The organism is Intrasporangium calvum DSM 43043, from assembly GCF_000184685.1.
Classification (GTDB): domain Bacteria; phylum Actinomycetota; class Actinomycetes; order Actinomycetales; family Dermatophilaceae; genus Intrasporangium; species Intrasporangium calvum.
On sequence record NC_014830.1, the window covers coordinates 2,172,221 to 2,628,952 of the forward strand.

Genomic DNA, 456,732 nt, shown 5'->3' on the forward strand with positions numbered 1-456,732 from the left:
CCCGTGCTGGAACTTTGTCACCAGGACGACGAGGAGGACGATGCCGGACATCGTCGCACCGACCGCGTTGATGACCCGGGACCGCTGCATGCGACGCCGAGCCGCACCGTCACGCTCGAGGCGCAGGTGCCGGGTCCAGTGGCGCACCATGCCCGTCTGGCTCACGGTGAACGACACGAAGACCCCGACGATGTACAGCTGCAGGAGCGCGTTGACGTTCGCGCGGAACGCGAAGACGAGGAAGGCGGCGCCCGCGGAGAGGATGAGGATGCCGTTGGAGAACGCGAGCCGGTCCCCCCGGGTGTGCAGCTGGCGCGGGAGGTATCCGTCCTTGGCCAGGATCGACCCGAGGACCGGGAAGCCGTTGAACGCGGTGTTCGCCGCGAGGAAGAGGATCAGCCCGGTGACGATGGACACGAAGACGACGCCCACCGGGAAGTCCGAGAAGACCGCCTCGGACAGCTGACCGATCGCCGTCAGCTGGTGGTACTCCTCCCCCACCGGCCGACCGTCGCGCACGAGCTGCGTCGCTGGGTCCTCGGCGATCTTGACCCCGGTCCACTGGCTCAGGGTGACGATCGAGACCATCATGGTGATGGACAGGGTGCCCATGAGCAGCAGCGTCGTGGCGGCGTTGCGGCTCTTCGGCGGGCGGAAGGCCGGCACCCCGTTGGAGATCGCCTCGACGCCGGTCAGCGCGGCACATCCGGACGAGAAGGCGCGCAGGAGGAGGAAGGCCGCCGCGATCCCGGTGACCCCGTCCACCCCGCCTTCCGGCAGGAGGGTCAGGTCGGCGCTCTGCGCGGACGACAGCGTCCCGGTGAAGTGCTGGTAGAAGCCGTAGGCCGCCATGCCGAGGATGCCCACCATGAACAGGTACGTCGGGATGGCGAACGCCGTCCCGGACTCACGGACGCCGCGCAGGTTGATCGCGGTGAGGAAGGCGATCATCACGACCCCGAAGACGACCTCGTTGCCCCGGACGAAGGGCAGGACCGTCCCGGCGTTCTGCACGCCGGAGGACACGGACACGGCGACCGTGAGGACGTAGTCGACAAGCAGGGCGCTCGCCACGGTGAGGCCGGCCTTGGGCCCGAGGTTGACGTTGGCGACCTCGTAGTCGCCGCCCCCGGAGGGGTAGGCGTGGACGTTTTGCCGGTAGGAGGCCACGACGATGGCCATGACGGCGATGACGGCGAGAGTCACCTGCCAGCTGTGCGTCACGGCGAAGGCGCCGCCGGCAAGGCCGAGCATGAGCATGATCTCGTCCGGGGCGTACGCGACGGACGACAGGGCGTCACTCGCGAAGACGGGCAGCGCGATGCGCTTGGGGAGCAGCGTGTCCCCGAGCTTGTCGCTGCGCATCGCGCGGCCGATGAGGACGCGCTTGAGGAGCGAACCGGTTCCTGGCACGGAGGACACTGTATGCCGCCCGACACTCCCGTGCGGCCAGCTCCGCAGCGGCAGGCGGGCTGCGTGTGGCTGGGTGTACCGTCGCGAGCGTGCACTTCGTCATCATGGGCTGCGGCCGAGTGGGCTCGACCCTGGCCCGAATGCTGAGCTCCCACGGCCACGACGTCGCGATCATCGACGCAGACGCCTCCGCGTTCCGGCGGCTCGGCACCTCGTTCGAGGGGCAGACCGTCACGGGGATGGGGTTCGACCGGGACACCCTCATCGCAGCCGGGATCAAGGGGGCCTACGCCTTCGCTGCGGTGAGTAGCGGCGACAACTCCAACATCCTCGCGGCGCGGGTCGCCCGCGAGACCTTCGGGGTGGAGCACGTCGCGGCGCGCATCTACGACCCGCAGCGGGCGGCCGTCTACCAGCGGCTCGGCATCCCCACGGTGGCGACGGTCAAGTGGACCGCCGACCAGATGATCCAGCGGCTGCTCCCTTCCGGGGCCATGCCCGAGCTGACCGACCCGAGCGGCAAGATCGTCATCGCCGAGGTCCCCCTGGCCGAGCAGTGGATCGGCCACCCCCTCGCGGACGTCGAGGCCCGGACCGGCGCCCGCGTGGCGTATGTGACCCGCCTCGGCCAGGGCGAGCTGCCGCGCCCCGACATGGTCGTCCAGCAGGGCGACCTCGTCCACCTGGCCCTGATGCGCGACGACCTCGCCCGGGTCGAGCGCCTCTGTGACCTCCCCCCGATGGTCCACTGACGACCGTCCCCTCCGTCGGGCACCACCGGTCGGAGGAGTTCGCTGAGCATCCGCTGCCCTCGAGCACCCGACCGACGTAGGTTGGTGCAGAGACCCGTCCACAGGAGAGAACAGATGCGCGTCGTCATCGCAGGAGCAGGTAGCGTCGGCCGTTCGATCGCCCGTGAGCTGCTGGCCAACGGCCACCAGATCCTGCTCATCGACAAGGACGCCGACGACGTCCAGGCGTCGCGGGTGCCCGAGGCCTCCTGGCTGCTGGCCGACGCCTGCGAGCTGAGCGCGCTCGAGGAGGCTCGGCTCGAGGACTCCGACGTCGTCGTGGCAGCGACGGGGGACGACAAGGCCAACCTCGTCCTGTCCCTGCTCGCCAAGACCGAGTTCGGCGTGCCGCGCACCGTGGCCCGGGTCAACAACCCCAAGAACGAGTGGATGTTCGACGAGTCCTGGGGCGTCGACGTCGCGGTGTCGACCCCACGCCTGATGACCGCTCTGATCGAGGAGGCCGTGAGCATCGGCGACCTCGTGCGCATCTTCGAGTTCCAGCAGGGGCGGGCGTCGATGGTGGAGATCACGCTCCCCGAGGGCAGCCCCTTCGCCGGTCAACGGGTGGGTGACATCGCCTGGCCGACCGACACGGTCCTCGTGGCGATCATCCGCGACGAGCGCCCCATCGCTCCGACCCGGGATGACGCGATGGAGGTCGGCGATGAGCTGCTCTTCATCACCACGGCGGAGCAGGAGCGACAGCTGCAGCAGCTCGTGGCTCCCGGCTCGCGGCCGAGAGACGTCACGGCGGACCGGTGACCCCAGCCCTCGTTCAGCGCCGCGGGCTCGGGCGGCCGCCGGTCCGAGTCGGGTCGATCGGGGTGTGTCCGCGCACGAGGATGGCGCCCATGGCGGTCACGGCGAGGATGTAGGCCGGCCAGCCGAGCACCACCTTGGCCACGCCGAGCGCGGCGACCTGCTCCGCCAGGTAGAGCGGGACCATGATGGCGAGCCGGACGACGTTGAGCGCGATGAGCACCCAGGCGAGGCGAAGGGCCACGGTGACGATGCCCGGGTGCTTGTGCCACCAGGTCGGGTCCTCCGCGAAGGCCTCCGGCTCGGCCACGGCGACGATGAAGCCGAAGAGGGGCCACCGGAACAGGTTGGTCACGAGCAGCACCACCAGGAGGCCGGCGTTCTGGAGCATCCCCGGCAGGAAGGCGTCCTCCGCCTGGCCGGAGCGCAGGGCGAAGAACGCGGAGATCCCGACGCCGACGGCCGCGTAGGCAATGAACCGCGGGTCCTGGCGCTGCAGGAGTCGCACGACGAGGAGCACCACGACACAGGCGCCGGCCGCGAGCAGAGACTGCTTGAGATCTCGGAGCGCCACCCAGGTGATGGCGAAGACGAGAGTCGGCACCGCGGACTCGAGCGCGCCTCGCCACCCGCCGATCGCCTCGGACAGCTTGTCGCGCAGCAGCTCCTCAACGGTCACATAGTGGCGCAGGTCCACCTCGGACCGTGCGACACCGGTGTCCGTCGACGCATCGTCCACGTGCTCAGCCATGCGGTCCCCTCGATGTGCCGATGACCTCGTAGGCCGGGTTGAAGATGGTCCGGGTGCCGCGCTGGACGGTGACCCGGCCGGTGGCGCGCAGATGCGCTCCGGCGGAGATGCCCGGGATGCTCCGACGACCCAACCAGACCAGGTGCAGGGCGTCGGCTCCGTCCCACAGCTCGAGGTCGAGGGTGGGCACGTCGGCGTGGGGTCGCAGCGCGATGATGCGCACCTCGCCCTCGACGGTGACGCGCTGCCTGGGGCGGGCCCGGGCGATGGGGACGACACCGGGCTCGGCGGGCTCGGCGGGCTCGCGGTCCGCCTCGACCCGTTCCGGGCCGGTCTCGTCCCGCCGGCGTCGCAGGCCGAACCGACGCAGGCGGCTTCCGGCTGGTGAGGTCATGGTCGGGACCGGCGAGGACGGCTGGGGGCCGTCACCGCACCTCGGTGATCTCGGGGCCGCGTTCGAACGGCTTGAGGTCGGCCACCGTCCCGGGCCCGGCGGGTGCCTGCACCTCGTTCTCGGCGGTCTCCGCCTTGGACTCGGGCAGCCGCAGTGGAAGCAGCTCCCGCGGGGGACGCGCCTCATCGCCGCGGTCGATGACCGCGGTCCGGATGACGTCGTGGACGGCGGCGGCCGCCGCTCCGTCGATGGCGGCTCGGCCGCTGACGACTGCGCGCAGGAACCAGCGCGGCCCGTCGAAGCCGACGAAACGGGCCGGCATGAAGACCGTCCGCCCGTCAGCGCCCTGCTGCGGCATGCGGGTGAGCAGCTCCTCGCCGAACTCTCCGGTGCGGACCTCGGCGGTCCCGCCCGCGTCGGTGATGCTCTTGGCGATCTCGTTGCGGATGTCGATCCACACCCCTTCCGTCCGGGGTGCGGCGAAGGCCTGGAGCTGGACCGCGGACTCCCCCAGGACCGCGGTGACCCCCGTGATCTGCTGCTCGCGCTCGTTCACCTCGAGCCGCAGCTCGAGGCCCGGCTGGCCCTTGACCCAGATTGCGCCGAGGTTGAGGTACTCGCTGTCGTCGGAGATGGCGGACCGGTCGAGCGGACCCGTCGTCCCGTCGACCGCCACCGGGCTCTCGAGGGCCACGTCGCCGTCGCCGTCGTGATCCTCGGGAACGCCGTCGTCGAAGGAGTCGTCGGCGGCGCTCGTCTCGAGCGCCTCGTCCGGGCCGTATCCGTCACCCGGTCCGGCGTTGGCCGTCTTGCGGCGGCTGAAGAGTCCCACGTGAATCCGTCCTTCTGTCACAGCTGTCGGCGGGCCGTGCGGCCGCTGGTCGGCCGCCCGCTGCTCGCGAGACGAGCCGGGTGCGGCGACCGACGACGTGAGCCACGGATCGGCCCCGATGAATCTTGTCAGGTCCGGTCAGTCGACCGGGGGTGGGACTGGCCCGAAACCTCCGGTCGACCCGTGTCCAGTGTCCCCCCGGACCGTGTCATCGAGCGAATCGACGGCGACGAACGAGGCGCGCGCCACCGCTTGCACGATGAGCTGGGCGATCCGGTCCCCCCGGTGGACCTCGAAGGCGTCGGTCCGGTCGAGGTTGACCAGGTTGACGAGGATCTCCCCCCGGTAGCCCTCGTCGATGGTGCCGGGGGCGTTGACGATGGAGATGCCGTGGCGGGCCGCCAACCCGGACCGTGGATGGACGAAGCCGGCGTGGCCGGGCGGCAGTGCGATGGCCACGCCGGTCGGGACGAGGACCCGCTCCCCCGGTGCGATCGTCACGTCGACCCGGGACACGAGGTCGGCGCCGGCGTCGCCGGGATGGGCGTAGCCCGGCAAGGGCACTTCGGGGTCGAGCCGGCGAACGGCGACGACGGGGCCGGGCGGGGCGTCACCGTCGCCGGAGGGCGGCAGGCAAGCACAAGGGTCGGTCACGTGGACCGACCCTATCTGCTCGAGCTGCCAGTGGCCCCGCGTCAGGCGGCACACTCCGTGCAGATCATCATGCCGTTCGTCTCCTTGGCGAGCTGGCTGCGGTGGTGGACGAGGAAGCAGCGCGAACACGTGAACTCGTCGGCCTGCTTCGGCAGGACCCGGACGGAGAGCTCCTCGCCGGACAGGTCCGCGCCCGGGAGCTCGAAGCCCTCGGCCTGCTCGGTCTCGTCGACGTCCACGCTGGACGAGCTCTTGTCCACGCGACGCGACTTGAGCTCCTCGATGGAGTCCTCGCTCAGGTCGTCGTCGGTCTTTCGTGGCGCGTCGTAGTCAGTTGCCATCTGTGCCCTCTCACTGCTGCTCATGCTCCGCCCCAGTGCCGGAGACCCACCCGCATGTCGTGACGCGAGAACGTCCCTGCGCTCCCACTTGTTCCCGCTTCGTCGGTATCGACGTGAACGCTGCCAAAACATGCCGCGTGCGCGGATTGTGCCTCATCCGGGGGCCGCTGTCACTTCGTTTCGCGAAGAGGCATGCCGGGCCCGCCGAAACCCGGCCCACACCTACCGTTTCCGGACGAATCCTTCACCGTCTCTTTGCCCAACGTGTACCTGGACCGGTGCAGGCTGGTGGCCCGACGTCGCGGTAGGGTCTGCGGACCCGACCGACCTTCCACCGGCCAGGAGGTGCCCATGACCGAATTCGTGGACCAGATCCGCGTCCGGGTGCTCGATGCACTCGATGACCTCGCCCACGCCCGTGCTGCGGGCGACGACTACCGCATCCAGATCCACACCGGGGAGCTGGAGTCCTTCGCGCGTCTGGCCGCCGCCAACGACCTCCGGGTCCCCGAGCTCGAGCCGTTCCGGGCCGCCTGACCCAGGCGCAACCCACCCCGAAGGGGCCGTATGCCGCTGAGCCAGCTCAGCGGCATACGGCCCCTCAGTGCGTGGCGGGGTCGAAGAGCGCCCTGACGGGCTCGACGAGCGCGGGGCCGGCGGCGACGGTGAGCGCCTTGCCCGGCGGGCCCGCGCGGCCGACGACCACGCCGCCGGCCTCCTCGACGATGACCCAGCCCGCCGCGAGGTCCCACGCGTTGATCCCTGACTCGGCATACGCGTCGACCGAGCCCTCCGCGACCCGGACGAGGTCGAGCGCGGCGCTGCCGATCCGACGGATGTCGCGCACCCGGGGCAGGACGGCGCGCAGCACCTCTGCCTGCCGAGCGCGCACCTCCGGGTCGTAGCCGAAGCCGGTCGCGAGGAGCGCACGGCCGAGGCGGTCCTGCGTCGACACGCTGAGCCGCCGACCCTCGGCACCGGGGGCCGACTCGCGGCTGGTCCACGCGCCCCCTCCCCGGCGGGCATGGTGCACCACGGAGAGGGACGGGTCAGCGACCGCTCCCGCGACCGGGCGCCACTGCCCCTCGCTCCGGGCGTCCCCGGTGACGACGGCCACCGACACCGCGTAAGCCGGGATGTCGTAGAGGTAGTTCACCGTGCCGTCGATCGGGTCGATGACCCACGTCAGCCCGGAGGTACCCGTGACGTCGACGCCCTCCTCACCCAGGATGCCGTCCTCCGGCCGCGCCTCCCGGATCAGCCGGTGGAGCAGCTCCTCGGAGCGCTGGTCCATGACCGTGACGATGTCCGTGTCCGTGCTCTTCGTCGCGGCCACCCCGACGTGCCGGGGTCGCTCGTCGCGGATGAGCCGACCGGAGGCCAGCGCCAGCTCGACACAGAGCCGCTCCAGCTCCTCGAGGCGGGCGGTCGAGAGCTCACCGGCGTCGAACCTGTCGGGGGCCACAGCGTCAGTCCTCGCCGCAGAGGGCCGGCTTGGGGGCGCGGAGGTTGGGACAGCATCCCGAGGCACAGACCGAGGGCATCCGGCCCTCGAAGTCGGGGACCTGCTCACCGCGCGCCTCCGCCGCTCGCTCCGCGACCGCGTCGACGAGATCGGCGACGAAGGCCGGGTCGGTGCCGGGTGTCGCCGCGCGGACGAAGCGCAGGCCCAGCTCGCGCGCGGTGGCTGCAGCCTCGGTGTCGAGGTCGTAGGCGACCTCCATGTGGTCGGAGACGAACCCGATCGGGGCCGCGACGACGGCGCTGCGCCCCTCCGCGGCCAGCTCCCGCAGGCGGTCGTTGACGTCCGGCTCGAGCCAGGGCTGCTGGGGCGGCCCCGAGCGGGAGCAGAACACCAGCTCCCCCACGAGGCTGCGTCCGAGCGCCGCGTTGGCCTCCTCGGTGAGGGCCGAGGCGAGGGCGAGGTGCTGGCGCTGGTAGAGGTGACCGTCGCCGTCCCCCGGACCCGACGTCTCGTCCATTGCTGCCGGCACCGAGTGGGTGACGAAGAGCAGGGCCACCTCCTCGTCCGGCGTCCCGTCGAGCGTGCGCAGGGCCTCGACGAGCCGGCCGGCGTTCGCGCTCTGAAAGCCCGGACGGGGCGCGTAGGGGGCGATCTTGTCGACCCTGACCTCGCGACCCTCGTCCCGCAGCTCGTCGACGGCCGCGGCGAGGTCCTCGCGGTACTGGCGGCACGAGGAGTACGACGAGTAGGCGCTCGTCGTCACCGCGACCAGTCGGCGCAGGCCCGCGTCATGGGCCTCACGGAGCGTGTCCGCGAGGAAGGGAGCACTGTTGCGGTTGCCCCAGATGACCGGCACGGACTCGCCGCGGGAGTCGAGCTCGGTGCGAAGGGCGGCGATGAGCGCGCGGTTCTGGTCGTTGATCGGGCTCCGGCCCCCGAAGAGGAAGTAGTGCTGGCCGACCTGCTCCAGCCGCTCGTCGGGGATCCCGCGCCCCGCCGTCACCCGGCGGAGGAACGGCACCACCTCCTCCGGTGCCTCTGGGCCGCCGAAGCTGAGCAGGAGGATGGCGTCATATGGCTGCATACCTGATCACTTTCCTGTGGGTTTGCCCGTGGTGCGAAGTGGTTTCGGGGCGTTGAGGTCGAGCCGGACCGCGATGATCCGCAGGCCGAAGACGATCATGACGGCACCCCAGAGAACCCAGTCGCTGAGGGCACCGAGCTCGCCGGCCACGACGACGATGACCGCCCCGATCGCCGCGGGCACCGCGTAGAGCTCGCGGCGCAGCACCTCGGGAACCTGGCCGGCCAGGAGGTCGCGGATGACGCCGCCGCCCACCGCCGTCGTCACGCCGATGAGGACGGACGCGACGGGGGTGACGCCGAAGGACACCGCCTTGAGGCTGCCGGAGACCGCGAAGGCCGCCAGCCCCATCGCGTCGAGAGCGCGCACCAACCTCGAGATGCGCTCGACGCCGGGGTGGTAGACGAAGGTGACCAGGCCGCCGAGCGCGGCGGGGGTGAGCAGCCGCCAGTCGCTGATCCCGACCGGCGGGACATCCCCGATGAGCACGTCGCGGAGGATCCCGCCGCCCAGCGCGGCGGCGACAGCCAGGACGAGGACGCCGAAGAGGTCGAAACCCTTCTTCACTGCGACCAGCCCGCCGGACAGTGCGAACACGAAGACGCCCACGAGGTCGAGGGCGAGCTGGGCGGCGTGGAACGACGGGGTCGGCATGGCAAGGCAAACGCTACCCGCGCGGCGTGGTCGCTTTGGACGCATGCGCAGCAGTGGCATGCTCGACACGCAGGCGGCCGGACGACCTCCGGCCGACGACCGACCGGGAGACCCCACGCATGCAGGACCTCAGGCTCATCGGCGTCCATGAGGACGGAGTCCACCTGCTGCTCGCCGACGACGAGGGAAACCGCTTTCGGATCCCCCTTGACGACTCGCTGCGGGCCGCCGTCCGACGGGACCGCCCGAGGCTCGGGCAGCTGCAGCTGGAGATCGAGGGTGGGCTGCGACCCAAGGACGTCCAGGGGATGATCCGGGCCGGCCTGACAGCCGAGGAGGTCGCCGAGCGGGCCGGGTGGACCGTCGAGAAGGTCCACCGCTACGAGGTGCCCATCCTCGCCGAGCGGGTGCACGTCGCCGGCCTCGCCAGACAGGTGCGCCTGCGTGGCCGAGCGGCGCCGGGCGGCGCCTCGACCCTGGGTGCCCGGGTCGCCGAGAGGCTCCGGTCGCGAGAGCTCGACCCCGATGCCACCCGCTGGGACTCGCGCCGCACCGAGCGGGGCGTCTGGACCGTCGTGGTCCTCTTCAACGCGGGGGGCCGCCAGCGAGAGGCGGCCTGGGACTTCGACCCGCTTTCCCGCACGGTCATCGCCCGCGACGACGAGGCCCGGTGGCTGAGCGAGGATGAGGACACCCAGGGCCCCGGCCCGATCCCCGCGCCCCACCTCGCCGCTCTGGCGGGGTCCCGGCACGTCTACGACGTCGAGGCCGAGGGCGGCATCTCACCGCGTCCACGGGGCACCTCCCCCAGGTCGGCGGAGCCGGTCGACCTGATGGAGGCCATCCGCGAACGCAGCGCCCAGCGGGTCCGGCACCGCAAGGGCCGTGGCGCCGACGTGCCCGGCATCGATGCCGCACCGGAGGACGCGCTCCCGATCGAAGACCTCGCCCGCCCCCCTTCCGCCGACGACCTTCCGCCGCCGGCGCACGGACACCCGGCCGATGACCCCCGAGCGGTGCGGGCGACGGCGGTGCAAGAGTCGCAGTCAGAGTCGCAGTCAGGGTCGCAGCCGGACGTGGAACCGGCGGCGGGCGCGGTCTCGAGGCCGGCGAACCGGCGTCGTCGCCGGACCGCGGAACGCCACCCCGGCGACTCAGGGCCCGAGGCCGCCGAGGGAGACGCCCGCACGGGACGCAGCCCCTCCCCCGAGCGCCGCAAGCCATCCGCCGCAGACCGGGCGGCCGAGACTCAGCCGCTGCCCCAGTCCGACCGCCCCGTGCGGGCCCCGAAGCCGTCTCCCGACGAGGACACTCACGCGGGGGCCCCTGCACGACGGACCGCCGAGGAGGAGCCGGGACGGACCCGCCAGCGGTCCCTCCACGAGGTCCCGGAAGTGCGTGCGGTCCACGAGGTCAACGACGACCTCGAGCCGGCTGACCGGCACCCTGACGAGCACCCTGATGACCCACCGGCCGACGAGGTGACCGAGTCGCAGCACCAGCGGACAGCCGTGGCTTCGCAGCCACGGCGGCCCTCGACCCGCAAGTCGGGTCGCCCGAGCGTCCCCAGCTGGGACGACATCATGTTCGGCCGCAAAGGAGACTGACGCACCGGCCCGGTCGGGCTGCTCTCGCCGGTCGGCTAGTCAGACTGGGTGATGGGCCGCGGGGGGAGCGCACAGACGTCCAGGTCGAACGGCAGCACCTCCGGCGAGAGGGCGGCAGACCGAGCCGCCTGAGCGGTCATGCGGCGCATGTAGTGACGGCGACAGAGCACCTCGTACTCGACCGCTCCCTGACGGCCGGACTGGGTGTCACCGACGACGACCTGCTCGCCCTCGACGACCATGGCCCCGTCGACGACCCGAGCGTTCGTGGTCCCCCGACGGCCACACCAGCACAGCGCCTCGACCTGGAGGGCCTGGACGCGGTCCGCGAGCTCCAGCAGACGCTTGCTCCCAGGAAAGAGCTCGGTGCGGAAGTCTGCAGTGATCCCGAAGGCGAAGACGTCGATGTCCATCTCGTCCACGACTCGGGCCAGCTGCTCGACCTGGGCAGCGGAGTAGAACTGCGCCTCGTCGCACACGAGGTAGTCGACGCGGCGTCCGGCCGTGGCGCACTGGACGACCGCGTCCCAGAGGTCGAGGTCGTCCGAGACCTCCAGCGCCCGTCTCGAGAGGCCGAGCCGGGACGAGAGGACGTTGCTGCCGGCGCGGTCCATCTTCGTGAAGATGAGCCCGACCCGACCACGCGCCGAGTGGTTGTGGTCCATCTGGAGCGCGAGAGTGGACTTGCCGCAGTCCATGGTGCCGGAGAAGAAGACGAGCTCAGCCACGAACGCCCACCCTAGACGCCCCGAGGCGGCACGACGATCACCGGCACGGCCAGCTCCGCGTCGGTCGTGGAGCCGTGCAGGCCGAGGAGCCGGACGATTTCGGCTCGCATCAGCCCGCTGTGGACGACGGCGGAGGAGCCGTCCATGACCGCGACGACATCTCCGATCCGGCCCGTGACCCGGCTCTCCACGGGGCCGAACCACCCTTCCTCGACCATCCGTTCGCGCGTCATGATGCTGGCTCGGTCACCGACGCGGTCGCGCCACGTCTGCGCGACGTCCCCGGCGGCGCCGTCGAGGGTGTAGAGCTGGAGGCAGCGCGGCTCGCCGCCGAGGTGTCGGACCCCGGCCATGAGGTCGGGCTCGTTCACCAGGTCGATGCGGTTCTCGTGGGGGATGTCGACCATCCCGTGGTCGGCGGTGATGACGACCAGGGTGTCGTCGGGGACGCGTCGGGCCAGGGAGGAGAGGGCCCGGTCGACGGACTCGACCTCCTCACCCCATTGCCAGGACTGCGACCCGTGGACGTGCCCCACCTTGTCGACGTCCCCCCAGTACAGGTAGACGAGGCCCCGCGGCGTCGCGCGGACTGCGGCGACCGTGGCGTCCACCCGCTCGTCGAGGGTGCGCCCCGGGGCGAAGCCGGCCCCGCGGAGGGCAGCGGTGGTGAGCCCCGATCCCTCGAAGTAGTGCGGCCCCACCATGGTGACCTCGACCCCGGCGTTGACCGCGGCCTCGAAGACGGTCTCGTGAGGCTGCCAGAGCCGCGGGTCCGGGCCGTCCTCCCAGGAGAGCTCGTTGACGAGACGATCCGCGTCCGGGTCGAGCACCTGCATGCCGACGAGACCGTGCGCACCCGGGGGCAGCCCCGTGCCGAAGCTGCCCATGGAGGTCGCCGTGGTGGTGGGAAAACCACATGGCACACGGTGAGCCGTGGCCAGGTGCCGGCGCAGGAAGGGCGCGTGCCCGCTGCGTTGTCGCAGCAGGTCGTGGCCGAGGCCGTCGACGAGGACGACGACGACGCGGCGCGCTTCCGGAAGGCCGAAGACGTCCGCTCCGGCATGTCTCCGGACGCCGAGACGGTCGGCGACCGACGGGAGGACCGACGCGAGCGTCCCCTGCGACCAGTCGAGGGGGGCCCGCGGGTGGGACTCGGGCGGCTCTGCCACTCTGCCGCCTGTCGCGTCCGGGGACTCGTCGGGCGACGGCAACCCGGTCGACGCGGCGCTCACGCCCCGACGGCCCCGCCGATGGTGCGGGACAGGTGGCGGGCGAAGCCCAGCGCATGGGCGACCGCAGCCTCACCGTCGGCCGCCGCGCTGATCCGGAGCGAGATGTCGTCCGAGGCGACGGTCCCCTCGAAGCCGTGGTCTGCCGTGCAGTCCGGGTCGCCGCACTGCGCGGGGAGCAGGTCGAGGCGGCTCACGGCGCCCCACCCGAGCGTCAGGGTGATGTCCCTGGCGGGACTGGCCTGCACGAACGACTCGGGGGCGGTCACGACATGGGTCACCATGACGCCGCGAACCGCGTCGAGCGGCACCGTCTCGGTCGTGGCCGTGGCCGTGGGCGGCGCGCCCGGCTCGGCGTGGTCGTCGGCGTGCGCGATGACGAGCCGACGCCCGGTGACGACGAGGACCGTCACGTGGCGACGCACCGTGTCCTGGTCGAAGGTGGTCTCCTGGTGGACCAGGTGGGACACGACCTCCTCACCTGCCAGCGCCGACTCGACGACGTCGCAGACGAGCTCCGGGTAGTAGCCGGCTCGGGTGATCGCCGCCGTCAGGTCCTCTGGGAGGGCCCGCTCGGCATCCTGGGTAACGCGTCGCATGGGTCACATCCTCCCACCCGCGGCGACCGCTCCCGCCACGTCGTCCCCGTCCCCTCTTCGTCCCCTCTTCGTCGCCGGTACGTCCCAGTAGTCGGCGACCGGGCACCTTGGCCTCACGTGAGGCTGCGGCGCCCGGTGTCCTTGCGCACGAGGGCAGGGCTGATGACGACCTCGGCGCCCAGGACGTCCACTCCCCCGGTCCAGGCGTTCACCGGGTTGAGCTCGATCGACGCGAGCTCGGCCAGGTCGTCCTTGAGCACGGACAACCGGGCGATGAGGTCGGCAAGGGCCGCTCGGTGCACCGGCGCGGCCCCCCGGTGCCCGGAGAGCAGCGGCGCTGCCCGGACACCGTTGATGAGGTCGGTCACGTCGACATCCGTGAGCGGCGGGATCCGATGGGCGATGTCGCCGAGCAGGTCGGTGGGGGGTCCGGCCACGGAGAAGCTGATGACGGGACCGAAGAGCGGGTCCTCCGTCGCCTTGAGGACGCAGGAGACGCCGGGAACCGCCATTCGCTGGACCACGAAGCGGTCGGCACCGAGCGGCCGGAGCCGCTCGGTGAGGGACGCGTGGGCGTCGCGGAGAGCGTCCCCATCGCCGAGGTCGGCCCGCACGCCCGCGAGACCCGGCTGGTGGCGCACCACGGGGGACGTCGACTTGAGGATCACCGGATAGCTGAGCACCTCCGCTGCCGCGACCGCCTCGTCGACGCTCGAGACCTCGATCGCGGGCCAGGGCCGGATCCCGTAGGTGTTGAGCAGCTCGGCGACCTCCTCCCGCGTCAGAGGACGTCCCTCTGGGCTCGCGGCCAGCCAGGAGTCGAGCAGCTCGGTGGCGCGGGCGCGGTCGATCCCCACCGGCGCCACGGGCAGACCCCGGTCGCGAGCCCGCCACTGGGCATAGCTGGTCACGGAGCGCAGGGCGCGGATCCCGTCCTCAGGCATCGCGTACGACGGAACCGAGCGGTCCTCGCCCTCAGAGGTGGTGTACCGGAGGCCACCGTCGACGCCGCGCATGCCGAGGAAGGTGGCCACACACGGCTTGTCGTACTTGGCGACGACGTTGCGCACGGCGAGCGACACCTGCTCGTCCGGGGTGACCAGTGGCGGGATGAAGGCGACGACCACGCTGTCGACCTTGGGGTTGTTGAAGGCGGCGTCGAGGGCCTCGGCGAACTCCTCGGCCGAAGCCTGCGGGAGCAGGGAGACCGGTCCGTGGGTCACGCGCAGGCCCCAGCTCTCGGCCGCGGAGGCGCTCAGCGAGCCGAGGGCGTCAGAGTTGCCGACGATGGCGATCCGCTCGCCCGTCGGGAGCGGCTGGTGCAAGGTCAGCTGCGCCACGTCGAAGAGCTGGTGGACGTTCTCCACGCGGATCACCCCAGCCTGGCGGAGCAGAGCGTCGAAGGCCTGCGGCGGGACGTTGGGGGTCCGGGTCCGGTGCCCCGGAGGGACGGCATACTGCGAGACGCCTGACGACACGACGATCACGGGCTTGACGGAAGCGAGGTGTCGGGCGATCCGCGAGAACTTGCGCGGGTTGCCCATCGACTCCAGGTAGAGCCCCACCGTGGTCGTGTCCTGGTCGTCGATCCAGTACTGCATGAGGTCGTTGCCGGACACGTCGATCCGGTTGCCGGCCGAGGCGAAGATCGAGATGCCCAGGCCACGGCGGGCAGCGGAGGCAAGCACCGCGATGCCGAGCGCGCCGCTCTGGGCGAAGAGGCCGAGCCGGCCCTCCGCCGGGATCACCGAGGCCAGGGTGGCGTTGAGCCGGACCCCGCGCTGGTTGTTGATCAGTCCGAAGCTGTTGGGGCCGACGACCCGCATGCCGGCGCTCCGGGCGCTGGTGCGGAGCCGTTCCTGTAGCCGCGCCCCCTCCTCATCGGCCTCGGCGAAACCCGACGAGAGGACGAGCAGGGCCTTGACCCCGGCCCGGCCGCACTCCTCCACGACCTCGACCGAGTCCACGGCCGGGACGACGACCACCGCGAGGTCGACCGGTCCGGGTGCGTCGGCGATCGTCGGGTAGGCCTGCAGCCCCTGGATCTCCGCCGCCTCTCGGTGGATCGGGTAGAGCTCCCCCTCGAACCCCGCGCCGATGAGGTTGCGCAGGACCAGGGCCCCGGTCGACTCCGCCCGACGGCTCGCGCCGATGATCGCCACCTTCTCCGGGAAGAGGATCGTGCGCATGCTCCTGGACTCGGCCCGGTGCTCTCTGGAGAGCTGGACCGCCTTGGACTGCTCGGTCGGCAAGATGTCGAACGAGAGACCCACCACGCCGTCCTCGATGTGGCTCGAGACCTCGTAGCCCGCGTCCTTGAAGACCATCAGCATCTTGCGGTTCTGCGGGAGCACCTCGGCCCGGAACCGCGTGATGCCCACGTCGGGGGCGATCGCGGCGAGGTGCTCGAGCAGGACCGAGCCGATGCCCTTGCCCTGCATGTGGTCGGAGATGTTGAACGCCACCTCGGCGCTGGCCGCGTCGATCCGGTCGAACCGGCCGACGCCGATGATCTCGCCGTTGAGGATGGCGACGAGGGCGACCCGGTCGTGGTAGTCCACGTGGGTGAAGCGGTGGACGTCACGGTCGCTCAGCTCCCGCAACGGGGCGAAGAACCGGAAGTAGATCGACTCGTCGGACTGGCGGTTGTGGAACTGGCGCAGGCGGTCGGCGTCCGCCGGCTCGATCGGCCGCACGTGGCACACGGTCCCGTCCCGCAGGACGACATCCGCCTCCCACTCGATCGGCGGCTTCGGCCAGGCCTCAGGCTCGACAGCGCCGCCCTGGGCGCCGGGGCCAACCACCTGCGACGCCGCCGGCATCTCGCTGCCTCCCACCATGGGCCCATCGTTTCACGAGCGGGCCCCTCACGTCGCCGACCGACCCACCCACGGCGCGCTCCCGCCGCCGCCGAGCCGTCTGGTGCGAGGCTGGCGCCATGGAGTTCTCCGACGTGGTGCGTCGTCGCCGCATGGTCCGGCGCTACGACCCCGACCGACCCGTGCCCCGCGAGACCGTGGAGCGCTGCCTCCAGCACGCCGTGCGCGCCCCGAGCGCCGGCTTCAGCCAGGGCTGGGACTTTCTCGTCCTGAGCGAGGAGGCGGAGCGGGACCTGTTCTGGAGGACCACGACGAGTCCGGAGGCTCCGAGCGACACCTGGCTCAGCGGCATACGGCAGGCGCCGGTGCTCATCCTCTGCCTCTCCGACAAGGAGGCCTACCTCGACCGCTACGCCGCACCCGACAAGGGCTGGACCGACCGCGACGAGTCGCGGTGGCCGGTCCCCTACTGGGACATCGACACCGGGATGGCGGCGCTGCTCATGCTGCTCACCGCGGTCGACGAAGGGCTCGGCGGCCTCTTCTTCGGCGTCCCCCCGAGCCACCACGAGGCCGTGAAGACGGCCTTCGGCATCCCCGCCGCCCGGCGCGTCGTCGGCGTCGTGTCGATCGGCCACTCGCTCCCCGGGCCCCGGAGCCCCAGCCTCAGGCGGACGCGACGGACGGCCGCGGACGTCGCCCACTGGGGGCGCTTCGGGCACCGGCACCCCGAGTGCGACGCCTGAGCGACCGCGGTTCCGGCCGCCCCGGCGTGGCAGGTCCCGCGCCCGCGACCCGGTGCGCGAAGATGGGGTGTTCGCCCCCCGCAGCAAGGAGCCCCACCCGGCATGGCCCGACGTACCGCCACCACGCCTCCCCCTGAGGACTTCGAGGAGAAGATCGTCGGGATCGACGTCGAGGAGGAGATGCAGAACGCCTTCCTCGAGTACTCCTACAGCGTCATCTACTCGCGCGCCCTGCCCGACGCGCGCGACGGCCTGAAGCCGGTCCAGCGCCGGATCCTCTACGGCGCCAACGAGCTCGGCGTGCGCCCGGACCGCGGCCACGTGAAGAGCCAGCGCATCGTCGGCGAGGTGATGGGCAAGTACCACCCGCACGGCGACACCGCCATCTACGACGCGCTCGTCCGCATGGCCCAGCCCTTCACCCTGCGCCTGCCCCTGATCGACGGGCACGGCAACTTCGGCTCGCTCGACGACGGCCCCGCCGCCGCCCGCTACACCGAGGCGCGCCTCGCGGAGTCCGCGCTGCTCATGGTCTCCGGCCTGGACGAGAACACCGTCGACTTCGTGCCGAACTACGACGACACCCAGTACCAGCCCGAGGTGCTGCCGGCCGCGTTCCCCAACCTGCTCGTCAACGGCGCCTCGGGCATCGCCGTCGGCATGGCCACCAACATGGCGCCCCACAACCTCATCGAGGTCATCGGCGCGGCCCGCCACCTGATCGCCAACCCGTCCTGCTCCCTCGACGAGCTGATGAAGTTCGTCCCGGGGCCCGACCTTCCCGGCGGCGGCCGGATCGTCGGCCTCGAGGGCATCCGGGACGCCTACCTGACCGGGCGGGGCAGCTTCCGCACCCGGGCCACCGCCCGGATCGAGAACATCACCCCTCGCCGCAAGGGCATCGTCGTCACCGAGCTGCCCTACCTCGTCGGCCCCGAGAAGGTCATCGAGAAGATCCGCGACCTGGTCCAGAGCAAGAAGCTGCAGGGCATCAGCGACCTCAAGGACCTGTCCGACCGCGGGCACGGGCTGCGCCTCGTCATCGAGGTCAAGAACGGCTTCAACCCGGACGCGGTGCTCGAGCAGCTCTACCGCCTGACGCCGATGGAGGAGAACTTCGGCATCAACAACGTGGCCCTCGTCGAGGGCCAGCCGCGGACCCTGGGCCTCAAGCAGCTGCTGCAGGTCTACGTCGACTTCCGCACCGACGTGGTCCGGCGCCGGACCGAGCACCGCCTCGCCAAGCGCGAGGAACGCCTCCACCTCGTCGAGGGCCTGCTCATCGCCATCGTCGACATCGACGAGGTCATCCAGGTCATCCGCTCGAGCGACGACGCCGCCACGGCCAAGACGCGGCTCATGGACGTCTTCGACCTCTCCGACCCGCAGGCGACCTACATCCTCGACCTCCAGCTCCGGCGCCTCACGCGGTTCTCGCGGATCGAGCTCGAGTCCGAGAAGTCCGAGCTCGAGCGGCAGATCGAGGAGCTCCGCGCCCTGCTCGAGAGCGACAGGCTGCTCCTCAAGCTCGTGTCCACCGAGCTGGCGGAGGTCGCGAAGAAGCACGGCACGCCCCGCCGCACGGTGCTCCTCGAGAGCTCCGGACAGGCCCGCCCCACGACGACGGCGACGCCGCTCGAGATCACGGACGACCCCTGCTGGGTCCTGCTGTCCTCGACGGGCCTGCTCGCCCGCACGGTGGGCCCGGAGCCGGTCACGGCCGAAGGGTCACGGTCCAGGCACGACGCCCTCGTGGGGGCGGTGCGCACGACGGCGCGGGGCGAGCTCGGCCTCGTCACGACGTCCGGACGGATGGTGCGGCTCTCTGCGCTCGAGCTGCCCACCCTCCCCCCGACGAACGGCGCGCCGAGTCTGGGCGGCGGTGCCCCGCTGGCCGCCTACGTCGACCTGGCCAAGGACGAGGAGCCGCTCACCATCGTGCCGATCGGTGCCGAGGCCCCCGTGGTCGCCCTCGGCACCGCGTCCGGTGTCGTCAAGCGCGTCTCCCCGGACACCCCCAAGGGGACCGACTGGTCCCTCATCAGCCTCAAGGACGGGGACCGGGTGGTCGGTGCCGCCGTGGCCGACCGAGACGACCTCGATCTCGTGTTCATCACGAGCGACGCGCAACTGCTCCGCTTTGCCGCGAAGACCGTTCGCCCGCAGGGTCGGTCCGCGGGGGGCATGGCCGGCGTGAAGCTGGCCGCCGGCGCGAGCGCCGTCTTCTTCGGGGTCGTCGACCCGAGCTCGGACGGCGTGGTCGTGACCTCGGCCGGCTCGTCCGGGGCTCTGCCCGGCACGGAGGCCGGCACGCTCAAGGTGACGCCCTACTCCGAGTATCCGCCGAAGGGTCGGGCCACCGGTGGGGTCCGCTGCCACCGCTTCCTCAAGGGCGAGGACACGCTGGTCGTCGCGTTCGCGGGCAACACCCCGGTCCGCGCCTCCGCGGCCAACGGCGTGGCCATTGAGCTTCCGCCGGCAACCGGGCGGCGGGACGGCTCCGGCACTCCGACGACGTCCGTCATCGCGGCGGTCGTCGCCCCGCCACCGGCCCCATGACCGGCCCCATGACCGGCCCCGTGACAGGCCCCATGACCGGCCCCGTGAGCGCTGCAGCGCCCGGCGCGGTCCCCGAGGGGGCGGATGACCTCGGCCGCCACCCGGCCACCGCCGGCCACGCGCAGCCGGCGGCAGACGCGTGCTCGGTGCTGTGGGACGGTGACGGCACGAGCGCGTTCGGGACGAGCGCGAGAGCCGCCTTCTTCGTCGTCCTCGAGCAGTCCGGGCCCTGGGGCCGGGTGGCCGCCGTCGAGTCACACCTGGACCCGGCCCTCGGCGCGGAGCTCGACGGTCGCTGCTCAGGGGCCGGCGGACGGTTCATGCTCATCCGCCGCCCCGGCGGTCACCCGGACCGGGACGGTCCGCACCGCGCCCTGGTCGCCCACGCGGGCCACCGTGGTGACGAGGCCTGGCTGCTGTCCGCCGAGCTGGACCACCCCGGTGACCTGCTCTCGCTCGACTGGACCGCCCTCGCCAGTGGCCGTCAGCGTCTCGTGCGGGCGTCCCTGCCCGGGGCCGAGGAGGCGCCGCCCCAGCTGCTCATCTGCACCAACGGCCGACGGGACGTCTGCTGCGCGGTCCGCGGGCGGCCGCTCGCGGCCGCAGCGGCCGCCCTCTCCCGGGACGCGGCGGAGCGCGTGTGGGAGGTGTCGCACACCGGCGGTCACCGGTTCGCCCCCACCGCGGTGCTCCTGCCGTGGGGGCAGGGCTTCGCCCGCCTCGACGAGACGTCAGCCGCGTGGGTGCTGGGAGCCAGCGGCAGCGGTCACATCCCGCAAGAGCTGCTCGGTGCAGCTCATGACCGGGGCCGCGCGCCGTTGACCCCTGCGGCACAGTGCGCCGAGTCCCACGTCCGGGCCCTGGCGGGTGAGACGCGGCTCGGTGCCCTGTGGGCCCGCCCGCCCGCGCCCGGCGACGAGACGGCCATCGAGGTCGAGCACGAGGACGGCCGCCGCTGGCGGGTGCAGGTGCAGCGACGTCCGCTCGGGGTGACCCGGCCGGAGTCGTGTGGCAAGTCGCCGGTCGACGTGTTCGAGTACGTCGCGGCCGTGGTCGCCGGACCAGACCACCCAGCCACCGACTGACCTCGCCGTATGCCGCTGAGCCGGCTCAGCGGCATACGGCCGGCTGACGCTGGTGTGCGGTTGGGCGGGGCGGCACCGAAGGTGCGCGTCAGGCGTCGATCCGCTCGCGGTCGACCTCCGCAGCGGACTCGATGATGAAGTCCTTGCGCGGTGCCACCTCGTTGCCCATGAGCAGCTCGAAGGTCCCCTCGGCCGCCTCGAAGTCCCGCATGGTGACCCGCCGCAGGGTGCGGTGCCGCGGGTCCATCGTCGTGTCCGCGAGCTGGTCGGCGTTCATCTCGCCGAGGCCCTTGTACCGCTGCATCGGCTGCTTGATCTTCTTGCCGGTCTTCTCCAGGCGGGCGACCGTGCGACGCATCTCGATCTCGTTGTACGTGTAGATGAGCTCGTTCTTCTTCGCGCCGGCGTTGACCACCTCGATGCGGTGCAGCGGGGGCATCGCGGCGTAGACGCGGCCGGCCTCCACGAGCGGACGCATGTACCTGAAGAAGAGGGTCAGCAGCAGGGTGCGGATGTGAGCGCCGTCGACGTCGGCGTCGGTCATGATGATGACCTTGCCGTATCGGGCGGCCGCGAGGTCGAAGCTGCGTCCCGAGCCGGCGCCGATGACCTGGATGATCGAAGCACACTCGGCGTTCTTGAGCATGTCCGACACCGAGGCCTTCTGGACGTTGAGGATCTTTCCGCGGATCGGCAGCAGCGCCTGGAACTCCGAGTTGCGCGCCTCCTTGGCGGTGCCCATCGCCGAGTCGCCCTCGACGATGAACAGCTCCGACCGGTCGACGTCGTTGGTGCGGCAGTCCCGGAGCTTGGTCGGCAGGGTCGAGCTCTCCAAGGCGTTCTTGCGGCGCTGCGTCTCCTTGTGCAGCCGCGCGCTGATCCGCGACTTCATCTCGGAGACGACCTTCTCGAGCAGCAGCGCGGCCTGCGCCTTGTCGCCGCGCTTGGTCGAGGTCAGCCTCGCCGTCAGCTCGGTCTCGACGACCCTGGCGACGATGGCGCGCACGGCGTTGGTGCCCAGGACCTCCTTGGTCTGTCCCTCGAACTGGGGCTCGGCCAGGCGGACCGTGACGACCGCAGTCATGCCTGCGAGGACGTCGTCCTTGTCGGGCTTGTCGTTGCCGACCTTGAGCCGCCGGCCGTTGATCTCCAGCTGGCGCCGGAACACCTTGAGCAGCGCCTGCTCGAACCCGGCGACGTGGGTGCCCCCCTTGGGCGTGGTGATGATGTTGACGAACGACTGCATCCGCGCGTCGTAGCCCTGCCCCCAGCGGAGCGCGACGTCGACGACGCACTCGCGCTCCAGCTCGGTCGGGCTCATGTGCCCCTCGTTGTCGAGGATCGGCACCGTCTCCTTGAACGTCCCCGACCCCTGCAGGCGCCACACGTCGGTCACCGGCGGGTCAGGGGCGAGGAACTCGACGAACTCGGTGATCCCACCGTCGTGGTGGAAGACCTCCTCGACCGGCCCGTCAGCCGCCGGCGTGCCGGGGAGGCGCCGCTCGTCCCGGATCACCAGGCGTAGGCCGGGGACGAGGAACGAGGTCTGGCGGGCCCTCCCGACGAGGGCGTCGTAGTCGAGGACCGACCCCTTGAGGAAGATGTGGGGGTCGGGCCAGAACCGCACCCGGGAACCGGTGACGCCGCGCTTCGTCTTGCCGATGACCGGCACCGCGCTGCGCTTCTCGTACGGCTCGAAGGGCGAGTCCGGGGAGTGCCCGGAGCCCGAGTCGGTGAAGATGCCGGGCTCGCCGCGGCGGAAGCTCATCCCGTAGGTCCTGCCGTCTCGGTCCACCTCGACGTCGAGGCGGGCCGAGAGTGCGTTGACGACGGACGCGCCGACGCCGTGGAGGCCGCCGGTGGCCGCGTAGGAGGTCCCGCCGAACTTGCCGCCGGCGTGGAGCTTGGTGAAGACGAGCTCCACCCCGGAGAGCCCGGTGCGGGGCTCCATGTCGACCGGGATCCCGCGCCCGTTGTCCCGGACCTCGATGGAGCCGTCGCGGGCCAGGATGACGTCGATGTGGTCGCACACGCCGGCCAGCGCCTCGTCGACGGCGTTGTCGATGATCTCCCACAGGCAGTGCATGAGGCCGCGCTGGTCCGTCGAGCCGATGTACATGCCGGGGCGCTTGCGCACGGCTTCGAGTCCCTCGAGGACCTGAAGGTGGCGAGCGGTGTAGTCACCGTTGCCGTTGGGGGCGGGGCGGGAGGCGGAGGCCAAGGCGGTCGATCACTCTCTTCGTGGGTCCGGCGGGCAACGGAAGCCTAACGACCCTGCCGGGCCCGTGCCGGGAGGCTCGCGGCAGGTGGCTGAATGGGTACGTGACGCGTAACGATCCGGACATGACGCAGGTCTCAGGCGCCTTGCCTCCGGGGCGGGAAGGAATCCGCGTGATTCACTGTTGGAACGTCCACGACGCACGACGAGAGGGTGATGGAGCCCCGGCGGGGCAACGAGATCCTTTGGTCGAGCGTCTTGGTATATGACAGGGTTCAGTCTCGGCTGAGCCCACAGAGGGTGGAGAGAAGGCGAGCACGATGAACACAGCACTGGCACCCGAACTGACCGCGTCCGACCGCTGCGACCGCTGCGGCGCCCAGGCCTACATCCGCGCTCGTCTCGTCACCGGCGGAGAGCTGCTCTTCTGCGCCCACCACGGTCGACAGCACCTCCCCGCCCTGATGGATCAGGCGGTCGACATCCGGGACGAGAGTGACCGGCTGTCCGAGGTGCCCAGGTCTGCCCCGGTTGACGAGCACTGACCAGGCGCTGGGACGCGGCTGATCGACGCTCCGTCATGACCCCGCCGTGATCACCGGGACCAACGTCCTGGTCCTGCTCATCATGCTGGTGGGCACCGTCGGGGTCGTCGTTCCAGTCCTGCCTGGGCTGCTCCTCGTCTGGGGAGCGACCTTGCTCTGGGCCGTCACCATGCAGTCCACGGCGGGGTGGCTGACCTTAGCCGTCGCCACCGCGATCTATGCCGCCGGACTGGTCTCCCAGTACGTCGTGCCCGGCCGCCGGATGCGCGCCACGGGAGTGGACGCCAGGATCATCGCGATCGCTCTCGTCGCGGGCGTCATCGGGCTGTTCGTCATCCCGGTTCTCGGTGCGCCGCTCGGATTCGTCGGGACGGTGTACGTGCTCGAGCGCGCCACCCTCCGCAGCCATCAGCGCGCGTGGGACGCCACCCGTCACGCGGTGAGTGCGGTGGCGCTGAACGTGGGGATCGAGCTCCTCACGGCCGTTCTCATCATCGCCACGTGGGGGGTCGGCGTCCTCGTGACCCGACCGTGAGCGCTGCGGCCAGCCCGGAACTCACGACCCGCCTCGTCCGTGACCTCACATCTGGTCGTGACGCCGCTTGTCCCATCGCTGCTCGAGCCGCTCCATGAAGGTGCCCGACTTGCCGCCGGGCGCGCCACCCGTGGCCTTCTTCCTGGGTTTCACCCCACCGTCCTCGCCGACGGAACCGAGCGGTTGCTTTGCCGGCGTGATCGCCCAGACGATCCCGGCGACCATGGCTGCGAAGCCGACGGCGCCGAGCCAGATGTTCGAGATCATGGCCGCGAAGATGATCAACGCCAAACCGACGACGCCCGCTGCAACACCTACGACGATTCGTCCCCGACCGAGCGCGCCCGACTTCGTCTTCTCGATCCGCGACGCGAATCGCGGGTCCTCGGCGTAGAGGGCCTCCTCCATCTGCTGGAGCAGTGCCTCCTCGTGTTCCGAGAGTGCCACGTGGCACCTCCCTGTCCTGCAGTGTTGTCGACTCGGCCGTCCTGCGACTGTCCGTCGCAGGAGGTTCTCCCCTTCAGGATAAGTGTCGTTTACCCTCCTGTGAACCCGAACGAACCTAGGTCGCCGTGGGTTCCGGGTTTCGACCCGGTCGGCGCCCCGGCGCGGCGGGCAGTCGAGGGCTCAGGGCCGGGGCTGCTGCCGTGCCCGAGTCGGGAATCAGGCTGGCGGGGCGGACGGCTCCGGCCCCGAACCGTGCGCTGGCCCGGTCGACGGCCCGGTCCGCGTCCCGCCAGCCGTGCTCCGGCTCGTCGAGCGCGGACTGGATGGGCGCCGCAGTGGCCGGCACGAGTCCCTCGAGCCGCACGCCCACCAGCCGGATCCGAGCCCGCTGGAGGGCGAGCCGATCGAACAGCTCGACGGCAGTGGCGAAGATCTCACGGGAGACGTCCGTATGGTGGCGCAGCGTCTTGGCCCTCGTGATGGTCGTGAAGTCGGAGAACCGCACCTTGATCGAGATGGTGCGTCCGGCCATCCCCGCGGAGCGAGCCCGCGCCGCGGTGCGGTCTGCGAGCCTGAGGAGCTCCCGATGGATGCGAACCGGGTCGTCGATGTCGTGGGCGAAGGTCTCGTCCGCACCGATCGACTTCTCCCGGCGCTCGGGGACCACGCTGCGCGGATCACGCCCCCAGGCGAGGTCGTGCAGGTTGCGGCCCGCGACGTCCCCGAGGGCGCGCTGCAGGGTCTCGACGGGCGTGTGGGCCAGGTCCGCGACCGTGCGCAGCCCGAGCCGGTGCAGGTGCTCCTCCGTCTTGTCACCGACGCCCCAGATGGCGCCGACCGGGAGCTGATGGATGAAGGAGACGGTCTCGGCGCGTGGGACGACGATCAGACCGTCCGGCTTGGCGAGCGCCGAGGCGAGCTTGGCGACGAACTTGGTCGAGGCGACGCCGACCGAGCAGGTGATTCCCTGTTCGTCGGCGATCGTGTCGCGCAACCGCTCCGCGATGAGGGTGGGAGGTCCCAGTCGTCGCACGGCTCCGGCGACGTCGAGGAAGGCCTCGTCGAGGGAGAGTGGCTCGACGTGCTCCGTGACCGCGGCGAACGTCGCCATGACCGCCTCGGAGATGGCGGCGTACCGCCGGTGGTCGGGGACGATGACGACGGCCTGCGGGCAGAGCCGACGGGCCCGCGCCATCGGCATGGCCGACGCCACCCCGAAGGCTCTGGCTTCATACGTCGCGGAGAGGACCACCGACCTGCCCCCGGCACCGCCGATGATGACCGGCTTGCCGCGCAGATCGGGTCTGGAGATCAGCGAGGCGGACGCGTAGAAGGCGTCCATGTCGACGTGCAGGATGGTGCAGCCCGTGTCGTCGGGCGGCCCTTCCTCGGTCCGGGTCGGCGCAGTGAACTGGCGACGGCTCATCTCCGGTCCACCATCGGGACAGCGCCGGGGGCCCGTCGAACCGCGGGGGACTCAGTCGCGGCGCGCGATGAGGTGGAGACCATTTCCGAGGGTCCGGAGGAACTCGCGTCCGGGACCGGCCACGAGGATCTCGTCGAGCTCGGCCAGTGCCACACGGTCCGACTCGGAGTCGATGAGGGACGCGGGGACGAGGTGTCCGAGGATGTTCGTCCCGCGGACCTGGACGACGCGGAGGCCGGCGCCGGTGAGCAGCTCCTCGAGCCGGTCGAGGTCGAAGCGCCGGGGCAGGGGGTCGGTCCGACCCCAGCGGCCGTCGGGGTCGAGCAGGGCGGCGCGGGCCTGGGCGAACTCGCCTGCGACCGCCTTGGCGAGGACCACCGCGAGGCGCCCTGCGACGAGGAGCGACAGGGTGCCGTCGGGGCGAAGGATGTCGGAGATGGCGCGCAGCGTGGCCGCCGGGTCGTCGACGAACTCGAGGGCGCCGTGGCAGCAGACGAGGTCGAAGCGGCGTCCGGACAGCACGCTGTCCAGCGTGTCGCCATCTCCTTGGATCGCGGTGAGGTTGTCATGGATACCGGCCTCACGGACCCGGCGTGCGAGGGCGGCGAGGGCATCCGGGCTGGGGTCGACGACGGTGACCTGGTGGCCGTCCTCTGCGAGAGGGACGGCGACCCCGCCCGTGCCGCCCCCGAGATCGAGCACGTCGAGCTGGCGCCCGAGGATGCGGGCCTCCTCGTCGGCGTGGGTGCGCACGGAGGAGACGACGGCGGACAGGCGGGCACCGACGCGGTGCTGCGGATGCTGCTCGTCTGGCACGACGTCCTCCGGGGCTGGCGGCAGGGTTCTGGCAGGTTCACCCTAGTGCCCCGCACTTCCCGGACTCGCGTGCCACAGCTTGCGTGGCGGCCCCTGCGGGATGTCCGAGGGCACGAGCGAGGCCGCGCTGCGGGACTCCCGGACGTCGCCCCCGGCAGGACGGATGTCGGCGTAGGGCGACTGCTTGAACCCGGAGGCGTGCACGAGCACCCGACGCCCGGCTGGGGTCTCTCCGACCCCGAGGTGCCGGTCCTGGCCGCCGTCTCCCGCATTCTCCGGGAGCGGTTCCGCCCGCTCCCGGGCGACCCGGTCAGCGGTTTCGAGGGCATCGCGTACGGCGGCGATTCCGCCCGCGGTCCAGGCGTCCTGCAGGCCGCTCAGCTCCCAGGCGCCGGTGGCCCGGATCGACAGCCCCTTGGGTCCGGTACGGCGCACGAGGCCCCGGCAGAGGAGCAGCCAGGAATGGAAGACCGTCGATGCATAGGGCCCCTGGACGTCCTCGAAGAAGGTGAGGTCGACGGGACCGGTCGCGTCATCGAGGGTGAGGAAGACGACGCGGCGCCCGGACCGGATGGGCGGAGTCTGCGTCGCCACCTTGACCCCCGCCACCCAGACCTCACGACCGCTCCGCCCGGACAGCAACTCGTCCGCGCGGGCCACCCCGAGGGCATCGAGCATCGGGCGGTAGAAGTCGACGACGTGACCGCTGGCATCGAGGCCGAGCACCTCGAGCTCGGCGCGAACCCGCTCGGGCCCGGTCATCTCCGGCAACCCGCTCGTCGCAGTGAGCCGGGGGGTGTCCCCGAGGTCGAGGGCGAGCTGCACCGGAACCTGTGAGGGCACCGGGGCGGGCGCCCGGGACTGCGCTGCGGCAAGGGCCCGGATGTCCCCCGACTCGGACACCGCGGTGGTCCGCCCGCGATGCGACGCGGTGGTGGTGCCCAGACCGGTCGGGGCGCGCCGGCCCACGGCCCGAGCGGACCCGCGCGTCCGACGCTGGGAGGCCGACCAGCGGTCCAGCTCGGCGACGTGGAGCAGCAGGTCGCGCCGCGTCACCCGCCCGCGCCGCCCCAGCCCGCTGCGCGACCCCGCGGCAGCGCGCTGGCGGGGACCACGGGACGCGGGTCCGTCCGACCCGGCGGAAGGCCTTCCGGCCGGCTCGCGGGAGCCGCTCCCGACGGAGCTGCCGTGGGTCGGGTCCTGACCCAGTCCACCGGGCACGAGCCCGCCCGTGACGATGTCGTGGAGGGAGTCGAAGGCCCCGGCGAGGACGAGCCGCTCCGCCGTCGGCCGGGACACGCGGGCGCGTTGCCAGAAGTCGGAGAGGCTGGCGTAGGGCTGTGCTGCGACGATGCCGGCGATCTCCAGGTCGGAGATGCCGCGCACGTCGGCGAGGGAGAGTCGGATGGCCTCGTCGCCGTCCTCGGTGCGCTCGAAGCGGTACTCCCCTGTCGAGACGTTGACGTCGAGGCCGAGGATCGTGATGCCGAAGGCCCGGGCGTCATCGAGGATGAGCCGCTTCGGGTACATGCCCGGGTCATGGGTGAGCACCCCTGCGAGGAACGCGGCCGGGTGGTGGGTCTTCAGCCAGGCGGACTGGTACGTCGGCAGGGCGAAGGCTGCCGCGTGGGCCTTGCAGAACCCGAAGGAGGCGAAGGCCTTGAGGACGTCCCAGATCCGGTCGACGTCCTCGCGGGAGTAGCCCCGGGCGAGGGCGGCCGGCCGCCACCACTTCTCGACCTTCTCCTGCCCCTGCGGGGACCCGAGCGCCCGGCGCACCTCGTCGGCCTCGGCCAAGGTCACGCCGGTCGTCTCGGCGACGAGCTTGAGCACCTGCTCGTGGAAGACGACGACCCCCTCGGTCTCCTGCAGGGCGGGCACGAGCGTGGGATGGAGGTAGGTCGGCTCCTTCCATCCCTGTCTCGCGTTGAGGAAGGGGACGATCATGTCGCTCTTGACCGGACCGGGCCGGAAGAGGGAGATGTCGATGATGATGTCCTCGAAGGTCTGCGGCCCGAACTTGCCGATGAGCTCTCGTTGCCCCGGGCTCTCGATCTGGAAGCATCCGAGCGTCCGGGTCGACCGGATCAGCTCGAAGGTCTCCGCGTCGTCGAAGGGCACACTGGCCTCGTCATCGAGGTCGACCTTGGTCCCGTCGACCCGCTCCACCTCCGCCACCGCCTGGGCCATCGCCGACTGCATCCGGATGCCGAGGATGTCGAGCTTGAGCAGGCCCAGCGCCTCGACGTCGTCCTTGTCGAACTGGCTCATCGGAAAGCCGAGCCAGCTCGCCTCGACGGGCGTCCGGTCGAGCAGGCCGGAGTCGGAGAGCACCACCCCGCACGGGTGCAGGGCGATGTGGCGCGGGAGCCCGTCGAGGCGCTCGACGATGTCGTACATCAGCTGGAGGCGGGGCACGTCGAGCCCGCTCGCGCGCAGCTCGGGCAGCTCGGCGATGGCGTTGCGGACGTTGCGGGCGGCGATGTGCGGGAACGCCTTGGCCATGGCGTCGATCTCCTGGGGCGGCAGGCCGAGCGCCGCCCCGGCGTCGCGGATCGCGTGCCGCACGCGGTAGGTGTCCATCATCGAGACGCAGGTGACGCGTTCACCCCCGAAGTGGCCGAGGACCCGTTCGTAGATCTCGGTGCGCCGGGCGGACTCGACGTCGATGTCGATGTCGGGCAGCTCCGCCCGGAGCGGTGAGCAGAACCGCTCCATGAGCAGGCCGTGCCGCATCGGCTCCACCCCGGAGATGCCGAGCAGGTAGTTGACGACCGAGCCCGCCCCCGAACCGCGCGCCGCGACCCGGACCCCCATCTCGCGGATGAGGTCGCAGACCTGCGCCACGGTGAGGAAGTACGTCGCGTACCCGAGCGTCTCGATGACCTGCAGCTCGTCCTCGAGCCGCGCACTGACCGCCGCGAGCTCGCTGGTCCCGTGGTCGGGATAGCGCGTCGCGATCGACTCGCGGCACCGCCGCGCCAGCACCGCCTGCGGGCTGACTCCGTCGCGGATGCCGAGCACACCCGGCTCGGGAAGGTGGACCGAACCGATGCCCAGGTCGGCGCGTGGGTCCTGGATGCACTCGGTGGCCAGGGCCGTCGTCCGGGCCACGAGCTCGGCAGCCAGCTGCCGGACCAGGGGACCCCCGCCCACGAGACCCGGGCCGGAGACCTGCACCACGTCACGGGCGAGGGCGTGCATGACCGGCGTGGGTGAGAGGTGCCCCGCTGTCGTGACCCGGTCGAGATGACGCTCGTCCAGCGCGACCAGGCGGCGCGCCGCGTCGAGGACGTCGACGATCGCGGCATCCTGCGGGTCGGCGTGCCGGACCGCCGCGGTGATCACCGTGGGGACCCCGACCTCCCCGGCGAGCGCGAGCATCCGGCCGGCCTGCCCGAGGCTGCCGGGGAGGTCCTCGGGACCGCCGTGGCAGACGATCTCGACGACGAGGCCGTCCCGGGGCAGCAGGTCACGCCACTGCTCGAGCAGCGCGCGGGCGAGGGAGTGTTTCTTGGCGAGCACCGCCCGGCCGACGTCCGAGTCCGGCCCGAGGAGCACCACGAGCCGGGAGGGCGCCGACCGGGTCCTCCCGGACCTCACGAGCTTGACGGCCCTCCCGGGCCTGACGGACTTCCCGGACCTGGCCGGCTCCACGGACTCGGCAACCCTCTCCCTGGGCGTCCCCTCGTCTCCTGCCGTATGCCGCTGGGCTCGCTTCCCGGGTCCCGGGTCCTCGGGAGCGGGGTTGGCGTGCTCGGCGAGCAGTCGCGCGGTCGTCACCGGATTGCCGCGTTCGCCGCTCAGGTGAGTGTCGGTGACGAAGCGGCAGAGCGCAGCCCATCCCACACCCGGCGGGAGACCGGTCCGGCTGCCCCGGGCGAGGACGGTGACCCGAGGGAGGCGTGGGTCGACGAGGGCACCCCCTCGGACGGGGGTGCGCGTGCTGCGTGCCACCGCACCCGTCGCCCCCGGGTAGCGGCGCGGCTCGATCGGGTCCGGTCCGAGGGCGAGGTCGACCCCGAGGATCGGGGCGACATCGTGGGCCAGGCACGCCGTGACGAACTTGACCGCACCGTAGAGGCCGTCACGGTCGGTGAGCGCGAGCGCCGGCTGGCCGAACGCCGCAGCCCGTTCGACGAGCTGCTCCGGCTTGGCCGTGCCATATCGCATCGAGTAGCCCGATGCGACGTGCAGGTGGACGAAGCTGTCGGTCATCAGTCGAGCCGGTCCCCCGGCGCGGGTGTGGACGATGGCGCAGCCCAACCGGAGGAGGCCCCGCCCAAAGGAACCTGGGTCTGCGCTGCCGAGGTGGAGACGAGCAGTGGGGTCGTCAGCTCCGGGAGAGGAATGGTGAGCGGGACCCCGAGAAGGTCCTGGGCGATCTCGAGGAACATCTCGGCCTGGCGGAGCAGGTCGTCGGCCTCTCGAGCGGGGATCCGTCCCCCGCGGTCGATGACCGAGCGATGAGTCGAGCAGGCCGCAAAGAAGGCCGCCCACTCGGCGAGCTCGGGCGCGACGCCGGGCAGGACCTGCCAGACGCTGCGGGGCCGCGACCGGGCCGAGGGGGTGGTCCGCGCCGCCACGATCGCGGCTGCCGCGCGAAGCGCCCCGAGATGGGCGTCCCGGTAGCGCTCGGAGGCGTCGGCCGTGCGGCACGCATCCTCCAAGGTGCACCGGGCCCGCTCGAGCAGGTCGAGCACCGCCACCGAGATGGGCGGCCGGCGAAACGGTGACGAATCGCGGTCCGGCCGGCCCCATGAGGGTGAACGTGAGGTCGAACCTGAACCTGTGGAGGGACTGGTCTGCGTTGATGCGATGGTCATCGGCGGAGCTCCTTGTCAGTCGGCCTGGGTCCGTTGGCCTGGACAGTTGGCATGCGGCCAGTTGGCTCGGGCAGCCGCACTCGTCAGTGGGACTGGTCAGTCGGCGACCCGGACGAGAGACCACCGGTCCCCCGGCGCCGACTCGTCATGGGCAAGGTCGTAGACCCCCGGCGCGAACGACGAGCCGGGACTCGCCTCGACACGCCAGACCCGCTGCTCTCTCGCCGCTGCGGCGATCGAGCTGCCCGGCCCGACGTCGGCCTCCTCCGCGTCGAGCGCGTCCCGCCACCAGGCCCGTCGCTCCCGCCACTGCGAGAGGACGTCACGCACGACATAGAGTCGGCCACGCCAGATGAAGGCCTCCGGACGCTCCGGCTCCCCTACCCTGACCTCCACGGGATCACTGAACCTGCGCACCACGACACGTCTCCTTTCGGGACACACGTCGAGGCGGGAGAACCCGACCCAGACGACCGCTGCTCCACCGCGGACCGCCCGAACACCCTGCCGACGACTTGAACCTTGTTGTGGACCTCTGCTGAACGGTGGAGTCGAGAGAGCGAGCGGCTCACGCGCTCGGACTCGCCCACCGTATCGAACACCTGTTCGATTGAGTCAGCCTAACCCGCACCACTGACAGCTGCAACCAGTCCGGGGCTGGGACGCTGGCGCTACGGTGACCCCATGTCCGACCGGAGCCGAGAGTCCGACGCCGCGACGCGCGCGTCCACGGTCCTCGACCACCCCGCCGTGGCGCGGGTGCGCCAAGCCCTCTCCGATGCGGGCGTCCAGGCCGACATCGTCGTCCTCGACGGTGCGGCCCGCACCGCGGCCCAGGCTGCCGAAGCGCTCGGCACCTCAGTCTCCGCCATCGCCAACTCCCTCGTCTTCGTCGCGACGACGACCGACCATGTGACCGTCCCGCTCCTGGTCCTGACCTCGGGCGGTCACCGCGTCGACACGGACCATCTGGCCGTCACTCTCGGCTATGCGCGCATCGCCAAAGCGGATGCGGAGTTCGTCCGGGCAGCAACGGGATTCGCGATCGGCGGGGTTGCCCCAGTCGCGCACGCAGGTGCTGTGACGACGATGGTCGACGCCTCCCTGGCCGAGCACGAGGTCGTCTGGGCGGCCGCCGGGCATCCGCACACCGTGTTCCCGACGACGCACGACGAGCTCGTCCGGGTCACCGGCGGGCGCTCCGTCACCGTGCGCTGAGGCGGGGAAGCCACGTCCATCGGACGACAACGGCCCATCGGAGCCAGCCCAGCGGCATACTGCCTGAATCGGGCCAGCTGAGTATGCGTGCTCAGGCACTACGAACGACGGTCCGACAGAGTGACAGCGCGGGCCGGCCCGCGAACGGAGGGTTGCAGGGGTGCCGTCCGCTCGCGGATCGGCCCGTGCCGTATGCCGCTGGGCCCGGCGGGTGCCCCGCCGCGGACTCGGGGTGGCTCAGAGGTTGCCGTAGACCTCGAGCGTCGCCGACGACCGGTTCATCGTGATGAAGTGGATGCCGGGCGCACCCTCGTCGAGCATCCGACGCGCCGCCTCCGTGGCGATCGCCAGACCTTCGCGACGCACCGCCTCGGCGTCGTCACGGTGGCGCTCGAGCCGGTCGATGACGGCCTGCGGCATGGGCTGCCCCGCCAGCTCGGCCATCCGGACCACCTGGCGCGCGTTGGTGATCGGCATGAGGCCGGGGACCACCGGGAGCTGAGACCCGCGACGCGCGAGCTCGTCGCGAAGTCTCAGGTAGTTGTCGACGTCGAAGACCATCTGGGTGATGGCGAACTCCGCGCCCTCCCGCTCCTTGCGCAGCAGCGTCTCGACGTCGTCCTCGACGCTCCGGGACTCGGGGTGCCCGTCGGGGAAGGCCGCGACCCCGACGGTGAAGTCACCGAGCCCCTTGATGAGCCCCACGAGCTCGTCCGCATGGTTGAGCCCCTGCGGGTGGGCGACCCACGGCTGACCGAGCCCGCCCTGCGGGTCGCCACGCAGCGCGAGGATGTTGCGGACGCCCGCCGCGGCGTAGTGGCCGACGACCTGGCGCAGCTCCCCGACCGAGTGCCCGACACAGGTCAGGTGCGCCATCGGCGTCAGCGAGGTCTCCTCGAGCACCCGCTGGGTGAGGCGGACGGTGCGGTCACGGGTGCTGCCGCCGGCTCCGTAGGTGATCGAGATGAAGCTCGGCGACACCTTCTCGAGGCTCCGGATGGCACCCCAGAGCTGCTCGGCGGCCGCGTCGTCCTTCGGTGGGAAGAACTCGAAGCTGAAGGTCGGCGTGTCCGCCTTGACCATCGCTGCGAGAGACCGCGTGAAGCGCTCTGCGCGGGTCATCGAGGAAGCCGTGCCGTGTGCCATGCCGCCACCATAGATCGGAGCGTGTCCACGGCGCCGACCCGTGCCACGGGTCGGGCGTCCACCCGCGTAGGCTGACGGCGACGTGCGGGGCAGTCCGCACGCCCAATGATGGAGGAGCGTGCGTGACCAGCCGTACCGACCGCGACGCCCTGCGCCGCCGGGTCCAGCAGGCGATCGACGCGCACATCCAGGGCTCGCGCGCCGCGCTGGCCGAGATCGGCGACGACATCGCCCCGCTCGTGGACTCGGTCTCGCGCCTGCTGAGCGGCGGCAAGGGCCTGCGGGCGAGCTTCCTCTACTGGGGCTACCGGGCCGCCGGCGCCGCTGACTCCGACGCGCTCGTCCGGCTCTCCGCCAGCATGGAGTTCTTCCAGGCCGCCGCCCTGCTGCACGACGACGTGATGGACCGCAGCGACACCCGCCGCGGCATGCCCTCGGCGCACCGCGCGGTCGCCGACCTGCACCGGTCCCGCGGGTGGGCCGGTGACGACGCACGCTTCGGCGAGGGAGCCGCCATCCTCGCGGGCGACCTCTGCCTCACCTGGTGTGACGAGCTGTTCTCCACCTGCGGGCTCCCGGCCGAGGACCTGGCCCGCGGCCGCGGCGCCTTCGACCTCATGCGCACGCAGCTGATGGGCGGCCAGTTCCTCGACCTGCTCGAGTCCGCACGCGGCTGGGACGGGCTGGACCTCGAGGCGCGGATCGCCTCGGCGCGCAACGTCATCCGCTACAAGAGCGCGAAGTACACCATCGAGCACCCGCTGCTCATCGGCGCCCGCGTCGGCGGCGCCCCCGAGGCGGCCCTCGGTGACCTGTCCGCCTACGGCCTCGCCCTCGGCGAGGCGTTCCAGCTGCGCGACGACCTCCTCGGTGTCTACGGGGACCCCGAGGCGACCGGCAAGCCCGCCGGAGACGACCTCCGAGAGGGCAAGCGGACGGTGCTCGTCGCGCTGGCTCTCGACCTGGCGGGGGACGCGGACCGCGACGTGGTTGAGTCCCTGCTGGGCCGGGAGGACCTCGACGAGGCCGGCGTCCACCGGCTTCGGGGCATCTTCGCCGACTCCGGGGCCGTCGAGCAGGTGGAGCGGATGATCCAACGACGCGTCGCTGAGGCCCACGAGGCCCTGGATCGGGCTCGGCAGCAGACCGCCGGCCCGCAGGCCCTGGACGGCGACGCGCTCGCGGTGCTCGACGACCTCGTCGACGCCTCGACCGCCCGCCAGGCCTGAGCCCGAGCGCCGTGTCCGGCGCTCCTAGAAGGCGAGCTCCTGGGCCCGGCGCCGGACCTCGGTCTTGTGGCCCGCGAGCAGGGCGTCGATGGGAGCTCCCTCGACCGGCAGGGTGGGGTCAGGCGTGTAGAGCCACTCGATGCTCTCGTCGTCGGTCAGTCCGCCGTCGGCCAGCACCGTGAAGGTCCCCTTGAGCTCCGGGCGGGGCCCGGCGTCGTCGAGGAACTTCGCCGGGACCGCGACGACTCGGCGGTCCCCCACGCGAGCCGCCAGCACCTCTCGGTCGGCGATCATCTGACGGACCCGGGACAAGGGCACGCCCAGTCGCTCCGCGGCGTCGGGGACGGTGATCCACTCCCCCACGAGCACCTCCAGCTGCGGTCGGTCGTCGGACCGGCCGGCCGGCGAGTCGTCGTCGATGTCGTCGGACCCGGAGGAGGCAGCGCGTGCGTCAGTCACGGGGTCGAGTCTGCCACCAGCGGGGCCGAGCGCTGCACCTGACCGCGCTCCCCCTATCTGGCCAGTGGCGGAGTGGCCGGTGCGAACGCCGTGGAACGAATTACACCGATGTCATTTTTACTTTAGGTCTCAACCATGCGGTAGCGTCACATCGGTCCCACCAGAAACACCAGACCCACTGGTCCGCTTCACCCCTTCGCTCTGCCCAATCGCCCTCCGCTTCAGCCCTCGCACGGCCACCCCTTCCGGCCGCCCTCCACACTCGGGCCAAGGAAAGGACAGCATGCTCACCGCCGACGTCGCACAGCTCGCCCCACCCGCCCACATTGTCTTCGCCGAGCAGGCGGCCCGTCCTTGGCGTGCGATCACCGTCCGCCCGGGAGACACGATCTGGGACCTGGCGATGGCGCACCGGACCACGCCGGGGGCCCTGGTCTCGAAGAACCGGCTCGTGGGGGGAGGCTCGGTGATCCACCCGGGCCAGCGGCTGCTCGTCCCGGCTGCCCCGAGTGCCGGATCCGCGTCGCGGACCGGTTCGAGCCGATCCAGCGCGCCGGCCACGGCCACTCGGAGCAGCGGCCGCTTCCACGTCGTCCGCCCGGGAGACACGCTGAGCGGCATCGCCGCAGCGAACCGCACCTCGGTGACCAAGCTGCTGTCCGCCAACCGGCTCGCCGACCCGCGGATGATCCACCCAGGGCAGCGGATCGCGCTGCCGGGCCGAGCGGCCCCCGTGGCCCCGAAGTCGTCGAGCAAACCAGCCCCGACGAGCGAGAACACCTTCGCGGGCTACACCTACTCGGACGCCACCGTCGCGGCCGCGAAGAAGAACCGGACGACCCTCACCAAGGCGTCCGTCCCGAGCCGGAGCGAGACCGCCTCGATGATCCGGCGCACCGCGGTCCGCCACGGGGTCGATCCCCGGCTCGCGCTGGCGATCGCGTGGCAGGAGTCCGGCTGGAACCAGCGGGCGGTCTCGGTGGCCAACGCCATCGGCACCATGCAGGTCATCCCGTCGTCGGGCGAATGGGCCTCGCAGCTCGCGGGGCGCCGACTCGACCTGCTCGACACGCAGGACAACATCACCGCCGGAGTCGTCATCATCCGCGCCCTGCGCGTCAGCTCGGGCTCGGTCAAGGAGGCCATCGCGGGGTACTACCAGGGGCTGCACTCGGTCCGCACCCAAGGGATGTTCGCGGACACCAAGCAGTACGTGGCTGCGGTCCTGGCCCACGCACAGCGGATGTGACCCGCCCACCCGGCACGGATCGGGCCTCCCCGGGTTCACCGCACTCACACCGTAAACTTCCTGCGTGACGTCCAGCGTGGCGGATGCACTCGTCGGTCGGGAGATCGACGGGCGCTACCGCATCCTCTCCCATCTCGCCGACGGTGGCATGGCCTCCGTCTACGTGGCGATGGACGCACGGCTGGACCGAGAGGTCGCCCTCAAGATCATGCGGCCCGGGCTCGCGACCGACGCCGTCTTCGTCGAGCGGTTCCGCAGCGAGGCTCGAGCGGCAGCCCGCCTCAGCCACCCCAACGTCGTCGCGGTCTACGACCAGGGCGAGGACGACGGGGACGTGTTCCTCGCCATGGAGCTGGTGCACGGCAAGACCCTCCGGGACGTCATCCACGAGGAGGCGCCGCTGACGGCCCGTGAAGCCCTCGCGATCCTTGAGCCCGTGCTCGCCGCGCTCCGGGCCGCCCACGCCGCCGGACTCGTGCACCGGGACGTCAAGCCCGAGAACGTCATCGTCCGACACGACGGCGAGGTCAAGGTCGCCGACTTCGGCCTCGCCCGGGCCGTGGCGAGCGAGGCGACGGCCAACCAGACCGGGGTGCTGCTCGGGACGGTCTCGTACCTCTCGCCGGAGCAGGTCGAGGGCGGCGCCGCCACCGCGCGTAGCGACGTCTACGCTGCCGGCCTGCTCCTCTTCGAGATGCTGACCGGCCGCAAGGCGGTCACCGGCGACAGCCCGATCCAGATCGCCTACCGCCACGTGCACGGCGGCGTCCCACGTCCGTCCTCGATCATCTCGGCGGTCTCAGCAGACCTCGACGAGCTCGTGGCGCAGGCCACCGCGCTCGACCCGGGCGACCGCTTCCCGTCCGCCGCCGAGTTCCTCGCCACGATGCGACTGGTCAGACGGCACCTCACCGAGGGCGAGCTCGACCGCAGCCCGGTCACCGCGCCGCTGACCTTCGACGAGGCAGTCCACCCTGCGACGAACCGCCAGGCCGCTGCCCGCGCGCCGATGCGCGAGACCACCGCCGCGTTGCCCCTGGTGGTGGGCCCGGGCCCGCAGGGGCGTCCGGGCTGGACGCCACGCCCAGCCCGGGCACGCCGGCGTCGCTGGCCCTGGCTCCTTGCCGCCCTGCTCCTTGCCGTGGCCGGTGCCGGCGGATGGTGGTTCACGGCCGGACCGGGCGGGACCACGGTCGTGCCCCAGGCCGTGACGCACACCCTCGACGAGGCCGCAGCCACATTCAAGACCGCGGCTCTCCGCTACGAGTCCAGCGAAGCATTCTCCGAGACCGTCTCGAAGGGCACGGTCATCTCGAGCCAGCCGGCAGCCGGCACGGAGGTCGCCAAGCATTCCCTCGTCCTGCTCGTCGTCTCCAAGGGACCCGAGCGCTACCAGGTGCCGCGACTCGTCAACACCAAGGCCGCAGCGCTTCGCGACGCACTCGCACCGCTGACCCTCAAGAGCAGGTCCACTGAGGACTGGAGCGAGACGGTCCCGAAGGGCGCGGTCATCTCCCAGAAGCCCGCCGCCGGCACCCCGGTCAAGCGCGGGGCCGTCGTCGAGGTGGTCGTCTCGCGCGGCCGACGCCCGATCACCGTCCCCGACGTGCGTGGCCTCCCCCTCGACGAGGCGAAGGCCAAGCTCACCGCCGCCGGGCTCGACGTGGCCCGCGGCGACGACGTCAACCACGACACCGTCCCGACCGGCCACGTCGTCTCGCAGAAGCCGACGAAAGGCACCCTCTTCCGCGGCGACGAGGTCACGCTCGTCATCTCCAAGGGCCCGGTCATGGTCCCGGTGCCGAACGTCGTCGGCAAACCCGTCCAGGAGGCCGAGGCCACGTTGAAGGAGCTCGGGTTCACGATCGAGATCCGCCGTCCCCTCGGCACCTTCTTCGAGCTGGTGCGCGACCAGAGCGTCCCCGCCGACCAGCCCGCTCCGAAGGGCAGCACGATCATCCTCACCGTGGTCTGACCGGCCCGTGCACCCTGCCGCTCGGTCGCGCCTCGCCACGTTCCTGCTCATCGCGCTCACTGCGGTGTGGGGCTCCACCTTCTTCCTCATCCGCGACCTCGTCGAGCACGTGCCGCCGGTCGACTTCCTCGCGGTGCGATTCGGCATCGCCGCGGTCATCATGGTCGTCGTCTTCTGGCGGCCGCTGCGGGCCCTGCGCCGGCGGGAGCTGGGCATCGGCACCGTCCTCGGGCTGCTCTACGGCCTCGCGCAGATCCTCCAGACCCAGGGCTTGGCGACGACACCGGCGTCGGTGTCCGGGTTCATCACCGGCACGTACGTCGTCCTCACCCCCCTCATCACCGCGGTCGTCCTGCGCGAGCGGGTGTCGGGGACGACCTGGGCAGCCGTCTCCCTCGCCACGGCCGGCCTGGCCCTGCTCTCGCTCCGTGGCTTCTCGGTGGGGGTCGGCGAGGCCATCACCCTGCTCGCCGCCGCCCTCTACGCGCTGCACATCGTCGGGCTCGGCCGGCACAGCTCCCACGAGATCGCGACCGGGCTGTCCGTCGTGCAGATGGTCGTCATCGCGGTCCTCTGCACGGTCGGGGCCGTCCCCGGTGGCATCGTGCTGCCGGCCACCGCGGGACAGTGGGCCTCCGTGCTCTACATGGTCGTCTTCGCGAGCATCCTCGCCCTCTGGATGCAGACCTGGGCACAGGCCCACCTGCCCGCGACCCGCGCCGCCATCATCATGACGATGGAGCCGGTCTTTGCTGCGTTCTTCGCCGTGTGGCTCGGCGGTGAGTCGTTGACGGGCCGGATGCTGCTCGGTGGAGGGCTCGTGCTGGCCGCCATGTTCGCCGTCGAGCTGCTCGCTCGCCGGCACCCGGGGGAGCTCCCCGTCGAGACCCTCCACCACGAGGTCTGAGACCGCACCCGCAGCGAAGGTTCCGGACGCCGCCGAGCCGGCTCAGCGGCATACGTCCTCCCCGACGCAACGCACCCGCCTGCCGCGCGACCGTGCCGCCTTCAGGAGACCCGAACGATGGCTGAACGGGGGTGTTTCAGGCTGGGTCGGAGTCCGAGCGGCGCTCGGACAGCAGCGCCGTGAGGACGTCGATCGCGTGGTCGGTCGCTGCGTCGTCGACCTCGAGGTGCCACACGAGCCGCACCGCTCCCGGGCCGACGGCATAGGTCCGGACGCCGCGCGCCAGCGCCGCGGCGACGAAGTCAGGAGCCGGCCAGCCGGCCGCCGCGACGTCGACGATGACGATGTTGGTCTCGACGGTCGACAGGTCGACGGCGCCCGGGGCCGCCGCCCCCATCGCCTCAGCCGCCCGTCGGGCCCGCGCGTGGTCGAGCGCCAGCCGGTCGACGTGGTGGTCGAGTGCCCACAGACCAGCCGCCGCGAGAATGCCGACCTGCCGCATCCCCCCACCGAACCGTTTGCGCCAGACCCGCGCCTCGGCCATCGCGTCGCTGGAGCCGACCAGGACACTGCCGACGGGCGCGCCCAGCCCCTTGCTCAGACAGACCGAGACCGTGTCGAACTCGCGGCCATAGGCGTCCAACGGCACCCCGGTGGCGACGTGGGCGTTCCAGAGCCGGGCACCGTCCAGATGCATCGCGACGCCACGCTCGCGGGTCAGCTCCCGGGCCCGCTGGATCTCGTCGAGCGACTGGATCGTGCCCCCGCCGAAGTTGTGGGTGTTCTCGACGATGACGAGCGCCGTGCACACCTGGTAGGGGCCGACCCCGGTGATCATCAGCTCGGCAGCGTCAGCCGCACGGAAGCGACCGCGCTGCGAGACCCAGGTGCGCGACGAGATGCCCGAGAGGATCGCCGCGGCCCCGAGCTCGGCGCGGAGCACGTGGGCCAGCGAGTCACCCACCAGCTCCTCGCCCGGCTTGACGTGCAGACGGACCCCCAGCTGGTTGGCCATCGAGCCCGTCGGCGTGAACAGTCCGGCCTCGTGCCCGAGCAGCCCGGCGACGCGCTCCTCGAGCTCACGGACCGTCGGGTCCTCACCGAAGACGTCGTCGCCGACCACCGCAGTCGCCATCGCCTCCCGCATCGCCACCCCGGGACGGGTGACGGTGTCGCTCAGCAGGTCCGCGCGGATGGCGGCCGACGCCACGTCAGGCCTGACCGAGCATCTCGGCAACGAGGAAGGCGAGCTCGAGCGACTGCTGGTGGTTGAGGCGGGGGTCGCAGACCGACTCGTAGCGCTTCTCGAGGTCGGAGTCGATGATCTTCTCCGCGCCGCCCAGGCACTCGGTCACGTCGTTGCCCGTGAGCTCGACGTGGATGCCACCGGGCACCGTCCCCAGGGAGCGGTGCACCTCGAAGAAGCCGCGCACCTCCTCGACGATGTCCTCGAAGTCCCTGGTCTTGTAGCCGGTCGAGGACTCGAACGTGTTGCCGTGCATCGGGTCGCAGATCCACGTCACCCGCGCACCCGACGTCGTCACCTTGTCGACCAGCGCCGGGAGCACGTCGCGGATGGTGCCGGCGCCCATCCGCGTGATGAACGTGAGGCGGCCCGGGGTCCGGTCGGGATCGACCAGGTCGATCATCCGCAGGACCTCGTCGATGTCGGCCTTGGGACCGAGCTTGACGCCGATCGGGTTGCTGATCCGCGAGACGAAGTCGATGTGCGCACCGTCGAGCTGGCGGGTCCGCTCGCCGACCCACACGAAGTGCCCGGACGTGTCGTAGAGCCGGCCGCTGCGGGAGTCGACTCGGGTCAACGGCCGCTCGTAGTCGAGCACGAGCGCCTCGTGGGCGGCGTAGAACTCCACGGTGCGCATCGCCTCGAAGTCGGCCCCGCAGGCAGCCATGAAGCGCATCGCCTTGTCGATGTCGTGGGCGATCTTCTCGTACCGGGAGTTGGCGGAGTTGGCGACGAAGCCGCGGTTCCACTCGTGCACGTAGCGCAGGTCGGCGTAGCCGCCGGTGGTGAAGGCGCGGACGAGGTTGAGGGTCGCCGCGCTCGCGTTGTAGGCGCGGACGAGTCGCTGCGGGTCCGGCTGGCGGGCCGTCTCGTGGAACGCGAAGTCGTTGACGATGTCTCCGCGGAACGCCGGGAGCGTGACGCCCTCGCGCGTCTCGACGGACGAGGAACGCGGCTTGGCGTACTGGCCGGCCATCCGGCCCACCTTGACGACCGGCACGCTGGCGCCGTAGGTGAGGACCGCGGCCATCTGGAGGATCGTCTTGATCCGGTCGCGGATGTTGTCCGCCGTCGCCGACGCGAAGGTCTCGGCGCAGTCCCCGCCCTGGAGGACGAACGCCTCCCCCACGGACGCCGCGGCCATCCGCTGGGTCAGCTGGTCGCACTCGCCCGCGAAGACGAGCGGTGGATAGGACGCGAGGGTGTCGACCACCTCGGACAGGGCAGCAGTATCGGGCCAGGTCGGCTGCTGGGCGGCCTCGAGCTCGGTCGCGGCCGCGTTGAGCGCAGCCAGTGCCTCGGCTCCCGCTGCAGGGCCTGCGAAGCCGCGGCCGGCCGCGGTGTCGGTGGTCATGGTCACCCATTCAGCGTAGACGCCGTGGAGGGGTGCTCCCGCCCGGGTCCGCATCCCGAACCTGCGCGCCGGGCCCGATCAGCTGCCGTATGCCGCTGGGCCGGCTTCGTGGGACGACGCTCACCTCGTGCTCGGGTGGCCTCCACCCCCGTCAGGCGGGCCCCGCCGGGTCGATCCCCCGCTCGTAGGCGAACCGAGCCAGCTCGACCCGGTTGTTCAGGTGCAGCTTGCCGAAGATGTTCTGGACGTGGTTCTGGACGGTGCGATGCGACAGGAAGAGCGCCGCGGCGATCTCCTTGTATCCCATGCCGGTCGCGACGTACTTGAGGATCTCGGTCTCCCGGTCGGTCAGCTCGGGTACCGCGCGACGTGAGGCGCTGTCGGCGGCTTCGGAGCGCACGCGGCGGAACTCCCCGAGCACCAGACCCGCGAGACGTGCGGTGAAGACCGGCTCGCCGGCCGCCGTGGAACGCACGGCCGCGAGGAACTCCTCGCGCCCGGCGGACTTGACGAGGTACCCGAGTGCGCCGGCCTTGACTGCCTCGAGGACGTCCTTGGAGTCGCCGCTCGCCGAGAGGATGAGGATACGGGTGCGAGGGCGCCCCGGGCGGGAGCCCTGCGCCAGCCTGGCGCAGACCTCGGCACCGGTGAGGCCGGGCAGGTGGAGGTCGAGGACGAGGACATCCGGCTCGGTCGCCCTGGTGCGGTTGACCGCGCCATGGCCGTCGTCAGCGGTGGCCACCACGTCGAACCCTGCTTCGACGAGGTCGCGGGCGACGGCGTCACGCCACATCGGATGGTCATCGGCGACGACGACCCGGATCGGACCCTGGTCCTCGGTCCTGGCGGCAGTGAGGTCCTCGCTCATCGGCGCCCGGCCGACGGGATGCGCAGCTCTACGGTGGTGCCCCCGGTGGGCCCGGTGCGGACCGTGGCGCTGCCACCGAGATCCTCGAGCCGGCTGGTGATGCTCGACGCCACACCGAGTCGCCCTTCTTCGCGGGCCTCTTCGAGACGGCCGGGCGCCAGCCCGCGTCCCGAGTCCCGGATCGTCACGGCGACCTCGGAGCCGTCCTCGTCGAGGAGCACCCAGGCCTCTGCGCCCGGTCCGGCGTGCTTGCGGACGTTGTCGAGGGCCGCCTCGACCGCAGCGACGACCTCGTGGCCGACCCGCCTTGGCAGGAGGACCGGCTCGGCGGGAGCGACGAGGTGGGCGGCGTCGTGCTGAACGTGACGGAGGAGGGAGCGCAGGTCGACGTCGCCGGTCAGCGCGTGGCTCACCGCATCAACACCTGCGTGGCTGACGAGGGCGCGGAGGATCCGTTCCTGTTCCGCGGCCATCGCCCCCAGGGCTGCGGCCTCCCCACCGAGGTCCTCCCCGCGCCGGTGGATGAAGGCCAGGGTCTGGAGCACCCCGTCGTGCACGGTCCGGGCGAGGCGGTCGCGCTCCGCGCGGGCCGCGTCGCGGTGCATGGCCTCGGCGAGGGCGACGTGGCTCGCGCGGGCCAGGTCGACGCAGTAGCCGAGACAGCCCCCGAGCAGCAGCCCGAAGACGGAGTTGGTCACCGTGTTGCCGGTCGGGGTGATGACCTCGACGAACGAGGCCGCAGCGACGACGCCGGCGGCGAGGACACCGCCCCGCCAGCCACGCAGGATGGCCCACCCGACGATCGCGGCCGAGGGCCAGATCGACGGGATCGTCTTGGCGCCGGCCGTGATGACCCAGTCATGGTCCACGAGGCGGGTCGCGAGGATGGCCGCGCAGCCGAGGGCGAGCTCGACGGCGTACGCCCGCTCGGAGCGCCTCGGCCGGACGGTCTGGGCGAGGGTCCAGGCGGTGAGCACCCCGAGGACGACCACCGCGAGGGCCGGCTCAGCGACCCCGTCACGCCGGAGCCAGACCGAGTGAGCGGCGTAGACCAGGGCGAGCACGCGGAACATGTCGACGGCCCGCCAGAGCCCGCGGACGACGGCATGCTCGTCAGCCGGCGCATCGTCTCCCGATGGCGCTCCTGCGGCCGGATCGCGGTTGCGGGTCCGAAGGAGCGAGTCGATCCGAACGGTCCGCATGGTCGTCAGGACGCGACGCCCGTGGCGCCGTTCGAGTCGTCGGAGTCGGGGGCGGAGCTCGAGTCCGAGCCCGCGGAGAGGGGCGGGGCCGTGGCCTCGTCACCCCCATCGCCCGGGTCGCCCTCCGACAGCGAACCGGCGGGCATCGCCGCTTCCTGGATCTCGCGTGCCTTGGCCCGGGCGGCGGCGACGAGGCGGTCCTTCATCGAGGTCGCGTACATGTCGACGTACTCCTGCCCGGACAGCAGCATCAGCTCGTACATGATCTCGTCGGTGATGGAGCGCAGGACGAAGCGGTCGTCCTCCATCCCCTCGTAGCGCGAGAAGTCCAGCGGCTTGCCGACTCGCAGGCCGATCCGCATGATGTGCGGCGCGAGCTTGCCCGGGGGCTGTGCCTTGTCGGTGTCGATCATCGCCACCGGGATGACCGGAGCGCCGGACTCCAGGGCCATCCTCGCGACGCCCGTCCGCCCCCGGTAGAGCCGCCCGTCCGGCGAGCGAGTCCCTTCGGGGTAGATGCCGAGCATCTCGCCGCGCCGCAGGACCCGGAGGCCGGAGTTGAGCGCGGCACTGCTCGCCTTGCCCCCTGAGCGGTCGACGGGCAGCTGGCCGACTCCCTTGAAGAAGGCCTTGGTCAACCAGCCCTTGAGGCCATTGCCGGTGAAGTAGTCACTCTTCGCGAGGAAGGTGACCCGACGCTTGACCATGAGCGGGAGGAAGATCGAGTCGGAGAAGGACAGATGGTTCGAGGCGAGGATGACTGCACCCTCCTCGGGCAGGTGCTCCTCTCCCTCCACCCACGGGCGGAAGAGCAGCTTGAGGATCGGCCCGAGGACGATCGTCTTCAGCACCCAGTAGAACAAGCCCCACCACCTCCCACGTCTGCCCGCGAGCAGCCTACGACACTCGCGCCCGCCCGGTAGGCCGTGCGAGGATCTGTGTCGTGAAGGACCGGGACCTCGAGGCGGAGTTCGAGCGCATCGTCGCGGGTTGGGAGACCGAGGCCCCGGATCCGCAGGGATCGAGCGTGCCCCCTTCGCCCCCGCCCGACCCCTCGGCCGGGGCGGAGTCAGCACCGGGCGAGGCCTCGGGCCCGGCCGGCACCCCGACCCCGGCCGAGGGTCGGTTCAAGGACACCGGGCTGAACCTGCCGATCGCCCCGGCCACCGGGCACGTCTGGCGCGGTTCCGAGCCGCCGAGGGAGGACGTCGACGAGCTGCTCGACGCGGGCGCGGTGGATGACGACCATTTCGTCCCGCCGACCGAGACGGACCTGCCCACCGCGGAGGAGGACCCGATGTTCTGGGCCATCGTCGGCGGTCTCGGCGGCGGCACGCTGCTGCTGCTCTACATCCTCTTCTTCGACCGCGGCGGCAGCGGGTGGTGGATCGTCACCGCGGTGACGATGATCGTCGTCGGTTTCGTCCTGCTCGTGCTGCGGGGCGGGACGGAGCGAGACCCGTTCGACGACGGCACGCGCGTCTGAGCCGTCGGGTCACCCGGCCGTATGCCGCTGGGCCCGGTCCCGCTCCAAGGGTCGTCGGCGCACGGTTGAGCGTCCGGCGCATGGTTGAGCGTCCGTGGACAGCAGCCGCTCCCCCACGGTCAGGTCTGGTCGGGCAGCACGTCGACCCAGACCGGCCGGTGGTCCGACGCGGCGGCGAGGTCGGCCGCGTCCAGCTCGTCGAGCTCGGCGGCGGCCGGCTCCACGGTCGCGAGGTCGGCGCTCGCGAAGATGACGTCGAGCGCCGCCCGCGGCCGGTCCGAGGGGAAGGTGGGCCAGCCGCCGGAAGCGAGCGAGAAGTGCGCGGCGAACCGCGTGTGGGCCCTCCCGTCGACCCCTTCGTTGAGGTCACCCGCGAGCACGGTCCGCGGGAGCGGCTCCGAGAGGATCAGGTCGGCGTGCCGCACCCGCTCCTCCGCACGCAGGCTGAGGTGCACGCTGATGACGGTCACCGGCGGCTGGCCCGGCAGCGACACCCGCGCGGAGGCCAGACCGCGCGACCGGTCGGGGAGCCGGACCGGCAGACGCCGTGCACCCGTCGCGTGGACCCGGGCCTTGAGCGCGGTGAGGATTGCCGTGCCGCCGGTGCCGAGACGGCCCCCCGACCAGTAGAGCCCGCACTCGCGTGCGAAGGACGGTAGGCGAAGCTCCGTCGTCAGCCTGCGGGGGACCTCCTGCAGGCAGAGGACGTCGGGGCGCACCGCGCGGACGACCCTGGCCGCAGCGGCTCGGTCGGCGGTGAGGTCCTGCACGTTGTAGCTCATGACGCGCAGCGCGTCGTGCGGCCGCGCGCCGGTCATCGCCCGGACCGGGCGAGCTCGGCCGCGCCGATCAGACCTGCGTCGGCACCGAGCTCGGCTCGGACGATTCGGGCCTCGGGACGATAGCCCCGTCCGGGGAGCTGTCGCTTGAAGGCCTCTCGGGCCGGCCCCAGCAGCAGCTCCCCCGCAGCGCTGACGCCGCCGCCGACGACGAACAGACCGGGGTCGAGAGCCGCCGCGAGGTTGGCCATGCCGACGCCGAGCCAGTCACCGATCTCGGCGATCAGCTCTCGCGCGGTCGGGTCCCCGTCCCGAGCGGCCTCGGTGATGAGGGGCCCGGTGAGTGCCGCGACGTCGGAGCCGAGGCGAGCCACGAGGTCAGCCACCACGGGCGACCCCGCGCCGATCATGGCTCGCGCCTCGCGGACCAGGGCGTTGCCGCTCGCATACTGCTCCCAGCAACCCCGGTTGCCGCACTCACACCGCGCCCCGCCGGGGACCACCTGCATGTGCCCGAACTCGCCGGCGACCCCGTGCCGGCCGCGCCGGACCTGGCCGTCGATGATCAGCGCGCCGCCGATACCGGTGCCGAGAGTGATGACGACGGCGTGCGACTCCCCCCGTGCGGCCCCGAACACCCGCTCGGCCCAGGCGGCCGCGTTGGCATCGTTGTCGACGGTCACCGGCCACGGGAGGCGCCCGGCAAGCTGGCTCCGCAGCGGTTCCTGACGCCACGACAGGTGCGGTGCGAACAGGACGGTCCCCCGGTCCTCCGCAACGAAGCCGGCGGCCCCGATGCCGACCGCGACCACATCGGCCGGCTCGACCGAGGCGAGCAGCTCCTCGATGCACGCGACGATGGTGTCCTCGACGACGGCGGGCGACGTCGACCGGTGCGGGGTGTCACGCCGGGCGCGGTGGGTGATGCTGCCGTGCTCGTCGACGACGCCGCCCGCGACCTTGGTGCCGCCGATGTCGATGCCGATGGCCAGGTTCCGGCTCATCGGGAGTCCGCACCGTGCGTCGACGCACCGCCGCCCTCACCCTGCCGCTCGCCGTCACGCTCGCCGTCACGCTCGCCGGTGCGCTCACGCTGGGACTGCGCGAGGTCGCGCAGTGCGGTGGCGGCGAGATCGACGATCTCGGCGACGCGCTCCACGGTGTCGGGGCTGACCTGTTGGACGAACGCGATCAGCTGGCAGACCGGGCACAGGCGGCAGGCAGCCGGCGTGGTGCCGCCGCACGTGCACTCGGCGGCCGGGCCCTCCCCGTCCCCGGGCGCGGACGGGGCGGGACCGGGCGACAGACCACCCCAGCCACGCGACGCCAGCAGGTCGGCGAGGAGGGCGGCCTCATCGGCGACCGACCCCGTCGCTCGCTCGTGGTCTCCGTGTCGAGTGTCAGTCACGCCTCATGCCTCGGCGCGTTTCTTGAGCTCCTTGAGCGCCGTGTCAACGATGACCTTCTCCGCCTTCCGCTTCAGCAGCCCGATCATCGGCACCTTGACGTCCACGGTGAGCCGGTAGGTGACCTTGGTCGCGGCTCCGGCCTGCTCGAGCGTGTACGAGCCGTTCATCGCCTTGAGGACGGAGGCCCGGACGAGCGTCCAGGACAGCACACCCGTGCCGTCCTCGTCGATGTCCCATTCGTAGTCGAGGACGTACGTGTCCTTGATGGCGCCCGCGTCCAGGGTGAACTCCACCTGGTCCGCCCAGCCGTCGCCCTCCTCGGCCAGGATCGCGACCTGCTTCACCTCGCCGGCCCACTCGGGGTAGGCCTCGAAGTCCGCGATGACGTCGAGAACCTCGCCGGGCGATGCATCGATGACGATGGAGGACTCCGTGCGTTCGGCCATGCGCCGAAGGCTATCGCGTCGGTGCTCCGCCGCACGTCGCGACGACGTTGGCAGGGCGGCCGGTGCGGCCGCCCCCACCCACTGACCACCCGGGCGGCGGCCGGGGTGGAAGATGGGGTCAGCACGCCCGGACCGGTTCGGGACGGGACGTGGGGTCCAGCGATGTGTTCCACGTCGCGCCCGTACGGCACCCCACTGCCGTTACCGGCCGGTATCGTTCCCGCACCATCCGCCCACCGAGGAGTCACCGTGGAGGAGTCACCGTGAAGGACAAGGACGTCGCCGCAGTCGTGCCGACGACGACGGAGGGAACGCTGGCCGAGCTTCCTCGCCGCAACGCCAAGAGAGCACCGACGGACGCAGCGTTCTCGAAGAAGGGCGCTGACGGCCAGTGGACCCATGTCACCTGGGGTGAGTTCGCGGCCGAGGTGACCGCGCTCGCGAAGGGCCTCATCGCCGCCGGCGTCGACCAGGGTGACCGGATCGGCCTGATGTGCCGGACCCGCTACGAGTGGACCCTCGTCGACTTCGCGGCATGGTCCGCGGGCGCGGTCGTCGTCCCCATCTACGAGACGTCGTCTCCCGAGCAGGTCGAATGGATCCTCTCCGACTCGGGAGCCAAGCTCGTCGTCGTCGAGTCCCCGACGCATCGGGACACCGTGGAGCAGGTCCGGGACCGTGTCTCCACCCTGGGCGACGTGTACACCGTTGACGAGGGAGACCTCGACCGGCTCACGGCCCTGGGTCGCGACGTCCCGGACGACGCTCTCGCCGAGGCGCAGTCAGGTCTCGACCGGACGTCGGTCGCCACCATCATCTACACCTCCGGCACGACCGGTCGCCCCAAGGGCGTCCAGCTGACCCACGGGAACTTCCTCGACCTGGTCGAGAACGCCATCGAGAAGCTCGGCGCCGCCGTGCTTGCCCCCGGGTCCTCGACCCTGCTCTTCCTCCCCCTCGCCCACGTCTTCGCCCGCTTCATCGAGGTGCTGTGTGTCGCGTCTTCGGTGCGCATGGGCCACACCGCGGACGCGAAGGCGGTCGTGGAGGACTTCGGCACCTTCAGACCGACGTTCATCCTCGCCGTCCCGCGCGTCTTCGAGCGAGTCTTCAACGCCGCGGAGGCGAAGGCGGCGGCCGGCGGCAAGGACAAGATCTTCCATCGCGCCGCGACCGTGGCGATCGCCCACAGCGAAGCGCTCGACCACGGTGGCCCCGGGCTCAGTCTCCGACTCCAGCACGCCCTCTTCGACAAGCTCGTCTACAGCAAGCTGCGGGCGGCCATGGGCGGGCAGGTGCGCTACGCCGTCTCCGGCGGTGGCCCCCTGGGCACCCGGCTGGGCCACTTCTTCCGCGGCATCGGCATCAACATCCTCGAGGGGTACGGCCTGACCGAGACCACCGCCCCGGTGGCGGTGAACGTCCCCGACAAGGTGAAGATCGGGACCGTCGGTCCACCGCTGCCGGGCACCTCCATCCGGATCGCCGACGACGGGGAGATCCTCGTCAGGGGCGTCGGAGTGTTCAACGCCTACCACGACAACGAGCAGGCGACCTCAGAGGCCATCCGGGACGGCTGGTTCCACACGGGTGACCTGGGTGACCTCGACGAGGACGGCTACCTGCGCATCACCGGCCGCAAGAAGGAGATCCTCGTGACCTCCGGCGGCAAGAACGTCGCACCCGCCGTCCTCGAGGACCGGCTCCGGGCGCACCCGCTGGTCTCGCAGTGCATCGTCGTCGGTGACCAGAAGCCCTTCATCGCCGCCATGGTCACCCTCGATCCTGAGATGTGGCCCTTGTGGGCGGCCTCGCACGGCCTCGAGAACGTCTCCATCGAGGAGGCGCGGAGCCACCCGAAGGTCCTCGAGGTGATCCAGCACGCCGTCGACCGGGCGAACGAGGCAGTGAGCAAGGCGGAGTCGATCCGCAAGTTCGTCGTCCTCTCGGGAGACTTCACCGAGGCGAACGGCTACCTCACGCCGTCGCTCAAGATGAAGCGGAACATCGTGATGAAGGACTTCGCGACCGAGGTGGAGAAGCTCTACTCCTGACGCGGGGTCCTGACCGCTGACGTCGACGACAGCGCGACCTCCAGCGTGCCGACCATCGCGTGAGACGATCGTGAGGGCGGGGCTCATCCGGGCCCGGCCCTCACGACGTCCCGTCCGCGAGACGGTTGAGGCGGGAGCGCCAGGCGGTCAGCACGTCGTCCGAGTCGGTGTGCAGGAGGGTCCTCAGATAGTGGCCGGTGACCGCGTCGACGTCCGACCCGACGGGGGTGGAGACCGACGGCCCCGCATTGACGGCCCGGAAGAGGCGGACGAGCCCGTCCGTCCCGTGGCCTTCGGCGATGGTCCGCACGAGCAGGAGCGACAGACCATAGGCAACGGCACGATCCTCAGGGCCTGCCTCGAAGTCCCTCGAGCTGGGCACATCCATTGGCACACCAGCGCCCTGAACTCGCTCAATCGTCGTCCGGACCAGGTCCTTCTCCTCGAGGGGCAGTCCGCGGTAGGCGACGAACTCGGCCAGACCTTCGGACAGCCAGAGCGGGGGTTGCCGCACCGACGAGCGACGCGTCGTCACATGGGTGAGCTCATGCGCCATCACCACCTCCCGGCCGGCTCCGGAGAGGGAGAACCAGGCGGTCGGCACGATGACGACCCGGTCGGCCCCGGCCGGACGGTGCCCGTCGATCGGGCCGTCGGTCACCGCGGCGATGCCCTCCAGGTCCCCCTCGGCCCGTCCCAGCACCTGCGCTGCCACGGCGTCCGTGCCCGGCGCGAGCCAGACGGCCGGCTCGGCCGAACCGAGGACCTCCGAGACCCGTCGGGCCGCCCGGGTGGCTCGACGAGCCAGCTCGTCCGCGACTCCTTCAGCTCCCGACGCGAGGACGAGCGCGTTCGCGGAGCGCCGGACGACGAGCCCGGGCAGATCCCATGGTTGCGGACGATCGGACGGATGGGAGCCGATGATGCGAGCGGTGTCCGCGACACGGTCGGCGTCTGCCCTGAACGTGAGGTCGACCGAGAAGGCACGCGGTGACTCGTCGAAACCCCGCAGCCGGTAGTCGAGCGTCGCACGCATCGTCCAGGTGACCGTGCCGCCGTCAGCTCGTGGGGAAGGCGCGACCACCTCCTCGACCGAACCCAGCCTGACGTTCCCCACGCCCATCGCCTGCATGCGGCGGAAGATCGCCTCCTGCCCGGCGCGCACCGCAGGGCCGGCCAGGCCGGCCGTCCAGGCCCGCTCGGCTCCGGCCGAGATACCCGCGACCCTCGCGCGGACCATGCTCTCGGCCACCGTCCTCCGCGCCGCTGCCCGCTCACCGGCGAGCACTGCTGCGGCAGAGGTGGGCACCGCGAGCCCGACGGTCGTGCGGGACGAAAGGCGGGGGGCCGACCCGACCGCTGACCCACAGGCGCTGGGGAGGGTCAGTGCGACCACGCCCGCCAGGGCGGCGACGTGCCAGCGTCCCATGAGGTCATCGTGGCACGGGTGGCCACGCTCAGACGGCAGCCCGGCCCAGCCGGAGCGGAGTCGGTCCCTCCGTCGGGACCGCACGTGCGGTGTTCGCGGTCTCGTGCGTGACCAGGCCCGCAGCGATCAACACGGACACCGCCCGCCGCTCGGCTCGGTCGAGCGGTAAGCCGGTCTCGGACTCCGGCGCTCCTACCGGGATGGCCGTCAGCGCCGTCACCATGCAGTCAGCGCAGTGGACGTCCCGGACGGGGCAGGTCTGGCAGTCGATGAGCATCATCGGCTCCACCCTTCTTCGTCGTTGCGAACTGTCGAGAGAGACGGTAGAGGCGACCACCGACAGCCACGACGGCCACCGACGACACCGAACCCGAGCCGCCGAACCAGACCCACCGCCTGCGTCGGGCTCTCGCAGCCGGCCCACCACCCGTCGCGCCTCCGAAGCAGTGTCAGCCCAGCGGCATACGGTCGACCCATGCAGGCGATCCAGGCGACGTTCGACGACCTCGGCACCCGGCTCGCCGACGTCACCTTCGTCGTCGTGGACCTCGAGTCGACCGGCGGGAGCCCGGCGCAGTGCGGCATCACCGAGATCGGCGCGGTCAAGGTTCGTGGTGGCGACGTCATCGGCGAGTTCCAGACCTTGGTCAACCCCGCCGAGCCGATCCCGGCCTTCATCTCGGTGCTGACCGGGATCACCGATGCAATGGTGGCCGACTCCCCGCGGATCGAGTCGGCCTTCCCCGCGTTCCTCGAGTTCGCTGCCGGCAGCGTCCTGGTGGCCCACAACGCGGGCTTCGACATCAGCTTCCTCAAGGCGGCCGCGGTGCGCACCGGCACACCGTGGCCCGGTTTCGACGTGCTCGACACCCTCACTCTGGCGCGTCAGCTGGTCACCCGGGACGAGGTGCCGAACCACAAGCTCTCGTCCCTCGCGCGGGTCTTCGCCTCCCCCACGACCCCCGACCACCGGGCACTGCACGACGCGCGAGCCACGGTCGACGTGCTCCACGGCCTGATCGAGCGGGTGGGCAACCTCGGCGTCCACACCCTCGAGGAGCTGGCCAGCTACACCTCCCGCGTCTCGCCCGCGCAGCGCCGGAAGCGCTTCCTCGCCGACGCACTCCCCCACGCCCCTGGCGTCTACCTCTTCAAGGACGGAGACGGACGCGTCCTCTATGTCGGCACCAGCCGTGACATCCGCTCCCGCGTCCGCAGCTACTTCACGGCCGCGGAGCAACGCAGCCGGATGGCCGACATGGTCCGTCTGGCCCACGCCGTGACACCGGTCGTCTGCCAGACGCCCCTCGAGGCGCAGGTGCGCGAGCTGCGACTCATTGACGAGCACCAGCCCAGGTTCAACCGCAGGTCCAAGAACGCTCGGCGCCAGCTCTGGGTCAAACTGACCAGCGAGCGCTTCCCCCGGCTGTCCATCGTGCGGCAGGTGCGCGACGAAGGTGGCCACCACATCGGGCCCTTCCGCTCGCGCGTCACCGCCCAAGCCGCCGTGGACGCGGTGCACGAGATCGTCCCCCTCCGCCAGTGCACCCAGCGCATCACCGGCACGGAGTCAGCCTGCGCGCTGGCTGAGCTGGGACGATGCGGTTCGCCGTGCACCGGCGCCCAGTCGCGGGACGACTACGCACGTGTTGTCGCCGACTGTGCGGCGCTCTTCTCCGGCGATGCGCGCGGCGGAGGCGACAAGCTGCGCTCGCGCCTCGCGGAGCTCGCGGCCCAGGAGCGCTTCGAGGACGCTGCGCGCGTCCGGGACCGCTTCCTCCACCTCGTCCGGGGGGCCGCTCGGTCCCAGCGCCTCACCCCGTTGATGCAGGCCCGAGAGCTGGTGGCTGCCCGGCGGGGCGAGAGCGACGGCTGGGAGATCGTCTGCATCCGGCAAGGTCGACTTGCCGGCACCGTCGTCAGCCCGCGTGGTGGTGACCCCATGGTCCACGTGCGCGTCCTCCAGGCGACCGCGGAGGTGGTCCCCACCCCGGAGCCGGGCGCGACGGCCGCGCTCATCGAGGAGACCGAGATCCTGCTCCGTTGGCTCGAGTCTCCGGGGGTGCGCATCGTCGAGCTGGACGGCTCGTGGACCTGCCCGGTCGGAGGGGCCGGCGCGCTGCGTCGGGAGCTCGAGCCGGCCGTTGCCGCCGCCCATGAGGTGGTCGGCTTCGACCGCGACGCAGGTGACGCAGGTCGTGACTTCCCGCGGAGGGCGGCCCGGGACCGCCACCGCCGGGCGGGATAGGGTTGGGGCCGTGATCACCGCCATCGTCCTGATCAACTGTGAGGTCAACCGCATTCCCGAGGCTGCGGAGGAGATCGCCGAGATCCCCGGCGTGTCCGAGGTCTACTCCGTGACCGGCGACGCCGACCTCATCGCCATGGTCCGGGTCCGGGCCCACGAAGAGCTCGCTGACGTCATCGCCGACCGGCTGAGCAAGGTCAAGGGAGTTCTGGGCACGGCGACGCACATCGCCTTCCGCACGTACTCGTCGCATGATCTCGAGGCGGCTTTCAGCCTGGGGCTCGACGGCGAGTAGCCCGAGCCGTTTCCGCTGTCCCCTCAGGCCCGGCTGGCCTCGACCCACCTGTCGATGACGCGGGTCGCCGCGCCCGAGTCGATGGCCAGGGCAGCCCGGTCGATCCCCGCCCGGAGGTCCCGGTCGAACGATGCCTGGTCCTCCCCCGAGTCGGGCTGGGTGATCGCGAGCGCAATGCCGGCGTTCAGCAGGACCGCGTCACGCACCGCGCCACGCGCGCCGGCGAAGACCTCCCGGACCACGGCTGCGTTGTGCACGGCATCGCCACCCCGCAGGTCCTCGGTCGGGTGCAGCTCCAGACCCATCCGAGTCGGGTCGACCATGCGGTGCCCGATCTCGCCGTCACGCACCCACCAGACCGTGGTCGTCGTGGAGACGGTCACCTCGTCGAGACCGTCGTCGCCACGAAAGACAGCCGCGTCCTTTCCGCGGCTGGCGAAGACCCCGGCGAGCAGCGGTGCCATGGCAGCGTCGGCACAGCCAATCGCGGCATAGGTGGGCTGTGCCGGGTTGGTCAGCGGGCCGAGGAAGTTGAAGGCGCTGCCGACACCCAGCTCACGTCGAGGCACGGCCGTGTGCCGGAACGAGGGGTGGAAGGTCTGCGCGAAGCAGAACGTGATGCCCGCTTCGTGGACGATCTCGACGACCCGCTCCGGCGGGAGCGAGAGGTCGATTCCCAGGGCCTCGAGGACGTCGGCGGACCCGGAGGATGACGACGCCGCCCGGTTGCCGTGCTTGACGATGCGGATGCCTGCCGCGGCGGCGACGATCGACGACATGGTCGAGATGTTGACCGTGTGGGCCCGGTCCCCGCCTGTGCCGACGATGTCGAGGCTGGGCCCCTCCACCTCGATCCGGTGGGCCCGGGACAGCATGACCTCCGCGAGGCCATGCATCTCCGCGACGCTCTCACCCTTGGCCCGCAGGCCGATGAGGAACCCCGCGATCTGAGCGGGGGTCGCCGCGCCGTCCATGATCTGCCCCATGGCCCACTCGACCGTGTCCCGGTCGAGGTCACGGCCGCCGATGAGATCGGTGTAGATCGAGGGCCAGGAGATTGCGTCGACCTGCGTCATCGATCGAAGGGCTCAGGAGGCGGTGGGCACGCCGGAGCGTGCGAGGAGCGCGACCGCGGAGGTCAGGGCAATGGGGTCGAGCGGGTGTGGAACGGCGAGGTCCGCCATCGACCAGGCTGCGAGCCAGGAGTCCTGGGGGCGTCCGGTCAGGACGATGATGGGAGGGCAGTTGAAGATCTCGTTCTTGAGCTGGCGAGCCAGGCCCATCCCGCCGACCTTCGCCGCTTCCCCGTCGAGCACGAGCATGTCGAAGTGGTCCCCTTCGACGGCGCTGATGACCGCCGCAGCGGTGGCGCACTCGAACCAGCGCACCACCTCGACGTCCTTCGCGGGGCGACGACCGACCGCCGCACGAACCGTGTCACGGGTGGTGACGTCGTCGCTGTAGAGCAGCACGCTCACCTGGTGCCGGGGCGCCGCGTCGGCGCGCCCTCCGGTGGTGTCGGTGGCGATCTCGTTCGAGGCGGTCATGCTGCCGATGCTACCGGTCCGCACCCCCGGCCCTGCAGCGCCCTCCCACGTCCGATCGACCACGCGGTCGGGGCCCCGCCAGGTCCCGGCAGCGGGCGTTGACGTGCGCGTTGCGTGGGCGCTGACGTGGGCGCACGTCACGAAATCATCAGGACCTGACCGAAAACCGGGGGTGGCTGGCACACACATCGCCAATTGTGGGAATAATGACCGACGTGGCGACAGCATCAGCAGTACCTTCCAGCGCAATAGCGACAGCCGGCCATGGCCCGGCGACCCGTCCCAACATGGTTGCCGTCGGCACCATCGTGTGGCTCTCCAGTGAGCTCATGTTCTTCGCGGGCCTGTTCGCGGTGTACTTCCAGCTCCGATCGGTCCGTGGCGACCTCTGGGCAGAGCAGGTCGAGAAGCTCAACCTCCCCTTCGCGACGGTCAACTGCCTCGTTCTCGTCGTCTCGTCGGTCTGGTGTCAGCTGGGGGTCTGGAAGGCCGAGCGCGGTCAGAAGGCACGCACCGGCTCCCTCCTCGACCTGCGGAACTGGGGCATGCGGGAGTGGTACGTCCTCACCTACCTCTTCGGCTCCTTCTTCATCGCCGGCCAGGTCATGGAGTACGCCGAGCTGGTGCACGAGAACGTGACCCTCAGCTCCGACGCCTACGGTTCCGTGTTCTACATGGCGACCGGCTTCCACGGGCTCCACGTCACCGGCGGCCTCCTGGCCTTCCTGCTCATCATCGGGCGCACCTTCACGACCCGTCGCTACACGCACGCCAACGCCACGGGTGCCGTCGTCACGTCGTACTACTGGCACTTCGTCGACGTCGTCTGGATCGCGCTGTTCGCGACCATCTACATCCTCCGATGACGGCCACCGCGCCGCGCCACGCTCGCCCGACCCGCTCCACCCGCACCGCCCCGACGGACGACAGGACCTCACAGTGAACGCCTTGGCCGCACGCCGACGACACCCCGCCGCGATCGCGCTGCTCATCCTCGTCGGCCTGCTCATCACCGGTGGCGCCTACTCTTTCATCGCCCCCAAGGACGCCAACGCCTCCGCGGCCGTCGCGACAGCCTCCGTCGACGAGGGGCAGAAGCTGTTCCTCGGCAACTGCGCCTCGTGCCATGGCACGAATGCCCAGGGCACGGCCTCCGGGCCGTCGCTGGTGGGCGTGGGTGCGGCAGCAGTCGACTTCCAGGTAGGCACCGGCCGGATGCCGATGGCCAAGCCGGCCGTGCAGGCGCCTCGCAGCGAGGTGAAGTTCGACGAGGACGAGATCGCCTCCCTCGCCGCGTACGTCGCGTCCCTGGGCCCCGGTCCGGCCGTTCCGGACGAGAAGTCGACCACCGTTCTCCAGCCCGGCACCGAGGAGGACAACCGGGCGATCGCCGAGGGCGGCGAGATCTTCCGCGTCAACTGCGCGATGTGCCACAACTTCGCCGGCGCCGGAGGAGCCCTCACCCGGGGCAAGTACGCTCCCGCACTCGAGGGCGTCCAGCCGAAGCACATCTACGAGGCAATGGTCACCGGCCCGCAGTCGATGCCGGTCTTCAGCGACACCAACCTCGACGCCGCCGCCAAGCAGAAGGTCATCTCCTACCTCAAGGCACAGGAGGAGGCGACGAACGTCGGTGGGCTCACGCTGGGCAACCTCGGGCCGGTCTCGGAGGGACTCTTCGCCTGGGTCTTCATGCTCGGCATCCTCATCGGTGCCGCCGTCTGGCTCGGCAAGAAGGCCGCATGAGCCGCGGCCCCCGGCACCGCCACCCCAACATCGTCCGGACCATGAGCGACAGGACATCAACCCGATGAACGACAACCAGACCACCGCGGCACCGGTCGAGGGCCACGCGCTCGTGCCTGCCTCTGGTGACGGTCAGGTCCTGCCGGCGTCGCTGGCAGCCGGACCGGACACGTTCGAGGACCCTGGCCTGCCCCCCCACATCCACCGAGCCGCCGACATCGACCCCGCCGCCGCAAAGCGGGCAGAGCGGCAGGTGGCGACGATGTTCGGCATCTCGATGCTCGGCGCGCTGATCTTCGTGGTCGCCTACTTCGCGATCCGTGACGAGGCGACCTTCTTCCTGCCCGGCGTCGGCAAGACCAGCACGCAGAACGTCGTCCTGGGGCTGTCGCTCGGGGTCTCCATCCTCTTCATCGGTCTCGGTGCCGTGCACTGGGCCAAGACCCTGATGTCCGACGAGGAGGTCGTCGAGGAGCGCCACGCCCAGGCCTCTAGCCCCGAGGCTCGCGCCGGCGCGGTGACCGTCGTCAGCGATGGGGTGGAGTCGACGGGGCTGACCCGGCGTCCCGTGCTCAAGTACTCCTTGGGTGGTGCGCTCGGGTTGTTCGCCCTGCCGCTCGGTCTGCAGATCGCAGGGTCGCTCGGGCCGGTCACGGTCGGCGAGCTCAAGGAGACCCTCTGGGACCCCGAGAACAACGGCGGCAAGCCGATTCGTCTGATGCGCGACCCCGAGATGACCCCGATCAAGCTCGCGGACGTGACCAACGGCTCGGTCTTCCACGTCATGCCGGAGACCCTGCAGCACTCCATCGACGAGCGGAAGCACGTCCTCGAAGGCAAGGCGAAGGCGGCGGTCATCCTGATCCGTCTCGACCCCAACGACATCAAGGTGCAGAAGGCTCGCGACTGGGGCGTCGACGGGGTCGTCGCCTACTCGAAGATCTGCACCCACGTCGGATGTGCCGTCGGCCTGTACGAGCAGCAGACCCACCACCTGCTCTGCCCCTGCCACCAGTCCACCTTCGACCTGACCGAGGACTGCAAGGTCATCTTCGGCCCGGCCAAGCGTGCGCTGCCGCAACTCAAGATCACCGTGGACGACGAGGGGTACCTCGTTGCGCCCGAAGGCTTCGCCGAAGCCGTCGGACCGAGCTTCTGGGAGCGTAAGCGATGAGCGCCACCTACCAGCCACGTCACGCCTCGGAGCTGCGCGACGGCGACCGAGCCGCCGAGCATCGCCAGGCCGACCAGAAGCCCCTTGGTGGCATCGCCGGGTGGGTCGACGACCGGACCGGTGCGGCCAAGGGCACCAGCTACCTGCTCAAGAAGGTCTTCCCCGACCACTGGTCGTTCATGCTCGGCGAGATCGCGATGTACTCGATGATCGTCTGCCTGCTCACCGGGGTCTTCCTCACCTTCTGGTTCGTCCCGAGTGCGTCCCAGGTCGTCTACGACGGGTCCTACGTTCCGCTCCAGGGCATCGTCGTCTCCGACGCCTACCGGTCCACCCTGGCGATCTCCTTCGACATCCGCGGTGGCCTGCTCATCCGCCAGATCCACCACTGGGCGGCCCTGATCTTCGTCGTTGCGGTGTTCGTGCACATGGCCCGCGTGTTCTTCACCGGCGCGTTCCGCAAGCCGCGCGAGATCAACTGGGTCTTCGGCACGATCCTGTCCCTCTTGGCCGCCATCGAGGGCTTCGCCGGCTACTCGCTCCCGGACGACCTCCTGTCGGGCACCGGCATCCGGGCGATGAACGGGTTCGTCCAGTCGGCGCCGGTCATCGGCTCGTACCTCTCCTACTTCATCTTCGGCGGCGCCTTCCCGGGTGAGTCGATCATCCCGCGCCTCTACTCCGTCCACGTCCTGCTCATCCCGGCGATCCTCGTCGCGTTGTTCACCGCGCACATCCTGCTCGTCTTCGTGCACAAGCACACGCAGTACCCCGGACCCGGCCGGACCAACAACAACGTCGTCGGCTACCCGTTCATGCCGGTCTACATCGCCAAGGCGGGCGGGTTCTTCTTCATCGTCTTCGGTGTCATCGCGTTGGTGTCCGCCGTCGTGACGATCAACCCGATCTGGGCCTACGGCCCGTACGACCCCTCCCCCGTCACCGCGGGATCGCAACCTGACTGGTACATGGGCTTCGCCGACGGAGCCCTGCGCCTCGTCCCCGGCTGGCTCGAGTTCGAGTCGTGGGGCGGGTTCACCTGGAGCATGAACATCTTCCCGTTCTCGCTCATCCTCCTGCCCGCCATGTGGACGCTCATTGGTGTGTACCCCTTCGTCGAGAAGTGGGTGACCGGTGACAACCGCGAGCACCACCTGCTCGACCGTCCGCGAAACGCCCCGACGCGCACCGCCATCGGTGTGGCCGGCATCGTGATGTACGCAGTGCTGATGTTCGCCGCGGGCAACGACCTCATGGCGATCAAGCTGCACCTGTCCATCAACGACATCACCAACGCCCTGCGCCTGCTCTTCTTCATCGGCCCACCGATTGCCTTCTGGATCACCAAGCGCATCTGCCTGAGCCTCCAGCGCGCCGACCGGCAGAAAGTGCTGCACGGTCGCGAGACCGGCACGATCTGGCGCCACGCCGATGGTCGTTTCGAAGAGATCCACGCCCCGCTCACCCCGATGGAGCGCTGGCCGCTCGTGCAGCACGAGGTGGCCGAGCCGTTCGAGCTCACCCATGAGGTGGACGCGAACGGAGTCGCACGCCCGGCCGCCCGCAAGGACCGCCTCCGCGCGAAGTTCTCGCACTTCTACTTCCGCGATCGGGTCCCGACCGTCACCCCCTCCGAGCTCGAGGCGGCCCACCACGCCCCCGAGGCGATCGAGGCCCACGGGAAGGCCTACGAGGAGGCGCGTGAGCCGGAGGCCATCGAGCCGGCCGGACGCCCCTGAGAAAGCGCTCTGGCCGGCCCTGAGCCGGCGCACCGACGAGAGAGGCCCCATCGCGAGTCCGCGGTGGGGCCCTCTCGCGTTTCTGAGCAGAGCCACATGCGAGACTCCCAAGGTGCAGCACCTGAGTGACACCGAGTTCGAGGCCGCCGTGGCGGAGGCCCTCGACGGCATCCCTGCCGAGCTGGCTCGGGCGATGGACAACGTCGTCGTGCTCGTCGAGCAGGAGCCGCCCGAGGACGATCCCGACCTGCTGGGGGTCTACGACGGCACCCCGCTCACCGAGCGGGACGGTTGGTGGGCTGCCGGAGCCCTGCCGGACCGGATCACCATCTTCCAGGGCCCGCTCGAGCGCATGTGCCGCTCCGTCGACGAGCTGCGCGACGAGATCGCGATCACCGTCGTCCACGAGGTCGCGCACCATTTCGGGATCGACGACCGCCATCTCCATGAGCTCGGGTGGGGCTGAGCGAGGCGATCCGGCCCTACCGGAGCCCTGTGTCGAGCCCGCTGACGCGGACGGCACCGCAGGGCACGACAGAGCCGCACGGAGGTCCTCCAGAGCTCAAGCCTGGCGTGAGACCAGTGGCCACTCGCCCTTTACCTGACGGGCCAGCGGGGTTACGGTCGAAGAGCAGTCAATACCGATCGGACGGAGGTGCTATCCGATGTTCTCTCCCAGACGATCGCACTGCGAGCCCGAAGGGCCGTGACCACCTCGGTACTCGGTGAGGGGGAGGACGGACGTCCTCCCCCTCACCCATGCCCGACCGTCGGGGTGACGCACGCGTCAGCGAGACGGCTCAGATGGAGTACCTGCCGGAGAACGACTCGAAGACCCACAGCACCGTGGCGACCACGGCGAAGAGCGCACCGATGATGAACAGCCACCACCCGATCGCCAGGCCGGCGAACATGATCGCGCCCGCACCGGCGAGCCAGAGCGGCGTCCAGGAGCTGGCGACGAAGTAGCCGTAGTTGCCTTCCGCCTCCTCGATCTCTCCGCTGGCGTTGTCCTCCGGCCGCAGCGGGAGCTTCTTCCCGGTCATCCAGAAGTAGAAGCCGGTGAGGAGGAACAACCCCGCGGTGAGTGAGAGGGCGACGACCCCGATCGGCTCCTTCCAGCCCGACCAGAACCCGTAGACCAGGGTGACCGGGACGAAGAACGCGAGCAGGTAGAAGAACAGCTTGGTCTCGACGCGCATCGGTCAGTCTTCCTTCGGCTCGCGGGTCGTCGAACGCTCGGCAACAGTCTCGTCGAGGTCCGCCGGCCCCATCACCTGGACGAGCGTCCCGCGGTCGGGCACCGGCCGGGTCCCGGGCGCCGCCTCCGGGTGGTGCAGGTCGAAGGCCGGTCGCTCGGACCGGATCCGGGGCAGCGACGTGAAGTTGTGGCGTGGCGGCGGGCAGGAGGTCGCCCACTCCAGCGATGCGCCATAGCCCCACGGGTCGTCGACCCCGACGAGCGGAGCCTTCTTCCAGGTGCGCCACACGTTGTAGATGAACGGGATCATCGAGGCGCCGAGGAGCAGGGCGCCGATGCTGGAGACGATGTTGCCGGTCTGGAAGTTCTCTTCCGGCAGGTAGTCGGCGTAGCGGCGGGCCATGCCCTCGACGCCGAGCCAGTGCTGGATGAGGAACGTCGTGTGGAAGCCGACGAACAGCATCCAGAAGTGGATCTTGCCGAGCTTCTCGTCGAGCATCCGGCCGGTGAGCTTGGGCCACCAGAAGTAGAAGCCCGCGAACATCGCGAACACCACCGTGCCGAACACCGTGTAGTGGAAGTGCGCGACGACGAAGTAGCTGTCGGACAGGTGGAAGTCGAGGGCCGGGCTGGCCAGGATGACGCCGGTCAGGCCACCGAAGAGGAAGGTGACGAGGAAGCCCATGGCCCAGAGCATGGGCGTGTCCATGGAGACCTTCCCGCCCCACATCGTGCCGATCCAGTTGAAGAACTTCACCCCGGTCGGAACCGCGATGAGCATGGTCATCACCGCGAAGAAGGGCAGCAGCACCTGCCCGGTCACGTACATGTGGTGGGCCCACACCGCGGTAGAGAGGGCAGCGATGGAGATCGTCGCGAAGACCAGCGTCTTGTAGCCGAAGATCGGCTTGCGGGAGAAGACGGGGATGACCTCGCTGATGATGCCGAAGAACGGCAGCGCGATGACATACACCTCGGGGTGGCCGAAGAACCAGAACAGGTGCTGCCAGAGCATGGCACCGCCGTTCTCCGGGTCGAAGATGTGCATTCCGAAGCGTCGGTCACCGCCGAGCGCGAAGAGCGCCGCAGCCAGGATCGGGAAGATGATGAGGACGAGGATCGAGGTGATGAGGACGGTCCAGGTGAAGACCGGCATCCGGAACATCGTCATGCCGGGGGCGCGCATGCACACGATCGTCGTGATGAAGTTGACGGCGCCCAGGATCGTGCCGAACCCGGCGAACGCGAGGCCGAAGACCCAGAGGTCGCCACCCAGTCCGGGGCTGTAGCTCTCCGTCGACAGCGGCGTGTAGGCGAACCAGCCGAAGGAGGCTGCGCCCTGCGGAGTCAGGAAGCCGGCAGCGGCGATGAGGCCACCGAAGAGGTACGTCCAGTAGGCGAACATGTTGAGTCGCGGGAAGGCGACGTCCGGCGCACCGATCTGCAGCGGCATGAGCGCGTTGGCGAAGCCGGCGAAGAGCGGGGTCGCGAAGAGCAGCAGCATGATCGTGCCGTGCATGGTGAACAGCTGGTTGAACTGTTCCTTGTTGTCGACCACCTGCAGCCCCGGAGCCACGAGCTCGGCCCGGATGAGCAGCGCGAGGATGCCGCCGACCAGGAACCACAGGAACGAGGTGATGAAGTAGAGGTTGCCGATGACCTTGTGGTCGGTCGTCGTCACCCACTTGACGAAGGTGCGTCCCTTGATCTCGGAACGCGGCGTGACTGGTGCGCCGGTCGGCACGGAGCCCGTGGTGGCGCTGCGGTCTGCGGTCGTGGTCATCAGTTGCTCCCGGTACGAGCAGGTTCGGGGATCAGCTCGGCGTCTCCCTTGACGAGGTCCTCACGGCTGGCGTCGACGGGGAGCTGGCCGGTCTGGCCGAGCTCCGCGAGTCGGGCCATCTGCTGGTCGTACTCCTCCTGGGAGACCACCTTGACCATGAAGAGCATCTCGGAGTGGTAGGCGCCGCAGAGCTCCGCGCACTTGCCCTGGAACTCTCCGGTCTGGGTGGGCACGATCTGGAGGCGGTTGGTCTTGCCCGGGATCATGTCGAGCTTGGTCATGAAGGCGGGCACCCAGAAGCTGTGGATGACGTCGCGGGAGTTGAGCACGAACTGGACCCGTTGGTTCACCGGCAGGTAGAGGACGGGCATCTGCTCGCGGGTCCCCTCCTCGCCGGTCAGCTGGGTGTGCACGCCCGTCTCGTAGACGTCGGAGTCGACGTAGTTGAAGTCCCAGCTCCACTGCTTGCCCACGACACTGATGGTCACGTCCGGGGTCTTGCTGTTGTCCGTGAGCGCCGCCTCGTCGCGGGCCGTGTAGTAGAAGAACACGGCGACCATGAAGACGGGGATGATGGTGTAGAGCAGCTCGACGGGGACGTTGTAGCGCAGCTGCACGGGCAGGGTGTCGTCGCCCTTGCGGCGGCGGAAACGCACGGCGGCGTAGAGCATGAGGCCCCACGTGATCATGCCGACGGCGAGCACGGCGATCCAGCTGCCGACCCACAGGTCCGTGACTCGCTCGCCGCTGTCGGAGATCGCCTGGGGCATGAAGCCGTTGGAAACCTGCCCCTGGCAGCCGGCCAGCGCCACGGCGCTCACCGTCGCCAGACCCGCGAGGCGCAGGCCCCTGCGTCGGCCGGACGACGCCGGCGTCGCGGTCCTCACCGGGGTGTCTTCGTGCTCAGGCACCAGGTGCACCTTTCCTTCCGTCTCCACACCATACAAAGCAAAAAGGGCATCGCCCAGAGAACACGGGCGTGCTCAATGCCGAACCCTACCGCCACAGGGCTCCAGATGTCCGCGTGGGTCCGGATAACGTTGTGGCGTGGCGAACCAGTCTCCGAGGGCTCCCGTGCGGCGGCGTCTGCTCGACGCGGCGGCAGGTCCGCTGCACCCGGTGGCGCGCGAGACGCTGAGCGCCGCCCTCGAGGCGGGTTGGGCGGACCCCGCGCGCCTCCATGCCGAGGGCCGCCGGGCCGCTGCGCTGCTGGCCCGCGCGCGGGAGGTCCTGGCTGAGGGGCTGGGCGTCAGACCCGCGGAGGTGAGCTTCCTCCCGAGCGGTCCCACCGCGCTGGTGCGGGCGGTCGACGGCGTGCTGTATGCCGCTGAGCGCCGTGGCGCTCGGACCGTGGCCTCCGCGGTGGAGCACTCCGCGATCCTCGTCCCGGGTCGGGCGCGGGCGGCCCGTTCCGGGGCCGCGGACCGCTTCGCCGAGGTGCGCGTCACCCCCAGAGGGGCCGTCGACCTCGGCGCCTGGGCGGAGGCCCTCGCCGTGCCGGGAACGGTGGCGGCAGCCCTCCAGGCCGCGAACGGCGAGGTCGGGACGCGACAGCCGCTGGAGGAAGCGTGGGCGCTGACCGAGCCCAGCGGCATACCCCTCGTGGTGGACGCGACGGCGTCCCTGGGTCGCGATGCGACACCGGTTGCGTGGGACGTCCTGGTGGGGGACGCCCGGTCGTGGGGAGGCCCCCCGCTCGGCGTCCTCGTCGTCCGGGAGGGGACCCGCTGGCACTGGCCCGGCGCCTGGCCGGACGTCGAGCACGGACGGACCGACGTGACGCCCTGGGTCCCCCTCGCGCTGGCCGCTGCGGAGGCCTGGCAGCAGACCGCCGCCTCGCGGCCGGCCGACGCCGCCGCGGCTCGGGACCTGGTCGAACGGATCCGCGCGGCGGCTTCCGCCGTCCCCGACACCGAGGTCGTGGGTGACTCCGTCGACCGGCTCCCCCACGTCGTCACGTTCTCGAGTCTCTACGTCGACGGTGAGGCGCTCGTCGGCGCCTTCGACCGGCAGGGCCTCGCCGTGGCGAGCGGCTCGGCCTGCACCTCCAGCACGCTCGAGCCGAGCCATGTCCTGGCTGCCATGGGCACACTGACGCACGGCAACGTGCGGGTGACCCTGCCGCTCGGAGCGGTGAGCCCGGGCCGCGAGGAGGACGTCGAGGTCCTCTGCACCATTCTCGGACCCACGGTCCGGGAGGTCCGCGGCGAGCTGGGCGTGGCCGGGCTGTGACTCCCGAGCACGTCGTCGACGCCCGGGGCAAGCGCTGCCCGCTTCCCGTGATCGAGCTCGCCCGCTACGTCGCGGACCACCCCGGCGCCGGCACGGTGGTCCTGCTGGCCACCGACCCGGCGGCGGCCCACGACGTCCCCGCGTGGTGCCGGATGCGCGGTCACCGCTTCGTGGGCCAGCGGCCCGCTGGCGACCACACGGAGCTCGTCGTCGAGCTCGTGGCCCGGCCGGCTGACCCCTGACCTCCTCGCCGGGTCAGGCCCACGGTGCCGGCAGCGGGGCCTCCAGGGCCACCGCGAGGAGCCGGCGGTACTCGTCCCTCGGCACCTCGGTCACTCCCAGCGTGGCCAAGTGGTCGGTCTGCCACTGCACGTCGATGAGGCGACGCGGGTCGCCGTCCTGCGCGAGGAGCTCGTGGAGGCCGACGAGGGCGACCTTCGACGCGTCACGCACCGCGTGGAACATCGACTCTCCGGCGAAGAGCCCACCGATGGCGACCCCGTACAGCCCACCGACGAGCTGTCCGGCCTGCCAGGTCTCGATGGAGTGCGCCCACCCCGCCTCATGGAGGTGGACGTAGGCCTCGACGATCCGGGGCGTGATCCAGCGACCGGACCGCCTCGGGTCCCCACACGCGAGGACGACCTGCTCGAAGGCGGTGTCGACCCGGATCTCGAACTTCGCCCGCGACTTGCGCAGCGACCGGGTGACCCTGAGGTCGCCCATCCGCAGGATTCCGCGCGGGTCCGGAGACCACCAGCCAATCGGCTCCGCGCCGTGTTCGCCGATCCCCATGGGGAAGACACCGATCGTGTAGGCCGCGTACAGCGTGGCGACGTCGAGGTCGGCGCCGACGCCGATGAGGTCCTCCTCCGGTGGCAGTCGGTCGAGGTCGAAGTCCCACGGGGTGGAGGGCGGCGGAGACGTGGGCACGGACCGGCCCCGGTCAGCTGGCGGCGGCTCGACGGCACGGACCCATGGGTCAGGGCCGCTCGCACTCGATGTGGGGACCGACCTCGTCCGCGGACTCGTCCCCGTAGGCCTCGGCGAGCCGCTCGAGGAAGTCGGCCTTTCGCACGGAGTACTCCTGCGTCCCGACCGTCTCGATGACGTAGGTCGCGAGCATCGAGCCGAGCTCTGCGCACCGGCGCACCGGAAGGTCGGCCGCGAGGCCGGTCAGGAACCCGGCCCGGAAGGCGTCACCGACACCGGTGGGGTCGGCCTTGCGGACCTCGCGGGCTGCCCCGACGTGGACCGGCTCCTCGCCGCGGACCCGGACGGTCACCCCGTCCTTGCCCTGGGTCTTGACCTGGACGCGCACCCGGTCGGCGAGGTCGTCCTCGCTCCAGCCGGTCTTCTGGCAGGCGATCGCGGCCTCGTACTCGTTGGTGAACAGGTACTCGGCTCCGTCGATGAGGCCGGCGATCCCGTCGCCGTCGAGGAACGCGAGCTGCTGCGAGGGGTCGGCGGCGAAGGGGATGCCCCGCGAGCGGCACTCCTCGGAGTGGCGCTGCATCGCGATCGGGTCGTTGGCCCCGATGACGACGAGGTCGAGGCCGCCGACGCGGTCGGCGACCGGCGCGAGCTCGATGTCGCGCGCCTCGGTCATGGCGCCGGCGTAGAACGTCGCGATCTGAGCCATGTCCTGGTCCGTCGTGCAGATGAACCGCGCCGTGTGGTGGGACTCGGAGTAGTGCACGGAGTGGCAGTCGACCCCGTGTCGCTCGAGCCAGGAGCGGTAGTCGGTGAAGTCCTCCCCCACCGCGCCGACGAGGATCGGCCGTTGGCCGAGCGACGCCATCCCGAAGGCGATGTTGGCTGCCACACCACCGCGCCGGACCTGCAGGTCCTGCGTGAGGAAGGACAGGGAGATCTTGTCCAGCTGCTCGACCACGAGCGAGTCGGCGAAGAGCCCCTCGAAGGTCATCAGGTGGTCGGTGGCGATGGAACCGGTGATCGCGATCTGCACAGCGAAAACCTAGCCTGTCGGCGCCGGGACGACGCCATGGCCGTTCCCCTGCACCGCCCGCTCGAGGTGGGCGACACAGTGGGTCGGCCGGACGAGGGGCTCGAGGCTCGCGACCCGGAGCGGAGCGCCGGTCGCCTCGAGCAGGCCCTCCATGAGCCCGCGGTGGACGGCGCACACGACGTCGAGGTGCTGGGTGGCCACCTCGAGAAAGGGGCACGAGGTGACGTCGATCCGGATCCGGTCGGGGTCCTCGCGCGACGGAAGCGACGTGAACCCCATTCCCGACAGCGTGTCGACGACGAGGCCGGCGGCCGCGAGGTCGGAGCCGACGTGGCGTCGACCGGCGCCGGCGGCCCTGCCGAAGGCCCGCCCGGCCCGCGCTGCCGTTCCCCCGGGGTCGGGGGCGGAGGTCCCGAGCTGGGCGGCGAGGATCTCCGCGAGCAGCCGGTAGCTGCGGCGCGACCCGCCAGGCGCAGGCCCGGCGACGTAGTGCGTGCGCGGACGACCGGGCACCGTGCGGTCCTCGCGTTCCCGGGACACGACACCGGCCACGCACAACGCCTCGAGGTGGAACCTCGCGGTGTTCGGGTGAGTGCCGAGCCGGCCCGCCAGCTCGGCTGCGGTCGCGGGCCCGCCAAGCTCCCGGAGGGCGGCCAGCACGCGTGCCCGGGAGGGTCCGAACCCGGGCTGCTCCACGGCTCCGTCAGGCGGCGGGATGCTCACGCGCTCGATCGTCCCACGTCCCGAGGCCGCGGCTCTTCAGCTGCGCCCCCAGCCAGTCGACCGCCTCGACGCCCACGATCGTCTGGCCGCCGGCGAGCACGGTGGGCACGGTGCCGCCGAGCTCGCGCCATTGGGAGCGCCAGTCGCGCACCAGGTGCCACGCGTCGCTCGAGATGGGCCCGCCGGTGACGTCGCAGGCCAGGCCCCAGCGCCACACCGGCTCAGAGCTCGATGCGCTGCCCCTCAGGTCTGCGGCAAGGAGCGACCGCAGGACCCGAGGGTCGTCGAGGTCGACACCCTCGTCCCAGAAGGCCTCGAACAGCCGTTCCCGCACGACTCGAGCCACTCCGCTCGCGTACGCCTCGGCGTAGGCGGACGTCGCCGCGCCCGTGAACGGCACGTGGCCGTTGGTGCTGTGGGGCAGCGACTCGCCCGGTTGGAGGTGCTGCCTGACCAGCTGGACCTCCCGGTGCAGGTCCTCGAGGCGGCTGCGGTGGGCCGCTGGGTCCAGATGACGCCACCGCTCGTGCGCGACGGTCCTCCAGTCGACGGACACCACGGCCTCGGCCAGCAGCACGCAACGTCGCCAGGCGAGGTGGCTCCAGGGACAGGTGAAGTCGCCCCACACGGTGAACCCGGAGACCGGGGTGTCCGCTGAACCCTCGCGGTTCGTGCCCATTCCCTCTTCTCCTCTCGGTCGTCCCGACCTACAGTGTGTTTTTACAACTTCTTTGTGAAAACCTCAAGGGGTGACCTCATGACCTACGTGATCGGCAGTCCGTGCATCGACGTCAAGGACCGGGCCTGCGTGGAGGAGTGTCCCGTCGACTGCATCTACGAAGGGCAGCGGTCGCTCTACATCCACCCCGACGAGTGCGTCGACTGCGGCGCCTGCGAGCCGGTCTGCCCGGTCGAGGCGATCTTCTACGAGGACGACCTGCCCCCCGACCTGGAGCCCTACCTGCAGGACAACGCCGACTTCTTCGAGGAGACCATGGCGGGGCAGGCCGAGCCCCTCGGGTCGCCGGGAGGAGCCGCGGCCGTCGGGACGCTCCCGTTCGACACCCCGCTCGTCACCGCGTTCCCCCCACGCGCCACCGCGTCGCCGGACTGAGCCCGAGGCCGGGGCGTCGGACGCTCGCGGGACTACTCCCCGGTACCCCTGTCGGACCGCCCCGCGCCGGCATAGCGTGGGCGACATGGTCACCCCGAGCCTGCGCCACCCGACCGAGCTGCTCGAGTTCCCGTCGCCGCGGGACGGGTTCGACACGGGCAGCGTCGGCGAGCTGGCCGAGGACTGCCGGGACATCCACGTGCCCGAGTTCGCCCCGCTCCCGTCCGAGCACCCGCACGTCGACATCGACGTCCCGGACCGCGCGGCCGCGCTGGTGCACGGCCTCGACGACTACGGGTTCTGACACCGAGGAGACGGCCGCCCAGGGGTGGCGACAGCGGCAGCCAGCCCGGCGGCATACGCCGGGAACGACGAAGGGCCCCACCTCGCGGTGGGGCCCTTCGTGACGTGACTCAGCTGAAGGAGTCGCCGCAGGCGCAGCTGCTGCCCGCGTTGGGGTTGTCGATCGTGAAGCCCTGCTTCTCGATCGTGTCGGCGAAGTCGATCGTCGCGCCCTCGAGGTAGGGCGAGCTCATCCGGTCGACGACGACCTCGACGCCGTCGTAGTCGCGGACCAGGTCACCGTCGAGCGTGCGCTCGTCGAAGTAGAGCTGGTAGATCAGACCCGAGCAGCCGCCGGGCTGGACGCCCACCCGAAGGCGGAGGTCGTCGCGGCCCTCCTGCTCGAGCAGGCTCTTGACCTTCGAAGCGGCCACGTCGGTGAGGATGACACCGTGGGCGGGAGCCTCTGTCTGGGCCAGGTCGGCCTCAGTGGCGGAAGCGTTCGTCTCGACACTCATGTGCAGTCCTTCACGTCATGGAGCATGGGTCTCGAGTGACAACCCAAGCGGAGTCTGAAGTGTTCCCGATGTCCCAAGGATACGCCGCCCGGGCCGACAGACCCGCATCCACTGTTCCCATCGTGGACGGACGAGGGTCTCGGGTGCCGCTGGGTTCGGGTCAGGAGCCGGCCGGGGACCACGTCTGCGCCACCCGGGCGACGCGCGCGGCAAGCGTCTCCGACGGGTTCGCCAAGGCGTCCTCGAGCTGCTCCGGCCGCTCCACGACGGGGTAGACACCGGCCAGCCCGGCAGCCATGGCGTCCCTGCGGCCGAGCTCCGACCGGCCTGGGACGGCGACGACCGGGACGCCCCCGCGGGCGGCAGCGTCGGCCACGCCGACGACGACCTTGCCGTGGAGCGACTGCCAGTCGAGGGACCCCTCCCCGGTGACGACGAGGTCGGCCTGCGCGACGTGACGCTCGAAGCCGACCGCCTCGAGGACGGCCTCGATGCCCGAGACCCGCCGCGCACCGAGCAGGTGCAGCGCATAGCCGAGGCCCCCCGCCGCCCCGGCGCCGGGCTCTCGCTCCGGCCGGATGGCGGCGCCGGTCAACAGGTCCTTCGCCGGCGGCCGGACCCGGGACACCATGCTCGCGAAATGCCCCAGCGCGCTTTCGAGGGCCTGGGCCTGCTCCTCGGACGCGCCCTTCTGCGGGCCGAAGACGGCGCTCGCCCCCTTGAGGCCGAGCAGCGGCGAGTCGACGTCACTGGCGATGACCAGGTCGACCCCGCGGAAGCGGGCGCGCGCCTCGTCGAGACCGGCGAGGTCGTCCGCAGTCGTGCCCGACAGCGCGAGGCCACCGGCCCCGAGCCGCTCCCGGGAGCCGACACCGAGCGCCGCCAGCAGGCCGGCACCGGCGTCGTTGGTGCCCGAGCCGCCCAGGCCCACGACGATGCGACGAGCGCCGAGGTCGAGGGCGGCGCCCACGAGCTCCCCCACTCCGAAGGTCGTCGTCCGGGTCGGGTCCCGTTCCTCGGCGGCGAGCAGGTGCAGCCCGGCGGCTTGCGCGCACTCGATGTAGGCCACGTCGCCGACCAGCAGCAGGGTGGCGGGGGTCGGACGCCCGAGGGGGTCCGAGACGACGAGGGCGTGCACCGCACCGTCGAGGTCGGCGGCCAGGACCTCGACGAACCCGGGCCCGCCGTCCGAGAGCGGCACGAGCTCGACGCTGTCGTGCGGTGCGGCGCGGAGCCAGCCGTCGGCCATGGCGGCGGCCGCCTGCCCGGCGGTCAGGGTTCCGGTGAAGCAGTCGGGAGCGATGAGGACGTACACGGCGGCATCCTCCCACCGATCGAGAGAGCAGTTCGTCCCAGCCCGCGACACACCCGTTTCTCGGGTGTTCGGCCCGGATGCCGGCGACACGTGCAGACGGCAAGCGGGTGTGTCGCCAAGGAAGGGCGGGAGGAGGACGTGGGCTGGTGGGCACCAGGCGGGCTCAGCGGCATACCCTTTGGGCATGACGACGGACACGGCGCCCGCCTCCGCACCCTTGCCCCTGCTCGTCCTCGGACAGGGCACCGACCTGCGCACCGAGCGCGGCGTGGAGTGTCCGGGCGACCTGCCGGCGCCCTCCGACCCCGACCTCGTCGAGCGCGCCCGCGCGGCCAAGGCCGCTCTCGGCGACCGGGTCTTCGTCCTCGGCCACCACTACCAGCGGAGCGAGGTCATCCAGTTCGCCGACGTCACCGGCGACTCCTTCAAGCTCGCGCGCGAGGCCGCCGCCCGGCCCGACGCGCCCTACATCGTCTTCTGCGGCGTCCACTTCATGGCCGAGTCGGCCGACATCCTCACGAGCGACGAACAGACCGTCATCCTCCCCGACCTCGCCGCCGGCTGCTCCATGGCCGACATGGCCGCGATCGCCCAGGTCGAGGACGCCTGGGAGCAGCTCGAGGCCGCGGGCATCGCCCAGCGGACGATCCCGGTCACCTACATGAACTCCTCCGCCGCGATCAAGGCGTTCACCGGCCGGCACGGCGGCACCGTCTGCACGAGCTCCAACGCCCGCACCGCGCTCGAGTGGGCCTTCGACGAGGTCGGCGGGGTGGTGGGCGAGGGCAAGGTGCTCTTCCTGCCCGACCAGCACCTCGGGCGCAACACGGCAGTCCGCGAGCTGGGACTCTCGCTCGACGACTGCGTCGTGTGGGACCCGCACCGCCCCAACGGCGGCCTGACCCCGGAGCAGCTCGCCGGCGCGCGGATGATCCTCTGGCGGGGGCACTGCTCGGTGCACGGCCGGTTCACCGTCGACGCGGTCGAGACCGCCCGCCGCGAGATCCCCGGAGTCAAGGTCATCGTCCACCCTGAGTGCCAGTACGAGGTCGTGCAGCTCGCTGACGAGGTTGGCTCGACGGAGAAGATCATCCAGACCATCGCGGCCGCACCCGACGGCACCGCCTGGGTCGTCGGTACCGAGCTCAACCTCGTCAAGCGCCTCGCCGAGCAGTTCCCGGGCCAGCGGATCGCCTTCCTCGAGAAGAACGTCTGCTACTGCTCGACGATGAACCGCATCGACCTGCCGCACCTCGTCTGGGCTCTCGAGTCGCTCGTCGACCGCCGTGTCGTCAACCCGATCACCGTGGACCCGCAGGTCGCGGCGGATGCCCGGATCGCGCTCGACCGGATGCTCGCGCTGCCCGGCACGACCCACAAGGACTGAACGGGTGGCATCGGGGGCGCGACGACAGGACCGGGTCGCCGTGATCTCGGACGTGCACGGCAACGTCACGGCGCTCGAGGCCGTGCTGGCCGACATCGAGGCCCGGGGCATCACGCGGGTCCTCAACCTCGGCGACGTCGTCGGCAAGGGCCCACGCGGCTCGGAGGCCGTCAAGCTGAGCCGCGAGACCTGCGAGGTGACGGTCCGCGGCAACTGGGACACCTTCATCTCCCGGAATGCGGTGCAGCCGTTCGCGGGCGGCCAGTTCGCGCGTGACGAGCTGAGCGACGAGGACGTCCGCTGGCTGGCTGCGCTGCCCAACGCGCACGAGCTCGTCATGAGTGGCCAGCGGATCCGGCTCTTCCACGCCTCGCAGACGAGCGAGTTCGTCCGGGTCCGGGTGCGGCACACGCGCGAGGAGTTCCTCGGGATGTTCACGAACACCGACTTCACGGGCGACTTCCGGGCTGGCCCGTCGCCGGCCGGCACGACGCCGGACGTCGTCGGCTACGGCGACATCCACAGCACCTTCCTCGAAGCCGACGAGGGGCTGACCCTCTTCAACGCCGGAGCCGTCGGAAACCACCTCGACGCACCGACCGCGCCCTACGTGCTCCTCGAGGGGAAGCTCGGCTCCCTCGAGCCAGAGGGATTCTCGATCAGCTTCGTGAGGGTGCCGTACGACATCGAAGCGGAGATCGCGGTGGCTCGCGACGTCGGCATGCCGGACGTGGAGGCCTACGCCCTCGAGCTGCGCGAGGGCATCTACCGCGGGAACGGCACCCCGTCCTCCTGAGCCGACCAGCGCGATGCCGTATGCCGCTGAGCCGGCTCCCAGCGCGCAGCCGGCTCAGCTGACCTCCCGCCCCCCAGGCGAACGCCGCGGTCAGGCGCGGGCGGCGCCCACCCGGGCGAGGAAGATCGCCTCGGCCTCGCAGACCCGGGCGAACTCCTCGAGGTGGAGCGACTCGTTGGCGCCGTGTGCGCGGGTGTCGGGGTCCTCCACGCCCGTGACGATGATCGCCGCCTCGGGGAAGCGCGCCGCGAAGTCGGAGATGAAGGGGATCGAGCCGCCCACCCCCATGTCGACCGGCTCGACCCCCCAGGCGTCCCTGAAGGACGCCCGGGCCTGGTCGTGGAGCGGGCCGTTGGCGTCGGCGGCGAAGCCGGAACCGTGCTCCTCGAGCTCGACGGTGACCTTCGCGCCCCACGGCGCCTGGTCGAGCAGGTGCTGCTCGAGCAGCTCGAAGGCGGCGAGCGGGTCCTGGGTCGGTGCCAACCGCATCGACACCTTGGCGGCGGCCCGCGCTGCGAGGGTGTTCGAGGCCTTTGCCACCGAGGTGACGTCCATTCCGATCGTCGTGATGGACGGCTTGTTCCACAGGCGGCTGAGGATCGAGCCCGTGCCGATGAGCTCGACACCGTCGAGCAGCCCGGACTCGGCGCGGAACCGGGCCTCGTCGTAGTCGAGGTCGGCCGCCTCACCGACCTCCAGGCCCTGGACGGCGACGTCGCCCTCGTCGTCGTGGAGCGTGGCCAGCAGCTTGATCAGGGCGGTCAGGGCGTCGGGCGCCGCGCCGCCGAACATGCCCGAGTGCACCGAGTGGTCGAGCGTCTCGACGCGCACCACGACGCGGATGCCGCCGCGCAACGTGGTCGTGAGGGCCGGGGTGCCGACGGCCCAGTTGCCCGAGTCGGCAATGACGATGGCGTCGGCGGCGAGCCGGTCGCCGTGCCGCTCGAGGATCGTGCGCAGGGAGGGCGAACCCGACTCCTCCTCGCCCTCGACGAAGACGGTGACGCCGACGGGCAGGTTGCCGCGGTGGGCCCGGAGCGCCGCGATGTGGGCCAGGACCCCGGCCTTGTCGTCCGCGGCGCCGCGCCCGTAGAGACGGCCGTCGCGCTCGGTCGGCTCGAACGGGGCGCTGTCCCAGTCTGCGTCGTCCCCCGGCGGCTGGACGTCGTGGTGGGCGTAGAGCGTCACCGTCGGAGCGCCCTCGGGACCGTCGATGTGGCCGATGACAGCCGGACGCCCACCTTCCGTGACCACCTCGACCTCGAGCCCCTCGGCTCGCAGCAGCTCCGCGACGGCTTCGGCGCTGCGGGCCACCTCGGCCTGGTCGAAGCTGGCCGCCGAGACGCTCGGGATGCGCACGAGCGCCTCGAGGTCCGCCCGGAGCTGCGGCATGAGCGTCGCGACCCGGTCGCGCACGGCTTGGATCTGGTCTGCAGTGAGCACGTCGTCAGTCACGGTCCGACCCTATCGACCCCATCAGAGATCACGGCGGCCGGTCGTACCCGCCCGAGCCTGTTTCAATGTGGGGGTGCGCCTGACCCGCGATGCCGTGCGGCGGGCTCTCGACGCGGTCCCGCGTGAGGGCTTCCTCCCGGCGTCCGCCCGGACCGCTGCCGGTCGGGACGCCCCCATCCCGATCGGGCACGGACAGACCAACTCCCAGCCCCGGACGGTCGAGACGATGCTGCGGCTCCTCGACGTCCAGCCCGGGCAGCGGGTCCTCGACGTGGGGTCGGGCTCGGGGTGGACCACCGCTCTCCTCGCCCACCTCACCGGCCCGGACGGATGGGTCCGGGGCGTCGAGCTCGTCCCCGAGCTCGCCCAGTGGGGCGCGGAGAACCTCGCCGCGACCAGCCTGACCTGGGCTTCCATCTCACCCGTCGTCGACGACGTCCTCGGCGATCCCGAGCACGGGCCCTACGACCGGATCCTCGTCTCCGCCAACGCGCGTTCACTGCCGGACGAGCTCGTCGAGCAGCTGGCCGACGGCGGGCGCATGGTCATCCCCGTGAACAGCCGGATGGTCGTGGTCGAGCGCCGGGGAGGCGAGGCCCGCACCAGCGAGCACGGGGCCTACCGCTTCGTCCCGCTGCGCTGAGGCGGGGAGAGGCTGGACGGAGCACGCCCGCCGAGCACCTAGAGTTGTCCTCGTGTTCGGACGCAAGAAGACCGTGAACGAAGCGCTCACCCCGCAGGACGCGTCGCCGCGCCCCGGCGCGAAGAACCGGCCGACGCCGAAGCGGCGCGACCAGGAGGCCGCCAACAAGCGTCCGCTCATCATCACCGACCGCAAGGCCGCCCGGTCCAAGGACAAGGTGGCCCGCCGAGAGGCGATGGCCAAGCAACGGGCCGGCATGCTCTCCGGTGACGACCGCTACCTCCCGGTGCGCGACAAGGGCCCGCGTCGCCGCTTCATCCGCGACTCCGTGGACGCGCGCTGGAACATCGGCGAGTTCATCCTGCCGGTCATGCTCCTCGTCCTGCTCATCAGCTTCGTCGGTTCCGACTGGGCGACCATGCTCGTCTTCGTCCTCGTCTACGGGCTCATATTGGTGGCGATCATCGATGCGGTGATCATGTGGCTGCGCACGAAGAAGAAGGTCGTCGCGAAGTTCGGGCAGGCCGAGAAGGGTGACGCGTTCTACGCGGTCATGCGGGCCTTCCAGATGCGCCGCACCCGGATGCCGAAGCCGGCGGTCGACCGCGGGCAGCATCCCTCCTGAGTCCTGCCCACGAGGTCCTCGTATGCCGCTGGGCTGGCTCCTCGCCGACCTGACCTGAGATCGACGCCGGCTGCCGTCGTCTCTCGAGGGCGTCGTCTCGCCAGCCCTCCTCCTCAGACCTCCGCGTCGGTCCTGCCAGCACCAGAGCCGCGGTCACGCGACCGGTCGACGAGGTCCGCGAACCCGAGCGGCATCCGCGTCACGGCGTAGGTCGCGAAGTACAGCTTCACCACCGTGCCGTCCGGGTGCCGGACGACCTCGAGCACCTCGCCCCGCTCGCGCCCGGCGACGGCGCGGAAGCGGTCCGGGGCCTCCGCCGCGAACCGGGTCTCCGACAACGTGTCGTCCGTGAGGCGCGACCACAGCTCGCCGTCGCGGACGAAGAAGATGAGGGGCGACCCCTCGGACCACCACTGGCCCAGCAGCTCGGCAAGGTCCGGCCGGGGTGGCTCCGGCGACCAGACGGGCTCGATCGACGGTTCCACGTCGATGACGGCCTCGATGAGGTCAGCGGCGAGCGCGAGCGGCTCGGCACCCGAGGTGACGTTGGCGAAGACGACCGCGCCGACCTGCTCCCGCCGCCGGACCCGGAGCCCGGTGAGGTAGCCGGGCATGGCGCCGCCGTGCCCGACGAACACCCGGTCTCCGCGCCGGGCCATCCCGAAGCCCAGGCCGTAGGCGCCGGTCCAGCCGTCGACGTCGGTCATGATGAGCGGTCGGCACATCTCCTCGACCGTCTCGGGGCGCACGACGCGGTCATCGGGGTCGGCGAGGTAGGCGGCATACGCCGCCAGGTCCGCGACCGTGGACCAGAGTCCTCCGAGCGGCGCGGTGGCATTGAGGCTGAAGAGGGGCTCCTCCTTGGCGCTGCCCGCGTAGGGGTCGATCTGGTAGCCCCTCGCCCGGTCCTCCGCAGGTGTGAGGCCCGTCCTCGTCATTCCGAGGGGCTCGAGGATCCGCTCGCGGACGACCTGCTCCCACGGCCGGCCGGTGACCCGCTCCACCACCTGCCCGAGCAGGCCGTACGCGAGGTTCGAGTAGTGGAAGGCGTGGTGCGCCGGAAGAACCTGCTCGGCCACCTCGGCTCCGGCGAGGAACGCCTCGCGCTCAGGTGCGCTCAGGCTCTCCCAGATGTTCCCGATCGGCTCGCGCTGCAGCCCCGACGCGTGCGCCATCATCTGACGCAGCCGGACCGTGGCGTGCTTGGTGCCCGGCAGGTGGTCGGCGAGCGTGTCATCGAGCGTGAGGAGTCCCTCGTCCCGGAGGGCCATGACCGCCAGGGCGGTGAACGTCTTGGTCACCGAGCCGATGAGGAACGGTGTCGAGTCGCCGGCCGGCACCGCGGCATGGTCGCCGTCGCCGAGAACAGCCGACCCGACATGGCCGGACCAGACGAGCCGCCCCTCGCGGACCACCCCTGCGCTCACGACCGGCGAGCGCCAGCGCCGCTGCGCCGCGCTGACCCGGGTGATCAGGTCGCGCTGGAGCGAAGGCGACAGCGAGGAGCCGGCTGGAGACCCCGCGGCGCCGGCCGGGGTCCGGCGCACGTCCTGCTGGGTCACTCGGGCCCTCGGAGACTCATCGGCCCGTACACGACGGCTTCACCGTGGCGCAGCGTCACCGACTCCACCCCGGCCGCGAGCAGGTCACGCCAGGACTCGCCGAGGTAGTTCTCCGCGTCGCTCTGCGTCGGAAAGCCGCGGGTGGCGAGGGCCGGGTCCGCCATCGTCTCGCCGTGGGAATCGAAGTACAGCCACGTCCAGTCCGAGCTCATCCCGTCACCCTAGACGGTCCAACGCAGCGATCGCGGGGGGCTTTGGGCGCACGAACGATCTCGTGACGATGCCGTCCTGCCGCGAGGACCGACTGTCGCCAAGGTCACCCCTGACCCGGTCCGCGCCGTTTGACGCGCATCGGCTCCGTCTGCCACAGTTCGACTTACCGATGGGCAATGGGGCAAGCCGGTGAGACTCCGGCGCTGACCCGCAACCGTGACCCCGGCCGCCGACGACCTCGGCACCGGGACCAGCCGGAAAACCCGTGTCCATCCGGCTCCCCATCAGTCTGTCGTGGAAAGCGGACCGGAGACACCAGGCCAAAGGACACACCTCCGACCTCGGTGCCCCACCGCAAGGAGGTCAACGTGTCCTTTGCCCATCGCGTCCCCGTGCGGGTCGCCCTCGCCGCGCTGCTCGCTGCAGCCATCAGCATCCTCTCGCTCGCCCCCGCCCACGCTGCCGCCTACCGGTTCTGGGGCTTCTACCAGCTGGCCGACGGGAAGTGGGCCTTCGCCCAGAAGGGTCCCGACCAGATCGTCCCCGAGGACGGCTCGGTCGACGGCTGGCGCTTCGCCGTCGCAGACATGAACGACACCCGCTTCCCACGGGCCACTCTGACGTTCGACCAGGTCTGTGGCTCGACGGCGGCCGAGACCGGCAAGAAGCGCGTCGGCCTCGTCATCGACTTCGGTCGTCCGGCCGATGCCGCGGACGGCGCCACTCCCCCGGAGCCGCAGGCGATCTGCGCCGTCGTCGACTCGACGGCGACGAGCACTGACGTCCTGGCCGCCGCCGGGGACCTCCGCGTCGAGAACGGTCTCGTGTGCGCGGTCGCGGGCTACCCGGCCACGGACTGTGGCGGCGAGGTGAAGGAGCTGAGCGCCGAGGCGAAGGCGGCCGACACCCCCGTCCAGATCTCGGCCCCGTCCACTGCACCGACCACGTCTGCCGCCCCCTCGGCCGCGGCGACCGCAGCCAGCGCACCCGCGGTGGAGACGTCGAGCGGAACGAGCACAGCGGCATACGTCATCGCTGCCCTGGCCCTGTTGGCGCTGCTCATCTTCGTCGTCGCGCGGTCGCGCGCCGCCAACCGCCGGGACGCCTGAGCGCCTCCCGCATGAGCGCCCGTGAGCGGCTCCAGCACCCTGCAGCCTGGTGGCTGTGGGGGCTGGGGCTCGCGACGGCTGCGTCACGGACGACCAACCCGGTCGTCCTCCTCCTCGTCATCGGCGTCTGCGTCTTGATGGTGGTCGAGCGGCGCGACCCCTCGACCCCCAACCCGCTCGTCGCCTTCCTCGTCATCGGGGCAGCGGTCGTGACCTTCCGCGTCCTCATGACCGTCGTGCTCGGCAACGGGATCCGAGGGGAGACCGTGCTGGTCACGCTGCCGCGGATCCCGCTGCCGGAGTGGGCGGCGAGCATCCGGATCGGTGGTCCGGTCTCCCTGGAGAGTCTCCTCTTCGCCGCCTACGACGCCCTCCGGCTCGCGGCCATCCTCGCGTGCATCGGCGCAGCCAACGCCCTCGCGAGCCCCCGCCGGCTCCTGCGCTACCTTCCCGCGACCCTCTACGACGTCGGCACCGCCGTCGTCGTCGGCCTGACGTTCGCACCGCAGCTGCTCGCAGACGCGCGCACGGTCCGCTCCGCCCGGGCCCTGCGGGGGCACGACGGTCGGGGCCTCCGCGAGCTGGCCCGGCTCACCGTCCCCGTCCTCGAGACCGCCTTCGAGCGGTCGCTGGGCCTCGCCGCGTCCATGGAGTCACGGGGCTACGGCCGCGCGGTCCGCACGACGCCCGGCGGGCGACGCGCTGCCTCCGCCCTCGCCCTCTTCGGCGCGCTCGGGGTCCTCGCGGGCCTCTACGGCCTCCTCGACAGCTCCGTCGGCGGGGCCCTCGGGCTCCCGCTCCTGCTCGTCGGTCTGCTCGTGGCCGGCGCGAGCCTCGTCGTGGGCGCGTCCCGGGACGGCCGGTCAGGGCACCGCCGCGACCGTTGGACGTCGACCGAGTCCCTCACGGTCGCCTGCGGGGCGGTGGCGGGGGGCGTCCTGGTCGCGGCGGCAGCGGGCGCCTGGGCGGGCATCGTCCCGACTCAGCGCGCCGAGCCGCCTGCGGTCCCCCTCCTCGCCGTGCTGGCCGTGCTCGTCGCGGCGCTCCCGGCGTGGTTCACGCCCCGACCTCGGAGGGTCGCATGATCACGTTCGACCACGTGACCGTCCACTATGCCGACGCCCCCGCCCCGAGCCTGCGCGACGTGACGCTGCGCATCCCTGAAGGTGAGCTCGTGCTCGTCGTCGGCCCCACCGGCAGCGGCAAGTCGACCCTGCTGCGCACCATCAACGGCCTGGTCCCCCACTTCAGCGGGGGCACCCTCACCGGCAGCGTCGTCGTCGAGGGCCACCCCACCTCCACGCACCGGCCCCGCGACCTGGCGACCGTCGTCGGACTCGTCGAGCAGAACCCCGCCTCGACGTTCGTCACCGACGTCGTCGAGGACGAGATCGCCTATGGCATGGAGACGATGGGCCTCGACCCCGCGACGATCCGTCGGCGGGTCGAGGAGACGCTCGACCTCTTCGGACTGACCTCCCTGCGCAACCGTCCGCTGACGGCGCTCTCCGGCGGGCAGCAGCAGCGGGCCGCCATCGCCGCCGTCTTCGCCGCCGGACCCCGCATCCTCGTGCTGGACGAGCCGACCTCGGCGCTCGACCCCGTCGCCGCCGAGGAGGTTCTCGCCTCGTTGCACCGCATCGTGCACGACCTGGGCGTGACCGTCGTCCTCGCCGAGCACCGCCTCGAGCGGGTCGTCCACCACGCCGACCGCGTCATCCTCATCGACGAGGGGCGCACCTCCGACCTGCTCGACCCGGCGGTGGCGATGGCCGACTCACCGATCCACCCACCGCTCGTGGCGCTGTCCCGGCTGGCCGAGTGGTCACCCACTCCCCTCTCGATCCGGGACGCCCGACGCCGCGCGGGCGGCCTCCGCGAGCGGCTCGCCGAGCTGGCCCCGCTGGGCGCACTGGGCGCACTGAGCGCACCGACCAGGCCGGGCTCGGACACGGTTCGGACGACCCGAGCCCGGATCCTCCGCGGGGGCCGGCCCGTCATCGACGACCTCACCCTCTCCCTCGCCTCCGGGACCGTGACCGCCCTCATGGGACGCAACGGCGCAGGCAAGTCGACCCTGCTGGGAGCCTTGGCCGGACAGCTGCCCCTCGCCCGCGGGTCCGCCCGGATCGGCACCGAGAGCGGCTGGACGGACCCTGCCGCCCTGCCGGCCCGGCGCCGCGTCGCCCTCGTGGGGCTCGTGCCCCAGCAGCCGGAGCTGCTGCTCTATGCAGAGTCCGTGGCCACCGAGTGCGCCGCCGCCGATGACGACTTCGGGGTCGAGCCCGGGACGACCCGCAGGATCCTCGACCGGATCTCTGGTGGGCTCGACCCGGACCGGCACCCACGTGACCTTTCCGAGGGCCAGCGACTCGAGCTCGCACTGGCCGTCATCCTCGCCGGCTCCCCGAAGGTCCTGCTCCTCGACGAGCCGACGCGAGGACTCGACTACGGGGCCAAGCAACGACTCAGCGCCGCCCTCCGTGAGCTCGCCGCGGCCGGGACGACGGTGCTGCTCGCCACCCATGACGTCGAGCTCGCGGCCGAGGTCGCCGACCGGGTGGTGATCCTCGCCGACGGGGAGGTCGTCACCGACGGTGGGGTCCGGGAGGTGCTCTCCTCCTCCCCCGCCTTCGCCCCGCAGGTGACCAAGGTGCTCCTGCCCCAGACCTGGCTCACCGTGGATGAGGTGGCGGCGGCGTTGGGACGGTCGGCATGACCGTCATTCCGTTCGGTCGACCGGCGGCGGCCGCCCTGACGCTCGTGGCCGGCATCGGCGTCATCGCCTTCGTCTGGCCGTTCTTCGCCTCCCCGGAGTTCGTGCGCAGCCACGGGAACGACACTCCGTGGCTCTTCGCGGGGATCCTCGCCCTCCTGACGTTGGTGGCCCTGGCCGAGGTCACCGCAGGGCGGCTCGACGCGAAGACGATCGCCGTGCTCGGGGTCACCGCGGCCGCCGGCGGCGCGATGCGGGTCCTCAGCGCCGGCACGGCGGGCCTCGAGCCGATGTTCTTCGTCGTCATCGTCGCGGGTCGGGTCCTCGGCCCGGGAGTCGGCTTCGTGTCCGGCGCCCTCGCCCTGCTGACGGGCGCCCTGCTCACGGGAGGCGTCGGACCGTGGCTGCCGTTCCAGATGATCTGCGCCGGCGGGGTCGGGCTGGGCGCGGGCCTCCTCCGCGGCCGGCCCGGTGCCCGCTCCGAGCGCTGGGTCCTGTCCGGGTACGCGTTGCTCACCGGCCTCGTCTACGGGCTCTTCATGAACCTGTGGTTCTGGCCCTTCCTCGGGGCCAACGCCCCGACCGGCATGGGCTTCGTGCCCGGGGCGTCGGTGGCCGACAACCTCGGTCACTACGGCGTGTTCTACCTCGCGACGTCGCTCGGGTGGGACCTTCCGCGTGGCGTCCTCAACGCCGTGCTCGTGGTCGTCGCCGGACCGGCCCTGCTCCGGGTCTTCCGCCGTGCGGCCCGCCGCGCTGCGTTCGGCTCGCCGGTCATCTTCGACGCACCCTCCCCCAGCACGATGCGATCCGCGCCGCCCGACGTCCGGCCCGGCGAGCCCGGCAGCGCGCCGACCCGACCCGACCCCACACGCCGATGACGACGAGAGCCGCGACCACCACCTTGGTCACCGGACCCGTGCGCAGCGGGAAGAGCCGACACGCCGAGGACCTCGTCGCCCTCCATCAGGACGTCCTGTACGTCGCGACCGGCCGTCCGTCGGATCAGGACGACTCCGCCTGGGCCGAACGGGTGCGCGCCCACCAGCGGCGTCGTCCCGACAGCTGGCGCACCCTCGAGACGGTCGACCTCGACGCCGCATTGGCTGGCGCGTCGGGTCCGGTGCTGATCGACTGCCTCGGCACGTGGCTGACGGGACAGGTGGACCTCGTGGGCTGGGAGGACCTGGACCGGGCCGCGCAGCACGTGCGCGAACGCTCGGTGTCCCTCGTGGAGTCGCTCTGCCGCGCGAGCCATCCCGTCGTGGTCGTCACCAACGAGGTCGGCTGGTCCCTCGTTCCCACGACCCCGTCCGGCCGGCTCTTCCAGGACGAGCTCGGCAGGCTCAACGCCCGCGTGGCAGAGGTCGCGACTGCGGTCCACCTCGTCGTCGCGGGGCGCGTCCTCGATCTCTCGGGGGCCCCGGTCGTTCCCGAGTCGCTCCCCCCACCGACGCTCGATGCGTGACTCCTGGCGGCTCAGCGCCGGGACGTTCCTCGTGCTGCCGGTCGAGCCGCCCACCCGGGTCGACCGCGTCGTGGCCGAGGGCGCCATGGTCCTCGCACCCGTCACCGCCCTCCCCGCCGGCATGGTGTGGACCGTCCTCGCCGTCGGTGCCCAGAAGGAGCTCCTCTCCCCGCTCGTCGCGGCCGTCCTCGCGCTGGTCACCACCGCGCTGCTCAGCCGGGCCATGCACCTCGACGGCCTCGCCGACCTCGCCGACGGCCTCACGTCCGGGCCGGACCGGTCGCGTGCCCTCGAGGTGATGAAGAAGGGCGACACGGGCCCCGCCGGGGCAGCCGCCCTCGTGCTCGTGCTCCTCCTCCAAGCGGCTGCGCTGGGGGCACTCCTCGGCTCGCCCGCCGGGGCGGCGCTCGCCGTCATCGCCGTCGTCTCGAGCCGGCTCGCCCCGGCGGTGGCCTGCCGTCGGGGGGTTCCGGCCGCGCGGCCCGGAGGGCTCGGGGCCGCCGTCGCCGGAACGGTCCGACCGTTCAGCCTCCTGGCCGCGGTCGTCGGGGTCGTGCTGGCAGGTGCCGTCACGCTCGCGGCCCTAGAGGCCGGGCCGTATGCCGCTGGGTTCGTCGTCGGGGCGGCCCTCCTCAGCGCGTGGCTCGTGACGCACCACGCGGTCCGACGGCTCGGGGGTGTCACCGGTGACGTGATCGGCGCGGCGATCGAGGTCTCCCTCGCGGTGGCCCTCGTCGCAGCGCACGTCGCGCTCGGAGTGCCCGGCGGGCTCTGAGCGGGACGGCGCGTTGCGTCGGGGTTGGTCAGGACTCCCGGACCTGCACCTCGACGAACGGCGGCTTCACGACCCTGGCCTCCACCGCCCGGCCCCGGACGTCGATCTCCACGGTGTCGCCCTCGGCGACGTCGGGGTGCAGCAGCGCGAGCGCGATGCCCTGCTTCAGGGTCGGTGAGAAGGTCCCGGACGTGACCTCGCCGACCTGGGTGCCGTGCACGGAGACGGCACAGTGCGATCTCGGGATACCGCGCCCGGTGACGAGCAACCCCCGGCTCAGCCGAGGCGGGTTCGCCTTCTCCGCGAGCAGCGCGTCCTTGCCCCAGAAGGTCTCCTTCTTCCAGCCGACCGCCCAGCCGGCCCGCGCCTGGACCGGGCTGATCTCCAGGGACAGGTCCTGCCCGTGGAGCGGGTAGCCCATCTCGGTCCGCAGCGTGTCTCGGGCCCCGAGCCCGCACGGCTTCCCTTCGAACGGGGCCATGGCCTCCACGATGGCGTCCCACAGGGCCGGCGCATCATCCCAGCGCGGGACCAGCTCGTACCCGCGCTCGCCCGTGTAGCCCGTGCGGCACACGATGACAGGCGTGCCCCGCCAGTCGGCCTCGACGAACGACATGTAGTCGTGACCCGTGGGCAAGCCGAGCGCGTCGAGGACCTCGTCGCTCCTCGTACCCTGGACGGCGATGACGCCGTACGCGTCGTGGAGGTTGGTGACCTCGATGCCGGCCGGCGCAGCGGCCTTGAGGCGGCGCACGACCTCGGAGGTGTTGGCGGCGTTGGGGATGAGGAAGACATCCTCTTCGGACCTGAGGTAGACGATGAGGTCGTCGACCACACCTCCGGACTCGTCACAGCAGAGCGTGTACTGCGCCTGACCGGTGCTGATCCGGCGGATGTCGTTGGTGAAGCAGGAGTTGACGAACTCCGCCGCACCCGGTCCCTGCACCGAGGCCTTGCCCAGGTGGCTGACGTCGAAGACCCCGACACGTTCGCGGACCGCCGTGTGCTCGGCGACCACTCCCCCGCCCGGGTACTCGATCGGCATGTCCCAGCCGCCGAAGTCGGCCAGCTTGGCGCCGAGTGCGACGTGACGGTCGTGCAGGGGTGAGGTCAGCGGGGAGGTCGTCCCCGACATCGTTGTCGTCATGCGGTCAACTTAGCGCGGCCCCCGCAGCCTTATCATCGTCGCCACATGCGTCGACCGGCCGGCAACCGGTGCGGTCGACACCAGGGCAGTCGCCCACACCTCGACAAGGAGTCCCTCGTGGCCAACCTCACCCTCTCCACCCGCGCCGCCGCTGAGGCGCCGGGTGACGCACTCGTCCTGGGCATCGTCCAGGGGGCAGACGGAGCGAACCTCGCTCCGGGCCACGGGCTGCCGCGGAAGACGGTGACCCACCTCGAGTCGGTGATCGCAGACCTCGACCTGACCGGCAAGGCCGGGGAGGTGACCGCGGTCGCCGCGGTGCCCGGCGTCACGGCCCGGGTCGTCGTCCTCGCGGGGATCGGTGAGCTCAGTGGGCGGACGGACGGGGACTCGCTCGAGGACGTGCGCCGCGGCTTCGGGGCTGCGACCAGGTCGCTGAACAAGAAGAAGAAGGTCGTCGTCAGCGTCCCCGGAACGTCCGCGGCGCTGGTCGCCGCGACCGCCGAGGGAGCGGCCCTCGGTGCCTACACCGTCTCGAAGGCGGGGTCACCGAGCACCGAGGGCGTCACGGCCATCGCCCTCGCGGGGCCCACCGACGCGGCAGCCCGCAGGGCCGTGAAACGGGCCGCGGTGCTGGCCCAGTCCGTCGGCTACACCCGGGACCTGGTGAACCTGCCCCCGAACCTGCTCTACCCGGCGACATTCGTCGACTCCCTGGCCGAGCGGGTCAAGGGCAGCAAGGTGAAGCTGAAGACCTACGACATGAGGCAGCTGCGAGCCGGGGGGTTCGGCGGCACCGTCGGGGTGGGCCAGGGCTCGGCCAACGAGCCGCGGATCGCCGTGCTCACCTATGCCCCGGCTCGACCGAAGGCATCGATCGCCCTCGTCGGCAAGGGCATCACGTTCGACTCGGGTGGCCTCTGCATCAAGCCCGCTGCGGGCATGGTGACGATGAAGAGCGACATGGCGGGCGCAGCCGCGGTCGCTGCCGCCGTCCTCGCCGTCGCCGAGCTCGGCCTCCCCGTGGCCGTGACCGGCTACCTCGGGCTCGCCGAGAACATGCCGAGCTCGACCGCTCAGCGCCCCAGCGACGTCGTGACGATGCGGGGAGGCAAGACGGTCGAGATCCTCAACACCGACGCCGAGGGGCGGATGGTGCTCGGCGACTGCATCGCGCTCGCGAGCGAGTCGAACCCTGACGCGATCGTCGACATCGCCACCCTGACCGGCGCACAGGTCGTGGCGCTGGCGAACACGGCCGCGGTGATGGGCAACGACGAGGCCCTCCGAAGCCGCGTGCTGGAGGCCGCCGACGCCGCCGGAGAGGCGATGTGGCCGATGCCGCTGCCGAAGGAGCTGCGGCCGGCGCTCGACTCGATCAACGCGGACCTGGCCCACAAGGGCGGCGTCGAGGGCGGAATGCTCACCGCCGGGATCTTCCTCGGCGAGTTCGTCGGCGAAGGCATCCCGTGGAGCCACGTCGACATCGCCGGTCCGTCCTTCAACGACAAGGCGCCCGCTGGCTACCTGCAGAAGGGCGGCACGGGCTTCGGGGTTCGGACCCTCGTCTCGCTCGTCGAGAGCTACGCCTGACGAGTCGAGTGTGCACGTGCTGCCCCTGAACGCTCACTCCGCGCTGTCAGGATCGTGGCAGCACGTGCACACTCGACTCTGCGCACTCGACGCGTCGCCCGTCTCGCCCCTCGAGGTCAGCTACCGGCCTTGCGGCGGAACATCTGCTGAGCCTTGGCGGGCCCGTGGGCTCCGTGCACCTTCGACCGGTCCTGGTCGTCCTCGGAGACGTCCTTGCCCCCGTGCGCCTGCTTCTTGTCGAGCGCCTGGCGGAACTTGGCCTTCATCTCCTCACTGGGGCCGGTGGTGGAACCTTCTTGTTTGGACATCTGTGCTACCTCCTGCACCGGCGCGGACCTGACGTTCCCCACACTCTCAGCCCAGCGGCATACGGGCTAGTCCTTTGCGCGACCCGGCCGGGCGAGCCGGGGTCACGAGTCACCGCGACGCTGCCGGCTGTTCCACTCCCGCATGCGGTTCGGGTAGCCGGTGTGGTTGACGTCGTAGACGGGGACGCCGAGCCGCTGGGCGAGCTCGAAGGCGTCGTTGCGCTGCCCGACGGCGCGCCGGGTCCACTCGCCGTCCCAGGCGATGAGGACCACGGTGGTGGGCGTGACGCTGGTGGCCGGTTCGACGTAGGCCTCGACGCCGAGCCGCGCCTCGACGAAGCCGCGAAAGTGCGCCTCGACCGCCTTGCGGTCGATGTCCATCAGCGGGCCGTCGGACCGACCGAGCACGGGCGTGTCCTTGGAGCGACGGCGGCGGGAGAACCAAGCCATGCCCGCACCCTACGACGCGAGCGAGGCCCGACCGGCACGACCGGCCAGCGTGACCTGCCTGTGACGTCGCTCTCGATCAATGACAAGATGCTTCTTGCGTCACCCAACCCGTGACGCCCGTGCTTGACCCACCCGTCATCGAGCCGTGAAGGAGCACCAGCACATGTCGGCTGAAGCCGCAGACGACTACGACGTCGTCATCCTCGGTGGGGGGTCCGGCGGCTACGCCTGCGCCCTCCGGTCGGCGCAGCTGGGGCTCAAGGTCGCCCTGGTCGAGAAGGGCAAGCTCGGTGGAACCTGCCTCCACCGAGGGTGCATCCCCACCAAGGCGCTGCTCCACGCGGCCGAGGTCGCCGACGTCGCGCGCGATGGCGCCCGGTTCGGTGTCAAGTCGACGTTCGAGTCGGTCGACATGGCGGCCGTCCACAGCTACAAGGACGGCGTCGTCAGCCGGCTCCACAAGGGCCTGCAGGGCTTGGTGAGCTCCGCTCAGGTCGACTACGTCGAGGGCGCCGGCGCCCTGGACGGCCCCCACACCGTCGTCGTCGGCGACCGTCGCCTCACCGGCAGGAACGTCGTCCTCGCCACCGGCAGCCACGCGAGGTCGTTGCCGGGGCTCGAGATCGGCGGCCGGATCATGACCTCCGACCAGGCCCTGGTCCTCGACCACGTCCCAGCCCGGGTCGTCGTGCTCGGCGGCGGCGTCATCGGTGTCGAGTTCGCCTCCGTGTTCAAGAGCTTCGGCGCCGAGGTGACGATCGTCGAGGCCCTGCCCCACCTCGTCCCCGCGGAGGACGAGGCGATCAGCAAGCAGCTCGAGCGGTCCTTCCGCAAGCGGAAGATCGTTTTCAAGACCGGCGCCCGGTTCGCCGGCGCCACCCAGGCCGACGACGTCGTCACCGTCTCGCTCGAGTCCGGCGAGACGCTGAGCGCGGACCTCCTGCTCGTCGCGGTCGGTCGCGGCCCCGTGACCGAAGGTCTGGGATACGAGGCGGCCGGCGTGACGGTCGAGCGCGGTTTCGTGCCGACGGACGAGCGGCTCCGCACCAACGTCGCCGGGGTCTATGCCGTCGGTGACATCGTCCCGGGGCTGCAGCTGGCCCACCGTGGATTCGCGCAGGGCATCTTCGTCGCCGAGGAGATCGCCGGCCTCTCCCCCGCCGTCATCAAGGAGTCCGGCATCCCTCGGGTCACGTACTGCGATCCGGAGGTGGCGTCCGTGGGTCTGACCGAGGCCCAGGCACGTGAGTCCTTCGAGGAGGTGGAGACCTACGAGTACAACCTCGGCGGCAACGGGAAGTCCCAGATCTTGGGCACTCAGGGGTTCATCAAGCTGGTTCGGCGCAAGGATGGACCCGTGGTGGGTGTTCACATGATCGGGGCCCGGGTGGGTGAGCAGATCGGCGAGGCCCAGTTGATCGTCAACTGGGAGGCGCACCCTGAGGACGTCGCCGGCCTCGTCCACGCCCACCCCACGCAGAACGAGGCGCTCGGGGAGGCCCACCTGGCCCTGTCCGGCAAGCCCTTGCACGCGCACGCTTGAGCCAGAAACTGGGAAGAGGAGAGAACACGTCATGTCAGAACGCGTGACCATGCCGGCCCTGGGTGAGTCAGTCACCGAAGGGACCGTCACCCGCTGGCTGAAGAACGTCGGCGATCGCGTCGAGGTGGACGAGCCCCTGCTCGAGGTCTCGACGGACAAGGTCGACACCGAGATCCCCTCTCCCGTCGCCGGGACCCTCCAGGAGATCCTCGTCCAGGAGGACGACACCGTCCCGGTCGGGGCCGACCTCGCCGTGATCGGCGAAGGCGCCGCAGCCGCCGACGAGCCTGCACCGGCCGCCGAGCAGCCCGCCGAGGCGAAGCAGCCCGCAGCCGAGGAGGCGCCAGCAGCGACCGCCGCGCCCGCACCCGAGGCCCCCAGTACCGAGCAGGAGCCGCAACCGGCCACGAGCGAGCCCGAGGCCGAGCAGGCCCAGCAGCCGCAGGCCGCGGCCTCGCCGGCCGGAGGTGGCGAGGGCCAGACCGTGACGATGCCTGCCCTGGGCGAGTCGGTCACCGAAGGAACCGTCACCCGGTGGCTCAAGGCCGAGGGCGACGACGTGGCCGTCGACGAGCCCCTCCTCGAGGTCTCGACCGACAAGGTCGACACCGAGATCCCCTCTCCGATCGCCGGCACCCTGACGAAGATCCTTGTCGGCGAGGATGAGACCGTTCCGGTCGGGGGCGACCTCGCCATCATCGGCGGATCCGCGCCGGCTGAGGCTGAGGCCCCTGCCGCACCGGCCGAGCCCGAGGCCCCTGCCGCACCGGCCGAGGCTGAGGCCCCTGCCGCACCGGCCGAGGCGCCAGCTGCACCCGCCCAGCCCGAGGCACCAGCCCAGCCGGAGGCACCAGCAGCACCCGAGGCACCGGCCGAGGCGCCAGCTGCACCTGCCACGCCCGCAGCCGCGACGAGCGACTCCTCGGATGCGGCTGCCTACGTGACCCCCCTGGTGCGCAAGCTCGCTGCCCAGAACGGGATCGACCTGTCGACGCTCAAGGGAACCGGAGTGGGTGGCCGGATTCGCAAGCAGGACGTCCTCGACGCGGCGCAGGCCGCGCAGGCCGCTCAGGCCGCGCAGGAGCCGGCCGCGCCGGAGGCACCGGCTCCCGCTCCCGCCGCGGCCGAAGCCCCGGCGGCAGCACCCGCGGCGGCTGCGGCCGTGTCGCCGAAGCGCGGCACCCGAGAGAAGATGACGCGACTGCGGAAGATCATCGCGACGCGCATGGTCGAGTCGCTCCAGGTCTCCGCCCAGCTCACGACCGTCGTCGAGGTGGACCTCACCAAGGTCGCGCGGATCCGGGACCGGGTGAAGAAGGACTTCGAGGCCCGCGAGGGCACGAAGCTCAGCTTCCTGCCCTTCCTCGCCCTGGCTGCGACCGAGGCGCTCAAGGCCCACCCGATGGTCAACGCGAGCGTCGAGGGCGACGAGGTGGTCTACCACGGGACCGAGAACCTCTCGATCGCCGTGGACACCGACAAGGGCCTCATGGTCCCGGTCGTCAAGAACGTGGGCGATCTCAACATCGCCGGACTGGCCCGCGCCATCGCCGACCTGGCCGACCGGACCCGCAACAACAAGGTCACTCCCGACGACCTGTCCGGTGGCACGTTCACGATCACCAACACCGGCAGCCGCGGCGCGCTCTTCGACACGCCGATCATCAACCAGCCGCAGGTGGCCATCCTCGGCACCGGCACGATCGTCAAGCGACCCGTCGTCGTCACCGACGCTGATGGCGGCGAGACGATCGCGATCCGCTCGATGATGTATCTCGCGCTGTCCTACGACCACCGGATCGTGGACGGCGCCGATGCGGCCCGCTTCCTCGGCACGATGAAGGCGCGGCTCGAAGAGGGCCACTTCGAGGCCTGAGGAGCCCCACACCATGCCGAAGCGCGTCGCCGTCACCGGGGCTTCCGGTCTGATCGGCGGCGCGCTTCGGCGTCATCTCCTCGCTCGCGGGGACGAGGTGGTCCGGCTGGTGCGCCGCCGGGCCGGCGCTCCGGACGAGGTGGCTTGGGACCCGGCGCGGAGACGACTCCCGCCCGACGCCCTGGCCGACGTCGACGCCGTGGTCAACCTGGCGGGTGCCGGCGTGGGCGACCGCCGCTGGAGCGACGACTACAAGCGGACCATCCTGGCCTCGCGGGTGGATGCCACGACAACGGTTGCGCAGGCCATTGCCGGGGAGCACGAGCGCTCTGGTCGCGCCGTCAGGCTGGTCAACGCCTCGGCCGTGGGCTACTACGGGGATCGCGGGGACGAGGTCCTCACCGAGAGCAGCGGCCCGGGGCGCGACTTCCTCGCCTCCGTGGTCGTGCACTGGGAGCAGGCCACTGAGGCGGTGGGCCCCGCAGTGCCTGTCGCCGTGATCCGGACGGGCCTCGTCATGGCGCCGGACGGCGGCGCCTTCGAGCGGCTCCTCACGCTGGCCCGCCTCGGCCTGGGCGGACCTCTCGGCAGCGGCCGGGAGTGGTGGCCGTGGGTGACCCTCAACGACACGGTCCGCGCCGTGACCCACCTGATCGACCACCCCGAGCTGAGCGGCCCCTTCAACCTCGCTTCACCGGGAGAGGCCAGGCAACGCGACATTGCCGCGGCGTTCGGCCGCGCCCTGCACCGGCCCGCTCTCCTGCCCGCGCCCAGGCTGGCCCTCCGGGCGGTGGTCGGTGAGTTCGCGGACAGCATCCTCGCGAGCCAGCGGGTGCACCCGGTCCGGCTCACCGACAGCGGCTTCGACTTCGAGCACGCCGATCTCGATGCAGCCGTCAGGTGGACCCTGCGACGCTGATGTGCTCGATCCGCCACCCGTCCGGGCCCCGGCGGAGGTCGAAGTCGAGGACGTCCCCGCTTGCGGCCGGCCGGAGTCGGCGCGCTCCGGACCGGTTGACGACGGCGTAGTCCGACCAGCCCACTCGGGCCCGCACCGTCGCGCGCTCCCGGTCCCCGCGCACCCAGGTGGCGCTGCCCACGGAGAGTCGGAGGTCGGCGTAGCGGTCGCCGCTGGCCAGCAGGGTCTCGACGAGATGGACGTCGGACGCGTGCGATGCCGAACCTGCCCGGTGCACGCCGGCGAGGCCATCGACATCGCGGTCCATGAGTGCTCGCGCGCGGCGGTCCGACAGCCACTGCAGCAGCTCGGCGGTCCGGCGTTCGGGGGCGGCGACGTCGTGCTGCAGCTGGCCCGGGTGGCGGCGGGCAACCCCGTCGGTCGACCGCCCGGTGGTCCTCCCCACGATAGGAGTCGACGCCTCTGGTCGGACCGGCGCGGTGACGGCGGCCGCCGAGTCCGGGGCGTCCTGCCCTCGCGAGGCCTCAGCTGCGGGCGAGCCACCGAGCAGGAGCCAGCCCCCGACCGCCAGGACCACGGCGCCGAGGGCCGCACCGACGACGATGAGTCGCCGTGGGGCCCACGGGCGCTGCGCCGGCTCCGGTGCCTCGAGGGCAGCATCGGCCCGCAGCCGGTGGGTCAGAGCCGAGGCGTCGTCTGCGCCCACGACGACCTCGACCGGCTCGGCCCCCACCGCCGCGTAGAACACCCCAGCCAGGTGCGCCGCCGAGGGCCGCGCCGTGGGGTCGGGGTCGATGGACGCGGCGATCACCTCGGTGAGCTCGGGACCCACATGGCTGGTGATGGTGGCGGGGTCGAGACGCTGGACCGTGTCCGGAGCGCCGTTGCCGGTGAGGCAGAACCACGCCAGCGCCCCGAGGGAGAAGATGTCGCTCGCGCTGGTGGGAGGGCCCCCCTCCCGGACCTCCGGAGCGACGAAACCTTCCGTCCCCCAGACCGGCCCGACATGGCCGACGACGTGCGAGGCTCCCAGGTCGAGCAGGAGCGGTCGCCCCGCTGCGGTGAGCATGACGTTCCCGGGCGAGACGTCACCGTGGAGGCCCCCCGCGGCGTGCAGCGCGGCGACGGCCTGGCAGAGCGGCGTCAGGATGGTCACCGCCTCCCCCGGCCGCAGCTGCCCGCGGGTCCGGACCATCGTCCGCAGCGACGCGCCGGTGACCAGGTCGAAGACCAGGGCGGTGCGCCCGTCGGCGAGGGGCACGACCTCACGAAGGGGGACGAGGTGCGGGTGCCGGACCGCCGAGAGCACGTGGCGCTCGACCGCCCCGGCGTGGCCACCGGGGTCCGCACCGGGGCGCGGAACCTTCACCGCCACCGGTTCGCCCGCCTGGTCGACGCCGGACCAGACCAGGCTGGAGGCCCCCTCGCCGATGATCCGGTCCAGTAGGTGCCCGGGGACGTCGGGCGGGCTCGAGTCGACGGCGCTCACGGTCTCATCGTCACAGGATCCGGAGCAGCCCGGCGGCCGTCATCCACAGGCAGATCGGACCGTATGCCGCTGGGCTCGCTGGCGTGGGTCCGCGGCGCTGGGTGCCGGGTCAGCTCCCGGGCGCCTCCCCGGGCGTGAGCACCTCGACCACCTGACGGGCCTGCTGGCTGGCCCGCGCTGCGTCGATGACGGCGAGGACGTGCACGGCGTCACGCGGGTCCACCGGCATCCCGGACTGCGGGTCGCCGGAGGTGAGGGCCGCGGCGACCGCACGGTAGAACGCCGCCTGGTCCGACGCCCCGACCACCGGCCCCCGCTCGCGCTGGTCCCCCCGGACGATCCACCCGACGGCCTCCCCGTCGCTCTCGAAGTCGGCGAAGGCGCTCACCTCGTCGAACTGCCGCCCGATGACATAGGCGCCGGTCGAGCCCATGAGCCGCGCGCGCGGACCGGGCGCTCCGTTGACCGACGTCGCCATGATGTGGCCGACCACTCCTGACGTGTGACGGCACGCCAGGAAGACGTCGTCCTCGGCCACCACCGTCCGGGAGAAGAGCTCGGCGTACACCGACTCGACCTCACCGTGCAGGATGACGGCCTGGTCCAGCAGGTGCGAGCCGAGGTCGAGGAGCAGCCCCGCCCCCTGCTCGGCGGTCTGGGTCTCCCTCCAGCGGTGCTTGGGCTCTGGCCGCCACCGGTCCCACCGGTACTCGGCCCGCCGGATGTCTCCCACGAGGCCCTGGTCCCGCACCGCGAGGAGTGCTGCCAGCTCGGGGTCGTAGCGCCGGTTCTGGAATACCGTGAGCGGAACACCGCGGTGAGCGGCCAGGTCGACGATGCGGCCCGCCTCCGAGGAGCTGGCGGCAAGGGGCTTGTCCACGACGAGCGCCACGCCGGCCTCGATGACCTGCTCGGCCTGCTCGGCGTGCAGCCCGGTCGGCGTCGTCAGGACCACGAGGTCGAGCTCCACGGCAGCCAGCATCGCCGCCAGGTCCGGGACGACCTGCGCCCCCGGCAGCTCCGCCTCGACCTGCGCCACCCGTTCGGCGTTCGAGGTCGACACGGCGGCGACAGCGAGCCCGGCACCCGCGAGCGCCGGGGCATGGAACTCGCGACCGCCCACGCCGTACCCGGCCAGGCCGACGCGGAGGGGACGGTTCTCGGGCAGCGAGCTCAGCGGCATACGGCCCAGCGTAGGCGGACGGCGACAGGGCACCCGGGCGACCCGGCGTACCCTGACCGCATGCGTTTCGTGCACCTCGGCCTGGCCCCCGACTTCGTCGACTACGAGCAGGCGTGGGAGATCCAGCGTCAGACGCACGCCAAGGTCGTCGCGGGTGAGGAGCCCGACACCGTCTACCTGCTGGAGCACGCGCCGGTCTACACGGCCGGCAAGCGGACCGAGCCGCAGGAGCGGCCCAAGGACGGCACGCCCGTCGTCGACGTCGACCGCGGCGGCAAGATCACCTGGCACGGCCCGGGTCAGATCACCGGCTATCCCATCGTGCGTCTGCCTGCCCCGATCGACGTCGTCGGCTACGTCCGCGCGCTCGAGGAGATGATGATCCGGGTCTGTGCCGACTTCGGCGTCGAGGCGGGCCGGGTCGAGGGCGAGAGCGGCACGTGGATCGCCGCCGACGACCGCGGGCCCCGACGCAAGATCGGCGCGATCGGCATCCGGGTGAGCCGACAGGTGGCGATGCACGGCTTCGCGTTCAACTGCAACCCCGACCTGTCGTGGGGCGAGGTCATCATCCCGTGCGGCATCGTCGGCGCCGGCGTGACGTCGCTGTCCGTCGAGGTGGGTCGCGATGTCCCGGTGCCGGAGGTCCTCCCGCACGTCGAGCAGCACCTCGGCGAGATCATCCCCGCGCTCCAGCCGAACCGGCGCGTCCTCGCCTGACCGCGGAGACCCCGAGCCACTAGGGTGAGCTGACCGCGCGGACGTCACCGCACGGCCGGGAACGTGATCAGGGGGTTTCATGGACGTCGCTGTCCAGACGGTGAACCTGCGTAAGAGCTACCTCGGCCGGGGAGGGCGCCGCGTCGCCGTCCAGGGCCTGACGATGACCGTTCCCGCCGGCGGCGTGCACGGCTTCCTCGGACCGAACGGGTCGGGCAAGACGACCACGATCCGGATGCTGCTCGGACTGATCCGGCCGGACTCCGGCACCGCGCAGGTCTTCGGCCGCAGCGTCCCGAAGGAGCTGCCCGCCGTCATCGACCGGGTCGGCGCCATCGTGGAGTCACCCAAGTTCTTTCCCGCCTTCACGGGCCGTCAGAACCTCCGGCTCCTCGCCGACGCCATCGGCACTCCGCGCCACCGGATCGACGAGGTCCTCGAGACCACCCACCTGGGCGACCGCGGCCGGGACCGTTATGCCGGTTACTCCCTCGGCATGAAGCAGCGCCTCGCCATCGCCGCGACCCTGCTCAAGGACCCTGAGCTGCTCATCTTCGACGAGCCGACCAACGGCCTCGACCCTGCCGGCATCCGCGAGGTGCGCGACACGATGCGCAGCCTCGGCGAGAGCGGCCGGACCGTTCTCGTCAGCTCGCACATCCTCGCCGAGATGGAGCAGGTGGCCGACACGGTGACGATCATCGGCCACGGCCGAACCCTGGCCGAGGGCGCCGTCGCCGACATCCTCGGCGGCGCGGGGGCACCCCAGGTCCGGGTGACCGTGTCATCCCCGGCCCAGGCTGAGGACGTGCTCACGACGGCGGGCCTGCGGGTCAGCCGCGACGACACCCATCTCGTCGTGTCGGGTGCCGACGACCCGGCGGAGATCACCCGCCTGCTCGCCGGTCACGCCCTCTACGTCAGCGAGCTGACGCCGATCAGGCCCGACCTCGAGTCGGCCTTCCTGCTCCTGACCTCCGACGAGGGCCTCGGCTCGGACGCCGACCGACAAGCCGGCGGACTCGCGGCGGGAGGCGCCGCATGAGCCACACCCTCATCACCCCGCAGTCAGACTCGAAGTCGCACGTCCGGCCCAAGGGGACCTCGTTCGTCGGCCTTGTCGGCGTCGAGCTGCGCCGCCTCTGGTGGCGCCGACTCACCAAGGCCGTGCTCGTGGCCCTGGTGGCCATCACCGGGCTGATGGTCTACAACGCCTACAACGCGAGCAACCCCGAGACCCTGGCCCAGCGCCTCGACGAGTACCAACGCGTGGTCGCCGACATGGAGCAGCAGAAGAAGGAGATCGAGGCGAACCAGCCGACGATGATCGCCGAGTGCCGGGCCGCCGAGGCGGCCGAGCGCGAGCGGACCGGGGAGTCGTCGATCGACTTCGGGTGCGACCAGATCGGGGTGTTCCAGACCCCGACGATGGAGGAGATGGGGATCACGCTGCCCGTCGCCGATGCGATCACCGCTGAGCTCGCCCCCTATGCGGCCTTCGTGTACGCCTTCCTCGTGCTCCTGCTCATGGGCAGCTTCGTGGCCGCGGAGTTCTCGACCGGGGCGCTCGGCAACTGGCTCACCTTCAAACCCCAGCGAGTCCGGGTCGCGCTGAGCAAGCTGGCCGCAGCCGGGGTGGGCACCGCGCTGCTGGCCGCGCTCGGCCTCGCCCTGCTGGTCCTCGGGGCCCGGATGGTCGCCACGGTCAACCGCCCCGGAGCCGACCTGAAGCTGCCGGCCCCGCCACCGCTGGAGGACTCGCTGCCCGAGCTGCTCCTGCGCGTCGTCGCGGTGGCGGTGGGGGCGGCCCTGTTCGGAGCCGCACTGGCGCTGCTCGTGCGGCACACCGCCGGGTTGGTCGGGATGCTCCTCGGCTACCTCGTCGTCGTGGAGTTCATCGCCGTCAACGCCCTCTTCGGCGGGCGGCTGAACCCATGGGCCATCACCCCGAACATCCAGGCCTTCCTCAACAAGGGCTACACCTACATGGCGGAGGCCTGCTCCGGCGTCGGCGGGCAGCTCTCGTGCACCTACCGCGAACAGGCGGTCAGCTACACGCACGGCTGGGTCTACCTGCTCGTCCTCGTGCTCGCCACCGCCACGGCAGCGGTGCTCGTGTTCCGGCGGCGCGACGTCACCTGAGCCCGGGGGACGAGTTTCGGCTGGGGGGAGGGCGCGGCGTAGGCTGCTGTGAGCCCGGGCACCCCGGGCATCCGTGCCCCCAGTGAAGGAGCCGCCGTGACTGTCGCACCTGACGGTCGTCGCCTGCTGCGCGTCGAGGCGCGCAACGCCGAGACCCCCATCGAGCGCAAGCCGTCGTGGATCCGCACGACCGCCAAGATGGGGCCGGAGTTCACGTCGATGCACTCGATGGTCAAGAGCGAGGGCCTGCACACGGTGTGCCAGGAGGCCGCGTGCCCCAACATCTTCGAGTGCTGGGAGGACCGCGAGGCGACGTTCCTCATCGGGGGCGACGTCTGCACCCGCCGGTGTGACTTCTGCGACATCGCCACGGGTCGGCCGCAGGCGCTCGACCTCGACGAGCCGCGGCGGGTGGCGGAGTCGGTCCGCCAGATGGGCCTGCGGTACTCGACGGTCACCGGCGTGGCCCGCGACGACCAGCCGGACGGCGCTGCATCCCTCTACGCGGAGACGATCCGCCAGATCCACCTGCTCAACCCCAACACCGGCGTCGAGATCCTGCCGCCGGACTTCGGGGCCAAGCCGGAGCTCGTCGGCCAGGTGTTCGACGCCCGTCCGGAGGTCTTCGCGCACAACCTCGAGACGGTGCCGCGCATCTTCAAGCGGATCCGTCCGGCGTTCACCTACGAGAAGTCCCTCACGGTGCTCACCATGGCCCGCGAGGCCGGCCTGGTCACGAAGTCGAACCTCATCCTCGGAATGGGTGAGACCGACTCCGAGATCGAGTCTGCGATCCGTGACCTGCACGACGCCGGTTGCGACATCCTCACGATCACCCAGTACCTCCGTCCCTCGAAGCTGCACCACCCGATCGACCGCTGGGTCAAGCCCGAGGAGTTCGTCCACTGGTCCGACGTGGCAACGGACCTCGGCTTCAAGGGCGTCATGGCCGGTCCGCTGGTCCGCTCGTCCTACCGCGCGGGGCGCCTCTGGGCGACGGCGATGCGCAAGTGGGGCCGGCCCATCCCCGAGCACCTGTCGCACCTGGCCGAGGCCGCCGAGTCCCCTGCGCGCCAGGAAGCGGCGTCATTGGTGGCTCGGGCCGGCAGCGCCGTATCCTGATCCGCATGGCACGCAACAAGGACGGCGACGCACAGGCGCCCAAAGAGAAGAAGCAGGGACGCCTGTCCCAGATCCTCGACGTCTACCGGATCACGAAGCGGCAGGACCCCCTCGTCGGGTGGTACATGCTGCTCGCCTTCCTGGTGACCTTCGGCGCCATCTTCGTCATCGGCCTGCTGCTCAACCTCGGCGTGGTCTTGGTCTGGATCTTCGCCATCTTCGGCGTCATGACCGGCATCCTCGTGGCGACCATCGTCATGAGCCGGCGGGCGGAGGCCGCCGCCTACCGTCAGATCGAGGGCCAGACGGGCGCTGCGGGCGCAGCGCTGACGTCGATCCGCCGTGGGTGGTACACCGACCGCGAGCCGGTCGCCGCGGACGTGGCCCGGCCGGGCGACTTCACCTCGGCCGCCGTGGTCTACCGGGCGCTCGGCCGGCCCGGTGTCGTGCTCATCGGCGAGGGGCCGACCGGACGCGTCCAGAAGCTGCTCGTCGCCGAGAAGAAACGGGTCGAGCGGGTGGCGCCCGGAGTTCCCGTCATCCTCATGCGGGTCGGTGCGGGCGAGGACGAGGTCCCGATCCGCAAGCTCGCCAACAAGGTCCAGCGACTCAAGCCGTCGATCACGAAGGACGAGATGGCCGTCGTCAACAAGCGTCTCAAGGCGCTGGGCGGGATGAAGGCGCCCCTGCCCAAGGGCATCGACCCCACCCGCGCCCGCATGGACCGCAAGGCCCTCCGCGGCAAGTGAGCCACCCGCACCGGGAAAGGTGCTCCCTGCCCGAGGTCAGCGGACGCGGACGATGACGGTGTTGGGCACCTTGTCGTGCAGGCCCCGCCCGTCCCGGTCCCAGATCACCGCAGGGATCGCCAGGCACAGCAGGACCGTCCGAACCAACGCCTGGGCCGGGGTCGCTCGACCTCCGGCGACGCTACGGACCTGAAGGCCCATGATCCGGTGGCCGATCGTCGTCCCGATCGTGCCCACCAGCAGGACGTTCATCACCGCGAAGATGCCCAGGACGATGAAGCTCTGCGTCCCGGTCGCGGCGTGCTCCGAGAACGGGAGCGGCACCTGGAACAGGCCATGGGCGATCAGGAGCGCGACGACCCAGTCGATGACGAGCCCGACGAACCGGCGGCCGAACCGGGCGACGGAGCCCGGGCCGTGCTGGGCGAGCCCCAGCCGCTGACCGGGCCACTCTCCCGTGCCTTGCGTCCTGGAGCTGGGCCCCTCGAGCCACGAGCCGACGTCCTTGCGGTCCACCACGACGCCAGCCTAACGACCCGTGCGGAACCCAGCCCAGCGGCATCCGACCGCCAGTCGGAGCGGTGGGGGGCGCCCCAGGGGGCCCTGTCCCCCGGGCTGGTGCGTTAACACGCGGGAAACATCGAGGTCATGGACGGGAAATCGGGCACCGCTACTGTCATCCTCGACAGCACGGGGCCGTCGCTCGATCATCACTGCGCCTTGAACTCATCACGTCGCGGATGACCGGCGTGGCGACCTCGCCCCACATCAGGAGGTTGGATGTTCAGCTCAGCTGACGAGGTCCTCGCGTACATCAAGGACGAGGACGTCAAGTTCGTCGACATTCGGTTCTGCGATCTGCCCGGTGTCATGCAGCACTTCAACGTGCCGGCTGAGTCGGTCGATGAGGACTTCTTCACCGTCGGCCAGATGTTCGACGGGTCGTCGATCCGTGGCTTCCAGGCGATCCACGAGTCGGACATGAAGCTCGTCCCGGACCCGGCCACGGCCTTCATCGACCCCTACCGCGCCGAGAAGACGCTCGTCATGAACTTCTCGATCCTCGACCCCTTCACGGACGAGCGCTACAGCCGCGACCCACGCAACATCGCCGTCAAGGCCGAGGAGTACCTCAAGTCGACCGGCATCGCCGACACCGCCTTCTTCGGTGCGGAGGCCGAGTTCTACGTCTTCGACGACGTCCGCTTCGAGACGAAGGCCAACGCCGGCTACTACTACCTCGACTCGATCGAGGCGGCGTGGAACAGCGGGCGTGAGGAGGAGGGCGGCAACAAGGGCTACAAGACCCGGTTCAAGGGCGGCTACTTCCCCGTCTCCCCCGTCGACCACTTCGCCGACCTGCGCGACCAGATGTGCCTCGAGATGAAAGCGGTCGGCCTGAACGTCGAGCGCAGCCACCACGAGGTGGGCACGGCCGGCCAGATGGAGATCAACTACCGCTTCAACACGCTCCTTCACTCGGGCGACGACCTGATGAAGTTCAAGTACGTCATCAAGAACTCCGCTTGGCGGCAGGGCCACACGGCGACGTTCATGCCCAAGCCGATCTTCGGCGACAACGGCTCCGGGATGCACACCCACCAGTCGCTCTGGAAGGACGGCGAACCCCTCTTCTACGACGAGCGCGGCTACGGCGGCCTGTCGGACCTCGCGCGCTGGTACATCGGTGGCCTGCTCAAGCACGCCCCCTCGCTGCTCGCGTTCACCAACCCGACGATCAACAGCTACCACCGGCTGGTCCCGGGCTACGAGGCGCCGGTCAACCTGGTCTACTCGGCGCGGAACCGCTCGGCCTGCGTCCGGATCCCCGTCACGGGCACGTCCCCCAAGGCCAAGCGCATCGAGTTCCGCGTGCCCGACCCGTCGGCCAACCCCTACCTGTGCTTCGCGGCCCAGCTGATGGCCGGCCTCGACGGGATCAAGAACCGCATCGAGCCGCCCGAGCCGATCGACAAGGACCTCTACGAGCTGCCCCCGGAGGAGCACGCGGCGATCGAGCAGGTCCCGGGCTCGCTGCCCGAGGTCCTGAACGCCCTCGAAGCCGACCACGACTACCTCCTCGAAGGCGGCGTCTTCACGGAGGACCTCATCGAGGCGTGGATCGAGTACAAGCGCAAGAACGAGATCGACCCGATCCGCTTCCGGCCGCACCCGCACGAGTTTGAGATGTACTACGACCTCTGACGGCCAGGCACCCGGCCAAAACCCATAGCTCAACGGCCCGCACTCACGTCTCCGACGTGGGCGCGGGCCGTTGAGCGAGGTCGTATGCCGCTGAGCTGGGAGCCCTTGGTAGGCTCCCGTCAGTGCCGAGCTCCCTCCGCAATCCCGTTTTCGACGAGCTCTTCGACGCTGCAGTTCCCCACGTGCTGAGTGGAACCCATCACCGGGACGCACCTCCGGTCGACGGCGGGCGGTGGCCCGTCACCGTCGTGGCGCGCCCACCGAGCCCGGTCCGGGACGTCCTCGAGGAGCTGATGCGGGACGGGCTCACCGCGGCGGGGGGCGGGCACTTCGTGACGGGTCGCGCGGACTCCGTCCACCTGACGGTCCGCGCGTTGGAGCCGTACCGCGAGGCTGCCTCTCCCACGGACGAGATCGTGCCGCGGTGGCGGGCCGCCATCGAGCGGGCCGGTGCTGCGACTGCTCCCCTGGGGTTCACCGTCACGGGACTGACGTTGAGCCGCGTCGGGGTGATGGCCCAGGTCGAGCCACGGGACGCCGCGGCCTGGCAGTTCATGGACCGGTTGCGCGCTGAGCTCGGTGACCTGTCGTGGTTCGAGGACCAAGGGATCGGGCGGCGCACCATCTGGTACGCCACCCTGATCCACTTCGCCGCAGACCTGGCCGACCCAGCCGGCCTCGTCGACTGGGTCAGCGCCCGGCGGACCCTCGACCCGATCGACTTCGCCGTCGGCGAAGTGGAGCTCGTCCGGTCCCGTTACGTCACCGGGGGTGGGCCGGGCCGTGCGGGCGACCGGCTGATGCGCCCCGAGAGCTGGTTCACTGTTCCTTTCGGCGGCTGACGCCCCACACTGGCTCGACCGCACGGACGACGAGGGGGAGGAGCCGCTCTGCGTCCTCGCGGACCCGTCCGGCCACCCGTTCTGCATCCTCGTCGCGTGAGACCGTGCCCCGGCCCGAGCGCGGCTCAGGGCGCGAGCGCGAGCCCGCTCAGCGGCATACGGCCACGTGGGCTCAGGCAGCCCGGGAGGGACGCGAGGGCGCATAGGCCTGCTCGACCGTCGCGCTCACGCGTTGGTGGGGCCACCTCAGCCCGAGCGCTCCGATGAGGCCGAGGCACACCGCTGCGCAGATCGTGACGCCGAGATGGGGGTTCTTGGTGTACTGGCCCACCCAGCCGGCGGCCAGGTAGCTCGCGCCCGCGGCGAGGACGGAGATGGACCCGGCGAGACTGAAGATCCGTCCCCTCATCTCCGGGGCGGTCGCCAGCGCGAACGTTGCCTGCAGCGGGATCATGAACGCCTGGAGCAGGCCGCTGGCGAAGAAGATGGCGACGAGCACCGGGAGCGGTGGCTTCAGTGCTGTGGCCAGGAGCGGCACCGGCATGGCAAGGGCCAGCGGCACGATGGAGGAGTTCTGTCGGTGCACGTCGAGCCGGCCGATCACGACGATGCCGACGACCGCTCCGACGATGGGAGTGGCCATGAGCACGCCGCCCCAGCCGTTGTCGCCGGCGATGGGGATCGCGAGCGCCTCCGGTGCGGCGATGCCCAGGCTGGCCACGGCGCTCAGGGCGATCAGCCGCGCGAGGACGGGGTGGCGGGCGAGGTCGCCGGCGGCGTCACCGAGATCACGGATGAACCCTCGAACGCCCTTGCCTCGGTCGCCCCGCACCGGCCTCAGCTGCACGACGACGAGAATGACGACAGCGGCCACGAGGAAGGTGCCGAGGTCGATGAGCAGGCCGACCTGGGGCCCGACGAGCGCCACGAGCCCGCCTCCCAGAGCCAGACCGAGCGCCTGGTTCACCTGCTCCGACATGGCGCTGAGCGCCACAGCGCGGGCATAGAGAGGCCGGTCGTGCTCGAACAGGTCGGTGACCAGGACGAGGTTCGACGCGCTCGCGGCGCCCCCGATGAGCTCGAGCACGAAGAGCGAGGCGAAGAGCCACCCAAGCGGCGCGGCGGTCGTCACGAGCCAGAGGAGGGCCAGCACACTGACTGCGCGCGCCGCGTGGCTGGCAACGAGCACGTGCTTGTAGCGGAAGCGGTCGACGACCGGGCCGAGCAGGCTGCGACCCAGGAAGGTGGGTACGAAGCTGATCGCGAGCGTCGTCGCCGTTGCCAACGGGGATCTCGTCTGCTCGAAGACGACGGCCGCGATGGTGACGCGAGCGACGTAGTCGCCCCACATCGACAGGGCGTTGGCCAGGAAGACCGGCAGGTATCTCGGGACTCGCAGGAGGTCCGCGTAAGAGACGACGCGGCCTGGAGCACCCCTGCGCTGGTTCACGGCACGACGCTACCCCGAGGCGGGGAGTCGTAAAAGTTGAAACCGGCCGCCTGGCGTGCCCGGCGGGCCACTCGGCGCCACAGCTCGAGCAGCCCTGCCCCGTCGCCGGCCGGCCGGCCGATGATCCGGCCCATCCCGTCGGCGTCGCGCAGGTCCACCGGCACACTCTCCACGGGCCGGCCTCTCCAGAGCACTCCGGCGTTTCTCAGACGGACTCCGAGGAACCACGCCTCGCGCAGCGACGATGCGTCAGCGGCAGCGATGAGCCCTTCGGCCTCGAGCGCCGCGAGCGCCGGCAGGGTGCCGGTGACCCGCAGGGCCGGTCGCTCGTGCGCATGCTGCAGCTGGAGCAGCTGCACCGTCCACTCCACGTCGGTCAGTCCGCCGCGACCGAGCTTGAGGTGCGTCCCGGGGTCGGCGCCGCGAGGCAGCCGTTCGGACTCGACCCGCGCCTTGAGGAGGCGGATGTCGCGCACCTGCTGCTCGGTGAGCCCACCCTCCGGCCAGCGCAGCGGATCGATGATCTGGACGAACTCGTCGGCGAGCTCGGCGGGACCGGCCACCGGCGCGGCCCGGAGCAGCGCCTGGAACTCCCAGGTCAGGGCCCACCGCTCGTAGTAGGTGCGGTACGAGTCGAGACTGCGCACGAGAGGCCCGTTCTTGCCCTCGGGTCGCAGGTCCGCGTCCAGGGCCAGCGGTGGCTCGGTGGCGCCGGCGGTGAGCAGCCTGCGCAGCTCCTGGACGACCAGCGTGGCCCGCGCCTGCACTCCCGCCTCGTCCGCCGCGTCGTGCGGCCGGTGGACGAACATGACGTCCGCGTCCGAGGCGTAGCCCATCTCGGCGCCGCCGAGACTTCCCATGCCGACCACGAGCAGGTCGCCGCCGAGGGGCACCCCCTCGCGCCGCTCGACCTCGGCCGTGGCCGCCTCGAGCGCGACGACGAGCGCCGCGGCGGTGACGTCGGTCAGGGCGGCGCCTACCTCGAGCACGTCGATCTCTCCGACGAGGTCGGCGAGGACGATGCGGAGCACCTCGGTGCGGCGGATGGCCCGGACGGCCGAGATCGCGTCGGCGCCGCTGTCGCGCCGACCGGCTGCGGCCCGCATCGTCGCGGTGAGGGCCTCGCGGGAGCGGGGCACGAGACCGTTGGGGTCGCCGAGGATCGCGACCGTCTCGGGCGAGCGGATGAGCAGGTCGGCGGCGTAGCGGCTGCGTGCCAGGCTGTGCGCCAGGCGGTCGGCGGCCCGTCCCTCGTCGCGGAGCATCTTGAGGTACCAGTGGGTGGAGCCGAGCTCGTCGGACACCCGGCGGAAGGACAGGAGGCCCGCGTCGGGGTCGGCCTCGTCGGCGAACCAGCCGAGCATGACCGGCAGCAGGGTGCGCTGGATCGCGGCTCGGCGGCTGACCCCGGACGTCAGGGCCTCGAGGTGGCGGAGGGCGCCGGCCGGGTCGCGGAACCCCAGCGCGAGGAGCCGTGCGCGCGCGGCCTCGGGCGAGAGACCCGCCTCGTCGGGCGTGAGCCGGGCGGCTGCGGCCAGGAGGGGCCGGTAGAAGAGCCGCTCGTGGATCCGCCGGACCTCGCGGGCCACCGCCTGCCGGTCGGCGAGAACCGCCTCGTCCGGACGTTTCCGGTGGCCCATCGACCGGCCGAGGCGTCGCAGGTCCGCGGGCTGGTCGGGCATGAGGTGGGTGCGGCGGAGCCGGTGCAGCTGGATGCGATGCTCGAGGCAGCGCAGGTGGCGGTAGGCGCGGTCGAGGGTGGCGGCGTCGTCGCGGGCGACGTAGCCTCCCTTGGCGAGCGCGGACAGGGCCTCGAGTGTCGTTGCGGACCGGAGCGACTCGTCGGTGCGGCCGTGGACGAGCTGGAGCAGCTGCACGCTGAACTCGACGTCACGCAGACCGCCGGGGCCCAGCTTGAGCTGGCGGGCAGCCTCGTTGGCCGGCACGTGCTGCTCGACGCGGCGCCGCATCGCCTGGACGTCCTCGACGAAGTTCTCGCGGCTCGCCGCCTCCCAGACGAGGGGGGAGATCTCCTTCTTGTAGCGCAGCCCGATCTCGCGATCACCGGCGGAGACCCAGGCCTTGAGCAGGGCCTGGAACTCCCACGTCTTGGCCCAGCGTTCGTAGTAGGCCTTGTGGCTCTGGATCGTGCGCACGAGCGGGCCGTTCTTGCCCTCGGGACGCAGAGCGGCGTCCACGGGCCACAGGGACCCCTCGGGGGTCGGCTTGGAGCAGGCCTGCATCGTCGCGCTCGCCAGGGCCGTGCCGATGCGGAGCGCGGTCTCCTCGTCGGCCCCCTCAGCGGGCTCGGCGACGAAGATGACGTCGACGTCGCTGACGTAGTTGAGCTCGCCACCGCCCGTCTTGCCCATCCCGATGATGGCGAGCCGGCACTGCTCGTGCCCCTCGCCGTACTGCTCCCGGGCGATGAGCAGCGCCGCCTCGAGCGCCGCCTCGGCGAGCTCGGCCAGCGCCTCGCCGATGGCGGGCATCTCGGCCACCGGGTCTGGTGACGTGAGGTCGCGAGCCGCGATGCGCAGCAGCCCTCGGCGGTAGCTGATGCGCAGGGCGTCGAAGGGGGTCCGGCTCCCGCGGTCCGTGGTCACCGCCGCCGTGAGCTCGGCTCGGGTCTCTTCGGCCGTATGCCGCTGGGCTCGGGCCGCGTCGACCCAGTGACCCGGGTGCCGCACGAGCTCGTCGACGAGCGCGCTCGAGGCACCGAGGACGCCGAGCACCCGGTCACGTCCGGGTCCGTCGCCGCGCAGCTCCGTGACGAGGGCCTGCAGATCCGCGGCCTCGCCCTGCCGGGTCAGGGACTCGAGGACGCGGACGAGGCCGAGCAGGGCCTGGTCGGGGTCGGCCGTGTCGCCGATGGCATGGAGCAGGTCGTCGGGGAGCCCGTGCGCTCCGTCGCCGGCGGCGAGCGGGGCGAGGGCAGGGTCGGCGAGATGGGTGGTCGCCCGGTCGGGCTGGGCGAAGCCCAGGCGGGCCAGGGTCCCGGCTGTCGTGGTCGTGCGCGAGGACAAGGGTGTCGCCCGCGAGCGTCAGAGTCGGGGCAGGTAGCGGTCGAGCTCGAAGCGCGACACGTCGTGGCGGTAGTCGAGCCACTCCTGTCGCTTGTTGCGCAGGAAGAAGTCGAAGACGTGCTCGCCGAGCACCTCCGCGACGAGCTCGCTCTGCTGCATCTGCTCGATGGCCGAGCCGAGCGACTCGGGCAGGGTCTTGATGCCCATCGCACGGCGCTCGGCGTCGGTGAGGCCCCAGACGTCGTCCTCGGACTCCGGTGGCAGCTCGTAGCCCTCCTCGATGCCCTTGAGCCCGGCCCCCAGCAGCACCGCGTAGGCGAGGTACGGGTTGCAGGCGGCGTCGATCGAGCGAACCTCGATGCGGGTCGACTGCCCCTTGTTGGGCTTGTGCATCGGCACCCGGACGAGGGCGGACCGGTTGTTGTGCCCCCAGGTCAGGTGGGCGGGCGCCTCTCCCCCGCCCCACAGCCGCTTGTAGGAGTTGACCCACTGGTTGGTCACGGCGGTGATCTCGGCGCCGTGGATGATGAGCCCGGCGATGAACTGCCGGGCCGTCTTGCTCAGCTGATAGGGCGCGCCGGCCTCGTAGAACGCGTTGGAGTCCCCTTCGAAGAGGGACAGGTGGGTGTGCATGCCGGAGCCGGGGTGCTCAGCGAAGGGCTTCGGCATGAAGGTGGCGTAGATGCCCTGCGAGAGCGCGACCTCCTTGACCACCGTGCGGAAGGTCATGATGTTGTCTGCAGTGCTCAGCGCGTCGGCATAGCGAAGGTCGATCTCGTTCTGTCCGGGGGCGCCCTCATGGTGGCTGAACTCGACGGAGATGCCCATGTTCTCGAGCATCGTGATCGCGGCGCGGCGGAAGTCGTGGCCCGTGCCGTGCGCGACGTGGTCGAAGTAGCCGGCGTCGTCGACGGGGACGGGCCGGCCGTCCGGACCCCGACCCTGCTCGAGGAGGAAGAACTCGATCTCAGGGTGGGTGTAGAAGGTGAAGCCGAGGTCGGCAGCGCGGTCCAGCGCGCGCTGGAGCACGTGCCTCGGGTCGGCGAAGCTCGGTGAGCCGTCCGGCATCTGCAGGTCGCAGAACATCCGCGCCGTGCCGGGTGGGTCGCCGCGCCACGGCAGGATCTGGAAGGTCGCCGGGTCCGGCTTGGCCAGCATGTCGGCCTCGTAGATCCGCGCGAAGCCCTCGATCGCCGAGCCGTCGAACCCGATGCCCTCGGAGAAGGCACCCTCGAGCTCGGCGGGCGCGACCGCCACGGACTTCAACGTGCCGAGCACGTCGGTGAACCAGAGCCTGACGAAGCGGATGTCGCGCTCCTCGATGGTGCGCAGCACGAACTCTTCCTGACGGTTCATGTGTCGATCCTGCCCCACTCCTGTTTCACCGGTGTAACGGACACGGGAACCGGCGACGCGCAGGGCCCCCGGGATCGCTCCCGAGGGCCCTGCGCCTCAGCTGTATGCCGCTGGGCTCAGATCACTTGAACGAGACCTGGACCTCCAGCTCGTTGCCGCCGTCCTCCGAGCGGACGACGGTCAGCGTCGTACCCGAACCGGCCACCTTGGTGGAAGCCCACGGGTTGGAGGCGTCCCAGTAACGCTCGACGACGGAGTCGTCGAACGTCGGCATGGCCGCCGAGGACGGCACCTCGGTGGCGATGCCGTTCTTGTGGAACGTCACGGCGTCCGTTGCCTCCAGACCGAAGGTCGCGTCGAAGGGCTGGCGACGGTTGCCCAGCCGGCTGCCGTCGTAGAACGTGACGGGCGCGGGGCGAGCATCGACCGGGAGCGCCTGACCCCCACCTGGGTGGGTCGAGGTGTTGTTGTCGGAGTAGGCCCCGTCGGCGTACCAGACGAGCATGCCGTTCTGGTAGGGGAACCGCTCGACGAAGTCAGGACGCGTGTTGCCGAACCCGAAGTTGTAGGGGCCCGTCTTCAGGGTCGCGTCATAACCGGTGTAGGTGCGGTTCTCGGCGAGGTAGTAGTGCGCGACCACCTTGGAGGTCGACCCCGTCATGCGCGTGAAGCCCTTGGCCGTCCAGCCGTTGTCACCGGACTCGACGTCATCGCTGAGGAGGGTCGCGCCATTGGCCGCGATGGCGATGTCGTCGAGGAACGGCCCGTCGTAGTGCAGGCCGCCGTCAGTGGCGTAGCGGAACCTGACCTCGATGACCTTGCCGGCGTACGGGCTGAGGTCCCAGCTCTTTTCCGTCCAGGTGCTCTCACCGTCAATCGGCGTGCCGACGGTGATCCAGTTGAGCCCCCCGTCCGTCGAGACCTCGGTGTAGAGGTAGTCGTAGCCCTCCTCGATCTGGTACTCGACCCAGGCGGACAGGGATGCCGAGGACATGCCGGTGAGGTCCACCGTGCGGGTCAGCGTGTTCTGGAGATCGTCGGCCGAGCCCCCCCACCACTCGTAGGCGCCGGAGTGCGGAGTGTTGTACCCGGTGGTCACGGTCTTGTCGGGCAGCGTGACGATGGCAGCTTGCGTGCGCTTCGCGGCACCCTTGTCGGCCCGCGTCAACGTCACCGCCTCGTCCTCCCCGAAGGGGACGACCGTGTAGTCGAGCCACCCGAGCTGGAGCTTCTCCCACGGGCCCATGTACCCGGGCGTCGTGCCGATGCTGTCACCACCACGGTTGAGCCACGAACCACCGGACATCAGGGTCCAGAAGCCGGTCGTGTTGTCGCCACCGGCGGTGTCGTAGAGGTCCGGCAGGCCGAGGTCGTGGCCGAACTCGTGCGCGAAGACGCCGAGGCCGCCGTTCTCCGGCTCCGTGGTGTAGTCGCCGATCCAGATCCCGGTGTCCCCGATGGGAACGCCGCCGGCCTTGTTGATGTCCGGCCCGGCCTTGCCGATCTGGTTGGAGTAGGCGTACCAACGGTGCGACCAGATGGCGTCGGTACCTTGAGCGCCGCCGCCGGCCTCCTCCCCCTCGCCGGCGTGGATCGCCTGGAAGTGGTCGATGTAGCCGTCGGGCTCGAGGAAGTCGCCGTCGCCGTCGTAGTCGTAGCGGTCGACCCGGTCGAATTGCGACAGGTACTCCTTGATCGCGGCCGGGGACTTGCCCGAGGCGACCTGCGCCTCATACCACGCGGTCGCCGTGTCCCGGACGAACGGCCAGTAGGTCGAGGACCCGCCGTACTTGTTCGAGCCGTACCGGGCCTCGTTGTAGGGCACCTTGACCCAGTCGGAGACGTCGCCCTTGGCGAGGAAGCGGCCGTTGGACTGCTTGAGGTAGAAGTCCTTGAACGACTCGCCGTCGCCGAACATGAGGTCCAGGTAGTGGGCCCGGTCGAAGTCGGCGATCCAGTACGTCGAGTTGTCGTCAGTCGCGCTGCCGTCCCAGTTGCGGTCGGGCTCCGGGATCTTGTTGCGCGCGGGACCGGCCGTCCCCCCCGTGGCAGAGTGGATCTGGTCGCCGAACTCGGCGAGGATCGTGAAGACCGACTCCTCGCGGTTGACCGGGTAGTCGACGTACTTCGACTGCCCGTTCGCAGACTTGACCTCGATCACTCGGCGACCGTTGATGGTCCTCGTGCTCGCCTTGCCCTTGATGAGCTTCTCGACCGCGTCCTTGCGGCGATCAGCGGCGGCATCGCCGAGCGGGTTGGGCAGGTTGTCCGGGCGGGACGACTGGGCCTCAGCAGGATCGCTGCTGATGACCGAGCCGGCCTGCGGCGTGGCCTGAGCCTGTCCCGGTGCGGCGAGTGCGGTGGCGACGAGCGCCCCGACAGCCAGCCCCGAGACAGCGCTCCATTGACGCTTGTTCACGTGGTGTCCTCCTGATGCTTGAGCGCCGGACACGGCGCCGCCGGTCATTTGATCACCGATGGCCGACAAATGGGAGGTTCCTTACCAAGTCTTTACGAAAGCCCCTTCTCGGGGCAGATGGAACACATCGGGCAGCGGCGCAGCCTGCTCCACACCCGTCCCGAGCCCGTCCTATGCTCGGCCCATGAGCGACCCCGGAGCAGCGGAGCAGCCCAACCCCTACGGCTCGGGCCAGCCGGCCCAGGCCGCCGTGCGCAGGGTCCGCATCCCCCACCTGCAGGCGATGAAGACAGAGGGCCGCCGCTGGGCGATGCTGACCGCCTACGACATGTACTCGGCGCAGATCTTCGACGAGGCGGGGATCCCCGCACTCCTCGTCGGCGACTCAGCGGGCAACAACGTCTACGGATACGAGACCACCGTCCCCGTGACGGTGGACGAGCTGCTTCCGCTCGTGCGTGCCGTGAGCACGAACACGAAGCGGGCCCTGGTCATCGCCGACCTGCCCTTCGGCTCCTACGGCGGCACGCTCGAGCAGGGGTTCGCGACGGCCGTGCGGTTCATGAAGGAGGGGCTCGCCCACGCGGTCAAGCTGGAGGGCGGCAGGGCCATGGCCCCTCTCTGCGAGCTGCTGACCACGGCCGGGATCCCCGTCATGGCGCACGTCGGCTTCACCCCCCAGAGCGAGCACCAGCTCGGCGGCTACCGCGTCCAGGGCCGGGGCGATGCGGCTGATGCGCTCGTCGACGAGGCCCGGGCCCTGGAGAGCGCAGGCGCCTTCGCGGTCGTCCTCGAGATGGTCCCGGCACCCGTGGCCGCCCGCGTCACCGAGGTCCTGTCGATCCCGACGGTGGGCATCGGGGCCGGCTCGGGGACCGACGCCCAGGTGCTCGTCTGGAGCGACTTCGCCGGGCTGCGAGCCGGCAGGGCACCGCGGTTCGTGAAGAAGTACGCCGACCTCCGCGGGATCCTCACCGAGGCCGCCCAGGCGTACGCCGCCGACGTCGCGTCAGGCGCCTTCCCAGCCGCGGAGCACTCCTTCGAGGAGTGAGGCGGCGTCAGCCGTCGAGCTTCTCGTCGTCCCAGCCCGGGGCCTCGTTGCGGTGCTCCCACTCGCGATTTTCGTCGTCCCACTTCTCCGTCCGGGCCCGCGCGAGCTCGAGGGCCTGCCGGGCTTCGGCCTCGGACTCGTAGGGACCCATCACCTCTGCCCCGCGACTGCGGTTCTCGTCCGTCTCGACCTGACCCGTGTCGACGTTGTACCAGAAGCTCATACCGCTCTCCCTTCGACGTGTTCGCCCATCGAACGCCCGTCCCGGCGCATGTCGGCGAACGACCTAGACTCCACCGTATGCCGTTGGCCAGCTCACGCGTCGCACCCCATCCGCTGACTCCGCGACGTCCTGTACCCACCACGATCGCTCGTCCTCACTACGTCGACGTGGCCCACCCGCGCGAGGACGGCGACGTCCGGGTCAAGGACACCGAGACCATCGAGAAGATGCGCGTCGCCGGACGGATCGCCGCCCAGGCCATGGCCGCAGCTGCCGAGCGCATCGAGCCTGGCGTCACCACCGACGAGCTCGATGCGGTGGCCCACGAGTTCATGCTCGACCACGGCGCATACCCCTCGCCGCTCGGCTACAAGGCGTTCCCCAAGTCGATCTGCACCAGCGTCAACGAGGTCATCTGCCACGGCATCCCGGACACTCGACGGCTCGAGGACGGCGACATCGTCAACATCGACGTGACGGCCTACATCCACGGGGTTCACGGCGACACCGACGCGACCTATCTCGTCGGGGCGGTCGACGACGAGTCACGGCTGCTCGTGGAACGCACCCACGAGGCAATGATGCGAGGGATCCGCGCGGCACGACCCGGTCGCGAGATCAACGTCATCGGACGCGTCATCGAGAGCTACGCGAAGCGGTTCGGCTACGGAGTGGTGCGCGACTTCACCGGCCACGGCATCGGGCTCGAGTTCCACTCCGGCCTCATCGTGCCCCACTACGACGCGGCTCCCCAGTACAACACCGTCATCGAGCCGGGCATGACCTTCACCATCGAGCCGATGCTCAACCTTGGGACCAGCGACTGGGAGATGTGGGACGACAGGTGGACCGTGGTGACCCGCGATGGACGGTGGTCAGCCCAGTTCGAGCACACCATCGTCATCACCGAGGACGGCAACGAGATCCTCACCCTGCCATGATCGTGCGGCACCCGTGCTCCACCAGTCCGGCCAACCCCCCACGGCACCCCTGACCCCACTCGAGGAAGCGACACACATGGCGAAGAAGGGCAACCCGCTCGGCATCGACATCGGGGGCAGCGGCATCAAGGGCGCCCCGGTCGACCTCGACACCGGCGCGCTCCTGCAGAAGCGCCTTCGGATCGACACGCCCCAGCCGGCGACGCCCGACGCGGTGGCGCAGGTGGTGGACCAGATCGTCGACGCCTTCGCGGAGGTGACGGGTGACTCCCCCATCGGGGTCACCGTCCCTGCCGTGGTCATCCGCGGGACGGTCCGCTCGGCGGCCAACATCGACCCGTCGTGGGTCAACACTGATGCCGAGGCGTTGATCAAGGAACACACGGGCCGTTCGGTCACCGTCCTCAACGATGCCGATGCCGCCGGTCTCGCGGAGCTGCACTACGGCGCGGCCAAGGGCGAGAAGGGACTGGTCATCCTGACGACCCTCGGCACCGGCATCGGGACCGCCCTCATCTACGACGGCAGGCTCATCCCGAACTCCGAGCTCGGCCATCTCGAGATCGACGGGTACGACGCAGAGGACCGGGCCGCCTCGTCCGTCAAGGAGATCGAGGGCCTCTCGTGGGACGAGTGGATCGAGCGGCTCCAGCGCTACTACGAGACGATCGAGATGCTCTTCTCGCCGGACCTCATCGTCGTCGGGGGTGGCGTCTCACGCGACTCGGACCTCTTCCTGCCCAAGCTGCGGCTCCGGGCGCCGATCGTCCCGGCGGTCCTGCGCAACAAGGCCGGGATCATCGGCGCCGCCAGGCTGGCCTCCGACCTCGCCGGGCTCACTCGCTGAGGCTGGCGAGCACGTCGGCCGCCCGCCGGTCGTAGAGGGACGCGCTCACGCGCACCCCGAGCCACGCCACCCCTCCGCCCAGGGCGGCACCGATGACCAGCGTGGGCAGCACCGCCCAGCTGCTGCCGGTCCACGCGAGCAGCCCGAGCAGCAGTACCGGCGCTGCCAGACCGAGGGTGCCGATGCTCGAGATCGTCTGGGCCAGCAGCGTCATCCCGACGGCCCCGGGCGGCGTCTGGAAGGGACTCTCCCCCGGCTTCGGGACGGGGTACGGCAGCACGATGCTCATCGTCGACGAGATGGCGTAGCCGGCGCCGAGGAGCGCCAGCGATGCTCCCCCCAGAACCGGCAGCAGGTCCCATCGACCCACGACCCACGCGCCGACGACGCAGTAGACCACGACGAGCGGCAGCGCGAGGAGCAGGCTCGGGATGAGCCTCCCGCGTCGGTCCGCCCGTCCGGGAACTCCTGCGGCGACGTGCATCCAGAAGGCCGTGGAGTCATAGGCCGTCGCGTTGTGCTCGCTCCAGCTGAGCAGGAAGGCGGCGAGGGGACCCATCAGCAGGGGCACCCACGCCAGGTCGGTGGAGTAGTACGGGATGAGGAGGGCGAGCGGTGCGACCGGGCTGAGGAGCATCGAGACCTGGTAGCGCGGATCCCGAGCCCAGTAGGTCAGCACCCGGGCGCAGACCGCCCACACGGCGGTGTCCGGCACGCGGCCGAGGACTCCCAGCTCCCCGACACGGGCGCTCGTCGATGCTGCTCGCGCCGCCCCGCGCGGGGACTGGACCTGACCGCGGACCGCCCTGTCCCACAGCACCGTCGCGACGAAGAGCCCCGCAGCAGCCAGGGTCAGACGCAGCAGGCCGAGCAGCAGGTCCCCCGCTGCGATGTCCCCCGGCGCCGCCCAGGCCCAGCCGAGCGGCGTCCAGCCGAGAACCAGCGAGGCGGATGCGACGAGGCCTTCGACGTCGCTGGCGGCCTGTCCCGCCAGCGAGGCAGCCGGAACGCCGACCGCGAGGAGGACGAGGCCGAGGATCGCGGTGACGTCCCGACCCCTCCGGCTCGACACGGCACCCGTCGCCAGGGCTGAGACCCACCGGCTGAGAGTGATCGCGGTCAGCAGGCCGATCGGCACCGCGAGCAGGGCCGTGATCGTCGACCACACCGTCTGGGAAGACGCAATCACCACCCCGACACCGATGACCATCGACGCGATGGCGGGCAGGCCGACGAGCGCGCCGAGCACCAGGCCGATGGCCAGCTGTCTGGCCGGGACGGCGAAGGTGGCGAACCGCGCCGGGTCGAGCGTCGGGTCGGACCCGAAGGCCAGCAGCGGCAGGAGGATCCACAAGATGATGCCCGCCGAGCCGCCGATCGGCAGGGCCAGCCGAGCTGACTCGGGCGCGCCGCGCAGGGCGGCCACGCCCACGGTCAGCGCGACGACCACGAACCCCCCGTAGAGCACCCCGAGGACGACTCCGATGGCTTGGGCCCGGCTGCGGCGGAGGGTGTTGCGGAGCAGGTCGACCTTCAATCGGACGAGGTGCGCAACCATGCGAGCCCCTCCACCTCCGTCGAGCCGCCGACGAGGTCGACGAAACGCTCCTCGAGGCTGCTGCCAGACCGGACCTCGTCCACCGTGCCCTGGGCGAGGACGAGACCATCCGAGATGACCGCGACGTGTGAGCAGATCCGCTCCACGAGGTCCATGACGTGGCTGGAGAGCACGACGGTGCCACCGGCGGCCACGACGTCTGTGAGGATCCCCCTGATCGTCGCGGCGGACACCGGGTCAACGGCCTCGAAGGGCTCGTCGAGGACGAGGACGCGGGGCGCGTGGATCAGGGCGGTCGCGAGAGTCACCTTCTTGGTCATCCCCGCCGAGTAGTCGACGACGAGCTTGCCCTGTGCGTCCGTCAGCCCGAGTGCCTTGAGCAGCTCGTCGGCCCGGGCCTGCGCGACCTCCCGGGAAAGCCCGTGCAGCAGCCCGGCGTAGACGATCAGCTGAAGGCCGGTGAGCCGGTCGAAGGTACGCAGCCCGTCGGGCAGGATCCCGATGAGCTGTTTCGCGGCCACGGGATCGGACCACACGTCGTGACCGAGGACGAGGACCCGCCCGGAGTCCGGCCTGAGCAGGCCGGTGGCCATCGACAGGGTCGTCGTCTTGCCGGCGCCGTTCGGCCCGACGAGTCCGAAGAAGGCGCCGCGCGGCACGTCGAGGTCGATCCCCTTGACGGCAACGACGTCGCCGAACCGCTTGCCGAGCCCGCGCATGGCGATCGCCGGCCCAGCGACGGGATCACCTTGCGGCGCAGGCAGGTTGAGTTGTTCGGTCATGCATCCCCCTGAGTTGTCGTCCGGTCAGAAGACGCCGGACTCGCCGTCGCCGAGGTACCTCAGCGTGAGCCCGTCGACGCCGGCGAAGGACTCGATGTGCCCGGAGTACATCTTCTTGCCCCGGTCCGACAGGAGCGCGTCGTGGATCGGGACGAAGAACCGCGGTGCGATCCGCGCGACGAAGGCGATCGAGTCCCGGCTGGCGCACCACGGCGCGTTGAGCGGGTGCGCGAGCACGTCCACCTCGCCCGGCTCGGCGTCGTACGCATCGCCCGGGTGGAAGAGGCTCGGCTCGCCCTCGGCGCGGAGCACGAGGCCGACGTTGGGGATGACCGGCATCTTGTCGTGGTTGAACGCATGCAGCTCACCGACCGGCGTCACCGTCACGTCGCCGAGCTCGAACCGCTCGCCGCGCGCGGAGGGCCTGGCTCGGAGCCCCTCCTCGGCCAGCTTGCCCGCTGTCAATGGGTCCGTGTGGACGCTCGCCCGGGGGTTGGCCCTGATGACCCGGGCTGCCGGCTCGGGATCGAAGTGGTCGGGGTGGTGGTGCGTGACGAGGATGGCATCGAGGTCGGTGAGGTCCTCGAAGCCAGCGGAGAAGTTGCCCGGGTCGATGAGGATCCGCCGGTCGGCCATCTCGACGAGAAGGCAGGCGTGCCCCAGATGAGTGACTCGCATGTCACCAACCTAGGACATCGGGCCTGCCAAGGGGCCGCCGTGGTGGGTCAGCGGCTCGGGGGCCCTCAGCCAGGGCACGACGCCCGACAGGCAGACCAGCCCGGTCACGAGGAAGGCGACGCCGAAGCCGAGTCCGTCCGCGACCAGGCCGATGAGAATGGGCCCGATGATCGCGCCCCCGTCCTGCGCCATCTGGAACGTCGAGAGGACTCGGCCACCGTTGCGCTCGCGTCCGACGACGTCGGCGAGCGCCGCCTGCTGGGCGGGGTTGACGAAGCCCGCGCCGACTCCTGAGATCGCGGACAAGCCGAGGAGAATGACCAGGCCGAGGCCGACCGAGACCGACCGGTGCTGCGCCAGCCCGAGCAGCGCCATGGCCACCCCCATGACGACCAGTCCGACGATGACGAGGGGGCGGCGACCGACGCGGTCGGCCAGGCGCCCGGAGAACTGCAGTGTGGCGGCGGTCCCGACGGCTCCGATGGCCAGCGTTGCGCCGGCGACCCACGGGCGGTCGAGAACCGCGGTCGCGAGCAGCGGCAGCACCGCCATCCGCACGCCGAAGTTCGTCCACCCGTTGGCGACGCCGGATGCGAGCGCCGCCCGGTACACCGGGGAGGCCCACGCCTCGGACAGGGTCATCACGTCGCGTTCGACGCCGTCGTCCGCCGGTCGCAGGCGGGCGCCCCCCAGCCCCACCCCCACGACGAGCGCCGCGACGAGGAGGGCGACGCCGTAGACGATGAAGGGGGTGTGGAGGCCCAAGCCGCCCAGCAGGCCGCCCAGCACCGGCCCGATCATCCCGCCGATGAGGAACGCGGACGCGTAGGTGGAGGACACTCTCCCGCGGGCACCGGGCGGGGCGAGTCGCACGAGCAGGGCCATCGCGGAGATGGTGAACATCGTCGAGCCGATGCCGCCGAGCCCCCGGAACAGGAGAAGCTGGACGTAGGACTGGGCGAAGGCCGTGGCGAATGACGAGGCGGCGACGATGACGAGGCCGGTGAGGTAGACGGGCCGCTCCCCCAGGCGGCTCACGAGCTCGCCGCCCGCCGGCGCGAACACGAGGCGGAAGAACGCGAACGCGGACACGATGACACTCGCAGCCGCCACCCCGACGTCGAACGAGCGCGCGTACGCCGGGAGGACCGGTGAGACGATCCCGTAGCCGAGGGCGATGACGAAGGCCGAACCGACGAGGATCCAGATCTCTCTCGGGATCTGGATCCGGGCCGGAGCACTCGTCGTCGTCACCACGACGTCATTCTCACCCGGCGGGCCGACACTCCCCCAATCGGGCTGGGAGGGCGGGGACGTCGGGAGCGAGCTCAGCGGCATACGGACAGTGGTGGCGTATGCCGCTGGGCTCGCTCCCGCTGACCCGCGGGCTGGGTGCCTGGCGAGGCCGACGTGGTGCCCCATCATGCTGATGGTGGTTGGTGAAGGTCACCGCGCGGCGCTCGGGGAGTGCGGGGACGATCACCCCAATGCGGCGACCGCTCGCGCCAGCTCCCGCCCGGTCAGCACGCAGCCGCCGAGAAGTGTGCCTTCCAGGGTGCGCTTGCCGTGCATACCCCCGCCCCCGAAGCCAGCAGCCTCGCCGATGGCGTAGAGACCGGGTAGCACCTCCCCATCAGCACGAAGGACGCGACAGCGCTCGTCGGTCTCGATCCCACCCAGGGTCTTGCGCGCGACGGGGCGCAGCCGGATCGCGACGAGCTCGCCGTGGTCGCCCGCGGCGATCGGCACAAAGGCCGACGTGCGCAGCCGGTCGCCGAGGAAGGCCCGGACGTTGCGCAACGCAACGAGCTGCGGGTCGGAGAACAACCGACGTCCTCGCGCGATCTCGGCGTCATACGCAGTCACGTCACGGATCAGCGCCGCGGCGTCGATCGGCGTGCCAGGGGTGAGCTCGGTCATGCGCTCGGCGAGTGTCGCCAGGTCGGGGCCAGTCACGACGTCGGGACAGCGGCTGATCAGCTCGTCCGCGAGGGCGACGTTGCCACGCAGCAGGTCTCGAGCCACATGGAGCTTGCGCTGTTCGCGGAAGGCCGGGTTGAAGCGGGCGCCCTGGATGGCGCCTTCCTTGGCGAGAATCTCCCGGTTGAGCACCATCCACGACCAGGGGCGCCCGGTCGCCATGATCCGGCTCACCGCGTCACGGGTGTCGTAACCCGCGAGTTGGGGTGGGTCGAAGCGGGAGCCGTCTGCGCGCATCCACAGTCCGGACTTGGGCGGTATCAGCGCCAGCCCGTGCTCCGGGAAGTCTCCGTCCCAGTGCGCCACGCCTGCCGCGTAGACCCACATGTTCTCGAGGTTCACCACCGACCCGCCCTCATCGGCGACGACGTCCTGCAGATGTCCGTCGATGTGGGGCCACACCCCGCCGAGCAGGTCCTCGGGTGGCGTGCCCCACTCGTCCCGTGGCCAGCTGGCCCGGACCTTGGCCAGGTCTCCGGTCCGGCCGCCTGCGGCGATCACCACGTGCTCTGCACGTGCTTCGAACTCACCGAGAGCGTTGCTCCCGCGCACGCCCACGACCTGACCGGACTCCAGGATCAGGTCCTCGACCCGGTGCTCGCAGTGGATCGTCAGGCCTCTGCCCTCGAGGTTCTCGGCCTCCCGGACCAGCGCCGACACCAGCGCCGGCCCACACCCCCACAGCAGGTGGAACCGGGGAAGTCGGTTGCCGCGACCGTCGCGGGCTCGCTCGGCCCAGTTGGCGACTGGGAGGAAGCCCAGCCCACGCCCGACCAACCAGTCGCGGACATCGGGGACGCATCGTTCGATGTACCGGCGGGCCCAGGCCTGTTGGTGCGCGCTGTCCGGGCCGAAGTCCGCATAACCCTGCCAGTCCTGCCAGGCCAGCTCGAACGAGTCACGGATCCCGAGCCGCCGCTGCTCGGGGCTGTCCACGAAGAAGATGCCTCCGAACGCGTCCCGACACTGCCCACCGAGCCAGTCCCGACCCTGGAGCTCGTAGATGGTGACGCGACGGCCGTCTCGGGCCAGTTCCACGGCTGCGACCAGTGCGCTGATGCCGCCGCCGACGATGATGACGTCCATGTCAGGGTGTGCTCCCGTGTCGAGGGTCAGGTCAGGGTGCGATGCGTCGCTTCAGTGCCTTGGCGAGTGGACCGGGCAGTGATTCCAGGGAACCGAGCACCATGGGGAGTGCCTTGAGGCGGCGCCCGCTGAACACCGGGGGGACGGCCACCTCGACGAGGTGCGGCCCGGGCTCTGCAAAGGCATTCCGCAGGGCTGTGGCCAGCTCCTGGGTCGTGGTGGCGAGCACTGCGGGGACTCCGAGTCCTCGCGAGACGGCAACGAAGTCCACGGGTGGGTCGGCGAGGTCGAGCTGCGCCTGCGCCTTCTGGCCGGAGGCCTGCGCGCCGACCCGCTGCAGCTCGACGTCCAAGATTCCGTACGAGCGGTTGTTGAAGATCACCACGGTGACATCGAGCCGCTCGCGTGCCATCGTCCACAGGGACTGGATCGTGTACAACGCCGAGCCGTCGGCCTCCAGCGCGACCACCGGACGGTCCGGACAGGCGATCGCCGCGCCGACCGCGACGGGCAACCCCTGCCCGATCGCCCCGCCGGTCAGGGTCAGGACGTCGTGGGGCGGTGCACCCGCACTCGCACCGGCGAAGCTCACCCCGGACGTGTTCGCCTCGTCGGAGACGATCGCTCCCTCGGGCAGCAGCGCGGCGACCGTCCGGCAGGCGGTCTCGGCGGTGAGCCGGCCCTTGGGCAGTGTGGGGATGCTGACGGGCTGCTTCGACTTCGGTGCCGCCCGCGCCGTCTCACGTGTGACAACCACCTCGGCGAGGGCCTCGAGCGTGCCCGCCACGTCCTGGCCGTCGGTGGTGAGGCGGTGGATCATGCATCCCTCAGGCACGAGGTAGCTCTTCTTGCCCGGGTAGGCGAAGAAGGACACGGGTGCCGGCGCGTCGACGAGCACGAGGTGCTTGAGCCCGGCCAGCTGGACGGAGGCCAGCTCGGCGAAGTAGGCGATGCGTTCCACTGGAGGCACGCCGGCACCACGCTCGATCCGGCGCGGGAAGACCTCCGCGAACAGGGTGGCACCCGTCGCTGCAGCGATCCGTCCGGCCGCACGCAGCGCCGGCCCGTGCAGCGCAGAACCGCCGAGGAGCAGGGCGGACTTCTTGCCGAGAAGGGCAGATCGAGCCGCTTCGATCGCCGCCCCGTCGGCCAGGGGCGGAGTGGCTGGGGCAACCGGAACTGCAGGCTGCACCCCCTCGGCCCACGAGAGGTCGGCAGGCACGATCAGCGTCGCCACCTGCCCCGGCGGGCCGCTGGCCGCCGCGACCGCCTCAGCGAGGTCGGTTGGCAGCGCTTCGGCGCTCGTGGACGTACGCACCCAGCCAGGTGAGACGTTGCGGGCCACGGTCTCGATGTCCGACTGCAGCTGCGCGTCGTACTGCACGTGGTAGGTCGCGTGGTCGCCGACGATGTTGACGACGGGAACGCGGGCCCGGCGGGCGTTGTGCAGGTTGGCCAGGCCGTTGCCGAGGCCTGGGCCGAGGTGCAGCAGGGTTGCCGCTGGCCGACCCGTCATCCGGGCATACCCGTCGGCGGCCCCCGTCGCCACACCTTCGAAGAGGGCGAGCACGGCGCGCATCTCCGGGACACTGTCCAGGGCCGCGACGAAGTGCATCTCGGAGGTTCCCGGGTTGGTGAAGCACACGGTCACGCCTGCATCGACCAGTGTGCGCAGCAACGCCTGGGCCCCAGTTGGCATCCGCGCCTCCCTCTGAGTCGACCGGGTCGCACCCGGGCACCGCTCCGACCGCTGGCCATTACCCGCGAGTAGTGATTGGCGGCGATGGTAGCGGACTGCGCACGCGCGGCGACTGTCGCCTTCATCACAAGGGTGCACCCGCTCGTCCACCCGGACCCGCGGGCCAGAGGCATGGAGGTGGATGAGTCGGCCGATACGCCGGGTTCTGTTCCGCATCTCCGTTGCCGGTGACGCGGCGACGGCCATCCATCTCGGCCGGCCATTGCTGACCGGCTCCAGCGCCCTACCCGCGCACTCGACCGGGCCGGTCTCGAACGTGCGCTGTCTGGGCTTGCTCCGGGTGGGGTTTACCGAGCCGCTCCAGTCACCTGGCGCGCTGGTGGTCTCTTACACCACCGTTTCACCCTTACCGACTGCCGAAGCAGTTGGCGGTTTGTTTTCTGTGGCACTGTCCCGCGGGTCACCCCGGGTGGCTGTTGGCCACCACCCTGCCCTGTGGAGCCCGGACGTTCCTCGGCGGACCCCGAGGGATCCGACGCGACCGCCTGGCCGACTCATCCGCTCCCCATGATAGATGCCGTATGCCGCTGGGCTCGCCACGCTGTCAGCTGCCCTGGGCAGCGTGCTGGGACAGGAGGCAAGTCAAGTGATGTGGGTCACAGAACCGTCCCACGTGACAACGAGTCCATGACTTCGTTCGTCTTCCATCCGAGAAGCCAATACGCAACCCGCACCAGGACATGAGCGAGCAACTGAAGACCGAACCAGTCCCGTCCACCCCCAGAGCGACGTTGCTCGACCTCTCCCTGACCCAGCTCATCGCCGGTTCGATGGCTGCCGCGACCGCGGCTGCCCTCGGGTCGCGGCTCGGCGTCGTCGGGACCATCACCGGCGCTGCCGTGGGGTCCGTCGTCAGCGCCGTCGCGTCGAGCCTCTACCGGGCGTCGATGATGCGCGCCCGCGCGGCCCTCCAGTGGCAGAAAGCGCACACTCGACGAAGTAGGGCGCCGCTGGCCGGGGTCCCCACCACCTACCCCTCGTCGAGGGTGCAGTTCGTGCCACCTCACCGCGCGTCGAGTGTGCAGCACCGACCCGCTCCCCACGCGCGGCGGGTCCTGGGCGGGGCGGCTGCCGTCTTCGCACTGGCGACGACGTTCCTTCTCGGGCTGCAGCTGGCCAGTGGAACCGATGTCACCGGCACCTCCTTGGGCGACCGCCAGGCGGCTGCCCAGGCCGAACCGCCGCGACCACCAGACCCGGAACGACAGGCCGTCCCGGCCGCCGCGGACCCCGCCCCCACGGGAAGGCCGACCGACGTGCCGGCGACGCCCAGCAGCCCCGCGACCACCAGCGATCCTGGCGCGCCGCCGACGGGCACGGTCCCGCCCCCACCTCCCGGACCTTCCGGACCAGTGGTGACCACGCCACCTGAGGGGCCCTCACCGAGCGACACCCCTACCAGCCCCACCACCGGTTCGACGTGATCGATCGGCGCATGACCCCGTCGATCACATCGAACCAGGTCAGCTCTCGATGCTGAGCTTGATCCGCCCGCTCTCGATGTCGGCGGCATCGACGTGCACCTGGACCGTCTGGCCCTCCTCCGCCCTCCCTGTCGCCCGGGCCACGACGGCCAGGTCGATGAGCTGGACGATGACGTGCTTCTCGTTCTGGTCGACGACGACACCCTCGAGGCTGGAACCGACGTAGGACCGCAGCTCGGCCGCCTCCACCGCATCGGTGCAGGCCCGCTCGACACCGCTGGCCCGCCGGTCGGAGGCCGTCATGATCTCCGGGATCGTCGGAAGGGCGGACAGTGCCCAGGCGGGGACCTCGGTGCCCGCGGACAGCGCCTCGCAGACGACGAGCCCGAAGCGGTCGACGAGGCGTCGCAACGGTGCCGTGACGTGGGCATAGGGGTTCGCGACGGCGGAGTGGGCGGGCTGGTCGGGGACGGCGCCCTGGAACGGGGTGTAGCCGGCGCCCCGAAACAGGGCCGTCGCCTCGTGGACCAGGGCCAGGTGCTTCGGGTTGTCCCGGTCGAGGGTCCGCAGGAACTCGCCGTAGCTCATCTCCTGCGACCAGGGGACCCCGGCGCCCGCAGCCTGCCTCCGGAACCGTTTGACGTCACGCGGGTCGGGGTCGGGCATGGTGCGCAGGATGCCCACCTTGCCGCGCAACATCAGGTCGGCCGCCCCCATGCCGGTGAGCAGGGAGATCTGGGCGTTCCAGTCCTCCGAGGCGAGCAGCGGCCGGAAGCTGACGGTGAAGCCGCCTTTGCCGTCATCGGCCACCTCCTGGTCCGGCAGCGGCAGAGATGCACCACCTCGTTTGCGCTCCAAGGCGATCCGCTTCTCGCCGACCTCCTTGAGCAGCTTCAGCACTGCCTCGGCGGAGCCGTCGTCGACGAGGCGCTGCACCTCTGCGTAGTCGTAGCGTCGGACACTTCGGACGAGAGCCCGCTCGACGGTCACCTCGATGCCCTCGCCGTCAGCCGCCAGGACCAGGTCCCAGACGAACGCTGGACGCACCTGGTCCGGCAACAGGCTGGCGGCGCCCTCACTCACCTCGGGCGGATGGAGCTGCACGCGCTTGTCCGGACAGTAGATGGTCTGGCCGCGGCGCCTGGACTCCTCGTCGATCGGCCCCCCGGGTGTGACGAAGGCAGGGACGTCGGCGATGGCGTAGCGGACGCGGTAACCGTCGCCCTGTCGCTCGATGTGCATCGCCTGGTCGAGGTCCTGGGAGCCCGCCGGGTCGATGGTGATGAACGGGATGTCAGTGAGGTCACGGGTGGGCAGCTGCGCGGCGGCCGCCGCCCCCCGGGCCTCGGCGAGGACGTCCGCGGGGAACTCCTCGGGCACCTCGAACTCGTCCCGGATCGCCTCGAAACGCTGCAGGAGAGCAGCCCCCGGCCCACTCGGCGGCTCTGCCCGGCGATAGACGATGTGTCGTTTGGCCATGGCGCAACCCTACGCAGAAGGGATCCCGCCGCGGCTTAGGCTGTCCGGCGTGCTCATCCTCCTGCCACCCTCCGAAGGCAAGACACCACGTCGTCGGGGTCGGCCCCTCGACCTCGCGACCCTGTCCTTCCCCGAGCTCACCAGCCTGCGGTCGGCGGTCATCGGGAGCGCCGAGGAGGTCAGCGCCCGGCCGGACGCGCACCGGCTCCTCGGGGTGAGTCCCGCCCTCGTCGAGGAGGTCGCCCGCAACACCCGACTACGCACCGCCGCCGCCGCGCCGGCCGGAGAGGTGTACACCGGGGTGTTGTACGACGCCCTCGACCTCCCGTCGCTCGACCCGGCGTCGAAGCGTCGAGCCAACCGTCGGATCCTCGTCTTCTCGGCGCTCTTCGGGGCGCTGCGACCCACGGACCGGATCCCCGCGTACCGGCTCAACCCGTCGGCCCGGCTGCCTGACGTCGGGGACCTGACGCACGCGTGGCGTCTCGCCCTGACGCCGGTCCTCGACCGAGAGGCAGGGTCTGCGCGACTGGTCGTCGACTGCCGCTCCAGCACCTATGTCGCGATGTGGAACCCGAGGGGCGCGCTTGCCGAGCGACGGGTGCACGTCACCGTTCCGGGAGCATCGCACCTGGCCAAGCACACGCGTGGCCTCGTGGCGCGACACCTCGTGCGGCTGGCGGCCCGGCCGCGCCACCCCGAGGACCTGGTGCCACTGCTCGAGGCGGACTTCGTCGTCCGCCTCTCGGAACCGGACCGGCCCGGCCGTCCCTGGCAGCTCGCCGCCACCGCTCGCCCCTGACGCCCCTGACGCCCCTGACGCCCCTGAATCCCGCCCTTGACGCCCGGCCGGTTCGAGGTGATCGGCGACTCCCAGGAGTCGCACCACACCTCGAACGAGGACTCGGCGGGTCTCGGCTAGCGGAGGGCCTGCCCCAGGTCGTCGACGAGGTCGCGCACGTCCTCGAGCCCGACCGAGACGCGCAGTACCCCGTCCGTGATCCCGACCGCGGCCCGAGCCTCCGGCGACAGTCGACGATGCGTCGTCGTCGCGGGGTGCGTGACGAGCGACTTCGCATCACCGAGGTTGTTCGAGATGTCGATGACCTCGAGCGCGTTCATCACGGCGAACGCGTCCGCCTTGCCGCCGTCGATCTCGAACGTCACGACGGTGCCGCCCGCACCCATCTGACGCAGGGCGAGCTCGTGCTGCGGGTGGGACTCGAGGAAGGGGTGCACCACTCGCCGCACCCGTGGGTGGGACTCGAGGAAGCGCGCGACCTCGAGGCAGCTCGCGGCCATCCGCTCGACCCGCAGGGACATCGTCTCGAGGCCCTTGACGAGCACCCAGGCGTTGAAGGGTGACATGGCCGGACCCGTGTGGCGCATGAGGTTCTGCACCGGACCGTCGATGAGCTCGCGGGACCCGAGCACCGCACCACCGAGCACCCGGCCCTGGCCGTCGATGTGCTTGGTCGCCGAGTAGACGACGATGTCTGCGCCGTGCTCGAGCGGTCGCGAGAAGACCGGGGTGCCGAAGACGTTGTCGACCACCACCTGCGCGCCTGCCGCGTGGGCGAGGTCGCACACCGCGCGGATGTCGACGAGCTCCTGCATCGGGTTGCTCGGCGTCTCGAAGAAGACGGCCGCGGTCGGCACCGACAGCGCCTCGCGCCACTGGTCGAGGTCCGGTCCGTCCACGAACACCGTCTCGACGCCCCACCGCGGGAGGATCTCGTCGAGGATGACGAAGCACGAGCCGAAGAGGGACCGCGACGACACGACGCGGTCGCCCTTGCCCAGCAGCGCCGCGAGCGCGACCCAGACGGCGGCCATCCCGGAGCCGGTCGCGAAGGCGGCCTCCGCCCCCTCGATCTGCGCGATGCGGTCCTCGAACATCCGGACCGTGGGGTTGCCGTACCGCGAGTAGACGAAGCGGTCGGAGTCCCCGGTGAACGCGGCCTCAGCAGCCTCGGCCGAGTCGTAGACGAACCCGGACGTCAGGTAGAGCGCCTCGGAGGTCTCCTCGAACCCGCTGCGCGCCAGTCCCCCGCGGACGGCGACCGTGTCGGGACGCCACGCCCGCTCGCGCCCGGCGCCGCTCATCCCTGCACCCAGGGCAGTCCGGCGACCTTCCACCCGGAGACGGTGCGGTGGTGGTCGGGGCCGTGCCCTCCCTCGAAGCCTTCGCTGACGTTGTAGGACTGCGCCCACCCACGGGCCGTGGCTGCCTCGGCTGCGGCGATGGAGCGCACGCCGGACCGGCAGAGGAAGTACAGGGGCTGGTCCCGCTCGATGCCGGCGGCGGCCAGCTCGTCGACGAAGCGCTCGTTGACGCGCCCGTCGGGGTAGCGCTGCCACTCGATCCGCACGACCTCGCGCCCGAGCGGCCGCAGGTCGGGCAGCCCGACGTACGACCACTCGGCGTGGGTCCGCACGTCGACGAGCACGGCTCGAGGGTCCTCCTCGAGGGCGGACCAGGCTTCGGTCGGGGTCACGTCACCGGCGTAGCTCATGCCCGCGAATATCCCACAGCCCCCATCAGGCGAGGTGCTCCGTCCGGTTGGTGAAAGCGACCGAGGCCGAGCCGTCCGCCCAGACCTCGACGCCGGTGAGGCTGCCGGGTGCCGTCGCGAGGCTCCAGAACCGGTCTCCGGCGAGCCCGAGCACCTCCGCGAGGACAGTAACGATGCCGCGTCGGGTGGTCACGACGACGACGGTGCCCCCGCTCAGCCGCAGCCGTCCGTATGCCGCTGAGCTGGCTGGGTCGGCGGGCTCGCTCCCAGCCCTCCCGGGGTCGGCTGTCCAGTCCGCCGAGACCTCGACCTCGACCTCGACCCCGATCGCCGCGGCGACGGCTTGGCCGGTCTCCTGCGCCATCGGGTCCGGCGCGGCGATGACCCGGCTGTCCGTCCCGGTCAGAGTTCGCACGGCGCGGGCCACCCTCTCGACGGCAGAGTCGGTGGCCGGAGTCTGGACGAGCAGGAGGCGCAGGTCCTTGCGGTCAGCACCATCGTCCGGGGCATCCGGGGCATCCGGGGCATCCGGGGCATCCGGGGCATCCGGGGCATCGGCCGGCTCGGGCCGTGAGTCGACGGCGTCCGTCGGCCCCGCATCCTGCGGCTCGGCGCCCGGGATCCGGCGAATCGACTGCCCGTCCATCGCCTCGTTCGACAAGAGGTCGGCGGCCTTGTTGCGCTCGCGTGGGATCCACTCGAAGTGGACGCTCCCACCCGCGGCCTCGATCTCGCGGAGCACCTCGCGGACCTCGCCGGCGAGTCGGCGCATGTCCTCGTGCTTGACCTTCCAGCGCCCGGACATCTGCTCGACGACGAGCTTGGAATCCATCCGGACGTGCACGCGCGCAGCGCTGTCGATCTCGGCCGCAGCCCGCAGTCCCGCGAGCAGCCCGGAGTACTCGGCGACGTTGTTGCTCGCCAGACCGAGGGGCTCGGCGAGCTCGATGAGCACCGCTCCGGAGGCTCCGTCACGGACCAGCGCACCGTAGCCGGCCACGCCGGGGTTCCCCCGGGACCCGCCGTCCGCCTCGACGACGAGGTCCCGACCGGTCCCCCCACGGGAGGTCCGGGTCACAGCCCCGACTCGCCCGTGCGGATCATGATCCGGCGGCACTCCTCGCAGCGGATGACCTCGTCCTCGGCGGCCCGTCGGATCCGGTCGAGGTCGACGTTGTTGAGCTCGAGCCGGCAGCCCCCGCAGCGGCGATGGCGCAGCTCGGCCGCTGCGACTCCCCCGCTCTGCGCGCGGACCTTCTCGTAGAGGCCGGCCAGGTCCTCCCCGACACCGGCGACGATGTCGGCTCGCCCTCCCCCGACCGTGGTGGCCTCGGCCTCGAGCGCGGCCAGGGCGGAGGCCCGCTCCTGCTCGAGCCGCGTGATCCGGTCGACCACCTCGGCGCGCCGGGCCTCGAGCTCGGACACCCGGCTCGCCAGGGTCTCGGCGCGTTCCATCACCTCGATCTCGAGGTCCTCGAGCTCCGACTGGCGCCGGGCGAGCGAGGTCAGCTCGTGCTGGAGCGCGGTGAGGTCCTTGGCACTGCCCTGTCCCGAGTCGAGCCGGGACTGGTCGCGGGCCGCCCGGTCGCGGACGAGCTGGACGTCCTGCTCCGACTTGGTGAGCTCGCGCTGCACGTCACCCACCGCGGTCCGCGCGTTGACCAGCTCGGTCTCGAGCGAAGCGAGCTCGGACCGGGCCGCGACGATGGCGGCCCCCTGCGGCAGGTTGGCGCGGGCGTGGGCGATCTGGTCGAGTCTCGTGTCGATGGCCTGCAGGTCGAGCAGGCGCCATTGGCGGGACGGATCGGCTTTCAGGACACACCTCCAGATGGGGCCGCGGCGGTGGCCGCGGCGTTCGCTCCGACCACGAAGGTCCACGGCTCGGTGCGGATGGACGAGATTCTCGACTCGACACTAGTCGGTGCGGCGCGGTCCTCCTCCAGCGAAGCGAGCAGACGCTCCTCCGCACTCGCCAGCCACAGGGACTCGGTCGCCCAGTGGCCCGCGTCGACGAGATACGGGGTGCCGCCCCGAGCCTCCTCCCGCGCCTCGAGGACCGGGTGATGGCGCAGGTCCGCCGTGACGTAGACGTCCGCGCCGCTGGCGCGCACCGCGTCGAACTGGTCGTCACCCGACCCGCCCATCACGGCGACCGTGCGCACCGACCCGACAGGGTCGCCGCTGACCCGGATGCCGCCCGCGGTGGGCGGCAGGGCGGCGGCGACGGCGTCTGCGAACTCGACCAACGACATCGGCGCGGCGAGCCGCCCGACGCGCCCAGCGGCATACGGCCCGATCGTGGTGAGCGGTCGCTGGGAGGTCAGCCCGAGGGCGTCGGCGAGGACGGTGGACACCCCGGGATCGGCGACGTCGGCGTTGGTGTGCGCCACGTACAGGGCGATGTCGGAGACGACGAGGCTGGTCACCGAGGCGCCCTTCGCGCTCGTGGTCGCGACCGAGTGGACGCCACGAAGCAGCAGCGGGTGGTGCGTGACGAGCAGGTCGGCCCCCCACTCGCGCGCCTCCTCGATGACCGCGAGCGTCGGGTCGAGGGCGAAGAGCACCCGACGCACGGGCTGCTCCAGGTCGCCGGTGACGAGGCCGACTCGGTCCCACTCCGCGGCACTGCCTTGCGGGTAGAGCTCATCCAGCAGGGCGACGACGCGGCCGAGCGGGACCGGCTCGCTCGAGGAGGGCTCGGACATGAGGCGATCAGACCATCCATGGTTGACCCCTGTCGAGTCGGACCCCGGGCCGACTCGGCCCTCAGATCGCGCCTTCTGGTCGAGGTGGGCCCGGCCGGTCTCGAACCGACGACACCCGCGGTGTAAACGCGGTGCTCTACCAACTGAGCTACAGGCCCCGGACGATCTGCGCGGCGGCGCACCGTCCTTCGGCGGCCCATTGTGTCAGGACTTCGGGGCCCTCGGCCGTCCGCGCCGAACCCGTTGCGGAGGTGGGACCTGGCAGCCTCGCCACGGAGGTGGTCCAGAGGGCATGATGTGGGCCCATGAGCACCCGGCGCCGACGTCCCCGTTGGTCCGAGCTGCGCCCGCTCCTCCGGATCGAGCCACCCCACCTGGGGTCGACCCGACGTCGACTCGAGGCAGCCGCCTCGATCGACGACCTCCGGCGGATCGCCAGGCGGCGGACCCCCCGCTCGGTGTTCGACTACGTCGACGGGGCGGCTGAGCAGGAGATCAGCCTGAGACGGGCCCGAGAGGCCTTCTCCCGGATCGAGTTTCGGCCCCGCGTCCTACGAGACGTGAGCGAGGTCGACGCCAGCCGCGTCGTCGTCGGGAGCCCGTCCAGCCTCCCCCTTGTCCTTGCTCCGACCGGGTTCACCCGGATGATGCACCACGAGGGCGAGCGGGCCGTCGCTCGGGCTGCAGCGCGAGCGCAGATCCCCTACGCGCTCTCGACCATGGGCACGGTCTCGGTCGAGGAGGTCGCGGCTGCGGCGCCGGGCTCCGAGCTGTGGTTCCAGCTCTACCTCTGGAAGGACCGGGCCGCCTCACTCGAGCTGGTCCAGCGGGCCGCAGCCGCCGGCTACCGCACCCTCGTGCTCACCGTCGACACCGCGGTCGCGGGCCGTCGACTGCGCGACGTGCGCAACGGGCTCACCATCCCACCCGCCCTGACGGTGCGCACCCTCGCCGACATGTCGCTCCACCCGGCCTGGTGGATCAACCTGCTCACGACCGAGCCGCTCGAGTTCGCCTCGCTGCGTGACTCCGGTGGCACGGTGGCCGACCTCGTCGACCGGATGTTCGACCCCTCGGCCTCGATCTCCGACCTGGCGTGGATCCGCGACCAGTGGCCGGGACGGATCGTCGTCAAGGGCATCCAGCACCCTGACGACGCCGTCGCCATGGTCGACCTCGGCATCGACGGGATCATCGTGTCCAACCACGGCGGGAGACAGCTCGACCGGGCCGCGACCCCCCTGGAGGTGCTCCCCGACATCGTCGCCGCCGTCGCCGGCCGGATCGAGGTCCTTCTCGACACCGGCATCACGGACGGCGCCGACATCGTCGCCGCAGTGGCCAACGGCGCCACTGGCTGCCTCGTCGGACGCGCCTACCTCTACGGGCTCATGGCCGGCGGAGAAGCCGGGGTCGACCGTACCCTGTCGATCCTCCGCGACCAGGTGACCCGAACCATGCGCCTGCTCGGAGTGAGCTCGCTCGACGAGCTGACGCCCGAGCACGCGGTGATCGCCGGATCGGGTCCCCGAGCCAGGGCCCAGACCCCATGACGAACGCCGTTCACCCCCGATCGGCGTCACATTCTCACTCAGGAGGAACCATGCGTACCAAGCTCTTCACCGTCGCCGTGGCGGCCACGGCGACGCTCGTGCTGGCCGCGTGCGGCGGCGGCAACGGCGACGGCGCCGACGCCGGACAGACCGGTGCCGCCGGGGGGCTCAAGGGCGAGGGGTCGGGCGACTCCTGCACGATCTCGCAGGCCGTCCCCGTCGGCGCCGCGCTCAGCCTCACCGGCGCAGCCGGCAGCTACGGCACGTCGCAGCAGAAGGGCCTCCAGCTCGCCGCCGAGCAGCTCAACGCCAAGGGCGGCGTCAAGTACGACGTCGAGATCGAGGACGACCAGACCGACCCGCGGCAGGGCATCACCGTCTTCGAGGGGTTCGTCAAAGGCGGCAAGAGCGTCATCATCGGCCCGACCCTCTCCAACACCGCGTTCCAGGCACAGCCGGTCGCCCAGGAGGGCAAGACGCCTGTTCTGGCCATCTCCAACACGGCGACCGGCATCACGGCCCCGGACAAGGACTACATCTTCCGCGACTCGCTCACCGAGGCCCAGGTCATCCCGCAGACCATCAAGAAGGCCAAGGAGAAGTTCAACCTGGCCAAGGTCGTCGTCATGTACAGCAACGACGACGCCTTCACCGAGTCCGGCTTCAAGGTCTTCGACGCGGCCCTCAAGACGGAATCGGTGCAGATCCTCGAGACGATCACCTTCTCCAAGGCGGACACCGACTTCCGGGCGCTGCTGACCCAGGCCAAGGGCCAGAACCCCGACGCGATCGTCGTCTCCGGTCTGATCGAGGCGGCGATCCCGCTCGTCACCCAGGCGCGCGAGCTCGGCATCTCCGTCCCCATCATCGGCGGCAACGGCTTCAACAACCCCAAGCTCATGGCGGACGCCGGTGAGGCCGCCGAGGGCGTCGTGGTCGGCGCCGCCTGGAACTCCGCCTCCGAGAGCGAGCTCAACGCCGGGTTCATCAAGGACTTCCAGACGAAGTTCAACGCGGCACCCGACCAGTTCGCCGCCCAGGCCCACGCCGGGCTGACGCTCATCGACCACGCGGTCCGCTCCGCCTGCTCCGCCGAGCGGGACGCGATCCGCGAGGGCCTGAGCAAGATCAGCAACGTCCCCACCGTCCTCGGCGACGTGTCCATCAACGCGAACCGGGACGCCGAGCACCCCGCCGTGGTCCAGATCGTCGAGGGCGGGAAGTTCACCGTCCTCCAGTGACCCGCGACCGAGCCGGGGCGTCGCCGCCAGCACCCGCCCCGCCCCGGCCCGCACCGCGCCACCCGCACCGAGAAGGACCTCCATGCAGCAGCTCCTCAACGGCGTGTTCATCGGATCGATCTACGCGTTGTTCGCCATCGGCTTCACCTTGGTCTTCGGCATCCTCGACCGGCTGAACCTCACCCACCCGGCGGTCTTCGCCGTGTCCGCGTTCGTCGGGATCGAGCTGGTCGCCGACGCAGGGCTGACCGTCTGGGTGGCGCTGCCGATCGTGCTCGTCCTCGGCGCGGTGCTGGGGCTCGTCATCGAACGGGTCGCCTTCCGCCCGCTGAAGAACCGACCGGATGCGCACTTCGCGGGCCTGATCTCCTCGATCGCCCTCGCGGGAATGTTCATCGCCCTGCTCCAGTGGCGCTACGGCCCCGACACCCGGCGCTTCCCCGCGGGTTCGTTCCCGGAGACCCCGATCGAATTCGGCGGGGTTGCGGTGACGGTGCTCCAGGTGGCGATCCTGCTCATCTCGGTCGTCCTCATGATCGGTTTGACCTGGCTCGTGGCCCGGTCGCGGCTCGGACGTGGCATGCGTGCCATCGCCGAGAACCCCACGGCCGCCAAGGTCCTCGGCATCAACGTCGACCGCGTCACCTCGGTGACGTTCGCCATCTCGTCCGCGCTCGGTGGGGTGGCGGGAGCGCTCTTCGCGATGAACGTCAACTCGGCCCAGCTCGGCATGGGGGCGGCCATCGAGCTCAAGGGCCTCGCCGTCATCATCGTCGGCGGCATGGGGTCGTTGCCCGGTGCCCTCATCGGTGGTCTGGCGCTCGGGCTCGCGGAGGTCTTCGCCGTCCAGTACATCGGGTCCTCCTGGCGTGACCTCATCGCCTTCGGCCTGCTGTTCCTCATCCTCCTCGTCCGACCGCAGGGTCTCTTCGGCGCGCGGAAGGTGCGGGAGGTCTGATGCTGACCGATGCCACCCTGACCTTCGTCGCCCTGGGCGCCATCTTCGCCTACTCCTTCTACGCCGTGCTGGTCGCCGGTCAGCTGAGCCTCGGCCAGGCCGGTTTCGCGTCCCTCGCCGCCTTCACGGCGGCCTCGCTGACGCCGAGGCCGAGCGAGGTCGGCGAGATCCCGGCGCTGCTCATCGCGATCGTCATCGGGATGGTGGTCGGCTCCGCGGCTGCGGTCGTCCTCGGGCTGCCGACCATGCACCTGCGCGGGGTCTTCCTGGCGATCGCCACCCTCGCCTTCGCCGAGGCCGTACGCATCCTGATCCTCAACCAGGAGTGGACCGGCGGCGCCCAGGGCATGTCCGTGCCGAAGGTGCTGACCCCCGGGATCGCCTGGGCGGTTCTTGCCGTGGTCGCCTACTGGTTCGCCAGGATGGGTCGATCGCGCTACGGGCGGGCCCTCGAGGCCATCCGCGAGGACGAGCTGGCTGCTCGCGCCATGGGCATCGACGTCGGTCGGCACCGACTCGCCGCCTTCACGACCGCCGGAGCCGTCGCCGGTCTCTACGGCGTCCTCTGGGCCTACTACGTCCGCCTCATCGCACCGGAGGACTTCGGCTTCACCGCCGCCATCGACGGTCTGGTCACCGCGGTCGTCGGCGGATCGACGATGTTCGTCGGCCCACTGCTCGGCAGCGGTTTCCAGACCCTGATCCCCGAGATCCAGCGGGCGCTCGGCGTCGAGGCCGGCTGGATCCGTCCCTTCGTCGCCAGCGCCCTCCTGCTCATCATCATCCTGTTCCTGCCCGGCGGTCTCGCCAGCCTCGTCCGACGCCGGATCCGGATGCCGAGACGGAGGACGGGGACGCCCGAGCAGGGTCTGCAGACGCGGTCCCACCCCGCCCCCGGCGAGCTGCTCGCATCCCTCGAGGGGTTGAGCAAGGAGTACGGCGGTGTGCACGCCGTCGAGAACGTCGACCTCGAGCTGCGCAGCGGCGAGGTCGTCGGCCTGATCGGCCCCAACGGTGCCGGCAAGACGACGCTGGTCAACATGCTCAGCGGCCTCATCCCCCCGACATCCGGCCTCGCCACGGTGCTCGGCACCCAGGTCGGGCGGGTCCCCGTCCACCGCGTCGCCAAGGCCGGCGTCAGCCGGACCTTCCAGCACTCCAAGCTGTTCAACCGGCTCTCCGCCCTCGAGAACGTCCTCGTCGGCGGTCACCTCGTCAGCCGACCGACGTTCCTACGCCGTCTTCTCTGGCTCCCTTCAGCGCGCCGGGACGAGCTCGCCGCCCTCGACCACGCCGCCCGCTGCCTCGAGCGGGTCGGCCTGTATGACCTCGCCGGCAGCCGAGCCTCGTCGCTCTCCTACGGCGACCAGCGCCGACTCGAGATCGCTCGCGCGCTCGCCTCCGACCCGACGTTGCTCATCCTCGACGAGCCCGCTGCCGGCATGAACCACGTCGAGGCCAACCGGCTCTCGGACCTCATCGGCTCGCTCGCCGCGGACGGGCTGACCATCCTGCTCATCGAGCACAACGTCGGCATGGTGCTCAGCACCTGCGACCGCATCGTCGTGCTCAACTTCGGCAAGGTCATCGCCACCGGGACGCCGGACGAGATCGCCGCCGACGCCACGGTCATCGAGGCCTACCTCGGGTCCGCCGAGGCGGACACCCGACCGACCGACCGCACCGAGGGGAGCCACCCGTGAGCCGGACGAGCCCCAAGGGGTCAGGACCCGTTCTCGTCGTCGAGGACCTCCACGTCGCCTACGGCCGGGTCGAGGCGGTCCGCGGCGTCTCCTTCTCCGTCGACCCCGGCTCGCTGGTGACGCTGGTCGGTGCGAACGGTGCCGGCAAGTCGTCGATCATCAACGCGATCTCGGGGCTGATCCGCCCGAAGTCGGGGCGGGTGACCTTCGACGGCCAGGACATCACCCGGACCCCGTCACATCGCCTCGTCGGCCAGGGTCTGGTACAGGTGCCCGAGGGGCGCCAGATCCTCGGCACCCTGACCATCGAGGAGAACCTCCACCTCGGCGGCTGGCACGTCGGGGGCGCCTCCGCTGCGGCACTGGCCGAGACGTACGAGCGGTTCCCCGTGCTGGGCGACCGCCGCCACCTACCCGCGGGCTCGCTCTCCGGCGGCGAGCAGCAGATGCTCGCCATCGCCCGCGCGCTCGTCGCGCGACCCAAGGTGCTCCTGATGGACGAGCCGTCGATGGGGCTGGCGCCCAAGGTCGTCGATGAGGTGTTCCGCGTGGTCGACGAGATCAGGACGACCGGCACGACCATCGTGCTCGTCGAGCAGAACGCGAGGCGCGCCCTGCGCGCCGCCGACCACGGCTACGTCCTGCAGACCGGGGAGGTCGTGCACTCCGGCCCGGCCGAGGAACTCCTCGCCGACCCGAAGATCGTCGAGGCCTACCTCGGCGTCGAAGCGACCCAGTGACCCGCCGGTCGAGGATGAGGACAGGGGGCGCGACTGCCGGAACCCGGGCGGCGGGCTACTGGACTGTCGCGGCGTGGCGAAGCTCCGCCAGGGCCGCCCGGTACGCCACGAAGTCGCGCCCCTCGCCGGGGCCGTTGATCTCACGCCAGGCCACCCGCCCGTCCCGGTCGACGAGGAAGGTGGCGCGGAGCGGGGCTCCCTGCTCCCCGTTGAACACGCTGTAGCGGGTCGCGACCGCACCGTGCGGCCAGTGGTCGCTGAGGAGCGGGAAGAAGTGGCCCTCGAGGTCGGCCCAGGCCCGCAAGGAGTACATCGTGTCGCACGAGATGGTGAAGACCTGGATGTCGCCGTCCTGGAAGTCCTCGAGCCGGTCCCGGATCTCGCGCAGCTCCCCGGTGCAGATCCCGGAGAAGGCGAACGGGTAGAAGACGACCGCCGCGAACTTCCGCCCCCGGACTGACGAGAGCGTGACGTCGACGCCGTGCTGGTCGACCAGGGTGAAGTCAGGTGCCAGCTCGCCGACCTGTGGGGCACCGGCAGCTGACGTCGGGAAAGCAGTCGTCGTCATGCGCGCCAGTGTGCCAGTCGGTGCCGGTCGTCACTCAGCGACGGGGCCCCTTGGGTGGCATCAGTCGCGCGCCGGCCCACTCGGACGCCACGTTGACCTGGCCACCGGTGGTCAGTCCGGCCGTGGAGGCCGCTTCCTCCACCTCGCTCGCCTGGACGTGGCCCGGGCGGCCCGCCTTGGGGGTGAACAGCACGACGAAGCCGGCGTCGAAGAGCTTGGTCAGGGCGTCGACCAGCAGGTCGACCAGGTCGTCGTCGCCGTCTCGGTACCAGACGACGACGCCGTCCGCACCGTCGTTGAAGTCCTCGTCCTCCAGCTCACTGCCGACGACATCCTCGATCGCGAACCGCAGGTCGTCGTCGACGTCGTCGTCGTAGCCGAACTCCTGGATGATCTGCCCGGGGGCAAATCCGAGCTTGGCCAGGGACGCCGCTCCCGCGGTCGTGCTCACTGTCACCGTTCCTTTCGTCAGGGCAAGAGTCGTGGCTGCGCACCAGTGACTCCAAGTGCACTGGGTCCGACGCTATCGCGCAACCTGTCTCCCACGCTGGTCTTCGCCCGACCCGGCGTGGCCCGTACCCCACGTGTCCCGCTGAATGACCCGGGTGTGACGACCGCCACCCCTTTGAGGGAGGATGGAAGGAGCGGCGCCGCGGTCAACCGGCCGCGACGCGTGGCGACGAGAAAGGACCCACGAACGTGGCAGCCGAGGCCGGCCCCATCCTCAACGGAATTCCCAGTCAGCTCCCTGACACCGACCCCGAGGAGACCCAGGAGTGGCTGGAGTCCCTCGACGCCGTCCTGGATGAGAAGGGCCGCACCCGGGCGCGCTACGTCATGCTCAAGCTCATCGAGCGCGCCCGCGCCAAGCAGGTCGGCGTGCCGTCGTTGACCGCCACCGACTACATCAACACCATTCCGCCGGAGCGCGAGCCCTGGTTCCCCGGTGACGAGGAGGTCGAGCGGGAGTTCCGGCGCTACGTCCGCTGGAACGCCGCGATGATGGTGCACCGGGCGCAGCGCCCCGACATCGGCGTCGGCGGCCACATCTCGACCTATGCCTCCGCGGCGACGCTCTACGAGGTGGGCTTCAACCACTTCTTCCGCGGCAAGGACCACCCCGGCGGCGGCGACCAGATCTTCTTCCAGGGGCATGCCTCCCCCGGCATGTACGCGCGCTCGTTCCTCGAGGGTCACCTGACGGAGACCGACCTCGACGGCTTCCGCCAGGAGAAGAGCCACATCGTCGACGGCACGATCCGGGCCGTCCCGTCCTACCCCCACCCTCGCCTGCTCCCCGACTACTGGGAGTTCCCGACCGTGTCGATGGGCCTCGGCCCGATGAACGCCGTCTACCAGGCGCAGTTCAACAAGTACCTCCACAACCGCGGCATCAAGGACACGAGCCAGCAGCACGTCTGGGCGTTCCTCGGCGACGGCGAGATGGACGAGCCCGAGTCGCGCGGCGCCTTGCAGATCGCTGCCAACGAGGAGCTCGACAACCTCACCTTCGTCATCAACTGCAACCTGCAGCGGCTCGACGGACCGGTCCGCGGCAACGGCAAGATCATCCAGGAGCTCGAGGCATTCTTCCGCGGAGCCGGCTGGAACGTCATCAAGGCTGTCTGGGGCCGCGGCTGGGACCCGCTGCTGGCCGCCGACCGCGACGGCGCCCTCGTCCACATCATGAACCAGACGAGCGACGGCGACTACCAGACCTTCCGGGCCAACGACGGCAAGTACGTCCGCGACCACTTCTTCGGTCGCGACCCGCGCACCCTCAAGATGGTCGAGCACTGGACCGACGACCAGATCTGGTGGAACCTGCGGCGGGGTGGCCACGACTACCGCAAGGTGTACGCGGCCTACAAGGCGGCGATGGAGCACACCGGCCAGCCGACGGTCATCCTCGCCAAGACGATCAAGGGGTACGGCCTCGGGTCGCACTTCGCCGGGCGCAACGCCACCCACCAGATGAAGAAGATGACGCTGGAGGACCTCAAGCAGTTCCGCGACTCCCTGCGCATCCCGATCACCGACGAGCAGCTCGAGGCCAACCCCTACCAGCCGCCGTACTACCACCCGGGGCCGGATCACCCTGCGGTCAAGTACTCCGTCGAACGCCGGGCCAAGCTCGGCGGGACCCTGCCGAAGCGCCGGGTCGCCTTCGACCCGATCAAGCTGCCCGGTGACGAGGCGTACGCCCAGGTCAAGAAGGGCTCGGGCAAGCAGGAGGTCGCCACCACGATGGCGTTCGTCCGGCTGCTCAAGGACCTGCTGCGGGACAAGGAGTTCGGCAAGCGAATCGTGCCGATCATCCCCGACGAGGCACGGACCTTCGGGATGGACGCCTTCTTCCCGACGATCAAGATCTACAACCCGAACGGCCAGAACTACACGCCCGTCGACGCCGAGCTGATGCTCGCCTACCGCGAGAACGAGCAGGGCCAGATCCTCCACCTCGGGATCAACGAGGGCGGCTCGGTCGCGGCCTTCACCGCGGCGGGCTCGTCCTACGCGACCCACGGCGAGCCGATGATCCCGGTCTACGTCTTCTACTCGATGTTCGGCTTCCAACGCACGGGTGACGGCCTGTGGGCGGCTGCAGACCAGATGACGCGCGGGTTCCTCATCGGCGCGACTGCCGGGCGCACCACCTTGACCGGTGAGGGGCTCCAGCACGCCGACGGTCACAGCCCCCTCCTCGCGTCGACGAACCCGGCGGTCGTGCACTACGACCCGGCATACGGCTACGAGATCGCGCACATCGTCCAGGACGGCCTGCGTCGCATGTACGGCGAGGGCCAGTCCGGAGACGCCGCGAACCTCATCTACTACCTCACGGTTTACAACGAGCCGATCGTCCAGCCGCAGGAGCCCGAGAACCTCGACGTCGACGGCCTCCTCAAGGGCATGTACCGGCTGGCGCCGGCGCGGACCGAGGGGTGGCAGCACACGCCCGCGCGGGCGCAGCTGCTCGCCTCCGGGGTGGGTCTGCCGTGGGCCCTCGAGGCCCAGCAGCTCCTCGCGGATGACTGGGGCGTCGCGGCCGACGTGTGGTCGGTGACCTCGTGGAACGAGCTGCGCCGGGACGGCCTCGCCGCGGACGAGCAGCAGTTCCTCCACCCGGACGAGGAGCGGCGTGTGCCGTGGGTGACCCAGTGCCTCCAGGACGGCGAGGGCCCCGTCATCGGCGTCTCCGACTACATGCGCGCTGTGCAGGACCAGATCCGTGAGTGGGTGCCCGGCACCTACGCGACCCTCGGCGCAGACGGGTTCGGGTTCTCGGACACGCGGCGCGCCGCTCGCCGCTTCTTCCACATCGACGGACCGTCGGTCGCGGTCCGGGCCCTTCAGCTGCTCGCTGACGAGGGCAAGGTTCCGGCCGACGTGCCACGCCAGGCGGCCGAGCGCTACCGCCTCGACGACGTCACGGCCGGCACGTCCGGCAACGCCGGCGGCGAGTCGTAGACCGAGCCTTCGAGCGCAACCCAGCCCAGCGGCATACGGAATCTCACGTATGCCGCTGGGCTCGTTCCGCCGTCATCCGCGGGTGGGCGGAGGGCCGGGCGATCCAGGCCCACGGGTGGATAGATATACGCGATCGTGCATATACTTGCAGCCGTGTCCAAAGTCTTGACGTCGCTCCCTGTCGGTGAACGAGTCGGGATCGCCTTCTCCGGCGGTCTCGACACCTCCGTGGCTGTCGCCTGGATGCGTGAGAAGGGCGCCGTCCCCTGCACGTACACGGCGGACCTCGGGCAGTACGACGAGCCAGACATCGGCTCCGTGCCCGGGCGCGCCGGGCAGTACGGTGCCGAGATCTCGCGCCTCGTCGACTGCCGGACCGCCCTGGTGGAGGAGGGCCTGTCCGCGCTCGCCTGCGGAGCGTTCCACATCCGCAGCGGCGGCAAGACCTACTTCAACACCACTCCTCTCGGGCGCGTCGTCACGGGCACCCTGCTGGTCCGGGCCATGCACGAGGACGGTGTCTCCATCTGGGGGGACGGCTCGACGTTCAAGGGCAACGACATCGAGCGGTTCTACCGCTACGGCCTGTTGGCCAACCCGGAGCTGCGGATCTACAAGCCGTGGCTCGACGCCGACTTCGTCAGCGAGCTCGGCGGTCGCCAGGAGATGTCCGAGTGGCTCACCGAGCGCGACCTGCCCTACCGGGCCAGCGCCGAGAAGGCATACTCCACCGACGCCAACATCTGGGGGGCCACGCACGAGGCCAAGACCCTCGAGTTCCTCGACGAGTCCATGGAGGTCGTCGAGCCGATCATGGGGGTCCGGTTCTGGGACCCGTCCGTCACCATCGAGACCGAGGATGTCACGGTCCGCTGGGAGCAGGGTCGCCCGGTGGCCATCAACGGCCGCCAGTTCCCCGATCCCGTGGCCCTCGTCGACGAGGCCAACACCATCGGCGGCCGCCACGGTCTCGGCATGAGCGACCAGATCGAGAACCGGATCATCGAGGCCAAGTCCCGCGGCATCTACGAGGCCCCCGCGATGGCGCTGCTCCACCTGACCTACGAGCGGCTGCTCAACGCGATCCACAACGAGGACACCATCGCGAACTACCACGCCGAGGGCCGCCGTCTCGGCCGGCTCCTCTACGAGGGGCGCTGGCTCGACCCGCAGAGCCTGATGATCCGTGAGTCGATCCAGCGCTGGGTCGCGTCCGCCGTCACCGGTGAGGTCACCGTGCGGCTGCGGCGCGGCGACGACTGGTCGCTCATCAGGACGAGTGGGCCCGCGTTCAGCTACCACCCCGAGAAGCTCTCGATGGAGCGCACCGAGGACGCGGCGTTCGGGCCTGTCGACCGGATCGGCCAGCTGACGATGCGCAACCTCGACATCGCCGACTCCCGTGCCAAGCTCGAGCTGTACGCCGCGCAGGGTCTGCTGGGCGCCCGCAACGCCGAGCTGGTCGGCGAGCTCGCCCCCGGCGGAGCGGCCGCCATCTCGGCCAACCCGGCGGCGGCCGAGGTCGACTCGACCGATGACGCCCTCGACCGCGCGGCCATGGAGTTCGGCACCGACTGACCACCCCCGGCGGTTCCCCGCGCTGACCGGGCGCTGACCTCGACCTGACCGGGCAACACACCCGCTTACCGCGTGCACCGGCCGCCTGCAGGCGGTCCCACCGCTCGGTACACGGGTGTGTTGCGGAGGGTGGTTTGTGTCCGACATACAAAGCCGTCGGACCGGACGATCGCCCAGCACCGTAGGCTGGGCCGGTGAGCACCCGCGAGCGCCGGCGACCGAGCAGTGAGACCTCGCGCGCCGTCGACCGCAGCGCCGGGGAGCTGGTGACGCTCGCGGCTCGCCGGATGGAGGAGCACCTCGGCTGGTACCGCGACCTGCCCGCCGCGGAACGTTCGCAGGTGGGGCTCGTCGCTCACGCCGGCATCGCGCAGTTCATCGAGTGGTTCCGGGGCGACGAGGACAGCAGCCCGTCGGCGATCTCGATCTTCGCCAACGCCCCACAGGAGCTCACTCGGACGGTGAGCCTGCGCCAGACCCTCGACCTCGTCCGCACCGTGGTCGGCGTCGTCGAGTCGCACGTCGAGACCCTGGCGAGTCCCGGCGACGAGCAGCTGCTCCGTGAGTCCGTCCTCCGCTTCAGCCGCGAGATCGCGTTCGCCGCCGCCGAGGTCTACGCCGGCGCAGCCGAGGCCCGAGGCGCCTGGGACGCCCGGCTCGAGGCGCTCGTCGTCGATGCGGTCCTGCGTGGCGAGGCCGACGAGTCGATGCAGTCCCGCGCCTCGGCGCTCGGTTGGGGCGACGTCGCGCACGTCACCTTCGTCGTCGGCACCACCCCGCTGGTCAACGGGGGCGCTGCCGCGGCGGTCGACACGCTCCGACGGGCCGTCCGCCACGAGCGGGTCGAGGCCCTCGCCATCGTCCAGCGCTCCCGCCTCATCGCGATCCTGGGCGGCACGGAGGACCCGCTCGCAGTCGTCTCCGCGGTCGCCCACTGCTTCGGCGACGGGCCGATCGTCATCGGCCCCACGGTGCCGCACCTGTTCGCCGCCGGACGGTCGGCTCGCGCAGCCCTCAGCGGGCTCTCCGCTGCGGCGGCGTGGCCGGCCGCCCCTCGGATCGTCGAGTCCCAGGCCCTGCTCCCCGAGCGGGCCCTCGCGGGCGACGTACCCGCGCAACGACGGCTCATCGACCAGGTCCACCGCCCCCTGACCCGCTCCGGCCAGCTGGCCCTGCTGACCACCGCGGAGACGTACCTCGAGGCCGGGCGCTCGCTCGAGGCGACGGCCCGGGCCCTCTTCATCCACCCCAACACGGTCCGCTACCGGCTCGGCCGGATCGACGACCTGACCGGCTTCGACCTGACGACGCCCCGAGATGCGTGGGCGGCCAGGATCGCGCTGGTGCTGGGCCGGTTGGCTGCCGCACCCCGTATGACCCGCCTGAGCACTACAGGACCTTTGGAGGAAACCTCCAAACCTGCCCCGACGACTTCGTGACATTCAGAGTCGGCATCCGCCCGTGAGATCAGAGAGGCTGGACACGTGCTTGCGATCGTCTGCCCTGGACAGGGCTCCCAGACCCCCGGCTTCCTCACCCCGTGGCTCGAGCTCGACGGGATGCGGGACGAGCTCACCCGCCTGTCCGAGGCCACGGGCCTCGACCTCGTCGCCCACGGCACCACGTCGGACGCGGAGACGATCAAGGACACGGCGATCGCCCAGCCCCTCATCGTCGGGGCAGGGCTCATCGCACTCCCGCCCCTCCTCGGCGCCGCTGCGAGCACCCTCGACGGCGTCGACCTGCTCGCGGGCCACTCCGTCGGTGAGATCACCGCGACGGCTGCCGCGGGGGTCCTCGCGGCCGACGATGCGGTGGTCTTCGTCCGGGAGCGTGGTCGATCCATGGCTGCGGCCAGCGCGGTGACACCCACCGGCATGGCGGCCGTCCTCGGCGGGGACCCCACCGACGTGCTCGCCGTCCTCGAGCGCCACGGCCTCACCGCGGCCAACGTCAACGGAGCCGGCCAGACGGTGGCGGCCGGCACTCTCGAGCAGCTCGAGGCCCTCCAGGCGGACCCGCCGGCCAAGGCTCGGGTCATCCCGCTGCAGGTGGCCGGCGCCTTCCACACGCACCACATGGCCCCGGCCGTCAGCACCCTCGGTGAGCTCGCAGGCACCCTGCCGACCCAGGCCCCGACCGTGACCCTCCTGTCCAACGCCGACGGCCGGGCCGTGACCGACGGCCGCGAGGCGCTGGACCGGCTGGTCCGTCAGGTCAGCAACCCGGTGCGCTGGGACCTGTGCATGCAGACCATGCAGGAGCTCGGCGTCACGGGGATCATCGAGCTGCCACCGGCCGGCACCCTCGTCGGTCTCGCCAAGCGTGCCCTCAAGGGCGTCGAGACGCTGGCCCTCAAGACGCCGGACGACCTCGAGGCCGCGCAACGGATGATCTCCGAGCACGGCGGCTCCCCCGCCTCCCCCACCTCCCCCACCCGCGTCGACGAGTAAGGCTTCTCCCGTGACTGCTTCCAGCGCCCTGACCCCCAAGGGGACCGGTTTCATCGTCGACCCCGGCTCCCCGCGCCACTCCCGGATGCTCGGCGTCGGCGCCTACCGACCCGACCGCGTCGTCATGAACGCCGAGATCGTCGACGCGATCGACTCGAGTGACGAGTGGATCCGCGAGCGCTCGGGCATCGTCAGCCGCCACCGCGCGGCCGAGAACGAGTCGGTCATCGACATGGCCGAGCACGCGGCCCGGCAGGCCCTCGAGCACGCCGGCATCACCGCGGACCAGCTCGGCTTCGTCCTCATGGCGACCGTGACGCACCCCTACCAGACCCCGGCCGCCGCGCCGGAGCTCGCCGCCCGGCTCGGCTCGACCGCCCCCGCGATGGACATCTCGGCCGCCTGTGCCGGCTACTGCTATGGCGTCGCAACGGCCAGTGACATGGTCAAGGCTGGCTCCGTCGACTACGTCCTCGTCATCGGGGTCGAGAAGCTGAGCGACTTCACCGACCCGCACGACCGCGGCACCGCGTTCATCTTCGGTGACGGCGCCGGCGCCTGCGTCATCGGCCCCTCCGACACTCCCGGGATCGGCCCGACGGTGTGGGGCTCCGACGGCGGCCAGCGCGACGTCATCACGAACCGCCACTCGTGGCTGGAGATCCGGGACCTGCTGGACGACGGTGGCGTCGAGGCCGCCGCCGTCCCGCCCTCTGTGGAAGGTGTGACGGCAAAGGGTTGGCCCGCCCTGACGATGGCCGGTCAGAGCGTCTTCCGGTGGGCCGTCTGGGGGATGGCCCCGATCGCCCAGCAGGCCATCGACCGGGCGGGCATCAAGGTCGACGACCTCGATGCGTTCATCCCGCACCAGGCCAACATCCGCATCGTCGATGCGATGGTCAAGCAGCTCAAGCTGCCGCCGGACATCCCCGTCGCCCGAGACATCGTCACGACGGCGAACACGTCGGCCGCGAGCATCCCGATCGCCATGACGCGGATGCTCGCCGAGGGAGAGATCCCGAGCGGCGGCCTCGCCCTGCAGATCGGCTTCGGGGCCGGGCTGGTCTATGCGGCTCAAGTGATCGTCCTGCCATAGGGACGCCCATCGTTTCCCGCTTGTCCCGACGGGTAATCGGGGCCACGGTGGCGGTTCAGGTGTTTCACCCGGACGCCCGCCATGCAGGACCGACAGTGCAAGTGACCGACACCTGACCACCACCCTGGTGACCACCTAAGGAGCAGCAAATGGCTCAGTCCGAGCAGGAGATCCTCGAGGGTCTCGCCGAGATCGTCAACGAGGAGACCGGCCTCGACACCGCATCGGTCGAGATGGACAAGTCCTTCACCGAGGACCTCGACATCGACTCGCTGTCCATGATGACGATCGTCGTCAACGCCGAGGAGAAGTTCGGCGTCCGCATCCCCGACAGCGAGGTCAAGAACCTCAAGACGGTTCGCGACGCCGTCACCTTCATCTCGAGCGCTCAGGGCTGACGCGACTCCACCCCAGTTCGGCACCCGCGTGCCCGGCCACCCCGGCGGCGACCGGGCACGCGGAGCCAGCCCAGCGGCATACGACCCTCCACCGGAACGCACGACCCACTCGACCCACCTCACGAGGAGCACCTCACCATGACGTCCACTGACCGACGCATCGTCGTCACCGGCCTGGGCGCCACGACGCCCGTGGGCGGCACCGCCCGCGAGACGTGGGACGCCGTCCTCGCCGGGCGCTCTGGAGCCCGCACCATGGACTTCGACTGGGTGGCCAAGTACGAGCTGCCCGTCACGTTCGCCGCGATGATCCACACGAGGCCCGACGAGGTGCTCGCCAAGGTCGAGACCCGGCGCCTCGACCCCTCCAGCCAGTACGCCCTCATCGCAGCGCGTGAGGCGTGGGCTGATGCGGGCTCTCCCGACGTCGAGCCCGAGCGGATCGGCACGGCCATCGGCTCCGGCATCGGCGGCGTGTGGACCCTCCTCGACCAGTGGGACACCCTCCGCGAGAAGGGGCCCCGCCGGGTCTACCCGCTCGCGGTGCCCATGCTCATGCCCAACGGCCCGTCAGCCGCTGTCTCGCTCGAGCTCGGCGCCCGCGCCGGTGTCCACACTCTCGTCAGCGCCTGCTCATCTGGCGCCGAGAGCATGGGCTACGCCATCGAGATGATCCGCAGCGGCCGCGCCGACATCGTCGTCGCCGGTGGCACCGAGGCCGCGGTGCACGCCATGCCGATCGCCGGGTTCGCCGCGATGCAGGCCCTGTCGACGCGCAACGACGAGCCGGAGAAGGCCTCCCGCCCGTACGACACCGACCGCGACGGTTTCGTGCTCGGTGAGGGCGCCGCCGTCATCGTCCTCGAGTCCGAGGAGCATGCCCGGGCCCGCGGCGCGAAGATCTACGCGGAGCTGGCGAGCATCGGACTCTCCGCGGACGCACACCACATCACCGCGCCCGAGCCGAACGGGTCGGGGGCGTCACGCGCGATGGCCCAGGCAGTGGAGCAGGCGGGTCTGTCCCTGACCGACATCGTCCACATCAACGCGCACGCCACGTCGACGCCGGTCGGTGACGTCGCCGAGTACAACGCGATCAAGCGCGCCTTCGGCGACCACACCGACAACATCGCGGTCACCGCGACGAAGTCGATGACCGGCCACCTCCTCGGCGCCGCCGGTGCCCTCGAGGCCGTGTTGACGATCCTTGCGGTGCACCACCGGACCGTGCCCGCGACGATCAACCTCGACAACCAGGACCCGGCGATCCCGCTCAACGTCGTCAGGGGTGAGCACCTGACGCTGCCCTCCGGTGACGTGGCCGCCCTGAACAACTCGTTCGGCTTCGGCGGCCACAACGTGGCCCTGGCGATCAAGAGCGTCTGACGACGCCCCCATCCCGTATGCCGCTGGGCCGGGTCCGCGTCGATCGCGCGGTCCCGGCCCAGTGGCGTCCGGGTCTCCTGACCCTCAGCCCTTGACGCAGAGCAGGGTCGTGAGCCGGGCCACCACCTCCACGAGCGGGTTCGCCCCCGTCGTCTGGGCCGCGATGACCGACTCGAGGTCCTTGTAGGCACCGGGGATCTCGTCCAGGACCCCCGCATCCTTGCGGCACTCGACCCCCAGGGTCTGCGCCTGGAGGTCCTCCACGGTGAACCGCCGCTTGGCTGCGTTCCTCGACATCCGTCGCCCGGCCCCGTGGCTGGCCGAGTTGTAGGACTGCTCGCTGCCCAGGCCGCGCACGACGTACGACCCGGTGCCCATCGACCCGGGGATGAGACCGAGGTCCCCGGCGCCGGCACGGATCGCACCTTTCCTCGTGACGATGACGTCGACGCCGTCGTAGGACTCCTCCGAGACGTAGTTGTGGTGGCACCGCACCGGCTCGTCGAACCTCACGTGCGGGAAGTGCTGTGCGACGACCTCCCGCGTGCTCGCCATCATCACCTCCCGGTTGAGCAGCGCGTACTCCTGCGCCCAGTACAGGTCGTGGAGGTAGGCCGCCATCTCCTCCGTGTCGGCGAGGAAGACGGCCAGGTCCCGGTCGGGCAGGCCGAGGTTGTGCTCCAGCGTCTTGGCCGTCTCGATGTGCCGGTCGGCGAGCTCCTTGCCGATGTTGCGGGACCCCGAGTGGAGCATGAGCCAGATCCGGCCGTCGTCGCCCTCGCAGAGCTCCCAGAAGTGGTTCCCGGAGCCGAGCGAGCCGCACTGCGCCCGGGCCCGTCCCTGACGCTCGGCGATCTTGGGGGCCCGCAGCTCGCTGAACCGCCCCATGAGTGAGTCGACGCGTGCGGCGAGCACCTGGTCCCGCCCGAGGACGGGGGCTGACCCGTTGTGCGCCGCCCACCCCACCGGCATGACCTGCTCCACGGCGGCCCGGAGCGGGCCCAGGTCATCGGGGAGGTCGGAGGCTGTGAGGCTGGTGCGCACGGCCGTCATGCCACAGCCGATGTCGACCCCCACGGCCGCCGGGGACACGGCGTCGCGCATCGCGATGACCGAGCCGACGGTCGCGCCCTTGCCCAGGTGGACGTCGGGCATGACTCGCACTCCGTGGACCCACGGGAGCGCGCTGATGTTCCGCAGCTGCTCCTGGGCCGCCGGCTCGACGTCGGCAGGGTCGGCCCACATCAGCGTTGATGCGCTCGCGCCGGGGAGTGCGACCGGGAAGGTCTGCATGGAGGGGTTCCTTTCAGGGCGGGAACCTCGAGGCTGGTGCCCGAGGCGGTGGGTGTGAGGTTTCGTCGCGCTGGGCAAGCTCCGGACGGGAGCTCGCCCAGCGGCATACGGCTGGCTGCGCGCCGTCAGGCGCTCGCGGATCCGCGGTGCTGCGGTGGCCGGACGTTCCCGGGGAGGTCGGTGGTGCTCCGCCCGCGACCGAGGAGCTCACCGCCCCAGACGCCCCACTCCCGCCGCTCCTGGGCGACGGCGAGACAGGAGTGAACGACCGGGCAGCCGCGACACACCGCCTTGGCCTGCGCAGCCTCGGACTCCGTCGCAGGCCAGAAAAGCTCAGGGTCCGCGGCGGTGCACGGCGGCGTGACGTCCCCCGGCACCAAGGGGTGGTCCCCCGCAGCCGTGGGGGCCCTGCCCTCCACAGTGTCGCGACCCCGCGCACCCGAACGTGCTTCGGCCATCGGCCGGGTGGTGAGGTTCAGGCGGTGTCGGCTCATGTGACGGGCTCCTTCCCGTGTGGTGTCGGTGTGCCGGTGGCGTGGCGGGCGAAGCGCAGCTGAGCTCGCGTTGGGACGTAGGGCTGCCACCGGAGGGGCAGGTGCGCCTCCTCCGGGGTCCGGTCGCCCTTGCGGCCGTTGCAGTCGTCGCACGCGGCCACGGCGTTGAGCCAGGAGGTCGCCCCGCCGCGCGATCGAGGCAGGACGTGGTCCATGGTCGTCGCGGCGAACCGGCCGCAGTAGGCGCACTGGCCCCGGTCGCGCAGGAGGACGCCCTCGCGGGAGTAGGTGGCCCGGGTCCGCGAGTAGAGCCACTTCTGCTCGACGTAACGCACGAGCCGGACGACGAGTGGGACCTGGTAGGGGCCGAGCGTCTCGGACTCGTGCACCGAGACGGGCGTGGCGACGCCGCGCCAGATCATCTGCACCGCGTGCCGCACCGACACCCGGTGAAGGAGTGTCTCGTCGGCGTTCCACACCTCGACCTGGGTCATCGTCGATCCCTCCTTCTTCTGGTCGCCTGGTGTCGTCGCTGGGTCTGCCCCGGCCGGGTGGCCGGGTGAGAAAACAAGAGCCGCCGTCCGGGCGTCGACGGTGGCTGCGGGCCCGAACCCCGGGTTCAGCGGTGGTGAGACGAGGACCCGACCGCGTGCCGCAAGCCTGCCACGGGGGGCCTGTGGCCTGACATCGGTTTTCCACAGGGCGTGGTGAGGGCCCGGACGCACGAACCGTCCGGGCCCTCGTTGCCGACCAGCGCTGGAGACGAGCGCCGTCGACCGACCGTCAGCCGACCTGGTGCAGCCACCTCACGGGGGCTCCGTCGCCGGCGTAGCGGAACGGTTCGAGCTCGTCGTCCCAGGGGACGCCGAGGAGCAGGTCCATCTCGTCCTGGAGGGCCGCCGCGTCGCCGCGGCTGCGGAGCATCGCCTCGCGCAGCCGGTCCTCCTGCACGACGACGTCACCGCTGACGCTCGTCATGGCGTGGTGGATGCCCAGGCTCGGGGTGTAGGACCAGCGCGCCCCGTCGGAGACGGGCGTCGGGTCCTCGGTCACCTCGTACCGCAGGCCCTCCCAGCCGCGGAGGGCACTGGCCAACTCGGCTCCAGTGCCCACCGCGGCTGTCCAGGAGAGCTCCGTGCGAACCGTGCGGGGCAGGATCGGCTGTGGCGTCCACGCCAAGGAGACCCGTTGGTCGAGGACGGCCTCGATCGCCCACGTGATGTGGGGGCACAGCGCCGTCGGGGCGCCGTGAACGAAGACCACGCCGCGCGTCGAGTGACGCGGGGTGGACGGCATCGCGACAGACATCCTGGCCTCCTCACCTGCAAGGGACGTCTTCCCCAACGACCTCGCGTGTGGCGGTCAGCTCGTGCTGCCGGCGTTCGTGTGAAGTTGTATGCCGCTCAGCTCGCTTCCGCGAGCACCTGACCATTGTGCACCACCAGTCCCACGGGCACCAGCAATGGAGGTCGCCGTGTTCGGCTGGGCAAGAGCGCCGGGCCCCGGCTCAGCGGGTTCTGGGCGTTCCTGGGAAGAGATAGACCTCGTTCTCGCGCACCTCGACGCGATGCGTCGCGACCGGTTTCGTGGCGGGTAGGCACATCGGCTCGCCCGTGCCGAGGCAGAAGCGGGTGGCGTGCAGCGGACACTCGACCTCGCCGGCCTCGATCCATCCCTCGGCGAGCGAGGCGTCCTCGTGCGAGCAGGTGTCGTCGAGCGCGTAGTAGGTGCCGTCGTCGTCGCGGAAGAGCGAGATGGGCTGCTCGGTGCCGGTCAGCTCCTGTGGGAGGACGAGTGCCTCCCCGGGCTCGACGTCATCCACCGCGGCAACGCGGATCCCCTCGGTCATGAGCTCTCCTTCGACTGACAACGGTGGTGCGAGCCTAGGACCCGCAGCGGTGGATCGTGCGGCCGGGTGCGCGGCCGGCCGGTGTCACGACGTGAGGTTCGGGCCGTCAGCGATGCGCCATTCGAGGACTCCGTCGGTGGCCCGCCGGGCGGTCACCCCTCGGGCAGTGAGCAGGCGCACCGCGTCTCGCGCGAGGACGCAGTACCGCCCACGGCAGTAGGCGACGACCTCCCGGTCCGTCGGCAGGTCGGCGATCCGCTCCCCCAGCTCGTCGAGCGGGATGTGGATGGCCCCCTCGACATGGCCGGCGACGTACTCGCTCTCCGGTCTGACATCGACCAGGACGACGTCGCCGCGCTCGAGCCTCGCGATGAGCTCGTCGGTGTCGAGAGCGACGGTGTCCTCCGGGCCGAGGTAGGCACGGCGGGCCAGCTCGGTGTGCGGGCGGTGTTCCTCCGCGACCCGGCGGAGCTGGTCCCACAGAGCCGCGACGTCCGTGCCGGAGAGCGCGTAGAAGACTCGCTTGTGCTCGCGCCGCGAAGTGAGGAGACCGGACTCACGGAGGGTCTGGAGATGCGCCGAGCAGGTGCTGGTCTGCAGACCCGTGGTCCGGGCCAGGTCCTCGACGCTGCGTGGCCCTTGAGCGAGCAGGTCGAGCAGCTCGAGTCGCTTCGGGTGGCCGAGGGCCTTGCCGACGGCCGCGAACTGGGCGAAGAGGTCGTCCTTGGCGCTGCCGTGGGTCATCGGCGTGGCTCCTCTCGCCCGGTCTGGCGGCCCGGGTGGTGGGTCTCGTACATCCGAACGGCGACCACGACGCCGGATGCCGCCGTGAGCGCAGCGACCGTCCAGACTGCGGCCCGGACCCCGAGGGCGTCGGCGACCACGCCCGCCAGCAGCGCCCCGACCGCGAAGCCGCCGTCACGCCAGAGCCGGTAGACGCCGACGGACCTGGCCCGCCACGCGGGGTGAGCGACGTCGCCGATGGCTGCGAGCAGGGTCGGGTAGACCATCGCCGTGCCGGCGCCGAGCAGAGCCGCGGCGAACGCCCACGCCCCGAAGGTGTCGGCGACGGCGATGATCGCCAACGCGACGGCCTGCAGCCACATGCCGGCGGCGATCATCCACTTGCGGCCCCATCGGTCGGACAGCGCCCCGGTGAGCAGCTGGCCGACGCCCCACACAGCGGGATAGAGGGCGGCGAGGATCCCGATGCGGCTCACGGAGAGCCCGGCACCGGCGAACAGGATCGGGAGGAGACCCCAGGCAAGCCCGTCGTTGAGGTTGTTCACCAGACCTGCCTGGCTCGCCGACGAGAGCGCGGGTTCACGCAGGCTCGTCTGCAGGAACACCTCTCGGTCGCCGAGGCCCTCATGGAGGTGGTCATGGCGGCCGTCGCCCCGGGCGACGTGGGAGCCTGCCTCGAGGCGAGCGTGCTCTCGGGTCTCCGAGACGGCCACGGCGGACAAGCCCAGCCCGAGGGCCGCAAAGGCGATACCGACGAGGAAGGGCGCGGGGCGCAGTCCGTACGCCTCGGCCAGATAGCCCGTGACGAGAGCCGTCAGGGCGACCGCCCCGTAGCCGGCGGCCTCGTTGAGGCCCATGGCGAGGCCTCGGCGGGCCGGTCCCACGAGGTCGATCTTCATGATGACGGTCGTCGACCACGTGAGCCCCTGGCTGATCCCGAGCAAGACGTTGGCGAAGATGACCCAGCCCCACGACGGCGCCCAGATGAGCAGCAGTGGGACGGGGACCGCGACGAGCCAGCCGGCCACGAGGACGGGCTTGCGGCCGTGCCGGTCCGACAGGGTGCCGGCGACGTAGTTCGTCGCGGCCTTCGCGAGCCCGAATACGAGGATGAAGGTCAACCCCGCGGTGTAGGCGGTCAGGCCGAACTCCCGCTCGCCCAGGAGTGGCAGCACGGTGCGCTCCTGGCCCAGCATCCCGCCGACGAGGGCGTTGACGACGACGAGCAGGGTGAACTGGGCGGCGTTCTGGCGGAGTCCGAGCTGGAGCGGGCGCGCTCCCGCCCCCGCGGGGGGCGTGGGGGGCAGCTGGGGGGAGGCCGGCGTGGTCACTGCGGAATACTACTGTCGTTCCATGGATTCATGAAGTGACGAGTCGGCACCGGTGCGGCGGAACTCCTCGGCATCATCACCGACCGTGCCCGGAGCCGAGCCACCTGTCAGGCGCACGCCCGGCCCATCGCTAGAATCACCACACCCTCGACGTCCGTCGACGGTCCGGGGCAGTAGCTCAGCCGGTTAGAGCAGCGGACTCATAATCCGTCGGTCCAGGGTTCAAGCCCCTGCTGCCCCACCCACGTTTCCGTAGGTCATCCCTGTAGGAGCGGGGCCGGTCAAGAGCGTGCGGAGGTTGCTTTTGACCAGGCCCGGACGATTGCTGGACAGGACCCGACGGACGTCGGGGTCAAGGCTCGAGAGGGGCTCGACCGCGAAGCGGAGGGCCTTGAGGCCGGCGTCCAGCGGGTCGACGATGTGGCTCGGCGGGGACCGTCGAACGCCTTGGTTATGGATGCTGTCCTGGCCACCTTCAGGAGAAGCAGGAGCAGAGGGGTCGTTCCTCGTCAGTGCTGATGCGGTGGGAGTGGACAGCCCGTTTGGGTGTCAGTCATCCCTGCGCCACCGGGGACGGCGGCATGACGTGGTGCGGGGTGTCCTGGCCGGTGTGGTCAATCAACGGGCGCGACCGCGCCGATCAGCTCGGGGGTCATGACCTGCACGACCGAGCACCGGCCAAGAAGAATCGGGATGGTCATGCCGCGCCCCGGTGCAGGGCGCGGACGTGTCCGTCGCGCAGGGCGTAGTAGACGTGCTCGATCTGCCGGCGAGCCGCGGCGACCGCGGCTATGTTCTTGCCGCCGGGACCGCCTCGACGGGCCGCGACCCGCTCCCGTAACGCGCCGACCCCGATGTGGGGCCCGACCCGCTTGACCGACTCGATCGCGGCCCAGCGGACCAGTTTCGAGCCCTGCTTGGTGATCCGCCCGCGCCGCACATGCGTGTCGGACTCGTGGTGCTTGGGGGTCAGCCCGGCCCACGAGGCCAGGTGCGCCGCGGTGGGGAAGCGGTGCACGTCACCAGAAGGCTGGCGTATTCGCCGTTGTAGACGTCACGGATCGACACTCGCCCCTCCGTCTCGAGGTTGAACTCACCGCGACGGCTCAAGCCATCGATGTGTGGCGTCGGTGCGAGTTCCACGGTCGTTGCGCCATCGTCTACCGATAGCACCCCAACCGCCACGCAGTCGCCCGTGGCTGCGACGATTCTGTCCGCGAGGGACTCTGGTGGCGTGTACTCGTCGCGGCCGACCAGCAGCACTACGGAGTTCGGTGGTTCGATCACGTGGGCCACTGGGTCAGCCTGCCATCTGAGCCATGAGTGGGTCGGACCGGGAGGCGGTCATCGGCCGATAGACGAGCGCGATCCGCGGCATGGTCGGGCGTTCGCCCGCAGAGCGGCATGTGAGTGCGTTCCCATTACCTTCGTCCCCTAAGGTCGTGCCCTGGATGGGCATTTGGCTGCTCGACGACTCGACGCGAGCGACATCCGCCCGCCAGATTGGAGCAAGGATGGGTGATCGGGGTTGGCCTGCATGAGGACGGAGCATTGGTTCGCGCCTTCGGCGCCGCTGCAAGAAAAGCAGCGACGGCTCCGCCGGCAGCTAACCCTCACCGGATACGGGTTGCTGGCTGCCGCCTTCATCCTGCTGCCCTTAGCCGACCACCTGCCGGACAGAGCGCTGGCCATCTACGTAGGCGTCTTGCTCGTGGCGATGGCCGCCTGGTTTGTTTGGGGCATTGTTGCGATCGTCCGGCACGCAATGGAAGGCCGGAAGGAAGTGCGTGAGTGGAAAGCGACGCGCGACCGTCGCGGTCGGGCGACAGAGCCGGATACTCGCTCCTAACTGCGGGGCCCATGTGCGAACGGAAGGTGCGCCATGGTCGCGCAAACATGCTCCGCATGCCGCCGTTGGACGAACGTCCTCCCCGCGGCAGAAGAGGAAGACCTCTGTGCTCAGTTACGCACGGTAGATGTCGCCACGGTGGCCGATCGCTAGGACGGTCACCGTCTGGGCTTGTTCGTCGATGCGGTAGAGGATGCGATAGGTGCCACGTCGTGCGCTGTGTCGGTCTGTCAGGGGTGGGCGCAGTTGCTTGCCCACGCGGTGAGGGTTCTCGAGCAAGGGGCCGGTGATGAACTCGAAGGCGGCGGTGGCGACGGCTTCTGGGAGATCTTCAGTCATGTGTCGGCGAGCTGAGGAGACGATCCGCAACTGGTAGCGACCGTTGGTCACGCCGAGGTCCGGCGTGACCGCATCGCCGCCTCGAGGTCGCCTTGGGTCTCGACACGGCCGGCAGCCAGGTCGGCGTCGGCGGTGGCAAGCTGCGTCATGAGGTCGCGGTCCCCCAAGACGGCGATGGTCTCCTCGAGCATCGCGAGGTCATCGGGCGCCAGCAGGACGGCCGAGGGCTGACCGTGCACGGTCACGGTTACTCGTTCGTGGTGCTTGCTCACTCGGCTGATGACCTCGGACAGGTGTGCCTTGGCGTCGGCCAGTGGAATGCTCGTCATGGTCCAAAGTATGACCATAATCGGCGTGGGTGTCCAGCCCGCATGCCACCAGTTCGAGGCAAGACCAGACGTCCCGTCCGTGGCAGTTTCGGACGACCGTCTTCGCCCTCAGTGCGGCAAATCCGGACGTGGCGCCGTGGTCCGTCTGGGGTGGGACCGGGACGTCGTCCCAGCTACGACGTGCGGCCGACGACTTCGTGAGCCAGGGCACCTGGCGTCCGGTGCTGTTGCTGATCGGGCCCCTGCTTCTATCGCTCGATCGAGAAGCGCGACGGCCAGCTCACTGCATGACCGCGCGGCACGCCGACGGGCTGGACGGCGCTCAGTGCAACCAGCACCTTGTCGGCTGCTTCCGAGAGGCACGCGCCGTAGGGTCTCCCGTCATGCCAAACGATTTGACAAATTCAGAACGTGATCTGAAGATGGGGTCATGTCCGCTGCTCTGCAGGTCCACACGTTCCAGTCCTCGGAACTCTCACGTCAGCCCGCGGCCGTCTTTGCTGCCGCCGAGGATGGCCCTGTCCTGATCACCCGGCGAGACGGGGAGCCTCTGATCCTCACGTCTGAGGCCCAGGCGCGCCGCGACCAACTCGGCCTTGAACTTGCCGCCCAGCTCGTTGCGGCGTCCCTGGACCCCTCAAACGAGCCATTCACCGCTCGTCTGCTGGGTCCATTTCCCTGGCTCATGTTCCTGAGTGAGGCCGAGCGGGAGGCGTTTGCTGAGGAGATCGTGAGCGTTGCCCGGGCGTGCGCCGCGGTGCGCCACTTTGACCGCCTCCTGAAAGTCTTGGAGGAATGGCATCGCACGGCTCAGGCGTACGCGGCCGGCTACACCGCCGACATGGCCGTGGACTGGCTCGAGGATGATGAGGCCGCGGCCGATCCGCGGACCGACGTCGTCTGACGACAACGAATGGCGACCAAGCAGGGGACCGTCGCATGCCCGACCAAGAGCACCGAGTGGGTCATCAAATACGCGACCTCGCAGGCACGCAATGGATGGACCGACATGTGCGCGACGCAGAAGAACGCGCTCACGGACGCATGGGACTACCTCACCAAGAAGCCCCTCGCTGACGAGTCTCCGCATGGCCGGCTCAAGGGCGACCTGGCGACGGTCACACGCAGCGGCGTGAGCCATGACCGTCGCCAGTACGAGCTCAAGAACGGTGCCCGGATCTGGTACTGGGTCGAGGGTCAGACGGTGATGCTGGAGCGGGTCGAGACCCATCACCCCAACGCGACCAAGAAGCGTGGCAAGGGCTGAGCACCCGCCACGGTGTCCCCCTATCGCGTGGCCGGGGCCTCGAACGCTGGACGCGCCACGGGATCGAACCGGGTCAGAGCCTTCGTCAGCGCCGGTGCCCTAGGCGGTCTATCCGTCGTCTTCGCGGCTGTTCAGCAGCCGGAGAACCGCGGCTACGCCTTCGCCGTGCTGGAGTCTCCACAGCACTGTGGCCCCGTTAAGGTCGCGTTGCAGATCAGCAGCGTCGAGGCCGGCGTCACGCAAGATTTTCGCCGTCAGGCGAAGATCTGGCCGAACTGGTCGAGCCGTTCCGGGACGAGGGTGAACCAGGCCTGCGTGCCACGCTGTTCGCGCATGAGAAGGCCCGCCTGGGTGAGCACCTTCAGATGATGGGACACGGTCGGCTGGGACAGCCCGACCGCCGGAACGAGCTCGCACACGCAGGCGGAGCAGTCGGCGGCGGACCGGATGATGCTCAGGAGCTGGAGCCGGGCCGGGTCGGAGACCGCCTTGAGCAGGGTCGCCACCTCCTCGGCCTCGGGCCGGGTCAGCGGTGCCCGCGCGGGGGCTCCACAGCACTTGCCGATGGCCCCTTCGAGCAGGTTCCCCTGGAGCGCGACTGGTCGTGCCACCCGTCGTCCACCTCCTGTTGTCTCGTTGCTCACTCCACGGCATATCGAACACGGTCAATATTGACATAGATCGATACCGACTGGAACCCTGAACCTTCCGGTCCACCTCCATGGAAGCGAGACGCCACCCGACATGAGCCAGCACGCCGACGTGACCCAGCCCAGCGGCATACGGCCCAATGGTCCCGCGACCGACCATGTGACCGAGCGCCTGTCGACGCTCGACCGGTTCCTCCCGGTCTGGATCGGCGCCGCCATGGTGGCTGGGCTGCTCCTCGGTCGGGTCGTGCCGGGACTGGGCGAGGCCCTGGGAGCCGTCGAGATCGACGGGGTCTCCCTGCCGATCGCGCTCGGCCTGCTCGTGATGATGTACCCCGTGCTGGCCAAGGTCCGCTACGACCGGCTCGACACCGTCACGGCAGACAAGCGGATGCTTGTCAGCTCGCTCGTGCTCAACTGGCTCATCGGCCCGGCGCTGATGTTCGCCCTCGCGTGGATCTTCCTGCCCGACCTGCCCGCCTACCGCACCGGGCTGATCATCGTCGGCCTCGCGCGCTGCATCGCCATGGTCATCATCTGGAACGACCTGGCCTGCGGCGACCGAGAGGCCGCTGCCGTCCTCGTCGCGCTCAACTCCATCTTCCAGGTCATCGCGTTCGGCGGTCTCGGGTGGTTCTACCTGTCGGTCCTGCCCGGCTGGCTCGGACTCGAGCAGGCGACGCTCGACGTCTCCGCGTGGCAGATCGCGAAGTCGGTGCTCATCTTCCTCGGCATCCCCCTCCTCGCCGGCTACCTCTCACGGACCTACGGCGAGAGGGCTCGCGGACGCGACTGGTACGAAAGGCGATTCCTTCCCCGGATCGGCCCCTGGGCCCTCTACGGACTGCTCTTCACCATCGTCATCCTCTTCGCCCTTCAGGGTGACCAGATCTCCAGCCGTCCCTTGGACGTGGCCCGCATCGCGGTTCCCCTGCTGGTCTACTTCGCCCTCATGTGGGGCGGCGGCTACGCGTTGGGCAGGGCCCTCGGGATGACGTACGAGCGCACCACGACCCTCGCGTTCACCGCCGCCGGCAACAACTTCGAGCTCGCCATCGCGGTCGCCATCGCGACCTTCGGCATCACCTCCGGTCAGGCCCTCGCCGGGGTCGTCGGCCCCCTCATCGAGGTACCCGTCCTGGTCGGCCTCGTCTACGTCAGCCTCTGGCTGCGCCGTCGCTTTCCCCATGCGCCGGCCCCCCTCGCGAGGAGCCATCATGGGTGAGGTCCGCGTCTACGAGCCGGCCCTCTGTTGCCGGACCGGTGTCTGCGGTCCCGAGCTGGACCAGGCCCTGGTCACCTTCACCGCTGATGTCGCGCACGTCAACAGCTCGGGCGGCTCGGGCGGCTCGGCCGGCTCGGGCGGCTCGGTCGCGCGTCACAACCTCGCGAGCGACCCGGAGGCGTTCATCGAGTCCGACGGGATCCGCGGCTTCCTCCACGTCGTCGGGTCCGAGGGGCTGCCCGTCACGACGGTCGACGGTGTCACCGTGCTGACCGGCCGCTACCCCACCCGTGAACAGCTGCTGCGCTACGCCGGCCTCAACCGCGGCGATGGCGCGTCGACCGTTGCCCAGGAGGAGCGCCGCGGGCTCCCGCTGCTCACCCGAGTCTCATCGGACGCCGCGTCCGCCCCACCGAGTCGAGGAGAAGGGTGCTGTTGATGACACCGATGCCCTACCTCGCGAACCCACCCCGGTTCGTGTTCTTCACCGGCAAGGGTGGGGTCGGCAAGACGTCCCTGGCCTGTGCGACGGCGGTGGCACTGACCGAGGGCGGCGCGTCGGCCCTGCTGGTCAGCACCGATCCCGCCTCGAACGTCGGTCAGGTCTTCGGCATCACCATCGGCAACGTCGTCACCCCCGTTCCGGGTCTGCCGGGCCTCGACGCGATCGAGATCGACCCGCAGCAGGCCGCACACGCCTACCGGGCGAGGATCATCGACCCCGTGCGGCAGCTCCTCCCCGCCGCGGAGGTCGCCGCGATGACCGAGCAGCTGTCCGGTGCGTGCACGACCGAGATCGCCTCGTTCAACGAGTTCGCCGCGCTGCTGGCCGACGACGCTCGGACGGCCCGCTACGACCACGTCCTCTTCGACACGGCCCCGACCGGCCACACCATCCGCCTGCTGCAGCTGCCCGGTGAATGGACCTCCTACCTGGCGGACGGGAAGGGCGATGTCTCCTGCCTCGGCCCGGTCGCCGGGCTCGACCGGCTCCGGACCGACTACGCCGGGGCGCTGGCCACGCTCACCGACCCCGCCCGGACCCGACTCGTGCTCGTGAGCCGTCCCCAGCCGTCTGCACTTCGGGAAGCCGCGAGGACCCTCGACGAGCTGCGCGACCTGGGCATGCACGACGCCCACCTGGTGATCAACGGGACGATGCCGGCGGGTCTGGACGACGACCCCCTCGCCGCTGCAGTGACCCGACGTGAGAAGGCCGCCCTGGGCGCCCTCCCCCAGCGACTCGCTTCCCTGCCGCGAACCACCATCCCGCTGCTGCCGTTCAACACGGTGGGCGTGCCGGCCCTGCGCGCGCTGCTCGACCCCTCCTTCGAGCCACCGGAGCATGCCCACCCTGCCGCGGCCGTGCCCGACGGCTTCGCCGGCCTGCGAACGCTCGTCGACCAGGTCGAGGAGGACGGACCCGCTCTCGTTCTCTGCATGGGCAAGGGCGGCGTCGGGAAGACGACCGTCGCTGCCGCGGTCGCGCTCGAGCTCGCGCGCCGGGGGCACGAGGTGCTGCTGACCACGACCGACCCCGCGGCCCACCTGACGGAGACCCTGGCCGCCGACGTGGCCCACCTCACGGTCTCCCGCATCGACCCCGGGCGAGCCATCACCGAGTACCGCGCCCGCGTCCTCGCCACCAAGGGAGCCAGCCTCGACGAAGCCGGCCGGGCCGTGCTCGCCGAGGACCTCAAGTCCCCATGTACCGACGAGGTCGCCGTCTTCCAGCAGTTCTCACAGGTCGTGTTCCGCTCCCGGAAGCAGTTCGTCGTCCTCGACACGGCCCCGACCGGCCATACGCTGCTCCTCCTGGACGCGACCGGCTCCTACCACCGCGAGATCGTCCGGCAGATGAGCCCGGGCGCGCAGTACACGACCCCGTTGATGCGGCTGCAGGACCCGAAAACGACCAAGGTCGTGCTCGTCACGCTGCCCGAGACGACACCGGTCCTCGAGGCGGAAGACCTCCAGGCCGATCTCGCGCGCGCCGGGATCAGCCCGTTCGCGTGGGTGGTCAACAACAGCCTCACCGCCGCCGAGCCCACCTCGCCGTTCCTGCGGGCGCGCGCTGCTGCTGAGGCGCCGGCGCTGGCCCGGGTCGCCGAGCTCACGTCACGCGTCGCCGTGGTCCCCCTGCTCGCGAACGAGCCCGTCGGGACGGCAGCCCTCTCCGAGCTCACCCAGCCCACGCGCGAAGGGAACCTGACCCATGCTCGATGACGCCCCATCGGCCCCGACCACCGGAGGCCGACCATGACGACCAGGAGCCGAGAACCCATGCCCGACAAGCCTTCCGTCCTCTTTGTCTGCGTCCACAACGCCGGCCGCTCCCAGATGGCCGCCGCCTACCTGACGGCCCTGTCCGGAGGGCAGGTCGAGGTCCGCTCGGCGGGATCGGCGCCCGCCGACCAGGTCAACCCCTCGGCTGTCGCCGCCATGGCCGAAGAGGGCATCGACATTTCCGCCGAGACCCCCAAGGTCCTCACGACCGAGGCGGTCAAGGAGTCCGATGTCGTCATCACGATGGGCTGCGGCGACACCTGCCCGATCTTCCCCGGCAAGCGTTATGAGGACTGGGAGCTCGAGGACCCCGCGGGCCAGGGTGTGGAGTCGGTCCGACCGATCCGCGACGAGATCAAGCGACGCGTCCTGGCGTTGCTGGACTCGCTCGACGTCAGCCCGGTGAGTGCCTGATCGCCCGCGACCGCTCGGTGGTGCGGCCTCCCGGGTGGGAGAGGATGGGGCCGTATGCCACTGAGCCGGCGCAGCGGCGCAGTGCTGGGTCGTGCTTGCGGCCGAGTCCTGTGGCTCCAGATCCGGAGTACCCGGGCGAATCGGACCTTACGGGAATCGGTCACGTGACCTGAGTCACCCGTGGTACCAAAGAGCCACTGCACGGGCAGGCGTTCCAGGTGATGTGCGTCCACGGGGGCCACGCGCCGAGACGACCAGGGCCGTGCGCAGGAGGCCTCCACATGTCCCCCCGTCTTGGCGCCCGCATCGCAGCCCGTTTCCCAGCCCGCATCGCCGCCCTCCTGGGGCTGGTGCTCGTCGTCGGGATGCTGTCCCCCCTGAGGGGGGCCGCCGAGGAGGGCCCGACGGAGCTTCAGTACGCCTGCGCACTGAAGAGCAACGGCACCATGCGCCTCGCCGAGGGTCCCGGGGACTGTGGCAAGAAGGAGACGCTGGTCACGTTCAAACCTGGCACGGTCCAGCTGTGCGTCCAGCCCTCCGGCTCGGTCCGGCTGCTCAGCAGCTTCCGCGACTGCCGTCCGCCGGCGAGTCAGCTCACGGTCCCGCCCACCTCCGGCGCGACGTACTTCTGCGCCGCAGCGGGCAGCGGGGTGCTGCGCTGGGTCGGCGACCCCGGCGAGTGTCTGGCGACCGAGCTCGCGCTCCAGGTCACCCCGAACGACGACGCGCCGACGGTCGCCTCCACCGTCCCGGGCAACGGCGGGCTGACCGCTCGTGACTCGAGCGTGTCCATCACGTTCAGCGAGGACGTCAGTGCCTTCGCCGACGCCTTCACCATCATCTGCGGGGGCGTGACGATCCCGTTCGCGCTGAGTGGGCTCCCCGGGAGCACAGCCACCCTCACCCCCGATGGTGACCTGCCCATGGGCGCGGCCTGCACGGTCACGACGACGGCAAGCCTGGTCAGCGACACCGACACGAACGACCCGCCCGACTCGATGGCTGACGACCACGTCTTCAGCTTCACCGTCGACGCGCCACCGATCGTCACCTCGACCACTCCAGCGGCGGGCGCGACCGACGTGGCGGTCGACGTGGACCTCGTCGTGACGTTCAGCGAGCCGGTCACGGCGCCCGCTTCAGCCTTCACCCTCACCTGCGACGTCGGGGGTGCCATTGCCGTCGTGGCGGCCGGCTCCCCGGGGACGAGCATCACGCTCACCCCCACGGCGCGCCTGCTACCAGCCGACGCGTGCGAGCTCGTCGTCGACGCGAGCCAGATCAGCGACGAGGACGCAGCGGACCCGCCCGACCACCCGAGCGCCGACCACACCGTCGCGTTCGTCACCGCGGACGTGGCCCCCGCAGTCACGGACACGGTTCCCCTCGACGATGCGGCCCACGTGGCGACGGACACGCAGGTGCGGGCGACCTGGAGCGAGGCGGTCACGGCGGGGGCGAACGCGATCGTCCTCGACTGTGGCTCAGGGCCGGTGGCCGGTGCGATCAGCGGCTCCCCCGGCATGACGACGACCTTCACCCCTGACGCCGCCCTCCCCGACGGGGCCACGTGCACCGTGGTCGTCGACCACACCGAGGTCAAAGACGTCGACGCGGTGGACCCGCCGGACCGCCCGGACGCCGACCACACCTTCTCCTTCGCAACCGACGCGGCGCCCACGTTCGTGTCCTCGTCCCCGGCGGACGGGACGGCCGGCGTCGACCCCGCCGCGGACATCGTGCTCACCTTCAGCGAAGCGGTGACCGCCACCGCCTCGGCCTTCACGTTGACCTGCGATGCGACTGAGCGCTCGGTGGCCGTCGGCGGCTCGGGGACGGACACGCTCACGCTGACCCCGACGGGCGTCCCACAGACTGCGACCTGTTCACTCACCGTCCTCGGGGCCCGTGTCCACGACGCCGACGCGTTCGACCCTCCTGACACCATGGCGGCCGACGCCACGATCGCCTACACCACGGTCGACACCGCTCCCGAGGTGGTCGCGACCACACCCACGGACGGCGCCACGGACGTTCCCGCCGGCACCGACATCACGGTGACCTTCAGCGAGGCGGTCGACGTCGCCGCGGGCGGTCTCGCCCTCGAGTGCCCGAGCGGCTCGCCGGTCTCGTTCACGACCGGGGAGGGCGCCGGCAACGTCTGGACCCTCGCCCCGGACGGGCCCCTGCCCGCGGACATCGTCTGCACCGTCACCGTCAGCGGTTCTGCCGTGAGCGATGACGACTCCATCGACCCGCCCGACCGGATGGCCGCCGACCACACCTTCAGCTTCACCGTCAGCGCCAACTCGGCCCCGACGGACATCACGCTCAACCCGGCGAGTGTCCAGGAGAACCAGCCCGCCGGAACCACGGTCGGTACCCTCTCGACGATCGACGGTGACCCCGGTGAGACGTTCAGCTACACCCTCGTCGAGGGCCCGGGCAACACCGACAACGCGCTCTTCGCCATCGACGGAAGCTCGCTCACGACGGCTGCTGGCCTCGACTTCGAGACCGCGTCCACCCGCAGCATCCGGGTGCGGACGACCGACTCGGCGGGCGATCACTTCGACAAGGCCCTCGTGGTCACGGTCATCGACCTCAACGAGGCCCCGACCGACGTCGCACTCTCGTCGAGCTCGGTCGACGAGAACCAGCCGAGCGGTACGACGGTCGGCCTGCTCTCCGGCACCGACCCCGACCTCGGAGACACGCTGAGCTTCAGCATCGTTCCCGGAGCAGGCGACACGGACAACGCGGCCTTCAGCATCTCCGGCACGACGCTCGTGACTGCCGCTGTCCTCAACTTCGAGGTGAGGTCGAGCCTCTCGATCCGGGTCCGGGTCACCGACTCGGGATCCCTCACCCACGAGGAGGTCCTCGTCATCTCCGTGGTCGACGTCAACGACCCACCGGTGGCCGTGACCGACGCCTACGCCGATGCGATCGGCAACACGCTCGCCGTCGTGCAGACGACCGGCACCGGGCCCCACAAGGTGCTCACCGGCAACGTCCTCACGAGCAACGACACCGACGAGGATGCCACCTACCCGCACACTCTGACCGCCGTCGCCCAGACGGTGTCCTCGGTCGGCGGCGGCACGGCGACCATCGCGGGCAACGGCTCCTTCACGTTCCTGCCGGGCGTCGGGGACACCAGCCAGACGGACTCCTTCACGTATCAGGTCACCGACGGCGAGCTGACCAGCGGCGGCACCGTCACGGTGAGCATCGGGTCCGACATCGTCTGGTACGTCAACGGCGCCTCCGGGTCCGCCATGCACGACGGCCGATCGTCCTCGCCGCTGCTCTCGCTCGCGGGGCTTGGCGGAGTCGACCCAGACGGCCCCGGAGACACGATCTTCGTCTACGGCGGCAGCTACGGCGGCGGCCTGGTGCTCGAGGGCAACCAGCAGCTGCTCGGTCAGCCGAACGGGCTGACCATCGGGGGTACGGAGCTCGTGACCGCGAGCGGGGTGAACCCGGTCATCACCAATGCGGCGGGTGCAGCACTCACGCTGGCCAGCGGCGTGGACGTCCAAGGTGTCACCGTGAGCGGCGCCTCGGGTGCCGGCGTCGTGGGCACTGGTGTCACGACCGCGACGATCGGGACCCGGACCGCTGTCCAGGTCACCGGCAACGGTGCGGACGGGGTCAGCCTCACCGGCGGATCCGGCGCGGTCACCGTCGCGGCAGGCATCAGCGGAAATGCCGGGCGAGCGGTGACCATGTCGAACCGCACCGGTGGCACCACGAGCTTCAGCGGAGCGGTCTCGGGCGGCGTCACGCTCTCCGCGAACTCAGGAGCGACGGTCCAGCTGACCGGCGGGGTGAACGCCTCGACCGGGACCGCGCCAGCGTTCAGCGCGACGGGTGGTGGCACCGTCGTCGTCACCGGCTCCGCCAACACGTTGGCCACGACGACCGGCACCGCGCTCGTCGTCGACGCCACCGCCATCGGAGCGGGGGGCCTCACCTTCCGGAGCATCAGCGCCAACGGCGCCGTCAACGGGATCCGCCTGAACGGCACCGGCAGCCAGGGCTCACTCTCGGTGACCGGCACCGGATCGACGGTCCTCGGCGGGGACGGCTCCGGCGGAACGATCCAGAACACCACCGGAGCGGGCGTCCTGCTCACGAACACGACGGGGACCAGCCTCAACAACCTCTCGCTGGTCAACACGGCGGGGGGCCCCGGTGTCGACGGCACGGGCGTCAGCGGGTTCTCCTTCACCAACGGCTCGATCAACGGCAGCGGCGCAACGAGCCGCGCGCCCCACGACTCGAACATCGCCTTCAACGACGACGGTGCGACCGTGACCAACCTCAGCGGCGCCGTCACCGTGTCGAACTCCACGCTGTTCGGCGCCTTCCAGCACGGGGTCGACATCCTCAACAACGCCGGCACGATCGCCAACCTCCAGCTGACCGGCAACCAGATCACCAGCCCTGTCGCGCAGACTGACTCGCTTGGCTCGGGGATCCGGGTCAACGAGCTCGGGTCGGCCAGCACGGTGAGCAGCGTCACCAAGGGCTCGATCTCCGGGAACGACATCACCGGGTTCCCGACCGGTGGCGGCATCGTCCTGCAGGGCGGCAACACCGCCGCTGCCGGAGCACCGGCCGGGACGTTCGGCACCGCGGGCAACGGCAACGCGGTCGTCGTGGCGGGCAACCTGATCCGCGGCCACAGCACGACCAACCCGATGAACACCAACTGCATCCTCGTCACCATGCCCGCCCGGGGGACCGGCTACATCGACATCACGGGCAACGGGACGGTCGGCACGCCACTCGGGCTCAACCGGGGCAGCTGCATCTCGGTGAACGTCTTCGGCGACTACCACCTCGTGGGCAAGGTGAACAACAACCAGGTCAGGCCGCAGACGCAGATCGGCGGCGCCTTCGGCATCACCTTCGGAACGGCGTCCCAGACCGTGGGAGGGGCGGTGCTCGACAGTGCTGTGCTCGACCTGGCAGTACAGAACAACACCGTCTCCGGCACCACCAACTCGGGGATCAGGTCCGGGACCCTCAACAGCGGGACCACCCGCGCACGGGTCACCGGCAACACGGTGGCGGCACCGACGGATCTCAGTGGCGCCTACGGCATCCGGGTCGACTCGGGCAACACGTCGTCGCTCGACACCTCGGTCTGCCTCGAGCTGTCCGGCAACACCACCGCAGGCAGCGTCAGCAGCGGCACCGGTAGCACCGCCCCCGGTCTCGGCCTGCGCAAGCAGGGTTCGGTTGCCACGACCAACGACTTCGGCATCGTCGGGTTGAGCCCCAGTCCGGCAGACCCGTCGCAGACCGTGGCGTACGTCACGACCCAGAATCCCGGCAGCGCAGCAGGAACGAGCGGGGCCCGGGTCGAGATCGTCAGCGGCAGCAGCTTCGTCTCGTGCGTCCTGCCGTTCTGAGCCCCAGCCGTTTCGAAGGAGATGAGCAACCATGTCAGAACCGTTCCTCGGCGAGATCCGACTCCTCAGCTTCGCCTACGCCCCCAAGGGGTGGGCCCAGTGCAACGGACAGCTGCTGCCGATCAACCAGAACCAGGCGTTGTTCTCGCTGCTGGGCACCACCTACGGAGGGGACGGGAGGGTCAACTTCGCCCTTCCCGACCTGCGGGGCCGGGTGCCCATCCAGATGGGCGCGGGCCACACCCAGGGTGAAAGGGGCGGCGAGCAGGCCCATACCCTCACGATGGCAGAGCTGCCCACCCACGCGCATCCCCAACGGGCCTCGGCAGCCGCAGCGACGACCGGCATCACCGGACCCGCAGTCATGAAGGCGTCCAGCGTCGGCAGCTTCGCCTACGGCACTGCGCAGAACCTCGTCGCCATGGACTCCTCCGCGGTCGGGCCCGTCGGCGGCTCACAGGCGCACCTCAACATGCAGCCGTACCTGACGCTCTCCTTCTGCATCGCCCTGCAGGGCATCTTCCCCTCCCAGAACTGAGGACCACCATGTCGCAACCCTTCGTCGGTGAGATCCGACTCTTCGGCGGCAACTTCGCCCCGGCCGGATGGGCCTTCTGTGACGGCCAGCTGCTCCCGATCTCCGAGAACGAGACGCTCTTCGCCCTCATCGGCACCACATATGGCGGAGACGGGCAGTCGACCTTCGGCCTGCCCGACCTGCGCGGGCGGCTTCCCCTGCACCAGGGCAGCGGCTTCATCCTGGGCGAGCAGGGCGGCGCCGAGTCGGTCTCGTTGACGGCCACCCAGATTCCGGCCCACGCGCACGCACTGCTCGGCACCACGGACAACGGCACGACGGCGACACCGAGCGGCAACGCGGCAGCCACGCTCCCTGAGGTCACCACCCTCGCCTACGGGACGGATGCGCCATCGACGACGCTGCACCCGCAGTCGATCGGTGGCACGGGTGGCAGCCAGCCGCACTCCAACCTCCAGCCGTTCCTCTGCCTCAGCTTCATCATCAGCCTCTTCGGCATCTTCCCGCAGTCCACCTGAGGAGCAGGACCATCATGACTGATCCTTTCGTCGCCGAGATCCGTGTCTTCGGCTTCGGCTTCGCCCCCAAGGGGTGGGCCATGTGCAACGGCCAGCTGCTGCCCATCTCGCAGAACACCGCGCTCTTCGCACTGCTCGGCACCACGTACGGCGGCGACGGGAGGTCGACGTTCGCCCTGCCGAACCTCAACGGCGCCGCGCCGATGCACCCGGGGCAAGGACCCGGCCTCACCGTTCGAGACCTGGGTGAGACCGGGGGGAGCGACCACGTGACCCTGCTGGAGAGCGAGATGCCGGTGCACACCCACGCGATCCAGGTCTCTGCCGCCGAGGGCATCGACCGCACACCCGCCAACGGCCGCTTCGCCAACGAGATCGGCGGGATCAACTCGTATGCGGCGCCGGCTGGCTCGACCGACTTCGCGCCGCAGACGCTCAGCGCCACCGGCGGCGGGCTCCCCCACAACAACCTGCAGCCCTATCTCACCCTCAACTTCTGCATCGCGCTGCAGGGCATCTTCCCGCCGCGGAGCTGACGACGGTCGGGGTGACCATGGCGCGGGAGGCAACGGTGACGCTGCGATCCGTCGAACCCGCCGACGGGCCCTTCCTCGTGGCGCTCTACGCGTCGACCCGGGTGACCGAGCTGGCTGCCCTGACATGGGACGCAGCCACGATGCGAGCCTTCCTCGCCCAGCAGTTCGCGGCCCAGGCCGCGAGCTGGTCGACGACGTTCCCCGACCTCGACCGCCTGCTCGTGGTGGTGGACGGCCGGCGGGCCGGCCGGCTCTACGTCCACCGGTCCCCCACGCTGCTGCACCTCGTCGACATCGCCCTTCTCCCCGCGCTGCGCGGACGAGGCATCGGCTCCGTGCTGCTCGACCGCCTCATCGCTGAAGCCGATGCCGTCGGCATCCCGACAACTCTCCACGTGGCCCGCGACAACCCGGCTCGAGGCCTCTACGAGCGCTTCGGCTTCCGCGCTGTCGCCGAGGAGCCGTTCCACATCAGGATGACTCGGCCGGCACCCCCGGTCAGCCGAGGTCGTGACGGCTGAGCTCGGTCTGGAACACCAGCGGCCGTCGTTGCGCCTGGCCCGTGCCCGCGGAGGCCGCTGGGCACGATAGGGACCGCCGTCAGAGGCGGTTGACGATGGCGACGTACCGTCGCCGGTCGCGATCCGCGATGACGAACAGTGACGTCGCCTCGAAGCCCGGCCTGCTGAAATCGAACGCCCCCTGGGGCGGGCCCGGTTCGGTCGTCGAGAAGGTCAGGCTGAAGCGCGACTCGTCCCCAACGCGAAGGAGGGGAACGAGGTCGCCGACCTCCTCGAGCCGCGCCTTCCAGGTGGAGACCGGACTCCTCATCGTGAACGTCGCCCCGAGCTCCTTGGCAAAGCGGGAACGGGTGAGGAGCGACTTGCCGCCCTTGGCAGCTCCGGGAGCGCTGGCGGCCGGGGCGGCAGAGGCGGGGGCGGCCTCGGCGAGCACGGCCAGCGAGACGGCCCCGACGGCGCCCGACCGGAGGATCTGACGGCGACTGAGAGAGAGCATGACGGCGCCTTCCGTTCTCAGGTGTGGCTCTTCGTCGACGCCCCTGTCGTCCTTCCTCCGATCATTCCGCACGACGCAAGGCCCCGGGGCAGAATCTCGAAGTCCGTGACCGCGACCTGCGGCTACCGGGCTCAGCGGCCGTGCATCTGCGCGAGCAGCGCGGCGTACCGCTCGAGCACGTCACTCGTGTCGCCCGCGGGCACCTGATACTCCGAGTCGACCCGGAGGCCCCAGGCGGGCGGCTGGGCCGCGCCGGACAGGGCCCAGGCCGCCTGGCGAGCGGCCCCGACCCCGACGTACTCGGCGGGACGGGGCACGACCACCGGTGCGCGGAACAGGGCGGGCGCGATCGCTCGGACCGCTCGCGATGCTGCGGCACCGCCGATGAGCAGCACCCGCTCGACGCGCACGCTCTGGTCCCGCAGTGCGTCGACTCCGGCGACGAGGTTGCAGAGCATTCCCTCGACGGCCGCGCGCGCGAGGTTGGCGGGCGTGGCATTGGTGCGCGTCAGCCCGCTCAGGGTCCCCGTCGCGAGGGGCAGGTCAGGGGTGCGTTCGCCGTCGAGGTAGGGCAACAGGCTCAGCCCACCGGCGCCCGAGTCAGCCTCGAGCGCGAGCCGGTCGAGGGTGTCGAGGTCCACACCGAGCATCCCCGCCGCGGCCGTCAGGACCCGCGCCGCGTTGAGGGTGCACATGAGCGGCAGGTGGCGCCCGGTCGCGTCGGCGAACCCGGCGACAGCGCCCGACTCGTCGCGGATCGCGTGGTCGTGCGGAGTGAAGACGGTGCCGCTCGTGCCGAGCGACACGACGACGTCCCCGGGTGAGAGCGCGAGGCCGAGCGCAGCACCCATGTTGTCGCCCGTGCCTGCCGCGACGAGCATCCCGTCGGAGGTCCGGCCCGCGGGTGCGGATGGGGCCAGGACCTCGGGCACGGCGAGACGCCGCCCGAAGGCGAGCTCGAGCAGGTCGAGTCGGTAGTCCCCCGTCGCCGCCGACCAGTACCCCGTGCCCGAGGCGTCCCCCCGGTCCGTGGTCCACCGTTCGAAGCCGTTGCCGTGCTGCAGGATCCGGCCGGTCATCCAGTCGTGCGGCAAGAGGACCCGAGCCACGCGCGCGGCGTGATCCGGCTCGTGCTGGGCGAGCCAGCGCAGCTTGGTCACGGTGAAGCTCCCGACGAGGACCAGCCCGACGGCATCGACCCAGGCGCTCACGCCTCCGAGCTCACGGGTGAGGTCAGCGGCGGCACCGGCGCTGCGGGTGTCGTTCCAGAGCAGGGCGTCCCGCACCACGGCATCCTGCTCGTCGAGCACGACCATGCCGTGCTGCTGTCCGCCGACGGCGATGGCCGAGACGCCCTCGAGGATCCCGGAACCGGACGCGGTGCGGTAGGCCTCCCACCACCGCTCGGGGTCCACCTCGGTGCGGTCCGGGTGTGGCGCCCTGGCCGTACGGACGACGTCCCCGCTCTCTGCATCACACACGACGACCTTGGTCGACTGTGTCGAGCTGTCGATGCCCGCGACGAGGGTCCGATCACTCATGTCCGGCCTCCCCCTTCTGCCCGCTCACCCACGGACGTCGAGCGGTCGGCGGGCCTCGAGGGTGGCGCGCGCTCCCCTGGCGTGCAGCGAGTCGAGCCCAGCGGCATACGCCTCGGTGAACCGCGCGTCGTCCGCGAGGTCGCCGAAGAGGTCACGGTCGCGGATGAAGGCGAGCTTGTCCTCGCCCTGCCGGGCGGCCGCGGCCATGACGCGGTCCTTGATCCGGTCGACGATCTCGATCGGCGCGCCCTGCTCGTCGACGCCCTCCGCGTACCGCGCCCACGACGCGACGACGAGGGCGGAGCGCTCGATGTCGCCGCCCGTCTCGAGGTTGCGCCGGATCACCGGGACGAGCCACTTGGGGATCCGGTCGGAGCTCTCGGCGCAGAGGCGTGCGAGGGTGTCGCGGACCTCGGGGTTCGCGAACCGCTCGATGAGCTGGTGCCGGTAGGCGTCGAGGTCGACCCCGGGCACGTCGGGGAGCGTCGGGCTGCCCTCGTGCTCCATGTAGCCGAGGAGGAAGTCGACGAAGAGCGGGTCCTGGCACACCTCGTGGGCATACCGATGACCCGACAGGTGGCCGAGGTAGCACAGGGCCTGGTGGCTGGCGTTGAGCAGGCGCAGCTTCATCAGCTCGTAGGGCACGACGTCGTCGACGAGCTGGACGCCGGCGTACTCGAGCGGCGGCCGCCCGTCGGTGAAGCGGTCCTCCAGCACCCACTGGGTGAACGGCTCGCACACGACCGGCCACCCGTCCTCGATGCCGAACTCCTCGGCGAGCCGCTCGATGTCCTCGGGCGCGGTCACCGGGGTGATCCGGTCGACCATGCTGTTGGGGAAGGCGACGTGCTCGTCCATCCAGTCGGCGAGGCCCGGATCCTTGAGACGCGCGAACGCCGTCATCATGCGGCGGGCGACGTCACCGTTGCCGGGCAGGTTGTCGCACGACATGACGGTGAAGGGGGTCGACCCGGCGGCCCGGCGCGCCGCGAGCCCCGCGACGATGTACCCGAAGACGGTCCGGGGCACGGCGCCCTCGGCCAGGTCGGCCCGGATCGCAGGATCGTCGGCGTCGAACTCACCGGTGACCTGGTTGACGAGGTAACCGCCCTCGGTGATGGTGAGCGAGACGATGCGCGTCCGCGGATCCGCGAGTCGGTCGACGACGGCCTGCGGGTCGTCGGGCGCGAACATCATCTCCACGATGCTCCCGATGACGCGCGGCTCACGGTGCCCGTCAGGGTGCTTCACGACGAGCGTGTAGAGACCGTCCTGCCGAGTGAGCGTGTCGACGATCCGCCGGTCGTGCGGGAGGGCTCCCACCCCACAGATCCCCCACTCCAGGGCCGTGCCGTCCCGCATGAGCCGGTCGAGATACATCGCCTCGTGGGCGCGGTGGAAGCCGCCCACGCCGAAGTGGACGATGCTCGCGGTGACGGAGGAACGGTCGTATGCCGCTGGGCTCGCCTCCGGGGGAAGGCTGGCCAACGTCGTGGCGGAGAGGGGAACGGCGGTCCCGCTCCCAGTGGCAGTGCTCATCGGGTCTCCTCCGTGGAGTGGTCGGTTGCGGGTCAGTGGTTCTCGGAGAGGCTCCACATGGTCCACAGCTCGGTCCGCATCCGCCGCGGCTGCCGCAGGGTGTAGGCGACGGCCGCTGCGATGTCCTGGGGCTCCATGAAGGAGCCCTGCGACGGGTCCTGGCCACCGAACCGGCCGTCGGCCGCGGCGAAGGAGGTGTTGACGCCGGCCGGTGCGATGGTCGTGGTCCGGATGCCCTCGCTGCGCAGCTCTCGGTCCAGGGCGTAGCCGAGGTTGATCTGGGCGCCCTTGGTCGCAGCGTAGACCGCCTCCTTGCCGCCGCCGATCAGCAGGCCCGCCACCGACCCGATGATGACGATGTCCCCGCCCTCACCCTGGGCCCGGAACTGCCGCACGGCAGCCCGGGCCAGCCACACGGTGCCCTTGACGTTGACGTCGACCATCCGCGCGCACTCCTCGGCGGAGTAGTCGAGGAGTCCGCCGTAGTACCCGATGGCTGCGTTCGCGACCACGGAGTCGACCCGTCCGAACGCTTCGACACCGGCCGCGACGAGCGCGTCGGCGGTCGCCTCCTCGCGGACGTCGCCGAGCCCGGTGACGAGTCGGCTCTCGTCCCACTCCCGGCGCAGTGGTTCGAGCGCCTCGGCCCGGAGGTCCCCGGCGACGACCCGGCCACCTTCCTCGAGGACGGCCCGAGCGATGGCACCGCCGATCCCTCCACCGGCTCCGGTGACGAGGACAACGGTGTCCGCCAGGCTTCGGGTGTAGTGGTCCACGGGTCGTTCTCCTCTGCTCGGTACCTCCGGGACGGTCACTTGATCGCACCCATCGACAGTCCGCGCACGAGCTGCTTCTGCGCCACCCAGCCGGCGATGATCACCGGCAGGGCGGCGATCGTCGCCGCGGCCGAGAGGACGGCGAGGAACTGTCCGCGCCCGTCGACGAAGCTGCCGAGGAACGGCGGCGTCGTCCGGGCCGCCGAGCTGGTCAGCAGCAGGGCGAGGAAGTACTCGTTCCAGGCGAAGATGAAGCAGATGAGAGCCGCTGCCGCGACCCCGGGCAGGACGAGCGGCAGGACGATCCGCACCAGCTCGCGGTAGAGGCCGGCCCCGTCCACTCTGGCCGCCTCGATGATCTCGAAGGGGACCTCGAGGAAGAACGAGCGCATCATCCACACGGTCACCGGCAGGTTCATGGCCCCGTAGACGATGGCGAGCATGTAGATGTTGTCGAGCATGCCGAAGGTCTTGAGGATCATGAAGAGTGGCAGGACGACGGCCGCGAGGGGCATGAACCGCGTCGAGATGAAGAAGGACAGCGCCCCCTCGACCGACTTGACCCGCCGGATGCTCAGCGCGTAGGCCGCCGGGATGGCGATGACGACCGAGATGATGGTCGCGGTCACCGAGGCCGTGAGGGAGTTCTGCAGGTAGCCGGCCATCCCGCGGTCCATCGCCAGCTGGTAGCCATCGGTCACCGGGGTGAAGAACACCTTGGGGTTGATCGACGAGGCGACGGACTCCGGCTTGAAGCCGTTGATGAACATCCAGAACACCGGGAAGAAGAAGATCAGGACCAACGCCCAGGTGAGCACGTTGATCAGCACGTTCTTGAGCTGGGCGTTCATCGGCTGCCTCCTGCCATGAAGACCTTGAAGAGGGTTTTGAGGGCGATGGTCGCCACGATGATCGTGAGGATCACGGTCACGACGCCGTAGGCCGCCGCCTGGCCCACGTCGAGGCCGATGAAGGCCCGCTCGTAGAGCAGGTACGCGAGGGTCTTCGTCCCACCCGTGCCCTTCGTGAGGATGGCGATGGGGTCGAAGACCTGGAGGATGATCACCGTGCCGAGCAGCACTCCGATCTCGATGTACATCCGCAGGTGGGGCAGCGTGATCCAGGTGAACGTCCGCCATGGGCCGGCGCCGTCCACGGCAGCCGCCTCGAGCGTCTCCTTCGACTGGCCCTGCAGGCCGGCGAGGAGGATCAGCATCATGAACGGGGTGAACTGCCACGTCAGGACGATGACGACGGTGGCCAGGGGGTAGTTGGTGCTCCACGAGACCGTGTCGAGTCCCAGCGTGCGCAACATCCAGTTGACCATCCCGATGTTCGTGTCGAACATCGAGAACTTCCAGATCAGCGCAGCGGCGGCCGGCATGACCAGGAAGGGGGTGATCATCAGGGTGCGGGCGATGGCCCGGCCGGGGAGGTTCCGGTCCAGCAGGACGGCGAACAGCAGGCCGAGGAGCAGGGACAGGACCACGGCGAGCGCCGTGATGAGCACCGTGGCGACCACGGAGGGCCAGAGCTCACCGGAGGTCAGCGCCGACTTGTAGTTGTCCAGACCGCTGAATCCACGGTCGTTGGGGTACAGCAGGTTCCACTTCATCGTCGAGTAGCCGATGGTGACGATGAATGGGACCTGCGTCAGCAGGACGAGGAAGATCACGGCGGGCAGGAGCAGGCCACGGTTGGTCCACAGCTGCTTGCGCTGGACGCGGCGGGCATCCGTCGCGGCTCGCGCCGCCACCTCGTCGAGGTTGGTGTGCGGAGACTTCGTACTGGTCGTGGTCATGTCGACACTCCCTTGGGCGACCGGCGAACGAATAGACGACCGGATGGCATGAACGGAGGGGGTGCCGGGCCCGGCCTGCGCCGGGCCCGGCACCACACCTCAGGAGTTGGGGCTCACTTGTGCTTGGCCCCAGCGGCCTGCGCGTCGGCCTGGCACTTGCCGAGGGCGTCGTCCACGGATCCGCGGTTGGCGAGGAAGTCCGCGATGTACTGGGCGCACTTGTTCCCGACGTCCTGGAACTCCGGGATCGAGACGTACTGGATCCCGACCCACGGCTGCGGGTTGACGCCCGGCTGCTTCGGGTTGACGGCGCTCATCACCTCGAGCGTGATCGGCGCGTAGGCCTTGGCGGCCTCCTTGTACTCCGGGATCTCGTACGTCGACGTGCGGGCGCCGGGCGGGACGTTGGACCAGCCGATCTTCTGGCCGACGAGCTTGTGGTAGTCCTTGCTCGTCGCCCACTTGACGAACTTGACCGCCGCGTCCTTGTTCTTCGTCGTGGCCGGGACCGCGAGGTTCCAGCTCCAGAGCCAGCCGGACTCCTGGGTCTTGTTGACGGGCATGTGGGCGTAGCCCATCTTGCCCTTCACCGGCGAGTCGTCCGCCTCGAGCATCGACGCCGCGACCGAGGCGTCGGCCCACATCGCGGCCTTGCCCTCCTTGAGCGCGGTCAGGCACTCGTTGAAGCTGTAGGAGACCGGGTCCTTCTCGCCGGACTCGTCGAGCATCGTCTTGTAGAAGGTGACGGCTTCCTTCCACTCCGGGGTGTTCACCGTCGCGTCCCACTGCTCGTTGTACCAGTTGCCGCCGAAGGTCTGGACGACCGTCGTCAGCGGCGCGAAGAGGTCACCCCAGCCCGGCTTGCCGCGCATGCAGATCCCGGCCATGTCGCCGCTGTTGACCTGCTTCGCCGCGGCCGCGACCTCCTGCCAGGTCGGGTTGTTGCCGAGGCTGACGCCGGCCTTGTCCAGGACCTCCTTGTTGTACATGAGGATCGAGGACTCACCGTAGAAGGGGACCGCGTAGAGCTTGCCCTCGTGGGTCAACGCGTCGCGGACCGGCGGCAGGATGTCGTCGACGTCATAGGCCGAGTCCGCCTGCAGCTCCGGCGTGAGGTCGAGCAGCCAGCCGTTGGCGCCCCACTGTGGCGTCTCGTAGGCGCCGATGGTGACGATGTCGTACTGGCCGGCGCCGCTCGCCACGTCGGCGGTGACCGCGCTGCGCAGGTCCCCCTCCTCCATGACCTGGAAGTTGACGGTGACGCCCTGGTTGGCCGCCTCGTACTCGGTCTTGAGCTTCTCCATGTCCTTCATCTGGCCGTTGTTCACCGTGGCCAGGTTGAGGGTGACTGCTCCGCCGGCGCCTGCCGTGGCGCCGCCGTCTCCGGTCGAGACCGCGCCGGACGAGCACGCCGCGAGCGCCATGGTCAGGACCGTCAGGCCGGATCCGAGGATCAGCGTGCGTCTGTTCGCAAGCATTCCTAACTCCTTTGGTAGGCAATTCATCTCGTTCCGTCTGGCCCGCTTGGACGGGCCCCTCGTGGCGAGGCCCGCGGGTGTTCGGACGAGACGTCCGCCGTGGTTCGTAACAGGAACTTCCCGGAACGGTACGAGCGGCCGGAGTGCGCCAACAAGCACCATCACCTACGTGATGTTGATACTATTTTTCCCGAATGCGACCCAGGTCACACTGCGGCGGGCCGGTGAGGTGGTGCCGCGGCTGGACTCGCGCACGGGAGGGAGCGATGGTCGAGCACGCGCCGAGCACCACGTCGGGGCCGACGCTCCGGCGCGAGGTCATCCCGCCCCATCCGCAGTCCTCGGTGCGGGTCCTGACCCATGACTTCCCGAGCGAGATCTGCGGCTGGGGCTACCACCCGGAGTACGAGATCCACCTCATCACCAAGACACGGGGCAGCTTCATCGCCGGTGACCACATCGGGACTTTCGCGCCCGGTCACGTCAGCCTGATGGGCCCCAACCTGCCCCACGACTGGGTCAGCGACCTCGCCGAGGGACAGGTCGCGGTCGACCGTGACGCCGTCATCCAGTTCAGCGACGAGTGGATCCGCCGCGCGATGGAGCACCTGCCCGAGCTGGCCGAGGTCTCGGAGATGCTCAACCGCTCCACCCGTGGCCTCGTGTTCTCGGGGGCCACGGCCTGGAGGGCCGCCGAGGCGATCCTGGCGTGCGTGCACAGCGTGGGGGTCGAGCGCCTCGGCCACCTCTTCAAGATCCTCGCCCTGTTCGCCCACGCCCCCACGGACGAGTACGAGGTGGTGGCGAGCGAGTGGCTGGGGCGGGCGACCGACGCCACGGCCCGCGATGCGGGCGGCGCGGGGCTGAGCTACATCTTCGAGAACCTCACCGGAGACATCCGCCTGTCGACTGCGGCGCGCCTCGCGTACATGTCCGAGCCGACGTTCTCCAAGTACTTCAAGGCCGCGACGGGGACCACGTTCTCGAGCATGGTGAAGAAGCTGCGCATCGCCTACGCCCGCCGCCTGCTCGACACGACGGAGCACTCGGTGTCCCAAGTGGCCGCGATGAGCGGCTACCACAACATCGCGAACTTCAACCGACAGTTCCTCGCCGAGGTCGGCACGACCCCGACGGCGTACCGCCGCCTCGAGAGTGCCCAGAAGCCACCGCCGGAGGTCTTCAGCCTCGGCCTGCGGGCACCGTCCGACTGACTGCACGACCACGTGGCCATACCCCACGGGGTAATCTTGGCGAGAGCCGGTGGTCTGCTGCCGGTCCAGAAGCAGGCGAATGCCAGGAGGTGGCGACCCGATGTTCGGTTCCCCCCTCGGCATGGGTGCCGGTGGAGTGTGGCTCGTCCTCCTCCTCGTGGGACTCGCCGTGCTGGCCTGGGGCCTGGTCGAGGCCCGTCGCCGCGATGCGGGGCCAGGCACCGGGACGACACCGGCACCGGAGGACACTCTCCGTGAGCGCTTCGCCCGGGGGGAGATCACCGAAGAGGACTTCCGCCAACGGCTCCGGGCACTCCGAGATGGCTGACCTCAGTCGGCGAACGGCCCTCCAGGTGGCCGGACTGGGGGCCGTGACAGCGACGGTTGGCGCCGTGGGCCTCTGGCGAACGGCGGTGGGCCAAGACCGGCAACCGGCCGACTCGGGAGCGCAGCTGAGCGAACCAGAGGTGTTGAGCAGCGTGGGCGGCCGGCTCGATGTCGAGCTCGTCGCTGCCTCGGGAGTGCGCCTGGCGGGAAGGCAGACCCAGGCCCTGGGCTACGCCGGCACGAGCCCGGGCCCCACGCTGCGCGTCAGTCCCGGCGACACGCTACGGGTCCGCCTCACGAACCGCCTCAGTGCCGCGACGAACCTGCACACGCACGGCCTGCACGTGTCACCCCAAGGTCAGGGGGACAACCCCTTCCGAATGGTGGCGCCCGGCGAGTCGGCGCAGTATGAGTTCGCCATCCCGCACGAGCATCCCGCCGGCACGTTCTGGTACCACCCGCACCATCACGGCACGGTCGCGGACCAGGTCTTCGGGGGGCTGTTCGGAGCGCTCATCGTGGCCGGACAGCGGGACCCTGATCTCCCCGAGCGCCTCCTCACGGTCAGTGACATCACCCTCGACGCAGCCGGTGTCCCGGCCGCCCCCTCACTTCCCGAGGTCATGACGGGTCGGGAAGGCGCGCTCGTCCTCGTGAACGGGATGCACCGCCCCCGGATCAGTCTGACCGCCGGGGTGGTCGAGCGATGGCGTGTGGTCAACGCCTGCGTGTCGCGTTTCCTTCGCCTCCAGCTGGACGGCCACCAGCTCGGCCTTCTCGGGATCGACGGACAGGCACTCGCCTCCCCGACCCGGGTGGAAACCGTGACTCTGGCCCCCGGCAACCGCGCCGACCTCGTCGTCACGTCCAGCGGGGCGGGCAGTCACGCTCTGCGGACGCTCCCCGTCAGCCGGGGCGGCATGGGAATGATGGGCGGCAACCACACCTCGGCGGAGGCCGTGCTCGCCGAGGTGCGCGTGGACGACTCGAGCCGGTCCCCCCGCGTTGTTCCCCCGCAGCGGTCCTGGCCCGACCGAGTCCTGCCGGACCTGCGGAAGCGCGCCGTCGACCGGCGTCGGAGAATCACCTTCACGATGGGAATGGGCATGGGCATGGGCATGCGGCCGCAGGGTATGACGTTCGGGTTCGACGGCCGCGAGTTCGACCCGGAGCGCGTCGACCAGGATCCCCGGCTCGGCACCGTCGAGGAGTGGACCATTGCCAACGCCACGCCCATGGACCATCCTTTCCACCTGCACGTCTGGCCGATGCAGATCGTGCAGGGCCCGGAGGCGCCCGCAGACGGCCGACCCGACTGGCGTGACGTCGTCATCGTGCCCGCCAACGCCGCGGTGAGAGTGCGAATCGCCTTCGCGGACTTCGGCGGCCGCACCGTCTACCACTGCCACCTCCTCGACCACGAGGACCGCGGCATGATGGGCGTCGTCCGGGCCACCGGCTGAGCCATCCGCCCGTGGAGCGCACTCATACTTCCCCGAGCCTGACCTTCCTCGACCGAGATGAAGGCCAGCCCGCGCGATCGTTGAAGGATCGATGAAGGTTTCGCCGTCGGGGTTCCGAACCCTCCTGCCGCCCCACATGCTGGCTCCATGGGGCGGCAGGACTGTTCGCCCACGACGATGGAAGGTGATCTACATGCGGACCATGCTCAGGACCCTTGGAGTCCTGTCGCTCGCCGGGACGGGACTCCTCCTGGCCGGACCGGCCCAGGCCGACGTGACGAACGACGACTTCGGCCAGCACGTCACGCACTGCGCGGAGATGGGCCTCGACGGGGTGCACAACCCGGGCACTCATGAGGGGATCACCGGCTGGGACGCCATGCACCTGGCAACCATGCCCTGACCGAGCGGCTCGACACCGCGACCCCGCCGCCACCGAACACCGTTGGCGGCGGGGTCGTCGGCGTGTGTGGGCCGAGCTGAGACGGCTCGGCGTCAGGCCAGCGTGGCGAGCAGGTCACGGCAGGACTGCTCACACCGTCTGCACGATTCGGCGCACACGCGGCAGTGCTCGTGCATCGAAGCGTGGCGCTCGCACTCGTCACCGCACGCCTTGCACGCGGCCGCGCACGCCTCGAGCACGGCACGCGCCAGGTTCGCGTCGTGGCCGGTCTGTCGGGACAGCACCGCCCCGGTCGTGGCGCACACGTCCGCGCAGTCGAGGTTGGTCCGGATGCACGTGGTCAGATCGGCCACCATGTCCTCGCTCAGACACGCGTCAGCGCACGCGGTGCACGCCTGCGAGCACTCGTAGCACGCCTGGATGCAGGCAGCCAGCCGGCCCCGATCGACGTCACCGAGGTCCTTGGGATAGGTCTCGAGCATGGCCTCAACGGTATGCATGTCGTCCTCTCATCCGGGCGACGGCGCTGGACCGGGTGCCCGGCGCTGCTGGCGCCGCCCGCTCCCACCGCTTACCCACCGCCTCGCACTTACATGCGGTGGGCCATCGGCAGCGCGAACATCCAGACGTTGAGGCCGGCCAGCAGGACGATGAGGGAGATCATCGGCACGAGCGTGACGCGCCGCCGGGCAGCGGTCCGGTAGCGACCGCGGGCGATGCGACGAGCCGCGTACACCGAGCCGGCCAGGCCGAGGGCCAGCACGACGTACTGGAGGATCTGGATCGTCCCGGTGTCCAGCAGCGCGGCCGAACCGTCGCCCGCGTCGCCGCCGAAGAGGGCAACGACCGTGAAGAGGACCGACTTGCCCTCGGCGAGCAGGTGGAACAGGTTGTGGGCGATGTGGCCCGCGACATCGAGCGGGATCAGGGCGTAGCCGAAGCGTGCGAAGTTCAGCTTCGTGCTCTCGAGGTTCCCGCGGGAGGCGACCTGGGACGCGAGGACCAGCAGGCCCACCGGAGCCCCGACCGCAATCGTGAACGCGACGGTGAAGATGGCCGACGGGCTCGTGATCCCGGTGGAGGTGCCGATCCAGTCGAGGAAGGTGCTCCAGACGTTGAGCATCGTGAGGTTCTGGATGATGACGATGCCCATGATCGCCATGGCGAGGAAGGACTCCTCCAGCCGCGGGGTGCGGATGAACCACAGCTCGCTCGTGGGCTTCCGGAGCCGGAGCTCCAGCGCGTCGTTGGGGCAGGCCTTGATGCAGTTGGCGCAGAGGTTGCAGTTGGCGCTCGAGTCCATCGTCCTCGGGAAGGTGAACAGCGGGCAGCCGGCCACCTTGTCCGTGCCGTTGTAGCAGGCGGCCCGGCTCGTGCACGTGCGGCAGATGTCCTGGTTGGCGCGGAGCTCGACCATGCCCGTGCGGGCGTAGTTGCCGGACAGGCCTCCGAGGAAGCAGAGGTAGCGGCAGAAGGTGCGCCGTTGGAAGAAGGCGCCGGACACGATGACCGCGGTGGTCAGCAGCAGGAGGAGGACACCTGAGCCCCAAGGAGACTCGACGATGCCCCAGACATGGTCGGCCCACGTGATGAGGATGAACTGGGCGTCGATGATCCAGATGCCGTAGCGCTTGAGGAAGGTGGGCACGGGTCGGTTGACGCCGACGAGCTTCTGCACCTGGTCGGACAGCCATCCGAAGGGGCAGACCGCGCACCAGAACCGCCCGAGCACGACGAAGACGATCGGGATCACCGGCCACCAGAGCACCCACATCAAAGCGGTGCCGGCGTTGTCATGGGCGGTGTCCGGGCCGACGAGCAGCTGGTAGGCAACGAGCGCGAAGACGGCGGCGACGAGGACCTGGAGCACCCCGGGGTACAGCCGGCTGCGCATCGCCCGAGCGACGAGCGGCACCTCCATGAGGTTGCGCCCCCGACGGGGCGGGGCGACGTTCGGCTTCGGGGACTCCTCCGCGCTGGGCCGGGTCTGGGTCGGGGCGCTCATCGCTCGTCGCCTTCCGTGACTCGCCGCGCGGGCCGGGCGGTCGTGCGAGCCGCGACGTGACGTTCACGCCGTGAGGCGGTACGGCGGCGCAGGATCCCGGCCCCCGCGAGCACGCCCGCGTTGACGCCGGCGAACCCGCCGAGCACGAGGTTCCGCGACGCGTCATCCGGAGCCGCGACCGAGCCGGAGCCGTGGCTGCTGTGGTCCATCTCGCCGTCGCCCATCTGGCTGTGGTCCATCTCGCCGTCGCCCATCTGACTGTGGTCCATCTCGCCGTCCGCCATCTGGCTGTGGTCCATGCCGCCCTCACCCGCGGCACCACCGCCATGGTCGTCGTGCCCGCCTGGGGCGTGCTCGCCGCCGGGCTGGCCGCCCGAGACGTCACAGTCCTGCGGCAGCGCCACGGCGATGCCGGGAGGTGCGGCGGCTGCCGACTCCGTGACCGCCCCTATGGCAAGGAGAGTGCCGGCTGCAACCAACGGGTACAGACCGACCTTGATGATGAGACGACGACGCATGGCTGGCTCCTCCAGGGATGACGGTGACCCGTCGCGGTTCTCATCATTGGGGTCGTCGAACCCGGTCTGCAGCCCTTCGGGGCCATGTTGACCGAACCTTCAGGGAAGTGACATCGAACCTCCAGCGCGCGGTCGGGACGGACACTCGGGAGCGAGCCCAGCGGCATACGACATCGACGTGGGACCCCGCGCGTCACCGCGCCCCTGTCGCCGACCCGACCCCGTCTGGTTCAGTGGATGGATGTGCAGATGGATGGCCTACTTCGGCGACCCGGTCCTCGCTGCCGACCTGCTCTTCCGCCCTGACCACTCGGTCATCGACCAGAGCCTCAACTCCCGCCTCGGCGCCACGACGACGAACGGCGACGGCTTCGGACTCGGCTGGTACGGCGCCGGCCCCGAGCCGGCCGTCTACAAGTCCACGCACCCGGCGTGGAGCGACCCGAACCTGCGCGAGCTCGCCCAGCAGGTGCGCACCCATCTCCTTTTCGCGCACGTGCGCGCCTCGACGGGGACCGCCGTGCAGCGCTCGAACTGCCACCCGTTCCGCCACGGCCGCTGGCTCTGGATGCACAACGGTCAGATCGCCGAGTTCCCCACGCTCAAGCGGGATCTCGTCCTCGCCGTGGACCCGGGTCTCTACCCGTCCATCGAGGGGAGCACGGACTCCGAGGTGCTCTTCTTCCTCGCCCTGACTTTCGGGCTCGAGGACGACCCGTTCGAGGCGGTGGCCCGCGCGGTAGGGCTGGTCGAGGACGTGGCCCGCGCCCACGGCGTCGAGAACGCCGTCCAGATGACCGTCGCGACGGCGAACGGCGACTGCCTCTGGGGGTTCCGCTACTCCACGGAGGGCCGGAGCCGGTCGCTGTACTACTCACAGGACGTCGCCCAGCTGCGCCGGCTGCACCCGGACGTCGCCGTCCTCAAGGGTCTCGGCCCGGAGACGCGACTCATCGTCTCCGAGCCACTCCTCAACCTGCCCGGCGCGTGGACCGGCGTCCCCGAGGGCTCAGCCGGCATCGTCAGACCCGGGACCGACGAGATCCGCCCGTTCGTCCCCATCCCAGCGGGCTAGGGCCCCCACGGTCGATGTCGTATGCCGCCGGGCTCGGTCCTCGCACGACGCTCGGCACGCGGTCGGTGGGGTACTAGGTTGGCCGTCATGACGCGCCCTGAGACGCAGACCGGTCCGGAGCCGTCGACCCCACTTCCCGCCGACAGCCATGACCTCATCCGCGTGCACGGCGCCCGGGAGAACAACCTCAAGGACATCAGCGTCGAGATCCCCAAGCGCCGGCTGACCGCGTTCACCGGCGTCTCCGGCTCGGGAAAGAGCTCCCTCGTCTTCAACACCATCGCCGCGGAGTCCCAGCGACTCATCAACGAGACCTACAGCGCCTTCCTCCAGGGCTTCATGCAGACCCTGGCCCGACCCGACGTCGACCTGCTCGACGGGCTGACCACGGCGATCATCGTCGACCAGGAGCGGATGGGCGCGAACCCCCGGTCCACCGTCGGAACGGCCACGGACGCCAACGCGATGCTCCGCATCCTCTACAGCCGGCTCGGCCAGCCCCACATCGGCTCGGCCCAGGCGTTCTCGTTCAACGTCGCCTCCATCTCCGGCGCGGGAGCCGTGACGATCCAGCGCGGGGAGAGCACGACCAAGGAACGGCGCAGCTTCTCCATCACCGGCGGCATGTGCGCCCGTTGCGAAGGGATGGGCTCGGTCACCGACTTCGACCTCACCGCCCTGTACGACGCGGACAAGTCGCTCAACGAGGGCGCGCTGACGATCCCCGGCTACAGCATGGACGGCTGGTACGGGCGCATCTACCGCGGCTGCGGCTTCTTCGACCCCGACAAGCCGATCAGCAAGTACACCAAGCGGGAGCTGCACGACCTGCTCCACAAAGGTCCGACCAAGGTCAAGATCGAGGGGATCAACCTCACTTACGAGGGACTGATCCCCAAGATCCAGAAGTCGATGCTCACCAAGGACGTCGACGCGATGCAGCCGCACATCCGGGCGTTCGTCGAACGGGCCGTCACGTTCACCACGTGTCCGGACTGCGACGGCACTCGCCTCAACGCGACGGCGCGCTCCTCCCTGATCCGCGGCAAGAGCATCGCCGACGTCTGCGCCATGCAGATCACGGACGCCGCAGAGTGGGTCCGACAGCTCGACGACCCATCCGTCCGCCCGCTCGTCACCGGCCTCCAGCACCTCTTCGACTCGTTCGCCGAGATCGGGCTGGGCTACCTGTCGCTCGACCGGCCCGCCGGGACCTTGTCCGGCGGGGAGGCGCAACGCACCAAGATGATCCGCCACCTCGGGTCGTCCCTCACCGACGTCACCTACGTCTTCGACGAACCGAGCATCGGGCTGCACCCGCACGACATCCAGCGGATGAACGGACTGCTCCTGCAGCTGCGCGACAAGGGCAACACCGTGCTCGTCGTCGAGCACAAGCCGGAGATGATCTCCGTCGCCGACCACGTGGTCGACCTCGGGCCGGGGGCGGGCGCAGCCGGGGGAACCGTCTGCTTCGAGGGCACCGTCGAGGACCTGCGCCGGAGCGGGACCATCACCGGCCACCACCTCGACGACCGTGCCTCGCTCAAGGAGTCGGTCCGCGAACCGTCCGGTGTCCTCGAGGTGCGGGAGGCCAACCTCCACAACCTGCGCGACGTCGACGTCGACATCCCCCTCGGCGTCCTGACGGTCGTGACGGGTGTGGCGGGCTCGGGGAAGAGCTCACTGATCCACGGCTCGGTGGCCGGGCGTGACGGCGTCATCGCCATCGACCAGGCGGGGATCCGTGGGTCCCGCCGGAGCAACCCGGCGACCTACACCGGCCTCCTCGACCCGATCCGCAAGGCCTTCGCCAAGGCGAACGGCGTGAAGCCGGCCCTCTTCAGCGCCAACTCCGAGGGCGCCTGCCCCGCGTGCAACGGCGCCGGGGTCATCTACACCGACCTCGCCCTCATGGCCGGCGTCGCCACGACGTGCGAGGAGTGCGAGGGGCGGCGGTTCCAGGCGGCGGTCCTCAAGTACCGGTTCGGCGGCCGGAACATCAGCGAGGTGCTCGCCATGCCGGTCGACGAGGCGGCGGACTTCTTCGCTCGGGGGGAGGCCCGCACTCCGGCCGCCCACACGATCCTCGACCGGCTCGCCGACGTCGGGCTCGGCTACCTGAGCCTGGGCCAGCCACTCACGACCCTGTCGGGTGGCGAGCGGCAGCGACTCAAGCTCGCGACCCACATGGGCGGCAAGGGAGACGTCTACGTCCTCGACGAACCGACCACCGGCCTGCACCTGGCTGACGTCCAGCAGCTGCTCGCCCTGCTCGACCGACTCGTCGACTCCGGCAAGTCAGTCATCGTCATCGAGCACCACCAGGCGGTGATGGCACACGCCGACTGGATCATCGACCTCGGGCCGGGTGCCGGGCACGACGGAGGCCGGGTCGTCTTCGAAGGCAGGCCCGCTGACCTGGTGGCCTCGCGGAGCACCCTGACGGGGACGCACCTGTCGGACTACGTTGGCGCCTGAATGCCGGCGCGCCCGCCGTCGCACGGCTTTCCGGCCCACCGGCCGTTGTTCCTCCTCGCCCAGGCCGCGGCCATCGTCGGGGGCCTCGTGTGGCTGCTACCCACCGAGGAGCCGATCCGGCTGCACCTGACGTGGTTGGTCTTCGGGATGGGCAGCGCCGCCGTGGCCGGCTATCTCCTCACCGCGCTGCCGAGCTGGACGGGGCACCGAGCGTCGGCGGCGACCGTCTGGGGACTCGTGTCGCTGTGGCTCGTCACGCGGCTCCTCGCCACCTTCGGATGCCCCGCCGACCTCGCCTTCATCGTCGCCGACATCGCCTTCCACGCCGTCCTCATGACCGCCTTGGCCGTCCCCGTCCTTCGCCGCAGACTCTGGAGGAAGGTCCCACTCACCCTCGCCCCCGCTGTTCTCGGTGCGGCTGAGCTGGCGTTCGCGTCGGCGCCGCACGGCTCAGCCCTCCCGGTGGCGGCGGTCCTCCTCTTTGCCGCGCTGATCAGTCTCGTCGGGGGCCGGGCAGTCCCCGCTTTCGTCGGTGCGGCCCTTCGCTCGCCCGCCCCTCCCCCTGCGGCCGGGCCCCTGGCACCGGCGCTCATCGCGGGGGCGACCGGCGCGGTGCTGGTCGGTGCCGAGCGGGCCGGAGGTGTCCTGCTCGCCGTGGTCGGCCTGTTCACGCTGGCACGGGTGAGGCACTGGTCGGTCACGCGCATCCGAACGCACCCCGGCGTGGCGATGCTGGTGCTGGCGTGGCTCTGGCTCGGCTCAGGGCTCGGCCTCCTCGGCGCGGCCCTGATCGTCGGGGCGGGGGCGCCGGCTCCCGTGACGGTGGGCACCGCGGTGCACGCCCTCACCATGGGAGCCATGGGAAGCATGATCTATGCCTTCACGGCCCGAGCGACCATGCTGCGCACGCCCGGAGTCCTGGTCCCCACGCGAGCGCAGCAGATCGGCTTCCTTCTCGTCCTGCTCAGTCCGGTCCCGCGGCTCGTCCCGTGGCCGGACGCGCCGACGGGCCACGCCGTTGCCGTCCTGGCCTGGTGCCTCGGGTGGGCCTGCCTGCTCGCCAGGACGATCCGGACCCTGCAGGATCCGGCTCCTTGGCCAGCCCTCAGCGCGGCCCGGGAGGTCGGGGGACGCGTCCGCTGACGCCGTGGACCACATCGTCGATCTCACAGAGTCGGCGAAATCACTGGAAACTTCGGCTGGTTCCGGCCCCGAGGCCCGCCGATCATCTTATGGTGGAGACACCGGCTGGCAGCGCGGCGCGGGGGCGCTCCGCTCTGGCGGCCGGTCCGGAGTCACCGTCAGGAGACCCCGGTCCGATTCTCGATCTGCCCGATGGGGGTGCCTGCCCGTGCAGGAGCCGATCAGGCCGACCACCGGCCCGACCGTGGTTCACATCCGGATGCGCGGTCGGACCTTGACGTTCGCGACCGGTGTCACGCTCTTCGCCCTGCTCCCCTTCCTCGGTGGCAGCGCGCCCCAGCTCGAGCGGCAGTCCGTGGTCCTCGCCGCCGGAGCCGCAGCAGCGGTCCCAGCCGCGCCGAGCATCCCCGCGCCGGCCTACCCCCAAGGCGTCACGCCGGAAATGTCGGGGTCGCTCTCTGGGCTCTCGTCAGCGATCGGCGGAGGACTGTTCCAGTTCCCGGGGCTCTCGCTCTCCCCCACCCTGGCGCCAGCCCTCGGGTCGCTGCTTCCGGGCCAACAGGCCGAGATGCGTTTCATCCACCCGGTTCCGGGCGGACTGTCGTCCACCTTCGGCCCGCGCATGCACCCCGTGCTGGGGGTGCCGATGTTCCACACCGGCATCGACCTCGCAGCGGCCTGTGGCACACCGATCCGTGCCGCCGCGTCCGGCACCGTCGTCTACGCCGAAGTCTCAGCGTCCTGGGGCGCCCGGACCATCATCGAGCACAGCCCGACCCTGAAGACGGCCTACGGCCACCAGTCCAAGTTCCTCGTCAAGGAGGGGGACGTCGTCAAGCAGGGCGACATCATCGGACTGGTCGGGACCACCGGCTGGTCCACCGGCTGCCACCTGCACTTCGACGTCATCCTCGACGACCGCTACGTCGACCCGGCTCCCTACCTCGGCCTGCCGTCGTCGCACGCTCCGAGCATCCCCTTCCTGGCCGCGCCTCATGTCGTCCGGGACGACACGGGCCGGCCGTTCCACACCGTGGAGGACGGCGACGTGCCCATCCCGTCCCCGACCTCGTCCTCGACTCCGAGCTCGCAGCCCTCCGGCAGCACCACTCCCAGCCCGTCAGACACGAGCTCGACGACGGCACCGCCGACCACGGATCCCACCACGACCGACCCGACCACGGATCCCACCACGACCGACCCCACCACGGATCCCACCACGACCGACCCGACCACGGATCCCACCACGACCGACCCCACCACGACCGACCCGACCACGGATCCCACCACGACCGACCCGACCACGGATCCCACCACGACCGACCCCACCACCACGGCTCCTGCACCCAGCACCACGTCCGAGCCGACCACGACGAACGCGACCACCGCCGAGCCCGCTCCCAGCACCACGTCCGAGCCGACCACGACGAACGCGACCACCGCCGAGCCCGCTCCCAGCACCACGTCCGAGCCGACCACGACGAACGCGACCACCGCCGAGCCAGCTCCCAGCACCACGTCCGAGCCGACCACGACGAACGCGACCACCGCCGAGCCCGCTCCCAGCACCACGTCCGAGCCGACCACGACGAACGCGACCACCGCCGAGCCCGCTCCCAGCACCACGTCCGAGCCGGCGGCCACCACAGCTCCGAGCGAGCCCGCGACCACCTCCGACGTCGCAGAGCCGACCACCGCGAGCGCCACGGCGAGCGCCACAGCGAGCACCGACTAGCACCTCGACCGCGGCGCGGGTCACCCGGAGACGGGGGACGGCTTCGCTACGATTCGGCGACGCTCCTGCGGACCTCTCGCTCAGGGGAGCCGCAGCCGATAGGTTTCCGGCATGGACGAAGCGAATGCCGTCGGCAGCGATGCCCGACGTGACGCGAGCACCGACGGCCAGCACCCCATCGTGGTCGTCGAGGGCGTCAACAAGCACTTCGGCGACCTGCACGTGCTCAAGGACATCAACCTCACCGTGGGCAAGGGGGACGTCGTCGTGGTGCTCGGCCCGTCCGGGTCGGGCAAGTCGACGCTCTGCCGCACCATCAACCGTCTCGAGACCTTCGAGACGGGCCGCATCCTCATCGACGGCCAGCCGCTGCCGGAGGAGGGCAAGGCGCTGGCAAAGCTGCGGGCGGACGTCGGAATGGTCTTCCAGTCCTTCAACCTCTTCGCCCACAAGACGATCCTGCAGAACGTCACGCTCGGGCCGATGAAGGTCCGGGGCATCGGCAAGGCGGAGGCCGAGAGGAAGGCCACGGAGCTGCTCGAGCGCGTCGGGGTCCAGCAGCAGAGGGACAAGTACCCGGCGCAGCTCTCGGGTGGCCAGCAGCAGCGGGTCGCCATCGCCAGGTCCTTGGCGATGAACCCCAAGGTCATGCTCTTCGACGAGCCGACCTCGGCTCTCGACCCCGAGATGATCAACGAGGTCCTCGACGTCATGACGAGCCTCGCCAAGGAGGGCATGACGATGATCGTCGTGACCCACGAGATGGGCTTCGCCCGTCGGGCGGCGGACCGCGTCGTCTTCATGGACGAGGGCGAGATCGTCGAGCAGGACACGCCCGAGGAGTTCTTCACCAACGCCCGGTCTCCCCGAGCGAAGGACTTCCTCAGCAAGATCCTCACCCACTGATCAACACCGTCAGACCGTTCCCGGCCACCGCCGGGCACCCACCCCACCAGGAGGAACAACTCATGAAGCTACGGCGCACCAGCGCAGTCGCCATCGCGACCGTCGCAGCCCTCGGCCTCGCCGCGTGCGGGAGCGACGGAGGCAACAGCGGGGCCGCGGGCGGCGACAAGGTCAAGGTCGGCATCAAGTTCGACCAACCGGGCCTCGGCCTCAAGACCGGCGCCACCTACTCCGGGTTCGACGTCGACGTCGCGAACTTCATCGCGAAGGAGCTCAACCTCGACGTCGAGTTCGTGGAAGCCGTCTCCGCCCAGCGCGAGACCCTGCTCAAGACGGGGCAGGTCAAATACATCGTCGGCACGTACTCCATCACCGAGAAGCGGATGGCCGACGTGTCCTTCGCCGGCCCGTACTTCATCGCCGGGCAGGACCTGCTGGTCCGCTCCGACGACACCTCGATCACCGGCAAGGACACCCTCGACGGCAAGAAGCTCTGCTCCGTCAAGGGCTCGACCAGTGCCCAGAAGATCAAGGACGAGATCCCCGGCGTCAACCTGCAGGAGTACAACACCTACAGCCTCTGCGTCGACGCCCTGAAGTCCGGAGCGGTCGACGCCCTCACCACCGACGACACGATCCTCGCCGGGTACGCGGCCCAGGACACCAACAAGGGCAAGCTCAAGGTCGTCGGCAACAAGTTCTCGACGGAGAACTACGGTGTCGGCGTCAAGAAGGGCGACACGGAGTTCTGCAACCAGGTGGTCACCGCACTGAAGAAGTTCATCGACGAGGGCAAGTGGCAGGAGTCGGTCGACAAGTGGCTCGGCCCGGCCAACTACAAGCCGGGTGAGGGCAACCCGCCCACCCCGACCTGCCAGTCCGCCTGATCACCCAGCCCACCGCAGAGGGGTATGCCGCTGAGCTGGCTCAGCTCAGCGGCATACTTCCCGCTCCGGCTGGCCCCCAGCCGGGTCAGCACAAGCTCGACCGCCCGAGGAGGACTGCACATGGGTGAACTCTTCGCGGAGTACAACATCTTCGCGGCATTCGGGATGACGATCCTGCTCACCGTCACCGCCGCCATCGGCTCGCTCCTCATCGGCACCATCGTGGCGATCATGCGGCTCTCACCGGTGGGGGTGTTCCAGCGGACCGGTGCGTTCTACGTCAACACCGTGCGCAACACCCCGCTGACCCTGATCATCATCGCCGCGAACATCGTCATGGCGGTCAACCTGGGGTTCAACTTCAGCGACGAGTTCGCGCGGAACAACCTCATCTGGGCGGTGATCGCCCTGTCCGTCTACCACGCCGCCTTCGTCTGCGAGGCCATCCGATCGGGCGTCAACACGGTTCCCGTTGGACAGGCCGAGGCGGCCCGGTCGATCGGCCTCACGTTCGCGCAGAGCCTGCGTGACGTCGTTCTGCCGCAAGGTTTTCGGGGAGCGATCACCCCTCTTGGCAACACGCTCATCGCCTTGACCAAGAACACCACGGTGGCGACCGCCATCGGCGTGGCGGAGGTCAGCGGTCTGATGAAGGAGATGCTCGAGCTGCGATCCGACCTGATCCTGCCGATCTTCCTCATCGTCGCCATCGGCTTCGTCATCCTCACCCTGCCCATGGGGATGCTGACGACATACCTCTCCAACCGGCTGGTGGTGAAGCGGTGAGCACCGCTGTTCTCTTCGATGCCCCCGGTCCGAGGGCCCGCGCCCGCCACCGCGTGCTCAGCCTGGTCGGCCTGCTGCTGATCCTCTCGTTCGTCGGCTTCGCGTTGTGGAAGCTGGGCGAGAAGGGCAACCTGGACGCGGAAAAGTGGACGCCGTTCCTCACTGGCGAGATCTGGGTCGAGTACCTCATCCCGGGCCTGCTCACCACCTTGAAGGCCGCGGTCATCTCCGTGGCCCTCGCCGGGATCTTCGGTGTGGCCTTCGGCATGGGCCGCGTGTCGAACCACGCTGCCGTGCGGTGGCTCAGCACCATCGTGGTCGAGTTCTTCCGCTCCGTGCCCGTCCTCGTCATGATGATCGCCGCGTTCTACTACTACTCGGCCAACAACGTCTTCGACAGCGACATCAACCCGCTCGCCGCTGTCATCACCGGGCTGACGCTCTACAACGGATCCGTCGTCGCCGAGCTGATCCGGTCCGGGGCGGGGCTGTCCATCGGACTGACTCCTGGCCAGACGCTCCGGTCGATTCTCCTGCCGCAGGCGATCACGGCCATGCTCCCGTCGCTGGTGAGCCAGCTCGTCGTCGTCCTCAAGGACACCGCCCTCGGCGCGATCATCACCTACGACGAGCTGCTCAACAAGTTCGGGCAGATCGGTTCGTACAAGGGCAACCCGGTGCCGGCGATGATCGTCATCGCGATCATCTTCATCGTCATCAACTACGCCCTCACCCGCGTCGCCGCCTACGTCGAGAGGCGCCTGCGTGAGCGAGGGCGCGTCACGATCACGCGCGGCGCCGCCGGACCCGGTGCGGTCGCCGAGGTGGACACGGCCATCCTCGACGAGCAGCTGCAAGAGGCCGACGAACGCGCTCTCCGGGACCGCTGAACCGCCGCCAGTCGAAAGAGCAGTTCGCGCCACCTGGCCAACTCAAGAAGAACCGTTCGGGGCACCGCACCACAACGAAAGAGCAGCTCGCGTCACGGCCGTGTCGCGAGCTGCTCTTTCGAGGTGCTCCCCCGGTTGGACTCGAACCAACAACCTGCCGGTTAACAGCCGGCTGCTCTGCCAGTTGAGCTACAGGGGACTGCTGCCGGGCAACCATAGCAAAGGAGTTCGCCCGGGACTAAATCGGCTCTCGACAACCCCGGGCGGCCATCGGGAGCAGCTCAGAGACCGACTTCGGAGCGCATTCGCTGGAGTCGTCTGGCGGCCTCGGCGGCCACGTCCGGGTCGCCCGGATCGACGCCCTTGCCCGGGATGACCTGCTCCAGAAGCCCGCCGGTCGCAAAGTCCTGGCGGATCACGACGCGCACGGTCCGCCGGTTGTCGGCCCGGAACTCGTCACTGAGGACGACGCTCGCCTGGATCCGCTCCCGGAGGGCCTGCTGCAGCATCGAGGGTTCGCGCACGAGCCACTGGGCGGGGCGACGGTGGTCGACCCAGACGACGGTGAGCAGGCCTGAGTCACCCTGCCACGTGCCCGACTCGGCCTCGTGCCAAGGGCGCTGCCAGAGCAGGGCGCCGTCGGATCCGACGGAGGCGAGCCGGTGCGTCGACGCGACGACGTAGCCACCGGCCTGCTCGTCCTGCGCCCAGGCGATGATCCGGTCGCCCGAGGCCAACGGCACCGCTCGCCGGATCTCGCCGGGGAGCTCCGCCTTGCGCCGGCGGCCGAAGATGCCCATCAGGCCATTCCTTCCTTGATCGTGGCCAGCTGCCGCTGGAGCTCCTGCAGCTTCACCGCGAGGGACCGAGAGCGGTGCGGATCGGGTGCCGCGGCGTGGTCGAGGCGGCGCATCTCGCTCATCGCATCCGCCACCCGCCGCGTCAGCTCGACCGTGCGGACCCGGTTGAAGAGCTCCTCGACGTAGCGCGCGGTCGGCAGGCCGGTCGTCGCGTCCATCCGGGTCGGGAGCGTCGCGACTGCCAGCTCGCTGATGAGCGGCGCCACCGCTGTGGGGGCGGCCTCCGTCACGGTGGAGACCCAGGACCCGAGCGAGGGGCGCTCGCCTGAGCCTCCGGCGATCCTGATCCCGTCGAAGACCGCCCGGTGCGCCGGCGCCGAGAACGCATCCGGGGAGAGCAGGTCGATGGCGCCTGGCCGGAGCAGCGTGGGGAACTGGAGCAGCACCTGCAGGAGCTGGCGCTCGGCCAGCACCACAGGGTCGCGCCGGTCCGGCACCGGCAGCAGGCCGGCCGCCTCGTCAGCACCGGGCTCCACGTCGTCGAAGCCCCCGGCTGCCCGGGCGGAGCCGGCTCCCGGCGCCGACGGGCGGTTGACGGAGCGGCCGTCCGCCCGGTCAGCGTCCACCTGGAGCCGTCCGGCGCGGGCCACCTCGGCAGCGACCTGCTCGACCTCGAGACCGAGGACCCCGGCCACCTCCCGGGTGTACTCAGGGCGGAGCGACCGGTCCCGGATCGAGCCGATGATGGGTGCCACCGCTCGGCTCGCCTGGACCCGGCCCTCCGCGGTCCCGAGGTCGAACCGCTTGATCGTGGTGCGCACCGCGAACTCGAACATCGGGACCGCGTCCTCGATGAGCGCCTGAACGGCCGGGTCTCCACCTGCCTGCCGCAGCTCGCAGGGGTCCTTCCCGGACTTCTCCACGGCGACGAAGGACTGGGAGGTCCACTTCGCGTCGTCGGCGAACGCCCGCATCGCTGCCTTCTGGCCGGCCGCATCCCCGTCGAAGGTGAAGATCACCTTGGCGGGGGCGAGGTCGGCCTCGTCGCGCATGATCCGGCGGAGCAGCTTGATGTGCTCGGCGCCGAAGGCGGTGCCGCACGTCGCGACCGCGGTCTCGACCCCCGCCAGGTGGCAGGCCATGACGTCGGTGTAGCCCTCGACGACGACCGCCTGACGGTCCTGGGCGATCCGCTTCTTGGCGAGGTCGAGCCCGTAGAGGACCGTCGACTTCTTGTAGATCGGCGTCTCGGACGTGTTGAGGTACTTCGCCTCGATCCGGTCGTCGTCGAAGATCCGGCGCGCCCCGAAGCCGATCGTGCTGCCGGTGATGTCGCGGATCGGCCAGACCAGGCGCCCGCGAAACCGGTCGTAGAGTCCTCGGGACCCGCGTCCGGCGAGGCCGCCGATCACGAGCTCGTCGTCGGTGAAACCCTTGCCGCGCAGGTGCCGGACGAGCTCCTCCCCGCCTCGGGGCGCGAAACCGACGCCGAAGTGCCGGACGTGGCTGCTGTTGAAGTCGCGGGCCCGCAGGAAGTCCCGGGCGAGTCGAGCGCCTTGGTCACCGAGGAGTCGCTCGGTGTAGTACTCCTCCGTCACCCGGTGCGCCTCGAGGAGACGGGAGCGCCGCCCCAGCCCCTCCTCGCGGGGCCGGGACCCGCCGTCCTCGTACCGCAGCTCCATCGAGAGTCGCTGCGCCAGCCGCTCGACGGCCTCGCTGAAGGTGAGGTGGTCGACCTTCTGGATGAAGGAGATGACGTCCCCGCCCTCCCCGCAGCCGAAGCAGTGCCAGGCGCCGACGGCGGGGCGGATGGTGAACGAGGGGGTCTTCTCGTCGTGGAACGGGCACAGCCCCTTGAGCGACCCGGGGCCGGCTGGGCGCAGCGTGACGTGCTCACGGACGACGTCCTCGATCGAGGAGCGCGACTTGACGGTCGCGATGTCATCAGGGTTGATCCGGCCGGCCATCAAGCCTCCTCTCGCTGCCGTGAGTCTAGGTCGTCAGGCACCTTCGGCCGTCGGCCCCACCCACAGGGAGTGCAGGAGCAGCGCCCGGCCGTCGGTCAGCGAGGCGACCTGGTCGACGATGACCCGCCGCCTGGCCGCATCGTCGTCGGCCGCGCGGTAGTCGGAACGAAAGGGAGTGTCGAGCCGCAGGTCCGGCTCGGCCGCATACGCGTCGACGAGGTCGCCGAGGAGGTGGCGCTGGCGCTCCTTGAGGGCCATCTGGTCCTGCGTCGTGACGACGAACTGGTTGGCCACCGCCTTGAGCACCGCGCACTCGGCGCGCGTCTCGTCCGGCACGACGAGGTCGGCCTCGTAGCGGCTGAGCGGCCCGGGGCCGTGGCGCTCTCGCGTCGCGAGCTCCACGGCGAGGACGAACCGGCCGATGATCCGGCTGGTCATGTCCTTGAGCGCGGCGAGGTCGTTGCGCGAACCGTCGAACCGGGCCGGGATCGCCCCGGTCGCGAGGATCCGCTCCAGGGCGGCGGCGAGCGCCGCCGGGTCCTGGTCCGGGGCGTAGGTCGCCGCGGCCACCTCGAGGACCGAGCGCATCTCCGTGCGTGAACGGAGCGCGCGAGGGTCCATCCAGTCGGAGGCGATGGCGTCCTCGAGGTCGTGGACGGAGTAGGCGACGTCGTCGGACCAGTCCATCACCTCGGCCTCGAAGCAGCGGACACCGGGCTCGGCGTCGGCGCGGAGCCACTCGAAGACCGGCAGGTCGTCCTCGTAGGCTCCGAACTTCCGCGTCGGCACCGGACCGTCGCCGCGGACCCACGGGTACTTGGTGGCCGCGTCGAGCGAGGCGCGGGTGAGGTTGAGGCCGGCTGGTCGCCCGTCGGCGTGGCACCGCTTCGGCTCCAGCCGGGTGAGCAGGCGCAGGGTCTGTGCGTTCCCCTCGAACCCGCCGATGTCGGCGCAGATCCGGTCGAGCTCCATCTCCCCGTTGTGGCCGAACGGCGGGTGGCCGAGGTCGTGGGCCAGGCAGGCCGTGTCGACGAGGTCGGCGTCGCAGCCCAGCGCGGCGCCGAACTCCCTGCCGATCTGCGCGACCTCGAGGGAGTGGGTCAGGCGGTTGCGCACGAAGTCGTCGTGGCCGGCGCCGAGGATCTGCGTCTTGCCGGCGAGCCGGCGCAGCGCGGCCGAGTGGACGAGGCGGGCGCGGTCGCGGGCGAAGTCGTCCCGGTCGGCTCGCTTCTGCGCCGGGTCCTCCGCGACCCATCGCTCCCGGTCGAACTCCGTATAGGCCACACCCAGACTCTAGGCCGTATGCCGCTGGGCTCGGTGGCGCGCGAGGGCTGGCTCCAGCACCGGCGGGCTCTGGGGCCCGTGGGGCATACTGGCCATGAAGCCACCTCGGCTTCCAACCGTCAGGAGCCAGACATGGCCGACAAGTCCCCGCGTTCCCGGATGTCGCAGAAGGGCAAGTCCATCAAGGAGAAGCGCTCCGACAAGCACGCCAAGGAAGAGGCGGCCAAGCACCACGAGATCATCCCTCCCCGCAACAAGCACTGAGGCCGGAGCTCAGCTCAGCTCCGCGGGGTGCGCCATGATCGGGGCGTGACCGACCGCATCGCCCTGGCCGCCCGCAACAACGCCCTCTGGTGCGACGCGGTGTGCCGTACCCATGGCCTGCCGGGTGTCCTCGACGAGCTCGCCTGGACCTCGCCGAGGCGGACGCCGCCCTACTACCCGGATGCCGTGACGGTCTCACCCGATGCGGGCGAGTACGACCTCCTGACCCGCATCGACCCCGGGGACGGCGCCTCGGTGAAGGACAGCTGGTCCCGGCTCGACCTGTCGACCGAGGACTTCGCCCGGCTCGTCGTCGGCGAGTGGCTGTGGTGGGCGCCGTCCCACACTGCGGCCGGTCAGGGGCCGACCGGCGAGGCTGGCGGACCGACGTCGTGGCGGCCGATCACGACCGCGGGCGACCTGGCCTCGTGGACCCGGGCGTGGTCGTCGGACCCCGACGACGTCGGGCTGTTCCGTCCCGCACTCCTCGACCACCCTGGCGTTCACGTCCTCGCGGGCAGCGGCCCCGACGTGGGGGGGTGCACCGCCGGCTGCATCGTCAACGTCACGGACGGCATCGGTGGGCTGAGCAACACGTTCGCGGCGGACGGCGACGAGGAGCAGACGTGGCGCTGGGCCGTCGCGGCCGCGCAGCGGCTGCTGCCGGGCCTGCCCCTCGTCGGCTGGGACGCGGGGTCCGGGGTCGAGGCGGCGGTCGCGGCCGGCGCGGAGCGCCTCGGGCCGCTCACGGTCTGGATCAGCTGAGTCAGCCGCCGCTGACCGACAGCTCAGCCTGCGCCACGACGCGACGGTGCTCGTCGGACAGCTCACGGGAGTCGAGCCACCCCTCGGGCAGGACGACGTGGCGGGACGAGCCGGATCGTCCGCGCTGGCCCTCCGCCGCCTCACCAGGCCACGGGGCCTCGCGGTCGAGCGTTGCGAGCAGCCGGTCGAGCGAGGCGATCGAGTCGACGAGAGCGAGCGAGCTCCTCAGCGTCGAGCCGGCCGGGAAGCCCTTGAGATACCAGGCGATGTGCTTGCGGATGTCGCGGCAGGCCCGTTCCTCGTCGCCGTAGAAGTCGGTGAGGTAGAGGGTGTGGGTGCGGAGCGTGTCGGCGACCACGCCCAACGACGGGGTCACCCGAGCGGACGAGCCGGCGAAGGCGGCGGCCAGGTCGGTGAAGAGCCAGGGCCGACCCAGGCAGCCTCGGCCCACCACCACGCCGTCACAGCCCGTCTCCGCGACCATCCGCAGGGCGTCCTCCGCGGACCAGATGTCGCCGTTGCCGAGGACGGGGACGGTCGTCACCGTCTGCTTGAGCAACCTGATCGCCGCCCAGTCGGCGGTGCCCGAGTAGGCCTGCGCGGCGGTCCGCCCGTGGAGCGCCACCGCGGCCGCCCCCTCGTCCTCCGCCGCGAGCCCCGCCTCGAGATAGGTGAGGTGCTCGTCGTCGATGCCCTTGCGCATCTTCACCGTGACCGGGATGTCCCGACGGGCGCCCTCCTCGACCACCGCACCGACGATGGAGCGGAAGAGGTCGCGCTTCCAGGGGAGCGCCGAGCCGCCACCCTTGCGCGTCACCTTGGGCACGGGGCAGCCGAAGTTGAGGTCGATGTGGTCCGCCCGGTCCTCCTGGACGAGGATGCGGGCCGCCGCCCGAGCAGTCGCCGGGTCGACGCTGTAGAGCTGGATCGACCGGGGGTTCTCGTCGGGGTCGTGCTCGATGAGGCGCATCGTCTCCGCGTTGCGCTCGACCAGGGCTCGCGTCGTGATCATCTCGCTCACGTAGAGGCTCGTCGCTCCGCTCGCGCCCCCGGTGACGGCGCCCTCGTTGCCGTACTCGCGGCACAGGCGACGGAAGGCACGGTTCGTGATCCCCGCCATCGGGGCCAGCACGACGGGTGACTCGATGACGTGCCGACCGATGCGCAGGGCCGGCAGCCCGGGGCCGGCGCCCGGTCCCGGGTCCGTCGCCGGGGAGGTCACGTTGCTCACGAGACCCGATTGTCCCCAGTCAGCGCCCATCCACCGAATCGGCGAAGCGCAGCAGCGCCGCGGCGAACGCCCGGGGCTGGTCGAGGTTGGCGAGGTGCGAGGCCCTGGGGATGATCTCGACCCGGGCGCGCGGACAGTCGCGGAGGAACCGTCTCGTGCCCAGCCGCATCTGGTCGAACTGCCCGTTGAGCAGCAGGAGCGGGCACGTGAGCCCGGACAGCATCGCGGGTCGGCACGACGTCATCACCGCCTGCCAGGCCGTGGCGGTCGGGGCGAAGAAGTACCCGCCGGCGATGACCGGCTCGATGAGGTCGACCGCATAGAGGCGCCTCAGCACCCGGTCGTTGAGACGAGTCATCCGGTCCGGCCCCAGCCGGTCCGTCACCGCCGCGACGCCCCGGTAGATCGCCGCTCCCGGACCCACCGGCGACGCACTGCACCCCGCGAGGACCAGGCCGTCCAGCCGCGAACCCAGCTCAGCGGCATACGCCATCGCGGCGTAGCCGCCCAGGGAGTGTCCGACGAGCACGACCTTCGAAGCGGTTGGGGCACCGTCGACGGCCGCGTCGATGACCTCGACGCAGCGCGCCAGGGAGAACGACTCCGTCGCCCGGGACCCGTGTCCGGGCAGGTCCACCAGGCCGACGGTGACGTGCTCCCGGAGGAGCGGCAGCTGCGGGGCCCACTGAGAGCTGGCGAGCCGGGAACCGTGCACGAGGACCAGGTGAACCGCCACGTCGCGAGGATGCCACGATGGGGGCCATGAGTCACCTCGTCACGGCCCGCGACCTCGCCCACGAGATCGAGGACGTCGTCGTCATCGACGTCCGGTGGACGCTGACGACGCCGGGACAGGAGCAGCCCGGGCCGGCGGAGTACGCAGCCGGGCACGTCCCGGGTGCCTTCTTCGTCGACCTCGACACCGAGCTCGCCGCCCCCCCGGGCGAGGGCGGCCGCCACCCCTTGCCCGAGCCGGCGGTCGTCGAGGGAACGCTGCGCCGGTGCGGGGTGAGCGAGCGGACCAGGGTGGTCGTCTACGACGGCAGGGAGTCCTACGCCGCAGCCCGCGCCTGGTGGGTGTTCCGCTGGGCCGGCCTGGAGGACGTCCGCGTGCTCGACGGCGGGTTCGCGGCGTGGGTCCGCGCCGGGCTGCCCGTGAGCACCGAGGTCCCCGAGGTGCACCACGGCGGCTTCGTCGCCCGTCCCGGATCGATGCCGACCGTCGATGCCCACGGGGCTGCCGACGTCGCCCGGAGCGGGCTGCTGCTCGACGCCCGGGCTCCCGAGCGCTACGCGGGCGAGCAGGAACCGATCGACCCGGTGGCCGGACACATCCCGGGTGCGGTCAGCGCTCCCACCGCGGCTTGGCTGGCCGAGGACGGGACCTTCCGCGCCGACCTCGCCGCCCACGCGGCCGAGGTGCTCGGGCAGCACAACGGCCCGGTCGCCGCGTACTGCGGGTCCGGAGTCACCGCTGCCCATGCGGTGCTCGCGCTCGCCGAGGGCGGCGTGGACGCGGCGCTCTACCCCGGCTCGTGGAGCGAGTGGATCCGAGACCCGCGCCGGCCGGTGGCCACCGGTCCGGGGCCGGGTCGACCCTCGTTAGGGTGACTCCCGTGACGCTGAGCTTCCGGTCCCGCATCGAGCACGCCTCCGCACCGTGGGTGGAGCGGCTCGACGCCCTTCCCCGCGCCGTGAGCCTCGGCGTCCTGCTCCTCCTCCTCGCCGTGGGGATCCTCGGGCCCTCCCCTTGGAGCGGTGTCGCGTTCCTCGTCGTGGCGGTGTTCGTGTCGTGGCTGCTCTTCCTCACCTGGCAGCGGCTCACCCTGCCCGAGCGGCTCCTGCGGGTCGCCGTCCTCACCCTGGTCGTGGCCGTGTCCATCGTCGAGCTCGCCCCCAGCTGACGACCGGGACCGCGGCCGGGGGCGCGACCGAGCCCAGCGGCATACGACCCCCGGTTTTGACAATGATTCTCATTTCGAGAATGATTCTCAGCATGACCCGACGCCTCGCCGCGCTCACCGCCGCGGCCGTCCTGACCCTCACCGCGAGCGCCTGCTCCAGCGACGCGCCCCTCCGGGGGACCTCGGGTGGAGCCGCCGGAGCGCCGAGCGTCGTCACCAGCTTCTACCCCATCCAGTTCGCGACCGAGCGGATCGCCGGCGAGGGGGCTGACGTCTCGGTCCTCACCAAGCCCGGCGCCGAGCCGCACGACCTCGAGATCGGCGCCCAGGACCTCGCACGCCTGACCGACGCGTCGCTCGTCATCTACTCCAAGGGCTTCCAGCCGGCCGTGGACGACGCCGTCGAGCAGGTCGATCCCACGCGCGCGCTCGACGTCTCCGGCGCCGCGCGCCTGACCGTCACCGCCGCCGCGGAGGAGCAGCACGCCGGCGGCAGCACCGACCCGCACTTCTGGCTGGACCCCGAGCGCTACGCCGACGTGGCACGAGCGATCGGCACGCGGCTCGCCGAGCTGGACCCGCAACGGGCCGCGACCTACGAACGCAACACGACGGCCTTCGTCACGGAGCTGACCGCGCTGGACGAGGAGTTCGCCGCCACCCTGAGGTCGTGCTCCATCAAGGAGCTCGTCACCAGCCACGCAGCGTTCACCTACCTCGCCGACCGCTACGGCTTCGAGCAGCACGGCATCACCGGCGTCTCCCCCGAGGCGGAGCCCAGCGCCGCCGGCCTCGCAGAGATCACCCAGCTGGTCAGGGACCACGGCGTCACGACCATCTACCAGGAGACCCTCGTCGAGCCGCACTTCGCCGAGACGGTCGCTGCATCCTCCGGAGCCACCGTCGCCACGCTCGACCCGCTCGAGGGCATCACCGACGCCTCCGCCGGCACGGACTACTTCGCGGTGATGCGGAGCAACCTCGCGACCCTCAAGCACGGGCAGGGCTGCGCATGAGCGCCATCATCGAGCTGACCGACGCGTCCTTCGGCTACGGCCGGCGCCCGGTCCTCACCGGCGCCAGCCTCACCGTCGAGCGCGGCGAGGTGGTCGCCGTCCTCGGCCCCAACGGAGCCGGGAAGTCGACCCTGATGAAGGGCATCCTCGGCCTCAACCACCGGCTGGGCGGGATGGTGACGCTGTTCGGAACACCGGCCGATGAGCTCCGCGACCGAGCCCGGATCGGCTACGTGCCCCAACGGCACACCCTCTCGTCCTCGGTCCGCGCCACCGCCGAGGAGATCGTCGAGTCGGGGCGCCTCCCCCGGCTCGGCTGGCACGGCCGGCTCCGAGCGACCGACCGACAGATCGTCTGCCGGTCGCTCGACCTCGTCGGGCTCGCCGACCGGGCGGGCACCGAGGTGAGCACGCTCTCCGGGGGCCAGCAACGGCGCGTCCTCATCGCGCGGGCCCTCGCCGGACAGCCCGACGTGCTCATCATGGACGAGCCCACCGCCGGCGTGGACGCCGCGAGCCAGCACGTGCTGGCCGATGTGCTCGGCCGCCTCGTCGAGCGGGGCGTCACCATGGTGATCGTCACCCACGAGCTCGGGGCGCTCCGTAGCCTGCTGAGCCGGATCATCGTCGTCGACCGCGGACGCATCGTCTTCGACGGGGACCGGGAACGCTACGCCGCGCGGCGCGGCCTGATCCACCATGACCACGACAGCCACCACCACGACCTCGAGCTCACTCCCCCACCGGGCGCCGTCGTGCACGGGCCGCTCGACCCCTTCGACCCGCGCGGGAGGACACCGTGACCGAGATCCTGTCCACCGACTTCATGCAGCGGGCCATCCTCGCGGCACTCCTCGTCGGCGCGGTCGCCCCGATGGTCGGCATCTTCGTCGTCCAGCGACGGATGTCCCTCATCGGTGACGGCATGGGCCACGTCGCGCTCGCCGGGGTCGCCATCGGAGTCCTCACCCACCGGAGCCCGGTCCTCACCGCGCTCGTCGCGGCCGTGATCGCCGCCGTCGTCATCGAGATCCTGCGCGCGCGGGGACGCACGAGTGGCGACCAGGCGCTCGCGATCATCTTCTACGGGGGGATCGCCGCCGGCGTCGTCATCATCAGCAAGGCCCCGGACGGCACCCCGGCCAACCTCATGAAGTACCTCTTCGGCTCGATCCTCACGGTTCGCCAGGACGACCTGGTCATCTTCGCCGTGCTCGCCGTCGTCATCGCCGTCACCACCTGGGTCCTGCGGCCGCGGCTCTTCGCGGTCGCCAACGACGAGGAGTACGCGCGGGCCGTGGGCCTGCCCGTCCTGACCCTCAACATCGTGCTCGCCGTGCTGACCGCAACGACGGTGGTCATCGCCATGCGGATCGTCGGGCTGCTCCTCATCAGCGCCCTGATGATCGTGCCGAACGCGGCGGCCCAGCTGTTCGCCCGCAGCTTCAGCTCCGGGGTGCGCTGGGCGATCGCCCTGGGGCTCGTCTCCGCGGTCGGTGGCGTGGTCGCCTCCTACCCGCTCAACACGCCGTCCGGGGGGACGATCGTGCTCGTGGCCATCGGGCTGTTCCTCCTCATCTCGATCTCGACGAGCGTCGTCCAGCGGGTGCGCGGCAACCGCCACGACCGGGCAGAGGGCCACGACCACGAGCACGGCCCCGGCTGCGGCCATGCGTCCGTTCCGCACGAGGACCACGTCGACTACGTCCATGACGGCCACCTCCACGCCCCGCACCACGGGCACTACGACGAGCACGGCGAGGTGGCCCCCGCCGAGCAGACGACCGAGGAGGTCACCCCGTGACGACCACCCCGCGCCGGATGACCCGCCAGCAGGCCGCCGTGGCCGAGCTGCTCGAGAAGTGCAACGACTTCACGTCGGCGCAGACCGTCCATGCCCGCCTGCGCGACGCGGGTGAGGGGGTCGGCCTCGCGACCGTCTACCGCGCGCTGCAGGCCATGGTCGAGGCCGGCACCGTGGACGTCCTGCGGACCGACGAGGGCGAGGCCGTCTACCGGGCCTGCTCGACCCATCACCACCACCACCTCGTCTGCCGGGAGTGCGGGCGGACCGTCGAGGTCGAGGGCCCCGCGGTCGAGCAGTGGACCGACCGCGTCGCCGCCCAGCACGGGTTCAGCGACGTGACCCACACGCTCGAGATCTTCGGCACCTGCGACGACTGCGGCCGCCCGGGGGCCTCCTGATCGCGGCCGGCGTCAGCTCCGCGTCAGCTCAGGGACGGCTGGTCCACCGCACCACCGTAGCGGCGGTCCCGGGCGACGTACTCCTCGATCGCCGCCCACAGGTCCCGGCGGTCGTAGTCCGGCCACAGCCGGTTCTGGAACACCATCTCGGCGTAGGCCGACTGCCACAGCAGGAAGTTGCTCGTCCGCTGCTCCCCCGACGAGCGGACGAACAGGTCGACGTCAGGCATGCTCGGCTCGTCGAGATAGCGCGTGATGGTCCGTTCGTCGACCGAGCTCGGCCGCAGCCGGCCGGCTCGCGCGTCCTCGGCGATCCGTCGGACGGCGTCGGCCAGCTCGGCGCGGCCGCCGTAGTTGACGCAGAAGTAGAGGGTGAGACCGGTGTTGTCCTTGGTCAGCTCCTGGGCGACCTCGAGCTCCTTGATGACCGACCGCCACAGCCGCGGTGACCGGCCCACCCACCGCATCCGGACGCCCCATTCGTGCAGCTGGTCCCTCCGGCGCCGGATCACGTCACGGTTGAAGCCCATGAGGAAGCGCACCTCGTCCGGCGAGCGGCGCCAGTTCTCCGTCGAGAAGGCGTACGCGGACAGGTGCGTCACCCCGACCTCGATGGCCCCGGCCACCACGTCCAGGAGGGAGGCCTCGCCCGCCTCGTGGCCCTTGGTCCGGGGCAGGCCGCGGGCGTTGGCCCACCGGCCGTTGCCGTCCATGACGATGGCGACGTGCTTCGGCAGGGCGGCGGCCGGGATCGACGGCGGCCGCGCCCCCGATGGGTGCGGGAAGGGCTGGGTCATGGTTCTCCGGTCGATCGGTTGATCTGTCGCTCAGGCTCGCTCGACGAGGCGCAACGATCTCACGCCACGCTCCAGGTGCCACTGCAGGAAGGCTGCGACGAGACCACTGCCCTGCCGGCGCTGCCGGTCGTCGCTGGCGTCGGCCACGTCCCAGTCGCCGGACAGGAGCGCGGCCAGGAGGGCAAAGGTCTCCGGGGCCGGCGCGCTCGAGCCGGGCGGCCGGCAGAGAGGGCACACCGCCCCGCCGGCCTGGACGTTGAACGCGCGTTGGGGTCCCTCGGCGCCGCAGCGCGCGCAGTCGTGGAAGCTCGGCGCCCACCCGGCGACGGCGAGGGAGCGCAACAGGAAGGCATCGAGGACGAGGGAGGGGTCGTGGACGCGCTCGGAGAGAGCGCGGAGGGCGCCCGCCAGCAGGAGGTACTGCTGGGCCTGCGGCTCGTGCTCCTCGGTGAGCTGGATCGAGGTCTCGAGCATCGCGGAGGCAGCCGTCCAGGCGGCGTAGTCCCGCGCGATGACGTCGCCGTAGGAGGCCAGCGTCTCGACCTGGGTCACCGTGTCGAGGTTGCGGCCCTCGTAGCACTGCACGTCGACGACCATCCCGGGCTCGAGCCGGGAGCCGAACCGCGACTTCGTGCGGCGCACGCCCTTGGCGACGGCCCGAACGCGGCCGCGGGTGCGCGTCAGCATCGTGATGATGCGGTCGGCCTCGCCCAGCTTGTGGGTGCGCAGGACGATCGCCTCGTCACGATAGAGGGGCATGGCCTCATTGTCTCGCGATCCGCTCCGCTCCCGAAGCAGCCTCGCCGGTCGGCCGTGAACTCGAAGCGTCTCGAACACTCGTTCGAGATGGTGGGTTACAGTGGGGTGATGGACCTCATGCTCCAGGGCTCCCTGCTCGACCTCGCTGACGAGATGTCGCTGGGCCGGCTGGCAGCCGGTCTCCACCGCACCGAGCTCGGCGCCGGCGCCTGGGTCGACGTCCGGCCCGGCTGGCTCGCCGCGGGAGATGAGCTGTTCGCCCTGTTGGTGCGCTCGGTGCCGTGGCGGGCCGAGCGCCGGACGATGTACGACTCGGTCGTCGACGTGCCGCGCCTGACCAGGTTCTACGCCGCCGGCGAGCCGCTCCCCCACCCGCTCCTCGACACGGCCCGGGACGCCCTCAGCGTCCACTACGAGGCCGAGCTGGGCGAGCCGTTCGTCACGGCCGGGATGTGCCTCTACCGGGACGGTCGCGACAGCGTGGCGTGGCACGGCGACCGGATCGGGCGGTCCAACGACGTCGACACCATCGTCGCGATCCTCTCGCTCGGCTCCGCCCGGACCCTGGCCCTCCGGCCGCGGAACGGGGGCCGCATCCCCGGCTCGCTCCAGAAGGCATTGCGTCTGCCGCTCGCGCATGGTGACCTCGTGGTCATGGGCGGGTCGTGCCAGCGGACGTGGGACCACGCGATCCCCAAGACGTCCGAGCCGGTCGGGCCGCGCATCTCCGTGCAGTTCCGAGTCGCAGGTGTTCGTTAGGAGCATTCCGTATGCCGCTGAGCTCGCTCCCGGCCGAAGGCGCGGCCCCCGCCGTCCCCTACCTCGAGCATCTGAGGGAGGAGTCGGCCCGCTTCCGTGAGCTGCTCGCCGGAGCCGCGGGCAGCGAGCATGTCCCGACGTGCGAGGAGTGGCGGGCCGACGACCTGCTGTGGCACCTGGCCGACGTCCAGTGGTTCTGGGGCGAGATCGCCGAGCGCGGCTTGACGAGCCACGCCGAGGTCCGAGGCCTCGAGGCGCGACGCCCCGCCCGACCTGCCGAGCGGTCGGCGCTGCTCGCCCACTTCGACCAGTCGACCGAGCGGCTGCAACGGGCCCTGGCCGCGCACGACCCCTCCACCGAGCTGTGGATGTGGCACCTCGACCACTCGGCCGGCTACATCAGCCGCCGGCAGGCGCACGAGGCCCTCATCCACCGGATCGACGCCGAGCTCACGGTGGGTTCAGAGCGCGGCCCGGTCGACTGTCGTCTGGCGGCGGACGGCGTCGACGAGGCGCTCCGCGTCATGCGTGGCTTCCCGGTCGAGTACGCCCTGGAGTCCCGACCGCTGGGCCCGAGCGTCACCCTCGCCGTCGTCGACGGCTTCCACACCTGGACCGTCACACCGGTCCACGTGACCGGGGTGGACCCGGACGGGGACCGGTGGGACGAGCGCCGGCTGGCGGTCGCTGACGGTCCGGACGACGCCTCGGCCGCCGAGGTGGCCGGGACGGCCGGCGACCTCGACTGCTGGCTGTGGAACCGGCCCCCTCACGGGGAGATCACCCGTAGCGGCGATCCCGCCGCACTGGCCCTGGTCGACGAGGTGGTCGGCTCGGCCGTGACGTGACGGCCGTCGAGCCACGGGCGGCGCATCAGCCCGTGGCTCGACGACAGGTGTGAGGGGGTCAGGCGACGGCGTCGGCAGGTCAGGCGACGGCGACGGCGGCAGCGAACTGGCCGGCGCGGACTCCCTCCATCGCCTTGGTCCAGACGACGAGGTGGTCGAGCATGGGCCCGACCGCCGCGATGGCCGGCTCAGTCGGGGCCAGTACGGAGAAGTTCTCGAAGTCCGTGAAGAGCGAGAGCAGCGCACTGTTGCGGACGTGGGCGACCTGCAGCTCGGACAGGATGCCGCGCAGGTGCTCGACTGCACGGGCACCGCCCGCTGAGCCGTAGGAGACGAACCCAGCGGCCTTGTTGTTGAGCTCCGGACCCAGGTAGTCGAGAGCGTTCTTCAGGGCCCCCGTGATGGAGTGGTTGTACTCGGAGACGACGAACACGTAGCCGTCGAACTCGTCCATGCGGGCGGACCAGGCCTTGCTGTGGGCCTTGGTGCCGGGTCCGAAGGCCGGCGGGAGCGCCTCGTCCCAGACCGGGAGCTCGAACTCGGCGAGGTCGACGATCTCGAACTCTGCGTCCGAGCGCTGGTCTGCGATGGACTTGACCCAGTTGGCGACATTGAGGCTCTGGCGACCCGGGCGGATGCTGCCGGTCACGATGGCGATCTTCGTCATATGTCCATTCCTTGGTGGCGGTGGCTGAACTCTCATTTAGTTGAACTATCAACTACTTGCCTGCATTTCCACCGGTGCTGTGACGTAGGCCACACCGGGACGTATCTACGACCGCCCATCGCCGTCTTCGTGGGATCACACCGAGCACGCGTCAGCGGGCCAGACGCGGTGGCTCGTCCACGACGCGCAAAGGGGGAAGACCATGGATCTGACGAGGTGTCCCGAGTGCGGGGCGGTGGCCGAGATCCTCTGGCGCACCGAGCTGGAGAGCACGGACGGCCCGGTCGAGCATGCGAAGGTGCTCTGCATCAGCCGGCACAGCTTCTTCCTGCCGAGCGAGGCCCTACCTCGGACCGAGCCGCTGCCGGATCGACCCCAGCTCGACCCTCGACCGGCCCACGGCAGCCAAGGCGACGACGACGGGCACGAACGCGAAGAGGTAACGGGACCGACCCTGGAAGAGGATCGTGAACATCGCGATGCCAAGGACGGTCACCGCCAGGATCAGCGTCTCTCGCCGCGCCGACCGCTCCCGTAGCAGCCCCACGCCGGCGACGAGCAGCACGGCGAGCCACAACCCTTGGGTGATGTTCGCGCGGAGGGGGTACCAGCGCCCGTGCAGGCCGTTGACGTCGTTGACCGCCACGGCCACGGGGTCCCGCGGGACGACCCGGCCCGGCAGGGAGTCAGGGCCCTCTCCCCAGGCCCAGAACATGCCGTCTCCCCAGTTCCACGCAGTCTTGTTCGCGTAGAACTGGAGCATGCCGGACACCCCTCGGTGGTCCCACCGGTCCTCGACGAAGGCGCGGGCGTATTCCCGCATCTCGGGCTGGGTCCGGCCCTCGATGGCCGTGACCATGTCCCGTCGGTAGGTGCCGTACTGCACCTCTCCCGCGGCGTTGAGCTGCTCGTTCATCCCGTTGGCCAGCCACCACACCACCGGCGGCGACACGTCGCGGTCGACCCGATCGGTCTCCAGCCCCGAGGCCAGAGCCGCGCCGGCAGTGAGGGCCGAGCTGATCGCGAGAAACGCCAGTGCGGCTGCGACCGCCGTCGGCACGAGCTTCCGGGCCCTCGCCGGTGACCAGTCGTCCGCGAGGCGCACGATCACCACCGCGACCAGGGCGACGATGACGACGGCCGGCGTCGTCTTGATGACGTAGGCCACCGCCGACGCCGCGACCGCCAGGAGCCCGAGCGTCACCTGCGCTGTCCGGACCCGACGCCGACCCGCCGCCGCTGCCAGCGCGACCCCGCCGACGACGAAGGGCATGGCGTAGTAGTCGGTGTACGGCACACTCACCCACGGGCTGGCACCGACGAGCGCGACGACGACGAGCTGCGTGACCAGGGCCGCCCCGCGTCCCGCCACGGGCACGAGAAGGAGGTGAGCGGCATACACCGTGACCCCCACGCACACAGCGGTGAGGACGATGAGGGCGGCGTCCGGCGCCAACCCGAGGGCGGCTGCGACCTCGACCCCGAACCGGTCGATGACGAGGAGGGGAATGGTGTTGGGGTAGAGCGACAGGTAGCCGTACTCGACGTCGGAGAGCGCCCGCCCGGCGTGCATCGACCGGGCCATCTCGAGGATGACCCGCGCGTCCCAGCCGAAGTCGTAGCGCAGCGCCAGGCCGAGACCGGCGGCCACCCCACCGCCGACGACGGCCACGACCACCGGTAGCCAGCGGTTCTTCAGGCGGACGGGCACCCTCCCGAACCAGGCAGCGACCAGAAACACGACCAGGGCGGGTACGACCACGGCGCGGTCGTAGGAGATGTTGGGCTGGCGCGGCGCCACGAGTGCCACCACGACGACGAGGACGAGCGAGACCCCGGTCAGCCTGAGCAGCGCTCTGCCGACCGGGGTCTCCATGGGCCGAGACGCTACCCGACCGCGTTGGCCTCGGATGCCATCGCCTCGGCGGCGAGGCGGTCGCGCACTGCGCGGTTCACGGCTGAGACGACGGCCTTGAGCGAGGCGGTGACGATGGACGGGTCGACGCCCACGCCCCAGAGGACCCGCTCACCGATGGCGCACTCGACGTAGGCGGCCGCGCGCGCATCACCGCCGGCCGACAACGCGTGCTCCGCGTAGTCGAGGACCCGCATGTCCGGCGCACCCTCGATGGTCATGAAGGCGGCGAGGAAGGCAGCGATGGGACCGTTGCCCTGGCCGGTCACGGTGACCGGCTCCCCGTTGTCGAGCAGGCTCGCCTCGATGGTGCTGCCGCCGTCGACCGTGGAGTCCGTGACGATGTTGGCCAGCTCGAAGCGGCCCCACGGGGCATCGGGGTTGGGGAGGTACTCGTCCTGGAACCGGGCCCACAGCTCGGCCGGGGACACCTCTCCACCGTCCTGGTCGACCCCACGCTGGACGACACCGGAGAACTCGATCTGGAGCCGACGCGGCAGGTCCATCTGGTGCTCGGACTTCATGATGTAGGAGACGCCACCCTTGCCGGACTGGCTGTTGACGCGCACGACGGCCTCGTAGGACCGGCCCAGGTCGTGCGGGTCGATCGGCAGGTAGGGCACGCCCCACACGAGGTCGTCGATGCTCGTCCCCTTCTCCTTGGCCTCGACCTGCATCGCCTCGAAGCCCTTCTTGATCGCGTCCTGGTGCGAGCCGGAGAAGGCGGTGAAGACGAGGTCGCCGCCGTAGGGGTGACGCTCGCCGACGGGGAGCTGGTTGCAGTACTCCACCGTGCGCCGGATCTCGTCGATGTCGCTGAAGTCGATCTGCGGGTCCACGCCCTGGCTGAAGAGGTTCATGCCGAGGGTGACGAGGTCGACGTTCCCCGTCCGCTCGCCGTTGCCGAAGAGGCAGCCCTCGATGCGGTCGGCCCCGGCGAGGTAGCCGAGCTCGGCGGCCGCCACCCCGGTGCCGCGGTCGTTGTGCGGGTGGAGCGAGACGACGACGGACTCTCGGCGGTCGAGGTGCCGGATCATCCACTCGATCGAGTCGGCGTAGACGTTGGGGGTGATCATCTCGACGGTGGCAGGCAGGTTGATGATCATCTTGTGGTCCGGTGTCGGATCCATCACCGCGATGACCTCGTTGCAGATGCGGACTGCGAACTCGAGCTCGGTGCCCGTGTAGGACTCGGGCGAGTACTCGTAGTAGATCGTCGTGTCGGGGATGGTCTCCTCGAGCTTCTTGATGAGGCGCGCGCCCTGGACGGCGATGTCGACGATCCCGTCCTGGTCGAGGCCGAAGACGACCCGACGCTGCAGCACCGAGGTCGAGTTGTAGAAGTGGACGATCGCCTGCTTGGCGCCCCGGATCGCATCGAAGGTCCGCTCGATGAGGTGGTCGCGGCACTGGGTCAGCACCTGGATGGTCACGTCGTCGGGGATGTGGTTGCCCTGGATCAGCTCGCGGCAGAAGTCGAAGTCGGTCTGGCTCGCTGACGGGAAGCCGACCTCGATCTCCTTGTAGCCCATCTTGACGAGCAGCTGGAACATCCGCAGCTTCCGCTCGGAGTTCATCGGGTCGATGAGGGCCTGGTTGCCGTCGCGCAGGTCGACGGCACACCACCGCGGCGCCTGCTCGATGCGCTTCGTCGGCCAGGTCCGGTCCGGCAGCTCGAAGGGGATCTGCTCATGGAAGGGGACGTACTTCTGGAACGGCATCCCGGACGCCTGCTGGGGGTGGATCATCGCTTGCTCTCTCTCGTCAGTCTCTGGTCTCTTCGGTGTCCGGCCGGACACGAGACACTCCGCGACGAGGAGGGCCGGGGATCAGGCCTCGTCGCGGCAGCGAAGGAGAAGCAGCGCCGAACGCATGAAATCACCGTATGCCGCTGGGCTGGCTACGTCCACCACGCGAGCTCGGGTGCCCGGATCCTGAGACCCCTCAGCCACCTCGTGGACCGGCCAGGCGGCTGCGTCCGAGGCGTTTGGCGGCGGCGTCGACGGCGAGCAAACGCTCGGTGACGAGCTCGACCATCAGGGTCGTCGCGGGTGACAGTACCGCCCCCTGCCGGTGGACGACGGCGAACCGGTCGAAGAGGCGCGGGCGCAGGGGGGCCCAGCCCACGTGGCCCGGGACGCTCGCACCGAGCAGGTGCAGCATCCCCAGTGACATGACGGTGTCCGCCTCACCACTTGCCGCGATCTCCAGCGTGGTCTCGACGTCCTCGACCTCGACGCGCGTCTGCAGGCTCTGGCCGGCTGCCTCGACCGCCGCGGCGAGCCCGGCCCGGGTCGTGTCGTTCGCCCAGCTGGCCCAGGCGAGGACGAGGGGTGCGCGGCCCAGCGCGATCGCGGTCACCGGCCCGGTGAGCCGATCGGCGTGGGCGCTGACGTAGACGAGCTCGTCGATCATCACGGGATGGACCTCGAGCGTCTGGTCGTCGACGGGCAACGCGATGGCCGCAGCCTCCAGGCGGCCGCGGCGCAGCTGGTCGACGACGTCGGTGGAGTGCCGTCCGACGAGCTCGACCCGGACCCCGGGGTGACGGCGGAGCAGCTCGAGCACGACCGTCGAGCCGAGGTAGAGCCGCGACGCCCCGAAGACCCCGAAGCGAATGGTGCCGGACTCCAGCTGGTTGACCGCTCGCACCGCGCTGGCGGCCTGGGCGATGGCGCCGATCGTCCGCTCGGCGTGTGGACGGAGGGCGTGGGCGGCCTCGGTGGGGACGAGCCCCCGCCCGACCCGCTCGAAGAGCCTCGCTCCGAGGGACCGCTCCAACAGGCGCACCTGCTCCGACACCGTGGGCTGGGCGTAGCCGAGCCGGGCCGCCGCGGCGGTGAGCGAGCCGAGCTCGTACGCGGCGAGGAAGACGCGCAGCTGGTGGACCGTGGCCAAGGCTTTCCCTATGGGTGGTGGAGGAAACTGAGGATACCTCGATGGCAGTCCGACGCCTACCGTTTCCCGTGTGACGCCATCCGCAGCCTCGGCCACCCGGTCCTCTCGGGTCGACCTGCGCGGTGCCCTCCTCGTGATGGGTGCCGCCTGCTGCTACGCCCTGTCCGTGGTCTTCGCCAAGGGCGCCTACGCCATGGACGTCGCGGTCGCGACCCTCACCCTGTGGCGCTTCGCCATCGGTGCGGTGATCTTCTGGGCACTGGTCGCGGTACGCCGCCCGGCCCGGGTCAGCCGCCGCACGGTCCTGACGTGCATCGGTCTCGGCGCGATCGGGTATGCGGTCCAGGCCCTGACGTACTTCGGGGCCGTCGCCGTGATGGATGCCGGCCTCGCTGCCCTGCTCGTCTACACCTATCCAGCGATCATTGCCCTGATCGGGTTCCTCACCCGGCGCGAGCCACCGACGCGGCGGCGGATCGTGGCCCTTGCCTGCTCCGGTGCCGGCATGCTCCTGCTCCTCGGCCTGGGCGGCTTCACCTCCGTGTCCGGCGTCGGGATCAGTCTCGCCCTGACGGCCGGCGTGACCTACGCGGTCTACACGATCGTCGCCTCCTCCCTTCCGGTCGAGGCGGATGTGTCGCTCCTCATGGCCGTCGTCGCCACCTCCGCGCTCGGCTCGGTCGCCCTCTTCACGATGGTCACGGGCCAGCCGTTCGGCCTCGAGGCCGACCCCGTGGTGCTCGGCTGGGTGCTCACGTACGTGCTCGTCGGCACCGTCCTCGCCATGCTCCTCCACCAGCGCGGCATCACCCGCGTCGGCGCGTCCACCGGCGGCATCATCTCGAGCGTCGAGCCGCTCGTCGCGGCGGCCGCGGTGGCCCTGGTCTACGGCGAGACCATGACGCCGGTGCAGGTGGTCGGAGGCATGGTGATCCTCGTGGGCGTCGTCGTCGTGCAGCTACCGCAACGGCGGCCGCGCCGCATCCCTGAGCAGCTCCGCCCCGCGGCTCGTGCCGGGCGCGCGGTGCCCTGGAAGGCAAACTCGATCAGCGGTTCAGCCAGGGAGCCTTGCGGGTCATCTCAATTCCTTTCCCGGTCCTGACGAACCCGGCCACGCGCCTGCTGGGCCCGGTCGCGCGACCGGGCCCAGCGGCATACGGCACAAGTTGGCGCGCCAGGCTCAGAAACCCAGCCGTTGGAGCTGCTTGGGGTCACGCTGCCAGTCCTTGGCCACCTTGACGTGCAGGTCGAGGTAGACCCGTTGGCCAAGCAGTGCCTCGATCGCCTTGCGGGCGTTCGTCCCGACCTCGCGCAGACGTGACCCGCCGCGGCCGATGACGATCGCCTTCTGGCTCGGCCGCTCGACGAAGACGTTGACGCGGACGTCGAGCAGCGGGTTGTCGGCCGGACGGCCCTCCCGCGGCACCATCTCCTCGACGACGACGGCCAGCGAGTGCGGCAGCTCGTCCCGGACCCCTTCGAGGGCTGCCTCGCGGACCAGCTCGGCGATCATGATCGCCTCCGGCTCGTCCGTCAGCACCCCGTCCGGGTAGAGCTGCGGCGACTCCGGCAGGTAGGACGCGAGGACGTCTCGCACCTCCTCCACCTGGTCGCCCGACACGGCCGAGCATGGGATGATCGCCTCCCAGTCGCCGAGCCGGTCGATGGTGATGAGGTGCTCGGCCAGACGCTCCCGGTCCACCGTGTCCGCCTTGGTGGCGATGGCCACGACCGGCCGACGGCGCACCGAGCGCAGCTCCTCGAGCTCCCTGGCGATGAACGCGTCACCCGGCCCGATCCGCTGGTCGGCCGGCAGGCAGAAGCCGACGACGTCCACCTCGAGGAGCGTCTCGCGGACGAGGTCGTTGAGCCGCTCGCCGAGCAGCGTGCGCGGCTTGTGCAGGCCCGGCGTGTCGACGAGGATCAGCTGCGCCGTCGACGTCGTGGCGACGCCGCGGATCGTGTGGCGGGTCGTCTGGGGCTTCGAGCTCGTGATCGCCACCTTCTGCCCGACGAGGGCGTTGGTCAAGGTCGACTTGCCGGCGTTGGGACGCCCGACGAGGCAGGCGAAGCCGGCCCGGTAGCCGCTCCCCGGCCCGCGCGGCTCCGCCCGCTCGTCCCCCGGTCGGTCAGTGCGCTGCGTGCCCATGGGCTTCCTCCGTCTCGTGGGCCGGGGCCTCGGGCTGGTCCGGGCCCAGCCGGTGGACGATGACCGAGGCGACCCGGTGTCGGCGGCCGGCCATCCGCTCGGCGGTGAGGGTCAGCCCCGCGACGGTGCCGGACGAGCCGACGATGGGCACCCGACCGATCACCTTGGTCAGCAGGCCGCCCACGGTGTCGACGTCGTCCTCGTCGATCGTCACGTCGAAGAGCTCGGCCAGGTCGTCGATGTCCATCGAGGCAGGGACTCGCAGCGTCCCGTCCTCGAGCTCCTCGATGCCGGGCGCCTCCCGGTCGTGCTCGTCGGCGATCTCGCCGACGATCTCCTCGATGATGTCCTCGATGGTGATGAGGCCCGCCGTGCCGCCGTACTCGTCGACGACGATGGCGAAGTGCGTCTGGTCGCGCTGCATCTCGCGGAGCAGGTCGTCGACCGGCTTGCTCTCCGGCACGAAGTGCATCGGGCGCATCACCTCGGTGGCCGGGAGCCTCGCGTCCTCGGGTGCGGCGTTGAGCCGCCGCGCGACGTCCTTGAAGTAGAGCAGCCCGAGGATGTCGTCGGTGTCCTCGCCGACGACGGGGATGCGGGAGAAGCCCGAGCGCAGGAAGAGCGACATCGCGCTGCGCAGCGTCTTGTCGTGCTCGATGACCACCATGTCGGTCCGCGGCACCATGACGGCGCGAGCGACGGTGTCCCCGAGCTCGAAGACGGAGTGGATCATCTCCCGCTCGTCGGCCTCGATGACATCCGACTCCCCGGCCATGTCGAGCAGGTCCCGCAGCTCGGACTCGGTCTGGAACGGCCCGTCGCGGTAGCCCTTGCCCGGGGTCACGGCGTTGCCGAGGATGACGAGGAGCTTGGCCAGCGGGCCGAGGATGCGGTGCAGGCCGACGGCGAAGGGCGCACTCCACAGCGCGACGGCCTCGAAGTTCTGGCGCCCGAGGGTGCGCGGCGACACGCCGACGACGACGAAGGAGACGACTGCCATGATCGTGATCGACAGGAGCAGGGCCTGCACCGTCGAGTCGACGGCCCGGGCCACGGCGAGCGTGACGAGAACCGCCGTGGTCGCCTCGGCGACGACGCGGAGGAACGCGATGACCGAGACGTACGGCGGCGACTCGGCGACGACCGTGACGAGCGACTTGGCCCCGGAGCGACCCTCTTCGAACAGCTCGAGCGCGCGGACCCGCGACATGCGGAAGATGGCTGCCTCGGCGGCGGAGAGCAGGAACGCGATGCCGATGCTGATGAGGGCCGGGATGACCAGCTGGGGGAACATCGATCGGCCTCAGTCGACGGGTCGGTTGCGCGTGGCGAGGAAGGTGAGGAGCAGCTGCCGCTGCAGCTCGAACATCTCGCGCTCCTCGTCCGGCTCCGCGTGGTCGTAGCCGAGCAGGTGCAGGATCCCGTGGGTCGTGAGCAGCAGCATCTCCTCCATCGGCGCGTGCCCCGCCTCCGCGGCCTGACGGGTCGCGACCGACGGGCACAGCACGATGTCGCCGAGGGTTCCTTCCTCGGGCTCCTGGCCCTCCCTGCCGGGTCGCAGCTCGTCCATCGGGAAGCTCATCACGTCGGTCGGGCCGGGCAGGTCCATCCACTGCTCGTGGAGGACGCTCATGGCTGGCTCGTCGACGAGCTTGATGCACAGGTCGGCCTGCGGGTGCACGCGCATCTGCTCCATGCAGTAGCGGGCGCAGGCGAGCAGCTCGAGCTCGTCGACGCGCTCGTCGGTCTCGTTGAGGACGTCGATACTCATGCTCGGTCCTCTTGTGTCGCAGGTGATTCCGTATGCCGCTGGGCTCGCTTGCGTGGCAGGGCTCGCTGTGCCCCACCGTCCTTGGCAGCCCGTGCCTCGCGTCTGCGCGACCGGGCCTCGTCGATCTCGTACGCGTCGACGATCGCGCTGACCAGCCGGTGCCGCACCACGTCCTGGGAGGTCAGCTCGGCGAAGTGGATGTCGTCGATGTCGCCGAGGATGTCCCGTACCACGCGAAGACCGGACCTCGTCCCGCCGGGCAGGTCCACCTGGGTGACGTCACCGGTCACGACCATCTTCGAGCCGAATCCGAGCCGGGTGAGGAACATCTTCATCTGCTCCATCGAGGTGTTCTGCGCCTCGTCGAGAATGATGAAAGCGGAGTTCAGCGTCCTACCGCGCATGTACGCCAGGGGGGCGACCTCGATCGTTCCCGCCGCCATCAGCTTGGGGATCGTCTCGGGGGCGAGCATGTCGTGCAGCGCGTCGTAGAGCGGGCGCAGGTAGGGGTCGATCTTCTCGTTGAGGGTGCCGGGCAGGAACCCGAGCCGCTCCCCCGCCTCGACGGCCGGCCGCGTGAGGATGATCCGGTCGACCTGCTTGGCCTGCAGTGCCGCGACGGCCTTGGCCATGGCGAGGTAGGTCTTGCCCGTGCCTGCGGGGCCGATGCCGAAGACGATCGTGTGCTCGTCGATCGCGTCGACGTAACGCTTCTGGTTGAGCGTCTTCGGCCGGACGGTCCGCCCCCGGTGGCTGACGATGTTCATCGTCAGGACGTCGGCGGGCCGCTCCATCGTCTGGTCGCGCAGCATCGAGATCGAGCGCTCGACCGAGTCGCGGTTGAGCGGCTGACCGGCCTCGACGATGACGAGCAGCTCGTCGAGGAGGCGGTCGATGATGTCGAGCTCCCCGGCGGGCCCGCTGAAGCTCATCTCGTTGCCGCGCACGTGCGTGTCGACGAGCGGGAACTGGCGCTCCATGGTCCGCAGCAGCTCGTCGCGCGGGCCGAGCAGGGACACCATCTCCGTCGGGGGTGGGATCTCCCGGGTCAGGCGGTGCGCCTCCGGGGAGTCGGCCGTGATGGCAGGGTCGGCATCGAACGGGTCGTCGTCGTCGTCACTCATCGTGGGTCCGAGTCTACGTGGAGCGAGCGGACGACCTCACCACGAAATCGGCGAGGTCACGACTCTGCTGGACCCGCGACGGCTCGTGGACGTACATCATGTGCCCGGCCTCGTAGTACGCATGCTCGATGTTGGTCCGAAGCGATGCGGGCAGGTGCAGCCGGGCCAGAACGTCCTCGGCCGCGAAGTGCGGCGTGGCGCCGTCGTAGTAACCGTAGGCGACGTGGACGCGCAGGTGCGGGTTCTGGCGCATCGCTCGCTCGAGGCGGTCCGACACGTCGACGGGACGACCCTCGAAGTCCTTGTACGACCACGGCTGCACCCGCGTGGTGATCTGCTCGTAGTGCAGGTCGGAGTCGTACTCCAGCTCGTCGCGGACGTAGTGGTTCCACGCGGCGGCGTACGGACCCATGATCGCGTCGTACGACGGGTCCGCGTCCATGCCCTCGGCGATGGCGCTCGCCGCGGGCCCGGTGAACCGCCCGTCCAGCCGGCCCACGGAGAGCCGCTGGTCGCGGAGCAGCTCGGTGAAGTAGCGCCAGTGCTCGATGCGCAGGTCGCACCGGTCGACGTAGTCCTCCGAGAGACCCGAGAGCCGGGCCAGGGTGGCGACGGCGGCCGACCGCTCCTGCGGACTCAGCCGGGCACCGCGGGACAGGACCCACGGAAGGTCGCGAGCGGCATACGACTCCGCCTCCTCCACCACGGACCGGAGCGAGCGACGCCCGTGCTTGCCGTGGTAGTGGGCGATCGCGGCGTACGTCGGCAGGTAGAGCGCGTGCGCGCGGTCGTTGCGCTGCTTCTCGAAGTCGATCGAGGACAGGTCGAGGACGCTGCTGATGAGAATGAGCCCGTTGAGGTACATCCCGTAGCGGTCCTGGAGGTGAGCGGTGAGAGCCGCGCCGCGCAGGGTGCCGTAGGACTCGCCCGCGACGAACTTCGGGGACATCCACCGGCGGTTGCGGGAGGTCCACAGCCGGATCAGCTCGCCGACGTGCTCGACGTCGCGCTGGAAGCCGTGGTAGTCACCCGGCTTGCCGCCCTCGACGGCCCGCGACCACCCCGTCGACATCGGGTCGACGAAGACGAGGTCGGCGACCGCGAGGAGGGACTCGGCGTTGTCGACGAGCCCGTAGGGCGGCGGCTCGAGGGCGCCGACGTCGCCCATGACGACCCGCCGTGGGCCGAGCAGGCCGAGGTGCAGCCAGACGCTCGAGCTGCCCGGGCCGCCGTTGAAGGCGAAGACGACCGGCCGCGTCCGCGGGTCGGCGTCGTCGAGCACATAGCTGGTCATCGAGATCACGCCGCGCGCCTTGTTGCCCTTGAACGTGCCGTCCTCGTGGTCCTCCTCGCGCAGCACGACGCGCCCCGCCGTGGCGGTGTACTTGAGCCGCCGCCGCCCGACGCGCAGGACGTGGTGCGTCGTGACGAGGTCGTCCTTCGGCTCGGGTGCCGGGGGCGTCTGCTCCTTCCGGTCCTCCTTGCCCGTGCTCTTCTCGTGCGGCTCCTCCTCGCCCACCCCCGGGCCCGGGGTGATGGAGGCCTCCTCGCTCGCGACCTTCGCCGAGCTGCTCTCGTCGGCCATGTCAGCGCTCGGTGAAGGTCGTGCCGCCGAGCACGTGCCCGTGGGCGTGGAAGATGGTCTGTCCCGCCTCGGTGCCGGTGTTGAAGACGATGCGGTGGTGCTCGGCGACACCTTCCTTCTCGGCGACCTCCGTGACGAGCGCGAAGAGCGCGGCCAGGTCGTCCGGCGCGGTTGCAGCGAGGGCGCCGATGTTGGGCTCGTGCCGGCGGGGCACGACGAGGACGTGGACCGGTGCCGCCGGGTTGATGTCGCGGAAGGCGATGGCCCGGTCGCTCTCGGCGACCCGCTCCGCGGGGATCTCTCCGTTGATGATCTTGCAGAAGAGGCAGTCGTCCTGCTGTGGAGTGGCGGTCATGTCGACACCCTAGGCAGGTCAACCGAAACGTGCACGTGCGCGTCCTTCCGTCGTGAGAACGTGGACCATGGCGGGGAGCCGGGAGGATGCCACGTCCGGGGCAGGTGAGCTTCCTGCGGACCCGGACCGGGCCATCGCCGAGCTCTACGCCGCGCACTGGCACCGCCTCGTCCGGTTGGCCTGGCTGCTCCTGCACGACCAGCTCGCGGCCGAGGACGCGGTGCAGGACGCGTTCGTCGCGACGCATCGCAGCTGGTCCTCGATCCGCGAGGCCGGTCGCGCCGTCGGCTACCTCCAGACCTGCGTCGTCAACGCCTGCCGCTCCGCCCATCGCCACCAGGTCGTCGTCGACCGGCAGAACACGCGCGAGGCCGGCGCCGCCGACGTTCCGGGGCGCGGCAGCCTCGACAGCGCCGAGACACAGGTGCTGTATGCCGCCGAGCGCGCTTCCATGGTCCGCGCCCTCCGCGCCCTCCCGCACCGCCAGCGCGAGGTGCTCGTGCTGCGGTACTACCTCGACCAGTCCGAGGCGCAGATCGCCGAGGCCCTCGGCATCTCGGCCGGATCGGTCAAGGCCCACGCGCACCGCGGCCTGGCCCGACTGCGGGCCGACCTGTCCCCCGCCAGCCCGAGCACGGGCCTCGATGTCCCCGATGTGGAGCAGTGATGAACCCCGACGACAACCGCCCGCCCCTTCGTCCCGACGACCCGACCGTCGAGATCGGCTCCGGTCTGCACGAGGTCGAGACGCACCTGCGAGCCGTCCTGGTCGAGGACGCGGAGTCGATCCGGCCCGGCGAGCGGCTGTCCGCGATCCTCGCTGAGGCCCACGCTGCCCCCGTGACCGGCTCGGGCACTCCTCGGCGATGGCTCGTCCTCGCGGCGGCCGCAGCGGTCGCCCTCGTCGCAGGGGGGACCTTCTGGCTCGTGGGACGGCCCACCGTCCTCGTGCCCGGGCCGGCCGGGACGACCGTCGCGACCCAGGGCTCGCCCCGACCTTCGACGCCCGCTCCTTCGGCCGGCTCCGGAACCGGCGCGTCCACGAGCGCGGCCACCGCACCGGCGACGGGTGCGTCGTCGACTGCACCCTCGGGGACGATCACGGGGGTCCCGGTCTACTGGATCGGCGAGACCGGCGGGGCGCCCCGGTTGTTCCGGGAGTTCCGCACCGTGCCGGACGAGGGGGGTCCGATCCTCTCCGCGCTCTACGCGATGACCCGTGAGCAGCCGCTCGACCCGGACTACTTCACGCCGTGGGCACCCTCGTCCAGGATCACCGTCGACCTGGAAGGGTCGGCGCTCGTCGTCGACCTGGACGGTGACACGGTCTCGGCGACCACGGTCAGCAGCCAGGTCGCGGAGCGTGCCGTTCAGCAGCTCGTCTACACGGCGACGGCCGCGGCCTCCATCGCGAGGACTCCTGTCTCCACCGTGACCGTCCTCGTCGAGGGCCAGCCCGCTGACCTCTGGGGTGTCGTTCGGGTCGGCCGGCCGATGGCGCGAGCAGCGCAGGTCGACGTCCAGTCCCACGTCTGGGTCCTGGCGCCGACGGAAGGCGAGGAGGTCGGAAGCGGCCGGGTGACCTTCACGGGCTACGGCACGTCCTTCGAGGCGAACTTCCTCTGGCAGGTCACGACGCGGGCTGGTGCCGTGGTCGCCGAGGGCAACGCCATGGGCGGCACGGGCACGGGCACGGGGGGCTTCGGGGAGTTCGAGTTCCAGCGGACCCTGCCTCCCGGCGACTACGTCATCACCCTGTCGACGGACGACCCGTCGGGCGGAGCCGAGGGCGGCGGAGCACAGGTCGACACGAAGTCCTTCACCGTCCGCTGACGCCCAACCCACCCCGCCTCCCTCCGACCCTCCGACCCTCCGACCCTCCGACCCTCCGACCCTCCGACCCTCCGACCCTCCGACCCTCCGACCCTCCGACCCTCCGACGCCCTCACCCCCCAGCAACACACCCGCTTACCGAATGCGGGTGCCGTCTGGAGGCGACGCCCGCAGTCGGTAAGCGGGTGTGTTGCGGAGGGGACCCGGGGTGAGCGCGAGCGGGCCAGCCGGGGGTCAGCGCCAGCGCGAGGCCGCGTTGAGGACGGCCAGCGCGGCGGGGCCGGCTGTGGACGAGCGGAGGGTCGTCGGCCCGAGCCGAACGGGCCGGGCTCCCGCGGCGACGAGGGCCTCGAGCTCGCGCCCGGAGATCCCCCCCTCGGGGCCGACGACGACGAGCACGTCTCCGGACTCGGCCACGGCCACCGCCGCCAGTGGCTCGGTCGCCTCCTCGTGCAGCACGAGCGTGAGAGCCGCGCCGCGGACCCGGTCGATGAGCGCGGCCAGGTCCACCGGGGAGGAGGTCAGCGGAATCCGGGCCCGGCGGGACTGCTTCGCGGCACGTGTCACGACGGTCATCCACTTGGCCAGCGACTTGGCAGCGCGCTCGCCCCGCCAGACGACGATCGAGCGCTCGGCGGCCCAGGGCACGACCTCGTCGACGCCCAGCTCGGTGGCGGCCTCGATCGCCTGCTCGTCCCGGTCGCCCTTGGCGAGCGCCTGGACGAGGACGAAGCGGGTCGCCGGCTCCGCCTCGTCGACGACCTCGAGGACACGGCCGCGCACCGACGTCCGGTCGACGGTCTCCGCTTCGGCGAGCGCCCGTCGCCCGACGCCGTCCGCGACGTAGTAGCGCTCCCCCGGCCGCAGCCGAACCACGGTGGCGGCGTGCCGGCCCTCGTCCCCGTCGAGGACGATGACGGAGCCGGGGCGGGCTCCGGCGAGCTCGGCGGCCGAGCCGAGGAAGAGCTGGTGGGTCACCCGGTGCTCACTTCTCCTTGAAGGCGTCCCGGATCTTGCCGAAGAGCCCCTTGTTGGGGGTGAGCCGCCCCTCGGGCCGCTCCTCACCCCGGAGGGCAGCGAACTGCCGGAGCAGGTCCTCCTGCTCGTCGGTGAGCCGGGTCGGCGTGACGACGGTCGCGTGGACGAGCAGGTCGCCCCGACCGCCGTGCCGCAGGTGCGTGACGCCGAGTCCGCGGAGCGTGAAGACGTCGCCGCTCTGCGTGCCGGGCTTGACCTCGAGGTCCTGCATCCCGTCGAAGGTCGAGAGCTTCAGCGTCGTGCCGAGGGCCGCGGCCGCCATCGGCAGCTCGATCGTGCAGTGGAGGTCGTCCCCCCGGCGGGTGTAGGTCTCGTGGTTGGCGACGCGGATCTCGACGTAGAGATCGCCCTTGGGTCCGTTGCCGGGCCCGACCTCGCCCTCGCCGGTCAGCTGGATCCGGGTGCCCGTGTCGACGCCGGCGGGGATCTTCAGCTTGAGCGTGCGCCGCGTGCGGACCCGGCCGTCGCCGGAGCAGTCGTGGCACGGGTCGGTCAGCGTCGAGCCGTAGCCCTGGCAGTTGACGCACGGCCGGGACGTCATGACCTGGCCGAGGAAGCTGCGCTGGACCTGCTGGACCTCGCCGCGGCCCTGGCAGATCGGGCAGGTCTGGCGGCCGGTGCCCGGCTCTGCCCCGTCCCCACCGCATCGGGAGCACCCGACCGCGGTGTCGAGGTTGAGCTCCTCCTCGGAGCCGAACACCGCCTTGGCGAGGTCGATGTCGAGCCGCAGCAGCGCGTCCTGACCGCGCTGGACACGCGGACGAGGGCCTCGGGTGCCTGCGGTCGCACCGGCACCGAAGAACGCGTCCATAACGTCGCTGAACGAGAAGCCGGGACCGGCGCCGAAGCCGCCGCCCGCCGTGGCGAACGGGTCGGCGCCCAGGTCGAAGGACCGGCGCTTGTGCGGGTCGGAGAGGACGTCGTAGGCCTGCGAGACGCGCTTGAACTCCTCCTCGGCCTCGGGCCCCGGGTTGACGTCCGGGTGCAGCTTGCGGGCGAGTCGACGGTAGGCCTTCTTGATCTCCTCCTGACTTGCGTCACGGGAGACACCGAGGACGGCGTAGTAGTCGTTCAAGCGGGTGGTTCCTGTCATCTTCGTCTGGTGTCAGGTCGGGGTTGCTGGGTGCAACGTCTGGTCAGCCGTTGTTGTTCTCGTCGAGGATCTGGGACACGTAGCGGGCGACGGCGCGGACCGAGGCCATCGTCGTCGGGTAGTCCATCCGGGTGGGCCCGAGCACGCCCAGACTGGCGACTCGCTCCAAGCCACTGCCGTACCCCACCGAGACGAGCGAGGTGGTCTGGAGCCCGGACACGGGATTCTCCGAGCCGATCCGGACCGAGATCGCATCGGGATCCTCACCGAGCTGGCCGAGAAGGCGGAGCAGGACGACGTGTTCCTCGAGCGCCTCGAGGATGGGTGCCACCGACGTCGCGAAGTCACCCCCGGACCGAGCCAGGTTGGCCTGCCCGGCGAGCACGACTCGTTCCTCGCGCTCCTCGACGAGGGCGTCGGACAGGGCGGACACGATCGCCTCGACGACGGGCCGTTCCTCCCCCGGCGCCTGCTCGACGAGGCGGCGCAGCTCGGTCGCGGCGGCGGTGAAGGGAACCCCCGCCGACACCTCGTTCAGTGACGCGCGCACCCGGGCGACCAGCTCCTCACCGTCGGTCCCGGCCGGCAGGCTGCGGGTCTCGACGACGCGCTGCTCCACGCGGCCCGTGTTGACGATGAGGATGACCATGAGGTGCGCGGCCCCGACGGGCACCAGCTCGATGTGGCGCACCGTCGAGCGAGTCAACGACGGGTACTGCATGACGGCGACCTGCCGCGTCAGGCCGGCGAGCAGCCGAACGGTCCGGTCCACGACGTCGTCGAGGTCGACGGCGCCCTGGAGGAACTGGCTGATCGCTCGCCGCTCACCGGCGCTGAGCGGCTTGAGCTGGCTGAGCCGGTCGACGAAGACCCGGTAGCCCGCATCGGTCGGCACCCGACCCGCGGACGTGTGCGGTGCATGGATCAGGCCCTCCTCCTCGAGCTGGGCCATGTCGTTGCGGACCGTCGCGGCGCTCACCCCGAGGTGGTGCCGGTCGACGAGGGCCTTGCTGCCGACGGGCTCGGAGGTCTGGACGTAGTCCTGCACGATGGCCCGCAGCACCATGAGCTTGCGGTCCTCGCTCATCGCCCACCTCCTCTGGCACTCTCGTCGGACGAGTGCCAAGTCTACGTCGTCGCCTCCACCGCCGCGAACGGCGGAGGAGACGGTGCCCAGCCGGCTCCCGCGTGGCGCTCCGTCCGGGAGCGAGCCCAGCGGCATACGCTCCATGATCGTGTCCCCCCACGATCGTTACGGCTCCGACGTCCTCTCCGGTGACTGGCGCGCACCCCGAAGGGGGCGTTCGGTCGACCTCCCCGCCGAGACCGGAACCGTGGTCGAGGAGGTCGAGACCGGTTGGGTCGGGGCCGTGGTCCGCGTCGAGAAGGCCGGGGGGATGCACGTGGTGCACCTCGAGGACCGGCGCGGGCGCGTGAAGGCCTTCCCCCTGGGTCCCGGGTTCCTCGTCGACGGCCGCCCCGTCACGCTGACCAAGCCGGTGGCCGCCGCCGCCGCTGCGCTGGCTGAGGCGCGCCAGGCGTCGGCCCGCACGGCGAGCGGGTCCGTGGCGGTCCACGACGCGGTGGCCCGGGTGGCACGTGGTTCCCGGATCTACGTCGAGGGGCGACACGACGCCGAGCTCGTCGAGAAGGTGTGGGGCGACGACCTGCGCATCGAGGGTGTGGTCGTCGAGATGATGGACGGAGTCGACGACCTGGCCGCCATCATCGCCGACTTCCAGCCCGGGCCGGGCCGCCGACTGGGCGTCCTCGTCGACCACCTCGTGCCCGGCACGAAGGAGGCCCGGATCGTCGAGCAGGCCCGCGCCCTGCCCGGCCTGGCGCAGCACGTCAAGGTGCTCGGCCATCCCTACGTCGACGTCTGGCAGTCGGTCCGCCCGGCACGCCTGGGCTGGGACCGCTGGCCGGTCATCCCCCGCGGCACGTCCTGGAAGCACGGGATCTGCGCGGCCCTCGGCTGGCCCCACGAGACCCAGACCGACATCGCGCACGCGTGGAAGCGGATCCTCGGCACCGTGCGCACCTATGCGGACCTCGAGCCGACCCTGCTGGCCAGCGTCGAGGAGCTCATCGACTTCGTCACCGAGCCCGCCGCCTGAGCTCTGGCCCCGTCGAGCACCCGCGGGTGCCGCGTCGCTCACGCACTGACCCGTCCGGCAGGTCAGTGCGGCAGCCGGCGGCAGGCCCCTCTCAGGGACGCGGCCGCGCGATGAACCGCCGCACGAGCCGGTCCTGGACGGACGAGAACGGCGGGTAGATCGCGGCGAGCAGGTCCGGCTTGGCGGGCACGTCGACGACGGCCTTGGCATGGCTGAAGATGGCCACGGACTCCTCGCCGTGGTACTTGCCCATGCCGCTCTCGCCGACCCCACCGAACGGCAGCCTCGGAGCGCCCATGTGCACCAGGGGCGCGTTGAAGATCAGGCCGCCCGACGACGTGTCCCGGATGAAGCGGCGCTTCGTCTCGCCGTTGCTCGTGAAGACGTAGAGCGCCAGCGGCTTGTCTCGTGCCGTGACGAACTGGACCGCCTCGTCGACGCCGCCCACCTCGACCAGGGGGAGGATCGGGCCGAAGATCTCCTCCTGCATGGAAAGGTGGTCACCGTCGACGCCGTCGAGGACGGTCGGCTCGATGTACCGGTTGTCGGCATCGACGGCGCCCCCGCGAACGACGTGCCCCTCGGTGATGAGCGCGGCGAGACGGCCGAAGTGTCGAGCGTTGACGATCCGACCGTATCCCTCCGACCGGGAAGCGTCCTCGCCGTAGAAGTCGCGGATCGCCCGGTCGATCAGGGGCCTCAGGGCGTCCAGCACGGGCCGGGTGGCGATGACGAAGTCCGGCGCCACGCAGGTCTGCCCGGCGTTGGTGAACTTCCCCCAGACGATACGGCGGGCCGCCGTCTCCAAGTCCGCACCCTCGTCGACGAACGCCGGTGACTTGCCGCCGAGCTCCAGTGTCACCGGGGTCAGGTGGCGGGCCGCCGCCTCGAGGACGACCCGGCCGACGGCACCGTTGCCGGTGAAGAAGATGTGGTCCCAGCGCTCGGCCAGCAGCTCCGTCGTCTCGGGGACGCCCCCCTCGACGACGCGGACAGCGGAGGCATCCAGGTACTGCGGCAGCAGGCGGGCCAGCACGGCCGAGGTCGCCGGTGCGAGCTCGCTCGGCTTGAGGACCACGGCGTTGCCGGCAGCGAGCGCGCCGGCGAGGGGCGCGAGCGAGAGCTGGACCGGGTAGTTCCACGGGCTGATGACCAGCACGACACCGAGCGGCTCGCGGACGACCTTGGCCCGCGCGGGCCGCATCCACAACGGAATCGAGGTGGCGCGGGGGCGGAGCCACGACTTGAGGTTGCGCAGGATGTGGGTGATCTCGTTCGACGTGAAGCCGAGCTCGGTGATCCACGACTCCGTGCCGTGCTTGCCCAGGTCGGTCGCGAGCGCGTCGGCCAGTGCGGTCTCCTGCTCCGTCAGCATCCTCCGCAGCCCAGTCAGCTGAGCAGTTCGCCAGGCCAGGGGCTTGGTCACGCCGGCGGCGAAGACGCTGCGCAGCTCGTCGACGAGGCTGGCCGCCTCCAGCGTCGTGGCGCCCTCGGCCCCATCCGTCGTCGGCCTCATCGTCTGGGTCACTCTCGCTCCTCGCCTCGGCTGGTCAGGCTCACGCCACCTGGGCTCACCACGCGATCAGCCGGTGCACGACCGTGTCGGCGAGCAGTCGGCCCCTCCTGGTCAGCACGACCCGACCATCACCCACCGCCGCAGGCCCGTCGACGAGCCCGTCCGCGATGAGTCCGGCCACGGCCGCACGCCCTGATCCTCGCAGAACATCGAGGGGCAGACCGTCCACGATCCGTGTGCCGAGCAGCACAGTCTCGTCGTAGCGCTGGTCACCGCTGAGGATCTCGCGCGCCAGGGCGGGCGACCCTCCCGCGACCAGCCGGGCGGCATACGCGGCCGGGTGCTTCGCGTTCCACCAGCGCACCCCGCCCACGTGGCTGTGAGCGCCGGGGCCGACGCCCCACCAGTTCGCGCCGGACCAGTAGGCGAGGTTGTGCCGGCACCGGGCGCCGTCGGAGCGGGCCCAGTTGCTCACCTCGTACCACTGGTAGCCGGCCCTGGTCAGCAGCTCGTCGGCCAGCTCGTACTTGTCGGCCTCGTCGTCGTCCTCCGGCATGGGCACCTGCCCCCGCCGCACCTGACCCGCCAGCTTGGTGCCGTCCTCGACGACCAGCGCGTACGCGGAGACGTGGTCCGGCCCCATCGCGACCGCGGCCTCGAGGCTCCGCCGCCAGTCAGCCAGGGACTCGCCCGGCGTCCCGTAGATCAGGTCGAGGCTCACCTGCATTCCCACGGCACGGACGGCTTCGACGGCCCGAGCGACGTTGTCGGGGTCGTGGGTCCTCTCGAGCGTCGCCAGGACGTGCGGAACGGCCGACTGCATGCCGAGGGACACCCTGGTGAAGCCGCCGACCGCGAGCTCGGCCAGTGACTCCGGCGTCACCGAGTCGGGGTTGGCCTCCGTCGTGACCTCCGCCCCGGGCGTGAGGCCGAAGCGCTCCCGTATGCCGCTGAGCACCCTCACGAGGTCGGCTGACCTCAACATCGTCGGCGTCCCGCCACCGACGAACACCGTCGACACCGGGAGCGCCGCGTCCCCCAGGACGCGGCGGGCCAGGTCCAGCTCGGCCAGGGCCGCGTCGGCGTAGGTGTCGAGGCCGATGGCAGCTGCGGAGCCGTCACGGGGGCCGAGCTCGGTCAGCGTGTAGGTGTTGAAGTCGCAGTAGCCGCACCGCACCGAGCAGAACGGCACGTGGACATAGATGCCCAGGTCGGTCGTCGCGAGGCCCGCCAAGGCCGAGCCGGGGAGCTCGCCGGATGCAGGAACCGGCTCTCCGTCGGGAAGGGAACTGGGCGGCATACGACCATTGTCTCAGCGCGGGAAGGGAGCGACCGACCTACCATCGCTCCATGGCGCGGGCTCCCGCCGGGGCACCCCAGACCGCCTTCCTCTCGGTGCGGCTGGTCCTCGCCCTCTGCACCGGCGACGTACCCCACCTTCGGGCGGGCGCCCGACCCGTCCTTGGCCGGGGAAGGGGAATGGATCGCGCGGATCGTCACGACCTGCGGACCGGTCGAGGTGCTCCTCGACGGGAGCAGGGCACCTGCCGGCGTCGCATCGTTCCTCGAGCTGGCTCGCTCCGGCTACTACGACGACAGCGGGTCCATCAGCATCCGTTCGGTCACCGTCCAGCCCCGCTGACGTCGCTCAGCCCGCGGCGCGCCTCACGAGGTCGCCGATCCGCTGCTCCACCTCCGGGGTGAGCTCGGTGATGGCGAAGGACGTCGGCCACATCTCGCCGTCGTCGAGCCGCGCCGAGTCATTGAAGCCCAGCGTGGCGTAGCGCGCCTTGAACTTCGCTGCGTCCTGGAAGAACGCGAGCACCTTGCCGTCCTTGGCGTAGGCCGGCATGCCGTACCAGGTGCGCGGCGTCAGCTCCGGAGCCGCCGTCGTGATGATGGCATGGACCCGTTCGGCGAGGACCCGGTCGACATCCGCCATCGCGGCGATCTTGGCCAGCACCTCGGCGAGCTGGTCAGCCTCCTGTGCCGCGCCCGGGCGACGTCGCGCGGCCTTCACCTCCTTGGCGCGTTCCTGCATCGCCGCCCGCTCCTCGGCGGTGAAGCCTCCGCTGGCGCTCGCCCGCGTCGTCTCGCTGGTCCTCTTCGTCGCAGTCATGGTGTGTCTCCTCCGTCGGCAGGCGCTGCTCGCTGCTGGTCCGGCCATCATCGCCCGGTCACGGTGATCATGCTTCTCCAGATCTGACCGATCTCGATGACGGTCATGACGGAGAAGCCGAGGCCGGCGAAGCCCTTTGAGGGGGATCGCTTATCGTCGTGAGGTGCACCAACCCCACTGGATCGACCTGCCGGGCGTCGTCAACATGCGCGACCTCGGTGGCCTGCCCACCGTGAGCGGCGAGGTCGTCCGGTTCCGGCGGCTGTTGCGGTCCGACAACCTGCAGGACCTGCCCGAGACGTCCGTCGCCGCCCTCCTCGAAGAGTACGGCCTGAGCGACGTCATCGACCTGCGGACCCACGTCGAGGTGGCCCGCGAGGGCGAGGGGCCGCTTCGCGCCACGTCCGTGCGCCATCACCACCTGACTCTCTACCGGGAGGACAGCGACGAGTCGGGCATCCCCGCCGCTGAGCGGGCCCTGCCCTGGGAGAAGGACGAGGCCGACGCCGCGATGCTGCGTGAGCGGCGCAGTGAGCACCACCCGAGCCACGACGAGTTCTGGTCCGGGCACTACCTGTCCTACCTCGCGACGCGCCCCGACTCGGTCATGGCCGCCCTGCACGCCGTCGCCAACAGCGAGGGCGCTGCCATCGTCCACTGCGCCGCCGGCAAGGACCGCACCGGCACCATCGTCGGCCTCGTCCTCAAGATGGTCGGCGTCCCCGACGACGTGGTGATCGCCGACTTCGCGGCGTCGGCACAGAAAGTCGCGGCCATCCTCGAGCGGCTGCGCAGCAAGCCGGCCTACGCCGACAACCTCAAGAACAAGACCATCGCCCAACAGTCACCGACCACGGACACGATGCGGATGCTGCTCGACGCCCTCGAGGCCCGCCACGGTGGGGTCCATGGTTGGCTCAAGGAGCAGGGCTGGACCCAGGCCGACACCGACCGGATGCGTCGCAAGCTGCTCGACTGAGAGCCCGTCGCGACACTCGGCCCGCGCTCGAGGTCACGTCCTCGTCGCGAGCGAGCCCAGCGGCATACGGACTACTTCTTGGCCTTGTCCCCGGCGGCGTCGCTGGACAGCGCGGCGATGAAGGCCTCCTGCGGGACCTCGACGCGCCCGACCATCTTCATCCGCTTCTTGCCCTCCTTCTGCTTCTCCAGCAGCTTGCGCTTGCGGCTGATGTCGCCGCCGTAGCACTTGGCGAGCACGTCCTTGCGGATCGCGCGGATGTTCTCGCGGGCAATGACCCGCGAGCCGATCGCCGCCTGGATCGGCACCTCGAACTGCTGCCGGGGGATGAGCTCCTTGAGCTTGGACGCCATCATGACGCCGTACGAGTAGGCCTTGTCCTTGTGGACGATCGCGGAGAACGCGTCCACGGACTCGCCCTGCAGCAGGATCTGCACCTTGACGAGGTCGGCAATCTGCTCGCCGTCCGGCTCGTAGTCGAGAGAGGCGTAGCCGCGGGTGCGGGACTTGAGCTGGTCGAAGAAGTCGAAGACGATCTCGGCGAGCGGCAGGGTGTAGCGCATCTCGACCCGGTCCTCGGACAGGTAGTCCATGCCCCGCAGCTGGCCCCGTTTCTGCTGGCAGAGCTCCATGATGGCGCCGACGAACTCGCTCGGCGCCAGCACCGTCGCCCGGACGATCGGCTCGCTCACCGTCGCGATCTTGCCCTCCGGGAACTCGCTCGGGTTGGTGACGTGGATCTCCTTGCCGTCGTCCAACGTGACGTCGTAGACGACGTTGGGCTGGGTGGAGATGAGGTCGAGGTTGAACTCACGCTCGAGTCGCTCCCGGACGATCTCGAGGTGGAGCAGGCCGAGGAAGCCGACCCGGAAGCCGAAGCCGAGCGCCGCGGAGGTCTCGGGCTCGTAGACGAGCGCGGCGTCGTTGAGCTTGAGCCGGTCGAGCGCGTCGCGCAGATCGGGGTAGTCGGACCCGTCGATCGGGTAGAGCCCGGAGAAGACCATCGGCTTGGGGTCCCGGTAGCCGCCGAGGTCCTTGCTGGCCGGCTTGCTCGCGTTGGTGACCGTGTCGCCGACCCGGGACTGCCGCACGTCCTTGACGCCGGTGATGAGGTAGCCCACCTCACCGACGCCGAGACCCTTCGACGGAACCGGCTCAGGGCTGATCACGCCGATTTCGAGCAGCTCGTGCGTCGCCCGGGTCGACATCATGACGATGCGCTCTCGCGGGTTGAGGTTGCCGTCGACCACCCGCACGTAGGTGACCACGCCACGGTACGTGTCGTAGACCGAGTCGAAGATCATCGCTCGGGCGGGCGCGTCCGCGTCGCCGAGGGGGTGCGGGATCGTGGCCACGATCTTCTCGAGGAGCTCCTCGACGCCCTCGCCGGTCTTGCCGGACACGCGCAGGCAGTCGGCCGGGTCGCCGCCGATGAGCCTGGCCAGCTCCTCGGCGTACTTCTCCGGCTGCGCGGCGGGCAGGTCGATCTTGTTGAGGACGGGGATGATCGTCAGGTCGTTCTCCATCGCCAGGTAGAGGTTGGCGAGGGTCTGGGCCTCGATCCCCTGGGCGGCGTCGACGAGCAGGACGGCGCCCTCGCAGGCGGCGAGGCTGCGCGACACCTCGTAGGTGAAGTCGACGTGACCGGGGGTGTCGATCATGTTGAGCGCGTAGGTGATGTCGCTGCCGGTGGCGTCCGTCACCATCCAGGGCATGCGCACGGCCTGGCTCTTGATCGTGATGCCGCGCTCGCGCTCGATGTCCATCCGGTCGAGGTACTGCGCACGCATGGCGCGGGCATCGACGACACCGGTCAGCTGGAGCATGCGGTCCGCGAGGGTCGACTTGCCATGGTCGATGTGCGCAATGATGCAGAAGTTGCGGATCAGCTCGGGCGGCGTTGCGTGGGGCGCAAGCGCGGTACGGGCCATGGGCGACACGGTGGGGCGAACCTCGCAGAGTCAGTCGGTCGTGGGATCAGCCCAGTCTCCCACGCTTTGGCGGGCCGACTTTCACGTATGCCGCTGGGCTGGCTCCCGCAAGCGGCTCCCCTCGCGCACGCTCCGCCTCTCCCGCAACACACCCGCTCACCGCGTGCTCACCCCGCCTGCAGGAGGGGGTCCCAGTCGACGAGCGGGTGTGTTGCGTCGAAATGCGGTGGAGCCGATCGACGCACGGATGACACGCTGGCCACGATCGAGCAGGAGGTATGTCGTGGAAGCCCTGATCAGCCGGTCCGACGGCCGTGAAGACGGCGAGCAGTGGACCGAGGACTACGAACGGCTGCCCGGCGGCGCGGGCATCTCGATCATCCTCGAGTCCACGGGGCGTGAGGGTGTGGGGCCGCGGCTGCATCGTCACCCCTACGCCGAGACGTTCATCATCCGCCGCGGGTCGGCGATGTTCACCGTGGGATCCGGGGCCGACGCCCGGCAGGTGCTGGGCCGTGCGGGCCAGGTTCTCGTGGTCCCGGCCGGGACGCCGCACTGCTTCAGGACGGGCCCGGACGGCTACGAGGCGGTGCACATCCACGCGAACGAGGAGTTCGTCACCGAGTGGCTGGAGTAGCCGATCGAAAGAGCCGATCGAAAGAGCAGTTCGTCCCACCTTCGCGTGGGGTTCTTTGCGCGGCCGGGGACGAACTGCTCTTTCGATCGGGGAGGAACTGCTCTTTCGATGGGTCAGGCGGGGTAGACGAGGGCCGGGCCGATGACCCGGATCGCGACATCGTCCCCACGCTGGAGCGGCGCCACCGTCCGGGCGAGCACCCGGAGCGGCACATCGCCCGAGTGGACGGTGAGGCGAGCCAGGGCGTCGTGCCCGAAGAAGCTGACGTCGTCGACGTGGGCCCCCTTGGCGCCCCGCTCGACCCGCCCGTCGACGCGGATCTGCTCGGGCCGGATGACGGCGACGACCGGGCCGTCGGCGGGGAGTGAGGAGCCGTGGATCGGCAGCCGACCGAGGATGGTGTCGACTTCGAGGCCCGACTTGGTGCCCGGCAGCTCGACGAGGTCCCCGACGAACCGGGCCACCTCGAGGTCGACCGGTCGGTAGTAGACCTCCGAGGGGCTGCCGTGCATCACGAGGCGGCCCTGTTCCATGACTGCGACGGAGTCGGCCATCGACAGGGCCTCCTCCTGGTCGTGCGTCACGATGATCGCCGTCGCGTCGATGCCGCGCAGCACCTGGCTCACCTCGTCGCGCACCTGGGCCCGCAGCCCGGCGTCGAGCGCCGAGAACGGCTCGTCCAGCACCACGACCCGGGGACTGGGAGCCAGCGCCCGGGCCAGCGCGACCCGTTGCTGTTGCCCCCCGGAGAGCTGGTCAGGGCGGCGTTTGCCGAGGCCGCCGAGCCCGACGAGCTCGAGCATCTCGTCGACCTTCGTGCGGGTCGAGCCGCCGCGGGGCAGGCCGTAGGAGATGTTGCCCGCGACGTCGAGATGCGGGAAGAGCGCCCCTTCCTGGGGGACGATCGCGACGCCCCGTCGCTCGGGCGCGACGTGCACGTTCTCGTCGACGACGGCCCGGCCGTCGATCTCGACCCGGCCACGGTCGGCCCGCACGAACCCCGCGACGATGCGCAGCAGGGTCGTCTTGCCGCAGCCCGACGGCCCGAGCACGGCCGTCAGCTCGCCCGACGACACCGTCAGGTCGACGTCCGCCAGCGCCGTGGTGGAGCCGAAGGCCTTCGACACGCCAGAGAGCTTTACTTCACTCACAGGTCCTCCGTTGCGGTGAATCGTCCCTGCGCACGCATGAGCCAGAGCGTCGGCAACACGGCGAGGAGCACGAGGGTGAGGGCGTAGGGAGCGGCCGCCGCGTAGGCGGCGACGCCGGTCTGGGTCCACAGACTGGTGGCCAGGGTGTTGGCCCCGGTCGGTCGCAGGAGCAGCGTCGCCGGCAGCTCCTTCATGATGGTCAGCATGACGAGCGCCGTGCCCGCCGCGATCCCGGGCGCAGCCAACGGGATCGTGACTCGGCGGAGCACCGCCAGGGGGGAGCTGCCCAGCGACCGGGCGACCTCCTCGATCCGCGGTGAGCTCATCGCCACGGCGCCCCGGACGGCGCCGACCCCCGCCGGCAGGAAGAGCACGGCGTACGCGATGAGCAGGAGCGGGGTCCGCTGGTAGATCGGCTGTGCGACCCGGACGCCGAAGAAGACGAGCGCGAGGGCCACGACGATGCCGGGAAGGGCGTGGCCGGCCCAGGTCGCCGTCTCGACGACGGCGCTGGAGCGACTGCGGTGCCGGGCCACGAGGACTCCGATCGGCACGGCGAGGGCCATGGTGGCGACGGCGCCCAGGACGGCGAGGAAGAGCGTGGTGCCGGTGCTCGTGAGCAGCCGTTCGGTGTCGATCCCGGCGGACAGCCCCGTCGAGAACCAGTAGAGGAGCGAGGCCACCGGGAACGCGAGCGCGACGAGGAGGACGGCCACCACGGCACCGGCAGCGACTGGTCCGAGGGCACCCAGGGGGTGTGGCTCGGCCCGGCGGGCCACTCCTGCCCCGACGCGCGTCTGCTCGACCGGCCGGCGGGTCCACCGCTCCCCCACGGCGATGACGACGGTGATGACGACGAGCAGGGTCGAGAGGACGGCGGCCGGCGTGCGGTCGAAGGTGGCCGTGTAGGAGGTGTGGATCACCCGGGTGAAGACGTCGTACTGGAGGATCGACACCGCCCCGAAGTCGCTCAGCGTGTAGAGCGCGACGAGCAGCCCGCCCGAGGCCGCGGCCGGCCAGACCTGTCGGGCCGTGACCGTCCAGAAGGTGCGCCAGGCAGACCGACCGAGGCTGCGGGAGACCTCTTCCTGCGCCGGGTCCACGGAGCGCATCGCCGCCACGACGGGCAGGTAGACGTACGGATAGGTGCACGCGGTGAGGACGATGGTCGCCCCCAGGAACCCGCGGGCCCACGGCGCGGCCGCGACCCAGGCGAAGGCGGCGACGTAGCTCGGGATGGCGAGGGGCAGGGGGGCGAGGACCGCCAGCGTGCGGCGCCCCGGCATGGCGGTTCGCGTCACGAGCGCCGCCAGCGTGATGCCGATGAGCAGGCACAGACCCGTGACGACCGCGGCGAGGCCGAGGCTGCGCCCGACGAGGGCGACGGTCCCCGGGCGGCTGAGGATCTCGAGGATCCGGGCCGGCCCCGCCTCGGAGGTCCGCACGAGCAGGTACCCCAACGGGAGGACGGCGAGCGCCGCCCCGGCGAGAGCCGGGACGACGAGCCACCAGGGCGGCCGCCCCTGTCCCTCGGGGGTCCGGGGACGCGGCAGGGTCCCGGTGGCCGGGGCGGCCGTCGGGGGTTCCGTCGTCGTCAGCTCGCTCAGGTCAGACCCACCTCGTTGAGCAGGGCCAGCGTCGTCTCGAGGGAGTCGAGCTTGTTGAGGTCGATGCTCGACTTCTCCAGGTCCGCGAGCGGCGGCAGGTCGTGCTTCGACGTGACTCCCGCGACGACGGGGTACTCCGCGGTCTGGTCGGCGAAGTACTTCTGGGCCTTCTCCGAGAGCAGGTAGTTGACGGCCTTGAGCGCGGCGGCCTTCTGGTCGGTGCCCTTGAGGATGCCGACGCCGGCGACGTTGATGAGGGCACCGGGGTCGTCGGAGCCGAGGAAGTGGATCCGGGCCGTGACGGCGTCCGCACCCTTCTCGGCGACCCGCTCGAACCAGTAGTAGTGGTTGATCAGCCCGAGCGCGACCTCGCCCTTGTCGACGCCGTCGAGGACGAGGATGTTGTTGTCGTACTTGCGCGGCTCGTTGGCCTTGAACTTCGTCAGCCACTCCCTGGCCCCGTCCTCCCCCTTGGCGACGCGCAGCGCGGTGACGAAGGCGTGGAAGGAGGCATTCGCCGGCGCGTAGCCGATCTTGCCCTTGTACTTCGGGTCGAGCACGGCGTCGACCGACGTCATCTGCTCCACCTCGGGGGCCTGCTGCGGGTTGTAGGCGATGACGCGCGCCCGCGCGGACGTGCCGACCCAGTGTCCGTCGGGGTCGGCGAAACCGGCGATGACGCGGTCCGTGACGGCCGCGTCGAGCGGCTCGAGACGCCCCTCCTTGGCCAGCGCCCCGAGGGCACCGGCGTCCTGGCTGAAGAAGACGTCGGCCTTGGTCGCGTCGCCCTCCTCGAGCAGCTGGGCGGCGAGCTCGCTCGACCCGGCGTAGCGCACGCCGACCTTGACTCCCGTCTCCGCCGCGAGGTCGTCGAGGATCCCCTTGACGAGCGACTCGCTGCGCCCGCTGTAGATGACGAGGTCTGCGCCCTCCGTCGTGTCCGCAGGTCCGTCACTGCCGCAGGCCGCGGCGCCGAGGACGGCGATCGCGGCGAGGGAGGCGCTGAGGATTCGGCGAAGGTGCACGTGCTGCTCCTGGCGGTGGGTCCAAGTTAGGTCAGACTTACCTTAGTGCACCGTCCCGGGTGCTCCGACTCGCGTTCCTCTTCATGGAACGCAGATCACACGCGTTCGGTGGCACCGTCGCTCAGTACGGTGTGGACCATGCCGCGTCGCCTCTCCGCCGCCCTGGACCGGATCACCACTGCCCTGCGGGAGCTGACCCGCCACGAGCCGAGGGGTGCCGCCCCCGCCGCCCCGCGCCGCTCGCGAGGCGGCCCCTCCCCCGCCGGAGACCGCGTCAACGGGGACCGGGGACCGAGCCCAGCGGCATACGGCCCCTATGCCGGTGACGCGACGACGCTGCCGGACACGACCTACGCCCCCGCGGTCGACGGGGACCCCGATCCGGGCGAGATCGTCTGGGCCTGGGTCCCGTTCGAGGAGGACTCGACGCGGGGCAAGGACCGCCCGGTCCTCGTCATCGGACACGAGGGTGACCTGCTCGTCGCGCTGCAGCTGACCAGCCAGGACCACGACCGCGACGAGGAGCAGGAGCGCCGGGCCGGACGGGAGTGGGTGGACATCGGGACGGGGCCCTGGGACCGGCGCGGTCGCCCCAGCGAGGTCCGGGTCAACCGGCTGCTCCGCCTCGACACGAGCCACCTGCGCCGGGAAGGTGCCGTCCTGGCGCGCGAGCGCTACGAGGAGGTCATCGCCGAGGTCCGCCGCCACCACCGGTGAGTGGGCAACGGCCGCTCGGCCGCGGCCCCCACGTACCGAGCCCCCCACCGGATCCGGTGGGGGGCTCGGTACGACGTGCAGGGAGCGTCAGAGCGACGCGGCCTTCTTCGCCATGGCCGACTTCTTGTTGGCGGCCTGGTTCTGGTGGATGACGCCCTTGGAGACGGCCTTGTCGAGCTTCTTCGAGGCGGTCTTGAGGGCGTCGGCGGCGGCGTCCTTGTCACCGGAGGCCACGGCCACACGGAACTTGCGGACCCAGGTGCGGAGCTCGCTCTTGACCGCCTTGTTGCGCTCCGTGCGCTTCTCGTTGGTCTTGATGCGCTTGAGCTGCGACTTGATGTTTGCCACGTGACGTTCTTTCTTGGTCGGGATGGTTGCCGTTAGAGGGCGGCAGGGCTGCTCGGGACCGGGCGTGGGGCACCCTTGCGTGAGCAGCTCCAGGATGGTGCTTGCATGCGCACACGACCTGAGCGCGCACGCAAGGAACAAAGTTACCAGCGGCGCGGGTGCCCTCCAAACTCGCCGGGTCCCGCTGCTCCGGCCTCCGGCGGATGCCGTATGCCGCTGGGCTGGCTCAGTGGCCGGCGCGGGCTCTCGTGATGGTCAGGATCGCACGCTCCACCGCGTAGACCGGGTCGCGTCCGCCACCCTTGACCTCGAAGTCCGCGGCCGCCACGGCCTGGAGTGCGACCGCCAGCCCGTCGGCGGTCCAGTGGCCGACCGCCCGACGGGCCCGGTCCACCTGCCACGGCGCCAGGCCGAGCGTCTTGGCGAGCTGCGCCGAGCTGCCCCGGCCGGCCGAGCCCACCTTGATCAGCTGGCGCAGCTGGGAGGCGAGCACGGCGACGATGGGCACCGGGTCGACCCCGGACGCGATCGCGTGGCGCAGGAGCCGGAGGGCCTCACCTGCCTGCCCCGCGACGGCCGCGTCGGCGACCCGGAACCCGGATGCCTCGACCTTGCCGCCGTGGTAGGTGTCGACGACCGCGTCGTCGACCGGCCCCTCGGTGTCGGCGATGAGCTGGGCACAGGCGGACGCCAGCTCGCGGACGTCCTTTCCGACGGCCTCGACGAGCGCCCGCACCCCGTCGCTCGTGATCTTGCGACGAGCCCGGGCGAACTCCTTGAGCACGAAGTCGGACTTGTCCCGGTCGCTCTTGATGGCGGGACACTCGATCACCTCGGCACCGAGCTTCTTGAGCGTGTCGAGGACCTTCTTGCCCTTCATCCCGCCGCCGTGCGTCACGACGATCGAGACGTCCTCGACCGGGGCACCGAGCAGGGCCAGCAGGTCGAGCTGCAGCTCGTCCGGTGACTCGTGCAGGCCGCGGACGACGAGGCACGTGGTCCCCCCGAAGAGGGAAGGGCTCGCGTGCATCGCGAGCGCTCCGGGCTCGTAGCCGGCGGCATCGATCCGGATGACGTCGGCGCCGGATGCCCTCGCCGCGCCGACGAGACGTGCCACGGCCCGCTCGACGAGCACCTCCTCGGGTCCGCTGACGAGCGCGAGCGGCGGAACGGCAGCGGCGGTCATGCCGCCAACTGTGCCACGAGGGTGCGACGACCCCACGCTGTCCCCGGGCGTCCCTCAGTCGAAGAGCTGGCCGGAGGACAGGGTGAGACCGAGCTGGCCGGCCCGAGCCGCGATGGTCGCCTCCGGCAGCTCGAAGTGCTCGACCAGCTCCTCGAGCAGCATCCCCGCGTCGGCCGCGTCGCGGAGCTCCTCGTCCTGCTCGTCGGACCACGCGTGCCCACCGGTCACCGCGCTCCGGGGCGAGGCAGCCACCGGGGGGTCAGCCGCAACGGGCCGCGCCGGGGCCACCGGGGCAGCCGGGGCAGCCGACGCCGGCCCCGGGTGCTCGGTGCCGTCACGGTCGGTCCGGGCGCCGGTCAGTGAACGCAGGGCCGGTTCAGCAACGGGAAGCGGGTCCGGCGCCGTCTCGTCCAGACGGGCCAGGGCGGCGAGCACCATGGCCTTGTCCGTCGTCGGCCAGAACGGCGGGAGGGAGCGCTGGAGGAACCCCGCATAACGAGCGGTCATCATCCGGGAGTCGAGGAAGGCCACCACGCCCCGGTCGTCCCCGCGTCGAACCAGCCGACCGGCCCCCTGTGCGAGCCGGAGTGCGGCGTGCGTCGCCGAGACGGCCATGAAGCCGTTGCCGCCCATCCGGGCGATGGCCTGCGACCGCGCGGAGGCGAGGGGGTCGTCCGGCCGCGGGAAGGGGATGCGGTCGATGATGACGAGCTGGCAGGACGACCCGGGAACATCGACGCCCTGCCACAGCGTCAGGGTGCCGAAGAGGCAGGTGCGGGGGTCGCGGGCGAACTGGCGGACCAGCGTCGAGATCTGGTCCTCGCCCTGGCACAGGACCGGGATGTCGTCCCCGAGGCGGGCTCGCATCAGCTCGGCCGCCGCCTGCGCAGCCCGCATCGAGGAGAAGAGACCGAGGGTCCGCCCGCCGGCGGCCCGGACGAGCTGCTCGATCTCGTCGAGGCTCTCGTCGCTGGCTCCGTCCCGACCCGGCGGCGGCAGGTGGGCGGCCACGTACGCGATGGCCTGCCGGCGGTAGTCGAAGGGGCTGCCGACGTCCAGCCCCTGCCAGGCGGGGGCGCCGTCGCCGCGGAGGCCGATGGTGCCGGCGACGGCATCGAAGGACCCGCCCAGCTCGAGGGTCGCGGAGGTGAGCACGACGGTGCGGTCGGCGAACACCTTGTCCCGGACCAGCATCGCGACGCTCATCGGGGCCACCCGCAGGACCGGGCCGCGGCGCTGGTCGTGGGCGAGCCAGACGACGTCGAGGCCCCGGTCCTCCAGGATGCGCTCGGCGTTCTCGTGCACCTCCTCGACGGCCGCGCGCGCCACCTGCCGGGCGCCGTCCGCCTCCTGGCCCTGGGCCGGCTTGAGGTCGGACTGGACCGCGCGGGCCGTGTCCCTGACCCGGCTCAACGCCAGCGTGACCGCCTCGGGCAGCCCGAGCAGCCGACCGTCCTGGAGTGGCTCGAGGGCCGCCGCCAGGAGCTCCCCCGCCTCGTCGAGGGGCTGGGTGTTCTCCGAGAGACGACCCGCCTTTCGCGCCGCCGCCGTCACCATGGCACCGGTCAGCTCGTCCGTGATCGTCGCCGTCACGCGGTCGACGAGCTCGTGCGCCTCGTCGACGACGAGGAGGTCGTGCCCCGGGAGCATCTGGCGCCCCTCGAACGCGTCGATCGCCATGAACGAGTGGTTGGTGACGATGACGTCGACGTCCTTCGCCGCCTCCCGCGCCCGCTCGACGAAGCATGCTGCGACGAGCGGGCACTTGCTGCCGAGACACTCGTGCGCCGACACGGAGACCTGGCGCCACGCCCGCTCCGTGACTCCGGGCACGAGCTCGTCACGGTCGCCCGAGTCGGTCTCGGCGGCCCACTCGCGCAGGCGCACCACCTCCTGCCCCAGCCGTCCCGCACCGGCATCGACCTGGCCGACGGAGAGCAGGCCGTCGTCCTCCTCCGGGAAGCCACCTTCGATCTTGTTGAGGCAGACGTAGTTGCGGCGGCCCTTGACGAGCGCATAGGTCGGGCGTCGGCCGAGGAGGGGCTCGAGGGCGACGGCGACACGAGGCATGTCGCGGTCGACGATCTGGGCCTGCAGGGCCAGCGTGGCCGTCGCCACGACGGCAGGGCGGCCAGCCGCCTGGGCGTGAGCGACCGCCGGAACGAGGTAGGCCAGCGACTTGCCGGTGCCGGTGCCCGCCTGGACGAGCAGGTGCTCGTCGTTGGCGATCGCCGCGGCCACCGCCCGAGCCATCTGCACCTGCCCTGGCCGCTCGCTGCCCCCCACCGCGGAGACGGCGGCGTGGAGGAGCTGGTCGAGGGAGGGTGGGGCGGCCATTGGCTCAGGGTATTCCGACGCGGCGGGCGGCGCGTTCGGTGACCTGCGGCTTGTGGACGACGTGGGGTGCGGCACCCTCCTCACCGTCGCTGCGCCCCGTGAGGTTGGATGCCCTCATGGACACAACGTCGTTCCCCTCGGATCTCGACATCGCGTCTGCAGCCACCCTGCAGCCGATGGACGAGATCGCTGCCCAGCTCGGTATCGGCCCCGCACACCTGGAGCCCTACGGCCGAGACGTCGCCAAGATCGACCTGGGATTCCTCGACGAGCCGCACGATGGCCACCAGGCCAAGTACGTCGTCGTCACGGCCGTCACCCCCACCCCACTCGGGGAGGGCAAGACCACGACGTCGGTCGGCCTGGCCCAGGGTCTGCAGCGACTGGGCAAGCGGGCCGTCGTGGCGCTCCGCCAGCCGTCGATGGGCCCGACGTTCGGCATCAAGGGAGGCGCCGCAGGCGGCGGCTACAGCCAGGTCGTCCCGATGGAGCGTCTCAACATGCACCTCACGGGTGACTTCCACGCCGTGACGGCCGCCCACAACCTGCTCGCCGCCATGGTCGACAACCATCTCCACCACGGCAACGCCCTCGGCATCGACGTCCGCAACATCACGTGGCGGCGCGTTCTCGACGTCAACGACCGCGCCCTGCGCAACGTCGTCATCGGCCTCGGGGCCCGTGAGGACGGGGTGGTCCGCGAGACCGGCTTCGACATCACCGCGGCGAGCGAGATCATGGTCCTCCTCACGCTCGCAAAGTCGCTGTCCGACCTGCGGGAGCGGCTCGGCCGCATCGTCATCGGCTACACGACGGAGGGCAGCAGCGTCACCGCCGAGGACCTCGGCGCGGCCGGTGCGATGGCCGCGATGCTCAAGGACGCCATCAAGCCCAACCTGCTCCAGACCCTCGAGGGCGGCCCGGCGATCATCCACTGCGGTCCGTTCGGCAACATCGCGACGGGCACCTCGTCGGTGACGGCCGACCTCATCGCCATGCAGGGCAGCGACTACGCCATCACCGAGGCGGGCTTCGGCGCCGACATGGGCGCGGAGCGGTTCTTCAACGTCAAGTGCCGCGTGAGCGGGCTCAAACCTGACGTCGCCGTCATCGTCGTCACGGTCCGGGCCCTCAAGGCCCACTCCGGCAACTACGTGATCAAGCCGGGCAAGCCGCTGCCCCCCGGGCTGCTCGCGGAGAACCCGACGGATGTCGAGGCCGGACTGCCCAACCTGCGCAAGCACATCGAGATCGTCCGGCGCTTCGGTGTGCAGCCGGTCGTGGCGATCAACGCGTTCCCGCAGGACCACGACTCGGAGCACGCCGTGATCCGGCGCTACTGCAACGGGATCGGCGTTCGCACCGCCGTGAGCCGTCACGTCGCCGAGGGAGGAGCAGGCGCACGCGAGCTCGCCGAGGTGGTCATGGAGGCAGCGCACGAGCCGTCGAGCTTCGAGTTCCTCTACCCGCTGGACCTGCCGCTCGAGCAGAAGATCGAGGCGATCGCGACGCAGATCTACGGTGCCGACGGGATCGACGTGAGCCCCGGCGCCGCCAAGGCCCTCAAGGACTACGAGCGCCTCGGGTTCGGCGGCCTGCCCGTCGTGATCGCCAAGACCCACCTGTCGATCTCCTCCGACCCGAGCCTCAAGGGCGCGCCGCGTGGCTGGCGCATGCCGGTGCGTGAGGTCCGCGCCTCGGTCGGCGCCGGCTACGTCTACGCGATCTGCGGAGAGATGCGGACGATGCCCGGGCTGTCGGCCTCCCCGAACGCGCAGCGGATCGACGTCAGCGCGGACGGGAACATCACCGGCCTCAGCTGAAAGCCTCCGGTGAGCCGGCGCATCCCCGCGGGCGACGCGGGGTCGCAAGGGCGGGAGGGCGAAGACCGAGTCGTATGCCGCTGAGCCGGCTCAGCGGCATACGACTCGTTTCGTTGCGGCCGGCTCAGGGGCACGGACCTCTCCGACCCGACTCCTCAGGCCACCACGTAGTCGGACAGGTCGGCCTCGACGGCCGGCGTCACGCGGGCGCGCACCCGAGTGCCATCCGCGACGTGCTCACTCTCGAGGATCTCGCCCTCGTCGTGGATGCGCGAGATGAGGTCGCCGCGGTGGTAAGGCACGAGGACGTCCACCTCGATGTCCGGCTTCGGCAGCTCGCGGGCGATGAGGTCGATGAGCTCCTGGATGCCGGCTCCGGTGCGGGCCGACACGGCGATCGAGTGCTTCTCGTGGCGGCGGATCCGGTCGAGCACGTCCGGGTCGGCGATGTCCGCCTTGTTGACGACGATGACCTCCTTGACGTCTGCTGCCTCGACGTCGGCCAGGACCTCACGGACTGCCGTGATCTGCCCCTCGGGATCGGGGTGCGAGCCGTCGACCACGTGGAGGAGCAGATCGGCGTCGCCGACCTCCTCGAGGGTCGACCGGAAGGCCTCGACCAGGTGGGTCGGCAGCGACCGGACGAACCCGACGGTGTCGGTCAGGGTGAACTCGCGCCCGTCCTTCGTCTCCGAGCGGCGGACCGTCGTGTCGAGGGTGGCGAAGAGCTGGTTCTCGACGAGGACCCCCGCCCCGGTGAGTCGGTTGAGCAGCGAGGACTTGCCGGCGTTGGTGTAGCCGGCGATGGCCACGCTCGGCACGCCGCCCTTCTTGCGGGTCGAGCGCTTGGTGTCGCGGTGGGTCTTCATGTCGGCGATCTCGCGGCGCAGCTTGGCCATGCGCGTGTTGATCCGGCGCCGGTCGAGCTCGATCTTCGTCTCACCGGGGCCACGCGAGCCCATGCCCTGGCCGCCGGCTGCCTGGCCACCGGCCTGTCGCGACATCGACTCACCCCAGCCACGCAGGCGCGGGAGGAGGTACTGGAGCTGGGCGAGCTCGACCTGGGCCTTGCCCTCGCGGCTCTTGGCGTGCTGGGCGAAGATGTCGAGGATCAGGGCCGTGCGGTCGATCACCTTGACCTTGACGACGTCCTCGAGCGCGCGACGCTGGCTCGGGGCGAGCTCGTCGTCGGCGATCACCGTGTCCGCACCCTCGGCGATGACGATGTCGCGCAGCTCGATCGCCTTGCCCTTGCCCAGGTAGCTCGCGGGATCCGGCCGCTGGCGGCGCTGGATGACCCCTGCGAGGACGTCGGAGCCAGCGGTCTCGGCCAGTGCCGCGAGCTCGCGCAGGGAGTTCTCCGCGTCCGCGGCGGTTCCCTCGCTCCAGACCTTGGCGAGGACGACGCGCTCGAGGCGCAGCTGGCGGTACTCGACCTCGGTGATGTCCTCGAGCTCGGTGGACAGGCCGGTGACGCGGCGGAGGGCGGCGCGCTCCTCACGGTCGAGCTGGTCGCCGTCATAGAGCCCGTGTGCCGCTGGGTCGGCTTCCAGCGTCTCGTCGGCCAGCGCTTCGGCGCGGGTCGCGAGCAGGTCGTCGGCTGCGGATGGCTTGATGCTGTGGCTTCGATTCATGTTCTTCATAGGATCCCATTCCCTCAACACCGCTCGCGACACATTTGTGCCCGGTGCGGCCACTACGGTTGCCGGTGATGAGCGAGCACCCCGACCACTACTTCAGCGCTGAGCCGGCCACCCCGGAGGAGCGGCGGCAGATCCGGGTCCGGATCGACGGCCGCGACCTCACCCTGACCACCGCCCGCGGCGTCTACTCGCCCGACCGGCTCGACCCCGGCACGGCCGTCCTGCTCGCCGGCGCACCCGACCCCAGTCCCACCGGCCACCTTCTCGACCTCGGCTGCGGCTGGGGCCCGATCTCCCTCACGCTGGCACGTCGCTCCCCCGCCGCCCGGGTGTGGGGCGTCGACGTCAACCGCCGGGCGCTGCAGCTGGCGGCGCTCAACGCCGAGGCGGCAGGCGTGGACAACGTGACCTTCTGCGAGCCCGCCGACGTTCCGGGGGACCTGCGCTTCGACACCATCTGGTCCAATCCGCCGATCCATGTCGGCAAGTCCGCCCTCCACGCCCTGCTCGAGCGATGGCTGCCCCGTCTCGCCCCGGAGGGGGTGGCCCACCTCGTCGTCCAGAAGCACCTCGGCTCCGACTCGCTGCAGCGGTGGATCAACGCCCAGGACTGGGGCCTCACCTGCACGCGGCTCTCATCGACCAAGGCCTTCCGGATCCTCGAGGTCAGACGATCGCCCTGAGCGCCTCGATGAGCCGGTCGACGTCCTCGTCGTCCGTGTAGGGAGCCAGCCCGGTGCGCACCGCACCGGCATCGCCCAGGCCCAGGCTCCGCGAGCACTCCAGGGCGTAGAAGTTGCTCGCCGGCGCGTTGATCCCCTTGTCGGCCAGCGCCCGCCGCACCTCCTGCGGGTCCTTCCCGTCGATGGTGAAGAGGAGGGTGGGCGTCCGGTGGGCGGCGTTGCTGTACACCCGCAGTCCGGGCAGGTCGCGGATTTCGGCTTCCAGTCGCGCTGCGAGCCGGGCCTCGTGCTCCTCGAGAGCGGCAAAGCTCGCGACGAGGCGACTCCGGCGGGTGGGACGGTCGACCAGGCGCCCTGCATCCTCGTCCTCCGCCTGGCTGTCCGCGCGCTCGGCCACGGACCAGTCCGCGGTGGCCAGGCCGGCAAGGAACTCGACCGCGGCCGTGGTCCCGGCCATCAGCTCGTAGGGCAGCGTCCCGAGCTCGAACCGCTCCGGGACGTCGTCGCTCGACGGGAGCAGCTTGTCCATGGTCAGGGTCTCGAGGAGCGTCGGGTCGGCGGCGAGCACGCCGCAGTGAGGGCCGAGGAACTTGTAGGGCGAGCACGTCCAGAAGTCCGCGCCGACACCCGGCCGGTCGACCAGGGTGTGCGCCGTGGCGTGCACACCGTCGACCCAGTAGAGCGCGCCGGCGTCGTGGACCAGTCGGGCGATCTCGGCCACCGGGGGCCGCGTACCGATGAGGTTGGACGCGGCGGTGGTCGCGACCAGTCGGGTGCGGTCGGACAGCTGTTCGGCGACGGCCTCGACGGGCAGCTCGCCGGTCGCCGGGTCGAAGTCCACCCACCTGACCGTGGCGCCGACGGCGCCCGCGGCCTGGACCCAGGGGCGGATGTTGGAGTCGTGGTCGAGGCGGGTCACCACCACCTCGTCGCCCGGTCCCCACGTCCTGGCGAGCGCTCGGGAGAGGTCGTAGGTCAGCGCCGTCGCGCTGCGACCGAAGACGATCCCTCGTGGGTCGCTGCCGAGCAGGTCACCCAGCGCGGCTCGGCACTCCACCACGATCTGCTCGGCCCGGCGCTCGGCCGGCGTGACCGCGCCACGGTTGGCGACCGCAGAGACGAGCGTGTCGTGGACGGCGCGTGCGACGATGTCGGGGGTCTGGCTCCCACCGGGACCGTCGAAGTGGGCGGCGCCCTCGCGCAGGGCGGGGAAGTGGGCGCGGACTGCGGCGACGTCGTAGGTCATGGGGCCATGATCACAGGTCGCGGAGCCGGCCCCGGGCGCGGGCCACGTTCGGGCCGGTGGCCGCCGCGCGCGCCGATCAGAGCGAGACGTCGCCGTCCGCGACGAGCTCGGCCGGCCCGGCCAGCTCGACGCGGTTTCCGGCCAGGGGGGTGACGGTCAGGGTCCCGCCGGGGACGTCGACGCGCCAGGGCGCCAGGTCCTCGACCCCGGACCAGAACCGGGTGGCCAGTGCGGCCGCGGCTGCTCCCGTGCCGCAGGACCGGGTCTCGCCGACGCCGCGCTCGTGGACGCGCATGGCGATGTGGGCGGGTCCGACGGCTTTGACGAACTCGACGTTGATCCCGTTCGGCTGCGCCGGCTGGACGTCTGGCGGGGCGGTCAGGTCGAGGTTCTCCAGCTCGATGCCGTCGGGGAGCATGACGACGGCGTGGGGGTTGCCGAGGTCGAAGGTGAGCGCGGGCACCGGCTTGCCGTGCCGCGGTCGGACCATGATGTCGAAGCCGTCACGGCGGGCTCCCTGCTCGTCGCCGTAGCGCCAGGGGCCGAGGTCGACCGCGAAGCCCTCAGGGACGACCCGGACGTGCTTGATGCCGGCTCGGGTCGCGATGTCGAACGTGTCGCCGTGCACCATGCCCTCCCGCACGAGGAACGACGCGAACACCCGCGTGCCGTTGCCGCACATCTCGGCGAGTGACCCGTCGGCGTTGCGGTAGTCCATGAACCACTCGGCCTGCGCAGCCTGGGCCCGCACGCTGTCCTCGGTGGCGTGCCTGGTGGGGACGATGCGGATGACTCCGTCTCCCCCGATGCCGGCGCGTCGGTCCGCGAGCCGCTGCACCTGGGCCGGGGTCAGCTCGAGGGTGCCCTCGGGGTCGGGCACGAGGACGAAGTCGTTCTCGGTGCCGTGGCCCTTCGTGAAGCGCGTCATGACGGTCATTGTGCTGTATGCCGCTGGGCTCGCTCCCGTGGGTCGGCGGGGGTGGGCGTGGGCGATCGGTTCGGGGGTGGTGCTGAACAGTTGTCGCTCGTGGGCGAGCTCCTCGTGGACCCCGAGCTCACGCAGCACCTTCTCGTGCTCGGGACCGTCGATCCGGTGGGCCACGATGTGCGCGTCGAGCAGCGCGCGCTCCTCATCGGTGTGGTCCGTGTCGTGGAGCGGCACCTGCTCGACCCGGACGGCGCGGGAGGCCTGCTGGAGGGCGAAGAAGCCGGCGACGACGAGGCCGGCGAGGACCGCGAGGACCGCGAGGACCGCGAGGACGAGGTCGGTCAGCACGGTCGCGAAGGCGGTGACGACGAGCACGGTCGCGTCGCCGCGGGTCGAGCGGAGGAGGGCTGGCGTCTCAGCCACCGGGATGGGGTCAGCTCACGAGGTCGATGACCTGGTCCACGCCGACCGTGGCGGTCGCGTCGACCCACCTGACCCGAGGGTCGGGGCGGAACCAGCTCTCCTGGCGACGCGCGTAGCGGCGGGTCGCCCGGGCCGTCTCGGCGATGGCCGCCGCCTCGGTCAGGCGTCCGTCGATGACGGCGATGGCCTGCGCGTAGCCGATGGCCCGACTGGCCGTGAAGCCGCCCCGGAGGCCGCGCGCCAGCAACCGCTCGACCTCATCCCGGAGGCCGGCTCGCCACATCTGCTCAACCCGAGCATCGACCCGGGCGTCGAGGATCGGCCGGTCCACGGCGAGCCCGATCATGGTCGTCGGCTCGACGAACTCGCGGGTCGGCATCGAGGCGCTGAAGGGCCGGCCGGTCAGCTCGATGACCTCGAGCGCGCGGACGATGCGGCGGACGTTGGCCGGCTGGATCCGACGGGCGGCGGCTGGATCCGCGTCGGCGAGCAGCTGGTACATCGCGTCGGTGCCGAGGTCAGCCGCCTGCGCCTCGAGCCGGCCACGCACCTCCGGGTCGGTCGGTGGGATCTCCAACCGGTCGAGAGCCGCCCGGACGTACAGGCCGGATCCGCCGACCAGGATGGGGACCCGACCCCGTCCGCGGACGGCCGCGAGATCAGCCCGCGCTGCTCGCTGGTACGCGGCGACACTGGCTTCCTCGGTCACCTCGAGGACGTCGAGCTGGTGGTGGGGCACCCCGCGACGCTCGGTGAGGGAGAGCTTGGCGGTGCCGATGTCCATGCCGCGGTAGAGCTGCATGGCGTCGGCATTGACGACCTCACCGTCGAGACGCTCGGCAAGGTCCAGAGCGAGACCGCTCTTGCCCGTCGCGGTGGCACCGACGACCGCGATGACGGGCAGGTCGGCGGCAGCCGTCACATGCCCTCGCTGTGCGCCTGGTCGTGGATCGCGTGGACCTGCTCGCCCTGTCGGTCGGTGTCGTCCACGTCCTCGTGCCCGAAGGGGTCCGGATCGACGCCGGGGAGCCAGCTCTGCCCGGGCTTGCCCCAGCCGTTGCGCTTGACGGCCTTGCGGGCCTTCTTGGCCTGCCGGTCGTCGAGACGGTCGACGTAGAGCGTGCCGTTGAGGTGGTCGTACTCGTGCTGCATGCACCGGGCGAACCACCCCGTCGCATCGAACTCGACGCGGTTCTGCTCGAGGTCGAGTCCCACCACGTGGGCTCGCTCGGCCCGTTTGAGGGGGAAGGACTCCCCCGGCACCGACAGGCAGCCCTCCGTCTCCTCGCGGGGATCGGGACGCTCCTGCGGAATCCGGGAGGTCCTCACCGTCGGGTTGATGATGTGGCCCCGGGCAGGGACGCCATCCTCGTTGTCCATCTTCCAGATGAAGACGCGCAGGCCGACACCGATCTGGGGGGCCGCGAGACCGACGCCGTTGGCCGCGTCGTTCGTCTCGTGCATGTCCCCGACGAGCTGACGCAGCTCGTCGTCGAACTCGGTCACGAGGGCGGCGGAGCGGTGCAGCACCGGCTCACCGGAGATCACAATGGGTCGAACGGCCATGCGCAGCATCCAAGCATGTCGGGCTCGGTCAGCGGCATACGGACCCTCAGGGGATGGTGCAGGCCGGCGCGGTCGGCGCCGGCGCAGGCCGGCCCACCGCCGGGATGCCCAGGCTCACCTTCGGTTTGCCGCCGTGGGAAGGATCGGCCTGCAGCGCCGCCCACGCCTCGCCTCCCTGCGTGCGGCGGACCCGGTAGCCGCCGCCGTCGACGGCAGCATCAGCGACGAGGTGGTGCGGGGCGCCGTAGGTGACCCCGACCGTGACGAGGTCGCCGGGACGCGGTCGCTCGGACCCGTCCGGGACGGCGAAGTGGACGAGCCGGTTGTCGCGGGCGCGCCCCGACATCCGCTGCGTCTCGGAATCCTTGCGACCCTCCGCGGGCGCGACGAGCACCTCGACCTCACGCCCCTCGAACCGCCGGTTCTCAGCCCAGCTGACCTCCTCCTGCAGCGCGAGGAGACGGTCGAAGCGCTCCTGGACGACGGCCTTGGGCACCTGGTCGGACATCGTCGCGGCCGGTGTGCCGGGCCGGATGGAGTACTGGAACGTGAAGGCGCTGGAGAACCGGGCCTGGCGCACGACGTCGAGCGTGCCCTGGAAGTCCTCCTCGGTCTCACCGGGGAAGCCGACGATGATGTCGGTCGTGATCGCCGCGTCCGGGATGTGCTCGCGGACCGTGTCGAGGATCCCGAGGAACCGGGCACTGCGGTAGGAGCGCCGCATCTGCCTGAGGACCGTGTCGGAGCCGGACTGCAGGGGCATGTGCAGGCTCGGCATGACATTCGGCGTCTCCGCCATGGCGAGGATGACGTCGTCGGTGAAGGCGGCGGGGTGGGGGCTGGTGAAGCGCACCCGCTCCAAGCCCTCGATCTCGCCGCAGGCCCGGAGCAGCTTGCCGAAGGCGAGTCGGTCCCCGAACTCGACGCCGTAGGTGTTGACGTTCTGGCCGAGCAGCGTGATCTCGATGACGCCCTGCGCGACGAGCGCCTCGATCTCGGCGAGGATCTCCCCCGGCCGACGGTCCTGCTCCGTGCCCCGCAGGCTCGGGACGATGCAGAAGGTGCACGTGTTGTTGCAGCCGACCGAGATCGACACCCACCCGCTGTAGGCGGAGTCACGACGGGTGGGCAGGGTCGAGGGGAACGTCTCGAGGCTCTCGAGGATCTCGACCTCGGCGCGCTTGTTGTGCGCGGCTCGCGCGAGCAGGGCGGGGAGGGAACCGATGTTGTGGGTGCCGAAGACGACATCGACCCAGGGCGCGCGCTCGACGATCGTGCTTCGGTCCTTCTGCGCCATGCACCCTCCGACGGCGATCTGCATGTCCGGGTTGCGCAGCTTGGCCGGACGAAGCTGGCCGAGGTTGCCGTAGAGCTTGTTGTCGGCGTTCTCGCGGACGGCGCAGGTGTTGAACACGACGACATCGGCCACGTCCGGGCGTTGCGCGACCGGCACGGTCGCGACGTCGACGTAGCCGGCCGTCTCGAGCAGGCCGGCGAGGCGCTCACTGTCGTGGACGTTCATCTGGCAGCCGTGCGTGCGCACGTCGTACGTCTTGGGCATCATGTTCTCCGTCGTCATGGCATCGACAAGGGTACGTCCTCCTGGTCCGGCCCGCGGTCCGCCGAGGGCGTCGCCGAGCGGGATCCCCCGAGTCCCGATAAAGTATTCACGAACGGATACTTGACAGTTCAACAAAAGTCCTGCATCCTAGTGATTGAAGGTTCAACCACTACTGACAAGGACTTCATCATGGGACTGTTCAACCGCACCAAGGCCAACGACGTTGCCGAGGCCCCCGTCGCCTCCGTCGCCATCAGCGACATCTCCGGTGACTACACGATCGACGCGAGCCACACCCGCATCGGCTTCTCCGCCCGCCACGCGATGGTGACCAAGGTCCGCGGCAACTTCGAGGACTTCGAGGGCTCGGCCCACGTCGACACCGCGAACCCGGCCAACTCCTCCGTCAAGGTCGTCATCAAGGCCGCCTCGGTCACGACGCACAACGAGCAGCGCGACGGCCACCTCAAGACCCCCGACTTCTTCGACGTCGAGAACTACCCCGAGATCACCTTCGTCTCGACCCACGTCGAGCGCGACGGCTCCGAGTGGGACATCACCGGCGACCTGACCATCAACGCGGTCACCAAGTCGGTCACCATCCCGTTCGAGGAGACCGGCTCCGCCAAGGACCCGTTCGGCAACATCCGCATCGGCTTCGAGGGTGAGACCACCATCGACCGCACCGACTGGGGCCTGTCGTTCAACGCAGCCCTCGAGACCGGCGGCGTTCTCGTCAGCGAGAAGGTCAAGCTCGAGTTCGACGTGTCAGCGATCGCAGTGGTCCCGTCCCAGGCCTGAGCGACGCTGACCACCCAGAGGGGGTGGGGACCGATCGGTCCCCACCCCCTCTTTGTCGTCCTCCGTGTGATCAGTCCCTTTGGTGCTCGGGGGCGCCGTTGACCGCGTCGCGGATCACCGGCCAGGCGATCTCCCCGGAGTAGCCCTTGCGGGCGAGCATCCCCGCGAGCCGCCGGGCCTGGACGTCGGGGGTCAGCCCCGACATCGTGCGCAGCTTCTTTGCGACCAGCTCCTCGGCCTTGGCTCGCTCGTCGTCGCCGTCGACCTGGTCCAGCGCCTGGCCCGCGATCTCGGCGTCGATGCCCTGGCGTCGCAGCTCGTGAGCCAGCCCCTTGCGGGCGAGGCCCTTGCCCTGCTGCTTGGAGCGGACCAGCATCTCGGCGTAGGCCTCGTCGTCGACGAGCCCGACCTCAGTCATACGGTCGAGGACTCGAGCGGCCACCGCCGGCTCACATCCCCGCTGGCTCAGCTTGCGCTCGAGCTGGGCTCGGCTGCGCGGCGCCATCGAGAGCTGGCGCAGCACGATGGCGCGCGCCACGGACTCAGGGTCGGGCTCGTCGCCCGCTGCCACCGGATCCTCGGGGGGAGGCGCCCACGAACGGCGCCCCCCACCGGATCGGCCGGCACCGGACTCACCCGCCGCGCTCCGTGGCGCGGCCAACCCCTCGGCTTCCGCGAGGATGGCCGCGGCCCGGGCCAGCTTGGCCTCCTGACTGTCGTCAGACACGACCGTTCACGCTCAGAACTCGACGGGCACGTCCGCCGCATCGGCCTGCTTGTCGACCCGAGGTCCGACCCCGAGCTTCTCCTTGACCTTCTTCTCGATCTCGTCGGCCAGGTCGGGGTTGTCGCGCAGGAAGTTGCGGGCGTTCTCCTTGCCCTGCCCGAGCTGGTCGCCCTCGTAGGTGTACCAGGCGCCGGCCTTGCGGACGAAGCCGTGCTCGACACCCATGTCGATGATGCCGCCCTCGCGGGAGATCCCCAGGCCGTAGAGGATGTCGAACTCGGCCTGTTTGAACGGCGGCGCCACCTTGTTCTTGACGACCTTGACCCGCGTCCGGTTGCCGACCGGCTCGGTCCCGTCCTTGAGCGTCTCGATCCGACGCACGTCGAGACGCACCGAGGCGTAGAACTTGAGCGCCTTGCCACCCGTGGTCGTCTCGGGAGAGCCGAACATGACCCCGATCTTCTCGCGGAGCTGGTTGATGAAGATCGCTGTCGTACCAGTCGAGTTCAACGCACCGGTCAGCTTGCGCAGCGCCTGGCTCATGAGCCGGGCCTGGAGGCCGACGTGGCTGTCGCCCATCTCGCCCTCGATCTCGGCGCGGGGCACGAGCGCGGCGACGGAGTCGATGACGATGATGTCGATCGCGCCGGACCGGATCAGCATGTCGGCGATCTCCAGGGCCTGCTCCCCCGTGTCCGGCTGCGACACGAGCAGCGCGTCGGTGTCCACGCCCAGCCGCTGGGCGTAGTCGGGGTCGAGCGCGTGCTCGGCGTCGATGAAGGCGGCGATCCCGCCGGCCTTCTGCGCGTTGGCGACCGCGTGCAACGCCACCGTCGTCTTGCCGCTGCTCTCCGGGCCGTAGATCTCGACCACGCGCCCGCGCGGCAGACCCCCGATCCCGAGTGCGACGTCGAGAGCGATCGACCCGGTCGGGATGACCTCGATGGGCGCCCGGACGTCATCGCCCAGGCGCATGACGGCTCCCTTGCCGAAGTTCTTCTCGATCTGCCCCATCACCGAGGAGAGGGCCTTGTCCTTGTCCTGCACCGTGGCCATGTCGGTCACCTATCTGCCGTCTCCGTTGCGGTCGTCTACCTTCGACCAGCAGCCACGGCTCGTGATTGATCGCGCTGTCAGGTCAGACGTTAGGTGCGAGCACCGACATCGGGATGTTCCACGGGACGGCCTGTGGACGACGTCGAGCATGGCGCTGCACCTGTGGACACCGTACCGAACACGTGTTCGACGCCGGGGCTCCGGGTCGCCGACACGCCGGGGTTTCCTTCCCGGGCTGCTCAGCTCTCCTGCCGGACCTGCTCCAGGGCCCGGGCGAAGGCGGCCTGCGTCCCGTCGCTGAAGAGCCAGAACCTCGCACGCCCGACGCCGGGACACTCCTCCATCGTCGCTGCCACGGTCCGGATCGCGATCGGTGCCGCCAGCTCCACCGGGTAGCCGTAGATGCCGCAGGAGATCGCCGGAAACGCCACGACGGCGCACCGGGCCTCGGCGGCCAGCTCGACGCTCCGCCGGTAGCAGGACGCGAGGAGGGCGGCTTCCCCCGCCCCTCCGCCGCGCCACACGGGCCCGACTGCGTGGATGACGTGACGCGCCGGCAGCCGCCCCGCCCCGGTGAGCTTCGCGTCCCCGGTGGCGCACCCTCCGAGCCGTCGACACTCCGCGAGCAGCCCCGGGCCGGCCGCCCGGTGGATGGCGCCGTCGACGCCGCCCCCACCCAGCAGTGTCGCGTTGGCCGCGTTGACGATGGCGTCGGCCTCGGCGTCGGTCGTGATGTCGCCGCGCAGGATCTCGATGCCGTATGCCGCTGGGCTCGTCCGCGTGAACCCACCCGTCACCGTTTTCCTCCCAGCTGCCCCCCTTGGGCACCTCGGGCGACCCGGGTGTGGTGCCCCAGCCGCCGCGCCGACGGGACGTCCATGTCGTCACAGAGCGCCTCCCAGACCTCCCGGGGTGGCTCGCCCTGCTCCAGAGCCTCGAGGACGGTACGCCCGTCCAGGGCTCCGAGGACGTGGTCCCGCGCCAGGGTGGCGGCGTAGTCGGCACCGAACTCGTCGTTCATCAAGGTCCAGAAGTGGCTCATCCGCACAGGCCGAGTCTCGCACCCATGGAAGGGGAACGGCTCCCCGGATGTGTACGCAGACCAGCTGGGACCGGTCGACTCAGGCAGCGGAGGCGGCGACGACGTCCTCGGACGGGACCCGCAGCGTCACCGTGGGGGCCAGGCCCTCGGACTCGGCCATCCGGCTCGAGACGTCGATGAGAACCTGGGACAGCGGCAGCTCGAGTGCGCCACAGATGGAGGCGAGCAGCTCGGAGGATGCCTCCTTCTCGCCCCGCTCGACCTCACTCAGGTAGCCGAGGGACACGGACGCGGAAGCCGAGACCTCGCGAAGGGTGCGCCCCTGTGCGCGCCGACGCTCCCGGAGAACATCTCCGAGCTCACGTCGCAACAGGGCCATGCCGTCCTCCTTCGGTAGCCGTGTCTGGGGTCACGCTCTGGGTGTGTCTCTGCTCCTACCGTACCCCGTGGCTCTCGGGAGGTCGCAGGGGTTTGGCGTTCCCGGTCATCACGTCGAGCGCGAGGGTGAGCGCCGCCTCGGTCGCAGCCGCCCGCACCTGTGGGCGCCCACCGTTCAACCGCAGCGCGCGGGTCACTGTTCCCGCCGGGCCGGCGACTGCGACGTGGACCGTCCCGGCCGGCTTGCCCTCTGCCGGTCCGGGGCCGGCCACCCCCGTCGTCGAGACGCCCCAGGTGGCCCCCAGCCGGTCGCGCACCCCTTCGGCCATGGCGCGTGCGACGCGGGGGTCGACCGTGCCAGCCTCGTCAACGAGGGACCCCGGGACCCCGAGGAGCTCGACCTTGAGGTCGGCGGCGTAGGCCACCACTGCGCCGCGAAGGACCAGCGACGCTCCCGGGGTGTCGGCGACCGTCGCCGCGACCAGCCCGGCCGTGAGCGACTCGGCGGCCGCGATGGTCTCCCCCGCGGCGGTGAGGTGCGCGACGAGCCGGGCTGAGAGAGTGCCGGAGTCGCTGTCGGCCCCGACATGGGCGGCGACCGGGGGCACCGTCACCGCGACCTCACGGCAGACCACCCGACCGTCGCGCCGCCCGGTGCTCGCGCCGGACCCGGGTGCGCTCGCTGTTCTCTCGCAGGTGCATCGCCTGGAAGACGTAGTCGACCCCGGAGACCACGGTGACGACCAGCGCCGCGGCGAGCACGCCGTGCGCCAGCCAGGTCCAGACCTCGGCGAGGGGGAAGGACCAGAGCGGCAGGGTGAGCGCACCGAGGGCGAAGGTCTGGAGCATCGTCTTGAGCTTGCCGCCTCGACCGGCAGGCATGACCCCGTGCCGGATGACGATGAAGCGCAGGAGGGTGATCCCGATCTCGCGGACGAGGATGACGATGGTGACCCACCACCAGATGAGGCCGAGCACCGACAGGCCGATGAACGCGGTGCCGGTCAGGGCCTTGTCCGCGATCGGGTCGGCCACCTTGCCGAAGTTCGTGATCTGGCCGTTGCGCCGGGCGAGGCGACCGTCGATGCCGTCCGTCACGGCCGCGAGCACGAAGACGACGAAGGCCCAGAAGCGCCACCACGGGTGCGTACCGCCGTCGTAGAAGAGCACCAGGGCGTAGACGGGCACGAGGAGGAAGCGCAGCACGGTCAGGGCGTTCGGGACGTTCCAGTCGGTCGGGCGCGGTGAGGGGCCCTCGCCGTGCGGCAGCAGCGGCTCCGTCATGCCGGCTCCGCCACGAGGTCGATACCCTCGGTGGCCACGACGACAGCGGAGACGAGATCACCCACCACCGTCGGCCGCCCCGGCGTCGGCTCGATGTAGGTGACGCCGTCGACGTCCGGGCCCTGGAAGGCCGCGCGTCCGACGAGCCGTCCGTCATCCTCGTCGATCTCCTCCACGAGCACCTCGACGAGGTCGCCGATGCGTTCCTCGGCCCGCTGGGCCGTGAGCTCCTCGACCAGCCGGGTCAGGCGCTCCAAGCGGTCGGCGATGACGTCAGCAGCCACCTTCTCGCCGTGGCCCTCTGCCTCGGTGCCGTCCTCGTCGGAGTAGCCGAAGACCCCGACGACGTCGAGGCGGGCCTCGGTGAGGAACGCCTCCAGCTCCGCGACGTCGGCCTCGGTCTCCCCGGGGAAGCCGACGATGACGTTGCACCGGATGCCGGCCTCCGGGGCACTGGCTCGGACTCTCGCGACGAGGTCGAGGAAGGCCGCGCGCGAGCCGAATCGGCGCATCCGTCGCAACACCGGCTCCGAGGCGTGCTGGAAGGAGATGTCGTAGTACGGAACGACTCCCGGCGTGCCTGCCATGGCGTCGAGCAGTCCGGGCCGGATCTCGGCGGGCTGCAGGTAGCTGACCCGAACCCGCTCGATGCCCTCGACCGCGGTCAGCTCGGGCAGGAGCTTCTCGAGCAGGCCGAGGTCTCCGAGGTCCTTGCCGTAGGAGGTGGAGTTCTCCGAGACGAGGAACAGCTCCTTGACCCCCTGGCCGGCGAGCCACCGCGCCTCGGCGATGACGTCGGCCGGCCGGCGGGAGACGAACGCCCCGCGGAACATCGGGATGGCGCAGAAGGAGCAGCGACGGTCGCACCCGGACGCGATCTTGAGCGGCGCCCAGGGCCGCCCGTCCAGACGGGCCCGCACCACGCGGGGACCGCTGGCGGGAGCGGGACCGGGCCCAGCGGCATACGGCTCGGGGTGGTCCCCGTGTCCGGGGAGGGCGACCCTCACGGCCTCCGCCGGGCGCGCCGAGGGGGTCAGCGGGAGGAGCCGCCGCCGGTCCCCCGGGGTGTGGCTGGGCACGTGGCCCCCGCCGAGGATGGTCTGGAGGTGGCTCGACATGTCCTGGTAGGAGTCGAAGCCGAGCACGGCGTCGGCCTCCGGCAGCTGCTCCGCGAGGTCCTTGCCGTAGCGCTCCGCCAGGCACCCCACCGCGACGACGGCCCTCGTGCGGCCGTCCGCCTTGAGGTCGGAGGCCTCGAGCAGCGCGTCGATCGAGTCCTTCTTGGCCTGCTCGACGAAGCCGCACGTGTTGACGACGGCGACGTCCGCCTCGGCGGCGTCCTCGACGAGGGTCCACCCCTCCGCCTGGAGCCGGCCGGCCAGCTCCTCCGAGTCGACCTCGTTGCGGGTGCACCCCAGGGTGACCAGGGCGACGCTGCGGGTCGCAGTCGGTGGGGGTGGGGTCATGCGACCCACTCTAGAGGGGGCGGTGTTCAATGACTGAATGCCCGACGCCCTGGCCCATGCGCTCGCCCTGCTCACCGAGCACCCTCTCGTGGACGGCCACAACGACCTGCCCTGGGAGGCGAGGGTGCAGGTCGGCTACGACTTCGACCGCCTCGACCTGCGCTCTCGGGTCGGCACGACGGTGACCGACCTCCCCCGCCTCGCCGCGGGTGGGGTGGGCGGCCAGTTCTGGTCCGTCTTCGTGCCGAGCACGCTCCAGGGCGACGCCGCGGTGACCGCGACGCTGGAGCAGGTGGACGGGGTCCACCGGATGATCGCGACGTATGCCGCTGAGCTCGCTCTCGCACGGACCGCGGAGGACGTCGACGTGGCGAGGTCGCAAGGCCGTATCGCCTCCCTGCTCGGGGCCGAGGGCGGGCACTCGATCGGCAGCTCCTTGGCGACGTTGCGCGCGCTCCACCTCCTCGGTGTCCGCTACCTGACCCTGACCCACAACGACAACGTCCCGTGGGCCGACTCGGCGACCGACGTGCCGGCCGTGGGCGGCCTGACGGAGTTCGGGCGCGAGGTCGTCCGCGAGATGAACCGGCTCGGCATGATGGTCGACCTCAGCCACGTGGCGCCGTCGACGATGCGCGCGGCCCTCGACGAGAGCACGGCGCCGGTGATCTTCAGCCACTCCTCGGCCCGGGCGGTCTGTGACACCCCCCGCAACGTGCCTGACGACGTGCTGGAGCGGCTGCGGGACGGCGGCGGCGTCTGCATGGTGACCTTCGTCCCCGACTTCGTCTCCCCCGCCGTCGCCGAGTGGCGGGTCGAGGCCGCCGCGGCGGCGGCTGCGGCGGGGGTGGACGCCAAGGACTGGGTCGAGTTCAAGCGGTTCACCGCCGGCCACGTGATGGACCACCCGAAGCCGGCCGCGACGATCGCCGACGTCGTGGCTCACCTCGAGCACGTCCGCGACGTCGCCGGGATCGACCACGTCGGCATCGGCGGTGACTACGACGGGACCGACACCTATCCGACCGGGCTCGAGGACGTCAGCGGCTACCCCCACCTCGTCGCGGCCCTCGTCGAGCGGAAGTGGTCGGACTGGGACATCGCCCGGCTGGTGCGGGGCAACACGCTGCGCGTCATGCGGGACGTCGAGTCCGTCGCCCGGGACCTGCAGACCACCCGCGCGCCGAGCCTCCGGACGATCGAGGAGCTCGACGGCTCGCTGCGGGCGTGAGCCGGGCTCAGCCTTGCTGCCGGAACCGGGCGATGGTCAGCCCGACGAGGCGGGCCACGACGAGGGCGACGTAGAGCATCCCGGTGATCTGCTGGAGCAGCACGAACGACCGGGGGTGTGGGGTGATCGCGTAGATGTCGGAGAGGCCGGTGCCGGTCATGTTGGCGATGGAGAGGTAGAGCAGCTCGTACCAGGTCCGCGTCCCGGCGAGGTCCTCGCCATAGATGATGAAGGAGTTCGGCCAGATGAACTGGATCGCCAGGTAGAGGTAGGCGTAGGCCCAGGCGAGCACGGTGAACGTCGCTCCCGTTGCGAGCAGCTCGTCTCGGGTGACCCAGTTGTCCGCGAACATGTACCGCAGGAGCGCGTAGCCCGTGTAGAAGTAGAACGCGGCGTGGAGCAGCGCGGACCAGAACACCAGGATGTCGTTCTCCGGCCAGGTCGACTCGGCGATGGTCATGACAACAACAGGCCCACCGAGGAGGATTGACACCCAGGTCAGCGCCGGGGTGGCGCGCACCGCCCGCACGGCGAGGAAGAGCACGAGCAGACCGACGAGGCCGAAGGCTGCGTGGCCGGCCTGCTGGAACTCGCCCAGCTCCAGCGTCTGGAGGAACGGGTAGAACACCAGGGCGAGCAGCTGGACGACGAGCAGGACGCCGGACGGGGTCTCGACGACGGTGCGCCGCCACCGGTCCAGGCGCCTCGGGGGTCCGGCCCGGCGCGGGGACGACGGCCACAGCTCCAGCGATGCAGTCACGCTCGGGACCTTACCCGCGTAGGGCCAGTCGTCCCCGCAACGGCGAGGTCACCAGCGCTCCCCCGGCCGGTCCGTCAGCTGCCATGCGTCCTCCGAGTCCTCGTCGTCCTCCGTGGCGACGGGCGTGAGGTCACCCGGCTGCCACGCGGCGACGGGCACGGCGGTCGTGTCGTCGAGGTCGTCTCCGTGCGCGCGGCGTTCGCCGCGCTGGGCGACGATGGCTGCGGTCCGCACCGGCTGCCCGGGGGGCAGGACCTCGCCGTATGCCGCTGGGCTCGCTGCGGCGTCAACGGGTTCTTCGACGATGGTCGGGTCGGCGCTGAACGGCGCGGGCTCCTCGACCGGCTCGAAGACCGCATCGAACCCGGACGTGGGCCCGACAGCGCGGTCGGGGTCGTCGGCGCGGGTGGGCTCGGTGGGCTCGGTGGGTTCACTGGGTTCGTTGGGTTCGTTGGGTTCGTTGGGGTGTGGGACGTCCTCGCCACGGAGCAGGGCCAGGGTCTGCTCGAGGTCGTCGGGCCGGACCAGCACGTCCCGGGCCTTCGACCCCTCGCTCGGACCGACGACCCCGCGTGACTCGAGCAGGTCCATGAGCCGCCCCGCCTTGGCGAAGCCGACCCTGAGCTTGCGTTGCAGCATGGAGGTCGACCCGAACTGGGTCGTGACGACGAGCTCGGTGGCCTGGAGCAGGACGTCGAGGTCGTCGCCGATGTCGTCGTCGATCTGCTTCTTCGGCTGCGCGACGGTGACGTTCTCGACGTAGTTCGGCTTGAGCTGGGTCGTGACGAACTTGACGACCTCGTGGATCTCCGACTCGTTGACCCAGGCGCCCTGGACGCGCATCGGCTTGCTCGCTCCCATCGGCAGGAAGAGCGCGTCGCCCTGCCCGATGAGCTTCTCGGCGCCGGGCTGGTCCAGGACGACCCGCGAGTCGGCCAGCGAGCTCGTCGCGAACGCCATCCGGGAGGGGACGTTGGCCTTGATGAGGCCGGTCACGACGTCGACCGACGGACGCTGCGTCGCGAGGACGAGGTGGATGCCGGCGGCCCGGGCGAGCTGGGTGATGCGGACCACGGACTCCTCGACGTCTCGAGGGGCCACCATCATCAGGTCCGCGAGCTCGTCGACGACGACGAGCAGGTAGGGGTAGGTGGTCAGCTGCCGCTCCGAGCCGGGCAGCGGCTTGACCTTGCCGGCCCGGACCGCCTTGTTGAAGTCGTCGACGTGCTTGAACCCGAACGCGGCGAGGTCGTCGTAGCGCTGGTCCATCTCCTTGACCACCCAGGCGAGGGCCTCGGCCGCCTTCTTCGGGTTGGTGATGATCGGCGTGATGAGGTGCGGGATCCCCTCGTAGGCGGTCAGCTCGACCCGCTTGGGGTCGACGAGGATGAGCCGGACCTCCTCGGGCGTCGAACGCATGAGGATCGAGGTGATCATCGAGTTGACGAAGCTCGACTTGCCGGAGCCGGTGGCCCCGGCCACGAGCAGGTGCGGCATCTTGGCCAGGTTGGCGATGACGTAGGCGCCCTCGACGTCCTTGCCGACACCCATGACCATCGGGTGCTCGTTGTTGCGAGCCGTCTGGCTGCGAAGGACGTCGCCGAGCGCGACGTTCTCGCGGTCCGCGTTGGGGATCTCGATCCCGATGGCGCTCTTGCCGGGGATCGGGCTGAGGATGCGGACGTCGGCCGACGCCACGGCGTAGGCGATGTTCTTGGAGAGGGCCGTGACCCGCTCCACCTTGGTGCCCGAGCCGAGCTCGACCTCGTAGCGGGTCACCGTCGGGCCGCGGGTGAACCCCGTGACGGCTGCGTCGATGTCGAACTGGTCGAAGACGTGCGTCAGCGACTCCACGACCTTGTCGTTGGTGTGGCTCCGGGTCTTGTGCGGCGCCCCGTGCGCGAGCAACGCGTGGTCCGGCAGGTGGTAGGTGACGTTTCCCTCGAGCGAGAGCTGCTCGACCCGCGACGGGATCGGCGAGGTGGGGGGCGGGACGAGCTCCGGCTTGGGCCCGACCTTGGACGGGTCCGGTGCACCGGGCGACCGGGGATCGATCGCCTGGGTGCTGCTGGACGAGCCGGCCGGGCGAGGAGCGAGGACCCCGGGGGCGGTGGGCCGCTTCTCACCGGGACGCAGACCCAGGGTGGGCTCGTCCTCGGCGCCCTTGGTCGCCGCCTGCCGGAAGGCCTCGTCCCCGTCGCGCTCGCTGAGGTCGACCGCCTTGCGCCGGCTGCGTTTCGCCGGCCCGGTGCCCGCGGCGTCCCCGGCCCCGTCGGCGCTGTCCGCTTCGAGTGGGCGATGCAGCACGAGAGCGCGCAGCTGACGCAGCCGGTGCGGGATGTGGTTGACGGGAGTCGCTGTGATCACGAGCAGCCCGAAGGTTCCGAGCAGGATGAGGATGGCCAGCGCGCCGTACCGTGACACCGCAGCGTCGAGCGGGCTCGAGGCGAGGAAGCCGATGATGCCGCCCGCGGCGCGCATGCCCTCGGCGCCGTCAGGAGGGTTGGGGATGCCGTCGCTGAGGTGCGCGAGCCCGCAGGCGGCGAACGTCAGGGCCACGGTGCCGACGATGATGCGGTTCGTCGCCGCCTCGTCCTCGGGTGAGCGCAGCACGCGCAGCCCGAGCAGGAGCAGGACGAGGGGGACGGCGTAGGCGATGCGGCCGAACGTCCCCGCGACCACGGCATGGACCGCGTCGCCGAAGACGCCACGGACGCCCCACCACTCCCGGGCGGCGACGACGATGGCGAGCGCGATGAGCCCGAACCCCACACCGTCCCGGCGGTGCTCGGGCTCGAGGTCGCGCGCGCTCGCGCCGACCCGGCGCACCGCTCCCCCGGCGACGTGGGAGACGCCCATCCACGTGTTGCGCACCGCCCGGATGGGCAGCGGCAGCCCGCCGCCCTTCGCCTTGCCGCGGGGGGCCGGACGCGTCGTGCTGCGAGCGCCCCCTCGGCCCGCGGCGGGGCGCGCGGCCGCCCTGGCCCGACCGGCGGACGAGGCGCCCGCGTCAGACGCTCCCCGCGTCGTCGTGGACGAACTGGGGCGCGCGCTGCTGGACCGACGTGTCGCCATGTTCGCACCGTACGACACTGACCCACCGAACTCACGCGTCACACGCGCAACACGGCCATTTGGGGTGGATCCCACCACCATGGAAGGGTTCGAGCGTGAGCCGGCCCAGCGGCATACGTCCCAGATGACGACACGCTCCACCCGTCGGGTGGACACGGCGACGGCGGGCTCCCTATCTTCGTGGCAGGTCATGAGCGCCAGCGTCAAGCCCCGGCTCGCTGGCCAGCAACCCTCCTCCGCGGTGGGGTGCTCCGGGTGACGACCAGGCCGCCCTCGCCACGTTCGTGGTGACGAGGTGCGGCAAGCGCGGACCTGCACCCGGTGGGTCCCCCGACCCAGGAGCAGGCCATGTCAGTCCTCCCCCGAACCGTTTCCGGATTCCACCCCGGCGCAGACGGGACCCCCGGCGCCGCACCGTGCGGCGGCGGGACACCGCACGGCTTGACGACCCGGAGCCGAACCGCCGGCACCGTCGCTTCAGAGCTGCCCCGCGTCGTCGGGGCCGGGCTCGTCGTGCCCACCCTCTCCGGCCCCACGCCCTACGCGAACCTGGACCACGCCGCCTCCACTCCTGCCCTCGTGGCCGTCAAGGAGGCCGTCGACCGCGCCCTGGAGACGTACGCCTCGGTCCACCGGGGCGCCGGCTACGCGTCGCGTCTCACCAGCGCCTGGTACGAGCAGGCTCGGGCCGAGGTGGCCGCCTTCGTCGGCGCCCGCTCCGACGACGCCGTCATCTTCACGCGGACGACGACGGACTCGTGGGCCGTGCTGTCCGCGGCGCTCCCGGCGGACACCACCGTCTTCGTCTTCGCCTCCGAGCACCACTCCACCCTCCTACCGTGGGGCGACCTCCGCACGGTCCGTCTCCCCGTTCCGCACAGTGTCGCCGAGGCCCGGGCACTCCTGGCGGACGAGCTGGCCGCGCGGTCCGGCGGACAGCACGCGGCGCACCGGCTCGTCGTCATCACCGGGGCGTCGAACGTCACCGGCGAGATCTGGCCGGTCGAGGACTTCGCGCGACTGGCCCACGAGCACGGCGCCCGCATCGCCGTCGACGCCGCGCAGCTGTCGGCGCACCGTCGGATCGACGTCGCCGCGTGGGACGTGGACTACCTCGCCTTCTCCGGGCACAAGACCTACGCGCCGTTCGGCACCGGCGTCCTCGCCGGCCGGTCGGACTGGCTCGACGGGGGCGACCCCTACCTGCGCGGCGGTGGCGCGACCCGTGTCGTCGCCGCAGGCGACACGACCTGGGCGACCGGTGCGGCCCGGCACGAGGGCGGCAGCCCCAACGTCATCGGCGCCATCGCCCTGGCGGCCGCGTGCGCGACGATCGCCGCCCACCGGGTCGCCATCGAGGAGCACGAGTCCCGGCTGCTCTCCCGACTTCGTGACGGCCTGAGCACGATCGACGGCGTGGACGAGCTGTCGATCTTCGACGAGCGGCACGACCGCGTCGGGGTGGTGGCCTTCACGGTGCGAGGGTTCGAGGCCTCACTGGTCTCCCAGGTGCTCTCGGTGGAGCACGGGGTCGGGGTCCGGGACGGCCGGTTCTGCGCCCACCTGCTCGTCGACGACCTGCTCTCCGGCACCGGGGAGCACGAGACCGCGGTCCGGGCCAGCATCGGTCTCGGTTCGACGAAGGAGGGCGTGGACCGTCTCATCGGCGGCCTGCGTGAGCTCGTCGAGGCCGGACCGGCCGCCGCGTGGACTCGCGCTGACTCCGGCTGGGTGGTCGACGGCGACGACCCGCGCGACCGTGAGGTCGTCCGCCCCTGGTGACGTGGCCGAGGTCCGGGGCCCGCTGTCAGAGCCCGCGGCACGAGTGCGAGTCAGGGAGTGCGAGTCAGGGAGTGCGAGTCAGGGAGTGGTGGACTCGGTCTCGGGGAGCGCATACGTGGCCCACACGATGGCATGGTCAGTCCCGTGGATCGCGGTGGATCCTGCCTCCACGACCGTCAGCCCCCGGCTCAGCAGGTGGTCGAGCTGGATGTAGGGCGGGACCCGCTGGCCGACGAACGGCCAGGTGCGGACCCAGCCGAGCCCGGCCACCTGGTGGGCGTCGTCGAAACCTTCGGCGGTGTGCCGGAACGCGGGGTGACCTCGACTGGCGTTGAAGTCGCCCGCCAGGAGGACGGGCTCGCTGCCTTCCTGGCGGTCCCGCCACGTCGCGAGCGCCCGGAGCGCAGCGCGCCACTCGACGGTGTCGCCGGCGAGGGGGGCGGGCACGTGGACGGCCTTCACCCGCACGGCCGTACCGGTGACGTCGACGACGACTTCCGGCTGCAGGCTCGGGGTGTGCGCGTCGACCGGGTCCTCGCCGGTGGTCTCCGTCGCCGGGAACCGGGAGAAGACCATGGTGCCGGTGTACGACTCCGGCCGTGTCTCCCCGACCTCCTCGATGAACCACTGGTCGAGACCCGCCTCGTCGAGGGCAGCCAGCGCCTCCGGCGTCACCTCGGTGGCGACGAGCACGTCAACCGCCTCGGCCCGGACCGCGTCCGCGACCTGCTCGGCGTCAGCGCGGCCGAACGACAGGTTGACCGCCATCACCGTGAGGTCCAGCGGTGCGTCGGGTGACGTCTCGGCGAACCAGCTCGGCAGCGCGATGGACGCAGCCACCGCGACCGCCGCGCCGACGGGGAGGAGCATCCACCACCGCCGGAGCAGGGCGGTGACGCCGAGGAGACCGAGCAGGCCGAGGGCGACCAACGGGCCGGCGGTCTGGAGAACCACCACCGGCTGCCAGGTCGAGTCGAGCCAGCGGGCTCCGCCGACGACACCGAGAACGACGAGCACCAGGGCGATGAGGAGGTCGGGCCCGGCCGGCCGGGACCGGCCGAGCCACCCTGGCGTGGGCCGACCCGGTCGCCGTCTCGCGGTCTCGGTCACGCCTGGAGCACGACAGGGATGATCATCGGCCGGCGACGGATCTTGCCACCCACCCAGGACCCCACGGCGCGGCGGATCACCTGCTGGAGCTGCTGGTCATCGCGGACGCCGTTGGCGACGGCCTCCTCGATGGCCCGCTCGACCTTCGGGATCACCTGCTGGAAGATCTCCTCGCTCTCGACGAAGCCACGCGCCGTGATCTCGGGCCCGGAGGCGATCTTGCCGGTGGCCGCGTCGAGCACGACGATGCAGGTGATGAAGCCCTCGTCCCGAAGGATCCGACGGTCCTTGAGCAGGGCCTCGTCGGTGCCGCCGATGTTGGTCCCGTCGACGTAGATGTAGCCGCAGTCGACGACGCCGGTGATCCGGGCGTGCCCGTCGACGAGGTCGACGACGACGCCGTCCTCGGCGAGCACGACGTTGCGCTCCGGGACGCCGGTCTGGATGGCGAGCTGGGCGTTGGCGAACATGTGCCGCCACTCGCCGTGCACGGGCATGACGTTGCGCGGCTTGACGATGTTGTAGCAGTAGAGCAGCTCACCGGCGCTCGCGTGGCCCGACACGTGAACCTTGGCGTTGCCCTTGTGCACGACGTTGGCGCCGAGGCGCATCAGGCCGTTGATGACGCGGTAGACGGCGTTCTCGTTGCCGGGAATGAGGCTGCTCGCGAGCAGGACCGTGTCACCGGGCCCGACGTTGATCCGGTGCTCCCCGTTGGCCATCCGGGACAGCGCCGCCATCGGCTCGCCCTGGGAACCGGTGCTGATGAGGACCAGCTCGTTGTCGGGCAGGTCCCCGATCCGCTTGAGGTCGATGAGGATGCCTTCGGGGACGTGCAGGTAGCCGAGCTCCGCGGCGATGCCCATGTTGCGAACCATCGAGCGGCCGACGAACGCGACCTTGCGGCCGGCCTTCGCGGCGGCGTCGAGGACCTGCTGGACCCGGTGGACGTGGCTGCTGAAGCAGGCGACGATGATGCGCCGCTGGGCGTGCCGGAACACCTTGTCGATGGCCGGGGCGATCTCGAGCTCGGGCGTGGTGAAGCCGGGCATGTCGGCGTTCGTCGAGTCGGTGAGGAAGAGGTCGACACCCTCCTGCCCCAGCCGGGCGAAGGCGCGCAGGTCGGTGATCCTGCCGTCGAGGGGCAGCTGGTCCATCTTGAAGTCACCGGTGTGCAGCAAGGTCCCGGCCTCGGTGCGGACGAAGACCGCGAGCGCGTCCGGGATCGAGTGGTTCACCGCGACGAACTCGAGGTCGAAAGCGCCGACGCGCTCGCGCTGGCCCTCCTTGACGGCCAGCGTGAAGGGCCGGATCCGGTGCTCCTTGAGCTTGGCCTCGACGAGCGCGAGCGTCAGGGTGGAGCCGATGAGCGGGATGTCGCCCTTGAGCCGCAGCAGGTAGGGGACGGCCCCGATGTGGTCCTCGTGACCGTGGGTGAGGACGATGGCCTCGACGTCGTCGAGACGGTCCTGGAGGTACGAGAAGTCGGGGAGGATGAGGTCGACGCCCGGGTGGTGGTCCTCGGGGAAGAGCACGCCGCAGTCGACGATGAGCAGCCGCCCCTTCGTCTCCAGCACGGTCATGTTGCGGCCGATCTCCCCGAGTCCGCCCAGGGCAACGACCCTGAGGCCGTTGTCGGGGAGGGGTGGCGGGGTGGTCAGCTCAGGGTGAGGATGGCTCACAGGGTTCCTGTCGGTGGGCCCGTCTGATGCGGGCATCGTGCGGTGGGTGGTGCCTTCAGGCGATGGTCGCCAGGGCCGCGCGGATCAGCCCACGCTGCTCGTCGGTCGCCTCGACGAGGGGCAGCCGGGTCGCGGCGGACCCGATGAGGCCCTGCTCGGCGAGGGCGGCCTTGGCCATGATGGCGCCCTGGGTGACGTACATGACGGCGTCGACGATGGTGTGGAGCGACCGGTGGATCCCCCGGGCGTCGTCCCAGCGTCCCTCGACCACGGCATCGGCGAAGCGGCGGTAGATCGCGGGGCAGGTCTGGGACGTCACTCCGACGAACCCCACCGCGCCGTTGACGAAGTGCGCGAGGTTCATCGCGTCGTCACCGGAGTACCAGTCGAGCCCGGTGGCCTCCATCAGCTGGCCGGCGAGCCAGAGGTCCCCGCGCGCATCCTTCACTGCCACGATGCGGTCGTGCTCGGCGATGCGCAGGTAGGTCTCGCGGGCGATCGCGATGCCGGAGCGCCCCGGGATGTCGTAGACCATGACCGGCAGGTCGCTCGCGTCGGCGAGGGCGAGGAAGTGCGCGACCAGGCCCGACTGCGGCGGCTTGTTGTAGTAGGGCGTGACGGCGAGGACCGCGTGGGCGCCGGCCTTCTCCGCCATCTGGACCGACTCGACGCTCTTGGCCGTGTCGTTGCTGCCGGCGCCGGCGACGATCACGGCCCGGTCACCCACCGCAGCGATGACGGCGCGGAGCAGCTCCTCCTTCTCCGTGGCCGTCGTCGTCGGGGACTCCCCGGTCGTCCCGGACACGACGATCCCGTCATGCCCCTGGTCCACCAGGTGCGTGGCCAACCGCTGGGCCGAGTCGAGATCGACGGATCCGTCCGCGCGCATCGGCGTCACCATCGCCGAGAGGACACGTCCGAGCCTGGGTGCGTCTGCCATGGGCCAAGGTTAGCGCCCGACCACGTCCCGTTCCGCGGCACGCCCACCAACCCCTCCGGTCCCGGGATGCCGCCGCGGATGCGGGGGACAGAGAGCGAGGCACTACTCGCTCGGGGGTCCGAGTAGTGCCTCGCCACTCCTTCCATCGCGGGCCGTGGCCAGGTGTTACACCGGCGCGCGGAAAAGTTTCGTGCCTCGCCGCGGCCTCTCAGCGCCGGGCGTAGGTCACCCACGAGAAGCCGTCGCGATCCTCCCGGTCGGTCTCCTGCCACTGCTCGCCGTCGATCTCAGGGAAGGTGACCGAGCCGTCCGGTGCCTGGTCCACTTCGGTGATGACGAGCCGAGCGGCATACGGCATCGCCTCCCGATAGACCTCTCCCCCGCCCACGATGAACACCTCGTCCGCCGGCCCGGCGAGGCTGAGGGCCTCGGCGAGCGAATGGGCGGTCTCGACCCCGGGGTGGGCCCAGTCGGGCTGGCGGGTCACGACGATGCTGCGACGACCGGGGAGCACGCCCATCGTCTCGAACGTGCGCCGGCCCATGATCATCGGATGGCCCATCGTCGTGCGCTTGAAGAACTTGAGGTCCTCGGGGATGTGCCAGAGCATTGTTGACCCGTCGCCGATCACGCCGTTACGACCCACGGCGGCGATCATCGTCACGTTCGTCATGGACCCCACTGTGGCAGGTCTCGGTTGGCTCCGCCTCGGCGTGGAGGTCCCCCGAAGGAGCAAGGGCGGCTCGCCGGAGAGCCTCAGACGGCGATCGGCGCCTTGATCCCGGGGTCGGCGACGTAGTCCTCGAGCACGAAGTCGTCGATGTCGAACGCGTCGATGTCCTTCTTGCCGGGCGTGATCCGCATGGTGGGCAGCGGGTGGGGGGTCCGGGTGAGCTGGAGCCGGGCCTGGTCGAGGTGGTTGAGGTAGAGATGGGCGTCGCCGAGCGTGTGGACGAACTCGCCGGGCTCGAGGTCGGTCAGCTGGGCGATCATCTGGGTCAGCAGCGCGTAGCTGGCGATGTTGAACGGCACGCCGAGGAAGATGTCGGCGCTGCGCTGGTAGAGCTGGCACGAGAGCCTCCGGGGGCCCCCGGACTCCGTGGCGGGGTGGACGTAGAACTGGAACATCGTGTGGCACGGCGGCAGCGCCATGTCGTCCACGTCGGCGACGTTCCAGGCCGACACGATGTGGCGACGGCTGTCCGGGTTGGTGCGGATCTGCTCGATGACCCTGGCGATCTGGTCGACGCGTCGACCGTCCGGCGTCGGCCAGGACCGCCACTGGTAGCCGTAGATCGGGCCGAGGTCACCCTTGGCGTCGGCCCACTCGTCCCAGATGGTGATCCCACGCTCCTGCAGCCAGCGCACGTTCGTGTCACCCCGGAGGAACCACAGCAGCTCGCCGATGATCGAGCGCAGGTGCAGCCGCTTGGTCGTCATGGCCGGGAAGCCGTCCGCGAGGTCGAACCGCATCTGGTGACCGAAGACGCTGAGCGTGCCGGTGCCCGTCCGGTCGGACTTCTCCTGCCCATGGGTCAGGACGTGGTCGAGGAGATCGAGGTACTGCCGCACGATCGCAGCCTAACCCTCACCCCGTTCGATGTATCTGTGCGACGCATGCGCCCCGCAGATACATCGAATCGGAGGAGTGGGGGCGGGTGATGGCGTCAGGACGCGCGGTCGGCGTCCACGGCCACCGGCTCCGCCTGACGACCGGCTTCGGGCGCCGGCCCCCGGGCCGCGAGCGGCCACAGCCCGAAGAAGTCGCCCGCCCAGGCCATGGCCGGGAAGGTCACCGCGAGCAGCGCGTTGGCCAGCCACAGCTCGGCGTCGAACCCGGGTGCACCCGAGCCGAGCTCCCCGGTCACCAGCGGCATGAGCAGCGCGTACCCGAGGGCGAGCAGGCTCCCGGCGACAGCGGCGGCGGCAGCGCCCACCAGGCCCTTGACCGGCTGGCGCATGCCGCGGAACAGCGAGCCCTGGAGCATGTTGAGCAGGATGACCGACCCGAAGATGAACGGGATCGGCACCCGCACGAGGAAGACCGGGGCGGCCATCCCGAGGCCGCGGGTCCCGAGCCAGAACAGCGCGCCACCGATGACCACGGTGGCGAGGGTCCACACGATCCCGAGCACCGGCTGGCGCATGACCGAGCCGAACCGGGTCAGCGGCCACAGGTCGAGGTGGAGGAAGAGGAACATGACCGCGAGCGCGGTGACGGCGAAGACGGTCACGTCCCACGCGTTGAAGAGGCCACCCGGGTCGAGCGAGGGCTGGTAGAACGGCGCCCCCTTGGCGAACTCGTAGTTGAACAGGACCGAGTAGAGCACGGCGTTGACCACGTAGGCCGTCGCGAGCAGCCCGACCCCGGCCACCAGCTTGTTGCGCACCAAGGACCAAGGCCAGCCGCCCCACACGATCGCCAGGAAGAAGGTCACCACGACCGAGGTGATGATCGCCTGGATCACCATCGGGACCGGAGGGGTCACCCCGCCGCCGATCGTCACGAGGTGGACCACGGCGACGACCACGGCCACCGCGGCGGCAAGGCCGAGGAAGAGCAGCCCTCGCACCGGCTGCGGCCGCTCGGCGATGGCCGCAGGCACGGCACCGCGCCAGAACGCGCCGATGACGATGGTCACCGGGATCGCACACATGAGCGCGAACGACACCCAGCCCCCGAACGTCGGCCAGGAGAACAACGAGACGAAGACGAGCGACACGACGATGACGACGGCCGTCGCCGCGACGCCGAGCAGGGGCTGGCGCAGGCGAGACAACATGGGGACCTCCGGGAGCAGGGGCGGCCTGGTCAGGCGCGCTGCCCGGAGGCTAGGCCCCCCGGCCCGTGCCGCACCCGCATCGTTCCGCGCTCCGGTACGGCCCACCTTCACGCGTCGTAGTCGAGCGACACCTCGTCCGTCACCGGGTGGCTCTGGCACGCGAGCACGATGCCGGCCTCGACCTCTTCGGGCTCGAGAGAGTAGTTGCGGTCCATCCGCACCTGCCCGGCAACGAGCCGGGCCCGGCAGGTCCCGCACACGCCGTTGGTACAGGAGTACGGCGCATCAGGGCGCAGGCGCAGGGTCGCGTCGAGGATCGACTCCTCGCGGCTCGGCATCGGGATCACCGTGGTCCGCCCGTCGAGGTTGACCGTGACGGTCGCCTCGGGCGGGGCAGCCTCGTCGACGACGATCTTGCGCTTCGGCTCGGTCCCGTCGTCGACGTGGAAGATCTCGTGGTGGATGTGGTGCTGGTCGACCCCCCGCTCCTGGAGCAGGGCCTCGGCGCCGGTGACGAGCCCGAAGGGTCCGCAGAGGTACCACTCGTCGACCGAGGCGACCGGCACGAGTGCCGCGAAGATCCGCTCGAGCCGCTCTCGGTCGAGCCGCCCGCTGAACAGCTCGACGTCCTGCGCCTCCCGCGACAGGACGTTGACGAGGTGGAACCGGCCGGGACAGCGGTTCTTCAGGTCCTCGAGCTCCTCGAGGAACATGATCGTGCTGGTCTTCCGGTTGCCGAAGAGCAGCGTGGCGCGTGACCGCGGCTCCTCCTCGAGTGCCGAGGTCAGCAGGGACATGACCGGGGTGATCCCCGAACCGGCGGCGATGGCGACGTGGTGTCGTGCGGCGTCAGGGGCGGCGGCGCAGGTGAAGCTGCCGAGGGGGGTCATCACCTCGAGGACGTCCCCGGGCGCGACGACGTCGTTGAGCCAGGTCGACATCCGGCCCTCGGGGACGCGGGCCGCGGCGACCCGCAGCGTGCCGGTCGCGGTCGCGGTCGCGCGGGACTGGCAGATCGAGTAGGACTGCCGGACCTCCTCACCGCCGAGCACCGCGCGGATCGTCAGGTGCTGTCCCGGCTCGAAGACGTACTCGTCGGCCAGGTCCGGCGGCACCGTGAAGGTGATCGCGACGGACTCGTCGGTCAGCCGCTCGACGTCGGCGACGGTCAGGTCGTGGAAGCGGGCCCGATGGCGGGCGGGGGCGCCAGCGGTGGTCAGGTCGGTCATTCAGATGGCCTTGAACTCGTCGAAGGGCTCGAGGCACGCGTTGCAGCGGCGCAGCGCCTTGCACGCGGTCGAGCCGAAGTGGGCGATCTCGGTGGTGTCGTCGGACCGGCAGTGCGGGCAGGCGACGACGTGCCGCTGGAGCCGGACCGGCACGGGTCCGCGGCGCTCGGACGCACCTTCGGAGGCGGGGCCGGGCGGCGCGATGCCGAAGCGTCCGAGTGCGGCCCGGCCCGCGTCGGTCATCCAGTCGGTGGTCCAGGCGGGCGACAACCTGGTCACCACGTCGGCGCGGTAGCCGTGGGCCTGCGCCTCCCACCGGATCCGGGCGCTGATGGCCTCCATGGCCGGGCAGCCCGAGTAGGTCGGCGTGATGGTGACGACGAGGGCGCGCGCCTCGTCGTCCACCTCCACCTCGCGGAGGATGCCGAGGTCGGCGATCGAGATCACCGGTATCTCCGGGTCGGGGATCCGCGAGATCGCTTCCGCGACAGCAGTTCTCGTCGACGCGGCCGACACCGCGCTCACCACGTCGCGCCCGGGTGGGAGCGGGCGATGTGCTGCATCTCGGCGAGCAGGTACCCCATCGGCTTCGAGTGGATCCCCGCACGTCCGCCCCGCGCGCGCCACGAGGGAGCGAGCAGGTCGAGCGTCGCCTCCTCGCACACCGCAGCAACCTGCGACGTGACGGTCTCGTGCAGCGACGACGGCCGCACCCCGATCCCCGCCGCGGCAGCAGCGACCGACGCGTCGTCGTCGAAGAACAGCTCCGGCAGGTAGGGCAGCACCCCGTCGAGCCCGGCCTGCATCCGGCGGTGCGACTCCTCGGTGCCGTCGCCGAGCCGCACGACCCACAGGGCCGCGTGGTCGCCGTGGTAGCGCACCTCCTTGAGCGCCTTGCCGGCCACCCCGGAGAGGACTGGGTCGCTGGAACCGAGCAGAGCGGCATACAGCTCTCGCTGGTACGTGGAGAACCACAGCAGCCGGGCCATCTCCTGCCCGAAGTCGCCCCGCTCCTGCTCGACGAGGTGGACGTTGCGCCAGTCCCGCTCGTCGCGCAGCATCGCGAAGTCGTCCTCGCTGCGGCCCGTGCCGTCGAGCGAGCCGACGTGCGGGTAGAGCGCCCGGGCCTGCCCGAGCAGGTCGAGGGCGATGTTCCCGAGGGCCATGTCCTCCTCGAGCTGCGGCGCGTTGGTCATCCACTCGCCGAGCCGTTGCGCGTAGACCATCGCGTCGTCCGCCAGACCGAGGACGTATGCCGCTGAGCTCGGATGCGCTGCCACCTCAGTGACGCTCCTACCGGCCTCGGTCACAGGTACTCCACGTCCTCGGGCACCTCGTAGAAGGACGGGTGGCGATAGACCTTGTCCGCCGCCGGGTCGAAGAACGAGTCCTTCTCCTCGGGGCTGCTCGCCACGATGTCGGATGCCCGGACGACCCAGATGGACACGCCCTCCTGGCGGCGGGTGTAGAGGTCGCGGCCGTTGCGCAGCGCGAGCTGCGCGTCGGGCGCATGGAGCGAGCCGACGTGGACGTGCGAGAGGCCACGCTTGCCGCGGACGAACACCTCCCAGAGCGGCCAGCTCTTCTCGGTCGAGCTCTCGGGGGCGTCAGTCACGCAGCACTCTCCTTCTGCTTCGCTGCCTGCTTGGCGGCGTGGGCGTTGGCGGCCTCGCGGACCCAGGCGCCCTCCTCGTGGGCGCGGCGTCGCTGCGTGATGCGCTCGGCGTTGCACGCACCGTCGCCGCGGAGGACGCGCCAGAACTCGTCCCAGTCGATCGGGCCGAAGTCGTAGTGGCCGCGCTCGGCGTTCCACCGCAGCTGCGGGTCGGGCAGGACGATGCCGAGCTTCTCGGCCTGCGGGACCATCATGTCGACGAACTTCTGGCGCAGATCGTCGTTGCTGAACCGCTTGATGCCCCAGGCCATCGACTGCGCGGTGTGACCACCCTTGGCGGCCTCGCCGGAGTCGGGTGGGCCGAACATCATCAGCGCCGGCCACCACCACCGGTCGGCCGCATCCTGCGCCATGGCCTGCTGCGCCTCGGTGCCGCGCATGAGGTTCCAGAGGATCTCGAAGCCCTGCCGCTGATGGAAGGACTCCTCCTTGCACACGCGGATCATCGCGCGGGCGTAGGGCCCGTAGGAGCACCGGCACAGGGGCACCTGGTTCATGATCGCCGCGCCGTCGACGAGCCAGCCGATGGCACCGCAGTCCGCCCAGGTCAGCGTCGGGTAGTTGAAGATCGACGAGTACTTCTGCTTGCCCTCGTGGAGGCGGTCGAGCAGCTCGGCGCGGTCGACGCCGAGAGTCTCGGCGGCACTGTAGAGGTAGAGCCCGTGGCCGGCCTCGTCCTGGACCTTGGCGATGAGGATCGCCTTGCGGCGGAGCGACGGTGCCCGGGTGATCCAGTTGCCCTCCGGCTGCATCCCGATGATCTCGGAGTGCGCGTGCTGGGCGATCTGGCGGATCAGGGTCTGGCGGTACTCGTCCGGCATCGCGTCGCGCGGCTCGATCCGCTGGTCGGCGGCGATGAGGGCATCGAAGTCACTCCCGACCTGCTCGCGATGGTCCTCGTGCGCGAGGGCCTCGTCGTAGGCTCCCGTCTCCGCCGCGTTCAACGGCTCGTTCGGGTCGATGACGTCATTGCCATACATGCGTCCAGTATGCGAGATGAGCGCCACTCGCACCAAAGTGGCCGCTCCGGCCGGCCGTGGGCGCCTGAGACGATGCTCCGGTGAGCCAACCGCACCACCACGCCCCTGACCACGAAGACCACAGCCAGCACGACCACAGCCAGCAGGCCGGCCCCCTCGCCGATGCCAGTGTCCGGGTGGCTCGGCTCTCGGACGCCCCTGCGGTCGGGTTCGTCCAGGCGGTCGTCTTCAGGGAGGCGTATGCCGCTGTGCTCGCTCCCGAGGTGACCGAACAGTTCCAGCCCCAGCCGTTCGCGAGCGCCTGGCGGGCCACCCTCCAGGGGGCGGCCTCCGGCGACGGTGTGCTGCTCGTCGCCTGCGCGGGCGAGCAGGTGGTCGGTTTTGCCGCGGTGGGCGCCTCGAGCGACCCGGACGCGGGCGACGAGACCGCCGAGCTGCTCGTGCTGGGCGTTCATCCGGATGCCCGTAGGCAGGGCCACGGCTCGCGGCTGCTCCACGCCGTCGTCGACACGGCCCGGGCTCGGGGGCGTTCCGTGCTGACGGCGTGGCCGCTGGCGTCGGCGGAGGAGGTCCGGGCGTTCCTCGCGGCCGCCGGGCTGGCGCCGGACGGAGCGCACCGTGATCGCGTGGTCGGGCCGAAGGGTGAGACGGTGACGGAGGTGCGCCTCACCGCGTCGGTGCAGGACCCTGCGGATGACCGGGCGGTGGAGGAGTCGCAGTGACGGCCGGGGCGCTGGCGCCCGCGGAACGTCGCGTCGTCGTCCGCGAGGCCTTGTCGGTCGGCATCGCCACCGGTGCGTACGGCATCAGCTTCGGCGCGCTGGGCGTGGCGTCCGGGCTCGACGTGTGGCAGACCTGTGCCCTGTCGCTGCTCATGTTCACGGGCGGGTCGCAGTTCGCCTTCATCGGCATCGTGTCGGCCGGCCTGCACGCCGCGCCCGCAGCGATCGCCGCCTCGTCCCTGCTCGGCCTCCGCAACGGCCTCTACGCACTCGAGCTGACGCAGCTGCTCGGCGTGCGGGGCGTCCGGCGAGTGGCTGCCGCGCACGTCACGATCGACGAGTCGACGGCGGTCGCGATCGCCCAGGAGGACGTCCGCGCGTCACGGCTCGGGTTCTGGCTGACGGGCCTCTCGGTGTTCACCTTGTGGAACCTCACGACCCTGGTCGGGGCCCTGGCCGGGAACGCTCTCGGCGATCCCAAGGCCTGGGGCCTCGACGCCGCCGCGTCCGCCGCCTTCACCGCCCTGCTGTGGCCACGTCTGAAGAACCGCGATGCCGTGGCCATCGCGGTGGTCGCCGCGGTCGTCGCGGTGGTGCTGGCGCCCAACACTGCACCGGGCGTCCCGGTCATCGTCGCGGCGCTGGCCGCCTTCATCGCCTGGCGTGGGCCACGGAGGGCGGGCCCGGCCACGGCCCCCCTCCTGCCCCAGTCGGAGACCTCCGAGGCGGAGCATCGCGGACGGGAGCAACAGCCGTGAGCATGTGGGTCGCGATCCTCATCGCTGCGGGAGTCGCCTTCGGGCTCAAGCTCGCTGGTTACCTCGTCCCGGCGGACCTGCTGACGGAGCCGCACGTGAAGCGCGTCACGGCGGCGCTGCCGATTGCCCTGCTCGCCGCCTTGGTCGCGATCCAGACGGTCACCGGGGAGGGCGGCGCGTGGACCCTGGACGCCCGCCTCGCCGCCGTGGGGGTCGCCATCGTGGCCCTGCTGTTCCGCGCGCCCTTCATCGTCGTCGTCGTCCTCGGCGCGGCCACGGCGGCCCTGCTCCGGCTCGCCGGCTGGTCCTGACCCGTTGGGCCCACCCACCCGGCTCGCGCCGCCTGTCGCCGCTCGGGAGGGGGCGCGGGAACGGTCAGCCGATTCCGAGATACCTCTCCAGGCCGACCGTGAGCCCCGGGTGGTCCGCGACGCGCCGAACGCCCGCGAGGACGCCGGGCATGAACGAGGCGCGGTCGAACGAGTCGTGGCGGATCGTCAGCATCTCACCGGCGCCCCCCAGCAGGACCTCCTGGTGGGCCACCAGCCCCCGCAGGCGCACCGAGTGGACCGGCACCCCGTCGACCCGGGATCCGCGCGCCCCGCCCGGGTCGTGCACGGTGGCGTCCGGCACCTCGCCCAGCCCTGCCTCGGCTCGGGCGGCGCTGATGAGCCGGGCAGTTCGCGCCGCGGTGCCCGATGGTGCGTCCACCTTGTCGGGGTGGTGCAGCTCGATCACCTCGACGGACTCGTAGAAGCGAGCCGCCTTGGCAGCGAAGGACATCATCAGGATCGCGCCGATCGCGAAGTTGGGGGCGATGAGGACGCCCACCGGAGCACCGCTGCTCGAGGGCGGCGCGGACGCCAGCTGGCCCCGGAGCGTCTCCAGCCTGGCGTCGTCCCAGCCGGTGGTGCCGACGACGACGTGGACGCCGCGGTCGATGCAGTGGGCGACGTTGCCGGGCGAGGCGTCGGGGACGGAGAACTCGACGACGACATCAGCACCGTTGAGGTCGCCCAGGTCGTCGCCCTGGTCGAAGCGGCCGACGAGCCGCATCCCCTCGGCCGCCTCGACCGCCCCGCACACCTCCGAGCCCATGCGGCCGGCCGCACCGATGACGGACACCTTGACATCGCTCGTCTCGCTCACGCCGCCAGAGTAGTCAGCCCGCAGGTCGAGCGTGCACACGATCTCGGTCATCGGCGGCTCGCCCGGGCGGGGCAGCGTGTCGACCCAGAGACCCTGGACGAAGCCGTTCTTCTCGAGCGCCCGGATCGAGCGGTGGTTGCGGTGGTCCGGCCGGGCCACCACGTGCGACGCGCCGGGGTGGGCCGGTCGCACGACCTGCCGGATGAACGCCGCGATCAGCTCCGTGCCGATCCCCTGCCCGACGAGGTCGTCCTCCCCGAGGACGAAGTCGATACCGACAGACTCGAGGGGCGTCTCCCGTCCGGGCTCCATGGGCGGCGGCGGAGCGGCATACATCTGGGCGTAGCCGATCGCACGGTCACCAAGCAGCGCGAGGTACATCCGCGCCGAGTGCGTCCCGGCGATCCGGGGTCCGTAGCGCTCCTCAGCCTGCGTGAGGGTGAGCCCGCCCCCGAACCAGGGTCGGGCCGCGGCCGAGCGCTGCCATCGGACGACCGCCGGCAGGTCATCTCGGGTGAGGGGGCGGAAGCCGATCTCCACGTCCATCCCGCCACCGTAGTCAGGATGCGAGCCCAGCGGCATACGGCCGAATGCGGGTGGCCCGCCACCCACGAGGGGTGACGGGCCACTCGAACGGTCCCTTGGACCGGGAAGAGGATCAGGCCTCGGCCGGAGCCTCTGCCTCGTCGTCCGCCTCGGACTTCTCCGCCGACTGCTCGCCCTCGGGGAGGACAGCCGCGAGCGAGAGCTTGCCGCGCGGGTCGATCTCCTTGAGCTCGACCTGGATCTTCTGGCCGATCTTGACGACGTCGTCGACGTTGTCGATCCGCTTGCCGCCGACGAGCTTGCGCACCTCGGAGATGTGCAGCAGGCCGTCCTTGCCGGGCAGCAGCGACACGAACGCACCGAAGGTCGTCGTCTTGACGACCGTGCCGAGGAAGCGCTCGCCGACCTCGGGCATCGTCGGGTTCGCGATGGCGTTGATCGCCGCGCGAGCCGCCTCGGCAGACGGGCCGTCGACCGCGCCGATGAAGACGGTGCCGTCGTCCTCGATCGAGATGTCGGCGCCCGTGTCGTCCTGGATCTGGTTGATCATCTTGCCCTTCGGGCCGATGACCTCACCGATCTTGTCGACGGGGACCTTCACCGTGATGATCCGCGGAGCGTACGGGCTCATCTCGTCGGGCACGTCGATGGCCTCGGCCATCACGTCGAGGATGTGCAGGCGAGCGTCACGGGCCTGCGTCAGCGCACCGGCCAGGACGGTGGCCGGGATGCCGTCGAGCTTCGTGTCGAGCTGGATCGCCGTGACGAACTCCTTGGTCCCGGCGACCTTGAAGTCCATGTCGCCGAAGGCGTCCTCCGCACCGAGGATGTCGGTGAGGGCGGCATAGCGCGTCTCGCCGTCGACCTCGTCCGAGACGAGGCCCATGGCGATGCCCGCGACCGGCGCGCGCAGCGGCACCCCGGCGTTGAGCAGCGACAGCGTCGATGCGCACACCGAGCCCATCGACGTCGACCCGTTGGAGCTGAGCGCCTCGGACACCTGGCGGATCGCGTAGGGGAACTCCTCACGGGTCGGCAGGACCGGCATCAGCGCGCGCTCGGCGAGCGCCCCGTGACCGATCTCGCGACGCTTCGGCGAACCGACGCGACCCGTCTCACCGGTGCTGTAGGGCGGGAAGTTGTAGTTGTGCATGTAGCGCTTGCGCGTCTGCGGCGACAGCGTGTCGAGCTGCTGCTCCATCTTGAGCATGTTGAGCGTCGTGACACCCATGATCTGGGTCTCGCCACGCTCGAAGATCGCCGACCCGTGGACGCGCGGCAGGACCTCGACCTCGGCGCCGAGGGCGCGGATGTCGGCGAGGCCACGGCCGTCGATGCGGACCTTGTCGCGCAGGATGCGCTGACGGACGAGCTTCTTCTGCACCGATCGGAAGGCCGCGGAGATCTCCTTCTCCCGGCCCTCGAACTGCCCGGCGAGCTGCGCCTTGACGGCGGCCTTGATCTCGTCGAGGCGGTCCTCGCGCTCGGTCTTGCCGGCGATCGTCAGCGCAGCGGCGGTGTCAGCCGAGACGGCGGACTCGACCGCGGCGAACACGTCGTCCTCGTAGTCGAGGAAGACGGGGAACTCCTCGACGGGCTTGGCCGCCCGGGCAGCGAGCTCGGCCTGCGCCTCGCACAGCACCTTGATGAACTTCTTGCTCGACTCGAGGCCCTCGGCGACGACCTCCTCGGTCGGCGCCTGCTTGCCCTCGTTCTTGACGAGGTCCCACGTCGAGTCGGTCGACTCGGCCTCGACCATCATGATGGCGACGTCGTCACCGACGACGCGGCCGGCGACGACCATGTCGAAGACCGAACGCTCGATGTCGGAGAAGTTCGGGAAGGCGACCCACTGGCCGTCGATGAGCGAGACACGCACGCCACCGACGGGGCCGGAGAACGGCAGACCGGAGATCTGCGTCGAGGCGCTCGCGGCGTTGATGGCGAGGACGTCGTACTGGTGGTCGGGGTTCAGGGCGAACACCGAGATGATGACCTGGACCTCGTTGCGCAGCCCCTTCTTGAAGGTGGGGCGCAGCGGCCGGTCGATGAGACGGCAGGTGAGGATGGCGTCCGTGGTCGGGCGACCCTCGCGGCGGAAGAACGAGCCGGGGATCTTGCCGATCGCGTACATCCGCTCCTCGACGTCGACCGTCAGGGGGAAGAAGTCGAACTGGTCCTTCGGCGTCTTGCCGGCGGACGTGGTCGACATGATCATCGTGTCCTCGTCGAGGTACGCGACGACGGCGCCGCCGGCCTGCTTGGCCAGCCGTCCGGTCTCGAACCGGACCTTTCGCGTCCCGAAGCTGCCGTTGTCGATGACGGCCTCGGTGAAGGTGATGTCTGGACCCTCCATGTCAGGGGCCCTCGCTTTCTTTCTCTCTTCGTGCCCTCGCACATCGTCGTTGTGTGCGGGGTTTCCATCTGGTGCGGCGGGCGCGCCGGGGGCGTCGGCCACCGCACTACGACGAAAGGCGGTCACCGCAGGACTGCGGTGACCGCCTTTCGTCACGTGTTCATCGACGCAGGCCGAGGCGCTTGATCAGCGAACGGTAGCGCTCGATGTCGGTCGCCTCGAGATAGCGCAGCATGCGCTTGCGGCGGCCGACGAGCAGGAGGAGCCCGCGGCGGCTGTGGTGGTCGTGCTTGTGTGCCCGCGAGTGCTCGGTGAGGTCCTTGATGCGCTGCGTCAGCATCGCGATCTGCACCTCGGGGGAGCCGGTGTCGCCGTCCTTGGTGGCGTACTCGGTCATGATCTGCTTCTTCACGTCAGCTTCCAATGGCATGGACGACCGACTCCTTCTCTTCTCGTTGCGCGGTGCTCCAGGGCATGTCCACCTGGGCGCTCTCTCTCCGCGGCCGGTCAAACGGCATCGCCAAGCGTAACAGCGGCCCTCCCACCTGCCCTAATCGTCGACCCGTCCTCCCCTCCCGCGCGCTCCCCCGCCGGACGTCATCCCGTATGCCGCTGGGCCGGCCGGCGCGGTCACCTGGCCCTCGGGAGCGAGCTCAGCGGCATCCGGCAGCGTCGTCGGGCGCGATGGCAAGCGGGGGCGGAAGATAGCGCGCGAAGGAGTGGAGGTGGTGCTGTTTGGCTGCGTGAGGGCGCGGGTACGTGGACGGTGCTCGGGGCCACAACTCAAAAGGAGCGAAGCGCCACATGATCATCCTGGGAATCATCCTGCTGCTCATCGGCTGGCTGGCCAGCATCCAAATCCTCACAACCATCGGGATCATCCTGATCGTCATCGGTGCGGTCCTCTGGATCCTCGGAGCCACCGGCCGCGCGGTCGGCGGACGAAAGAACTGGTACTAAGCGCTCGACCCTGAACCCGGAAAAGCCCCCGCTCCGGCGGGGGCTTTTCCGTGCCCGGCCCTTCCTGTCGCGGGCGCGGGCAGGGGCGGCGGTGCCATTTGCCCCGGACCTTCGTAGACTCAGGAGGAACCCAACGACGGGAGCACGATGACGCACGCGACGAGCCCGAGCAGCGGGCTGGACCTCCGACGGAGCGAGACGGTGCGCCGGCTCGCCGAGCAGCACGCGACGGACCGCGGGGCCCTGATGGTCGTGCTGCACGCGGCCGTGGCCGAGCTCGGCCACCTCGAGCGGACCGACGTCGAGACCATCGCCGACGTGCTCAACCTGTCGGTCGCCGACGTCCACGGCGTCGTGTCGTTCTACAAGGACTTCCGCACGGATCCGGCGCCGGCGCACACCGTGCACCTCTGTCGGGGCGAGGCCTGCCAGGCCGTCGGCGCCGAGTCGGTCTTCGCACAGGCCCGCGCGCAGCTCGCCCACCGGGACGACGTCGAGGTCGACGAGGTGTTCTGCCTCGGCAACTGCGCCCTCGGACCTTCCGCCATGGTCGACGGGCGGCTCCACGGACGGCTGTCCGGCGAGCGCCTCCTCGGCCTCACCGAGGAGTGGGTCCGATGAGCGGCTCGACCGTCTACGTGCCTGCCGACTCGAGCGCCGTCGCGGTCGGGGCCGATGCCGTCGCCGAGGCGCTGGGCAGCCTCGAGGACGTCACCGTGGTGCGCACCGGGTCGCGGGGGATGCTGTGGCTCGAGCCCCTCGTCGAGGTGGAGACGCCTGCGGGGCGGGTGGGCTACCCCAACGTCACGCCGGGAGTCGTCGCCGGGCTCGTCGCCGAGGGTCTGCTGTCCGGGGTCGCCGTCGGCGCCTCGATCGGCGTCGTCGACGAGTACCCCTGGCTCGCGCGCCAGCATCGGGTGTCCTTCGCCCGGGTCGGGGTGATCGCACCGACGGACATCGCCGCCTACGAGGAGCACGGCGGCTGGGCCGGCCTGCGCCGGGCCCTCGTGATGGAGCCCGCCGAGGTGGTCGAGGAGCTCGCCGCGTCTGGTCTGCGCGGACGTGGTGGCGCCGGCTTTCCCACGGGGATCAAGTGGCGGACCGTGCTCCAGACCTCGGCCGACCTCAAGTTCGTCTGCTGCAACCTCGACGAAGGAGACAGCGGCACCTTCGCCGACCGGATGTTGGCCGAGGGGGACCCGTTCACCCTGATCGAGGGGATGCTGGTCGCCGCCCACGCGGTCGGCGCCCGAGAGGGGTACATCTACTGCCGGTCCGAATACCCTGCCGCCGCGGCGACGCTGCGTCGGGCCATCGACGTCGCGTACGCCCACGGCTGGCTCGGCGACCGCATCCAGGGCAGCGACCTGTCCTTCGACCTCTTCGTCCGCCTCGGCGCCGGCGCGTACATCTGCGGCGAGGAGACGTCGATGCTGGAGTCGCTCGAGGGGCGCCGGGGCGAGGTGCGGGCCAAACCGCCCATCCCCGCGATCGAGGGGCTCTTCGGTCGGCCCACCGTGGTCAACAACGTGCTCACCTTCGCGGCCGTGCCGATGATCCTCGCGGACGGTGGGGCGGCCTACGCGGCGCTCGGCTCCGGGCGCTCGAGGGGGACCCAAGTGTTCCAGCTCGCCGGCAACGTCCGGCAGGGCGGCATCGTCGAGACCGACTTCGGGATCTCGCTGCGCGATCTCGTCGAGGACTACGGCGGGGGCACCGTCACCGGACGCCCGGTCCGAGCGGTGCAGGTGGGCGGCCCGCTGGGTGCGTACCTCCCGGCCACCGACCTCGACGTGCCGATGGACTACGAGGCGCTCCTCGAGGTCGGCGGCATGCTCGGCCACGGCGGGGTCGTCGTCTGGGACGACACGTTCGACGCGGCCCGGATGGCCCGCTTCGCCATGGAGTTCTGCGCCAAGGAGTCGTGCGGCAAGTGCACTCCGTGCCGGATCGGCTCGCAGCGCGGCGTCGAGACCATCGACCGGATCATCGCCGGGACCGAGCGCGAGCGGAACCTCCTGCTTCTCGACGACCTGTGCACGACGATGACCAAGGGCTCGCTCTGCGCCATGGGCGGGCTCACCCCGATGCCGGTGCAGAGCGCGATCCGGCACTTCGCCGAGGACTTCGACAGGAGAACCTCATGACCACCTCCCACGTCGCCACCCACTCGAGCTATGCGCCCGAGCGCGACCTCGGCACTCCCGCCGTCGCCGGCCCTCGGACGGCGCACGTCATCGTCGACGGTGTCGGGGTGGACGTCGCACCCGGCACCTCGGTGCTCCGCGCCGCGAAGGAGGCCGGGGTCGACATCCCCAAGCTGTGCGCGACCGACTCGCTCAAGGCGTTCGGATCGTGCCGGCTCTGCGTCGTCGAGATCGACGGCGCCAAGGGGACGCCGGCGTCGTGCACGACCCCGTGCGCCGACGGCATGGTCGTGTCGACCCAGACCGAGCAGGTCCGCCAGGTCCGCCAGGGCGTCATGGAGCTCTACCTGTCGGACCACCCCGCCGACTGCCCCGGGTGTGCACGCGGGAACTGCGAGATGCAGGCCCTCGCCCGCGAGGTCGGCGTGGCCGAGGTTCGCTACGGGCTCGGTGGGGCCAACCACCTCTCCGACACCGCGGACACCTCGAACCCCTACTTCGCCTACGACCCCAAGGCCTGCATCGTCTGCTCGCGCTGCGTGCGAGCCTGCGCTGAGGTCCAGGGCACCTTCGCCCTGACCGTCGAGGGCCGCGGCTTCGACTCCCGGATCACCGCCGGCGGGGCCCCCAGCTTCCTCGAGTCCGAGTGCGTCTCCTGCGGAGCCTGCGTCCAGGCGTGCCCCACCGACGCCCTCACCGAGAAGTCGGTGATCGAGCTCGGCATGCCGACGCGGTCGGTCGACACGACCTGCGCCTACTGCGGAGTGGGATGCTCCTTCCGGGCCGAGGTCCAGGGCACCGGTGACGAGACCCGCGTCGTGCGGATGATGCCGAGCAAGGACGGCGGAGCCAACGAGGGCCATTCGTGCGTCAAGGGCCGCTTTGCCTACGGCTACACCAACCACCGCGACCGGCAGCTCGAGCCGATGGTGCGTGACACCATCGACGACGAGTGGCGCTCCGTGTCCTGGGCCGAGGCCATCGACCGGGTCGCCTTGGGCTTCAAGGAGATCCAGCGCCGTCATGGAGTCGGCGCGATCGGCGGCATCTCATCCTCGCGGTGCACGAACGAGGAGGTCTATGTCGTCCAGAAGATGGTGCGCGCAGCCTTCCGCAACAACAACATCGACACCTGCGCCCGGGTCTGCCACTCCCCCACCGGCTACGGGCTCAACCAGACGTTCGGCACGTCGGCCGGCACCCAGGACTTCTCGTCCGTCGAGCACTGCGACGTCATGCTCCTCATCGGTGCCAACCCCACCGACGCCCACCCCGTCTTCGGGTCGCGGATGAAGCGGCGGCTTCGGGAAGGCGCCCAGATCATCGTCGCGGACCCTCGCCGGATCGACCTCGTCCGCTCCCCGCACGTCGAGGCGGCCCACCACCTGCCGCTGCTGCCGGGCAGCAACGTCGCCTTCATCAACGCGATGGCCCACACGATCGTCACCGAGGGACTGCACGACGAGGGGTTCCTCCGCTCCCGGTGCGAGGGGGTCGACGACTACCTCGAGTTCATCGCCCGGGACGAGAACTCTCCGGAGGAGACCGCCCAGGCGACCGGGATCGACCCGGCGGAGCTGCGTGCGGCGGCCCGCCTCTACGCCGCCGGCCCGAACTCGGCCATCTACTACGGGCTCGGGGTCACCGAGCACAGCCAGGGCTCGACCATGGTGATGGGCCTGGCCAACCTCGCCATGCTCACGGGGAACGTCGGACGCGAAGGGGTGGGCGTCAACCCACTCCGGGGACAGAACAACGTCCAGGGCTCGTGCGACATGGGCTCCTTCCCCCACGAGCTGCCCGGGTACCGCCACGTCGGCCTCGACGACGTCCGTGCCATCTACGAGTCGCTGTGGGGGCTGCCGCTCGACCCCGAGCCGGGGCTGCGCATCCCCAACATGTTCGACGCCGCGATCGGCGGCTCGTTCAAGGGGCTCTACGTCCAGGGCGAGGACATTGCCCAGTCGGACCCCAACCTCAACCACGTCCGCGAGGCGCTGACCTCGATGGAGCTGGTCGTCGTCCAGGACCTCTTCCTCAACGAGACCGCGAAGTACGCCCACGTCTTCCTCCCCGGCACGTCGTTCCTCGAGAAGGACGGCACCTTCACCAACGCCGAGCGGCGGCTCAACCGCGTGCGGCCCGTCCTGCCGAGCCGCACCGGCAAGGACGAGTGGGAGATCGTCTGCGACATCGCCACCGCGATGGGCTACCCGATGTCCTACCCCGACGCCGCAGCCATCATGGACGAGATCGCAGCCACCACACCGACCTTCGCGGGCCTCTCCTTCCAGCGGCTCGACGCCGAAGGCAGCCTGCAGTGGCCGGTGAACGACCAGTCGCCGCACGGGACGCCCACCATGCACGTCGGCCAGTTCGTCAGGGGCAAGGGCAAGCTCATCCCGACCGTCTTCGTCCCGACGACCGAGACGACGAACCGCCGGTTCCCGCTCATCCTCACGACCGGGCGCATCCTCACGCAGTACAACGTCGGGGCCCAGACCCGCCGGACCGCGAACGAGACCTGGCACCCGGAGGACGTCCTCGAGATCCACCCCGCCGACGCCGAGGTCCGCGGCATCCGGACCGGCGACCGCGTGGAGCTGAGCAGCCGGGTCGGCACGACGACGCTGCACGCCCTCGTCTCCGAGCGGATGCAACCGGGCGTCGTCTACACCACCTTCCACCATCCCGTGACCGGGGCGAACGTCGTCACGACGGAGAACTCGGACTGGGCGACCAACTGTCCTGAGTACAAGGTCACCGCCGTCCAGGTCGGGGTGGCCAACGCCGGCGACGAGGCGCTCGCCCACGCGTCCGAGGCGGTGGCGTCCCGATGAGCGGGACGGTCCCCCCGGAGATCCGCCTGGGCAACGACATCGCGCGCGCCATGCACCACCTGCCCCCTGACCAAGCCGCCACCACGCTCGCGACGCACCTCAAGAAGTTCTGGGAGCCGCGGATGAGACGAGCCCTCGTCGAGCGGGTCCGCACCGATGACCCACGCGTCGACCCCCTGCTGGCGCGGGCGACCATGACCTATCTCGCCGACCAGGTCGACCACGCCGAGGTGGCCGAGCCGTCGGGCGGCTGACCTTCACGCTGCCGCACCGCGCGGAGCTGACCTTCACGCTGCCGCACATCGTCGAGTGTGCAGTACGTGCCGCTCAGACCGGCACACCTCGCGAAATGCCTCGGCACGAACTGCACACTCGACGAGGCGGCAGCGGCGCCGAGACCAGCTCGGCCCCGCGCCCGAGGGCACCTCGGGTACGGGGCCGAGCCCAGCGGCATACGGCTGGAGCTTGGGGTCTGTCCTCAGAGGTTGATCATGTGGCCGACGATCCCCTCGACGGCCTCCTTCATCGCCTCGCTGAGCGTCGGGTGGGCGAAGACGTTGCGAGCCACCTCGTCGGCGGTGAGGTCCCACTGCTGGGCCAACGTCAACGCCGGCAGCAGCTCCGTCACCTCGGGGCCGATCATGTGGGCCCCGAGGATCTCGTTGTGCTCCGCATCCGCGACGATCTTGACGAAGCCGACTCCCTCCGCCATGCCACGCGCCTTGCCGTTCGCCGAGAACGGGAAGCTCGAGGTCTTGACGTCGTAGCCCTTCTCCTTGGCCTGCGCCTCGGAGTAGCCGAACGAGGCGATCTGCGGCTGGCAGAAGGTGGCCCGGGGGATCATGTCGTAGTTGAGCTCCATCGTCTCGGCGTCGCCGATCGTCTCGGCTGCGACGACGCCCATCGCCTCGGCGGTGTGCGCCAGCATGAGCTTGCCCGTCACGTCGCCGATCGCGTAGACGTTCGGCACGCTCGTGCGGCACCGACCGTCGACCTCGATGGCGCCCCGTTCGGTCATCGCCACGCCCAGGCTCTCGAGGCCGTAGCCCTGGGTGCGCGGCGCGAACCCGAAGGCGGCGAGGAACTTGTCCGCCTCGAGGACCTGCTCATCGCCACCGGTTGCCGGCGTCACGGTGACCCGCACGCCGGAGCCCGTGTCCTCGACGTTCTGGACCGCCGTCGAGAGGAGCACCTTGACGCCGAGCTTCTTGTACTGCTTGAACAGCTCCTTCGACACGTCCGCGTCCTCCGTCGGGACCATCCGGTCGAGGAACTCGACGATGGTCACGTCGACGCCGAAGTTCTTCATGACGTAGGCGAACTCGACGCCGATGGCACCGGAGCCGCCGATGATGATCGAGCCGGGCAGGTTCGCGTCGAGGATCTGCTCCTCATAGGTGACGACGTTGGTGCTCACCTGCATCCCCGGAAGCATGCGCACCACGGCGCCGGTGCCGATGATCAGGTTGTCGAAGGTGATCGAACGTGTGGAGCCGTCGTTCAGAGCGACGTCCAGCGAGGTCGCGCTGGTGATCGTGCCCCAGCCGTCGACCTCCTCGATCTTGTTCTTCTTCATCAGGTAGTGCACGCCCTTGGCGCTGGCCTCGGCGACCCCGCGGCTGCGCGCGTGCGTCGGGCCGTAGGACATCGTCGCCTCACCCTCGATGCCGAAGGTCTTCTTCTCGTGCGTGATGATGTGCGCGATCTCCGCATTGCGCAGGAGGGCCTTGCTGGGGATGCAGCCGACGTTGAGACAAACTCCGCCCCAGTACTGCTTCTCAACGACGGCGACCTTCTTGCCGAGCTGGGCCGCGCGGATCGCCGCGACGTAGCCTCCGGGTCCGGCACCGAGCACAACGACATCGAAATCAGCCATGGCCGACAGCCTATCGGGGCGCATGCCGAGCCAGTCGCGCTGTCCGCGAATGGACACTGGCCAAGGGCGCGCAGCGATCTCAGGCCCGCGGGCGTTCGCGCGGCAGGGCGGCGATCGCCTCGTCCACGTCGACGCCGGTGACCTGGAGCAGGTCGACGACGACCGAGCGCAGCTGGGCGAGGACCGTCTCGACCACGAGGTTGTCGGTGCGGGGCAGGCGAGACGTCCCGACCGCCACCTTGAGCACGGCCTTGCGGCCGGTCTCCGGGCTGGCGTTCTCGGCCAACGTCCGCGCGATGAGGTCCGCGGCGTCGGCGAGCTCGTCGATGCTCTCGCGGTAGCCGGCTGGGAGCCGCTCGCCCCGCCCGACGACGACGGTGACCTTGCGGACCAGGACGCGGGTACTGCGCATGGCCAGGTCCAACGGGTCGATGAGGTCGGCCATCTTTCGGACGCCACCAGCCTGCCGGCGCGAGAACGGCGAGCTGTGCAGCACCGAGAGCCCCTCGTCGGCCGCCGTGCGCAACTCCCTGAGGAGCGACTCGGTCTCACGCGCGGACGCGAGGACTGCAGCTGCCGCCCCGACGTCGCCGTCCTCGGCGCTGGCCGCTGCCCCCCGGAGCAGCTCGCTGATCTTGCGAGCGGCCTGCGATGCCGCCACCCGCGGTCGGCGCAAGGGTGCCTGCGGGGCGATGCTGGCGGCGACGAGCGCGACGGCTCCCCCGACCAGCGCATCGGTCCACCGCACGAAGGCCTGGCCGGGCGTCGGTGCGAGGGCCGCGACGACGATGCCCTGGACCCCGGCCTGCGTCACGAGGATGGGGCCACCCCCGACCAGAGTCGCCAGGCTCATCGCGACGAGCACGACGACCGCGATCTGCCAGCCGCCGCTCCCCGCAACACTCACGAAGAGGTCGGCCGTGAAGACGCCGACCGCCACCCCGACCGCCACCTCGACGACGCGACGCAGGCGCTGGCCGTAGGAGATGCCCAGGCAGACGACGGCGACGATGGGGGCGAAGAACGGTGTCTGGTGGGCCAGGAGGTCACTCGCGACGAACCACGCGACGCCGGCAGCGAGCGCGCACTGGACCACGAGGAAGGCACGGGAGCGCAACCTGGCGAGTCGGGTCGACACCCCGGCCCGGCTGCTCTCCCACGCCCGGTCCAAGGCGTCGAGAACCCGGGCGTCCGATCTCAGGTAGTCGTCCACGAGACCATCCTCGGTGTTGGGTCGGTGTTGGGTCGGTGTTGGGTCGGTGTTGGGTCGGTGTTGGGTCGGTGTTGGGTCGGTGTTGGGTCGGTGTTGGGTCGGTGTTCGTCGGTTTGGGCCGCTGGTGGGTCGGAGTTGATTCGGCGTCGCGGGTCGGTCAGCGTTCTCGACGCAGCGCATCGAAGATCTCGCGCACGGCCGGGGCCGCGACGCGGGAGCCGGAGTCGCCCTGGCTGATGACCACGACGACCGCGTAGCGGGGGCGTGTGGTCGGGCCGTAGCCCGCGAACCAGGCAGTCGCCTCCTTCCCGAAGACCTCCCCCGTGCCGGTCTTGCCGGCGACCGGGTAGTCCTGCTGCGGGAAGCCGGCGAATGCCGACCCCGCGGATCCTCCCGGTCTGGTCACCTCCGCGAGCGCGCGACGGACATAGGCGAGGACGGAACGCGACACCGGGACCCGGCTGGAGCTCCGTGCCGGGATCTGCGTGACCGTCCCTGCACTCGAACGGAAGCCGGCGGCAACCTGGGGCTGCCAGATGGTCCCGCCGTTGGCGACCGCCCCGAAGACGACGGCCATCTGAAGCGGCGTGACCGCCACGTCGCCCTGGCCGATCGAGAGGTTGACGGCGTCGCCGGCGCGGTACTGGTAGCCGCTGGCGCAGTTCTCCTTGGCGAGCAGGGTCAGGTAGGCCGCCCGGTCACGGTCGGTGCGCCGCAGCTCGGGGTAGCCGGTCCGCGCACGCCGACAGGTCTGCTCCTTGGTGGCCTCCCAGTAGTCCCGCTTCCACTGCCGGTCCGGGATGGTCCCGGCCACCTCCCCCGGTAGGTCCACGCCGGTGGGCCGCCCCAGGCCGAAGGATCGGGCCATCGCCACGAACGGGTCGGCGCGCCCGGGCGGCGCCGAGATGCCGCCCTGGTCGAGCCACGCCTCGTGGGCCAGCCGATAGAAGACCGTGTCGCAGGACACCACGAGGGCCCGGTGCAGGTCGATCGGGCCGTAGCCCCGCGACTCGTAGTTGTTGAAGACGTGGTCACCGATCCGGTAGCTCGGACTGCACTCGTACCGGCCCTTCAGGGACGCTCCAGCCGCGACCGCCGCGGGCACCGAGATGACCTTGAACGTCGATGCCGGCGGATACGTCTCGGCGACCACCCGGGACCGGAGGGCGGCGCCGGCCTGCTCACTCGTGAGGCGCCTGAGGTCGGCGGCCGTGATCCCCCCGACGAAGATCCCCGGATCGTAGGTCGGGTGGCTGGCGGCGGCGACGACCGCACCGTTGGTGACGTCCAGGACCACCGCGGCACCAGAGTCAGCAGGGTGTCCATCCGCGCGGGCGCGGGTCACGGCCCGCGCGAGGGCGCGCTCGGCAGCAGCCTGGATGCGAGTGTCGATGTGGGTGAGCAGGTCGAGCCCCGGGGTCGGCGGGACCGATGAGACCGTGCCGATGACGGCACCGCGCGGGTCGATCGAGACGGTCGTCCGGCCGTTCGTGCCGCGCAGCACCTCGTCGTACTCCGCCTCGAGCCCGGCTCGCCCGACGAGGTCCTCGGCGTCCATCGCACCGGCGGCGGTCGCGACCTCCGCCGCCGTGGGCCGGGCCACGTAGCCGACGAGGTGTGCGGCCGACACGGTGTCCGCGAGGGGGTGGTCACGCGAGGGATCCACCGTCACCCCCACCCCCGGGAACGCCTCCGGGCGCTCGAGGAGACTGAGCGCCTCACGGGGCTCGACATCCGTGGCGAGGGGGATGGGCACATAGGGCGACCCGTTGAAGCACACCGGCGCAGGAGGGGCCCCGGCCGTCCCGCACAGCATCGTCTTTCCCCACAGGTCGTCGAACGGACGCCCCAGGGCGGTGGCGACGGCCGCGACCAACGAACGTCCGCCGCCCGGCGCGTCGAGCAGCACCGACCTCGGGACCGTGACCGTGGTCGTGTAGCGGTTGGCGACCAGGGCACGACCGTCACGGTCGAGAATCGCTCCCCGGGTGGCGTGCTCCGTCACCTGGCGGGTCGTCAAGCCGGCCGAGACACCCTGTGCCGGAGGGCCCTCGACGAGCTGGACCTGGCCGAGCCGTCCCACGAGCAGGGCGAAGAGCACGGCGAGGAACCCGACCGACACCCCTCCTCGACCGTGTGGTCGCCCCCGTGGTGTCCGTGGCGCCAGCTGAGGGCGTCGCAGCCGTCGCAGCCGTGGCAGCCGTCGCACCCATCGCATGTCAGCCGAGCCTCCTGCGCACGAGGGCGCGGTCGACGGCGACGAGGACCGGCAGGACGATCAGTCCGGCACCGATCGTCGCGGTCAGGGTGGCCAGGGCCGCCGTGAGGTCGAGGCCCCCCTCCGCCAGGACCGCCGACGCTGCGCGACCCGTCAGGACGAGGACCCCCGCGACGACGAGCGCCACCAACGGCCGGAGCCACGAGCCGGCAGAGGTACGCCGGAACGACCCCGCCACCGCCCCGGCGAGCATCAGGGTCAGCGCGAGCAGCCCCATCGGCGCTCCGACCGGAGGGACGAGCTCGAGGACCCAGCCTGCGGCGAGTCCGACCAGCGCCCCGTGGACCGGCCCCCGCAGCACCGCACTCGAGACGACGCCGATGAGGACGAGGTCGGGCACGAACGGCACGGGCACCCCGAGGCGGGGCAGCACCGTGGTCATGAGCAGGGCCGCGGTGACGACGTAGACGACGCGCAGCAGTCCGAGCAGCGAGGGCCTCATCCGACCCGTGGCTCCTCTCCGGTCCGGTCACCCACGACGGGCCGAGGTTGGGCCCGAGCCTCCGGGATGAGCACCGCCACGACATCGATGCTCTCGCGGTCCACCGCGGGCACCACCCGTCCTGTCACGGTGTCGCGACCCCGGTCGGGATCGACGGAGACGACCCGCCCGAGGGTGATCCCCGGTGCGTAGGGGCGGCCCCCGACGCTCCCGAGCGTCGTGACCCGATCACCCACGTGGGGGTTGCCCGGCTGCGCGAGCGTGAGCGCCAGCTGAGTGCTGTCGTCCCCGCCGCCCACCGGGACCGGCGCCACCGTCCCGAGCAGGCCGCGCTCGCCGACGCGAACCGCCACGACCGACTGCGCGGCCCCGAGGAGCTGCACGTCGCACGTCCACGGGGCGACCGCGACGACCCGACCGACGAGGCCGGCGGCGCTGACGACGGTCGAGTCGACGACGACCCCGTCGTGGGAGCCGACATCGAGAGTCAGCGAACGACCACCCACTGCGCTGACCTCGCTCGCGACGACCTGCCCGATCACGGCGGTCCGCCCCTTCACCACGCCCGCGCCGACGAGCTCCTCGAGCTGGCTCTGGACGTGCAGCTGTCTGGAGAGCCGATCGGCCTCGGCTCGCAGCTCGGCATTCTCCGCGGACAGCTGCGCAACCTGGGCGGGCCGCACCCCGGCCAGGAACCGCTGAGCCGGGCCCACCACGGTCCCGGCCGCGGACCGGATGGCCTCGGCGGCCGGGTGGCCCGACAGGTCGCCGACGAGCACGACGAGGGTCGCGACGAGCAGGAGACCAAGGAGCCGGGGCTTGGACTGGTTCGACATCGCAGCCGATCAGCGCCTGTGGTTGACGGTGAGGACCCGCTCGAGCGCCGAGAACTCGTCGACGCACCGCCCCGCGCCGCGGACGGAGGCGTGGAGGGGGTCTGCGGCGACCGACACGGGGACTCCCAGCTCGTGACGCATCCTCTCGTCCAGTCCACGGAGCAGGGCGCCGCCGCCGGTGAGAGTGATCCCTCGTTCGAGGATGTCGCCGGCCAGCTCCGGCGGGCACACGTCCAAGGTGGCCCGGACGAGGTCGATGATCTGGAGCACCGGGCCCTCGATGGCGCGGCGCACCTCGGCGGACCCGAGCTCGATGCGCTTCGGCAGCCCGGTGACGAGGTCACGGCCACGCACTCGCGTGGACAGCTCGGCACCGAGCGGGAAGACGGAGCCGACCGCGAGCTTGATCTCCTCGGCGCTGCTCTCGCCGAGCAGCAGCGAGTACTCGGCCTTGACGTGGCTGATGATCGCCTCGTCCATCTCGTCACCGGCGACCCGCAGTGACGCGGACGTGACGATCCCCCCGAGGCTGATGGCAGCGACGTCGGTGGTGCCACCCCCGATGTCGACGACCATGCTGGCGGCCGCCTCGTGAATGGGCAGGCCGGCACCGATCGCCGCAGCCATCGGCTCCTCGATGAGGTAGACCCGGCGGGCGCCGCAGCGCAGCGCCGCGTCCTCCAGAGCGCGGCGCTCGACGCCCGTCACCTCACTCGGGACACACAGCACCATCCGCGGCCGTGCGATCCGGGACGTGCGGACCCGGTCGATGAACAGGCGAAGCATCAGCTCCGCGTCGTCGGCGTCCGACACGACACCGTCCCGGAGGGGCCGGACCGCCCGGATGGTTCCGGGCGCGCGGCCCAGCATCTCCTTGGCCTGCGTGCCCACGGCGACGAGCCGACCCGACTGCGCCTCGACCGCGACGACGGACGGCTCGTCGAGGACGACGCCCCGTCCGCGGGCGTGGATCAGGGTGTTCGCGGTCCCGAGGTCGACCGCCAGATCACGCCCGAGCGGGCGCAGTCCGGGGATCGGGCTCATACGGGGATTGTGCCCCGGCGTGCTGCCGGGATCGTGGACCTCGACGCCGGAGCAGCCGAGGTGTCGGGCTCGGTGGCCACTGCCGCCCGGCCGGTCCCTCGCCGGACGCGCTCAGAGCCCGGGGAACCAGATGCCGATCTCGCGGGCTGCTGACTCAGGCGAGTCGGAGCCGTGCACGATGTTCTGCTGCACCTTGAGGCCCCAGTCCCGCCCCAGGTCCCCGCGGATGGTGCCGGGTGCGGCCTCAGTGGGGTTGGTGGCGCCGGCGAGGGAACGGAAACCTCGCACGCAGTCCTGGCCCTCGATCACCGCAGCGGTCACCGGGCCGGAGCTCATGAACTCGACGAGCGGCTCGTAGAAGGGCTTGCCCTCGTGCTCGGCATAGTGCGCGGCCAGCTGCTCCACGGTCGGCGTGAGGATCGCCAGAGCGACGAGGGTGTAGCCCTTGGCCTCGATGCGGCGGAGGACCTCACCGCTGAGGCCGCGCTGGAAACCGTCGGGCTTGACGAGGACGAGGGATCGTTCGATGGTCACTCGGCCACCCTACCGACGCCATCGGCCCCGGAGTCCGGGCCCGGCGCCTGGGCCGCGTCGATCCGGCTGCCCATGACGAGGCAGGTCACCCACAGGACGAGGAAGATGATGCCGACGACGAGCATGGCGGGCACGATGAGGGCGCTCGCGAGGGTGAGCAGCTGGACCAACCACCCCAGGGTGACGCCGAACGGCCGCCGCAGCAGGCCGGCGGCGAGGACGCCGAGGATCGCAAGTCCGGTGCCGACGAGCAGGTACGTGGTCGACCGCTGCGAGTCCGGTCCGGTGGCCGCGACGGCCCGGGCGACCAGCGCGCCGAAGAACACGCTGATGGACTGGCCGACGAGCACCGTGGCCAGCATGCGCCACGTGAACCGACCGGTTTCCCCGTAGAAGGTCAGACGGTGCATGCGCGGGTGGCCCTCAGTAGTCCTGCGTCGTGTCCCACGACCGGATGATGGCCTGCGCCTCGGAGTCGCTGGCCCCCGTCGCCTGGGCATAGAGCGCCATCGCGTCCTCGCGCCGGCCGGCGGCGACGAGCCCGCTGATCCGGCTGCGTGCCTCCGCGGTGAGCCGTCCCTCGGTCCAGGACGCGGCGGCGTCGCGGACTCCCGGTCCCTGTCCAGGCACGAACCAGGAGTCGACGGCACGTTTGGCGTCGGGCAGCGGCGCGCCGGTCGCCTCGCGGTAGAGCTTGACGGCGTTGATCTTGTGGCCGGCGCTGATCTCGTGGCTGATCCTGGTGCGCACCGCGTCGGTGAGGCCCGCGTAGCGCTCCTCCCGGTCGCGTCGCCCGAAGATCCGTCCGTAGAGGACGGCGATGACCACGACGACGGCCACGATGAGGACCAGCTTCACCACGGGGTGCATGGCGGACAGACTACGTGGCGCATCGAAAGAGCGGTTCGTCCCCCGTCTCGCGGGAGGGGCGCCCGGTCCGGGATTGGGGACGAACTGCTCTTTCGATGCGGGGGTCAGACGTCCGTGACGCCGAGCAGGAGCCGGACCTCGCCGACCGTGATGACCGAGCCCGTGACGATGACACCGCCGCCCATGCCCTCCTCCTCGGCGAGCCCGATGGCGCGGTCGAGGGCTTCGGGCAGGTTGCTCTCCACCGTGACCCGGGACTCGCCGAAGATGTCGGCGGCGAGCGCTCCGAGCTGCACGGGCGAGAGGGCGCGCGGGGAGGAGCTGCGGGTGATGACGACGTGGTCGAGCCTCGGCTCGAGGGCTTCGAGGATCGCCGTGGCGTCCTTGTCCGCCACGATGCCGACGAGGCCGACGAGCCGCGTGAAGGTGAAGGCCTCGTCGAGGGCGGCAACGAGGGACCGGGCGCCGTGCGGGTTGTGCGCGGCGTCGACGAGGACGGTGGGTGAGCGCCGGACCACTTCGAGCCGGCCGGGCGACGTCATCCGGGCCACGGCGGCCGCGAGCACCTCGCCGTCGAGGGCGTGTTCTCCGCCGCCGAGGAAGCTCTCCACGGCAGCCACGGCGATCGCGAGGTTGCTCGCCTGGTGTGCCCCGTGGATGGGCAGGAAGAGGTCGGTGTAGTCGCCGGCGAGGCCGCGGAGGTTGACCTGCTGGCCGCCCAGGGCGAGGTCGCGTGCGAGCACGCCGAACTGGTCGCCCTCGAGCCGGAGCTCGGAGCCGACCTCCTCGACCCGCTCACCGAGGACGGCGGCGACCTCAGGGGCCTGTAGCGCCGAGACCGTGATGGATCCGGGCTTGATGATGCCGCTCTTCTCGTGCGCGATGTCCACGACGTCGTCACCGAGGAGGTGCGTGTGGTCGAGGTCGATGGGCGTGATGACGGCGACCGCGCCGTCGGCGACGTTGGTCGCGTCCCAGGACCCGCCGAGTCCCACCTCGACGATGGCGACGTCGACGGGCGCGTCGGCGAAGGCGGCGAAGGCGACCGCGACGAGGACCTCGAAGAAGTTCATCCGCCGGCCACCCGAGGCGAGGGACCTGGCGTCCACCAGCTCGATGAGGGGTGCGACCTCGTCATACGCGGCGATGAACTTGTCACGCGGAATCGGTTTTCCGGACAGGCTGATCCGTTCACGGATGTCCTGCAGGTGCGGCGAGGTGAACCGCCCCGTCGAGAGTCCGGTCTCCTGCAGGATGGTGTCGATCATCCGGCTCGTCGACGTCTTGCCGTTGGTGCCGGTGAGGTGGATGACGGGATAGCTGCGCTGGGGGTCCCCGGCGAGCTCCATGACCGCGGCGATCCGTTCGAGGGACGGTCCGATGTCGTTCTCGGGTGCCCGGGCGAGGATCGCCTCCTCGATCTGGCGGAGGCGCTTCATCTCCTCGAGGTTGCGGGCCGCTTCCTGGGCGGGCCCGTCCGGCTGACCGCTCACGCGTTCTCCCCTTCCTGAGCCGCGAGTTCGCGGACCATCCAGACCGTGTCGGGCAGGCCGGAACCGGACGGTTCGCGGTGGGTCTCGACGAAGCCGTGGGCCCGGTGGAAGCGCTCGGCGTAGGCGTTGCCGTCCGGGTAGGCCACGGTGATCCGCGGATGTCCGGCCTCGCGCGCACGGGCGACGACGGCGTCCATCAGGGCGGAGCCCACACCCCGGCCGTGGTGTTCGGGCAGGACGTACAGCTTCCACATGACGAACTCGTCGTCCTGCGGGCCGAAGGCCGCCATGCCGACGACGGTGCCCTGCAGCTCGGCGACCAAGGTGCGGCCCTGGCGGATGGAGGCGGTCACGACGTCTGCGGTCCACCACTTGGCCAGGCCCATCGCGACGTAGTCCAGGCCGGCGATGGGTTCGTGGATGAGCGGCCAGGTGCGGTGCCCGATGCTGAGGACCGCCTCGAGGTCGTCGCCCCCGGCGGTGCGCACCAGGAGACCATCGCCCGGGCCCTCGGCCGGGTCGGGGCCCTCGGCTGCCGGGTCGGGGGGGTTCGTCGACTCGATGCCACTCATGCCTTGGCCACCACGATGGTCGCGGGCGCGCCGTCGCCGACGGTGACGGTGGTGCCCGTGCCGTCCGCGAGGGGGTGCTCGGGCCCGGCCGAGGAGAACTGGGTGGCCAGCGTCTCGGCCACGAGCAGGTCCCGGTGCGTGACCGTGGCCTCGAAGACCTCAGGTGCTCCCTGGATGGTGAGGCTGATCCGGTCGCTGACGTGCAGGCCCGCATCGCGGCGGGCCTGTTGGATGGCGCGGACGAGGTCCCGCGCCACGCCCTCGGTCGCGAGCTCCGGGGTGACGTGCGTGTCGAGGACGATGAACCCACCGCCCGGCAGCATCGCCGTGGCCGCCGCCGTGGCCGCCGCCGTGGCAGGTGCACCGGAGCCGGCCGCCTCCCCGGGATGCCGGCCCTCGCCCGCGACGACGGTCTCGAGGGTGTACTCGCCCGCCAGCAGCTCGAGCCCACCCGAGGTGACGAGACCATCGGCGGAGACGGACCAGTCGCCGGTCTTGCTGCCCCGGATGGCCGCCTGGACGTCCTTGCCGAGCCGGGGGCCGGCCGCGCGGGCGTTGACGGCGAGCCGCTGGGTCACGCCGAAGTCGGCCTCGCTGGCCGTCTCGACGTCGACGAAGGTGATCGTCTTGACGTTGAGCTCGTCCCGGATGATCGAGCCGAACGGCTCGAGCTTTCCGGGCTCGGGCGCGACGACGGTCAGACCGCTGAGCGGCAGCCGGGCTCGGAGCCCGTTGGCCTTGCGGAGGCTGGACCCGACGGAGCACACCTCCCGCGCCCGGTCCATGGCGAGAACCAGCTCGTGGTCGGCGGGCAGCTCCCCCGCATCGGGATAGTCGGCGAGGTGCACGGACCGCTCACCGGTCAGACCCCTCCAGATCTCCTCGGTCGTGAGGGGCAGGAGCGGCGCGATCGCCCTGGTCACCATCTCGAGCGCCGTCCACAGGGTGTCGAAGGCGGCCAGCGACTCAGCTGACTCGCCGCCCCAGAAGCGGTCTCGGGACCGGCGGATGTACCAGTTCGTCAGCACGTCGAGGAAGGACCGCATCGTGTCGCACGCCGCCGCGATCTCGTAGGCGTCGAGCTCCTCGGTCATCTCGGCGACGAACTCGCGGACCTTGGCGAGCAGGTAGCGGTCCAGGACGTCCGGAGACGCCGTGGAGCGCTGCGCCGCATAGCCGGACCCGCCGCGCGCCGTGTTGGCGTAGAGGGCGAAGAACGACCACGCGTTCCACAGCGGGATCATCACCTGCCGAACCCCGTCGCGGATCCCCTGCTCGGTGACGACGAGGTTGCCGCCGCGCAGGATCGGGCTGCTCATGAGGAACCAGCGCATCGCGTCGGCACCGTCCCGGTCGAAGACCTCGGTCACGTCGGGGTAGTTCTGCAGCGACTTGCTCATCTTCTGGCCGTCGGAGCCGAGGACGATGCCGTGGCTGATGCAGGACTTGAACGCGGGCCGGTCGAAGAGGGCGGTGGCAAGGACGTGCAGCGTGTAGAACCAGCCACGGGTCTGGCCGATGTACTCGACGATGAAGTCACCGGGGAAGTGGTGCTCGAACCACTCGGCGTTCTCGAACGGGTAGTGCACCTGGGCGAAGCTCATCGACCCGGAGTCGAACCACACGTCGAGGACGTCCTCGACGCGGCGCATGGTCGACTGCCCCGTCGGGTCGTCCGGGTTGGGGCGCGTCAGCGAGTCGATGAAGGGCCGGTGCAGGTCGGTCACCGCGACACCGAAGTCCCGTTCGAGCTCCTCGAAGGACCCGTAGACGTCGATCCGGGGGTACTCCGGGCTGTCGGACCTCCACACCGGGATCGGGCTGCCCCAAAAGCGGTTTCGCGAGATGGACCAGTCCCTCGCATTGGCCAGCCACTTGCCGAACTGGCCGTCCTTGATGTGCGAGGGCGTCCAGGCGATCTCCTGGTTGAGCTCGAGCATCCGCTCCTTGATCTTGGTCACCTCGACGAACCACGAGGAGACCGCCATGTAGATGAGCGGCTCACGGCAGCGCCAGCAGTGCGGGTAGCTGTGGTCGTAGGTCTCGCGGCGCAGCAGGACCGTGCCCTCGGTCGTGCTACCCATCTCCCCCTCGCCGCGGGTCCGCGCCTTGAGGTGGTCGACGATGTGGGCGTTCGCGTCGAAGACGTGCATGCCCTCGTACTCGGTGATGGGGTGGGTGAAGCGCCCGTCCGGCCCCACCGGCACGACGACGTCGATGCCGAAGGCGTCGGTGAGGACCTTGTCCTCCTCACCGAAGGCGGAGGCGATGTGGACCAGGCCGGTGCCGTCCTCGATCGTGACGTAGTCCGCGGGCAGGACGACGTGCCCCTTGGGATGACCCAGGTAGTAGCTGAAGGGCGGCGTGTAGCTGCGGCCGACGAGCTGGGACCCCTTGAGCCGCTGGACCACGCGGTCCTGGAGGGACTCAGGGTCCGAGCCACCGAGTTCCTTGCGGTAGGAGGCGAGCCGGGCCTCGGCGATGACGTAGCGCTCCGTGGTCCCGCTGAAGTCGGACTCGACGACGACGTAGTCGATGTCGGGGTGGACGGCCATCGCGATGTTGGACGGCACCGTCCACGGGGTGGTCGTCCAGACGAGCGCGAGCTCACCGGTCTCGAGGCGGTAGCCGATGGTCACCGCCGGGTCCTGACGCATCTTGTACACGTCGTCGTCCATGCGCAGCTCGTGGTTGGACAGCGGGGTCTGGTCGTTCCAGCAGTAGGGCAGGACCCGGAAGCCCTCGTAGACCAGCCCCTTGTCGTAGAGCGTCTTGAAGGCCCAGATGACCGACTCCATGTAGCCGGGCTCGAGCGTCTTGTAGTCGTGGTCGAAGTCGACCCACCGCGCCTGACGCGTCACGTAGTCACGCCACTCCCCCGTGTACTTGAGCACGGAGGCCCGGCAGGCGTCGTTGAAGGTGTCGATGCCGAGGTCGAGGATGTCCTGCTTGGTCTTGAGCCCGAGCTGGCGCTGCGCCTCGAGCTCGGCGGGCAGGCCGTGGGTGTCCCACCCGAACCGGCGCTCGACGCGCCGGCCGCGCATCGTCTGGTAGCGCGGGACGATGTCCTTGACGTACCCGGTGAGCAGGTGCCCGTAGTGGGGCAGTCCGTTGGCGAAGGGGGGCCCGTCGTAGAACACGAACTCGTTGGCGCCGCTCTCACCGGCCGCACGGTTCTCGACGGAGGCGATGAAGGTGCCGTCCTCGTCCCAGTACTTCAGGACGCGCTCCTCGATCTCGGGGAAGCGGGGGCTCGACGGAACGCCCGCCCTGCTGTCGACGGCGCCGGACGGATCGGTGCTGACCTTCGGGTACACCATGGGTCGTGGTCTCCTGCTGCTGCGTGGTTCGGACTGCTCGTGGGATCTCGTTCACGAGGACGACGTCACCCGTGAGCTCCGCCGCGGTACCACCCCGCTTGCCGCACGACCGCGCGTGACCCGGAAAGCGAGCCCAGCGGCATACGACCACTCTTGTCCAGGCTGTGACGGGCCCACCCGTCCGGGTCTAGTGGGGCCCAGCCGGGCTGGGACCGTTCTTCCGGAGGCTCGCCGCTGATGACGGCTCAGACGCCTGTGCTCCGAAGTCTAGCCTGTGAGCGTGACCACCTTCCCGCCCAGCGTGCAGTCCCGCGTCGTGACCGACGAGGACGTCAAACGGACGTATGCCGCTGACGCCGGCCCCGCGCCCAGGGAACCTTCGCGCGACGTCCCCTCCGACTACACCGTCGTGCGCGCCCGGGACGTCGCCGACGTGGTCGCGGTGCTCGAGCACGCGCAGGCGACCGGCACCCCGGTGGTCCCCCAGGGCGCGCGCACGTCCCGGGTCGGCGGAGCGCGGGCGACGGAGGGGTGCATCGTGCTCAACGTCGAGGCCCTCGACGCGATCGAGACGGTCGACCCGGTCGAGGGGATCGCCGTCGTCGGCCCTGGCGTCGTCAACGCCGACCTCAAGACGGCAGCCGCGGCGGCCGGGCTCTTCTACGGCCCGGACCCCGCGTCGACCGGGACCTGCACGATCGGCGGGAACGTCGCGACGAACGCGGGCGGCCTGTGCTGCCTCAAGTACGGCGTGACGGCGGACTGGGTGACGGCGCTCGACGTCGTGCTCCCCGGCGGCGAGGTGATGCGGACGGGGCACCGGACGGCGAAGGGAGTGACGGGGCTCGACCTGACGGGGCTGCTCGTCGGGTCCGAGGGGACCCTCGGCGTCGTGACCCGCGTCGTGACGCGGCTCCTCCCCGCGCCGGACCCCGCGCTGACCGCGCTGGCGACCTTCGGCTCCCTCGACGACGCCGTCCGTGCAGTGGTGACCCTGCGCCTCGACCGGCACCGCCCATCGCTGCTCGAGATCCTCGACCGGGCGAGCCTCGAGGCGGTGCAGGCATTCGGGGACTACGGCTTCCCCGCTGACGCGGACGCGGTGCTGCTCGTCCAGTCGGACCGGCCCGGCCACGCCGCGGAGGACGTCGCGAGGTACGGAGAGCTGATGACCGGCGCCGGGGCGCTCGAGGTCGCGGTGGCCGAGGACCGGCAGGAGGCGGACCTGCTGCTCCAGGGTCGGCGCGTGCTGAGCACCGCGATCGAGGCGCTGGGGTCGCGGCTCGCGGAGGACGTCTGCGTCCCGGTCGGCCGGCTCGGCGACTACGTCCGCGGCGCGGCCGAGGTGTCGGAGCGTCTGGGGGTGCGGATCCCGGTGAGCGGGCACGCCGGCGACGGCAACCTCCACCCGTCGATCGTCTATCCCCCCGGGGACGACGACGCGCGGAGGCGGGCCTGGGGGGCGTTCGACGAGCTGATGCGCCTCGGGCTGTCCCTCGGCGGGACCGTCGCCGGGGAGCACGGCATCGGGTCGGTCAAGCGCCGCTGGTTCGCCGCGGAGGTGGGCCCGCGCGAGGTGCAGCGGCAGCGCGCGATCAAGGCCGTCTTCGACCCGTCCGGGATCATGAACCCGGAGGTCGTCTTCGGCGGTGGCCGGTGGGCGACGCGTCCCGGCAGCACCAGCACCTGATAGGAAGGCGACATGGGCGACAACACCGACCTGGAGACCAGCGCAGCCTGGCTCAGCCGCGAGGACCTCGAGAGCGCTCGCGGGCGCCTCCCGATGCTCTACGTCCACGCCGTGCCCGTGCGCGTCGACGACCGCGGGGTCGTGACGCAGCTCGGCCTGTTGCTCCGCGCCGACGACGACGGCGGCATCGGGCAGGAGGTCGTCGGCGGGCGCGTCCGCTACCACGAGAAGATCCGGGACGCGCTCGCTCGACACGTCGAGAGCGACCTCGGCCCGGTGGCCCTGCCGCGGATCCCCGTGTCGCCCCAGCCCATCGCGGTCGCCGAGTTCTTCCCGACACCCGGGGTCACGCCCTACCACGACCCGCGCCAGCACGCGGTGTCACTCACCTACATCGTGGCCATGACCGGCGACTGCCGGCCGCAGCAGGACGCGCTCGACCTCTCCTGGGTGACGCCGGAGGAGGCCGCCGAGATGGCGATGCGCGGCGAGATGTCAGGGTCCCACGGCGTGCTCGTCCGCCAGGCGCTCGCGCACGTGGGTTTCCCGGTCTGACCAGACCTGGCACGGCCTGCGGATAGCGGTACATGTCGCCAAAGTCCCTCAATCTCAGGGGATTTCACCGTTCGGTCATGGACTTTCCGGACCTTCTTCACCGCTTTGCCCGTTCGTGATGCACGTCACCCCGGCCTGAGTAGCGTCAGGAATGAGCTCGGTTGAGCCTGTGCGCGACGCCACAGATGATCCGCAGCTCGGGGGGAACAACAGACCACCGGGGTGGGGCCGCGTCGCACCAACTTGCCGAGTTCACCGTTCAACGCCCGTGCGAGGGGCCGGGCGAATCAACCGCAACGGAGAACTCACCATGAATAGTTCCCTGGCTTCATCCCGCGGCCGACCCAAGCGAGGCCGGCACGAACAACCCACGGCACGCCGGCGCTGGTTAGCCGCCTTGGCGGTGCTCGCCCTACCGCTCGCGGTGCTTGTTTCACCGCCCGCCACAGCGAGTCACGGCGACGCCACGCTCGCTGGTAGCAACTTCGAGATCGACGACGATGCCAACCTCAAGCGCGACCATGCGGCCCCGTCCGAGGACTGGGGCACGGTGTCGGAGCAGCGGGCCGTGGACCTGCCGACCGGCCAGACCGACAACTCGTACAAGGGCGGCGTCAAGGAGGACACGGAGTGTCCAGCCGAGACGACCGGCACCATCCCGAACAACAAGAGCGACCTGCTCACGTTCCATGTCTGGGAGGAAGCCGCCACCACGGGCAACAAGGGGTTCCTCAATCTCGCCTGGAGCCGCGTCAGCGACCCCAGTGGCACGACTTTGATGGACTTCGAGTTCAACCAGTCGAACGTGAACTGCACGGGTAGCCCGAACAAGGTCCGGACGGGCGACGGACCCGGCCCGCTGACCGACGACCTGCTCATCGAGTACGCCATCGACCAGGGCGGTGCCCGGGCCGACATCTCCGCCAGACGTTGGCAGGGGACGGCATGGGGGACCTCGATCGACCTCGACGCCGGCACCGGCTGCGGCGGCGGTCCGTGTGCCGTCGGCACGATCAGCAGCAGCGTGATCCCGGCTGCGGACTCGGACGGTCTGGGCGAGAAGCAGGCCCGGACGTTTGGTGAGGCCCAGATCGACCTGCGCCTCATCTTCGACGACACGAAGTGCACCAGCTTCGGGTCGGCCATGCTCAAGAGCCGTTCATCGGACGCGTTCACGTCCCAGGTCAAGGACTTCATCTCCCCGGTCGGGATCGACCTGAAGAACTGCGGCAAGGTCATCATCCGCAAGCAGACGCTGCCGGACGAGGACCCGAACACCACGCTGTTCGACTACACGAAGGCCTTCGGCACGGACCCTGCGACGCCCGACACGTTCCAGCTCGCCGATGACGGCGTGAATGACTACGGCCAGACGGTGCTCTTCGGCTCCGGCTACACCGTCGAAGAGGGCACCCCGCCCGTCGGCTGGGCGTTCAAGAGCCTGGACTGCTCCGACAGCTCTGGGGTGACGCCCACGATCCTCGGCGCAAAGGTGACCTTTGCGATCGATGACGAGGACGACGTCCTCGACTGCACCTACACCAACGAGGCGTTGGGCACGGTGATCATCAAGAAGGTCATCAACGATGGCGCGGCGTACAACCAGTCCTTCGCCTTCACGACGTCGACCCTGACTGGTGGCAACTTCAGCCTGACTCCGACGGGGACGGGTGAAGCCGGCTCTGCCAGCAAGACGTTCAGCAACCTGTCGACCGGCGTCACGTATGACGCGAGCGAAACAGTGCCAGTCAACTGGAACCTCGTGAGCTCGACCTGTGACGATGGGGACAGCACGCCTGCGGCGATCAAGCTCTTGCCCGGTGAGACGGTGACCTGCACCTTCGTCAACCGGGTGGAGCGCGGCGTCGTCAAGATCCTCAAGCAGCGCAAGCACGCTGCGGACGGTCCCGGCGACCACCCACATGCCGGCGTGACCTTCACCCTGACCGGTGGGGACCTCGCGGCGCCCGGTGTCACCGGCGTGACGAACGCGAGCGGCGAGATCTGCTTCAACGGCCTCGTCGTGAGCGCTCTCGCCGGCAACTACTCGGTCGCGGAGACCGTTCCTGCGGGCTACAAGCTCCTGAGCACGAACCCACAGGGCGGCATCGTCGTCACCGAAGGGACATGCGGTGGGAAGACCACATATGACGCCGAGTTCCTCAACATGCCGTTGACCAACCTCACGGTCTCGGTCGACTCGCAGGTCAACGGCGGCACCGCGTCGACCATTGAGTGCGGGCTGGCTGCAGCCGACCCGGACGCCTCGACCGGCGCCGACGGCGACGGATCCTTCACCAAGAACGACCTCGAGCCAGGTACGTACACCTGCACCGTGGTCATCGATCCGTAACACCTGGGTCTTGACCCGGGTGGCCCGACCGGGGGGACGGTCGGGCCACCGGGACCTTCAGGACAAAGGCTCCCAGTTTCTGGGTTGCCGTATCTCGACGGGGAACAGCGGCCTCCTCAGCACCGATGCGATCACCCGAACGCATCGGGTTCTGCCCGACCAGGGGAGGTCGGGCCACCTTCCACACACAGCAAGGAACCAACCATGAAGTACCTGAAGTCTCTGCTCGTCGCGAGCATTGCTTTCGTCGTCGCAGTCGTCATGGCCAACCCGGCCGCGGCCGTCGCCGCGAAGTTCCACAGTGCCACGGGCAGCGTCAACAACTCCGGAGCCCTCGTCGTCAGCTTTGACGAGCGGGGCCTCGGCAACGACAACATCGACTACACGCTGACTGCCGATGCCACGGCCCTCTACGCGTGCATCAACGGCGGCGGGAAGCACCCGCAGGCCGCGAACAAGGAGTCCTTCGAGGGCTCGGTCAGCGGGGGCGGAAGCTTCGAGCCGAAGAACGGCCGGGTCGTCGCTGACCTGACCGCCGGCCCGCTCCTGGCCCCGCAGTTCCAGTGCCCGAACGGCCAGAAGCGCGTCCTGGCAGCCGTCACGTACACCAACATCGTCCTGACTGACACGACCAACGGGACGAGCACTGGCGTTGCGGACACCGCGCGCGTCTTCTTCGACGTCTGAGATTCCTCAGGCAAACCCTCCACACCCGCGTGGGCCCGGCGAACTCCAGCTGCCGGGCCCACGCCCACGCCCTTGTCCGGCAACACACCGAGCAACCTGCAACCCACCGGGATCGGATCCCGGTGGGTTGCAGGTTGCACGGTGTGTTGGGGGGTGAGGGCGGGAGGGCTGGAACCAGCTGGCGTGTGGGAGCCGGCTCAGCGGCATACGGCTCAGTGCTGGTGCTCGAGGAGGTCCTTGCGCCCGGCACCCAGGACGGTGAGCGGCAGGAGGGTCTTGCCCGTGGGGCCGATCTCGATCTCGGTGCCCATCTGCGGGCACACCCCGCAGTCGAAGCACGGCGTCCAGCGGCAGTCGTCGACCTCGCGCTCCTCGACGGCGTCCAGCCAGTCCTCCCAGAGCCAGTCCTTGTCGAGACCGGAGTCGAGGTGGTCCCACGGGAGCACCTCGTTCTGGTCGCGCTCGCGCGTCGTGTACCAGGCGACGTCCACGGGCTCGTCCGCGAACGCCCGGTCGGCGGCCGCCATCCAACGCTCGTAGGAGAAGTGCTCGCTCCAGCCGTCGAACCGCCCGCCGGCACGCCACACCTCCTCGATGACCTTGCCGACGCGGCGGTCACCGCGCGACAGCAGCCCCTCCACGATGCCGGGCTGACCGTCGTGGTAGCGGAAGCCGATCGACGAGCCGTAGCGCTTGTCAGCCCGAATGGCATTGCGCAGCTTGGCCAACCGCGCGTCGGTCTCCTCCGCACCGAGCTGGGCAGCCCACTGAAACGGGGTGTGTGGCTTGGGGATGAACCCGCCGATCGACACGGTGCACCGGATGTCACGCCGTCCCGACACCTGGCGACCGGTCTCGATGACCCTCGTCGCGAGCTCGGCGATCTGGAGCACGTCCTCGTCGGTCTCGGTCGGCAGGCCGCACATGAAGTAGAGCTTCACCTGCCGCCACCCCGCGCCGTAGGCCGCCGCGACGGTGTTGATGAGGTCCTCCTCGGACACCATCTTGTTGATGACGCGCCGGATCCGCTCCGAGCCGCCCTCGGGGGCGAAGGTGAGCCCCGACCGCCGGCCGTTGCGGGTCAGCTCGTTGGCGAGGTCGATGTTGAACGCGTCGACCCGCGTGGAAGGGAGCGACAGCCCGGTCTGGGTCCCCTCGTAGCGGTCGGCGAGGCCCTTCGTCACCTCGGCGATCTCGGAGTGGTCGGCGGAGGACAGGGAGAGCAGCCCGACCTCCTCGAAGCCGGTGGCCGCGAGCCCGCGCTCGACCATCTCGCCGATGCCCGTGATGGACCGCTCACGCACCGGCCGGGTGATCATGCCGGCCTGGCAGAAGCGGCAGCCGCGCGTGCAGCCGCGGAAGATCTCGACCGACATCCGCTCGTGGACCGACTCGGCGAGCGGCACGAGCGGCTGCTTCGGGTAGGGCCACGCGTCGAGGTCCATCACGGTGTGTTTCGCGACCCGCCACGGCACGCCGGGTGCGTCCGCTGCCGGAGCGACCCGCTGGATGCGGCCGTCGGGCAGGTAGGACACGTCGTAGAACGACGGCACGTAGACCCCGCCCGTGCGCGCCAGGCGCAGGAGCACCTCGCGGCGTCCACCCGGCCGACCGGCCGCCTTCCACTCCCCCACGATGTCGGTGATCGCGAGCACCGCCTGCTCGCCGTCGCCGATGACGGCCGCGTCGATGAAGTCGGCGATCGCCTCGGGGTTGAAGGCGGCGTGGCCGCCGGCGATGACGAGGGGGTCGTCGAGATCGCGGTCCACCGAGCGCAGCGGGATCTTCGCGAGATCGAGGGCAGTCAGCAGGTTGGTGTAGCCGAGCTCGGTCGAGAAGGACACGCCGAACAGGTCGAAGTCGCCCACCGCGCGGTGGCCGTCGACGGTGAACTGCGGCAGCGCTGCCTCGCGGAGCGCAGCCTCCATGTCCGGCCACACAGCGTAGGTGCGCTCGGCGAGGGCGTCGGGCCGTTCGTTGATGACTTCGTAGAGGATCATGACGCCCTGGTTGGGCACACCGACCTCGTAGGCGTCGGGGTACATCAGGGCCCATCGCGTCGTCAGCTCGTCGCCGGACGGGCCGTGACCACCGACGTTCCAGTCCTTGACGGTGGAGTTGAGCTCACCGCCGACGTACTGGATGGGTTTGGTCACCCGCTCCAGCAGGGGCTCGAGGGCGTTGAACAGGGACTCGCCGGGCATCCGTAAATAGTACGTGAGGGCCAAGACTGCCCCGGAACGATCGAAAGAGCAGTTCGTCCCGCTGCTGCCACGGTCAAGGTCGACGTGGGTGCGAAGGCGGGACGAACTGCTCTTTCGATGGGGCTCAGTCCTCCTGGTAGAGGGCGTCGAGCTGGTCCTGGTACTTGTCGACGACAGCGCGGCGGCGCAGCTTCATGCTCGGAGTCAGGTCGCCCATCTCGATGCTCAGGTCGTGGTCGAGGATCGTGAACTTCTTGATCGTCTCCCACCGGTTGAGGCTGTCGTTCAGCTTGTCCACGTACCCCTGCACGAGCTCACGGGCAGCGTCGGACGTGACGATCTCCGCATAGGGCCGGCCCGCCATACCGTTCGCCGCCGCCCAGCCAGCGATCGCATCCGGGTCGAGAGTCACCAGCGCGGTGGCGAAGTTGTGGCCCGCTCCGTGGACGAGGAACTGGCTGACGTAGACGCACATGCCCTTGAACTTCGCCTCGATCTCGGCCGGGGCGATGTACTTGCCGCCGGAGGTCTTGAAGAAGTCCTTCTTGCGGTCGGTGACGTAGACGAATCCGTGCTCGTCGATCCGGCCGATGTCGCCGGTGTGGAACCATCCGTCGGCGTCGAGGACCTCCGCGGTGGCCTCGGGGCTGTTGTGATAGCCGCGCATGACGCCCGGGCCCTTGACGAGGATCTCGCCGTCCTCGGCGATCGCGACCTCGGTGTCGGGCATCGGCCAGCCAACCGAGCCGTACCGGTAGCAGCCCGGCCGGGGGAGGTTGACGGTCGTGCCCGAGGACGTCTCGGTGAGGCCGTAGCCCTCGACGAGAAGCAGGCCCGCTGCTCCGAACCACTTGGCGACCTCGGCGTTGAGCGGCGCCGACCCGCTGATCATGAAGCGGACCCGGCCGCCGAAGCGCTCCTGGATCTTGTGCAGGACCAGTTTGGTGACGAGCCGGTGCCGGAGGGTGAGTCCGGACGACGGCGTCTCGCCCTGCTCGAGGACGTCACGCATCTCCGCCCCGACCTTGAACGCCCAGTCGATCAGCTTCTTCTTGACCCCCGTCTCCTGGGCGAGCATGAGCGCGACCCGACCGCGAGCCTTCTCGTAGATCCGGGGCGGTCCGGCCATGAAGGTGGGCTTGATGATCGCCATGTTGTCGACGATCTTGTCCAGCCGGCCGTCCACCGCCGTCGGGAACCCGATCTGGAGGCCGAGGGCGAGGAGCATCTTGCCGAAGACGTGTGAGAGCGGCAACCAGAGGAACTGGAGGTCGTCCTCCGTGACCGTGCCGGTTGCCTGGATGAGCGCGCCCTCGTAGACCACGCTGTCCTGGACGAGGCGGACGCCCTTGGGCCGACCGGTGGTGCCGGACGTGTAGATGACGACGGCGAGACTCTCGGGGCCCAGCTGGTCGATCCGCGCGTCGACGGCGTCGGGCGTCGAGGCGAGCAGCTCCCGCCCCTTGGCAGCCAGATCGTCGGTCGTGATGACCCAGCCGTCATCGCTGCCTCGCCCGGACATGGCGATGACGTGCTTGACGTGCGGGATGTCGGCGCGGCGGTCGGTGAGCTTGGCGATCTGGGCGTCGTCCTCCGCGAAGACCAGGACGCTGCCGGAGTCGGTGAGGATGTAGGCGACGTCATCGGCGATCGTCGTCGGGTAGACGGTCGTCGTCGCGGCGCCGGCGCACACGATCGCGAGGTCGGCGAGCACCCAGGGCAGGCTCGTGGCGGACGCGATGGCGACGCGGTCCTCGAGCTCGACGCCGAGGCTGATCAGACCGGCGGCCCACTCCTGGACGATGTCGTGGGTCTGGCGCCACGTCAGCGTGGTGAGCTCGCTCCCCCCGTCCTTGAAGTAGAGGTAGGCGGGACGGTCGGGGGTGGCCTGGACGCGGCTGCGGAACAGGGCGCCCACGCTCGGGGCCCGGTTGTCGAGGACCGCTTGGTCGACGTCGCGATCGGCGACGGACTGCAGGGGCATGCTGACTCCTTCGTCACTGACACGGCGGCCCGACCTCGGCGACGGCGGACAACCACGTAGAGCGGATGATGCCGCATCCGCCGTCAAAGGTCACGTCTTGCGCGCCGATCGGCACCACACTGTGACCGACGGGTAACTTACCGACGCCGCCACTGCGCACCGGTGGTCTCCGCGGAGACGTTCCCGACGATCCCCACCGCGAGCCACACCGCGATCATCGACGACCCACCGTAGGACAGGAACGGCAGCGGCAGCCCGGTCACCGGGAGCATCCCGAGGTTCATCCCGATGTTCTCAACCGCCTGCACACCCAGCCAGACCCCGACCCCGGTGCTCACCAGGTGACCGAAGGCATCGGCCCTGCGAGCCACGACCAGAGCACGCAGGACGATGAAGCCGAGCAGCACGATGATGCCGGCCGCACCGAGGAAGCCCAGCTCCTCGCCCGCCACCGAGAAGACGAAGTCGGACTCCTGGTAGGGGATCAGCCCCGCCTGGGTCTGCCCTCCCTCGAAGAGCCCCTGCCCGTCGAGCCCGCCCGAGGAGATGGCGATCCGCACCTGTCGCGTCTGGTAGCCGATGCCCTGTGGATCGAGCGAAGGGTCCAGGAAGGCGCGCAACCGGTCACGCTGGTAGGGACTGAGCAGCGACGTCGTGAATGCCGCCGTGACCGTCGCTGCCCCGGCCAGCACGACGGCGACGGTCCAGGCACGTGGTGCCCCGGCCGCCCCGATGACCGCGACCGCCATGGCCACGAGAACGAGGGCCGACCCGAGATCGGGTTGCGCCAGGACGAGCACGACGGGCAGGCCGGCCAGCACCCAGGCCAGGGCGACGTCCCGGTGGCGCTGGCGTTGGCGCCGGTCTGCCTGCTCGGCGAGGAGCATGCCGAGGCTCACGACCAGCGCCACCTTCATCAGCTCGGACGGCTGGAGCGTGAACCCTCCCGGCAGGCTGATCCACGACCGGGAGCCGTTGACCTGCCTCCCGAGCGGAGACAGCACCGCGACGAGGCCAGCCAACGCCGCGACGTAGACGAGCGGCGCGGCCGCCCGCAGCAGCCGCACGTCGACCCGCGTGACGACCGCGGCCAGGACCATGCCGATGGCGGCGGCGAGAGCCTGCTTGACCGCCACGGCGGCCCCGCTCTCCGCTCTCGTGGCCGACCACACGAGCAGGATGCCGACGACGGTGAGGCCGGTAGCCCCGATGAAGAGGCCCAGGTCGATCCACAGCCACCGCGGCGCGACGGCCCGGGGCGAAGCACCAGGCGTCGGGCGTCGCCGCTGCCCGCCCCGGGAACCTAGGCGGGCACGATCGCGGACAGGATCTCGCGGCACCGGGCGACGTCCTCGCGCATCTGGGTCACGAGCCCCTCGATCGAGTCGAACCGCAGCGTGGGGCGCAGGTGGGAGACGAAGTCCACCGCGACCCGCTCACCGTAGAGGTCGAGATCCGTGCGGTCGAGGACGTACGCCTCCACCCGGCGCTGGTGACCGTCGAAGGTGGGGTTGGTCCCGACCGAGATCGCCGCCGGCAGGGTGCGGTCGACGGCGCCCGTGTCGAGGTCGAGACGGATCAGCCACCCCGCGTAGACGCCGTCGCTCGGCACGAGGCCCTCGTGGTCCTGGGACAGGTTGGCGGTCGGGAAGCCCAGCTCACGACCGCGGTGGTCGCCGTGCACGACGGTCCCCGTGACGCGGTGGGGACGGCCGAGGATCTCGGAGGCGTGCGACACCTTGCCGTCCAGGATCTCGGCACGCAGCTGGGTCGAGCTCCAGCGCCGCCCCTCGTGCGAGGCCTCGCCGATGTCGTCCAGGGCGATGACCTCGAACCCGTGCTTCTCGCCCAGCTCGGTGAGCGTGCCGACGTCCCCGGAGTTGCGCACTCCGAACCGGGTGTCCCGGCCGACGACGACGGCGACGGCGTGCAGCCCGTCCACGAAGGTCCTCTCGACGAACTCCTCCGGCGTCTGCTGGGCGAACTCACGCGTGAAGTTCAGCACGAGCACCGCGCCCAGCCCCACCGACTCCAGCGCGTCGAGGCGCTGCTCGACCGACATCACCATTGCTGGGGCCCGCTCGGGGTGAAGCACCGTGACCGGGTGCGGCTCGAACGTCACAGCGACCGGGGTCGCTCCGCGCTCCCGGGCCTCACGGACGACCCGCCCGAGCACTTCACGGTGCCCCCGGTGCACGCCGTCGAAGTTGCCCAGCGTGACAACCGTGGGCCCGAGATCCGACGGGATGTCCTCCAGGGCGTACCAGCGCTGCACGCGGACCACTGTAGTAGCCACCGCCGCTCGGCCCCGCCGCCACCCCGCGTCAGTCGGCAGGCGCGAAGACGACCCGGGCCTTGGCCATGGTGCGCGTCTCGTCGAGGACGGCAACGAGGCGCCCGTCCGGGTCGATGGCCGCGACCGCCTCGGCCCGGACCTCGCCAGCCGCGATCCGCTGGCCGTGGCCGAGGCTGCGCGCCTCGTCAGCAGACACCTCGTGGACCGGGAGCTGGGCTCTCGCAGCCTCGGCCACGGGGACGATCGGCAGCTCCGGGTGAGCCCGGTCGTCTGCCCCGTCAGCAAGCTCGTCCAGAGACACCGCCATGGTCAGGTCGAACCGGCCCACGCGGGTCCGCCGCAGCGCGGTCAGGTGCCCCCCGACGCCGAGGGCGGCGCCGAGGTCCCGAGCGAGCGCACGGACGTACGTCCCCGAGGACACCTCCACCTCGACGTCGACGTCGACCACATCGAGGGCACCGCCATCCGGCAGTGCCGAGGTGGTTCGCGTCACCGAGAGGACGTCGAAGCGGGACACGGTCACGGGTCGAGCCGGCAGGTCGACGACCCCGCCCTTGCGGACCGTCACATAGCTGCGCTCCCCGCGCACCTTGATCGCGCTCACCGCGCTCGGCACCTGCCGGATGTGGCCGGTCAGCCCCGACACCGCGTCCCCCAGGCGGGCCTCGAGCCCGCCAGGGTCGGCGACACCCAGGGATGTCGTCGGATCACCCTCTGCGTCGTCGGTGACCGTCGCCTGCCCCAGCCGGATCGTCGCCCGGTACTCCTTGTCGCAGCCGACGAGGAAGGTGAGCAGCTTGGTGCCCTTCTCCACGCCGAGGACGAGCACCCCGGTCGCCATCGGGTCCAAGGTGCCGGCATGGCCGACCCGGCGCGTCCCGCACAGTCGTCGCGCCCTGGCCACCACGTCGTGGCTGGTCCAGCCGGCGGCCTTGTCGACGACGAGCAGACCGCTCGGTGCGGTCACCGAGCCTCGACGTCGACGTCGTCGGCAGCGAGACGCTCGGCCGGCTTCTTGTAGGGGTCCGGCTCGCCCGCGTGCTTGGCGTTCGCTGCAGCACGGGCGAGCTCCTCGTCCCGCGCCCGGGTCTGCGCGACGAGGTCCTCGAGGTGCGCCGCGCCCTCGGGAAGCGCGTCCGCGATGAACTCGAGCGACGGAGTGAGCCGGATACCGATCTGCTTGCCGACGGCCGAGCGGATCCGGCCCTTGTTGGCCTCGAGCACGGCAGCCGTCGCCTGGCGCTCCTCGTCGGATCCGAAGACCGTGTAGAACACCGAGGCGTGCTGCAGGTCGCCGGTCACCCGAGCGTCGGTGATCGTGACGAAACCGAGCCGGTCGTCCTTGATACGGAACTCGAGGTACTCCGCGACGATGACCTTGATCCGATCGGCGATCTTGCGGGCGCGAGCTGGGTCAGCCATTGCTCCTACCTCGTTTCTTCTCGAATGGTCACGGCTGCGGGACGCACCGCTGAGCCTCACACGGGGTGAGCCTGGACGTCTGGCCGCGTACCCACCCTAACCTCGGTGGAACGCAGCCCGCCGCAGCCGAACGTGCCGGGCATCGGGAGCGAGCCCGGCGGCATACGGACATATCGGGTGTGACGTGGAGGGAGCCACCGCCGATCGGGCACTCAGCCCTCCCGGAGCGGCGGCCCCTCCACGAGCACCGTCAGGCGCGCGGCTTCTCGCGCATCTCGTAGGTGGCGATGAGGTCACCGATCTGGAGGTCGTTGAACGACCCCAGGTTGATGCCACACTCGTAGCCATCACGGACCTCGGTGACATCGTCCTTGAACCGACGCAGCCCGGCGATCTCGACGTTCTCGGAGATGACGACACCGTTGCGGGTGATCCGCGACTTCGAGCCACGCTTGATCTCGCCGCTGCGGACGATCGATCCGGCGATGTTGCCGAACTTGCTCGAACGGAAGATCTCGCGGATCTCCGCCGTGCCGAGCTCGACCTCCTCGAACTCCGGCTTGAGCATGCCCTTGAGCGCGGCCTCGACCTCGTCGATGGCCTGGTAGATCACCGAGTAGTAGCGGATCTCGACGCCCTCGCGCTCGGCGTAGTCGGCGTTCTGGCCCTCGGCCCGAACGTTGTAGCCGATGATGATCGCGTTGGACGCCATCGCGAGGTTGATGTTGTTCATCGTGATCGCACCGACGCCGCGGTCGATGATGCGCAGGTCGACCTCGTCGCCGACGTCGATCTTGAGCAGCGCGTCCTCGAGCGCCTCGACGGAACCCGACACGTCACCCTTGAGGATGAGGTTGAGGGTCTCGACCTTGCCGGCCGCGAGAGCCTCGTTGAGGTCCTCGAGCGAGATGCGCTTGCGGGCCTTGGCCAGGCTGGCCTGGCGGTCGGCCGCCTCACGCTTCTCGGCGATCTGGCGAGCAGTCCGGTCGTCCGGTGCCACGACGAACGTGTCACCGGCGCGCGGCACCGAGCTGAGACCGAGCACCTGCACCGGACGGGACGGGCCGGCCTCCTTGACGTTCTTGCCGTGCTCGTCGAGCATGGCGCGGACGCGACCGTAGGCCGAGCCGGTGACGATGGCGTCCCCGACGTGGAGCGTGCCGGTCTGGACGAGCACCGTCGCCGTGGCGCCGCGGCCCCGGTCGAGGTTCGCCTCGATGGCGACACCGCGGGCCTCGCGCTCCGGGTTGGCGCGCAGGTCGAGCGCGGCGTCCGCGGTGAGCAGGACCGCCTCGAGCAGCCCGTCGATGTTGACACCCTGCTTGGCCGACACGTCGACGAACATGGTGTCGCCGCCGTACTCCTCGGCGACGAGGTTGTACTCGGTCAGCTGCTGGCGGATCTTGGACGGGTTGGCGCCCTCGACGTCGATCTTGTTGACCGCGACGACGATCGGCACGTCGGCCGCCTGGGCGTGGTTGAGAGCCTCGATCGTCTGGGGCATGACACCGTCGTCGGCCGCGACCACGAGGATGGCGATGTCGGTCACCTTTGCACCACGAGCACGCATGGCGGTGAACGCCTCGTGACCCGGGGTGTCGATGAAGGTGATCGGACGCTCGACGCCCTCGTGCATCTTGCGGACCTGGTAGGCACCGATGTGCTGGGTGATCCCACCGGCCTCGCCCGCTGCGACGTCCTCGTTGCGGATCGCGTCGAGCAGGCGCGTCTTGCCGTGGTCGACGTGACCCATGACGGTGACGACCGGCGGACGCGCCTCGAGGTCCTCGTCGTCCTCGCCCTCGATGCCCGTCTCCAGGTCGATGTTGAAGGAGTCGAAGAGCTCACGCTCCTCCTCCTCCGGGGAGACGACCTGGACGTCGTAGCCGAGCTCGACACCGAGGAGCTTGAAGGTGTCCTCGTCGAGCGACTGCGTCGCCGTCGCCATCTCACCGAGGTGGAAGAGAACAGTGACGAGCGATGCCGGGTTGGCGTTGATCTTGTCGGCGAAGTCGGTCAGCGACGTACCACGCCGCACCCGCACGACGGTCTTGCCGTCACCACGAGGGACCGTGACGCCACCGATCGACGGCGCCTGCATCTGCTCGAACTCCTGGCGCTTGGCGCGCTTGGACTTCCGGCCTCGGACCGGACGACCGCCACCGCGGCCAAAGGCGCCCTGCGTGCCGCCACGGCCACCCGGGCCGCCGCCACGGGGGCCACCACCGAAGCCACCGCGGCTCGGACCACCGGGCGCACCGGCGCCGGCACCGCCGCCACCGAAGCCGCCGCGCCCACCGGCGCCACCGGGGCCACCGGGACCGCCGGGGCGGCCGGGGCCCGCGGGACGCTGGCCGGGACGGCCGATCGTGCTGCGCTCAGGCATCATGCCCGGGCTGGGGCGCGGGCCACCGGGACGCGGGGCCGGACGAGGACCACCGGCACCCGGACCGCCGGGACGCGAGCCACCGGCAGGCGCGCCGGGGCGCGGGCCACCGGGGCGCTGCTGCGGACGCGGCATGCCCTGGCTCGGGCTGAACGGATTGTTGCCGGGGCGGGGACCGCCATCACCGGGACGCTGCCTGGTCTGGCCCATCCCCTGGCTCGGGGCGAACGGGTTGTTGCCCGGTCGCGGCGTGCTCGGACGGGGCGCGGGACGCGGCCCCGGGGTCGGGGCGCCGCCGCGAGCGGCCGGAGCCGCCGGGCGACTGGGGGCGGGGGCCGCAGGCCTGGCCGCAGGGGCAGACGCAGGCCCGCTGGGCGCGGCCTTCGCCGCAGGAGCCGGCTGGGCAGCCGGAGCGGCCGGTGCTGTGGTCGCCGCCGGGACAGCGGGAGCGGCCGGAGCCGCCGAAGCAGCGGGAGCCGACGAGGGCGCCGGCGCGGCAGGCCCGGGGCGGCTCGGAGCGGGTCCCGGCCGACCGGGCGTGGCGGACGCCGGCGCGGCGGGAGCCGGCGCGGCGGGAGCAGCTGGGGCCGCCGGAGCGGTGGGTGCACCCGTCCTCGGGGCCGCAGGCGCACCGCCGGACGGTGCAGTGGGGGTGCCGGTCCTCGCGGACGGCTTGGCGTCACCGCCGGAGCGCAGCTCCGCCGGGAACGACTCCTTGATCTTGCGGACGACTGGGGGCTCGATGGTCGACGATGCCGACCTGACGAACTCTCCCTGGCTCTTGAGATGAGCAAGCAGAGCCTTGCTCTCTACACCGAGCTCCTTTGCGAGCTCGTAGACCCGGACCTTGGCCACATTTCTCCTGTCTTGGTCCGGACCTGACAGGAGGCCGAACCGGGGGTTATTGCTGGGGCTTGCTCATCGCTGAGGACTCATCGGAGGCTCATAGCGTTTGACCCGCCTTGGTTCGTTTGACGTTGTGCACGACCGCCGGGTGACGGTCGATCTGAAGAATGCTGCTTTACGCGAGCTGGACTCCGAGATGCTGTGCCACCGCGCTCACGTCGACCGGGGCCTGCAACCGCAGGGCACGTCCGAACGCCTTGCGGCGCACTGCCAGCTCGAAACAGTCGGTTCGGGGGTGCAGCCACGCACCACGACCCGGCATCTGGTGTCTCGGGTCAGGCCGGAGGTGAACCGGGGTGCTTCCCCGGGTATCTCCGTCCGTCACCGCGACCACTCGCAGCAGAGCCGACCAGCTATCCGTTCCTCGACATCCCACACAGGTGCGGGACGGCTCGGCACGGAGTCCAGTCCGGTCGGCCACAGAACAGTCTAACCCGGATGCCGCTGGGCTCGGTCCCCGGGGGCCCGATCCCCCGCCTGCTCATCGAAAGAGCCGTTCCTCGCCTCGATCGAGAGAGCAGTTCGTCCCGGGTCGGGACACTCGGCGCGCTCGAGGCGCGCCGGACGAACTGCTCTCTCGATCGTGAGGAGGGGGGACGAACTGCTCTTTCGATCGTCAGGCGGGGGGTGGGGGCGTCGCCTCGGTGTCGGGCCGGATGTCGATCCGCCAGCCGGTCAGCTTCGCGGCGAGCCGGGCGTTCTGGCCCTCCTTGCCGATGGCGAGGCTGAGCTGGTAGTCGGGCACGACGACCCTGGCCGTGCGAGCCGCCGCGTCGACGATCTCGACGGACTGCACCCGCGCCGGGGAGAGCGCTGCCGCGACGAACGTCGCCGGGTCCTCGGAGTAGTCGACGATGTCGATCTTCTCGCCCCGCAGCTCGGTCATGACCGCGCGGACCCGAGCGCCCATCGGCCCGATGCACGCGCCCTTGGCGTTGACGCCGGGCACCTTGGAGTGCACGGCGATCTTCGTCCGGTGCCCCGACTCGCGAGCGAGGGCAGCGATCTCGACCGTGCCGTCCGCGATCTCGGGCACCTCGAACTTGAACAGGGTGCGGACCAGGTTGGGGTGGGTCCGGGACAGCCCGACCTGCGGACCCCGCGGTCCACGTTTGACGCTGACGACGTAACAACGGAGACGCTCGCCGTGAACGTAACGCTCCCCCGGCACCTGCTCGGCGAGCGGCAGAATGCCCTCGACCGCACCGAAGTCCACGAGGACGTTGCGCGGGTCCTGGCTCTGCTGGATGACGCCTGAGATGACGTCACCCTCCCGGCCCTTGAAGTCGCCGAGGATCTGCTCGTCCTCGAGGTCGCGGAGGCGCTGCACGATGACCTGGCGCGCCGTCGAGGCGGCGATCCGACCGAAGCCGACCGGGGTGTCGTCGAACTCCGGCCCCGGCTCGCCCCGCTGTGGCCGCTCGCCTTCCTCTGCGGGAAGGAGGTCGCCCTCCTCGCGGGCCCAGACGACGACGTGACCGGTCTTGCGGTCGAGCTCGACCCTGGCGCTGCGGTAGCTGCCCTCGGTGCGGTGGTAGGCGACGAGGAGGGCCTGCTCGATGGCGGGGATGAGCACATCGAGGCTGATCCCCCGCTCCCGCTCGAGGGCCCGGAGTGCGGCAAGGTCGATGTCCATCAGTTCTCCTCGTCCGGGCCGGCGGGACCGGCCTCGATGTCTGCCTCGTGAGTCGTGAGCGCCGCCTGCGGGTGAGCTGCCTCCACCTCGGCCCGCTTGAACTCGACCTGCACCGTTGCCTGGTGCACGGAGTCGAGCGCGAGCGTCAGCTGGTGGCCAGCAGCTTTCTTCGTGGCCGGGACCTGAAGAACGAGCCGGTCCGGGTGGACCTCGATGAGGCGACCGGTCACCGAGCCGCCCTCGTGGGCGACGTCGACGAGCCGGCCGACCTGGCGCCGGAAGTCGTGGCGGGAGCGCAGCGGCCGGCCGACGCCGGGCGAGCTGACCTCGAGCACGTAGGGCATCGAGCCCATGACGTCGGAGTCGTCGAGCCGGGTGCTGACGGCGCGGGTCGCGTCGGCGATGTCGTCGAGGGAGAGCGGTGGCACCGGGCTCGTGGCATCAGAGGGGTCGAGGCCGGCGATGTCGGAGTCGACGAGGACGCGCACCATCCGGCGCTTCCCGGCCTGGTTGACCGCCAAGTCATCGATGACGAGCCCGAGCGACACAAGAGCCGGCTCGATGGTGGCTCTGATCTGCTCGACCGTGCTCATCGCCATCACCTCCTGCTCTTCTCGAATTCCGGCACACGCACTCTCGGGCGGGCCGCGTGAACCTACTCTAACCGGGCTCGGTCGTCCTCGCCGACCACAACGGCCGGCCACCGGACTCCGATCCGTCCGCCCCCACCGAGTCCCCCCGAGTCCCCAAACGTGCCTCCACCGTGCCCCCACCGTCCCTCCACCGTGCCTCCACCGTGCCTCCACCGTGCGCCTGTGGGCTGCACGGCCGGCGACACACGCGTGGCAGGATCTGACCCATGAGTGGCGACACCCGGAGACGCGGGTCCCGGGTGAGCGAGCAGCGCGCTCTTCCGCCCCGGCGGTTGCTCCTCATCGGCGGCGGCGCAGCCGTCCTCGCGGTCCTCGTCGACCGGGGGCTGCGCCTCGACCTGCCGCAGCCACCTCCTCCCGTTCCCACGCGCCGCCCGGCCGCGGACGAGGCGCTCCTCGTGGCGGTCGTCCGTGACCTCGACGAGGTCCTCCGGACCTGGCCGCGCGCGACGAGGCCCACCGCGCTCAAGGGCATCCGTGGCCTCGTGCAGCAGCAGCGCCGAGTCCTTGCCGGTCGTCTCACGAACGACGGGGTCCCCACGGACGAGATCACCGCTCCCCCAACGACCCCGCCCACCACGCCCACCACGCCCACCACGCCCACGCCGCCCACCACCAGCGCTGACGCGGCACCCGTCCAGCACCTGACGGTCGCCCGCCTGGCGCAGCTGCTGGCCATCCTGCCCGCAGGGCACCTCAAGGCGACGACGAGCGCGACGGACGGCGCACGCGAGCTGCTGACAGCGGCATACGGCGGCCTCCTGACCGGGGCGGGGCTCCTCGGCGAGGACGTCCTCCCGGCCTCCGGGACGAGCCCGGTCCGCAGTCAGCTCGCCGAGCGGACCTCTCCCCTCGTCTACGCGTTCGAGGTCGTCGCCGCCCAGTCGTCCGGCGGGCAGCGACGGCGGGCCCTCACCGCGCTCGAACGGCTGCGCGCGCTGGAGCGGGCCGTCGGCCGCGCCGAGGAGTCGAGCGGGTGGCCGCTGCCCTTCGCCGTGACGGACGACAAGAGTGCCGACCGCCTTGCCGACCTGGTGCTCGGTCGAGCCATCGGCGCGCTGGGCGCCGTCCTGCCGGCCGTCCCCACCCCGGAGGCCGTCGACGACGTGGCCCGCTGGCTCGCCGTCGTCCAGCTGGCCGCCGTCGACTGGGGACGAAACCCGGTGGCGCTCCCGGGCCTGAGGCAGCCACGGCCGTGATCGACCTCATCCCGTTGCACTTCGCCCACCGCATCGCGGGTGTCGCCGCGGACGGCTACCTGTCCGGTGAGGACTGGCTGCAGGAGCTCCCGGGGCTGCTGCGTGACCTGCTCGCCGAGTGGGAGCTCGAGCCGACCGGCCGCAGCCTCAGCGGCTCCTGCTCCGTGGTCGTCCCCGTGCGGCTGCTCGGCGCCGGGCGCGGCTCGGTCGGCGTCGCCGGCGAAGCGGTGCTCAAGGTGTCCTGGCCCCACCCGGAGGCGGCGACCGAGGCGCTCGCACTCCAGACCTGGAACGGCCACGGCGCCGTCCGCCTCGTCCGGGCGGACCCGTCCCGGTTCGCGCTCCTCCTCGAGCGCGTCGACGTTCGCGACCTGGTGCAGGTCGAGATCGACGAGGCGTGCACGGTGATCGGCCAGCTCATCACGACGCTCCGTCGCCCGGCGCACCCCCGCATCCCCCGCCTCGACGACTACGCCTCCCGGCAGGCCGATGAGCTCCGTGCCGCCCCGCCGGTGATCCCGCGCCGCTACCTCGACCAGGCCGCCGCGCTCGCCCGTGAGCTCGTGGTTCGCCCCCCGGCCGAGGAGCGCCTGTTGCACACCGACCTCCACTTCGCGAACGTCCTGGCCGCCCGACGGACACCCTGGCTCGCCATCGACCCAAAGCCGATGGCCGGCGATCCCGCCTTCGAGGTGGCACCGGCGTTGTGGAACCGCGCCGGCGAGCTCGGCACCGGGTCGCAGGTGCGCTGGTCGCTGCGTCGCCGCCTCGAGATCATCTGCGAACGCGCCGGTATCGACGAGGGCCGCGCCCGCGCGTGGACGATCGTGCGCGAGGCCGACAACGCGCTCGAGGCCGCTGGCGACCCCGGCGACCCCGCGGCCCGGGACCGGGTCAGTCTCGCCGTCATGATCATCAAGGCGATGAACGACTGACGCCGCTCGGCAGCAACCCGGATGGCAGGGTGGAGGGATGAGCAACCGACTCGCTGCGGCGACCAGCCCGTACCTGCTCCAGCACCGGGACAACCCGGTTGACTGGCAGGAGTGGGGAGAGTCGGCCTTCGCCGAGGCGCGTGAGCGCAACGTCCCGGTCCTCCTCTCCGTCGGCTACGCCGCGTGCCACTGGTGCCACGTCATGGCGCACGAGTCGTTCGAGGACGAGGCGGTGGCGCAGGCGCTCAACGAGCGTTTCGTGTCGGTCAAGGTGGACCGGGAGGAGCGGCCCGACATCGACGCGGTCTACATGGCGGCGGTCACGGCGACGACCGGTCACGGCGGGTGGCCGATGACGTGCTTCCTCACTCCCGAGGGCGAGCCGTTCTTCTGCGGCACGTACTTCCCGCGGGACCACTTCCTCCAGCTCGTCGCCGCCGTCGACGAGGCGTGGCGGACACGTGAGGAGGAGGTCCGCGCCTCCGGCCTCCACATCACCAGCGCCCTTCGCGAGGGGCTGGCCAGCCCTGAGCCGTATGCCGCTGGGCTCGCCGATCTCGACCGCGCCGTCACGCTGTTGTCGGGTCAGTTCGACTCTGGTGCGGGTGGTTTCGGTGGTGCGCCGAAGTTCCCCCCGTCGATGGTGCTGGAGTTCCTGCTGCGCCACCATGGCCGGACGGGGGACGACGTGTCTCTGGCCATGGCGGACCGGACGCTCGAGGCGATGGCCCGGAGCGGGATGTACGACCAGGTCGGCGGCGGTTTCGCCCGCTACTCCGTCGATGCGAAGTGGGTCGTGCCGCACTTCGAGAAGATGCTCTACGACAACGCGCTGTTGCTGCGGGTCTATGCGCACTGGTGGCGCTTGGGCCAGAACCCCTTGGCGGAGAAGGTCGCCCGGGAGACGGCCGAGTTCCTGCTCACCGAGCTGCGCACGACAGACGGCGGGTTCGCGTCGTCCCTCGACGCCGACACGCAGGGCGTCGAGGGCCTGACCTACGTGTGGACCCCCGCCCAGCTCGCCGAGGTTCTCGGCGAGGCGGACGGAGCACGGGCGGCCGACCTCTTCTCCGTGAGCGAGCACGGGACCTTCGAGCACGGCACCTCGACGCTCCAGCTCCTCACCGACCCCGACGACCGGGAGTGGTTCAGAGACGTGCGGACCCGGTTGGCGCAGGCGCGGGCGAAGCGGCCCCAACCGGGCCGCGACGACAAGGTTGTCACCTCGTGGAACGGGCTCGCCATCACCGCCCTCGCGGAGGCCGGGGCCATCTTCGAGGAGCCTGCCTGGGTCGCCGCTGCCGTGGCCTCCGCGAATCTCGTCCTCGACCTGCACGTCGTGGACGGTGGCCTGCGGCGCGCCTCCCGAGACGGTCGGGCCGGTGCAGCCGCCGGCGTGGCGGACGACTACGGAAACGTGGCCGAGGGGCTGCTGTCGCTGCACCAGGCGACGGGCGAGGCGCGCTGGCTCACCGTCGCGGGCCACCTGCTCCGACAGGCTCGGGACCGGTTCGGGGCAGAGGACGGTGGCTTCCACGACACCGCGGCGGACGCCGAACAGCTCTTCCTGCGTCCGCGCAGTGGGGCGGACAACGCCGAGCCGTCCGGCCAGTCAGCCATCGCGGTCGCCCTCGTCACCCTCGGCGCGCTGACCGGTGACCCGGAGGCCATCGAGGCGGGGCGCCGCGGCATCGACGCCGGCATGGGGCTGGCGCGCCGGGAGCCGCGGTTCGGCGGCTGGACGCTGGCCGGCGCCGAGGCCCTTGCGGCCGGCCCGCTGCAGGTCGCCGTCGTCGGGAGCGGACCGCAGGCCCAGGCCTTGGCGCGCACGACCCACCTGGCGACGAGCCCCGGCCTCGTCATGGTCCATGGTGCCCCCGACTCGCCCGGGATCCCCCTGCTCGAGGGACGGCCGCTCGTGGGAGGCAACCCAGCGGCATACGTCTGCCGTGGCTTTGTCTGCGACCGACCGGTGACCACTCCAGGGGAGCTCTCGGCCGCGCTCTCGGCACGCACCCCCTGAGGCCGCCACCCATCGAAAGAGCAGTTCGTCCCGGTCCGAGACGTGGACTCACGGTGCGAGGGGACCAACCGCTCCTTCGATGTGTCAGAGGGCGGTGGAGAGGTAGTCCGGGGCTGACCGGAGGAACGCCTCGCGAGCGCGCTCTCCTCCGACGAACAGGGCGGTCGCCCAGATGTCCGCCCAGACCAGGGTCGGACCGATGACGGTGACGGAGCCCGGGCGACCCACGTGGCGGCCGGTCACCGGGTCGTAGAGGTGAGCCCCGCGCGCGGCAGTGCCGGACGTGGCGACCGCGCCATGCGTCAACGACACGGTCGTGGCGATCGACGTCCGGTCGCGCGGGTCCTCGATGCCGACCCGCCACGGCAGCGCCCCGGGCCCCGACCGCGGCAGGTCCGCGTGGGCGCCGATGAGGAGGTCACCTCCGGCGTTGATGCAGTAGGAGGTCCCCGCGAGCGTCTCCAGCTCGCGGGCCGCGAGGTCGACGGCCCAGCCCTTGACGAGCCCAGTGGGGTCGAACGCGAGGTCCCCCTCACCCGCGGGCAGGAGCGTGGTGAAGGCACCACCCGTCCGTCGTTCGGCGAGCTCACCCAGGCCCAGGGCCTCCCGGACGAAGGGGCTGCACTCCTCGAGCGTCGTCTCACCGCGGCGCAGTCGGATGACGTCGCTGTCCTCCCGGTAGGTCGAGAAGACCACGTCCATCCCACGGAGCGTCGAGTAGGCGCCGGCCACCGCCCTGGCGGCCGCGGCGCTGTCCACCTCGGGCCCGCGCAGGTGGATGCTCACCGGGATCCCCATCACCTGCTCCACCCACGCCCTTCGTCCCACGGGCGGGACCACAGAGCTCACGGTGCGCGTCGTCATGGTTGTCATCACTGCCTCCTCAGAGGTGGGCTTGGTCGATGGCCGACTGAAGCGACTCCGTGTAGCCCTCCCACGTGACCGTCGCCCCCGACACGGCATCGATGTCCGCGGCCTGGGCGTCGACCGCCTCGGAGTTGTAGACCGGCACGGCGCGAGCGTTGATCATCTGGTCGTGGCGGTCCCGCATCGGCGCCTGGACCGCGTCCGCTGCGGTGATGCTCCCGTCGGCAACGGTGATCTTCACCTGGACCACGCCGAACCGGGTCATCACCTCGTCGCCGAGGTACGTGGCCGACGCGCCGGCGGCCGCGACGCCCGACCCGGACGAGCCGGATGCGGCGCCCGAGCCGGATGCGGCGCCCGAGACATCGGACTGCTGGCTCGAGGCGAGCCGTCTGGTGTCCGCGGTCGCGGTGACGTCGGGCGTCCTCGAGGTGGAGTAGCTGAAGAGCAGGACCAGGGCAGTGAGGGTGCTCATGGCCCACAGGGTGATTCGACGCATGACGGTTTCCCTTTCCGTGTCGGGTCAGTAGGCGAAGCGCTCCTGGTGGATCGCCTCCGGTGGCACGCCGGCCTCGCGAGCTGCGGCGATGACGAGGTCCATCCACTCGGGGGCCCCGCACACATAGGCCTCTCGCTCGCCGAGGTCCGGGACGAGGGCGAGCAGTGCCTCGGCGTCCCCGAGGTGTGCAGCCTGCTCGGGCAGCCAGCTGGCCCGGGCCCTCACCCGCGGCCCGAGGACCGAGACGACCTGGGCGCCCTTGGCGCGGGCGACGCGAACGAGCTCGTCCGTGAGCACGAGGTCGGCGTCGCTGGTCGCCCGGTAGATGACGACGGTCCGGTCGGGCCCCGCGGGCAGCTCCTCGAGGAGGGCCCGGAGTGGCGTGATGCCGATTCCGGCGCCGACGAGCAGCCACCGGTCGCGGGTGGCGGCCCCGGCGTGGAGACGCCCGTACGGCCCCTCGACGAGCACCTTCGTGCCCGGGGTCATCGCAGCCAGGCGCTTCGTGGAGTCGCCGACGATCTTGGCGGTGATCCTCAGGGTCTGCCCGTCCGGAGCCGCGGAGAGGGAGTACGGGTTGGCCCTCGTCCACCCGTGGCCGCCGAGGAAACGCCACTGGAAGAACTGCCCACCGCGCGCCCGCAGCCGCTCCAGGTCGCGACCTGCCACGACGACGGACACGACGTCCGGTGACTCGGCCACGACGTCACGGACGGCGAGGGCGTGCCGGCGGGAGCGGACCAGCGGGAGAACGAGACGGAAGGCCACGACGGCAGCGAGCACAGCGGCATACAGCCCCCACCAGAACACCGTCGCGACGGAGCTGGCTCGGAAGTCCTGGCCCGTCCACAGCTGGTGCGGCAGCGCCAGCCCGGCGCCGAGGTAGGCATAGAGGTGCAGCAGGTGCCACGACTCATAGCGCAGCCGGGCCCGGGCTCGCCGCACCGACGTGACGACGACCATGACGAGCGCCAGCGAGCCGGCCAGGGCCAGCAGCATTCCCGGTGAGTGGAGCACTTCGTCGAGGAAGGTCGTGACCACCCCGGCCCCGGTGCCCAGCGCGTAGCCGACGATCGTCAGCCCGATGTGGGCGAGCATGAGGGAGAAGGACGTGAAGCCGACGAGACGGTGCACCCGCGCGAGCTCGCCCTGACCCCAAGCCTGCTCGACAGCCGGGATCCGCGCCATGAGGGCTACCTGGAGGAGCAGGAGCACCGAGGCCAGCAGACCGGCAAGCCGGCCGAGACTCGTCACCGCGTCGGCCGTCAAGCCGAGCAGCCCGGTCTCGCCCAGGGCGCCGCCGCCGAGCCACAGGCCGACGACGAAAAGGACGAGCGCCCACGCGGTCGCGATGCTCGCGTCCCGCCACCACAGGGGGGTGGGCGGGGGCAGCCGCTGCCGTATGCCGCTGGGCTGGCTGCCCGCGGCGAGTGCCGGTCCCGGGGTGGCTGAGGTCGTCATGGCCTCAACCTCGCCGCGGCGCCTGTGTCCTCACTGTGGGTGCGTCATGGCGTCCGTGTGAGCCGGATCTCAGGACCACCAGCCGAGGAGGCTGCCCCCGATGCGGACGATGAAGGCGCCGACGATGACGACGAAGACGGCGCGGACGAAGCCGCTCCCCCGGGCCACGGCGGTGCGGGCCCCGACGTAGCCGCCGAGGATGTTGCCCACGGCCATGAGCAGGCCGACCTGCCACACGACGTGACCGCCCGGCGCGAACACCGTCAGCGCCCCGAGGTTGGTGGCGAAGTTGGCGATCTTGGCCTTCACGCTCGCCTCGAGGAAGGTGTAGCCGAGCAGCCCGACGAGGGCGAACACGAGGAAGGAGCCGGTCCCCGGTCCGAGCGCCCCGTCGTAGACGCCGATGACGAAGCCCGTGAGCATGGCCAGGGCCACGTGCCGGTGCCCGTGGAATCGCCGGAGCGACTCGCGCCCGAGGTCGGGCCGGAACAGCGTGTAGGCGCCGACGACGACGAGCAGGACGAGGATGATCGGGTTGAAGGCGGACTTGGGGATGTGCAGGCCGATGACGGCCCCACCGATGGCCCCGAGATAGGCCACGGCGGCCATGGGCAGCGCCGTGCGCAGGTCCGCGCCGACCCTGCGGAAGTAGGTGACGGAGCTCGTCGCGGTGCCGAAGATGGAGCTGATCTTGTTGGTCGCGAGCAGCTGGGCGGGCGTGGCTCCGGGCAGGCCGAGGAGCAGTGCGGGGAGCTGGACCAGGCCGCCGCCCCCCACCACCGCGTCGATCCAGCCGGCCACGAAGCCCGCCAGGGCGAGCAGCGCGAGGACGGTCGGGGTCAGGTCGTCCGGCACGAGGCCCGCGCGATCAGGGAAGGTTCCACGCCGCGACGATCGTCTCGATGTCGGCGAGCTCGTGGGCCACCGCGTCGGGCGTCGCCTCGTGGGAGACCTGCTGCTCCACCGGGATCGTCGAGTGCGGGATCCAGATGGCCCGCATCCCGACCTGCTGCGGACCGTGCACGTCCTCGTAGGACCGGTCACCGACGTAGGCGCACTCGTCCGGGGCGACCCCGAGCGCCTCGGCCGCGTGCGCGAAGATCTCGGCCCGCGGCTTCACCCAGGGCACCTCGCTGGAGTACACGTCGGCGTCGATGAGGTCGAGGACACCGTCTCGCTCGAAGACGGCTCGGTGGTAGGCCCGGTCCCAGATCGTGTTGGAGAGGACACCGACCCGGATCCCCGCAGCGCGCAGCCCCTCCCACAGCGGCCCGATGGCCGGGTGCGTCAGGGTGTGCGGCTCCCAGAACTCCCGGTAGGCGGCCGTGCCGGCCTCGGTCCGCGCGTCGCCGGGCGGCAGGCCGCACGACTCGAGGATGTCGTGCAGTCGGGCACTGAGCCCCTCGGTGCGGCCACGGGCCCACGCGAGGTCCTCAGCGGCATACAGCCGGCTCGCGAGGTCCTCGCGCGCACACGCGACCGTGCCGGCTCCGTCGGCGAAGGCGGTCCACTGGGCCCGGAGGTCGACGGTGTGCCAAGGCGTGATCGTCCCGCCCCAGTCGAAGATGACCGCCCGGACTGCCGTCACGAGCCACGCACCTCCGCCAGGACCGACTCGACGACCGAGTCGAGGGCGACCTCGCGGCGCTCGCCCGACCGGCGGTCCTTGATCTCGACCTTGCCGTCGGCGAGGCCCCGGCCGACGACGATGATCGTGGGCACGCCGATCAGCTCGGAGTCCTTGAACTTGACGCCAGGGCTCACGCCCTTACGGTCGTCGACGATGCACGTCAGGCCGTGCGCCTCCAGGTCGCGGGCGATGTCGTCGGCGGCGCGGAAGAGGGGCTCGTCCTTGCCGGCCGCGACGATGTGGACGTCGGCGGGGGTGAGCTCACGCGGCCAGATGATGCCCGAGTCGTCGTAGTTGCCCTCGACGACGCAGGCGACGGCGCGGGAGACGCCGACCCCGTAGGAGCCCATGACGACCGTGGTGAGCTTGCCGTTCTGGTCGAGGACGCGCAGGTCGAGGGCCTCGGCGTACTTCTTGCCGAGCTGGAAGACGTGGCCCATCTCGATGCCGCGGGCACCCTCGAGGACGTGGTCGCAGTTGGGGCAGGGGTCGCCGAAGCGCACCTCGGCGGCCTCGATCGCCCCGTCGCCCTCGAAGTCACGGCCGGCGACGAGGTCGAGGACGTGCTTGCCCGGCTCGTTCGCGCCCGTCACCCAGCGCGTCCCGGGAGCGATCCGGGGGTCGAGGAGGAACCGGATCCCGGTGGTGCCCTCGAGGCCGAGCGCACCCGGGCCGATGTAGCCCTTGACGAGCCCGGGGTGCCGGGCGAAGTCCTTCTCGTCGAAGGCCTCGACGGTGGCGGGCTCGACCTGGGCGCCGAGGCGCTTCTCGTCGACCTCGCGGTCCCCGGGCACGCCGATGGCGAGGGGCTCGCGGGTCCCGTCCGGGTGGACGAGCATGACGACGACGTTCTTCAGGGTGTCGCCGGCGCTCCAGGGCCGGTCCGGGCGGGGGTGGTGCGCGTTGAGATGGTTGACCAGCGTCTCGATCGTCGGCGTGTCCGGCGTGTCCTCCGCGTGCGCCGCGGGGACCCCGTCCCAGCCGACCGGCTCGGGGGCGGGCACGCGCACGGCCTCGACGTTCGCCGCGTAGCCGCAGTTGGTGCAGTGGACATAGGTGTCCTCGCCGACCTCGGCGGTGGCGAGGAACTCCTCGCTCTTGGACCCGCCCATCGCCCCGGCCATCGCCTCGACGATGACGTAGTGGAACCCGAGCCGGTCGAAGATGCGGACGTAGGCGTCCCGGTGGGCCTGGTAGCTCTTGTCGAGGCCCGCCTCGTCGATGTCGAACGAGTAGCTGTCCTTCATGACGAACTCTCGGCCGCGGAGGAGCCCGGCGCGCGGACGGGCCTCGTCGCGGTACTTGGTCTGGATCTGGTAGATCGACAGCGGCAGGTCCTTGTAGGACGAGTAGAGGTCCTTGACGGTGAGGGTGAACATCTCCTCGTGGGTCGGGCCGAGGAGGTGGTCGGCGCCCTTGCGATCCTGGAGCCGGAAGATGTTGTCGCCGTACTCGGCCCACCGGCCGCTCGCGTCGAAGGGCTCACGGGGCAGCAGCGCCGGGAAGAGCAGCTCCTGGGCGCCGATGGCGTCCATCTCCTCGCGCACGATGCGCTCGACGTTGCGCAGCACCCGCAGCCCGAGCGGGAGCCAGGTGTAGACGCCGGGGCTGACGCGGCGGATGTAGCCGGCCCGGACGAGGAGCCGGTGGCTCGGGACCTCAGCGTCCGCCGGGTCCTCACGCAGGGTGCGCAGGAACAGGGACGACATGTGCAGGACCACGGGCGGGCTCCTCGGCAGATGGGCAGGACTTCGACGACGGAAGGATATCTGCCGTATGCCGCTGGGCTCGCCCCCGTTTCCCGTGACCGCAGGCGGTGGCTCGCCCCGCAGGCCTACCGAGTCACTGTCGCCTCGACGTCGAGGCGACCGAGCTTGTCCGGGTTGGCGACGGAGTAGATCCGTCTGATGCGCGCGTCGTCGCGTCCCACACCGTCCGCACCGCCGCCGACTCAGCGGACTACCTCCTCCCCCACCTCTGGGTGGCCCGCTGACGAGGTGGCCCGCCTCGAAAGTCAGTGGAGGCTGGCTCCGCACCTTGGCACAGTGGGCGTGTGCCGCTGACCTCCGTATCGTTCCGGTCCACCTCCGACCCGGCCGAGGCGAGGACCTGGTTCGGCGAGCTCGTCGCCGCCGAGCCGGTCCTCATGTCCGTCATCGCGAGCGTCACCGACGGCCTGGCCGCCGACCCGGCACGGTATGCGAACCCCCGGTGGTGGGCCGGCTCCGACGGTTCCGGACGGGTCGTCGCCGCCTTCATGCGGACGCCCCCGTTTCCCCTGCACGTGGCCGTGGCCACGGAGCCGCAGGCCGTCGCGCTCGCCGAACACCTCGCCGCCGAGGGCTTCACCCTGCCGGGTGTCGGTGGTCGACGCCGGCCGGTGGAGGCCTTTCGCGATACGTGGGTGCGGCTCACGGGCCGGACGGCGCGCACCATGATGCAGCTCGGTGTGTTCGACCTGGTGGTGCCGCCCCGCGTGCCGTTCGACGTCACCGGCCACTACCGCCACGCCCGCCAGGACGAGCTGGAGCTGGTCTCGACGTGGGCGCAGGACTTCGCGGACGCCGTCCACGAGACGCCGCGCCCTGCGCCGCGGCTCGACTCACACGTCGCAGCGGGACGGGTCGGGTTCTGGGTCGACGGCGCTGAGCCCGTGTCGATGGCCTACGCGTCGGCCTCGAACGGGGGTGTCACGAGGGTCAGCGGCGTGTGGACGCCCCCCGCCCTGCGCGGGCGGGGCTACGCCAGTGGGCTCGTCGCGGCCCTGAGCAGCGAGCGGATGGAGGCCGGAGAGCGGTGCATGCTCTTCACCGACCTGTCGAACCCGACGAGCAACAAGATCTACGAGGCGATCGGCTACCGACGGATCGGCGACGACCTCGAGGTCGAGCTGGGCTGAGGGGGCCCGGAGCGCCTGGAGATGACCGGGAGATGATCTGGCGAGGACCCGGACTACCGCAGCACTCCCCCGGCACGCAGCCCGGCTCGGACGAGCGGCCACTGGAGCGGGAGCCGAGCGACCGTGGCCGCGAGGTAGGCACGTCGGCGAGGGTCGGCCGGGTTGCGGTTGAGCCGCCTGACCGCCTGGGCGGTCATGGTCACGTTGGCCGGGAAGACCGCGACCAGCAGCGCGGCCGAGGCCAGTCCGGCGGCCCGTCTGGTTCTCGGCACGAGCAGACCTGTCGCACAAGCGACCTCCGCCGCGCCCGAGGCATAGACCAAGCCGCGACGACTGGGCAGGGACTTCGGCACGATCGGCTCGAACACCTGCGGGCGAGCGAAGTGCAGCACACCCGAGACGAGAAACAGCCCGGCGAGGACTGCTGCGTCCTTCCCCAACGACCCGGCCGGTCCCCGAGCTGCGTCATCATGCATGCGGCACACCTTACGTGGGGGCCTCGCCGGTCACGGCAGCACCGGTCAGGGCAGCACAGGTCAGAGCAGGACGGTGGTGAAGGCGCCGACCTCTCGGAAGCCGCACCGGGCATAGGTGGCGCGCGCCGGGGCGTTGAAGTCGTTGACGTAGAGGGACACCTCGTCGGCCAACGAGTCGAGCACCTGCTCCACCACCGCGGCCATGGCCGGCACGGCGAGGCCCTGGCCGCGCAGGCGCGGGTGCACCCAGACACCTTGGACCTGGGCGCAGCCGAGCGCGAGCGAGCCGACGTCAGCCTTGAAGACGACCTCCCCGTCCTCGACCCGCACGAAGGTGTGCCCCTGCCGGATCAGCGCTGCGACACTGGCGCGGTAGCCGCGGTCGGAACCGAAGTACGGGGGGTAGCCGATCTCCTCGGTGAACATGTGCGCAGCAGCCGGGACCACGGCGGCGAGCTCGTCGAGGCGCGCTGGGCGAACGAGGGGGTCGATCGGAACCCCCAGCTCCGAGGGCCGTGTCGCCGTGGCGAGGAGCGGCTGGTGGGTGCGCACGGCACGGACCGGGCCCCAGGACGGGCCGAGGCGGTTCCACAGGCCGAGGACCTGCTCCGACGGCCCGAAGATCGAGGCGCACTGACGGCGCTGCCGCATGATCCTCGCCGAGAGGTCGGCGATCCCCGCGTCGTCGAGGCCGACCGGGACGACGTTGGCGGAGACCCACGCGAGGCCGTCCAGGCGACCGTCGACCCAGTGCCCGAGGAGCGCTCCTGGATTCGAGCGCAGAGCCCCCTCCTCGATCCGGGCCGCGACGAACACGTTGGCCACCCGGTCACGCGCACACCAGTCGAGGGCGGCTGGGCGGTCGTCGGCCGTCATGGGCCGCACCGGGAGGCGTTGGCGGAGCACCCCCACACTCTGCCTCCCCCGGAGGTCGCCTGTCATCCCGGCGCGCCCCCAGCGTGTGGAACACGCCCGCCGCGGCTGCGAACGCCGTTGTCGGGCCGACGGCGGCGCGGGCCCACCGGTCTCAGCCGACGGTGACGGTCGGGTTGCCGGCCGACTCCTCGTCGACCGGCTCGCCCATCTCCTCGGCGAGGCGCATGGCCTCCTCGATCAGGGTCTCCACGATCTGGCTCTCGGGCACGGTCTTGATCACCTCGCCCTTGACGAAGATCTGGCCCTTGCCGTTGCCGGACGCGACGCCGAGGTCGGCCTCGCGGGCCTCGCCCGGGCCGTTGACGACGCAGCCCATGACGGCGACCCGCAGCGGCACGGTCAGGCCCTCGAGACCGGCCGTGACCTGCTCGGCGAGCGTGTAGACGTCCACCTGGGCCCGGCCGCACGACGGGCAGGAGACGATCTCGAGCTTGCGCGGGCGCAGACCGAGGGACATGAGGATCTGGCTGCCGACCTTGACCTCCTCGACCGGCGGGGCCGACAGCGAGACGCGGATCGTGTCCCCGATGCCCTTGGACAGCAGCGCGCCGAAGGCGGTGGCCGACTTGATGGTGCCCTGGAAGGCGGGCCCGGCCTCGGTGACGCCGAGGTGCAGCGGCCAGTCGCCGCGCTCGGCGAGCAGCTCGTACGCGCGGACCATGGTCACCGGGTCGTTGTGCTTGACCGAGATCTTGAAGTCGTGGAAGTCGTGCTCCTCGAAGAGGCTCGCCTCCCAGACCGCGGACTCGACGAGCGCCTCGGGCGTCGCCCGGCCGTACTTGGCCAGGAGGCGCCGGTCGAGCGAGCCGGCGTTGACGCCGATCCGGATGGACACTCCCGCCTCCTTGGCGCGCCGCGCGATCTCACCCACCTGGTCGTCGAACTCGCGGATGTTGCCGGGGTTGACCCGGACCGCGGCGCAGCCTGCGTCGATCGCCGCGTAGACGTACTTGGGCTGGAAGTGGATGTCGGCGATGACGGGGATCTGCGACTTCTGGGCGATCGCCGGCAGGGCGTCCGCGTCGTCCTGGCTCGGGCACGCCACGCGGACGATGTCACAGCCGGCAGCGGTCAGCTCGGCGATCTGCTGGAGCGTGGCATTGATGTCGGTCGTGGGAGTCGTCGTCATGGACTGGACCGAGACCGGGAAGTCGCTGCCGACGCCGACCTTGCCGACCCGGATCTGGCGGGTCTGGCGCCGCGGCGCGAGAACGGGGGCCGGGGCCGAGGGCATGCCGAGGGAGACAGTCATGGTCGCCATTATCCCCCGCCAATCGAAAGAGCAGTTCGTCCCCCACTCCGGCGCGGCTGGTGCCGCGCCCAAGGGGGACGAACTGCTCTTTCGATGGTTAGCCGAAGATGCTGATCGGCTTGACGATGTCCGCGTAGATCAGCAGGACGGACATGGTGATGAGCACGAGGGACATTCCGTAGGCGATGGGCAGACCCTTGGCCACGTCCACGTAGCCCGGATCGGGGCGGTTGCGCAGCTTGGCCCAGCCACGCTTGACCGCCTCCCACATCGCACCCGCGACGTGGCCCCCGTCGAGCGGCAGGAGGGGGATGAGGTTGAAGACGAAGAGGGCCAGGTTGAGCGACGCGATGAGCAGGACGAGCTGGGCGATCTTCAGCCAGTTGCCGCCCTCGTCGGCCGGGATGTCGAGCGCCGCGACCTCGCCACCGATCCGGCCGACGCCGACGACCGAGATGGGGCCGTTGGGATCGCGTTCGCCGGACCCGAAGGCCGCCTCGGCCACACCGACCATCTTCTCCGGGATGCGCCAGATGACGGAGGCGGTGTCGACGACCCGGTCCCAGACGAAGCGGGGTGCCTCCAAGAGCGGTGTCGTCACGAGCTCCTGCCCGGGCGTGATGCCCATGAAGCCGACGCTCTTGAGGACGAGCTTCCCGTCCTGGGTGACGGGTGCTCCCTGCTCGTCGAGGGTGGCCCGCTCGAGCCGGGCCGGGGTCACGGTGAGGGTCACCTCCTCGCCGCCGCGCTGCACGACGAACGTCATCGGCGATCCGCCGCTGTCCCGGATCGCGGCGGCCACCGCGGTCCACGTGCTGACCGGCGCGCCGTTGATGGCGACGATCCGGTCGTTCTCTCGCAAGCCGCCCAGCTTGGCCGGTGCGGCGGGATCACCGGGCGCGCAGGCAGGGTGCGGGTCGGCCACCGTGGGGGTCGCCGTGGGCACGCACTCGGAGATCAGCCCCACCTTGGGCACGACCTGCGGCAGTCCGTAGAGGGTGATGACGCCGGTGATGAGCACGAAACCGATGAGCAGGTTCATCAGCGGGCCGCCGAGCATGACGACGACCTTGCGGCCGGGGCTCAGCTTGTAGAAGACCCGGTCCGCGTCCTCTGGTCGGACCTCCTCCATCGAGTCCGCCCGAGCCTGGTCGACCATCTGGCTGAACCGCCCTGTCGAGACGGTGCGCAGCTGGCCCTCGACGTCGCCGGGGCGCGGGGGCAGCATCCCGACCATCCGGACGTAGCCGCCGAGCGGGATCGCCTTGATGCCGTACTCGGTCTCGCCGCGCCGGCGGGACCAGATCGTCGGACCGAAGCCAACCATGTACTGCGTCACCTTGACGCCGAACTTCTTGGCCGGCACGAGGTGGCCGATCTCGTGCAGCGCGATGGACAGCGCCACACCAACGACCACGACGAGGACCCCTATGAGAAACAGCACCCGTCCATTGTCACATCCACCCCTGAGATCCCAGGCCTGGCCGCAATTCGATGTGATCGATCGACTCATAGCCCGATCGATCACATCGACCGGGCACGGGGTTGGAGGTGGTCAGGAGAGTCGCAGCCGGGCAGCGTGGCGGGCCCAGGCATCGGCGGCGAGGACGTCGTCGAGCGTGAGGTCGGTGACGCTGGAGCCGGGCTCAGCGGCATACGAATCCACCACGGCCGCGACGGTGTCGACGATGCCGACGAAGCTCACCCGGCCCTCGTGGAAGGCGTCCACAGCCACCTCGTTGGCCGCGTTGTACACCGCCGGCCAGGTGCCCCCGGCCTCCCCGACTCGGCGCGCGAGGGCCACCGCCGGGAACGCCTCGTCATCGAGCGGCTCGAACTCCCACGACTGCGCCTGGGTCCAGTCGACCGGCACGTCGGCGTCGGCGAGCCGCTCGGGCCACGACATGCCGAGCGCGATCGGGACGAGCATCCGTGGCGGTCCGGCCTGCGCGATCGTCGAACCGTCGACGAACTCGACCATCGAATGGATCATCTGCTGCGGGTGCACGACGACGTCGATCCGGTCGAACGGGATGTCGAAGAGCAGGTGCGCCTCAATCACCTCGAGACCCTTGTTGACGAGGGTGGCGGAGTTCGTCGTGATGACCCGACCCATCGCGAAGTTCGGGTGGGCGAGGGCCTGCTCCGGCGTGACGTCGGCGAGCTCGGCCCGGGTGCGCCCGCGGAACGGTCCGCCGCTCGCGGTGACGACGAGCCGCCGGACCTCCTCCGGACGCCCCCCACGCAGGCACTGAGCGATCGCCGAGTGCTCGCTGTCGACGGGCACGATCTGCCCCGGAGCGGCGAGCGCCTTGACGAGCGGGCCGCCGATGATGAGCGACTCCTTGTTGGCCAGCGCGAGCGTCGTCCCGGCGCGCAGGGCTGCCAGGGTCGGCTCGAGCCCGATCGCGCCGGTGATGCCGTTGACGACGACATCACCCCGCCGGGCGGCCAGCGCTGCGCTGGCGCCGGGCCCGGTCAACAGCTCCGGGTCGTATGCCGCTGGGCTCCCTGGCGCTCCCCCGCCGGATGCGGTGCCCGGCTCGGTCCGGTCGGCGGCCTGCCGGATCGCGGCTGCGAGCACGTCCGGCGTGGCCCCGGCCGCGGCGACGACGGGGACGCGGAGGGCCACGGCCTGCTCGGCGAGGAGCTGGACGTTGCTGCCCGCAGAGAGGCCGACCACCACGAACCGGTCGCGGTTGCGCTGGACCAGGTCGATGGCCTGGGTGCCGATCGAGCCGGTGGACCCGAGCAGGATCACCCGGCGGGGGGAGGCAGGAGTCGGTACGGCAGCAGTCACCTGCACATCCTCCCCCACCGGCCGTCAGGCGGTGATGCCGCGGCCGCGGAGCAGCTCATCGCGCTGGAAGGCGTAGGCGACCGCCCACGTCATCCGGAGCCGGTACATCCGGATGTCGTCACCCCACGAGAACGGGCTCGTGCCGTAGTGCGCCGTCCAGTGGGCGTCCACCTCGTCCAGCTCAGGCCCCGGCGCCAGCAGCTCAGCGGTGCCGTGGCTGAAGAGCGCCAGCTCCTCACCGTCGATGTGGGCCACGCTGACGGCCGGCCGGCGCGCGATGTGCTTGGCCTTGGCCGAGCTGCCGTCGGTGCCGAAGGTCCAGGTGCCGTGCAGGAAGTGGCCGTCCATGGCGCTGATGCGCGGCTCACCCTTGGAGGTGACCGTGGCCACGGAGAGGACCTTCATGCCGGTGAGCAGCTGGACCAGCTGCTCAGCCGTCAGGGCGTGCTCAGCGGTGATGATCGAGCGCAGGTGCGTCGAGCCACGCCCCCGAGACGCCTCGAGCAGGGCTTGGAGGGACTCGAGCTCAGTCGTGGTTTCGAGCATCCTCCAACGGTATCCCCGCCCACCGACACCACCCGTTGGCCGGACCGAGGGCCAGGGTCCGGCAGGATGAAGGCGTGCGAGAGACGACCCGCAGGCGCCTGCTGCTCACCCTGCTCGTCCTCAGCGCCCTGCTCGCAGTCTGGGTGATCGCCCGAGCCTCCGGACCGGGCCCGACGCACAGCGGGTCCACCGTCGGTTCACCCGGCCCCGCGGCCACGGCCACGGTCGGCGCCGACCCGACCCAGCGGCATACGGCATCGTCGGGTGCGAGCGAGAGCGCGACGGACCCGGTGTCGGGGCTGCCCTGGATCGCCGAGTCAGCCCTGCCGGCCGAGGCTCGCGACACGCTCGCGCTCATCGCCGCAGGCGGACCGTTCCCCTACCCCCGCAACGACAACCAGACGTTCCAGAACCGCGAGCGGCTCCTGCCGGTCCGTCCGCGCGGGTACTACCGCGAGTTCACCGTCGAGACGCCGGGCTCCGACGACCGCGGCGCTCAGCGCATCATCACCGGCGCCGACGGCGAGAAGTACTGGACCGATGACCACTACGACTCGTTCAGCCGGGTCCGGGAGGGCACATGACGACGTTCCTCGGCAGGTACGACGAGGTGGACGACCACCTCATCACCCTCATCGGGCACGGGTCGGACGTGCGGATCGTCCGGGCCGGTGTCGACAAGCGCACGGTCCTCGACGAGTTCGCCGCGGCCCTGGACCTGCCGGCGTGGTTCGGGCGCAACTGGGACGCGCTCGTCGACGCCCTGCGCGGGCTGCCGACCGAGGAGGGCCGCCGTCTCGAGCTCGTCTGGGACCACACCCACGAGCTGCGTGAGACCGCGCCGGAGACCTACGCCACCGTCGTCGACATCCTCGAGCAGGTCGCCGACGAACGCGAGGACCTCGGCCTGACGGTCATCGACCGCTGAGCCGGTGTCGTCCGTCGGCGGAGGGCGTCAGGTGGTGAAGACCCGCTCGTCGATGAGGCGCTCCTTCACCTCGTTGCCGCGCGTGTGGAAGCGGCCGTGCTCGAAGTCCTTGGCGAACTCCAGCTCGACGTGGGCACGGCCGTGGCGGTTCTTCTCGACGGTGACGACGGTCCAGTCGCGGAACCGCTGGATGTTGCCGAGGTCATAGACGAGGTGCTCGCGCGAGACCACGTCGACCTTGTCGCTGACGATGAGCACGACGTCGGCCTCGTAGGCGAGCGACGACGTGCCCCGCAGGTCGTGGGTGCGCATCCGGTGGCCTGAGGCCAGCGCATCCTTGTCCGCGGCGGAGATGGCCACGATGGGAGCGCCGACCTCGAGAGCGAGGTCCTTGAGGCCCTCGACCGCGGCGGTCGTCCGCTCGTCCTCCGTCGTTCCGGGCACCGGGATCTTCTGGAGGTAGTCGACGAGGACCAGCGGCGCGGCCCCGGCTGCCACGGTGACCTCCCGCACCGTACGGGCGATCTCGTCGAGGGTCGTCGTCGCTCCGGAGGACTCGTGCAGGTGCAGGCGCTCGCCGTAGCCGGTCAACGCGGCGTGGGCCTCACGTCCCCCGGTCAGTCCGGCGAGCAGGGCGTCGAGCGGGGCGCCCTGGGAGCCGGCTTCGAACGCCGCCCGGACCGAGTGGACGTCGGCGGCGTTGCTGATCCCGAAGGTGTCGACGGCTCCCGCGCCCTCGAGCGACTGCAGGGACTCCATGGCCTCCATCGAGATGAGCCGCTCGAGCAGCGTGTGGGCCTCGTGTTCATAGGAGAAGACGAGAGCGGTGCCACCGGCCGCGACGGCGTTCCGCGCGAACTGGAAACCCAAGGTCGTCTTCCCGTTGCCGGCAGCGCCACCGACGAGAACCAGCTCACCGGAGCGGAACCCGCCGGTCAGCGTGGCGTCCAGCGCGGCGAACCCCGTGGGGTGGACCGTGGCGCCGGCGGCGAGGCCCTGCCGGAGCACGTGATCGACCTCGGTGAGCAGGCTGCTCACCGACCGCGGCGGCTGCGAGGGTCCGGTCACGGGGTCACCTGCACGGTTGCCATGGGGACGATTGGAGCACAGCCCGGCGAGCGGCCGCACCCGGTTCGACGATTCTGCCGGGCAGCTGACGTCAGAGCGCCAGGCCGACGTACTTGGTCTCGAGGTACTCCTCGATGCCCTCGAAGCCGCCCTCGCGCCCGACCCCGGACGACTTGACGCCGCCGAAGGGCGCCGCCGGGTTGGACACGATCCCCTGGTTGACCCCGACCATGCCGTACTCGAGCGCCTCAGCCGTGCTGATCGCCCGCGTGAGGTCCTTCGTGAAGAGGTAGGCGACGAGCCCGAACCGGGTGTGGTTGGCCAGACGGACGGCCTCCTCGTCGGTGCGGAACGTCGTGACCGGTGCGACGGGTCCGAAGATCTCCTCCTCGGACAGATCGGCCTCGACCGGGACGTCGGCGAGGACGGTCGGCTCGAAGAACCAGCCGGCCCCGTCCCGCGCGTTGCCGCCGACGACGACCCGGGCTCCCTTGGCGACGGCATCGTCGACGAGGGCCTTGACCTTGTCGCGCGACTTCTCGTCCACGAGCGGTCCGACGTCGACGCCGTCCTCCGTGCCGCGGCCGAGACGCAGCGCTCCCATCCGCTGCGCCAGCCGCTCGGAGAACTCGGTGGCGATGGACTCGTGCACATAGAACCGGTTGGCCGCCGTGCACGCCTCACCCATGTTGCGCATCTTGGCGAGCATCGCGCCGTCAACCGCCCGCTCGAGGTCGGCGTCGTCGAAGACGAGGAACGGCGCGTTACCGCCGAGCTCCATCGAGACGCGCAGGATGCCCTCGGCCGCCTGCTCGATGAGCTTCTGGCCCACCGGGGTCGACCCCGTGAAGGTGAGCTTGCGCAGGCGCGGGTCGCGGATCATCGGCTCCATCACGGCGCCGGTGCGGCCGTGCGCCGTGGTGACGACGTTGAGGACGCCCTTGGGCAGCCCGAGCCCGTCGAGCAGGTCAGCGAGGGCCAGCATCGTCAGGGGGGTCTGGCCGGCCGGCTTGACGACCATGGTGCACCCGGCGGCGATGGCGGGGCCGATCTTGCGGGTGCCCATGGCGAGCGGGAAGTTCCACGGCGTGATCATCAGGGTCGGCCCGACCGGCTGCTTCATCGTCAGGAGTCGCGTGGCGCCGTTGGGCGCGACGCCGTAGCGGCCGTGCACGCGGACCGCTTCCTCCGAGAACCAGCGGAAGAACTCCGCGCCGTAGGCGACCTCGGCCCGGCTCTCGGCCAGCGGCTTGCCCATCTCCAGCGTCATGAGCATGGCGAACTCGTCGGCTCGCTCGACGATCTGCTCGTAGGCGGCGCGCAGCAGCTCGCCCCGGTCGCGCGGTGCCGTGCGGGCCCACGCGGGCTGGGCTGCCACGGCGGCGTCCAGCGCCGCGCGGCCGTCCTCGACCGTGGCGTCGGCCACGTGAGTCAGGATCTCGCCGGTGGCCGGGTCGTCGACGGCGAGGGTGGAGCCGTCTGAGCTGTCGCGCCACTCCCCCGCGATGAACAGGCCCTTGGGCACCGAGTCGAGCACGGACTGCTGCGTCACTGCTGTCATGCGTTCCAGCCTAGATCTGTCGTGGTGGGCCCGACGTCGGAGGGTGGGATACCGCGTCGGTCGGGATGGGCCGCGTCCTCACCGGTCCTCGAGCCCCCACGGGGACTCGTAGCCGGCTGGTTTGGGCGCGGCGAGCAGCTCGAGGAAGGGCTGCGCGTCGAAGGCCTCCGGGCCGAGCACGCCGGCGCCGGCCCACGTCCCCCGAGCGAGCAGCTCGAGCGCGACGACGGGGTTGACGGCGGTCTGCCAGACGACGCACTGGGCGCCGTAGGTCTGCATCGACCACTCGTTGTCGACGACGTGGTAGAGGTAGGTCCGCCGCGGCCGGCCGTCCTTCCCGGTGCCGGTCACCCAGAGTCCCGCGCACGTCTTGCCGGTCATCTGCGGGCCGATGGTCGCCGGGTCGGGCAGGCAGGCGGCGACGACATCGCGCGGGGAGACGTCCACCGGCCCGCTCGAGCTGGGGACGCGAACTTTCTCGGTCCGGTCGAGACCGAGGGTGTGGAGCGTCCTGAGGACGCCGATGAACTCGTCGCCGAGGCCGTACTTGAAGGTCACCCGCTTGGCATCGAGCCAGCGCGGCATGAGGAGGACCTCCTCGTGCTCGACGTTGACGCACTCGACCGGACCGATCCCTTCGGGGAACTCGAACACCTCCGGCTCGCTGAACGGCTCGGTCGTGAACCACCCATGGTCCTTCTCCCACACGACCGGTGGGTTGAGGCACTCCTCGATCGTGGTCCAGATGGAGAAGCTCGGGGCGAAGATCTCGTTGCCGACCTCGTCGTGCACGACGAGGTTGGCCCCGTCCCGGGTGCCGAGCTCGTCGATCTCGCTGAACAGGTGGTCGCTGGCGTAGCGGGCGAACACGTCGGAGAGGCCCGGCTCGACGCCGATGCCGACGAGGGCGAGCCGTCCCTCCGCCTCCCACTGGGCGGCGTGCGCGAACTGCTCGTCGCCGAGCTTGACGCCGACGGTGCCGTACGGGTCGGTCGGGTGACGCCGGGACAGGCTCATCGCCATGTCGAGGTAGTCGGCCCCCGCCGCGCGGGCGCCCTCGAAGATCGGCATGACGAACCGGGGGTCCACGGCATTGAACACGTGGGTGGCGCGGTGCTCCCGGGCGAGGGCCGTGACCGCGGCCGCGTCCGAGGCGTCCACCTGGGCGGCCACGAAGCGCGCCGGGCCGTCAGCCCCCCCGGGGGCCGTATGCCGCTGGGTCACCTCGCGCACGGTGCGCTCGGCCCGTGCCACGTCGTGGTCAGCCACGACCCAGAGGTCGAAGAAGTCGCGCTCGGCCGCGATGCGGGCAGCGGCGTCGCCCACGCCCCCCGAGCCGATCATGAGGACCCGCATGGAGGATCAGGCCACCTGTCGGTTGCGTCGGTTGCTGACCACCTGGCCGGCGATCACGACGGTCAGGGCGATGAGGAACATCACCGTGCCGATGACGTACACCTGCACCGGCACGCCGCGGGCCGAGGCGCCCCAGACGTACATCGGGAAGGTGATGGAGCTCGGACTGGCGTTGAAGTTGGTGATGATGTAGTCGTCGAAGCTGAGCGAGAAGGCAAGCAGCGCCCCGGCGGCGATGCCCGGCGCGGACAACGGCAGCGTCACCCGCAGGAACGTCTGGAACGGCGTCGCACCGAGGTCGGCGGCCGCCTCCTCCAACCGTGGGTCGAGGGTGGCGACCCGTGCCTTGACCGCGACGACGACGAACGAGATGCAGAACATGATGTGTGCGATGAGGATCGCGAGCGGTCCCGTCGGCAGGCCCATCATGAGGAAGAGCGTCAGCAGGCTCGAGCCCATGACGACCTCGGGGGTGGCCATCGGCATGAAGATGAGCAGGTTGGTGCCGGACCGGCCCCGGAACCGGTAGCGCCCCAGCGCGAACGCGATCATCGTGCCGAGCACGGTCGCGACGAGCGAGGCGGTGATCCCGATCCGCAGGCTGAGCCCGACGGCGTCGCAGATGCCCGGTGTGCCGCACGGGTTGGTCCACCCGTCGGTGGAGAACCGGTTGAAGTTGTAGTTGAACTTGCCCTCGGGGTCGTTGAAGGAGAACACCGCGACGATGACGTTGGGCACGAGCAGGTAGGCCAGCACGACGAGCGCGGCGAAGGCGACGAGGTGGCGGCGGACCCAGTTGATGATCGCATCCATGTCAGAGCAGCTCCTCGGTCCCGGCCTTGCGCACGTAGAGGGCGACGAGCGTGACGATGATGAGGAGCAGGACGAACGACAGGGCCGCGGCGAGCGGGTAGTCGAGGACCCGCAGGAACTGGCTGTCGATGACCGAGCCGATCATCGTCGTCTGGGTGTTGCCGAGGAGTCGCGCGTTGATGAAGTCACCGCTCGCCGGGATGAAGGTGAGCAGGGTGCCGGCGACGACCCCGGGCAGCGACAGGGGCCAGGTGACTCGGCGGAAGGCCTGCATGGGGGTCGCGTAGAGGTCCCCGGCCGCCTCGAGCAGCCGGGGGTCGAGCCGCTCGAGCGAGGCGTAGAGCGGCAGGATCATGAACGGCAGGAAGTTGTAGGTCAGCCCCATGACCACGGCGAACGGGGAGAAGAGCAGCGAGTCGGTCGACGTGAGGCCGACCGCCTGCAACGCGTCGGTGATGCCGAGCTGCTGGGCCCACTGGGTGACGACCCAGTTGTCCGACAGGATCGTCTTCCAGGCGAGCGTCCTGATCAGGAAGCTCGTGAAGAAGGGGGCGATGACGAGGACGAGGACGATGTTCTTCCACCGGCCGGCCTTCTGGGCGATGAAGTAGGCCAGCGGATAGCCGAGGAGCAGCGCGAGCACCGTCGCGAGGGCGGCGTAGGTCAGCGAGCGGACCATGTGCGGCCAGTACCGGCTGAAGGCCTCCGCGTAGATGCCGACGTTGCCGGTGAACACGTAGCCCTCGTCGATGTTGCCCTCCTGGAGGGACTGCGACGCCAGGGTGATCATGGGCAGGACGAAGAAGACGGACAACCACAGCAGGCCGGGCAGCAGCAGGGCGTAGGGCACCCAGTTGCGGCGGGTGGGGCTGGGCGCGCTGCCGGTGGCGAGCGGACTGGTGAGGGACCCGGAGGTCGCCGCCTCAGACATCGTCCTCGACCACCGCTCCCGCCTCCGCGTCCTGCGAGGCGTCGAGGGCGAAGCCGTGCTCGGCCGCCCAGGAGACGGTCACGTCCTCGCCGAGCGACGCCCGGGCCGACCCGTCGTTCTGCTGCACCACGGTGAGCTCGCGACCCCAGGGCATCCGGACGATGTACTGGATCGCGACTCCGGTGAAGGAGACGTCCCGGACCGTGCCGCGCAGCCGGTTGGGCCCGCCGACCTCACCGAGCCGCAGCTTCTCCGGGCGGACCCCGAGCCACACGTCGCTCGCGCCCGCCGGCAGATGGTCCGTGGCCACCTCGAGGTCGGCGTCATGACTGCGCACCAGGGTGATGCCGTCGCGTGGCGAGCCGGGCACGACCTCGGCTCGCAGGAGGTTGGACTGCCCGAGGAAGTTCGCGACGAAGGTCGAGTGCGGCTTCTCGTAGAGGGTGGCGGGGTCGCCGATCTGCTCGACGAAGCCGGCGTTCATGACCGCGATGGTGTCGGCCATGGTCATGGCCTCCTCCTGGTCATGGGTGACGTGGATGAAGGTGAGTCCGACCTCCTGCTGGATCCGTTTGAGCTCGATCTGCATCTGCCGGCGCAGCTTGAGGTCGAGCGCCCCGAGCGGCTCGTCGAGCAGGAGGACGTCGGGCCGGTTGACGAGGGCCCGCGCCAGGGCCACCCGCTGCTGCATCCCGCCGGACAGCTGGACCGGCTTGCGGCCGCCGAGGCCCTCGAGCTGGACGAGCTCGAGCGCCTCGGTGGCCTTGCGTCGGGCGTCCTTGTCGCCGCGGCGCTTGAGTCCGAACATGACGTTGTCGAGCACGGTCATGTGGGGGAAGAGGGCATACGACTGGAAGACCGTGTTGACGTTGCGCTGGTGCGCCTTCGTCGCCGTGATGTCCTGGTCGCCGATGCGGATCGACCCGGCCGTCGGCGCCTCGAGTCCCGCGATCATCCGCAACGTCGTCGTCTTGCCGCACCCGGACGGGCCAAGCAGGGCGAAGAAGGAGCCCTGCGGGATCGTCAGGTCCATCGGCTGGACCGCGGTGAAGGTGCCGAACGTCTTGGTGAGCGCGACCAGGTGCAGGTCGCCCTTGCGGGTCTCTCCCATCAGCCCGTGACGATGGACTGGAAGGCGCGGTTGTACTTGGTCTCCTCGTCGGGGGTCAGTCCGCGGAACACGTGCGCGCGGCTGAGGACGTCGGGGGTCGGTGCGATGAGCGGGTTCTCGCCGAGCTCGGCGTCGATCTTGACCAGCTCGTCGCGCGCCCCCTTGACCGGCGGGATGTAGTTGACCCACGCCGCGACCTCGGCCATGACCTTCGGGTCGTAGTAGTAGTTGATCAGCAGCTCGGCGTTCTTCTTGTGCTGCGCCATCGCCGGGATGACGAAGTTGTCCGACCAGATGGTGAAGCCCTTCTCGGGCAGTGCGTACTGGATGTTCTCGTCGTCGAACTGGAGCTGGACGACGTCGCCGGTCCACGCGACACAGGCGGCGATGTCGCCCTTGGCCAGCCCGTCGGTGTACTCGTTGCCGGTGAACTTGAGGATCTGCTCGGAGTCCTTGGCCTGCTGGATCATCTCGAGCGCGGCGTCGAAGTCGGCGTCCGTGAAGCTGGCCGGGTCCTTGCCCTGCTCGAGCAGGACGAGTCCGACGGTGTCACGCATCTCGGTGAGGAGCGTGACCTTGCCCTTGAGTGCGGGGTCGGTGAGCAGCTGGGTGATCGACTCGATCTTCTTTCCGCCGGTCGCCTTGAGGTTGTAGCCGATCCCGGCGAACCCGCTCTGCCACGGGAGCGAGTAGACGCGCCCCGGGTCGAACTCGACGTTCTTGAGGGAGTCCTCGAGGTTGCCCGCGTTGGGGATGTTGGCGAGGTCGAGCTTCTGGACGTACCCCTGGCGGATGAGCCGGGCGACGAGCCAGTCGGTCGAGCACCACACGTCGCGCCCGGTGTCCTGGCCTCCCTCGAGCAGGGGCCGCACCTTGGCGTAGAACTCGTCGTTGTCGAGGTAGTCCTCGGTGTAGTTGACCTTGATCCCCGTCTCCTTGGTGAAGGCGTCGATCGTCGGTCGCGACTTTCCGTCGTCGGTGACGTCGATGTACTCGGTCCAGTTGGACCAGTTGACGATCTTCTCGGTGTCGCTCAGGTCCTGGGCGGCCTTCGCCGTCGGGGCCGCGGACGTGGCCCCGGTGCCCCCCGTGGCGGGTGTCGTCGGGTTGCGCCCCTCCGACCCGCAGGCCGCGAGGAACGCCGCAGCGCTGAGCCCCGCGGCTCCCATCATCGCCGACCGGCGGCTGACGAGGCCACGGGCGAGGGCCGCACGGAAGGCGAGGTTGTCGGAGGCCGCTGGCTGGCGGTTGGAGTTGTTCATGAGGTGCTCCCGGGGTGAAAGCGAAGGGGTGGGGGGAAACGGGTCCGTATGCCGCTGAGCTGGCTCTCGAGGTGAGCTGACCCGGGGAGCGAGCCCAGCGGCATACGGCTCAGTGACTGCTCACGACCGACTCAGGTGCTCATGAGTTGATGTTGGCCATGACGTGCTTGATGCGCGTGTAGTCCTCGAACCCGTACATCGACAGGTCCTTGCCGTAGCCGCTGTGCTTGAAACCCCCGTGTGGCATCTCGGCGACGATCGGAATGTGGGTGTTGATCCAGACAGCCCCGAAGTCGAGCCGCTTGCTGACCCGCATCGCGCGCCCGAAGTCCCGCGTCCACACGCTGGAGGCGAGGCCGTACCTGACGTCGTTGGCCCACGCGACGGCGACGTCCTCGTCGGTGAACTGCTGGACCGTGATGACGGGCCCGAAGATCTCGTTCTGGATCTGCTCGTCCTGCTGCTCGAGGCCGGCGAGCACCGTCGGCTCGAAGAAGAAGCCCTCGCCGAGGCTCTTGACGCGGGAGCCACCGGCGACGATGCGCGCGTGGTCCGGGAGCCGGTCGATGAAGCCCGACACGTGCGCGACCTGGTTGGCATTGTTGACCGGCCCGAACGCCGCGTCGGGGTCGTCCGGCATGCCGACCTTGACGGAGGAGGCGGCGTACTCGCCGAGGGCGGCGACGAAGTCGTCGTGGATCCGCGGTCCGGCCAGGACCCGGGTCGCCGCCGTGCAGTCCTGCCCGGCGTTGAAGTACCCGGCGCCCGCGATGCCCTCGACGGCCGCCTCGATGTCGGCGTCGTCGAAGACGATGACCGGAGCCTTCCCACCGAGCTCGAGGTGGACCCGCTTGAGCTTGTGGGCGGCGCTCTCGGCGACCTGCATGCCGGCGCGGACCGACCCGGTGATCGCCACGAGGGACGGGGTGTCGTGCTCGACGAGCAGCCGCCCCGTCTCACGGTCGCCGGTGACGACGTTGAAGGTGCCCTCGGGCAGGAACTCGGCGGCCACCTCGGCGAGGAGCAGGGTCGTCTCGGGAGTCGTGTCCGACGGCTTGAGGACGATCGTGTTGCCCGCGGCGAGCGCCGGCGCGATCTTCCACATCGCCATCATCATCGGGTAGTTCCAGGGAGTGACCTGGCCGACGACGCCGATCGGCTCGCGGCGGATCCACGAGGTGTGGCCGGCCATGTACTCCCCGGCCGCCCGGCCCTCGAGGACCCGGGCCGCGCCGGCGAAGAAGCGCAGCTGGTCGACCATCGGCGGCACCTCCTCGGACGCGGTCAGCGCGTGGGGCTTGCCGGTGTTCTCCGCCTCGAGCCGGACGAAGTCGTCCGCGCGGGCCTCGATCGCGTCGGCGAACTTGAGCAGGGCCTGCTGCCGCTCGCTCGGCGTCGTCTCACCCCACGTCTCGAACGCCTTCGACGCCGCGGCGTAGGCCCGGTCGACGTCTGCGGCGGAGCTGACCGGGGCCTTTGCGACCACGGAGGCCGTCGCGGGGTTGACGATGTCGGTCGTGGTGTCGGCGTCAGGGTCGACGTACTGGCCACCGATGAAGTTGCGGAGCTGGCGAACCTCGGAAGTCATGCGGGAACTCTAACCGCGCGGCCTCCTGATTCGGAATAGATGCGTCAATCAATCTTCGGAATCAGTTGTCGCCTGCCTTGCCAACCGCGTGATCCACCCGTCAAGATCAAGCCATGCCCACGAAGCAGAGCGCCAACCTCGATGCCGTGTCCAAGGCGATCATCGAGCAGCTTCAGCACGACGGGCGCAAGTCCTATGCGTCGATCGCCACCGAGGTGGGCCTCTCCGAGGCTGCCGTGCGCCAGCGGGTCCAGCGCCTGCTCGACGCGGGTGTCATGCAGATCGTCGCCGTCACCGACCCGCTCCAGGTCGGCTTCCTCCGCTCCGCGATGATCGGTCTGCGGGTGTCCGGCGACATGACCGAGGTCGCCGACGCCCTGACGACCATGGAGGAGGTCGACTACGTCGTCACGACGGCGGGCAGCTTCGACATCCTCGCCGAGGTCGTCTGCGAGGACGACGACCACCTCCTCGAGCTGCTCACCAAGCGGATCCGAGCCCTCCCGAACGTCGTCGCCACGGAGACGTTCGTCTACCTGAAGCTGAACAAGCAGCTCTACAACTGGGGTACACGATGACACTCAACCCGAACGACGTCTGGGAGCCCTCGTCGGACCGGCGGACGCCGGCCGGCACGCTCCTGTCCGACGCGGCCCGCGACCACCTCTGGATGCACTTCACCCGCCACTCGGTGTTCGAGGACCCGGGGTCCGGCGGCCTGGGCCACGCCGTTCCGATCATCACCAAGGGCCGGGGGTGGACGATCTGGGACGACCGCGGCAACGAGTACATCGACGCCCTCGCCGGGCTCTTCGTCGTCCAGGTGGGCCACGGGCGTGAGGAACTGGCTGAGGCAGCGGCGAAACAGGCCCGTGAGCTCGCCTTCTTCCCGCTCTGGTCCTACGCCCACCCCAAGGCCATCGAGCTGGCCGAGCGCCTCGCCGGCTACGCCCCGGGCGACCTCAACCGGGTCTTCTTCACCACCGGAGGCGGCGAGGCGGTCGAGTCCGCGTGGAAGCTGGCGAAGCAGTTCTTCAAGTTGACGGGGAAGCCGACCAAGCACAAGGTCATCTCGCGCAACGTCGCCTACCACGGCACCCCGCAGGGCGCGTTGTCCATCACCGGGATCCCCGGCGCCAAGGAGATGTTCGAGCCGCTCGTGCCCGGCGCCTTCAAGGTCCCCAACACCAACCAGTACCGCGCCCCGCAGCACCTGCGCGACGACGAGAAGGCCTTCGGTCGGTGGGCCGCGGACCGGATCGCCGAGGCGATCGAGTTCGAGGGCCCTGACACGGTCGCCGCGGTGTTCCTCGAGCCGGTCCAGAACTCCGGCGGCTGCTTCCCGCCGCCGGCGGGGTACTTCGACCGGGTCCGCGAGATCTGCGACGAGTACGACGTCCTCCTCGTCGCCGACGAGGTCATCACGTCGTTCGGGCGCATCGGCTCGATGTTCGCGAGCATCGACTTCGGCTTCCAGCCGGACATCATCACCTGCGCGAAGGGGATGACGAGCGGCTACTCCCCCATCGGCGCGATGATCGCGAGCGACCGGCTCTTCGAGCCGTACAAGAAGGGCACGACCTACTTCCCGCACGGCTACACCTTCGGCGGGCACCCGGTCTCTGCTGCGGTGGCCCTCGCCAACCTCGACATCTTCGAGCGCGAGGGGCTGAACCAGCACGTCAAGGACAACGCGCCCGCCTTCAAGGCCACGCTCGACAAGCTCCTCGACCTGCCCCTCGTCGGCGACGTCCGGGGTGCCGGGTACTTCTACGGGATCGAGCTGGTCAAGGACAAGGCGACCCGCGAGACCTTCGACGACGCCGAGTCCGAGCGGCTGCTGCGCGGCTTCCTCTCCAAGGCGCTCTTCGACGCCGGCCTGTACTGCCGGGCGGACGACCGGGGCGATCCCGTCATCCAGCTCGCCCCGCCGCTGATCATGGGGCAGGAGCAGTTCGACGACATCGAGTCCCGGCTGCGCTCCGTCCTGACGGAGGCCGAGGACCACCTCTGACCCGGCCGCCACGGGACTCGCGGTGGGCGGGCGAGCGAGCCCAGCGGCATACGACCCATTCCGTATGCCGCTGGGCTGGCTCCCGCACGCCGCCTTCCTCCGCAACACACCCGGATAGCGACTGCCGGTACCGCCTATGGGCGGCCCAGGCGCGCGACAACCGGGTGTGTTCCCCGGCGTGGGGTGCGGAACCCATCTGGGTACGGCCGTCGTTGACAGGACTGACGACGTCGCCGACACGTGGGAGTGGACATGGGATTCCTCGATCGACTGCTCGGGCGTGAGCCCCTCCAGCAGCAGCACCAGCCGGCCCCTCCGACTGGCCGCCCCTATGACGTGCCCACCCCGAGGGGTGGCGCGTCGAGCGAGGACGAGCGGGCCATCGCGCGCTACCGCTACCTGCTGCGCACCGCCCCTCCAGAGGACATCGAGAAGGTCCACGCCGAGGCGTTCGGACAGCTGTCGCCAGAACAACGGCAGATGGTGCTCCAGCGCCTCACCGAGGACCTGCCCGAGGCGGAGCGTCCCCGCAGCGACCAGCCCGCGGACCTGGCCCGCAGCGCCACCCGCGCCGAGATGCGCCAGCCGGGCTATCTCCAAGGGGCCTTCGGCGGAGGACGGGGGGGCATGGGGATGGGCGGTATGTTCGCCGGCTCGATGCTCGGGACCATCGCCGGGTTCGTGGTCGGCTCGGCCATCGCGGATGCGATGCTCGGCGGCTACGACGGTTCTCCCGAGGCGACGGAAGCGGGCGACTCCGGTGGAGACCTCGGCGGCGACGGTGGTGACGCTGGAGGAGACACGGGTGGGGACGCCGGTGGCGGGGACCTCGGCGGGGATGCGGGCGGAGACGCAGGAGGCGGCTTCGGCGGCGGCGACTTCGGGGGCGGCGACTTCGGCGGCGGCGACTTCGGCGGCTTCGGAGACTTCTGATCCCTCGCCACGTAACACACCCGCTTACCGTCTGCTCGTGCCGGCTGCAACCAGAACCATCACGCGGTAAGCGGGTGTGTTGCGAGGGGACGGGTTCAGATGCCGGCGACGGCGTGGAACAGACCCGCGATCGCGATGATGACCGGCACGGCCGCAAAGGTGCTGATGAAGATCGCGTCCCGGGCCAGGGTGACCTCCCGGCGGTAGCGGACCGCGTACGTGAAGATGTTCTGCGCCGTCGGCAGGGCGGCCGTGACGACGACGGCGAAGAGCGCCTGGTCCCGCAGCCCGAGCGCGAGCCCGACGCCCAGGGCGACGGCCGGCATGGCCAGGACCTTGAGGCCGACGATGGTCCAGACGTGACGTGCCGAGGCCCCGGCCGCCGGCAGCGGACCGCGGCGCAGGGAGATGCCGAAGGCGACCAGCATCGAGGGCACCGCCATGTTGCCGAGCAGCGCGATGGGGTCGCTGACGACGCGGGGCAGGTCGATGTCGAGGACGGCAATGAGCAGGCCCGCGATGGCCCCGATGGTGATCGGGTTGCTGAACATCCGCCGGAGGCTGCGGAGCAGCCTCGGCCGCTCACCACGGGCGTCGCTGTCGAAGAGCGCCATGTACACCGGGGTGATGAGCAGCAGCTGCATCAGCAAGGTGGGGGCCACCCAGGCGACGTCGCCGAGCACGTAGAGCGCGATCGGGATGCCGAGGTTGCCGGCGTTGACATAGCCCGCGGAGAGGCTGCCGATGAGCTGTGAGCCCATCCCCTGCCCCGGCCACCGCAGGCGCGCCAGCAGGACGTAGACGACGGCGATGACCACGAAGCTCGTCACCGACGTGAGCAGGTTGCGCGACACGACGGCGTCGAGCGGTGTCCGCTGCATGACCGTCAGCAGCAGCGCCGGCGACGCCGCGTAGAAGGCGAGGCGCGAGAGGTTCACCTGCGCGGAGTCGTCGAGGACCCGCAGGTGGGCGAGCAGCCAGCCGACGGCGACAATCACCGAGATGGTCGCGAAGCCCTCGAGGACACCCAGCACGCGCCGATCCTGCCAAAGGCAGCCCGACGGTGCCGCACCGGTCCAGATCGCGGGTTTCCGCAGCAAAGCCGAGCGAAGCGGACCGAAGCGGACCGAGCACACCGCGCCGACCGGCATCATGGCGACATGGAGATCGAGACCCTGGACGCCCTCGACGAGCATCTCGACGAGGGTGGCAGCCTGCACGGGCTGCGCCTGCAGAACCTCGACCTCTCGGACTACGCCGTGCCACTGGGCGCTCACGGCGACCTGACCGGCCTCGTGGTGCTCGGTGGCATCGTGCCCCCGGACGTCGCCGAGGTGCTGCACCGCGGTGGCGCCATCCGCTTTCCCCAGGTGTCCGATGCGCCGATCGACCCCTGGCGCGGCCTGTACTACCCCGAGGACCTCTACGCGGGTCTCGAGAAGGGGTACGCCGCCACCCCTGACGCGCAGGCCTACGCGTGGTCGATCGACGCCAGACTGCGCACCGACGCCTACGCGACGCTCGTCCGGGCGATCCACGACGACTCGGTCACCGACGACCTCGACGAGTTCGTCGAGGGTCGGTCGTGCGTCGGCGTGATGGGCGGTCACGCGTTGCTGCGCGGGACCCTCGAGTATGCCGAAGCGGCGGGTTTGGGCCGACGTCTCGCCGAGGCGGGACACGTCGTCGTCACGGGTGGCGGCCCGGGAGCCATGGAGGCGGCCAACCTCGGTGCGTTCGTCTCCGAGAGTGCCGCCCTGCCCGATTCCCTCGCCCGCCTGGCGACCGTGCCGTCGTTCCGACCGGACATCACCGCGTGGGCTCGGGTGGCCATGGAGGTGCGCCGAGACATCCTCCGGGACGTCTTCGGGGACCTCTTCGAAGACCTCCCCCGTGACGAGATGGGTGACGAGATGGGTGACGAGATGGGTGGCGAGGTCGCCGACGAGGTCGGCGACCGGAGGCACGAACCCACCCTGCCCGCAGAGACGCTCGGTCCGACGGCCCGGTCCTTGGGCATCCCGACGTGGTTCTACGGCCATGAACCGCCCAACGTCTTCTGCGACGTCGTGGCGAAGTACTTCTCCAACGCCATCCGCGAGGACGGCCTCCTGGCGCGGAGCAAGGGCGGCATCGTCGTGCTGCCGGGCGCTGCCGGGACCGTGCAGGAGATCTTCCAGGCGGCCACCCCGCTCTACTACGCCCCGGCCGACCAGCCGCTGCCCCCGCTGGTCCTGGTGGGTCGGCAGCACTGGACGGAGACGGTTCCCGTGTGGCCCGCGCTGCAGCAGCTGGCGGCCGGACGTCGGATGGCCGAGGCGCTCCACCTGGTCGACGGGGTGGATGAGGTGTGCGCCCAGTTGGTCGTCGCGACCGGCTAGGGCGGAGTTTCGTCGATTATTACTACGGCCGATTCCGGTACTACGATTCGTAGTATCGACTTCCTGATCGAGGGTGAGGACATGACCGAACCAGACCGTCCGCAACGCGTCGTCGTCGTGGGAGGTGGGATCACCGGTCTGGTCGCAGCACGCCGGCTCGCACAAGCCGGCCATGACGTGACTCTGCTCGAGGCCGCCAACCGGCTCGGCGGCCAGGTCCACACCGTGGACCTCGGCACCCGCCGGGTCGACGTGGGTGCAGAGGCGATTCACCTCGGGTCCCCTGTCGCGCGCAGCCTCGTCGAGGAGCTCGGGCTCTCCGGCACCGTCCTCGGCAGCCGCCCCGGCCAGAGCTGGCTCTGGACCGGCCGCGGCCTCCGGGCGCTGCCGGCCGGGGTGACGCCCAGCGGGCCGACCCGGCTGCGTCCCGTCGTGACGAGTGGCGTCATGAGCGTCCGCGGCCTCGGTCGCGCCGGCCTGGAGCCGCTGGTCGCGCGGCTACGCCCCGGGCTCGCCGATGACGAGGACATCTCGGTCGGCGAGTTCGTCTCCTCCCGGTTCGGCCCCGAGGTGACGCAGCGCTTCATCGACCCGCTCCTCGGCAGCCTCCACGCCGGCGACGTCCACCGGCTCAGCCTCCGCGCGTGCGCCCCAGCACTCGTCGACGCGGCCACCCACCGCCGCTCCATCGTGCGCCGTCGCCCGGCCCCGCCCGCGCCCGCAGGGGGCGCGCCGCTGCCGATGTTCGCCTCGTGGCCCGGCGGCCTCGGGACCCTGACCGAGGCCATCCTCGTGGGCCTCCCGGTCGCGGTGCGCCTCGGATGCCGCGTCGACCGCATCATCCGCTCTGCCTCGGGCTACACGCTCGAGGTGACCCAGCTGACCGGAGGCACCGGCTCCGCCGAGCGGATCGAGGCAGACGGCATCGTCCTGGCCGTGCCCGCTGCCGCCGCCGCTCCCCTGCTCGCCCCACACAGCCGGCGGGCGGAGAGCATCCTCGAGAGGGCCGAGGTCGCCAAGGTCGCCACCGTGGTCCTCGGATACGAGCCGTCGGCCACCAAGGACCTGCGCGTCTTCGCCGGGACGGGAGTGCTACTGCCCTCCACCGCGGGCCTGCTGCTCAAGGCCGCGACGCACCTGTCCCGCAAGTGGCCGCAGTTCGCCGACGACGAGCTGAGCCTCGTCCGCCTGTCCGCCGGCCGCAGTGGCGACAACCGCATCGAGGAGCTGTCCGACGACGAGCTCGTCACGCAGCTGGTCGACGACTACCGCACCGTTGCCGGCGTCGAGGCGCAGCCCCAGGTCCTGCACGTCCAGCGCTGGTCGGACGGGCTGCCGCAGCTTCGGGTCGGTCACACCGCCAGGCTGACCGCGCTCCGCGACGAGGTGAGCCACGCCCTGCCGGGCATCGTCCTCGCCGGATCCGGCTATGACGGGCTCGGCCTCGCGTCGTGCATCGCCTCCGGTGAGGCCGCAGCCGCAGCCCTCTCGCTGCGGGCCTCCCCACCGCCGACGGCCGCCACCCCCGTCAGCAACCCCACCTCGACCAGCGCAGTCGGCGCATGACGACGGTCACGGAGCGCGCCGCCGTCCGTCGCCTGCGCCACGCACCCGAGGACCGCCCGATGATCGTCATCTGGGAGGTCACGCGCGCCTGCGCGCTCGTCTGCCTGCACTGCCGCGCGGACGCGCAGCACCGACGCAACCCGCACGAGCTGACGACCGAGCAGGGGCGGACCCTGCTCGACGACATCGCAGCGTGGGGCGCGCCATACCCCATCGTCGTGCTGACCGGTGGTGACCCCTTCGAGCGCCCTGACCTGGCCGAGCTCGTCCGGCACGGTTCGTCCATCGGCCTGCACATGGCCCTGTCTCCCTCGGTCACCCCACGGCTGACGCCGGAGGTCCTCGCCGAGCTGCGCGCCGCCGGGGCCGGCGCCCTCTCGCTCTCGCTCGACGGGAACACCGCCGCCACCCACGACGCGTTCCGCGGCGTTCCCGGCGTCTTCGACGCGACGCTGCGGGCCGCGCAGGACGTCCGCGATGCCGGCTTCCGGCTCCAGATCAACTCCACGGTGACCCAGGCCAACGTCCACGAGCTGCCGGACCTGCTGCGCACCGTGATCGACCTCGGCGCCTCGCTCTGGAGCGTCTTCTTCCTCGTCCCGACCGGTCGCGGCGAGATGCTCCGGCCGCTCGACCCGCAGCAGGTCGAGGACGTCCTCCATTGGCTCCACGACGTGTCCGACCTCGTCGCGATCAAGACGACCGAGGCACCGCACTACCGCCGGGTCGCGATCCAGCGCGCCAGAGCGAGCGCCGAAGCGACAGCCGAGGGACTGCCCCTCGTCGGCGCACACCCCTCCGACGCACCCGCCGTCGGTGAGCTCCACCAACAGCTGACCGACGCCGTGGAGGGGTTGCGAGCCCAGCGGCATACGGCCATCCGGCGACCGCGCCCACCCATCGAGGTCAACTCCGGCCGGGGGTTCGCCTTCATCGACCACCTCGGCGACGTCTACCCGAGCGGCTTCCTCCCCCACCAGTGCGGCAACGTCAAGGAGACCGGCTTCCGCGACATCTACCAGACGAGCCCGATGCTGCGCTCCCTGCGCGAGCCCGCGCAGTTCGAGGGCAAGTGCGGGGTGTGCGAGTTCCGCGACGTGTGCGGGGGCAGCCGTTCGCACGCCTACGCCGTGACCGGCAACGTCCTGGCATCCGACCCCACCTGCGTCTACGAGCCGACCGGCCAGCACGAGCGCTGACGGCCCGGTCCTGCACGGGCCGACTACGTCCCCCGCAGGACCGGACCGAGCTGCTCGAGGACGCTTGCGTCCTCGATGGTCGCGGGCACGGCCGGCGACCCTCCGTCGGCGATCTCGCGCATGGTCTTGCGCAGGATCTTGCCGGAGCGCGTCTTCGGCAGGCCCGGCACGATGTCGACCTGGTGCAGGGCAGCCACCGCTCCCACCTCGCTGCGGACGCGCGCGACGAGCTCCCGCCGGATTCGCTCGCCCTCGGCGTCCCCGTCGATCCCGCTCTTGAGCACGACGAGCGCGCGAGGGACCTGGCCCTTGAGCTCGTCGTGCACGCCGATCACCGCGCACTCCGCCACGGCCTCGTGCCCAGCGAGGGCGGCCTCGATGGAGCCGGTGGACAGGCGGTGGCCGGCGACGTTGAGCACGTCGTCGGTCCGGCCCATGACGAAGAGATAGCCGTCGTCGTCGCAGTAGCCGCCGTCGCCGGTCAGGTAGTAGCCGGGGTAGGCGGACAGGTAGGAGGACACGTAGCGCTCGTCGTCCTGCCACAGGGTGGGCAGGGTGCCCGGTGGCATCGGCAGCTTGATGCAGATCGCGCCCTCCTGGCCGGGCGGCATCTGGTTGCCCTCACCGTCGAGGACCTGCACGTCGTAGCCCGGCACGGCCACGGTCGGGGAGCCGGGCTTGATCGGGAGCATCTCGATGCCCTTGGGGTTGCACGCGATGGGCCACCCGGTCTCGGTCTGCCACCAGTTGTCGATGACGGGGACGCCGAGCGCCGCCGAAGCCCACTCGTACGTGTCCGGGTCGAGGCGCTCACCTGCGAGGTAGAGCGTGCGGAAACGGGACAGATCGTAGTCCTTGACCAGGGACGCCGACGCGTCCTCCTTCTTGATGGCGCGGAACGCGGTCGGCGCGGTGAAGAGGCAGACGGCGTCGTACTCGGAGATGACCCGCCAGAACGCCCCCGCGTCCGGGGTCCCGATCGGCTTGCCCTCGTAGAGGACCGTCGTCGCGCCGGTGAGGAGGGGCCCGTAGACGATGTACGAGTGGCCGACGACCCAGCCGACGTCGCTCGCGGTGAACATCGTCTCGCCCGGCTGGACGTCGTACAGCTTCTCCATCGACCAGCGCAGGGCGACCGCGTAGCCGCCGCTGTCCCGGTAGATCCCCTTGGGCTTCCCCGTCGTGCCGGAGGTGTAGAGGATGTACAGCGGGTCGGTCGCCGCCACCGTGACGGGGTCGGCACCGGCCTGGGCCGCCGCACCCGACTCGAACTCCTCCCAGTCCACGTCGCGCTCCCCCAGCTCCGCCCGCTCCTGGGGGCGCTGGAGGATGACGCAGGCCTCGGGCTTGTGCTCCGAGCGGTGGATCGCCTCGTCGAGGAACGGCTTGTACGTGACGACGCGCGTCGGCTCGATGCCGCACGACGCCGACAGGATCACCTTGGGCGCCGCGTCGTCGATCCGCGCTGCGAGCTCCTGCGGCGCGAAGCCGCCGAAGACGACCGAGTGGATCGCGCCGATCCGCGCGCACGCCAGCATGGCGATGACCGCCTCCGGCACCATCGGCATGTAGATGACGACCCGGTCACCCTTCTCGACGCCGAGCCCGCGCAAGCCGCCGGCCACGGCTCGGACGCGAGCCAGCAGAGCGGCATACGTGATGGTCTCCTTGGTGCCGGTCACCGGGGAGTCGTAGTGGATGGCTGGCTGGTCGCCCCGACCGGCGGCGACGTGCCGGTCGACCGCGTTGTGACAGACGTTGAGCTCACCGTCGGGGTACCAGCGGTAGAAGGGCGGGTTGTCGGCGTCGAGGATGCGCGTCGGTGGGGTCACCCAGTCGATGAGGTTCGCGGCTTCCGCCCAGAACCCGTCGGGGTCCGTCAGGCTCGCCTCGTACGTGGTGCGGTAGCTCAAGGGGTATGCCGCTGGGCTGGCTCCGTCGCTCATGCTCCCACCCTGCCCGGCCTCCTGCGCCGAGGGCCAGCCCCGACTTCGTCACACGAGACGAGCGGTCAGGACCGGTCGGTGAACGGAACTGCGTCGACGGGATGCCCCTGCGGGGGGTCAGGCGGTGGCGGCGGCGAGCTGGCCGCACGCACCGTCGATGTCCTGGCCCCTCGTGTCGCGGATCGTCGTGGGGATGCCGTGCGCCCGGAGTCGCTCGACGAAGTTCTGCTCCACCCCCGGCCGGCTGGCCGTCCACTTCGATCCCGGCGTCGGGTTGAGCGGGATCGGGTTGACGTGCACCCATCCACGGCCCCGCCGGTTGAGCTTCTGGGCGAGCAGGTCCGCACGCCATCCCTGGTCGTTGATGTCGCGGATCAGGGCGTACTCGATGGAGACCCGTCGGCCGGTGGTCTCGTAGTAGCGGTGGGCCGCGTCGATGGCCTCGTCGACCTTCCAACGCGTGTTGATCGGGACCAGCTCGTCGCGCAGCTCGTCGTCGGGCGCATGGAGCGAGAGGGCGAGCGTGACCGGAATGCCCTCGGCCGCCAGCTTGTCGATCGCGGGGACGAGTCCGACGGTCGACATCGTGATGCCGCGCGCGGAGATCCCGAGTCCGTCCGGCGCCGGGTCGGTGAGCCGTCGGATGGCGCCGATCGCCGCACCGTAGTTGGCGAGCGCCTCCCCCATGCCCATGAAGACGACGTTGCTCACCCGCAGCGGGTGCTCCCGGTCCCCGTCCTGCCCGCCTGCGAGCTCACCGGTTCGCAGGGCCCGGGCGGCCCAGACGACCTGCTCGACGATCTCTGCGGTCGACATGTTGCGGGTCAGTCCGGCCTGGCCGGTGGCGCAGAACGGGCAGTTCATCCCGCAGCCGGCCTGGCTGGAGATGCAGATGGTGACGCGGTTGGGGTAACGCATGAGCACCGACTCGACGATGGCACCGTCGTGGAGCCGCCAGGCGTACTTCATCGTCTGGCCGTCGTCGGCCTGCCGACGGACGATCGGCGCGAGGAGGGGCGGCAGCAGGTCGCGGACGAGGTCGGCCCGGACCGCCTTGGGCAGGTCGGTCATCTGCTCGGGGTCGTCGACGAGCCGCTCGAAGTAGTGCGTGGACAGCTGCCTGGCCCGGAACCCCTGGTGGCCGAGCGACTCGACGACCTCCTTGCGCTCGGCCGGGGTCAGGTCGGCGAGGTGGCGCGGCGGCTTGCCGCGGCGGGGGGCGCGGAAGGTGAGCTCGCCCGGGACAGGGCGCGCGGTCGTCGGCTCGGGCAGCGAGACGGGCGTGGCGTCATCAGTCATGGTGCCCCCATTCTCTCAGCCGCTGTCAAAACGCAGCCCGGATGCCGCCGGGTCGGCTCCTCGTCCGCCGTGCCGCCCGTGCGGGGGAAGGGCGTCAGGTGGACCGGAGGGCTCGCTCCTCCGCGATCGTGTTCCCTCCGTCGACGACGAGCACCTGGCCCGTGACGTAGCCGGCCTCGGGACTGGTGAGGAAGGCGATCGCTGCGGCGACCTCCTCGGCGGTTCCGGAGCGTCCGACCGGAGTCGTCCAGCCCTCCCTCGCCTCGTCCTCGGTCTGGGACGCCGTGGCGATCCAACCGGGCGCGACGGCGTTCGAGGTGAGGCCGTGGCGGCCCTCGTCGACCGCGATCGCCCGGGCCAGCCCGACGAGCGCTGCCTTGCCGGCGGCATAGGCGACCTCGTGGCGCATCGCCATGGCCGCGCCGGTGACGCTGGAGACGAAGACGACCCGCCCCGAGCCGACGGAGCGCAGGTGCGGCAGGCACGCGCGGGTCACGAGGTAGGCGGTGTCGAGGTTCCGCGCGAGGGACTGGCGCCATCGGTCGGGACCGGTGGACTCCAGGTCGCCGCCGAGCAGGTCGGGCACGGTGACGCTCACCATGCCGGCGTTGTTGACGAGGGCATGGAGCCCGCCGTGCCTCTCGAGGCACCCCGTGACGACCTGAGCGACGGCAGCGGGATCGGTGAGGTCGCCGACGTGGCCGGACGCAGTGATGCCGAGGGCTCTCAGCTCGGTGACGCGCTCGTGCACCCGCTCGGTCGTCGCGGCGAGGGCCACCTCGGCGCCCAGCCGGCCCAGCATCCGAGCGGTCTGGAAACCGATGCCGCTCGGGCTGCCCGTACCGGTGATCAGGGCCACCCGCCCGGTCTGGGCGAACGGGATTGCCGTCACGAGACGGCTCGCTCTGCCAGCAGGGACAGCACGGCCCACACGATGGGCACGACGACGATGAGAGAGTCGAGGCGGTCCATGATGCCGCCGTGCCCGGGGAGGATGCTCGACATGTCCTTGATCCCGAGATCACGCTTGATGAGGGACTCCATGAGGTCGCCGATCGTCGCGGCGATGGCGACCGCGACGCCGAGAGCGATGCCGATCCACCAGGGATGGCCCAGGAAGAAGTGGATGGTGAGCGAGCCGGCGACGATGCACAGGACCACCGATCCAGCGAACCCCTCCCAGGACTTCTTCGGGCTGATCGTGGGGGCGATCGGGTGCTTGCCGAGCCACACCCCGGCTGCGTAGCCGCCGATGTCGCTGCTCACCGCCGTGAGGAGGAAGACGAACATCCGTCCCACGCCGTCGGGCTCGGCGAGCAGGAGGACGGCGAAGCCGACGAGGAGCGGCGGGTAGGTGGCGATGAAGATCCCGCCCAGCACGTCCCGCCCGGCTCCGTCGAGGCGGCCGCCCCCCCGCCAGAGCAGCACGGCCGCCCCGGTGAGGACCCAGGCAGTGACGAGTCCGGCCGGGCCGTGGACGTATGCCGCCCAGGTCATCCCCGCCATACCGAGCACAGCGGGCACGAGGGGCGCACGGACGGCGACGTTGCGCAGCGCGACGTGCAGCTCCCACATGCCGATGGCGACCGCGATCGCCACGACGACGAGGAACGACTCCTTCTTGACGAGCAGGGTCGAGATGATGATGACGCCGAGCACGACCCCGACACCGATGGCCGCCTTGAGGTCGCGGCCCGCCCGTGAGGTGGGCTGGGCCGGCGCCGACGGGTCGGGCAGCGCGGCGGCGGCGGGTGGGGTGGTCATCGCGAGGTCATCGAACGGTGCTCATGAGTCGGCCGGCGTGGCGTCGAGGAGGGGGCCCGGGTGGCGGTCGTGTCCGCCGCCCATCACACCTCGAGCAGCTCGGACTCCTTGTGCTTGACGAGCGAGTCGATGAGGTCGGTGTGCTTCTTGGTCAGCGCCTCGAGCTCCTTCTCGGCGCGGGCGCCCTCGTCCTCCCCGACGTCGCCGTCCTTGACGAGCCGGTCGATGTCGGTCTTGGCCTTGCGGCGGACGTTGCGGATCGAGACCCGGCCCTCCTCCGCCTTGTGGTGGGCGAGCTTGATGTACTCCTTGCGGCGCTGCTCGGTCAGCTCGGGCATCACGCACCGGATCTGGTGACCGTCGCTGGCCGGGTTGACGCCGAGATCGGAGTCACGGATGGCCTTCTCGATCTCGTGCATCGCCGACTTGTCGAACGGGACGACGAGGATCGTGCGCGGCTCCGGGTTCTGGAACGACGCGAGCTGCTGGAGCGGCGTCGGAGCACCGTAGTAGTTGACGAGGAGCTTGTTGAACAGGCCCGGGTTGGCGCGACCGGTGCGGATGCCCGCGAAGTCCTCCTTGAGGACCTCGACGGCCTTGTCCATCTTCTCCTCGGCCTCGAACATCGTCTCTTCGATCATGGCTTCCTCGTCCTCGTCCTCGTCCGGGTCACAGCTGGGTCGGTCTGGTGCTCGCGTGCTCGGGCTCAGCCGTTGGTGACCAGCGTGCCGATCTTCTCACCCAGCAGGGCACGTGTGATGTTTCCGGGGCCTTCCATACCGAAGACCACCATCGGCAGCTTGTTCTCCTTGCACAGCGAGAACGCTGCGGCGTCCACGATCCGCAGTCCGTTGGCCAGGCCCTCGTCAAAGGTGAGCGTGTCGTACTTCGTGGCCGTGGGGTCCGCCTTGGGGTCGGCGGAGTAGACGCCGTCGACGCCGTTCTTGGCGATGAGCAGCGCGTCACACTTCGTCTCGAGGGCGCGCTGAGCACTCACGGTATCGGTGGAGAAGAACGGCATCCCGGCCCCGGCGCCGAAGATCACGACCCGGCCCTTCTCCATGTGGCGGATGGCGCGGCGCGGGATGTACGGCTCGGCCACCTGCTGCATGGCGATCGCGGACTGGACCCGCGTCTCGACGCCCTCCTTCTCGAGGTAGTCCTGCAGGGCCAGGCAGTTCATGACCGTGCCGAGCATCCCCATGTAGTCGGCGCGGGTGCGGTCCATGCCGCGCTGCTGCAGCTCGGCGCCACGGAAGAAGTTGCCTCCGCCGACGACGACCGCGACCTGCACCCCACCCTCGACGGCATCGGCGATCTGTCGCGCGATCCCGGCGACGACGCTCGGGTCCAACCCGACCGCGCCACCTCCGAAGGCCTCACCAGAGAGCTTGAGGAGCACCCTCTTGAACGGTGTGTTGCGGGCGTCGGTCATGACGGAGCCTCCTGGTGGGCAGTTCCGGTGGTCGCCCGATCTTTCCACATGGGGGCCTCCCGGGTCGCATCGGCTGCTCAGGCCCGACCCACGAGCGAGACGAGGGTCGCGGCGAGGCGGGCGTAGTCGTCCTCGTCGTTGTACGCCTGGGCGGCCAGACGCAGATGACCGCGGCCGGCGAAGCTGACCGCCGGGACGATGAACCCTGCTGCGAAGAGCTGCTGCCAGAGCGCCTCAGCCCCCTCAGGCGTCGCTGCCGCCTGCTCAGGGAGCGGGACGAGGGTCATGCAGGGAGCGGAGGGTATGCCGCTGGGCTCGCTCGTCGTGCCGAGCGCGCCCGCGATGTGGTGGGCCCCCCAGCGGACGAGGTCGGCGTTGTGTTGGACGTTGCGCCACCCGCCGAGGCGATGCCAGAAGTCGACGCCGTCCGGCAGCGCGAGCCAGGCCGAGTGGTCGACGGTCCCCTGCAGGTCGAAGGAGGCCGGGAACCGTTCACCGTGGCTCCAGGACGTGACGAGCGGCTGGACGTCGGCTCGGCGAGCCGAGTCGACCCACAGTAGGGCGGCCGAGCGAGGGGCGAAGACCCACTTGTGCAGGTTGCCGACCCAGTAGTGGACGCCGAGAGCCTCGACGTCGAGCCCCGGGAGCGCCCCGGGGACGTGGGCTGCGTCGACGAGCACGGGGACCGGCGCGACGGCCGCCGCCACCTCGGCGACCGGCAGGAGCAGGGCGGTCGCTGACGTGATCTGGTCGATGACGACGAGTCGCGTGTCGGGGGTCAGGGCCTCGGTGAACGCCGCGACGATGTCGGCGGTCGACGCGTGGAGGTGGAACGTCGCCTCGCGCGCCGAGCCGCCACGAGCTCGGACCGCCATCGCCACCCTGGGGTAGCCGTGGTTGCTCACGACCACGTCGTCCCCGCGGCCGACCGCGAGCGACTGGAGCACGACGGCGACGCCCTCCGAGACGTTCCGGACGAGGGCGGCCGCCTCGGGGGGCACCCCGACGAAGTCTGCTGCGCGCTCCCGCGACGCGGCGATGGCACCGGGCAGGTCGTCGCGGAACGCGCGCATCGGGGCCGACTCGATCCGCGCACGGGCCCGGTCCTGGGCCTCTCGCACGACGCGTGGCACCGCACCGAAGGCACCGTGGTTGAGGTGGGTCAGGGCAGGGTCGAGCTCGAACAGCTCGGCGATGTCGGCGCGCACGAGCCCATCCTGCCTCAGCGACCATCCCCCGGGGCCAGTGCGAGCGAGCAGGATACGGGGTCCAGGCCGGGGAGGGGCTCGGTCCCCAGAGCACGGGCCCGGGATCGGCCCAGGTTCCAGCCGAGGGCGTCGTCGGTCTCGGGCAGACCGCGCGAGCTGAGGATGCACGCCGAGAGGTCCGGCGTCAGTCCGGAGCGGATCGTCGGGGCGGCGTCGGCGCCGAGCGAGGCGAGGTAGGCGGCGTCGAGCTTGCCGGTCGCCGCGAAGCGGTCGATGTTGCGTTGGGCCACCCAGGCCTCCGGGTCGGCCACGCCGATGGCGAGGACGAGGGCGGCCCCCGAAAGGAGGGCCGCTCTCGGGATCCACCACCCGGAGAGGTGGAGGCCGGCGATGACGACGAGGACGAGGAGCAGCCCCATCCACAGCTCGAAGGCGTCGACGAGCACGCGCAGGACGGTGAAGCCGTAGGCCTGCTGGTAGACGTTCATCCGGTAGAGAGCCGACCCGACGACGACGAGCGCCAGCAGGCACAGGGCTCCGAGGACGAGACGCAGGAGCAGGTGCTCCCGGGCGGTCTCACGCGGCGCCTTGCGTGCGACGAGGGCGACGGTGAGGAGGGTGAGGAACGTGACGGCCGTGAGCTGGCCGAAGCCCTGGTGGACGTACTCCGCGTAGGTCAGCCCGGTGGTCCGCCGCAGGTAGTCGTGCCCTCCCCACATGGCCGCGGTCTGCGCGACGACGAACGCCACGAAGACTGCCAGGACGAGCCCGGCGGGCACGAGCCACTCCCACGCGCGGCTCACGCTCCGTGCCCGCGGAAGGGCGAGCCGGTCGACGCGGGGCGGGTTGATCGCCACGTAGCAGGCCGCGAGCACCGTCCCGCCCACGACGAACGCGGTGAAGAACCGGAGGACGAGGCTGTCGACCGCGACGTCGGGGATGACCGCCTCGGCCCAGGATCCGAAGACCGCGTCGCCGGATGCGAAGAGTCCACCGAAGACGATGAGGGCGGCGAGCGAGAGGGCGATGGTGCGCACCACCGGCCACAGGGACGACACCGAGGACATGGCGGTCAGGGTGCGGCCGAGAAGAGGCAGCCCGCGGACCGCGGCGAGCACCCAGGAGCTCCACCCGGCCACCGCAGGGACGACACCCCGGGTTCCGGTCAGGGCGGTCATGAGGAGCAGCCCGCAGATGCCGACGGCGAGGACCGTGAGCCATTCGGCTGCCCGGAGCACGACAAGTGAGGCCAGCCCCACCCCGACGACCGCCGAGGCGATGGTCCACGGGTCCCGCAGCCGCACCGACCCACTGAGGATCAGGCCGGCAGCGGGCAGGAGGACGAGCAGGAGTCCGAGACCGATGTTCCGGTCCGGCAGGACGAGGGCGGCCCAGGCGCCGATCCCGACGGAACCGAGGACGAGTCCGGGCCGCGTTGAGAGCCCGCGCTCGGGCCAGAGGTCGCCGAAGACGGAGTCCACGAAGGACGGGACCGGTGCGCCCGGTGGGGCTGGAGCGGTGGGCACGGCTGACGGGGTGGACACGGGTGTCTCCTCTGGTGAAGGGGCAGCTGCGGTCACGGGAAGGGGCCGTGGTGTCGGGGTGAGGTGACTCGGGGAGGGCTCGGACGCCGTCGGACGGAGCGGGAGGACGGCCCTGACCCGGGCGCCGGTCGTTCCGGCCTCGGCAGGGATGAGACTGATGCTGCCGCCGTGCAGCTCGCAGACCCAGCTGGCGATGGCCAGCCCGAGACCGGTGCCCCCACCGGACTCCTGCCACGACCCGAAACGGTCGAAGACGTGCTCCGCGTGGTCCGGGGAGATTCCCGGCCCCTCGTCGCCCACCTCGAGCATCCACCGCTCGCGGTCGAGGACACCGGCACTGATGCGCACGGTGCCGCCCAGCGGGCTGTGGCGCACCGCGTTGTCGAGGAGGTTCGCCACGACCTGGGCCAGCCGGTCCGGGTCGGCGTCGACGAGGAGCGCTGTGGACGGTCCTCGGTCCGGAGCATGCGGCGGGGGGCTTCCGAGCACCGTCGCGAACTGGATGCGCCGCTGGTCCGCCGCTGCCGCTCGGGCCTCGGCGACTCCCTGCTCGATCAGCGCCCCGACGTCGACCCGCTCGACCGACAGCGTCCTCAGGCCGCCGTCCACCCGGCTCAGGTCGAGCAGGTCGGACACGAGGTCACTGAGCCGCTCGGCCTGCGTCAGTGCCGTCCGGAGCGCCGCATCGTCCGGGGACACCACCCCGTCGACGAGGTTCTCGAGGAGCCCGCGCTGGGCGGTGAGAGGCGTGCGCAGCTCGTGCGACACCATGGCGACGAGCTGTCGGCGCTGCTGGTCCGCGGTGGCGAGGTCGCCCGCCATCGTGTTGAACGCCCGCGCCAGCTGACCCACCTCGTCGGCCGAGGTCGCCGTCACCCGCCGCGAGTAGCCGCCCGTGGCCATGACGTTCGCGGCGGCGGTCATCTCACGGAGCGGCGAGGTCATGCCCCGGGCGAGCCACTGGACGACGCCGAGGGAGCCCGCGATCGTGACCGGAACGGTCAGCCACGCGGGCACTCCGGCGCGGTCACCTGCCTCCGACACGAGCGAGGCCACCACGATGCTCAGTCCGACGAGGACGGCGAGCTTGACCTTGATGGAGCGCAGGCCGTCGAGGGGCCGGTCCCGGTTCACGACCCGTCCTCGTACGCGTAGCCGACGCCATGGACGGTGCGCACCCGGTGGGCGCCGATCTTGGCGCGGAGGGACTTCACGTGGCTGTCGAGGGTCCTCGTCCGGGCCGCGTCGGCCCAACCCCAGACCTCACGCATCAGCTCCTCCCTCGAGCGGACGGTGCCGCACGGTTCGAGCAGGACGAGGAGCAGGTCGAACTCGAGCGGGGTGAGGTGAACCGGGACTGCGTCGACCGTGACTCGCCGGGTCGCGCGGTCGACGCACACGCCGTCGGCCCGGACGACGGCCTGGTCGCCGGCAACCAGCTGCCCGGCCCGCTCCACGCGCCGTAGGAGGGCCCGGACGCGCGCGACGAGCTCGCGCATCCGGAACGGCTTGGTGACGTAGTCGTCCGCTCCCACTGCGAGCCCGACGGGCAGGTCCGTCTCGTCGTCCCGCGCCGTCAGCATGAGGACCGGCACGGCGCGGCTTGCCTGGATCCGACGGCAGACCTCCAGGCCGTCGAAGCCCGGCAGCATGACGTCGAGCACGACCAGGTCGGGCTCGTGCGTGGCGTGCGCCGCCACGGCTCGGGGCCCGTCGTGGGCCTGCACGACGTCGAACCCCTCGGCGCGCAGCCGGTCGGTGACGGTCTGGTTGATCGTCAGGTCGTCCTCGACCACCAGGATTCGGCTCATGCCCCTGAGACTACGAGCGCCCTTCGGGACGTGACGGGCGCGGCGTCTGGAGATGATGTGAAGAACGGCGCGGGCTCCGGTGCCGCAGGGCACCGGAAGTGGCCCGGGGCGGATGCGCTCGCCCCGGGCCGTCCAGACCCAGCCGTCAGATGAAGAGCAGCTGGGCGCCCGCGGTCATCTCGATGAAGTCCGACGCCGAGATGATGCCCTCGATGTCGTCTCGGAGATCCGCCTCAGTGAGGTGGTTCATGTCCGCGGACAGTCGGCACGCCCACAGGTGACCACCTGACGCGACGATCTGGTCGAGGAAGTCGGGCACCTCGGGGATGTCGAGCTCGGCGATGGCCTTCTTGAGCTGCGATGTGGCGAGGTGGGTCATGCCCGGGATACCGCCGAGCCCCTGAGGCATGTGCATCGCGGGGTTGCCGAGAATCGTCGCCTTCAGGTTGCTCTGGGTCTTCTTGTTGATCATGTCGAAGCCCCAGAAGGTGAAGAACAGGTGGGTCTCGATGCCCTCGCCCAAGGCTGAGTTGCCGAGGATGAGGCCCGGGTAGGCCATGTCGAGCGTGCCCTTGCTGCAGATGATGGCCAGCTTGCGGCCCCCATCTGCAGGCTCGTCGAAGGACGGGACGAATGGTGCCTCGGTGACGGGCGTGTCGGTCATTGGATGCTCCTGCTGTGTCTGGGTGTGGTGGTCAGTCCGGGGTTGCGGCTCACACGCAGCCCTTGGGCTTCGGGACACCGGCGACGTAGGACATCTTCTTGGCCGGCTTGCCCGGGAACATCGTGAACAGCTGCTTGACGGGCAGGCCGAGCTGGGTGCTCACGCGGCGCAGGGTCGGGGTCTCGCCCATGGCCTTGTAGTCCTCGCGGAGGAACGTGACGAGCTTCCAGTGCTCGTCGGTCATCTCGACGTTGATGAGGCGGGCGAACTCGGCACCGAGCTCTTGGGTCCAGTCCGCGGGGTTGCTGAGGAAGCCCTCCTCGTTGACCTCGACCTGGGTGCCGGCGATGGTGGTGGTAGGCATTTGAATTACGTCCTTTCGAGCTCAGGCGTCGGCCGGGATCTTGCCGGACATCGACATGGCGGGGGGAAGGCCGAGCGGGCGGCCGGGGAGCAGCATGTTCCAGTAGATGTGCCGGAAGGCGAGCTTGCCCAGGTGGTTGGCGCGCGACTCCTTCAGCAGCGTCATCGGGCCGATCTTCGGCAGCGGGAACGTGCCGGTGAGCGGCTGCGTGTCGTAGTTGAAGTCGAGCAGCAGGGCCTTGCCGCCGCCGGACTCGACGAAACAGTTGGCGTGTCCGTCGAAGGAGTGGGTCATCGGCTTGCCGGCGATGAGCTCCATGAAGTTCTCGACGAAGATCTCTACGGAGAAGTGCGCGACCGAACCGGCCTTCGACGTCGGGATGTTGCTCGCGTCGCCGAGGGCGAAGACCTCGGGGAACTCCGTCGACTGCATCGTGTGCTTGTCGACCGGGACGTAGTTGAGGTCGTCCCCGAGGCCGGACCGCGCCACGAACTCCGCGCCCATGTTGAGCGGGATGGTCACGAGCTGGTCGAAGGGGACCTCGCGCTCGTCGTACGAGATGAGGACCTTGCGCTCCTGGTCGATGCTCTCGACCATGAAGTCCGTCTCGACCGTGACGTTGCGCTCCTTGAGGATGTGGCCGAGCTCCTTGCTCGCCACTGGCTTGGTGAAGGCGCCGTCAAGCGGGGTGACGAAGACGATCTCCGTCTTGTCCCGCAAGCCGCGCTCACGGAGGTAGTCGTCGGCGAGGAAGGTGAACTCGAGCGGAGCCACCGGGCACTTGAACGGCAGCTCGGTGATGTGCACGACGAGTCGGCCGCCCTTGAAGGCGCGCATCTGGTCGCGCAGGGCGACGGCGCCGTCGTAGGTGTAGAACTCGCCGACCGACTTGTGCCATTCGTCGCCGAGCATCCCAGGGGTCTGGTCGGGGCGGGGACTCGTGCCCGAGGCGACGACGAGGTAGTCGTAGGAGAGCGTCCGCCCGTCCGTCAGGGCGACGGTCTTGGCCCCGGGATCGACCTTGTCGATCTCGGCGAGGACGAGGTCGACGCCATCACCGATGAACGCGTGCTTCGTCTTGCGGATCTGCTCGGGCGTGTTCATCCCGAACGGGATGAAGAGGTAACCCGGCTGGTAGTCGTGGATATCGGTCTTGTCGACAACCGTGATCGTCCAGTCGGTCTTGGGGAGACGGTGGCGGAGCTTGTTCGCGACCATGGTTCCGGCCGTGCCCGCGCCCAGCACCACCAGGGTTTTCTTCGTTGCGGTGGTCATGTCACCATCCAATACCCCCGCGGGTATGGCGCGATACCATTTCGCCTGTGATCCCTACTACAACCAGTAGTAGAGAGTGCACCAACGTGCCGGACCACATCGAAAGAGCAGTTTGCGACGGGCCGAGCGGGCCTTGGTCCAGATGGACCGTGTCGCAAACTGCTCTTTCGATGTGCCTGGGGTTACGACCTCACTGGCCGACGCGGAAGCGCGCGAAACCGGTCGCGGTGGCGCCGGCCTCCTCGAGCACCTTGGCGACCGTCTTCTTCGGCTCCTTGGCGAACGGCTGCTCGAGCAGGACGTTCTCCTTGAAGTAGCCGCCGACCCGGCCCTCGACGATCCGGGCGAGGGCAGCCTCGGGCTTGCCCTCCTCACGGGCGGTGGCCTCGGCAACTCGACGCTCGTTCTCGACCGTCTCGGCCGGGACCTCCTCGCGCGTCAGCACCGACGGGCTGAACGCCGCGACGTGCATCGCGACGTCACGGGCCACCTGCTCGTCGCCGCCCTCGAGCGCAACGAGGACGCCGATCTGCGCGGGCAGGTCGGGGCTCGTCTTGTGGAGGTAGGAAACGACCTTCTCCCCCTCGAGGCGGGCGACCCGGCGGACCTCGATCTTCTCGCCGATCGTCGCGTTGGCGTCGTCGAGGAGCTCCTTGACCGTCTTGCCGTCCGCGAGCGTGCTCGCGAGCAGGGACTCGGCGTCGGCTGCCTTGCTGGCCACGGCGTGCGCGAGGACCTGATCGGCGAGCGCGATGAACTTCTCGCCCTTGGCGACGAAGTCCGTCTCGCAGTTGACCTCGACGAGGGTGCCGACGCCGTCGCCGGCCCGGGCAGCCACGAGACCGTTCGAGGCCGAGCGGCCCTCACGCTTCGTGACGCCCTTGAGGCCCTTGACCCGGAGGATCTCGACGGCCTTGGCGCGGTCGCCGTCAGCCTCGTCGAGCGCCTTCTTGACGTCCAACATGCCCGCGCCGGTCTGCTCGCGGAGCGCCTTGATGTCAGCGGCGGTGTAGTTCGCCATGCTCTGATTCGCTCTTTTCGTCAGTGGGACTGGAAATCGACTCGAACGGTGCGCGCCGAAGGCTCAGGCCTGCTCGGCCGGAACCTCGGTCGCCTCGCTCGACTCGGCCGGAGCCTCGACAGCCTCAGCGGCAGCCTCGGGGGCGGCGGCCTCAGCGGTCTCGACCGGAGCCTCGGTCGCCTCGCTCGACTCGGCCGGAGCCTCGACAGCCTCAGCGGCAGCCTCGGGGGCGGCAGCCTCCGTGGTGGCTCCCTCAGCTGCGGGCGTCACCTCGGGGGCGGCAGGCTCGGCAGCGTCGGTGGCCACAGCCCCGTCCGCGGTGACAGCAGCCTCGGCGTAGAGCTCGCGCTCCCACTCGGCCAGGGGCTCCTCGACGCCGGCCTCCACACCGGAGCGGCCGGTGGACCGCTGGACGAGGCCCTCGGCAACGGCGTCAGCGATGACCCGCGTCAGCAGGGCGACGGAGCGGATCGCGTCGTCGTTGCCCGGGATCTTGTAGTCGACCTCGTCGGGGTCGCAGTTCGTGTCGAGGATCGCGATGACGGGCAGTCCGAGCTTGCGCGCCTCGTCGACGGCGAGGTGCTCCTTCTTGGTGTCGACGATCCACACCGCGGAGGGAACCTTGCTCATCGTGCGGATGCCGCCCAGGGTCTTCTCGAGCTTGTCCTTCTCGCGCTTGAGGATGAGCAGCTCCTTCTTCGTGTAGCCCGAGCCGGCCACGTCGTCGAAGTTCAGCTCCTCGAGCTCCTTGAGGCGCGTGAGGCGCTTGGAGATCGTCTGGAAGTTGGTGAGCATGCCACCGAGCCAACGGTGGTTGACGTAGGGCATCCCGACGCGGGTCGCCTGCTCGGCCACCGGCTCCTGGGCCTGCTTCTTGGTGCCGACGAAGAGGATCGTGCCGCCGTGGGCCACGGTCTCCTTGACGAACTCGTACGCGTTGTTGATGTACGTCAGCGACTGCTGCAGGTCGATGATGTAGATGCCGTTGCGCTCGGTCATGATGAAGCGCTTCATCTTCGGGTTCCACCGGCGGGTCTGGTGCCCGAAGTGGACGCCGCTCTCCAGGAGCTGGCGCATGGTGACGACGGCCATGCCGTGTCCTCCTTGATTCGTGGTTGTCAGTTGCATGTGAGGTCACCACCGCGGAAGCGGCCCGACGTGCGGACCGAGCCCAGCGGCATACGCCTCACTCCTGGCGTCTCGGCGCCACCCCGCCCAGCACGACCGGTGGTCGGGCTGGGACTGCCGTGGTGCGCCCCGGGTCAGGCCCGGACGAAGACGCGCGAATTGGGTCTCGCGCGCCGAGGCACACGTGACCGTCGTTCATCGTAGTGCGTCGCCCCGCGTGCTGGGAAATCGCCTCGACCGGCAAGAATGGCCGCCATGGAGAACGGGTTGAGCTGGTCGAGCTGGTGGGACACCATCCCCGTCTTCGCCGTCCTCCTCGTCGCGCTCTTCGGGCCCGGCTGGCTCGTCGTGCGCGCCCTCGGCACCCGCGGCCTCGAGGCCGTCGCCGTCTCCCCCGCCGTGTCCGTCGCCGTGATCGCCGCCTGGGCCACCGTCACCCAGCGCCTCGGGATCGGTTGGAGCTGGCTGGTGCTCGCCGCCGTCACCGCGGTCACCGCTGCGGGCGGCTGGCTCGTGGTCCGCGGCCTGCGTGCCCACGACCCGGTGCTGACCCCGAAGCGCCGCCTCCTCGGCCGACCGGACCCCCACGCGGCGCTCGCGATCGGCATCGGTGTCGTCATCGCGCTCGCCACGATCCTGCCGGCCATCGGGCGCCCGGACGAGCTCGTCGACAGCCCGGACGCCGTCTACCACCTCAACCGCATCCGGCTGTTCCTCGAGACCGGGAACTTCTCGATCGTCCACCCGACTTTCTACCCCAACGGCTTCCACGCCTGGATCGCGACCGGCCTGCAGAGCGGTGTCGCCCCCGCCCTGGTCGGGACGAACGTCGCCACCGTGGTCCTCGCCGCCGTCGTGTGGCCGCTCGGCGTCGTCACGCTCGTCCGGCACGCGCTCGGTGCGTCGCACATCGTGACGTATGCCGCTGGGCTCGCTTCCGCTGCCTTCGTGTCCTTCCCGACGATCCTCCTCGGGTGGGGCGTGCTGTGGCCCAACCTGATGGGCACCGCGCTCACCCCGGCTGCCCTGGCGATCATGCTCCAGGCCGCGCGCACCGTCACCGAAGGCCGCTGGACGAGGCGGCGACTCGGGCAGTGGCTCGGCTTCGCGGCAGCCCTCGTCGGCCTCGCACTGATCCAGCCCAACTCGCTCGTCGCCCTCGTCCTCTTCGCGCTGGTCTGGTTCGTCACCGCGCGGGTCCGGGCCGGCATCCTCGGCCACGCGGCCTGGACCGCCGTGGGACGTGACCTGGGCATCGTGGCGGCCGTCGGCGTGGCCGGGCTCCTCACCGCTCCCCTCGTCTCGCAGCGCCTGGCCTCGACCCAGTCGTACGAGTGGAAGGGCCACGTCAGCGTCTGGACTGCGCTCGTCGAGGTCGTCGGCGGGCGACTGCAGATCCCCGTCGTGCTCTGGGGAGTGCTCGCGCTCCTCGTCCTCGGTGTCGGCTGGATCGTCCTCCGCGCCCGCGCGGCGCTGCCCGTGGTCGCCATGTGGGGTGCCTGCATCGTCCTCTACGTCATGGCTGCGTCCTCAACCGCCTCGTGGACCGCGCTCGTCACGGGCTACTGGTACAACGACAAGGTCCGGCTGGCCTCCCTCGCGGCGGTCCCCGGCGTGGTGCTCGTCGCAGCCGCAGCGCCCGCGCTCCGGGACGTCCTGCTGAAGGTCCCGGCGCTGCGGGTCCAGGGGCCGGCGGTGAGCCTCGTCGCCCTCGCTGCTCTCCCCTTCGCGACGGTCGTCGCCCACGGACCGACGAGGACCGCGATGCTCGAGCAGTTCTTCCGGCCTGCCGACCCGACCCACGTCATCCTCTCGCGCCAGGCCCAGACCGATCTCGCGGCGCTCGCCGAGGAGATCCCGGCGGGCGAGGGCGTCATCGGGCGCCCCGAGAACGGCACACCGCTGATGTTCGCGCTGTTCGGGACGAACACCTTCTACCGGTCCATCCCGATCCCCGACACCGGCGACGAGAACCTCCTCGGGACCGGGTTCGACGAGATGGCCACGCGTCCGGACATCTGTGCTGCCCTCCAGCGTCACGACATCCGGTGGGCGATCGACTCGCCCCACGTCTACTGGCTCGACCGCCCCGAGCGGTCCTCGGGGCTGTTCGACCTCGCTGCCGTCGACGGGCTCGAGCAGGTCCGCACCGTCGGCGACTACACGCTCTTCCGCGTCACCGGCTGCGGCCTGTCGTCTCGGTAGGGTTCGCCCCATGAGCTCGCCGCTGGTCTCGCGCATGCAGTCCTTCGGGACGACGATCTTCGCGGAGATGTCCGCGCTCGCCGTCCGGACGGGGGCGATCAACCTGGGCCAAGGGTTTCCCGACACCGACGGGCCCCGGGTCATGCTCGACGCGGCGAAGGCGGCCATCGACAGCGGACGAAACCAGTACCCGCCGGGACCTGGCGTCCCCGAGCTGCTCGACGCGGTCGCAGCGCACCAGGAGCGGTTCTACGGGTTGCGCGTCGACCCCACGTCGCAGGTCCTCGTCACGGTCGGAGCGACCGAGGCGATCGCATCGGTCGTCCTGGCCCTGTGCGAACCGGGCGACGAGGTGGTCACGTTCGAGCCGTACTACGACAGCTACACGGCCACCATCGCGCTGGCGGGCGCCACGAGACGGACGTCCGTGCTGCGGTTCCCCGACTTCGCGGTCGACGAGGAGTCCCTGCGGGCGGCATTCTCGGCTCGCACTCGTCTCGTCCTGCTCAACACGCCGCACAACCCCACGGGGAAGGTCTTCTCGCGGGCCGAGCTCGAGCTCGTCGCCGACCTCGCCCGCGAGCACGATGCCTGGGTCGTCACCGACGAGGTCTACGAGCACCTCGTGTTCGACGACTCCGTGCACATCCCGATGGCCACGCTGCCCGGGATGGCCGAGCGCACCATCACCATCTCGTCGGCGGGCAAGACCTTCTCGGCGACCGGGTGGAAGGTCGGCTGGTTGACCGGGCCGACCGAGGCGGTTGCGGCGGCGCGGACGGTGAAGCAGTTCCTCACGTACGTGGCGTCCGGCCCCTTCCAGCCTGCAGTCGCGATGGCCCTCGGACTCGGCGACGACGTCTACGCCGAGCTCGCGTCGTCCCTCCAGGCCAAGCGCGACCTGCTCTGCGAGGCCCTGCAGGCGTCGGGGCTGACCGTGTCCCGGCCGCGCGGCACCTACTTCGTCATCGCCGACGCCGCGCCGCTGGGCGCGGTCGACGGGCTGGAGTTCGCCCGTCGACTCCCCGAGCTGGCCGGTGTCGTCGGCGTGCCCGTGTCGGTCTTCCACGACGACCAGGACGCGGCGCGGACCTTGGTGCGGTTCGCGTTCTGCAAGCAGGACGACGTTCTCGTGGAGGCCAGCCGACGGCTCTCTCGGGTCAGGCGGTCCTGAGCCGCCCTCACCCGGGCCTCGAGCCGACCCGAGCCGACCTCTGCCCACCTGAAGCCCATGGTCCACATCCTCTCGGCGGAGTGGCTGGTCGTCCACAGGTGGGCCCGCTCGAGCTGAGGCGAGAGCGTGACCGGGCGAGGCTCGGTCCATGGTCCCGACCCCGCATCTCGTCGCAGCCCTGGCAGCAGCCGGCTTGGGCCTTGGCCTGGCCTCCGGCCCCCTCGCTCAGGCGACGACTCACGTGTCCGAGCCCACGCCGGTCGGCGCGGCCGATGCGAAGCGGCAGGCCCCGATGCCCGGCTGGCGCGGCTGGGTGTGGCCACTGGCGCCGGAGCCTGAGGTCGAGCGGCCCTCCGATGCCCCGAGGCGGCGCTGGGAGCCGGGGCATCGTGGGGTCGACCTGCGCGCATCGGTCGGACAGGAGGTCCGCTCACCGGCGGCCGGTGAGGTCGCGTTCGCCGCGCGGCTCGCGGGACGATCCGTCCTCGTCGTGCGCCATCCGGGCGGCCTGCGCAGCACCTTTGAACCGGTGGTCGGCTCGCTGCCGGTCGGCTCTCCGGTCGCGCCGGGTGAGGTCATCGGTCTGGTGACGGACGAGTCGACCCACTGCGACCCTGCGACGTGCCTCCACTGGGGCGTCCTTCGCGGACGGGAGTACCTCGACCCCTTGGTCCTCCTCCGCCGGGCTCCGGTCATCCTGCTGCCGCTGGAATGACCGGCCCGATGGTTCGACCGGAGCGGTGGCGGCGTGCGGCCCGCTCGTTCGCGCGACCGGCAACGGGACGCTGTCAGGCAGCGGTGCACGGCCCGCCGCGACTGCGGCGCCACGTCACGCTCTCGGGTGCGCCTGCTCGTAGCTCTTGCGAAGTCGCTCGACCGAGACGTGCGTGTAGATCTGGGTGGTCGCGAGGCTGGCGTGTCCGAGCACCTCCTGCACCATCCGCAGGTCCGCTCCCCCCTCGAGCAGGTGGGTGGCAGCGCTGTGCCGCAGCCCGTGGGGACCGAGGTCCGGAGCATCGGGCAGGTGGCTCAGCACCTCGTGGACGAGGGAGCGCACCTGTCGCGGATCCACGCGAGCCCCACGGCGGCCGAGGAAGAGAGCCGGCCCGGATCGGGGTCCGACCAGCAGCCGTCGCGCCGCCAGCCACTCCTGGAGGGCTGAGGCGGCCGGCACGCCGAACGGGACGACCCGTTCCTTGGCACCCTTGCCCATCACGCGAACCGTCCTCTCGCGCAGGTCGAGGTCGTCGAGGTCGAGGGACACGAGCTCGCCCACCCGGATCCCGGACGCGTACAGCAGCTCGAGCACGGCTCGGTCACGCACATGGATCGGGTCCGCATCGTCCGCCCGGACGGCTGCCACGTCCAGCATCGCGCTCGCCTCGCGCTGCTTCAGGACGTCAGGGAGCGTCCTGCTCCGGCGCGGGGCGACGAGCCGCAACGAGGGGTCCGTCTCGATGCGCCCCGACCGACTGGCCCATTTGAGGAACGTCCGCGCAGCAGCGGCGCGCCGGGCAATGGTCGACCGGGCTGCCCCCCCGTCTGCCTGAGCCCCCAGCCACGAACGCAGGTCCGCGAGCCGCAGCTCGCCGAGGTCGCTCAGTCCGTGGGCGACGACGAAGGAGAAGAGGTGGTTGATGTCGGAGACGTAGGCGCGCGTGGTGTGCTCGGAGCGACCGCGCTCGGAACGCAGATGGCGGGTGAACTCCGACAGGACGGCCTCGAGACCGGCCGGTTCGGGGGCCGGCTGTGTGGGCACCGCCTCCTGGGTCCCCCCCGCGCCGGTCATGAGTGCACCATCGCAAACCGGGACGGCGTGGGCAAGCACCCCGGGCCGACGGACGGCAAGTCGTCGGGACATACCCTGGGGGGTATAGTGAGACGACCCGGTGACCGCGACCACTAGGAGCAACCGACTCATGGCCGCCCCCCTCCTGGCCCTCGCTGCCTTACTGTCCATCTTCATCGGCGTGGCCTTCGGGCTGCTCGGTGGCGGCGGTTCGATCCTCACGACACCGCTCCTCGTCTACGTCCTCGACTTCCAGCCGAAGCAGGCGATCACGGCCAGCCTGTTCATCGTCGGGATCACCTCGATCTTCGGCTTGGTGCAGCACGCGCGTCAGGGGCGGGTCCGGTGGCGGACCGGCCTCATCTTCGGGGTGGCCGGCATGGTCGGGGCTTTCCTCGGCGGCCAGCTCGGCGCCCACCTGCCCGGGTCCCTGCTGCTCGGGGCCTTCGCCGTCATGATGGGCATCACCGCCGTCGCCATGATCCGTGGGCGCCGGAGCCCCGACACCCGTCACGCGAACGGCCTGCCACTCTTCCGCATCCTCCTCGACGGCTTCGCGGTGGGCCTGGTGACCGGTCTCGTGGGTGCCGGCGGCGGCTTCCTCGTGGTCCCCGCACTGGCACTGCTCGGGGGCCTGCCGATGGGGGCCGCTGTGGCCACCTCCCTCCTGGTGATCTCGATGAAGTCCTTCGCGGGGTTCGCCGGCTACGCCCTGCAGTTCGGAGTGAACGGACACGTGGTGCAGGCCAACCCAGAGACGCAGATCGACTGGGCGGTGACGCTGCTCGTGACGGGCTTCGCGATCCTGGGCGCCCTGACCGGGAGCCTGGTCGTCGGTCGGATCCACCCGGACAAGCTGCGCAAGGCCTTCGGCTACTTCGTCCTCGTCATGGCCATCTTCATGCTCAGCCAGGAGGTCGGGGCCACCGTGCTGGACTATGCCGGGCGGGGCTGGCTCGACGCGATGACAGTCGTCATCGCAGTCGTGGCGCTGGTCGGGATCATCGGTTGGCTCATCCGCAGGGCCCCCGCCCCCTCGGCAGGGGCCGGCGATGCGAGCGGGAGCGACGAGGCCGACGAGCGCCGACTCGACACCGCACCGGACTCAGACCTCCGACCGGGTGTTCAGACCTCCGCCACGACGGGGGCGCGCCTGCGACGCTGAGCGCGCCGAGGTAGGCCCAGTCCGGGACGGGGGCGCCTTGCGCCACGACCCGTCCCGCCGTTCCGCGAGCCCCAGCTCGACGAGCCGAGCGAGGACGGCCATGGCCTGCATCGGCGCGAGCGCGGAGAGGTTGCACACCTCGCCGAGGTCGGCCCAAGCCCGGTGCGGCAGCCCATCGTGAACCTTGGCCTCGTCCGGATCGAGGCCATCCGTGGCCAGCTCCGCACCACGAGGCTCTTCGCAAGCGTCCTCCCCGAGCTCTCCCACGAGGTCGATGACCTCTACTGCCGTCGTGACCAGGGTGGCCATGCCCAATCGGATCTTCGCGTGGCAGCCCGCCGAGGTCATCGAGGTGACCGGACCAGGGCAGGCGCCCACGGGTCGACCGAGGTCGACGGCAGTGCCCAGCGTGTTGAGCGAGCCGGAACGCAGGTCGGCCTCGACGACGACGGTCCCCCTCGACATGGCGGCGATGAGCCGGTTGCGTTGGAGGAAGCGCATCCGCATCGGCGCTGATCCGGGGGCCACCTCGGAGAGCACGGCTCCCGTCTCGGCGATGCGCTCGATGAGCCGGGCGTGACCGGACGGGTACGGCCGGTCGATGCCGCTCGCGAGGGCGGCCACGGTGACCCCGTCCACGGCCAGGGTGCCCCGGTGGGCGGCACCGTCGATGCCGAAGGCCGCTCCTGAGATCACCGTCCACCCACGCTGCGCGACTCCCGCCGCGAGATCGGCAGCCAGCTGCTCCCCATACGCGGTGCACACCCGGGATCCGACGACTGCGACGGACTTCCGGGTGACCGCAGCGAGGTCGGCCGGGCCGCGTACCCAGAGGCACCACGGTGGAGTGGGCAGGTCGTCGAGTCGCTCGGGCCATTCGTCGTCGCCGGGCACGACGACCCGCGCGCCCACCTTGGCAGCCGTCGCGATGTCGCGGTCCACGTCCAGTCGGCGCACCCGCTCGGCGAACCGGGCCAGCTTGCCGTGACCGCGCCTGACCCGGTCCAGCGTCGCTGAGGGACCGTGCTCGACCAGGAGATGGTGGACCAGTCGATCACCTGGCTCGACGAGCCGCGACAGAGCCGCTCTGGCCAGCCGGTCCTCCGTCATGCCGCCACCCCCACCTGCCCGCGCATGGACAGCGCGAGCTCGACCTGGTCGCGCCCCGGGCGCTGTAGGCCCGAGAGGTCGGCGACGGTCCATGCGCTGCGCAGGCTGCGGTCGTAACCGCGCAGGCTGATGCTCCCCCGGTCGAGCGCTCGGTCGAGCGGGGCCGTGGCGCTGGCCGGCAGTCGCCAGGCCGGCGAACGCAGCAGCGAGCCCGGAACGTGTGCGTTGAGCGCCCAGCCGTCGATGAGCAGGCCCCGCCAGCGCTCGCGTTGGACAGCTCTGGCTGCCGCCACCCGAGCAGCGACCTCCCGGGTGCTGGCTCCCGGCGGCTGCGCCGCCAGGGACAGCCCCGGGGGCTGGACATGGACCTGCAGGTCGACCCGGTCGAGGAGCGGCCCGGAGAGCTTGCCGAAGTAGCTGCGTCGCATCGCCACCGAACAGGTGCAGTCCAGTCCTTGCCCCCAGCCATTCCCGCACGGGCACGGGTTGGCCGCGAGCACCAGCTGGAAGCGAGCCGGGAACGTGACCGTCTCGTGCGCTCGCGCGATGGTCACGCTTCCGCGCTCCAGGGGCGTCCGCAAGGCCTGGAGGACCGCCTTGTCGAACTCGGGGGTCTCGTCGAGGAACAGGACCCCGCAGTTGGCCTGGGTGATCGCTCCCGGCCGGATGTGGCCGCTCCCCCCACCGATGATCGCGGACTGCGATGCCCCGTGGTGGGGGGCGACGAACGGTGGCCGGGTGATGAGGCGGACGTCCTCCAGGAGGCCGAGGACGGAGTGGATCGCGGTCACCGACATCGACTGGTCCTCCTCGAGCGGCGGCAGCAGCGCCGGCAGTCGCTCGGCGAGCATCGTCTTGCCGGCGCCCGGAGGCCCCGCGAGGAGCAGGTGGTGACCGCCTGCAGCCGCGATCTCCAAGGCGATCTTCGCCTCGGCCTGGCCGAGGACGTCCGACAGGTCCGTGCTCGTCCGCGGCACGCTGGCCTCGTCCCGGGGCGGCTCCTCGACGGGCACCACCACCAGGCCGCGGGACAGGTCTCGATAACGCTGGACGAGCTCGCGCACGTCCGACACCGCGTGCACCTCGACGCCGGTCACCAGTCTCGCCTCAGCCGCGTTCACCGCGGGAACCACGACGTGCCGCACCCCGGCGAGGGAAGCAGCGTGCGCTGCCGGCAGGACACCGGTGACCCCCCGGACCGAGCCGTCCAGCCCGAGCTCCCCGAGGTGCACCACCTGACGGACGACCTCGGCGGGCACGATGTTCATCGCCGCGGCGACGGCGATGAAGATGGCCAGGTCGAACCCGGTCCCGACCTTGCGGCGCCCCGCTGGGGAGAGGTTCACGGTGACCCGGCGCTGGTTGACCAGCATCTCGGCAACAAGGGACGACACCGCCTTGATCCGCTCCGGTGACTGCTTGACGGCCGAGTCACCCAGACCGCTGATGACAAACCCGGGCAGCCCCCCAGCCACGTGGGCCTCGACCTCGACGATGAACCCGTTGACGCCGCTCAGACCGACCGCCTTGGTCCGGCCGAGGCTCACTGGACGCCCCGCAGGTGCGTCAGGCGCGGCATCCCTGCTCGCGGCCGCAGGATCGAGATGACGTCGATCCGAATCGTTCGAGTCTCCAGACGGCGACGGACCGCGGCGGGGCGCGCGTCGAGCCAGAGGCAGGCCAGCCGGCGGAGGCGCTGCAGCTTCTGCCGGGTCACCGCCTCGAAGGGTGCGCCGAACTGCTCGGTGCTGCGCGTCTTGACCTCGCACACCACGAGCGTCTCCGCTTCGCGCGCGACGATGTCGATCTCACCCCGCGCGCAGCGCCAGTTGCGGTCGAGGATGGTGAAGCCGGCGTCGGCCAGGTAACGGCAGGCGAGCGCCTCGCCGTACGCACCCAGTGCCCGGGTCGGTGGGATGTCCATGCGAGCAGCCTTGCCGCATGGTCCGTCTCACGCAGACGGGCGGGTTCGGCCTGTGTACGACGCGGCCCGGACCAAGGGGATGTGGACAGCCCGGGTGCCACAGGGGGTGGTGGCGTCGAGCTGGGAGTCCGGCCTCAAGCGCTCAGGAGAACTCCCCGGACTCCGGCAGCTTGATGTCGGGCTTCGGCAGCTCCTCGATGTTGACGTCCTTGAACGTCACGACCCGCACGTTCTTGACGAACCGGGCCGGCCGGTAGATATCCCAGACCCAGGCATCGGCCATGGTGACGTCGAAGAACACCTCTCCCCCGTCGGTGCGGACCTTGAGGTCGACCGAGTTGGCCAGGTAGAAGCGGCGCTCCGTCTCGACGACGTGGGTGAAGAGTCCGACGACGTCGCGATATTCCTTGTAGAGCTGCAGCTCCATCTCGGTTTCGTACTTCTCGAGGTCTTCCGAGCTCACCTGACCGCCGTTTCTGTCTGATCTGCCGTCATGAGGGCCGGCACGTGGGCCTCTGCTCCCTCATTCAACACCCCTTCGAGCGCCTCGTCGGGCAGCGCCACCGTTCCTGGCTCGTAGACCCCGGGGAGCCGCCAGGAGCGACGGTGGAGCTCGCACGGCCCGATGCGAGCGAGGGCGTCGATGTGCTCGGGGGCGGAGTAGCCCTTGTTGAGGGTCCAGCCGTATGCCGGGTGCTCGGCTCCCAGCCGGACCATCAGCTCGTCGCGCTCCACCTTCGCGATCACGCTGGCCGCCGCCACCGACGAGCACTTGAGGTCGGCCTTGATCATCGTCGTCACCGGTGGCGTCGTCGGTCCGGCGGCGTCGGCGAAGGCGAGCAGGCCGACCTCGTACGGCGCGGTGAGCCAGTCGTGGTTGCCGTCGAGGATGACGAGGTCGGGCACGACCTCGAGCGTGGCCAGGGCCCGGAGGCCAGCGAGACGGAGGGCGGCCATGATCCCGATGTCGTCGATCTCGGCGGGCGACGCGTGCCCGACGGAGTAGGCGACCGCCCAGCGCTGGATCCGCGGCACGAGTCCCCTACGGGCTCGCTCGGTCAGCAGCTTGGAGTCCTTGACCCCGGTGGGAGCCGACCGCACGGTCTCGTCGATGACGACGACCCCGACGCTGACGGGGCCGGCCAGGGCGCCGCGCCCGACCTCGTCCATACCAGCGAGCAGCCGGTGGCCGGCGCGCTGCAGCTGGCGCTCCACCCTCAGCGAGGGCTTCTTCGATGGGGTCCTGACCGCCATTCGCGTGGCCCTCAGGACGACGGGGAGCCGGACGGTGCCGGGACGGTCTCGAAGGTTCGCTCGGGCACACCGAGCCAGGTCACGTGGTCGATGGGCCAGACGATGAAGAGGGCTCGCCCGACGATCTTGTCCATGGGGACGGAGCCGTCGGAGCCGTTGTTGGACGGCGCGTCGTGGTATCGCGAGTCGGACGAGTCGGAGCGGTGGTCGCCCATGACCCACACGTGGTCCGGGGGAACGACGATGTCGAAGGCCTTGCCCTCGCTCGGTGCATCACCGGGTTTGAGGTAGGTCTCGTTGACGGCGACCCCGTTGATCGTGATCGGCCCGGTCCCGCCCTCCGAGACGACGTGGTCGCCCGGGAGTCCGATGACGCGCTTGATGAGGTGGTTCTCGGCGTCCTCGGGGAGGAGGCCGACGAAGACGAGCAGGTCGTGCAAGGGACCGCCAACGTCCGGGGCGCCATTGGTGAGGGCGCCGCTGAGCCACGGGAACGGCTCGGCCGGGTCCTCGAACACGACGACGTCGCCGCGTCGCAGGTCGAACGGGCCGGGGGTCAGCTTGCTGACGATGACCCGGTCGTCCTTGACGAGGGTGTTCTCCATCGATCCCGACGGGATGTAGAAGGCCTGGAAGAGCCAGGTCTTGACCACGAAGGAGAGCACCATCGCGAGCACGACGACGATGACCAGCTCCTTGAGGGCCGCCACGAGTCCGGCGCCGAACCCGCGCTGGTCGTCCGGCTCGTCGTCCGTGTCGTCAGCCAGGTCAGGCTCGCTCCCTGCCCCGTTGCCCAGCCGCGTGCCGAGCTGAGCGGAGCCGTCCCTCGGGTCGTAGGCGTCGTCCACCCCGTCGCCGAGAGACAGAGCGTCGGGGTCGCCGCCACGGTCCGGGTGTGGTCCCGTGGACTCCGGGCGGCCTGGCACTTGCGACATCACTCACCGTTTCGTCGTGGGGAGCACTTCCCCCCGTCCCTGTCCGAGCGACGGGCAGCTAGGGGGTGGCTGAGGATTCGTCGGGGTCGACTGCTCCGAGTTGGTCGAGCGGCCAGTATCGCACCCACACCTTGCCGATGATGTCGTCTCCCGGGACCATGCCGCCGCCCGGCTCGCCGAGGTGCGCTCGGGAGTCTGCGGACCCGGCCCGGTTGTCCCCCATGACCCACAGGCGTCGGGGCGGGACGAGCACGTCGAACGTCATCGTGCTCGGTTGCTGTCCCGGCTTGAGGTAGGGCTCGTCCACGGGGGTGCCGTTGACCTCGAGGCGCCCGTCGGGCCCGCAGCAGCGAACCCGGTCACCCGGTAGTCCGATGACCCGCTTGACGTAGTCGGTCGGTGGACCTTGCCCGACGAGGGCTTCCAGCCCGTCCACGAGACCCTCGAGCAGTCCCCGGTCGGGCACGTCGAGGTTGAAGGCTCGGGAGGCATCGAAGACGATGATGTCGCCGTGCCGGAGGTCCTCGGGGCTCGTCGTCCGGTCGACGAGGATCCGGTCCCCGACGTGCAGGGTGTCCTCCATCGAGCTGCTGGGAATCCGGAACGGGGTCACGAGCAGGGACCGCACGAGCAGGACGAGGAGCAGCGCCACCGCAGGCCCGATGAGCCACCGCAGGTCTCGGTCGCGACGCCGCGCCGAACTGCTCGTCGACGGGGTGGAGGGCTGGGTGGCCGGCTGTGGAGAGGTCGCGGGGGACGACGAAGGCGCGGTGGAACCCGGGCTGGAGGGCTCCTCGTTCACGGGGAACCACTCGACCCGGGGACCACCGCGCCTCGCGTCACGAACGCATCAGGTGTGCGTGTGGATCAGGCCTTGGCCCCGGACTTGGCCGGCACGGTGTCACGCTTCTCGCGGATCTTGGCCGCCTTGCCGCGCAGGCCGCGCAGGTAGTAGAGCTTCGCGCGGCGGACGTCACCGCGGGTGAGCACCTCGATGTGGTCGATGATCGGGGTGTGGAGCGGGAAGGTGCGCTCGACGCCGACCCCGAAGGAGATCTTGCGGACGGTGAAGGTCTCGCCGATGCCGCCGCCGTGGCGGCGGATGACGACGCCTTGGAAGACCTGGACCCGGGAGCGGGTGCCCTCGACGACCTTGACGTGGACCTTGAGCGTGTCACCGGCGCGGAACTCGGGAATGTCCGAGCGCAGCGACGCGGCGTCGATCGCGTCAAACGTGTGCATGATGCTTCACTTTCCTGGGAGCCACAGGCCACCCGTGCGGGATGTCTGGTTCGCGTTCGGTGCGGCCACGTCGGCCAGCAGGGCCGAGCGTGCTCGGTTCCGCTGGCTGGACTCCCCCTGTGGCAGGGGCCGTCGTCAGCCGGACGCAAGGTCCAAGTTTGCCAGAGCAGGCCGCCATTCCGAAATTCGTTGCCGTATGCCGCTGGGCTCGGTCCCAACCGGCGCCTCCCACGCGGGTGGCGGGGCGGCGAGGGGCCGGACCGGCGTGGTCGGCCGCGGAGCCGGCCGGGTCCCGATAGCGTCGGTCCGTGACCATCAACCCCGGGTGGCCGGTGGCCGTCGCGCTCGTCGCCCTGCTGCTCGTCGCTGTCGTCGCGAACATGGTGTTCCGCCACGGGTTGGCCCGGCAATCGGTCGTGGCCGGCCTGCGAGCGGCCGCGCAGCTGACTGCAGCGGCTGCGGTCATCTCGGTGGTCGTCGGGTCGCTGTGGCTCTCGGCGCTGGCGCTGTTCGGGATGTTCGCGATGGCGGTGCTGACCACCTGTCGGCGCATCGACAGCCCCGGGTCGTGGCCGTGGGCCACTGCGGCGATGGCGGCGGGTGTCGTGCCGGTTCTCGCCATCCTCCTGCTGAGTGGGACCATCCCGTTCCACGGCATTGCGCTGATCCCCGTCGTCGGGATCGTTCTCGGCAACACCATGACGGTCCACACCCTGGTCGGCCGACGAGCCTTCGCCGCGCTGCGGGAGGAGCGAGGCCAGTACGAGGCGGGCCTGTCGCTGGGGATGGTGCCCGACCAGGCGATCGACGAGATCATCGCGCGGCGGGTGCCCGAGGGCCTCGTGCCCAGCCTCGACCAGGTCAAGACCTCTGGCGTCGTCACCCTCCCCGGAGCGTTCATCGGCGTCATGCTGGGCGGGGGCAGCGCCGTGCAGGCCGCGACGGCCCAGGTTCTCGTGCTCTTCGCGATCATGGCCACCCAGTCGGTGACGGCCGGAGTCGAGGCTCGGCTCATCCGGGCCAGACGGACGCTGCCCGACGACCTTCGGGCCACCCTCGTCTCCTAGCCCCTTCGTCGCTTGACCAGCTCGACGGTTCCGCGGATCGCTGGTTCGCCGGGCGCGGTCCGGTATCCAGCCTTGCGGTACATCCGCAGGTTGTCCGAGCTCCCGGCGCCCGCGATGAGTGACACGGTCCACGTGCCGTCCGGGGCGGTGTCCTCCGCGAGGCGGAGCAGGCGGCGCCCGAGCCCGCGGCCCTGCAGGTCCGGAGCCACCATGAGCCTGGAGACGAACAGGTCATCGCCGCGCACCGCGGTGCGCACCGAGCCGACGATCCGGCCACCGTGGCGGGCGACCCACGTGTGGGTCTCGTCGAGGCTGGCCCGCAGCACGCCGATCGGCTCCTCGAGCGGAGGGATGTCGAGGCGCTGGTTGGCCATGGCCTCCTGCACCCAGCACGCCTTGGTCAACGTGAACAGCTCGGGCACGTCCGCGGGCACCGCCGGGCGGATGTCGACGTCGAGCCCGCCGTCCACCGTCACCTGCGCGGGGTGGAGCAGGTCCGGACGACGGGCCGCGGTGCGGGCGAGGCGCTGCTCATGACGCCAGGCGGCGATGGCCGCGTGGTTCCCGGACAGGAGCACGTCGGGCACGGCCCGGTCGCGCCACACTCGCGGCTTGGTGTACAGGGGGTACTCGAGCAGCCCGTCCTCATGCGACTCCTCGAGGAGGGAGTCGGCGTTGCCGATGACGCCCGGCAGCAGCCGGGCGATCGCCTCGACCATGGCGAGGACCGCCACCTCGCCACCGTTCAGGACGTAGTCACCGAGGCTGACCACGGAGACCTCGAGACCGAGGTCCGCCCGGGAGTACTCGTAGACGCGCTCGTCGATGCCCTCGTAGCGACCGCAGGCGAAGACCAGCCACGGCTCTCGGGCGAAATCCCGAGCCATCGCCTGCGTGAACGGCCGGCCCCCGGGGCCCGGCACGATGAGGCGAGGCCGCTGTCCCTCCGCACGGTCCGGGTGCGCGACGACGTGGTCGAGCGCCTCAGCCCACGGCTCGGGCTTCATCACCATGCCGGCGCCACCGCCGAAGGGGGTGTCGTCGACGGAGCGGTGCCGGTCGTGGGCGAACTCGCGCAGGTCGTGAGCGGCGACGGTGAGCAACCCGTCCTGCCGCGCCTTGCCGATGAGCGACAGGTCGAGGGGCGAGAGGTACTCAGGAAAGATCGTGATGACGTCGATGCGCATCAAGCGTCAAGCTCCCGGCTCGCGGAAGAGGTCGAAGAGTCCGGGTGGTGCGTCGACGACGACATGGTCGGCGGCGACCGTCGGGACGATCGCCTCGACGAACGGCACCTGCGCGGTGACTCCGTCGGAGAGCCGGATGACCAGACGGTCCTGGGCCGCACCGAGGTCGAGGCCCGTGACCATACCGAGCACCAGGCCTTCGCGGTCCCGCACCTCGAGGCCGACGAGGTCGTCCTCGAACCAGGCCGCGTCGTCCTCGTCCTCGTCGGCTGTGACGGCCGACGCTTCGACCACCAGCCGGGTCCCGCGCAGGCCCTCGGCTCCGGTGCGGTCCGGGATCTCCTCGAACCCGAGCAGCCACGTCCCGTTGTGGTCGCGCGTCGTCCGGACGGTCAACTGCCTCGGCACGCCGGAGCCCGGCGTCGCCTCGGTCTCGAGAACCTCCCCAGGGGCAAAACGACGCTCGGGATCGTCGGTGTGCAGCTGCACCGTGACCTCACCTCGAAGCCCATGTGGCTTGCCGATGCGCGCCACCAGGACCCTGTCGCCGTTCATGATGACCATCCTCTCAGCAGGGTGACGGCTCGGACCAGCTCTGACCAGCTCTGACCAGCACGGAGCACCTCGGACCAGCTCATCCGGCACGCGTCGCGGACCGCGCCGGCCGCGGAGGGAAGCTCGCAGCAGGAGCGAGCCCGGCGGCATACGGCCTGGCCGCTGGGACCGACGCAGAGTGGGGCGCCCCGGGCTCCCGGGACACCCCACTCGACGTGCGGTCGGCGCTCAGCGCGCCCGGTCGGTGTCGACGATGTCGACCCGGACATTGCCGTTTCCGGCAAGCGCGTTCACGACGGTGCGCAGCGCACTCGCGGTGCGGCCGGACCGGCCGATGACCCGCCCGAGGTCGTCGGGGTGGACCCGCACCTCGAGCAGCTCTCCGCGGCGCAGCTCCTTACGACGCACGACGACGTCCTCGTCGTGGTCGACGATTCCCTTGACGAGGTGCTCGAGCGCCTCCTCGAGCATGCTCAGGACTCGTTCTTCTCGGACGTCTCGGTGCGCTCGGCCTCGGCTTCGGCGGTCACCTTCGCCTCGGCGGCGTCCTCAGTGGCGGCCACGTCGGTGCTCGGCGCCGGCTCCGCCTTCTTCGCGGTCCGCTTGCGCGGCGTGCTCGAGGCGTCCTTGTCGTCGGACGACTTGCCGGCTGCGGCGAGCGCGGCCTCGTACCGCTCCTTCTTGGACTGGCCCTGCTCCTTGGTGCGGAGCTTGCCGTCGTTGATGACCTTGAGGAGGGCTGCGACCGCCTCGGTGGGCTGGGCGCCCTGGGCGATCCAGTAGTTGGCGCGCTCCATGTCGATCTCGATGAGCGACGGCTCCTCGGTGGGGTGGTACTTGCCGATCTCCTCGATCGCCCGGCCATCACGCTTGGTGCGGGAGTCCATGACGACGACGCGGTAGAACGGTGCACGGATCTTGCCCATGCGCTTCAGACGAATCTTGACTGCCACTGGTGTGGTGTCTCCTGTTTCTTGTTGTGAACGCGGCGAGACCGGGTGGGAGACACTCGGGGAGCCGACGCTCGGTGTAGGCGTCCAGGTCAGGCGAGAGGATGCTGGCCCGACGGGTACAGCCGACCATTCTGCCAGATGAGCGCCCGTGCCCCGAACGCGTCCCGCGGCGACCCTCACCGCTCGCGCGCGGCGAAGGCGGCTCGGACGCGAAGGGCCTTCGCCACCACGTCCCGCTTGCTCGCGTCGTGCATCGGCTCGAACACCGGGACGACGGCTGGGTCCAGGCTGGCCCGGGCCAACCCCATCCGCAGCTCCGGTCCGGCCACCTTGGCCTCGATGACGCCGCCGACCGGAGAGGCCCGGAGCAGCTCGAACAGCGTCGCGACCGCGGGGACCACCGACGCCGAGAACAAGGGCACCGCGAGCTCACTGGCCAGCTGTGGAGCCAGACCCCTCTGGTCGAGGGCTGGAGGCCCCGCGACGACCGCGGCCACGCGACGCCAGGGCTCATGCCGGTACGGCGCCGCCGGCCAGTCGTCGGCGAGCATCGTGTAGCGGTCGTGGTCCCGCCAGGCCCGACGCCCGTCGGTGCCCGGCAGGTTGAGGAAGTCCCTCGAGAAGCCCTCGTGCGTGAAGCCCACCGACCGGACGAGTCCGGCCGACCGGACGTTCGCCGGTTGGATGTTGGCCTCGATCCGATGCAGGCCCATGCCCTGGGGCTCGTCGCCGAACACCAGGTCGAGGATCAGCTGGAGGCCCTCGGCGAAGAGTCCCTTCCCGACATAGGGGTCGTAGGCGTCGTAGCCGATCGTGGCGCTGTTGAACGAGCCCCGGACGACGTTCGCGACGTTGGCCCGGCCGACGAGCCCGTGGCCGTCCTCGGGCTCCAGGGCGTGGACCATGAAGGTGCGGTAGGTCGCCGACTGGCTCGCGATGATCGCCGGCAGGTTGTACGGGTCCGGAACCGCGAACTCAGACAGCCGCTGCGCCGACCGGGTGACGGCCGCTGCATAGGCTCCATCGTCGGCGGGTGCGGGGGGCCGGACCTCGACCCGGTCACCGCGGACGGGGACCGGGGCGGCGGCGTCAGCGGACAAGGCGGCCTCGCAGCACGATCCCCTTGGGGTCGGCGATCACGGTGACGTCGTCGCGAGGGTCGGCGCCGTAGACGACGAGGTCGGCGTCCTCGCCCTCCTCGATCGTCGGGCGGCCGAGCCACGCCCGAGCCGCCCAGGTCGCGGCGTCGAGGGCCTCGAGCCTGGAGAGGCCGGCCTTGGTCAGCTCGACGACCTCCTGGGCCACGAGGCCGTGGGGCAGGGCGCCCCCTGCGTCGGTCCCGACGTAGATCGGGACGCCCGCCTCGTGGGCGGCACCGATGGTCGCGTGACGCCGGGCGTGCAGGTCGAGCATGTGCTGGTGGTAGGCCGGGAACTTCTCCGCCGCGGGTGCTGCGAGGGCGGGGAAGTTCGCGATGTTGACCAAGGTCGGCACGATCGCGATGCCACGACGGGCGAACTCGTCGATCGAGTCCTCCTGGAGGCCGGTGGCATGCTCGACGCAGTCGATACCGGCGGCCGCCAGGTCGCGCAGCGACTGCTCACCGAAGCAGTGCGCGGTGACCCGCACCCCCTCCTCGTGGGCGGCTGCGATGGCCTCGGCAACCGCGTGCGCCGAGAAGCTCGGGGAGAGGTCACCGACCTCCCGGTCGATCCAGTCCCCGACCAGCTTGACCCACCCGTCGCCGCGGTGCGCCTCCAGCCGCACGGACTCGACGAGCTGGTCTTCCTCGACCTCGTGCGCATAGTTGCGGATGTAGCGGCGGCTCCGAGCGATGTGGCGCCCGGCGCGGATGATCTTGGGCAGGTCCTCCCGGTCGTCGACCCAGCGGGTGTCGCCGGGTTGGCCCGCGTCGCGGATGAGGAGCGTGCCCCGGTCGCGGTCGGCGAGGGCCTGCTCCTCGGCGACCTCCCTGGGCACCTCGCCGTGCGCGTCGAGCCCGACGTGGCAGTGCGCGTCCACGAGGCCCGGCAGGACCCACCCGTCCAGGGTCTGCACGTCGGCCCCGGACGCCGGCGGCGTGAACGACACCTTGCCGTCGATGACCCAGAGCTCGTCGCGGACGTCGTCGCGACCGACGAGGACCTGACCACGGACGTGAAGCACCGGCGCACTCATGCTGCGACCCTACCCAGACCGATCCGGCTGTGGTGCGTGGCGGGGGGCCGGCAGGGTCGAAGCAGCTCAGCCCTTGCCGAGGAACTTCTCGAAGCCCTTGGGGAGCTTGGAGACATCGAGGTCGGCCAGCGGGTCGGCGCCGTCCGGGCTCGCACCGGGCATGCCGAACGCCGACGCTGCCGCCTTGGACCGGCCCTCGGCGGCCCGTTGCGCAGCGGCGCGCTCCTCTGCGGCCCGCTTGGCCGGGTTGCCGCTCTTGCTCTTCTTGCGCTGCGGCTGCTGGGCCCGGCCCTTCTTGCCGGTGCCGGGGATGCCGGGCATGCCCGGCAGACCGCCGCCACCGCCCCGGGCGAGCGACTTCATCATCTTCTGCGCGTCCCGGAACCGCTCGAGGAGCTGGTTGACGTCGGTCACGGAGACGCCGGAGCCCTTGGCGATCCGGGCCCGCCGTGACCCGTTGATCTGCTTCGGGTGGGTCCGCTCGAACGGGGTCATCGAGCGCACCATCGCCTCGACCCGGTCGAACTCGCGGTCGTCAAACGCGTCGAGCTGGGCCCGCATCTGCTGCATGCCCGGCATCATCTTGAGCATCGACTTGAGCGAGCCCATCTGCTTGATGGCGCTCATCTGCTGGAGGAAGTCCTCGAAGGTGAAGTCCTCCTCGGCGAGGAACTTGCGCGCCATCTCGTCGGCCTGGCGCTTGTCGAACGCCTTCTCCGCCTGCTCGATGAGGGTGAGCACGTCGCCCATGTCGAGGATCCGGCCGGCCATCCGGTCGGGGTGGAACACCTCGATGTCGGTGACCTTCTCGCCGACGGAGGCGAACATGATCGGCTCGCCGGTGACCTCACGGATCGACAGGGCGGCACCACCGCGGGCGTCGCCGTCGAGCTTGGAGAGCACGACGCCGGTGAAGGCGACGCCCTCGTGGAAGGCCTGCGCGGTCTCGACCGCGGCCTGGCCGATCATCGCGTCGATGACGAAGAGGACCTCGTCGGGCTGGATCGCCGAGCGGATGTCGGCTGCCTGCTGCATGAGGTTGGTGTCGACGGCGAGCCGTCCGGCGGTGTCGACGATGACGACGTCGTGCTGCTGGGCGCGGGCGTGCTCGACTCCGGCCCGGGAGACGGACACCGGGTCGCCGAAGCTGCGGGTGCCCTCCCCCGTCCCTGCGACGGCGTCGTGGCCGCCGACGTTGCCACGCTCGGGAGCGAAGACCTTGAGGCCGGCGCGCTCGCCGACGACCTCGAGCTGGGTGACGGCGTTGGGGCGCTGCAGGTCGGCGGCCACGAGCAGCGGCGTGTGCCCGCGGTCCTTGAGCCAGCGGCCGAGCTTGCCCGCGAAGGTCGTCTTGCCCGAGCCCTGCAGCCCGGCGAGCATGATGACCGTCGGGGGGTTCTTCGCGAACCGGATCTGGCGGGTCTCGCCACCGAGGATGGTGACGAGCTCCTCGTTGACGATCTTGACGACCTGCTGGGCGGGGTTGAGTGCCTGGTTGACCTCTTCGCCGAGCGCGCGCTCCCGCACGGCCGTCGTGAACCGCTTGACGACGGGCAGCGCCACGTCGGCGTCGAGGAGGGCCAGCCGGATGTCTCGAACCGCCTTGTTGACGTCGGACTCCGAAAGGCGGCCCTTGCCGCGCAGGTTCTTGAAGGTGGCGGTCAGCCGGTCAGACAGGGTTGCGAACACCCGGCAACTTTAGCCGTAGGCGGGTGCCGGTCCGACCCACCCGGGGCCGTATGCCGCTGAGCTCCCTCCGATCGACAGAGCAGTTCGTGACGTGGCGGGCGTCACGAACTGCGCTTTCGATATGCTGGTGGGCGTCGCGAACTGCTCTTTCGATGTGCTGGCGGGCGTCACGAACTGCTCTTTCGATGTGGTGGTCAGGGCCCGTCACAGGTGTCGATGATCATCGCGACCGCTTGCGCCGCCCGGGCGGGGGCGAGCCGGGACCCGCCGAGCTCCGTGACGTAGAAGGTGTCGAGGGTCTGGCCGGCGTACGTGGCGATGTGGGCGGACCGCACGGCGAGGGAGGCCCGGGCGAGGGTGATCCCGATGTCCTGGAGGAGCCCGGCGCGGTCGGTGGCGCGGACCTCGATGACGGTGGCGCTGTCGGAGGCGCTGCTGATGACCATGGCGCGCGTCGAGTCGGGTGAGCCGGATCCGGGGCTGCGGACCGGCCGCGCCGCCTTGCGGCGCTGGAGCCGGCCGAGCGGCGCCCGGTCGCCGGCACCCACCCGGGTGAGGTCCCGGCCGATGATCTCGGGGAGCGGGTTCTCGCCGCTCGGCGAGTCGACCCACCACTCGTTGACGGCCAGCCCATCGAGGGTCCGCACGGTGGCGGAGCGCACGACGAAGCCGTGGGCGGCGAGCAGCCCGGCGGTGTCGGCGAAGAGCCCGGCCCGGTCGCGGTCGATGATGTCGATCCGGTGGGCGCCGCCGAGCGACACGACCGAGACGTGGGCCTCCCCGACGGCCACCTTCTCGATGACGTCCTTGGCGAGGGGCAGCGGCTCGAGGGGTTCCACGGCCCGGGGCCGGTCGGCGCCGTTCGCCGCGACCAGGGCCTGCCGGCAGGCCTGGTAGAGGCGGTGCACGAGTCCGGCCCGCCAGTCGCTCCACGCCTTGGGGCCGGCCGCAGAGGCGTCGGCCTCGGTCAGGGCGCGCAGCAGGTCCAGTGTCATGACCGACCCGCCGACCGCGTCCGACAGGGTCTCGATGGTGGCGGGGTCCTCGGGATCCCGGCGGGTGGCGAGGTCGACGAGGGTGAGGTGCTCGCGAACGAGCCGAACGACGATCTCCCGGTCCGCCTCGGCGACGCCGATCCGCCGCAGGATCCGCTCGGCGATGTCGGCTCCCTCGTGGGAGTGGTCGATGGCGCCGGGCACCTTGCCGATGTCGTGGAGCACGGCGGCGAGGACGAGGAGGTCCGGACGCGCGACGTCCCGGACCATCCCGCTGGCTGAGACGACCGTCTCGACGAGATGACGGTCGACCGTGTGCCGGTGCACCGCGTTGCGTTGGGGGCGGCTGCGGACGGCGGCCCACTCGGGGATCCACCGTTCGACGACGCCCGCCAGGTCGAGCCCCTCCCAGACGGCCACCACCCCCGGACCGGTCGCGAGGAGGTCGGCGAACACGCCGCGGGCCATCTCGGGCCAGGGCTCGGGCGGCTTCGGCGCGTGGGCACCCAGGTTCTGCAGGGTCGCCGGCGACAGGGGGATGCCGTTGCGCGCCGCGACCAGTGCGGCCCGGAGCGGGATCACCGGGTCCGACGCCAGGTCTGCCGACGGTCCGAGGACCGCCTCGCCGTCGTGCCGGTAGAGCCCGTACCCGAGCGGAACCAGCTGCGGGCGCCGCGGGCCCACGCGGAGGGTACGGGCCCGTTGCGACTGCAGGGCGCGGCGGAGCGTGCTGTCCGCCGCGTAGGCGATGGTCCGGGCGGCTCCGGAGAGCTCGGTGAGCAGCTCGTCGGCGTCGGGGTGGCCGAGCAGGGCTGCGCACGCGTCCTGGTCGTCGCGGGTCAGCCGGTCGCGGCCGCGTCCGGTGACGACGTGGATCGCGTCACGGACGTCGAGGATCCGTTCGTACGCCTCGTCGACGGCACCGTGCGGCCGATCTGTCAGCCACGCCTCGGTCAGGGCGCGCAGGACCGTCATGTCACGCAGCCCGCCGTGGGCCTCCTTGAGGTCCGGCTCGATGAGGTGCGCGAGGTCCCCCTGCCTCGCGTGCCTGGCGGTGACGGCTTCGTGGATCTCGGACAGGCGGGTCCGGGCGTTGGCCCGCCAGTCGTGCGCGACCGTCGAGCGGGCGGCGTTGACGACGTCCACGTCACCCGCGATGTGGGTGAGGTCGAGCAGTCCCATCGCCGCGGACAGGTCCTCGGACGCCACCGCCCGGCACTCGGCCACCGTGCGGACGCTGTGGTCGAGGCGCACCCCCGCGTCCCAGATCGGGTACCAGAGGCGGTCGGCGAAGGCAGCGACCTCTGGTCCCGCGAGCCCGCGCGGGTGATGGACGAGGACCAGGTCGAAGTCGCTGAGGGGCCCGCCGTCACCGCGGGCGAGAGAGCCGACGGCCGCCAGGGCGACGCCTGCGTGGCGTCGCCCACCGCACGCCCCGCGCCAGACGTCCTGCAGCCAGCTCGAGCCGAACTCCGCGAGCGCCCGGCGGCGGGCGGGTCCCGCGCCGGGTGTCGCGAAGCCGCGCGTCCCGGCGAGGTCCAGTCGTCGTGTCGTCACATCGGTCATCGGACCTCGCCGGGCCTTTCGCTCGAGGGTTGAGGGTGGTGCAGCGGACTCGCCTGCTGCCGCCCTCGGGGTGTGGGGGTCGCTTGGTCAGAGGGCCTGCGCACCCCGCTCGCCGGTGCGCACCCGGACCACCTCGTCGACGGGGACCGACCAGATCTTGCCGTCCCCGATGCGGCCCGTCTGGGCCGACTTGAGGATGACGTCGATGACGTCGGGCGCGTCGATGTCGTCGACGAGGACCTCGAGTCGGACCTTCGGCACGAAGTCGACGGTGTACTCGGCGCCGCGGTAGACCTCGCTGTGACCGCGCTGGCGACCGTAGCCGCTCGCCTCGCTGATGGTCATCCCGGTGACTCCGAAGGCCTCCAGGGCCTCCTTCACCTCGTCGAGCTGGTGCGGCTTGATGATGGCGGTGACGAGCTTCATGCGTGGGCTCCTTCGGCCTGGTCGGTCATCTCGGTCTGCGCGGCTGGGACGGTGGCCCGGGGGAAGGCGACACCCCGCCCGGTGCCGGCTGCGAAGCCACCGAGGTCGTAGCCGGACTCGGCGTGCTCGGCCTGGTCGATGCCCACGGTCTCGTCCTCGTCACTGATCCGCCAGCCGAGGGTGTACTTCAGGGCGAGGCCGATGATCGCGGTGAGCACGCCGGAGACGAGCAGCGAGACGAGCGCGATGATGACCTGCAGTGCGGTCTGCTGGATGCCACCACCGTAGAAGAGCCCCGTGGAGGTGGACAGCAGGCCGGCACCGATGGTGCCCCAGAGGCCGGCGGTGAGGTGGACGCCGACGACGTCGAGCGAGTCGTCGTACCCGAAGCGGTACTTGAGCCCGACGGCGAGGGCCGCGAAGGCTCCGGCGAGGACGCCGAGGACGAGCGAGCCGACTGGCGACAGCGCACCGCAGGCGGGGGTGATGGCGACGAGACCGGCGACGACACCAGAGGCCGCCCCGATCGACGTGGCGTGCCCGTCCCGAAGCTTCTCGACGACGAGCCAGCCGATGATGGCGGCCGCCGTGGCCGCGGTCGTGTTGAGCCAGACGACGGACGCGACCCCGTCGGCGGCGAGCTCGGATCCGGCGTTGAAGCCGAACCAGCCGAACCACAGGAGCCCGGCGCCGATCATCACCAGGGGGACGTTGTGCGGCCGCATGGCCGTCTTGCCGAAGCCGAGCCGCTGGCCGACGATGAGGGCGAGGACGAGACCGGCGATGCCGGCGTTGATGTGGACGACGGTGCCTCCGGCGAAGTCGATCGGCACCACGGTGGCCGCGCCGTCGGTGACGCCGAAGATCCTGGCTGACAGGCCTCCTTCGGCACCCGAGAGGAGGCCTCCGCCCCAGACCATGTGGGCGATCGGGAAGTAGACGATGGTCGCCCAGATGCCGGCGAAGACGAGCCACGTGGAGAACTTGACCCGGTCGGCGATGGCGCCGCTGATGAGGGCCACGGTGATGACGGCGAAGGTGAGCTGGAAGCCTGCGACGATGGCCTCGGGGATGAACACCCCGGCGCCGAAGACGTCGATGAGCTTGGGGCTGCCCGAGCCGTCGTCGAGGAGCTGTCCGAGCCCGAAGTAGTCGAGCGGGCTGGCGAAGATGCCGCCGATGTCGGTGGGGCCGAAGGACATCGAGTAGCCCCACAGGATGTAGATGACGCCGACGACGCCGAGCGCCCCGAACGACATCATCATCATGTTGAGGACGGACTTGGCTCGCGTCATGCCTCCGTAGAAGAGCGCGAGGCCTGGGGTCATGAGGAGGACCATCGCGGAGGCGATCAGCATGAACGCCGTCGCCGCCTCGTTGATCTCCGGTGCTTCTGCCGCGAGCGGCACCAGTGCGGTTGTCATGGCGATGATCTTGGGGACCGGCCGTTTCGTCGGCTCGCACCGCGTGTTACGGCAGTGTCAACAAGAGTCCCGCACTGTTAGTGGCGAGTTTCGCGCGGCGGGCCCGCCCACGATGTGGACGGGCGAGGCGCCGCTCACCCCGCGCGGAGCGAGCTGCGTCTGGGGTGCCGCTAGTCCAGGAGCGCGTCCACGAAGTCGGCCGGCTCGAACGGGGCCAGGTCGTCCGGGCCCTCGCCGAGGCCGACGAGCTTGACCGGAACGCCGAGCTGGCGCTGGACCGCGACGACGATGCCGCCCTTGGCCGTGCCGTCGAGCTTGGTGAGGACGATGCCGGTGACGTCGACGGCCTCGCTGAAGACCTTGGCCTGCTGGAGACCGTTCTGGCCGGTCGTCGCGTCGAGGACGAGGAGCACCTCGTCGATCTCGCTCAGCTTCTCGATGACGCGCTTGACCTTGCCGAGCTCGTTCATCAGGTCGACCTTGTTGTGCAGCCGGCCGGCGGTGTCGATGATGACGACGTCGACCTCCTGCTCGATCCCCGCCTTGACGGCGTCGAAGGCCACGGCCGCGGGGTCGGCGCCCTCCCGGTCGGACCGCACCGTGGGGACGCCGACGCGGGCACCCCACGTGTCGAGCTGGTCCGCGGCGGCCGCCCGGAACGTGTCGGCGGCGCCGAGCAGCACGTCACGGTCCTCGGCGACGAGGACCCTGGCGAGCTTGCCGACGGTCGTCGTCTTGCCCGTGCCGTTGACGCCGACCACGAGGATGACCGCGGGCCGGGTGCCCACGCGGGACGAGGCGATCCGGCGGTCCATGTCGGGCTGGACGAGGCGGAGCAGGTCCTCACGGAGCCACTCCCGCACCGTCGCCTCGTCGGTGGTGCCGTCGACCTTCACGCGGGTGCGCAACGAGGCGATGAGCTCCTCGGTGGCCTCGACGCCGAGGTCTGAGGCGATGAGCGTGTCCTCGACGTCCTCCCAGGCCTCCTCGTCCAGCCGGCCGCGCGACAGGAGACCCAGCAGGCCCTTGCCGAGGGCGGAGTTGGACCGGGCCAGACGGGCGCGCAGCCGCTGGAGACGACCCCGAGCCGACTCCGGACGCTCGAGCGTCGGGAGTGGCTCGGCGACCGGCGGGAGCGTCTCCGCGGGGCCCTCGGTCGTGACCGGGCCACCCGGCGCGGCGGTCCCGGCGTCGCGCTCGGTGGGCTCGCGGTCCAGGCGCGGGGCCGGCCGGGTCGGTGCCTCGACCTCACGCTCGGGGCCGCCGCGGCCGCGAAGGAGGGAGACGGCGAACCCGATCCCCAGGGCGAGGATGACGACGCCGACGATCAGATAGGTCCAGAGGGTGTCCACGTCGCCCATCCAATCACGGCCGATCGGTGGCCCCGGCGGACCGGGCCACCCCTCGAAGGGAGCGCCGAAGGGGGCCGAGCCCAGCGGCATACGGAATGAGCCGTATGCCGCTGGGCTCGCTCCCGCTCGTTCGCCGGCTCAGGCGGACTGCTGGGCGGTGACGTCACGGAGCCGCTGGGAGACCACCGTGGTGACCCCGTCTCCGCGCATGCTGACGCCGTAGAGGGCGTCGGCGATCTCCATCGTCTTCTTCTGGTGGGTGATGACGATGAGCTGGGAGCTGTCGCGCAGCTCCTCGAAGAGCGTGAGGAGGCGCCCGAGGTTGGCGTCGTCGAGGGCCGCCTCGACCTCGTCCATGATGTAGAACGGCGACGGGCGCGCCTTGAAGATCGCCACGAGCAGGGCGACCGCGACGAGCGACCGCTCGCCGCCCGAGAGCAGCGACAGGCGCTTGATCTTCTTGCCGGGCGGGCGGGCCTCCACCTCGAGCCCCGTCGTCAGCATGTTGGACGGGTCGGTGAGGATCAGGCGCCCCTCACCCCCTGGGAAGAGCCGCTGGAAGACCCGCTCGAACTGCACGGCGGTGTCCGCGAACGCCTCCGCGAAGACCCGTTCGACGCGCTCGTCGACCTCCTTGACGATGTCGAGCAGGTCCCGCTTGGAGTTCTTGAGGTCCTCGAGCTGCTCGGTGAGGAACTTGTGCCGCTCCTCGAGGGCAGCGAACTCCTCGAGCGCGAGCGGGTTGATCCGCCCGAGGGCGCTCAGCTTGCGCTCGGCCTGGCGCAACCGCTTCTCCTGGGCCTCGCGGACGAAGGGCGCGGGCTCCGGCTGCGGCGCATCGGGGTCGGCCGCGGGGTCCGGCACGGCCGGGACGAGCTGGTGCGGCCCGTACTCCTCGACCAGGTCCTCGGGAGAGATGCCGAGCTCCTCGACGGCCTTCTGCTGCAGCTGCTCGATGCGCAGTCGCTGCTGGGCGCGGGCCACCTCGTCGCGGTGGACGCTGTCGGTCAGCTCGCGCAGCTCGTTCTGCAGGGTCGCGAGGTCGCGCCGGACGACGGCCAGCTCGGCATCGCGCTCGGTGCGCGCCTGCTCGGCGCTCCGTCGAGCCGCATCGGCCTCCTCGGCGGACTCGGTGAGGAGGTCGTGCGCCCAGGCCGCAGCGACCCGGACTGCCTCGGCGACCGTGGCCTCGCGCTCGCGTCGGGCCCGTCTGGCCGCGAGTCGCTCGCGGGTCTCCTCCTCGTGCCGGGCGGCGCGCTCGAGCGCCTCGGCGCGGTCCCGGAGCGCACGGACCCGCTCCTCGCGGGTGTGCAGTCCGAGCCGCAGCTCGGTCTCGGTGGTGCGCGCCTCCCGCGCCACGGCGTCGAGACGGTCGCGCTCCTCCGTCGACGGCTCGGCCTCGATCTCGCCCTCGACGCTGGCCGCCTCGAGGCGCTCGAGCAGCTCGGCGTGCTCGGTCTGGTCGGCCTCGAGCGCGGCGGTCGCGTCGGCGATGGCCCGCTCCGTCCGCTCGACCTCGGCCCGCGCCGCCCGGAGGGTCTGACCGAGCGAGCCGAGCCGCTCGGCGATGGCCGACATGCGTGCATCACTCTCGTGCAGCCGCTCGAGGGTGGCCTCGACCCGGTCGTTCACCTCGGCCCGGGTGGACTCCGCGGCGGCGAGCGCGAACCTGGCCCGCTCTCCCGCCCGGGTGGACTCGGTGACCTGGGTCTGCGCGGCCTCGAGGGCGGCCTGGAGCTCGAGCAGGCTGGGGGCGGCGAGGCTCCCGCCCCGGACGAGACCGGGGGCGAAGACGTCCCCGCCGCGCGTCACCGCGGTGACTCCCGGCTCCGAGCGGACGAGCCGGGCGGCCGAGGCGGGGTCCTCGACGAGCGCGACCCGCTCGAGCGCCCGGTCCAGGGCCGGTCGCACGCCCTCGGGACAGTGGACGACGTCACGGGCCCACCGGGCGCCGGCGGGCAGCGCGGGCCACGCCGAGTCGTCGACCCGCCCGGCCGACTCCGAGACGAGCAGGCTGGCCTGACCCGCGTCCTGCACCCGAAGCGTGTCGAGCGCTCGCGCCGCAGCGTCGAGAGAGCTGACCGCGAGGGCCTCGGCGGCGGCACCGAGGGCGGCAGCCACGGCGTTCTCGAGCCCCGGGTCGACGGTGACGAGGGAGGCGACCGAGCCGATGATCCCGTGCGCCTCGAGGTCGTCGCGCGCCGTGGCGAGGAGCGCGGCAGCGCCGTCCTTGCGGCTCAGGCTCAGCTCGAGGGTCTCGACGCGGGCGGCGGCGGTCGTGCGGGCCCGGTCAGCAGCCTGCTCGGCCTCGCGCCAGCGGGCCACCTCGGCCTCCGCCGCCTCGAGCTCCGCCGCAGCCTGCTCGTAGTCCGAGTCGAGTCCTTCCTCGCCCTCCTCGTCCTCCGCGACGCCGGCCTCGAGGCCGGCGAACTCCCGCTCCGCCTCGGCAGCACGCCGCTGGGCCTGCTCGGCGGTGGACCGGAGCCGGCCGAGCTCGGCCTCGCGCGCCTCGATGCGGGAGGCCTTGGCCCCCACCTGCCCACCCAGCTTGGCCAGCCCCTCGCGACGGTCGGCAGCGGCGCGCGTGGCGCGGGCCAGCCGCGACGTCTCCTCCGCGTAGCTCCGCTCGGCCTCGTTGCGGGTCAGCACGGCCTCCTCGAGGGTGGCCTTGAGCTCGTCGAGCTCGGCGAGGAGCATCTCCTCCTGCTCCCGCACGTCGGCGGCTTGCGCGCGCAGCTGCTCCGGGTCACGGGTCGACTGGCTCTCGTCGGCGCCGCCGTCGTCCTCGCTCAGCAGGCGCACCCGCTCCGCGGCGAGCGAGAGCGTCGCGGCCATCCGCTCGACGAGCCGACTGAGCGACACGTACTGGTCCTGGGCCTGGGCGAGGGCGGGGCGGGCATCCTCGGCGGCGCGTTCCAGGCCGGTGATCCGCTGGCCCAGCTCGGCCATCGCCTCCTCGACCTCGGTGCGCCGCTGGATGAGGGCGGACTCGTCCGCGACCTCCTGCTCCAGGGTCGAGGTGAGCTGAACGAGGTCATCGGCGAGGAGGCGCAGGCGCGCGTCGCGGGCGTCGGTCTGGATGACGGCGGCCCTGCGGGCGGTCTCGGCCTGGCGTCCGAGCGGACCGAGCTGGCGGCGGATCTCACCCGTCAGGTCGTGGACGCGGGTGAGGTTGGCCTCCATCGTCTCGAGCTTGCGCAGCGCCCGTTCCTTGCGCTTGCGGTGCTTGAGGACGCCGGCGGCCTCCTCGATGAAGCCGCGACGTTCCTCGGGGGTGGCCCGGAGCACCGTGTCGAGCTGGCCCTGCCCGACGATGACGTGCATCTCGCGCCCGATGCCGCTGTCGGAGAGCAGCTCCTGGATGTCGAGCAGTCGGCACGGCGTGCCGTTGATCGAGTAGTCCGAGCCGCCGTTGCGGAACATCGTCCGGGCGATCGTGACCTCGGTGTAGTCGATCGGCAGCGCGCCGTCAGTGTTGTCGATGGTCAGCGCCACCTCGGCGCGGCCGAGCGGCGCGCGACCGGCCGTGCCGGCGAAGATGACGTCCTCCATCTTGCCGCCGCGCAGGGACTTCGCGCCCTGCTCCCCCATCACCCAGGCGAGCGCGTCGACGACGTTGGACTTGCCGGAGCCGTTGGGGCCGACGATGCACGTGATGCCCGGCTCGAGGCGAAGGTGGGTCGCCGACGCGAAGGACTTGAAGCCCTTCAGGGTGAGGCTCTTGACGTACACGACCCGTTGATTCCTTCTGCCGACCTTGCGCTGCGACCTCCACCTCGGTGCTCGCCGGTGACGGCACCGTGACGGCGCCACCTGCTCGAGATCTCGGTCAGACTACTAACGAGGCTTCGCCTCTGACCGCCGAGGTGCGGGGCTGGTTTGTCGTGTCGGGCGGGATCACGCTGGGGTGATGGGCGCGACGGTGACGGTCAATGATCTGCTCGATGGGCACGTGGCACTGGATGTGCAGTGCTTGGACCGGATCTACCTTAACGGCTACGTGCCGAACCTGCAGGTGCCCGGTCAGGTGGTCTCGTTCATGACCACGCATTTGGGACTGCCGCTCCCGTCGCCGGCGATCATGGAGAAGATCGGCACCGCGTTTCGCCGCTCGGTCAGGAAGTTCGCTGACACGCGGGGTGTCCCGGTGGTCAAGTTCGCCAAGGGGGTTCGGAAGGTCGAGGTGATGCGCCGCTACCTGAACGCGCAGGCCAAGACGGGCGCGTCGGGGGTGGCCGCGATCGGGGTCGCGCAGGAGTACCAGAATGTGTACGCCTCGAGTGAGCGGCAGGGACGCAATGGGATGCCCTGGTTCTCGTTCCACAAGGCCGACCGGCGTGTCACCTGCTTCTACTTCTACCTGTGGGACGCCGATTTCGGGCCGGGTTTCATCAAGGTCTGCGCGTACTTCCCGTACCCGGTCAAGGTCTGGCTCAATGGGCACGAGTGGGCCAAACGGCAAGCCACCCTCGCGGGGATCGGGTTCACCGAGCTGTCCAACGGGTTCGCTACCTGCGATGACCCCGCCGCGTTGCAGGCGATCTGTGACCGGCTCGGACCGGAGGTCATCGGGGCCTTCTTCGACCGCTGGATGAGCGTGCTGCCGCTGCCGCTGACCGACCACGACCGAAGCGCCGGGTACTGGTGGGAGCTGTCGATGCGCCAGGTCGAGGTCTCCCGCACCATCGTGTTCGACGCCCCCCGCCAGGCCCGCGCCTTCTTCGAGGCCCTCGTCGTGGACAACCTCGACATCGGCCGGCCCGAGTCGGTGGAGCTGATCTTCACCGGCCCACCCAAGCGCGGTCGCCCGTTCAAGATCGGCTGCCAGCCCAAGACCAAAGTCGTCACCCGCGACACAGACGTGACCGTCAACGCGTTCTTCAAGCACTCCCGGCTCAAGCAGTACCTCAAAGACGGTCGCGCGCTGCGGATCGAGACTGTCATCAATTGCCCCGACGACCTGCAGTGCCACCGCCGCCTGATCCATCTTCACGAGCTGCAGTCCAAGGCCCGTGACGTCAACGCTCGCCTGCTCGATACTGAACGTGTCGGGCAGGGCTGTGTCCTTGCGAGCCCAGCCTTTGAGCGGGTCGCACAGTCCACCCTCACCGAGGATGGCCGGAGGTCGCCCGCGCTACGGTTCGGAGATCCTCGGGTCATGGCCCTGCTCGGCGCCCTGTGTGTCGGATTGAACGCCCTCGGATTCACCAACCGGAGCCTGCGCGCCCAGGTGAGCCATCTGCTCGGCGTTCCCTACACCGTCAACCAGATGAGCTACGACCTCGCCCGACTCCGCTCAAACGGCCTCATCGGACGCCGACCCGGAGCCAACACCTACGACCTGACCCCCGACGGGCAACGCGTGGCGATCTTCTACACCAAGGTCCACGACCGGCTCCTGCGCCCGCTGATCGCCGCCAACACCCGACCCGCCCCGCTCGAACTGCGCCAAGCCCTGCGAACCATCGACCGACACGTCCGCGGCTACATCGACACCGCGCGGCTCGGAACCGCCGCGTAGAACTCAAGACTGGCGTCAGAGTTTGCGGCCCCAAGGATCGTTGCGGCCCCAAGGATCGCTAGCCAGCCGGCGCGGAACCGCGGACGTCGCGCCCGAGCGAGCACAGCGGCATACGGCCCTGGGGTGGCCGGGTGAGCACCATCGACCACCTCGTGGTCGCCGCGGCCACCCTGGAGGAGGGGGTGCGGTGGCTGGAGGGACGCGTCGGCGTGCCGCTCGAGCCGGACGCGATGGAGCTGCGCCGGGGAGCGAACGAGTGGGCCCTCACGGTTCCCCCCGATGGCCGTATGCCGCTGGGCGGGCGCGCGCCGTCCCGCATCCTCTGGCGCACTCCCCCTCCGTCGACCCTGCTGCCGGACAGCGGGGTTCGCCTCGTCGAGCTGAGGTTGTCGACGCCCGACCCGGAGGCCCTCATGACGCTGCTGGTCGACGTGCGTGGACCGGTCCGGGTCGGCGCCGGACCGCCCGCGCTCGCGGCGACCGTGTCCCGGCGGACCGGGCCCGGCGGAGGCGTCGAGCTCATCGAGATCGGGTCCGTAGAGTGACGGAGTGAGCGACGACCCCCACACGATCACGACGATCGACCGGCTCCTCGAGGTCTACCCGCACGCTCCCGCGGCCACCTCTCTCCGCAAGGAGACGCCCGTCCTGACCCCCTCCTACGCGGCCTTCGTTCGAGCCGCGCCTTTCTGCGTCGTGTCCACGGTGGGGCCGGGAGGGCTCGACCAGTCACCCCGCGGTGACGCTCCCGGGTTCGTCCGGGTGCGCGACGAACGGACCCTCGTCCTCCCCGACCGGCGCGGGAACCACCGGCTCGACACGCTGCGCAACGTCGTCGCCGACCCGCGTGTCGGGCTCCTCTTCCTCGTGCCGGGGGTCGGCCACGAGCTCCGGGTCCGTGGGACGGCTCTCCTGTCGACCGACCCGCACGAGCTGGCCCAGCACGAGGTCCGGGGGGCGGCGCCGGCGTCGGTGCTCGTCGTCACCGTCGAACGGGTCTACTTCCAGTGCGCCCGGGCGATGAAGCGCTCGGGCCTCTGGGACCCGGCGACGTGGCCCGACCCCACCGCGGTGCCGACCGCCGGGCAGATGGCTTGGGAGTCCGGCGGGTTCACGTCACCGGACGAGGCACGGGACTACGACGCGGTGCTCGACGAGCGCCAGGACGCCACGCTCTACTGACCCCGTCGAGAGCAGGTCGCGACACGCGCCGTGTCGCGACCTGCTCTCTCGACCGGTCATTCCCCGCCGGACGCGATCTGCTCGTGGTGGTGGATGACCTCGGCGATGATGAAGTTGAGGAACTTCTCGGCGAAGACCGGGTCCAGGCCGGCTTCGTCCGCGAGCATCCGCAGCCGCGCGATCTGACGCTCCTCGCGCGCAGGGTCGGCCGGTGGGAGGTTGTGCTCCGCCTTGAGCCGACCGACCTGCTGCGTGCACTTGAACCGCTCCGCGAGCAGGTGCACCAGCGCCGCGTCGATGTTGTCGATGCTGCTGCGCAGGCGGACCAGCTCGGCGGGAGTGTCGACCGGGGTCTCGGACGGAGAGTCGCTCACTCCGTCAGGCTAGGCGAGCTTCGGTCACGGTGTGGTGACGCGCCCGCCAACTGGACCGCCGACGTGGGCCGCGCGTCCTGCCTAGCGCTCGACGAAACCGGTCAGGTCCTCCCGCAGGGTGCCCGGCTGGACCACGACCGAGTCGACCAGGCCCGGCCGGCCCGTGGTCGTCGGCTCCTCCCGGAGCAGCTCCTCCAGCCGGGCCAGCGCGGCGGCCGGGCCCTGGGCCACGACCTCGACCCGACCGTCCGCCGTGTTGCGCGCATGGCCGACGAGCCCCAGCTCCAGCGCGCGAGCACGCACCCACCACCGGAAGCCGACGCCCTGGACCCGACCTCGGACGAACAGCGTCGCACGGTGCAGATCGCTCATGAAACCACCGTAGGCGCTCATGCAGACCAGCCCGGCCGGCCAGCCGACGGAGGGGTCGAGGGGAGCGAGCCCAGCGGCATACGGCATCGAAGCCCGCCTCGGCCGGCCACCGCGCGCCTCCGTCTGACCGTCCCCGCCCGTCCTTATGCTCGGTAGCGGGGCCGAGCCCCGTTCGGCCACCCGTCGGCAACGAGGAGGGAGCCACGTGACGACGTCGGCCACACCACGAGTGGCCCGCACTGCGCCCGCCCAGCCGATCAGGGGATCCCACCCCCGACCGGGCGCGAGCCCGTCGTCACGCACGAACAGCCGGCGATCCGGCGAACGGATCGAGGGCCTCGACGGCATCCGGGCGCTCGCGATCGTCGCCGTGCTCGTCTTCCACCTCAACGCCGCGTGGCTGCCGGGCGGCTACCTCGGCGTCGACGTCTTCTTCGTCGTCTCGGGTTTCCTCATCACCACCCTGCTCGTCCGCGAGCACGAACGGACCGGGCGCATCGCGTTCCGGGAGTTCTGGGTGCGGCGCGCCCGCCGGCTGCTGCCCGCCCTCTTCGTCACCGTCATGGTGAGCACCCTCATCGCGCGACTCGTGAGCGGCGAGCTGCTCGTGCACATCGGTCGCCAGATCGTCGGGGCGCTCACCTTCTCGACGAACTGGGTCGAGATCTCCGCCGGGTCGAGCTACTTCGAACAGACGGCCCCCCAGCTGTTCATGAACTTCTGGTCGCTCGCCGTCGAGGAGCAGTTCTACCTGCTCTGGCCGGGCCTGACCCTGCTGCTCGTCACCGTCGCGGCCGCGCGCACGAGGGTCGCCGTGGCGCTCGCTCTTGCGGTCGGCTCCGCGCTCCTCATGGCCGTCCTCGTGGAACGCGGCGCGGACGCGACGCGGGTGTACTACGGGACCGACACCCACCTGATGGGCCTGATGATCGGTGCGGCCCTCGCGTTCGCCTGGGCCAGCCCAGCGCTCGCCAAGCGGCTGCGTCCATCCGGGCTCGGGGCCACGGGGCGCTGGGCCGTCCCCGGCGCGCTGCTCATCCTGCTGACGGGCTTCCGGTTCCTCGACGAGACGGATGCAGCGACCTTCCGCGGCGGGATCCTCCTCGCGTCCGCCGCGTCCGGCGTCCTCGTCCTCGCAGTGCTCGACCGCCCCGCCGGTCGGGCACCGACTGTCTGGCAGCGTCTGACGGGCCACCCCCTGGCGGTCTGGATCGGCGTCCGTTCCTACTCCATCTACCTCTGGCACTGGCCGGTCATCCTCGTCGTCGGCCGCGACAACCCGTCCGCGCCCGGCACGACGAGCCACCTGCTCACGCGCGCCTGGTGCGTGCTCGTGACCATCGCGCTGGCGGACCTCACGCACCGGTTCGTGGAGACGCCGTTCCGGCGGTCCGGGTTCCGCGGGGTGCTGCGCTCGGTCGGCGCGTTCCTGCTGTCCTGGTCCAGACGCACGAGACAGGTCGTCGCCGGTGGCGTGCTGACAGCGACGGTGGCCCTGTCGATCGTCGTCCTCACCGCGCCCGACCAGTCAGAGACGGCCCGCATGCTCGAGGCCAACGAGAAGGCCGCGGCAGCGTCGGCCGCCCGCACGGCAGACCCCGCCGGAGGCGGGACGCAGCCGACGACCGCGCCGCCCGCGAAGGCGACGCGCGCCGCTCCCCCGGTCTCGGCGCCGCGTCCCTCGGGTGCCACGGCCGAGTTCACCATGCCGACCGGCAAGGAGATCGACGGCTACGGCGACTCGATGATGGTCGGCAGTCTCCACGCCCTCGACTACTACTTCCCGGGAATCCGCCTCGATGCCCGGTCCAACCTGCGCTGGTCCGACGGGCTCGCCGCGGTCGAGTCACGAGGGGACCGGACCCGCCGAGCGGTCGTCCTCGCGTTCGGCACCAACGCGGGCGTCGACCGGGAGGCCGTCGTCGACGTGCTCGACGCCCTGGGCCCGGACCGGATGGTGGTCCTGGTCAACCTCATGGGACCCTTCGCCCGGATCGAGGCTGACAACGCCGCCCTGGCCGCGGCCGCGGAGTCACGGGCCAACGTCATCGTGGCCGACTGGGCCGGCGCGGTGCGCAACCACCCCGAGCAGCTGCAGGCCGACCGGATCCACCCGAGCCTCGAGGGGTCGCACCTGTTCGCCAAGACCGTGCGCCAGGCCTTGGCGACACTGAGTGAACGCCACACGGGAAACGCGGTCGTGCTCAAGGACCTCCCGATGCCCTGAGCGGCCGGTCCCGCGCCCGCGCCTCACTCGGCGAGCCAGGCCGCGTAGGCGTCGAACGTGTAGGGCCGGCCGAGGAAGTCCTCCACCAGATCCGCGGCATCCCGGCTGCCCCCGGGCGCGAGCACCTTGTCGCGGTAGGCACCGGCGACCTCCGGGTCGAAGAGGTCGGCCCGGTCGAAGGCGGAGAACAGGTCCTTGGCGATGACGAGGGACCACATGTACGTGTAGTAGGCGGAGCTGTAGCCATCCAGGTGCCCGAAGTGGCAGTGCATGTGCGTCCCCTCGATGTACGGGAACGACGAGTACGCCGCCATCAGCTCCTGCACGCGCGCCGTGAGGTCCGCCACCTCGTTGACGTGCAGGTCGTAGGACAGCGCCGCATAGAACATCTGGGTCCGGGCGTCGTAGCCCTTCCCGAAGTCGTCGGCCCGACGCATCGCCGCGACGAGGTCGGCTGGGATCGTCTCTCCCTCGGCGTTGCGCGCGAACGTGGCGAGCACGTCGGCGTCCCAAGCCCACTCCTCGAGCATCTGGCTCGGCGCCTCGACGAAGTCCCACTCCGTCGCCACGCCGGAGAACCGCACCCATTCCTGGTCGCCGGCGACCACGTGGTGGACGAGGTGTCCGAACTCGTGGAAGAGCGTGACGACCTCGTCGTGCTCCATGAGTCCCCGGTTGAAGTTGCAGACGAGGACACCCTCGGCCAGCTGGGCCCCGCGCACGCCGCGCACGAGGTCGAACTGGGCGGCGTGCTTGTACTTGCCGTCGCGGGGGTGGAGGTCGAGGTGGATCCGGCCGATCCGCCTGCCCCTGAAGGCGACGTCGTACGTCGCCACCTCGGTGTGCCACGTCGGCGCGTCGGAGACCGGGAGCCACTCGAGGCCGAAGAGGCGTCCGGTGACGTCGAGCAACCCCTGGCGGACGCCCTCGAAGGGGAAGTAGGTGCGCACCTGCTGGGCGTCGACAGCGAGCTGCTCCTTGCGGACGAGCTCGGCGTAGTAGGTGACGTCAGCCCCGTCGATGTCGGTGGCGCCCGGGCGGTCCTGCCGCAGCCGCTCCAGGAGGACGGCCTTGTCGCGGGCCGCGCTGTCGGCGGCGAGATCGGTGATCCGGTCGATGAAGTCGGCGATCGCCGGTCCGCTCCCGATCATCTTGACCTCGGCGTCGTAGTCGGCCCAGGACGCGTAGCCGAGCAGGGCAGCCGTCTCGCGCCGCACCGCGAAGATGTCCTGGAGCACCCGGTCGTTGGCCGGCCAGCCGATGGTGAGGAACTGCGTCACGAGCTGCCGGCGCGCCGTGGGGTCCTTGGCGAAGGTGCGGAACGGCACGACGTCGGGGTAGTCGGTCGTGACGGTGACCAGCCCGTCCGCATCGACCGGATGCGCCTCGACCCAGTCCTGCGGCATGCCGTCGAGCTGCTCCGGATGGACCCGGATCGAGCGGACGTCCTCCCGGATGTTCTTGCTGAAGTCCTGGCTGAGCAGCAGGCCCCGCTCGCTCAGCTCGCGCAGGCGGGCTCGGGTCGGGTCGTCCTGGTCGACGCCGGAGCGGCGGAAGTCGCGCAGGGTCCGCGCGAGCAGCCGGCTGGCTTCGGCGTCGAGGCCCGCGGGGTCGAGGTCGGCGAGCGCGCCGTAGAGCTGCTGGTCGAGGCCGAGATCGGTGTCGAGCTTCTGGACGGCCTGCGCCACCAGCTCGGCCCGGTCCCGGACGGCCGAGTCCGGGTGGATCTCGGCGAAGAGGGAGCCCACCGCGGCTGCGTTGGACAGGGCGACCTGCGCGTCGTTCCACAACCGCAGGGCCTCGAGCGCCGACTCCGGGCGGGACTCCTTGAGCTCGTCGACGAGGGAGCGGCACCGGCTCAGCTCGTCGTCGCCTCGCCGGCCGACCCAGTCGAGCCAGCTGTCGTCGGTGGGCAGGGCGAGGGGCGTTGGCTCGGTGGGGTGCACCACGGCACTGTATGCCGCTGGGCTCGGTCCGCGTGGGGGGTGTCCTCGCGCTGTGGGTCAGTCCCACAGGCGAAGCGACCTGGTGAAGATCTGCGCCAGGTCCTCCGGCGTGACGGTCCGGGGGCTGGTGGCCAGCAGGCGCTGCTGCTTCATCGCCCCCTCGACGAGGGAGTCGACGTCGCTCTCGTCGTAGCCGACGGCATGGAGCCCGTTGGGCAGCCCGAGGTCGCGCATGAGGTCCACCAGGACACCCGGGAGGACGTCCCGGGGATCACCGTCCCAGCGTGGCCCACCGCGCGGATCGAGCAGGCGGGCCCCGGCCAGGTGCCGTTCCGGGTCGGCGTCGAAGGTCCAGCGGAAGGCCTCGGGTGCGGTCAGCGAGACGGCCATGCCGTGCGGGACCATCGCCTCCTCGGCCGGGTAGTCCCGCGGCCGGAAGTCCCGCACCTGACCCGCCACGGGGTAGGCGTTCGCGTGCGGCACGTGGACGCCGGCGTTGCCGAAGCCGAGGCCGGCGAACGTCGCTGCCAGCGCCATCTCCCCCCGTGCCGTCTCGTCCTCGCCGTGGTGGACGGCAGGCCGGAACGCACGAGCGAGCAGGGTCATGGCTCGCTCGGCCCACATGTCGGCCACCGGGTTGGCGCCGCAGTACGGGACGCGCTGCTCGGGGGTCTTCCTCGCGTAGCTGGTGTAGGGCCGTGCCGTCCAGCTCTCGAGGGCGTGGCAGAGGATGTCCATCCCGGCGCTGGCGGTGACTCCAGGGGGCTGCGAGGCCGTGAGCCGAGGGTCCACCACGGCGAGGGTGGGCCGGAGTCGCTCGTGGCTGATGCCCGTCTTGACCTTGAGGGCGAGGACGTCGAGGACGCAGATGGTCGTGCTCTCGGCGCCGGTCCCCGTCGTCGTCGGGACCGCGATGAGCGGCAGGAGTGGATGCCGGGGCGCCGCCCCGGCCCCGATGGGCGCGTTCACGTAGTCCATCAGCTCACCGGGATTGGTCAGCATGAGGTTGACCGCCTTGGCGGTGTCGATCGACGAGCCACCGCCGATGGCGAGGACCGCGTCGAAGGGCCCGTCGGCTCCGGCCCTGGCGACGGCTTCCGCGAGGCTCGCGTCGGTCGGCTCGACGTGCGCGGAGTCGTGGACCACCGCCGTGACGCCGTGCGCGCGGAGCTGCTCGGCGACCCGCTGGGGGGCGCCCGTGGCCAGCACCCCGGGGTCGGTCACGATGAGCACCCGCCGCGCGCCGAGCTGGTCGAGGTCGTACCAGATCTCGTCCGCCGCGCCGGCCCCGAAGCGGAGGCGCGGCGCGGCGTAGGTGAAGACGGACTCGTTCATGGGGACACCCTTCCAGCCCGCGGCCCAGCGTGGGGGAACGTCGACGAACGAGGCGGTTCGCCGGGCTGGCTCAGGGCAGCCGAGGCGCCATGGCGGTGCGGCTCGTCCTCGGCCGCGGCTGGCAGGCTGGGCAGGAGAACGAGGACCGGTTCATGAACTGCTCTCGGCGCATCCGGGCTCCGCAGCGGTCGCAGGGGGTGCCGTCGCGGCCATAGGCGTGCAGCGACCGGTCGAAGTAGCCGCTCGCGCCGTTGACGTTGACGTAGAGGGCGTCGAAGCTCGTGCCGCCCTGGGTGAGCGCCTCGGCCATCACCTCGCGGGCGTGGTCGAGGACTCGGCTCAGCACCGGCTTGGTGAGACTGGCGCAGACTCGCTCGCCGTGGACCCGGGCCCGCCACAGGGCCTCGTCGGCGTAGATGTTGCCGATGCCGGACACCAGCGACTGGTCGAGCAGGGCTCGCTTGACCGCGCTCTCCCTCGCCTTCATGCGACGTACGACGGAGACCTGGTCGAAGACCGGCTCGAACGGGTCCGGTGCGATGTGGCGCACCGCATCGGGGATGCCATCGGTGCCCAGGGGTGACAGGGCCAGTCCGCCGAACGTCCGCTGGTCGACGAACCGGAGCTGGGGGCCGTCGTCGGCGAAGTCGAAGGCGGCATGGCAGTGCTTCTCGCGCGGCGCGTCGGCCGGTTTGACGAGCATCTGACCGCTCATGCCGAGGTGGATGATCAGGGCCTCGTCGCCGTCCAGCACGAGCCAGAGGTACTTCCCACGTCGGGAGGCGGCCGTGACGGTCGTTCCGCTGACGCGGTCTGCGAGGTCCTCCGGGCCGGCGACGTGGCGGCGAGCGACCCGGAGTCCGGTGATGGCGGCCCGGGTGATGTGTCGGCCGACGACGTGGTCCAGCAGGCCCCGGCGAACGACCTCCACTTCAGGAAGCTCGGGCATCAGGAGGCTCCGGTATCGGGAGGTGCGGGGCTGTCGCCGTCGTGACTCACGCCGGCCGAAAGCCGTCCGCGGCGAGGGTCTCGGCGGTCTCGGCTGCGTCGGCCCGGCGCGACTCGAGCGACTGCCAGGCCTCTTGGGCGGCCTTCTGCTCGGCCTCCTTCTTGCTGCGGCCATGACCCTCGCCGAGCACCTCCTCACCGAGGACGACCCGAGCGTGGAACTCCTTCTCGTGGTCGGGACCCTGCTCGGCGACGCGGTACTCCGGGGCGCCCTGGCCCACGGCCGCGGCCACCTGCTGGAGGCTCGTCTTCCAGTCCAGGCCCGCCCCAAGGGTCGCCGCCTCCTCGAGGATGGCGTCGAAGTGGTGGTGGATGAACTGGGCCGCGAGATCGATGTCGGTGGAGAGGTACACGGTGCCGATCAGCGCCTCCATGCTGTCGGCCAGGATCGATGCCTTGTCGCGCCCTCCGGTGGCCTCCTCGCCCTTTCCGAGCATGACGTACTGGCCGAGGTCGAACGTGCGGGCGACGTCAGCGAGCGCACGCATGTTCACCACCGCGGCGCGCAGCTTGGCGAGCTGGCCCTCCGGCAGGTCAGGGTGGCTGCGGTAGAGGGTGTCGGTCACGACGAGGCCGAGCACGGAGTCCCCGAGGAACTCGAGCCGCTCGTTGTTGGGGACACCGCCGTTCTCGTAGGCGAAGGAGCGGTGCGTCAGGGAACGCAGCAGCAGCGGCTCGTCGATCTCCTGTCCGACCACCTCTTCGAGGTGGGCGAGCAGGGCATCGACGGGCCGCTGCGGGACCGCCACAACACCCGCGTCGCCGTCGCTCACGGGGCTGCCCACGGCCGGGTCAGGCCTGGTGCTCGGTGCGCTCGGCGGCAGCGTAGTAGCGGCCCTTGTAGGTCCCGCACGAGGGGCACGCGATGTGGGGCTGGGCAGCAGCGCCGCACTGGGGGCAGGTGGTCAGCGTGGTGGGCGTCGCCTTCCAGTTCGCACGACGCGAACGCGTGTTGGACCGCGACATCTTCCGCTTCGGGACAGCCACGTCAGTTCCTCTTCTCTTGCGGGTCGTCCGACAGCAGTCCGCTGAGGCTCGACCATCGTGGATCAATCACTTCATGGCCGTGGTCCGGGTCGTCGGCGAGGCGAGCCCCGCACTCGGAGCAGAGCCCCGGACAGTCCTCCCGGCACACGGGTTGGAACGGCAGCGCAGGCACGACTGCGTCCCGGAGCACGGGCTCGAGGTCGACCAGGTCGTCCACCAGCTCGTACACGTCATCGTCGTCCGAGTCGCCCGCCACCTCGTGGTGGTGCGCCGCCCGGTCGGTGTAGGCGAACAGCTCCTGGAACGGCACGTCGACCTCGAGGTCGACCGGATCCAGACACCGCACGCAGGCTCCCGTCGCCGTGCCGGAGACCGAACCCGTGACCAGCACGCCCTCGACCACCGACTCGAGCCGCACGTCGATCTCCACCGGCGCGCCGGCCTTGATCGAGATGACCTCGGTGCCGAGATCCTCCGGGAGCACCACTGTCCGCTGCAGCTCGTGCATCGTCCCGGGTCGCCGGTGCAGCTCCCGGGTGTCGAGCACCAGGGGCGAACGGGGATCGGGACGGTCCATGACTCCTGCAGCGGGGTAGATGTGGGTTCGGTCCGCGCCAAGGCAGACGTGGACCGACGTCCAAGGCTACCGGAGCGGGCGGCGCGCCCCAAATCAGCGCATCCGGTCCAGGAGCGCCTCGAGCACGGCGTCGGGAACGAGCCCGGAGACGTCGCCGCCGAAGCGGACGACCTCCTTGATCAGCGAGCTCGAGACGTGCTGGAGATCTGGTGCTGCCGAGAGGAAGAGCGTTTCCACCCCGGTGAGGTGACGGTTCATGTGGGCCATGGGCAGCTCGTAGGCGAAGTCGGTCCCGCCTCGCAGGCCCTTGACCATGGACGTCGCCCCGACCTCGAGGCAGACGTCGACGACGAGCCGGTCGGCCCAAGCCGCGATCCGGACGTTGTCGAGGTGGTCGAGCGACGAGTGCAGCAGGTTGAGCCGCTCGTCCACCGTGAAGGTCCCCTGCTTCGCCTCGTTGTGCAGCACGGCGACGACCACCTCGTCGAAGAGGGCCGCGGCCCGTTCGATGACGTCCAGGTGGCCATTGGTCACGGGATCGTAGGAACCGGGGCAGACGCAGCGGCGCGGTTCGGTCGTCACGGGGTCAACCTACGCGACCCCGCCGCTCAGGGGAGGCTCGGCGAACCAGATCGTCGTCTCGCCGTAACGCTTCTCACCGGACAGCTCGAGACCCGGCGGCCAGGTCGGCTGTGGCGAGCGGGTGGATCGTTCGACGACGACGAACGCCTCCGGACCGAGCCAACCGCACTCGACGAGGTCGGTGAGCACCTCGGTGAGCGCGGTCTGCCCTACGTCGTAGGGCGGGTCGAGGAAGACGAGGTCCATTCGGATCCCGGCGGGTGGGCCGGCGCGAAGGACCCGCTGGACGGTGTCGTTGACGACCCGCACGGCCGGCCTGCCGACGACCTCGATGTTGGCGGCGATCACCCCGGCGGCCTTCTTGTCCGACTCGACGAGCAGGACCAGCGCCGCCCCCCGGCTCGCCGCCTCGAGCCCCAACGCGCCGGAGCCGGCGTAGAGGTCGAGCACGTGGGTGCCGTCGAGCAGGCCGTGGTGCTCGAGGCGGCTGAAGAGCGCCTCGCGCACGCGGTCGGAGGTCGGACGGGTGCTGGAGCCCGGCGGCGTGCGAAGCGTGCGGCCGCCCGCCGAACCGCTGATGATCCTGGTCATCTCACCCTCGCTCCAACCAGATGGCCTGGTCCTCGTCGAGGCGCGTCGCGACGGCAGCCGCGAGGGCGGGGTGCCGGCGCAGATCAGGGTCGGTGTCGATGAGCGCGAAGGCATCCTCCCGCGCGTCGGCGATGATCTGCTCATCCTCGGCGCGGGTGAGACGCAGGTGCCGGATGGAGCCGCTCCGGCCGCTCTGACGCGCACCGAGGACGTCCCCCTCCCGCCGGAAGTGGAGGTCGGCCCGCGCGAGCTCGAAGCCGTCGGTGGTGCCGGCGACGAGGTCGAGGCGCTCGACGGCACGTTCACCCGGGTCCGTGGTCACGAGGAGGCACAAGCCGGGCACGCTGCCTCGCCCGACGCGTCCACGCAGCTGGTGCAGCTGCGAGATGCCGAACCGGTCGGCGTCGACGACGACCATGACGGACGCGTTGGGGACGTCGACCCCGACCTCGATGACCGTCGTGGCGACCAGCACGTCGATCTCACCGGCGGCGAAGGCGCGCATCGTCGCCTCCTTCTCGTCCGTCTCGAGCCGACCATGGAGCACCGCGGTGCGGACGCCGGCCAGCTCCGGCTTGGCGCGCAGCTCATGCCACATCGCGTAGACACCGGTCAGCTCGGGCGCCGGCGGGGGTGCCGGCTCCTCCTCGCTCGACCACGCATCCTCGGACCAGTCGACCTCCGCCCAGTCGACCGGCTCCCAGTCGGCGGCGTCCTCCTCGGAGGAGTCGGACGACAGACGCGACCCAGGGTCGGGGTCGCCGATCCGAGGGCAGACGACATAGGCCTGGTGCCCCTTGGCCACCTCCTCGGCGACGCGCTCCCAGGTCCGCTGCATCCAGCCCGCCCGATCCGCCTTGACGACGTGCGTCGCGATCGGCGAACGTCCCCGGGGCAGCTCGCGCAGCGTCGAGGTCTCCATGTCGCCGAAGACCGTCATCGCGACTGTCCGGGGGATGGGGGTCGCCGTCATCACGAGCACGTGTGGTGGAGCAGCCCCCTTCTCACGCAGCGCGTCACGCTGCTCCACCCCGAAGCGGTGCTGCTCGTCCACGACGACGAGCGCTAGGTCGGCGAACTGCACGTGCTTCTGGATGAGGGCGTGAGTGCCGATGACGATGCCGGCCGCGCCCGAGGCCGCGTCGAGGAGCGCCGAGCGCCGGGCCGCGGTGCTCTGGCTGCCGGTCAGGAGCGCGACCTTCGTCCCCCGATCGCTCCCCCCCAGCATGCCCCCCATCGCCAGATCGCCGAGCATCTCCGAGATCGACCGGTGGTGCTGTGCCGCGAGGACCTCGGTCGGCGCGAGCATGGCCGCCTGCCCGCCGGCGTCGACGGCCGCGAGCATCGCCCTCAGGGCGACGACGGTCTTGCCCGAGCCCACCTCCCCCTGGAGGAGCCGGTGCATCGGGCGCTCACGTCCCAGCTCTTCGAGCAGGACCTCGCCCACGAGGCGCTGGCCCTCGGTCAGCTCGAAGGGAAGCCGCTCGTCGAAGGCCGCGAGCAGGCCGCCCGGCCGGGGCCGCCTCGGCGTGCCGACGAGGGCCTCCGACGCCTTGCGCCGCTGGGCGAGGATCGACTGGAGGACGAAGGCCTCGTCGTACTTGAGCCGGCGGATGCCCCGGTCCGGGCGCTCGGTGAGGGGCGGCCGGTGCACGAGCTCAAGTGCTTCCGCTCGGCCGGGCAGCGACCTCCGCGCCCGGACCTCCTCGGGGAGCGGCTCGCGAAGGTGGTCGACCGTGTCCAGCGCCTGGTGGACGAGCTTGCGCATCCGGAAGGCGTTCAGCTTGCCCGTGGTGGAGTACACCGGCACCCAGTGGGTCCGGTAGTACTCGATCTCACCTGCCGCATCCTCGTCGTCGATGAGCTCGTAGTCGGGGTGAGTCAGCTGCAACCGCCGGCCGTACGTCCCGATCTGGCCGACGAAGAAGCCGCGCACCCCCGGGCTGAGCTTGCGTTCGTGCCCGTACGCGTTGAAGAAGGTGACGTCGAGCTGGTGCCCGGCCTCGTCCGCCAGCGTGACGTTGAGCAGCTTCCCGCGGCGGTTGCGCATCGGGCGTGTCGTCGCCGCAGCCACCTCCGCGATGATGAGGACGTTCTCACCGATCCGCAGCCGCGAGAGGTCGGTCAGCTCGTTCGGGGGGAGGTACTTGCGGGGCACGAGCTCGAGGAGGTCGCCGACGGTCTCGAGGCCCTTGTTCTTGGCGAGCGCCGCGGCGTCCGTCTTGCGCAACAGCTTGGTCAGAGGCGAGTCCTCCGTCAGCAGCGCCATGGTCACTCAACTCCGACGAAGGCGGTGTAGACGGGCTGGCCCCCGTCGATGACGGCCACCTCGACACCACGGTGGGCCTCTCGGGCCGTCGACTCGACGGCCGCGACCATCTCGGCCGGGGCCGACTCCCCGAGGACCAGGGTGACCAGCTCGCCCCCGCTCGCCAGGAGACGGTGGACGACATCGCGTGCGACGGCGAGCTGGTCCGACCCGACGATCACGATGTCGCCGTCGACGACCCCGAGCACGTCTCCGGGCTGACAGGGTCCACCGCTGGTCAGGCCCACCCGGTTGGCGATGGTCACGGCGCCGTGGCGGGTCCCGGCCGCAGCGGACTGCATGGCCACGAGGTTGGTCGCGGGACTGAAGCGGGAGTCGAACACGGCCACTGCAGCCACCCCCTGGACGGCGGTGCGCGCTCGGACCACGTGGGCCTCGATCCGCTCGTCGGCGACGACGCGCGCCGCTGCCGCCGCCGCGAGCTCGGTGTCACCGTCGTTGGGCAGCACGATGACACCCCTGACCCCGGTGGCGTGCTGTCGGCGGATCGCGTCGACGAACTGGCCGGTCGTGGCGCGGTGGCCCGGCCCGGACGAGAGGACCACGGCGCCGACCTCCTCGAAGACATCCGCGAGGCCTCGCCCGGCGGCGCACGCGACGACACCGGTCAGGGCCGGGGCCGGCCGCCCGGCAGGCTCCGCGCTCACCGCGTCGGCTCCGAGCTCCGTCGTGTGGGTGCCGCCCTCCACATCCCCGGACCTGCCGTGGTTGACGAGGCGGGTGATGCGGACCCGGTGGGGCCGCCCGGCCTCGATGCCTGCCTCGACCGCAGCACCGGGGTCGTCGACGTGGGCATGGACGTTCCACTCGTGGTCGCCGCCGACGACGAGCACCGAGTCGCCCAGCTCGACGAGCCGCGCCCGCAACCGACCGATCGCCTCGTCACCCTCGGTGGCGAGGAGGTACATCACCTCGTACTCCGGGCCGGGAGGCTCGTCGCGCTGCACGACATCGGCGTCGAGCGGCCGTGTGACCGGCGGGGTCGTGCGATCGGCGTGGGTCGGGCCCCTCCGGTCCGATGAGGAGAGCCCGAGCACGACTCGACCGTCGTCTCCGGCGGCGAGTCGCTCGAGGCACTCGAGCACCAGGACCAGACCGGCCCCGCCCGCATCGACGACCCCGGCCCGCGCCAGCACCGGCAGCTGCTCCGGGGTCCGGGCGAGCGCCTCCTGCGCTGCCGCCAGGACGCGGACGGTCAGGGCGTGCAGCCCGAGAGCCGCGGCCTCCGGGTGTGAAGCCGCCAGCGCCGCAGCGCGTGAGACGGACAGGATCGTCCCCTCCTTGGGATCGGTCACCCCCTGCCAGGCGCGTTCGTCGGCCCGCCCCAGACCGGACACGAGGTCGCTGGCCCTGATCTGCGCGCTGTGGCCCAACCCCTCGGACAGGCCCCTGACGAGCTGGCTGAGGATGACACCGGAGTTGCCGCGGGCCGTCCAGAGCAGGTGGGACGCGAAGTCCTTGAGCATCTGGGCGACGTTCTCGGCGGGCGGCTGGGCGACCGAATCCGCCAGCATCCGGTCGATCGCCGCGTCGAACGTGAGGAAGAGGTTGGTGCCGGTGTCACCGTCGGGGACCGGGAAGACATTGAGGGCGTCGATCTCGGCGCGGCGAGCCGCGAGCACGGAGCGGACGAGGACGGCCCAGCGGCGCACCGCATTGACGTCCAGGGCTTCGAGCGCCCCCACCGGGTCCCGCGTCCCTCCAGTCATCCGGCTCCTTCCGCTCCATCCACACCGGTCCGCGCGGCGACCTGTCGCCCGGACAGAGACAGGAAGTGGTGTGTCGGCAGGCTACTGCGTCGGCCCGACGCTCCGCCGAGGTGGACCGTCTAGCGTTGGTCTCGTGTCCACCCGACCGTCCGCGGAGACCCACCGCAAGACCAGAGCCGACGCTCCCGACGGGTTCTTCCAGGCTGAGGCGGCCGGCCTGCGTTGGCTGGCCGAGGCAGAGCCCCGGGGCGGGGCCAGGGTCGTCGAGGTGGTCGCGGTGGGTCGACAGCACATCGACCTCCGTCGCCTCGTTCCAGCTCCCGCGACTCCCAGTGCGGCGGCCGACCTCGGTCGCGCGCTGGCCACCACCCACGCGACGGGCGCAGCCGGGTTCGGCTCGCCACCAGACGGATGGGTCGGGCAGGCCTGGATCGGGCGGCAGACGCAGCACAACGAGCCCGAGGAGTCGTGGGGCCGCTACTTCGCCGAGCAGCGGGTCCGCCCCTTTGTCCGCAAGGCCGTGGACGTCGGCCATCTCGACCACGCAGCCGCGCGCATCCTCGACGGGCTGTGCGACCGGATCTCTGCGGGCCGCTACGACGACGACCGTCCGCCGGCGCGGATCCACGGAGACCTCTGGGCCGGCAACGTCGTCTTCACCGAGCGCGGGGCCGTGCTCATCGACCCCGCCGCGCACGGCGGCCACGGGCTCACGGACATTTCGATGCTCATGCTCTTCGGCTGTCCGCACCTCGAGCAGGTGCTGACCTCGTATGCGAGGGCCGCCCAGCTCGATCCGGACTGGCGGCGCCTCGTCCCCCTGCACCAGCTCCACCCCCTGGCCACGCACACGGCCTCGCACGGACCGAGCTATGCCGGCAGTCTCCTCGAAGCGGCCCGTGCCCTCACCTGACCGGTGCGTTTTGTTGAGTGGGCACCCTGTCGGCTATTCTTGACCGGTTCCCTTCGCGTCGAGCGGGTGAAGCACGCCCCGTGGACGTGTTGAGCGCCCAAGCCCGGGCCGACCGGAGCACGAGCACTTCGCCAACCCCGACATTCAGGAGATACCCGTGGCTGCCAACTGCGACGTCTGCGGCAAGGGACCGAGCTTCGGTCACAACATCTCGCACTCGCACCGCCGCACCAAGCGCCGCTGGAACCCCAACATCCAGCGCGTTCGGACGTTGGTGGGCGGTGTGACGCCGAAGCGGATCAACGTCTGCACCTCATGCCTCAAGGCGGGCAAGGTCGCACGCTGACCCCACACCTCTCGGCAAGGCCGGCTCCCCTCAGGGACGCCGGCCTTCGCCATTCCCGAAGTGGTCCCAGCCACTGTGCTGGGGTCGGCGGCCCTCGAGCAGAACGCCCGGGGCCTCCCCTTCGAAGAGCGCCCGCACCGCGCCGATGAGTCGCCAGCCGGGCGGGACGTCGCCCGGGAAGGTCGCTAGCAGTGAGTGCTCCTCGCCTCCGGCGAGCACGCAGTCCCACGCCGTCTCGACACCGACCGCCTCCGAGATGACGGCCACGTCCGGATCCAGCGCCGGACGGTCCAGCTCGAGGACGACGCCGCTGGCTCGGGCGATCCGGCCCCCGTCCCGCGCCAGCCCGTCCGAGACATCGAGCATGGCGGTCGCGCCCGCTGCGGCGGCAGCAGGACCGGCCTCAAGAGGAGGACGCGGTCGCCGCTGCACTGCGACGGCCTCCGGATGCCGATCCGCCGCGTCGTGCATCAGGAGGTGCAGACCGGCGGCCGCGAGGCCGAGCGACCCGCAGACCGCGAGGCGGTCACCCGGCCGGGCGCCCGAGCGCAGGACGGGGGCACCCTCGACGTCGGCCATCGTGCCGAGCGCCGTCACCGACACCATGACGACTCCGTCCGGGGCTGAGGAAAGGTCACCCCCGAGCACGGTGACCCCGGCGCCCTCGGATGCCTCAGCAAGGCCCTGGGCCAGGTCGACGACCCATTCGACGGAAGTCAGCGGGTCCGCGACGAGGGTGACCAGGATGCCGGTCGGACGCCCGCCCATCGCCGCGACGTCGGCGAGGTTCTGGGCGACGACCTTGTGGCCGATGTCTGCCCCTGAGGACCAGGCGTCGAGCCAGTCGCGCCCGAGGACGACGGTGTCGGTGGTGACGATGGTCCGTCCGTCGGTCGCCAGGACCGCGGCGTCGTCGCCGGGGGGCACGATCACCTGCGCCGAGGGTCGAAACAGCGGGAGGATCCGGTCGAGGACGTCCTGCTCCTCCAGCCCACGGAGCGGGGTGCCACCCGACAGGCTCGGACCGGGGCGGCTTGACACGAATCACACCTCTTCGTCGCGGTTCGGCGCGGATCGCGCCGGTTTCCATGGGACGGGACGTCCCTAGGCAAGGTAGCGTCAGGGCACGGCCCTTGGCACATCGGCTCCTTCGGCGGCTCCGTGTCGTCGCTGGACTTGCGCAGGGGCCCGGGAGCTGGCTCCCCTCCGGAAGACAAGCGCAGGTTCGTCAACACAGTGAGGTGACACGTGGTCCAGGCCTACATCCTGATCCAGACCGAAGTCGGCAAAGCGGCGGCGGTTGCCGAGGCGATCGCAGGCATCAGCGGCGTGACTCTCGCCGAGGACGTGACCGGTCCCTACGACGTCATTGCGCGGGTCGAGGCGGCCAACGTGGACGACCTGGGTCGCCTCGTCATCGCGAAGCTGCAGGACGTCCCGGGGATCACCCGCACCCTCACCTGCACCGTGGTGCACGTCTGACACCTTCGCCCACACCGACCCCGGCGACGCGCCGCCTCACGAGGAGTGTGGCGGCCGTCGGCGCTGTCCTCCTCGCGTCAGCGTGCTCCGGTCCCCCAGAGGTCGCCCTCGCCCCGTTGTCGGACGACCCCACCTGCACCTCGATCAGCTGGCCGGCCGACGTCAGCACGCTCGGCTCCGTCGACACGAGCCCCGCCGACCCGTCGGTCGCCGCGTGGGGGGAGCCCGCCATCATCGCCCGCTGCGGACTCCGGGCCCCCGCCCCGACGGCGGACTCGTGCGTCGTGATCGACGGCGTGGACTGGGTCGTCCGGGAACTGTCCGACGGCACCGCGGCCGTCACCTACGGCCGGGAGCCGGCCCTCGAGGTCCTGGTCCCGAACGCGCACGGCCCGGTCCCTCTGCTGCTCCCGGCCTTCGGACCTGCCGCGCGATCGCTGCCGGAGACGGGCCGACGCTGCACCTGAGCCCCACCGGCCGGTCGCCCCGGCTCAGCGCAGCCCGGTGCGCCGCACGAGCGCAAGCGAGATGAGCTCGTCGATGAGCGCCGTGTAGGGAAGGCCGGAGGCGGCCCACATGCGGGGGTACATCGAGTGGGGGGTGAACCCGGGCATGGTGTTGATCTCGTTGATCAGCACCCGGCCGTCCTCGGCGTAGAAGCAGTCGACCCGAGCCAGCCCCTCACATCCGAGTGCCTCGAAGGCCGCCGCAGAGAGCCGCCGAACCTCGTCGGAGACGTGCGCCGGCACGTCCGCCGGGCACGAGAGGTCCACGTCGGCCTCGGCGAGATACTTCGCCTCGAAGTCGTAGAAGGCATGGTTGTCGTGGACCGCGACCTCGCCCACCTGCGAGGTGCGTGGGCCTTGCGTGCCGTGCCCCTCGAGGACGGCGCACTCGATCTCGCGGCCCGTGATGCCGGCCTCGACGATGACCTTGGGGTCATGCTCCCGGGCCCGCTCGATGGCGGCCTCGAGGAGCCCCGGGTCGTCGACCTTGCTGATCCCCATCGACGACCCGGCCCGGGCCGGCTTGACGAAGACCGGGAAGTCGAGGGCGGCGCAGGAGTCCAGCGCTGCAGCGCGGTCCGCTCGCCACGCCCGGTCCGTGATGACGGCGTAGGGGCCGACAGGCAGCCCGTGCCCGGCGAACACGACCTTCATGTAGTGCTTGTCCATCCCGGCCGCGGAGGCGAAGACCCCGGATCCGACGTAGCGAATGTCGGAGAGCTCGAGGAAGCCCTGGAGGGTGCCGTCCTCGCCGAACGGGCCGTGGAGCAACGGGAGCACGACGTCGACGTCGCCGAGCTCCCGGGGAGGCTGTCCGGCCTCGAGCACCGTCAGGGCCGTGTCGCGGGTCGACAGCGGCAGGACGACGTGCGCGCGGTCGGGGAGGACCTCGGGGGTGCGGCCGGCGGTCAGCTCGAACCGGGCCGGGTCGTCCGCCACGAGGACCCACTGGCCGTCGCGGGACACCCCGATCGGCACGATGTCGTACTTGTCGCGGTCGATCGCCCGCATCACGCCTGCAGCCGTCGCACAGGAGACGGCGTGCTCGGACGAGCGGCCACCGAAGATGATCGCGACGCGAGGACGGTGGTTCTGGTGCCCGTCGGAGGCGGCTGCGGGGTGTGCCGAGTCCGGGTCGCGGGGCTGCACGGGCTGCTGGTCGCTGGTCATCAGACGAGACTCTATACGGGCGTGAGGTGCCCGCCCGTAGGCTGTCGCGGTGAGCGAGACCCCGGAGCTGCACGTCGACACCATCCTCGTCTCGGCGGGCCGCCCGGCCGCCGAACCCGGCGCCGCCGTCAACCCGCCCGTCGTCCTCTCGTCGACGTTCGTCGCCGACGGGCCGGTCAACTACGCCCGCGTCGGCAACCCGACCTGGCATGCCTTCGAGGAGGCGGTCGGTCGTCTCGAGGGTGGCCGGGCCCTGGTCCACGCCTCCGGGATGGGGGCCATCTCGGCGGCGCTCTCCGTCGTGCCCGCAGGCGGGACCGTCGTGGTGCCCGACACCACGTACAACGGGACCGGTGACCTCCTCCGCGCCTTCGAGGAGGCGGGCGGGAGGGTGCGGCGCCTGCCGGCCACCGACACGGCCGGCTTCGTCGCCGCCCTCGACGGAGCAGCACTCGTCTGGCTCGAGTCCCCCACGAACCCGCTGATGGAGGTCATCGACCTGACGACGGTCCTCGGTGCGGCGCGCGCCCGGGGCGTCGTCAGCGTCGTCGACAACACGCTCCCGACCCCGCTCGGCTGCCAGCCGCTGCGGCTCGGCGCCGACGTCGTCGTCCACTCGGCCACCAAGTACCTCGCAGGGCACAGCGACGTCCTGCTCGGCGTCACGGTGACCGCGGACGACGAGCGGGGGCGCGGCCTCGGTGAGCGTCTCCACCGGGCCCGCACGCTCGGTGGGGCCATCGCCGGTCCGATGGAGGTCTACCTCGGGCTTCGCGGCCTGCGCACGCTCGCGCTGCGGCTGGAGCGAGCCAGCGCCAACGCGGCCGAGCTCGCCCGCCGACTGCACGGCCATCCCGCCGTGGAGCGGGTCCGCTTCCCGGGGTCGGGGGCGATGCTCTCCATCGACGTCGTCGGCGGCGCCGAAGCCGCCGAACGGGTCTGCGCGGCGACTCGCGTCTGGGTGCACTCGACGAGCCTGGGTGGGGTCGAGTCCCAGCTCGAGCGTCGGCGGCGCCACCCGTCCGAGGCAGCGACGGTGCCGGCGAACCTCGTGCGCCTCTCCGTGGGCATCGAGCACGTCGAGGACCTCTGGGCCGACCTGGACCGGGCGCTGGGCGCCGCGCTCTGACACGCTGTCGTATGCCGCTGGGCTGGGCTGGGAGGGCGCGTGCCCTCGGGAGCCGGCTCAGCGGCATACGGCTGACTAGTGGTGCTCCGACTTCAGGTCGCGTGCCATGAGGCGCGGTCCGACCGAGGTCACCGCCTGACCGTCGCGGACGACGCCGACCACCTGCTCGACGATCGGCATGTCGACGCCGTGGTGCTGGGCGAGGCTGAGGATCGACTCGCACGACTTGACGCCCTCAGTGGTCTGCTTCATCTCGGCCGTCGCCTCCGCGACCGTGAGCCCCCGCCCGAGCATCACCCCGAACGAGTGGTTGCGCGACAGCGGGGACATACACGTCGCGATGAGGTCGCCGACACCTGCGAGGCCGAGGAACGTCTGCGGCTCGGCCCCCAGGGCCAGGCCGAGCCGGGTCGTCTCGGCCAGTCCGCGGGTGATGATCGTCGCCTTCGTGTTGTCGCCGAAGCCCATGCCCTCCGCCATGCCGACGGCGAGCCCGACGACGTTCTTCGTCGCGCCGCAGATCTCGGTCCCGACGACGTCATGGGTGGTGTACGGCCGGAACACCCTCGAGGCGCACGCGGCGGCGACGCGCTCTGCGGCAGCGAGGTCGACGCACGCGACCGTGCTCGCGGCCGGTTGGCGCAGCGCGATCTCCTTGGCCAGGTTGGGTCCGGACACGACGACGATCCGCTCCTGCTCCACCCCGGCGACCTGTCCGATCACCTCGCTCATCCTGAGGCTGGTGCCCAGCTCGACCCCCTTCATCAGCGAGACCACGTCTGCCTCGGCGGGGATCGCGTCGCCCCACTCGGCGAGGTTGGCCCGGAGCGTCTGTGAGGGAACGGCGAGCACGACGATCTCGGCGCCCGCGCAGGCTGCCGCAGGGTCGGCGGTCGCACGGACGGTGTCCGGTAGGTCGAGGTCCGGCAGGTAGTCGCGGTTCCGGCCGCCGTTGATCTGGTCGACGACCTCCTGACGGCGCGCCCACATCGTCACGGTGCTGCCTGCCTCGGCGAGGAGCGAGGCGAAGGCGGTGCCCCAGCTCCCTGCGCTCATCACGGCCACCTTGGTCACGCGGTCCCACCCTCGGTCGGTGAGCCGGGCTTCGAGCGCCCGATCTCGTGGTGCTTCATGGGGTCGCCGATCTCGGGAACGCCGTGCCGGCGTGGGTCGAACCGCTCGTGGGTGTGCTGCTCCCCGCGGATCTCCTCCAGCAGGACCGTGATGCGGTCCATGAGGCGATCGGTCGCCTCGCGAAGCGTCCGTGTGTCGATCGGCTGGTCGTAGAGGTCCGAGAGGTCCACCGGCGGGCCGGCCCGCAGGTGCATCGTCTTGCGGGGGAAGAGCCGCAGCCGGTGGCCATAGGGCGAGAGGATCTCCTCAGGCCCCCACTGGGCCACCGGGATGAGTGGGCACCGCGTCTCCAGCGCCACCCGTGCCGCGCCAGTCTTGCCCCGCATCGGCCACAGGTCGGGATCACGCGTGATGGTCCCCTCCGGGAAGATCGCGACCGCCTTGCCCTGACGCACCGCGTCCACCGCGGCGCGGTACGCCTGGGCGGCCGCGAGCGAGTTGCGGTAGACGGGGATCTGGCCGGCCCGGCGGATCACCCAGCCGACGAACGGGATCGCGAACAGGCTCTCCTTGGCCAGGAAGTACGCCTCACGCCGGTTGTCGAACATGTAGTGGGCGAAGATCAGCGGGTCGACGTAGGAGATGTGGTTCGCGGAGACGACGAACCCGCCGCTCATCGGGAGGTGCTCGACGCCGCGCCAGTCGCGCTTCGTCAGGGCCATGAGCATCGGCCGCACCAGGAAGGCGACGAGCCGGTACGCCAAGGGCAGCCGCGTGGGACGCGCACCTCTCACTCGTCGCCACCTCTCGTCGGGGCGCTCCGGACGGAGCCGCCGTGAGCCTTCATCTTGTCCACCTCTCGGCGCAGTGTCGAGCAGCCGGCCCGGCGGTGAGAGAATTCTGCTCAGCATGAGCGACCCGGGCCGCACCACCCCTCCCCCCCGACAGCCGGAGTGGCATCTCGTCGTCCCGGTCAAGGCGCCTTCCGTGGGCAAGTCGAGGCTGGCCCGGGACCTCGACCGCATCGGACTCGGTGCCGACCACGAGGAGATCAGCCGTGCCCTGGCCAAGGACACCCTGGCGGCCGCGTGCCGCACGGTCGGAGCGCGCTGCGTCGTCCTCGTCACGTCGGACGGGTCGGCGGCGGAGGAGTGGTCGGCTCAGGGGGTCGCTGTCGTCCCCGATCCCGGACTCGGACTCAATGCCGCGATCAGCCTGGGCCTCGCAGCCGTGACGGCTGGAAGCCCGGTCGCGGCGCTGCTCGGCGACCTGCCGGCCCTCACTCCCCCAGACCTCCAGCAGGCGTTGGCGGCGGCCGAGATGCACGAGCAGTCGTTCGTGCCGGATGCCGGAGGCGAGGGTACGGTCATGCGGGCAGCTGTGGGCGGTCGGTTCCGTCCTCACTTCGGACCGGGGAGCGCCGACCTGCACGAGGAAGCGGGTGCGACCCGTCTCGGACTGGACCTTCCGCGGCTGCGCACCGACGTGGACGACGTCGCCTCGCTGGCGCGGGCGCTCCGGCTCGGCGTCGGATCTGCCACCACAGCCGCCGTGCGCGGCCTCGATCTGCTTGGATGGGCACATGCAGGCCACGGTCCACGCCTTTGATCCCATCATGCAGACTGGCAGCTTGATCCGGGACGACGGTGTGCTGCTGCCCTTCGACGGCAGTGCCGTGGAACGGGGTGGTCTGCGACTCGTCCGGGTCGGTCAGCGCCTGACCGTCGATCTCCTCGACGACCGGGTCATCGGGCTGCGGATCGTCGGCATCGAGCCACCCAACGGCACCATGTGACGGGTCCGACCACCAGTCGGGGGCCCGACCACCTCGGTCGGACCCCTCGACGGGAGTGCGGGCGCCGGCTCAGCCGGTGGTCTTGCGCGTTGCGGTGCGCTTGGTGGCGGTCTTGGCCGTGGTCTTGGCCGTGGTCTTGGCTGTGGTCTTGGCCGGGGTCGCCTTCTTGGCGGTGACGGCCTTCTTGGCCGGTGCGGACTTCGCAGCCGTGGACCGGCTGGTTGTCTTCCTGGCCGTCGTCGGCGTGGCCGTCGAACGGGTCGCGGCCTTGGCCGGGGTGGCCTTCTTCGTCGCGGCCCTGGCCGGGGTCGCCTTCTTGGCCGTGGCCTTGGCCGGGGTCGCCTTCTTCGTCGCGGCCTTGGCCGGAACGGCCTTCTTGGCGGTCGTCTTCTTCGCTGCGGCCCCCGCTGCGGCTGCCACCGCAGCCGACGCCGTGCCCGCCGAGGCTCGGGTCGCCGCGGACCCCGTCTTGGCCAGCTTCTTCTGGCCCGAGACGATGTCCTTGAAGTTGGTGCCGGCCCGGAACTTCGGGATGCGCGTCTTCTTGATCTTGACCGTGTCACCGGTCTTGGGGTTGCGACCCGTTCGCGCCGCGCGGTTCGCCCGCTCGAACGTGCCGAAGCCCGTGATGCCCACCTTGCCGCCCTTGGCCACCTCACGAATGACGATGTCGAGAACAGCCTCGAGGGCGTCGGAGGCAACCCTGCGGCTGCCAAGCCTCGCCTCAAGGGCTCCGATCAGCTCTGCCTTGTTCACGTCTTCCCTCCAGAGGACTGTCGGTGTCCGCAACCGACGTGCGTCCGGATCGAGTCCGGTTAACCACGACGGTAGGCTCAAGATGGGGCGAGGTCCACCACCTAGGGCCTGTTCTTCCGTTGTGTCGCAACGAGTTTGGATGCCTTCCGCAGCGACACCGCGGTCCGCAGGGCCACTGGAGGTCGGAGCAGCTCGACCTGAACCTGCTTGGCGCGCAGGGCGATCCGGCTCAGGCGAGGGTGCGAACAGCCGCCGGTTCCGGGGTCAGGAAGCTGGCTGCAGCGGGGTCGTCACCGGCTTGTGCGAGGGGCGGGACTCCTCGTAGCGGGTGACCGCGTCCTCGTGGCGCAAGGTGAGACCGATGTCGTCGAGCCCCTCGAGCAGGCGCCACCTCGTGTAGTCGTCGATGTCGAACGGGGCCACGATCTCGCCCGCCGTCACCGTCCTCGACACCAGGTCCACGGTGATCTCCGCGCCCGGGTTGTTGTCCAGGTACTTCCAGATCAGCTCGACATCGTCCTGAGCCACCATGGCTGTGAGGAGACCCTGCTTGCCGCTGTTGCCACGGAAGATGTCGGCGAACCGGGAGCTGATGACCGTGCGGAACCCGTAGTTCATCAGCGCCCACACCGCATGCTCCCGGCTCGAGCCGGTGCCGAAGTCGGGTCCGGCCACCAGCACGGACCCGTGCTCGTACACAGGGTTGTTGAGGACGAAGGAGGGGTCCTTGCGCCATGCCGCGAAGAGCCCGTCCTCGAAACCGGTCCTGGACACGCGCTTGAGGTACTCGGCGGGGATGATCTGGTCCGTGTCGACGTTGCTCCGGCGCAGCGGCACACCGATGCCCGTGTGCGTCTCGAACTTCTCCATGACTCAGGCCTCCTGGGTGACGCGCGGCTCGACCGAGAGGTCGGAGGGGCTGGACAGGGTGCCCCGGATCGCGGTCGCTGCCGCGACGAGGGGGCTGACGAGGTGGGTGCGACCGCCCTTGCCCTGGCGGCCCTCGAAGTTGCGGTTGGAGGTCGACGCGCTGCGCTCCCCCGGCGCGAGGGTGTCGGGGTTCATGCCGAGACACATCGAGCAGCCGGGCAGCCGCCACTCGGCTCCGGCCTCGGTGAACACCGTGTCGAGCCCCTCGGCCTCCGCCTGGAGGCGAACCCGGGCGGACCCGGGGACCACGAGCATCCGGACACCGTCGGCCACCTGGTGGCCCTTGACGACGGCCGCGGCGGCCCTCAGGTCCTCGATCCGGCCGTTCGTGCAGGAACCGACGAAGACCGTGTCGACCCGGATGTCACGCAGGGGGGTCCCCGGCTCGAGGCCCATGTAGGCGAGGGCGTTCTCAGCCGCGACCCGGTCCGACTCGTCGGCAAAGGACTCGGGGTCGGGCACCGACGCCCCGAGGGGCAGACCCTGGCCGGGGTTGGTGCCCCAGGTGACGAAGGGGGTCAGCTCGGAGGCGTCGAGGTCGACCTCGGCATCGAAGACCGCATCGGCGTCGGTGCGCAGCGCGGACCAATCGGCGACCGCGGCGTCCCAGTCGGCGCCGGTCGGGGCATGCGGGCGACCCTTGAGGTAGGCGAACGTCGTCTCGTCGGGGGCGATCATGCCGGCGCGTGCCCCGGCCTCGATCGACATGTTGCAGACCGTCATCCTGGCTTCCATCGACAGGGCGCGAATGGCCTCGCCGCGATACTCGATGACGTAGCCCTGCCCTCCACCCGTCCCGATCTTGGCGATGACGGCCAGGACGATGTCCTTCGCCGTCACCCCGTCGGCCAGGTGCCCGTTGACGTTGACGGCCAGGGTCCGGAAGGGCTTGAGAGGCAGCGTCTGAGTGGCGAGCACGTGCTCGACCTCGGACGTCCCGATGCCGAACGCCAGTGCCCCGAAGGCGCCATGGGTCGAGGTGTGGCTGTCCCCGCAGACCACGGTCATGCCGGGCTGGGTCAGTCCGAGCTGTGGCCCGACGACGTGGACGATGCCCTGCTCCAGGTCCCCCATGGGGTAGAGCCGGACGCCGAACTCCTCGCAGTTGCGCCGAAGCGTGTCGACCTGGATCTTCGAGACCGGGTCGGTGATGGGCCCCGGAGTGGTCGGGACGTTGTGGTCCTCCGTGGCCAGGGTGAGGTCGGGCCGTCGGACGGGGCGCCCGGCCAGCCGCAGGCCGTCGAACGCCTGAGGGCTGGTCACCTCGTGCAGCAGGTGCAGATCGATGTAGAGCAGGTCAGGCTCGCCCTCCGCGCGGCGCACGACGTGCGCCTCCCAGACCTTCTCCGCCAACGTCCCGGACATTGCTCTCCTTCACGCACGATTCGGACAGGAGCGCGCGGTCAGCCGTCCACCGCGACGTCCATCTGCGGACCAGCCTGACCCCAAATTCGCGGCAATGGATTGACGTCTCAGTGCCTGAGACGTCAATATCAGTGCATGGACAACTCTAGTGGAGTCGGCGTACTCGACAAGGCTGCCACGGTGCTCGGCGCCCTCGAGGCCGGTCCGGCCACGCTCGCCCAGCTCGTCGGCGCGACCGGCCTCGCTCGCCCGACGGCGCATCGACTGGCGGTCGCCCTCGAGCACCACCGTCTCGTGTCCCGCGACATGCAGGGCCGTTTCGTCCTCGGTCCGCGACTCGGCGAGCTCGCCTCGGCTGCCGGCGAGGACCGTCTCCTCGCGGCCGCAGGACCAGTGCTCGGGGCGCTGCGCGACCACACCAACGAGAGCGCTCAGCTGTTCCGGCGCCAGGGCGACATGCGCATCTGCGTCGCTGCGGCGGAGCGGCCCGTGGGACTCCGAGACTCGATCCCCGTGGGCGCGACGTTGTCCATGCTGGCCGGCTCAGCGGCACAGGTGCTGCTCGCGTGGGAGGAGCCGGACCGTCTGCACCGAGGACTGCAGGGTGCGGCGTTCACCGCGACGGCACTGTCCGGCGTGCGACGTCGCGGCTGGGCGCAGAGCGTTGCCGAGCGTGAGCCCGGCGTCGCCTCGGTGTCGGCCCCGGTACGCGGCCCGTCGGGGCGCGTCGTCGCGGCCGTCTCGATCTCCGGACCGATCGAACGGCTCTCCCGCCAGCCCGGTCGCCTGCACGCCGCCACCGTGGTGGCCGGCGCCAACAAGCTGACCGAGGTCCTCCGACGCCACCACGCGATGCAGCAGCAGCAACAGCAGCAGCAGAACGTCTGAGCCGGGCGCCGGTCAGGCGTCATCCGCGTCTCCTCCCCCACAGTGACCCGCCGTGGACCCGCCGTGGACCCGCCCACCTGTCACAGTGGAGGAGTGTTCCGGCAACGGAACGGTCACGATGGCTGCCGTGTCCTTCACTGAGGACAACCTTTGTCGAAGTCATGGCGTCAGGCTGTGTGACAACTCGTTGCACGGATTGGGGAGACCATGCAGTACGCACCACCCAGGGGGACCGCCCGCCACACCCTCACCGTCATCGCGCTCGCCGCGCTGACCATGACTGCCAGCGCCTGCGGGCCGGTGACCCCGGCCGCACCGACGGCGGGCACCAGCTCCACCACGACCCCCAGCCCCTCGAGCACCACGACCTCGACGCCGACCGCGCCCTCCACGCCCACCACGCCCACCACGCCCACCACGCCCACCACCAGGCCGACGTCCACGCCCGCCACCAGGCCAACCTCCAAGCCATCGACCAAGCCCACCACCGCGCCAACGAGCAGGCCGTCGGCCGAACCGGTGGTCGTCGTCCTCCGTCCCGGCGACTCCGGGCCCAGGGTGCGGGCGATGCAGGCGCGCCTCAAGCAGATCGGCTGGTTCTCCGGTGAGGTCACCAGCTTCTACGGCACTCGGACCACCACGGCCATCAGCGGGTTCCAGCGCAAGCGCGGTTTCCCGGTGACGGGGGTCGCCGACCAGCGCACCTACGACCGACTGCTCTCCATGACCAGGCCGCCGACCCAGGACGAGCTGAACAACGTCACGCCTCAGCCACCGGCCACGAGCCCGGGCACCGCCAAGTGGGACGCTGACCCGCGCTGCCTCACCGGTCGCGTCATCTGCATCAGCAAGACGACCCGTTCGCTCACGTGGGTCATCGACGGCACGGCGCAGTACTCGATGGACGTGCGCTTCGGCAGCGAGGCGGAGCCGACCCGCGAGGGCGTCTTCTCCATCACCTGGAAGAAGGTCGACGTCATCTCGAACCTCTATGGCAGCGCGATGCCCTACTCGATGTTCTTCAGCGGCGGCCAGGCGATCCACTACTCGGCCGACTTCGCGGCCAACGGCTACAACGGCTCGTCGCACGGCTGCGTCAACGTCCGGAACATGACCCTGCTCAAGCAGCTCTACAACACCGCGCCGGTCGGGACCAAGGTCGTCGTCCACTGGTGAGCCGTGCTCGCTCGGGACCCCTCGCGACAGCCCGACCGCCCGGGAGTTCCGGAGCGCGGTCGGGCTCGTCGTAGTCTGAGGGCGACCCTGGACGCCCCGGGGTCCCGAGGCGAGGAGGTCCGATGCTCAAGGTTGGTTGGAAGGCTTCGGCGGAGCAGTTCGGCCCCCGGGAACTCGTCGACCACACGGTCCGAGCTGAGCAGCTCGGATTCGACTCGGTCTTCATCTCGGACCACTTCCAGCCCTGGCGCCACCGTGCGGGCCACGCGCCGTTCGCGATGTCCTGGCTCGCCGCCGCCGGAGAGCGGACCGAGCGCGTCACCCTGGGCACGTCGGTCATGACGCCGACGTTCCGGTACAACCCGGCCGTCGTGGCCCAGGCCTTCGGCACCTTGGGTGCACTCAACCCCGGCCGCATCATCCTCGGTATCGGCACCGGTGAGGCGCTCAACGAGGTCGCGGTCGGAGCCGCCGGATCGCCGTGGCCGGAGTTCAAGGAGCGCTTCGCCCGCCTGCGTGAGGCGGTCACCCTGATGCGTCGACTCTGGACCGAGGAACGCGTCACCTTCGAGGGCGACTACTACCGGACGCACGACGCGACGATCTACGACCGCCCCGCCGAGCCGATCCCCGTCTACGTCGCGGCAGGGGGGCCGCTGGTCGCGCGCTACGCGGGCCGGTCCGGCGACGGGTTCATCTGCACGTCGGGCAAGGGCCGCGAGCTCTATGCCGACCAGCTGCTGCCTGCCGTGGACGAGGGCCTGAGCAGGTCGAGCCGGACCCGCGACGACATCGACCGGATGATCGAGATCAAGCTCTCCTACGACCGCGACCCCGGCGCCGCGCTGCACAACGTCCGCTTCTGGGCGCCACTGTCACTCACCGCCGAGCAGAAGCACGGGGTCCACGACCCTGTGGAGATGGAGCGGCTCGCCGACGAGCTCTCCGACGAGCAGGTCGCCAAGCGCTGGATCGTCACGAGTGACCCGGGCGAGGCGGTCGAGCAGATCCGGCAGTACGTCGACCTCGGCTTCAACCACCTCGTGGTGCACGCGCCCGGGGACGACCAGGCGCGCTTCCTCGACCAGTTCAGCGCAGACGTCCTACCGGGCCTGCGCGGTCTCTGACGCGGACGCCAACTGGGCTGCGGGTCGGCGGGACGAAAAGGAACAAGGCCCGGATCCTCGGGATCCGGGCCTTGTCACGTGGTAGCCCCGACGGGATTCGAACCCGCGCTACCGCCTTGAGAGGGCGGCGTGCTAGGCCGCTACACAACGGGGCCACGCGCTGCGCCGAGCGACTCGGCACTCGGAGAACCTTACCGTGCCGGCGTGATTTCTCCGAATCGGCCCCCGGCCCTCGAGGGGCCGAATGACCAAGCTGGGGTACCAGGACTCGAACCTAGAACGACTGAACCAGAATCAGCTGTGTTGCCAATTACACCATACCCCAAGGGGTATCACTCCCGGAGCGCGCCCGAGGGCCTTCTGCGAGGTGAACCGAGAGGGAATACTACCGGTCCCCTGCTGCGGCCCCAAATCGGCTCCCCGGGTCTCCAGGGACCGCAGTGACCGCAGTGACCGCCGGGACCGCGAGGACCCCCGTGATCTCGGCGAGCGACCTGACCCGCGCCACCGTGGGCGTGGAGGCCGGCCCCCGGGGTGACGCACCCGCGGACGCGGAGTCGACGGCCGGGGCCGTGTCGGGACGGTCGAGCCAGATCCCCCGCAGACCCGCCCGGATCGCTCCCAGCACGTCCCACTCGAGGCTGTCACCGACGCAGACGCTCATCGCAGGATCGGCGCCGGCGAGCCGACACACCTCGTGGTAGACCCGAGGGTCCGGCTTGCCGAAGCCGAGCGTGTCGGTGGTGACGACACGCTCGGCGAAGCGCGCCGCGAGCCCCAGCGCCTCCAGCTTGAGCGACGTGTCGGCGGTCGTCGAGTTGGTGAGCAGGGCGACCTCGATGCCCGCGGCGTCGCTGGCGGCCAGCAGGCCCGGCACGTCGTCGAAGAGCCGTTGGGCGCGCCGGAAGGCGGGCATGTAGGCGGCGAGGTAGCGCTCGAGGGCGTCCTCGGGCAGCTCGACCTCGAAGCTGCGGGCGACGTCACCGAGCCGCTCGAGGCGCATCCGGTCGATCGTGATCTCCCCGGCTGCGTAACGGTGGAACCAGCGCCCCGGGTCCGCGTAGTACCGCTGCGCCATGTGCCGGTGCGCGCCGGCCCGGTCGGGCCACAGCGCGCGGGCGGCGTGGGTGCCCGCCTCCGTCATCGCGGCGCGCGTGTCGAGCATTGTGTCGTCGACGTCCAGAACGAGGGCCCGTATGCCGCTGAGCGCGCGCTCGAGCGCCCGCTCAGTCATGCGCGTCCCCCAGCCCGTTCGAGCAGCTCACCGTCACCTCGCCGGACCACGAAACCTGTTCCGCGCAGCCTCAGAGCGAGTCACGAAGCGTGCGCAGGCGACTCAGGGTCGAGGTCTTGCCGAGGATCTCCATCGACTCGAAGAGGGGCGGGGAGATGCGCGCGCCTGAGACCGCGGTGCGCAGCGGGCCGAAGGCGAAGCGCGGCTTGATGCCGAGCCCGTCGACGATGGCCGCGCGCAGCGCTGCCTCGATCGTGGGTGCCACCCAGCCGCCGCCGGTGCCGAGCACCCCACCCCCGTGGTCGTCGATGTCGCCGAGCACGCGGATGGCTTCGTCGAGGACCGCGGCCGCGTCGCTGGTGAGCTGCGCCCGGGCATCGTCCTGGATCTCGAGCTGGTCGTCGGCGACGAAGAACGGGGCGACCAGCGCAGGCGCCTCCGTCAGCAGGGACATCCGCTCCTGGATCTGGGCGGCGACCAGCTTGAGTCGGCTGAGCTCACCCAGGGAAGGGTTCTCGCCGAGGATGCCGGCCTCGTGGAGGTAGGGCAGCAGGCGCGTGGCGAACTCGCCGACGTCGAGCTGGCGGATGTAGACGCCGTTGAGCCACTCGAGCTTCTTGAGGTCGAAGATCGGGCCGATCGGGTTGACCTTGGCCCAGTCGAAGGTCCGGGTGAACTCCTCGAAGGTGAAGACCTCGAGGTCGTTGCCCTCGGCGTCCTGCTGCGGCGGGTAGGCCAGCAGGGCCAGGAAGTTGACGAGCGCCTCGGGCAGGAAGCCCTGCTCGCGGAACCAGGTGAGCCGCGCCGCAGGGTTCTTGCGCTTGGAGATCTTCGACTTGTCGGTGTTGCGCAGCAGCGGCATGTGCGCGAACTTCGGCGGCTCGAGCCCGAGCCACTGGTAGAGCAGGATGTGCTTGGGCGTGGAGCTGATCCACTCCTCGCCGCGCACCACGTGCGTGATCGCCATCTCGTGGTCGTCGACGACGACGGCGAGGTGGTAGGTCGGGAACCCGTCGGCCTTGAGGATCACCTGGTCGTCCGGTCGAGGAGCCGACACCCGACCGCGGATGACGTCGTCGAAGACGAGGGGGGCGTCGTCGGGGACGAACATGCGCACGACCGGGGTGTCGGTGAAGCCGGGCAGCCCGGCGCGCTCCTCGCGCGTCCGGCCGTGGCAGAGCCGGTCGTAGCCGGTCGGCTGCTTGGTCTTCTGCTGCCGGTCGCGCATCTGGTCGAGGCGCTCCTTGGAGCACCAGCAGTAGTAGGCGTGCCCCGCCTCGAGCATTCGCTCGACGTAGGGCCGGTAGGTGTCCAGCCGCTCCGACTGGCGGTACGGAGCGAACGGGCCACCGAGGTCCGGGCCCTCGTCCCAGTCCAGCCCGAGCCAGGCCAGGGTGTCGTAGAGCTGCGCCTCGCTGTCCTCACGGAACCGGGCCCGGTCGGTGTCCTCGACCCGGAGCACGAACTGGCCGCCCTGCTGCCGCGTGAAGGCGAGGTTGAAGAGCGACATGTAGGCCGTGCCCACGTGCGGGTCCCCGGTCGGCGACGGCGCCACCCGGGTGCGGACCGGGCCGCTCCCGTCCGACGTGCTCACCCGCGGCTGCGGCGCGTTCTGGAGCTCGACCTGCTCGTCGAGGAGGGTGGTCTCGGGGACCGAGCCCAGCGGCATACGGCCTGGTGTGTGGTTCGTGTCGCTCATGGTGCGACCAGCCTAGTGCGGCTCAGCGGCGCACGAAGGTGTTGGTCAGCGAGCCGATCCCCTCGACGTCGATGGTCACCTGCTGGCCCGGCTGGACCAACCCGACCCCGGCGGGAGTGCCGGTGAGGATGACGTCACCGGGCAGGAGGGTGAACGCGTTGGAGGCGTACTCGATGATGCTCGCCACCCCGTGGACCATGTCGGCCGTCGTGCCGTCCTGCTTCACCTCCCCGTCGAGGGTCGTGACGATGTGCAGGTCGCTGGGGTCGAGCTCGGTCTCGATCCACGGCCCGAGCGGGCAGCTCGTGTCGAAGCCCTTGGCCCGCGCCCACTGCCCGTCGGTGCGCTGCCAGTCGCGCGCGGTGACGTCGTTGGCGATCGTGTAGCCGTAGATGCACTCGGCGGCGTTCTCGGCCTTGACGCCCTTGGTGATCGTCTTGATGACGACAGCGAGCTCACCCTCGTAGGAGACCTCGTCGCTGCCCTGCGGCAGAACCACCGGGTCGAACGGTCCGACGACGGCAGTGTTGGGCTTGAAGAAGAGCATCGGGTGCTCCGGCGGCGTCGTGCCACCCATCTCGCGGACGTGGTCGGCGTAGTTCTTGCCGACGGCCACGATCTTCGAGCGCGGGATCACGGGCGCGAGGAGTCGGACTTCCTCGAGCAGGACCGGGCCCGCGCCGGAGGGCTGCAGGCCGACGTAGAGCGGGTCGCCGGTGAGAGGCGTGATCACCTCCGCGCCGGGGTCGCCCTGGACGATGCCGTATGCCGGGTCGTCCCCGGTCGTGAACCTCGCGATGCGCACGTGGCCAGCCTACGGCCCGCGTGGTCGCGTCCCGGCCGTAACCCCAGCGCGGCGGCGTCGTTCTCAGCGTGCTCGTAGGGTCCACGATCGCTCCCGGAAGGGGTCCCCATGTCTCACCGCCGTTCCCTGCTCGTCTCTCTCGCCGCCGGAGGTGGCGCAGCGGCGCTGGCGCTCGCCGTGACGGTCGGCGCTTCGAGCGCCTTCGCCGTGTCCGTCCCGACATCACAGACGTCGCCGAGCGGGGACGGGCTGCACGACGCCCTCACCGAGCCCGGCGATGTGGTCAAGGACGTGACGGACCGGATCAGCGCCGACGGGGGCGCTCCGGCGCCGTCGCCGGGCACCGGGTCAGGCGGAACGTCCGACGACGCGCCGCTGGCCCCGGTCGGCTCCGCGGTCAAAGAGGTCCTCCGCCCGGCCGACGAGAAGACGGCGGACACGCCGCTCGCTCGCGTGGTGCCCGGGTCGGGACCGGGCGAGGTCCTCAAGCTCTCGGTCAACGCGGCCCCGCTCGCGAAGGCGTGCGTTCAGGTGACCGGCACCGGCACCGCCGTCGCCAACCTCGACGTCACGGTCGGCGGCCACGACATCAGCACGCCGCTCATCGAGGCGCTGCCCGGGCTGCTCGCTCCGTGCCCATCGGGCTCGGCGCCCGAGTCAGAGGGCGCCGACGCGTCGGTGTCCGAGCTGGTCGGGGCGTGTGTGCGGGTCAAGGCTGAGCCACCCTTGGAGGCGAGCGTGCTGCTGCTCGACCACGAGCTCGTCGCGGAGCTGATCGAGGCCGGGGTGCCGTTGGAGAAGCTCGTCGTGCCGTGCCCGCGGCCTGCCGGTGATGGTGATGGCTCCGGTCCGGGCAACGATGGTGGTTCCGACGGAGACGGGTCCGACGGCTCCGATGGCGGCGCGGGTGACGGCTCTGACGGCGGTACTACCGGCGGCGGCTCGGCCGGTGGGTCCGGCACGAGCAGCAGCACCGGGGACGACGCGTGCGAGCCGACGATCACCGCGCAGACGACGGCCAGCAGCTTCCTGCCGACCAGCGGACCGCAGGCCTTGCCGTGGCTGCTGCTCGCGCTCGCCCTCGTCGGCCGCGGTCGGCTGACGCACCTCGTCGGACTCGTGCGGTCCGGCGGTGCGACGCGCGCCACAGAGTTGTGATTTCGCGGTTGCATCGCCACCCGACGGGGTAAGACTGTGAATGGCGGGGCCGGGATCGTGGAGGGTCCGGCCCCGCCCCCCGCGTAACCTGCTGGCGTGAGAATCCTGGACGAGGGCGAGTGGCTTGTCGCCACCGCCGGGCACGAGGCCAGGGTCGACGCCCTCACCGCCGCACACCGCGTCCGGCGGGCCGACGGGCGGAAGCACCCGGTCGAGGACTTCCTGTTCACCTACTACGGCTGGACCTCGGGTCGCCTGAGGCGATGGCACCCGGGCGCCGGAGTGGGGCTGGCCGGCGCCGGGAGTGCGCCGCATCGGGGCTGGCGCTTCTACCGGGTCGAGGGTGATGTGGTGACCGTCGACCTCGCGGCGTTCCTCGATGCGCGCGGTGACACCGTCCGGTTCGTCCGCGACCTCCTGACGCAGACAGCCTCGCGCCCGGGCCGCTTCGGATGCTTCGGCCTGCACGAGTGGGCGATGGTCTACCGCCTTCCCCAGTCCGACATCCGTCACGCGGCGTGGCCGCTGCGCCTCGGGCCCGACGGGACCGACGCGGTCGTCGAGACCCACCAGATCGCCTGCTCGCACTTCGACGCCTACCGGTTCTTCACGCCCGACGCAGCCCCGCGCAACCTGCTGACGCCGACGCGAGCCAGCCAAGCGGCATACGAGCAACCGGGGTGCCTCCACGCCGGCATGGATCTCTACAAATGGGCAATCAAGCTCTCCCCCGCTGTCGGCAGCGACCTCGCGGCGGACGCCTTCGAGCTGGCCCGCGACATCCGCGAGCTGGACATGCGGGCCTCGCCCTACGACCTGCGCGAGCTCGGCTACGAGCCGGTGCCGATCGAGACCGCCGAGGGCAAGGCCCGCTACGTCGAGGAGCAGCGAGGGTTCAGCGAGCGCAGCCAGGCACTGCGCAGCCGACTCATCGCGGCGATCGACCAGGTGGCAGTGCCGATGCGCTCGACTGATGCCTTGGACTGACACTGGTCAGCGCCACGGGAGCGTCCGCTGCCTGTGCTGCCGACGACGGTGCGTGTCGCGTCGTGCGGGTACGAACCTATCCCCGCCCCGTCACCGGTCCCGGCAACGGTGGCGACCCGGCCCAATCGGTCGAACGTGTCCCGTCGAGGCGGTCGCCACGAGCGCGCCGTGGTTGTCGGCGTTCATCGTGGACGCCGCGTCCTTGGTGCGGTTGCCGTTCAGGTCATAGTCGAACTGGTGCTCGGCCACCCTCACCCCCGCCGAGGTCTTCTCCAGCATCGAGCGGACCGAACCGTCCAGGAAGTAGCCGTAGTCCACGGTGTTCCCGTTGCCCTTGACCTCCCGCAACCGGCGACCCGCATCGGTGTACGTATACGTGGTCGTCTACACGCGCATCCCGTATGCCGCTGAGTTCGCTCCCGACAGAGCCTCCAGTACCAGCCCTCCCGTCACCACAGACACCCCCTGGTCCGGCACGCGCCTCACTGGTCCTCGCTGACGGGTGAAACTGGCTCCTACGGCCCCATCTTGTCCTCGGAGTTCCAGTTGGCGGCACGCTGAACGAACTATTCGTTGAACGCTTTCGGACCGATATCGAACTGCTGCTCAGCTACTTGTCGGGCTGCTTCGCAATCAGCCCCTTCAGGCCTCGCCTGATCCGATTGGCCCAGTGGAGCCACGGTCTGACCTCCCACCTACTTCCGCCATCGCGGCTGAGGCGGGACACACTGCTTCGGCAATGCCACAGCCCCCAGACGAAGCTTGGCCGTAAGAAACGACAATATCGCCGGCCCAGCCCCCGTATGGAGAAACAACGTTTGGCGCCCAACGTCTGGGGGAAGAGGAAGATGCCGACGACTCATCGCTAACTATTACACCTGTCGAACTCAACGACCGCCCACTGCCTAACCGCCCCGCGCCGCATGGATGTCTTCCTTGAGTAGCGGCCCGATCAAGTCTCCACACTGCGCCTCCCACGGTATCAAGAATGGCGTGATGCGAAACCTGACAGCGCCGGCGATCAAGTCAGTGCCAGTTTGAAGGAGGTCTTCCACCACACCAAAGCATCGTCGGGCCATCGTCTTATCTCTATTCTGGAGTGCCGGCTCAAGCAGGTCCCACCAGATGCCCCCCACGATGCCATAGGGGGACGACTCCTCAGTTGTCACGCGTTCAAGTATCACGCTGTCCTTATCGGGAAACGACTGGCGCAAGTATGAAACGAGGGAATGTTCGTCGATCACAGACTGGCACCCACCCTACGACAGCGCGTCATTTGGATTTAGGCACGATCCTCCAAGACCGCAGTAGGTACCATTCATGATGGAGCCCACATCCTGCCACCACCAGTAAACATCAAATCCGATAAGGACACTGTTCATGTTCCCGAGAATGCGTGAAGCAGGGGCGCCCTTTACGCGCATGGGCGGGGCGTCTGGGTGCACCTGCTCGAACGGTTGTCCGGTGATATCGCGGACCGCGTAGGAGTTATCGATGAGGCGCCTATTCGCGTCTCTCTGTCTCTTGTATGACTCATTGGCGTTGATATGCTCCTCCACCTTCCCCGCAACATCTTCGGCTTTAAGAGCGTCCCAAAGCTCTGCGAATTCTCTCCGCGCGATGGTCTGCTCGTCCACGCTTAGCAGCATGCCCCCGGCGAGGCGCGCCTTGCGGTCAGCTTCAAGCAGTCCAGCATACTTCCTAGCAAGTTCCAAAACGTCGAGATGATGGAAGTAGGTGCGTCTACCTGCACCGCGCGTCATCTCTCCCGTGCGCTTCTCATGCAACAGGGCTGCGGAAGCCTTGCCGTTCCCGATTACCTTTCGCTCGCCCGGCTTCGCGTACGTGTTGTTGAGTGCTTCCTGAAGAGCCGAGTTGGTCACGGTCGGCGGGCGCAACGTGATCGAGCCGGGCGAATAGTCGTTGCCTTCGATCGGTCGGTGCCCGTCGAGTTCGATGCGGTTGATGGGGTTGCCGCCGGCGAACCCGTACCGGTTGCCGTTGAACGGGTCCGCGGCCAGGTTCAGGTCCGCCAGGGCGCCGTTGTACATGTCCCTCGTGGTGAACCGGTTCAACCCCGGGTCGTAGTCACGGAAGCCCATGTCGTACACGCCGGAGGCGGCATCCCACCGCTTCGCGTTGAACCGGTACACGTTGTACCCCTCGGCTCCGGGCTCGCCCACGGTCGGCTTGTCGATCCCGGTGAACCGGGCCGTGTCGTCGCTGCCGTACGCGCTGTACCCGTACGTCGCCCGCGTCGACCCATCCTGCTTGGTGAGGGTCTCGACGTCGGAGTGCGCGTTGTACCCGTAGAACGAGTCCTCCCACACCCCCGCGCTGGTCTTCTTCGACTGCCCGAGCCGCTCCCCGGTCGCCGAGTACGTGTACCTCGCCTGCACCGCGTCCGTGGCCGCGTCGAGCTCCTCGAGCAGCTGCCCGGTCAACCCCAGGTACGCGAACTCGGTCGTCGCCGCGCCCGCCGTGCCGGCGCCGGTGGTCTTCGAGACGGTCCGGTCCAGCGCGTCGAACACGTACCGGGTCGTGGCCAGCGCCCCGGTGTCGGTCAGCTTGCGGTGCTCGATGACGTGGTCGAACCCGTCGTACACCTTCCGCTCGAGCTGCCTGCCGGCCGAGGTGACCGACTCGAGCCGACCGAACGGGTCATACGTGTAGCCAGCGCTCGACCCGCCCGACGCCGCGGTCAGCAGCCGGTGGCGAGGTCGCCACCCCGCCGATGCTTTGGGCGATGACGTTGCCGTTCGCGTCATGCGTGTACGACTCGCTGCCCACCCCCGCCCCCGTCTTGGTCACGGTCGCGACCCGGTCCACCGGGTCGAACGTGTACACCGAGGTCGTCGCCACCACCGCGGCATGGTCGTCCGCGTCCATCGTGGACGCCGCGTCCTTGGTGCGGTTGCCGTTCAGGTCATAGTCGAACTGGTGCTCGGCCACCCTGGCTCCGGCCGAGGTCTTCTCCAGCATCGAGGAGACCGAACCGTCCAGGAAGTACCCGTAGTCGACCGTGTTCCCGTTGCCCTTGACCTCCCGCAACCGCCGACCCGCATCCGTGTACGTGTAGGTGGTCGTCTTGGCGGCCGGGTCGGTGGCCGAGGCCCCATTGGTGACCTTGGCGAGCAGGTCGCGGGCGTCGTACTCGTAGCTGGCGTACGTCTTGGCGTGAGTAGTGGTCTTGACGGCGCCGTTCTCGGTGTACGTGAACGTTGTCGTCCCGCTGCTGGCACCGGACTCGGTGACCGACTTGACCTGGTTGAGCTGGGTGTAGTCCACGGCGTAGTTCGTCACCGCCACACCCGTGCGTTGGTCGGTGATGCTGGTCAGGTTGCCGTTGACGTCGTAGCCGTAGAGGAAGTCGCGGTTCTCGGTGTCGGTGTCGCCGCTGTTGTCGCGCACGGCCTTGATGCCGTCGGCGACGGCGATGCCGCCCGAGGACTGGGCCAGGGTCACCTTGCCGGTGTTGCCGTCGGCGAAGGTGTACTTGCCCAGGGAGACCCACTGTCCGGCCTGCGTGGTCTGGTTCAGCGTGGGCTTGGCCTCACCGGAGGCGTGCTTGACCGTGTACGCCGCACTCGTCGTCGCACCGGTCACGGCCGGGTACTTCGCGTAGAGCGTGTACTGCCCGTCCTGCGGGATGTTCAGCGTCCACTCGAACGTGTCGCTCCCGGTGCCGGCCGCGTGGGTGCGGTAACCGACTCCCTGGTAGCCGGTCCCGGTCGAGGAGGCAGTCCAAGTCCCGGTGGCCTTCACGTTGCCGGTGTCCCCGTCGTCGACCAGCACGACGTGCGCGCCGACCGGCGCGCCGGAGTCGGCACGCGACTTCAGCTTCCCGTCCGGGTGGTAGTCCCAGGTCATCACCCGTGCCTGGCCACCGGCCGAGGTCAGGGTGCGCCTGGTCTGCTGCCCGAGCGGGTTGTAGTCGTAGGAGGTGATGATGTCCCACGGGTCGGTGGAGGTCTTGACGGCCCCGTGGTCCCAGTAGGAGTACAGCGTGTTGTTGCGGACTGTCTGACCCTCCGACGGCGGCTGCGAGAGCGTCTTGAGCCGGCCGACCGCGTCGTAGCCGTACGTCGTCTTGTTGGCCGTCTTGTACCGGGCGTCGGAGGGGTTGTACGGGGTGAGGGTCTCCTTGACCCGGTTCAGCTCGTCGTAGACGGTCTGGTGGACGAAGTCGTCCGCGACTGCGGCCGTGGCGACCCCGCGGGGTGTGATGACCTTGCTCCGGTTGCCGACCTGGTCGTACTCGAAGCGCGTGTACCGGTAGGTGATCGTGCCGGCGTCGTCCTTGAACGGCGACTTGGCCTCGGCGACCTGGCCGCGAGCGTCAAGGGTGACGGTGGTGGTCTGGTTCTCCTGGTCCGTGCTCGAGACGCCCGTCACTGAGCTCGAACACCTTGCCGTTGGCGCTCCGCCTGCCCGGAAGCTCCCTGACGCGCTTCGCCTTCGGCGCATCCTTGCCGGCCGCAAGGACGCCTCCCCGCGGCACCGCGCCCGCGTTGAGGACGGTGTCCCGTGGCGGCGCCGGCGGCTGCCATGTCGGCGCCGAAGCGGCGCCCACTGAGGCCGCCGCAGTCGGCGCCGCCTCCGCCGACGTCCGTGCCGCGGGAACGACCAGCCCGCTGGCGATGAGGGCCGAAGCCACGATGGACACGCCGGCACGCAGCACGATGTTCACAGGAACTCCCCTGATCCAGCCCATGCCGCCGTGCCGGCACAGGCCGACACGGCGCCAAGGGCGAGCCATTGGCCCGTGGAGGGTGGGCCGCGCCGACAATCCCAGATCGGGTGCAAACACCGCAAACCGAACTGCGGCCCACCCTCCACGGGCCTAGGGTGGTGTGAATCTCGCTGCGCAACAATGCGATTAGCGTCAACGGAAACCGAAGCCGGTATGCTTTCGCCTCTCGAAGCGGACCAAACCTGTGGCGAAGAATTTACGAACTGCTGACCTTTGCGGCGACCAGGCCGCGCACGATGACCTCGAGGCCGACCGCAAACGACCTGGCAACCTCGGCCCCGTCTCGGCCTGCACCACCGGCGTCCCCGGCCTGAGCGAGCCGCTCGTTCTGCTCCAGCGCGACCGAGCCGAGGATGTGGTGGACGAGCAGGTCAGTCACCGCGTCGCATGAGTCAGCCGGCACCCCAGCGCGTCCCACCAGGCCACGCAGCTCCCGCAACGCGGTCACGGAAGCGCGCTCAGCGGCATACGCCATCCCGACGACGTCGGCGGCGTCAGGCACGGGCGCCAAGGCCGCGCGGACTGCGGTCGCCAGCTCGGCCAGCGCAGCCAGGGCTTCGCTCTGCGGCACCTCCTCCCGCACCCCGGGCACCTCCGCCAGCAACGCGGCGGCCACCTCGACGAGGAGCTCCTGCTTGCTCGCGACGTGCCAGTAGATCGCGCCCGGCTGCACGTCGAGCTCGCGGGCGAGGCGGCGCATCGACAGGTCGGCCAGGCCATACCGCCGGAGCAGCTCGACCGCGGTGGAGACGACGTGGTCGCGGGTCAGTGCCACAGGTCACCTCCTCATCGCGTGGGCAACGGTTGACATCGTGCCACGTCCGGGCGGCATACTGAACGCCGTTCAATTGAACGCCGTTCAAGACAGGAGCGCCATGCCGATCTTCGACCAGCTCGCCGACACCGTTCTCGCCGGGACGCCGGCGAGCCACGCCGACGCCCTCGCCGTGCTCCGGGCAGCCGACGACGACCTCCTCCCCCTGGTCGCCGCGGCCGGACGACTGCGCCGAGCCCACTTCGGCAACACGGTGAAGGTGAACTACCTCGTCAACCTCAAGTCCGGCCTCTGCCCGGAGGACTGTGGCTACTGCTCCCAGCGGCTCGGCTCCGGCGCCGACATCCTCACGTACACCTGGCTCAAGACGGACGAGGCCATCGAGCAGGCGACCGCCGGCCTGCGCGGCGGCGCGACCCGGGTCTGCATGGTCAGCAGCGGACGGGGCCCGACCGACCGCGACGTCGAGCGCGTCGCCGGCCTGGTCGGCGCCCTCAAGGAGGAGCACCCCGACGTCGAGGTCTGCGCCTGCCTCGGCCTGCTCAAGGACGGCCAGGCCGAGCGGCTGCGCGCGGCGGGCGTCGACGCCTACAACCACAACCTCAACACCGCCGAGTCGCACCACGACGAGATCGTCACGACCCACACCTACGCCGACCGCGTCGAGACGGTCGAACGCGCCCAGGGCGCCGGGCTGTCCGCGTGTTCTGGCCTCATCGCCGGCCTCGGGGAGACCGACGAGCAGCTCGTCGAGGCGCTCTTCGCGCTGCGCGACCTCGGCTCCGACTCGATCCCCGTCAACTTCCTCATGCCCTTCGACGGCACCCCCCTCGAGGGGACCTGGGAGCTCACCCCGGGACGCTGCCTCCGCATCCTCGCGATGGCGCGGTTCGTCTGTCCTGACAAGGAGATTCGCATCGCCGGTGGTCGTGAGATGCACCTCCGCTCCCTCCAGGGCCTCGCGCTCCACGTGGCCAACTCGATCTTCCTCGGCGACTACCTGACCTCTGAGGGACAGGCCGCCGAGGCCGACCTCGAGCTGATCCGCGACAACGGTTTCGTCGTGCTCGGCGCGGAGGAGGCTGGGGACGAGGCGGGTTCGCACGACCCGTCGATCCGCCGCCGCGGCGCCGGGACCGCGCTCGCCCCCAATGCCTGAGGTCGCCCTGCGCTCGGTGACCGAGCGCGACCGCGGACTCGTGTGGCACCCCTACGCTCCTCTCGACGGTCCGATGCCGTATGCCGCTGAGTCCGCTTCCGGGGTCCGGCTCCGTCTGCGTTCGGCTGAGCGGGCAGCGGTCGAGGCGATCGACGCGATGTCCTCGTGGTGGTGCGCCATCCACGGCTACCGGCACCCCGCGCTCGACGCGGCTGCGCACGCGCAGATCGACGCGTTCAGCCACGTCATGTTCGGTGGGCTGACGCACGAGCCTGCCGTGTCGCTCGCCGAGCGCCTCGTCGCGCTCGCGCCCGGGATGGCGCACGTCTTCTTCGCCGACTCCGGCTCCGTGTCGGTCGAGGTGGCCCTCAAGCTGGCCCTGCAGTACCAGGCGGCGCGGGGGCGACCCGCCCGGCAGCGGTTCCTCACGGTGCGCGGCGGCTACCACGGCGACACGTTCGCGGCGATGAGCGTCTGCGACCCCGTCGACGGGATGCACTCGGCCTTCCCCGGCGTGCTGGCCCGGCACCTCTTCGCCCCGCGCCCCCCGGCGGCCCGGCTGCCGTTGGACCGAGAGCGGCCGGCGGCGTCTGTGGACGAGGTCGACGCCTGGGCCGCTGGCTTCCGGGAGCTGGCCCAGCGGCATACGGACGAGCTGGCCGCGATCGTCGTCGAGCCCGTGCTGCAGGGGGCCGGCGGGATGTACGTCTACGACCCCGAGTGCCTGCGGGTCATGCGGGAGGTCGCCGACGAGCACGGGCTGCTCCTCGTCGCGGACGAGATCGCCACCGGGTTCGGGCGGACCGGGCGGCTCTTCGGGTGCGAGTGGGCGGGCGTCACCCCCGACGTGATGTGCGTCGGCAAGGCCTTGACGGGTGGCTACCTGACCCTCGCGGCCGTGCTGACGACGGCTCGGGTCGGTGAGGTCATCACCCGGTCGACGTTCCGGGCCCTGTTGCACGGGCCGACGTTCATGGCCAACCCGCTGGCCTGCGCCGTGGCGGGCGCGTCGCTCGACCTGCTGGCGCTCGGCTGGCAGGACGACGTCGCGCGGATCGAGCATGGGCTCGCTGCGGGGCTGGCGCCTGCGCGGGACCTGCTGTGTGTCAAGGACGTTCGGGTGCTCGGGGCGGTGGGCGTCGTCCAGCTGGATCGTCCCGTCGACGTCGTTCGGGTCACGCGCGCGGCCCTGGCGCGGGGCGTCTGGGTCCGCCCGTTCCGCGACCTCGTCTACACCATGCCGCCCTACATCACCTCCGAGGAGGACGTCGCGACGATCGGCGCGGCCATCGTCGGCGCCGTCCAGGAGGTGCACGGTCGATGAGCGGCACGGTGTGGGACGACTGGCTCGCCGAGCGTGCGGCACTGCGGGTCGAGCGCGGCACGGTCCGGTCCGACCCGGTCCTCCGGGATGTCGGAGGGCGGGCGCCGCTGGATCTGGCCAGCAACGACTACCTCGGCCTGTCGCGGGACCCACGAGTCGTCGCCGCGGCCCACGCTGCGATCGACCGGCACGGTGCTGGGGCGACCGCCTCGCGGCTCGTCACCGGCACGCTGCCGGTCCATCGCGAGCTCGAAGCGGCACTGGCCCAGTTGACCGGGCAGACGAGCGCGCTGGTCTTCTCGACCGGCTATGCGGCCAACCTTGGCGTGCTGACCGCGCTGTCCGGGCGGGGCGCTGAGATCCTCCTCGACGAGCACGCCCACGCCTCCCTGCACGACGCGGCTCGGATGTCCCGGGTGCCGTACGCCACCTTCCGTCACAACGACGTCGCGGACCTGGACACGTTGCTGGCTGCGCGCCGCGGGTCTCGCGTCGTCGTCGCCGTCGAGTCGATCTACTCCGTGCTGGGTGACGCCGCGCCCCTGGTCGCGCTTGCCGAAGCCGTCGCCCGGCACGACGCGCTGCTCGTCGTCGACGAGGCCCACGGGATCGGGGTCGCCGGGCAGGGTCGGGGGCTCGTCGCCGAGGTGGGGCTGGCCGGCGCGCCCAGTGTCGTCGTCACGGCGACCCTGTCGAAGTCACTCGGATCGCAGGGCGGTGCCGTGCTCTGTCGGTCCGAGGTGCGCGAGCACCTCGTCAACACGGCTCGCAGCTTCATCTTCGACACCGGCCTGGCACCCGCCGCTGCAGGCGCCGCCGCCGAGGCGGCTCGGCTCGTCGCATCCGATCCGTCGCTCGCGGAACGGGTCCGGTCCAACGCCGCCCTGATCTCCGGGATCTGTGGCATCGACCAGTCGGCCGGGGCGGTCCAGTCGATCCCGATGCCCTCTCCCGGGTCCGCCGTGGCGGCGTGCCTCGAGCTGCGTGAGCGAGGTGTGCTGGTCGGCTGCTTCCGGCCGCCGAGTGTCCCTGACGGCGTCTCGCGCCTGCGAGTGACCGCCCGGGCCGACCTCTCCCCCGCCGAGGTCGAGGCCGCAGCCCGCCTCGTCGCCGAGGTCGCCACGCGGCACGAAGAGCACCCTCGACCCAACCCCCAGTCGAGTGTGCAGAACCTGCCGCTGCTGCCGCGCGTGCTCATCGTCACCGGCACCGACACCGACGTGGGCAAGACCGTCGTCACCGCAGCCACGGCGGCAGCGCTGGTCGCAGCGGGACTGAGCCCAGCGGCATACAAGCCCGTCCAGACCGGCGTGGCACCCGGCGAGCCCGGCGACATGGGCGAGGTCGAGCGACTGGCGGGCATCCCCACTCGGGAGGGCGCCCGGCTCCGCGAGCCGATGGCCCCCCGTCCGGCGGCCGCGCTCGAGGGCACCACCCTGCCCACCCTCGCCGACCACGTCGCCGAGATCACCGCCCTCACCGCAAGCCACGACCACGTTCTCGTCGAGGGCGCCGGCGGCCTGCTCGTCGAGCTCACCGAGGCCGGCGAGACGCTCGCCGACCTCGCCCTGGCCCTGGCGGATGCCGCCGCGATCATCGTCGCCCGCAGCTCCCTCGGCACGCTGAACCACACCATGCTGACTCGGGAGGCGTTGCAGGGCAGGGGAATCCGCAGTCTCGGCACCGTCCTTGGGTCCTGGCCGGCCAGCCCCAGCCACCTTGAGCGGACGAACCGGGACCACCTTGCCGCCCGACCTGACGGACTCCTCGGCGCCGTCCCCCACGGCGCTCCAACCCGCGACCCGGCCCAGTTCCACGACGCGGCGCCGACGTGGCTCCCCGGGTTGGGTCAGCGCCTCGGCACGCCCTGACGGATCAGGCCGTAGACGATCCCGTCGGTCAGGGCTCGCCAGGACGCCGCGAGGATCGAGCCGGCGACCCCGATCGTGTCCCACGACGTCTCGCCGTCGGACATCTCGATGAGCACGCGAGTCACCGCGTCCGTGCCGTGCGAGGCGTCGAGGATGCGGACCTTGAAGTCGATCAGCTCGAGCTTCTCGATCTCGGGGTAGGCCTTGGTGAGCCCCTCGCGGATGGCGTGGTCGAGGGCGTTGACCGGGCCGTTGCCCTCCCCCACGGCGAGGTGGCGGGCACCGTCGGCCACGATCTTGACCGTCGCCTCCGACGTCGCGCCGCCCAGCGCGGACGAGTCGGTCATGACCCGCCACGACTCGACCTCGAAGTAGCTCGTGCTGCCCGGCTCGAGCGCCTCGCGGACCATCAGCTCGACCGTCGCGTCCGCCGCGTCGAAGGTCCAGCCGCGCTGCTCCAGGGCCTTGACCTCGGCCAGCACCGCGGCGACGACGTCGGGTCGGTCGGACAGGTCGAGCCCGGACTCCTTGGCCTTCAGCTCGATGCTCGCCCGGCCGGCCATGTCGGAGACGAGTGTGCGCATCCCGTTGCCGACGAGCGCCGGGTCCATGTGCTGGTAGAGGTCAGGGTCGACCTTGAGCGCGCTCGCGTGCAGCCCCGCCTTGTGCGCGAAGGCGCTCGCGCCGACGTAGGGCTGCCGGCTGTAGGCGGGCACGTTGGTGATCTCGCTGATGGCGTGGGCGACATGCATCGCCTTGTGGAAGGACTCCGGGGTGATCGCGTCGAGGCCGAGCTTGAACTGGAGGTTCGCCGCGACGGTGACGAGGTCGGCGTTGCCGGTGCGCTCGCCGTAGCCGTTGAGCGTGCCCTGCACGTGGGTCGCGCCGGCTCGCACGGCGGCCACCGAGTTGGCGACGGCGCAGCCGGTGTCGTTGTGACAGTGCGCCCCGACGCGGGCGCCGGTCGCGGCGATGACGTCCGCGACGACCGCCTCGACGACGTGCGGGAGCATCCCGCCGTTGGTGTCGCAGAGGACGACGACCTCCGCGCCAGCCTCGTGGGCAGTCCGCACGACCGAGAGCGCGTAGTCGCGGTCGAGGTGCCACCCGTCGAAGAAGTGCTCGGCGTCGAGGAAGACGCGCTTGCCCGCGGCCACCAGGTGGGTCACCGTGTCCCGGACCATCGCGAGGTTCTCGTCGAGCGTGGTGCGCAGGGCCTGTTCGACGTGGCGGACGTGGGACTTGGCGACGAGGCAGACGACGGACGTGCCAGCGTCGATGAGAGCGGCGACGAGCGGGTCCTCTCCGGCCGAAGAACCCGCACGTCGCGTTGCCCCGAAGGCGGCCAGCGTCGCGTGACGCAGGTGCAGCTCGGTCCTGGCGCGCTCGAAGAACTCCGTGTCCTTCGGGTTCGCGCCGGGCCATCCGCCTTCGATGAAGTCGACCCCCAGGTCGTCGAGCAGACCGGCAATGGCGAGCTTGTCCGACACCGAGAGGTTGAGCCCCTCCTGCTGGGCGCCGTCGCGCAGGGTGGTGTCGTAGACGTGGAGCGCTTCCATGGCGTGATTCTCTCGTACTCGTCGTGGGTCGGCGTGGCCGTTCGCCCCTCGGGCTCTCATTGATCCGTATGCCGCTGGGCTGGGTGTGCTTCGCGGCTCTCCCCCGCTGGTGGCCGGGGAAACAAAAAGACCCCCCGGGTAGGGAGGTCTGCGCGACGAGGGTCTCTCGTCGCGCTACGTGATAATGAGCGTGCTGGTGGCAGCCCTGAGGAGGTGCGTCACGAAGTCATCGTGGCAGCCCGCTCCGTCGCCCGAAACCGCGCGTCCGCATGCTGGACCGATGGCGCCCGGCCACGAGACCTTGCCGCGCAGATCCGTCGAGTGTGCACTTCCTGCCCCGAGGGCCCGCCCGAGTGTGCACTTCCTGCCGGCACGAAGTGCACACTCGACGGTGGGTGGGCGCGCTGGGGTCAGGTGGGCGGCTCGGCCCGCCCAGCGGCATACGACCTGGCGGCGGCCACCAGCGCCTCGAAGAGCCGTGGGTCCTCCCCCTCCTCGGGGTGCCACTGGACCGCCAGGCGGAAGAGCGCGGCCGGGTGCTCCATCGCCTCCAGCGTCCCGTCCGGTGCCCACGCCGCCGCGACGTAGCCGGGGTGGGTGACGACGGACTGGTGGTGGTAGCTCGGGACGTCGACCTCGGCCCCGAGCAAGCCGGCGAGCCGGGTGCCCGGCACCGGGTGGACCGGGTGGCTGCCGTAGGTCGCCGGGGCGGGCGAGTGGTCGTCGTGGCCCACCCGCTCGGGAACGTGCTGCTCGAGCGTCCCGCCCACGGCGACCGCCATCACCTGCATGCCACGACAGATGCCGAGGACCGGCAGGTCGAGTTCTCCGGAGACGTCCGCGATGGCCATCTCGGTCGTGTCGCGGTCTGGCCGGGAGGCCTGCACCGTGGGGTGGCCCTCAGCCTCGTAGAGCTCCGGAGCCACGTCGGCACCGCCCGAGATGATGACGCCGTCGAGCCGCCGCAGCAGCTCACGCACCAGCCGATGGTCGTCGTCGGCCGAGTCGAGCCGAGGAGGAATGAGCACCGCGATGCCACCAGCCTGCTCGACCTTGCGCACGTAGGAGTGCGGGACGAGTGCCGACGGCACGTCGACCCAGTCTCCCCGCGTCGCCCGCTCGACGTACGAGGTGATCCCGATGATCGGCGTGTCCGACACCTCGCCCCCGATCAGAGCGGCGTGACGTACGCGCCGGAGATCCCGCCGTCGACGAGGAAGGTCGAGGCAGTGATGAAGCTCGACTCGTCCGAGGCGAGGAAGAGGACGGCGTTCGCCATCTCCTCCGGCTCGCCGAAGCGGCCCATCGGCACGTGGACCAGGCGACGCGCGGCACGTTCCTCATCCTTGGCGAAGAGCTCCTGGAGCAACGGGGTGTTGACCGGCCCGGGGCACAGGGCGTTGACGCGGACCCCCTCACGCGCGAACTGCACGCCCAGCTCACGCGACATCGACAGGACCCCTCCCTTGCTCGCGCTGTAGGAGATCTGCGACGTCGCCGCGCCCATCACGGCCACGAACGATGCCGTGTTGATGATGGAGCCGCGCTTCTGCTCGAGCATGTAGGGCAGGGCCGCCTTGCAGCACAGGTAGACCGAGGTGAGGTTGACCTCCTGCACCCGACGCCACGCATCGAGGTCCGTGTCGAGGATCGAGTCGTCCTCGGGCGGACTGATGCCCGCGTTGTTGAACGCGATGTCAACGGAGCCATAGGTGTCCTTCGCGACCCTGAAGAGCTCGTCGACCTCATCCTTGCTCGTCACGTCGACCATGACGAACGTGCCCCCGACCTCGTCGGCGATCCGCGGCCCGTTGACCTCGTCGACGTCGCCGATGACGACCTTGGCGCCCTCCTCCGCCAACCGTCGGACCGTCGCGAGCCCGATCCCCGAGCACCCGCCCGTGACGACCGCGACCCTGCCCTCGACCCTGCCTGCCATCTCTCCTCTTTCCTTGCTGCTCTTCAGGTTCCGTCACTCAGTGCTGATGAAGACGTTCTTGACGTCCGTGAACGCGTCCAAGGCATCGGGGCCGAGCTCCCGTCCGATCCCGCTCTGCTTGAAGCCACCGAACGGCGTCCAGTAGCGGACGCTGCTGTGGGAGTTCACCGAGAGGTTGCCCGCCTCGACGCCGCGAGCGACACGCAGGCCGGTGCCGAGGTCACGCGTCCAGATCGAGCCGGACAGCCCGTAGGCCGTGTCGTTGGCCTTGGCGATCGCGTCGGCCTCGTCGTCGAAGGGCATGACGGCCACGACCGGCCCGAAGACCTCCTCCTGCCAGACCCGGTCCGACGTGGAGCGCGGCAGGACGACCGTAGCCGGGTACCAGAAGCCCTGACCCTCAGGCGCCGTGCCGCGGAAGGCCACGTCCACCGGCTCGTCGGAGGCCTCAACGTAGGACGACACCGTCGCGTGCTGGTCGGCGCTGATGAGCGGTCCCATCTCCGTCGCCTCGTCGCGGGGGTCAGCGACGACGACGTTCTTCACGGCCGTCTCGAAGCGCTCCATGAACTCGTCGAAGGCGCTGCGCTGGACGAGGATCCGACTCCTGGCGCAGCAGTCCTGCCCGGCGTTGTCGAAGACACCGTAGGGCGCCTGCGCAGCCGCCTTCTCGATGTCTGCGTCGGCGAAGACGATGTTGGCGCTCTTGCCGCCGAGCTCGAGGGTGACCCGTTTGACCTGGTCGGCAGCGCCCCGCATGATCCGCTGCCCCACCTCCGTGGAACCGGTGAAGCACACCTTGCGCACGTCGGGGTGGGTGACGAACCGCTCCCCCACGACAGAACCCTTGCCCGGGATGACGGTGAAGACGCCCTCCGGCACGCCGGCCTCGAGGGCGAGCTCACCCAGGCGCATCGCCGTGAGCGGGGTCAGCTCGGCTGGCTTGAGCACGACGGCGTTGCCCGCGGCGAGCGCCGGCGCGAAGCCCCACCCGGCGATCGGCATGGGGAAGTTCCAGGGGACGATGATCCCGACGACGCCGAGCGGCTCCTTGAACGTGATGTCGATGCCGCCCGGGACGGGGATCTGCTTGCCGAAGTTCCGCTCGGGCGCCGCGGAGTAGTAGGCGAGCACGTCGCGCACGTTGCCGGCCTCCCAGCGTGCGTTGCCGATCGTGTGCCCCGAGTTGGCCACCTCGAGCTGCGCGAGCTCCTCCTGGTGCTCCCCGACGAGGTCGGAGAAGCGCCTGAGGAGCCTGCCGCGGTCACCGGGTGCGACGGCCCGCCATGCGGGCCCGGCTGCGACAGCCCTGGCGATGATGGCGTCCGTGTCCTCGACCGACGTGAGCGCGACCGTGCGGACGAGGGCCTCGGTGGCTGGGTTGATGACGTCGTGGGTGGTGCTCATGGTCCTTGCCTCTCCACTCGCTCTCCGTTCGAGGTAACCATCGACCACTGGGAGTCTCCCGATACCTCGAACGAGAGATGGGGTCGTATGCCGCTGGGCTCAGAGGCGCTCGAAGCCTCTCCGGCGCTCCCAGTCCGTCACGGCGGCGTTGAAGGTGCGGAGCTCCACGTCTGCCGCATTGACGTAGTGGTCGACCACCTCGTCCGTGAACAGGCGCCGTGCGAGCGTCGACGCGTCGAGCAGGTCACGCGCCTCCTGGAGGGTGGTGGGCACCTGCTGCCGGCCCGACGTGTAGGCGTTGCCCTCGAAGGCCGGCTCGAGCTCGAGCCCCTCCTCAATCCCGTGGAGACCGCCCGCGAGCATCGCCGCGACCGCCAGGTAGGGGTTGACGTCACCGCCGGGGACGCGGTTCTCGACCCGGAGCGCCGACCCGTGGCCGACCACCCGCAGGGCGCACGTCCGGTTGTCGTGGCCCCAGGCGATGGTCGTGGGGGCGAACGATCCGGGCTGGAACCGCTTGTAGGAGTTGACGTTCGGCGCATAGAAGTAGGAGAACTCCCGCATCGTGGCGAGGATCCCCGCGAGGAAGTGGTCGAAGAGCTCGCTGTGCCCGTGCGAGCCTGCCTCGTCGGCAAACGAGATCGCCCCGTCGGAGCCGCGCAGGGACAGGTGGATGTGGCACGAGCTGCCCTCGCGCTCGTCGAACTTGGCCATGAAGGTCAGCGACTGGCCCCGTCGTGCGGCGATCTCCTTGGCCGCGTTCCGGTAGATGACGTGGTTGTCGCAGGTGCGCACCACCTCGTCGTAGAGGAAGGCGATCTCGTGCTGGCCGAGGTTGCACTCCCCCTTCGCCCCTTCGACGACGACACCGGCCCGGTACATCTCGTTGCGGATCTCGCGCAGCAGGGGCTCGACACGGTCACCGCCGAGGATCGAGTAGTCGACGTTGTAGCGGTTCGCCGGGGTGAGCCCGGTGTAGCCGCGGTCCCAGGCGGCGTCGAACGAGTCCTCGAAGACGATGAACTCGAGCTCGGTCCCGCAGTAGGCGGTCAGGCCCAGCGCCGCGGCCCGGCCCGCCTGGGCCTTGAGCACCGATCGGGGCGCCTGGGCGACCGCACCACTGCCGTCGAGCCAGGTCAGGTCGCACTGGATCGTCGCCGAGTGGGGGGCGCCCGGTGTGCGGCACAGGGTGGTCAGGTCGAGGTCGAAGAACATGTCACCGTAGCCGCGCTCCCACGAGGAGATCGCGAAGCCGTCGACGGTGTTCATCTCGACGTCCACGGCGAGCAGGTAGTTGCAGCCCTCCGTCCCCTGCTCGAGGACGTGGTCGAGGAAGAAGTGGCCGTGCAGTCGCTTGCCCTGGAGCCGACCCTGCATGTCCGTGAAGGCGACGACGACCGTGTCGATCGTCCCGTCGTCGATCTCCGAGCGGAGCTGGTCGAGCGTGAGCTTCGGTGCTGCTGCCATGCTGCGCCTTCCTGGTGCGTCTAGCCGATGAGCCCGCGCAGCAGTGCGGAGGTCGCGTCACAGTGCTCCTCCATCACCGCCCGTGCGCGCTCGGGGTCGCCGGCGAGGATCGCCGTCACGATCTGGTGGTGCTGTTCGTTCGAGTGCTCGATGTTGCGCCGCAGCACGGGGATCGCGGTCAGCATCTCGTGCAGCGCGGCCTGGGCCCGGGTCACGGCGTCCACGAGCATGGGTGACCCGGAGAGCGTGGCGATGGCCAGGTGCAGTCTCGAGTCGGCAACCCGGTGGGCCGCCGGCTCAGCGGCCTGATCCACCTTCTCCAGGCTGTCCACCAGCCAGGCCCGCTGGTCCGCCGCGAGCGAACGGGTGGCTGCGACCCAAGCGGCACCGGGCTCGACCACACGACGGAAGGCGAACGCGTCCTGCATGTCAGCTCCGCTGCGGACATACGAACCGTTCACCGCGGAAGGGTGCTCAGCGGCATACGTGACCCTGCTGCCACCTCCGCGCCCGCGCCGCGTCGTCACCAGGCCGGAGTCGCGAAGGGCTGCGATGGCATCGCGCAGGGTGTTGCGGCTGATCCCGAGCCGCTCGGCGAGCTCGCGCTCCGGAGGCAGCTGCTCTCCGTCGCGGAGCACGCCGAGACGGATCGCGCGAGCCAGCTGCTCGACGGCGTGCTCGAAGGCGTTGCCGGACGCCGGACGCAGGACCGCATCCGGCAACGCCGTCGTCGCGAGCTCCCCCGCCGGTTTGTCCCGCACCATGTCTCAGCCCAGCAGCTCCGCGGGGGCCTTCGTGTCATGGCCCTCGGGGACGTCCCGCATGAAGTGGTTTCGCCCCACGGCGAACCACATGACCGTCGCGAAGACGATGACGACTCCGACGGCGATCGGCGCGTAGTTGAACGTGTCGTCCCCCCACGTGCCCGGGGCGTAGGCGGGCAGCATGAACAGGACGACGATGATCGCCACCCAGCCGATCGCGATCCAGCCGATCGGCGCGCTCCAGCGCCCGAGGTTCCAGCGCCCGGGCCGGAACTCCGGGTGAGTGCGACGCAGGAAGACCGGGACGATGTAGGCGATGTAGAGCCCGATCACGGCGATCGACGTCACCGCCGCGTAGGCGACGATGCTCCACAGCGCCGGTAGGGCGACGACGATGGAACCGGCGACGCACAGCCAGATGGAGTTGGTCGGAGTCCCGGTCCGGGGGTTGACCTTCGACCACCAGCGCGAGCCCGGCAGCGCGTTGTCGCGCGAGAAGGCGAACGACATCCGCGAGTTGGCCGTCACCGAGGCCATCCCGCAGAAGAACTGGGCGACCGCCGCGATGAGGAGCATGAACTTGCCGAGCCCGGCCCCCGCCGCGTCGATGAAGATCTGGGCAGGAGGCAGCCCGGTCACGGTGGCGCGCTGGGCGTCGTAGTCCTGGATCGCGGCCGTGACGGAGACGAGCAGGATCCAGCCGGCGATGATCGACACCCAGACCGAGCGGACGATCCCCTTGGGCGCCTCGATGGCGGCACCCTTGGTCTCCTCCGCGACGTGGGCCGAGGCGTCATAGCCCGTGTAGGTGTACTGGGCCATGAGCAGGCCGACGAGGAACGCGTAGGGCAGGAAGCCCAGGATCGTCACATCGAAGCCGGTCTCGTTGCGGAACTCGGTGAAGGTCCACGAGAGCGACTGGTGCTGGTCGGGCACGAGCCAGAGGATTCCGACGATGACGGCGACACCGATGAGGTGCCACCAGGCGCTGACGTTGGAGAGGACCTTGACGAGGTTGACGCCGAAGGTGTTGAGCAGCCCGTGCA

General features: G+C 70.8%; 426 protein-coding genes, 5 tRNA genes, 1 other RNA gene, 1 pseudogene and 2 riboswitches (2 of these 435 only partly in view). Of the genes and pseudogenes, 161 read left to right on the forward strand and 272 right to left on the reverse strand.

The window, feature by feature from the left end:
• Positions 1–1,365, reverse strand: the 5' portion of a protein-coding gene (locus INTCA_RS09795) for an APC family permease (RefSeq protein ID WP_052338107.1). It extends 600 nt beyond the left edge of the window; 1,365 of the gene's 1,965 nt are visible here — the first part of the coding sequence; it begins with the start codon at positions 1,363–1,365; the stop codon falls past the left edge of the window.
• Between the two features lie 137 nt (positions 1,366–1,502).
• Between INTCA_RS09795 and INTCA_RS09800 the strand changes: the two genes are divergently transcribed.
• Positions 1,503–2,165, forward strand: a complete 663-nt coding sequence (locus INTCA_RS09800; RefSeq protein WP_013492756.1) for a potassium channel family protein — start codon at positions 1,503–1,505, stop codon at positions 2,163–2,165.
• A 114-nt stretch (positions 2,166–2,279) separates the two neighbouring features.
• Entirely contained in the window at positions 2,280–2,969 is a 690-nt protein-coding gene (locus INTCA_RS09805) for a potassium channel family protein (protein WP_013492757.1), read from the forward strand.
• A gap of 13 nt (positions 2,970–2,982) precedes the next feature.
• Here the strand turns inward: INTCA_RS09805 and INTCA_RS09810 are convergent, their stop codons facing one another.
• The 5 genes from INTCA_RS09810 to INTCA_RS09830 all read right to left on the reverse strand — a co-directional run bounded on the left by INTCA_RS09810 (position 2,983) and on the right by INTCA_RS09830 (position 5,938).
• Complete coding sequence (locus tag INTCA_RS09810) at positions 2,983–3,717, reverse strand: DUF3159 domain-containing protein (RefSeq protein WP_013492758.1); 735 nt, start codon at positions 3,715–3,717, stop codon at positions 2,983–2,985.
• The gene (locus INTCA_RS09815) at positions 3,710–4,111 is read right to left on the reverse strand and encodes an OB-fold nucleic acid binding domain-containing protein (RefSeq protein WP_013492759.1); all 402 of its coding nucleotides are present in this window, start codon (positions 4,109–4,111) and stop codon (positions 3,710–3,712) included. Before INTCA_RS09815 ends, INTCA_RS09810 begins: the two co-directional genes overlap by 8 nt.
• A gap of 31 nt (positions 4,112–4,142) precedes the next feature.
• The gene (locus tag INTCA_RS09820) at positions 4,143–4,943 is read right to left on the reverse strand and encodes a DUF3710 domain-containing protein (protein ID WP_013492760.1); all 801 of its coding nucleotides are present in this window, start codon (positions 4,941–4,943) and stop codon (positions 4,143–4,145) included.
• Positions 4,944–5,081: 138 nt separating this feature from the next.
• Positions 5,082–5,597, reverse strand: a complete 516-nt coding sequence (dut, locus tag INTCA_RS09825; RefSeq protein WP_425311121.1) for a dUTP diphosphatase — start codon at positions 5,595–5,597, stop codon at positions 5,082–5,084.
• 41 nt (positions 5,598–5,638) lie between these two features.
• Positions 5,639–5,938 carry a DUF4193 domain-containing protein gene (locus INTCA_RS09830; RefSeq protein WP_013492762.1) on the reverse strand — a complete coding sequence of 100 codons (300 nt, stop codon included), beginning with the start codon at positions 5,936–5,938 and terminating at the stop codon, positions 5,639–5,641.
• A gap of 351 nt (positions 5,939–6,289) precedes the next feature.
• On the opposite strand from INTCA_RS09830, the gene INTCA_RS09835 reads away from it, so the two are divergent.
• A complete protein-coding gene (locus INTCA_RS09835) occupies positions 6,290–6,475 on the forward strand; it encodes a hypothetical protein (protein WP_013492763.1) in 186 nt (61 codons plus the stop codon).
• Positions 6,476–6,539: 64 nt separating this feature from the next.
• Here INTCA_RS09835 and INTCA_RS09840 read toward each other — a convergent pair whose 3' ends face one another.
• Genes INTCA_RS09840 through INTCA_RS19995 form a run of 3 tightly spaced genes read right to left on the reverse strand, consistent with a single transcriptional unit; the run spans position 6,540 to position 9,141 of the window.
• Complete coding sequence (locus INTCA_RS09840; protein WP_013492764.1) at positions 6,540–7,403, reverse strand: inositol monophosphatase family protein; 864 nt, start codon at positions 7,401–7,403, stop codon at positions 6,540–6,542.
• Between the two features lie 4 nt (positions 7,404–7,407).
• Positions 7,408–8,487 carry a ferrochelatase gene (locus INTCA_RS19990; RefSeq protein ID WP_013492765.1) on the reverse strand — a complete coding sequence of 360 codons (1,080 nt, stop codon included), beginning with the start codon at positions 8,485–8,487 and terminating at the stop codon, positions 7,408–7,410.
• Between the two features lie 6 nt (positions 8,488–8,493).
• Positions 8,494–9,141: a trimeric intracellular cation channel family protein gene (locus INTCA_RS19995; protein WP_013492766.1), complete on the reverse strand. Its 648-nt coding sequence runs from the start codon at positions 9,139–9,141 to the stop codon at positions 8,494–8,496.
• A gap of 119 nt (positions 9,142–9,260) precedes the next feature.
• Between INTCA_RS19995 and sepH the strand changes: the two genes are divergently transcribed.
• Positions 9,261–10,748 (forward strand): septation protein SepH, encoded by a 1,488-nt coding sequence (gene sepH, locus INTCA_RS18695; protein WP_013492767.1) that lies wholly within the window; start codon positions 9,261–9,263, stop codon positions 10,746–10,748.
• A 35-nt stretch (positions 10,749–10,783) separates the two neighbouring features.
• On the opposite strand, the gene INTCA_RS09860 is transcribed toward sepH, so the two are convergent.
• The 4 genes from INTCA_RS09860 to INTCA_RS09875 form a co-directional block, all read right to left on the reverse strand.
• Entirely contained in the window at positions 10,784–11,476 is a 693-nt protein-coding gene (locus INTCA_RS09860) for a thymidine kinase (protein ID WP_013492768.1), read from the reverse strand.
• A gap of 11 nt (positions 11,477–11,487) precedes the next feature.
• Positions 11,488–12,645 (reverse strand): alkaline phosphatase family protein, encoded by a 1,158-nt coding sequence (locus INTCA_RS09865; RefSeq protein WP_013492769.1) that lies wholly within the window; start codon positions 12,643–12,645, stop codon positions 11,488–11,490.
• Positions 12,646–12,704: 59 nt separating this feature from the next.
• Positions 12,705–13,304 carry a DUF5998 family protein gene (locus INTCA_RS09870; protein ID WP_013492770.1) on the reverse strand — a complete coding sequence of 200 codons (600 nt, stop codon included), beginning with the start codon at positions 13,302–13,304 and terminating at the stop codon, positions 12,705–12,707.
• 113 nt (positions 13,305–13,417) lie between these two features.
• Positions 13,418–16,144, reverse strand: a complete 2,727-nt coding sequence (locus tag INTCA_RS09875; protein ID WP_244859814.1) for a bifunctional acetate--CoA ligase family protein/GNAT family N-acetyltransferase — start codon at positions 16,142–16,144, stop codon at positions 13,418–13,420.
• Between the two features lie 98 nt (positions 16,145–16,242).
• Between INTCA_RS09875 and INTCA_RS09880 the strand changes: the two genes are divergently transcribed.
• From INTCA_RS09880 to INTCA_RS09890, 3 genes are all read left to right on the forward strand, one after another.
• Positions 16,243–16,869 (forward strand): nitroreductase family protein, encoded by a 627-nt coding sequence (locus INTCA_RS09880; protein ID WP_013492772.1) that lies wholly within the window; start codon positions 16,243–16,245, stop codon positions 16,867–16,869.
• 102 nt (positions 16,870–16,971) lie between these two features.
• A complete protein-coding gene (locus tag INTCA_RS09885) occupies positions 16,972–19,428 on the forward strand; it encodes a DNA gyrase/topoisomerase IV subunit A (protein ID WP_013492773.1) in 2,457 nt (818 codons plus the stop codon).
• 44 nt (positions 19,429–19,472) lie between these two features.
• Positions 19,473–20,513 (forward strand): ferredoxin family protein, encoded by a 1,041-nt coding sequence (locus INTCA_RS09890; RefSeq protein WP_234423995.1) that lies wholly within the window; start codon positions 19,473–19,475, stop codon positions 20,511–20,513.
• Positions 20,514–20,601: 88 nt separating this feature from the next.
• On the opposite strand, the gene INTCA_RS09895 is transcribed toward INTCA_RS09890, so the two are convergent.
• Positions 20,602–22,734: a DNA gyrase/topoisomerase IV subunit B gene (locus tag INTCA_RS09895; protein ID WP_013492775.1), complete on the reverse strand. Its 2,133-nt coding sequence runs from the start codon at positions 22,732–22,734 to the stop codon at positions 20,602–20,604.
• Positions 22,735–23,051: 317 nt separating this feature from the next.
• On the opposite strand from INTCA_RS09895, the gene INTCA_RS09900 reads away from it, so the two are divergent.
• Positions 23,052–23,276, forward strand: coding sequence for a DUF7455 domain-containing protein (locus INTCA_RS09900; protein WP_013492776.1), 225 nt, complete (start codon positions 23,052–23,054; stop codon positions 23,274–23,276).
• Between the two features lie 46 nt (positions 23,277–23,322).
• Positions 23,323–23,811: a DUF456 domain-containing protein gene (locus tag INTCA_RS09905; RefSeq protein WP_013492777.1), complete on the forward strand. Its 489-nt coding sequence runs from the start codon at positions 23,323–23,325 to the stop codon at positions 23,809–23,811.
• A 45-nt stretch (positions 23,812–23,856) separates the two neighbouring features.
• On the opposite strand, the gene INTCA_RS09910 is transcribed toward INTCA_RS09905, so the two are convergent.
• From INTCA_RS09910 to INTCA_RS09935, 6 genes are all read right to left on the reverse strand, one after another.
• The gene (locus INTCA_RS09910) at positions 23,857–24,258 is read right to left on the reverse strand and encodes a DUF3040 domain-containing protein (protein WP_013492778.1); all 402 of its coding nucleotides are present in this window, start codon (positions 24,256–24,258) and stop codon (positions 23,857–23,859) included.
• 115 nt (positions 24,259–24,373) lie between these two features.
• Positions 24,374–25,684 (reverse strand): DNA polymerase IV, encoded by a 1,311-nt coding sequence (dinB, locus tag INTCA_RS09915; protein WP_013492779.1) that lies wholly within the window; start codon positions 25,682–25,684, stop codon positions 24,374–24,376.
• A 51-nt stretch (positions 25,685–25,735) separates the two neighbouring features.
• A complete protein-coding gene (locus INTCA_RS09920; RefSeq protein ID WP_013492780.1) occupies positions 25,736–26,500 on the reverse strand; it encodes a class I SAM-dependent methyltransferase in 765 nt (254 codons plus the stop codon).
• Positions 26,501–26,542: 42 nt separating this feature from the next.
• Positions 26,543–30,718 carry a DNA polymerase III subunit alpha gene (locus INTCA_RS09925; protein WP_013492781.1) on the reverse strand — a complete coding sequence of 1,392 codons (4,176 nt, stop codon included), beginning with the start codon at positions 30,716–30,718 and terminating at the stop codon, positions 26,543–26,545.
• On the reverse strand, positions 30,718–31,209 hold the full coding sequence (locus INTCA_RS09930; RefSeq protein WP_234423996.1) for an SAV_6107 family HEPN domain-containing protein: 492 nt from the start codon (positions 31,207–31,209) through the stop codon (positions 30,718–30,720). Before INTCA_RS09930 ends, INTCA_RS09925 begins: the two co-directional genes overlap by 1 nt.
• Before the next feature lie 213 nt (positions 31,210–31,422).
• The gene (locus INTCA_RS09935) at positions 31,423–31,746 is read right to left on the reverse strand and encodes a DUF6504 family protein (RefSeq protein WP_013492783.1); all 324 of its coding nucleotides are present in this window, start codon (positions 31,744–31,746) and stop codon (positions 31,423–31,425) included.
• A 264-nt stretch (positions 31,747–32,010) separates the two neighbouring features.
• Here INTCA_RS09935 and INTCA_RS09940 point away from each other — a divergent pair, with 264 nt between their 5' ends.
• Complete coding sequence (locus INTCA_RS09940) at positions 32,011–32,544, forward strand: YbaK/EbsC family protein (RefSeq protein WP_013492784.1); 534 nt, start codon at positions 32,011–32,013, stop codon at positions 32,542–32,544.
• 237 nt (positions 32,545–32,781) lie between these two features.
• Here the strand turns inward: INTCA_RS09940 and metF are convergent, their stop codons facing one another.
• Positions 32,782–33,690 carry a methylenetetrahydrofolate reductase [NAD(P)H] gene (metF, locus tag INTCA_RS09945; RefSeq protein WP_013492785.1) on the reverse strand — a complete coding sequence of 303 codons (909 nt, stop codon included), beginning with the start codon at positions 33,688–33,690 and terminating at the stop codon, positions 32,782–32,784.
• A gap of 122 nt (positions 33,691–33,812) precedes the next feature.
• Here metF and INTCA_RS09950 point away from each other — a divergent pair, with 122 nt between their 5' ends.
• Entirely contained in the window at positions 33,813–34,919 is a 1,107-nt protein-coding gene (locus tag INTCA_RS09950; protein WP_013492786.1) for a polyprenyl synthetase family protein, read from the forward strand.
• Between the two features lie 24 nt (positions 34,920–34,943).
• Here the strand turns inward: INTCA_RS09950 and INTCA_RS09955 are convergent, their stop codons facing one another.
• Positions 34,944–35,378 carry an Rv2175c family DNA-binding protein gene (locus INTCA_RS09955; protein ID WP_013492787.1) on the reverse strand — a complete coding sequence of 145 codons (435 nt, stop codon included), beginning with the start codon at positions 35,376–35,378 and terminating at the stop codon, positions 34,944–34,946.
• Between the two features lie 283 nt (positions 35,379–35,661).
• Between INTCA_RS09955 and INTCA_RS19545 the strand changes: the two genes are divergently transcribed.
• The 3 genes from INTCA_RS19545 to INTCA_RS09970 all read left to right on the forward strand — a co-directional run bounded on the left by INTCA_RS19545 (position 35,662) and on the right by INTCA_RS09970 (position 39,509).
• Entirely contained in the window at positions 35,662–36,627 is a 966-nt protein-coding gene (locus tag INTCA_RS19545; RefSeq protein ID WP_013492788.1) for a LysM peptidoglycan-binding domain-containing protein, read from the forward strand.
• 64 nt (positions 36,628–36,691) lie between these two features.
• Positions 36,692–38,602, forward strand: a complete 1,911-nt coding sequence (pknB, locus tag INTCA_RS09965) for a Stk1 family PASTA domain-containing Ser/Thr kinase (RefSeq protein ID WP_013492789.1) — start codon at positions 36,692–36,694, stop codon at positions 38,600–38,602.
• Between the two features lie 7 nt (positions 38,603–38,609).
• On the forward strand, positions 38,610–39,509 hold the full coding sequence (locus INTCA_RS09970) for a DMT family transporter (RefSeq protein ID WP_013492790.1): 900 nt from the start codon (positions 38,610–38,612) through the stop codon (positions 39,507–39,509).
• A gap of 136 nt (positions 39,510–39,645) precedes the next feature.
• Here INTCA_RS09970 and INTCA_RS09975 read toward each other — a convergent pair whose 3' ends face one another.
• From INTCA_RS09975 to INTCA_RS09995, 5 genes are all read right to left on the reverse strand, one after another.
• Positions 39,646–40,719, reverse strand: coding sequence for a threonine aldolase family protein (locus INTCA_RS09975; protein WP_013492791.1), 1,074 nt, complete (start codon positions 40,717–40,719; stop codon positions 39,646–39,648).
• Position 40,720: 1 nt separating this feature from the next.
• The gene (locus tag INTCA_RS09980; RefSeq protein ID WP_114611040.1) at positions 40,721–42,109 is read right to left on the reverse strand and encodes a class II 3-deoxy-7-phosphoheptulonate synthase; all 1,389 of its coding nucleotides are present in this window, start codon (positions 42,107–42,109) and stop codon (positions 40,721–40,723) included.
• A gap of 151 nt (positions 42,110–42,260) precedes the next feature.
• Positions 42,261–42,977: a response regulator gene (locus INTCA_RS09985; RefSeq protein ID WP_013492793.1), complete on the reverse strand. Its 717-nt coding sequence runs from the start codon at positions 42,975–42,977 to the stop codon at positions 42,261–42,263.
• A complete protein-coding gene (macS, locus tag INTCA_RS09990; protein ID WP_013492794.1) occupies positions 42,974–44,179 on the reverse strand; it encodes a MacS family sensor histidine kinase in 1,206 nt (401 codons plus the stop codon). Before macS ends, INTCA_RS09985 begins: the two co-directional genes overlap by 4 nt.
• A gap of 5 nt (positions 44,180–44,184) precedes the next feature.
• Positions 44,185–45,042: a lysophospholipid acyltransferase family protein gene (locus INTCA_RS09995; RefSeq protein ID WP_013492795.1), complete on the reverse strand. Its 858-nt coding sequence runs from the start codon at positions 45,040–45,042 to the stop codon at positions 44,185–44,187.
• A gap of 80 nt (positions 45,043–45,122) precedes the next feature.
• Here INTCA_RS09995 and INTCA_RS10000 point away from each other — a divergent pair, with 80 nt between their 5' ends.
• A complete protein-coding gene (locus INTCA_RS10000; protein WP_013492796.1) occupies positions 45,123–45,665 on the forward strand; it encodes a hypothetical protein in 543 nt (180 codons plus the stop codon).
• 119 nt (positions 45,666–45,784) lie between these two features.
• On the opposite strand, the gene INTCA_RS10005 is transcribed toward INTCA_RS10000, so the two are convergent.
• The 4 genes from INTCA_RS10005 to INTCA_RS10020 are packed head-to-tail and all read right to left on the reverse strand — an operon-like array spanning position 45,785 to position 48,299.
• A complete protein-coding gene (locus INTCA_RS10005) occupies positions 45,785–46,483 on the reverse strand; it encodes an endonuclease/exonuclease/phosphatase family protein (protein WP_013492797.1) in 699 nt (232 codons plus the stop codon).
• Positions 46,480–47,448 (reverse strand): ROK family glucokinase, encoded by a 969-nt coding sequence (locus INTCA_RS10010; protein ID WP_013492798.1) that lies wholly within the window; start codon positions 47,446–47,448, stop codon positions 46,480–46,482. The genes INTCA_RS10005 and INTCA_RS10010 overlap by 4 nt, the downstream gene beginning before the upstream one ends.
• The gene (locus INTCA_RS10015; RefSeq protein ID WP_013492799.1) at positions 47,445–47,852 is read right to left on the reverse strand and encodes a hypothetical protein; all 408 of its coding nucleotides are present in this window, start codon (positions 47,850–47,852) and stop codon (positions 47,445–47,447) included. The genes INTCA_RS10010 and INTCA_RS10015 overlap by 4 nt, the downstream gene beginning before the upstream one ends.
• 3 nt (positions 47,853–47,855) lie before the next feature.
• Complete coding sequence (locus tag INTCA_RS10020; RefSeq protein ID WP_013492800.1) at positions 47,856–48,299, reverse strand: SRPBCC family protein; 444 nt, start codon at positions 48,297–48,299, stop codon at positions 47,856–47,858.
• A gap of 263 nt (positions 48,300–48,562) precedes the next feature.
• Here INTCA_RS10020 and INTCA_RS10025 point away from each other — a divergent pair, with 263 nt between their 5' ends.
• Positions 48,563–50,353: an AMP-dependent synthetase/ligase gene (locus tag INTCA_RS10025; RefSeq protein WP_013492801.1), complete on the forward strand. Its 1,791-nt coding sequence runs from the start codon at positions 48,563–48,565 to the stop codon at positions 50,351–50,353.
• Positions 50,354–50,453: 100 nt separating this feature from the next.
• Here the strand turns inward: INTCA_RS10025 and INTCA_RS18700 are convergent, their stop codons facing one another.
• Both INTCA_RS18700 and INTCA_RS10035 read right to left on the reverse strand, forming a co-directional pair.
• Positions 50,454–51,782: a hypothetical protein gene (locus INTCA_RS18700; RefSeq protein WP_013492802.1), complete on the reverse strand. Its 1,329-nt coding sequence runs from the start codon at positions 51,780–51,782 to the stop codon at positions 50,454–50,456.
• 28 nt (positions 51,783–51,810) lie between these two features.
• Entirely contained in the window at positions 51,811–52,062 is a 252-nt protein-coding gene (locus INTCA_RS10035) for a hypothetical protein (RefSeq protein WP_013492803.1), read from the reverse strand.
• A 195-nt stretch (positions 52,063–52,257) separates the two neighbouring features.
• On the opposite strand from INTCA_RS10035, the gene INTCA_RS10040 reads away from it, so the two are divergent.
• Positions 52,258–54,030 (forward strand): DEDD exonuclease domain-containing protein, encoded by a 1,773-nt coding sequence (locus INTCA_RS10040; RefSeq protein WP_013492804.1) that lies wholly within the window; start codon positions 52,258–52,260, stop codon positions 54,028–54,030.
• A 10-nt stretch (positions 54,031–54,040) separates the two neighbouring features.
• Positions 54,041–54,325, forward strand: coding sequence for an Lrp/AsnC family transcriptional regulator (locus tag INTCA_RS10045; RefSeq protein WP_013492805.1), 285 nt, complete (start codon positions 54,041–54,043; stop codon positions 54,323–54,325).
• A gap of 23 nt (positions 54,326–54,348) precedes the next feature.
• On the opposite strand, the gene trpD is transcribed toward INTCA_RS10045, so the two are convergent.
• Together trpD and INTCA_RS10055 are read right to left on the reverse strand one after the other, a co-directional pair.
• Positions 54,349–55,401 (reverse strand): anthranilate phosphoribosyltransferase, encoded by a 1,053-nt coding sequence (gene trpD, locus INTCA_RS10050; protein WP_013492806.1) that lies wholly within the window; start codon positions 55,399–55,401, stop codon positions 54,349–54,351.
• A gap of 12 nt (positions 55,402–55,413) precedes the next feature.
• On the reverse strand, positions 55,414–55,872 hold the full coding sequence (locus INTCA_RS10055) for a PleD family two-component system response regulator (protein ID WP_041308619.1): 459 nt from the start codon (positions 55,870–55,872) through the stop codon (positions 55,414–55,416).
• Between the two features lie 206 nt (positions 55,873–56,078).
• Between INTCA_RS10055 and ctaE the strand changes: the two genes are divergently transcribed.
• The 5 genes from ctaE (at position 56,079) to INTCA_RS10080 (ending at position 60,997) form a co-directional block, all read left to right on the forward strand.
• Positions 56,079–56,738 carry an aa3-type cytochrome oxidase subunit III gene (gene ctaE / locus INTCA_RS10060; RefSeq protein WP_013492808.1) on the forward strand — a complete coding sequence of 220 codons (660 nt, stop codon included), beginning with the start codon at positions 56,079–56,081 and terminating at the stop codon, positions 56,736–56,738.
• A 73-nt stretch (positions 56,739–56,811) separates the two neighbouring features.
• Positions 56,812–57,618 (forward strand): cytochrome bc1 complex diheme cytochrome c subunit, encoded by an 807-nt coding sequence (gene qcrC / locus INTCA_RS10065; RefSeq protein ID WP_013492809.1) that lies wholly within the window; start codon positions 56,812–56,814, stop codon positions 57,616–57,618.
• Positions 57,619–57,682: 64 nt separating this feature from the next.
• Entirely contained in the window at positions 57,683–58,792 is a 1,110-nt protein-coding gene (gene qcrA, locus INTCA_RS10070; RefSeq protein WP_013492810.1) for a cytochrome bc1 complex Rieske iron-sulfur subunit, read from the forward strand.
• Entirely contained in the window at positions 58,789–60,531 is a 1,743-nt protein-coding gene (gene qcrB / locus INTCA_RS10075) for a cytochrome bc1 complex cytochrome b subunit (protein WP_013492811.1), read from the forward strand. The genes qcrA and qcrB overlap by 4 nt, the downstream gene beginning before the upstream one ends.
• Before the next feature lie 112 nt (positions 60,532–60,643).
• Positions 60,644–60,997, forward strand: a complete 354-nt coding sequence (locus tag INTCA_RS10080) for a metallopeptidase family protein (protein WP_013492812.1) — start codon at positions 60,644–60,646, stop codon at positions 60,995–60,997.
• 334 nt (positions 60,998–61,331) lie between these two features.
• Here the strand turns inward: INTCA_RS10080 and INTCA_RS10085 are convergent, their stop codons facing one another.
• The 3 genes from INTCA_RS10085 to ctaC are packed head-to-tail and all read right to left on the reverse strand — an operon-like array spanning position 61,332 to position 64,426.
• Complete coding sequence (locus INTCA_RS10085; protein WP_013492813.1) at positions 61,332–61,733, reverse strand: cytochrome c oxidase subunit 4; 402 nt, start codon at positions 61,731–61,733, stop codon at positions 61,332–61,334.
• 3 nt (positions 61,734–61,736) lie between these two features.
• The gene (gene ctaD, locus INTCA_RS10090; RefSeq protein ID WP_013492814.1) at positions 61,737–63,515 is read right to left on the reverse strand and encodes an aa3-type cytochrome oxidase subunit I; all 1,779 of its coding nucleotides are present in this window, start codon (positions 63,513–63,515) and stop codon (positions 61,737–61,739) included.
• Positions 63,515–64,426, reverse strand: a complete 912-nt coding sequence (gene ctaC / locus INTCA_RS10095; RefSeq protein ID WP_244859815.1) for an aa3-type cytochrome oxidase subunit II — start codon at positions 64,424–64,426, stop codon at positions 63,515–63,517. The genes ctaD and ctaC overlap by 1 nt, the downstream gene beginning before the upstream one ends.
• 136 nt (positions 64,427–64,562) lie before the next feature.
• Here ctaC and INTCA_RS10100 point away from each other — a divergent pair, with 136 nt between their 5' ends.
• Complete coding sequence (locus INTCA_RS10100) at positions 64,563–65,747, forward strand: aminotransferase class V-fold PLP-dependent enzyme (RefSeq protein WP_244859816.1); 1,185 nt, start codon at positions 64,563–64,565, stop codon at positions 65,745–65,747.
• Positions 65,744–65,989 carry a sulfurtransferase TusA family protein gene (locus INTCA_RS10105; RefSeq protein WP_013492817.1) on the forward strand — a complete coding sequence of 82 codons (246 nt, stop codon included), beginning with the start codon at positions 65,744–65,746 and terminating at the stop codon, positions 65,987–65,989. The genes INTCA_RS10100 and INTCA_RS10105 overlap by 4 nt, the downstream gene beginning before the upstream one ends.
• A gap of 13 nt (positions 65,990–66,002) precedes the next feature.
• Here INTCA_RS10105 and aat read toward each other — a convergent pair whose 3' ends face one another.
• Genes aat through INTCA_RS10125 form a run of 4 tightly spaced genes read right to left on the reverse strand, consistent with a single transcriptional unit; the run spans position 66,003 to position 69,118 of the window.
• Positions 66,003–66,680 carry a leucyl/phenylalanyl-tRNA--protein transferase gene (aat, locus tag INTCA_RS10110; protein WP_013492818.1) on the reverse strand — a complete coding sequence of 226 codons (678 nt, stop codon included), beginning with the start codon at positions 66,678–66,680 and terminating at the stop codon, positions 66,003–66,005.
• 49 nt (positions 66,681–66,729) lie between these two features.
• Positions 66,730–67,716, reverse strand: coding sequence for a carbohydrate kinase family protein (locus INTCA_RS10115; protein ID WP_013492819.1), 987 nt, complete (start codon positions 67,714–67,716; stop codon positions 66,730–66,732).
• A gap of 9 nt (positions 67,717–67,725) precedes the next feature.
• Entirely contained in the window at positions 67,726–68,439 is a 714-nt protein-coding gene (locus INTCA_RS10120) for a helix-turn-helix transcriptional regulator (protein WP_013492820.1), read from the reverse strand.
• Positions 68,420–69,118, reverse strand: a complete 699-nt coding sequence (locus INTCA_RS10125) for a DsbA family oxidoreductase (protein WP_013492821.1) — start codon at positions 69,116–69,118, stop codon at positions 68,420–68,422. The genes INTCA_RS10120 and INTCA_RS10125 overlap by 20 nt, the downstream gene beginning before the upstream one ends.
• A 78-nt stretch (positions 69,119–69,196) precedes the next feature.
• Between INTCA_RS10125 and fdxA the strand changes: the two genes are divergently transcribed.
• Complete coding sequence (fdxA, locus tag INTCA_RS10130; protein WP_013492822.1) at positions 69,197–69,553, forward strand: ferredoxin; 357 nt, start codon at positions 69,197–69,199, stop codon at positions 69,551–69,553.
• A gap of 85 nt (positions 69,554–69,638) precedes the next feature.
• Positions 69,639–69,857, forward strand: a complete 219-nt coding sequence (locus tag INTCA_RS10135; RefSeq protein ID WP_013492823.1) for a hypothetical protein — start codon at positions 69,639–69,641, stop codon at positions 69,855–69,857.
• A 109-nt stretch (positions 69,858–69,966) separates the two neighbouring features.
• Here INTCA_RS10135 and erpA read toward each other — a convergent pair whose 3' ends face one another.
• Positions 69,967–70,353 (reverse strand): iron-sulfur cluster insertion protein ErpA, encoded by a 387-nt coding sequence (gene erpA, locus INTCA_RS10140; protein ID WP_013492824.1) that lies wholly within the window; start codon positions 70,351–70,353, stop codon positions 69,967–69,969.
• Between the two features lie 160 nt (positions 70,354–70,513).
• Positions 70,514–71,668: a glycerate kinase family protein gene (locus INTCA_RS10145; RefSeq protein WP_013492825.1), complete on the reverse strand. Its 1,155-nt coding sequence runs from the start codon at positions 71,666–71,668 to the stop codon at positions 70,514–70,516.
• Between the two features lie 184 nt (positions 71,669–71,852).
• Here INTCA_RS10145 and nadA point away from each other — a divergent pair, with 184 nt between their 5' ends.
• Together nadA and INTCA_RS10155 are read left to right on the forward strand one after the other, a co-directional pair.
• Positions 71,853–73,055 carry a quinolinate synthase NadA gene (gene nadA / locus INTCA_RS10150; RefSeq protein ID WP_013492826.1) on the forward strand — a complete coding sequence of 401 codons (1,203 nt, stop codon included), beginning with the start codon at positions 71,853–71,855 and terminating at the stop codon, positions 73,053–73,055.
• Positions 73,056–73,059: 4 nt separating this feature from the next.
• Positions 73,060–73,851 carry a metallophosphoesterase family protein gene (locus INTCA_RS10155; protein WP_244859817.1) on the forward strand — a complete coding sequence of 264 codons (792 nt, stop codon included), beginning with the start codon at positions 73,060–73,062 and terminating at the stop codon, positions 73,849–73,851.
• Positions 73,852–73,941: 90 nt separating this feature from the next.
• On the opposite strand, the gene INTCA_RS10160 is transcribed toward INTCA_RS10155, so the two are convergent.
• Positions 73,942–75,306 carry a dipeptidase gene (locus tag INTCA_RS10160; protein ID WP_013492828.1) on the reverse strand — a complete coding sequence of 455 codons (1,365 nt, stop codon included), beginning with the start codon at positions 75,304–75,306 and terminating at the stop codon, positions 73,942–73,944.
• A 67-nt stretch (positions 75,307–75,373) separates the two neighbouring features.
• On the opposite strand from INTCA_RS10160, the gene INTCA_RS10165 reads away from it, so the two are divergent.
• Both INTCA_RS10165 and INTCA_RS10170 read left to right on the forward strand, forming a co-directional pair.
• Entirely contained in the window at positions 75,374–75,949 is a 576-nt protein-coding gene (locus INTCA_RS10165) for a protein-L-isoaspartate O-methyltransferase family protein (RefSeq protein WP_013492829.1), read from the forward strand.
• 52 nt (positions 75,950–76,001) lie between these two features.
• Positions 76,002–76,574 (forward strand): DUF3043 domain-containing protein, encoded by a 573-nt coding sequence (locus INTCA_RS10170; protein WP_013492830.1) that lies wholly within the window; start codon positions 76,002–76,004, stop codon positions 76,572–76,574.
• A gap of 113 nt (positions 76,575–76,687) precedes the next feature.
• On the opposite strand, the gene INTCA_RS10175 is transcribed toward INTCA_RS10170, so the two are convergent.
• On the reverse strand, positions 76,688–78,136 hold the full coding sequence (locus tag INTCA_RS10175) for a serine hydrolase domain-containing protein (protein ID WP_013492831.1): 1,449 nt from the start codon (positions 78,134–78,136) through the stop codon (positions 76,688–76,690).
• Positions 78,133–78,348: a hypothetical protein gene (locus INTCA_RS10180; RefSeq protein WP_013492832.1), complete on the reverse strand. Its 216-nt coding sequence runs from the start codon at positions 78,346–78,348 to the stop codon at positions 78,133–78,135. Before INTCA_RS10180 ends, INTCA_RS10175 begins: the two co-directional genes overlap by 4 nt.
• Positions 78,349–78,473: 125 nt before the next feature.
• A riboswitch (cobalamin riboswitch) is annotated at positions 78,474–78,622 on the forward strand.
• 95 nt (positions 78,623–78,717) lie between these two features.
• Between INTCA_RS10180 and INTCA_RS10185 the strand changes: the two genes are divergently transcribed.
• Genes INTCA_RS10185 through INTCA_RS10210 form a run of 6 tightly spaced genes read left to right on the forward strand, consistent with a single transcriptional unit; the run spans position 78,718 to position 84,417 of the window.
• Positions 78,718–79,458 carry an SCO2322 family protein gene (locus INTCA_RS10185; RefSeq protein WP_013492833.1) on the forward strand — a complete coding sequence of 247 codons (741 nt, stop codon included), beginning with the start codon at positions 78,718–78,720 and terminating at the stop codon, positions 79,456–79,458.
• Between the two features lie 11 nt (positions 79,459–79,469).
• Positions 79,470–80,543 (forward strand): energy-coupling factor transporter transmembrane component T, encoded by a 1,074-nt coding sequence (locus tag INTCA_RS10190; RefSeq protein WP_013492834.1) that lies wholly within the window; start codon positions 79,470–79,472, stop codon positions 80,541–80,543.
• Positions 80,540–82,177: an ABC transporter ATP-binding protein gene (locus INTCA_RS10195; protein WP_013492835.1), complete on the forward strand. Its 1,638-nt coding sequence runs from the start codon at positions 80,540–80,542 to the stop codon at positions 82,175–82,177. Before INTCA_RS10190 ends, INTCA_RS10195 begins: the two co-directional genes overlap by 4 nt.
• Positions 82,174–83,055: an ECF transporter S component gene (locus tag INTCA_RS10200; protein WP_013492836.1), complete on the forward strand. Its 882-nt coding sequence runs from the start codon at positions 82,174–82,176 to the stop codon at positions 83,053–83,055. Before INTCA_RS10195 ends, INTCA_RS10200 begins: the two co-directional genes overlap by 4 nt.
• Complete coding sequence (locus tag INTCA_RS10205) at positions 83,052–83,642, forward strand: bifunctional adenosylcobinamide kinase/adenosylcobinamide-phosphate guanylyltransferase (RefSeq protein WP_013492837.1); 591 nt, start codon at positions 83,052–83,054, stop codon at positions 83,640–83,642. The genes INTCA_RS10200 and INTCA_RS10205 overlap by 4 nt, the downstream gene beginning before the upstream one ends.
• On the forward strand, positions 83,635–84,417 hold the full coding sequence (locus tag INTCA_RS10210) for an adenosylcobinamide-GDP ribazoletransferase (RefSeq protein ID WP_013492838.1): 783 nt from the start codon (positions 83,635–83,637) through the stop codon (positions 84,415–84,417). Before INTCA_RS10205 ends, INTCA_RS10210 begins: the two co-directional genes overlap by 8 nt.
• A gap of 28 nt (positions 84,418–84,445) precedes the next feature.
• Here the strand turns inward: INTCA_RS10210 and gcvT are convergent, their stop codons facing one another.
• Entirely contained in the window at positions 84,446–85,564 is a 1,119-nt protein-coding gene (gene gcvT, locus INTCA_RS10215) for a glycine cleavage system aminomethyltransferase GcvT (RefSeq protein WP_148236561.1), read from the reverse strand.
• A 117-nt stretch (positions 85,565–85,681) separates the two neighbouring features.
• Between gcvT and INTCA_RS10220 the strand changes: the two genes are divergently transcribed.
• Positions 85,682–87,157, forward strand: a complete 1,476-nt coding sequence (locus INTCA_RS10220) for a leucyl aminopeptidase (RefSeq protein ID WP_013492840.1) — start codon at positions 85,682–85,684, stop codon at positions 87,155–87,157.
• 116 nt (positions 87,158–87,273) lie between these two features.
• Here INTCA_RS10220 and INTCA_RS10225 read toward each other — a convergent pair whose 3' ends face one another.
• Complete coding sequence (locus INTCA_RS10225) at positions 87,274–87,465, reverse strand: DUF5302 domain-containing protein (protein ID WP_013492841.1); 192 nt, start codon at positions 87,463–87,465, stop codon at positions 87,274–87,276.
• A 102-nt stretch (positions 87,466–87,567) separates the two neighbouring features.
• A complete protein-coding gene (locus INTCA_RS10230) occupies positions 87,568–87,915 on the reverse strand; it encodes a hypothetical protein (protein ID WP_013492842.1) in 348 nt (115 codons plus the stop codon).
• A gap of 163 nt (positions 87,916–88,078) precedes the next feature.
• Here INTCA_RS10230 and lpdA (INTCA_RS10235) point away from each other — a divergent pair, with 163 nt between their 5' ends.
• The 3 genes from lpdA (INTCA_RS10235) to INTCA_RS10245 are packed head-to-tail and all read left to right on the forward strand — an operon-like array spanning position 88,079 to position 92,253.
• Positions 88,079–89,458, forward strand: a complete 1,380-nt coding sequence (gene lpdA, locus INTCA_RS10235) for a dihydrolipoyl dehydrogenase (RefSeq protein WP_013492843.1) — start codon at positions 88,079–88,081, stop codon at positions 89,456–89,458.
• Positions 89,459–89,489: 31 nt separating this feature from the next.
• On the forward strand, positions 89,490–91,334 hold the full coding sequence (gene sucB, locus INTCA_RS10240; protein ID WP_013492844.1) for a 2-oxoglutarate dehydrogenase, E2 component, dihydrolipoamide succinyltransferase: 1,845 nt from the start codon (positions 89,490–89,492) through the stop codon (positions 91,332–91,334).
• Between the two features lie 13 nt (positions 91,335–91,347).
• Positions 91,348–92,253 carry a TIGR01777 family oxidoreductase gene (locus INTCA_RS10245; RefSeq protein ID WP_013492845.1) on the forward strand — a complete coding sequence of 302 codons (906 nt, stop codon included), beginning with the start codon at positions 91,348–91,350 and terminating at the stop codon, positions 92,251–92,253.
• Here INTCA_RS10245 and INTCA_RS18705 read toward each other — a convergent pair.
• Complete coding sequence (locus INTCA_RS18705) at positions 92,231–93,742, reverse strand: serine/threonine-protein kinase (RefSeq protein WP_013492846.1); 1,512 nt, start codon at positions 93,740–93,742, stop codon at positions 92,231–92,233. The genes INTCA_RS10245 and INTCA_RS18705 overlap by 23 nt on opposite strands.
• A gap of 109 nt (positions 93,743–93,851) precedes the next feature.
• Positions 93,852–94,925 carry a Gfo/Idh/MocA family protein gene (locus INTCA_RS10255; RefSeq protein WP_013492847.1) on the reverse strand — a complete coding sequence of 358 codons (1,074 nt, stop codon included), beginning with the start codon at positions 94,923–94,925 and terminating at the stop codon, positions 93,852–93,854.
• Positions 94,926–94,985: 60 nt separating this feature from the next.
• On the opposite strand from INTCA_RS10255, the gene lipB reads away from it, so the two are divergent.
• From lipB to INTCA_RS10280, 5 genes are all read left to right on the forward strand, one after another.
• Positions 94,986–95,645 carry a lipoyl(octanoyl) transferase LipB gene (gene lipB, locus INTCA_RS10260; RefSeq protein ID WP_013492848.1) on the forward strand — a complete coding sequence of 220 codons (660 nt, stop codon included), beginning with the start codon at positions 94,986–94,988 and terminating at the stop codon, positions 95,643–95,645.
• A gap of 79 nt (positions 95,646–95,724) precedes the next feature.
• The gene (locus INTCA_RS10265; RefSeq protein WP_013492849.1) at positions 95,725–96,690 is read left to right on the forward strand and encodes an ABC transporter ATP-binding protein; all 966 of its coding nucleotides are present in this window, start codon (positions 95,725–95,727) and stop codon (positions 96,688–96,690) included.
• The gene (locus tag INTCA_RS10270; protein WP_013492850.1) at positions 96,687–97,787 is read left to right on the forward strand and encodes a hypothetical protein; all 1,101 of its coding nucleotides are present in this window, start codon (positions 96,687–96,689) and stop codon (positions 97,785–97,787) included. The genes INTCA_RS10265 and INTCA_RS10270 overlap by 4 nt, the downstream gene beginning before the upstream one ends.
• Positions 97,788–97,883: 96 nt before the next feature.
• The gene (gene lipA / locus INTCA_RS10275; protein ID WP_013492851.1) at positions 97,884–98,909 is read left to right on the forward strand and encodes a lipoyl synthase; all 1,026 of its coding nucleotides are present in this window, start codon (positions 97,884–97,886) and stop codon (positions 98,907–98,909) included.
• Positions 98,910–98,914: 5 nt separating this feature from the next.
• On the forward strand, positions 98,915–99,658 hold the full coding sequence (locus INTCA_RS10280; RefSeq protein WP_013492852.1) for a DUF4191 domain-containing protein: 744 nt from the start codon (positions 98,915–98,917) through the stop codon (positions 99,656–99,658).
• Between the two features lie 36 nt (positions 99,659–99,694).
• Here INTCA_RS10280 and INTCA_RS10285 read toward each other — a convergent pair whose 3' ends face one another.
• On the reverse strand, positions 99,695–100,177 hold the full coding sequence (locus INTCA_RS10285) for an RDD family protein (protein WP_013492853.1): 483 nt from the start codon (positions 100,175–100,177) through the stop codon (positions 99,695–99,697).
• A gap of 261 nt (positions 100,178–100,438) precedes the next feature.
• Here INTCA_RS10285 and glnA (INTCA_RS10290) point away from each other — a divergent pair, with 261 nt between their 5' ends.
• Positions 100,439–101,863 (forward strand): type I glutamate--ammonia ligase, encoded by a 1,425-nt coding sequence (gene glnA, locus INTCA_RS10290; RefSeq protein ID WP_013492854.1) that lies wholly within the window; start codon positions 100,439–100,441, stop codon positions 101,861–101,863.
• 122 nt (positions 101,864–101,985) lie between these two features.
• Positions 101,986–102,705 (forward strand): 2'-5' RNA ligase family protein, encoded by a 720-nt coding sequence (locus INTCA_RS18710; protein ID WP_013492855.1) that lies wholly within the window; start codon positions 101,986–101,988, stop codon positions 102,703–102,705.
• 172 nt (positions 102,706–102,877) lie between these two features.
• Here the strand turns inward: INTCA_RS18710 and INTCA_RS10300 are convergent, their stop codons facing one another.
• From INTCA_RS10300 to INTCA_RS10315, 4 genes are all read right to left on the reverse strand, one after another.
• Entirely contained in the window at positions 102,878–104,155 is a 1,278-nt protein-coding gene (locus INTCA_RS10300) for an MFS transporter (protein WP_013492856.1), read from the reverse strand.
• Positions 104,152–107,181, reverse strand: coding sequence for a bifunctional [glutamine synthetase] adenylyltransferase/[glutamine synthetase]-adenylyl-L-tyrosine phosphorylase (locus INTCA_RS10305; protein WP_013492857.1), 3,030 nt, complete (start codon positions 107,179–107,181; stop codon positions 104,152–104,154). The genes INTCA_RS10300 and INTCA_RS10305 overlap by 4 nt, the downstream gene beginning before the upstream one ends.
• Before the next feature lie 18 nt (positions 107,182–107,199).
• Positions 107,200–108,537 carry a type I glutamate--ammonia ligase gene (gene glnA / locus INTCA_RS10310; RefSeq protein WP_013492858.1) on the reverse strand — a complete coding sequence of 446 codons (1,338 nt, stop codon included), beginning with the start codon at positions 108,535–108,537 and terminating at the stop codon, positions 107,200–107,202.
• Positions 108,538–108,658: 121 nt separating this feature from the next.
• On the reverse strand, positions 108,659–110,956 hold the full coding sequence (locus INTCA_RS10315; RefSeq protein WP_013492859.1) for an immune inhibitor A domain-containing protein: 2,298 nt from the start codon (positions 110,954–110,956) through the stop codon (positions 108,659–108,661).
• A 184-nt stretch (positions 110,957–111,140) separates the two neighbouring features.
• Between INTCA_RS10315 and panB the strand changes: the two genes are divergently transcribed.
• Complete coding sequence (gene panB / locus INTCA_RS10320; RefSeq protein ID WP_013492860.1) at positions 111,141–112,007, forward strand: 3-methyl-2-oxobutanoate hydroxymethyltransferase; 867 nt, start codon at positions 111,141–111,143, stop codon at positions 112,005–112,007.
• Between the two features lie 7 nt (positions 112,008–112,014).
• On the opposite strand, the gene INTCA_RS10325 is transcribed toward panB, so the two are convergent.
• Positions 112,015–112,230 (reverse strand): hypothetical protein, encoded by a 216-nt coding sequence (locus INTCA_RS10325; protein ID WP_013492861.1) that lies wholly within the window; start codon positions 112,228–112,230, stop codon positions 112,015–112,017.
• 77 nt (positions 112,231–112,307) lie between these two features.
• Here INTCA_RS10325 and map point away from each other — a divergent pair, with 77 nt between their 5' ends.
• Positions 112,308–113,171 (forward strand): type I methionyl aminopeptidase, encoded by an 864-nt coding sequence (gene map / locus INTCA_RS10330; protein ID WP_013492862.1) that lies wholly within the window; start codon positions 112,308–112,310, stop codon positions 113,169–113,171.
• 76 nt (positions 113,172–113,247) lie between these two features.
• Positions 113,248–114,018, forward strand: coding sequence for a polyphosphate--glucose phosphotransferase (gene ppgK, locus INTCA_RS10335; RefSeq protein ID WP_013492863.1), 771 nt, complete (start codon positions 113,248–113,250; stop codon positions 114,016–114,018).
• Here ppgK and INTCA_RS10340 read toward each other — a convergent pair.
• From INTCA_RS10340 to rnpB, 7 genes are all read right to left on the reverse strand, one after another.
• Positions 114,008–115,576 carry a hypothetical protein gene (locus INTCA_RS10340; RefSeq protein ID WP_013492864.1) on the reverse strand — a complete coding sequence of 523 codons (1,569 nt, stop codon included), beginning with the start codon at positions 115,574–115,576 and terminating at the stop codon, positions 114,008–114,010. The genes ppgK and INTCA_RS10340 overlap by 11 nt on opposite strands.
• Positions 115,552–116,358: an ABC transporter ATP-binding protein gene (locus INTCA_RS10345; RefSeq protein ID WP_013492865.1), complete on the reverse strand. Its 807-nt coding sequence runs from the start codon at positions 116,356–116,358 to the stop codon at positions 115,552–115,554. The genes INTCA_RS10340 and INTCA_RS10345 overlap by 25 nt, the downstream gene beginning before the upstream one ends.
• A 24-nt stretch (positions 116,359–116,382) precedes the next feature.
• Positions 116,383–117,036 carry an MBL fold metallo-hydrolase gene (locus INTCA_RS10350; protein ID WP_013492866.1) on the reverse strand — a complete coding sequence of 218 codons (654 nt, stop codon included), beginning with the start codon at positions 117,034–117,036 and terminating at the stop codon, positions 116,383–116,385.
• Positions 117,037–117,045: 9 nt separating this feature from the next.
• Complete coding sequence (locus tag INTCA_RS10355; protein ID WP_013492867.1) at positions 117,046–118,293, reverse strand: MFS transporter; 1,248 nt, start codon at positions 118,291–118,293, stop codon at positions 117,046–117,048.
• Positions 118,294–118,515: 222 nt separating this feature from the next.
• A complete protein-coding gene (locus INTCA_RS10360; protein WP_013492868.1) occupies positions 118,516–120,102 on the reverse strand; it encodes an FAD-binding dehydrogenase in 1,587 nt (528 codons plus the stop codon).
• 31 nt (positions 120,103–120,133) lie between these two features.
• Positions 120,134–121,801: an acetolactate synthase large subunit gene (locus INTCA_RS10365; RefSeq protein WP_013492869.1), complete on the reverse strand. Its 1,668-nt coding sequence runs from the start codon at positions 121,799–121,801 to the stop codon at positions 120,134–120,136.
• Positions 121,802–121,979: 178 nt separating this feature from the next.
• Positions 121,980–122,358, reverse strand: an RNA gene (rnpB, locus tag INTCA_RS18855) — RNase P RNA component class A.
• 183 nt (positions 122,359–122,541) lie between these two features.
• On the opposite strand from rnpB, the gene INTCA_RS18715 reads away from it, so the two are divergent.
• A complete protein-coding gene (locus INTCA_RS18715; protein WP_013492870.1) occupies positions 122,542–123,285 on the forward strand; it encodes a hypothetical protein in 744 nt (247 codons plus the stop codon).
• 39 nt (positions 123,286–123,324) lie between these two features.
• Here the strand turns inward: INTCA_RS18715 and INTCA_RS10375 are convergent, their stop codons facing one another.
• On the reverse strand, positions 123,325–124,764 hold the full coding sequence (locus INTCA_RS10375) for an RNB domain-containing ribonuclease (protein ID WP_013492871.1): 1,440 nt from the start codon (positions 124,762–124,764) through the stop codon (positions 123,325–123,327).
• 49 nt (positions 124,765–124,813) lie between these two features.
• Between INTCA_RS10375 and INTCA_RS10380 the strand changes: the two genes are divergently transcribed.
• On the forward strand, positions 124,814–125,566 hold the full coding sequence (locus INTCA_RS10380; protein WP_013492872.1) for a YaaA family protein: 753 nt from the start codon (positions 124,814–124,816) through the stop codon (positions 125,564–125,566).
• Positions 125,567–125,682: 116 nt separating this feature from the next.
• Here the strand turns inward: INTCA_RS10380 and INTCA_RS10385 are convergent, their stop codons facing one another.
• The 6 genes from INTCA_RS10385 to INTCA_RS10410 form a co-directional block, all read right to left on the reverse strand.
• Positions 125,683–126,870: an O-succinylhomoserine sulfhydrylase gene (locus INTCA_RS10385; protein ID WP_013492873.1), complete on the reverse strand. Its 1,188-nt coding sequence runs from the start codon at positions 126,868–126,870 to the stop codon at positions 125,683–125,685.
• Positions 126,867–127,280, reverse strand: coding sequence for a rhodanese-like domain-containing protein (locus tag INTCA_RS10390; protein ID WP_013492874.1), 414 nt, complete (start codon positions 127,278–127,280; stop codon positions 126,867–126,869). The genes INTCA_RS10385 and INTCA_RS10390 overlap by 4 nt, the downstream gene beginning before the upstream one ends.
• A gap of 25 nt (positions 127,281–127,305) precedes the next feature.
• A complete protein-coding gene (locus INTCA_RS10395) occupies positions 127,306–128,358 on the reverse strand; it encodes a reverse transcriptase-like protein (RefSeq protein ID WP_013492875.1) in 1,053 nt (350 codons plus the stop codon).
• Positions 128,355–129,095 (reverse strand): zinc ribbon domain-containing protein, encoded by a 741-nt coding sequence (locus INTCA_RS10400; RefSeq protein ID WP_013492876.1) that lies wholly within the window; start codon positions 129,093–129,095, stop codon positions 128,355–128,357. Before INTCA_RS10400 ends, INTCA_RS10395 begins: the two co-directional genes overlap by 4 nt.
• The gene (locus INTCA_RS10405; RefSeq protein WP_013492877.1) at positions 129,092–129,985 is read right to left on the reverse strand and encodes a Nif3-like dinuclear metal center hexameric protein; all 894 of its coding nucleotides are present in this window, start codon (positions 129,983–129,985) and stop codon (positions 129,092–129,094) included. Before INTCA_RS10405 ends, INTCA_RS10400 begins: the two co-directional genes overlap by 4 nt.
• Before the next feature lie 85 nt (positions 129,986–130,070).
• Positions 130,071–130,143, reverse strand: a tRNA-Val gene (locus tag INTCA_RS10410).
• Positions 130,144–130,290: 147 nt separating this feature from the next.
• Between INTCA_RS10410 and INTCA_RS10415 the strand changes: the two genes are divergently transcribed.
• The 5 genes from INTCA_RS10415 to INTCA_RS10435 all read left to right on the forward strand — a co-directional run bounded on the left by INTCA_RS10415 (position 130,291) and on the right by INTCA_RS10435 (position 136,180).
• On the forward strand, positions 130,291–131,538 hold the full coding sequence (locus INTCA_RS10415; RefSeq protein WP_013492878.1) for an alpha-hydroxy acid oxidase: 1,248 nt from the start codon (positions 130,291–130,293) through the stop codon (positions 131,536–131,538).
• 50 nt (positions 131,539–131,588) lie between these two features.
• Positions 131,589–132,779 (forward strand): ABC transporter substrate-binding protein, encoded by a 1,191-nt coding sequence (locus tag INTCA_RS10420; protein WP_013492879.1) that lies wholly within the window; start codon positions 131,589–131,591, stop codon positions 132,777–132,779.
• An 82-nt stretch (positions 132,780–132,861) separates the two neighbouring features.
• Positions 132,862–133,737, forward strand: a complete 876-nt coding sequence (locus INTCA_RS10425) for a branched-chain amino acid ABC transporter permease (RefSeq protein ID WP_013492880.1) — start codon at positions 132,862–132,864, stop codon at positions 133,735–133,737.
• Complete coding sequence (locus INTCA_RS10430) at positions 133,737–135,440, forward strand: branched-chain amino acid ABC transporter ATP-binding protein/permease (RefSeq protein WP_013492881.1); 1,704 nt, start codon at positions 133,737–133,739, stop codon at positions 135,438–135,440. The genes INTCA_RS10425 and INTCA_RS10430 overlap by 1 nt, the downstream gene beginning before the upstream one ends.
• On the forward strand, positions 135,437–136,180 hold the full coding sequence (locus tag INTCA_RS10435; protein WP_013492882.1) for an ABC transporter ATP-binding protein: 744 nt from the start codon (positions 135,437–135,439) through the stop codon (positions 136,178–136,180). The genes INTCA_RS10430 and INTCA_RS10435 overlap by 4 nt, the downstream gene beginning before the upstream one ends.
• A 55-nt stretch (positions 136,181–136,235) precedes the next feature.
• On the opposite strand, the gene INTCA_RS10440 is transcribed toward INTCA_RS10435, so the two are convergent.
• Entirely contained in the window at positions 136,236–136,748 is a 513-nt protein-coding gene (locus INTCA_RS10440) for a peroxiredoxin (RefSeq protein WP_013492883.1), read from the reverse strand.
• Between the two features lie 34 nt (positions 136,749–136,782).
• Positions 136,783–137,199, reverse strand: coding sequence for a DUF3052 domain-containing protein (locus INTCA_RS10445; RefSeq protein WP_013492884.1), 417 nt, complete (start codon positions 137,197–137,199; stop codon positions 136,783–136,785).
• Between the two features lie 248 nt (positions 137,200–137,447).
• On the opposite strand from INTCA_RS10445, the gene aceE reads away from it, so the two are divergent.
• From aceE to fabF, 7 genes are all read left to right on the forward strand, one after another.
• Positions 137,448–140,219 carry a pyruvate dehydrogenase (acetyl-transferring), homodimeric type gene (gene aceE / locus INTCA_RS10450; protein ID WP_013492885.1) on the forward strand — a complete coding sequence of 924 codons (2,772 nt, stop codon included), beginning with the start codon at positions 137,448–137,450 and terminating at the stop codon, positions 140,217–140,219.
• A 153-nt stretch (positions 140,220–140,372) separates the two neighbouring features.
• Positions 140,373–141,797, forward strand: a complete 1,425-nt coding sequence (gene argG, locus INTCA_RS10455; protein ID WP_013492886.1) for an argininosuccinate synthase — start codon at positions 140,373–140,375, stop codon at positions 141,795–141,797.
• A 194-nt stretch (positions 141,798–141,991) separates the two neighbouring features.
• Positions 141,992–143,236: a PucR family transcriptional regulator gene (locus INTCA_RS10460; RefSeq protein WP_013492887.1), complete on the forward strand. Its 1,245-nt coding sequence runs from the start codon at positions 141,992–141,994 to the stop codon at positions 143,234–143,236.
• Between the two features lie 45 nt (positions 143,237–143,281).
• Positions 143,282–144,250, forward strand: a complete 969-nt coding sequence (locus INTCA_RS10465; protein ID WP_013492888.1) for an ACP S-malonyltransferase — start codon at positions 143,282–143,284, stop codon at positions 144,248–144,250.
• A gap of 10 nt (positions 144,251–144,260) precedes the next feature.
• Complete coding sequence (locus INTCA_RS10470) at positions 144,261–145,346, forward strand: beta-ketoacyl-ACP synthase III (protein WP_013492889.1); 1,086 nt, start codon at positions 144,261–144,263, stop codon at positions 145,344–145,346.
• Positions 145,347–145,495: 149 nt separating this feature from the next.
• Positions 145,496–145,744, forward strand: a complete 249-nt coding sequence (locus tag INTCA_RS10475; protein ID WP_013492890.1) for an acyl carrier protein — start codon at positions 145,496–145,498, stop codon at positions 145,742–145,744.
• A 138-nt stretch (positions 145,745–145,882) separates the two neighbouring features.
• Positions 145,883–147,130 carry a beta-ketoacyl-ACP synthase II gene (gene fabF / locus INTCA_RS10480; protein ID WP_013492891.1) on the forward strand — a complete coding sequence of 416 codons (1,248 nt, stop codon included), beginning with the start codon at positions 145,883–145,885 and terminating at the stop codon, positions 147,128–147,130.
• 84 nt (positions 147,131–147,214) lie between these two features.
• Here the strand turns inward: fabF and INTCA_RS10485 are convergent, their stop codons facing one another.
• The 7 genes from INTCA_RS10485 to INTCA_RS10515 all read right to left on the reverse strand — a co-directional run bounded on the left by INTCA_RS10485 (position 147,215) and on the right by INTCA_RS10515 (position 152,841).
• A complete protein-coding gene (locus tag INTCA_RS10485; RefSeq protein ID WP_013492892.1) occupies positions 147,215–148,423 on the reverse strand; it encodes an RtcB family protein in 1,209 nt (402 codons plus the stop codon).
• Positions 148,424–148,548: 125 nt separating this feature from the next.
• Positions 148,549–148,917, reverse strand: a complete 369-nt coding sequence (locus tag INTCA_RS20465) for a WhiB family transcriptional regulator (protein ID WP_013492893.1) — start codon at positions 148,915–148,917, stop codon at positions 148,549–148,551.
• Positions 148,914–149,411, reverse strand: coding sequence for an HNH endonuclease (locus INTCA_RS10495; protein ID WP_013492894.1), 498 nt, complete (start codon positions 149,409–149,411; stop codon positions 148,914–148,916). The genes INTCA_RS20465 and INTCA_RS10495 overlap by 4 nt, the downstream gene beginning before the upstream one ends.
• A gap of 289 nt (positions 149,412–149,700) precedes the next feature.
• Positions 149,701–150,225, reverse strand: a complete 525-nt coding sequence (locus tag INTCA_RS10500) for a DUF3145 domain-containing protein (protein ID WP_013492895.1) — start codon at positions 150,223–150,225, stop codon at positions 149,701–149,703.
• A 199-nt stretch (positions 150,226–150,424) separates the two neighbouring features.
• Positions 150,425–150,766: a bifunctional 3-phenylpropionate/cinnamic acid dioxygenase ferredoxin subunit gene (locus tag INTCA_RS10505; protein ID WP_013492896.1), complete on the reverse strand. Its 342-nt coding sequence runs from the start codon at positions 150,764–150,766 to the stop codon at positions 150,425–150,427.
• A gap of 84 nt (positions 150,767–150,850) precedes the next feature.
• On the reverse strand, positions 150,851–151,510 hold the full coding sequence (locus tag INTCA_RS10510) for an ArsR/SmtB family transcription factor (RefSeq protein WP_013492897.1): 660 nt from the start codon (positions 151,508–151,510) through the stop codon (positions 150,851–150,853).
• Entirely contained in the window at positions 151,507–152,841 is a 1,335-nt protein-coding gene (locus INTCA_RS10515) for an MFS transporter (protein ID WP_013492898.1), read from the reverse strand. The genes INTCA_RS10510 and INTCA_RS10515 overlap by 4 nt, the downstream gene beginning before the upstream one ends.
• Before the next feature lie 167 nt (positions 152,842–153,008).
• Between INTCA_RS10515 and INTCA_RS10520 the strand changes: the two genes are divergently transcribed.
• A tRNA-Ile gene (locus tag INTCA_RS10520) sits at positions 153,009–153,082 on the forward strand.
• Between the two features lie 456 nt (positions 153,083–153,538).
• Here the strand turns inward: INTCA_RS10520 and INTCA_RS10525 are convergent.
• Positions 153,539–153,859, reverse strand: a complete 321-nt coding sequence (locus INTCA_RS10525) for an IS110 family transposase (RefSeq protein ID WP_041307546.1) — start codon at positions 153,857–153,859, stop codon at positions 153,539–153,541.
• Positions 153,860–154,378: 519 nt separating this feature from the next.
• Between INTCA_RS10525 and INTCA_RS10530 the strand changes: the two genes are divergently transcribed.
• On the forward strand, positions 154,379–154,690 hold the full coding sequence (locus tag INTCA_RS10530; protein WP_041307550.1) for a hypothetical protein: 312 nt from the start codon (positions 154,379–154,381) through the stop codon (positions 154,688–154,690).
• Between the two features lie 114 nt (positions 154,691–154,804).
• On the opposite strand, the gene INTCA_RS10535 is transcribed toward INTCA_RS10530, so the two are convergent.
• Positions 154,805–155,080 carry a type II toxin-antitoxin system RelE family toxin gene (locus tag INTCA_RS10535; RefSeq protein ID WP_013492900.1) on the reverse strand — a complete coding sequence of 92 codons (276 nt, stop codon included), beginning with the start codon at positions 155,078–155,080 and terminating at the stop codon, positions 154,805–154,807.
• Positions 155,077–155,358 carry a type II toxin-antitoxin system Phd/YefM family antitoxin gene (locus tag INTCA_RS10540; protein ID WP_013492901.1) on the reverse strand — a complete coding sequence of 94 codons (282 nt, stop codon included), beginning with the start codon at positions 155,356–155,358 and terminating at the stop codon, positions 155,077–155,079. The genes INTCA_RS10535 and INTCA_RS10540 overlap by 4 nt, the downstream gene beginning before the upstream one ends.
• A 430-nt stretch (positions 155,359–155,788) precedes the next feature.
• On the opposite strand from INTCA_RS10540, the gene INTCA_RS10545 reads away from it, so the two are divergent.
• Positions 155,789–156,262 (forward strand): hypothetical protein, encoded by a 474-nt coding sequence (locus tag INTCA_RS10545; protein ID WP_013492902.1) that lies wholly within the window; start codon positions 155,789–155,791, stop codon positions 156,260–156,262.
• A 105-nt stretch (positions 156,263–156,367) separates the two neighbouring features.
• Positions 156,368–156,625 (forward strand): hypothetical protein, encoded by a 258-nt coding sequence (locus INTCA_RS10550; protein WP_244859819.1) that lies wholly within the window; start codon positions 156,368–156,370, stop codon positions 156,623–156,625.
• Positions 156,626–156,879: 254 nt separating this feature from the next.
• On the opposite strand, the gene INTCA_RS10555 is transcribed toward INTCA_RS10550, so the two are convergent.
• Entirely contained in the window at positions 156,880–157,236 is a 357-nt protein-coding gene (locus INTCA_RS10555) for an ArsR/SmtB family transcription factor (protein ID WP_013492905.1), read from the reverse strand.
• A gap of 133 nt (positions 157,237–157,369) precedes the next feature.
• On the opposite strand from INTCA_RS10555, the gene arsB reads away from it, so the two are divergent.
• From arsB to INTCA_RS10600, 9 genes are all read left to right on the forward strand, one after another.
• On the forward strand, positions 157,370–158,500 hold the full coding sequence (arsB, locus tag INTCA_RS10560) for an ACR3 family arsenite efflux transporter (protein ID WP_013492906.1): 1,131 nt from the start codon (positions 157,370–157,372) through the stop codon (positions 158,498–158,500).
• Positions 158,493–158,939 (forward strand): arsenite efflux transporter metallochaperone ArsD, encoded by a 447-nt coding sequence (arsD, locus tag INTCA_RS10565; protein ID WP_013492907.1) that lies wholly within the window; start codon positions 158,493–158,495, stop codon positions 158,937–158,939. The genes arsB and arsD overlap by 8 nt, the downstream gene beginning before the upstream one ends.
• On the forward strand, positions 158,939–160,726 hold the full coding sequence (gene arsA / locus INTCA_RS10570) for an arsenical pump-driving ATPase (protein WP_013492908.1): 1,788 nt from the start codon (positions 158,939–158,941) through the stop codon (positions 160,724–160,726). The genes arsD and arsA overlap by 1 nt, the downstream gene beginning before the upstream one ends.
• 57 nt (positions 160,727–160,783) lie before the next feature.
• Positions 160,784–161,200: an arsenate reductase ArsC gene (locus INTCA_RS10575; protein ID WP_013492909.1), complete on the forward strand. Its 417-nt coding sequence runs from the start codon at positions 160,784–160,786 to the stop codon at positions 161,198–161,200.
• A 281-nt stretch (positions 161,201–161,481) separates the two neighbouring features.
• Entirely contained in the window at positions 161,482–166,626 is a 5,145-nt protein-coding gene (locus INTCA_RS18720; protein WP_013492910.1) for a beta strand repeat-containing protein, read from the forward strand.
• 31 nt (positions 166,627–166,657) lie between these two features.
• Complete coding sequence (locus INTCA_RS10585; RefSeq protein ID WP_013492911.1) at positions 166,658–167,164, forward strand: phage tail protein; 507 nt, start codon at positions 166,658–166,660, stop codon at positions 167,162–167,164.
• Between the two features lie 8 nt (positions 167,165–167,172).
• On the forward strand, positions 167,173–167,682 hold the full coding sequence (locus INTCA_RS10590) for a phage tail protein (RefSeq protein WP_013492912.1): 510 nt from the start codon (positions 167,173–167,175) through the stop codon (positions 167,680–167,682).
• A 14-nt stretch (positions 167,683–167,696) separates the two neighbouring features.
• A complete protein-coding gene (locus INTCA_RS10595) occupies positions 167,697–168,218 on the forward strand; it encodes a phage tail protein (protein ID WP_013492913.1) in 522 nt (173 codons plus the stop codon).
• Between the two features lie 35 nt (positions 168,219–168,253).
• Positions 168,254–168,739, forward strand: coding sequence for a GNAT family N-acetyltransferase (locus INTCA_RS10600; protein WP_169312913.1), 486 nt, complete (start codon positions 168,254–168,256; stop codon positions 168,737–168,739).
• A 79-nt stretch (positions 168,740–168,818) separates the two neighbouring features.
• On the opposite strand, the gene INTCA_RS10605 is transcribed toward INTCA_RS10600, so the two are convergent.
• The 7 genes from INTCA_RS10605 to INTCA_RS10635 all read right to left on the reverse strand — a co-directional run bounded on the left by INTCA_RS10605 (position 168,819) and on the right by INTCA_RS10635 (position 176,370).
• The gene (locus tag INTCA_RS10605; RefSeq protein WP_013492915.1) at positions 168,819–169,235 is read right to left on the reverse strand and encodes a DUF6916 family protein; all 417 of its coding nucleotides are present in this window, start codon (positions 169,233–169,235) and stop codon (positions 168,819–168,821) included.
• Between the two features lie 131 nt (positions 169,236–169,366).
• Positions 169,367–170,776, reverse strand: coding sequence for a xylulokinase (gene xylB, locus INTCA_RS10610; RefSeq protein WP_013492916.1), 1,410 nt, complete (start codon positions 170,774–170,776; stop codon positions 169,367–169,369).
• A gap of 24 nt (positions 170,777–170,800) precedes the next feature.
• The gene (locus INTCA_RS10615) at positions 170,801–172,315 is read right to left on the reverse strand and encodes a mannitol dehydrogenase family protein (RefSeq protein WP_013492917.1); all 1,515 of its coding nucleotides are present in this window, start codon (positions 172,313–172,315) and stop codon (positions 170,801–170,803) included.
• Between the two features lie 32 nt (positions 172,316–172,347).
• On the reverse strand, positions 172,348–173,091 hold the full coding sequence (locus tag INTCA_RS10620; RefSeq protein ID WP_013492918.1) for an SDR family oxidoreductase: 744 nt from the start codon (positions 173,089–173,091) through the stop codon (positions 172,348–172,350).
• Positions 173,092–173,126: 35 nt separating this feature from the next.
• Entirely contained in the window at positions 173,127–173,942 is an 816-nt protein-coding gene (locus INTCA_RS10625; protein WP_013492919.1) for a carbohydrate ABC transporter permease, read from the reverse strand.
• Positions 173,939–174,892: a carbohydrate ABC transporter permease gene (locus INTCA_RS10630; RefSeq protein ID WP_013492920.1), complete on the reverse strand. Its 954-nt coding sequence runs from the start codon at positions 174,890–174,892 to the stop codon at positions 173,939–173,941. The genes INTCA_RS10625 and INTCA_RS10630 overlap by 4 nt, the downstream gene beginning before the upstream one ends.
• Positions 174,893–175,005: 113 nt before the next feature.
• Positions 175,006–176,370, reverse strand: a complete 1,365-nt coding sequence (locus INTCA_RS10635; RefSeq protein WP_013492921.1) for an ABC transporter substrate-binding protein — start codon at positions 176,368–176,370, stop codon at positions 175,006–175,008.
• A 266-nt stretch (positions 176,371–176,636) separates the two neighbouring features.
• Between INTCA_RS10635 and INTCA_RS10640 the strand changes: the two genes are divergently transcribed.
• The 4 genes from INTCA_RS10640 to INTCA_RS10655 all read left to right on the forward strand — a co-directional run bounded on the left by INTCA_RS10640 (position 176,637) and on the right by INTCA_RS10655 (position 179,777).
• On the forward strand, positions 176,637–177,584 hold the full coding sequence (locus tag INTCA_RS10640) for an AraC family transcriptional regulator (protein ID WP_013492922.1): 948 nt from the start codon (positions 176,637–176,639) through the stop codon (positions 177,582–177,584).
• A 100-nt stretch (positions 177,585–177,684) separates the two neighbouring features.
• Complete coding sequence (locus INTCA_RS10645; protein WP_013492923.1) at positions 177,685–177,912, forward strand: SHOCT domain-containing protein; 228 nt, start codon at positions 177,685–177,687, stop codon at positions 177,910–177,912.
• Positions 177,913–177,955: 43 nt separating this feature from the next.
• Complete coding sequence (locus INTCA_RS10650) at positions 177,956–179,374, forward strand: multicopper oxidase family protein (protein ID WP_342341434.1); 1,419 nt, start codon at positions 177,956–177,958, stop codon at positions 179,372–179,374.
• Positions 179,375–179,567: 193 nt separating this feature from the next.
• Positions 179,568–179,777: a hypothetical protein gene (locus INTCA_RS10655; protein ID WP_013492925.1), complete on the forward strand. Its 210-nt coding sequence runs from the start codon at positions 179,568–179,570 to the stop codon at positions 179,775–179,777.
• 92 nt (positions 179,778–179,869) lie between these two features.
• Here INTCA_RS10655 and INTCA_RS10660 read toward each other — a convergent pair whose 3' ends face one another.
• The 3 genes from INTCA_RS10660 to INTCA_RS10670 all read right to left on the reverse strand — a co-directional run bounded on the left by INTCA_RS10660 (position 179,870) and on the right by INTCA_RS10670 (position 182,300).
• Positions 179,870–180,277 (reverse strand): four-helix bundle copper-binding protein, encoded by a 408-nt coding sequence (locus INTCA_RS10660; RefSeq protein ID WP_013492926.1) that lies wholly within the window; start codon positions 180,275–180,277, stop codon positions 179,870–179,872.
• An 89-nt stretch (positions 180,278–180,366) separates the two neighbouring features.
• Positions 180,367–181,782 (reverse strand): 4Fe-4S binding protein, encoded by a 1,416-nt coding sequence (locus tag INTCA_RS10665; RefSeq protein ID WP_013492927.1) that lies wholly within the window; start codon positions 181,780–181,782, stop codon positions 180,367–180,369.
• Positions 181,779–182,300: a hypothetical protein gene (locus INTCA_RS10670; protein ID WP_013492928.1), complete on the reverse strand. Its 522-nt coding sequence runs from the start codon at positions 182,298–182,300 to the stop codon at positions 181,779–181,781. The genes INTCA_RS10665 and INTCA_RS10670 overlap by 4 nt, the downstream gene beginning before the upstream one ends.
• 241 nt (positions 182,301–182,541) lie before the next feature.
• On the opposite strand from INTCA_RS10670, the gene INTCA_RS10675 reads away from it, so the two are divergent.
• From INTCA_RS10675 to INTCA_RS10710, 8 genes are all read left to right on the forward strand, one after another.
• Positions 182,542–183,375: a class II glutamine amidotransferase gene (locus INTCA_RS10675; RefSeq protein WP_199921497.1), complete on the forward strand. Its 834-nt coding sequence runs from the start codon at positions 182,542–182,544 to the stop codon at positions 183,373–183,375.
• A gap of 87 nt (positions 183,376–183,462) precedes the next feature.
• Positions 183,463–185,856, forward strand: coding sequence for an ATP-binding cassette domain-containing protein (locus INTCA_RS10680; RefSeq protein WP_013492930.1), 2,394 nt, complete (start codon positions 183,463–183,465; stop codon positions 185,854–185,856).
• Positions 185,857–186,999 carry an NnrS family protein gene (locus INTCA_RS10685; protein ID WP_013492931.1) on the forward strand — a complete coding sequence of 381 codons (1,143 nt, stop codon included), beginning with the start codon at positions 185,857–185,859 and terminating at the stop codon, positions 186,997–186,999. It begins immediately after the preceding gene.
• A 208-nt stretch (positions 187,000–187,207) separates the two neighbouring features.
• Positions 187,208–188,734 carry a M23 family metallopeptidase gene (locus INTCA_RS18725; RefSeq protein WP_013492932.1) on the forward strand — a complete coding sequence of 509 codons (1,527 nt, stop codon included), beginning with the start codon at positions 187,208–187,210 and terminating at the stop codon, positions 188,732–188,734.
• 111 nt (positions 188,735–188,845) lie between these two features.
• A complete protein-coding gene (locus tag INTCA_RS10695) occupies positions 188,846–189,640 on the forward strand; it encodes an amino acid ABC transporter ATP-binding protein (RefSeq protein ID WP_013492933.1) in 795 nt (264 codons plus the stop codon).
• A gap of 62 nt (positions 189,641–189,702) precedes the next feature.
• On the forward strand, positions 189,703–190,527 hold the full coding sequence (locus tag INTCA_RS10700; RefSeq protein WP_013492934.1) for a glutamate ABC transporter substrate-binding protein: 825 nt from the start codon (positions 189,703–189,705) through the stop codon (positions 190,525–190,527).
• 120 nt (positions 190,528–190,647) lie between these two features.
• The gene (locus tag INTCA_RS10705; protein ID WP_013492935.1) at positions 190,648–191,313 is read left to right on the forward strand and encodes an amino acid ABC transporter permease; all 666 of its coding nucleotides are present in this window, start codon (positions 190,648–190,650) and stop codon (positions 191,311–191,313) included.
• Positions 191,310–192,203, forward strand: a complete 894-nt coding sequence (locus tag INTCA_RS10710; protein WP_013492936.1) for an amino acid ABC transporter permease — start codon at positions 191,310–191,312, stop codon at positions 192,201–192,203. The genes INTCA_RS10705 and INTCA_RS10710 overlap by 4 nt, the downstream gene beginning before the upstream one ends.
• A 126-nt stretch (positions 192,204–192,329) precedes the next feature.
• On the opposite strand, the gene INTCA_RS10715 is transcribed toward INTCA_RS10710, so the two are convergent.
• The 4 genes from INTCA_RS10715 to INTCA_RS10730 all read right to left on the reverse strand — a co-directional run bounded on the left by INTCA_RS10715 (position 192,330) and on the right by INTCA_RS10730 (position 196,254).
• A tRNA-Asn gene (locus tag INTCA_RS10715) sits at positions 192,330–192,402 on the reverse strand.
• 82 nt (positions 192,403–192,484) lie between these two features.
• Positions 192,485–193,003, reverse strand: a complete 519-nt coding sequence (locus tag INTCA_RS10720; protein WP_013492937.1) for a hypothetical protein — start codon at positions 193,001–193,003, stop codon at positions 192,485–192,487.
• Positions 193,003–194,970, reverse strand: coding sequence for a DNA primase (dnaG, locus tag INTCA_RS10725; RefSeq protein ID WP_013492938.1), 1,968 nt, complete (start codon positions 194,968–194,970; stop codon positions 193,003–193,005). Before dnaG ends, INTCA_RS10720 begins: the two co-directional genes overlap by 1 nt.
• A 33-nt stretch (positions 194,971–195,003) precedes the next feature.
• Positions 195,004–196,254 carry a deoxyguanosinetriphosphate triphosphohydrolase gene (locus tag INTCA_RS10730; RefSeq protein ID WP_013492939.1) on the reverse strand — a complete coding sequence of 417 codons (1,251 nt, stop codon included), beginning with the start codon at positions 196,252–196,254 and terminating at the stop codon, positions 195,004–195,006.
• A 132-nt stretch (positions 196,255–196,386) separates the two neighbouring features.
• Between INTCA_RS10730 and INTCA_RS20470 the strand changes: the two genes are divergently transcribed.
• Positions 196,387–196,518 carry a hypothetical protein gene (locus INTCA_RS20470; RefSeq protein ID WP_013492940.1) on the forward strand — a complete coding sequence of 44 codons (132 nt, stop codon included), beginning with the start codon at positions 196,387–196,389 and terminating at the stop codon, positions 196,516–196,518.
• A 45-nt stretch (positions 196,519–196,563) separates the two neighbouring features.
• Positions 196,564–197,283 (forward strand): hypothetical protein, encoded by a 720-nt coding sequence (locus INTCA_RS10735; RefSeq protein ID WP_013492941.1) that lies wholly within the window; start codon positions 196,564–196,566, stop codon positions 197,281–197,283.
• A gap of 1 nt (position 197,284) precedes the next feature.
• Here INTCA_RS10735 and dusB read toward each other — a convergent pair whose 3' ends face one another.
• Both dusB and INTCA_RS10745 read right to left on the reverse strand, forming a co-directional pair.
• Positions 197,285–198,544: a tRNA dihydrouridine synthase DusB gene (gene dusB / locus INTCA_RS10740; protein ID WP_013492942.1), complete on the reverse strand. Its 1,260-nt coding sequence runs from the start codon at positions 198,542–198,544 to the stop codon at positions 197,285–197,287.
• Positions 198,534–199,250: an alpha/beta fold hydrolase gene (locus INTCA_RS10745; protein WP_013492943.1), complete on the reverse strand. Its 717-nt coding sequence runs from the start codon at positions 199,248–199,250 to the stop codon at positions 198,534–198,536. Before INTCA_RS10745 ends, dusB begins: the two co-directional genes overlap by 11 nt.
• A 17-nt stretch (positions 199,251–199,267) precedes the next feature.
• Here INTCA_RS10745 and INTCA_RS10750 point away from each other — a divergent pair, with 17 nt between their 5' ends.
• The 6 genes from INTCA_RS10750 to INTCA_RS10775 all read left to right on the forward strand — a co-directional run bounded on the left by INTCA_RS10750 (position 199,268) and on the right by INTCA_RS10775 (position 203,639).
• On the forward strand, positions 199,268–200,125 hold the full coding sequence (locus INTCA_RS10750; protein WP_013492944.1) for a sulfurtransferase: 858 nt from the start codon (positions 199,268–199,270) through the stop codon (positions 200,123–200,125).
• A gap of 5 nt (positions 200,126–200,130) precedes the next feature.
• Positions 200,131–200,418 carry a DUF6703 family protein gene (locus tag INTCA_RS10755; RefSeq protein WP_013492945.1) on the forward strand — a complete coding sequence of 96 codons (288 nt, stop codon included), beginning with the start codon at positions 200,131–200,133 and terminating at the stop codon, positions 200,416–200,418.
• A 92-nt stretch (positions 200,419–200,510) separates the two neighbouring features.
• Complete coding sequence (locus tag INTCA_RS10760) at positions 200,511–201,434, forward strand: metal ABC transporter substrate-binding protein (protein WP_244859820.1); 924 nt, start codon at positions 200,511–200,513, stop codon at positions 201,432–201,434.
• On the forward strand, positions 201,431–202,237 hold the full coding sequence (locus tag INTCA_RS10765) for a metal ABC transporter ATP-binding protein (RefSeq protein ID WP_013492947.1): 807 nt from the start codon (positions 201,431–201,433) through the stop codon (positions 202,235–202,237). Before INTCA_RS10760 ends, INTCA_RS10765 begins: the two co-directional genes overlap by 4 nt.
• Positions 202,234–203,238 (forward strand): metal ABC transporter permease, encoded by a 1,005-nt coding sequence (locus INTCA_RS10770; RefSeq protein WP_013492948.1) that lies wholly within the window; start codon positions 202,234–202,236, stop codon positions 203,236–203,238. Before INTCA_RS10765 ends, INTCA_RS10770 begins: the two co-directional genes overlap by 4 nt.
• Positions 203,235–203,639, forward strand: a complete 405-nt coding sequence (locus tag INTCA_RS10775) for a Fur family transcriptional regulator (RefSeq protein WP_013492949.1) — start codon at positions 203,235–203,237, stop codon at positions 203,637–203,639. Before INTCA_RS10770 ends, INTCA_RS10775 begins: the two co-directional genes overlap by 4 nt.
• A 23-nt stretch (positions 203,640–203,662) precedes the next feature.
• On the opposite strand, the gene INTCA_RS10780 is transcribed toward INTCA_RS10775, so the two are convergent.
• Positions 203,663–204,436: an isoprenyl transferase gene (locus tag INTCA_RS10780; protein ID WP_013492950.1), complete on the reverse strand. Its 774-nt coding sequence runs from the start codon at positions 204,434–204,436 to the stop codon at positions 203,663–203,665.
• A gap of 30 nt (positions 204,437–204,466) precedes the next feature.
• Entirely contained in the window at positions 204,467–205,195 is a 729-nt protein-coding gene (recO, locus tag INTCA_RS10785; protein WP_013492951.1) for a DNA repair protein RecO, read from the reverse strand.
• Positions 205,196–205,303: 108 nt separating this feature from the next.
• On the opposite strand from recO, the gene INTCA_RS10790 reads away from it, so the two are divergent.
• Complete coding sequence (locus INTCA_RS10790; RefSeq protein ID WP_041307570.1) at positions 205,304–205,954, forward strand: alpha-ketoglutarate-dependent dioxygenase AlkB; 651 nt, start codon at positions 205,304–205,306, stop codon at positions 205,952–205,954.
• A gap of 11 nt (positions 205,955–205,965) precedes the next feature.
• Positions 205,966–206,802, forward strand: a complete 837-nt coding sequence (locus INTCA_RS10795; protein WP_013492953.1) for a maleylpyruvate isomerase family mycothiol-dependent enzyme — start codon at positions 205,966–205,968, stop codon at positions 206,800–206,802.
• Between the two features lie 79 nt (positions 206,803–206,881).
• Here INTCA_RS10795 and INTCA_RS10800 read toward each other — a convergent pair whose 3' ends face one another.
• The 4 genes from INTCA_RS10800 to INTCA_RS10815 form a co-directional block, all read right to left on the reverse strand.
• Complete coding sequence (locus INTCA_RS10800) at positions 206,882–207,469, reverse strand: NADPH-dependent FMN reductase (RefSeq protein WP_013492954.1); 588 nt, start codon at positions 207,467–207,469, stop codon at positions 206,882–206,884.
• Between the two features lie 343 nt (positions 207,470–207,812).
• On the reverse strand, positions 207,813–209,345 hold the full coding sequence (locus INTCA_RS10805) for a glycosyltransferase family protein (protein WP_013492955.1): 1,533 nt from the start codon (positions 209,343–209,345) through the stop codon (positions 207,813–207,815).
• An 11-nt stretch (positions 209,346–209,356) separates the two neighbouring features.
• Entirely contained in the window at positions 209,357–211,132 is a 1,776-nt protein-coding gene (leuA, locus tag INTCA_RS10810; protein ID WP_013492956.1) for a 2-isopropylmalate synthase, read from the reverse strand.
• Between the two features lie 196 nt (positions 211,133–211,328).
• Positions 211,329–212,282 carry a LysR family transcriptional regulator gene (locus INTCA_RS10815; RefSeq protein ID WP_013492957.1) on the reverse strand — a complete coding sequence of 318 codons (954 nt, stop codon included), beginning with the start codon at positions 212,280–212,282 and terminating at the stop codon, positions 211,329–211,331.
• Positions 212,283–212,352: 70 nt separating this feature from the next.
• On the opposite strand from INTCA_RS10815, the gene INTCA_RS10820 reads away from it, so the two are divergent.
• Positions 212,353–213,384, forward strand: a complete 1,032-nt coding sequence (locus INTCA_RS10820) for a DMT family transporter (RefSeq protein WP_013492958.1) — start codon at positions 212,353–212,355, stop codon at positions 213,382–213,384.
• A 78-nt stretch (positions 213,385–213,462) separates the two neighbouring features.
• On the opposite strand, the gene era is transcribed toward INTCA_RS10820, so the two are convergent.
• From era to INTCA_RS19550, 6 genes are read right to left on the reverse strand one after another with little or no spacing between them, the layout of a single operon-like run.
• Positions 213,463–214,431, reverse strand: a complete 969-nt coding sequence (gene era / locus INTCA_RS10825; protein ID WP_013492959.1) for a GTPase Era — start codon at positions 214,429–214,431, stop codon at positions 213,463–213,465.
• A complete protein-coding gene (locus tag INTCA_RS10830) occupies positions 214,412–215,725 on the reverse strand; it encodes a hemolysin family protein (protein ID WP_013492960.1) in 1,314 nt (437 codons plus the stop codon). Before INTCA_RS10830 ends, era begins: the two co-directional genes overlap by 20 nt.
• A 9-nt stretch (positions 215,726–215,734) precedes the next feature.
• The gene (ybeY, locus tag INTCA_RS10835) at positions 215,735–216,202 is read right to left on the reverse strand and encodes an rRNA maturation RNase YbeY (RefSeq protein WP_013492961.1); all 468 of its coding nucleotides are present in this window, start codon (positions 216,200–216,202) and stop codon (positions 215,735–215,737) included.
• Positions 216,199–217,326: a PhoH family protein gene (locus INTCA_RS10840; protein ID WP_013492962.1), complete on the reverse strand. Its 1,128-nt coding sequence runs from the start codon at positions 217,324–217,326 to the stop codon at positions 216,199–216,201. The genes ybeY and INTCA_RS10840 overlap by 4 nt, the downstream gene beginning before the upstream one ends.
• A gap of 13 nt (positions 217,327–217,339) precedes the next feature.
• A complete protein-coding gene (locus INTCA_RS10845; protein ID WP_013492963.1) occupies positions 217,340–218,911 on the reverse strand; it encodes a S10 family peptidase in 1,572 nt (523 codons plus the stop codon).
• Position 218,912: 1 nt separating this feature from the next.
• Positions 218,913–219,266: a histidine triad nucleotide-binding protein gene (locus INTCA_RS19550; RefSeq protein WP_013492964.1), complete on the reverse strand. Its 354-nt coding sequence runs from the start codon at positions 219,264–219,266 to the stop codon at positions 218,913–218,915.
• Between the two features lie 67 nt (positions 219,267–219,333).
• Between INTCA_RS19550 and INTCA_RS10855 the strand changes: the two genes are divergently transcribed.
• Positions 219,334–219,933 (forward strand): SigE family RNA polymerase sigma factor, encoded by a 600-nt coding sequence (locus INTCA_RS10855; protein ID WP_013492965.1) that lies wholly within the window; start codon positions 219,334–219,336, stop codon positions 219,931–219,933.
• On the forward strand, positions 219,933–221,099 hold the full coding sequence (locus INTCA_RS18730) for a Gmad2 immunoglobulin-like domain-containing protein (protein ID WP_013492966.1): 1,167 nt from the start codon (positions 219,933–219,935) through the stop codon (positions 221,097–221,099). Before INTCA_RS10855 ends, INTCA_RS18730 begins: the two co-directional genes overlap by 1 nt.
• Before the next feature lie 234 nt (positions 221,100–221,333).
• On the opposite strand, the gene INTCA_RS10865 is transcribed toward INTCA_RS18730, so the two are convergent.
• The 3 genes from INTCA_RS10865 to hrcA all read right to left on the reverse strand — a co-directional run bounded on the left by INTCA_RS10865 (position 221,334) and on the right by hrcA (position 224,317).
• Positions 221,334–222,077: a 16S rRNA (uracil(1498)-N(3))-methyltransferase gene (locus INTCA_RS10865; protein ID WP_013492967.1), complete on the reverse strand. Its 744-nt coding sequence runs from the start codon at positions 222,075–222,077 to the stop codon at positions 221,334–221,336.
• A gap of 7 nt (positions 222,078–222,084) precedes the next feature.
• Entirely contained in the window at positions 222,085–223,212 is a 1,128-nt protein-coding gene (gene dnaJ / locus INTCA_RS10870) for a molecular chaperone DnaJ (protein ID WP_013492968.1), read from the reverse strand.
• Positions 223,213–223,273: 61 nt separating this feature from the next.
• Positions 223,274–224,317, reverse strand: coding sequence for a heat-inducible transcriptional repressor HrcA (gene hrcA / locus INTCA_RS10875; RefSeq protein WP_013492969.1), 1,044 nt, complete (start codon positions 224,315–224,317; stop codon positions 223,274–223,276).
• Positions 224,318–224,459: 142 nt separating this feature from the next.
• Here hrcA and INTCA_RS10880 point away from each other — a divergent pair, with 142 nt between their 5' ends.
• Entirely contained in the window at positions 224,460–225,350 is an 891-nt protein-coding gene (locus INTCA_RS10880) for a DUF3097 domain-containing protein (RefSeq protein ID WP_013492970.1), read from the forward strand.
• A 91-nt stretch (positions 225,351–225,441) separates the two neighbouring features.
• On the opposite strand, the gene INTCA_RS10885 is transcribed toward INTCA_RS10880, so the two are convergent.
• Positions 225,442–226,866: an aldehyde dehydrogenase family protein gene (locus tag INTCA_RS10885; RefSeq protein WP_052338116.1), complete on the reverse strand. Its 1,425-nt coding sequence runs from the start codon at positions 226,864–226,866 to the stop codon at positions 225,442–225,444.
• A 55-nt stretch (positions 226,867–226,921) separates the two neighbouring features.
• Complete coding sequence (gene hemW / locus INTCA_RS10890) at positions 226,922–228,166, reverse strand: radical SAM family heme chaperone HemW (protein WP_013492972.1); 1,245 nt, start codon at positions 228,164–228,166, stop codon at positions 226,922–226,924.
• A gap of 162 nt (positions 228,167–228,328) precedes the next feature.
• Between hemW and INTCA_RS10895 the strand changes: the two genes are divergently transcribed.
• Positions 228,329–228,508: a peptidylprolyl isomerase gene (locus INTCA_RS10895; protein WP_041307576.1), complete on the forward strand. Its 180-nt coding sequence runs from the start codon at positions 228,329–228,331 to the stop codon at positions 228,506–228,508.
• Between the two features lie 6 nt (positions 228,509–228,514).
• Here the strand turns inward: INTCA_RS10895 and INTCA_RS10900 are convergent, their stop codons facing one another.
• Positions 228,515–228,985, reverse strand: coding sequence for an iron chaperone (locus tag INTCA_RS10900; RefSeq protein WP_013492973.1), 471 nt, complete (start codon positions 228,983–228,985; stop codon positions 228,515–228,517).
• 163 nt (positions 228,986–229,148) lie between these two features.
• On the opposite strand from INTCA_RS10900, the gene INTCA_RS10905 reads away from it, so the two are divergent.
• Positions 229,149–229,964 (forward strand): tyrosine-protein phosphatase, encoded by an 816-nt coding sequence (locus INTCA_RS10905; RefSeq protein ID WP_013492974.1) that lies wholly within the window; start codon positions 229,149–229,151, stop codon positions 229,962–229,964.
• 71 nt (positions 229,965–230,035) lie between these two features.
• Here INTCA_RS10905 and lepA read toward each other — a convergent pair whose 3' ends face one another.
• The gene (gene lepA, locus INTCA_RS10910; RefSeq protein WP_013492975.1) at positions 230,036–231,895 is read right to left on the reverse strand and encodes a translation elongation factor 4; all 1,860 of its coding nucleotides are present in this window, start codon (positions 231,893–231,895) and stop codon (positions 230,036–230,038) included.
• 283 nt (positions 231,896–232,178) lie between these two features.
• Here lepA and INTCA_RS10915 point away from each other — a divergent pair, with 283 nt between their 5' ends.
• On the forward strand, positions 232,179–232,532 hold the full coding sequence (locus INTCA_RS10915; RefSeq protein ID WP_013492976.1) for a cupin domain-containing protein: 354 nt from the start codon (positions 232,179–232,181) through the stop codon (positions 232,530–232,532).
• Between the two features lie 113 nt (positions 232,533–232,645).
• Here the strand turns inward: INTCA_RS10915 and INTCA_RS10920 are convergent, their stop codons facing one another.
• The 3 genes from INTCA_RS10920 to INTCA_RS10930 form a co-directional block, all read right to left on the reverse strand.
• Positions 232,646–233,683: an ABC transporter ATP-binding protein gene (locus INTCA_RS10920; protein WP_013492977.1), complete on the reverse strand. Its 1,038-nt coding sequence runs from the start codon at positions 233,681–233,683 to the stop codon at positions 232,646–232,648.
• Entirely contained in the window at positions 233,680–235,128 is a 1,449-nt protein-coding gene (locus INTCA_RS10925; RefSeq protein WP_234423754.1) for an ABC transporter permease, read from the reverse strand. Before INTCA_RS10925 ends, INTCA_RS10920 begins: the two co-directional genes overlap by 4 nt.
• A 158-nt stretch (positions 235,129–235,286) precedes the next feature.
• Positions 235,287–236,315: an iron ABC transporter substrate-binding protein gene (locus INTCA_RS10930; RefSeq protein WP_013492979.1), complete on the reverse strand. Its 1,029-nt coding sequence runs from the start codon at positions 236,313–236,315 to the stop codon at positions 235,287–235,289.
• 138 nt (positions 236,316–236,453) lie between these two features.
• Between INTCA_RS10930 and INTCA_RS10935 the strand changes: the two genes are divergently transcribed.
• Positions 236,454–237,032: a type II toxin-antitoxin system PemK/MazF family toxin gene (locus INTCA_RS10935; protein ID WP_013492980.1), complete on the forward strand. Its 579-nt coding sequence runs from the start codon at positions 236,454–236,456 to the stop codon at positions 237,030–237,032.
• Between the two features lie 87 nt (positions 237,033–237,119).
• Here INTCA_RS10935 and rpsT read toward each other — a convergent pair whose 3' ends face one another.
• The 3 genes from rpsT to INTCA_RS10950 form a co-directional block, all read right to left on the reverse strand.
• Complete coding sequence (gene rpsT, locus INTCA_RS10940) at positions 237,120–237,380, reverse strand: 30S ribosomal protein S20 (RefSeq protein WP_013492981.1); 261 nt, start codon at positions 237,378–237,380, stop codon at positions 237,120–237,122.
• Positions 237,381–237,606: 226 nt separating this feature from the next.
• Entirely contained in the window at positions 237,607–238,566 is a 960-nt protein-coding gene (gene holA / locus INTCA_RS10945; RefSeq protein WP_013492982.1) for a DNA polymerase III subunit delta, read from the reverse strand.
• Between the two features lie 54 nt (positions 238,567–238,620).
• Positions 238,621–240,903: an ATP-dependent DNA helicase gene (locus INTCA_RS10950; RefSeq protein WP_013492983.1), complete on the reverse strand. Its 2,283-nt coding sequence runs from the start codon at positions 240,901–240,903 to the stop codon at positions 238,621–238,623.
• 116 nt (positions 240,904–241,019) lie between these two features.
• Here INTCA_RS10950 and INTCA_RS10955 point away from each other — a divergent pair, with 116 nt between their 5' ends.
• Positions 241,020–242,726, forward strand: coding sequence for a formate--tetrahydrofolate ligase (locus tag INTCA_RS10955; protein WP_013492984.1), 1,707 nt, complete (start codon positions 241,020–241,022; stop codon positions 242,724–242,726).
• Positions 242,727–242,881: 155 nt separating this feature from the next.
• On the opposite strand, the gene hflX is transcribed toward INTCA_RS10955, so the two are convergent.
• Complete coding sequence (gene hflX, locus INTCA_RS10960) at positions 242,882–244,369, reverse strand: GTPase HflX (protein WP_013492985.1); 1,488 nt, start codon at positions 244,367–244,369, stop codon at positions 242,882–242,884.
• A gap of 68 nt (positions 244,370–244,437) precedes the next feature.
• Here hflX and INTCA_RS10965 point away from each other — a divergent pair, with 68 nt between their 5' ends.
• The gene (locus tag INTCA_RS10965) at positions 244,438–245,052 is read left to right on the forward strand and encodes a class I SAM-dependent methyltransferase (protein ID WP_013492986.1); all 615 of its coding nucleotides are present in this window, start codon (positions 244,438–244,440) and stop codon (positions 245,050–245,052) included.
• Here INTCA_RS10965 and INTCA_RS10970 read toward each other — a convergent pair.
• The 5 genes from INTCA_RS10970 to miaB all read right to left on the reverse strand — a co-directional run bounded on the left by INTCA_RS10970 (position 245,036) and on the right by miaB (position 250,794).
• A complete protein-coding gene (locus INTCA_RS10970; RefSeq protein WP_013492987.1) occupies positions 245,036–246,298 on the reverse strand; it encodes a cysteine desulfurase-like protein in 1,263 nt (420 codons plus the stop codon). The genes INTCA_RS10965 and INTCA_RS10970 overlap by 17 nt on opposite strands.
• Positions 246,299–246,374: 76 nt before the next feature.
• Positions 246,375–247,226 (reverse strand): diaminopimelate epimerase, encoded by an 852-nt coding sequence (gene dapF / locus INTCA_RS10975; protein WP_083807984.1) that lies wholly within the window; start codon positions 247,224–247,226, stop codon positions 246,375–246,377.
• 433 nt (positions 247,227–247,659) lie between these two features.
• Entirely contained in the window at positions 247,660–248,571 is a 912-nt protein-coding gene (miaA, locus tag INTCA_RS10980) for a tRNA (adenosine(37)-N6)-dimethylallyltransferase MiaA (protein WP_013492989.1), read from the reverse strand.
• On the reverse strand, positions 248,568–249,215 hold the full coding sequence (gene def / locus INTCA_RS10985) for a peptide deformylase (protein ID WP_013492990.1): 648 nt from the start codon (positions 249,213–249,215) through the stop codon (positions 248,568–248,570). Before def ends, miaA begins: the two co-directional genes overlap by 4 nt.
• 46 nt (positions 249,216–249,261) lie before the next feature.
• Complete coding sequence (gene miaB, locus INTCA_RS10990) at positions 249,262–250,794, reverse strand: tRNA (N6-isopentenyl adenosine(37)-C2)-methylthiotransferase MiaB (RefSeq protein ID WP_013492991.1); 1,533 nt, start codon at positions 250,792–250,794, stop codon at positions 249,262–249,264.
• 171 nt (positions 250,795–250,965) lie between these two features.
• On the opposite strand from miaB, the gene INTCA_RS10995 reads away from it, so the two are divergent.
• Positions 250,966–251,577 (forward strand): YceI family protein, encoded by a 612-nt coding sequence (locus tag INTCA_RS10995; RefSeq protein WP_013492992.1) that lies wholly within the window; start codon positions 250,966–250,968, stop codon positions 251,575–251,577.
• 70 nt (positions 251,578–251,647) lie between these two features.
• Here the strand turns inward: INTCA_RS10995 and INTCA_RS11000 are convergent, their stop codons facing one another.
• The 8 genes from INTCA_RS11000 to rimO all read right to left on the reverse strand — a co-directional run bounded on the left by INTCA_RS11000 (position 251,648) and on the right by rimO (position 257,530).
• On the reverse strand, positions 251,648–252,238 hold the full coding sequence (locus tag INTCA_RS11000; RefSeq protein WP_013492993.1) for a regulatory protein RecX: 591 nt from the start codon (positions 252,236–252,238) through the stop codon (positions 251,648–251,650).
• Positions 252,239–252,316: 78 nt separating this feature from the next.
• Positions 252,317–253,360 carry a recombinase RecA gene (gene recA, locus INTCA_RS11005; protein WP_013492994.1) on the reverse strand — a complete coding sequence of 348 codons (1,044 nt, stop codon included), beginning with the start codon at positions 253,358–253,360 and terminating at the stop codon, positions 252,317–252,319.
• Positions 253,361–253,599: 239 nt separating this feature from the next.
• Positions 253,600–254,157, reverse strand: coding sequence for an O-acetyl-ADP-ribose deacetylase (locus INTCA_RS11010; protein WP_013492995.1), 558 nt, complete (start codon positions 254,155–254,157; stop codon positions 253,600–253,602).
• Entirely contained in the window at positions 254,154–254,402 is a 249-nt protein-coding gene (locus tag INTCA_RS11015; RefSeq protein WP_013492996.1) for a DUF3046 domain-containing protein, read from the reverse strand. Before INTCA_RS11015 ends, INTCA_RS11010 begins: the two co-directional genes overlap by 4 nt.
• Positions 254,403–254,481: 79 nt before the next feature.
• On the reverse strand, positions 254,482–254,781 hold the full coding sequence (locus INTCA_RS11020; RefSeq protein WP_013492997.1) for a helix-turn-helix domain-containing protein: 300 nt from the start codon (positions 254,779–254,781) through the stop codon (positions 254,482–254,484).
• Positions 254,782–254,836: 55 nt separating this feature from the next.
• Positions 254,837–255,394 carry a CinA family protein gene (locus tag INTCA_RS11025; protein WP_013492998.1) on the reverse strand — a complete coding sequence of 186 codons (558 nt, stop codon included), beginning with the start codon at positions 255,392–255,394 and terminating at the stop codon, positions 254,837–254,839.
• Between the two features lie 7 nt (positions 255,395–255,401).
• Complete coding sequence (pgsA, locus tag INTCA_RS11030; RefSeq protein WP_013492999.1) at positions 255,402–256,064, reverse strand: CDP-diacylglycerol--glycerol-3-phosphate 3-phosphatidyltransferase; 663 nt, start codon at positions 256,062–256,064, stop codon at positions 255,402–255,404.
• A complete protein-coding gene (gene rimO / locus INTCA_RS11035) occupies positions 256,061–257,530 on the reverse strand; it encodes a 30S ribosomal protein S12 methylthiotransferase RimO (protein ID WP_013493000.1) in 1,470 nt (489 codons plus the stop codon). Before rimO ends, pgsA begins: the two co-directional genes overlap by 4 nt.
• Positions 257,531–257,567: 37 nt before the next feature.
• Between rimO and INTCA_RS11040 the strand changes: the two genes are divergently transcribed.
• Entirely contained in the window at positions 257,568–258,761 is a 1,194-nt protein-coding gene (locus tag INTCA_RS11040; protein WP_013493001.1) for a dipeptidase, read from the forward strand.
• A 7-nt stretch (positions 258,762–258,768) separates the two neighbouring features.
• Here the strand turns inward: INTCA_RS11040 and INTCA_RS11045 are convergent, their stop codons facing one another.
• Positions 258,769–259,521 (reverse strand): hypothetical protein, encoded by a 753-nt coding sequence (locus INTCA_RS11045; RefSeq protein ID WP_013493002.1) that lies wholly within the window; start codon positions 259,519–259,521, stop codon positions 258,769–258,771.
• Between the two features lie 48 nt (positions 259,522–259,569).
• Positions 259,570–262,596: a DNA translocase FtsK gene (locus tag INTCA_RS19560; RefSeq protein ID WP_052338118.1), complete on the reverse strand. Its 3,027-nt coding sequence runs from the start codon at positions 262,594–262,596 to the stop codon at positions 259,570–259,572.
• 186 nt (positions 262,597–262,782) lie between these two features.
• A riboswitch (SAM riboswitch) is annotated at positions 262,783–262,909 on the forward strand.
• Between the two features lie 35 nt (positions 262,910–262,944).
• On the opposite strand from INTCA_RS19560, the gene INTCA_RS11060 reads away from it, so the two are divergent.
• On the forward strand, positions 262,945–264,378 hold the full coding sequence (locus tag INTCA_RS11060) for an aminotransferase class V-fold PLP-dependent enzyme (RefSeq protein ID WP_013493004.1): 1,434 nt from the start codon (positions 262,945–262,947) through the stop codon (positions 264,376–264,378).
• A 78-nt stretch (positions 264,379–264,456) separates the two neighbouring features.
• Here INTCA_RS11060 and INTCA_RS11065 read toward each other — a convergent pair whose 3' ends face one another.
• The 11 genes from INTCA_RS11065 to paaA all read right to left on the reverse strand — a co-directional run bounded on the left by INTCA_RS11065 (position 264,457) and on the right by paaA (position 274,777).
• Positions 264,457–265,488: an endonuclease/exonuclease/phosphatase family protein gene (locus INTCA_RS11065; protein WP_013493005.1), complete on the reverse strand. Its 1,032-nt coding sequence runs from the start codon at positions 265,486–265,488 to the stop codon at positions 264,457–264,459.
• Positions 265,485–267,170 (reverse strand): ribonuclease J, encoded by a 1,686-nt coding sequence (locus tag INTCA_RS11070; RefSeq protein WP_013493006.1) that lies wholly within the window; start codon positions 267,168–267,170, stop codon positions 265,485–265,487. The genes INTCA_RS11065 and INTCA_RS11070 overlap by 4 nt, the downstream gene beginning before the upstream one ends.
• 55 nt (positions 267,171–267,225) lie before the next feature.
• Positions 267,226–268,110, reverse strand: coding sequence for a 4-hydroxy-tetrahydrodipicolinate synthase (gene dapA, locus INTCA_RS11075; RefSeq protein WP_013493007.1), 885 nt, complete (start codon positions 268,108–268,110; stop codon positions 267,226–267,228).
• A 208-nt stretch (positions 268,111–268,318) separates the two neighbouring features.
• Complete coding sequence (locus tag INTCA_RS11080) at positions 268,319–268,783, reverse strand: dihydrofolate reductase (protein ID WP_013493008.1); 465 nt, start codon at positions 268,781–268,783, stop codon at positions 268,319–268,321.
• Between the two features lie 83 nt (positions 268,784–268,866).
• Entirely contained in the window at positions 268,867–269,682 is an 816-nt protein-coding gene (locus tag INTCA_RS11085; protein ID WP_013493009.1) for a thymidylate synthase, read from the reverse strand.
• A gap of 95 nt (positions 269,683–269,777) precedes the next feature.
• Positions 269,778–270,893, reverse strand: coding sequence for a hypothetical protein (locus INTCA_RS11090; protein ID WP_013493010.1), 1,116 nt, complete (start codon positions 270,891–270,893; stop codon positions 269,778–269,780).
• 107 nt (positions 270,894–271,000) lie between these two features.
• Positions 271,001–272,122 carry a 1,2-phenylacetyl-CoA epoxidase subunit PaaE gene (gene paaE, locus INTCA_RS11095; RefSeq protein WP_013493011.1) on the reverse strand — a complete coding sequence of 374 codons (1,122 nt, stop codon included), beginning with the start codon at positions 272,120–272,122 and terminating at the stop codon, positions 271,001–271,003.
• Positions 272,123–272,638: a 1,2-phenylacetyl-CoA epoxidase subunit PaaD gene (gene paaD / locus INTCA_RS11100; RefSeq protein WP_013493012.1), complete on the reverse strand. Its 516-nt coding sequence runs from the start codon at positions 272,636–272,638 to the stop codon at positions 272,123–272,125.
• Positions 272,639–272,643: 5 nt separating this feature from the next.
• Positions 272,644–273,402 (reverse strand): 1,2-phenylacetyl-CoA epoxidase subunit PaaC, encoded by a 759-nt coding sequence (gene paaC / locus INTCA_RS11105; protein ID WP_013493013.1) that lies wholly within the window; start codon positions 273,400–273,402, stop codon positions 272,644–272,646.
• A 26-nt stretch (positions 273,403–273,428) separates the two neighbouring features.
• The gene (paaB, locus tag INTCA_RS11110; protein WP_013493014.1) at positions 273,429–273,737 is read right to left on the reverse strand and encodes a 1,2-phenylacetyl-CoA epoxidase subunit PaaB; all 309 of its coding nucleotides are present in this window, start codon (positions 273,735–273,737) and stop codon (positions 273,429–273,431) included.
• Positions 273,734–274,777 (reverse strand): 1,2-phenylacetyl-CoA epoxidase subunit PaaA, encoded by a 1,044-nt coding sequence (gene paaA, locus INTCA_RS11115; protein ID WP_013493015.1) that lies wholly within the window; start codon positions 274,775–274,777, stop codon positions 273,734–273,736. The genes paaB and paaA overlap by 4 nt, the downstream gene beginning before the upstream one ends.
• Positions 274,778–274,857: 80 nt before the next feature.
• On the opposite strand from paaA, the gene INTCA_RS11120 reads away from it, so the two are divergent.
• The 3 genes from INTCA_RS11120 to INTCA_RS11130 are packed head-to-tail and all read left to right on the forward strand — an operon-like array spanning position 274,858 to position 276,568.
• A complete protein-coding gene (locus INTCA_RS11120) occupies positions 274,858–275,499 on the forward strand; it encodes a GNAT family N-acetyltransferase (protein ID WP_013493016.1) in 642 nt (213 codons plus the stop codon).
• Entirely contained in the window at positions 275,496–276,257 is a 762-nt protein-coding gene (locus INTCA_RS11125; protein WP_013493017.1) for an AzlC family ABC transporter permease, read from the forward strand. The genes INTCA_RS11120 and INTCA_RS11125 overlap by 4 nt, the downstream gene beginning before the upstream one ends.
• 2 nt (positions 276,258–276,259) lie before the next feature.
• Positions 276,260–276,568, forward strand: coding sequence for an AzlD domain-containing protein (locus INTCA_RS11130; protein WP_114610017.1), 309 nt, complete (start codon positions 276,260–276,262; stop codon positions 276,566–276,568).
• A gap of 64 nt (positions 276,569–276,632) precedes the next feature.
• Here the strand turns inward: INTCA_RS11130 and dapB are convergent, their stop codons facing one another.
• The 4 genes and pseudogenes from dapB to rpsO form a co-directional block, all read right to left on the reverse strand.
• Positions 276,633–277,457, reverse strand: coding sequence for a 4-hydroxy-tetrahydrodipicolinate reductase (dapB, locus tag INTCA_RS20325; RefSeq protein ID WP_425311129.1), 825 nt, complete (start codon positions 277,455–277,457; stop codon positions 276,633–276,635).
• Between the two features lie 42 nt (positions 277,458–277,499).
• A pseudogene (locus INTCA_RS20330) lies at positions 277,500–277,988 on the reverse strand (GNAT family N-acetyltransferase); the annotation flags it as partial.
• A 76-nt stretch (positions 277,989–278,064) separates the two neighbouring features.
• Positions 278,065–280,308: a polyribonucleotide nucleotidyltransferase gene (locus INTCA_RS11140; protein ID WP_013493020.1), complete on the reverse strand. Its 2,244-nt coding sequence runs from the start codon at positions 280,306–280,308 to the stop codon at positions 278,065–278,067.
• 160 nt (positions 280,309–280,468) lie between these two features.
• Positions 280,469–280,738 (reverse strand): 30S ribosomal protein S15, encoded by a 270-nt coding sequence (gene rpsO / locus INTCA_RS11145; protein WP_013493021.1) that lies wholly within the window; start codon positions 280,736–280,738, stop codon positions 280,469–280,471.
• 374 nt (positions 280,739–281,112) lie between these two features.
• Here rpsO and INTCA_RS19850 point away from each other — a divergent pair, with 374 nt between their 5' ends.
• From INTCA_RS19850 to INTCA_RS11165, 5 genes are all read left to right on the forward strand, one after another.
• Positions 281,113–281,268 (forward strand): DUF6131 family protein, encoded by a 156-nt coding sequence (locus INTCA_RS19850; protein ID WP_013493022.1) that lies wholly within the window; start codon positions 281,113–281,115, stop codon positions 281,266–281,268.
• 147 nt (positions 281,269–281,415) lie between these two features.
• The gene (locus INTCA_RS11150) at positions 281,416–281,889 is read left to right on the forward strand and encodes an NAD(P)H-dependent oxidoreductase subunit E (RefSeq protein ID WP_013493023.1); all 474 of its coding nucleotides are present in this window, start codon (positions 281,416–281,418) and stop codon (positions 281,887–281,889) included.
• The gene (locus INTCA_RS11155; RefSeq protein ID WP_013493024.1) at positions 281,886–283,415 is read left to right on the forward strand and encodes an NADH-ubiquinone oxidoreductase-F iron-sulfur binding region domain-containing protein; all 1,530 of its coding nucleotides are present in this window, start codon (positions 281,886–281,888) and stop codon (positions 283,413–283,415) included. Before INTCA_RS11150 ends, INTCA_RS11155 begins: the two co-directional genes overlap by 4 nt.
• Complete coding sequence (fdhF, locus tag INTCA_RS11160) at positions 283,412–286,255, forward strand: formate dehydrogenase subunit alpha (protein ID WP_013493025.1); 2,844 nt, start codon at positions 283,412–283,414, stop codon at positions 286,253–286,255. Before INTCA_RS11155 ends, fdhF begins: the two co-directional genes overlap by 4 nt.
• Positions 286,252–286,509, forward strand: coding sequence for a formate dehydrogenase subunit delta (locus INTCA_RS11165; RefSeq protein ID WP_013493026.1), 258 nt, complete (start codon positions 286,252–286,254; stop codon positions 286,507–286,509). The genes fdhF and INTCA_RS11165 overlap by 4 nt, the downstream gene beginning before the upstream one ends.
• 224 nt (positions 286,510–286,733) lie before the next feature.
• Here the strand turns inward: INTCA_RS11165 and lpdA (INTCA_RS11170) are convergent, their stop codons facing one another.
• The 12 genes from lpdA (INTCA_RS11170) to ileS all read right to left on the reverse strand — a co-directional run bounded on the left by lpdA (INTCA_RS11170) (position 286,734) and on the right by ileS (position 300,733).
• A complete protein-coding gene (gene lpdA / locus INTCA_RS11170) occupies positions 286,734–288,131 on the reverse strand; it encodes a dihydrolipoyl dehydrogenase (RefSeq protein WP_013493027.1) in 1,398 nt (465 codons plus the stop codon).
• A gap of 79 nt (positions 288,132–288,210) precedes the next feature.
• Positions 288,211–289,344 carry an FUSC family protein gene (locus INTCA_RS11175; RefSeq protein ID WP_013493028.1) on the reverse strand — a complete coding sequence of 378 codons (1,134 nt, stop codon included), beginning with the start codon at positions 289,342–289,344 and terminating at the stop codon, positions 288,211–288,213.
• A 157-nt stretch (positions 289,345–289,501) separates the two neighbouring features.
• Entirely contained in the window at positions 289,502–291,466 is a 1,965-nt protein-coding gene (gene mrdA, locus INTCA_RS11180) for a penicillin-binding protein 2 (RefSeq protein ID WP_013493029.1), read from the reverse strand.
• A 97-nt stretch (positions 291,467–291,563) separates the two neighbouring features.
• Positions 291,564–292,064 carry a hypothetical protein gene (locus INTCA_RS11185; protein WP_013493030.1) on the reverse strand — a complete coding sequence of 167 codons (501 nt, stop codon included), beginning with the start codon at positions 292,062–292,064 and terminating at the stop codon, positions 291,564–291,566.
• Complete coding sequence (gene mreC / locus INTCA_RS11190) at positions 292,061–292,900, reverse strand: rod shape-determining protein MreC (protein WP_013493031.1); 840 nt, start codon at positions 292,898–292,900, stop codon at positions 292,061–292,063. Before mreC ends, INTCA_RS11185 begins: the two co-directional genes overlap by 4 nt.
• Before the next feature lie 9 nt (positions 292,901–292,909).
• Positions 292,910–293,944 carry a rod shape-determining protein gene (mreB, locus tag INTCA_RS11195; protein WP_013493032.1) on the reverse strand — a complete coding sequence of 345 codons (1,035 nt, stop codon included), beginning with the start codon at positions 293,942–293,944 and terminating at the stop codon, positions 292,910–292,912.
• A gap of 111 nt (positions 293,945–294,055) precedes the next feature.
• Positions 294,056–294,478 (reverse strand): nucleoside-diphosphate kinase, encoded by a 423-nt coding sequence (ndk, locus tag INTCA_RS11200; protein WP_013493033.1) that lies wholly within the window; start codon positions 294,476–294,478, stop codon positions 294,056–294,058.
• Positions 294,475–294,888 carry a DUF4233 domain-containing protein gene (locus INTCA_RS11205; RefSeq protein ID WP_013493034.1) on the reverse strand — a complete coding sequence of 138 codons (414 nt, stop codon included), beginning with the start codon at positions 294,886–294,888 and terminating at the stop codon, positions 294,475–294,477. Before INTCA_RS11205 ends, ndk begins: the two co-directional genes overlap by 4 nt.
• A gap of 13 nt (positions 294,889–294,901) precedes the next feature.
• Positions 294,902–295,348: a hypothetical protein gene (locus INTCA_RS11210; protein WP_013493035.1), complete on the reverse strand. Its 447-nt coding sequence runs from the start codon at positions 295,346–295,348 to the stop codon at positions 294,902–294,904.
• 104 nt (positions 295,349–295,452) lie between these two features.
• On the reverse strand, positions 295,453–296,841 hold the full coding sequence (locus INTCA_RS11215) for a bifunctional folylpolyglutamate synthase/dihydrofolate synthase (protein WP_013493036.1): 1,389 nt from the start codon (positions 296,839–296,841) through the stop codon (positions 295,453–295,455).
• Positions 296,838–297,413 carry a GNAT family N-acetyltransferase gene (locus INTCA_RS11220; RefSeq protein WP_013493037.1) on the reverse strand — a complete coding sequence of 192 codons (576 nt, stop codon included), beginning with the start codon at positions 297,411–297,413 and terminating at the stop codon, positions 296,838–296,840. Before INTCA_RS11220 ends, INTCA_RS11215 begins: the two co-directional genes overlap by 4 nt.
• Positions 297,410–300,733, reverse strand: coding sequence for an isoleucine--tRNA ligase (gene ileS, locus INTCA_RS11225; protein ID WP_013493038.1), 3,324 nt, complete (start codon positions 300,731–300,733; stop codon positions 297,410–297,412). The genes INTCA_RS11220 and ileS overlap by 4 nt, the downstream gene beginning before the upstream one ends.
• A gap of 280 nt (positions 300,734–301,013) precedes the next feature.
• Between ileS and INTCA_RS11230 the strand changes: the two genes are divergently transcribed.
• The 4 genes from INTCA_RS11230 (at position 301,014) to INTCA_RS11245 (ending at position 306,018) form a co-directional block, all read left to right on the forward strand.
• On the forward strand, positions 301,014–302,423 hold the full coding sequence (locus INTCA_RS11230; protein WP_013493039.1) for an FAD-binding oxidoreductase: 1,410 nt from the start codon (positions 301,014–301,016) through the stop codon (positions 302,421–302,423).
• A gap of 12 nt (positions 302,424–302,435) precedes the next feature.
• A complete protein-coding gene (locus tag INTCA_RS11235) occupies positions 302,436–302,978 on the forward strand; it encodes an NUDIX hydrolase family protein (RefSeq protein WP_013493040.1) in 543 nt (180 codons plus the stop codon).
• Positions 302,979–303,381: 403 nt separating this feature from the next.
• Positions 303,382–305,331 (forward strand): MSCRAMM family protein, encoded by a 1,950-nt coding sequence (locus INTCA_RS11240; protein ID WP_041307593.1) that lies wholly within the window; start codon positions 303,382–303,384, stop codon positions 305,329–305,331.
• Positions 305,332–305,535: 204 nt separating this feature from the next.
• Entirely contained in the window at positions 305,536–306,018 is a 483-nt protein-coding gene (locus INTCA_RS11245; protein ID WP_013493042.1) for a hypothetical protein, read from the forward strand.
• A gap of 212 nt (positions 306,019–306,230) precedes the next feature.
• Here the strand turns inward: INTCA_RS11245 and INTCA_RS11250 are convergent, their stop codons facing one another.
• The 10 genes from INTCA_RS11250 to INTCA_RS11300 form a co-directional block, all read right to left on the reverse strand.
• Entirely contained in the window at positions 306,231–308,222 is a 1,992-nt protein-coding gene (locus INTCA_RS11250; RefSeq protein WP_013493043.1) for a TIGR03960 family B12-binding radical SAM protein, read from the reverse strand.
• Between the two features lie 124 nt (positions 308,223–308,346).
• A complete protein-coding gene (locus INTCA_RS11255; RefSeq protein ID WP_013493044.1) occupies positions 308,347–310,206 on the reverse strand; it encodes an AMP-dependent synthetase/ligase in 1,860 nt (619 codons plus the stop codon).
• Between the two features lie 137 nt (positions 310,207–310,343).
• The gene (rodA, locus tag INTCA_RS11260) at positions 310,344–311,546 is read right to left on the reverse strand and encodes a rod shape-determining protein RodA (RefSeq protein ID WP_013493045.1); all 1,203 of its coding nucleotides are present in this window, start codon (positions 311,544–311,546) and stop codon (positions 310,344–310,346) included.
• A complete protein-coding gene (locus INTCA_RS11265) occupies positions 311,510–312,481 on the reverse strand; it encodes a bifunctional riboflavin kinase/FAD synthetase (protein WP_013493046.1) in 972 nt (323 codons plus the stop codon). Before INTCA_RS11265 ends, rodA begins: the two co-directional genes overlap by 37 nt.
• A 49-nt stretch (positions 312,482–312,530) precedes the next feature.
• Positions 312,531–313,469 carry a tRNA pseudouridine(55) synthase TruB gene (gene truB / locus INTCA_RS11270; RefSeq protein ID WP_013493047.1) on the reverse strand — a complete coding sequence of 313 codons (939 nt, stop codon included), beginning with the start codon at positions 313,467–313,469 and terminating at the stop codon, positions 312,531–312,533.
• Positions 313,466–313,924 (reverse strand): 30S ribosome-binding factor RbfA, encoded by a 459-nt coding sequence (rbfA, locus tag INTCA_RS11275; protein WP_013493048.1) that lies wholly within the window; start codon positions 313,922–313,924, stop codon positions 313,466–313,468. Before rbfA ends, truB begins: the two co-directional genes overlap by 4 nt.
• A gap of 250 nt (positions 313,925–314,174) precedes the next feature.
• Positions 314,175–317,165 (reverse strand): translation initiation factor IF-2, encoded by a 2,991-nt coding sequence (gene infB / locus INTCA_RS19145; protein WP_013493049.1) that lies wholly within the window; start codon positions 317,163–317,165, stop codon positions 314,175–314,177.
• A gap of 166 nt (positions 317,166–317,331) precedes the next feature.
• Complete coding sequence (locus tag INTCA_RS11290) at positions 317,332–317,637, reverse strand: YlxR family protein (RefSeq protein ID WP_013493050.1); 306 nt, start codon at positions 317,635–317,637, stop codon at positions 317,332–317,334.
• A 195-nt stretch (positions 317,638–317,832) separates the two neighbouring features.
• Positions 317,833–318,852, reverse strand: a complete 1,020-nt coding sequence (nusA, locus tag INTCA_RS11295) for a transcription termination factor NusA (protein WP_013493051.1) — start codon at positions 318,850–318,852, stop codon at positions 317,833–317,835.
• A complete protein-coding gene (locus INTCA_RS11300; RefSeq protein WP_013493052.1) occupies positions 318,852–319,445 on the reverse strand; it encodes a ribosome maturation factor RimP in 594 nt (197 codons plus the stop codon). Before INTCA_RS11300 ends, nusA begins: the two co-directional genes overlap by 1 nt.
• 266 nt (positions 319,446–319,711) lie before the next feature.
• Between INTCA_RS11300 and INTCA_RS19565 the strand changes: the two genes are divergently transcribed.
• Genes INTCA_RS19565 through INTCA_RS11315 form a run of 3 tightly spaced genes read left to right on the forward strand, consistent with a single transcriptional unit; the run spans position 319,712 to position 323,662 of the window.
• On the forward strand, positions 319,712–320,704 hold the full coding sequence (locus INTCA_RS19565) for a DUF4439 domain-containing protein (RefSeq protein ID WP_013493053.1): 993 nt from the start codon (positions 319,712–319,714) through the stop codon (positions 320,702–320,704).
• Positions 320,701–321,639 carry an aminoglycoside phosphotransferase family protein gene (locus INTCA_RS11310; protein WP_013493054.1) on the forward strand — a complete coding sequence of 313 codons (939 nt, stop codon included), beginning with the start codon at positions 320,701–320,703 and terminating at the stop codon, positions 321,637–321,639. Before INTCA_RS19565 ends, INTCA_RS11310 begins: the two co-directional genes overlap by 4 nt.
• 37 nt (positions 321,640–321,676) lie before the next feature.
• Complete coding sequence (locus tag INTCA_RS11315) at positions 321,677–323,662, forward strand: thioredoxin domain-containing protein (protein ID WP_013493055.1); 1,986 nt, start codon at positions 321,677–321,679, stop codon at positions 323,660–323,662.
• A gap of 84 nt (positions 323,663–323,746) precedes the next feature.
• On the opposite strand, the gene INTCA_RS11320 is transcribed toward INTCA_RS11315, so the two are convergent.
• From INTCA_RS11320 to INTCA_RS11345, 6 genes are all read right to left on the reverse strand, one after another.
• Positions 323,747–324,535 (reverse strand): FAD:protein FMN transferase, encoded by a 789-nt coding sequence (locus INTCA_RS11320; protein WP_013493056.1) that lies wholly within the window; start codon positions 324,533–324,535, stop codon positions 323,747–323,749.
• Positions 324,536–324,545: 10 nt separating this feature from the next.
• Positions 324,546–325,004: an FMN-binding protein gene (locus tag INTCA_RS11325; protein ID WP_244859821.1), complete on the reverse strand. Its 459-nt coding sequence runs from the start codon at positions 325,002–325,004 to the stop codon at positions 324,546–324,548.
• 48 nt (positions 325,005–325,052) lie between these two features.
• Positions 325,053–326,489 carry a ferredoxin reductase family protein gene (locus INTCA_RS11330; protein ID WP_013493058.1) on the reverse strand — a complete coding sequence of 479 codons (1,437 nt, stop codon included), beginning with the start codon at positions 326,487–326,489 and terminating at the stop codon, positions 325,053–325,055.
• Between the two features lie 69 nt (positions 326,490–326,558).
• On the reverse strand, positions 326,559–327,344 hold the full coding sequence (locus tag INTCA_RS11335; RefSeq protein WP_013493059.1) for a TSUP family transporter: 786 nt from the start codon (positions 327,342–327,344) through the stop codon (positions 326,559–326,561).
• 13 nt (positions 327,345–327,357) lie between these two features.
• Positions 327,358–328,077, reverse strand: coding sequence for an HAD family hydrolase (locus INTCA_RS11340; protein ID WP_013493060.1), 720 nt, complete (start codon positions 328,075–328,077; stop codon positions 327,358–327,360).
• Positions 328,074–329,840 carry a proline--tRNA ligase gene (locus INTCA_RS11345; RefSeq protein ID WP_013493061.1) on the reverse strand — a complete coding sequence of 589 codons (1,767 nt, stop codon included), beginning with the start codon at positions 329,838–329,840 and terminating at the stop codon, positions 328,074–328,076. Before INTCA_RS11345 ends, INTCA_RS11340 begins: the two co-directional genes overlap by 4 nt.
• A 332-nt stretch (positions 329,841–330,172) precedes the next feature.
• On the opposite strand from INTCA_RS11345, the gene INTCA_RS11350 reads away from it, so the two are divergent.
• Entirely contained in the window at positions 330,173–331,018 is an 846-nt protein-coding gene (locus INTCA_RS11350) for a GNAT family N-acetyltransferase (protein ID WP_013493062.1), read from the forward strand.
• 53 nt (positions 331,019–331,071) lie between these two features.
• On the opposite strand, the gene INTCA_RS11355 is transcribed toward INTCA_RS11350, so the two are convergent.
• The 6 genes from INTCA_RS11355 to INTCA_RS11380 all read right to left on the reverse strand — a co-directional run bounded on the left by INTCA_RS11355 (position 331,072) and on the right by INTCA_RS11380 (position 337,028).
• Positions 331,072–331,494: a DoxX family protein gene (locus tag INTCA_RS11355; protein ID WP_013493063.1), complete on the reverse strand. Its 423-nt coding sequence runs from the start codon at positions 331,492–331,494 to the stop codon at positions 331,072–331,074.
• Positions 331,495–331,554: 60 nt separating this feature from the next.
• Positions 331,555–332,370 (reverse strand): GNAT family N-acetyltransferase, encoded by an 816-nt coding sequence (locus INTCA_RS11360; RefSeq protein ID WP_052338006.1) that lies wholly within the window; start codon positions 332,368–332,370, stop codon positions 331,555–331,557.
• A 151-nt stretch (positions 332,371–332,521) separates the two neighbouring features.
• Complete coding sequence (ispG, locus tag INTCA_RS11365; RefSeq protein WP_013493065.1) at positions 332,522–333,682, reverse strand: flavodoxin-dependent (E)-4-hydroxy-3-methylbut-2-enyl-diphosphate synthase; 1,161 nt, start codon at positions 333,680–333,682, stop codon at positions 332,522–332,524.
• A gap of 97 nt (positions 333,683–333,779) precedes the next feature.
• Positions 333,780–335,126: a M50 family metallopeptidase gene (locus INTCA_RS11370; protein ID WP_041307604.1), complete on the reverse strand. Its 1,347-nt coding sequence runs from the start codon at positions 335,124–335,126 to the stop codon at positions 333,780–333,782.
• 111 nt (positions 335,127–335,237) lie between these two features.
• On the reverse strand, positions 335,238–336,482 hold the full coding sequence (dxr, locus tag INTCA_RS11375; RefSeq protein ID WP_013493067.1) for a 1-deoxy-D-xylulose-5-phosphate reductoisomerase: 1,245 nt from the start codon (positions 336,480–336,482) through the stop codon (positions 335,238–335,240).
• A 24-nt stretch (positions 336,483–336,506) separates the two neighbouring features.
• Positions 336,507–337,028 carry a pyridoxamine 5'-phosphate oxidase family protein gene (locus INTCA_RS11380; RefSeq protein ID WP_013493068.1) on the reverse strand — a complete coding sequence of 174 codons (522 nt, stop codon included), beginning with the start codon at positions 337,026–337,028 and terminating at the stop codon, positions 336,507–336,509.
• Between the two features lie 74 nt (positions 337,029–337,102).
• Between INTCA_RS11380 and INTCA_RS11385 the strand changes: the two genes are divergently transcribed.
• Together INTCA_RS11385 and INTCA_RS11390 are read left to right on the forward strand one after the other, a co-directional pair.
• On the forward strand, positions 337,103–337,612 hold the full coding sequence (locus INTCA_RS11385) for a guanyl-specific ribonuclease (protein WP_013493069.1): 510 nt from the start codon (positions 337,103–337,105) through the stop codon (positions 337,610–337,612).
• The gene (locus INTCA_RS11390; protein ID WP_013493070.1) at positions 337,609–337,956 is read left to right on the forward strand and encodes a barstar family protein; all 348 of its coding nucleotides are present in this window, start codon (positions 337,609–337,611) and stop codon (positions 337,954–337,956) included. Before INTCA_RS11385 ends, INTCA_RS11390 begins: the two co-directional genes overlap by 4 nt.
• Positions 337,957–337,983: 27 nt before the next feature.
• Here INTCA_RS11390 and INTCA_RS11395 read toward each other — a convergent pair whose 3' ends face one another.
• From INTCA_RS11395 to INTCA_RS11430, 8 genes are all read right to left on the reverse strand, one after another.
• A complete protein-coding gene (locus INTCA_RS11395) occupies positions 337,984–339,024 on the reverse strand; it encodes a DnaB-like helicase C-terminal domain-containing protein (protein WP_013493071.1) in 1,041 nt (346 codons plus the stop codon).
• A 91-nt stretch (positions 339,025–339,115) separates the two neighbouring features.
• Positions 339,116–340,585 (reverse strand): NAD-dependent succinate-semialdehyde dehydrogenase, encoded by a 1,470-nt coding sequence (locus INTCA_RS11400; protein WP_013493072.1) that lies wholly within the window; start codon positions 340,583–340,585, stop codon positions 339,116–339,118.
• A gap of 78 nt (positions 340,586–340,663) precedes the next feature.
• Positions 340,664–341,941, reverse strand: a complete 1,278-nt coding sequence (locus INTCA_RS11405) for a saccharopine dehydrogenase family protein (protein ID WP_013493073.1) — start codon at positions 341,939–341,941, stop codon at positions 340,664–340,666.
• 6 nt (positions 341,942–341,947) lie between these two features.
• A complete protein-coding gene (locus INTCA_RS11410) occupies positions 341,948–342,754 on the reverse strand; it encodes an ABC transporter permease (protein ID WP_013493074.1) in 807 nt (268 codons plus the stop codon).
• A 1-nt stretch (position 342,755) separates the two neighbouring features.
• Positions 342,756–343,685, reverse strand: a complete 930-nt coding sequence (locus tag INTCA_RS11415) for an ABC transporter permease (protein ID WP_013493075.1) — start codon at positions 343,683–343,685, stop codon at positions 342,756–342,758.
• Positions 343,678–344,796 carry an ABC transporter ATP-binding protein gene (locus INTCA_RS11420; RefSeq protein ID WP_013493076.1) on the reverse strand — a complete coding sequence of 373 codons (1,119 nt, stop codon included), beginning with the start codon at positions 344,794–344,796 and terminating at the stop codon, positions 343,678–343,680. Before INTCA_RS11420 ends, INTCA_RS11415 begins: the two co-directional genes overlap by 8 nt.
• Positions 344,796–346,058, reverse strand: coding sequence for an ABC transporter substrate-binding protein (locus INTCA_RS11425; protein ID WP_013493077.1), 1,263 nt, complete (start codon positions 346,056–346,058; stop codon positions 344,796–344,798). The genes INTCA_RS11420 and INTCA_RS11425 overlap by 1 nt, the downstream gene beginning before the upstream one ends.
• A 139-nt stretch (positions 346,059–346,197) precedes the next feature.
• Positions 346,198–347,646 carry a gamma-aminobutyraldehyde dehydrogenase gene (locus INTCA_RS11430; protein WP_013493078.1) on the reverse strand — a complete coding sequence of 483 codons (1,449 nt, stop codon included), beginning with the start codon at positions 347,644–347,646 and terminating at the stop codon, positions 346,198–346,200.
• A 113-nt stretch (positions 347,647–347,759) separates the two neighbouring features.
• On the opposite strand from INTCA_RS11430, the gene INTCA_RS11435 reads away from it, so the two are divergent.
• From INTCA_RS11435 to INTCA_RS11445, 3 genes are all read left to right on the forward strand, one after another.
• Positions 347,760–348,224, forward strand: coding sequence for an Lrp/AsnC family transcriptional regulator (locus INTCA_RS11435; protein WP_013493079.1), 465 nt, complete (start codon positions 347,760–347,762; stop codon positions 348,222–348,224).
• A complete protein-coding gene (locus INTCA_RS11440) occupies positions 348,221–349,660 on the forward strand; it encodes an aspartate aminotransferase family protein (RefSeq protein WP_013493080.1) in 1,440 nt (479 codons plus the stop codon). The genes INTCA_RS11435 and INTCA_RS11440 overlap by 4 nt, the downstream gene beginning before the upstream one ends.
• A gap of 252 nt (positions 349,661–349,912) precedes the next feature.
• Positions 349,913–350,593: a hypothetical protein gene (locus INTCA_RS11445; protein ID WP_013493081.1), complete on the forward strand. Its 681-nt coding sequence runs from the start codon at positions 349,913–349,915 to the stop codon at positions 350,591–350,593.
• 95 nt (positions 350,594–350,688) lie between these two features.
• On the opposite strand, the gene INTCA_RS11450 is transcribed toward INTCA_RS11445, so the two are convergent.
• A complete protein-coding gene (locus INTCA_RS11450) occupies positions 350,689–351,627 on the reverse strand; it encodes an AEC family transporter (protein ID WP_013493082.1) in 939 nt (312 codons plus the stop codon).
• 126 nt (positions 351,628–351,753) lie between these two features.
• On the opposite strand from INTCA_RS11450, the gene INTCA_RS11455 reads away from it, so the two are divergent.
• The 3 genes from INTCA_RS11455 to INTCA_RS11465 are packed head-to-tail and all read left to right on the forward strand — an operon-like array spanning position 351,754 to position 355,739.
• Positions 351,754–352,974 carry an SLOG cluster 4 domain-containing protein gene (locus INTCA_RS11455; RefSeq protein ID WP_013493083.1) on the forward strand — a complete coding sequence of 407 codons (1,221 nt, stop codon included), beginning with the start codon at positions 351,754–351,756 and terminating at the stop codon, positions 352,972–352,974.
• A 54-nt stretch (positions 352,975–353,028) separates the two neighbouring features.
• Positions 353,029–354,540: a protoporphyrinogen oxidase gene (hemG, locus tag INTCA_RS11460; RefSeq protein WP_280513537.1), complete on the forward strand. Its 1,512-nt coding sequence runs from the start codon at positions 353,029–353,031 to the stop codon at positions 354,538–354,540.
• Positions 354,537–355,739: a TIGR04053 family radical SAM/SPASM domain-containing protein gene (locus INTCA_RS11465; RefSeq protein WP_013493085.1), complete on the forward strand. Its 1,203-nt coding sequence runs from the start codon at positions 354,537–354,539 to the stop codon at positions 355,737–355,739. The genes hemG and INTCA_RS11465 overlap by 4 nt, the downstream gene beginning before the upstream one ends.
• Before the next feature lie 23 nt (positions 355,740–355,762).
• Here INTCA_RS11465 and INTCA_RS11470 read toward each other — a convergent pair whose 3' ends face one another.
• The 14 genes from INTCA_RS11470 to rpsB all read right to left on the reverse strand — a co-directional run bounded on the left by INTCA_RS11470 (position 355,763) and on the right by rpsB (position 371,162).
• A complete protein-coding gene (locus INTCA_RS11470; protein ID WP_013493086.1) occupies positions 355,763–357,685 on the reverse strand; it encodes an acetate--CoA ligase in 1,923 nt (640 codons plus the stop codon).
• Positions 357,686–357,802: 117 nt separating this feature from the next.
• Positions 357,803–358,984 carry a dual-specificity RNA methyltransferase RlmN gene (gene rlmN / locus INTCA_RS11475; RefSeq protein WP_013493087.1) on the reverse strand — a complete coding sequence of 394 codons (1,182 nt, stop codon included), beginning with the start codon at positions 358,982–358,984 and terminating at the stop codon, positions 357,803–357,805.
• A gap of 94 nt (positions 358,985–359,078) precedes the next feature.
• Positions 359,079–359,876, reverse strand: a complete 798-nt coding sequence (locus tag INTCA_RS11480) for an SDR family NAD(P)-dependent oxidoreductase (RefSeq protein WP_013493088.1) — start codon at positions 359,874–359,876, stop codon at positions 359,079–359,081.
• Positions 359,873–360,748 carry a phosphatidate cytidylyltransferase gene (locus INTCA_RS11485; RefSeq protein ID WP_013493089.1) on the reverse strand — a complete coding sequence of 292 codons (876 nt, stop codon included), beginning with the start codon at positions 360,746–360,748 and terminating at the stop codon, positions 359,873–359,875. Before INTCA_RS11485 ends, INTCA_RS11480 begins: the two co-directional genes overlap by 4 nt.
• Positions 360,749–360,831: 83 nt before the next feature.
• On the reverse strand, positions 360,832–361,389 hold the full coding sequence (frr, locus tag INTCA_RS11490) for a ribosome recycling factor (protein ID WP_013493090.1): 558 nt from the start codon (positions 361,387–361,389) through the stop codon (positions 360,832–360,834).
• Positions 361,390–361,454: 65 nt separating this feature from the next.
• Complete coding sequence (gene pyrH / locus INTCA_RS11495) at positions 361,455–362,183, reverse strand: UMP kinase (protein ID WP_013493091.1); 729 nt, start codon at positions 362,181–362,183, stop codon at positions 361,455–361,457.
• 77 nt (positions 362,184–362,260) lie between these two features.
• A complete protein-coding gene (locus tag INTCA_RS11500; RefSeq protein ID WP_013493092.1) occupies positions 362,261–363,391 on the reverse strand; it encodes an aminotransferase class V-fold PLP-dependent enzyme in 1,131 nt (376 codons plus the stop codon).
• Between the two features lie 14 nt (positions 363,392–363,405).
• On the reverse strand, positions 363,406–366,069 hold the full coding sequence (locus INTCA_RS11505; RefSeq protein WP_013493093.1) for a DUF4153 domain-containing protein: 2,664 nt from the start codon (positions 366,067–366,069) through the stop codon (positions 363,406–363,408).
• Entirely contained in the window at positions 366,066–366,746 is a 681-nt protein-coding gene (locus tag INTCA_RS11510; protein ID WP_013493094.1) for a response regulator transcription factor, read from the reverse strand. Before INTCA_RS11510 ends, INTCA_RS11505 begins: the two co-directional genes overlap by 4 nt.
• A gap of 145 nt (positions 366,747–366,891) precedes the next feature.
• On the reverse strand, positions 366,892–367,410 hold the full coding sequence (locus tag INTCA_RS11515) for a DsrE/DsrF/DrsH-like family protein (protein ID WP_013493095.1): 519 nt from the start codon (positions 367,408–367,410) through the stop codon (positions 366,892–366,894).
• Between the two features lie 49 nt (positions 367,411–367,459).
• Positions 367,460–367,774 carry a TusE/DsrC/DsvC family sulfur relay protein gene (locus INTCA_RS11520; protein WP_013493096.1) on the reverse strand — a complete coding sequence of 105 codons (315 nt, stop codon included), beginning with the start codon at positions 367,772–367,774 and terminating at the stop codon, positions 367,460–367,462.
• Between the two features lie 21 nt (positions 367,775–367,795).
• A complete protein-coding gene (sqr, locus tag INTCA_RS11525) occupies positions 367,796–369,049 on the reverse strand; it encodes a type III sulfide quinone reductase, selenoprotein subtype (protein ID WP_013493097.1) in 1,254 nt (417 codons plus the stop codon).
• A gap of 190 nt (positions 369,050–369,239) precedes the next feature.
• Complete coding sequence (tsf, locus tag INTCA_RS11530) at positions 369,240–370,070, reverse strand: translation elongation factor Ts (protein WP_013493098.1); 831 nt, start codon at positions 370,068–370,070, stop codon at positions 369,240–369,242.
• Between the two features lie 63 nt (positions 370,071–370,133).
• A complete protein-coding gene (rpsB, locus tag INTCA_RS11535) occupies positions 370,134–371,162 on the reverse strand; it encodes a 30S ribosomal protein S2 (protein ID WP_013493099.1) in 1,029 nt (342 codons plus the stop codon).
• A gap of 291 nt (positions 371,163–371,453) precedes the next feature.
• Here rpsB and INTCA_RS11540 point away from each other — a divergent pair, with 291 nt between their 5' ends.
• The 3 genes from INTCA_RS11540 to INTCA_RS11550 all read left to right on the forward strand — a co-directional run bounded on the left by INTCA_RS11540 (position 371,454) and on the right by INTCA_RS11550 (position 375,292).
• A complete protein-coding gene (locus INTCA_RS11540; RefSeq protein WP_114611063.1) occupies positions 371,454–373,403 on the forward strand; it encodes a DUF6541 family protein in 1,950 nt (649 codons plus the stop codon).
• Positions 373,404–373,413: 10 nt separating this feature from the next.
• Positions 373,414–374,577, forward strand: coding sequence for a pyridoxal phosphate-dependent aminotransferase (locus INTCA_RS11545; RefSeq protein WP_013493101.1), 1,164 nt, complete (start codon positions 373,414–373,416; stop codon positions 374,575–374,577).
• A gap of 148 nt (positions 374,578–374,725) precedes the next feature.
• On the forward strand, positions 374,726–375,292 hold the full coding sequence (locus tag INTCA_RS11550) for a M23 family metallopeptidase (protein WP_013493102.1): 567 nt from the start codon (positions 374,726–374,728) through the stop codon (positions 375,290–375,292).
• Positions 375,293–375,406: 114 nt separating this feature from the next.
• Here the strand turns inward: INTCA_RS11550 and INTCA_RS11555 are convergent, their stop codons facing one another.
• Complete coding sequence (locus INTCA_RS11555) at positions 375,407–376,366, reverse strand: tyrosine recombinase XerC (protein ID WP_013493103.1); 960 nt, start codon at positions 376,364–376,366, stop codon at positions 375,407–375,409.
• Between the two features lie 130 nt (positions 376,367–376,496).
• On the opposite strand from INTCA_RS11555, the gene INTCA_RS11560 reads away from it, so the two are divergent.
• Positions 376,497–377,531, forward strand: a complete 1,035-nt coding sequence (locus INTCA_RS11560) for a sulfite exporter TauE/SafE family protein (protein WP_013493104.1) — start codon at positions 376,497–376,499, stop codon at positions 377,529–377,531.
• Here the strand turns inward: INTCA_RS11560 and dprA are convergent.
• The 8 genes from dprA to rplS form a co-directional block, all read right to left on the reverse strand.
• On the reverse strand, positions 377,472–378,641 hold the full coding sequence (gene dprA, locus INTCA_RS11565) for a DNA-processing protein DprA (RefSeq protein WP_013493105.1): 1,170 nt from the start codon (positions 378,639–378,641) through the stop codon (positions 377,472–377,474). The two genes, INTCA_RS11560 and dprA, sit on opposite strands and share 60 nt — an antisense overlap.
• Positions 378,638–380,188: a YifB family Mg chelatase-like AAA ATPase gene (locus tag INTCA_RS11570; protein ID WP_013493106.1), complete on the reverse strand. Its 1,551-nt coding sequence runs from the start codon at positions 380,186–380,188 to the stop codon at positions 378,638–378,640. The genes dprA and INTCA_RS11570 overlap by 4 nt, the downstream gene beginning before the upstream one ends.
• On the reverse strand, positions 380,185–380,565 hold the full coding sequence (locus tag INTCA_RS11575; RefSeq protein WP_013493107.1) for a YraN family protein: 381 nt from the start codon (positions 380,563–380,565) through the stop codon (positions 380,185–380,187). Before INTCA_RS11575 ends, INTCA_RS11570 begins: the two co-directional genes overlap by 4 nt.
• A 142-nt stretch (positions 380,566–380,707) precedes the next feature.
• A complete protein-coding gene (locus INTCA_RS11580) occupies positions 380,708–381,028 on the reverse strand; it encodes a DUF2469 domain-containing protein (RefSeq protein ID WP_013493108.1) in 321 nt (106 codons plus the stop codon).
• The gene (locus tag INTCA_RS11585; protein ID WP_013493109.1) at positions 381,025–381,819 is read right to left on the reverse strand and encodes a ribonuclease HII; all 795 of its coding nucleotides are present in this window, start codon (positions 381,817–381,819) and stop codon (positions 381,025–381,027) included. Before INTCA_RS11585 ends, INTCA_RS11580 begins: the two co-directional genes overlap by 4 nt.
• Before the next feature lie 11 nt (positions 381,820–381,830).
• Complete coding sequence (gene lepB / locus INTCA_RS11590; RefSeq protein WP_013493110.1) at positions 381,831–382,754, reverse strand: signal peptidase I; 924 nt, start codon at positions 382,752–382,754, stop codon at positions 381,831–381,833.
• Positions 382,755–382,812: 58 nt separating this feature from the next.
• A complete protein-coding gene (gene lepB, locus INTCA_RS11595; RefSeq protein WP_013493111.1) occupies positions 382,813–383,556 on the reverse strand; it encodes a signal peptidase I in 744 nt (247 codons plus the stop codon).
• Between the two features lie 65 nt (positions 383,557–383,621).
• Positions 383,622–383,996: a 50S ribosomal protein L19 gene (gene rplS / locus INTCA_RS11600; protein WP_013493112.1), complete on the reverse strand. Its 375-nt coding sequence runs from the start codon at positions 383,994–383,996 to the stop codon at positions 383,622–383,624.
• A gap of 308 nt (positions 383,997–384,304) precedes the next feature.
• Here rplS and INTCA_RS11605 point away from each other — a divergent pair, with 308 nt between their 5' ends.
• Positions 384,305–385,063, forward strand: a complete 759-nt coding sequence (locus INTCA_RS11605) for an ABC transporter permease (protein ID WP_013493113.1) — start codon at positions 384,305–384,307, stop codon at positions 385,061–385,063.
• On the opposite strand, the gene trmD is transcribed toward INTCA_RS11605, so the two are convergent.
• The 12 genes from trmD to smc all read right to left on the reverse strand — a co-directional run bounded on the left by trmD (position 385,060) and on the right by smc (position 401,120).
• Entirely contained in the window at positions 385,060–386,250 is a 1,191-nt protein-coding gene (gene trmD, locus INTCA_RS11610) for a tRNA (guanosine(37)-N1)-methyltransferase TrmD (RefSeq protein ID WP_013493114.1), read from the reverse strand. The two genes, INTCA_RS11605 and trmD, sit on opposite strands and share 4 nt — an antisense overlap.
• A 6-nt stretch (positions 386,251–386,256) precedes the next feature.
• Positions 386,257–386,805 carry a ribosome maturation factor RimM gene (gene rimM, locus INTCA_RS11615; protein ID WP_013493115.1) on the reverse strand — a complete coding sequence of 183 codons (549 nt, stop codon included), beginning with the start codon at positions 386,803–386,805 and terminating at the stop codon, positions 386,257–386,259.
• Positions 386,806–387,033: 228 nt separating this feature from the next.
• Positions 387,034–387,276, reverse strand: coding sequence for an RNA-binding protein (locus INTCA_RS11620; protein ID WP_013493116.1), 243 nt, complete (start codon positions 387,274–387,276; stop codon positions 387,034–387,036).
• A 2-nt stretch (positions 387,277–387,278) separates the two neighbouring features.
• Positions 387,279–387,758: a 30S ribosomal protein S16 gene (gene rpsP / locus INTCA_RS11625; RefSeq protein ID WP_013493117.1), complete on the reverse strand. Its 480-nt coding sequence runs from the start codon at positions 387,756–387,758 to the stop codon at positions 387,279–387,281.
• Between the two features lie 176 nt (positions 387,759–387,934).
• Positions 387,935–388,858, reverse strand: a complete 924-nt coding sequence (locus INTCA_RS11630) for a GNAT family N-acetyltransferase (RefSeq protein WP_013493118.1) — start codon at positions 388,856–388,858, stop codon at positions 387,935–387,937.
• A complete protein-coding gene (locus INTCA_RS11635; protein ID WP_013493119.1) occupies positions 388,848–389,936 on the reverse strand; it encodes an amidohydrolase family protein in 1,089 nt (362 codons plus the stop codon). The genes INTCA_RS11630 and INTCA_RS11635 overlap by 11 nt, the downstream gene beginning before the upstream one ends.
• A 66-nt stretch (positions 389,937–390,002) precedes the next feature.
• On the reverse strand, positions 390,003–391,625 hold the full coding sequence (gene ffh, locus INTCA_RS11640) for a signal recognition particle protein (protein ID WP_013493120.1): 1,623 nt from the start codon (positions 391,623–391,625) through the stop codon (positions 390,003–390,005).
• A gap of 194 nt (positions 391,626–391,819) precedes the next feature.
• Positions 391,820–394,186 carry a [protein-PII] uridylyltransferase gene (locus INTCA_RS11645; protein WP_013493121.1) on the reverse strand — a complete coding sequence of 789 codons (2,367 nt, stop codon included), beginning with the start codon at positions 394,184–394,186 and terminating at the stop codon, positions 391,820–391,822.
• An 87-nt stretch (positions 394,187–394,273) separates the two neighbouring features.
• Positions 394,274–394,612 (reverse strand): P-II family nitrogen regulator, encoded by a 339-nt coding sequence (locus INTCA_RS11650; RefSeq protein WP_013493122.1) that lies wholly within the window; start codon positions 394,610–394,612, stop codon positions 394,274–394,276.
• Positions 394,609–396,036, reverse strand: a complete 1,428-nt coding sequence (locus INTCA_RS11655) for an ammonium transporter (RefSeq protein ID WP_013493123.1) — start codon at positions 396,034–396,036, stop codon at positions 394,609–394,611. The genes INTCA_RS11650 and INTCA_RS11655 overlap by 4 nt, the downstream gene beginning before the upstream one ends.
• Before the next feature lie 170 nt (positions 396,037–396,206).
• Positions 396,207–397,397 carry a signal recognition particle-docking protein FtsY gene (ftsY, locus tag INTCA_RS11660; protein WP_041307620.1) on the reverse strand — a complete coding sequence of 397 codons (1,191 nt, stop codon included), beginning with the start codon at positions 397,395–397,397 and terminating at the stop codon, positions 396,207–396,209.
• A gap of 129 nt (positions 397,398–397,526) precedes the next feature.
• Positions 397,527–401,120 (reverse strand): chromosome segregation protein SMC, encoded by a 3,594-nt coding sequence (gene smc, locus INTCA_RS11665; RefSeq protein WP_013493125.1) that lies wholly within the window; start codon positions 401,118–401,120, stop codon positions 397,527–397,529.
• A 178-nt stretch (positions 401,121–401,298) separates the two neighbouring features.
• On the opposite strand from smc, the gene INTCA_RS11670 reads away from it, so the two are divergent.
• The 3 genes from INTCA_RS11670 to INTCA_RS11680 all read left to right on the forward strand — a co-directional run bounded on the left by INTCA_RS11670 (position 401,299) and on the right by INTCA_RS11680 (position 404,091).
• Positions 401,299–402,909, forward strand: a complete 1,611-nt coding sequence (locus INTCA_RS11670) for a hypothetical protein (protein ID WP_013491217.1) — start codon at positions 401,299–401,301, stop codon at positions 402,907–402,909.
• 131 nt (positions 402,910–403,040) lie between these two features.
• A complete protein-coding gene (locus INTCA_RS18735; protein ID WP_013493126.1) occupies positions 403,041–403,454 on the forward strand; it encodes a VOC family protein in 414 nt (137 codons plus the stop codon).
• Positions 403,455–403,458: 4 nt separating this feature from the next.
• Positions 403,459–404,091, forward strand: coding sequence for an MSMEG_1061 family FMN-dependent PPOX-type flavoprotein (locus INTCA_RS11680; protein ID WP_013493127.1), 633 nt, complete (start codon positions 403,459–403,461; stop codon positions 404,089–404,091).
• Positions 404,092–404,147: 56 nt separating this feature from the next.
• On the opposite strand, the gene INTCA_RS11685 is transcribed toward INTCA_RS11680, so the two are convergent.
• Together INTCA_RS11685 and INTCA_RS11690 are read right to left on the reverse strand one after the other, a co-directional pair.
• A complete protein-coding gene (locus tag INTCA_RS11685) occupies positions 404,148–404,465 on the reverse strand; it encodes a chorismate mutase (RefSeq protein ID WP_013493128.1) in 318 nt (105 codons plus the stop codon).
• Positions 404,466–404,546: 81 nt separating this feature from the next.
• A complete protein-coding gene (locus INTCA_RS11690) occupies positions 404,547–404,837 on the reverse strand; it encodes an acylphosphatase (protein ID WP_041308673.1) in 291 nt (96 codons plus the stop codon).
• Positions 404,838–405,042: 205 nt separating this feature from the next.
• Between INTCA_RS11690 and INTCA_RS11695 the strand changes: the two genes are divergently transcribed.
• The gene (locus INTCA_RS11695) at positions 405,043–407,064 is read left to right on the forward strand and encodes an acyltransferase family protein (RefSeq protein ID WP_013493130.1); all 2,022 of its coding nucleotides are present in this window, start codon (positions 405,043–405,045) and stop codon (positions 407,062–407,064) included.
• A 23-nt stretch (positions 407,065–407,087) separates the two neighbouring features.
• Here INTCA_RS11695 and INTCA_RS11700 read toward each other — a convergent pair whose 3' ends face one another.
• The 10 genes from INTCA_RS11700 to INTCA_RS11745 form a co-directional block, all read right to left on the reverse strand.
• On the reverse strand, positions 407,088–409,010 hold the full coding sequence (locus tag INTCA_RS11700; protein ID WP_218916267.1) for a M3 family metallopeptidase: 1,923 nt from the start codon (positions 409,008–409,010) through the stop codon (positions 407,088–407,090).
• Between the two features lie 57 nt (positions 409,011–409,067).
• Positions 409,068–410,345, reverse strand: coding sequence for a hydroxyacid-oxoacid transhydrogenase (locus tag INTCA_RS11705; RefSeq protein WP_013493132.1), 1,278 nt, complete (start codon positions 410,343–410,345; stop codon positions 409,068–409,070).
• 70 nt (positions 410,346–410,415) lie between these two features.
• Positions 410,416–411,294 carry a bifunctional DNA-formamidopyrimidine glycosylase/DNA-(apurinic or apyrimidinic site) lyase gene (gene mutM / locus INTCA_RS11710; protein WP_013493133.1) on the reverse strand — a complete coding sequence of 293 codons (879 nt, stop codon included), beginning with the start codon at positions 411,292–411,294 and terminating at the stop codon, positions 410,416–410,418.
• A 46-nt stretch (positions 411,295–411,340) separates the two neighbouring features.
• On the reverse strand, positions 411,341–412,126 hold the full coding sequence (gene rnc, locus INTCA_RS11715) for a ribonuclease III (protein WP_041307626.1): 786 nt from the start codon (positions 412,124–412,126) through the stop codon (positions 411,341–411,343).
• A 19-nt stretch (positions 412,127–412,145) separates the two neighbouring features.
• Positions 412,146–412,340 carry a 50S ribosomal protein L32 gene (gene rpmF / locus INTCA_RS11720; RefSeq protein WP_013493135.1) on the reverse strand — a complete coding sequence of 65 codons (195 nt, stop codon included), beginning with the start codon at positions 412,338–412,340 and terminating at the stop codon, positions 412,146–412,148.
• Between the two features lies 1 nt (position 412,341).
• Positions 412,342–412,917 (reverse strand): YceD family protein, encoded by a 576-nt coding sequence (locus tag INTCA_RS11725; protein WP_013493136.1) that lies wholly within the window; start codon positions 412,915–412,917, stop codon positions 412,342–412,344.
• A gap of 93 nt (positions 412,918–413,010) precedes the next feature.
• On the reverse strand, positions 413,011–413,499 hold the full coding sequence (gene coaD / locus INTCA_RS11730) for a pantetheine-phosphate adenylyltransferase (RefSeq protein WP_013493137.1): 489 nt from the start codon (positions 413,497–413,499) through the stop codon (positions 413,011–413,013).
• Between the two features lie 9 nt (positions 413,500–413,508).
• Positions 413,509–414,090: a 16S rRNA (guanine(966)-N(2))-methyltransferase RsmD gene (gene rsmD / locus INTCA_RS11735; RefSeq protein ID WP_013493138.1), complete on the reverse strand. Its 582-nt coding sequence runs from the start codon at positions 414,088–414,090 to the stop codon at positions 413,509–413,511.
• 1 nt (position 414,091) lies between these two features.
• The gene (locus INTCA_RS11740; RefSeq protein WP_013493139.1) at positions 414,092–416,359 is read right to left on the reverse strand and encodes an ATP-dependent DNA helicase RecG; all 2,268 of its coding nucleotides are present in this window, start codon (positions 416,357–416,359) and stop codon (positions 414,092–414,094) included.
• 2 nt (positions 416,360–416,361) lie between these two features.
• Positions 416,362–418,128: a DAK2 domain-containing protein gene (locus INTCA_RS11745; protein WP_013493140.1), complete on the reverse strand. Its 1,767-nt coding sequence runs from the start codon at positions 418,126–418,128 to the stop codon at positions 416,362–416,364.
• 133 nt (positions 418,129–418,261) lie between these two features.
• Between INTCA_RS11745 and INTCA_RS11750 the strand changes: the two genes are divergently transcribed.
• Together INTCA_RS11750 and rpmB are read left to right on the forward strand one after the other, a co-directional pair.
• Positions 418,262–419,041 (forward strand): fructosamine kinase family protein, encoded by a 780-nt coding sequence (locus INTCA_RS11750; protein ID WP_041307633.1) that lies wholly within the window; start codon positions 418,262–418,264, stop codon positions 419,039–419,041.
• Positions 419,042–419,198: 157 nt separating this feature from the next.
• Positions 419,199–419,387, forward strand: coding sequence for a 50S ribosomal protein L28 (rpmB, locus tag INTCA_RS11755; protein ID WP_013493142.1), 189 nt, complete (start codon positions 419,199–419,201; stop codon positions 419,385–419,387).
• Between the two features lie 30 nt (positions 419,388–419,417).
• Here the strand turns inward: rpmB and thiL are convergent, their stop codons facing one another.
• Positions 419,418–420,428: a thiamine-phosphate kinase gene (gene thiL / locus INTCA_RS11760; protein ID WP_013493143.1), complete on the reverse strand. Its 1,011-nt coding sequence runs from the start codon at positions 420,426–420,428 to the stop codon at positions 419,418–419,420.
• Positions 420,429–420,635: 207 nt separating this feature from the next.
• Here thiL and INTCA_RS11765 point away from each other — a divergent pair, with 207 nt between their 5' ends.
• On the forward strand, positions 420,636–420,869 hold the full coding sequence (locus tag INTCA_RS11765; protein WP_013493144.1) for an Lrp/AsnC ligand binding domain-containing protein: 234 nt from the start codon (positions 420,636–420,638) through the stop codon (positions 420,867–420,869).
• A 116-nt stretch (positions 420,870–420,985) separates the two neighbouring features.
• The gene (locus INTCA_RS11770) at positions 420,986–421,336 is read left to right on the forward strand and encodes a DUF3515 family protein (protein ID WP_244859822.1); all 351 of its coding nucleotides are present in this window, start codon (positions 420,986–420,988) and stop codon (positions 421,334–421,336) included.
• Between the two features lie 24 nt (positions 421,337–421,360).
• Here INTCA_RS11770 and INTCA_RS11775 read toward each other — a convergent pair whose 3' ends face one another.
• On the reverse strand, positions 421,361–422,545 hold the full coding sequence (locus tag INTCA_RS11775; protein ID WP_013493146.1) for a D-alanine--D-alanine ligase family protein: 1,185 nt from the start codon (positions 422,543–422,545) through the stop codon (positions 421,361–421,363).
• Between the two features lie 49 nt (positions 422,546–422,594).
• Between INTCA_RS11775 and INTCA_RS11780 the strand changes: the two genes are divergently transcribed.
• Positions 422,595–423,674: a trans-sulfuration enzyme family protein gene (locus tag INTCA_RS11780; protein WP_013493147.1), complete on the forward strand. Its 1,080-nt coding sequence runs from the start codon at positions 422,595–422,597 to the stop codon at positions 423,672–423,674.
• Between the two features lie 75 nt (positions 423,675–423,749).
• On the opposite strand, the gene INTCA_RS11785 is transcribed toward INTCA_RS11780, so the two are convergent.
• Together INTCA_RS11785 and INTCA_RS11790 are read right to left on the reverse strand one after the other, a co-directional pair.
• Positions 423,750–424,748: an NAD(P)H-dependent glycerol-3-phosphate dehydrogenase gene (locus INTCA_RS11785; protein ID WP_013493148.1), complete on the reverse strand. Its 999-nt coding sequence runs from the start codon at positions 424,746–424,748 to the stop codon at positions 423,750–423,752.
• Complete coding sequence (locus INTCA_RS11790; RefSeq protein WP_013493149.1) at positions 424,745–425,542, reverse strand: lysophospholipid acyltransferase family protein; 798 nt, start codon at positions 425,540–425,542, stop codon at positions 424,745–424,747. Before INTCA_RS11790 ends, INTCA_RS11785 begins: the two co-directional genes overlap by 4 nt.
• Before the next feature lie 115 nt (positions 425,543–425,657).
• On the opposite strand from INTCA_RS11790, the gene cofC reads away from it, so the two are divergent.
• Positions 425,658–426,356, forward strand: coding sequence for a 2-phospho-L-lactate guanylyltransferase (gene cofC, locus INTCA_RS11795; protein WP_013493150.1), 699 nt, complete (start codon positions 425,658–425,660; stop codon positions 426,354–426,356).
• A gap of 7 nt (positions 426,357–426,363) precedes the next feature.
• On the forward strand, positions 426,364–426,543 hold the full coding sequence (locus INTCA_RS20000; RefSeq protein WP_174411514.1) for a cold-shock protein: 180 nt from the start codon (positions 426,364–426,366) through the stop codon (positions 426,541–426,543).
• Positions 426,544–426,612: 69 nt separating this feature from the next.
• Here the strand turns inward: INTCA_RS20000 and INTCA_RS11805 are convergent, their stop codons facing one another.
• The 3 genes from INTCA_RS11805 to leuC all read right to left on the reverse strand — a co-directional run bounded on the left by INTCA_RS11805 (position 426,613) and on the right by leuC (position 429,594).
• Entirely contained in the window at positions 426,613–427,299 is a 687-nt protein-coding gene (locus INTCA_RS11805; RefSeq protein WP_013493152.1) for an HU family DNA-binding protein, read from the reverse strand.
• A gap of 264 nt (positions 427,300–427,563) precedes the next feature.
• The gene (leuD, locus tag INTCA_RS11810) at positions 427,564–428,169 is read right to left on the reverse strand and encodes a 3-isopropylmalate dehydratase small subunit (protein WP_013493153.1); all 606 of its coding nucleotides are present in this window, start codon (positions 428,167–428,169) and stop codon (positions 427,564–427,566) included.
• 3 nt (positions 428,170–428,172) lie between these two features.
• Positions 428,173–429,594, reverse strand: a complete 1,422-nt coding sequence (gene leuC, locus INTCA_RS11815) for a 3-isopropylmalate dehydratase large subunit (protein WP_013493154.1) — start codon at positions 429,592–429,594, stop codon at positions 428,173–428,175.
• Between the two features lie 135 nt (positions 429,595–429,729).
• On the opposite strand from leuC, the gene INTCA_RS11820 reads away from it, so the two are divergent.
• Complete coding sequence (locus INTCA_RS11820) at positions 429,730–430,482, forward strand: IclR family transcriptional regulator (protein ID WP_013493155.1); 753 nt, start codon at positions 429,730–429,732, stop codon at positions 430,480–430,482.
• Positions 430,483–430,649: 167 nt separating this feature from the next.
• Here INTCA_RS11820 and INTCA_RS20120 read toward each other — a convergent pair whose 3' ends face one another.
• A complete protein-coding gene (locus INTCA_RS20120) occupies positions 430,650–430,934 on the reverse strand; it encodes a hypothetical protein (RefSeq protein WP_013493156.1) in 285 nt (94 codons plus the stop codon).
• A 106-nt stretch (positions 430,935–431,040) separates the two neighbouring features.
• On the opposite strand from INTCA_RS20120, the gene INTCA_RS20125 reads away from it, so the two are divergent.
• Together INTCA_RS20125 and fgd are read left to right on the forward strand one after the other, a co-directional pair.
• Positions 431,041–431,658, forward strand: coding sequence for a L,D-transpeptidase family protein (locus tag INTCA_RS20125; RefSeq protein ID WP_267896178.1), 618 nt, complete (start codon positions 431,041–431,043; stop codon positions 431,656–431,658).
• A 122-nt stretch (positions 431,659–431,780) separates the two neighbouring features.
• Complete coding sequence (gene fgd / locus INTCA_RS11830; protein WP_013493158.1) at positions 431,781–432,785, forward strand: glucose-6-phosphate dehydrogenase (coenzyme-F420); 1,005 nt, start codon at positions 431,781–431,783, stop codon at positions 432,783–432,785.
• 79 nt (positions 432,786–432,864) lie between these two features.
• Here the strand turns inward: fgd and INTCA_RS11835 are convergent.
• The 5 genes from INTCA_RS11835 to INTCA_RS11855 all read right to left on the reverse strand — a co-directional run bounded on the left by INTCA_RS11835 (position 432,865) and on the right by INTCA_RS11855 (position 436,523).
• Positions 432,865–432,940: transfer RNA gene (locus tag INTCA_RS11835), tRNA-Glu, on the reverse strand.
• Positions 432,941–433,038: 98 nt separating this feature from the next.
• A tRNA-Gln gene (locus INTCA_RS11840) sits at positions 433,039–433,110 on the reverse strand.
• Between the two features lie 60 nt (positions 433,111–433,170).
• Positions 433,171–434,019, reverse strand: a complete 849-nt coding sequence (locus INTCA_RS11845) for an HAD family hydrolase (protein WP_013493159.1) — start codon at positions 434,017–434,019, stop codon at positions 433,171–433,173.
• Between the two features lie 70 nt (positions 434,020–434,089).
• The gene (gltX, locus tag INTCA_RS11850) at positions 434,090–435,718 is read right to left on the reverse strand and encodes a glutamate--tRNA ligase (protein WP_013493160.1); all 1,629 of its coding nucleotides are present in this window, start codon (positions 435,716–435,718) and stop codon (positions 434,090–434,092) included.
• A gap of 22 nt (positions 435,719–435,740) precedes the next feature.
• Positions 435,741–436,523 (reverse strand): fumarylacetoacetate hydrolase family protein, encoded by a 783-nt coding sequence (locus tag INTCA_RS11855; RefSeq protein ID WP_013493161.1) that lies wholly within the window; start codon positions 436,521–436,523, stop codon positions 435,741–435,743.
• Positions 436,524–436,631: 108 nt separating this feature from the next.
• On the opposite strand from INTCA_RS11855, the gene INTCA_RS19570 reads away from it, so the two are divergent.
• On the forward strand, positions 436,632–437,681 hold the full coding sequence (locus tag INTCA_RS19570; protein ID WP_013493162.1) for a hypothetical protein: 1,050 nt from the start codon (positions 436,632–436,634) through the stop codon (positions 437,679–437,681).
• A 96-nt stretch (positions 437,682–437,777) separates the two neighbouring features.
• Entirely contained in the window at positions 437,778–438,668 is an 891-nt protein-coding gene (locus INTCA_RS11865) for a hypothetical protein (protein WP_013493163.1), read from the forward strand.
• A gap of 90 nt (positions 438,669–438,758) precedes the next feature.
• Here the strand turns inward: INTCA_RS11865 and INTCA_RS11870 are convergent, their stop codons facing one another.
• The 5 genes from INTCA_RS11870 to INTCA_RS11890 form a co-directional block, all read right to left on the reverse strand.
• On the reverse strand, positions 438,759–439,016 hold the full coding sequence (locus INTCA_RS11870) for a hypothetical protein (protein ID WP_041307640.1): 258 nt from the start codon (positions 439,014–439,016) through the stop codon (positions 438,759–438,761).
• A 911-nt stretch (positions 439,017–439,927) separates the two neighbouring features.
• Positions 439,928–441,274 (reverse strand): RHS repeat-associated core domain-containing protein, encoded by a 1,347-nt coding sequence (locus tag INTCA_RS18740; protein WP_052338008.1) that lies wholly within the window; start codon positions 441,272–441,274, stop codon positions 439,928–439,930.
• 55 nt (positions 441,275–441,329) lie between these two features.
• Positions 441,330–443,063, reverse strand: coding sequence for a golvesin C-terminal-like domain-containing protein (locus INTCA_RS11880; protein ID WP_052338009.1), 1,734 nt, complete (start codon positions 443,061–443,063; stop codon positions 441,330–441,332).
• Positions 443,008–443,358, reverse strand: coding sequence for a hypothetical protein (locus INTCA_RS19855; RefSeq protein WP_041307648.1), 351 nt, complete (start codon positions 443,356–443,358; stop codon positions 443,008–443,010). The genes INTCA_RS11880 and INTCA_RS19855 overlap by 56 nt, the downstream gene beginning before the upstream one ends.
• Positions 443,359–443,617: 259 nt before the next feature.
• Entirely contained in the window at positions 443,618–444,196 is a 579-nt protein-coding gene (locus INTCA_RS11890) for a TetR/AcrR family transcriptional regulator (RefSeq protein ID WP_013493164.1), read from the reverse strand.
• Positions 444,197–444,296: 100 nt separating this feature from the next.
• Between INTCA_RS11890 and bioB the strand changes: the two genes are divergently transcribed.
• Genes bioB through bioD form a run of 3 tightly spaced genes read left to right on the forward strand, consistent with a single transcriptional unit; the run spans position 444,297 to position 448,550 of the window.
• Positions 444,297–445,355, forward strand: a complete 1,059-nt coding sequence (gene bioB, locus INTCA_RS11895; protein ID WP_013493165.1) for a biotin synthase BioB — start codon at positions 444,297–444,299, stop codon at positions 445,353–445,355.
• Complete coding sequence (locus INTCA_RS11900; RefSeq protein WP_013493166.1) at positions 445,348–446,679, forward strand: adenosylmethionine--8-amino-7-oxononanoate transaminase; 1,332 nt, start codon at positions 445,348–445,350, stop codon at positions 446,677–446,679. Before bioB ends, INTCA_RS11900 begins: the two co-directional genes overlap by 8 nt.
• Entirely contained in the window at positions 446,676–448,550 is a 1,875-nt protein-coding gene (gene bioD, locus INTCA_RS20585) for a dethiobiotin synthase (RefSeq protein ID WP_013493167.1), read from the forward strand. Before INTCA_RS11900 ends, bioD begins: the two co-directional genes overlap by 4 nt.
• On the opposite strand, the gene cimA is transcribed toward bioD, so the two are convergent.
• The 7 genes from cimA to INTCA_RS11940 all read right to left on the reverse strand — a co-directional run.
• Entirely contained in the window at positions 448,529–450,109 is a 1,581-nt protein-coding gene (gene cimA, locus INTCA_RS11910; RefSeq protein WP_013493168.1) for a citramalate synthase, read from the reverse strand. The genes bioD and cimA overlap by 22 nt on opposite strands.
• Before the next feature lie 410 nt (positions 450,110–450,519).
• Entirely contained in the window at positions 450,520–451,269 is a 750-nt protein-coding gene (locus INTCA_RS11915; RefSeq protein WP_013493169.1) for a gamma-glutamyl-gamma-aminobutyrate hydrolase family protein, read from the reverse strand.
• 11 nt (positions 451,270–451,280) lie between these two features.
• On the reverse strand, positions 451,281–452,048 hold the full coding sequence (locus tag INTCA_RS11920; RefSeq protein ID WP_013493170.1) for a 3-oxoacyl-ACP reductase: 768 nt from the start codon (positions 452,046–452,048) through the stop codon (positions 451,281–451,283).
• A 33-nt stretch (positions 452,049–452,081) separates the two neighbouring features.
• Positions 452,082–453,455 carry an aldehyde dehydrogenase family protein gene (locus INTCA_RS11925; protein ID WP_013493171.1) on the reverse strand — a complete coding sequence of 458 codons (1,374 nt, stop codon included), beginning with the start codon at positions 453,453–453,455 and terminating at the stop codon, positions 452,082–452,084.
• Between the two features lie 99 nt (positions 453,456–453,554).
• The gene (locus INTCA_RS11930; protein WP_013493172.1) at positions 453,555–454,922 is read right to left on the reverse strand and encodes a glutamine synthetase family protein; all 1,368 of its coding nucleotides are present in this window, start codon (positions 454,920–454,922) and stop codon (positions 453,555–453,557) included.
• Between the two features lie 20 nt (positions 454,923–454,942).
• A complete protein-coding gene (locus INTCA_RS11935) occupies positions 454,943–455,686 on the reverse strand; it encodes a FadR/GntR family transcriptional regulator (RefSeq protein WP_013493173.1) in 744 nt (247 codons plus the stop codon).
• 3 nt (positions 455,687–455,689) lie between these two features.
• Positions 455,690–456,732, reverse strand: the 3' portion of a protein-coding gene (locus INTCA_RS11940) for an amino acid permease (RefSeq protein ID WP_013493174.1). The gene runs 520 nt beyond the window's last position; only the last 1,043 of its 1,563 coding nucleotides appear in the window; the start codon falls outside the window, past its right edge; the stop codon is at positions 455,690–455,692.

Bases quoted from the DNA above. Each gene is read 5' to 3' on its own strand.
- INTCA_RS09805 (WP_013492757.1), top strand. From the start codon at position 2,280: ATGCGCGTCGTCATCGCAGGAGCAGGTAGCGTCGGCCGTTCGATCGCC.
- INTCA_RS09810 (WP_013492758.1), bottom strand. From the start codon at position 3,717: ATGGCTGAGCACGTGGACGATGCGTCGACGGACACCGGTGTCGCACGG.
- INTCA_RS09815 (WP_013492759.1), bottom strand. From the start codon at position 4,111: ATGACCTCACCAGCCGGAAGCCGCCTGCGTCGGTTCGGCCTGCGACGC.
- INTCA_RS09830 (WP_013492762.1), bottom strand. From the start codon at position 5,938: ATGGCAACTGACTACGACGCGCCACGAAAGACCGACGACGACCTGAGC.
- INTCA_RS09835 (WP_013492763.1), top strand. From the start codon at position 6,290: ATGACCGAATTCGTGGACCAGATCCGCGTCCGGGTGCTCGATGCACTC.
- INTCA_RS19990 (WP_013492765.1), bottom strand. From the start codon at position 8,487: ATGCAGCCATATGACGCCATCCTCCTGCTCAGCTTCGGCGGCCCAGAG.
- INTCA_RS19995 (WP_013492766.1), bottom strand. From the start codon at position 9,141: ATGCCGACCCCGTCGTTCCACGCCGCCCAGCTCGCCCTCGACCTCGTG.
- sepH (WP_013492767.1), top strand. From the start codon at position 9,261: ATGCAGGACCTCAGGCTCATCGGCGTCCATGAGGACGGAGTCCACCTG.
- INTCA_RS09870 (WP_013492770.1), bottom strand. From the start codon at position 13,304: ATGCGACGCGTTACCCAGGATGCCGAGCGGGCCCTCCCAGAGGACCTG.
- INTCA_RS09875 (WP_244859814.1), bottom strand. From the start codon at position 16,144: ATGGTGGGAGGCAGCGAGATGCCGGCGGCGTCGCAGGTGGTTGGCCCC.
- INTCA_RS09880 (WP_013492772.1), top strand. From the start codon at position 16,243: ATGGAGTTCTCCGACGTGGTGCGTCGTCGCCGCATGGTCCGGCGCTAC.
- INTCA_RS09885 (WP_013492773.1), top strand. From the start codon at position 16,972: ATGGCCCGACGTACCGCCACCACGCCTCCCCCTGAGGACTTCGAGGAG.
- INTCA_RS09900 (WP_013492776.1), top strand. From the start codon at position 23,052: ATGAACACAGCACTGGCACCCGAACTGACCGCGTCCGACCGCTGCGAC.
- dinB (WP_013492779.1), bottom strand. From the start codon at position 25,684: ATGAGCCGTCGCCAGTTCACTGCGCCGACCCGGACCGAGGAAGGGCCG.
- INTCA_RS09925 (WP_013492781.1), bottom strand. From the start codon at position 30,718: ATGACCGACAGCTTCGTCCACCTGCACGTCGCATCGGGCTACTCGATG.
- INTCA_RS09940 (WP_013492784.1), top strand. From the start codon at position 32,011: ATGTCCGACCGGAGCCGAGAGTCCGACGCCGCGACGCGCGCGTCCACG.
- metF (WP_013492785.1), bottom strand. From the start codon at position 33,690: ATGGCACACGGCACGGCTTCCTCGATGACCCGCGCAGAGCGCTTCACG.
- INTCA_RS19545 (WP_013492788.1), top strand. From the start codon at position 35,662: ATGCTCACCGCCGACGTCGCACAGCTCGCCCCACCCGCCCACATTGTC.
- INTCA_RS09980 (WP_114611040.1), bottom strand. From the start codon at position 42,109: ATGACCACCGACACCGCGGCCGGCCGCGGCTTCGCAGGCCCTGCAGCG.
- INTCA_RS09985 (WP_013492793.1), bottom strand. From the start codon at position 42,977: ATGAGCGAGGACCTCACTGCCGCCAGGACCGAGGACCAGGGTCCGATC.
- macS (WP_013492794.1), bottom strand. From the start codon at position 44,179: ATGCGGACCGTTCGGATCGACTCGCTCCTTCGGACCCGCAACCGCGAT.
- INTCA_RS10005 (WP_013492797.1), bottom strand. From the start codon at position 46,483: ATGACCGGCGCGCGGCCGCACGACGCGCTGCGCGTCATGAGCTACAAC.
- INTCA_RS10010 (WP_013492798.1), bottom strand. From the start codon at position 47,448: ATGAGCCGGAACCTGGCCATCGGCATCGACATCGGCGGCACCAAGGTC.
- INTCA_RS10020 (WP_013492800.1), bottom strand. From the start codon at position 48,299: ATGGCCGAACGCACGGAGTCCTCCATCGTCATCGATGCATCGCCCGGC.
- INTCA_RS18700 (WP_013492802.1), bottom strand. From the start codon at position 51,782: ATGGGACGCTGGCACGTCGCCGCCCTGGCGGGCGTGGTCGCACTGACC.
- INTCA_RS10035 (WP_013492803.1), bottom strand. From the start codon at position 52,062: ATGATGCTCATCGACTGCCAGACCTGCCCCGTCCGGGACGTCCACTGC.
- INTCA_RS10040 (WP_013492804.1), top strand. From the start codon at position 52,258: ATGCAGGCGATCCAGGCGACGTTCGACGACCTCGGCACCCGGCTCGCC.
- trpD (WP_013492806.1), bottom strand. From the start codon at position 55,401: ATGACGCAGGTCGACGCAATCTCCTGGCCCTCGATCTACACCGATCTC.
- INTCA_RS10055 (WP_041308619.1), bottom strand. From the start codon at position 55,872: ATGACCGCCTCGAACGAGATCGCCACCGACACCACCGGAGGGCGCGCC.
- ctaE (WP_013492808.1), top strand. From the start codon at position 56,079: ATGACCGACGTGGCGACAGCATCAGCAGTACCTTCCAGCGCAATAGCG.
- qcrA (WP_013492810.1), top strand. From the start codon at position 57,683: ATGAACGACAACCAGACCACCGCGGCACCGGTCGAGGGCCACGCGCTC.
- qcrB (WP_013492811.1), top strand. From the start codon at position 58,789: ATGAGCGCCACCTACCAGCCACGTCACGCCTCGGAGCTGCGCGACGGC.
- INTCA_RS10085 (WP_013492813.1), bottom strand. From the start codon at position 61,733: ATGCGCGTCGAGACCAAGCTGTTCTTCTACCTGCTCGCGTTCTTCGTC.
- ctaD (WP_013492814.1), bottom strand. From the start codon at position 63,515: ATGACCACGACCGCAGACCGCAGCGCCACCACGGGCTCCGTGCCGACC.
- INTCA_RS10125 (WP_013492821.1), bottom strand. From the start codon at position 69,118: ATGGGCACGAACCGCGAGGGTTCAGCGGACACCCCGGTCTCCGGGTTC.
- fdxA (WP_013492822.1), top strand. From the start codon at position 69,197: ATGACCTACGTGATCGGCAGTCCGTGCATCGACGTCAAGGACCGGGCC.
- INTCA_RS10135 (WP_013492823.1), top strand. From the start codon at position 69,639: ATGGTCACCCCGAGCCTGCGCCACCCGACCGAGCTGCTCGAGTTCCCG.
- erpA (WP_013492824.1), bottom strand. From the start codon at position 70,353: ATGAGTGTCGAGACGAACGCTTCCGCCACTGAGGCCGACCTGGCCCAG.
- nadA (WP_013492826.1), top strand. From the start codon at position 71,853: ATGACGACGGACACGGCGCCCGCCTCCGCACCCTTGCCCCTGCTCGTC.
- INTCA_RS10180 (WP_013492832.1), bottom strand. From the start codon at position 78,348: ATGAGCTCGGACTGGACGTGGCTGTACTTCGATTCCCACGGCGAGACG.
- INTCA_RS10190 (WP_013492834.1), top strand. From the start codon at position 79,470: ATGAGCGCCCGTGAGCGGCTCCAGCACCCTGCAGCCTGGTGGCTGTGG.
- INTCA_RS10195 (WP_013492835.1), top strand. From the start codon at position 80,540: ATGATCACGTTCGACCACGTGACCGTCCACTATGCCGACGCCCCCGCC.
- INTCA_RS10200 (WP_013492836.1), top strand. From the start codon at position 82,174: ATGACCGTCATTCCGTTCGGTCGACCGGCGGCGGCCGCCCTGACGCTC.
- INTCA_RS10205 (WP_013492837.1), top strand. From the start codon at position 83,052: ATGACGACGAGAGCCGCGACCACCACCTTGGTCACCGGACCCGTGCGC.
- INTCA_RS10210 (WP_013492838.1), top strand. From the start codon at position 83,635: ATGCGTGACTCCTGGCGGCTCAGCGCCGGGACGTTCCTCGTGCTGCCG.
- gcvT (WP_148236561.1), bottom strand. From the start codon at position 85,564: ATGACGACAACGATGTCGGGGACGACCTCCCCGCTGACCTCACCCCTG.
- INTCA_RS10225 (WP_013492841.1), bottom strand. From the start codon at position 87,465: ATGTCCAAACAAGAAGGTTCCACCACCGGCCCCAGTGAGGAGATGAAG.
- INTCA_RS10230 (WP_013492842.1), bottom strand. From the start codon at position 87,915: ATGGCTTGGTTCTCCCGCCGCCGTCGCTCCAAGGACACGCCCGTGCTC.
- lpdA (WP_013492843.1), top strand. From the start codon at position 88,079: ATGTCGGCTGAAGCCGCAGACGACTACGACGTCGTCATCCTCGGTGGG.
- sucB (WP_013492844.1), top strand. From the start codon at position 89,490: ATGTCAGAACGCGTGACCATGCCGGCCCTGGGTGAGTCAGTCACCGAA.
- INTCA_RS10245 (WP_013492845.1), top strand. From the start codon at position 91,348: ATGCCGAAGCGCGTCGCCGTCACCGGGGCTTCCGGTCTGATCGGCGGC.
- INTCA_RS10255 (WP_013492847.1), bottom strand. From the start codon at position 94,925: ATGCCGCTGAGCTCGCTGCCCGAGAACCGTCCCCTCCGCGTCGGCCTG.
- lipB (WP_013492848.1), top strand. From the start codon at position 94,986: ATGCGTTTCGTGCACCTCGGCCTGGCCCCCGACTTCGTCGACTACGAG.
- INTCA_RS10265 (WP_013492849.1), top strand. From the start codon at position 95,725: ATGGACGTCGCTGTCCAGACGGTGAACCTGCGTAAGAGCTACCTCGGC.
- INTCA_RS10270 (WP_013492850.1), top strand. From the start codon at position 96,687: ATGAGCCACACCCTCATCACCCCGCAGTCAGACTCGAAGTCGCACGTC.
- INTCA_RS10280 (WP_013492852.1), top strand. From the start codon at position 98,915: ATGGCACGCAACAAGGACGGCGACGCACAGGCGCCCAAAGAGAAGAAG.
- glnA (WP_013492854.1), top strand. From the start codon at position 100,439: ATGTTCAGCTCAGCTGACGAGGTCCTCGCGTACATCAAGGACGAGGAC.
- glnA (WP_013492858.1), bottom strand. From the start codon at position 108,537: ATGAACCGTCAGGAAGAGTTCGTGCTGCGCACCATCGAGGAGCGCGAC.
- panB (WP_013492860.1), top strand. From the start codon at position 111,141: ATGAGCGACCCCGGAGCAGCGGAGCAGCCCAACCCCTACGGCTCGGGC.
- INTCA_RS10325 (WP_013492861.1), bottom strand. From the start codon at position 112,230: ATGAGCTTCTGGTACAACGTCGACACGGGTCAGGTCGAGACGGACGAG.
- map (WP_013492862.1), top strand. From the start codon at position 112,308: ATGCCGTTGGCCAGCTCACGCGTCGCACCCCATCCGCTGACTCCGCGA.
- ppgK (WP_013492863.1), top strand. From the start codon at position 113,248: ATGGCGAAGAAGGGCAACCCGCTCGGCATCGACATCGGGGGCAGCGGC.
- INTCA_RS10340 (WP_013492864.1), bottom strand. From the start codon at position 115,576: ATGGTTGCGCACCTCGTCCGATTGAAGGTCGACCTGCTCCGCAACACC.
- INTCA_RS10345 (WP_013492865.1), bottom strand. From the start codon at position 116,358: ATGACCGAACAACTCAACCTGCCTGCGCCGCAAGGTGATCCCGTCGCT.
- INTCA_RS10350 (WP_013492866.1), bottom strand. From the start codon at position 117,036: ATGCGAGTCACTCATCTGGGGCACGCCTGCCTTCTCGTCGAGATGGCC.
- INTCA_RS10360 (WP_013492868.1), bottom strand. From the start codon at position 120,102: ATGGACGTCATCATCGTCGGCGGCGGCATCAGCGCACTGGTCGCAGCC.
- INTCA_RS10365 (WP_013492869.1), bottom strand. From the start codon at position 121,801: ATGCCAACTGGGGCCCAGGCGTTGCTGCGCACACTGGTCGATGCAGGC.
- INTCA_RS18715 (WP_013492870.1), top strand. From the start codon at position 122,542: ATGAGCGAGCAACTGAAGACCGAACCAGTCCCGTCCACCCCCAGAGCG.
- INTCA_RS10375 (WP_013492871.1), bottom strand. From the start codon at position 124,764: ATGGCCAAACGACACATCGTCTATCGCCGGGCAGAGCCGCCGAGTGGG.
- INTCA_RS10385 (WP_013492873.1), bottom strand. From the start codon at position 126,870: ATGAGCGGCGCCGGGCGCGAGCGGGCGTGGCGTCCCGACACGGTCGCC.
- INTCA_RS10390 (WP_013492874.1), bottom strand. From the start codon at position 127,280: ATGAGCTACGCCGGTGACGTGACCCCGACCGAAGCCTGGTCCGCCCTC.
- INTCA_RS10405 (WP_013492877.1), bottom strand. From the start codon at position 129,985: ATGTCCGAGCCCTCCTCGAGCGAGCCGGTCCCGCTCGGCCGCGTCGTC.
- INTCA_RS10415 (WP_013492878.1), top strand. From the start codon at position 130,291: ATGAGCACCCGGCGCCGACGTCCCCGTTGGTCCGAGCTGCGCCCGCTC.
- INTCA_RS10420 (WP_013492879.1), top strand. From the start codon at position 131,589: ATGCGTACCAAGCTCTTCACCGTCGCCGTGGCGGCCACGGCGACGCTC.
- INTCA_RS10425 (WP_013492880.1), top strand. From the start codon at position 132,862: ATGCAGCAGCTCCTCAACGGCGTGTTCATCGGATCGATCTACGCGTTG.
- INTCA_RS10430 (WP_013492881.1), top strand. From the start codon at position 133,737: ATGCTGACCGATGCCACCCTGACCTTCGTCGCCCTGGGCGCCATCTTC.
- INTCA_RS10440 (WP_013492883.1), bottom strand. From the start codon at position 136,748: ATGACGACGACTGCTTTCCCGACGTCAGCTGCCGGTGCCCCACAGGTC.
- INTCA_RS10475 (WP_013492890.1), top strand. From the start codon at position 145,496: ATGGCTCAGTCCGAGCAGGAGATCCTCGAGGGTCTCGCCGAGATCGTC.
- fabF (WP_013492891.1), top strand. From the start codon at position 145,883: ATGACGTCCACTGACCGACGCATCGTCGTCACCGGCCTGGGCGCCACG.
- INTCA_RS10485 (WP_013492892.1), bottom strand. From the start codon at position 148,423: ATGCAGACCTTCCCGGTCGCACTCCCCGGCGCGAGCGCATCAACGCTG.
- INTCA_RS20465 (WP_013492893.1), bottom strand. From the start codon at position 148,917: ATGAGCCGACACCGCCTGAACCTCACCACCCGGCCGATGGCCGAAGCA.
- INTCA_RS10495 (WP_013492894.1), bottom strand. From the start codon at position 149,411: ATGACCCAGGTCGAGGTGTGGAACGCCGACGAGACACTCCTTCACCGG.
- INTCA_RS10500 (WP_013492895.1), bottom strand. From the start codon at position 150,225: ATGTCTGTCGCGATGCCGTCCACCCCGCGTCACTCGACGCGCGGCGTG.
- INTCA_RS10505 (WP_013492896.1), bottom strand. From the start codon at position 150,766: ATGACCGAGGGGATCCGCGTTGCCGCGGTGGATGACGTCGAGCCCGGG.
- INTCA_RS10510 (WP_013492897.1), bottom strand. From the start codon at position 151,510: ATGACCCACGGCAGCGCCAAGGACGACCTCTTCGCCCAGTTCGCGGCC.
- INTCA_RS10530 (WP_041307550.1), top strand. From the start codon at position 154,379: ATGAGGACGGAGCATTGGTTCGCGCCTTCGGCGCCGCTGCAAGAAAAG.
- INTCA_RS10540 (WP_013492901.1), bottom strand. From the start codon at position 155,358: ATGACGAGCATTCCACTGGCCGACGCCAAGGCACACCTGTCCGAGGTC.
- INTCA_RS10545 (WP_013492902.1), top strand. From the start codon at position 155,789: ATGTCCGCTGCTCTGCAGGTCCACACGTTCCAGTCCTCGGAACTCTCA.
- INTCA_RS10550 (WP_244859819.1), top strand. From the start codon at position 156,368: ATGTGCGCGACGCAGAAGAACGCGCTCACGGACGCATGGGACTACCTC.
- arsB (WP_013492906.1), top strand. From the start codon at position 157,370: ATGAGCCAGCACGCCGACGTGACCCAGCCCAGCGGCATACGGCCCAAT.
- arsD (WP_013492907.1), top strand. From the start codon at position 158,493: ATGGGTGAGGTCCGCGTCTACGAGCCGGCCCTCTGTTGCCGGACCGGT.
- arsA (WP_013492908.1), top strand. From the start codon at position 158,939: ATGACACCGATGCCCTACCTCGCGAACCCACCCCGGTTCGTGTTCTTC.
- INTCA_RS10575 (WP_013492909.1), top strand. From the start codon at position 160,784: ATGCCCGACAAGCCTTCCGTCCTCTTTGTCTGCGTCCACAACGCCGGC.
- INTCA_RS18720 (WP_013492910.1), top strand. From the start codon at position 161,482: ATGTCCCCCCGTCTTGGCGCCCGCATCGCAGCCCGTTTCCCAGCCCGC.
- INTCA_RS10585 (WP_013492911.1), top strand. From the start codon at position 166,658: ATGTCAGAACCGTTCCTCGGCGAGATCCGACTCCTCAGCTTCGCCTAC.
- INTCA_RS10590 (WP_013492912.1), top strand. From the start codon at position 167,173: ATGTCGCAACCCTTCGTCGGTGAGATCCGACTCTTCGGCGGCAACTTC.
- INTCA_RS10595 (WP_013492913.1), top strand. From the start codon at position 167,697: ATGACTGATCCTTTCGTCGCCGAGATCCGTGTCTTCGGCTTCGGCTTC.
- INTCA_RS10605 (WP_013492915.1), bottom strand. From the start codon at position 169,235: ATGCTCTCTCTCAGTCGCCGTCAGATCCTCCGGTCGGGCGCCGTCGGG.
- xylB (WP_013492916.1), bottom strand. From the start codon at position 170,776: ATGAGTGATCGGACCCTCGTCGCGGGCATCGACAGCTCGACACAGTCG.
- INTCA_RS10615 (WP_013492917.1), bottom strand. From the start codon at position 172,315: ATGAGCACTGCCACTGGGAGCGGGACCGCCGTTCCCCTCTCCGCCACG.
- INTCA_RS10625 (WP_013492919.1), bottom strand. From the start codon at position 173,942: ATGAACGCCCAGCTCAAGAACGTGCTGATCAACGTGCTCACCTGGGCG.
- INTCA_RS10630 (WP_013492920.1), bottom strand. From the start codon at position 174,892: ATGACCACGACCAGTACGAAGTCTCCGCACACCAACCTCGACGAGGTG.
- INTCA_RS10635 (WP_013492921.1), bottom strand. From the start codon at position 176,370: ATGCTTGCGAACAGACGCACGCTGATCCTCGGATCCGGCCTGACGGTC.
- INTCA_RS10640 (WP_013492922.1), top strand. From the start codon at position 176,637: ATGGTCGAGCACGCGCCGAGCACCACGTCGGGGCCGACGCTCCGGCGC.
- INTCA_RS10645 (WP_013492923.1), top strand. From the start codon at position 177,685: ATGTTCGGTTCCCCCCTCGGCATGGGTGCCGGTGGAGTGTGGCTCGTC.
- INTCA_RS10655 (WP_013492925.1), top strand. From the start codon at position 179,568: ATGCGGACCATGCTCAGGACCCTTGGAGTCCTGTCGCTCGCCGGGACG.
- INTCA_RS10660 (WP_013492926.1), bottom strand. From the start codon at position 180,277: ATGCATACCGTTGAGGCCATGCTCGAGACCTATCCCAAGGACCTCGGT.
- INTCA_RS10665 (WP_013492927.1), bottom strand. From the start codon at position 181,782: ATGAGCGCCCCGACCCAGACCCGGCCCAGCGCGGAGGAGTCCCCGAAG.
- INTCA_RS10670 (WP_013492928.1), bottom strand. From the start codon at position 182,300: ATGCGTCGTCGTCTCATCATCAAGGTCGGTCTGTACCCGTTGGTTGCA.
- INTCA_RS10675 (WP_199921497.1), top strand. From the start codon at position 182,542: ATGTGCAGATGGATGGCCTACTTCGGCGACCCGGTCCTCGCTGCCGAC.
- INTCA_RS10680 (WP_013492930.1), top strand. From the start codon at position 183,463: ATGACGCGCCCTGAGACGCAGACCGGTCCGGAGCCGTCGACCCCACTT.
- INTCA_RS10685 (WP_013492931.1), top strand. From the start codon at position 185,857: ATGCCGGCGCGCCCGCCGTCGCACGGCTTTCCGGCCCACCGGCCGTTG.
- INTCA_RS10695 (WP_013492933.1), top strand. From the start codon at position 188,846: ATGGACGAAGCGAATGCCGTCGGCAGCGATGCCCGACGTGACGCGAGC.
- INTCA_RS10700 (WP_013492934.1), top strand. From the start codon at position 189,703: ATGAAGCTACGGCGCACCAGCGCAGTCGCCATCGCGACCGTCGCAGCC.
- INTCA_RS10705 (WP_013492935.1), top strand. From the start codon at position 190,648: ATGGGTGAACTCTTCGCGGAGTACAACATCTTCGCGGCATTCGGGATG.
- INTCA_RS10720 (WP_013492937.1), bottom strand. From the start codon at position 193,003: ATGGGCATCTTCGGCCGCCGGCGCAAGGCGGAGCTCCCCGGCGAGATC.
- dnaG (WP_013492938.1), bottom strand. From the start codon at position 194,970: ATGGCCGGCCGGATCAACCCTGATGACATCGCGACCGTCAAGTCGCGC.
- INTCA_RS20470 (WP_013492940.1), top strand. From the start codon at position 196,387: ATGGCCGACAAGTCCCCGCGTTCCCGGATGTCGCAGAAGGGCAAGTCC.
- dusB (WP_013492942.1), bottom strand. From the start codon at position 198,544: ATGGGCGCTGACTGGGGACAATCGGGTCTCGTGAGCAACGTGACCTCC.
- INTCA_RS10750 (WP_013492944.1), top strand. From the start codon at position 199,268: ATGGGGGCCATGAGTCACCTCGTCACGGCCCGCGACCTCGCCCACGAG.
- INTCA_RS10760 (WP_244859820.1), top strand. From the start codon at position 200,511: ATGACCCGACGCCTCGCCGCGCTCACCGCCGCGGCCGTCCTGACCCTC.
- INTCA_RS10765 (WP_013492947.1), top strand. From the start codon at position 201,431: ATGAGCGCCATCATCGAGCTGACCGACGCGTCCTTCGGCTACGGCCGG.
- INTCA_RS10780 (WP_013492950.1), bottom strand. From the start codon at position 204,436: ATGACCCAGCCCTTCCCGCACCCATCGGGGGCGCGGCCGCCGTCGATC.
- recO (WP_013492951.1), bottom strand. From the start codon at position 205,195: ATGCCCCTCTATCGTGACGAGGCGATCGTCCTGCGCACCCACAAGCTG.
- INTCA_RS10790 (WP_041307570.1), top strand. From the start codon at position 205,304: ATGGACCTCATGCTCCAGGGCTCCCTGCTCGACCTCGCTGACGAGATG.
- INTCA_RS10795 (WP_013492953.1), top strand. From the start codon at position 205,966: ATGCCGCTGAGCTCGCTCCCGGCCGAAGGCGCGGCCCCCGCCGTCCCC.
- INTCA_RS10800 (WP_013492954.1), bottom strand. From the start codon at position 207,469: ATGACGAAGATCGCCATCGTGACCGGCAGCATCCGCCCGGGTCGCCAG.
- INTCA_RS10805 (WP_013492955.1), bottom strand. From the start codon at position 209,345: ATGGAGACCCCGGTCGGCAGAGCGCTGCTCAGGCTGACCGGGGTCTCG.
- leuA (WP_013492956.1), bottom strand. From the start codon at position 211,132: ATGATCCACCCCCAGCAGGCGTCCGGGATGCCGTTCCAGAAGTACGTC.
- era (WP_013492959.1), bottom strand. From the start codon at position 214,431: ATGGGCACGCAGCGCACTGACCGACCGGGGGACGAGCGGGCGGAGCCG.
- INTCA_RS10830 (WP_013492960.1), bottom strand. From the start codon at position 215,725: ATGTTCCCCCAGCTGGTCATCCCGGCCCTCATCAGCATCGGCATCGCG.
- ybeY (WP_013492961.1), bottom strand. From the start codon at position 216,202: ATGAGTATCGACGTCCTCAACGAGACCGACGAGCGCGTCGACGAGCTC.
- INTCA_RS10840 (WP_013492962.1), bottom strand. From the start codon at position 217,326: ATGAGTGACGACGACGACGACCCGTTCGATGCCGACCCTGCCATCACG.
- INTCA_RS10845 (WP_013492963.1), bottom strand. From the start codon at position 218,911: ATGGCCGACGAGAGCAGCTCGGCGAAGGTCGCGAGCGAGGAGGCCTCC.
- INTCA_RS19550 (WP_013492964.1), bottom strand. From the start codon at position 219,266: ATGACCGCCACTCCACAGCAGGACGACTGCCTCTTCTGCAAGATCATC.
- INTCA_RS10855 (WP_013492965.1), top strand. From the start codon at position 219,334: ATGGCGGGGAGCCGGGAGGATGCCACGTCCGGGGCAGGTGAGCTTCCT.
- INTCA_RS18730 (WP_013492966.1), top strand. From the start codon at position 219,933: ATGAACCCCGACGACAACCGCCCGCCCCTTCGTCCCGACGACCCGACC.
- hrcA (WP_013492969.1), bottom strand. From the start codon at position 224,317: ATGAGCGAGGACCGCAAGCTCATGGTGCTGCGGGCCATCGTGCAGGAC.
- INTCA_RS10880 (WP_013492970.1), top strand. From the start codon at position 224,460: ATGATCGTGTCCCCCCACGATCGTTACGGCTCCGACGTCCTCTCCGGT.
- INTCA_RS10885 (WP_052338116.1), bottom strand. From the start codon at position 226,866: ATGAGGCCGACGACGGATGGGGCCGAGGGCGCCACGACGCTGGAGGCG.
- hemW (WP_013492972.1), bottom strand. From the start codon at position 228,166: ATGCCGCCCAGTTCCCTTCCCGACGGAGAGCCGGTTCCTGCATCCGGC.
- INTCA_RS10900 (WP_013492973.1), bottom strand. From the start codon at position 228,985: ATGACTGCGACGAAGAGGACCAGCGAGACGACGCGGGCGAGCGCCAGC.
- lepA (WP_013492975.1), bottom strand. From the start codon at position 231,895: ATGGCCCGTACCGCGCTTGCGCCCCACGCAACGCCGCCCGAGCTGATC.
- INTCA_RS10935 (WP_013492980.1), top strand. From the start codon at position 236,454: ATGCCGCGTCGCCTCTCCGCCGCCCTGGACCGGATCACCACTGCCCTG.
- holA (WP_013492982.1), bottom strand. From the start codon at position 238,566: ATGACCGCCGCTGCCGTTCCGCCGCTCGCGCTCGTCAGCGGACCCGAG.
- INTCA_RS10950 (WP_013492983.1), bottom strand. From the start codon at position 240,903: ATGGCCGCCCCACCCTCCCTCGACCAGCTCCTCCACGCCGCCGTCTCC.
- INTCA_RS10955 (WP_013492984.1), top strand. From the start codon at position 241,020: ATGGACACAACGTCGTTCCCCTCGGATCTCGACATCGCGTCTGCAGCC.
- hflX (WP_013492985.1), bottom strand. From the start codon at position 244,369: ATGAAGAACATGAATCGAAGCCACAGCATCAAGCCATCCGCAGCCGAC.
- INTCA_RS10965 (WP_013492986.1), top strand. From the start codon at position 244,438: ATGAGCGAGCACCCCGACCACTACTTCAGCGCTGAGCCGGCCACCCCG.
- INTCA_RS10970 (WP_013492987.1), bottom strand. From the start codon at position 246,298: ATGACCTACGACGTCGCCGCAGTCCGCGCCCACTTCCCCGCCCTGCGC.
- dapF (WP_083807984.1), bottom strand. From the start codon at position 247,226: ATGACGCGCTTCACGAAGGGCCACGGCACCGAGAACGACTTCGTCCTC.
- def (WP_013492990.1), bottom strand. From the start codon at position 249,215: ATGGCCGTTCGACCCATTGTGATCTCCGGTGAGCCGGTGCTGCACCGC.
- miaB (WP_013492991.1), bottom strand. From the start codon at position 250,794: ATGACGACGGAGAACATGATGCCCAAGACGTACGACGTGCGCACGCAC.
- INTCA_RS10995 (WP_013492992.1), top strand. From the start codon at position 250,966: ATGGGACTGTTCAACCGCACCAAGGCCAACGACGTTGCCGAGGCCCCC.
- recA (WP_013492994.1), bottom strand. From the start codon at position 253,360: ATGGCCACGGTGCAGGACAAGGACAAGGCCCTCTCCTCGGTGATGGGG.
- INTCA_RS11015 (WP_013492996.1), bottom strand. From the start codon at position 254,402: ATGAGCCACTTCTGGACCTTGATGAACGACGAGTTCGGTGCCGACTAC.
- INTCA_RS11020 (WP_013492997.1), bottom strand. From the start codon at position 254,781: ATGGCCCTGTTGCGACGTGAGCTCGGAGATGTTCTCCGGGAGCGTCGG.
- pgsA (WP_013492999.1), bottom strand. From the start codon at position 256,064: ATGACGGAGCCGCTGCTGCCGCACGGCGAGGGCCCCTCACCGCGCCCG.
- rimO (WP_013493000.1), bottom strand. From the start codon at position 257,530: ATGACCCCACCCCCACCGACTGCGACCCGCAGCGTCGCCCTGGTCACC.
- INTCA_RS11040 (WP_013493001.1), top strand. From the start codon at position 257,568: ATGCCCGACGCCCTGGCCCATGCGCTCGCCCTGCTCACCGAGCACCCT.
- INTCA_RS19560 (WP_052338118.1), bottom strand. From the start codon at position 262,596: ATGGCGACACGTCGGTCCAGCAGCGCGCGCCCCAGTTCGTCCACGACG.
- INTCA_RS11060 (WP_013493004.1), top strand. From the start codon at position 262,945: ATGTCAGTCCTCCCCCGAACCGTTTCCGGATTCCACCCCGGCGCAGAC.
- dapA (WP_013493007.1), bottom strand. From the start codon at position 268,110: ATGGCAGACGCACCCAGGCTCGGACGTGTCCTCTCGGCGATGGTGACG.
- INTCA_RS11080 (WP_013493008.1), bottom strand. From the start codon at position 268,783: ATGACGAACGTGACGATGATCGCCGCCGTGGGTCGTAACGGCGTGATC.
- INTCA_RS11090 (WP_013493010.1), bottom strand. From the start codon at position 270,893: ATGTTGTCTCGCCTGCGCCAGCCCCTGCTCGGCGTCGCGGCGACGGCC.
- paaE (WP_013493011.1), bottom strand. From the start codon at position 272,122: ATGACCGACCTGACCACCGCTGGCGCCCCCGCCCGCCATCGGGCCCGC.
- paaA (WP_013493015.1), bottom strand. From the start codon at position 274,777: ATGTATGGCAATGACGTCATCGACCCGAACGAGCCGTTGAACGCGGCG.
- INTCA_RS11130 (WP_114610017.1), top strand. From the start codon at position 276,260: ATGTGGGTCGCGATCCTCATCGCTGCGGGAGTCGCCTTCGGGCTCAAG.
- dapB (WP_425311129.1), bottom strand. From the start codon at position 277,457: ATGACCGAGATCGTGTGCACGCTCGACCTGCGGGCTGACTACTCTGGC.
- INTCA_RS11140 (WP_013493020.1), bottom strand. From the start codon at position 280,308: ATGGAGGGTCCAGACATCACCTTCACCGAGGCCGTCATCGACAACGGC.
- rpsO (WP_013493021.1), bottom strand. From the start codon at position 280,738: ATGCCATTGGAAGCTGACGTGAAGAAGCAGATCATGACCGAGTACGCC.
- INTCA_RS19850 (WP_013493022.1), top strand. From the start codon at position 281,113: ATGATCATCCTGGGAATCATCCTGCTGCTCATCGGCTGGCTGGCCAGC.
- INTCA_RS11150 (WP_013493023.1), top strand. From the start codon at position 281,416: ATGACGCACGCGACGAGCCCGAGCAGCGGGCTGGACCTCCGACGGAGC.
- INTCA_RS11155 (WP_013493024.1), top strand. From the start codon at position 281,886: ATGAGCGGCTCGACCGTCTACGTGCCTGCCGACTCGAGCGCCGTCGCG.
- fdhF (WP_013493025.1), top strand. From the start codon at position 283,412: ATGACCACCTCCCACGTCGCCACCCACTCGAGCTATGCGCCCGAGCGC.
- INTCA_RS11165 (WP_013493026.1), top strand. From the start codon at position 286,252: ATGAGCGGGACGGTCCCCCCGGAGATCCGCCTGGGCAACGACATCGCG.
- lpdA (WP_013493027.1), bottom strand. From the start codon at position 288,131: ATGGCTGATTTCGATGTCGTTGTGCTCGGTGCCGGACCCGGAGGCTAC.
- INTCA_RS11185 (WP_013493030.1), bottom strand. From the start codon at position 292,064: ATGAGGCCCTCGCTGCTCGGACTGCTGCGCGTCGTCTACGTCGTCACC.
- mreC (WP_013493031.1), bottom strand. From the start codon at position 292,900: ATGTCGAACCAGTCCAAGCCCCGGCTCCTTGGTCTCCTGCTCGTCGCG.
- mreB (WP_013493032.1), bottom strand. From the start codon at position 293,944: ATGAGCCCGATCCCCGGACTGCGCCCGCTCGGGCGTGATCTGGCGGTC.
- INTCA_RS11205 (WP_013493034.1), bottom strand. From the start codon at position 294,888: ATGCACCGTCTGACCTTCTACGGGGAAACCGGTCGGTTCACGTGGCGC.
- INTCA_RS11210 (WP_013493035.1), bottom strand. From the start codon at position 295,348: ATGCACCCCGTGGTGAAGCTGGTCCTCATCGTGGCCGTCGTCGTGGTC.
- INTCA_RS11220 (WP_013493037.1), bottom strand. From the start codon at position 297,413: ATGAGTGGCATCGAGTCGACGAACCCCCCCGACCCGGCAGCCGAGGGC.
- ileS (WP_013493038.1), bottom strand. From the start codon at position 300,733: ATGGTGTACCCGAAGGTCAGCACCGATCCGTCCGGCGCCGTCGACAGC.
- INTCA_RS11235 (WP_013493040.1), top strand. From the start codon at position 302,436: ATGGGCGACAACACCGACCTGGAGACCAGCGCAGCCTGGCTCAGCCGC.
- INTCA_RS11245 (WP_013493042.1), top strand. From the start codon at position 305,536: ATGAAGTACCTGAAGTCTCTGCTCGTCGCGAGCATTGCTTTCGTCGTC.
- INTCA_RS11250 (WP_013493043.1), bottom strand. From the start codon at position 308,222: ATGCCCGGCGAGTCCCTGTTCAACGCCCTCGAGCCCCTGCTGGAGCGG.
- INTCA_RS11255 (WP_013493044.1), bottom strand. From the start codon at position 310,206: ATGCCCCTGCAGTCCGTCGCCGATCGCGACGTCGACCAAGCGGTCCTC.
- rbfA (WP_013493048.1), bottom strand. From the start codon at position 313,924: ATGGCTGACCCAGCTCGCGCCCGCAAGATCGCCGATCGGATCAAGGTC.
- nusA (WP_013493051.1), bottom strand. From the start codon at position 318,852: ATGGACATCGACCTTGCCGCACTCCGGGCCCTCGAGCGGGAGCGGGGG.
- INTCA_RS11300 (WP_013493052.1), bottom strand. From the start codon at position 319,445: ATGAGCACGGTCGAGCAGATCAGAGCCACCATCGAGCCGGCTCTTGTG.
- INTCA_RS19565 (WP_013493053.1), top strand. From the start codon at position 319,712: ATGAGTGGCGACACCCGGAGACGCGGGTCCCGGGTGAGCGAGCAGCGC.
- INTCA_RS11315 (WP_013493055.1), top strand. From the start codon at position 321,677: ATGAGCAACCGACTCGCTGCGGCGACCAGCCCGTACCTGCTCCAGCAC.
- INTCA_RS11320 (WP_013493056.1), bottom strand. From the start codon at position 324,535: ATGACAACCATGACGACGCGCACCGTGAGCTCTGTGGTCCCGCCCGTG.
- INTCA_RS11325 (WP_244859821.1), bottom strand. From the start codon at position 325,004: ATGAGCACCCTCACTGCCCTGGTCCTGCTCTTCAGCTACTCCACCTCG.
- INTCA_RS11330 (WP_013493058.1), bottom strand. From the start codon at position 326,489: ATGACGACCTCAGCCACCCCGGGACCGGCACTCGCCGCGGGCAGCCAG.
- INTCA_RS11355 (WP_013493063.1), bottom strand. From the start codon at position 331,494: ATGCATGATGACGCAGCTCGGGGACCGGCCGGGTCGTTGGGGAAGGAC.
- INTCA_RS11360 (WP_052338006.1), bottom strand. From the start codon at position 332,370: ATGACGGCCGACGACCGCCCAGCCGCCCTCGACTGGTGTGCGCGTGAC.
- ispG (WP_013493065.1), bottom strand. From the start codon at position 333,682: ATGACTGTCTCCCTCGGCATGCCCTCGGCCCCGGCCCCCGTTCTCGCG.
- INTCA_RS11380 (WP_013493068.1), bottom strand. From the start codon at position 337,028: ATGCTCGAAACCACGACTGAGCTCGAGTCCCTCCAAGCCCTGCTCGAG.
- INTCA_RS11390 (WP_013493070.1), top strand. From the start codon at position 337,609: ATGACGACGTTCCTCGGCAGGTACGACGAGGTGGACGACCACCTCATC.
- INTCA_RS11400 (WP_013493072.1), bottom strand. From the start codon at position 340,585: ATGACAGCAGTGACGCAGCAGTCCGTGCTCGACTCGGTGCCCAAGGGC.
- INTCA_RS11405 (WP_013493073.1), bottom strand. From the start codon at position 341,941: ATGCGGGTCCTCATGATCGGCTCGGGGGGCGTGGGCGACGCCGCTGCC.
- INTCA_RS11410 (WP_013493074.1), bottom strand. From the start codon at position 342,754: ATGGATGCGATCATCAACTGGGTCCGCCGCCACCTCGTCGCCTTCGCC.
- INTCA_RS11415 (WP_013493075.1), bottom strand. From the start codon at position 343,685: ATGTCTGAGGCGGCGACCTCCGGGTCCCTCACCAGTCCGCTCGCCACC.
- INTCA_RS11420 (WP_013493076.1), bottom strand. From the start codon at position 344,796: ATGGGAGAGACCCGCAAGGGCGACCTGCACCTGGTCGCGCTCACCAAG.
- INTCA_RS11425 (WP_013493077.1), bottom strand. From the start codon at position 346,058: ATGAACAACTCCAACCGCCAGCCAGCGGCCTCCGACAACCTCGCCTTC.
- INTCA_RS11430 (WP_013493078.1), bottom strand. From the start codon at position 347,646: ATGACTTCCGAGGTTCGCCAGCTCCGCAACTTCATCGGTGGCCAGTAC.
- INTCA_RS11435 (WP_013493079.1), top strand. From the start codon at position 347,760: ATGCCCACGAAGCAGAGCGCCAACCTCGATGCCGTGTCCAAGGCGATC.
- INTCA_RS11440 (WP_013493080.1), top strand. From the start codon at position 348,221: ATGACACTCAACCCGAACGACGTCTGGGAGCCCTCGTCGGACCGGCGG.
- INTCA_RS11445 (WP_013493081.1), top strand. From the start codon at position 349,913: ATGGGATTCCTCGATCGACTGCTCGGGCGTGAGCCCCTCCAGCAGCAG.
- INTCA_RS11455 (WP_013493083.1), top strand. From the start codon at position 351,754: ATGGAGATCGAGACCCTGGACGCCCTCGACGAGCATCTCGACGAGGGT.
- INTCA_RS11465 (WP_013493085.1), top strand. From the start codon at position 354,537: ATGACGACGGTCACGGAGCGCGCCGCCGTCCGTCGCCTGCGCCACGCA.
- INTCA_RS11470 (WP_013493086.1), bottom strand. From the start codon at position 357,685: ATGAGCGACGGAGCCAGCCCAGCGGCATACCCCTTGAGCTACCGCACC.
- rlmN (WP_013493087.1), bottom strand. From the start codon at position 358,984: ATGACTGATGACGCCACGCCCGTCTCGCTGCCCGAGCCGACGACCGCG.
- INTCA_RS11485 (WP_013493089.1), bottom strand. From the start codon at position 360,748: ATGACCACCCCACCCGCCGCCGCCGCGCTGCCCGACCCGTCGGCGCCG.
- frr (WP_013493090.1), bottom strand. From the start codon at position 361,389: ATGATCGAAGAGACGATGTTCGAGGCCGAGGAGAAGATGGACAAGGCC.
- pyrH (WP_013493091.1), bottom strand. From the start codon at position 362,183: ATGACCGACGCCCGCAACACACCGTTCAAGAGGGTGCTCCTCAAGCTC.
- INTCA_RS11510 (WP_013493094.1), bottom strand. From the start codon at position 366,746: ATGAGCCGAATCCTGGTGGTCGAGGACGACCTGACGATCAACCAGACC.
- INTCA_RS11515 (WP_013493095.1), bottom strand. From the start codon at position 367,410: ATGACCGACACGCCCGTCACCGAGGCACCATTCGTCCCGTCCTTCGAC.
- INTCA_RS11520 (WP_013493096.1), bottom strand. From the start codon at position 367,774: ATGCCTACCACCACCATCGCCGGCACCCAGGTCGAGGTCAACGAGGAG.
- sqr (WP_013493097.1), bottom strand. From the start codon at position 369,049: ATGACCACCGCAACGAAGAAAACCCTGGTGGTGCTGGGCGCGGGCACG.
- tsf (WP_013493098.1), bottom strand. From the start codon at position 370,070: ATGGCGAACTACACCGCCGCTGACATCAAGGCGCTCCGCGAGCAGACC.
- rpsB (WP_013493099.1), bottom strand. From the start codon at position 371,162: ATGGCCGTCGTCACCATGCGCCAGCTCCTGGAGAGCGGCGTCCACTTC.
- INTCA_RS11540 (WP_114611063.1), top strand. From the start codon at position 371,454: ATGGAGAACGGGTTGAGCTGGTCGAGCTGGTGGGACACCATCCCCGTC.
- INTCA_RS11545 (WP_013493101.1), top strand. From the start codon at position 373,414: ATGAGCTCGCCGCTGGTCTCGCGCATGCAGTCCTTCGGGACGACGATC.
- INTCA_RS11550 (WP_013493102.1), top strand. From the start codon at position 374,726: ATGGTCCCGACCCCGCATCTCGTCGCAGCCCTGGCAGCAGCCGGCTTG.
- INTCA_RS11555 (WP_013493103.1), bottom strand. From the start codon at position 376,366: ATGACCGGCGCGGGGGGGACCCAGGAGGCGGTGCCCACACAGCCGGCC.
- INTCA_RS11560 (WP_013493104.1), top strand. From the start codon at position 376,497: ATGGCCGCCCCCCTCCTGGCCCTCGCTGCCTTACTGTCCATCTTCATC.
- dprA (WP_013493105.1), bottom strand. From the start codon at position 378,641: ATGACGGAGGACCGGCTGGCCAGAGCGGCTCTGTCGCGGCTCGTCGAG.
- INTCA_RS11575 (WP_013493107.1), bottom strand. From the start codon at position 380,565: ATGGACATCCCACCGACCCGGGCACTGGGTGCGTACGGCGAGGCGCTC.
- INTCA_RS11585 (WP_013493109.1), bottom strand. From the start codon at position 381,819: ATGGCGGTCAGGACCCCATCGAAGAAGCCCTCGCTGAGGGTGGAGCGC.
- lepB (WP_013493110.1), bottom strand. From the start codon at position 382,754: ATGTCGCAAGTGCCAGGCCGCCCGGAGTCCACGGGACCACACCCGGAC.
- rplS (WP_013493112.1), bottom strand. From the start codon at position 383,996: ATGCACACGTTTGACGCGATCGACGCCGCGTCGCTGCGCTCGGACATT.
- trmD (WP_013493114.1), bottom strand. From the start codon at position 386,250: ATGCGCATCGACGTCATCACGATCTTTCCTGAGTACCTCTCGCCCCTC.
- rimM (WP_013493115.1), bottom strand. From the start codon at position 386,805: ATGAACGGCGACAGGGTCCTGGTGGCGCGCATCGGCAAGCCACATGGG.
- INTCA_RS11620 (WP_013493116.1), bottom strand. From the start codon at position 387,276: ATGCTCGAGGAGGCGCTCGAGCACCTCGTCAAGGGAATCGTCGACCAC.
- INTCA_RS11635 (WP_013493119.1), bottom strand. From the start codon at position 389,936: ATGAGTGCGCCGGTGCTTCACGTCCGTGGTCAGGTCCTCGTCGGTCGC.
- INTCA_RS11645 (WP_013493121.1), bottom strand. From the start codon at position 394,186: ATGACCGATGTGACGACACGACGACTGGACCTCGCCGGGACGCGCGGC.
- INTCA_RS11650 (WP_013493122.1), bottom strand. From the start codon at position 394,612: ATGAAGCTCGTCACCGCCATCATCAAGCCGCACCAGCTCGACGAGGTG.
- INTCA_RS11655 (WP_013493123.1), bottom strand. From the start codon at position 396,036: ATGACAACCGCACTGGTGCCGCTCGCGGCAGAAGCACCGGAGATCAAC.
- ftsY (WP_041307620.1), bottom strand. From the start codon at position 397,397: ATGGGCGACGTGGACACCCTCTGGACCTATCTGATCGTCGGCGTCGTC.
- INTCA_RS11670 (WP_013491217.1), top strand. From the start codon at position 401,299: ATGGGCGCGACGGTGACGGTCAATGATCTGCTCGATGGGCACGTGGCA.
- INTCA_RS11690 (WP_041308673.1), bottom strand. From the start codon at position 404,837: ATGAGCGATCTGCACCGTGCGACGCTGTTCGTCCGAGGTCGGGTCCAG.
- INTCA_RS11705 (WP_013493132.1), bottom strand. From the start codon at position 410,345: ATGAACGAGTCCGTCTTCACCTACGCCGCGCCGCGCCTCCGCTTCGGG.
- mutM (WP_013493133.1), bottom strand. From the start codon at position 411,294: ATGCCCGAGCTTCCTGAAGTGGAGGTCGTTCGCCGGGGCCTGCTGGAC.
- INTCA_RS11725 (WP_013493136.1), bottom strand. From the start codon at position 412,917: ATGGACCGTCCCGATCCCCGTTCGCCCCTGGTGCTCGACACCCGGGAG.
- rsmD (WP_013493138.1), bottom strand. From the start codon at position 414,090: ATGACCAGGATCATCAGCGGTTCGGCGGGCGGCCGCACGCTTCGCACG.
- INTCA_RS11740 (WP_013493139.1), bottom strand. From the start codon at position 416,359: ATGGCGCTGCTGACGGAGGACTCGCCTCTGACCAAGCTGTTGCGCAAG.
- INTCA_RS11745 (WP_013493140.1), bottom strand. From the start codon at position 418,128: ATGACTGGAGGGACGCGGGACCCGGTGGGGGCGCTCGAAGCCCTGGAC.
- INTCA_RS11775 (WP_013493146.1), bottom strand. From the start codon at position 422,545: ATGACCAGCGACCAGCAGCCCGTGCAGCCCCGCGACCCGGACTCGGCA.
- cofC (WP_013493150.1), top strand. From the start codon at position 425,658: ATGAGCGACCCGGGCCGCACCACCCCTCCCCCCCGACAGCCGGAGTGG.
- INTCA_RS20000 (WP_174411514.1), top strand. From the start codon at position 426,364: ATGCAGACTGGCAGCTTGATCCGGGACGACGGTGTGCTGCTGCCCTTC.
- leuD (WP_013493153.1), bottom strand. From the start codon at position 428,169: ATGGAGAAGTTCGAGACGCACACGGGCATCGGTGTGCCGCTGCGCCGG.
- leuC (WP_013493154.1), bottom strand. From the start codon at position 429,594: ATGTCCGGGACGTTGGCGGAGAAGGTCTGGGAGGCGCACGTCGTGCGC.
- INTCA_RS11820 (WP_013493155.1), top strand. From the start codon at position 429,730: ATGGACAACTCTAGTGGAGTCGGCGTACTCGACAAGGCTGCCACGGTG.
- fgd (WP_013493158.1), top strand. From the start codon at position 431,781: ATGCTCAAGGTTGGTTGGAAGGCTTCGGCGGAGCAGTTCGGCCCCCGG.
- INTCA_RS11845 (WP_013493159.1), bottom strand. From the start codon at position 434,019: ATGACTGAGCGGGCGCTCGAGCGCGCGCTCAGCGGCATACGGGCCCTC.
- gltX (WP_013493160.1), bottom strand. From the start codon at position 435,718: ATGAGCGACACGAACCACACACCAGGCCGTATGCCGCTGGGCTCGGTC.
- INTCA_RS19570 (WP_013493162.1), top strand. From the start codon at position 436,632: ATGTCTCACCGCCGTTCCCTGCTCGTCTCTCTCGCCGCCGGAGGTGGC.
- bioB (WP_013493165.1), top strand. From the start codon at position 444,297: ATGCCGATCTTCGACCAGCTCGCCGACACCGTTCTCGCCGGGACGCCG.
- INTCA_RS11900 (WP_013493166.1), top strand. From the start codon at position 445,348: ATGCCTGAGGTCGCCCTGCGCTCGGTGACCGAGCGCGACCGCGGACTC.
- bioD (WP_013493167.1), top strand. From the start codon at position 446,676: ATGAGCGGCACGGTGTGGGACGACTGGCTCGCCGAGCGTGCGGCACTG.
- cimA (WP_013493168.1), bottom strand. From the start codon at position 450,109: ATGGAAGCGCTCCACGTCTACGACACCACCCTGCGCGACGGCGCCCAG.
- INTCA_RS11920 (WP_013493170.1), bottom strand. From the start codon at position 452,048: ATGGCAGGCAGGGTCGAGGGCAGGGTCGCGGTCGTCACGGGCGGGTGC.
- INTCA_RS11925 (WP_013493171.1), bottom strand. From the start codon at position 453,455: ATGAGCACCACCCACGACGTCATCAACCCAGCCACCGAGGCCCTCGTC.
- INTCA_RS11930 (WP_013493172.1), bottom strand. From the start codon at position 454,922: ATGGCAGCAGCACCGAAGCTCACGCTCGACCAGCTCCGCTCGGAGATC.
- INTCA_RS11935 (WP_013493173.1), bottom strand. From the start codon at position 455,686: ATGGTGCGGGACAAACCGGCGGGGGAGCTCGCGACGACGGCGTTGCCG.